At 62.4% G+C, this 461,373-nt stretch carries 397 protein-coding genes, 14 tRNA genes, 1 other RNA gene, 3 pseudogenes and 2 riboswitches (2 of these 417 only partly in view); of the genes and pseudogenes, 162 read left to right on the top strand and 253 right to left on the bottom strand.

All coding sequences use genetic code 11. From position 1 onward, the window contains the following. From clpX to LQ232_RS21125, 6 genes are all read right to left on the bottom strand, one after another. On the bottom strand, positions 1-659 hold the 5' portion of the coding sequence (clpX, locus tag LQ232_RS21150) for an ATP-dependent Clp protease ATP-binding subunit ClpX (RefSeq protein WP_230182351.1). 622 nt of this gene lie to the left of the window's left edge; 659 of the gene's 1,281 nt are visible here — the first part of the coding sequence; it begins with the start codon at positions 657-659; the stop codon falls past the left edge of the window. Between the two features lie 127 nt (positions 660-786). After that, positions 787-1,407, bottom strand: a complete 621-nt coding sequence (gene clpP / locus LQ232_RS21145) for an ATP-dependent Clp endopeptidase proteolytic subunit ClpP (protein ID WP_230182350.1) — start codon at positions 1,405-1,407, stop codon at positions 787-789. 212 nt (positions 1,408-1,619) lie between these two features. Then, positions 1,620-2,939 carry a trigger factor gene (gene tig / locus LQ232_RS21140; protein WP_230182349.1) on the bottom strand — a complete coding sequence of 440 codons (1,320 nt, stop codon included), beginning with the start codon at positions 2,937-2,939 and terminating at the stop codon, positions 1,620-1,622. A 38-nt stretch (positions 2,940-2,977) separates the two neighbouring features. Then, positions 2,978-3,064: transfer RNA gene (locus LQ232_RS21135), tRNA-Leu, on the bottom strand. A 104-nt stretch (positions 3,065-3,168) separates the two neighbouring features. Next, positions 3,169-6,312 carry an efflux RND transporter permease subunit gene (locus LQ232_RS21130; RefSeq protein WP_230182348.1) on the bottom strand — a complete coding sequence of 1,048 codons (3,144 nt, stop codon included), beginning with the start codon at positions 6,310-6,312 and terminating at the stop codon, positions 3,169-3,171. Between the two features lie 16 nt (positions 6,313-6,328). Continuing rightward, positions 6,329-7,477, bottom strand: a complete 1,149-nt coding sequence (locus tag LQ232_RS21125) for an efflux RND transporter periplasmic adaptor subunit (protein WP_230182347.1) — start codon at positions 7,475-7,477, stop codon at positions 6,329-6,331. A 176-nt stretch (positions 7,478-7,653) separates the two neighbouring features. Here LQ232_RS21125 and LQ232_RS21120 point away from each other — a divergent pair, with 176 nt between their 5' ends. Next, a complete protein-coding gene (locus tag LQ232_RS21120) occupies positions 7,654-8,529 on the top strand; it encodes a squalene/phytoene synthase family protein (RefSeq protein ID WP_230182346.1) in 876 nt (291 codons plus the stop codon). On the opposite strand, the gene LQ232_RS21115 is transcribed toward LQ232_RS21120, so the two are convergent. Then, positions 8,512-9,627, bottom strand: a complete 1,116-nt coding sequence (locus LQ232_RS21115) for a TIGR03790 family protein (protein ID WP_230182345.1) — start codon at positions 9,625-9,627, stop codon at positions 8,512-8,514. The genes LQ232_RS21120 and LQ232_RS21115 overlap by 18 nt on opposite strands. Before the next feature lie 136 nt (positions 9,628-9,763). Here LQ232_RS21115 and LQ232_RS21110 point away from each other — a divergent pair, with 136 nt between their 5' ends. Continuing rightward, on the top strand, positions 9,764-10,507 hold the full coding sequence (locus tag LQ232_RS21110) for an IclR family transcriptional regulator (protein ID WP_230182344.1): 744 nt from the start codon (positions 9,764-9,766) through the stop codon (positions 10,505-10,507). 88 nt (positions 10,508-10,595) lie between these two features. Here the strand turns inward: LQ232_RS21110 and pbpG are convergent, their stop codons facing one another. From pbpG to LQ232_RS21085, 5 genes are all read right to left on the bottom strand, one after another. After that, complete coding sequence (pbpG, locus tag LQ232_RS21105) at positions 10,596-11,750, bottom strand: D-alanyl-D-alanine endopeptidase (RefSeq protein WP_230182343.1); 1,155 nt, start codon at positions 11,748-11,750, stop codon at positions 10,596-10,598. Positions 11,751-11,860: 110 nt separating this feature from the next. Then, positions 11,861-13,402, bottom strand: a complete 1,542-nt coding sequence (locus LQ232_RS21100; protein ID WP_230182342.1) for a 2-isopropylmalate synthase — start codon at positions 13,400-13,402, stop codon at positions 11,861-11,863. 285 nt (positions 13,403-13,687) lie between these two features. Further along, positions 13,688-14,548 carry a CDP-diacylglycerol--serine O-phosphatidyltransferase gene (gene pssA, locus LQ232_RS21095; protein ID WP_230182341.1) on the bottom strand — a complete coding sequence of 287 codons (861 nt, stop codon included), beginning with the start codon at positions 14,546-14,548 and terminating at the stop codon, positions 13,688-13,690. Next, positions 14,523-15,854, bottom strand: a complete 1,332-nt coding sequence (locus LQ232_RS21090; protein ID WP_230182340.1) for a mechanosensitive ion channel family protein — start codon at positions 15,852-15,854, stop codon at positions 14,523-14,525. Before LQ232_RS21090 ends, pssA begins: the two co-directional genes overlap by 26 nt. An 8-nt stretch (positions 15,855-15,862) precedes the next feature. Beyond that, positions 15,863-16,798, bottom strand: coding sequence for a histone deacetylase family protein (locus LQ232_RS21085; RefSeq protein WP_230182339.1), 936 nt, complete (start codon positions 16,796-16,798; stop codon positions 15,863-15,865). Positions 16,799-16,847: 49 nt separating this feature from the next. Here LQ232_RS21085 and LQ232_RS21080 point away from each other — a divergent pair, with 49 nt between their 5' ends. The 5 genes from LQ232_RS21080 to LQ232_RS21060 all read left to right on the top strand — a co-directional run bounded on the left by LQ232_RS21080 (position 16,848) and on the right by LQ232_RS21060 (position 22,736). Then, positions 16,848-17,816 carry a MoxR family ATPase gene (locus LQ232_RS21080; protein WP_230182338.1) on the top strand — a complete coding sequence of 323 codons (969 nt, stop codon included), beginning with the start codon at positions 16,848-16,850 and terminating at the stop codon, positions 17,814-17,816. Further along, positions 17,813-18,904: a DUF58 domain-containing protein gene (locus LQ232_RS21075; RefSeq protein WP_230182337.1), complete on the top strand. Its 1,092-nt coding sequence runs from the start codon at positions 17,813-17,815 to the stop codon at positions 18,902-18,904. Before LQ232_RS21080 ends, LQ232_RS21075 begins: the two co-directional genes overlap by 4 nt. Further along, positions 18,901-21,030 (top strand): DUF3488 and transglutaminase-like domain-containing protein, encoded by a 2,130-nt coding sequence (locus LQ232_RS21070; protein ID WP_230182336.1) that lies wholly within the window; start codon positions 18,901-18,903, stop codon positions 21,028-21,030. The genes LQ232_RS21075 and LQ232_RS21070 overlap by 4 nt, the downstream gene beginning before the upstream one ends. Positions 21,031-21,077: 47 nt before the next feature. Further along, positions 21,078-22,250: a lytic murein transglycosylase B gene (gene mltB / locus LQ232_RS21065; RefSeq protein ID WP_230182335.1), complete on the top strand. Its 1,173-nt coding sequence runs from the start codon at positions 21,078-21,080 to the stop codon at positions 22,248-22,250. Between the two features lie 147 nt (positions 22,251-22,397). Further along, positions 22,398-22,736, top strand: a complete 339-nt coding sequence (locus LQ232_RS21060; RefSeq protein WP_230182334.1) for an H-NS family nucleoid-associated regulatory protein — start codon at positions 22,398-22,400, stop codon at positions 22,734-22,736. A gap of 59 nt (positions 22,737-22,795) precedes the next feature. Here LQ232_RS21060 and LQ232_RS21055 read toward each other — a convergent pair whose 3' ends face one another. Further along, positions 22,796-25,552, bottom strand: a complete 2,757-nt coding sequence (locus LQ232_RS21055; protein ID WP_371820341.1) for a M16 family metallopeptidase — start codon at positions 25,550-25,552, stop codon at positions 22,796-22,798. 120 nt (positions 25,553-25,672) lie between these two features. Between LQ232_RS21055 and LQ232_RS21050 the strand changes: the two genes are divergently transcribed. From LQ232_RS21050 to LQ232_RS21040, 3 genes are read left to right on the top strand one after another with little or no spacing between them, the layout of a single operon-like run. Continuing rightward, positions 25,673-26,653, top strand: coding sequence for an HlyD family secretion protein (locus LQ232_RS21050; RefSeq protein WP_230182332.1), 981 nt, complete (start codon positions 25,673-25,675; stop codon positions 26,651-26,653). Then, positions 26,650-27,582 (top strand): ABC transporter ATP-binding protein, encoded by a 933-nt coding sequence (locus LQ232_RS21045; protein ID WP_230182331.1) that lies wholly within the window; start codon positions 26,650-26,652, stop codon positions 27,580-27,582. The genes LQ232_RS21050 and LQ232_RS21045 overlap by 4 nt, the downstream gene beginning before the upstream one ends. Continuing rightward, on the top strand, positions 27,560-28,708 hold the full coding sequence (locus tag LQ232_RS21040) for an ABC transporter permease (RefSeq protein ID WP_230182330.1): 1,149 nt from the start codon (positions 27,560-27,562) through the stop codon (positions 28,706-28,708). Before LQ232_RS21045 ends, LQ232_RS21040 begins: the two co-directional genes overlap by 23 nt. 8 nt (positions 28,709-28,716) lie before the next feature. Here LQ232_RS21040 and LQ232_RS21035 read toward each other — a convergent pair whose 3' ends face one another. The 11 genes from LQ232_RS21035 to LQ232_RS20985 form a co-directional block, all read right to left on the bottom strand. Further along, on the bottom strand, positions 28,717-29,196 hold the full coding sequence (locus LQ232_RS21035) for a glycine zipper 2TM domain-containing protein (protein WP_230182329.1): 480 nt from the start codon (positions 29,194-29,196) through the stop codon (positions 28,717-28,719). An 82-nt stretch (positions 29,197-29,278) separates the two neighbouring features. Next, on the bottom strand, positions 29,279-30,862 hold the full coding sequence (gene ntrC / locus LQ232_RS21030; RefSeq protein WP_230182328.1) for a nitrogen regulation protein NR(I): 1,584 nt from the start codon (positions 30,860-30,862) through the stop codon (positions 29,279-29,281). A gap of 53 nt (positions 30,863-30,915) precedes the next feature. Beyond that, complete coding sequence (gene glnL / locus LQ232_RS21025; RefSeq protein WP_256450107.1) at positions 30,916-32,082, bottom strand: nitrogen regulation protein NR(II); 1,167 nt, start codon at positions 32,080-32,082, stop codon at positions 30,916-30,918. Beyond that, on the bottom strand, positions 32,079-32,636 hold the full coding sequence (locus LQ232_RS21020) for a hypothetical protein (protein WP_230182327.1): 558 nt from the start codon (positions 32,634-32,636) through the stop codon (positions 32,079-32,081). Before LQ232_RS21020 ends, glnL begins: the two co-directional genes overlap by 4 nt. A gap of 97 nt (positions 32,637-32,733) precedes the next feature. Then, the gene (glnA, locus tag LQ232_RS21015; RefSeq protein WP_230182326.1) at positions 32,734-34,152 is read right to left on the bottom strand and encodes a type I glutamate--ammonia ligase; all 1,419 of its coding nucleotides are present in this window, start codon (positions 34,150-34,152) and stop codon (positions 32,734-32,736) included. 279 nt (positions 34,153-34,431) lie between these two features. Next, a complete protein-coding gene (locus LQ232_RS21010) occupies positions 34,432-35,226 on the bottom strand; it encodes a molybdopterin-binding protein (RefSeq protein WP_230182325.1) in 795 nt (264 codons plus the stop codon). Beyond that, positions 35,223-36,056 carry an EI24 domain-containing protein gene (locus tag LQ232_RS21005; protein WP_230182324.1) on the bottom strand — a complete coding sequence of 278 codons (834 nt, stop codon included), beginning with the start codon at positions 36,054-36,056 and terminating at the stop codon, positions 35,223-35,225. The genes LQ232_RS21010 and LQ232_RS21005 overlap by 4 nt, the downstream gene beginning before the upstream one ends. Positions 36,057-36,081: 25 nt before the next feature. Beyond that, on the bottom strand, positions 36,082-37,086 hold the full coding sequence (locus LQ232_RS21000; RefSeq protein WP_230182323.1) for a sterol desaturase family protein: 1,005 nt from the start codon (positions 37,084-37,086) through the stop codon (positions 36,082-36,084). A gap of 10 nt (positions 37,087-37,096) precedes the next feature. After that, positions 37,097-37,891, bottom strand: a complete 795-nt coding sequence (locus LQ232_RS20995) for a polysaccharide deacetylase family protein (RefSeq protein ID WP_371820340.1) — start codon at positions 37,889-37,891, stop codon at positions 37,097-37,099. A 10-nt stretch (positions 37,892-37,901) separates the two neighbouring features. Further along, the gene (locus tag LQ232_RS20990) at positions 37,902-38,858 is read right to left on the bottom strand and encodes a YncE family protein (RefSeq protein ID WP_230182403.1); all 957 of its coding nucleotides are present in this window, start codon (positions 38,856-38,858) and stop codon (positions 37,902-37,904) included. 113 nt (positions 38,859-38,971) lie between these two features. Next, positions 38,972-39,793 carry a TIGR00266 family protein gene (locus LQ232_RS20985; protein WP_230182322.1) on the bottom strand — a complete coding sequence of 274 codons (822 nt, stop codon included), beginning with the start codon at positions 39,791-39,793 and terminating at the stop codon, positions 38,972-38,974. Between the two features lie 182 nt (positions 39,794-39,975). On the opposite strand from LQ232_RS20985, the gene LQ232_RS20980 reads away from it, so the two are divergent. Genes LQ232_RS20980 through ubiE form a run of 3 tightly spaced genes read left to right on the top strand, consistent with a single transcriptional unit; the run spans position 39,976 to position 43,236 of the window. Further along, positions 39,976-41,211, top strand: coding sequence for a GGDEF domain-containing protein (locus LQ232_RS20980; protein WP_230182321.1), 1,236 nt, complete (start codon positions 39,976-39,978; stop codon positions 41,209-41,211). Between the two features lie 28 nt (positions 41,212-41,239). Beyond that, entirely contained in the window at positions 41,240-42,508 is a 1,269-nt protein-coding gene (locus LQ232_RS20975; RefSeq protein WP_230182320.1) for an NAD(P)/FAD-dependent oxidoreductase, read from the top strand. Further along, complete coding sequence (ubiE, locus tag LQ232_RS20970; RefSeq protein WP_230182319.1) at positions 42,505-43,236, top strand: bifunctional demethylmenaquinone methyltransferase/2-methoxy-6-polyprenyl-1,4-benzoquinol methylase UbiE; 732 nt, start codon at positions 42,505-42,507, stop codon at positions 43,234-43,236. The genes LQ232_RS20975 and ubiE overlap by 4 nt, the downstream gene beginning before the upstream one ends. 9 nt (positions 43,237-43,245) lie before the next feature. On the opposite strand, the gene LQ232_RS20965 is transcribed toward ubiE, so the two are convergent. Beyond that, positions 43,246-43,842 (bottom strand): chalcone isomerase family protein, encoded by a 597-nt coding sequence (locus tag LQ232_RS20965; protein ID WP_230182318.1) that lies wholly within the window; start codon positions 43,840-43,842, stop codon positions 43,246-43,248. A gap of 114 nt (positions 43,843-43,956) precedes the next feature. Here LQ232_RS20965 and LQ232_RS20960 point away from each other — a divergent pair, with 114 nt between their 5' ends. Further along, positions 43,957-44,772 carry a MerR family transcriptional regulator gene (locus tag LQ232_RS20960; protein WP_230182317.1) on the top strand — a complete coding sequence of 272 codons (816 nt, stop codon included), beginning with the start codon at positions 43,957-43,959 and terminating at the stop codon, positions 44,770-44,772. A gap of 11 nt (positions 44,773-44,783) precedes the next feature. Here LQ232_RS20960 and LQ232_RS20955 read toward each other — a convergent pair whose 3' ends face one another. From LQ232_RS20955 to LQ232_RS20945, 3 genes are all read right to left on the bottom strand, one after another. Further along, entirely contained in the window at positions 44,784-48,347 is a 3,564-nt protein-coding gene (locus LQ232_RS20955; RefSeq protein ID WP_230182316.1) for a DUF748 domain-containing protein, read from the bottom strand. A gap of 133 nt (positions 48,348-48,480) precedes the next feature. Continuing rightward, entirely contained in the window at positions 48,481-48,819 is a 339-nt protein-coding gene (locus LQ232_RS20950) for a hypothetical protein (RefSeq protein ID WP_230182315.1), read from the bottom strand. Next, complete coding sequence (locus tag LQ232_RS20945) at positions 48,806-49,087, bottom strand: antibiotic biosynthesis monooxygenase (RefSeq protein ID WP_230182314.1); 282 nt, start codon at positions 49,085-49,087, stop codon at positions 48,806-48,808. Before LQ232_RS20945 ends, LQ232_RS20950 begins: the two co-directional genes overlap by 14 nt. Positions 49,088-49,191: 104 nt before the next feature. Here LQ232_RS20945 and LQ232_RS20940 point away from each other — a divergent pair, with 104 nt between their 5' ends. The 3 genes from LQ232_RS20940 (at position 49,192) to LQ232_RS20930 (ending at position 52,261) form a co-directional block, all read left to right on the top strand. After that, positions 49,192-49,824, top strand: a complete 633-nt coding sequence (locus LQ232_RS20940) for a bifunctional 2-polyprenyl-6-hydroxyphenol methylase/3-demethylubiquinol 3-O-methyltransferase UbiG (RefSeq protein WP_230182313.1) — start codon at positions 49,192-49,194, stop codon at positions 49,822-49,824. Next, entirely contained in the window at positions 49,821-50,834 is a 1,014-nt protein-coding gene (locus LQ232_RS20935) for a bile acid:sodium symporter family protein (RefSeq protein ID WP_230182312.1), read from the top strand. The genes LQ232_RS20940 and LQ232_RS20935 overlap by 4 nt, the downstream gene beginning before the upstream one ends. 101 nt (positions 50,835-50,935) lie before the next feature. Further along, positions 50,936-52,261, top strand: a complete 1,326-nt coding sequence (locus tag LQ232_RS20930) for a dicarboxylate/amino acid:cation symporter (RefSeq protein ID WP_305878756.1) — start codon at positions 50,936-50,938, stop codon at positions 52,259-52,261. A gap of 38 nt (positions 52,262-52,299) precedes the next feature. Here LQ232_RS20930 and LQ232_RS20925 read toward each other — a convergent pair whose 3' ends face one another. From LQ232_RS20925 to thrS, 11 genes are all read right to left on the bottom strand, one after another. Further along, positions 52,300-52,905 carry a 3'-5' exonuclease gene (locus LQ232_RS20925; protein WP_230182310.1) on the bottom strand — a complete coding sequence of 202 codons (606 nt, stop codon included), beginning with the start codon at positions 52,903-52,905 and terminating at the stop codon, positions 52,300-52,302. A gap of 190 nt (positions 52,906-53,095) precedes the next feature. Beyond that, a tRNA-Pro gene (locus LQ232_RS20920) sits at positions 53,096-53,172 on the bottom strand. A 28-nt stretch (positions 53,173-53,200) separates the two neighbouring features. Beyond that, complete coding sequence (locus LQ232_RS20915) at positions 53,201-53,731, bottom strand: MerR family transcriptional regulator (protein WP_230182309.1); 531 nt, start codon at positions 53,729-53,731, stop codon at positions 53,201-53,203. A 61-nt stretch (positions 53,732-53,792) separates the two neighbouring features. Further along, positions 53,793-54,152 (bottom strand): integration host factor subunit alpha, encoded by a 360-nt coding sequence (locus LQ232_RS20910; RefSeq protein WP_230182308.1) that lies wholly within the window; start codon positions 54,150-54,152, stop codon positions 53,793-53,795. Further along, positions 54,149-56,578 carry a phenylalanine--tRNA ligase subunit beta gene (pheT, locus tag LQ232_RS20905; RefSeq protein WP_230182307.1) on the bottom strand — a complete coding sequence of 810 codons (2,430 nt, stop codon included), beginning with the start codon at positions 56,576-56,578 and terminating at the stop codon, positions 54,149-54,151. Before pheT ends, LQ232_RS20910 begins: the two co-directional genes overlap by 4 nt. Positions 56,579-56,602: 24 nt before the next feature. Beyond that, the gene (locus LQ232_RS20900; RefSeq protein WP_230182306.1) at positions 56,603-57,637 is read right to left on the bottom strand and encodes an NAD(P)-dependent alcohol dehydrogenase; all 1,035 of its coding nucleotides are present in this window, start codon (positions 57,635-57,637) and stop codon (positions 56,603-56,605) included. A 31-nt stretch (positions 57,638-57,668) separates the two neighbouring features. After that, positions 57,669-58,706, bottom strand: a complete 1,038-nt coding sequence (locus tag LQ232_RS20895; protein WP_230182305.1) for a phenylalanine--tRNA ligase subunit alpha — start codon at positions 58,704-58,706, stop codon at positions 57,669-57,671. A gap of 122 nt (positions 58,707-58,828) precedes the next feature. After that, on the bottom strand, positions 58,829-59,188 hold the full coding sequence (rplT, locus tag LQ232_RS20890; protein ID WP_230182304.1) for a 50S ribosomal protein L20: 360 nt from the start codon (positions 59,186-59,188) through the stop codon (positions 58,829-58,831). A gap of 38 nt (positions 59,189-59,226) precedes the next feature. Further along, positions 59,227-59,430, bottom strand: coding sequence for a 50S ribosomal protein L35 (gene rpmI, locus LQ232_RS20885; protein WP_230182303.1), 204 nt, complete (start codon positions 59,428-59,430; stop codon positions 59,227-59,229). A 148-nt stretch (positions 59,431-59,578) separates the two neighbouring features. Then, positions 59,579-60,142, bottom strand: coding sequence for a translation initiation factor IF-3 (gene infC, locus LQ232_RS20880; protein ID WP_371820349.1), 564 nt, complete (start codon positions 60,140-60,142; stop codon positions 59,579-59,581). A gap of 96 nt (positions 60,143-60,238) precedes the next feature. Next, positions 60,239-62,158 carry a threonine--tRNA ligase gene (gene thrS, locus LQ232_RS20875; RefSeq protein WP_230182302.1) on the bottom strand — a complete coding sequence of 640 codons (1,920 nt, stop codon included), beginning with the start codon at positions 62,156-62,158 and terminating at the stop codon, positions 60,239-60,241. A gap of 113 nt (positions 62,159-62,271) precedes the next feature. On the opposite strand from thrS, the gene LQ232_RS20870 reads away from it, so the two are divergent. Further along, the gene (locus tag LQ232_RS20870) at positions 62,272-63,459 is read left to right on the top strand and encodes a hypothetical protein (RefSeq protein ID WP_230182301.1); all 1,188 of its coding nucleotides are present in this window, start codon (positions 62,272-62,274) and stop codon (positions 63,457-63,459) included. A gap of 102 nt (positions 63,460-63,561) precedes the next feature. Here LQ232_RS20870 and aceA read toward each other — a convergent pair whose 3' ends face one another. Next, positions 63,562-64,878, bottom strand: a complete 1,317-nt coding sequence (gene aceA, locus LQ232_RS20865; RefSeq protein ID WP_230182300.1) for an isocitrate lyase — start codon at positions 64,876-64,878, stop codon at positions 63,562-63,564. Between the two features lie 206 nt (positions 64,879-65,084). Here aceA and LQ232_RS20860 point away from each other — a divergent pair, with 206 nt between their 5' ends. Next, complete coding sequence (locus LQ232_RS20860; protein WP_371820348.1) at positions 65,085-66,383, top strand: aspartate aminotransferase family protein; 1,299 nt, start codon at positions 65,085-65,087, stop codon at positions 66,381-66,383. An 82-nt stretch (positions 66,384-66,465) separates the two neighbouring features. On the opposite strand, the gene ppa is transcribed toward LQ232_RS20860, so the two are convergent. Continuing rightward, complete coding sequence (ppa, locus tag LQ232_RS20855) at positions 66,466-67,002, bottom strand: inorganic diphosphatase (RefSeq protein ID WP_230182298.1); 537 nt, start codon at positions 67,000-67,002, stop codon at positions 66,466-66,468. Positions 67,003-67,235: 233 nt separating this feature from the next. On the opposite strand from ppa, the gene LQ232_RS20850 reads away from it, so the two are divergent. The 3 genes from LQ232_RS20850 to LQ232_RS20840 all read left to right on the top strand — a co-directional run bounded on the left by LQ232_RS20850 (position 67,236) and on the right by LQ232_RS20840 (position 69,364). Beyond that, positions 67,236-67,790 (top strand): phasin family protein, encoded by a 555-nt coding sequence (locus tag LQ232_RS20850; RefSeq protein ID WP_230182297.1) that lies wholly within the window; start codon positions 67,236-67,238, stop codon positions 67,788-67,790. Positions 67,791-67,880: 90 nt separating this feature from the next. After that, on the top strand, positions 67,881-68,618 hold the full coding sequence (gene aat, locus LQ232_RS20845; protein WP_230182296.1) for a leucyl/phenylalanyl-tRNA--protein transferase: 738 nt from the start codon (positions 67,881-67,883) through the stop codon (positions 68,616-68,618). Then, positions 68,615-69,364 (top strand): arginyltransferase, encoded by a 750-nt coding sequence (locus LQ232_RS20840; RefSeq protein WP_230182295.1) that lies wholly within the window; start codon positions 68,615-68,617, stop codon positions 69,362-69,364. The genes aat and LQ232_RS20840 overlap by 4 nt, the downstream gene beginning before the upstream one ends. 12 nt (positions 69,365-69,376) lie before the next feature. On the opposite strand, the gene LQ232_RS20835 is transcribed toward LQ232_RS20840, so the two are convergent. Then, the gene (locus LQ232_RS20835; RefSeq protein ID WP_230182294.1) at positions 69,377-70,090 is read right to left on the bottom strand and encodes an SIMPL domain-containing protein; all 714 of its coding nucleotides are present in this window, start codon (positions 70,088-70,090) and stop codon (positions 69,377-69,379) included. Positions 70,091-70,299: 209 nt separating this feature from the next. On the opposite strand from LQ232_RS20835, the gene ompR reads away from it, so the two are divergent. Both ompR and LQ232_RS20825 read left to right on the top strand, forming a co-directional pair. Continuing rightward, the gene (gene ompR, locus LQ232_RS20830; RefSeq protein ID WP_230182293.1) at positions 70,300-71,037 is read left to right on the top strand and encodes a two-component system response regulator OmpR; all 738 of its coding nucleotides are present in this window, start codon (positions 70,300-70,302) and stop codon (positions 71,035-71,037) included. Positions 71,038-71,046: 9 nt separating this feature from the next. Next, positions 71,047-72,375: a sensor histidine kinase gene (locus tag LQ232_RS20825; protein ID WP_230182292.1), complete on the top strand. Its 1,329-nt coding sequence runs from the start codon at positions 71,047-71,049 to the stop codon at positions 72,373-72,375. A 6-nt stretch (positions 72,376-72,381) separates the two neighbouring features. On the opposite strand, the gene ispF is transcribed toward LQ232_RS20825, so the two are convergent. Then, on the bottom strand, positions 72,382-72,864 hold the full coding sequence (ispF, locus tag LQ232_RS20820; RefSeq protein ID WP_230182291.1) for a 2-C-methyl-D-erythritol 2,4-cyclodiphosphate synthase: 483 nt from the start codon (positions 72,862-72,864) through the stop codon (positions 72,382-72,384). 285 nt (positions 72,865-73,149) lie between these two features. Here ispF and LQ232_RS20815 point away from each other — a divergent pair, with 285 nt between their 5' ends. The 4 genes from LQ232_RS20815 (at position 73,150) to LQ232_RS20800 (ending at position 76,510) form a co-directional block, all read left to right on the top strand. After that, the gene (locus tag LQ232_RS20815; protein WP_230182290.1) at positions 73,150-74,352 is read left to right on the top strand and encodes an ammonium transporter; all 1,203 of its coding nucleotides are present in this window, start codon (positions 73,150-73,152) and stop codon (positions 74,350-74,352) included. 111 nt (positions 74,353-74,463) lie between these two features. After that, positions 74,464-75,282 carry a trypsin-like serine protease gene (locus LQ232_RS20810; protein ID WP_230182289.1) on the top strand — a complete coding sequence of 273 codons (819 nt, stop codon included), beginning with the start codon at positions 74,464-74,466 and terminating at the stop codon, positions 75,280-75,282. Positions 75,283-75,339: 57 nt separating this feature from the next. Further along, positions 75,340-75,693, top strand: a complete 354-nt coding sequence (locus LQ232_RS20805; RefSeq protein ID WP_230182288.1) for a type II toxin-antitoxin system Phd/YefM family antitoxin — start codon at positions 75,340-75,342, stop codon at positions 75,691-75,693. A gap of 67 nt (positions 75,694-75,760) precedes the next feature. Beyond that, the gene (locus LQ232_RS20800) at positions 75,761-76,510 is read left to right on the top strand and encodes a zeta toxin family protein (protein WP_230182287.1); all 750 of its coding nucleotides are present in this window, start codon (positions 75,761-75,763) and stop codon (positions 76,508-76,510) included. Here LQ232_RS20800 and ispD read toward each other — a convergent pair. Continuing rightward, positions 76,449-77,219: a 2-C-methyl-D-erythritol 4-phosphate cytidylyltransferase gene (gene ispD, locus LQ232_RS20795; protein ID WP_230182401.1), complete on the bottom strand. Its 771-nt coding sequence runs from the start codon at positions 77,217-77,219 to the stop codon at positions 76,449-76,451. The two genes, LQ232_RS20800 and ispD, sit on opposite strands and share 62 nt — an antisense overlap. A gap of 93 nt (positions 77,220-77,312) precedes the next feature. Here ispD and mfd point away from each other — a divergent pair, with 93 nt between their 5' ends. From mfd to serB, 3 genes are all read left to right on the top strand, one after another. Further along, positions 77,313-80,786, top strand: a complete 3,474-nt coding sequence (gene mfd / locus LQ232_RS20790; RefSeq protein WP_230182286.1) for a transcription-repair coupling factor — start codon at positions 77,313-77,315, stop codon at positions 80,784-80,786. A 128-nt stretch (positions 80,787-80,914) separates the two neighbouring features. Next, positions 80,915-81,475, top strand: a complete 561-nt coding sequence (locus LQ232_RS20785; RefSeq protein ID WP_230182285.1) for an FxDxF family PEP-CTERM protein — start codon at positions 80,915-80,917, stop codon at positions 81,473-81,475. Positions 81,476-81,556: 81 nt separating this feature from the next. Continuing rightward, positions 81,557-82,261: a phosphoserine phosphatase SerB gene (serB, locus tag LQ232_RS20780; protein WP_230182284.1), complete on the top strand. Its 705-nt coding sequence runs from the start codon at positions 81,557-81,559 to the stop codon at positions 82,259-82,261. Positions 82,262-82,289: 28 nt separating this feature from the next. Here the strand turns inward: serB and LQ232_RS20775 are convergent, their stop codons facing one another. The 5 genes from LQ232_RS20775 to LQ232_RS23550 form a co-directional block, all read right to left on the bottom strand. Continuing rightward, the gene (locus LQ232_RS20775) at positions 82,290-83,693 is read right to left on the bottom strand and encodes an aminotransferase class I/II-fold pyridoxal phosphate-dependent enzyme (protein WP_230182283.1); all 1,404 of its coding nucleotides are present in this window, start codon (positions 83,691-83,693) and stop codon (positions 82,290-82,292) included. Between the two features lie 95 nt (positions 83,694-83,788). After that, positions 83,789-84,286, bottom strand: coding sequence for a ribonuclease E activity regulator RraA (gene rraA / locus LQ232_RS20770; RefSeq protein WP_230182282.1), 498 nt, complete (start codon positions 84,284-84,286; stop codon positions 83,789-83,791). A gap of 77 nt (positions 84,287-84,363) precedes the next feature. Next, the gene (locus tag LQ232_RS20765; RefSeq protein WP_230182281.1) at positions 84,364-85,455 is read right to left on the bottom strand and encodes a DUF748 domain-containing protein; all 1,092 of its coding nucleotides are present in this window, start codon (positions 85,453-85,455) and stop codon (positions 84,364-84,366) included. A 4-nt stretch (positions 85,456-85,459) separates the two neighbouring features. Further along, positions 85,460-86,449, bottom strand: coding sequence for an NAD(P)H-quinone oxidoreductase (locus LQ232_RS20760; RefSeq protein WP_371820347.1), 990 nt, complete (start codon positions 86,447-86,449; stop codon positions 85,460-85,462). 24 nt (positions 86,450-86,473) lie between these two features. Then, positions 86,474-86,599: a hypothetical protein gene (locus LQ232_RS23550; RefSeq protein ID WP_256450106.1), complete on the bottom strand. Its 126-nt coding sequence runs from the start codon at positions 86,597-86,599 to the stop codon at positions 86,474-86,476. 318 nt (positions 86,600-86,917) lie between these two features. Here LQ232_RS23550 and LQ232_RS20755 point away from each other — a divergent pair, with 318 nt between their 5' ends. From LQ232_RS20755 to LQ232_RS20735, 5 genes are all read left to right on the top strand, one after another. Further along, complete coding sequence (locus LQ232_RS20755) at positions 86,918-87,259, top strand: hypothetical protein (RefSeq protein ID WP_230182279.1); 342 nt, start codon at positions 86,918-86,920, stop codon at positions 87,257-87,259. 154 nt (positions 87,260-87,413) lie between these two features. Next, the gene (locus tag LQ232_RS20750; RefSeq protein WP_230182278.1) at positions 87,414-87,650 is read left to right on the top strand and encodes a hypothetical protein; all 237 of its coding nucleotides are present in this window, start codon (positions 87,414-87,416) and stop codon (positions 87,648-87,650) included. A 58-nt stretch (positions 87,651-87,708) separates the two neighbouring features. Next, positions 87,709-88,248: a GbsR/MarR family transcriptional regulator gene (locus LQ232_RS20745; RefSeq protein ID WP_230182277.1), complete on the top strand. Its 540-nt coding sequence runs from the start codon at positions 87,709-87,711 to the stop codon at positions 88,246-88,248. Positions 88,249-88,312: 64 nt separating this feature from the next. Next, positions 88,313-88,801 (top strand): thiol-disulfide oxidoreductase DCC family protein, encoded by a 489-nt coding sequence (locus tag LQ232_RS20740; RefSeq protein WP_230182276.1) that lies wholly within the window; start codon positions 88,313-88,315, stop codon positions 88,799-88,801. Positions 88,802-88,836: 35 nt separating this feature from the next. Then, positions 88,837-90,231 carry an SDR family oxidoreductase gene (locus LQ232_RS20735; protein ID WP_230182275.1) on the top strand — a complete coding sequence of 465 codons (1,395 nt, stop codon included), beginning with the start codon at positions 88,837-88,839 and terminating at the stop codon, positions 90,229-90,231. On the opposite strand, the gene LQ232_RS20730 is transcribed toward LQ232_RS20735, so the two are convergent. The 8 genes from LQ232_RS20730 to LQ232_RS20695 form a co-directional block, all read right to left on the bottom strand. After that, positions 90,133-90,906, bottom strand: coding sequence for an alpha/beta fold hydrolase (locus LQ232_RS20730; protein ID WP_230182274.1), 774 nt, complete (start codon positions 90,904-90,906; stop codon positions 90,133-90,135). The two genes, LQ232_RS20735 and LQ232_RS20730, sit on opposite strands and share 99 nt — an antisense overlap. Before the next feature lie 71 nt (positions 90,907-90,977). Next, on the bottom strand, positions 90,978-91,457 hold the full coding sequence (locus LQ232_RS20725) for a MarR family winged helix-turn-helix transcriptional regulator (protein ID WP_230182273.1): 480 nt from the start codon (positions 91,455-91,457) through the stop codon (positions 90,978-90,980). A 54-nt stretch (positions 91,458-91,511) separates the two neighbouring features. Beyond that, entirely contained in the window at positions 91,512-92,513 is a 1,002-nt protein-coding gene (locus LQ232_RS20720) for an NADP-dependent oxidoreductase (RefSeq protein ID WP_230182272.1), read from the bottom strand. An 18-nt stretch (positions 92,514-92,531) separates the two neighbouring features. Further along, complete coding sequence (locus tag LQ232_RS20715; protein ID WP_230182271.1) at positions 92,532-93,338, bottom strand: oxidoreductase; 807 nt, start codon at positions 93,336-93,338, stop codon at positions 92,532-92,534. An 84-nt stretch (positions 93,339-93,422) separates the two neighbouring features. After that, the gene (locus LQ232_RS20710) at positions 93,423-94,016 is read right to left on the bottom strand and encodes a TetR/AcrR family transcriptional regulator (protein WP_371820334.1); all 594 of its coding nucleotides are present in this window, start codon (positions 94,014-94,016) and stop codon (positions 93,423-93,425) included. 16 nt (positions 94,017-94,032) lie between these two features. Continuing rightward, the gene (locus LQ232_RS20705; RefSeq protein ID WP_230182270.1) at positions 94,033-97,098 is read right to left on the bottom strand and encodes an efflux RND transporter permease subunit; all 3,066 of its coding nucleotides are present in this window, start codon (positions 97,096-97,098) and stop codon (positions 94,033-94,035) included. Then, positions 97,098-98,210: an efflux RND transporter periplasmic adaptor subunit gene (locus LQ232_RS20700; RefSeq protein ID WP_230182269.1), complete on the bottom strand. Its 1,113-nt coding sequence runs from the start codon at positions 98,208-98,210 to the stop codon at positions 97,098-97,100. The genes LQ232_RS20705 and LQ232_RS20700 overlap by 1 nt, the downstream gene beginning before the upstream one ends. Then, a complete protein-coding gene (locus LQ232_RS20695) occupies positions 98,207-99,697 on the bottom strand; it encodes an efflux transporter outer membrane subunit (RefSeq protein WP_230182268.1) in 1,491 nt (496 codons plus the stop codon). Before LQ232_RS20695 ends, LQ232_RS20700 begins: the two co-directional genes overlap by 4 nt. Before the next feature lie 118 nt (positions 99,698-99,815). Between LQ232_RS20695 and LQ232_RS20690 the strand changes: the two genes are divergently transcribed. The 4 genes from LQ232_RS20690 (at position 99,816) to LQ232_RS23720 (ending at position 101,980) form a co-directional block, all read left to right on the top strand. Then, positions 99,816-100,433: a TetR/AcrR family transcriptional regulator gene (locus LQ232_RS20690; protein ID WP_230182267.1), complete on the top strand. Its 618-nt coding sequence runs from the start codon at positions 99,816-99,818 to the stop codon at positions 100,431-100,433. A 266-nt stretch (positions 100,434-100,699) separates the two neighbouring features. Next, entirely contained in the window at positions 100,700-100,960 is a 261-nt protein-coding gene (locus LQ232_RS20685) for a type II toxin-antitoxin system ParD family antitoxin (protein WP_230182266.1), read from the top strand. After that, positions 100,960-101,280, top strand: coding sequence for a type II toxin-antitoxin system RelE/ParE family toxin (locus LQ232_RS20680; protein ID WP_230182265.1), 321 nt, complete (start codon positions 100,960-100,962; stop codon positions 101,278-101,280). The genes LQ232_RS20685 and LQ232_RS20680 overlap by 1 nt, the downstream gene beginning before the upstream one ends. 106 nt (positions 101,281-101,386) lie before the next feature. Beyond that, a complete protein-coding gene (locus LQ232_RS23720; protein ID WP_371820332.1) occupies positions 101,387-101,980 on the top strand; it encodes an FRG domain-containing protein in 594 nt (197 codons plus the stop codon). A 456-nt stretch (positions 101,981-102,436) separates the two neighbouring features. Here the strand turns inward: LQ232_RS23720 and LQ232_RS20675 are convergent. The 5 genes from LQ232_RS20675 to LQ232_RS20655 all read right to left on the bottom strand — a co-directional run bounded on the left by LQ232_RS20675 (position 102,437) and on the right by LQ232_RS20655 (position 106,211). Continuing rightward, positions 102,437-102,526, bottom strand: a tRNA-Ser gene (locus LQ232_RS20675). 43 nt (positions 102,527-102,569) lie between these two features. Then, a complete protein-coding gene (locus LQ232_RS20670) occupies positions 102,570-103,715 on the bottom strand; it encodes a branched-chain amino acid ABC transporter substrate-binding protein (protein WP_230182264.1) in 1,146 nt (381 codons plus the stop codon). Between the two features lie 40 nt (positions 103,716-103,755). Beyond that, positions 103,756-104,226, bottom strand: a complete 471-nt coding sequence (locus tag LQ232_RS20665) for a hypothetical protein (protein ID WP_230182263.1) — start codon at positions 104,224-104,226, stop codon at positions 103,756-103,758. After that, a complete protein-coding gene (locus LQ232_RS20660; RefSeq protein ID WP_230182262.1) occupies positions 104,223-104,663 on the bottom strand; it encodes a DNA polymerase III subunit chi in 441 nt (146 codons plus the stop codon). The genes LQ232_RS20665 and LQ232_RS20660 overlap by 4 nt, the downstream gene beginning before the upstream one ends. Before the next feature lie 18 nt (positions 104,664-104,681). Beyond that, positions 104,682-106,211 carry a leucyl aminopeptidase gene (locus tag LQ232_RS20655; RefSeq protein ID WP_230182261.1) on the bottom strand — a complete coding sequence of 510 codons (1,530 nt, stop codon included), beginning with the start codon at positions 106,209-106,211 and terminating at the stop codon, positions 104,682-104,684. 42 nt (positions 106,212-106,253) lie between these two features. Between LQ232_RS20655 and lptF the strand changes: the two genes are divergently transcribed. Genes lptF through LQ232_RS20635 form a run of 4 tightly spaced genes read left to right on the top strand, consistent with a single transcriptional unit; the run spans position 106,254 to position 109,883 of the window. Next, positions 106,254-107,336, top strand: a complete 1,083-nt coding sequence (gene lptF, locus LQ232_RS20650; RefSeq protein WP_230182260.1) for an LPS export ABC transporter permease LptF — start codon at positions 106,254-106,256, stop codon at positions 107,334-107,336. Continuing rightward, the gene (gene lptG, locus LQ232_RS20645; RefSeq protein ID WP_230182259.1) at positions 107,333-108,493 is read left to right on the top strand and encodes an LPS export ABC transporter permease LptG; all 1,161 of its coding nucleotides are present in this window, start codon (positions 107,333-107,335) and stop codon (positions 108,491-108,493) included. The genes lptF and lptG overlap by 4 nt, the downstream gene beginning before the upstream one ends. Before the next feature lie 18 nt (positions 108,494-108,511). Continuing rightward, positions 108,512-108,898 (top strand): sirohydrochlorin chelatase, encoded by a 387-nt coding sequence (locus LQ232_RS20640; protein ID WP_230182258.1) that lies wholly within the window; start codon positions 108,512-108,514, stop codon positions 108,896-108,898. 16 nt (positions 108,899-108,914) lie between these two features. Beyond that, complete coding sequence (locus LQ232_RS20635; RefSeq protein WP_230182257.1) at positions 108,915-109,883, top strand: CysB family HTH-type transcriptional regulator; 969 nt, start codon at positions 108,915-108,917, stop codon at positions 109,881-109,883. Positions 109,884-109,904: 21 nt separating this feature from the next. On the opposite strand, the gene LQ232_RS20630 is transcribed toward LQ232_RS20635, so the two are convergent. After that, entirely contained in the window at positions 109,905-111,896 is a 1,992-nt protein-coding gene (locus LQ232_RS20630; RefSeq protein WP_230182256.1) for a hypothetical protein, read from the bottom strand. Between the two features lie 238 nt (positions 111,897-112,134). On the opposite strand from LQ232_RS20630, the gene LQ232_RS20625 reads away from it, so the two are divergent. Continuing rightward, positions 112,135-112,902 (top strand): oxepin-CoA hydrolase, alternative type, encoded by a 768-nt coding sequence (locus LQ232_RS20625; RefSeq protein ID WP_230182255.1) that lies wholly within the window; start codon positions 112,135-112,137, stop codon positions 112,900-112,902. Positions 112,903-112,915: 13 nt separating this feature from the next. Here the strand turns inward: LQ232_RS20625 and LQ232_RS20620 are convergent, their stop codons facing one another. The 5 genes from LQ232_RS20620 to hrpA all read right to left on the bottom strand — a co-directional run bounded on the left by LQ232_RS20620 (position 112,916) and on the right by hrpA (position 118,797). After that, positions 112,916-113,587 carry a hypothetical protein gene (locus LQ232_RS20620; RefSeq protein ID WP_230182254.1) on the bottom strand — a complete coding sequence of 224 codons (672 nt, stop codon included), beginning with the start codon at positions 113,585-113,587 and terminating at the stop codon, positions 112,916-112,918. 125 nt (positions 113,588-113,712) lie between these two features. Continuing rightward, positions 113,713-113,789, bottom strand: a tRNA-Arg gene (locus LQ232_RS20615). Between the two features lie 265 nt (positions 113,790-114,054). Beyond that, positions 114,055-114,131: transfer RNA gene (locus LQ232_RS20610), tRNA-Pro, on the bottom strand. 42 nt (positions 114,132-114,173) lie between these two features. Beyond that, positions 114,174-114,755: a DUF3617 family protein gene (locus LQ232_RS20605; RefSeq protein ID WP_230182253.1), complete on the bottom strand. Its 582-nt coding sequence runs from the start codon at positions 114,753-114,755 to the stop codon at positions 114,174-114,176. Between the two features lie 157 nt (positions 114,756-114,912). After that, the gene (hrpA, locus tag LQ232_RS20600; RefSeq protein ID WP_371820331.1) at positions 114,913-118,797 is read right to left on the bottom strand and encodes an ATP-dependent RNA helicase HrpA; all 3,885 of its coding nucleotides are present in this window, start codon (positions 118,795-118,797) and stop codon (positions 114,913-114,915) included. A 121-nt stretch (positions 118,798-118,918) separates the two neighbouring features. Here hrpA and argA point away from each other — a divergent pair, with 121 nt between their 5' ends. Next, the gene (gene argA / locus LQ232_RS20595) at positions 118,919-120,298 is read left to right on the top strand and encodes an amino-acid N-acetyltransferase (protein WP_230182252.1); all 1,380 of its coding nucleotides are present in this window, start codon (positions 118,919-118,921) and stop codon (positions 120,296-120,298) included. Here the strand turns inward: argA and LQ232_RS20590 are convergent. Then, on the bottom strand, positions 120,291-121,016 hold the full coding sequence (locus tag LQ232_RS20590) for a hypothetical protein (RefSeq protein WP_230182251.1): 726 nt from the start codon (positions 121,014-121,016) through the stop codon (positions 120,291-120,293). The two genes, argA and LQ232_RS20590, sit on opposite strands and share 8 nt — an antisense overlap. Positions 121,017-121,137: 121 nt before the next feature. Between LQ232_RS20590 and LQ232_RS20585 the strand changes: the two genes are divergently transcribed. The 3 genes from LQ232_RS20585 (at position 121,138) to LQ232_RS20575 (ending at position 123,907) form a co-directional block, all read left to right on the top strand. Further along, positions 121,138-121,410, top strand: coding sequence for an oxidative damage protection protein (locus LQ232_RS20585; protein ID WP_230182250.1), 273 nt, complete (start codon positions 121,138-121,140; stop codon positions 121,408-121,410). Between the two features lie 14 nt (positions 121,411-121,424). Further along, entirely contained in the window at positions 121,425-122,597 is a 1,173-nt protein-coding gene (locus LQ232_RS20580) for an SGNH/GDSL hydrolase family protein (RefSeq protein ID WP_230182249.1), read from the top strand. Positions 122,598-122,755: 158 nt separating this feature from the next. Continuing rightward, complete coding sequence (locus LQ232_RS20575; protein ID WP_230182248.1) at positions 122,756-123,907, top strand: SGNH/GDSL hydrolase family protein; 1,152 nt, start codon at positions 122,756-122,758, stop codon at positions 123,905-123,907. Positions 123,908-123,926: 19 nt separating this feature from the next. Here LQ232_RS20575 and LQ232_RS20570 read toward each other — a convergent pair whose 3' ends face one another. From LQ232_RS20570 to LQ232_RS20550, 5 genes are all read right to left on the bottom strand, one after another. After that, positions 123,927-124,883, bottom strand: a complete 957-nt coding sequence (locus LQ232_RS20570) for an alpha-E domain-containing protein (protein ID WP_230182247.1) — start codon at positions 124,881-124,883, stop codon at positions 123,927-123,929. A gap of 130 nt (positions 124,884-125,013) precedes the next feature. Further along, positions 125,014-126,447: a circularly permuted type 2 ATP-grasp protein gene (locus LQ232_RS20565; RefSeq protein ID WP_230182246.1), complete on the bottom strand. Its 1,434-nt coding sequence runs from the start codon at positions 126,445-126,447 to the stop codon at positions 125,014-125,016. 137 nt (positions 126,448-126,584) lie between these two features. Next, the gene (locus tag LQ232_RS20560) at positions 126,585-127,556 is read right to left on the bottom strand and encodes a transglutaminase family protein (protein ID WP_230182245.1); all 972 of its coding nucleotides are present in this window, start codon (positions 127,554-127,556) and stop codon (positions 126,585-126,587) included. Beyond that, on the bottom strand, positions 127,553-130,162 hold the full coding sequence (locus tag LQ232_RS20555; RefSeq protein WP_230182244.1) for a circularly permuted type 2 ATP-grasp protein: 2,610 nt from the start codon (positions 130,160-130,162) through the stop codon (positions 127,553-127,555). The genes LQ232_RS20560 and LQ232_RS20555 overlap by 4 nt, the downstream gene beginning before the upstream one ends. A 116-nt stretch (positions 130,163-130,278) precedes the next feature. After that, positions 130,279-133,746 (bottom strand): DUF2126 domain-containing protein, encoded by a 3,468-nt coding sequence (locus LQ232_RS20550; RefSeq protein ID WP_230182243.1) that lies wholly within the window; start codon positions 133,744-133,746, stop codon positions 130,279-130,281. Between the two features lie 249 nt (positions 133,747-133,995). Here LQ232_RS20550 and LQ232_RS20545 point away from each other — a divergent pair, with 249 nt between their 5' ends. The 6 genes from LQ232_RS20545 (at position 133,996) to LQ232_RS20520 (ending at position 140,307) form a co-directional block, all read left to right on the top strand. After that, complete coding sequence (locus LQ232_RS20545; protein ID WP_230182242.1) at positions 133,996-134,382, top strand: hypothetical protein; 387 nt, start codon at positions 133,996-133,998, stop codon at positions 134,380-134,382. Between the two features lie 196 nt (positions 134,383-134,578). After that, entirely contained in the window at positions 134,579-135,751 is a 1,173-nt protein-coding gene (locus LQ232_RS20540; RefSeq protein ID WP_230182241.1) for an efflux RND transporter periplasmic adaptor subunit, read from the top strand. 18 nt (positions 135,752-135,769) lie between these two features. After that, a complete protein-coding gene (locus LQ232_RS20535) occupies positions 135,770-136,483 on the top strand; it encodes an ABC transporter ATP-binding protein (protein ID WP_230182240.1) in 714 nt (237 codons plus the stop codon). A 21-nt stretch (positions 136,484-136,504) separates the two neighbouring features. After that, positions 136,505-137,665 (top strand): FtsX-like permease family protein, encoded by a 1,161-nt coding sequence (locus tag LQ232_RS20530; protein WP_230182239.1) that lies wholly within the window; start codon positions 136,505-136,507, stop codon positions 137,663-137,665. A gap of 15 nt (positions 137,666-137,680) precedes the next feature. Beyond that, positions 137,681-138,850 carry an ABC transporter permease gene (locus tag LQ232_RS20525; protein WP_230182238.1) on the top strand — a complete coding sequence of 390 codons (1,170 nt, stop codon included), beginning with the start codon at positions 137,681-137,683 and terminating at the stop codon, positions 138,848-138,850. Between the two features lie 23 nt (positions 138,851-138,873). Beyond that, positions 138,874-140,307 (top strand): alpha/beta hydrolase domain-containing protein, encoded by a 1,434-nt coding sequence (locus LQ232_RS20520; RefSeq protein WP_230182237.1) that lies wholly within the window; start codon positions 138,874-138,876, stop codon positions 140,305-140,307. Here LQ232_RS20520 and LQ232_RS20515 read toward each other — a convergent pair. Continuing rightward, positions 140,296-141,624, bottom strand: coding sequence for an acyltransferase (locus tag LQ232_RS20515; protein WP_230182236.1), 1,329 nt, complete (start codon positions 141,622-141,624; stop codon positions 140,296-140,298). The two genes, LQ232_RS20520 and LQ232_RS20515, sit on opposite strands and share 12 nt — an antisense overlap. Before the next feature lie 160 nt (positions 141,625-141,784). Between LQ232_RS20515 and LQ232_RS20510 the strand changes: the two genes are divergently transcribed. Then, a complete protein-coding gene (locus LQ232_RS20510; RefSeq protein ID WP_230182235.1) occupies positions 141,785-143,572 on the top strand; it encodes a hypothetical protein in 1,788 nt (595 codons plus the stop codon). 83 nt (positions 143,573-143,655) lie between these two features. On the opposite strand, the gene LQ232_RS20505 is transcribed toward LQ232_RS20510, so the two are convergent. Together LQ232_RS20505 and pgl are read right to left on the bottom strand one after the other, a co-directional pair. After that, positions 143,656-144,258: an isoprenylcysteine carboxylmethyltransferase family protein gene (locus tag LQ232_RS20505; RefSeq protein ID WP_230182234.1), complete on the bottom strand. Its 603-nt coding sequence runs from the start codon at positions 144,256-144,258 to the stop codon at positions 143,656-143,658. A gap of 107 nt (positions 144,259-144,365) precedes the next feature. After that, on the bottom strand, positions 144,366-145,082 hold the full coding sequence (gene pgl / locus LQ232_RS20500) for a 6-phosphogluconolactonase (RefSeq protein WP_230182233.1): 717 nt from the start codon (positions 145,080-145,082) through the stop codon (positions 144,366-144,368). Positions 145,083-145,155: 73 nt separating this feature from the next. Here pgl and LQ232_RS20495 point away from each other — a divergent pair, with 73 nt between their 5' ends. Further along, positions 145,156-146,043, top strand: a complete 888-nt coding sequence (locus LQ232_RS20495; protein WP_230182232.1) for a GAF domain-containing protein — start codon at positions 145,156-145,158, stop codon at positions 146,041-146,043. Between the two features lie 3 nt (positions 146,044-146,046). Here the strand turns inward: LQ232_RS20495 and LQ232_RS20490 are convergent, their stop codons facing one another. Both LQ232_RS20490 and LQ232_RS20485 read right to left on the bottom strand, forming a co-directional pair. After that, on the bottom strand, positions 146,047-147,213 hold the full coding sequence (locus tag LQ232_RS20490) for an HPP family protein (protein ID WP_230182231.1): 1,167 nt from the start codon (positions 147,211-147,213) through the stop codon (positions 146,047-146,049). 54 nt (positions 147,214-147,267) lie between these two features. Beyond that, the gene (locus LQ232_RS20485; RefSeq protein WP_230182230.1) at positions 147,268-148,275 is read right to left on the bottom strand and encodes an AraC family transcriptional regulator; all 1,008 of its coding nucleotides are present in this window, start codon (positions 148,273-148,275) and stop codon (positions 147,268-147,270) included. A 160-nt stretch (positions 148,276-148,435) separates the two neighbouring features. Between LQ232_RS20485 and LQ232_RS20480 the strand changes: the two genes are divergently transcribed. Further along, positions 148,436-149,317 (top strand): metal-dependent hydrolase, encoded by an 882-nt coding sequence (locus tag LQ232_RS20480; protein ID WP_230182229.1) that lies wholly within the window; start codon positions 148,436-148,438, stop codon positions 149,315-149,317. A 4-nt stretch (positions 149,318-149,321) separates the two neighbouring features. Here LQ232_RS20480 and LQ232_RS20475 read toward each other — a convergent pair whose 3' ends face one another. From LQ232_RS20475 to LQ232_RS20465, 3 genes are all read right to left on the bottom strand, one after another. Continuing rightward, positions 149,322-150,008, bottom strand: coding sequence for an OmpA family protein (locus LQ232_RS20475; RefSeq protein ID WP_371820330.1), 687 nt, complete (start codon positions 150,006-150,008; stop codon positions 149,322-149,324). 104 nt (positions 150,009-150,112) lie between these two features. Next, a complete protein-coding gene (locus tag LQ232_RS20470) occupies positions 150,113-151,015 on the bottom strand; it encodes a recombination-associated protein RdgC (RefSeq protein WP_230182228.1) in 903 nt (300 codons plus the stop codon). A 20-nt stretch (positions 151,016-151,035) separates the two neighbouring features. Next, positions 151,036-155,148 carry a cbb3-type cytochrome c oxidase subunit I gene (locus LQ232_RS20465; protein ID WP_230182227.1) on the bottom strand — a complete coding sequence of 1,371 codons (4,113 nt, stop codon included), beginning with the start codon at positions 155,146-155,148 and terminating at the stop codon, positions 151,036-151,038. A 194-nt stretch (positions 155,149-155,342) separates the two neighbouring features. Here LQ232_RS20465 and LQ232_RS20460 point away from each other — a divergent pair, with 194 nt between their 5' ends. After that, positions 155,343-156,131: a hypothetical protein gene (locus LQ232_RS20460; protein WP_230182226.1), complete on the top strand. Its 789-nt coding sequence runs from the start codon at positions 155,343-155,345 to the stop codon at positions 156,129-156,131. On the opposite strand, the gene LQ232_RS20455 is transcribed toward LQ232_RS20460, so the two are convergent. Genes LQ232_RS20455 through LQ232_RS20445 form a run of 3 tightly spaced genes read right to left on the bottom strand, consistent with a single transcriptional unit; the run spans position 156,079 to position 159,770 of the window. Next, positions 156,079-158,658, bottom strand: coding sequence for a DEAD/DEAH box helicase (locus LQ232_RS20455; protein ID WP_230182397.1), 2,580 nt, complete (start codon positions 158,656-158,658; stop codon positions 156,079-156,081). The genes LQ232_RS20460 and LQ232_RS20455 overlap by 53 nt on opposite strands. Before the next feature lie 55 nt (positions 158,659-158,713). Continuing rightward, positions 158,714-159,526 (bottom strand): fumarylacetoacetate hydrolase family protein, encoded by an 813-nt coding sequence (locus LQ232_RS20450; RefSeq protein WP_230182225.1) that lies wholly within the window; start codon positions 159,524-159,526, stop codon positions 158,714-158,716. Between the two features lie 25 nt (positions 159,527-159,551). Then, positions 159,552-159,770 carry a hypothetical protein gene (locus tag LQ232_RS20445; protein WP_230182224.1) on the bottom strand — a complete coding sequence of 73 codons (219 nt, stop codon included), beginning with the start codon at positions 159,768-159,770 and terminating at the stop codon, positions 159,552-159,554. 95 nt (positions 159,771-159,865) lie between these two features. On the opposite strand from LQ232_RS20445, the gene edd reads away from it, so the two are divergent. Together edd and eda are read left to right on the top strand one after the other, a co-directional pair. Next, positions 159,866-161,701, top strand: coding sequence for a phosphogluconate dehydratase (gene edd / locus LQ232_RS20440; RefSeq protein ID WP_230182223.1), 1,836 nt, complete (start codon positions 159,866-159,868; stop codon positions 161,699-161,701). Continuing rightward, complete coding sequence (eda, locus tag LQ232_RS20435; protein ID WP_230182222.1) at positions 161,698-162,345, top strand: bifunctional 4-hydroxy-2-oxoglutarate aldolase/2-dehydro-3-deoxy-phosphogluconate aldolase; 648 nt, start codon at positions 161,698-161,700, stop codon at positions 162,343-162,345. Before edd ends, eda begins: the two co-directional genes overlap by 4 nt. 10 nt (positions 162,346-162,355) lie before the next feature. On the opposite strand, the gene egtD is transcribed toward eda, so the two are convergent. Both egtD and LQ232_RS20425 read right to left on the bottom strand, forming a co-directional pair. Continuing rightward, positions 162,356-163,327: an L-histidine N(alpha)-methyltransferase gene (gene egtD / locus LQ232_RS20430; RefSeq protein ID WP_230182221.1), complete on the bottom strand. Its 972-nt coding sequence runs from the start codon at positions 163,325-163,327 to the stop codon at positions 162,356-162,358. 19 nt (positions 163,328-163,346) lie between these two features. Beyond that, entirely contained in the window at positions 163,347-164,681 is a 1,335-nt protein-coding gene (locus tag LQ232_RS20425) for an SUMF1/EgtB/PvdO family nonheme iron enzyme (protein ID WP_230182220.1), read from the bottom strand. Between the two features lie 83 nt (positions 164,682-164,764). On the opposite strand from LQ232_RS20425, the gene LQ232_RS20420 reads away from it, so the two are divergent. Then, positions 164,765-165,046 carry a DUF427 domain-containing protein gene (locus LQ232_RS20420; protein ID WP_230182219.1) on the top strand — a complete coding sequence of 94 codons (282 nt, stop codon included), beginning with the start codon at positions 164,765-164,767 and terminating at the stop codon, positions 165,044-165,046. Positions 165,047-165,053: 7 nt separating this feature from the next. Here LQ232_RS20420 and LQ232_RS20415 read toward each other — a convergent pair whose 3' ends face one another. Genes LQ232_RS20415 through LQ232_RS20385 form a run of 7 tightly spaced genes read right to left on the bottom strand, consistent with a single transcriptional unit; the run spans position 165,054 to position 171,371 of the window. Continuing rightward, positions 165,054-165,650: a thioredoxin family protein gene (locus tag LQ232_RS20415; protein WP_230182218.1), complete on the bottom strand. Its 597-nt coding sequence runs from the start codon at positions 165,648-165,650 to the stop codon at positions 165,054-165,056. Between the two features lie 29 nt (positions 165,651-165,679). Then, positions 165,680-166,369 (bottom strand): phosphoglycolate phosphatase, encoded by a 690-nt coding sequence (gph, locus tag LQ232_RS20410; protein ID WP_230182217.1) that lies wholly within the window; start codon positions 166,367-166,369, stop codon positions 165,680-165,682. 4 nt (positions 166,370-166,373) lie between these two features. Next, positions 166,374-167,249 (bottom strand): phosphoribulokinase, encoded by an 876-nt coding sequence (locus tag LQ232_RS20405; protein ID WP_230182216.1) that lies wholly within the window; start codon positions 167,247-167,249, stop codon positions 166,374-166,376. A gap of 14 nt (positions 167,250-167,263) precedes the next feature. Next, on the bottom strand, positions 167,264-168,358 hold the full coding sequence (locus LQ232_RS20400; protein ID WP_371820329.1) for a class 1 fructose-bisphosphatase: 1,095 nt from the start codon (positions 168,356-168,358) through the stop codon (positions 167,264-167,266). Between the two features lie 53 nt (positions 168,359-168,411). Then, positions 168,412-169,395 carry a CbbX protein gene (gene cbbX / locus LQ232_RS20395; RefSeq protein ID WP_230182215.1) on the bottom strand — a complete coding sequence of 328 codons (984 nt, stop codon included), beginning with the start codon at positions 169,393-169,395 and terminating at the stop codon, positions 168,412-168,414. Between the two features lie 25 nt (positions 169,396-169,420). Next, entirely contained in the window at positions 169,421-169,864 is a 444-nt protein-coding gene (locus tag LQ232_RS20390; RefSeq protein WP_230182214.1) for a ribulose bisphosphate carboxylase small subunit, read from the bottom strand. Between the two features lie 22 nt (positions 169,865-169,886). Continuing rightward, the gene (locus LQ232_RS20385; RefSeq protein WP_230182213.1) at positions 169,887-171,371 is read right to left on the bottom strand and encodes a form I ribulose bisphosphate carboxylase large subunit; all 1,485 of its coding nucleotides are present in this window, start codon (positions 171,369-171,371) and stop codon (positions 169,887-169,889) included. Between the two features lie 119 nt (positions 171,372-171,490). On the opposite strand from LQ232_RS20385, the gene LQ232_RS20380 reads away from it, so the two are divergent. Both LQ232_RS20380 and LQ232_RS20375 read left to right on the top strand, forming a co-directional pair. After that, positions 171,491-172,432: a LysR family transcriptional regulator gene (locus LQ232_RS20380; RefSeq protein ID WP_230182212.1), complete on the top strand. Its 942-nt coding sequence runs from the start codon at positions 171,491-171,493 to the stop codon at positions 172,430-172,432. Positions 172,433-172,482: 50 nt separating this feature from the next. Then, complete coding sequence (locus tag LQ232_RS20375; RefSeq protein WP_230182211.1) at positions 172,483-173,667, top strand: acetyl-CoA C-acyltransferase family protein; 1,185 nt, start codon at positions 172,483-172,485, stop codon at positions 173,665-173,667. 49 nt (positions 173,668-173,716) lie between these two features. Here the strand turns inward: LQ232_RS20375 and LQ232_RS20370 are convergent, their stop codons facing one another. The 18 genes and pseudogenes from LQ232_RS20370 to LQ232_RS20290 all read right to left on the bottom strand — a co-directional run bounded on the left by LQ232_RS20370 (position 173,717) and on the right by LQ232_RS20290 (position 186,919). Continuing rightward, complete coding sequence (locus LQ232_RS20370; protein WP_230182210.1) at positions 173,717-174,082, bottom strand: TfoX/Sxy family protein; 366 nt, start codon at positions 174,080-174,082, stop codon at positions 173,717-173,719. 9 nt (positions 174,083-174,091) lie between these two features. Further along, positions 174,092-174,619, bottom strand: coding sequence for a hypothetical protein (locus LQ232_RS20365; RefSeq protein ID WP_230182209.1), 528 nt, complete (start codon positions 174,617-174,619; stop codon positions 174,092-174,094). A 2-nt stretch (positions 174,620-174,621) separates the two neighbouring features. After that, positions 174,622-175,068: an SRPBCC family protein gene (locus LQ232_RS20360; RefSeq protein ID WP_230182208.1), complete on the bottom strand. Its 447-nt coding sequence runs from the start codon at positions 175,066-175,068 to the stop codon at positions 174,622-174,624. A gap of 93 nt (positions 175,069-175,161) precedes the next feature. Next, positions 175,162-176,205 carry a dienelactone hydrolase gene (locus LQ232_RS20355; RefSeq protein ID WP_230182207.1) on the bottom strand — a complete coding sequence of 348 codons (1,044 nt, stop codon included), beginning with the start codon at positions 176,203-176,205 and terminating at the stop codon, positions 175,162-175,164. Between the two features lie 15 nt (positions 176,206-176,220). After that, a complete protein-coding gene (locus LQ232_RS20350) occupies positions 176,221-177,063 on the bottom strand; it encodes a DUF2059 domain-containing protein (RefSeq protein WP_230182206.1) in 843 nt (280 codons plus the stop codon). 31 nt (positions 177,064-177,094) lie between these two features. Next, the gene (locus LQ232_RS20345) at positions 177,095-177,520 is read right to left on the bottom strand and encodes a hypothetical protein (RefSeq protein WP_230182205.1); all 426 of its coding nucleotides are present in this window, start codon (positions 177,518-177,520) and stop codon (positions 177,095-177,097) included. Continuing rightward, positions 177,517-177,927, bottom strand: coding sequence for a PaaI family thioesterase (locus LQ232_RS20340; RefSeq protein ID WP_230182204.1), 411 nt, complete (start codon positions 177,925-177,927; stop codon positions 177,517-177,519). The genes LQ232_RS20345 and LQ232_RS20340 overlap by 4 nt, the downstream gene beginning before the upstream one ends. Before the next feature lie 30 nt (positions 177,928-177,957). Continuing rightward, complete coding sequence (locus tag LQ232_RS20335) at positions 177,958-178,620, bottom strand: hypothetical protein (RefSeq protein WP_230182203.1); 663 nt, start codon at positions 178,618-178,620, stop codon at positions 177,958-177,960. Continuing rightward, the gene (locus LQ232_RS20330) at positions 178,617-179,021 is read right to left on the bottom strand and encodes a GFA family protein (RefSeq protein ID WP_230182202.1); all 405 of its coding nucleotides are present in this window, start codon (positions 179,019-179,021) and stop codon (positions 178,617-178,619) included. Before LQ232_RS20330 ends, LQ232_RS20335 begins: the two co-directional genes overlap by 4 nt. A gap of 38 nt (positions 179,022-179,059) precedes the next feature. After that, positions 179,060-179,137 (bottom strand): annotated as a pseudogene (locus LQ232_RS23715) (DUF2845 domain-containing protein); the annotation flags it as partial. A 58-nt stretch (positions 179,138-179,195) separates the two neighbouring features. Further along, a pseudogene (locus LQ232_RS20325) lies at positions 179,196-179,374 on the bottom strand (DUF1272 domain-containing protein); the annotation flags it as partial. A 57-nt stretch (positions 179,375-179,431) separates the two neighbouring features. Then, positions 179,432-180,004, bottom strand: a complete 573-nt coding sequence (locus LQ232_RS20320) for a hypothetical protein (protein WP_230182201.1) — start codon at positions 180,002-180,004, stop codon at positions 179,432-179,434. An 83-nt stretch (positions 180,005-180,087) separates the two neighbouring features. After that, positions 180,088-180,426 carry a tRNA-binding protein gene (locus LQ232_RS20315; protein ID WP_230182200.1) on the bottom strand — a complete coding sequence of 113 codons (339 nt, stop codon included), beginning with the start codon at positions 180,424-180,426 and terminating at the stop codon, positions 180,088-180,090. 236 nt (positions 180,427-180,662) lie between these two features. Beyond that, on the bottom strand, positions 180,663-181,055 hold the full coding sequence (locus tag LQ232_RS20310; protein ID WP_230182199.1) for a VOC family protein: 393 nt from the start codon (positions 181,053-181,055) through the stop codon (positions 180,663-180,665). 15 nt (positions 181,056-181,070) lie between these two features. Continuing rightward, positions 181,071-181,868, bottom strand: a complete 798-nt coding sequence (locus LQ232_RS20305) for a hypothetical protein (RefSeq protein WP_230182198.1) — start codon at positions 181,866-181,868, stop codon at positions 181,071-181,073. A gap of 84 nt (positions 181,869-181,952) precedes the next feature. Then, on the bottom strand, positions 181,953-185,063 hold the full coding sequence (locus LQ232_RS20300) for an efflux RND transporter permease subunit (protein ID WP_230182197.1): 3,111 nt from the start codon (positions 185,061-185,063) through the stop codon (positions 181,953-181,955). Then, positions 185,060-186,208 (bottom strand): efflux RND transporter periplasmic adaptor subunit, encoded by a 1,149-nt coding sequence (locus LQ232_RS20295; protein WP_230182196.1) that lies wholly within the window; start codon positions 186,206-186,208, stop codon positions 185,060-185,062. Before LQ232_RS20295 ends, LQ232_RS20300 begins: the two co-directional genes overlap by 4 nt. A gap of 21 nt (positions 186,209-186,229) precedes the next feature. After that, positions 186,230-186,919 carry a CerR family C-terminal domain-containing protein gene (locus tag LQ232_RS20290; protein ID WP_230182195.1) on the bottom strand — a complete coding sequence of 230 codons (690 nt, stop codon included), beginning with the start codon at positions 186,917-186,919 and terminating at the stop codon, positions 186,230-186,232. A gap of 47 nt (positions 186,920-186,966) precedes the next feature. Between LQ232_RS20290 and LQ232_RS20285 the strand changes: the two genes are divergently transcribed. The 4 genes from LQ232_RS20285 to LQ232_RS20270 all read left to right on the top strand — a co-directional run bounded on the left by LQ232_RS20285 (position 186,967) and on the right by LQ232_RS20270 (position 202,053). Then, positions 186,967-187,848, top strand: coding sequence for an alpha/beta fold hydrolase (locus LQ232_RS20285; RefSeq protein ID WP_230182194.1), 882 nt, complete (start codon positions 186,967-186,969; stop codon positions 187,846-187,848). 118 nt (positions 187,849-187,966) lie between these two features. Continuing rightward, a complete protein-coding gene (locus tag LQ232_RS20280) occupies positions 187,967-200,362 on the top strand; it encodes a non-ribosomal peptide synthetase/type I polyketide synthase (protein WP_230182193.1) in 12,396 nt (4,131 codons plus the stop codon). Positions 200,363-200,370: 8 nt separating this feature from the next. After that, positions 200,371-201,186 carry a serine aminopeptidase domain-containing protein gene (locus tag LQ232_RS20275; protein WP_230182192.1) on the top strand — a complete coding sequence of 272 codons (816 nt, stop codon included), beginning with the start codon at positions 200,371-200,373 and terminating at the stop codon, positions 201,184-201,186. A 3-nt stretch (positions 201,187-201,189) separates the two neighbouring features. Next, positions 201,190-202,053 carry an alpha/beta fold hydrolase gene (locus LQ232_RS20270; RefSeq protein ID WP_230182191.1) on the top strand — a complete coding sequence of 288 codons (864 nt, stop codon included), beginning with the start codon at positions 201,190-201,192 and terminating at the stop codon, positions 202,051-202,053. On the opposite strand, the gene LQ232_RS20265 is transcribed toward LQ232_RS20270, so the two are convergent. Together LQ232_RS20265 and LQ232_RS20260 are read right to left on the bottom strand one after the other, a co-directional pair. Next, positions 202,047-202,937: a cupin-like domain-containing protein gene (locus tag LQ232_RS20265; RefSeq protein WP_230182190.1), complete on the bottom strand. Its 891-nt coding sequence runs from the start codon at positions 202,935-202,937 to the stop codon at positions 202,047-202,049. The genes LQ232_RS20270 and LQ232_RS20265 overlap by 7 nt on opposite strands. 3 nt (positions 202,938-202,940) lie before the next feature. Beyond that, positions 202,941-204,833, bottom strand: coding sequence for a CocE/NonD family hydrolase (locus LQ232_RS20260; RefSeq protein WP_230182189.1), 1,893 nt, complete (start codon positions 204,831-204,833; stop codon positions 202,941-202,943). A gap of 37 nt (positions 204,834-204,870) precedes the next feature. Between LQ232_RS20260 and LQ232_RS20255 the strand changes: the two genes are divergently transcribed. Together LQ232_RS20255 and LQ232_RS20250 are read left to right on the top strand one after the other, a co-directional pair. Continuing rightward, positions 204,871-205,572, top strand: a complete 702-nt coding sequence (locus LQ232_RS20255) for a 4'-phosphopantetheinyl transferase superfamily protein (protein ID WP_230182188.1) — start codon at positions 204,871-204,873, stop codon at positions 205,570-205,572. Between the two features lie 119 nt (positions 205,573-205,691). Further along, positions 205,692-206,132: an OsmC family protein gene (locus LQ232_RS20250; RefSeq protein ID WP_230182187.1), complete on the top strand. Its 441-nt coding sequence runs from the start codon at positions 205,692-205,694 to the stop codon at positions 206,130-206,132. Here the strand turns inward: LQ232_RS20250 and LQ232_RS20245 are convergent. From LQ232_RS20245 to LQ232_RS20205, 9 genes are all read right to left on the bottom strand, one after another. After that, positions 206,104-206,409, bottom strand: a complete 306-nt coding sequence (locus LQ232_RS20245) for a hypothetical protein (RefSeq protein WP_230182186.1) — start codon at positions 206,407-206,409, stop codon at positions 206,104-206,106. The genes LQ232_RS20250 and LQ232_RS20245 overlap by 29 nt on opposite strands. An 87-nt stretch (positions 206,410-206,496) precedes the next feature. Further along, a complete protein-coding gene (locus LQ232_RS20240) occupies positions 206,497-207,507 on the bottom strand; it encodes an inorganic phosphate transporter (protein WP_230182185.1) in 1,011 nt (336 codons plus the stop codon). A 15-nt stretch (positions 207,508-207,522) separates the two neighbouring features. Continuing rightward, on the bottom strand, positions 207,523-208,170 hold the full coding sequence (locus LQ232_RS20235) for a DUF47 domain-containing protein (protein ID WP_230182184.1): 648 nt from the start codon (positions 208,168-208,170) through the stop codon (positions 207,523-207,525). Between the two features lie 93 nt (positions 208,171-208,263). After that, entirely contained in the window at positions 208,264-208,902 is a 639-nt protein-coding gene (gene lepB, locus LQ232_RS20230) for a signal peptidase I (protein ID WP_230182183.1), read from the bottom strand. A gap of 162 nt (positions 208,903-209,064) precedes the next feature. After that, a tRNA-Thr gene (locus LQ232_RS20225) sits at positions 209,065-209,140 on the bottom strand. Between the two features lie 47 nt (positions 209,141-209,187). Continuing rightward, positions 209,188-210,195 carry a class 1 fructose-bisphosphatase gene (locus LQ232_RS20220; RefSeq protein WP_230182182.1) on the bottom strand — a complete coding sequence of 336 codons (1,008 nt, stop codon included), beginning with the start codon at positions 210,193-210,195 and terminating at the stop codon, positions 209,188-209,190. A gap of 34 nt (positions 210,196-210,229) precedes the next feature. After that, positions 210,230-212,902 (bottom strand): aminopeptidase N, encoded by a 2,673-nt coding sequence (gene pepN / locus LQ232_RS20215; RefSeq protein WP_230182181.1) that lies wholly within the window; start codon positions 212,900-212,902, stop codon positions 210,230-210,232. Between the two features lie 12 nt (positions 212,903-212,914). Beyond that, positions 212,915-214,019 (bottom strand): peptide chain release factor 2 gene (gene prfB, locus LQ232_RS20210; RefSeq protein WP_230182180.1). Its coding sequence is split into 2 segments (ribosomal slippage): positions 212,915-213,937 and positions 213,939-214,019, totalling 1,104 coding nucleotides; the frame shifts between segments, so codons are not numbered across the junction. A gap of 80 nt (positions 214,020-214,099) precedes the next feature. Continuing rightward, positions 214,100-215,029, bottom strand: coding sequence for an alpha/beta fold hydrolase (locus LQ232_RS20205; RefSeq protein ID WP_230182179.1), 930 nt, complete (start codon positions 215,027-215,029; stop codon positions 214,100-214,102). 128 nt (positions 215,030-215,157) lie between these two features. Between LQ232_RS20205 and LQ232_RS20200 the strand changes: the two genes are divergently transcribed. Genes LQ232_RS20200 through LQ232_RS20185 form a run of 4 tightly spaced genes read left to right on the top strand, consistent with a single transcriptional unit; the run spans position 215,158 to position 220,432 of the window. Further along, the gene (locus LQ232_RS20200) at positions 215,158-218,412 is read left to right on the top strand and encodes an EAL domain-containing protein (protein WP_230182178.1); all 3,255 of its coding nucleotides are present in this window, start codon (positions 215,158-215,160) and stop codon (positions 218,410-218,412) included. Positions 218,413-218,446: 34 nt separating this feature from the next. Beyond that, positions 218,447-219,280: an acyl-CoA thioesterase II gene (locus LQ232_RS20195; RefSeq protein WP_230182177.1), complete on the top strand. Its 834-nt coding sequence runs from the start codon at positions 218,447-218,449 to the stop codon at positions 219,278-219,280. Continuing rightward, a complete protein-coding gene (locus tag LQ232_RS20190) occupies positions 219,273-219,884 on the top strand; it encodes a chromate transporter (RefSeq protein ID WP_230182176.1) in 612 nt (203 codons plus the stop codon). The genes LQ232_RS20195 and LQ232_RS20190 overlap by 8 nt, the downstream gene beginning before the upstream one ends. Further along, positions 219,881-220,432: a chromate transporter gene (locus tag LQ232_RS20185; RefSeq protein WP_230182175.1), complete on the top strand. Its 552-nt coding sequence runs from the start codon at positions 219,881-219,883 to the stop codon at positions 220,430-220,432. The genes LQ232_RS20190 and LQ232_RS20185 overlap by 4 nt, the downstream gene beginning before the upstream one ends. Positions 220,433-220,458: 26 nt before the next feature. Here the strand turns inward: LQ232_RS20185 and epsI are convergent, their stop codons facing one another. From epsI to LQ232_RS20155, 6 genes are all read right to left on the bottom strand, one after another. Continuing rightward, positions 220,459-221,166: an exosortase-associated protein EpsI, B-type gene (gene epsI / locus LQ232_RS20180; RefSeq protein ID WP_230182174.1), complete on the bottom strand. Its 708-nt coding sequence runs from the start codon at positions 221,164-221,166 to the stop codon at positions 220,459-220,461. After that, positions 221,163-222,029, bottom strand: coding sequence for an exosortase B (xrtB, locus tag LQ232_RS20175; protein WP_230182173.1), 867 nt, complete (start codon positions 222,027-222,029; stop codon positions 221,163-221,165). Before xrtB ends, epsI begins: the two co-directional genes overlap by 4 nt. Beyond that, the gene (locus LQ232_RS20170; protein WP_230182172.1) at positions 222,026-222,898 is read right to left on the bottom strand and encodes an EpsD family peptidyl-prolyl cis-trans isomerase; all 873 of its coding nucleotides are present in this window, start codon (positions 222,896-222,898) and stop codon (positions 222,026-222,028) included. Before LQ232_RS20170 ends, xrtB begins: the two co-directional genes overlap by 4 nt. Before the next feature lie 109 nt (positions 222,899-223,007). After that, positions 223,008-223,553: an FxDxF family PEP-CTERM protein gene (locus LQ232_RS20165; RefSeq protein WP_230182171.1), complete on the bottom strand. Its 546-nt coding sequence runs from the start codon at positions 223,551-223,553 to the stop codon at positions 223,008-223,010. 112 nt (positions 223,554-223,665) lie between these two features. Then, positions 223,666-225,009: a 3-deoxy-D-manno-octulosonic acid transferase gene (locus tag LQ232_RS20160; RefSeq protein ID WP_371820346.1), complete on the bottom strand. Its 1,344-nt coding sequence runs from the start codon at positions 225,007-225,009 to the stop codon at positions 223,666-223,668. After that, positions 225,006-226,397 (bottom strand): phosphomannomutase/phosphoglucomutase, encoded by a 1,392-nt coding sequence (locus LQ232_RS20155; RefSeq protein WP_230182170.1) that lies wholly within the window; start codon positions 226,395-226,397, stop codon positions 225,006-225,008. Before LQ232_RS20155 ends, LQ232_RS20160 begins: the two co-directional genes overlap by 4 nt. Before the next feature lie 135 nt (positions 226,398-226,532). Here LQ232_RS20155 and LQ232_RS20150 point away from each other — a divergent pair, with 135 nt between their 5' ends. From LQ232_RS20150 to trpA (LQ232_RS20130), 5 genes are all read left to right on the top strand, one after another. Continuing rightward, on the top strand, positions 226,533-227,096 hold the full coding sequence (locus LQ232_RS20150; protein ID WP_305878747.1) for a methylated-DNA--[protein]-cysteine S-methyltransferase: 564 nt from the start codon (positions 226,533-226,535) through the stop codon (positions 227,094-227,096). Beyond that, on the top strand, positions 227,093-228,010 hold the full coding sequence (locus LQ232_RS20145; protein WP_230182169.1) for a DMT family transporter: 918 nt from the start codon (positions 227,093-227,095) through the stop codon (positions 228,008-228,010). Before LQ232_RS20150 ends, LQ232_RS20145 begins: the two co-directional genes overlap by 4 nt. Continuing rightward, on the top strand, positions 228,007-228,495 hold the full coding sequence (locus LQ232_RS20140) for a MaoC family dehydratase (RefSeq protein WP_230182168.1): 489 nt from the start codon (positions 228,007-228,009) through the stop codon (positions 228,493-228,495). The genes LQ232_RS20145 and LQ232_RS20140 overlap by 4 nt, the downstream gene beginning before the upstream one ends. Positions 228,496-228,807: 312 nt before the next feature. Further along, a complete protein-coding gene (gene trpB / locus LQ232_RS20135) occupies positions 228,808-230,091 on the top strand; it encodes a tryptophan synthase subunit beta (protein ID WP_230182167.1) in 1,284 nt (427 codons plus the stop codon). Positions 230,092-230,095: 4 nt separating this feature from the next. Continuing rightward, positions 230,096-230,899, top strand: a complete 804-nt coding sequence (trpA, locus tag LQ232_RS20130; RefSeq protein ID WP_230182166.1) for a tryptophan synthase subunit alpha — start codon at positions 230,096-230,098, stop codon at positions 230,897-230,899. Positions 230,900-230,904: 5 nt separating this feature from the next. Here the strand turns inward: trpA (LQ232_RS20130) and trpC are convergent, their stop codons facing one another. From trpC to LQ232_RS20050, 16 genes are all read right to left on the bottom strand, one after another. Next, positions 230,905-231,753 carry an indole-3-glycerol phosphate synthase TrpC gene (trpC, locus tag LQ232_RS20125; protein WP_230182165.1) on the bottom strand — a complete coding sequence of 283 codons (849 nt, stop codon included), beginning with the start codon at positions 231,751-231,753 and terminating at the stop codon, positions 230,905-230,907. Positions 231,754-231,760: 7 nt separating this feature from the next. After that, positions 231,761-232,798, bottom strand: coding sequence for an anthranilate phosphoribosyltransferase (gene trpD / locus LQ232_RS20120; protein ID WP_230182164.1), 1,038 nt, complete (start codon positions 232,796-232,798; stop codon positions 231,761-231,763). Between the two features lie 2 nt (positions 232,799-232,800). Next, entirely contained in the window at positions 232,801-233,415 is a 615-nt protein-coding gene (locus LQ232_RS20115; RefSeq protein WP_230182163.1) for an aminodeoxychorismate/anthranilate synthase component II, read from the bottom strand. Positions 233,416-233,456: 41 nt separating this feature from the next. After that, entirely contained in the window at positions 233,457-234,968 is a 1,512-nt protein-coding gene (gene trpE / locus LQ232_RS20110; RefSeq protein ID WP_230182162.1) for an anthranilate synthase component I, read from the bottom strand. A gap of 50 nt (positions 234,969-235,018) precedes the next feature. After that, complete coding sequence (locus LQ232_RS20105) at positions 235,019-236,389, bottom strand: alkaline phosphatase family protein (protein ID WP_230182161.1); 1,371 nt, start codon at positions 236,387-236,389, stop codon at positions 235,019-235,021. A gap of 13 nt (positions 236,390-236,402) precedes the next feature. Beyond that, positions 236,403-237,287 (bottom strand): TatD family hydrolase, encoded by an 885-nt coding sequence (locus tag LQ232_RS20100; protein ID WP_230182160.1) that lies wholly within the window; start codon positions 237,285-237,287, stop codon positions 236,403-236,405. Next, complete coding sequence (locus tag LQ232_RS20095) at positions 237,284-238,120, bottom strand: EboA domain-containing protein (RefSeq protein ID WP_230182159.1); 837 nt, start codon at positions 238,118-238,120, stop codon at positions 237,284-237,286. The genes LQ232_RS20100 and LQ232_RS20095 overlap by 4 nt, the downstream gene beginning before the upstream one ends. Next, positions 238,117-239,409 carry an FAD-dependent monooxygenase gene (locus LQ232_RS20090; RefSeq protein WP_230182158.1) on the bottom strand — a complete coding sequence of 431 codons (1,293 nt, stop codon included), beginning with the start codon at positions 239,407-239,409 and terminating at the stop codon, positions 238,117-238,119. The genes LQ232_RS20095 and LQ232_RS20090 overlap by 4 nt, the downstream gene beginning before the upstream one ends. Then, entirely contained in the window at positions 239,406-240,470 is a 1,065-nt protein-coding gene (locus LQ232_RS20085; protein WP_256450110.1) for a monodechloroaminopyrrolnitrin synthase PrnB family protein, read from the bottom strand. The genes LQ232_RS20090 and LQ232_RS20085 overlap by 4 nt, the downstream gene beginning before the upstream one ends. 395 nt (positions 240,471-240,865) lie before the next feature. Then, positions 240,866-241,729 (bottom strand): UbiA family prenyltransferase, encoded by an 864-nt coding sequence (locus tag LQ232_RS20080; protein WP_230182156.1) that lies wholly within the window; start codon positions 241,727-241,729, stop codon positions 240,866-240,868. Then, positions 241,726-242,949 carry a metabolite traffic protein EboE gene (gene eboE / locus LQ232_RS20075; protein ID WP_230182155.1) on the bottom strand — a complete coding sequence of 408 codons (1,224 nt, stop codon included), beginning with the start codon at positions 242,947-242,949 and terminating at the stop codon, positions 241,726-241,728. The genes LQ232_RS20080 and eboE overlap by 4 nt, the downstream gene beginning before the upstream one ends. Then, positions 242,946-244,214: a 3-dehydroquinate synthase gene (locus LQ232_RS20070; RefSeq protein WP_230182154.1), complete on the bottom strand. Its 1,269-nt coding sequence runs from the start codon at positions 244,212-244,214 to the stop codon at positions 242,946-242,948. The genes eboE and LQ232_RS20070 overlap by 4 nt, the downstream gene beginning before the upstream one ends. A gap of 11 nt (positions 244,215-244,225) precedes the next feature. Beyond that, positions 244,226-244,861 (bottom strand): DsbA family protein, encoded by a 636-nt coding sequence (locus tag LQ232_RS20065; RefSeq protein WP_230182153.1) that lies wholly within the window; start codon positions 244,859-244,861, stop codon positions 244,226-244,228. A gap of 55 nt (positions 244,862-244,916) precedes the next feature. Further along, positions 244,917-245,906: an SRPBCC family protein gene (locus tag LQ232_RS20060; protein WP_230182152.1), complete on the bottom strand. Its 990-nt coding sequence runs from the start codon at positions 245,904-245,906 to the stop codon at positions 244,917-244,919. Between the two features lie 32 nt (positions 245,907-245,938). After that, positions 245,939-247,117, bottom strand: a complete 1,179-nt coding sequence (locus LQ232_RS20055) for a ScyD/ScyE family protein (RefSeq protein ID WP_230182151.1) — start codon at positions 247,115-247,117, stop codon at positions 245,939-245,941. 56 nt (positions 247,118-247,173) lie between these two features. Further along, positions 247,174-248,085: an NmrA family NAD(P)-binding protein gene (locus LQ232_RS20050; RefSeq protein WP_230182150.1), complete on the bottom strand. Its 912-nt coding sequence runs from the start codon at positions 248,083-248,085 to the stop codon at positions 247,174-247,176. Between the two features lie 94 nt (positions 248,086-248,179). Here LQ232_RS20050 and LQ232_RS20045 point away from each other — a divergent pair, with 94 nt between their 5' ends. Then, positions 248,180-249,148: an AraC family transcriptional regulator gene (locus LQ232_RS20045; RefSeq protein ID WP_230182149.1), complete on the top strand. Its 969-nt coding sequence runs from the start codon at positions 248,180-248,182 to the stop codon at positions 249,146-249,148. Between the two features lie 46 nt (positions 249,149-249,194). Here the strand turns inward: LQ232_RS20045 and LQ232_RS20040 are convergent. The 29 genes from LQ232_RS20040 to LQ232_RS19900 all read right to left on the bottom strand — a co-directional run bounded on the left by LQ232_RS20040 (position 249,195) and on the right by LQ232_RS19900 (position 275,535). Then, positions 249,195-249,271, bottom strand: a tRNA-Asp gene (locus LQ232_RS20040). A gap of 23 nt (positions 249,272-249,294) precedes the next feature. Beyond that, a tRNA-Glu gene (locus LQ232_RS20035) sits at positions 249,295-249,370 on the bottom strand. A 62-nt stretch (positions 249,371-249,432) separates the two neighbouring features. Continuing rightward, positions 249,433-249,508: transfer RNA gene (locus LQ232_RS20030), tRNA-Ala, on the bottom strand. A gap of 88 nt (positions 249,509-249,596) precedes the next feature. Continuing rightward, positions 249,597-249,673, bottom strand: a tRNA-Asp gene (locus tag LQ232_RS20025). A gap of 24 nt (positions 249,674-249,697) precedes the next feature. Then, positions 249,698-249,773, bottom strand: a tRNA-Glu gene (locus LQ232_RS20020). A 57-nt stretch (positions 249,774-249,830) separates the two neighbouring features. After that, positions 249,831-249,906, bottom strand: a tRNA-Ala gene (locus tag LQ232_RS20015). A gap of 116 nt (positions 249,907-250,022) precedes the next feature. Continuing rightward, on the bottom strand, positions 250,023-251,426 hold the full coding sequence (gltX, locus tag LQ232_RS20010) for a glutamate--tRNA ligase (RefSeq protein ID WP_230182148.1): 1,404 nt from the start codon (positions 251,424-251,426) through the stop codon (positions 250,023-250,025). 22 nt (positions 251,427-251,448) lie between these two features. Beyond that, on the bottom strand, positions 251,449-252,699 hold the full coding sequence (locus LQ232_RS20005; RefSeq protein WP_230182147.1) for an O-succinylhomoserine sulfhydrylase: 1,251 nt from the start codon (positions 252,697-252,699) through the stop codon (positions 251,449-251,451). Between the two features lie 8 nt (positions 252,700-252,707). Further along, positions 252,708-254,234 carry an amidophosphoribosyltransferase gene (gene purF, locus LQ232_RS20000; protein ID WP_230182146.1) on the bottom strand — a complete coding sequence of 509 codons (1,527 nt, stop codon included), beginning with the start codon at positions 254,232-254,234 and terminating at the stop codon, positions 252,708-252,710. A 43-nt stretch (positions 254,235-254,277) separates the two neighbouring features. Beyond that, the gene (locus tag LQ232_RS19995) at positions 254,278-254,799 is read right to left on the bottom strand and encodes a CvpA family protein (RefSeq protein ID WP_230182145.1); all 522 of its coding nucleotides are present in this window, start codon (positions 254,797-254,799) and stop codon (positions 254,278-254,280) included. Beyond that, positions 254,796-255,563: an SPOR domain-containing protein gene (locus tag LQ232_RS19990; RefSeq protein ID WP_230182144.1), complete on the bottom strand. Its 768-nt coding sequence runs from the start codon at positions 255,561-255,563 to the stop codon at positions 254,796-254,798. The genes LQ232_RS19995 and LQ232_RS19990 overlap by 4 nt, the downstream gene beginning before the upstream one ends. A gap of 77 nt (positions 255,564-255,640) precedes the next feature. Beyond that, on the bottom strand, positions 255,641-257,029 hold the full coding sequence (gene folC / locus LQ232_RS19985; RefSeq protein WP_230182143.1) for a bifunctional tetrahydrofolate synthase/dihydrofolate synthase: 1,389 nt from the start codon (positions 257,027-257,029) through the stop codon (positions 255,641-255,643). A 101-nt stretch (positions 257,030-257,130) separates the two neighbouring features. After that, a complete protein-coding gene (gene accD / locus LQ232_RS19980) occupies positions 257,131-258,006 on the bottom strand; it encodes an acetyl-CoA carboxylase, carboxyltransferase subunit beta (RefSeq protein ID WP_230182142.1) in 876 nt (291 codons plus the stop codon). Between the two features lies 1 nt (position 258,007). Next, positions 258,008-258,832 carry a tryptophan synthase subunit alpha gene (gene trpA, locus LQ232_RS19975; RefSeq protein ID WP_230182141.1) on the bottom strand — a complete coding sequence of 275 codons (825 nt, stop codon included), beginning with the start codon at positions 258,830-258,832 and terminating at the stop codon, positions 258,008-258,010. Beyond that, positions 258,829-260,076: a tryptophan synthase subunit beta gene (gene trpB, locus LQ232_RS19970; protein WP_230182140.1), complete on the bottom strand. Its 1,248-nt coding sequence runs from the start codon at positions 260,074-260,076 to the stop codon at positions 258,829-258,831. The genes trpA (LQ232_RS19975) and trpB (LQ232_RS19970) overlap by 4 nt, the downstream gene beginning before the upstream one ends. A gap of 21 nt (positions 260,077-260,097) precedes the next feature. Continuing rightward, positions 260,098-260,781 (bottom strand): phosphoribosylanthranilate isomerase, encoded by a 684-nt coding sequence (locus LQ232_RS19965; protein ID WP_230182139.1) that lies wholly within the window; start codon positions 260,779-260,781, stop codon positions 260,098-260,100. Positions 260,782-260,787: 6 nt separating this feature from the next. After that, a complete protein-coding gene (gene truA / locus LQ232_RS19960; RefSeq protein ID WP_230182138.1) occupies positions 260,788-261,675 on the bottom strand; it encodes a tRNA pseudouridine(38-40) synthase TruA in 888 nt (295 codons plus the stop codon). A 9-nt stretch (positions 261,676-261,684) separates the two neighbouring features. Continuing rightward, entirely contained in the window at positions 261,685-264,390 is a 2,706-nt protein-coding gene (locus LQ232_RS19955; protein WP_230182137.1) for a FimV/HubP family polar landmark protein, read from the bottom strand. Positions 264,391-264,689: 299 nt separating this feature from the next. Then, positions 264,690-265,823, bottom strand: a complete 1,134-nt coding sequence (gene asd, locus LQ232_RS19950) for an aspartate-semialdehyde dehydrogenase (RefSeq protein WP_230182136.1) — start codon at positions 265,821-265,823, stop codon at positions 264,690-264,692. Positions 265,824-265,870: 47 nt separating this feature from the next. Then, complete coding sequence (gene leuB, locus LQ232_RS19945) at positions 265,871-266,950, bottom strand: 3-isopropylmalate dehydrogenase (RefSeq protein WP_230182135.1); 1,080 nt, start codon at positions 266,948-266,950, stop codon at positions 265,871-265,873. 23 nt (positions 266,951-266,973) lie between these two features. Further along, the gene (gene leuD / locus LQ232_RS19940; protein WP_230182134.1) at positions 266,974-267,621 is read right to left on the bottom strand and encodes a 3-isopropylmalate dehydratase small subunit; all 648 of its coding nucleotides are present in this window, start codon (positions 267,619-267,621) and stop codon (positions 266,974-266,976) included. A 32-nt stretch (positions 267,622-267,653) separates the two neighbouring features. Continuing rightward, positions 267,654-269,066, bottom strand: a complete 1,413-nt coding sequence (gene leuC / locus LQ232_RS19935; protein WP_230182133.1) for a 3-isopropylmalate dehydratase large subunit — start codon at positions 269,064-269,066, stop codon at positions 267,654-267,656. Positions 269,067-269,583: 517 nt separating this feature from the next. Further along, complete coding sequence (gltA, locus tag LQ232_RS19930) at positions 269,584-270,894, bottom strand: citrate synthase (RefSeq protein ID WP_230182393.1); 1,311 nt, start codon at positions 270,892-270,894, stop codon at positions 269,584-269,586. A 42-nt stretch (positions 270,895-270,936) separates the two neighbouring features. Beyond that, a complete protein-coding gene (locus LQ232_RS19925; RefSeq protein ID WP_230182132.1) occupies positions 270,937-271,278 on the bottom strand; it encodes a succinate dehydrogenase assembly factor 2 in 342 nt (113 codons plus the stop codon). 25 nt (positions 271,279-271,303) lie between these two features. Beyond that, positions 271,304-272,005, bottom strand: coding sequence for a succinate dehydrogenase iron-sulfur subunit (locus tag LQ232_RS19920; RefSeq protein ID WP_230182131.1), 702 nt, complete (start codon positions 272,003-272,005; stop codon positions 271,304-271,306). Between the two features lie 13 nt (positions 272,006-272,018). Then, positions 272,019-273,800: a succinate dehydrogenase flavoprotein subunit gene (gene sdhA, locus LQ232_RS19915; protein ID WP_230182130.1), complete on the bottom strand. Its 1,782-nt coding sequence runs from the start codon at positions 273,798-273,800 to the stop codon at positions 272,019-272,021. 3 nt (positions 273,801-273,803) lie between these two features. Continuing rightward, positions 273,804-274,166 carry a succinate dehydrogenase, hydrophobic membrane anchor protein gene (sdhD, locus tag LQ232_RS19910; RefSeq protein ID WP_230182129.1) on the bottom strand — a complete coding sequence of 121 codons (363 nt, stop codon included), beginning with the start codon at positions 274,164-274,166 and terminating at the stop codon, positions 273,804-273,806. A 24-nt stretch (positions 274,167-274,190) separates the two neighbouring features. Further along, positions 274,191-274,625, bottom strand: a complete 435-nt coding sequence (sdhC, locus tag LQ232_RS19905; protein WP_230182128.1) for a succinate dehydrogenase, cytochrome b556 subunit — start codon at positions 274,623-274,625, stop codon at positions 274,191-274,193. A gap of 82 nt (positions 274,626-274,707) precedes the next feature. Continuing rightward, entirely contained in the window at positions 274,708-275,535 is an 828-nt protein-coding gene (locus tag LQ232_RS19900) for a GntR family transcriptional regulator (protein ID WP_230182127.1), read from the bottom strand. Between the two features lie 165 nt (positions 275,536-275,700). Here LQ232_RS19900 and LQ232_RS19895 point away from each other — a divergent pair, with 165 nt between their 5' ends. Then, entirely contained in the window at positions 275,701-276,687 is a 987-nt protein-coding gene (locus tag LQ232_RS19895) for a malate dehydrogenase (RefSeq protein WP_230182126.1), read from the top strand. Between the two features lie 85 nt (positions 276,688-276,772). Here the strand turns inward: LQ232_RS19895 and LQ232_RS19890 are convergent, their stop codons facing one another. Continuing rightward, a complete protein-coding gene (locus LQ232_RS19890; RefSeq protein WP_230182125.1) occupies positions 276,773-278,317 on the bottom strand; it encodes a methyl-accepting chemotaxis protein in 1,545 nt (514 codons plus the stop codon). A 147-nt stretch (positions 278,318-278,464) separates the two neighbouring features. Then, a complete protein-coding gene (locus LQ232_RS19885) occupies positions 278,465-280,108 on the bottom strand; it encodes a GMC family oxidoreductase (protein WP_230182124.1) in 1,644 nt (547 codons plus the stop codon). A gap of 132 nt (positions 280,109-280,240) precedes the next feature. Between LQ232_RS19885 and LQ232_RS19880 the strand changes: the two genes are divergently transcribed. After that, positions 280,241-281,257, top strand: a complete 1,017-nt coding sequence (locus LQ232_RS19880; RefSeq protein WP_230182123.1) for a CoA ester lyase — start codon at positions 280,241-280,243, stop codon at positions 281,255-281,257. Positions 281,258-281,697: 440 nt separating this feature from the next. On the opposite strand, the gene LQ232_RS19875 is transcribed toward LQ232_RS19880, so the two are convergent. Then, positions 281,698-283,608 carry a radical SAM protein gene (locus LQ232_RS19875; protein WP_230182122.1) on the bottom strand — a complete coding sequence of 637 codons (1,911 nt, stop codon included), beginning with the start codon at positions 283,606-283,608 and terminating at the stop codon, positions 281,698-281,700. A 47-nt stretch (positions 283,609-283,655) separates the two neighbouring features. After that, complete coding sequence (gene prpR, locus LQ232_RS19870) at positions 283,656-285,599, bottom strand: propionate catabolism operon regulatory protein PrpR (protein WP_230182121.1); 1,944 nt, start codon at positions 285,597-285,599, stop codon at positions 283,656-283,658. Positions 285,600-285,780: 181 nt separating this feature from the next. Between prpR and prpB the strand changes: the two genes are divergently transcribed. The 6 genes from prpB (at position 285,781) to acnB (ending at position 295,227) form a co-directional block, all read left to right on the top strand. Next, positions 285,781-286,665: a methylisocitrate lyase gene (gene prpB, locus LQ232_RS19865; RefSeq protein WP_230182120.1), complete on the top strand. Its 885-nt coding sequence runs from the start codon at positions 285,781-285,783 to the stop codon at positions 286,663-286,665. A 52-nt stretch (positions 286,666-286,717) separates the two neighbouring features. Continuing rightward, positions 286,718-287,881 carry a 2-methylcitrate synthase gene (gene prpC / locus LQ232_RS19860; RefSeq protein ID WP_230182119.1) on the top strand — a complete coding sequence of 388 codons (1,164 nt, stop codon included), beginning with the start codon at positions 286,718-286,720 and terminating at the stop codon, positions 287,879-287,881. Positions 287,882-287,960: 79 nt separating this feature from the next. Beyond that, positions 287,961-290,579, top strand: a complete 2,619-nt coding sequence (acnD, locus tag LQ232_RS19855; RefSeq protein ID WP_230182118.1) for a Fe/S-dependent 2-methylisocitrate dehydratase AcnD — start codon at positions 287,961-287,963, stop codon at positions 290,577-290,579. 2 nt (positions 290,580-290,581) lie between these two features. Further along, entirely contained in the window at positions 290,582-291,787 is a 1,206-nt protein-coding gene (prpF, locus tag LQ232_RS19850; protein ID WP_230182117.1) for a 2-methylaconitate cis-trans isomerase PrpF, read from the top strand. An 82-nt stretch (positions 291,788-291,869) separates the two neighbouring features. Continuing rightward, positions 291,870-292,448 (top strand): hypothetical protein, encoded by a 579-nt coding sequence (locus LQ232_RS19845; protein ID WP_230182116.1) that lies wholly within the window; start codon positions 291,870-291,872, stop codon positions 292,446-292,448. A 187-nt stretch (positions 292,449-292,635) separates the two neighbouring features. Beyond that, positions 292,636-295,227: a bifunctional aconitate hydratase 2/2-methylisocitrate dehydratase gene (gene acnB / locus LQ232_RS19840; RefSeq protein ID WP_230182115.1), complete on the top strand. Its 2,592-nt coding sequence runs from the start codon at positions 292,636-292,638 to the stop codon at positions 295,225-295,227. 61 nt (positions 295,228-295,288) lie between these two features. Here the strand turns inward: acnB and LQ232_RS19835 are convergent, their stop codons facing one another. Both LQ232_RS19835 and LQ232_RS19830 read right to left on the bottom strand, forming a co-directional pair. Beyond that, positions 295,289-296,281, bottom strand: a complete 993-nt coding sequence (locus LQ232_RS19835) for an integron integrase (protein WP_230182114.1) — start codon at positions 296,279-296,281, stop codon at positions 295,289-295,291. Positions 296,282-297,861: 1,580 nt separating this feature from the next. Beyond that, the gene (locus LQ232_RS19830; RefSeq protein WP_230182113.1) at positions 297,862-298,182 is read right to left on the bottom strand and encodes a hypothetical protein; all 321 of its coding nucleotides are present in this window, start codon (positions 298,180-298,182) and stop codon (positions 297,862-297,864) included. Positions 298,183-298,258: 76 nt separating this feature from the next. On the opposite strand from LQ232_RS19830, the gene LQ232_RS19825 reads away from it, so the two are divergent. From LQ232_RS19825 to LQ232_RS19745, 18 genes are all read left to right on the top strand, one after another. Continuing rightward, the gene (locus tag LQ232_RS19825) at positions 298,259-298,828 is read left to right on the top strand and encodes a hypothetical protein (protein ID WP_230182112.1); all 570 of its coding nucleotides are present in this window, start codon (positions 298,259-298,261) and stop codon (positions 298,826-298,828) included. A gap of 157 nt (positions 298,829-298,985) precedes the next feature. Next, the gene (locus tag LQ232_RS19820) at positions 298,986-299,354 is read left to right on the top strand and encodes a hypothetical protein (protein ID WP_230182111.1); all 369 of its coding nucleotides are present in this window, start codon (positions 298,986-298,988) and stop codon (positions 299,352-299,354) included. A 150-nt stretch (positions 299,355-299,504) separates the two neighbouring features. Next, positions 299,505-299,777, top strand: a complete 273-nt coding sequence (locus LQ232_RS19815) for a hypothetical protein (protein ID WP_230182110.1) — start codon at positions 299,505-299,507, stop codon at positions 299,775-299,777. Positions 299,778-299,989: 212 nt separating this feature from the next. After that, positions 299,990-300,340, top strand: coding sequence for a hypothetical protein (locus tag LQ232_RS19810; RefSeq protein WP_230182109.1), 351 nt, complete (start codon positions 299,990-299,992; stop codon positions 300,338-300,340). Between the two features lie 2,142 nt (positions 300,341-302,482). Beyond that, positions 302,483-302,815, top strand: a complete 333-nt coding sequence (locus LQ232_RS19805; protein WP_230182108.1) for an MmcQ/YjbR family DNA-binding protein — start codon at positions 302,483-302,485, stop codon at positions 302,813-302,815. Between the two features lie 258 nt (positions 302,816-303,073). After that, positions 303,074-303,505, top strand: coding sequence for a hypothetical protein (locus LQ232_RS19800; protein ID WP_230182107.1), 432 nt, complete (start codon positions 303,074-303,076; stop codon positions 303,503-303,505). A gap of 147 nt (positions 303,506-303,652) precedes the next feature. Beyond that, positions 303,653-304,135 carry a hypothetical protein gene (locus LQ232_RS19795; RefSeq protein WP_230182106.1) on the top strand — a complete coding sequence of 161 codons (483 nt, stop codon included), beginning with the start codon at positions 303,653-303,655 and terminating at the stop codon, positions 304,133-304,135. 1,853 nt (positions 304,136-305,988) lie between these two features. Further along, positions 305,989-306,837 carry a hypothetical protein gene (locus LQ232_RS19790; RefSeq protein ID WP_230182105.1) on the top strand — a complete coding sequence of 283 codons (849 nt, stop codon included), beginning with the start codon at positions 305,989-305,991 and terminating at the stop codon, positions 306,835-306,837. Between the two features lie 134 nt (positions 306,838-306,971). Further along, positions 306,972-307,601 carry a hypothetical protein gene (locus LQ232_RS19785; RefSeq protein ID WP_230182104.1) on the top strand — a complete coding sequence of 210 codons (630 nt, stop codon included), beginning with the start codon at positions 306,972-306,974 and terminating at the stop codon, positions 307,599-307,601. Between the two features lie 2,130 nt (positions 307,602-309,731). After that, entirely contained in the window at positions 309,732-310,400 is a 669-nt protein-coding gene (locus LQ232_RS19780; RefSeq protein ID WP_230182103.1) for a carboxypeptidase-like regulatory domain-containing protein, read from the top strand. 140 nt (positions 310,401-310,540) lie between these two features. Continuing rightward, positions 310,541-310,906: a hypothetical protein gene (locus LQ232_RS19775; protein WP_230182102.1), complete on the top strand. Its 366-nt coding sequence runs from the start codon at positions 310,541-310,543 to the stop codon at positions 310,904-310,906. 1,324 nt (positions 310,907-312,230) lie between these two features. Further along, complete coding sequence (locus LQ232_RS19770; RefSeq protein ID WP_230182101.1) at positions 312,231-313,061, top strand: hypothetical protein; 831 nt, start codon at positions 312,231-312,233, stop codon at positions 313,059-313,061. A 140-nt stretch (positions 313,062-313,201) separates the two neighbouring features. Next, a complete protein-coding gene (locus LQ232_RS19765; RefSeq protein ID WP_230182100.1) occupies positions 313,202-314,023 on the top strand; it encodes a hypothetical protein in 822 nt (273 codons plus the stop codon). 640 nt (positions 314,024-314,663) lie between these two features. Then, entirely contained in the window at positions 314,664-314,954 is a 291-nt protein-coding gene (locus LQ232_RS19760; RefSeq protein WP_230182099.1) for a ferredoxin, read from the top strand. A 796-nt stretch (positions 314,955-315,750) separates the two neighbouring features. After that, entirely contained in the window at positions 315,751-316,239 is a 489-nt protein-coding gene (locus LQ232_RS19755; RefSeq protein WP_230182098.1) for a hypothetical protein, read from the top strand. Between the two features lie 168 nt (positions 316,240-316,407). Continuing rightward, entirely contained in the window at positions 316,408-316,959 is a 552-nt protein-coding gene (locus LQ232_RS23710) for a metal-dependent hydrolase (protein WP_371820326.1), read from the top strand. 127 nt (positions 316,960-317,086) lie between these two features. Next, a complete protein-coding gene (locus tag LQ232_RS19750) occupies positions 317,087-317,674 on the top strand; it encodes a hypothetical protein (RefSeq protein ID WP_230182097.1) in 588 nt (195 codons plus the stop codon). Positions 317,675-319,796: 2,122 nt separating this feature from the next. Further along, positions 319,797-320,408, top strand: coding sequence for a hypothetical protein (locus LQ232_RS19745; RefSeq protein WP_230182096.1), 612 nt, complete (start codon positions 319,797-319,799; stop codon positions 320,406-320,408). A 904-nt stretch (positions 320,409-321,312) separates the two neighbouring features. On the opposite strand, the pseudogene LQ232_RS19740 reads toward LQ232_RS19745, so the two are convergent. Then, positions 321,313-322,330 (bottom strand): annotated as a pseudogene (locus LQ232_RS19740) (IS110 family transposase). Between the two features lie 140 nt (positions 322,331-322,470). Between LQ232_RS19740 and LQ232_RS19735 the strand changes: the two are divergent. The 6 genes from LQ232_RS19735 to LQ232_RS19715 all read left to right on the top strand — a co-directional run bounded on the left by LQ232_RS19735 (position 322,471) and on the right by LQ232_RS19715 (position 327,321). Continuing rightward, the gene (locus LQ232_RS19735; protein ID WP_230182095.1) at positions 322,471-322,920 is read left to right on the top strand and encodes a GNAT family N-acetyltransferase; all 450 of its coding nucleotides are present in this window, start codon (positions 322,471-322,473) and stop codon (positions 322,918-322,920) included. A 195-nt stretch (positions 322,921-323,115) separates the two neighbouring features. Then, positions 323,116-323,724, top strand: a complete 609-nt coding sequence (locus LQ232_RS19730; RefSeq protein ID WP_230182094.1) for a hypothetical protein — start codon at positions 323,116-323,118, stop codon at positions 323,722-323,724. Between the two features lie 167 nt (positions 323,725-323,891). Then, positions 323,892-324,458 carry a DUF1566 domain-containing protein gene (locus LQ232_RS23705; protein ID WP_371820325.1) on the top strand — a complete coding sequence of 189 codons (567 nt, stop codon included), beginning with the start codon at positions 323,892-323,894 and terminating at the stop codon, positions 324,456-324,458. A 161-nt stretch (positions 324,459-324,619) separates the two neighbouring features. Further along, entirely contained in the window at positions 324,620-325,111 is a 492-nt protein-coding gene (locus LQ232_RS19725) for a hypothetical protein (protein WP_230182408.1), read from the top strand. A gap of 249 nt (positions 325,112-325,360) precedes the next feature. Then, positions 325,361-325,969 carry a hypothetical protein gene (locus tag LQ232_RS19720; RefSeq protein ID WP_230182093.1) on the top strand — a complete coding sequence of 203 codons (609 nt, stop codon included), beginning with the start codon at positions 325,361-325,363 and terminating at the stop codon, positions 325,967-325,969. Between the two features lie 311 nt (positions 325,970-326,280). Further along, positions 326,281-327,321 carry a PEP-CTERM sorting domain-containing protein gene (locus LQ232_RS19715; RefSeq protein ID WP_230182092.1) on the top strand — a complete coding sequence of 347 codons (1,041 nt, stop codon included), beginning with the start codon at positions 326,281-326,283 and terminating at the stop codon, positions 327,319-327,321. Positions 327,322-328,093: 772 nt separating this feature from the next. On the opposite strand, the gene LQ232_RS19710 is transcribed toward LQ232_RS19715, so the two are convergent. The 9 genes from LQ232_RS19710 to LQ232_RS19670 all read right to left on the bottom strand — a co-directional run bounded on the left by LQ232_RS19710 (position 328,094) and on the right by LQ232_RS19670 (position 334,178). After that, positions 328,094-328,714 (bottom strand): recombinase family protein, encoded by a 621-nt coding sequence (locus tag LQ232_RS19710; RefSeq protein WP_230182091.1) that lies wholly within the window; start codon positions 328,712-328,714, stop codon positions 328,094-328,096. A 12-nt stretch (positions 328,715-328,726) separates the two neighbouring features. Next, a complete protein-coding gene (locus LQ232_RS19705; protein ID WP_230182090.1) occupies positions 328,727-329,560 on the bottom strand; it encodes a hypothetical protein in 834 nt (277 codons plus the stop codon). Between the two features lie 364 nt (positions 329,561-329,924). After that, the gene (locus tag LQ232_RS19700) at positions 329,925-331,040 is read right to left on the bottom strand and encodes a zonular occludens toxin domain-containing protein (RefSeq protein ID WP_230182089.1); all 1,116 of its coding nucleotides are present in this window, start codon (positions 331,038-331,040) and stop codon (positions 329,925-329,927) included. Next, positions 331,037-331,336 carry a DUF2523 domain-containing protein gene (locus LQ232_RS19695; protein ID WP_230182088.1) on the bottom strand — a complete coding sequence of 100 codons (300 nt, stop codon included), beginning with the start codon at positions 331,334-331,336 and terminating at the stop codon, positions 331,037-331,039. The genes LQ232_RS19700 and LQ232_RS19695 overlap by 4 nt, the downstream gene beginning before the upstream one ends. Position 331,337: 1 nt before the next feature. Beyond that, positions 331,338-331,796 (bottom strand): virulence factor TspB C-terminal domain-related protein, encoded by a 459-nt coding sequence (locus LQ232_RS19690; RefSeq protein WP_230182087.1) that lies wholly within the window; start codon positions 331,794-331,796, stop codon positions 331,338-331,340. Between the two features lie 967 nt (positions 331,797-332,763). Beyond that, complete coding sequence (locus LQ232_RS19685) at positions 332,764-332,961, bottom strand: major capsid protein (protein WP_230182086.1); 198 nt, start codon at positions 332,959-332,961, stop codon at positions 332,764-332,766. A gap of 56 nt (positions 332,962-333,017) precedes the next feature. After that, a complete protein-coding gene (locus tag LQ232_RS19680) occupies positions 333,018-333,353 on the bottom strand; it encodes a hypothetical protein (protein ID WP_230182085.1) in 336 nt (111 codons plus the stop codon). Beyond that, a complete protein-coding gene (locus tag LQ232_RS19675) occupies positions 333,346-333,492 on the bottom strand; it encodes a hypothetical protein (protein WP_230182084.1) in 147 nt (48 codons plus the stop codon). The genes LQ232_RS19680 and LQ232_RS19675 overlap by 8 nt, the downstream gene beginning before the upstream one ends. Before the next feature lie 386 nt (positions 333,493-333,878). Continuing rightward, complete coding sequence (locus tag LQ232_RS19670; RefSeq protein ID WP_230182083.1) at positions 333,879-334,178, bottom strand: hypothetical protein; 300 nt, start codon at positions 334,176-334,178, stop codon at positions 333,879-333,881. Between the two features lie 88 nt (positions 334,179-334,266). On the opposite strand from LQ232_RS19670, the gene LQ232_RS19665 reads away from it, so the two are divergent. Together LQ232_RS19665 and LQ232_RS19660 are read left to right on the top strand one after the other, a co-directional pair. Beyond that, complete coding sequence (locus LQ232_RS19665) at positions 334,267-334,539, top strand: hypothetical protein (RefSeq protein WP_230182082.1); 273 nt, start codon at positions 334,267-334,269, stop codon at positions 334,537-334,539. A gap of 94 nt (positions 334,540-334,633) precedes the next feature. Further along, on the top strand, positions 334,634-334,894 hold the full coding sequence (locus tag LQ232_RS19660; RefSeq protein WP_230182081.1) for a helix-turn-helix domain-containing protein: 261 nt from the start codon (positions 334,634-334,636) through the stop codon (positions 334,892-334,894). Here LQ232_RS19660 and LQ232_RS19655 read toward each other — a convergent pair. Both LQ232_RS19655 and LQ232_RS19650 read right to left on the bottom strand, forming a co-directional pair. Beyond that, a tRNA-Ser gene (locus LQ232_RS19655) sits at positions 334,880-334,969 on the bottom strand. The two genes, LQ232_RS19660 and LQ232_RS19655, sit on opposite strands and share 15 nt — an antisense overlap. Before the next feature lie 32 nt (positions 334,970-335,001). Continuing rightward, positions 335,002-335,826, bottom strand: coding sequence for a symmetrical bis(5'-nucleosyl)-tetraphosphatase (locus tag LQ232_RS19650; protein ID WP_230182080.1), 825 nt, complete (start codon positions 335,824-335,826; stop codon positions 335,002-335,004). Positions 335,827-335,889: 63 nt separating this feature from the next. Here LQ232_RS19650 and LQ232_RS19645 point away from each other — a divergent pair, with 63 nt between their 5' ends. Further along, positions 335,890-337,197 (top strand): hemolysin family protein, encoded by a 1,308-nt coding sequence (locus tag LQ232_RS19645; RefSeq protein ID WP_230182079.1) that lies wholly within the window; start codon positions 335,890-335,892, stop codon positions 337,195-337,197. Here the strand turns inward: LQ232_RS19645 and LQ232_RS19640 are convergent. From LQ232_RS19640 to LQ232_RS19630, 3 genes are all read right to left on the bottom strand, one after another. Beyond that, entirely contained in the window at positions 337,185-339,701 is a 2,517-nt protein-coding gene (locus tag LQ232_RS19640; protein WP_230182078.1) for a DNA internalization-related competence protein ComEC/Rec2, read from the bottom strand. The genes LQ232_RS19645 and LQ232_RS19640 overlap by 13 nt on opposite strands. Positions 339,702-339,845: 144 nt before the next feature. Further along, the gene (locus LQ232_RS19635; RefSeq protein WP_230182077.1) at positions 339,846-340,748 is read right to left on the bottom strand and encodes a sterol desaturase family protein; all 903 of its coding nucleotides are present in this window, start codon (positions 340,746-340,748) and stop codon (positions 339,846-339,848) included. Continuing rightward, positions 340,745-343,183, bottom strand: a complete 2,439-nt coding sequence (locus tag LQ232_RS19630) for a hybrid sensor histidine kinase/response regulator (RefSeq protein WP_230182076.1) — start codon at positions 343,181-343,183, stop codon at positions 340,745-340,747. Before LQ232_RS19630 ends, LQ232_RS19635 begins: the two co-directional genes overlap by 4 nt. Positions 343,184-343,289: 106 nt before the next feature. Here LQ232_RS19630 and LQ232_RS19625 point away from each other — a divergent pair, with 106 nt between their 5' ends. Together LQ232_RS19625 and LQ232_RS19620 are read left to right on the top strand one after the other, a co-directional pair. Continuing rightward, positions 343,290-346,304: an ATP-binding protein gene (locus LQ232_RS19625; RefSeq protein WP_230182075.1), complete on the top strand. Its 3,015-nt coding sequence runs from the start codon at positions 343,290-343,292 to the stop codon at positions 346,302-346,304. A 69-nt stretch (positions 346,305-346,373) separates the two neighbouring features. After that, positions 346,374-346,586: a hypothetical protein gene (locus LQ232_RS19620; protein WP_230182074.1), complete on the top strand. Its 213-nt coding sequence runs from the start codon at positions 346,374-346,376 to the stop codon at positions 346,584-346,586. A gap of 63 nt (positions 346,587-346,649) precedes the next feature. Here the strand turns inward: LQ232_RS19620 and LQ232_RS19615 are convergent, their stop codons facing one another. Beyond that, entirely contained in the window at positions 346,650-347,099 is a 450-nt protein-coding gene (locus tag LQ232_RS19615; RefSeq protein WP_230182073.1) for a YqjD family protein, read from the bottom strand. Between the two features lie 121 nt (positions 347,100-347,220). On the opposite strand from LQ232_RS19615, the gene LQ232_RS19610 reads away from it, so the two are divergent. Then, on the top strand, positions 347,221-348,804 hold the full coding sequence (locus tag LQ232_RS19610) for an ATP-binding protein (protein ID WP_230182072.1): 1,584 nt from the start codon (positions 347,221-347,223) through the stop codon (positions 348,802-348,804). A gap of 60 nt (positions 348,805-348,864) precedes the next feature. Here LQ232_RS19610 and LQ232_RS19605 read toward each other — a convergent pair whose 3' ends face one another. Then, entirely contained in the window at positions 348,865-349,362 is a 498-nt protein-coding gene (locus LQ232_RS19605) for an FxDxF family PEP-CTERM protein (RefSeq protein ID WP_230182071.1), read from the bottom strand. 160 nt (positions 349,363-349,522) lie between these two features. On the opposite strand from LQ232_RS19605, the gene LQ232_RS19600 reads away from it, so the two are divergent. From LQ232_RS19600 to LQ232_RS19590, 3 genes are all read left to right on the top strand, one after another. After that, a complete protein-coding gene (locus tag LQ232_RS19600) occupies positions 349,523-349,708 on the top strand; it encodes a CsbD family protein (protein ID WP_230182070.1) in 186 nt (61 codons plus the stop codon). 321 nt (positions 349,709-350,029) lie between these two features. Beyond that, the gene (locus LQ232_RS19595) at positions 350,030-350,536 is read left to right on the top strand and encodes a pyridoxamine 5'-phosphate oxidase family protein (RefSeq protein ID WP_230182069.1); all 507 of its coding nucleotides are present in this window, start codon (positions 350,030-350,032) and stop codon (positions 350,534-350,536) included. Between the two features lie 192 nt (positions 350,537-350,728). Then, complete coding sequence (locus tag LQ232_RS19590; protein WP_230182068.1) at positions 350,729-352,135, top strand: sigma-54 dependent transcriptional regulator; 1,407 nt, start codon at positions 350,729-350,731, stop codon at positions 352,133-352,135. Positions 352,136-352,148: 13 nt separating this feature from the next. Here the strand turns inward: LQ232_RS19590 and LQ232_RS19585 are convergent, their stop codons facing one another. Together LQ232_RS19585 and LQ232_RS19580 are read right to left on the bottom strand one after the other, a co-directional pair. Beyond that, positions 352,149-352,364 (bottom strand): hypothetical protein, encoded by a 216-nt coding sequence (locus LQ232_RS19585; RefSeq protein ID WP_230182067.1) that lies wholly within the window; start codon positions 352,362-352,364, stop codon positions 352,149-352,151. 20 nt (positions 352,365-352,384) lie between these two features. Continuing rightward, complete coding sequence (locus tag LQ232_RS19580; protein ID WP_230182066.1) at positions 352,385-352,840, bottom strand: two-component system response regulator; 456 nt, start codon at positions 352,838-352,840, stop codon at positions 352,385-352,387. A gap of 245 nt (positions 352,841-353,085) precedes the next feature. Here LQ232_RS19580 and LQ232_RS19575 point away from each other — a divergent pair, with 245 nt between their 5' ends. Together LQ232_RS19575 and LQ232_RS19570 are read left to right on the top strand one after the other, a co-directional pair. Further along, positions 353,086-353,928 carry a hypothetical protein gene (locus LQ232_RS19575; RefSeq protein WP_230182065.1) on the top strand — a complete coding sequence of 281 codons (843 nt, stop codon included), beginning with the start codon at positions 353,086-353,088 and terminating at the stop codon, positions 353,926-353,928. 35 nt (positions 353,929-353,963) lie between these two features. After that, complete coding sequence (locus LQ232_RS19570) at positions 353,964-354,164, top strand: hypothetical protein (protein ID WP_230182064.1); 201 nt, start codon at positions 353,964-353,966, stop codon at positions 354,162-354,164. Here the strand turns inward: LQ232_RS19570 and LQ232_RS19565 are convergent. Further along, positions 354,134-354,784: a DJ-1/PfpI family protein gene (locus LQ232_RS19565; RefSeq protein ID WP_230182063.1), complete on the bottom strand. Its 651-nt coding sequence runs from the start codon at positions 354,782-354,784 to the stop codon at positions 354,134-354,136. The two genes, LQ232_RS19570 and LQ232_RS19565, sit on opposite strands and share 31 nt — an antisense overlap. Positions 354,785-355,017: 233 nt before the next feature. Between LQ232_RS19565 and LQ232_RS19560 the strand changes: the two genes are divergently transcribed. From LQ232_RS19560 to LQ232_RS19540, 5 genes are all read left to right on the top strand, one after another. After that, positions 355,018-356,979, top strand: coding sequence for an AsmA family protein (locus LQ232_RS19560; RefSeq protein WP_230182062.1), 1,962 nt, complete (start codon positions 355,018-355,020; stop codon positions 356,977-356,979). A 22-nt stretch (positions 356,980-357,001) separates the two neighbouring features. Beyond that, positions 357,002-357,886, top strand: coding sequence for a DUF6279 family lipoprotein (locus LQ232_RS19555; RefSeq protein ID WP_230182061.1), 885 nt, complete (start codon positions 357,002-357,004; stop codon positions 357,884-357,886). A gap of 4 nt (positions 357,887-357,890) precedes the next feature. Further along, positions 357,891-358,295, top strand: coding sequence for a DUF2177 family protein (locus LQ232_RS19550; RefSeq protein ID WP_230182060.1), 405 nt, complete (start codon positions 357,891-357,893; stop codon positions 358,293-358,295). 86 nt (positions 358,296-358,381) lie between these two features. Continuing rightward, positions 358,382-359,737: a sorbosone dehydrogenase family protein gene (locus tag LQ232_RS19545; RefSeq protein WP_230182059.1), complete on the top strand. Its 1,356-nt coding sequence runs from the start codon at positions 358,382-358,384 to the stop codon at positions 359,735-359,737. A gap of 11 nt (positions 359,738-359,748) precedes the next feature. After that, complete coding sequence (locus LQ232_RS19540) at positions 359,749-360,861, top strand: catalase family protein (protein WP_230182058.1); 1,113 nt, start codon at positions 359,749-359,751, stop codon at positions 360,859-360,861. Positions 360,862-360,869: 8 nt separating this feature from the next. Here the strand turns inward: LQ232_RS19540 and LQ232_RS19535 are convergent, their stop codons facing one another. The 4 genes from LQ232_RS19535 to LQ232_RS19520 form a co-directional block, all read right to left on the bottom strand. Beyond that, the gene (locus LQ232_RS19535; protein WP_230182057.1) at positions 360,870-362,330 is read right to left on the bottom strand and encodes an RNA polymerase factor sigma-54; all 1,461 of its coding nucleotides are present in this window, start codon (positions 362,328-362,330) and stop codon (positions 360,870-360,872) included. Positions 362,331-362,492: 162 nt separating this feature from the next. Beyond that, positions 362,493-362,714 (bottom strand): hypothetical protein, encoded by a 222-nt coding sequence (locus LQ232_RS19530; protein WP_230182056.1) that lies wholly within the window; start codon positions 362,712-362,714, stop codon positions 362,493-362,495. Positions 362,715-362,742: 28 nt separating this feature from the next. Then, positions 362,743-363,666 carry a YihY/virulence factor BrkB family protein gene (locus LQ232_RS19525; RefSeq protein ID WP_230182055.1) on the bottom strand — a complete coding sequence of 308 codons (924 nt, stop codon included), beginning with the start codon at positions 363,664-363,666 and terminating at the stop codon, positions 362,743-362,745. Between the two features lie 6 nt (positions 363,667-363,672). Then, complete coding sequence (locus LQ232_RS19520) at positions 363,673-364,335, bottom strand: porin family protein (protein ID WP_230182054.1); 663 nt, start codon at positions 364,333-364,335, stop codon at positions 363,673-363,675. A gap of 214 nt (positions 364,336-364,549) precedes the next feature. On the opposite strand from LQ232_RS19520, the gene LQ232_RS19515 reads away from it, so the two are divergent. The 3 genes from LQ232_RS19515 to LQ232_RS19505 are packed head-to-tail and all read left to right on the top strand — an operon-like array spanning position 364,550 to position 366,847. After that, complete coding sequence (locus LQ232_RS19515) at positions 364,550-365,005, top strand: PA2169 family four-helix-bundle protein (RefSeq protein ID WP_230182053.1); 456 nt, start codon at positions 364,550-364,552, stop codon at positions 365,003-365,005. Between the two features lie 35 nt (positions 365,006-365,040). Further along, the gene (locus LQ232_RS19510) at positions 365,041-365,781 is read left to right on the top strand and encodes a DUF4142 domain-containing protein (RefSeq protein WP_230182052.1); all 741 of its coding nucleotides are present in this window, start codon (positions 365,041-365,043) and stop codon (positions 365,779-365,781) included. Positions 365,782-365,785: 4 nt separating this feature from the next. After that, complete coding sequence (locus LQ232_RS19505) at positions 365,786-366,847, top strand: DNA topoisomerase IB (protein WP_230182051.1); 1,062 nt, start codon at positions 365,786-365,788, stop codon at positions 366,845-366,847. Here LQ232_RS19505 and kefC read toward each other — a convergent pair. From kefC to LQ232_RS19465, 8 genes are all read right to left on the bottom strand, one after another. Next, the gene (gene kefC, locus LQ232_RS19500; RefSeq protein ID WP_230182050.1) at positions 366,820-368,640 is read right to left on the bottom strand and encodes a glutathione-regulated potassium-efflux system protein KefC; all 1,821 of its coding nucleotides are present in this window, start codon (positions 368,638-368,640) and stop codon (positions 366,820-366,822) included. The two genes, LQ232_RS19505 and kefC, sit on opposite strands and share 28 nt — an antisense overlap. 2 nt (positions 368,641-368,642) lie before the next feature. Then, the gene (locus LQ232_RS19495) at positions 368,643-369,257 is read right to left on the bottom strand and encodes an NAD(P)H-dependent oxidoreductase (RefSeq protein WP_230182049.1); all 615 of its coding nucleotides are present in this window, start codon (positions 369,255-369,257) and stop codon (positions 368,643-368,645) included. 64 nt (positions 369,258-369,321) lie between these two features. Beyond that, complete coding sequence (locus tag LQ232_RS19490) at positions 369,322-369,879, bottom strand: bacterioferritin (RefSeq protein WP_230182048.1); 558 nt, start codon at positions 369,877-369,879, stop codon at positions 369,322-369,324. Between the two features lie 114 nt (positions 369,880-369,993). Beyond that, a complete protein-coding gene (locus LQ232_RS19485) occupies positions 369,994-378,579 on the bottom strand; it encodes a GH36-type glycosyl hydrolase domain-containing protein (RefSeq protein WP_230182047.1) in 8,586 nt (2,861 codons plus the stop codon). 341 nt (positions 378,580-378,920) lie between these two features. Then, a complete protein-coding gene (locus tag LQ232_RS19480) occupies positions 378,921-379,421 on the bottom strand; it encodes a M48 family metallopeptidase (protein WP_230182046.1) in 501 nt (166 codons plus the stop codon). Further along, positions 379,418-380,842, bottom strand: a complete 1,425-nt coding sequence (gene sbcB / locus LQ232_RS19475; RefSeq protein WP_230182392.1) for an exodeoxyribonuclease I — start codon at positions 380,840-380,842, stop codon at positions 379,418-379,420. Before sbcB ends, LQ232_RS19480 begins: the two co-directional genes overlap by 4 nt. Then, positions 380,839-381,267: a UPF0158 family protein gene (locus LQ232_RS19470; protein WP_230182045.1), complete on the bottom strand. Its 429-nt coding sequence runs from the start codon at positions 381,265-381,267 to the stop codon at positions 380,839-380,841. Before LQ232_RS19470 ends, sbcB begins: the two co-directional genes overlap by 4 nt. Before the next feature lie 12 nt (positions 381,268-381,279). Continuing rightward, positions 381,280-381,975, bottom strand: a complete 696-nt coding sequence (locus LQ232_RS19465) for a pseudouridine synthase (protein ID WP_371820323.1) — start codon at positions 381,973-381,975, stop codon at positions 381,280-381,282. A 129-nt stretch (positions 381,976-382,104) separates the two neighbouring features. On the opposite strand from LQ232_RS19465, the gene LQ232_RS19460 reads away from it, so the two are divergent. After that, the gene (locus LQ232_RS19460; protein ID WP_230182044.1) at positions 382,105-384,954 is read left to right on the top strand and encodes an aconitate hydratase; all 2,850 of its coding nucleotides are present in this window, start codon (positions 382,105-382,107) and stop codon (positions 384,952-384,954) included. 17 nt (positions 384,955-384,971) lie between these two features. Here the strand turns inward: LQ232_RS19460 and LQ232_RS19455 are convergent, their stop codons facing one another. Together LQ232_RS19455 and LQ232_RS19450 are read right to left on the bottom strand one after the other, a co-directional pair. After that, positions 384,972-385,334, bottom strand: a complete 363-nt coding sequence (locus tag LQ232_RS19455; protein WP_230182043.1) for an ArsC family reductase — start codon at positions 385,332-385,334, stop codon at positions 384,972-384,974. A 54-nt stretch (positions 385,335-385,388) separates the two neighbouring features. Then, on the bottom strand, positions 385,389-386,909 hold the full coding sequence (locus LQ232_RS19450) for an aldehyde dehydrogenase family protein (RefSeq protein WP_230182042.1): 1,521 nt from the start codon (positions 386,907-386,909) through the stop codon (positions 385,389-385,391). Between the two features lie 253 nt (positions 386,910-387,162). Here LQ232_RS19450 and LQ232_RS19445 point away from each other — a divergent pair, with 253 nt between their 5' ends. The 3 genes from LQ232_RS19445 (at position 387,163) to LQ232_RS19435 (ending at position 390,587) form a co-directional block, all read left to right on the top strand. Then, the gene (locus LQ232_RS19445; RefSeq protein ID WP_230182041.1) at positions 387,163-389,121 is read left to right on the top strand and encodes a sigma-54-dependent Fis family transcriptional regulator; all 1,959 of its coding nucleotides are present in this window, start codon (positions 387,163-387,165) and stop codon (positions 389,119-389,121) included. Between the two features lie 66 nt (positions 389,122-389,187). Further along, on the top strand, positions 389,188-389,895 hold the full coding sequence (gene ubiG / locus LQ232_RS19440) for a bifunctional 2-polyprenyl-6-hydroxyphenol methylase/3-demethylubiquinol 3-O-methyltransferase UbiG (protein WP_230182040.1): 708 nt from the start codon (positions 389,188-389,190) through the stop codon (positions 389,893-389,895). After that, positions 389,892-390,587, top strand: a complete 696-nt coding sequence (locus tag LQ232_RS19435; protein WP_230182039.1) for an HAD-IA family hydrolase — start codon at positions 389,892-389,894, stop codon at positions 390,585-390,587. The genes ubiG and LQ232_RS19435 overlap by 4 nt, the downstream gene beginning before the upstream one ends. A 17-nt stretch (positions 390,588-390,604) precedes the next feature. On the opposite strand, the gene LQ232_RS19430 is transcribed toward LQ232_RS19435, so the two are convergent. The 4 genes from LQ232_RS19430 to LQ232_RS19415 are packed head-to-tail and all read right to left on the bottom strand — an operon-like array spanning position 390,605 to position 395,847. Next, the gene (locus LQ232_RS19430; RefSeq protein WP_230182038.1) at positions 390,605-392,059 is read right to left on the bottom strand and encodes a mannose-1-phosphate guanylyltransferase/mannose-6-phosphate isomerase; all 1,455 of its coding nucleotides are present in this window, start codon (positions 392,057-392,059) and stop codon (positions 390,605-390,607) included. Positions 392,060-392,109: 50 nt separating this feature from the next. Further along, positions 392,110-393,141 (bottom strand): UDP-glucose 4-epimerase GalE, encoded by a 1,032-nt coding sequence (galE, locus tag LQ232_RS19425; RefSeq protein WP_230182037.1) that lies wholly within the window; start codon positions 393,139-393,141, stop codon positions 392,110-392,112. 12 nt (positions 393,142-393,153) lie between these two features. Then, positions 393,154-394,440: a hypothetical protein gene (locus LQ232_RS19420; protein WP_230182036.1), complete on the bottom strand. Its 1,287-nt coding sequence runs from the start codon at positions 394,438-394,440 to the stop codon at positions 393,154-393,156. A gap of 12 nt (positions 394,441-394,452) precedes the next feature. Continuing rightward, positions 394,453-395,847 carry an undecaprenyl-phosphate glucose phosphotransferase gene (locus tag LQ232_RS19415; protein WP_230182035.1) on the bottom strand — a complete coding sequence of 465 codons (1,395 nt, stop codon included), beginning with the start codon at positions 395,845-395,847 and terminating at the stop codon, positions 394,453-394,455. A gap of 213 nt (positions 395,848-396,060) precedes the next feature. Between LQ232_RS19415 and LQ232_RS19410 the strand changes: the two genes are divergently transcribed. From LQ232_RS19410 to clsB, 10 genes are all read left to right on the top strand, one after another. After that, the gene (locus tag LQ232_RS19410; RefSeq protein ID WP_230182034.1) at positions 396,061-396,633 is read left to right on the top strand and encodes a hypothetical protein; all 573 of its coding nucleotides are present in this window, start codon (positions 396,061-396,063) and stop codon (positions 396,631-396,633) included. 18 nt (positions 396,634-396,651) lie between these two features. After that, the gene (gene ubiB / locus LQ232_RS19405; protein WP_230182033.1) at positions 396,652-398,202 is read left to right on the top strand and encodes a ubiquinone biosynthesis regulatory protein kinase UbiB; all 1,551 of its coding nucleotides are present in this window, start codon (positions 396,652-396,654) and stop codon (positions 398,200-398,202) included. A gap of 60 nt (positions 398,203-398,262) precedes the next feature. Further along, a complete protein-coding gene (locus LQ232_RS19400; protein ID WP_230182032.1) occupies positions 398,263-399,711 on the top strand; it encodes a sodium:solute symporter family protein in 1,449 nt (482 codons plus the stop codon). Positions 399,712-399,759: 48 nt separating this feature from the next. Then, on the top strand, positions 399,760-400,095 hold the full coding sequence (locus tag LQ232_RS19395; RefSeq protein WP_230182031.1) for an FmdB family zinc ribbon protein: 336 nt from the start codon (positions 399,760-399,762) through the stop codon (positions 400,093-400,095). Between the two features lie 76 nt (positions 400,096-400,171). Beyond that, positions 400,172-400,828, top strand: coding sequence for a DUF502 domain-containing protein (locus LQ232_RS19390; protein ID WP_230182030.1), 657 nt, complete (start codon positions 400,172-400,174; stop codon positions 400,826-400,828). 87 nt (positions 400,829-400,915) lie between these two features. After that, positions 400,916-402,715 carry an aspartate--tRNA ligase gene (gene aspS, locus LQ232_RS19385; protein WP_230182029.1) on the top strand — a complete coding sequence of 600 codons (1,800 nt, stop codon included), beginning with the start codon at positions 400,916-400,918 and terminating at the stop codon, positions 402,713-402,715. Between the two features lie 109 nt (positions 402,716-402,824). Next, positions 402,825-403,658, top strand: a complete 834-nt coding sequence (locus tag LQ232_RS19380) for a CsgG/HfaB family protein (protein WP_230182028.1) — start codon at positions 402,825-402,827, stop codon at positions 403,656-403,658. Then, positions 403,655-404,137, top strand: coding sequence for a dihydroneopterin triphosphate diphosphatase (gene nudB, locus LQ232_RS19375; RefSeq protein WP_230182027.1), 483 nt, complete (start codon positions 403,655-403,657; stop codon positions 404,135-404,137). Before LQ232_RS19380 ends, nudB begins: the two co-directional genes overlap by 4 nt. Positions 404,138-404,212: 75 nt before the next feature. Next, positions 404,213-405,025, top strand: coding sequence for an endonuclease/exonuclease/phosphatase family protein (locus tag LQ232_RS19370; protein WP_230182390.1), 813 nt, complete (start codon positions 404,213-404,215; stop codon positions 405,023-405,025). After that, positions 405,025-406,338: a cardiolipin synthase ClsB gene (gene clsB, locus LQ232_RS19365; RefSeq protein WP_230182026.1), complete on the top strand. Its 1,314-nt coding sequence runs from the start codon at positions 405,025-405,027 to the stop codon at positions 406,336-406,338. The genes LQ232_RS19370 and clsB overlap by 1 nt, the downstream gene beginning before the upstream one ends. A 12-nt stretch (positions 406,339-406,350) precedes the next feature. Here the strand turns inward: clsB and LQ232_RS19360 are convergent, their stop codons facing one another. Genes LQ232_RS19360 through LQ232_RS19275 form a run of 18 tightly spaced genes read right to left on the bottom strand, consistent with a single transcriptional unit; the run spans position 406,351 to position 426,915 of the window. Continuing rightward, the gene (locus LQ232_RS19360; protein ID WP_230182025.1) at positions 406,351-406,908 is read right to left on the bottom strand and encodes a histidine phosphatase family protein; all 558 of its coding nucleotides are present in this window, start codon (positions 406,906-406,908) and stop codon (positions 406,351-406,353) included. Further along, on the bottom strand, positions 406,908-407,753 hold the full coding sequence (locus LQ232_RS19355) for an adenosylcobinamide-GDP ribazoletransferase (protein ID WP_230182024.1): 846 nt from the start codon (positions 407,751-407,753) through the stop codon (positions 406,908-406,910). Before LQ232_RS19355 ends, LQ232_RS19360 begins: the two co-directional genes overlap by 1 nt. Continuing rightward, positions 407,753-408,814 carry a nicotinate-nucleotide--dimethylbenzimidazole phosphoribosyltransferase gene (gene cobT, locus LQ232_RS19350; protein WP_230182023.1) on the bottom strand — a complete coding sequence of 354 codons (1,062 nt, stop codon included), beginning with the start codon at positions 408,812-408,814 and terminating at the stop codon, positions 407,753-407,755. The genes LQ232_RS19355 and cobT overlap by 1 nt, the downstream gene beginning before the upstream one ends. Next, entirely contained in the window at positions 408,811-409,641 is an 831-nt protein-coding gene (locus LQ232_RS19345) for an ABC transporter substrate-binding protein (protein WP_230182022.1), read from the bottom strand. Before LQ232_RS19345 ends, cobT begins: the two co-directional genes overlap by 4 nt. Continuing rightward, entirely contained in the window at positions 409,638-411,140 is a 1,503-nt protein-coding gene (locus tag LQ232_RS19340; protein WP_230182021.1) for a cobyric acid synthase, read from the bottom strand. Before LQ232_RS19340 ends, LQ232_RS19345 begins: the two co-directional genes overlap by 4 nt. After that, positions 411,137-412,183, bottom strand: coding sequence for a histidinol-phosphate transaminase (locus LQ232_RS19335; protein ID WP_230182020.1), 1,047 nt, complete (start codon positions 412,181-412,183; stop codon positions 411,137-411,139). The genes LQ232_RS19340 and LQ232_RS19335 overlap by 4 nt, the downstream gene beginning before the upstream one ends. Then, positions 412,183-413,115 (bottom strand): adenosylcobinamide-phosphate synthase CbiB, encoded by a 933-nt coding sequence (gene cbiB, locus LQ232_RS19330; RefSeq protein WP_230182019.1) that lies wholly within the window; start codon positions 413,113-413,115, stop codon positions 412,183-412,185. The genes LQ232_RS19335 and cbiB overlap by 1 nt, the downstream gene beginning before the upstream one ends. 4 nt (positions 413,116-413,119) lie before the next feature. Beyond that, a complete protein-coding gene (gene cobO, locus LQ232_RS19325) occupies positions 413,120-413,689 on the bottom strand; it encodes a cob(I)yrinic acid a,c-diamide adenosyltransferase (RefSeq protein ID WP_230182018.1) in 570 nt (189 codons plus the stop codon). Positions 413,690-413,723: 34 nt separating this feature from the next. After that, on the bottom strand, positions 413,724-417,734 hold the full coding sequence (cobN, locus tag LQ232_RS19320; protein WP_230182389.1) for a cobaltochelatase subunit CobN: 4,011 nt from the start codon (positions 417,732-417,734) through the stop codon (positions 413,724-413,726). Positions 417,735-417,736: 2 nt separating this feature from the next. Then, positions 417,737-418,099, bottom strand: a complete 363-nt coding sequence (locus tag LQ232_RS19315) for a DUF2149 domain-containing protein (protein ID WP_230182017.1) — start codon at positions 418,097-418,099, stop codon at positions 417,737-417,739. Then, complete coding sequence (locus LQ232_RS19310; RefSeq protein WP_230182016.1) at positions 418,096-418,563, bottom strand: hypothetical protein; 468 nt, start codon at positions 418,561-418,563, stop codon at positions 418,096-418,098. The genes LQ232_RS19315 and LQ232_RS19310 overlap by 4 nt, the downstream gene beginning before the upstream one ends. Beyond that, entirely contained in the window at positions 418,560-419,882 is a 1,323-nt protein-coding gene (locus LQ232_RS19305; protein ID WP_230182015.1) for a cobyrinate a,c-diamide synthase, read from the bottom strand. Before LQ232_RS19305 ends, LQ232_RS19310 begins: the two co-directional genes overlap by 4 nt. After that, positions 419,879-420,661 carry an ABC transporter ATP-binding protein gene (locus LQ232_RS19300; RefSeq protein ID WP_371820322.1) on the bottom strand — a complete coding sequence of 261 codons (783 nt, stop codon included), beginning with the start codon at positions 420,659-420,661 and terminating at the stop codon, positions 419,879-419,881. The genes LQ232_RS19305 and LQ232_RS19300 overlap by 4 nt, the downstream gene beginning before the upstream one ends. Before the next feature lies 1 nt (position 420,662). Next, positions 420,663-421,628, bottom strand: a complete 966-nt coding sequence (locus LQ232_RS19295) for an iron ABC transporter permease (RefSeq protein ID WP_230182013.1) — start codon at positions 421,626-421,628, stop codon at positions 420,663-420,665. Next, complete coding sequence (locus LQ232_RS19290; RefSeq protein WP_230182388.1) at positions 421,625-422,524, bottom strand: ABC transporter substrate-binding protein; 900 nt, start codon at positions 422,522-422,524, stop codon at positions 421,625-421,627. The genes LQ232_RS19295 and LQ232_RS19290 overlap by 4 nt, the downstream gene beginning before the upstream one ends. A gap of 7 nt (positions 422,525-422,531) precedes the next feature. Then, entirely contained in the window at positions 422,532-423,092 is a 561-nt protein-coding gene (gene cobU, locus LQ232_RS19285; protein WP_230182012.1) for a bifunctional adenosylcobinamide kinase/adenosylcobinamide-phosphate guanylyltransferase, read from the bottom strand. Continuing rightward, positions 423,092-424,951: a TonB-dependent receptor domain-containing protein gene (locus LQ232_RS19280; RefSeq protein WP_230182011.1), complete on the bottom strand. Its 1,860-nt coding sequence runs from the start codon at positions 424,949-424,951 to the stop codon at positions 423,092-423,094. Before LQ232_RS19280 ends, cobU begins: the two co-directional genes overlap by 1 nt. Before the next feature lie 11 nt (positions 424,952-424,962). Next, positions 424,963-426,915, bottom strand: a complete 1,953-nt coding sequence (locus tag LQ232_RS19275; protein ID WP_230182010.1) for a TonB-dependent receptor — start codon at positions 426,913-426,915, stop codon at positions 424,963-424,965. 58 nt (positions 426,916-426,973) lie between these two features. Continuing rightward, positions 426,974-427,229: riboswitch (cobalamin riboswitch) on the bottom strand. A 21-nt stretch (positions 427,230-427,250) separates the two neighbouring features. Between LQ232_RS19275 and LQ232_RS19270 the strand changes: the two genes are divergently transcribed. From LQ232_RS19270 to ssrS, 3 genes are all read left to right on the top strand, one after another. Further along, complete coding sequence (locus tag LQ232_RS19270) at positions 427,251-427,490, top strand: DUF904 domain-containing protein (protein ID WP_230182009.1); 240 nt, start codon at positions 427,251-427,253, stop codon at positions 427,488-427,490. Continuing rightward, positions 427,487-427,813, top strand: coding sequence for a cell division protein ZapA (locus LQ232_RS19265; protein ID WP_230182008.1), 327 nt, complete (start codon positions 427,487-427,489; stop codon positions 427,811-427,813). The genes LQ232_RS19270 and LQ232_RS19265 overlap by 4 nt, the downstream gene beginning before the upstream one ends. Positions 427,814-427,871: 58 nt before the next feature. Next, a non-coding RNA gene (gene ssrS, locus LQ232_RS19260) (6S RNA) lies at positions 427,872-428,050 on the top strand. Positions 428,051-428,054: 4 nt separating this feature from the next. Here the strand turns inward: ssrS and LQ232_RS19255 are convergent. Further along, the gene (locus LQ232_RS19255; RefSeq protein ID WP_230182007.1) at positions 428,055-429,077 is read right to left on the bottom strand and encodes a sensor domain-containing diguanylate cyclase; all 1,023 of its coding nucleotides are present in this window, start codon (positions 429,075-429,077) and stop codon (positions 428,055-428,057) included. A 183-nt stretch (positions 429,078-429,260) separates the two neighbouring features. On the opposite strand from LQ232_RS19255, the gene LQ232_RS19250 reads away from it, so the two are divergent. Both LQ232_RS19250 and LQ232_RS19245 read left to right on the top strand, forming a co-directional pair. After that, positions 429,261-430,163 (top strand): NAD(P)-dependent oxidoreductase, encoded by a 903-nt coding sequence (locus LQ232_RS19250; protein ID WP_230182006.1) that lies wholly within the window; start codon positions 429,261-429,263, stop codon positions 430,161-430,163. A gap of 15 nt (positions 430,164-430,178) precedes the next feature. Then, positions 430,179-430,254 (top strand) — tRNA-Ala (locus LQ232_RS19245). Positions 430,255-430,257: 3 nt separating this feature from the next. Here LQ232_RS19245 and LQ232_RS19240 read toward each other — a convergent pair. Further along, positions 430,258-431,706, bottom strand: a complete 1,449-nt coding sequence (locus tag LQ232_RS19240; RefSeq protein ID WP_230182005.1) for a diguanylate cyclase — start codon at positions 431,704-431,706, stop codon at positions 430,258-430,260. Positions 431,707-431,836: 130 nt separating this feature from the next. On the opposite strand from LQ232_RS19240, the gene LQ232_RS19235 reads away from it, so the two are divergent. Continuing rightward, positions 431,837-433,039 carry a multidrug effflux MFS transporter gene (locus LQ232_RS19235; protein ID WP_230182004.1) on the top strand — a complete coding sequence of 401 codons (1,203 nt, stop codon included), beginning with the start codon at positions 431,837-431,839 and terminating at the stop codon, positions 433,037-433,039. Positions 433,040-433,060: 21 nt separating this feature from the next. Then, positions 433,061-434,356 (top strand): MFS transporter, encoded by a 1,296-nt coding sequence (locus tag LQ232_RS19230; RefSeq protein ID WP_230182003.1) that lies wholly within the window; start codon positions 433,061-433,063, stop codon positions 434,354-434,356. A 4-nt stretch (positions 434,357-434,360) separates the two neighbouring features. Here LQ232_RS19230 and LQ232_RS19225 read toward each other — a convergent pair whose 3' ends face one another. Both LQ232_RS19225 and LQ232_RS19220 read right to left on the bottom strand, forming a co-directional pair. Then, positions 434,361-435,905 carry a PAS domain-containing methyl-accepting chemotaxis protein gene (locus LQ232_RS19225; protein ID WP_230182002.1) on the bottom strand — a complete coding sequence of 515 codons (1,545 nt, stop codon included), beginning with the start codon at positions 435,903-435,905 and terminating at the stop codon, positions 434,361-434,363. A gap of 66 nt (positions 435,906-435,971) precedes the next feature. Further along, a complete protein-coding gene (locus LQ232_RS19220; protein ID WP_230182001.1) occupies positions 435,972-436,334 on the bottom strand; it encodes a translation initiation factor Sui1 in 363 nt (120 codons plus the stop codon). Between the two features lie 60 nt (positions 436,335-436,394). Here LQ232_RS19220 and ppk2 point away from each other — a divergent pair, with 60 nt between their 5' ends. The 6 genes from ppk2 (at position 436,395) to LQ232_RS19190 (ending at position 442,790) form a co-directional block, all read left to right on the top strand. Continuing rightward, positions 436,395-437,273, top strand: a complete 879-nt coding sequence (gene ppk2 / locus LQ232_RS19215; RefSeq protein WP_230182000.1) for a polyphosphate kinase 2 — start codon at positions 436,395-436,397, stop codon at positions 437,271-437,273. A gap of 69 nt (positions 437,274-437,342) precedes the next feature. After that, the gene (locus LQ232_RS19210; protein ID WP_230181999.1) at positions 437,343-437,747 is read left to right on the top strand and encodes a hypothetical protein; all 405 of its coding nucleotides are present in this window, start codon (positions 437,343-437,345) and stop codon (positions 437,745-437,747) included. 46 nt (positions 437,748-437,793) lie between these two features. Continuing rightward, positions 437,794-437,964: riboswitch (yybP-ykoY riboswitch) on the top strand. A 6-nt stretch (positions 437,965-437,970) separates the two neighbouring features. Beyond that, positions 437,971-438,543: a TMEM165/GDT1 family protein gene (locus LQ232_RS19205; RefSeq protein WP_230181998.1), complete on the top strand. Its 573-nt coding sequence runs from the start codon at positions 437,971-437,973 to the stop codon at positions 438,541-438,543. A 109-nt stretch (positions 438,544-438,652) separates the two neighbouring features. Continuing rightward, positions 438,653-440,218: a DUF4118 domain-containing protein gene (locus LQ232_RS19200; RefSeq protein WP_230181997.1), complete on the top strand. Its 1,566-nt coding sequence runs from the start codon at positions 438,653-438,655 to the stop codon at positions 440,216-440,218. After that, positions 440,215-440,907, top strand: coding sequence for a two-component system response regulator KdpE (gene kdpE, locus LQ232_RS19195; RefSeq protein WP_230181996.1), 693 nt, complete (start codon positions 440,215-440,217; stop codon positions 440,905-440,907). Before LQ232_RS19200 ends, kdpE begins: the two co-directional genes overlap by 4 nt. A gap of 8 nt (positions 440,908-440,915) precedes the next feature. Then, positions 440,916-442,790, top strand: coding sequence for a potassium transporter Kup (locus LQ232_RS19190; protein WP_230181995.1), 1,875 nt, complete (start codon positions 440,916-440,918; stop codon positions 442,788-442,790). Here LQ232_RS19190 and LQ232_RS19185 read toward each other — a convergent pair. From LQ232_RS19185 to LQ232_RS19135, 11 genes are read right to left on the bottom strand one after another with little or no spacing between them, the layout of a single operon-like run. Continuing rightward, positions 442,736-443,497 (bottom strand): hypothetical protein, encoded by a 762-nt coding sequence (locus tag LQ232_RS19185; protein ID WP_230181994.1) that lies wholly within the window; start codon positions 443,495-443,497, stop codon positions 442,736-442,738. The two genes, LQ232_RS19190 and LQ232_RS19185, sit on opposite strands and share 55 nt — an antisense overlap. Then, the gene (locus LQ232_RS19180; RefSeq protein ID WP_230181993.1) at positions 443,494-444,213 is read right to left on the bottom strand and encodes a hypothetical protein; all 720 of its coding nucleotides are present in this window, start codon (positions 444,211-444,213) and stop codon (positions 443,494-443,496) included. Before LQ232_RS19180 ends, LQ232_RS19185 begins: the two co-directional genes overlap by 4 nt. Positions 444,214-444,244: 31 nt before the next feature. Further along, positions 444,245-444,601: a hypothetical protein gene (locus tag LQ232_RS19175; protein ID WP_230181992.1), complete on the bottom strand. Its 357-nt coding sequence runs from the start codon at positions 444,599-444,601 to the stop codon at positions 444,245-444,247. Further along, the gene (gene tssH / locus LQ232_RS19170) at positions 444,601-447,351 is read right to left on the bottom strand and encodes a type VI secretion system ATPase TssH (protein ID WP_230181991.1); all 2,751 of its coding nucleotides are present in this window, start codon (positions 447,349-447,351) and stop codon (positions 444,601-444,603) included. Before tssH ends, LQ232_RS19175 begins: the two co-directional genes overlap by 1 nt. Before the next feature lie 40 nt (positions 447,352-447,391). Next, positions 447,392-448,459 carry a type VI secretion system baseplate subunit TssG gene (gene tssG, locus LQ232_RS19165; RefSeq protein ID WP_230181990.1) on the bottom strand — a complete coding sequence of 356 codons (1,068 nt, stop codon included), beginning with the start codon at positions 448,457-448,459 and terminating at the stop codon, positions 447,392-447,394. Then, positions 448,423-450,396 carry a type VI secretion system baseplate subunit TssF gene (tssF, locus tag LQ232_RS19160; protein WP_230181989.1) on the bottom strand — a complete coding sequence of 658 codons (1,974 nt, stop codon included), beginning with the start codon at positions 450,394-450,396 and terminating at the stop codon, positions 448,423-448,425. The genes tssG and tssF overlap by 37 nt, the downstream gene beginning before the upstream one ends. A gap of 2 nt (positions 450,397-450,398) precedes the next feature. Further along, a complete protein-coding gene (tssE, locus tag LQ232_RS19155; RefSeq protein ID WP_230181988.1) occupies positions 450,399-450,863 on the bottom strand; it encodes a type VI secretion system baseplate subunit TssE in 465 nt (154 codons plus the stop codon). 44 nt (positions 450,864-450,907) lie between these two features. Beyond that, positions 450,908-451,468, bottom strand: coding sequence for a type VI secretion system tube protein Hcp (locus LQ232_RS19150; protein ID WP_230181987.1), 561 nt, complete (start codon positions 451,466-451,468; stop codon positions 450,908-450,910). A gap of 42 nt (positions 451,469-451,510) precedes the next feature. Next, on the bottom strand, positions 451,511-452,989 hold the full coding sequence (gene tssC, locus LQ232_RS19145) for a type VI secretion system contractile sheath large subunit (RefSeq protein WP_230181986.1): 1,479 nt from the start codon (positions 452,987-452,989) through the stop codon (positions 451,511-451,513). 4 nt (positions 452,990-452,993) lie between these two features. Then, entirely contained in the window at positions 452,994-453,509 is a 516-nt protein-coding gene (gene tssB, locus LQ232_RS19140; protein ID WP_230181985.1) for a type VI secretion system contractile sheath small subunit, read from the bottom strand. 27 nt (positions 453,510-453,536) lie between these two features. After that, positions 453,537-454,238, bottom strand: coding sequence for a lipopolysaccharide assembly protein LapB (locus LQ232_RS19135; RefSeq protein ID WP_230181984.1), 702 nt, complete (start codon positions 454,236-454,238; stop codon positions 453,537-453,539). A 325-nt stretch (positions 454,239-454,563) separates the two neighbouring features. Here LQ232_RS19135 and tssJ point away from each other — a divergent pair, with 325 nt between their 5' ends. The 3 genes from tssJ to icmH are packed head-to-tail and all read left to right on the top strand — an operon-like array spanning position 454,564 to position 457,302. Then, on the top strand, positions 454,564-455,130 hold the full coding sequence (tssJ, locus tag LQ232_RS19130) for a type VI secretion system lipoprotein TssJ (protein ID WP_230181983.1): 567 nt from the start codon (positions 454,564-454,566) through the stop codon (positions 455,128-455,130). A 20-nt stretch (positions 455,131-455,150) separates the two neighbouring features. Continuing rightward, a complete protein-coding gene (tssK, locus tag LQ232_RS19125; RefSeq protein WP_230182387.1) occupies positions 455,151-456,518 on the top strand; it encodes a type VI secretion system baseplate subunit TssK in 1,368 nt (455 codons plus the stop codon). A gap of 34 nt (positions 456,519-456,552) precedes the next feature. Next, complete coding sequence (gene icmH, locus LQ232_RS19120) at positions 456,553-457,302, top strand: type IVB secretion system protein IcmH/DotU (protein WP_230181982.1); 750 nt, start codon at positions 456,553-456,555, stop codon at positions 457,300-457,302. Here icmH and LQ232_RS19115 read toward each other — a convergent pair. Next, the gene (locus LQ232_RS19115) at positions 457,289-458,638 is read right to left on the bottom strand and encodes a replication-associated recombination protein A (protein ID WP_371820344.1); all 1,350 of its coding nucleotides are present in this window, start codon (positions 458,636-458,638) and stop codon (positions 457,289-457,291) included. The two genes, icmH and LQ232_RS19115, sit on opposite strands and share 14 nt — an antisense overlap. A 452-nt stretch (positions 458,639-459,090) precedes the next feature. Here LQ232_RS19115 and LQ232_RS19110 point away from each other — a divergent pair, with 452 nt between their 5' ends. After that, on the top strand, positions 459,091-460,845 hold the full coding sequence (locus tag LQ232_RS19110) for a DEAD/DEAH box helicase (RefSeq protein WP_230181980.1): 1,755 nt from the start codon (positions 459,091-459,093) through the stop codon (positions 460,843-460,845). A gap of 28 nt (positions 460,846-460,873) precedes the next feature. Here the strand turns inward: LQ232_RS19110 and lolA are convergent, their stop codons facing one another. Continuing rightward, positions 460,874-461,373, bottom strand: partial view of an outer membrane lipoprotein chaperone LolA gene (lolA, locus tag LQ232_RS19105; protein WP_230181979.1) — the 3' portion only. 151 nt of this gene lie beyond the right edge of the window; the window shows 500 of its 651 coding nt (coding positions 152-651); its start codon lies off the right edge, out of view; it ends in the stop codon at positions 460,874-460,876.

The following is a 461,373-nucleotide window of genomic DNA, read 5'->3' as shown; positions in this document are numbered from 1 at the left end:
TTCAGCAGCGCTTGTTGCACGCCCTCACCCGACACGTCACGCGTGATGGAAGGGTTGTCGGACTTGCGCGAGATCTTGTCGATTTCATCGATGTAGACAATGCCGCGCTGGGCCTTGTCCACTTCATAGTTGCAGTTCTGCAGCAGCTTCTGGATGATGTTCTCGACGTCTTCACCCACGTAACCGGCTTCGGTCAGGGTGGTGGCGTCGGCGATCACGAAGGGCACATTGAGCAGGCGGGCCAGTGTTTGCGCGAGCAAGGTCTTGCCCGACCCCGTGGGGCCGATCAGCAGGATGTTGCTCTTGGACAGCTCGATATCGGGCTTCTTGCCCTCACCAGCGCCCATGTGGCGCAGGCGCTTGTAGTGGTTGTACACCGCCACCGACAGGGTGCGCTTGGCTGTGTCCTGCCCGATCACGTACTGGTCCAGCTGGGCCTTGATCTCGCCAGGTGTTGGCAAGTCGCTCTTCGCGGGACGGGCGGTTTGCTCGGCCTCGGCGGCAACCTCATCACGGATGATGTCGTTGCACAAGTCGATGCATTCGTCGCAAATGAAAACCGACGGGCCGGCAATGAGCTTCTTGACCTCGTGCTGGCTCTTACCGCAGAAGGAGCAGTACAGGATCTTTTCGCTGGAAGAGCCTTTTTTTTCGGACATGGGGCAGGCCTGTCAGTGAGTCAGCAAATGTTGGTGATGATGATAAGTCAAACGCCTTGGCTGGCGGCCGGTCGAAGAAGAAGCCTTTGCTGGGGCTTTACCTCGTATCCGGCCACCTTCTTGGCAATCAGGAAGCCGCGGCCTGGCGCTTTTCCAGCACTTTGTCAATGAGGCCGTAGGTGGCGGATTCCGCCGCCGACATGTAGTAGTCGCGCTCGGTGTCCAGCTGGATCTTTTCCAGGGATTGGCCCGTGCGCTCGGCCAGGATGCGGTTGAGCTGCTCGCGGGTTTTCAAGATCTCTCGGGCATGGATCTCGATATCGGTGGCCTGACCCTGCGTGCCGCCCAGCGGCTGGTGGATCATGATCTTGGAGTTGGGCAAAGCGAAACGCTTTTCCTTGGCGCCGGCGGCCAGCAAGAAGGCGCCCATGGAGGCGGCCATGCCCATGCACAGCGTCGACACGTCGGGCTTGATGAACTGCATGGTGTCGAAGATCGACATCCCTGCGCTCACGCTGCCGCCGGGCGAGTTGATGTACAGGGAGATGTCCTTGTCAGGGTTTTCGCTTTCGAGGAAGAGCAGCTGTGCCACGACCAGGTTGGCCGATTGGTCATTGACCGGCCCCACCAGGAAAACCACCCGCTCGCGCAGCAAGCGGCTGTAGATGTCGTAGGCGCGTTCGCCGCGGCCTGATGTCTCGATGACCATGGGCACCAAGCCCAGGTTTTGTGTGTCCAGTGCGCTCATGTGCTTCCTTGTGGAATATTCAATGCGTGATTTGATTATGGCGCCTTGGAAGGCCACCTCGAACGCCGGAAAAAGCCGGCGAGTGTCCTTGTCGTCTTTCCGTTGCTAGGACGCACATGGGGACGTTCGCACAAAATAAAAGGCACCTGCCTCCGCTGGGGATTGGCAGGTGCCCTTTGCCAGGGCTTCACGCCCCGGAAAGACGGGAAAAATCAGCCTTGCTGGCCCATCAGCTCTTCGAAGCCCAAGCCCTTGTCGGTGACCTTGGCCTTGGACAGCACGAAATCAACCACATTGCCTTCAATGACAACGGCTTCGACTTCGGCCATGCGCTGGCGGTCGCTCATGTACCAGGCCACCACTTGCTGCGGTTGCTCGTAGCTTTGCGACAGTTCGGCAATGTGCTCTTGCAACTGCTCGGGCTTGGCGGCCAGGTTGTTGTTGCGCACCAGTTCGCCCACGATCAGGCCCAGGCGCACGCGGCGCTCGGCCTGAGGCTGGAACATCTCGGCGGGGATCGGGGCCTTGTCGGCATCCTTGACACCACGGGCCTTCAGGTCGGCACGGGCGCCTTCGACCAGGCGATCGGTTTCAGCAGCGACCAAGGACTTGGGCACGTCGAACTCGGCGAGCTTGAGCAGCGCATCCATGGTGGCAGCCTTGTTGCGGCCGGCCACACGGAACTTGACTTCACGCTCAAGGTTCTTCTTGATGTCGGCGCGCAACGCTTCGATCGACGACTCGGGCAGACCCAGGCTGGCAACGAACTCTTCGTTCACTTCAGGCAGGTTTTGCGCTTCGAGCTTCTTCAGGGTGACCAGGAAGTCGGCTTCTTTACCAGCGACATCCTTGCCGTGGTAATCCTCGGGGAACTTGAGGGGGAAAGTCTTGGACTCGCCCGTCTTCATGCCACGAACAGCCTTCTCGAAAGCTTCGAGCATCTGGCCTTCGCCCAGCAGGAACTGGTAGCCCTCGGCCTTGCCTCCGTCAAAAGGCACGCCGTCGATCTTGCCTTCAAAGTCGATGGTGACGCGGTCGCCATCGGCTGCGGCTTCGGTGGCAGCGCGTTGCTCGAACGTGCGGCGTTGCTTGCGCAAGATCTCGACGGTGCGGTCGATGGCTGCTTCGTTGACTTCGGCGGTCACGCGCTCGATTTCGGCAGTGGCCAGGTCGCCGATGACGACTTGGGGATAGACCTCGAAGGTGGCGTCGAACAGCAGCTTGCCTTCTTCGGCGGACGAGCCTTCCTTTTCCGCGATGCGAGGCTGGCCGGCAACGCGCAATTGCGCTTCGGCGGCGGCCTTGTTGAAAGCCTGGCCGACCTGGTCGTTGACCACTTCGTACTGGACGGAATAGCCGTAGCGCTGGGCGACCACGGTCATGGGCACTTTGCCAGGACGGAAGCCGTCAACCTTGACGGTGCGGGCCAGCTTCTTCAAGCGGGCGTCGACTTCGTTCCTGAGCACGTCGGCTGGCAACGACAGCGTGATGCGTCGTTCCAGCTTGTCGAGGGTCTCCACGGTGACAGCCATGTTCTGTACTCTCAAAATTAGGTGATTGATAAAAGGCCTGGTGCGCGGGGGGGGACTCGAACCCCCACACCATTGCTGGCGTCAGGACCTAAACCTGGTGCGTCTACCAATTTCGCCACCCGCGCATCGACTTTGACAACCGGACTGCACTGATGCAGCCAAGCAGGCTATTTGGTCGGAACCGCCGATTCTACCGTGCCCTGAGCACAGTTTTCACCGGCGGTGACCCTCATGCGGGCCGGCGAACCCGGAACCACGCCGCGTACATCGCCGGCAAGGCCAGCAGGGTCAAAGCGGTGGCCACGATCAGCCCCCCCATGATGGCGACGGCCATGGGCCCCCAGAAGACGCTGCGCGTCAGGGGAATCATGGCCAGCACGGCGGCAGCGGCAGTCAGCACGATCGGGCGGAAACGGCGCACGGCCGCTCCCACGATGGAGTCCCAGTCGGCCACGCCCTGGGCGCGGTCCTGCTCGATCTGGTCGATCAGGATGACCGAATTGCGCATGATCATGCCCATCAGGGCCACCACCCCCAGCAGGGCCACGAAGCCAAATGGCCGGTTCAGGGCCAGCAAGGCCATGGCCACCCCCGCGATGCCCATGGGCCCGGTCAGGAACACCAGCAAGGCGCGCGAGAAGCTTTGCAATTGCAGCATCAGCAAGGTGAAGATGATGAACAGCATGGCCGGCATGTTGGCAAAAATCGAACCCTGGCCCTTGCTGCTTTCCTCGGCGGTGCCCGCCAGCTCCAGTCGGAAACCCGGTGGCATCTTCTGCTGCAGGGCCTGCATCTGGGGCCACAAGGCGGTGCTGACGGTGGGCCCTTGCGTGCCTTCGGTCACATCACCCTGCACCGTGATGGCGAAATGCCGGCCTTCGCGCCACAGCACGCCCGGCTCCCACACCAGTTGGGGCTTGCCGACCTGCAGCACTGGCACCATGCGGCCCGACGCGGTGGGAATGTAGGAGTTGTCCAGCGCGCTCAAGGTGGCGCGCTCCGACAAGGGGGTGCGCATGACGATGTCGATGAGACGGTCCTGGTCGCGGTACTGGCCCACGGGCGTGCCGGAGGTCGTGACCCGAATCGCCTGTGCAATCGATTGGCTGGTCACGCCCAGGGCACGCGCCTTGGACTGGTCCACGGTCAGGCGGATGGCTTTGATCGATTCGTTCCAGTTGTCGTTGACGCCCGTCATGTTGGGATGGGCGCGCATCAAGGTCTTGGCCTCTTCGGCCCAGTGGCGAAGTTGGGCGGGGTCTTCCCCCACGATGCGAAACTGCACGGGATAGGGCACGGGCGGCCCATTGGGCAACAGCCGCAGGCGAGCACGGACCTCGGGGAACTCGCTGGCCAGCAATTCGGGCAAGCGGGCGCGCAGGGCTTCACGCGTTTGCGGGTCGGTCGGCATGACGATGGCCTGGCTGACGTTGCTCTGCGGGAAGATCTGGTCCATCGGCAGGTAAAAGCGCGGCACGCCGGAGCCGATCCAGGTGCTGACCGTCTTGACGCCCTGCTCTTTCAGGACACGCGCCTCGAAGCGTTTGGCCACGGCTTCGGTCGCGTCAAAGCTGGTGCCTTCGGGCATCCACAAGTCCACGATCAGCTCGGGGCGGCTTGAGTCAGGGAAGAACTGCTGCTGCACCTTGCCCATGCCCAGCACACCCAAAACCAAGGCCAGGATCGTCAGGCCAATGGTGATCCAGCGGTGCTCCACGCACCAGTTCACCAAGGCTTTGAAACGGCGGTAGAAGGGTGTGTCGTGAAGATCGACTTTGGGGCCACCATCGGCGGACTGCACTTTGGGCCGCGTTTTGAGCAAGTGCTGGCCCAGGTAAGGCACGAAGTAGACCGAAACCACCCAGGACACGATCAAGGCGGTAGCGGTGACGGCGAAGATCGCGAAGGTGTACTCACCCACCGCGGATTGCGCCATGCCGATGGGCAGGAAGCCCGCTGCGGTGATCAAGGTGCCGGTCAGCATGGGCATCGCCGTGATGTCGTAGGCGGCGGTCGCGGCGCTGACCTTGTCGTAGCCCTCTTCCAGCTTGTGCACCATCATTTCGACCGCGATGATGGCGTCGTCCACCAACAGCCCCAGCGCAATGATCAACGCCCCCAGCGAAATCTTGTGCAACCCCACATTCCAGAAATACATGATCAGGAAGGTGACGGCCAGCACGAGCGGGATGGTGATGGCCACCACCAGGCCAGGCCAGATGTCCAGGCGCAAGGGTTTGGTGTGCAGGCCCAGGCTGATGAAGCTCACGGCCAGCACCACGGCCACGGCCTCGACCAGCACGTGAACGAACTCGCCGACCGAGTTGGTCACCGACTTGGGCTGGTCCTGGATCTGGTCCAACTCGATGCCCACGGGCAGATCCGCATGCACTTTTTCAGCGGCGGCGGTCAGGCTCTTGCCCAACTTGATGATGTCGCCACCCTTGGCCATGGAAATGCCGACCGCGATGATGTCCTTGCCGTTGTGGCGCACCTTGGTGGTCGCCGGTGACTCGTAGGCACGCCGGACGGTGGCGACATCGCCAAGCCGCGCGGTTCGGGCCTGCCCGGTGGCCGGATTGACCGCCCGGATCGGCATCTGGCGCAATTGCTCGATGGACGTGAAAGCGCCGGTGACCCGCATCTGGATGCTGTCGTTCGCGCCCGAGTAGACGCCAGCGCCCTCGATGCCGTTTTGGGCATTGAGCTGCTGGATGAACTGGTTCATGTCCAGGCCCATCTGGGCCAGCTTCTGCTGGGGCACCTCCATGAAGATCTTCTCGGGCTGCACGCCGAACAGCTCGACCTTCGCCACGCTGGGCACCTGCAGGAACTCTGATCTGACTTTTTCAGCGAACTGGCGCAACTCTTCCGGGGTGAAGCCATCGGCCGACAAGGCGTAGATGGAGCCATAGACATCGCCGAACTCATCATTGAAGAACGGGCCCACGACACCTGGCGGCAAGGTCTGTTTGATATCGCCAATCTTTTTGCGCACCTGGTACCAAAGATTGGGGATTTCCTTGGGCGGCGAGGAGTCCTTGACTTGCATGAAGGTCAGGGATTCGCCGGGCTTGCTGTAGGAGCGGATCTTGTCCGCGTAAGGCACCTCTTGCAGCGTCCGCTCGATCTTGTCGGTGACCTGTTCGGCCATCTCTTGCGCGGTGGCGCCTGGCCAATAGGCCCGAACCACCATGATGCGAAAGGCGAAGGGCGGATCTTCGTCTTGCCCCAACTGGAAATAGGCGGCCAACCCCAACAACATGAGCACGACCATCAGGTAGCGCGTGAGGGCCTGGTGCTCCAGAGCCCAGCGGGACAGGTTGAAATGACGGGCCGAAGGATCAGGCACTTTCTTGACGATGTCGGTCACAGTGGGCTCCTGGCGATCACTGCGACACGGCGGGCTGGCTGGCCGCCGCTTGCTTGGCAGCCAGATCCAATGCCGTCTGGTAGCGCTTGACCTTCTGACCAGGTTTGAGCACGTGCACCCCGGCGGTCACGATCTCTTGGCCGGCCTTGAGCCCATTGGCCACGATCACGATGTTGCCGGTGACATCGGCTGTGACCACGGGCTGAGGCTTGACGGTCATGCTGGCGCCATCCAGCACCCACACGGCCGAGCGGCCATTCAGCTCGACCAAGGCCTGCAAGGGCACCCTCAATCCGCCAGCAAAACGCACCGGGGTACCCAATGCCACTGTGGCGGTTTGCCCCAACTCATAGGCGCCCTGCCCCACATCGGCCTTGACCAGGAAAGTGCGGGTGAGGCTGTCGGTGGCGGCAGACACCTCGCGGATCTTGGCCGGCAGCCAATCTTGTGTGCCCCAGCGGCGCACCTTGATGGCACCGGGCTTGTTCAGCAAGGCGCGCATGGTGGGCGCCATGTCCTCGGGCACCGAAAACAGCGCGTCGCGCGGGCCATCCTGGGCCAGGGTCAGCACCGGCGTGCCGGCATTGACCACCTGGCCCGGCTCGGCGTCTACCGCGGTGATGACGCCTGAGGCATTGGCCGTCAAGGTGGCATAAGTGGCCTGATTGCCCTGTACACCCGCTTGTGCTCGCGCCTGCCGCAAGCTGGCCTCGGCCGACTTCAAGGTGGTGCTGTGGCGGTCCAGCTCGGCCGCGCTGATGAAGCCCTGGCTCCTGAGTTCGCTGAAGCGTTTGAAATCGGACGCTGCCTGCGCCGCATTGGCCTCGGCCGCGGCCAGGCCCGCGCGGGCGGACTCCTGCGACAAGGTCAGGTCTTGTGGATCAAGCTGGGCCAGCACCTGGCCTGGTTTGACGGCCTGGCCCAACTCGACTTGCCGGCGCAAGATCTTGCCGGGCACCCGAAAGCTCAAGGGCGCCTCCACGCGGGCGCGAATCTCAGCGGAAAACTCGCGGTCAACCACACCACCGGTTTCACTCAGCACGAGTGTGCGCACCGATCGGACCGGCTCAGGCGCTGGGGGGGCCTTGCTGCAACCCACGGCGGCCAACAACAAGGGGGTCACCAGGACAAACGCGAAAAGCCGGGTCCGAGGGGGCATGCTCATGAGGTCGCTCAATTGAAGGAGGGCCCATGGCAGCGGCTCATGGTTCATCCCTGTCATTGTCTAAATCCGCTGACTTTCAGGGCGCCATCGTAACTGACCAACGGGTCAGTAATCTTGTTTTTTATGCGGGCACGCGGCAATTGAGACAATGTCGTGTCTTTGCCCACATCCAACTCATGCCTCCATCGCCAAACGCCCCACTGTCACCCATCAGGCCGGGCAGCAGTCTCTACTATGCGCTGCAATCCGCCCCCGGGACCTTGCGCCCGGCGCTTCAAGCCTGGGTTCATTGGTGGCACGAGGTCAGCGCCATCCCGCTGAGCGTGAACGACCCGGGCGTGGCCCAGACCAAGCTGGCCTGGTGGGGCCAGGAGGTGCGCAACAGCTTTGAGGGCAAGCCCACCCACCCACTGACCAAACCCTTGGCCCAGCCGGTACCCGCCCCAGGGCACTGGCCGCCGCAAGACCTGTGGCTGGCGCAGGTCGATGGCATGCAGGCCTTGGTGCAACAAACGCGCTGGTTGGATGAAGTCAGCCAGCGCAAGCACGCCCTGACCACCACGGGCGCCGCCTGCGAAGCCGCGGCGCATCTGTTGGGCGCCCGGTCGCCCCAGGCCCTGTCAGCCGCCCGTGAGCTGGGCTGGGGACTGCGGCAAGCCCACCACTTGAGCCGGCTGGGGCAGGACGCACGGCTGGGCTGGCTGCACACGCCGGTCAGCATCCTGCAGCAACACGACGTGAAAGCCCATGAGTTGCTGCGCCCGCAGCCGGGCCAGGCACCAGCGCAGTGGCCTGCCCTGCTCGCGCACCTGCACGCGCAAGCACGTCAAAGCCTGGCGGTGTCCTGGCGGTCCATCGACCAACTGCCTGCCGCAGAGCGACACGCTCTGCGCCCCCTGGCCGTGCTGGCGGCTTTGCAGATGGCGTTGATCGACGAGATCGCCGCACAGGGCGAGCGCGTGCTGCACGAACGGCTGATGCTCACGCCACTGCGCAAGTGGTGGATCGCCACCCAGGTGCGCTGGGGCTGGTATTCAGCGCCCGAACGGTGAAGCGAGCGGCTCGCCCACGAACAACCCTTGCTGAGGCCAGGCCACGCTTTTCCAATAGGCCTCAAGGGCGGTGGCCCCTTGCAGGTAAAACCCGATCAGGGCTTGAGGATGGGGAAACTTCTGCAAATGCGCACAGGGCTCGCTCGTGGTGCCATAGGTGGCGGTGACCCCGGCGTCGATCCAGGACAGCACGGTCATCTGACCATGTGGCTTGTCGAGGATGCCGCCAAACGATGTGAGGTGGTCTCCCAACGCCCCCGGCACGAACTCATTTGTCTCCAGGAAGTCCACCTGCGCACGCCCTGTTTGGTAAAGCATGACACGGTCGGCGTTCTTCAAGGCCTCGGTCTGGTCCAGGTAGACGTCCACGCCAAAGGGTGGATTGCTGCCCGCAGGCGGGAAGAGTTGCTGGCGAACGCTGCGGATGCTGTCGGACGTGGTGACAAAATGGGCATTCACCGCAGGGGCGCCCCGCAAGCCCAAAGTGCCATCTGAGCGCACACCACGGTCGATCAGGGCTTTGGCTGAATCAGCGTCCTTCGCTGCCAGCAACATGCTCAAGCGCATGCGGTGGTCGGTGAAGGGCTTGGTGGAGCTGGACCCGAAATAAGTGGAAGTCTTGCCCGGCACGGCACAGCTGTTGCCACACAGCTTGGCGTCGTAGCCCATGGCCAGCGCCCCGGTGATGGAGTTGCAGTTCACCCCATAAGGCAGCCTCCAGGTCAAAGCCAGGGCTTGCACCTTGGGGCCAAAGAATGCGTCGATCTGTTTTTTGAAATCGTCGAACTCGTCCGGCGCCAGGGTGGGCTTCATGGGCAAGCTGATGCGAAGCACACGGCTGGCCGGAATGCCCCGCGCCTTGGCGTAGTACTCGCCGACCTGCACGGAATAAGGATCGTCGGTGTTGATGACCACACCCAGGTCTTTGGCGGTGAGGTGCCCAAACACCCGCGGCATCGTCATCCAGCGGCGGCCCGAGCCAGGCGATGAGCCGCTGGCCGCCGCCTCGCTGAACTCGGCCGCCAGGGAGGGCACCGCGGCGTTGGCCGCTCCCGCGCACATGAGCAATGCCACTGCCAGCCCAAGGACTTCATGCAAGAGATTTTTCATAAGGCGTTATCAAATCCCGGAAAGTGGGCTGATGTGCCCCTATATGGGCCTCAAGCCACTGATTATTTCGCCGAATGACGAGGGATCCCACCTTTCAAAATGGTTTGCCACAAAGGAAAACCCGATGAGTGAATCCACTTCGCCCTCCACTTCGATCCAGGTCATGGCCAGAATGTTCAGTCTTTTGGACACCCTGGCCCACGAAGGAGACTCCGTTTCGCTGAAAACCGTGAGCGAACGCACGGGTTTGCACCCATCCACGGCCCACCGCATCCTCAATGATCTGGCGGTCGGCGGGTTTGTCGAGCGCTCCGGCCCCGGCACTTACCGCCTGGGTTTGCGCTTGCTCCAATTGGGCAACCTGGTCAAGTCAAGGCTGGACGTTCGTGATCTGGCCATGCGCCCCATGCAGGAACTGCATCGCCTGACCGGCCAGACCGTGGCCTTGCACATCCGCCAAGATGACGAATCGGTGTGCGCCGAGCGCACCAGCAGCGAACGCAATGGCATCCAGGTGAACCGCGTGCTTGGCGCTCGCACGCCACTGGCGGCCAGCGCGGCAGGCAAGGTGTTGATCAGCCAATGGACAGCCGCTCAGTTGCACGCCCTGGCCCACGTCAACGGCACCCGTGCTGACACGCTACACACCGAACTGCAGAACATCCGGGCAAATGGCCTCGCGGTGGATAGCGATTCGGTGGAGGCCGCATTGCAACAGGCGGCGGCACCAGTGATGGACGATCAGGGCCAGATCGTGGCCAGCCTGGCATTGAACACCTCCAGCTTGCGCCTGAGCGCCGAGTGGGGCGAGGCACTGAAAAGCGCCGCATGCCGGATTTCCACGTCGATGGGCTGGTCTGGGCGTTGATCACACAAGCACTTCGCCAGACGTGAAAAAGGCCCCTTGGGGCCTTTTTCTTCAAGCTGCCGACCCAGTCAGGCCGGCAGGTGATCCCTCAGGAGGTGACCTTGGGAATGGCGACCAGATCGGCCGAACCACGCGGTGGTTGAGGCGAGGTTTCAATCCAGCGGCGAACGCGCTCGGCATCAGCCTGGCGCGAATATTTGCCGGTGGAATCAAGGAACACCATGATCAACTTGCGGCCGGCCATGCGGGCCTGCAAGACCAGACAGCGTCCCGCCTCCACGATGTAGCCGGTCTTTTGCAGACCGATGTCCCAGTTGGGATTGCGCACCAGGCTGTTGGTGGTGTGGAACTGAAGCTGGCGCGCGCCAAGGTGCACAGCGTACTCGCGCGATGTGGACAGTTCGCGGATCAAAGGCTGCTGGTAGGCGGCCTTGACCAGCGTGGCCAAATCACGGGCACTGGATTGATTCTGGCTGCTCAAACCGGTGGGCTCGACATACTTGGTGTCGGCCATGCTCAACAGCTGCGCCTTGCGGTTCATCGCAACGACAAAGGCCTGCAAACCACCAGGGTAGATGCGGCCCAGCGCATGGGCAGCCCGGTTTTCAGAGGACATCAAGGCCAGGTGCAACAACTCGCCCCGCGTCAGCGTGGCGCCAACGGCCAGGCGCGAGCTGCTGTTCTTTTCCGTGTCCACGTCATCAGAAGTGATGGTGATCGATTCATCGAGCGGCAACTTGGCCTCGACCACCACCATGGCGGTCATCAGCTTGGTCAGCGAGGCAATGGGCAAGACCGCTTCAGAATTCTTGGACAGCAAGATCTCATTGGTGTCCTGGTCCATCACGAAGGCCACGCTGGACTTGAGGTCCAGGGGGTCGGGCGTGTGGTGCAGGCCATAAAGCTGGCCAAACGATGCGCCGGAGGCAGCGGACATGCCCGCCGCAGCGCCAATGGCCGTGGCCTTGATGACCGAGCCGCCAGCAGATGTCGACAAGGACTCAATGACCGGCATGCGAACCTGGGCGCGCGACACCTTGGCAGCGCCACGAGCACGAATGGTGCGGACTTTGCGCACGGTGCTGGCCTTGACTTTAACCTTAGCAGTGGCGGTGGTGCGGGCCTTGGATTTCGTTTTTGCCTTGGCCTCGGCCAAGCCTGGCGTGGTCATGGCCAAGCAGGCCACAGACAGCATCACCATCAATGTCAGACAACTTTTCTTGAACTTCTTGAGCACGACCATCACAGCCCTTTCGTCACAGTGCGAAGTGTAATTAAAAAGGCGCGCCAGATCAATGACTTACGCGCCTTTTGTAAAGTGACCTCGCCATTCAGGCCATCATGATCAAGGGTTTACCCTTGCGCTGCAACCCTTTCGGCCTTGCTGTGCAGCTTGTTCAACGCTGCCAGGTAGGCTTTGGCTGACGCCACCACGATGTCCGGATCGGCTCCGACCCCATTGACCACGCGCCCACTGTGTTGCAAACGAACGGTCACCTCTCCCTGCGATTCTGTGCTTCCGGAGGTGATTGCATTGACCGAGTAGAGGACGATTTCCGCGCCACTTTTCACGACGGTCTCGATTGCCTTGAGACTCGCGTCCACCGGACCATTGCCATCGCTCTCGGATTGGTGTTCAGTGTCACCGGCCGCGAAGACGATGCTGGCGTGTGGACGCTCGCCAGTTTCGGAGCGCTGCGACAGCGACACCAGGCGGTAGTGCTCTTGTTCAGGCGTGACGCTTTCGTCGCCCACCAAGGCGATGATGTCCTCGTCAAATATCTCGCTCTTGCGGTCGGCCAGTTCCTTGAACTTGGCGAAGGCCGTGTTGATGCCGGCCTCGGAATCCAGGTCGATGCCCAGTTCGGTCAGGCGCTGCTTGAAGGCGTTGCGGCCCGACAATTTGCCCAGCACGATCTTGTTGGCGGCCCAGCCCACGTCTTCGGCGCGCATGATTTCGTAAGTGTCGCGCGCTTTGAGCACGCCATCCTGGTGGATGCCCGAAGCGTGCGCGAATGCGTTGGCCCCCACCACGGCCTTGTTGGGTTGCACCACAAAGCCCGTGGTTTGCGACACCAAACGAGACGCCGACATGATCTGACTGGCGTCGATGCGCGTGTCCAGACCAAAGTACTCGCGGCGCGTCTTGACGGCCATCACGACTTCTTCAAGGGCGCAGTTGCCAGCGCGCTCGCCCAGGCCGTTGATGGTGCATTCGATCTGGCGCGCGCCACCGATCTTGACGCCGGCCAGCGAGTTGGCCACGGCCATGCCCAGGTCGTTGTGGCAGTGCACTGACCAGATCGCCTTGTCGGAGTTGGGCACCTTCTCACGCAGGGTCTTGATGAACGTGCCGTACAGGTCGGGGATGCCATAGCCGACGGTGTCGGGGATGTTGATGGTGGTGGCACCTTCGTTGATGACGGCCTCGACCACGCGGGCCAGGTAATCGATGTCAGAGCGGTAACCGTCTTCGGCCGAGAACTCGACGTCGCTGGTGAGGTTGCGGGCAAACCGCACCGACAGCTTGGCCTGCTCAAGTACCTGCTCGGGCGACATGCGCAGCTTCTTTTCCATGTGCAACGCGCTGGTCGCGATGAAGGTGTGGATGCGCCATGAGTTGGCGCCCTTCAAGGCTTCGGCGGCGCGGGCAATGTCGCGGTCGTTGGCCCGGGCCAGCGAACACACGGTGGAATCCTTGATGGCGGCGGCGATGGACTTGACAGCCTCGAAGTCACCATTGGATGAAGCGGCGAAACCGGCTTCGATCACGTCCACCTTCAGCCGCTCGAGTTGCTTGGCGATGCGCAGCTTCTCGTCGCGGGTCATGGAGGCGCCGGGCGATTGCTCGCCATCGCGCAAGGTGGTGTCGAAAATGATGAGTTTGTCGGTCATGGTGGTCTCCGTGGGACACGTCAAGGGTTCTGGTCAAACCTCAGCACTGGGGGCTGGTTTGGCTTGGCGACACTTGAAATGACTGCTACCAAACAAAACGGCCCGCGGGCAATGCTGGCGGGCCGTTTTGCGAAAGTTCGGATGTGTACAAGGTACAAACGAAAGCGATCAACGCGCCCGAGGCACTCCTAGAAGTAGTAGCAGGTTGGCGTTGAAGGTCGTCATGGAAAGCAATATAGCACGCGGCTCATGGCTTGATACCGGGCAAAAGCCCCGAAAAAGCCATCAGCGGTGCAGTCCTTCTTCATCGGGTTCATCGGTCGAGGTGGAGATCACGCTCACCGGTTTGCCCTTCATGCGCTTCCAGACATAGACGCCGTAACCGGACACGCCATAGACCACGAAAACGCCGAAGAGCACCACAGGCGGGTGAATCGTCACCACCGCGATGCCCAGCGCGATCGCCACGATCACGATGAAAGGCACTGTGCGTTTGAAGCTGACATCCTTGAAACTGTAGAAGGGCACGTTGGTGACCATGGTCAGGCCCGCGTACAACGTGAAGCCAAAGGCCAGCCAAACCATCCAGGGCGCCGAGCGGAGCCCCGGGTCAAGGTCGGTCACCACCCAGATCAGGCCGATCACCAATGCGGCGGCGGCCGGGCTGGGCAGGCCCTGGAAAAAGCGCTTGTCGACCACACCGATGTTGGTGTTGAAGCGCGCCAGGCGCAAGGCCGCACAAGAGCAATACACAAAGGCGGCGATCCAGCCCCATTTGCCCAGGCCCTTGAGTGCCCACTCGTAGACGATGAGCGCGGGCGCGGCGCCAAAGGACACCATGTCCGACAGGCTGTCCATCTGCTCGCCAAACGCGCTTTGCGTGTTGGTCATGCGGGCCACGCGGCCGTCCAGGCTGTCCAGCACCATGGCGCAGAAAATGCCAATGGCCGATTGCTCGAATTGCCCGTTCATGGCCATCACGATGCCGTAAAAACCGCCGAACAGGGCGGCCAGCGTGAACAGGTTCGGCAAGATGAAGATGCCCTTGCGGCGCCGACGCACGCCGGGCGAGTCTTCCGTGTCGTCCAGGGGCAGGTCGACCACTCGGGTCGAGGATGGGTCAGGTTGCGTCGTGGGTAATGTCATGTTCGGCGGAGGATACCTCAAGCGGCGCATTGATATGAACGACCCTTTGAGGATAGGGAATATCAACCTTCAAGTGGTTCAGCGCGGCCAGAATGGCCAGATTGACCTCGGACCGCGCCGCCAATTGACCATTCTCGGGATCACCGATCCAGAAGGCCACGGTCAGGCCCAAGCCATCGGGCGCGAACGCCGTCAAATGAACCGCGGGAGCGGGGCTGGGCAAGATGCGGGGCACCTTGGCCACGGCCTCGGCCAGCAAGGGGCGCAACCAATCCAGGTCGGTGCCATAGGCCACTTGCACCTCGGTCATGAGCAGCAACTTGTTGTCGGCCAACGAGGCGTTCTCCACCCGCTGGGTGATCAGCATCTCATTGGGGACGATGGCTTCGCGCCCCGCGGATGAGCGCAGGACGGTGTAGCGGGTGTTGATGTCGGTGATGCGGCCTTCAAAGTTGTCCACCTTGACCAGGTCACCGATGCGCAGGCTGCGCTCAGCCAGGATCACGAAACCGCTGACGTAATTGGCGGCCAGCTTCTGCAGACCAAAGCCGACGCCCACGCCAATGGCGCCGCCAAGCACCGACAGCGCTGTCAGGTCGATGCCCACGGCCGACAAGGCCATCATCAAGCCCACGGTCAGCAACAAGGCCCGGGACAGGTTGGCCATGATCTTGCGCAGCGACATGTTGTCGGTGGCGCCTTTGAGCAGGCGGTTCTCGATGGCCGAGGACAGCGATAGCGACAGGATCAGCACCAGCACCGCGCTGAACGCCCCTTCGATCAGGTTGCGCAGGCTGACCTGGCTGGCGCCGATCTTCCAGGTGATGCCGTCCAGTTCATCCAGCACCAAAGGCATCACGCCGATGATCCACAGCACGCTGCCGACCCAGGCCATCCACGACACGGTGCGTTCGATGACCCGCATGGCCGGTGCGTTGGGAAACACGACGCCCAGCACCTTGACGGTCAGCCGGATGACGGCCAGGGACACCAGCACCGGGATGGCCACCCGAAACACGGCCAGCGGGATTTCGACCCCTGCCAAAAAACGCCGCGCGCCCAGCGCCAGGATCAAGGCCAGGATGGGGAACAGCACGCCATCCACCACATGCTGGCCAAACCAGATGGATTTGGCATCGGCCTGCCGGCCCCGCATCAGGCGCACGATGAGCCAGGCGCCGCCCAGGCAAGCCAGCAACAGGCCCAGCTCGGCCAGCGCGGTGGGCTGTTGCAGTTGGGTCCAGAGTTTGGTGAGTTCTTCGGCCGTCAAGGGCTGGGCGGGGTGCAGGGAAGACGTCGTCGGCATGGGTCAGGTCATTCGTCGATCAACACGCGCAGATGGGCCGCGACACTGCGGCCCAGGGCGTCCAGGTTGTAGCCACCTTCCAGGCAGGAGACGATCCTGCCCTTGGCAAAGCGTTTGGCCACAGCCATGATTTTGCTGGTGATCCAGGCGTAGTCGGCTTCGACCAGGCCCAGGCCGCCCATGTCGTCCTCGCGGTGGGCGTCAAAGCCGGCGGAGATGAAAATCATCTCGGGCTGGAAGAACTCCAGCCGGTGCAGCCAGTAGGTCTCCACGATTTCGCGGACGACCTTGCCATTGCTGCGGGCGGGCACGGGCACGTTGACCATGTTGCTTGCGCGGCACTCTTCCCCACTGTAAGGGTAGAAAGGATGTTGGTAAAAACTGACCATCAGCACCCGATCGTCGTCGGCCATGATGTCTTGGGTGCCGTTGCCATGGTGAACATCGAAATCCACGATGGCAACGCGCTTGAGGCCCCGAACGTCCAGGGCATGCCGGGCCGCCACGGCGACGTTGTTGAAAAGGCAAAAGCCCATGGTCTGCCGGCGTGTGGCGTGGTGGCCTGGGGGGCGCACCGCGCAAAAGGCATTGTCCAGTTGCCCATCGATGACGGCGTCAGTGGCGGCCACGGCCGCGCCTGCAGCTCGCCATGCAGCAGAGCGGGTGCCCGGGCAAGCCAGGGTGTCGGGGTCAAGCGCACGTGTGTCACCCGTGGCCTCCAGCTGGTGCAGGAAGTCATCCAGCGTGGTCACGTAGTTGCTCTCGTGGGCCAGGCTGAGGTCAGACAATTTGGCCAGCGGTGCTTCGCGCTGCGACATCAGGGCATCCAGGCCCTGGACCCTGAGGTGATCGGCGATGGCCAGCAAGCGCTGAGGACACTCTGGGTGGCCGTGGCCCATGTCGTGGGCCAGGCAATCGGGATGGGTGAAATAACCGGTCGACATGGGTCAGTCCAGCGCGGTGTGGCCCGCCGGTTTGGGTTAAGGTAATGCCATGCTTCTTCGCACCGAACCGATCCCTGCCGCAGCGTCCAGCGCCGCCGCCTTGAAGGCCTCGCAGATCACACAGCTTGTTGATCAGATTAGCACGATCATCGTGGGCAAACGAGACCAGGTCACGCTGAGCGTGATCTGCCTGCTGGCGGGTGGCCACCTGCTGATCGAAGACGTGCCGGGCGTGGGCAAAACCACTCTGTCGCAAGCCCTGGCGCGTTGCTTAGGCTTGAGTTTCTCACGCATCCAGTTCACGGCCGATTTGCTGCCATCCGATTTGATCGGTGTGAGCGTGTATGAACGCCAGCGCGAAGAATTCGTGTTCCACCCCGGCCCGGTCTTTGTCCAGGTGCTGCTGGCCGACGAAATCAACCGGGCGGGGCCCCGCACCCAGAGCGCCTTGCTGGAAGCCATGGAAGAACGCCAGGTGTCCGTGGAGGGCGAAACACGCCCCCTGCCCTCGCCGTTTTTCGTGATCGCCACGCAGAATCCGTCCGAACAACTGGGCACGCACCCGTTGCCTGAATCTCAGCTGGACCGGTTTGCCATGCGCCTGTCGCTGGGCTACCCCGACCCCGCCTCTGAACGCGCCTTGTTGATGGGTGAAGACCGACGCCAAGCCATCCAACACCTGCAGCCCTTGCTGTCGCCCAGTGAATGGGCCGCTTGGCAGGCCAAGGTGAACACCATCCATGTGGCCGAGGACTTGCTCGACTACCTGCAAGCACTGCTCACGGCCACACGCGACGGCCGCTGGTTCGCCCAGGGGCTCAGCCCACGGGCGGGCTTGTCATTGCTCAGGCTCGCCAGGGCACGCGCCTTGTTCCTGGGACGTGGCCATGTGTCGCCTGAAGACATTCAGACCTTGTGGGTGCCCACCGTGGCGCACCGCTTGATCTCTCTGCCGCAATCCGGCCGCAGCGCCACCGCTCAGGCTCGCGCGCTGCTGGAGGCCACCCAAGTGCCATGAGCAGCGGCTGGCGTCCCGGTCGTCTGCTGGATCCCTTCAAGTGGCTGGTGCAACTGCCGCAGGTTTGGTGGCGCCAATGGTGGGAGGCGCGCTTGCACCCGCGCGAGCAGGTCACCTTCACCCAGCGCAACCTGTACATCCTGCCCACGCCAGCGGGCTGGGGGTTCGCGGTGGTGATCATGGTGATGCTGCTGGCCTCCATCAATGAACAAATCAACCTGGGTTATGCGCTGACCTTCATGGTCAGCGGGGCGGCCTTGATGACGATGCACATCACGCACGCCAATGTGCGCGGCTTGAGCCTGCGGTTGCTGCCGTTGCGCAGCCTGCACGCGGGCGATGTGCTGAGGGTGGGCGTGGTGTTGGCCCACACGGGCAAGCGCCGGGGGCGTTTTGGCCTGGAGCTGCGGGTGACGCGGCCGATTGCAGCAGGCATCGCTTCGCATGAAGAGGCCAAGGTCGAGTGCGAGGTGGGGCCTGCCAGCGAAACCACCGTGGAGATGGACGTGCCCGCCGCCTTGCGTGGCTGGCTGGACCTGCCACGCTTGACGCTGCAAAGCCGCTACCCCCTTGGGCTGTTCCGGGCCTGGGGGTATTGGCGGCCTCAAGGCAGGGTGCTGGTCTGGCCAGCACTCGACCCTTTCGCTCCGCCCCTGCCCGACAGCGCCAGCGAGGTGCCAGACGCGCACACGGTGCGCCCCTTCATTCCCTCGGCCGAGATGCCCGAAGGTTTGCGGGCCTACCGGCGTGGTGACCCGCTGCGCTGGATAGCCTGGAAAAAATCAAGCCACGCGCTGGCCGCGGGCACAGGGCTGGTCAGCCGGGAGCCTGCCGCTGGCCGCACGCCCGATTTATGGCTGGATTGGGAGCACAGCCCGGGACTACAGGGGCTGGACGCCGAAGCGCGCCTGAGCCGCCTGGCCAGCTGGGTGATCCTGGCTGACCAGCAAACGGGCATGGCCTATGGTTTGAAGTTGCCGGGCCAAACCATCGAGTGTGCACAAGGCAGTGCTCACCTGCGGTCCTGCCTGGACGCCCTGGCCACCTGGGGCATCGTGGAGCCGCCACCCCGAAGGAAGCGCGCATGAGGGCCCCCCGCCTGGCCATCAGCCGCGAAGGACGCGACACCTTGTGGCTGTTGGCCACATTGGCCTTGATCATGGCGCCCCATGCCGCCCGCTTGCCGCTGTGGTGTTCCGCAGGAGCCACGCTGGCCATGCTGTGGCGGGCTCACATGGCCTGGCGCGATGGTCGTCTGCCGCCACGCTGGGTGCTGCTGGCCGCCCTGGCCGTGTGCGTGGGGCTCACGCTGATGACCCACCGGGCGCTGTTTGGCCGTGAAGCAGGTGTGACCTTGGTGGTCGTGCTGACCGGCTTGAAGACGCTGGAGCTGCGCGCCCGCCGCGACGCCTTCGTGGTGACCTCGCTGGGCTTTTTCCTGATCCTGACGCAGTTTCTGTATTCGCAAAGCATCGTGCTGGCCGTGTTGATGGCGCTGGCCGTCTGGGGCTTGATGACCTCATTGGTGCTGGCGCAACGGCCTTTGGGCCGCCCTTCCCTGCTGGCCGTGTCGCGCGAAGCTGGCCGCACGCTGGTCTGGGGCGCGCCCCTGATGCTGGTGCTGTTTCTGCTGTTCCCGCGCATTGGACCGCTCTGGGCACTGCCCTCGGACGCGCAGGCCCGGTCAGGCTTGTCCGACAGCTTGACCCTGGGCAATGTGGCCGAATTGGCCCTGGACGACAGCATCGCCATGCACCTGCGCTTTGAAGGCCCGCCCCCCGCCCCATCGGAGATGTATTTCCGGGGGCCTGTGCTGGACGACTTTGATGGCAAGACCTGGCGCACACGGCGAGTGCGCCGAGGTGAGCCCGAAGACACCGAGCCAGCGCCCATCGAGACCCGCGGCCCCGCCATCCGCTACCAACTCACGATGGAGGCGACCCACGCCAGGATCTTGCCACTGCTGGAAGCCACGCTGAAAGTTCAGACACCGGCGCAGCAAGCGGCCTTGCGGCTGCAGCGCCAAGGGCTGGCCTGGACCATGGGCGCACCCCTGCATGAGCGCATTCAGCTTGATGCGCAGGCCTGGACCCATTTCCGCCATGGCGTGAACCATACGCCGTCGGAGCTGGCCACCTGGGTGCAATTGCCACAGGGGTACAACCCACGCACCATCGCCTGGGCCCAGAACATGCACCGCGATCCTGCCCTGGCACAAGCCAGTCCGCGCCAACTGGTGCAAGCCGTGCTGGCCCACATCCGCCGAGAAAACTACAGCTACACCCTGGCGCCGGGCGATGACGAAACCTCGCCAAACCAAGCGCAGCCGCACCAGGTCGACCGGTTCTGGTTGGACCGACGCGCTGGCTTTTGCGAGCACTTCGCCTCGTCTTTCGTGGTGGTGATGCGCGCCATGGGGGTGCCCAGCAGGGTGGTGACGGGCTACCAAGGCGCGGAGCTCAACAGCGTCAACGGCCTGTACATCGTCCGCAACAGCCACGCCCATGCGTGGGCCGAATACTGGCAAGCCGGAGAAGGCTGGGTGCGTGCCGACCCCACCGCCGCGGTCGCCCCCGAGCGCATTGACCGCAGTCGCCCGCTGGCCGCGCCCAGAACCGGATTGGCTGGCGCCCTGCCCGAGTTCGACTCACCGGTCTGGCGCCAGGGCAAAGCATTCTGGGAAGCGACCAACCACCGGTGGAATGTCTGGGTTTTGCAATATTCACGCGGCCGCCAGCAGCAATTGCTGGGCAAGCTGGGGTGGGATGCCAACGATTGGACGGACGTGGCACGCGCCTTGACCATCGCCTTGTCAGGCATTGCCCTGGCCGGTGTGGGCTGGCTTTGGCTCACCCGGGAACGCCTCCATCAATCGCCCTGGCTGCGCCCCCTTTGGAGCGTGCACCGGGCTTTGGTCAAGGCAGGCTTTCCGCCGCCCGATGGCCAGGCGCCGGCATATGCCTTGAGCTGGGCCAGGGTCTTGCAAAACATGGGCCCTGCCGCCGATGAACGCCAGGCAACACTGGTGCGCCAAACGGTGTCGGCGCTTCAGGCGCTGGACGCCCTGCGTTATGGCCCAAGCCAAGATGCCACCGGCCAAAGCATCAAGCCACGCCAGCTGTTGGCTCTGGCCAAACCACTGATCAGGTCCATCGAAGACAACGCCCGCCAGTGGCGCGTGCAACGAGCCAAGGTTCGGCATCGGGCACACTGAGGTCCGAGGTGCCCGCATGGCGGCGCCATCAGACATCACGCGCCTTCATGACGACATTGACCGACTTCTTTTTTCGACTTCGCCTGACCCTGCCTTGCGCTGTGGTCCTGGGCTTGAGTGGCTGCGCCAGCACGCCCGTGCCAGAGCCCGAAGCCGCCCAGGCCCCGGCTTTGCCTGAAGCTGCGCAAGCCATCGCAGAGACACCCGACGGCCAAGCGGTTGCCGCGCCAATGCTGATGCAAACCGAGGTGGCCGCCGTGGAGCCCGGCAACTACTCGCAAAGAGACGATGCGCGCGCACTGGCCGATCGCCTCGCGGCAGAGTTTCAGCTGGACCCGGCCTGGGTCTTTTCCACGCTGTCTCAAGCGCGCTTCAAAGAGAGCATTACCAAGTTCATCATGCCCGCGCCCAGCGGCACGGCCAAGAACTGGGCCGTTTACCGCAGCCGCTTCATCGATCCCGTACGCATCAAAGCCGGGGTGACCTTCTGGCGCACTTACGAATTGGACCTGCGGCGTGCGGAAGCCCGCTGGGGCGTACCCGCCAGCATCATCGCCGGCGTCATTGGCGTGGAAACCATCTACGGTCGCCAAACGGGCAATTACCGGGTGCTGGATGCTTTGACCACCTTGGGTTTGGACTTTCCAAAAGGACGCAGCGACCGAAGTGCTTTCTTTCAAAAAGAATTGGGTCACTTTCTAAAGCTGTGCAACGAACAAAACATGGATCCCACCACCGTGTTGGGTTCTTACGCCGGGGCGCTGGGTTTACCGCAATTCATGCCGAGCTCAGTGCGCAACTACGCCATTGATTTTGATGGCGATGGCCGCATTGACTTGCTTCGCAGCCCCGTGGACGCGATTGGCAGCGTGGCCAAATACCTGGCAGAGCATGGCTGGCAAAAAGACATGCCCATCTACTACGAAGTAACCCCGCCCACCGATGCGGATGCCCTGGCCAAACTGCTCGCGCCTGACATCGTGCCCAGCTTCAGCGTGACTCAGATGCAAGGCCTGAGTGCCGTGCTTCCCGATGCAGCCCAAACCCACACGGGTTTGCTGGCTTTGGTGAAACTTCAAAATGGCGATTCGGCCCCCACATATGTGGCAGGAACGGACAATTTTTATGCGGTCACCCGCTACAACCAATCCAGCTATTACGCCTTGGCGGTGATTCAACTGGGGCAGGCCGTGTCACGGGATGTGAGCAATTTGCCTTGAGTTCCGGCCCGCCATTTAAAAAAATTGAGGCCTGATTTGCAGACTGAATATATTTGTGCTTAAAATTCGACTGTGGCGTTTAACGTCCCGCTCTGATTCCCTCAATAAGTATTCAACGCCCTCGACTGCGGGTCACAAGGACTCTTCATGAGCAACTACCAAGATCTTCTGGCAAAAAAGGCCGCCCTCGAAAAGCAATCGGCCGAACTCGATAAACAATTGCAAGATGCTCGCCGCGCCGAGCGTGCTGGCGTGATTGCCCAAGTCAAGTCACTGATGGCCGAGCATGGCCTGACCTTGGCAGACCTGGGCGGCGGCAAGGCCGGCGGCACGGGCAAGGCACCTTCGGCCAGTGCTGGCCGCAAGGTCGCCCCCAAATACCGCAATACCGCCACGGGCGAGACGTGGACTGGCCGTGGCCTGCAACCCAAGTGGGTTCAAGCCGCTGTGGCATCGGGCAAGAAACTCGAAGATTTCGCGATCTGAATTTGAATCAACCTCTGGTTGATTCTGCAAAAAAGCCGACGCTGGTGCGCCGGCTTTTTTTATGGGGCCTTGTCCTTGAAATCCCCGGCCAGCCCAAACACGAATTGATCGGGCTTGAGATAACGCCTCAATGCCTGGTTGACCTGGTCCAGGGTCAGGGCTTCCAAGGCGGCGTCCACTTTGGCAGACACCTCGAATGTGCGGTCCAGGTAAAGGTTGCTGACCCAGGCCGCCGCCAAGCGCGCATCTTGCGCGCGTGACAATTGCCTGAAATTCAAGAGTCCGCGTTTCCCTGCCTCAAACTCGGCCTGCGTAAACCCCTGGGCCAACACTTTGGCAACTTCCTCGCGGAAAGCTGCTTCCACCTTGTCCCGATTTTGCGGCGCAAAAATGGCCGCGGCGATCCATTGAGAATTGGGTTCGATCGAATTCCATTGCACCGCGCTGTAAACGCTGTAAGACAAACCCTCCTTTTCACGGATGCGATTCCAGAATCTGGAATCACCGCCAGAGCCCAGTAGATGATTCGCCAGCATGAAAGCGGGATAGTCTGGGTGCAAATCATTCAATGGCAAGTCTTGCAGCACCTGCATGGCCGCATTCTGTTTATCGGGCGTGGGCAACACCAGGCGCGCGGGCGGCACGGGTATCAAAGGGGATGGCACGCGTGCTATCGCTTGCTGGCTGTTCCACCCACCCAAAGCACGCTGCAAAGCCAAGGTCACGGCCTTGGCGTCAAAATCGCCCACCGCGGCAAACTGAGCCTGGCTGGCGCCCACGAATTTGGTGTGAAACTCGCGCACCTGCTCGATCTTCACGGCACGCCAATCGGATTCGATCTCGTCAAAGGTCCGGGCATGGCGGACATCACCGCGTGGATAAGGGTTGCCATGGCGCGACAAGGCTTCGTTCAGGACCGCCTGGGGCTCTTTGCGCTGCCCTTCCAGGCCGGTCAGGGCCTGGCGACGAATCTCTTCCAAGGCATCGGCTGGCAAGCTGGGGTGGCGCAACAGATCGCCCACCAGCTCGATGGCGGCGGGCAGGTTCTCGCGCTTGGTCGAGATGCCCACGCTCAAGGTGCCATCGTCGGCCTGGAAAGACACCTCGGCCTGCAAGGCGTCCATCCGATCCTGGACCTGCTGTCGGGACAAGGTGCTGCTGCCCTTGTCCAGCAGCTCGCCCAAGGCCGAGGGCACCTCGCCCCAATTGGCCAGTGATTTTTCATCACCCATGCGCAAGGTCAGGGTGGCCCTAACGGCCTGGCCACGGGTGGTCTTGGGCAACAGTGCCACTTTCAAACCTGGCTCGATGGTCAGGCGTTGGGTTCGCGCGTTGATGTTGGCGGGGCTGGCCACGAAAGTCTCGGCCTGCACGCCCGCATCCTGGCCCTTGAATTCTTTCAGCATGGCCACGACGTCAACGCGCTGGGGCGTCGGCGCGCGGACCGGCGTGGCAGTGGGAAGGTACTCGCCCACCGTGCGGTTGGACTGCACCAGGTACTGCTGGGCCACGCGTTGCACATCAGCCAGCTTGACCGCCTTGACGCGATCACGGCTGAGGAACATCAAACGCCAGTCGCCTTGGGCCACCGCGCTGGACAAGGCCACGCCCACATGCTGCGAATCGGCAAAGCCCATGTCCCAGTCGTTCAGCCATTTGGTGCGCGCGCGGTCGAGTTCTTCCTGGGTGATGGGCTCGCGGCCCACCGATTCGACCACGTCGAGCAAGGCTTTTCGAGAGGCCTCGATGTCTTGGCCGGGCGCCAATTGAGCCCCCATGATCATGAAGCCCGGGTCGGCCAGGGCTTGTGAGAAGCTGAACACCGAAGCAGCCAATTGCTGGTCGGTCAGGCGCTTGTGCAGGCGCCCGGATGGGTTGTCGCCCATGATCACCTCCAGCAACTCCACCGCCGCAAAATCGGGGTGGGCGCCAGGCACCACGTGGTAGCCCGCGTACAGCAGCGGCACGCCGCCCACGCGGCGCAAGGTCACGGCCCTTTCGCCATCCTGAACCGGGTCCAGCGTGTACAACGAGGGCAACACGCGCTTGGGCTTGGGGATCACGGCAAAGTATTGCTGCACCCAGGCCAGCACCTTGGCCTGGTCGAACTTGCCCGACACGATCAGGGTCGCGTTGTCGGGCTGGTAGTGCTTGCGATAGAAGGCTTGCAAATGGCTGATGTCCACGCCTTCCACGTCGGCTCGGGCACCGATGGTGGATTTGCCGTAGTTGTGCCATTGGTACATGGAGGCCACTGTTTTCTCCAACAAGACGCGGCTGGGCGAGTTCTCGCCCATTTCCATCTCGTTGCGCACCACGGTCATTTCGCTGTCCAGGTCCTTGCGCGCGATGAAGCTGTTGACCATGGCATCTGCCTGCCATTCCAAATACCAACGCAGGTTCTCGTCGTTGGCGGCAAAGCTGGCGTAATAGTTGGTGCGGTCGTAAGACGTGGAGCCATTGGCACTGAAGCCACGTTTGTTGAAATCACCCCACACTTGGGGATGCCGGGGAGAACCCTTGAACAGCATGTGTTCCAGCAGGTGCGCCATGCCCGTCTCGCCATAGCTTTCGTGGCGCGAGCCCACACGGTAGGTCACGTTGACGGTGGTCGTGGGTTTGGAATCATCGGGGATCAGCAGCACCTGCAAGCCATTGGGCAGGCGGTATTCACGGATGCCTTCCACCGCGGTGACCTGGCTCAAGGTCGTGGAGGCGACCGGGCCTTTGGCCAGCGCCGGGCTCATCAAGGCCGTGGCCAAGGCCAGGCTCAACACAGAAGCAAATGCATTTTTTGATCGGATGGGAGTCATCACGGCGCCGACGGGATCGGATGGTGGCAATGCGGTTCAGTGTAGGCGTGGGCCCGAAAGGTTCCCGTTTCAGGCCTTATGCTGATGGGTGCCCCAGCTGTCATCACAAAACTTCACATCAACATGAACCGATGCTCACGTTCTGTCACCGTTTTGGCCAGCCTGGCTGGGCTCTTTTTGCTGCCTGGCTGTGGCAAGAATGACGTGACGCCGTGGTCGGGTTATGCCGAGGCTGATCTGGTCTACCTGGCCTCTTCGGGTGCAGGTGTGCTCAGCACGATTCAGGTTCAGCGGGGCGATGTGGTGCGGGCGGGCGCCGACCTGTTCCAGATTGACGCGGCCTCTGAAATCTACGGCAAGCAAGCGGCCCAGGCGCAGCAAAGCAAGGCCGCCGCCCAGTTGGCCGACCTGGGCAAGGGGCGCCGTCAGAACGAACTGAAAGCCATCAAGGCCCAGCTGGACCAGGCCAAGGCGGCTCTGACCATTTCGGCCGCGCAGCTCAAGCGCAACAAGGATCTGGTGCGCCAGGGCTTCATCACGCCCTCGCAGATGGACGAGCTGGAAGCCGCCAAGGCGCGTGACACGGCCCGCGTGCACGAGTTGCAGGCGCAACTGGCCGCCGCCCAGGACAGTGCCCGCCCCGACACCGTGGCCGCTGCCAAGGCCGAGCTTCAGGCCGCCAAGGCCCAGGTGTCGCAGCAGCGCTGGGCCGAAGATCAGAAGGTGCGGCGTGCGCCCGTCGCCGCGCGCGTGTTCGATGTGCTGTATCGGCAAGGCGAGTGGGTGCCGGCGGGCGCCCCCGTCGTGGCCTTGCTGCCGGATCACGCCGTGAAGGTGCGTTTCTTCGTGCCACAGGAGGCCCTGGCCCAGACCAAGGTTGGGCAGGCCGTGCGCTACAACTGCGACGGCTGCACCGCAGGGACCGCCACCATCCGCTATGTGTCCCCCCAGGCTGAGTTCACACCCCCGGTGATCTACAGCAACGAGAGCAAAGGCAAGTTGGTCTACATGGTCGAGGCCACGCCCGATGACCAGGCCTCCGACACCCTCAAGCCCGGCCAGCCCTTGAGCGTGACGCCCGCCCCTGCCGCCGCCAAGACATGAGCGAGCGGACTCCCGATCTGGCCATCGATGTCCGAGGCCTGAGCAAGCGTTTCGGTGACCGCATGGTCGTCGATGGCATCGACATCCAGGTGCGGCGCGGCGAGATCTGCGGCTTCCTGGGCCCCAATGGCAGCGGCAAGACCACCACCATCCGCATGCTGTGCGGCCTGCTGGAGCCCACCGCCGGCCAGGGCCACTGCCTGGGCTTCGACCTGGTCACGCAATCGCGCCAGATCAAGCTGCGCACCGGCTACATGACGCAAAAGTTCGGCCTGTACGAAGACCTGAACATCGAAGAGAACTTGTACTTCATCGCCGAGGTCTATGGCATGCCCGGCGGCCGGCAAAAGGTTGAGCAGACACTGGAGCGCCTGGGCCTGACCGAGCGCCGCCATCAACTGGCAGGATCATTGTCCGGCGGATGGAAGCAACGCCTGGCGCTGGGCGCCTGCCTGCTGCACGAACCCCAATTGCTGCTGCTGGACGAACCCACCGCCGGTGTCGACCCCAAAGCCCGCCGCGATTTCTGGCACCAGATCCACCTGCTGGCCGCCGAGGGCCTGACCGTGCTGGTCAGCACCCACTACATGGACGAGGCCGAGCGCTGCCACCGCCTGGCCTACATCTCTTACGGCAAGGTGCTGACCGCAGGCACGGCCGAGCACGTGATCGACACCTCCGGCCTGAAAACCTGGCAGGTGCGCGGCGAACAGCTCGACAAGGTCATCGGCCTGACCAACCACAGCGACGACTGGATGGCCATTCCCTTTGGCACCTCGGTGCACGTCAGCAGCACCAGCTTCTTGGATTTCGCCGACTGGCTGCGAGCCCAGTCGCCCCGGCACGACTGGCTGGTCGAGAGCATCCCCACCAGCCTGGAAGACGTCTTCATCCACCTGAGCCAGCATGCACAAGACAATTACCGATAAGCCGCTGTCATGGCGCCGCATCTGGGCGGTGCTGCGCAAGGAGTTCGTGCAAATCAAGCGCGACCGGCTGACCCTGGCCATGCTGGTCGCCATCCCCTTGCTGCAGCTGGTGATGTTCGGCTACGCCATCAATGGCGACCCCAAGCACCTCCCCACCGTGGTCGTGGCGCCCGATGCCAGCCCCATGGTGCGCAGCATCATCCGGGCCGTTGAAAACACCGGCTACTTCAACGTCGAGGCCATCGTCACCGAGCAGGAAGCCGAGCGCTGGCTGGCCGAGGGCGACGCGCAGTTCGCGCTCGTGTTTCCGTCTGACTTCACGCACAAGCTGATGCGTGGTGAACGCCCCGCCATCGCCGTCTACAGCGACGCCAGCGACCCATCCACCTCAGGCGGCGCCCTGGCGACCTTGAGCCTGCTGCCCAACCTGGCCTTGAACTCGGAACTGCGCGGCCCCCTGAGCCGGCTGCAGGCGGGCCCTGCCCCCTTCGAGCTGCGCATTCACCGCCGCTACAACGCCGAAGGCATCACACAGTACAACATCGTGCCCGGCCTGATGGGCATCATCCTGGTCATGACCTTGGTGATGATGACCGCCATGGCCATGACCCGCGAGCGCGAACGCGGCACCCTGGAAAACCTGCTGGCCACGCCCGTCAAGCCGCTGGAAGTGATGATCGGCAAGATCATGCCTTACGTGCTGATCGGCTACCTGCAGGTGCTGATGGTCTACATCGCCTCGCGCTGGCTGTTCGCCATCCCCATGTTCGGCAACCACCTGCTGCTGACCCTGACGGTGCTGGTGTTCATCATCGCCACGCTGGTGGTGGGCTTTTTGTTCTCGACCATCGCGCGCACGCAGATGCAGTCCACGCAGATGACGATCTTCTACTTCCTGCCCAACATCCTGCTGTCGGGCTTCATGTTCCCCTTCCGGGGCATGCCAACCTGGGCTCAGTGGGTGGGCGAGGTCATGCCCATCACCCACTTTTTACGGGTGGTGCGCGGCATCATGCTCAAGGGCTCGACCTTGATGGAGATCTGGCCCCAGCTGTGGCCAATGGCGCTGTTCACCGTGGTGGTGGGCACCATCGCCATGATGCGTTATCGGCAGACACTGGACTGATTGACTGATCAGCGCGCCGGTTGAATCGGCGGGGCCCGCATCACGCGGACCTTGCCGCCCGTGGTCACCAACAGCACCGCATCGCCAGGCTTGAAGTTCTCGTTGCCCTTGGCCTGGACGATGGAACGGCGTTGCCCATTGCTCATTTGCAGCAAGATCTCGTTGGCATCCTCACGGGTGCCGTAGCGCTCGGCAGCATTGCCCACCACGCCGCCCACCACCGCGCCAAGCACCCCCACGATCACCTGCTCTCGCGAGCCCCCCACCGCCGAGCCGCCCACGCCGCCAATGACGGCACCGGTGGCCGCGCCCGCCCCGCTTTGGGAGCCCTCCACCACGACCGGTCGAACATTCAGCACCACGGCATCCTCCACCTGGGAGAGACGCTGCGCATCGCCCGGCTTGACCACGTCGGGGCTGGTGGTGGAACAGGCGGCCAGCACGGCCAACGTCAGGCCGGTACTGGCGGCGATCACAAAGCGTTTCATGGGGATGGTCCTCAGCGACGATGAAGTCACTTTAACGCATCCCCCAAGATCTCGGCTGACACCGGGTCAAGCCCGAATGGCCTCAATCTTCGATGCCCAATTCCTGAATCTTGCGCGTGATGGTATTGCGCCCAATGCCAAGCTTTTGCGCGGCTTCGATGCGCCGCCCACGCGTGATCTCAAGCGCGGTATGGATCAACTGAGCCTCGAACTGGCGGGTCAGCACATCCCAGACATCCGTGGCGCCAGACTCCAGCCTGACGCGGGCCTCGCGCTCCAGGTCGGACAGCCAGTTGGCGGGGGCCATCGCGGGCATGCTGGGCGCCACTGCGGCGGCAAAGGAGCTGGCTGGCGCATGCTGCGCCTCCAACGCAACGGCCTCACCGACGGGCACCGCCACGGCGTGGCTGTCAGAAGGGCCAAAACCGGCCATCGGTGCGACCGGCTCTGGCGGCGCATAAGAAGCCTGCGCAGGGGCAGGCAGGCCGCCAGGCATGGCAGGGGCGGCGGGTTGCACGCCCATCAACTCGGGCGGCAAGTCCTTGGACTCGATCACTTGCGAGGGCGCCATCACGGTCAGCCAATGGCAAATGTTTTCCAGTTGGCGAACGTTGCCCGGAAAGTCAAAGGCCGTGAGCTTGGCCAAGGCCGGTTCCGAGATGCGTTTGGCATCCACGCCCAGATCCTTGCCACTTTTTTGCAGGAAGAAACGCGCCAAGGCGGCCACGTCTTCACGGCGTTCGCGCAGGGGCGGCAGGCGCAGGCGGATCACATTCAGACGGTGGAACAAGTCCTCGCGGAACACGCCCTGGCGCACGCGGTCTTCCAGGTTCTGGTGGGTGGCTGCGATCACGCGCACATTGCTCTTGAGCGGGTGGTGGCCGCCCACGCGGTAGAACTGGCCATCGCTCAGCACACGCAACAAACGCGTCTGCAGGTCAAACGGCATGTCGCCGATTTCATCGAGGAACAAAGTGCCGCCATCGGCCTGCTCGAAGCGGCCACGGCGCATGGTTTGCGCCCCCGTGAACGCGCCACGCTCGTGCCCGAACAGTTCGGATTCGAGCAAATCCTTGGGGATGGCCGCCGTGTTGATCGCCACGAAAGGCCCGCTGCTGCGTGAGCTGTGCTTGTGCAGCGCCTGCGCTACCAGCTCTTTGCCCGAGCCGGATTCGCCCGTGATCAGCACGGTCACGTTGCTCTGGCTAAGCCGACCAATGGCGCGGAACACGTCCTGCATCGCCGGGGCCTGGCCCAGCATCTCGGGCATTTGCTGCAGGCGCTCGTCAGAGACGTCCTCGCGCACGCTCTCGTCCACCGCGCGGCGGATCAGCTCCACGGCCTTGGGCAGGTCAAACGGTTTGGGCAGGTACTCAAAAGCGCCGCCCTGGAAGGCCGACACGGCGCTGTCCAGATCGGAATACGCCGTCATGATGATGACGGGCAAGCCGGGGAAGCGCGCCTTGACCTTGCTCAGCAGATCAATGCCCGACCCGCCAGGCATGCGGATGTCGGAGACCAGCACCTGTGGCTCGTCATCTTCAAGGGCGGCCAGCACGTCACGCGGATTCGTGAAGCTGCGCACCGGGAGGTCTTCGCGCGCCAACGCTTTTTCAAGCACAAAGCGGATGGATTGGTCGTCGTCAACGATCCAGATAGGTTTCATGCCGGCCTGTCAGTGAGTGCACCCGATGGTCGAATGCTGACAGGGCAGCCCGGTCACGGCAAGGGAATCAATAACTTGAAAACCGTGCGTCCTGGCTCGCTCTCGCATTCGATGGTGCCTTGGTGCTGTTGAACGAAGGTTTGTGCCAATGTCAGACCCAGTCCCGAACCACCGTCTCGCCCAGACACCAATGGGTAGAAGATGCGATCGCGGATGGACTCAGGAATACCCGGGCCGTTGTCCTCGATATGCAAGACCAGTGCCAGGCGGTGCAATTGCCGATTGATGGTGACGCGACGAGCCACCCGCGTGCGCAAGGTCAGCATGGCGTCGCCAGTCTGAATCCGGTCCGACAAGGCCTGGGCCGCGTTGTGGGCAATGTTCAACACGGCCTGGATCAGTTGCTCGCGGTCGCCCCGGAACTCGGGCAAGGAAGTGTCGTAATCGCGCCAGACCTTCAGCCCCTTGGGGAACTCGGCCAGGATCAGAGAGCGAACCCGCTCACACACCTCGTGCACATTCACGTCGCCCACCAGGTGCGGCCGGCGGTGCGGCGCCAGCAGGCGATCGACCAGCGCTTGAAGCCGATCGGCCTCGTGGATGATGACCTGGGTGTACTCGGTCAGCGACTTGGACTCGAGTTCCATCTGCAGCAGTTGCGCCGAGCCACGGATGCCGCCCAAGGGGTTCTTGATCTCGTGAGCCAGGTTGCGGATCAGCTCTTTGTTGGCCTGGGCCTGGTCCAAGGCGCGCTCTTCGCGCTCTTGGCGGGTTTGCTGCTCGACCTCGACCAGCTCGATCAGAACCAGATCGGCATGCTCCAGCCGCGTCACGATCACCTGAACAGGCAGCGAATCCACAAAAACATGGGGATGTCGCTTGAGTTGGGCCTCGATGCGGCTGGTGGCGAATTCGTTGCGCGCCACGGCGCCCACGATGTCTTGCAGCAGCATGGGGTCTTCGAACCAATCGAAGATCGACTCGCGCAAGACACTGCGGCGCGACAAGCCCAGCACCTCTTCAAAAGCGGCATTGGCGAACAGGCATTGCCCGTCAGGCTCCACCACGGCCACCATGGTGGCCAGATAGTCGAACACCTCCAGACCGCTGGGCAAGAGTTTTTGAACTTCGCTGGGGTCCACGGTGGACCCACCCCGCGCCATGCTGGATTGGCGCCCAGAGTGCGCACCACCCCGCCCCGATGAAGCCGCCTGGCTCACTTGCCGCTTCCTGCCGCGGTCAGCTCACGCCTCAGTGCGGCCACGTCTGCCTCCTTGCGGGTCAAGGCGGCCTTCAGCTCATTGACGCGGTCCTGGTATTTCTGAAAATTGCGCTCGTCGCCCTGGCGTTCGGGCTGGCCATTGTTGTATTGCTTTTGCAAGGCGCTCAGCGCGGCTTCTTCCTTCTGAAGCTCGGCCTCCAGGATGCGGCGCTTGTCGGCATCGCGGGCCTTCTGGTCATCGGCGGCCACTTTTTCACCGCCGGTGGAGGACGATGACGTGGAAGCTGCCTTGGGCTTGATCGACTGGATCACCGTGATGGGCGCGCCTTCCAGCGTCTTGCATCCCTTGCCAATCGCCTCCTTGGCCGACAAGGCATCGGTGTAGAGGTTGCCGGGACAGCGGTAGACAGGCTTGTCTTCCGCCTGCGCCTGGGCAGACCCGGCCAGCAGCCATGCCACCAAAGCCAGACCACGGGCAGCAGGGGCCCAACCCTCGGTCAAAGTGTTCTTCCTGTCGTGCATGTCGGAGCGCTCCAGCTTGATTCGGGGCAAGTATGCCTTCAGCCCAGCACCCATAACGCTTGAAAAGCAAAAAGGGGCGACCGGAGTCGCCCCTTTTACACACGCCATGGCGTGATCCCGGGAGGAATCACAGGCTGTAGTACATGTCGAACTCGACCGGGTGAGTGGCCATGCGGAAGCGGGTGACTTCCTGCATCTTCAGCTCGATGTAAGCGTCGATATAAGCGTCGGTGAACACACCACCCTTGGTCAGGAACGCACGGTCCTTGTCCAGGTATTCCAGAGCCTGGTCCAGGCTGTGGCAAACGGTGGGGATCAGTGCATCTTCCTCTGGGGGCAGGTGGTACAGGTCCTTCGTGGCGGCTTCGCCAGGATGGATCTTGTTTTCCACGCCGTCCAGACCGGCCATCAGCAGTGCCGAGAAACCCAGGTAGGGGTTCATCAGTGGATCGGGGAAGCGGGCTTCCACGCGACGGCCCTTGGGGTTCGCCACGTGAGGAATCCGGATCGAGGCCGAGCGGTTCTTGGCCGAGTAGGCCAGCTTCACCGGGGCTTCGAAGCCAGGCACCAGACGCTTGTACGAGTTCGTGCCAGGGTTGGTGATGGCGTTCAGGGCACGGGCGTGCTTGATGATGCCGCCGATGTAGAACAGCGCATATTCGCTCAGGCCAGCGTAGCCGTCGCCTGCGAACAGGTTCTTGCCGTCTTTCCAGACCGATTGGTGAACGTGCATGCCGGAACCGTTGTCGCCAACGATGGGCTTGGGCATGAAGGTCGCGGTCTTGCCATAGGCGTGGGCGACGTTCTGGATCACGTACTTTTGCAGCTGGACCCAGTCGGCGCGCTGGATCAGCGTGCTGAACTTGGTGCCAATTTCCATCTGGCCAGCGTTGGCCACTTCGTGGTGGTGCACTTCAACGGGAATGCCCAGCGATTCGAGGATCAGGCACATTTCCGAGCGCATGTCCTGGAAGCTGTCAACGGGAGGCACGGGGAAGTAGCCACCCTTGACGGCGGGACGGTGACCCGTGTTGCCGTGCTCGTATTCCTTGCCGGTGTTCCACGAAGCTTCTTCGGATTCGATCTTCGAGAAGCAGCCGGACATGTCGTTGCCCCAGCGGACGCTGTCGAACACGAAGAATTCAGGCTCAGGACCGAAGTAGGCGGTGTCGCCCAGGCCGGAGGCCTTCATGTAGGCTTCAGCACGCTTGGCCAGCGAGCGGGGATCGCGCTCGTAGGGCTTGCCGTCGGCAGGCTCGACCACGTCGCAAGACAGGATCAGCGTGGGTTCTTCGAAGAAGGGGTCGATGTTGGCCGTGTTGGGGTCAGGCATCAACTGCATGTCGGAGGCTTCAATGCCCTTCCATCCGGCGATCGAGGAGCCGTCGAAGGCGTGGCCCGAGGTGAATTTGTCTTCGTCGAAGTGCGACACGGGCACGGTGACGTGCTGTTCTTTGCCGCGGGTGTCGGTGAAACGGAAATCAACAAACTTGACTTCGTTGTCTTTCACCAACTTCATCACGTCGGCGACGGTCTTATTGGCCATCAGAAGCTCCTAGCCAGAGGCTTAAGTTAAAGCAGGGGTAATCGAATGAGGTTGTTTCCAGATCAGAAACAGCGCGCAGTGTAATAGCAGAAAGCGTGCCGCCGACGGGGTGGTCATCTTCGGGAATTCGGCAATTCAAGCCGCTGGCGACCCCACAAAATCGGTGCCTGATGCACCCCAACACGCCATGCGCCGAGTTTTCAGCGAGGAGTGAGCACCCTCTGATGCTCAAGACACGCTCGTTTTGCACTAAAATGGTGCAATAAAAAAGCAATTTATCTAACGCACCATTATTGGGCCGCATGACGCACCGATTTGGACAAGCGCTGCCCTCATCCACTCAAAGGCCTGCCCCACCTCTGGGGCCATGCCTTTGACCCCAAGCTCAATGTGGCGTCCATGCACCGGGTGATCCACGCTGGGCAAACTGAACACGCGAACACCGGCGAAGCGCTGCTCCAGCTCCACCATCATCGGCGTCAACACGGACTCGGCCATGGCATAGACGATGACAGAGTGCTCAACTTGCTGCGACTGCCCATGCAGATCGGCGTGCAACTCGTCCAGCACCCAGGCCATCATGGGCCACGCCATGACGGGAAAGCCGGGCAAGAAATGAACGCGGCTTTCGATCGAGAAACCAGGGATCTGGTTGTAGGGATTGGGGATGATGGTGGCGCCTTGCGGAAAGCGTCCCATGTCCAGACGGCGAAGGGTATCGGGGTGATCGGGCAAAAACGGCGTGCCTTCTTTCTCGGCCATGGCCTTGCTGCGCGCCAGGATCAACTCGCGCGCCTCGGGGTGCAGCGTCAGGTCTCGGCCCCAGGCCGCACCGGCACAGGCCCGGGTGTGGTCGTCCGGGGTAGCGCCAATGCCGCCGAACGAGAACACCACGTCGCTGCCGCTCAAGGCATGGCGCAGCTCGGCGGTGATGTGCTCGGGCTCATCGCCCACGTAGCGGGCCCAGGACAAACGCAAACCTCGCTCTTTGAGCAGCTCGATGGCCTTGACCAGGTGCTTGTCTTCGCGGCGCCCGCTGAGGATTTCGTCGCCAATGATGATGATGCCGATCATGCCGGGTCCAGGATAACGAGTTGAGGCGTGGGGCTGGCCGAGCGCAAGTCACGCAAGGCGGCCAGCAAATAGTGGCTGAACCACAGCGACGAAAAAGCAAACACCAGCGTGTACACCCACACCGAGGCCACGATGAGCAAGGGGGCCACGACCACGGAGATCGCCCCAAGCACCGCCCACAAAGCCGTGGGTGCCGCACCGAGGTAGCCCGACACCACGCCCATGATGAGCAAAGGCACGCGGTGATCCTGAAGCAGGGTGACGCGCTCTTGCACGGTGGCATGGCCTGCCAGCGCATCGAAGGCCATGACGCGGTAGGTGAGCCAACCCCAGATGAGGGGCGGCAGGATGAGCCCGAACGGTGGAATGAGCCACAGCGGCAAGCTGACCACCATCACCAGCACGGCGATCAAGGTGGCGCCCAATGACCACGACAGGGAAGTCCACCAGGGCGCCTCGTGGCGCACCTCCAGCCCGGCGAAACGCCGCTGAACCACCAACCGAACGAGCGCGGGCATCATGAGGGTGGCCACCAGCAGCAGCGACAACACCACCAGCAAGGGCACGGCCAGCACCACCACGATCAAGGGCGCGATGACAGCCCGCAAGCCTGAAGCCCCCACGGTGTCCAGCCAATCCATCAGCGTCTGGCTGATGGCCCAGCTGTGCAGACCCTGAAGCACGCCAGCCACGGCGTCCTCCCAGTAAAAGTGAGCCAGGCCCACTGACAGCACAGCCGCTGCCAGCAAAGGCAGCAAGGACAGCCAGATCACACGGGGATGAAGGCAGTAGGCCGCGGCACGCCAGAAAGCATCGATCGTCTTTTGCATGACGACAGGATACCCAAGGTCGGGTTCAGCTGCCCTGGACCAGTCTTTTCAAGCCCAACCATTGCTGGGCCCAGAAGCCACGCCCGTAGTCCTTGCCGCCAAATTCAGGCAGTTGATCGCGCACGCCCGTGGGCTCCATGGCCAGGCCCGGACGCGTGTCGATGCGGGCGGTGCCAAAGAGGATGTCCCACACCGGGAACAGCACGGCGAAGTTGCAGCCGCCCAAGGTGCCGGGAGTCGGCCCCTCATGCCCTATCCCAATGCCATGGTGGATGCGGTGAAAACGCGGGCTGACCAGCAGGCGTTCGCCCAGCCAGCCAAAGGTGAGGCGCGCATTGGCATGGGCCAGGCTTTCCATCAACTGCGTGAAGGCCACCACGGCAATGAACTGCCCCGGTGGCACGCCAATGGCACGGGCCGTGAAGGCGATGATGGTGTCCCGGATCAGGTCATCGAGCAAGTGGTTGCGGTTGTCGCTCCACATCGTCATCTGGCGCTGGCTGTGGTGCAGCGAATGCAGTGCCCACCAGCGGCCCAGGCCATGCTGCCCCCGGTGGATCCAGTAATCCACCAGGTCAAACACCAGCAGGTACAAGATGAAACTGGCCAGGGCGGTGTCGGTCACGCCGGGCCACCAGCCTTGCATCAGCGCGTCCAGCTGAATGCCGTCGATGCCGTGCACGCGGGCCGAGCCGAAAACCTCGTCCAGCAGGGGCTCAACGGAGAAAAACATCAGCAGCCTGAACAGGCCCAGCCGGTGGATGAAGGTGTAGACCATGTCCACCCGCACGGCCATGCGGTCGTGCAAGGGCTCGACCGGGCGCCACCGTTGCAGGGGCGCCAGCAGGCAAAGCATCACCAGCAACTGGATGAGGCCGACCATCAGCCAGCCGGTGGCCTCGTAAGCGTCCTCCAGCAGATTGCCCATGCCCAGGCCATACACCGCAGGCTGCACCACCGTTTCGAACAGCCATTGCTGTACGTTGCCAAAGGCATCGCTCAAGCCGGAGATGATGTCGAGGTCGATCATGGCAAACGCCTCAACGGGGGGCGGTGCCCACCTGCGCGTACGCGGGGTGGTCGCGCAAGGTGGCAAAGCACAAGCCCTTGGCCTTGAGGCCGGTGATCAAGGGCTCCAGCACGGCAGGCGCCCAAGGGTCTTGACGGGACCAGATGCCCAAGTGCATGAGCAAGATGTCGCCACTGCGCACATCGCGCAAGGCGCGATCGAGCAAAACCTGGTTAGGGTAGCGATCGCTGGACAATTCATCGCCGAGGAAACCAGCCGGCGCCCACGGCACGTGCTGCCAGCCGCAGGCCTTGGCGGCGCTGAGCAAGGCTGGCGAGGTCTTGCCGCCCGGGGCCCGGAACAAGGCCCGCATGGGCCGCCCGGTCATGGCCTGGAAGCGGCGGGCAGGCTTGGCCAACTCCTCACAATAGTCAGCTTGGCTGAGCTGGAGTTTCTGACCAGTGCGGGGGCCAGCCGTGGCTTGCAAGACAAAGCCTTTGGGCTTGTCGGCGCGCCAGATCAGGTGATCCCAGGTGTGCGAACCAAAGTCATGGCCATCGGCGGCCAGGGCCTTCCACCAGGGAGCCCATTGGTCATCCAGGGTGGTGCCGGCAGCCTTGTCGCCCACCGCCTGGGTTCGCTCATTGGCCAGGAAGAATGTGGCCTTGACGTGCTGGCGTTTGAGCACGTCAACGATCAAAGGCGCCACGCCCATGTGGCCGGTGTCGATCGTGAGGTAGACCGGCTTGGCGCACGTCCCGTCGGCAAAAGCCGTCGCGCAGCCCAGGGTGGTCATCAAGACCGCGAGGGCACGGAGCAAGCGCATGCTGGCCACCTCAACGCATGGGCGCGTGGTCCAGCGTCCACACGCCGTGGGGTGAGCGGCCTACCTTCACTTGCCGCACCACTTTCTTGGCAACGGTGTCGATGAAGGTGACTTTCCGGGCCCAGCGCGAGGTCACCAGGATCGTTTTGGTGTCGGCGGACAAGTCCATGCAATCTGGGCCGCCCGGTGCCGGGTAGGTGTCCACCACCGTGAGCGTCTGCATGTCGATGCGGCTGATGGTGTTGGCCGCCCGGTTGCTCAGCAGCACATGGCGCTTGTCGCCCCAGGCGCGGAAAGCGTGGGCGCCCGCGCCAGTGACCAGGCGCTTGACCAGCACCGGCTTGGCGCCGCTGACGTCATAGACCTCGGCATAGGTGTCACCCGTCAGGCCGATCAGAATGCGCATGTCATCGGGGGTGATGAAGATGTCGGCGGGCATCTTGCCCACCGGCACCTTCCAACGCGGCGTTTGCGTGGCCAGGTCGATGGCAATCAGCTCGTCACTGTCCTGCATGGTCGAATAGACCACGGTGCTTTTGCTGTCGATGTTGAGGTGGCTGGGTGTTTTGCCAGTGGGCACACGTTTGGCCAGGGTCAGGTCAAAACCACCACCGACCCGCATGGTCACGCGGTAGATGTCCACGTGGTTGAGGCGGTTGGCCGTGGTCACGAACCACTTCATGTCGGGCGAAAAGCGCAACTGGTAGGGATCGGCGATGTTCTCGATCACGCGCTGGACTTCACCGGTCTTGGGGTCAATCAAGGTCAGCGAGTCGCTCAAGGCGTTGGCCACGATCAAGGATTTTTCGTCAGGAGACAAATACAGGTGGTGCGGCTCCTTGCCGGTGGGCACGCGCCGGACCTCCTTGAAGCTCACCGGGTCGATGATGCTGATGGTGGCATCCAGCGAATTGAGGGCAAAAATGGGCGCGGCGCCAGCGTTGGAGACGCACAGCGTCAGCAGCAAGGCGGCGGCGTGAAGCCACCGCGGTGCGCATTGATTGAAAAACTTCGTCAATTGGATCACCTGGGGTCAAGGCGGGCAGTGTACGCGCCGCATTCACTGCCCACTCGAGACAATTAGTCGTCGCTTCCGCCCAATACCGAGCCCAGCAGGCCGCCAGCGCCGAAGCCACCCAGCAAAGAGCCTTCTTCGCGGCCGCCACCACCACGGTTTTGCGGCGCGGCGGCAAAGATGCGAGAAGCCAGACGAGAAAACGGCAGGCTTTGCAGCCAAACCTGCCCGGGGCCGCTCACCTTGGCCAGGAACAGGCCTTCGCCGCCAAACAAGGCCGTCTTGATCTTGCCCACGTACTGGATGTCGAAATCGACATCGCTGGTGTAGGCCACCACGCAACCCGTGTCGATCAGCAGGGTCTCGCCGGGCTTGAGGTCGCGGCGAACCACGGTGCCCCCCGCATGGACAAACGCCAAGCCATCGCCTTCCAGCTTTTGCATGATGAAACCTTCACCACCAAAGAATCCGGTGCCCAGTTTCTTTTGCAATGCGATGCCCAGCGACACGCCGCGCGCAGCGCACAGGAAGGAATCCTTCTGGCAAATCAACCTGCCACCCAGCTGGCTCAAGTCCATGGGCAAAATCTTGCCTGGATATGGAGCGGCAAACGCAACGCGTTTCTTGCCGGAACCCTGGTTGGTGAAAATGGTGGTGAACAAGGATTCACCCGTGATCAAGCGCTTGCCAGCGCCCAGCAGCTTGCCGAACAGGCCGCCGGACTGGTTGCCAGAGCCATCGCCAAAGATGGTGTCCATCTCGATGCCCGCGTCCATGAACATCATGCTGCCGGCCTCGCCGATGGCAGCCTCGCCGGGGTCGAGCTCCACCTCGACAAACTGCATCTCCGCGCCCTTGATCTCGAAATCCACCACATCCATGGCCATGACTTGTCTCCTGTTCCGTTAAATACACGATCTTTACCCGCTTGCCCCCCCGCAAATGGCGGGCGCTTGGGGGAAACTAAGGGCACCACAAGCACCCAAAAGTGTTTCATGATCGGGGCTGTCGCGCCCTTCAGATTGTCGCCCAAAGCCACCCGCGCCACGCGCATGATCAGCGTTCATCGATGTTCCACCTAGAGCCCCTCCACACCCCCACCCTGGCCTTGGTCCTGGGCCTGGTCCTGTTCACCGCCTCGGGCATCATGACCCTGGTCGGCCTGACTCAGCGCACCTACCGCGGCTACTGGTGGTGGACGGTGGCGCAGTGGGGCAACACCATCAGTGCGGCGTCCTTGCTCTTCAAGGATGCGCACCCCATCATGCTGGCCGTGTCGGTCCTGTTGTCACTGCAATGGCCCCTGACCATGCTGGGTGGCATGCGGCGCTTCTACGTGCGCAGCAACCTGCCCACCGAGCCGTGGGTCGACTATTTCCTGCTGTTCATCGGCTTCTCCGGCTGGCTGTGGGTTTGGCAGGCCAATCCGGATGACGTGGGCTCTCGCGTGGCGGTGTTCAGCCTGGTCAACATCTGCGGCTACCTGTATTGCGCCTGGATCGTGAGTTGCATCCGCGATTGGCGGCAAAGCGTCTACCTCAAGGTCATCCTCTTGTTCCTGCTGGGCGGCGCGATCTTCCAGGTGCCCCGCATGCTGACGGGCATCGCCTCGTGGGGCATGGTCGTCAACGACCCAAGCCTGATCCAGTTGCCCTCGTCCATGCTGGGACTGGTGATCGGCGTGATGTTCTCGGTCTACATGTGCCTGCTGCTGACTTACGAACGCACCGAACACGACCTGCGCGAATCACACCGGCAACTGCGCGTGCTGGCCGATTTCGACATGCTCACCCAGGTGCCCAACCGCCGCCACTTCAACGAGATCGCCAGCCAGACCATGCGCCTGTGCGCGCCCGGCAGCGCCTCGTTGATGCTGTTCGACATCGACCACTTCAAGCAGATCAACGACGAGTTCGGGCATGGCGCGGGCGATGAAGCCCTCAAGCTGGTGGCCGGTGGCGCGCGCAAGATGCTGCGCAGCCGGGATCTGCTGGGCCGCATCGGTGGCGATGAGTTCATCGCCCTGCTGCCCGAGACCAGCGTGAACGACGCCTTGCATGTGGCCGACCGCATGGTGCGCCACGTCGACACCGAACGCCATGCCTTGCAGCAGGCCCCCTTGAGCCTGAGTTTCGGCGTGGTGCAGATCATGCCGGGCGAGTCCCTGCCCGAAGCCACCCACCGCGCTGACCAAGCCTTGTTCGAAGCGAAACGCCAAGGCCGCAGCCGCGCGGTGGCCGCCGAAGACGCCGATGGCGAAGCCGTGTTCACCAGCACGCGTCCCTTCGGGATGAGCACGCACTGAGACGCTGATAAGGCGCGACAATCCCGCCATGCAGCAATTTGACGTGGTGGTGATCGGCGCAGGCGCGGCCGGTCTGTTTTGCGCCGGCATCGCCGGGCAACGGGGGCTCAAGGTCCTGGTGATCGACCATGCCGAGAAAGTGGCCGAGAAAATCCGCATCTCGGGGGGCGGCCGGAGCAACTTCACCAACAAGGATGTGACGCCCGCCAACTTCCTGAGCGAGAACCCTCACTTCTGCCGCTCGGCCCTCGCGGGCTACACACCGCAGGATTTCATCGCGCTGGTGGACCGCCACGGCATCCCTTGGCACGAGAAGCACAAAGGCCAGTTGTTCTGCGATCGGCGTGCCGACGACCTCATCCAGATGTTGCTGAAGGAATGTGAAGCCGGTGGCGTGGTGCGTTGGCAGCCTTGCGGGGTCAAGCAAGTACGGCCCATCCAGGGCGGCGCTGGCCAGCGCTTTGAGCTGGACACCGACCAGGGCACGGTGCAAGCACACCAGGTGGTCATTGCCACCGGAGGCTTGTCGATCCCCAAAATTGGCGCCACGGACTTTGGCCAGAAGTTGGCGCAGCAATTGGGCCACACCATCGTGGCGCTGCGGCCGGCGCTGGTACCCCTGACTTTTGACGCGGCTGAGTGGGCGCCCTGGTCGGCCTTGTCAGGCATCGCCTTGCCGGTGGATGTGTCGGTGAGCATGGAATCGACCGGCAAACGCAAGCAGACCAGCAGCGTGCATTTTCTGGAAGACCTGTTGCTCACTCACCGCGGGCTCAGCGGCCCGGCCGTGCTGCAGATCTCCAGCTATTGGCGGCCCGGCCAGGCCTTGACCATCGACATCGCACCGCAGGGCAGCCTGGCCGATGCGCTGAAACAAGCCAAGACCGGCTCCCGCAAGCAGCTGTCGTCGGCCTGGGCGCAGGCCCTGCCCGAAGGCGTGCCGCAGCGCCTGGCCCAAACTTGGCTGGAGCAAGCCGCCATCGCCCTGCCCGCCTTGCGCCCCGACGCCCCACTGGCAGAGATGAAAGACCGCGACCTGGACGCCCTGGGGGCCTCAGCCAATGCGTGGACCATCACACCCAAGGGCACCGAAGGCTACGCCAAGGCCGAGGTGACCGCCGGTGGCGTGAACACGCAAGAGCTGAGCTCACAAACCATGGAGAGCAAGAAGGTGCCCGGCCTGCACTTCATCGGCGAGGTGGTGGACGTGACCGGCTGGCTGGGCGGCTACAACTTTCAATGGGCCTGGGCCAGCGCCGCCGCCTGCGCCCGCAGCTTGGTAAGATCCCATCCATGAGCTCCACACACTTCGGTTTCGAGACGGTTGACGAATCACAAAAAGCCCAGCGCGTGCGCGGGGTTTTCGATTCGGTGGCCAACAAGTACGACGTCATGAACGACCTGATGTCGATGGGCATGCACCGTTTGTGGAAGGCCTACACCATCGCAGCCAGTGGCGCCAAAGAGGGCCACAAGGTGCTGGACATCGCGGGGGGCACAGGCGACCTGGCACAGGCCTTTGCCAAGCGCGTGGGCGCGTCGGGCACCGTGGTGCACACCGACATCAACGAGGCCATGCTCAGCACCGGCCGCGATCGCCTGCACAACGAAGGCGTGGTCCTGCCCACCACCATCTGCGACGCTGAAAAGCTGCCCTTCCCCACCGGCACCTTCGACATCGTCAGCGTGGCCTTCGGCCTGCGCAACATGACCCACAAGGACCTGGCCCTGGCCGAGATGTGCCGGGTGCTCAAGCCGGGTGGCCGCTTGCTGGTGTTGGAGTTTTCAAAAGTGGCCAAGCCACTGGAAAAAGCCTACGACTGGTATTCATTCAACGTGTTGCCCAAGCTGGGACAACTGGTGGCAGGCGATGGTGCCAGCTACAAGTACCTGGCCGAATCCATCCGCATGCACCCCGACCAAGCCACGCTCAAGGGCCTGATGAAGACCGCCGGCTTTGGCCACGTGGATGTGCACAACATGACGGGCGGCGTGGTGGCCCTCCACATGGGCATCAAGTGCTGAACCGGCCTTTCAGCGTGACGACAAGCCCAGCAAATCAGCCTTGAGGTCTTTGTCCGAGACCTTCTCGCCAATCCAGATTTTCAGCAGCCCCTGGTAGAAGTCTTCGCCAGGGATGTCCTTGCCCAATGGCTGGCCGCCCAGAACAATGTGCGCCCCGGAGCCAGGCAGGTAATCCAGTTGGATCACATCGCCTTTCTTGGCGTCACCGGCCGACATCAGCGTGGCGTGCAGGTCGTCCAGGCGTGACTGCAAGGCCACCAGTTCGCGTGGGCTGAGGTTGGCCACCATGCCCTTGACCAGCGCTTCCGACAAATCACGGCCCCGCACATCCCTGAGCATGGTGATGTGGATGCTTTTGGGCCCGGGCTGGGCCAGCACCGCGCCGGGGTTGCGATCACGCCCGGGCAGGTACAGCGCCACGGCGTAGACCTTCAAGATGAGCTTGGTGCGCAAGCCAGCGCCATTGAGCACCAGCGATTGGCCCGCCACTTCGCAACGGTCGTCAAACGTGACACCCGCCACCACTTGAGCCGCACTCGCCAACGATGGCAGCGTGGCTGCCCCCAACAGGCCCAGGGCCAACACCATCGAACCAACTGCCTTCATCACGATCTTTGACACCCCAAAAAATGGCCGCACCAATGCAACAGGGTTAATGTTACATCGCAAATGCAACACTGCAACGCTATCATCCTATTTACTGCACCCCGTTACCTTGCAATGACTGCCTCTTCTGCCAACCATTCACGGTCTCGCCGCCGCCCCACCGACACGTCGGACATGACGGTAGAGGACTTGGCCAACCAGACCGGCGTGAGTGTTCGCAACATCCGGGCTTACCAAACCGCGGGCTTGTTGCCCTCGCCCCGCCTGCAGGGACGCCTGGGCTTGTACGGGCAAGAGCACCTGGGCAAGCTGGAATTGATCCGCGACCTGCGTCAGCAGGGTTTCGGGCTGGAGGCCATTGGCGGCATGCTCGCCAACACCCCGGATGGCGCCTGGTCCGAATACTCGCTGGTCACCCACCTGTTTTCCAAGAGCTTCTTCACCGTAGAGCCTTCTCAGCGCAAGGCCATGGCCGAGATGGCGGCGCATTGGGGCGCCACCGCCAGCCCGGCGCAGAAAGAGCGCCTGGCCAAGAATGGTCTGTACCGGCCGGTCGAGGGCGACGAGGTCGAGATGCTCAGCCCGTCGCTGGAGCGCATTGGCATCCAACTGGCCGAGCTGGGCGTGTCATTGGACACGGTGCTGGACTTGCAGGACGACCTGATCAGGCACACGCGCGCGATTGCCAAGACCTACGTCGAGCAGCTGTTCCTGGACCTGATCCAGACGATGACCAAGGACAACAAGACGCCAGGCTCTGACGCCCCGACCACCATCGACGCGCGGCAAATCGCGCAACTGCATGCGGTGTTCGAACGCCTGCGGCCGTTGGCCATTGGCTCCATCTCGGCGGCTTTCCCGGTGGTGCTTCAGCAGGAGTTCGACAACGGGATCAAGAAGCGGCTTAAGGCCGGCGGCAAAAAACGCTGACGGTCATCACTTCACTTCAGCGCAAACTGCACGCGCGTGGTTGGGCCCTTGTCGTCGGGCAGCTGGTCGGTGCCGACCTTGGAGGCCGTCAGCAGCACCCGCTCGGGCGACAGCTTCGTGGCCAGGTAAGCCTTGACCCGATCGCCACGCCGATTCGCCAAGGTCAGCAAACTGGCCTGGTCCACAGGGGCGGCGGCTTTCAGCAACGCTTCCATCTCGGGCGCTGGCAAGGTCTTGGCCAAGCCGACCAGGTTGCGGGGCTTCTTGATGTCGGCGGCTTTGTAGGCAGCGGCCAGCCACTTGTCGCGCTCGTCGGGGTCGATGGTGACGGATCCAAATGACTGCTCGGTGGCCTTGGCTTTGGCCTGGCGCATCAGGCGCACCACGTGGCGCTGGCGCAGGCCTTCCTCGTCGAAAGCGGGATCAGCACGGCCGGTCGCCTCCAGCTTGACGGTTGGGCGGTCGGTCAGCTTGGTGACCAAGGTGTCCAGGCGTTGCCGAGCTGTGTCGCTCAGGTCGTCATCACCGGGCTCGAAGGGCACGAAACCCAGCTCGTCCTGGCCGCCACCCATCAGCAATGAAAATGGCGCGCTCACGGCCTTGGTCAACAGGTTGACAACCACGCGCCAGATGATGCTGCCCACCGAAAACTGCGGATCGTCCAGCGACCCCGAGACCGGCAGGCTGACGTCGATCTCGCCACGGCTGTTCTTGAGCAGCGACACGGCGAACTGCACGGGCAGGCTGGTGGCATCTGGGCTGTCGACCTTGTCGCCAAAGGTGAGTTGGTCCAGGAAGATCTGGTTCTCGGCCTCGAGTTTGCCGTTGTCGACCTTGTAGTGCACGGTCACTGACAGCGTGCCTTTCTCGATCGCATAGCCGGCATAGCGACCGGCGTATGGCGTCAGGCGCGTCAGCTCGATGCCTTTGGCCGAGCCCTGGATGTCGGTGTACAGGCGCGGGCCCAGCGGGTGCAATTGCCCGGTGATCAACAAAGGGGCGCTGTCGTCCACCGCGCCCGAGATCTTGACGGTGGCGGGCTCGGGCTTGGACGAGGCCACGGCCGACACATCGCCCTCCACCTGCGTGAGGCGGGCCGAGTAGTTCGGCTTGATGAAGTTGTCGGTGAAGTCGATGCGGCCTTTGCTCAACTTGATGCCCTGCCAGCGCAGGTTCATGCCGGCCAGGGCGGGCGAAGCTGGTGCAGGCGCGCTGGCCGCCGCCGATGCAGCCACAGGTGGCGCCACTGGCGGGCTGGCTTGTGGCGTGGTCAGCGATTGGGCTTGGGTGCCCGCTTCGTGCTTGACCAGATCCGACAGGTTGAGCTTGCCCGTGGGGTTGATGATGAGTCGGCCGTAGAAGTCATTGAGCGCGATGCGGCCCAGGTCGGCATTGAGCGCGCCGGCCTTCCAGTTCACATCCAGCCCATCCAGTGCCAATGACCGCCAACGTAAAAAATCGGCCTGGTTGACGCTGTCTTGCGTGCGCAAGTCCGTCAGGGCGAGGCGACCTTGGTAGCGGGCATTGACGGCCTGGGGATCCTTGCCAGGCGAGGCCTCCAGGCTGAGCTTGCCGTTGACGTTGGTCTTGGCCGACACCAAGGTGAGGTTGAGGTAAGGCGCGATGTAGGACTGAAAGGCTTTCAGATCCAGGCCGGCGATGGCCAGTTGGGCATTCACCCGCAACGGCTGCACACGCACGTCGCCTGTCAGCTTGACGCGGCCATTGCTCTGGCCCAAACCATCCAGGTCAAAACCCATGACCTGGGTGAGATCACTGGACAGGTTCTTCAAGCCCAGGTCGACCTGGTGCAGCGACATCCGGGCGACGGGCGTCACCGCTTGGTCGTCGACCTGGACCTTGCATTGCTTGCAGCGCAACTCGCCCACGTTGACCAAGGTGGTGGCCTGCGCCGTGGCAGGCTGGGCGGGTGCGTGGCTGGTGGTGACAGGTGCAGGCTGCATCACCCAGTGACCCTGCGGGTCACGTGTGGCTTGCGCGTCCAGCTTGTCAATCGTCACTGTGGCCAGGCTCAATGACTGCAGCCCGCTGGAGGGTGAAGCGAACCCCACGCGCGCCTCCAGGCCTTGCATATCCAGGGCCGCCAGATCGACATGGTCCGTGGCTTTGGGCTTGGTGGCCCGGGTCTTGATGCTCGTCAACTGCACCTGGCCTTGGGACAAGCTCAAGGTCTGCGCATTGGCTTGCAGCTCGGCCTTCAAGGCCAACTCGCCTGACAAGACCTGCAGGGGCAAAGGCACTGTCTTGCCCAGGGCGACCAGCCAAGGCACGGGTTGAAGCTTGCTGACCGACACCGTCAAGGTCGCTTGCGGCAGCATGGGTGTCACCACGCCCTTGACCTGGACCTGCCCACCATGAGCGTCTGTGGCCGCCAGCACGAGGACCGCCGGCGCGGCCTTGTTGTTCGAGTTCAGGCCATCAATGCTCAAGGTCACGGGGCCAAGCTTCGGCAAAGCGCCACCGCCTGGGGCTTCGGCCTGAAGGCTCGTGGCGGCCAGGCGAACCTTGTCCACCGACCACGACCACGGCTGCTCGTCTGGACTGGCAGCTGGGGCGGCTTTATCAGGCGCCGGCTTGGATGCCGCGGCCGGCCGGTCTTTCGCCTCGACCTGCAAGCCGGCGAGTGCCACATTGCCGATCTTCAACTGGCGAGCCAGCGGTGACGCGTCAATGCCTTCGATGTCCAACGCTGACCACCGCCCCTGCACGCCCCCAGCAGGCCAGTCCAGGTCGATGCCCGACACCTTCAAGCCCCCCCGGATGGTCAAGATGGCCGCCGCGGGCGGCTTGCGCTCCTCAAAACTCACGGTCAGGTGGGTGTCCAGCCGGCCCTTGGCAACGCTCACCATCACCGATGGCGGCATGAAGGGCTTGGCTGCCAGCATCCAATGAGCCACGTCCACGTCGCGCCAATTCAGGTCGAGCGTGGACCGCAAACCTTCGCTGAACGGCAAAGTGCGGCCACTCACACGCAGCGGGCTGCCGTCCACGCGCGCTTCCAGCAAGGGCTGCACATCCACCGAAATGAAGCTGGGCAGGTTGGAGACAAAAGGCACGCCCATGTTGAGCGCCTCGATGCGGTGCTCTTGCTTCAGCACGTGGTCCGAATAACGCACCAGCCCATTGTTGATGCGGATGTTGTAGACGGCAAAGCGCGCAGGGTCTTTGGCCGGCTGCGACGGCCCCGATTGCAGCCGCTTGACGATGTCGGTGAAATTGAAGTGGTCAGCGGATTGGCGCTCGACCCACACCTGCGGCTGGTCCAAGGTGATGCGCCGCACGACAGGCGCCAGGCGCCAGATGGATTCGAGCGAGAGCTGGGCCTGAGCAGCCGCCAATTGCATCAACTCGGCCTTGGGCGGGCCCACTTTCAGGTCTTTCAAAGACACGGTGAGTGTCCAAGGCTGAATGCTCAACTCCGCCAACGTGACGGGCGTACCCAAAGTTTCAGCGGCCGCCGACTCGACCTGACCTTTGACCCAGCGGGGCAACCACCAACCCAGGAGCACCGTCCAGACCAGCGCGAACACTGCCAAACCGATGAGAACCTTCACGGCCCCATTTTTTTGGTGCAACGAGGCGGGGGTCTTGACTGGCGTGCTGGACATGGCGTGAGGGCGATAGAGAACATGGGGAATATAAGCCGAAGGCCCTGCCCCGTCGCATCGCCGGCGCCCCTTGCCCAGGTCAAAGCGAGCGGCACGACCTGATCTGCTTCAACTGCTCGGCACGCGCCGTCAATAGCGCCGCCACACAAGCCTCGCTCGAGGCCGGGGCCTTCCTGCAAGCAATCGACGCCGACGCCTTCCACTCAGACACGCGGGTGTTGATGGCGACCTCGCAGGTGGGGAGTCGGCGGATGGTGAGCTCAGCGGTGGAGTCCAGCAAACGGCCGGCCACCGCCGGGTCGCTCGTGGCCGGCTCTCGCGCAGGCCGCGCGGGGCTGGCGCAGGCCAATCCTGCGACTGTGGCCAGCACCGAGCACGAGGCGGCCAACAGCGCCGCGCCAAGCTTACAAAACGCCATGCTCGATCTGCTCCAGGTAGATGAAGTCGGGCGCCTTCACGCCCGCTTTTTTCCTGATCTCGACCAGTTCCGGTGATTCGAAAAAACGCCGCGCGTTGGCCAGCGACGACCACTGCGAGAAATGCACGATGTTGTTGGCATCGGTGTCATGGCGCAGCAGTTGATAGCTGATTTCGCCGGCGTCTTTTCGAATCTGCGCCGCCTGGTCGAAAATGGCTTTCCAGGCGGGGTAGCTTTCAACTTCGTGGATGATCAAGACGTGCGGCATGTGGACTCTCAGGCTTTGTACATCCGCATCATATTTCGGCAGGAAAGCTTTCACCTCATGCCGGCCACCCTTGCTCAATGCGCTTTTGAGATCATCATTCCACCATGCCCCTGAAGCCCGACGACCTGAACCACATCGCCACGACCACGCTTGCCCACTACAACCAGCAGGCCGAGCAGTTCTGGCAAGGCACGCGCGACCACGACGTTGGACAGAACATCGACGCTTTGCTGAAGCACATCCAGGGACACGCGCCTTTCAGCATCCTGGACTTTGGCTGCGGCCCTGGACGAGACCTCAAAACTTTCGCCGATCTGGGTCACCGCCCCGTCGGACTGGAAGGTGCCGAACGCTTCGCCGAGATGGCACGCTCTTACAGCGGCTGCGAGGTGCTGCAACAAAGTTTCCTGGCACTGGACCTGCCGCCTGAGCGTTTTGACGGCGTGTTCGCCAATGCTTCGCTCTTCCATGTGCCCCAGCAGGAACTGCCCCGGGTGCTCAAGCAATTGCACGGCACGCTCAAACCAGGCGGCGTGCTGTTCAGCTCCAATCCGCGGGGCCAAGGCCAGGAAGGCTGGAGTGGTGGCCGCTATGGTGCTTATCACGACCTGCCCGCTTGGCGCGAGCACCTGACGGCAGTCGGCTTCACCGAGTTAACCCATTACTACCGTCCCGAGGGCCTGCCGCGCGAACAGCAGCCCTGGCTGGCCAGCGTGTGGCGCAAGACCGGACCATGATGATGCAACGCCACCCCCAAAAGCAACGCGGTGCGGTTGACGGCTTCCTCGTTGGCATGATCGCCGCCGTGTTGCTGGCCTCCTTGCTGCCCCAACTGGGCAAGACTGGGGGCACGCTGCACCTGGACCAGGTGGGCAATGTCGGCATTTTCATCGTGTTCTTCCTGCACGGCATGGGCTTGTCGACCGACAGCCTCAAGCAGGGCGCCTCGCGCTGGCGGCTTCATCTGGTGGTGCAGGTTTGCACGTTCGTGGCCTTTCCGTTGTGGTGGTGGTTGCTGAGCCTGGGCCTGGGCCCTTACATCCCGCACGATCTGCTGCTGGGGTTTTTCTACCTGGCGGTGCTGCCGTCCACGGTGTCATCCTCGGTCACCATGACGGGGCTGGCGCGGGGCAATGTGGCCGCCGCGATCTTGAACGCCACCTTGTCGACCTTGCTGGGTGTGTTTTTGACACCCTTGCTGGCCAGCTTGGTGTTTGGCGGCCACACCGGCACCGGCCAGGGCATGGACCTGGGCGACACGATGCTCAAGGTGGCGCGCATGTTGTTGTTGCCCTTCGTGCTGGGCCAGTTGCTGCGGCCCTGGCTGGGCAATTTCTTCAAAAGCATCAAGTCCAAGACCACGCTGGTGGACAAGGGCGTGATCCTGCTGCTGGTGTGGTGTTCGTTCAGCGATTCGGTGGCCGATGGCTTGTGGAGCAAGCATGGCCTGAGCCTGATCGCCATCACGCTGGTGGGTGCGGCCTTGTTCCTCTTCCCGATGCTGTGGTTCACCCAGCGCGTGGCCAAGATCATGGGCTTTCCGGTTGAGGACGAGATCGTGGCGGTGTTCTGCGGTTCGAAGAAAACACTGGCTTCGGGGGTGCCCATGGCGCGCTTGCTGTTCGGTGGCGACCCGGCCCTGGGCGTGCTGGTGCTGCCCATCATGTTCTACCACCAGCTTCAGTTGTTCGTGTGCTCGCTGATGGCGCGCAAGTATGCGGCGCGCGCACAGACCCAGCAAGGGTAGTCGCAGAACAAAGCCTCCACTCATCTCTGTGGGATCTACGTACTGCGCAAGCAGGTGCAGATCGGCATACTTCCTCGTGATCCCGCGGCGTCCACCAGGAGATGAGCATGCCCAAAAAACCCCTCTACAAGTCGCTGTATTTTCAGGTCATCACGGCCATCGTGATCGGTGTGCTGCTGGGCCATTACTACCCTGCCGCCGGCGAAGCCATGAAGCCGCTGGGTGATGGCTTCATCAAGCTCATCAAGATGATCATTGCCCCGATCATCTTCTGCACGGTGGTGGTCGGCATCGCCGGCATGGAAGACATGAAGAAGGTCGGCAAAACCGGTGGCCTGGCCCTGCTGTATTTCGAAGTGGTCAGCACCATCTCGCTGATCATTGGCCTGGTGATCGTCAACCTGGTGAAGCCGGGGGCGGGCATGAACATCGATGTCGCCTCGCTGGACACCAAGGGCATCGCCGCCTACACCGGCCCGGGCAAGATGCAGACCACCACCGACTTCCTGCTCAACATCATCCCCTCGACGGTGTTCGATGCCTTTGCCAAGGGCGAGATCCTGCAGGTGCTGCTGTTCGCCGTGCTGTTCGGGTTCGCACTGCACAAGTTCGGTGGCCGTGGCACGCTGGTGTTCGATTTCATCGAGAAGTCATCGCACGTGCTGTTCAGCATCGTCGGCATGATCATGAAGCTGGCCCCCATCGGTGCATTCGGCGCCATGGCCTTCACCATCGGCAAGTACGGCGCAGGCTCGCTGGTGTCACTGGGCAAGCTGATGGGCACCTTCTACGTCACCTGCCTGATCTTCGTGTTTGTGGTCTTGGGCATCATCACCTGGCTCAACGGCTTCTCGATCTGGAAGTTCGTCAAGTACATCAAGGAGGAACTGCTGATCGTGCTGGGCACGTCCTCTTCAGAATCGGTGCTGCCGCGCATGATGGTCAAGATGGAGAACCTGGGCGCCCGCAAGTCGGTGGTCGGGCTGGTGATCCCCACAGGCTATTCCTTCAACCTGGATGGCACCTCGATCTACCTCACGATGGCCGCGGTCTTCATCGCGCAAGCCACCAACACGGACATGACCCTGACCCAGCAAATCACCCTGCTGGCGGTGCTCTTGCTCACGTCCAAGGGCGCGGCGGGCGTCACTGGCAGTGGCTTCATCGTGCTGGCGGCCACCTTGTCGGCCGTGGGGCATGTGCCGGTCGCGGGCCTGGCGCTGATCCTGGGCATCGACCGCTTCATGTCAGAGGCACGCGCGCTGACCAACCTGGTGGGCAATGGCGTGGCCACGATCGTGGTGGCCAACATGACCGGTGACCTGGACAAAGCCCAACTGCACCGTCAGTTGAACAACGAAACAGCCGTTGACGCGCAAGAGCCGGAAGCCGTGCTCGACCGCGTCGAGCAACGCATGCCGGTCTGATCGGAGGGCCTGATCAGGCCATCAGGCCCCGGTGAGCGCTATGGCAAATCGGGGTGAGACAGCTTCAAGGCCTCAAGCACCTTGAGCGCGGCGTAGGCGTCATTGGCGGCGTACAGCAACTGCTTGTCCGTGAGCTCACGCGCTTCCCAATTGGAGGTGGTCGTCTTCTTGGACTTGTGGAAGTGCTGCTGGAACACCACGCCCACGGCGGCGCGCACTCCCATCGAGTTGTTGTAGCCCTCTTGGCGGAACACGCTGTTCAGGTCAAGCACCGCTTGAAGCTGAACGCCCAGCTTGGCCTGGATCTGCCCTTTGTCGGATTGCAGGCCAAAGCCAACTTTCAGCACCTTGTCAGAGTGCAGCAGTTCGGCCAGGAAAGCGTGCCCCTCGCTGCGATGCGGCTGGAAGATGAAGGCCTTGTCACTCAAGGCGAACTGCACAACGTGCGGCCCCTCGCTGACCTCGCCAAACGTGAAGGTGGGCTTGGATTCGGTGTCGAAGCCAGCCCGGCCCGCCGCCATGATCTCGTCAAACGCCGCTGAAAACTCGGCCTGGGTGCGCGGCACGAAGATGCGCTCCAACGGCAAACCAGGGAACGGCGGCATCAGCGCGGTCTCGTCCTTCGAGGGAGCAATTTTTCTCATGGACAACGGCACTCCAGATGTCACAGAACTGCCTCATTTCGCAGCACAGAAAGCACTAGCCTGGGGAGGGACGCTTTACCCAGCACTTGCCAACAAGGTTATCCACAGAAGTCGGGGATAAGTCGGCATCAGGGTGGCCCAGAAACACGAAAGGGTTAGTAGGCGCTAACCTACTAACCCTCGTGATGCTTGGTCGGGACGGTGGGATTCGAACTCACGACCCCTTGCACCCCATGCAAGTGCGCTACCAGGCTGCGCTACGCCCCGAAGACTTAGACTATACCATTAATTTTGGTCATTCCAGCAATTCGCGGATCGACAACAAGGCTTCGCGCAGCTGTTCCACCGCTTGCGGACTGGCCTTTTGCAGTTCACGCACATCGGGCCCCAACCAGCTTGCCTCAGCCTCAGGTGAAGCATGACCCAAGCGCTGCGACGTGGCAGGCGCCCGCGCACCTGCTTGCAAGGCCACGGCCGGCTGGTGATCCGGCATCGCTTCGTCCAAGGGCTCAAGTTCTTCGCTCAACAAGGCCGGATCCAGTTTGGGCAAAGCACCACGGGCACCCAGCTCGGACAAGCGATTGCGGGCGCCGCTGATGGTGAAACCCTGGTCGTACAGCAATTCGCGGATACGGCGGATCAGCAGCACCTCATGGTGCTGGTAATAGCGCCGATTGCCGCGCCGCTTCATGGGTTTGAGCTGCACGAATTCCTGCTCCCAGTAGCGCAGCACATAAGGCTTGACCAGGCACAGCTCACTCACCTCACCAATGGTGAAGTAGCGTTTGGCGGGAATTGGCGGCAAGGCGCTGTCCGTGGTCGTCAAAGGGCACCCAATACTGAGAATCCCGATCTAAATCAACAAGATCGGTGAAGGGCCTGAGACTTTACTCCAACTCGTCCTCGATGGGTGAGTCTCCTTGCACCATGCCCTTGAGCTTCTGGCTGGCATGGAAGGTGACCACATGCCGCTCGGCGATGGGAATGGCCTCACCGGTGCGGGGATTGCGCCCCGGGCGGGGTGCCTTCCGCCGAATCTGGAAGTTGCCAAAGCCCGACAGCTTCACGTCCTGGCCCTGGTCCAGCGTCTCGTGCACCAGCTCGAAGAACGCTTCGACCATGTCCTTGGACTCGCGTTTGTTCAGGCCCAGCCGGTCAAACAACATCTCTGACAGGTCGGCCTTGGTCAGCGTGGGCGTCTCCAGGGTCGGCAGCAGCACGTTCACTTCGGGGAGCTTGTCGGTCATGACCGCACCCGTGCACTGACGCGTTGCGACAAGGATTCGAGCACGCCCTTCAAGGAGGCCTCGATGCGCTCATCGGTCAAGGTTTGCTCGTCGTCACGCAACTCAAGGCGAACCGCCAGGCTGCGCTCGTTCTCGGCCATGCCCGCCACGGCGGCCTTGGGTTTGTAGATGTCGAACAAGCGCGCACCGCGCACCAAGCCCTCGGACGGCGCCTCGGTGATCGCGGCCATCAAGGTATCGTGCGTGACGCTGTCGTTCACCACCAGGGCCAAATCGCGGTAGACCGACTGCAGGCGCGGCACGGCCTGGAAGGTAGGCACCACACGCTGGGTCAGCACAGCAGCATCGAGCTCGAACAGCACCGGGGCTTGCGGCAGCTCATAGCCTTGGCGCCACTTGGGGTGCAGCTCACCCACAAAGCCCACGGCTTGGCCATCCAACTCCACGCGGGCACAACGCCCAGGGTGAAAGGCAGGATGTTCGGCGGCCACAAAGCGCGGCTGTCGCGGCGCCAGCAAGGCCTCCACATCGCCCTTCACATCGAAGAAATCGACGGTGCGCGAGGGGGCGCCCCACTGCTGCACATCGGCCGGACCATAGGCCAGCCCGGTGACGCGAACCGGCTGGTCGATGCCGGCCACGGTCTGGTCACTGTTGATGACGGAAGCATCGCGTTTGAACACCCGCCCGATCTCGAAAATGCGAACACGGTCAGCCTTGCGCGACAGGTTGGTGCGCAGCACTTCGAGCAGGCTGCCGACCAGGCTGGAACGCATCACGCTCAAGGGGCTGGCGATGGGGTTGAGCACACGGATGGGGTTCTCGTTGCCCGCCAACTCGCGCTCCCAGCGCTCCTCCACAAAACTGAAGTTGATGGTTTCCTGGTAACCACGGCTGGCCACCGAGCGGCGCACCGCGAACAGGCTGCGCTTGGCTTCGGGCAGCACTTGCGCCTCGATCGGCGCCTTGGGCGGGCGCTTGGGCAGTTGGTCGAAGCCAATCACGCGCACCACTTCTTCGATCAAGTCTTCCTCGATCTGCAGGTCAAAGCGCCAGCTGGGTGGGATGACCACCAGGTGCGTGTCGCTGCCCTTGGCCTGCGTGCTGTAGTGCAAGTCCAGGCGCGTGAACACCTCCTGGCATTGCGCCAGGGTCACGGGCATGCCGATGACCCGCTGGGCACGCGACAGGCGCAGCGTCACGGGCGGACGTTCGGCCGCCTTGATCAGCTGGTCATCCACCGGGCCGGCGCGGCCGCCGCAGATGTCCAGGATCAACTGGGTGATGCGCTCGATCGCCTCCACCGTGGGTGCCGGGTCCACGCCACGCTCGTAGCGGTGCGAGGCATCGGTCGAGAAGTTGTAGCGGCGAGCCCGGCCAGCAATGGCCTTAGGCCACCAGAAGGCCGCCTCCAGGTAGACATTGCGCGTATCGTCACCCACCGAAGTTGCATCGCCGCCCATCACGCCGGCCAAGGATTCGACTTGCTGTTCGTCGGCGATCACGCCCACGTGTTCGTCCAAGGTCACCGTCTGGCCGTTGAGCAGCTTCAAGGATTCGCCAAGCTGACCCCAACGCACGGTCAGGCCGCCATGCACCTTGTCCAGGTCGAACACGTGCGAAGGCTGGCCCAGCTCGAACATCACATAGTTGGAGATATCGACCAGGGCAGACACCGAACGCTGGCCACAACGGGCCAGGCGGTCCACCATCCAAGCGGGCGTGGGCGCTTGAGGATTCACGCCACGGATGACGCGGCCAGCAAACCGGCCGCACAGATCGGGCGCCGTGACCTTGACGGGCAGCCGATCGTCGATCGTGGGCACCACGTGCTTGATGGGCAGGCGAGTCAGGTGGGCGCCGGTCAAGGCCGACACCTCGCGGGCCACGCCTTGCACGCTCAGGCAGTGGGCCAGGTTGGGCGTGAGCTTGAGTGTCAGCAGCGTGTCATCCAGCTTCAGATAATCGCGGATGCTGGTGCCCACGGGCGCATCGTCGGGCAAGATGTGCAAGCCAGACGCCTCTTCAGACACGCCCAACTCGCGGGCCGAGCACAGCATGCCCTGGCTCTCGACCCCACGCAGCTTGCCCAGCTTGATCTTGAAGGGCTTGCCATCGGCGCCGGGCGGCAACTCGGCCCCCACCGTCGCGCAGGGCACCTTGATGCCCACCGCCACATTGGCCGCGCCACACACGATCTGCAACACCTCGCCCGTGCCAGCATCCACCTTGCACACGTTCAGGCGGTCCGCATCAGGGTGCTTGGCCACTTCCAGCACCAGGCCCACCACCACACCGGTGAACGAAGGCGCCACCGGCTGCTGCTCCTCCACCTCCAGGCCGGCCATGGTCAACAGGTCGGCCAGTTGCTGGGTGTTCAGGTCAGGGTTGCAAAACGAACGCAGCCAGGACTCGGGAAATTGCATGAGGGATCCTTGGAAATTTTTAAATCAAGCTTGCGCGAAATCAGCGTCCAGCACCACGCGGTAACGGGCCTTGCCGGCGCGCAAGTGGTCCAGCGCGTCATTGATGCGGCTCATGGGGAAATGTTCGGTTTGCGGCGCGATGCCATGGCGCGCGGCAAAGGCGAGCATCGCGTCGATGTCGGTGCGCGAGCCCGTGGGCGACGCCGAGACACTGCGCTGTGCGTTCATCAAGCTGCGCGTGTCCACCGGCATCGCTTCGGTTTGCACGCCCACCAGGTGCAAGCGGCCATTGGGCGCCAAGGTGCCCACGATGGCCTTCCAGTTCAGCATCACGTTGACGGTGACCAGCACCAGGTCCAGTTGACCGGCGATCTGCTTCATGGAGGCCGGATCAACGCTGGACACCACGCGGTGCGCCCCCAGTTGCAGGGCCTCGTCCCGCTTTGACTCAGATGAGGTGAAGGCCGTGACCTCGCAACCCCACGCACGCGCGAACTTCAGCGCCAGATGGCCCAAGCCACCAATGCCCACCACGCCAATCCGGCTCGTCGGCTTGATGTCATAGGTCAGGAATGGCGAAAACACCGTCACGCCGCCGCACAGCAAAGGCCCGGCCTTGCTGGCATCCAGGCCCTCGGGAATCGGCGCCACCCAAACCCAATGCGCACGCACTCTTTCAGCAAAGCCGCCATGGTGGCCAATGATGGTGGGCTGCGCCTTGCGGCACAGCTGCTGCAAGCCACTCAGGCAAGGGTTGCAATGCAGGCAGCTGGAAGCGTTCCAGCCCAGCCCCACGCGTTGACCCAGCGTCAAGCCCTTGGCCGATGAGCCCAAGGCCACGACGCGACCAATCACCTCATGGCCGCCCACCATCGGGTAAGGCGCGATACCCCACTCGTTGTCGATCAGGGAGAGGTCGGAGTGGCACAGGCCGCAATGTTCAACCTGGATTTCGACTTCTTCCAGGCCCAAAGGGCCGGGCTCGTAGTTGAAAGGTTCGAGCGGTTGCCCAGCGGCATTGGCGGCCCAGGCTTGGATGGACGTGGCGGCGGTGGTCATCGTTCGGCTCCTGAAGTGGGAACGTCAATCTTCACTGAAACTGCGACAAAAAGCGCAGATCGCCTTCGTAGAACAGGCGCAGGTCATTGACCCCATAACGCAGCATCGTCAGGCGATCAGGCCCCAGGCCAAAGGCGAAACCAATGTACTTTTCAGGGTCCAGCCCAAAGTTGCGGACCACATTGGGGTGCACCTGGCCCGAACCACCCACTTCCAGCCAACGGCCCTTCAAAGGCCCACTGGCGAAAGCGATGTCCACCTCGGCCGAAGGCTCGGTGAAGGGGAAGAACGACGGCCGGAAGCGGATGTCCAGGTCGTCAGTCTCGAAGAAGTTGCGGAAGAAATCAGCGAACACGGCTTTCAGGTCGGTGAAGCTCACCGCCTCGCCAATCCACAGGCCTTCGCACTGGTGGAACATGGGCGAGTGCGTGGCGTCGCTGTCCACGCGGTAAGTCCGGCCCGGCGCGATCACGCGGATTTCAGGGATGCGCTCACCACGGCCCACGGCCTCGGCGTGTTGTTTGACGTGCTGAACCGCATAGCGCACCTGCATGGGGCTGGTGTGCGTGCGCAGCAGGTTGCCGCCTTCCACATAGAAGGTGTCGTGCATCGAGCGTGCGGGGTGGTCTTCCGGCGTGTTCAGGGCCGTGAAGTTGAACCAGTCGGTCTCGATTTCCGGGCCATCGGCCACGGCAAAACCCATCGAACCGAATATGGCTTCCATGCGCTCCAATGTGAGCGACACAGGATGCAGGCCGCCCTCGCCGCGCCTGCGTCCAGGCAAGCTGACATCCAGGCTCTCGGCACGCAGTTGCAAGGCCAGCTCGTCATCGGCCAGGGCCTGGCGGCGCGCGGTCAAAGCCGCTTCCACCTGCTGCTTGGCCTGGTTGATGGCGGCGCCGCGTGTTTTCTTGTCTTCCACGCTCAAGGCGCCCATGCCTTTGAGCAACTCAGTCAGGCTGCCCGACTTGCCCAGAAAGCGCGCTTTGGCGTTTTCAAGGTCGGCGGGCGTGGCGGCGGCCACGAAGGCCTCGGTAGCGGATTGAACCAGTAGTTCGAGGTCGTTCATTTCGTCGCGTTCTTCGTCATATTGCGTCGAAAAAAAAGGCCGGACACCAGGGTCAGGCCTTTGTGAAAGCTCGGCTGAAAATTCAGCCGAACCGTTTCAGCATGGTGTGCTGTGCAAGGCTATCAAGCGGCCAACTTGGACTTGGCGATCTCAACCAGGCTTGCAAAAGCAGCCGGGTCGTTGATGGCCATGTCGGACAGGACCTTGCGGTCGATCTCGATCGACGCTTTCTTGATGCCGGCCATGAACTTGCTGTAAGTCAAGCCCAGTGAACGGCTGCCGGCGTTGATCCGGGCAATCCACAAGCGACGGAACACGCGTTTCTTGGCACGGCGGTCACGGTAGGCGTATTGCCCAGCTTTCATGACCGCTTGCTTGGCAATGCGGAAAACGTTCTTGCGGCGACCGCGGAAACCCTTGGCAAGGGCTAGGACTTTTTTGTGACGAGCACGGGCTGTTACACCACGTTTAACGCGAGGCATGGATGAACTCCTTCAGGCGATGAATCAAAATCAAAAAATCAGATACCAAACCCGGGCAACATCTGTGCGACGGAGCTCATGTTGGTTTCATGCACGTTGGAGATGCCGCGCAGTTGGCGCTTCGTCTTCGTGGACTTTTTGGTCAGGATGTGGCGCTTGAAGGCGGAACCGCGCTTGACGGTGCCACCCGGACGCACGCGAAAACGCTTTTTCGCACTGCTCTTGGTCTTCATTTTGGGCATGTTCTGCTCCTTTTAAATTGTTCCTGACAGGCGCCGCGAACTTCTCCGCGTCTTGATGGCCTGCAGGCACTTTGAACCCACGGAGATGGCGACCAAACCTTCTCCAGGGCAAACACCCCCGGTCGCCCGAGGGATGTCATCTTTCAAATCACTTCTTCTTCTTCGGACCCAGAATCATGATCATCTGGCGACCTTCAAGCTTGGGCATGTTCTCGACCACCGACACATCGGCGAGCTCATCACGCACACGCTCCAACAAACGCATACCAATGTCCTGGTGGGTGATCTCTCGGCCCCGATAACGCAAGGTCACTTTGCCCTTGTCGCCGTCTTCCAGGAACTTGCGCAAATTGCGCATCTTGATCTGATAGTCGCCTTCATCGGTGCCCGGACGGAACTTCACTTCCTTGACTTCGATGACCTTCTGCTTGAGCTTGGCGTCGTGAGCTTTCTTCTGCTCCTGGTATTTGAACTTGCCGTAGTCCATCAGACGACAGACCGGCGGCTCAGCCGCAGCGGCAATTTCAACCAGGTCCACATCGGCTTCGGCAGACATGCGCAAGGCGTCCTGGATGCTCACGATGCCCAAAGGCTCGTTCTCAATCCCGTTCAACCGGACCTCTAGCGCAGTGATCTCACGATTCAGCCGGTGCTTGCGCTCAACATTGGGCGTCCGGCGGTCAAAAAAGTTAGCGATCTCGAATTCCTTCAGGCCACGGGCTCTTCAATGGAGCCCGCACCAGTCAACAATGAAACACGCGTCCCGGAAAGCGAAGCTGGCGTGGGCTGAAAACACCCACGCTTCACCTCAAGCCTTGCTGGCGATGTCTTGAGCAATCCTCTGGGAGAAGCTGTCTAGCGACATCACACCGAGGTCTTGATTGCCCCGGGCGCGCACGGCGACGGCACCAGCATCCTTCTCTTTGTCACCGACAACGAGGATGTAAGGCACCTTCTGTAGCGAATGCTCGCGGATTTTATAGGTGATTTTCTCGTTTCGCAAATCCAATTTGACCCTAAGTCCTTGTTTCTGCAATGTTTTGGCCACCTCTTTGACGTATTCCGCCTGCGAATCGGTGATGTTGAGCACCACAACCTGGGTCGGCGCCAGCCAAACCGGCAGCGCGCCGGCGTGCTGTTCGATCAAAATCCCGATGAAGCGCTCCAGGCTGCCCAGGATGGCGCGGTGCAGCATCACCGGGTGCTGGCGCTCGCTGGTGTCGGTCACGTATTCGGCGTTCAGGCGTTGCGGCATCGAGAAATCGACCTGGATGGTGCCGCATTGCCAGTGGCGGCCCAGGGCGTCTTTCAGGGTGTATTCGATCTTGGGGCCGTAGAAGGCGCCCTCGCCTGGCGCGATTTCGAATTCACTCCCGGTGGCGCGCAGGCTTTCGATCAAGGCCTGCTCGGCCTTGTCCCAGACTTCGTCACTGCCGATGCGGGCCTCGGGGCGCGTGGCCACCTTGTAGATGATGTCGGTGAAGCCAAAATCTTGATACACCTTTTGCAGCAAGGCGGTGAAGTCCACGCACTCCTGCAGGATTTGGTCTTCGGTGCAGAAGATGTGGCCGTCGTCCTGCGTGAAGCCGCGCACGCGCATGATGCCGTGCAGGCCACCGGTGGGCTCGTTGCGGTGGCATTGACCAAACTCGCCGTAGCGCACCGGCAGGTCGCGGTAGCTCTTGATGCCCTGGTTGAAGATCAGGATGTGCCCCGGGCAGTTCATGGGCTTGAGGGCGTAGTCGCGCTTTTCACTCTCGGTGGTGAACATGTTCTCGCGGTATTTGTCCCAGTGGCCGGTCTTCTCCCACAAGGTTTTGTCCAGGATCTGCGGGCCCTTGACTTCGTTGTAGCCGTTGTCGCGGTAGACCTGGCGCATGTACTGCTCGACCGCCTGCCACACCGTCCAGCCATTGGGGTGCCAGAACACCACGCCCGGCGCATGGTCGTCGATGTGGAACAAGTCCAGCTCGCGGCCCAGCTTGCGGTGGTCGCGCTTTTCGGCCTCCTCCAGCAGGGTCAGGTACTTCTGCAGATCGTCCTTGGTGGCCCAGGCCGTGCCGTAGATGCGCTGCAGTTGCTCGTTGCGGTGGTCACCGCGCCAATAGGCACCAGCCACTTTCATCAGCTTGAAGTGCTTGAGCTTGCCGGTGCTGGGCACGTGAGGGCCACGGCACAGGTCGGTGAAGGCGCCTTCGCTGTACAGCGACACATCCTGATCGGCCGGAATGCTCTCAATGATCTCGGCCTTGTAGTGCTCGCCCAGGCTCTTGAAGTAAGACACGGCTTCATCGCGCGGCAGCACGCGGCGCTCGACTTTTTCGTCTTTCTTGGCCAGGTCGCCCATCTTCTTCTCGATGGCGATCAGGTCATCGGGCGTGAAGGGGCGCTTGTAGGCGAAGTCGTAATAGAAGCCGTTCTCGATGGTGGGGCCGATGGTGACCTGAGCCTCGGGGAACAACTCCTTGACGGCGTAAGCCAGCAAGTGGGCGGTGGAGTGGCGGATCACGTCCAGGCCGGCCGAGTCTTTGTCGGTGATGATGGCCAGCGATGTGTCAGCCTCCATCAGGTAGCTGGTGTCCACCACGCGGGCGTTTTCGCCCTGCCCCACGCGACCTGCCAGGGCGGCCTTGGCCAGACCAGCACCAATGGAGGCGGCCACTTCGGCGATGGTGACCGGGCCGGGGAATTCGCGTTTGGAGCCGTCTGGAAGCTGGATCGAAATCATGGTGAACCTGTTTGTTGAGCCATTAAAAAAGCGCGGGGTGAGCCGCGCTTTTTAGGAAGGGAGAAAAGCAATCGAAGCAGCGGCCAGCCTTTTAGACCTCGGTGGAGGTCGAAGTGGTGGTGGTCGTCGTTCGCGGTGTCATAACCGTGATTGCCTTTCTCGCTCTTGATGAATGGATGAATCGGTTAGCGTGGATTTTAACCTGTTCCACATCAAGGATCCAGGGAAAAAGCCCCGAGGCCTGGCACGGCCGTGTGCGATCATCATTTCGCACTGCCTCACAGCACAAGGAAGCGCGCGTGGTCCACAAGAGCGAACCCTTTGCCTACTTTCATCACAGCCGACTTGACCGCCGTCTGCTTGGCGCCACGATCCTGGCCTGGGCGACCACCCTGTCCACGTCCGTGAGCGCGCAGGCCACCGAGGAGCCCCCTTCGGGGCGCTCCATCGAGCAGGTCGCGGAATCAACGCGAAGCGCCGTGCGGTCAACGGTCGAATGGTTGGCCAGTGGCGTGGACAGCTGGTTTGGCGACAAACCCTTCTCGGAGGGCGGCGAAGTCACTCAGGGCCAACTGAGCCTGAGTCTGCTGAAACGGCAAGACCAATCACTGGACACCGGCGTGCGCTTCAACGCCCGCTTCCGTTTGCCCAATGTGGAGAACTACAAGTACCTGTTCGTGGGCAACGACAATCGGCGAGAGGTCATCACGGACCAACCTGAGGCGTTCTCACGACAGCAGTTGCTGCTGCCCAGCGACCGCAGAGATTCTTCGTTCTTCGCCGGATTCGGCATGAGATTGATCGAGGCGGTCGACTTCCGATTGGGCGTGCGCAGCGGTTTGAAACCTTACGCACAGGCTCGCTACCGCCATGATTGGCAGCTCAGCCCCACCGATCGGATTGATTTCCGCGAGACCTTGTTTTTGACCCGCGACGACCGCCTCGGTTCGACAACGGTGGGCTCCTACGAGCATGCTCTTTCATCAACGCTGGCAGCCCGCTGGCTCAACGCTGCGACCATCACTCAGGAATCACCAAAGTTCGCCTGGTCCAGCAATCTGGGCATGCATCAATCATTTGGCGAGCAGCGCGTCCTGTCGGTAGAAGCGCTGTTCAGTGGCGTCGCAGGAGCGGCCGTTCCAGTCTCGGACTTTGGCCTGCAGACAAAATGGATTCAGCCCATCCACAAAGACTTCGTGCTGGGTGAAATCATCGTGGGTCATTTCTGGCCACGCGCCGATGCACTCAGCCGTCGCGGTCGCGCCTGGGCATTGGGTGGCGCGATCACGCTGAAGTTCTAAGCCTTGACTCACGTCGGACCGCCAATGAAAAAAGCGGCACCCAAGGGTGCCGCTTTTCATGCCTGACTGAGTCATGACAACGGGCCTCGCGGCCCGCGCCGATCAGTGGAACTGTTCTTCTTCGGTCGAGCCGGTCAGGGCCTTCACGGAAGACGAACCACCTTGGATCACGGTGGTCACGTCGTCGAAGTAGCCAGCGCCCACTTCTTGTTGGTGCGACACGAAGGTGTAGCCCTTTTCGCGAGCTGCGAATTCTGGCTCTTGAACCATTTCGGTGTAGTGCTTCATGCCTTCGCCGTTGGCGTAGGAGTGAGCGAACTGGAACGTGTTGTACCAGTTGATGTGGATACCAGCCAGCGTGATGAACTGGTACTTGTAGCCCAGGGCCGACAGGTCCTCTTGGAACGAAGCGATTTGCTTGTCGTTGAGGTTCTTCTTCCAGTTGAACGAAGGCGAGCAGTTGTACGACAGCAGCTTGCCGGGGCAGGCAGCGTGCACAGCTTGCGCGAATTCACGGGCGAAGCCGATGTCAGGCACGCCGGTTTCGCACCACACCAAGTCAGCGTAGGGAGCGTAAGCCACGCCACGGCTGATGGCTTGTTCCAGACCGTTCTTGACGCGGTAGAAGCCTTCTTGGGTGCGTTCGCCGGTGACGAAAGGTTGGTCGTTGGCATCGCAGTCGCTGGTCAGCAGGTTGGCTGCTTCAGCATCGGTGCGGGCCAGAACGATGGTGGGCACGCCCATCACGTCGGCAGCGAAACGAGCAGCGATCAGCTTCTCGATGGCTTCACGTGTAGGAACCAGCACCTTGCCGCCCATGTGACCGCACTTCTTCACGGCAGCCAGTTGGTCTTCGAAGTGAACGCCAGCAGCGCCCGAAGCGATCATGTTCTTCATCAGTTCGAAAGCGTTCAGAACGCCACCGAAACCGGCTTCAGCGTCAGCAACGATCGGCAGGAAGTAGTCAACAAAGCCTTCGTCGCCTGGGTTGATGCCACGGCCCCATTGGATTTCGTCAGCGCGCTTGAACGTGTTGTTGATGCGGCGAACCATGGTGGGCACCGAGTCGTACGCGTACAGCGATTGGTCGGGGTACATGGTTTCGGAGGTGTTGCCGTCGGCGGCGACTTGCCAGCCCGACAGGTACACGGCTTCCAGGCCAGCCTTGGCTTGTTGCATGGCTTGACCGGCGGTGATGGCGCCGAAAGCGTTGACGTAGCCCTTCTTGGCGCCACCGTTGACTTTTTCCCACAGCTTTTCAGCGCCGTTCTTGGCCAGGGTGTACTCAGGCTGCAGGCTGCCGCGCAGACGCACGACGTCAGCTGCGGAATAGCCGCGCTTGACCAGCTTCCAGCGGGGGTTTTCAGCCCAGTCTTTTTCCAGGGCGGCGATCTGTTGTTCGCGTGTGAGTTTCGTCATGACATCTCCGGGGGAGGTTGGTGGGTACGAGGAAAACCCGTGATTCTACAGAGTTCGGCGCAAATTTCAAAGACTTATGTCTTATATAAGACCTAAATTTTTGGCACCTGTGCCATCCCTGTCGGTTTTTGGGCGTACAAATGTCAGGACCCTGCCAATGATGTAGGGTGACTTGGAAACACATGGAGCACAACGTGAACCCAAACATGGACGCCTTCTGGATGCCGTTCACGGCAAACCGGGAATTCAAGCAGTCACCTCGCATGCTGGCCAAGGCCAGCGGCATGCACTACTGGACGCCTGAGGGGCGCGAGATCCTGGACGGCACCTCGGGTCTGTGGTGTGTCAATGCCGGCCACGCCCGGCCACGCATCGTTGACGCCATTGCCCACCAGGTGGCGGAGATGGACTACGCGCCGCCCTTCCAGATGGGACACCCTTTAGCGTTTTCCTTGGCTGAGCGGCTGGTCAAGCTCACGCCTGAAGGCCTCAACAAGGTGTTCTTCACCAACTCGGGCTCTGAAGCCGTGGACACGGCCCTGAAGATCGCCATCGCCTACCACCGACTGCGTGGCGAAGGCCACCGCACCCGCCTGATCGGGCGCGAACGGGGTTATCACGGTGTCAACTTCGCGGGCACCGCCTTGGGTGGCTTGGGGCCCAACCGCAAACTGTTCGGCAACCTGGTGGCTGGCGTCGATCACCTGCGCCACACGCACGACCTCACCCGCAACGCATTCACCAAAGGTCAGCCCCAGCACGGCGCCGAGCTGGCCGACGACCTGGAGCGCCTGGTGACGCTGCACGACGCGTCCACCATTGCTGCCGTCATCGTGGAGCCCATGGCCGGCTCGACCGGTGTGCTGCTGCCGCCCAAAGGCTACCTGCAGCGCCTGCGCGACATCTGCGACAAGCACGGCATCCTGCTGATTTTCGACGAGGTGATTTCGGGCTTTGGGCGGCTGGGCTCACCCTTCGCGGCGCAGCACTATGGCGTGACTCCTGACCTGTTGACCGCCGCCAAGGGCATCACCAATGGCGTGATCCCGATGGGCGCTGTGTTCGCCAAGCAAGGTATTCATGACACCTTCATGCAGGGCCCGCCGGCCGCGATCGAGCTGCCGCACGGCTACACCTATTCAGCCCATCCCATGGCTTGCGCTGCCGCCCACGGCACCTTGGACACGTATGAAGAAGAAGGCCTGTTGACCCGGGCGGCGCAATTGGAAGGCAAGTTCGAAGACGCCTTCCACCAGCTGAAGGGCCAGCCCCACGTAGTGGACATCCGCAACACGGGTGCTGTGGTCGCGGTGGAGTTCGCCCCCAGGGCCGGTGCTGCCCCCGGGCGCCGGGCGTTTGAGGCCTTCCTCGGCTGTTGGGAAGAAGGCGTTTTGGTGCGTGCCGCGGGCGACAACATCGCCATTTCGCCGCCCCTGATCATCAACGACGGACAGATTGACCAGATTGCCTCGACCCTGGCCAAGGTGATCAAGCGCCTCGAATAAACCGAGTGGCTGCGCGCCCAATAAAAAACCGCCACAGCCCTCACGGGTTCGGCGGTTTTTTAACGCAAGCTTGATTGAAGAATCAGGCGTGCTTCTTGTTGTAGTTGGCAATGCCTTGGGTGACTTCCGCCTTGGCATCTTCAATACCAGCCCAGCCAATCACTTTCACCCACTTGCCAGGCTCCAGATCCTTGTAGTGCTCAAAGAAGTGCTGGATCTGCTTGAGCAACTGCTCGGGCAGGTCATCCGTCGACTTGATCTTGGAGTACATCGGCAAGATCTTTTCGGTGGGCACGGCCACGAGTTTGGAGTCGCCACCGGCCTCGTCGTCCATTTTCAGGATGCCCAGAGGGCGGCAGGCCACCACCACGCCAGGAGGCAATGGGAAAGGCGTCACCACCAGCACATCGACCGGATCTCCGTCATCGGCCAGGGTTTGGGGCACATAGCCGTAGTTGCACGGATAGTGCATCGCGGTGCCCATGAAGCGGTCGACGAAAACCGCGCCGGTTTCATGGTCGACTTCGTACTTGACCGGGTCGGAATTGGCCGAGATTTCGATGATGACGTTGAACGCATCGGGTGCCTTGGCACCGGGAGGGACTAGCAGCAGGCTCATGATTAATCGATCAGGAGTGTGTGGATTCGAGGACGCCAAGTGTAGGCCAAGCCGCGCCTCACCCTGCCTGAGGGTAAAAAAACCGGGCATTCACCCACCTTTTGCTGCACCGCACAAAAAACCACTTGCAAAGTGTTTGCAGATCCATATACTTGGCGACATGTTGCAGCGCAACAAAGCAGTTTGAGCACAGAGCGCAGCGACTTAACCCATCAATCTTACGGAGATATGACATGCTGACCGCTGAACAACTCATGGCCAATCACAAAGCCAACATCGCCACACTGCTGGATCTGGGCCAAAAGGCTTTTGAAGGCGTGGAAAAGTTGGTCGAGCTGAACCTGCAAGTGGCCAAGGCCACGCTGGATGAAGTGTCCGAGCACACCAAGGCTGTCCTGTCTGTGAAAGACGCCCAGGAGTTGCTGGCCCTCAACACCAGCCTGCTGCAACCATCCGCCGAAAAGGCCGCTGCTTACAGCCGCCACCTGTACGACATCGCGTCCAGCACCAGCGCTGAAGTCAGCAAGGTTGCCGAAGGCCAGATGTCTGAAGCCCAGAAGAAATTCATGTCCGTGGTGGACAACGCCGTGAAGAACGCACCTGCCGGCACTGAAAACGCCGTGGTATTGGTCAAGTCGGCCGTGGCCGCCGCCAACAATGCATTTGATTCGGTGCACAAGGCTGCCAAGCAAGCCGCTGACGTGGCCGAAGCCAACTTCCAGGCCATCTCCAACACGGCCGTCAAGGCCACCCAAGCTGCCACGGCCAAGCCACGCAAGGCTGCCTGATTCTTGGGGCTGAAAGGTTGTCTCCTCGGTACCTCCTGAAATTCGTTCAAGGTACCCTTAAGCCCGGTGGTTCGCCATCGGGCTTTTTTTATGATCACTTGGCTTAACGCTCTCGACCCCTTCCCCGATACCGCCCAGGCATGGAGTGCGGCCACCGATGCCCCTGGCTTGTTGGCGGCCGGCGGCGATTTGAGCGTGGCGCGCCTGACCGATGCTTACCGGCACGGCATTTTCCCCTGGTTCAGCGAGGGCCAGCCCATCCTCTGGTGGACGCCGGACCCGCGCATGGTGCTGCCGGTGGCTGAGTTCAAACTGACCCGATCCTTGCGCAAGACGATTGGCAAGTTCTTGCGCACACCCGGCTGCGAAATCCGCATTGACAGCGCTTTTGACCAAGTGATCGAAGCTTGCGCCAACGCACCACGCCATGGCCAAAACGGCACCTGGATCGTTCCTGACATGCAAGCGGCCTACAAGCGCTGGCATGCCGCTGGGCAGGTGCACTCGTTCGAGACCTGGGTGAATGGCCAATTGGTGGGCGGCCTGTATGGGATCGGCTTGGGCCAGATGTTCTACGGCGAATCCATGTTCACGCGCCAGGCAGATGCGTCCAAGATCGCGTTGGCCGCGCTGGTTTGCTTTTGCAGGGCCCACGGCATCACCGCCATTGACTGCCAGCAACGCACCAGCCACCTGGCATCCCTGGGTGGCCGTACTTGGCCGCGCGCTGAATTCGAAGCCCATTTGAGGGGCGTCGTCGATCTCAAAGGCCCGCAAGTTTGGGCCTATGATGATTCATTCTGGTCCCACCTGGATTTGGCAGCGTGACGCACCTCAAAGACCTCCCCCTGGCTTCCTTGCAGTTCTACGCCACGGCGCCCTACCCTTGCAGCTACCTGGATGGCAAGGTGGCACGGTCGCAGGTCGCCACGCCCAGTCACCTGATCAACGCTGACGTTTACTCCGGCCTGGTGGCCAACGGTTTTCGGCGCAGCGGCATGTTCACTTACCGCCCGTATTGCGATGGCTGCCAAGCCTGCGTGCCCTTGCGGATACCGGTCGAGCGCTTTGTGGCCAGCCGCAGCCAATTGCGGGCCTGGAAGTCGCATCATGGCCTGGAAGCGCGTGTGCTGCGGCTGTGCTTCACGCCCGAGCACTATCAGCTCTACCTGCGTTACCAGGCCGGTCGCCACAAAGGCGGGGGCATGGACCACGACTCGGTCGACCAATACACGCAGTTCCTGCTGCAAAGCCGAGTCAACTCGCGGCTGGTGGAGTTCCGCGAGCCCCCCAAGGAAGGCCAGGCCCAGGGCGCACTCAAGATGGTGTCGATCCTGGACATCCTCAACGATGGGTTGTCAGCGGTCTACACCTTCTACGAACCCGAAGCCCACCGCAGCTACGGCACCTACAGCGTGCTCTGGCAGATCGACCAGGCGCAACAGTTGAATCTGCCACACGTGTACCTGGGTTACTGGATCGAACAGAGCCGCAAGATGGCCTACAAGACGCATTTCCGGCCGCACCAGACACTCAAGGGTGGCCAGTGGCGCGATGAACCCGCCGCGCCCTAGACTCCCCTCACATCACTTGCTCAAGACAACCTGACCTGACACGGTCACGGAGAGCACGCCCTTGCCTGGCTCGACCGGCAAGGCCGCCTCCGCCACATCGGCACCCTTGGCGCGCATGGCCATCATCATCGGGCGGCCTTGAAAACCAGGCTCGCCGGTCTGCACATTGACTTCGCCCAGCGAGTAGCCCGTGAAGCCAAAGTTCTTGGCCAACTCGCCCGCGCGGGTTCGGAAGCGGTTGATGGCATCGGCCGTGAGCGCCGATTCATGCTGCTCACGCAAAGCTGGCGACAGGCCGTAACTCACGTTCACCACATTGAGTTGATTGAGCTTGCCGGCTGTCTGTGAAATGCGCGTGGTGTCGGTGCCTTCCAGCACCAGTTGGGCCGTGCCCTGCCAGCCGTTGATGCGGCCGTTGTTGCCGTAACGCGGATTGACTGCGAAATAGCCGGTGCGCACGTCCATGGCACCGGCCTGGGCCGAGCGCTTGGCTTCGGTCAAGGCAGCATCCAGTGCCTGCTTGAGTCCACTTTGCACCTCGGCGGCCTGAGCGCCTTCGCGGTTGGCCTGCAAGGTCACGGCCAACAAGTCCTGTGTGACCTCTTGCGTGGCCGTGGTCTGAAAGCTGACCACGTTGGCACGCAAGGGCTCAGCATGAGCCAAAGAGGCGGTGGCGACCAACAACACGGCCGAACTCAAAAACATGGGGACCGAATAACGAGTCATGAAGGCTCCTGGAATGGTTTTGGGGGGGACCTGCACAATAACGTGCCAGCGGCCGCCAGCGCCGACCCAGGGCTTTCAAGAACGTGTCAAGCCCTCTTGACTCACCTTGCCCAAGAGCGCAAGATTTGTAACAAGGGGTCAGAGCACCGGTTTTTGCGTGTGCAAAGTGCGCACAATCCCGGCTTGTTACAAATTCCGAGGAGACACGGATGACCACCACAGCGAACACCCAGCGCCCAGATCGAATTCTGGTGGTGGACGATGACGCCCGCATCCGCGACCTGCTGCGCCGCTACCTCAGCCAGGAAGGCTTCGAGGTCCTGCTGGCCGAGGACGCCAAGGCGCTCAACCGCCTGCTGACCCGCGAAACCGTCGACCTGATCGTGCTGGACTTGATGCTGCCCGGCGAAGATGGCCTGTCCATCTGCCGCCGTCTGCGTGCTGCCAATGACAGCACCCCGATCATCATGCTGACCGCCAAGGTCGAGGACGTGGACCGCATCGTGGGCCTTGAAGTGGGCGCCGATGACTACATGCCCAAGCCTTTCAACCCCCGCGAACTGCTGGCCCGCATCCACGCGGTGTTGCGCCGTCGCCCTGCCCCCGAGGCACCCGGCGCCCCAGCCAAGGAAGCCCAGACCGTGCAGTTCGGACCGTTCGAGTTCGATCTGGCCCTGCGCCGCTTGAGCAAGGAAGGCGAGCCCCTGGCGCTGACCACGGGTGAGTTCTCAATGCTCAAGGCGTTGGTGCGCCATCCCCGCCAACCCTTGTCGCGCGACAAACTCGCGCAATTGGCCCGTGGCCGTGAGTTCGAGCCTTTCGACCGCAGCCTGGATGTGCAGATCTCGCGCCTGCGCAAGATGATCGAGCCTGATCCGTCCCAACCCCGCTACATCCAGACGGTCTGGGGCGTGGGTTATGTGTTCGTGCCGGACGGTGGGGCTTGATGGTGGCGCATGCGTAGAAATCGTTTCGCCCTCAGCCTGTTCTGGCGGACGTTCATTCTTTTGGCCTTGTTGTTGACTTTGGGCATCGTGGCCTGGGTTCAAACCTTCAAAGCCCTGGAATTCGAACCTCGCACCGTGCAGGCGGCGCAGCAAATTGCCAGCCTGGTGAATTTGTCGCGCGCGGCTTTGCACTATGCCGACAGCATCAACCGCGTCACCCTGATCAAGACCATGTCCGAGCAGGAGTCGATCGTGCTCAAGGCGCGGGAGCCGTCGGACCAGTTCGAGCCTTTTGAGGTCAATCGTTTCACCAATGCGATCGGCAAGGAGCTGCGTTCGCGCCTGGGGCCCACCACCGTGGTGGCCAGCAGCGTGAACCATGTGCCGGGCCTGTGGGTCGGCTTCCAGATCGAGCGTGACAACTACTGGTTGCAGGCCGACACCGCGCGGGTCGAGCCCATGACCGGGCGCACCTGGACCATCTGGGTGGGCATCGCCTTCATCGCCACCATCCTGGGCTCGGCCACGATTGCCCGATTGATCAACCAGCCGCTGAAAGAGCTGTCGTTTGCCGCCAGCCGCATCCGCGAAGGCGAATACGACTCGGTGCTGGACGAATCCATGATCACGCGAGAGATCCGCGAGGTGAACCAGGGTTTCAACCGCATGGCGCGCGAGCTGGCCAAGGTGGACGAAGACCGCGCGGTGATGCTGGCGGGCATCTCGCATGACCTGCGCACGCCACTGGCCCGCATCCGCCTGGAAGCAGAGATGAGCGTGGTGGACGAAGAAGCCAAGCGCAACATCGCGGCCGACATCGACCAGCTGGACGCCATCATCGACAAGTTCATGGACTATGCGCGGCCCGGTGATGTCACGCTGGTGCCGGTGCATGTGTCGTCGGTGGTGGACAAGGCGATCAGCCAGTTCCGCGACACCAAGCGCATCCGCATCGGGGCCAAACTGCCCATCGACACCAAGGTGATGGCAGACGAGACCGAATTGGGCCGGGTGCTGACCAACCTGTTCGAGAACGCCCGCCGGTATGGCCGCAACACCTACACCGGCGTGGCCAATGTTGAAGTGAGCTACACGCGATCAGGTTCTTGGGTGCTGTTGACGGTGCGCGACCACGGCCCGGGCGTGGCTGTGGAAAAACTGGCGCAGTTGACGACGCCGTTTTTCCGGGGAGATGCCGCACGGACAGCGGCCACGGGCGCCGGCCTGGGCCTGGCCATTGTGGAAAAAGCGCTTCAGCGCATGGGCGGCCAACTGGACCTGGGCAATGCCCCAGGTGGCGGCCTGGTGGCTCACATCAGGCTGAAGCGGGCGCCCTGATTTGATTCAGGCCTTCTTAAAAAGCAGGCAGACGGCACGGGCCTCAATGGCCCGGCCCTCGCCCACCGGCCCCATCTTTTCAGCGGTTTTGGCTTTGACGTTGACGGCATCGATGCCCACGCCCAAGGCGGCGGCAATCCGCTCGCGCATGGCCGGGACGTGAGGCGACATTTTGGGTGCCTGGGCCACGATGGTGCTGTCCACATTGCCCACAGCCCAGCCAGCTTGACCCACACGCCTGACCACCTCTGCCAGCAAGGCCACTGAATCAGCGCCTTTGAAGGCAGGATCGGTGTCGGGAAAGTGGCGGCCGATGTCGCCCAGACCGGCCGCACCCAGCAGGGCGTCGGTGATGGCATGCAGCAGCGCATCCGCGTCTGAATGGCCCAGCAGGCCGTGCGTGTGCTCGATGGTGACGCCACCCAGGATCAAGGGACGCCCCGTCACCAGGGCGTGTGTGTCCCAACCTTCTCCAACTCGAATCGTCATTTCAGTCCTCTCGACAAGCATGGTGCGTCCAGCGGCCTCCATTTTGGGGCCAACAAGGCGCGCGCTCAAACGCACCAAAATGGTTCTAACAAGCAGGTGACTTGATTGACGCCGCCCTTCAGCGCCCCAAATTTGGGCAAATTTCGCGCACAACAACAGAACACGCACTCACCAAACTGGCCCATTTTTTGCTTTTATTGGTGCATAACTTGATTTTTGTGCCGCACTCGACCCCAAGTCGGTGCGGTTTTCTTTCTTCCATTCACTTCGACATTCAGGCATTTCATGGAGTCATTGAAACAAGGCACGGATGCGCTGTTCATCCTGTTGGGCGCCGTCATGGTTTTGGCCATGCACGCCGGGTTTGCATTTCTGGAGCTGGGCACGGTGCGCGGCAAAAACCAGGTCAATGCACTGGTCAAGATCCTGGTGGATTTTTGCGTGTCCACCATCGCGTACTTTTTTGTGGGCTACACCGTGGCCTATGGCGTTGACTTTTTCAGCGGTGCCGAGGTGCTGGCGCAAAAGAACGGCTACGAGCTGGTCAAGTTTTTCTTCTTGCTGACCTTTGCCGCCGCCATCCCGGCCATCATCTCTGGCGGGATTGCCGAGCGGGCCAAATTTCACCCGCAGATGCTGGCCACAGCAGTGATCGTCGGGCTGCTCTACCCTTTGTGCGAAGGCGCGGTCTGGGCCAACAAGTTCGGCTTTCAAACCTGGCTTGAAAGCATCACGGGCGGGCCCATGCATGACTTTGCCGGCTCGGTGGTGGTCCATGCCTTCGGGGGCTGGATCGCCCTGCCCGCCGTGCTGATCCTGGGCGCCCGGCGCAACCGCTACCGCAAGGATGGCGGCATGTCGGCCCACCCGCCTTCCAGCATCCCTTTCCTGGCCTTGGGCTCGTGGATCCTGGCGGTGGGCTGGTTTGGCTTCAATGTGATGAGCGCGCAGACCATCGACAAGATCTCGGGCCTGGTGGCCGTGAACTCACTGATGGCCTTGGTGGGCGGCACATTGGTGGCGGCTTTGCTGGGCAAGAACGACCCCGGCTTTGTGTACAACGGTCCATTGGCTGGGCTGGTCGCCGTTTGCGCTGGGTCGGACGTCATGCACCCTGCGGGCGCCTTGGCCGTGGGTGCGATCGCCGGCGCCATCTTCGTGTTCATGTTCACCTTGACGCAGAACAAGTGGAAGATCGACGATGTGTTGGGCGTTTGGCCGCTGCATGGGCTGTGCGGCGCCTGGGGCGGTATTGCGGCGGGCATCTTCGGGCAAAAGGCCCTGGGCGGGATTGGCGGCGTTCACCTGGGCGCGCAAGTGCTGGGCACGGTGCTGGTCGTGGGTTTTGCCCTGGTGTCCAGCCTGGTGGTGTATGGCGTGCTGAACAAAGTGTTGGGCTTGCGGCTGTCTCAGGAAGAAGAATTTGAGGGCGCCGACTTGTCCATCCACCGCATCAAGGCCACCCCCGAGCAAGAGGTATCTTGGTGATGCCGCATTCATGAAGAAGGGTAAAGGTGGCGCGGGCTTGGGGATAACGTGCTTCAAGCCCAACCCGGGCTTGAAGAAAATGCTCACCACCGCCTCCAAGAAATCCAACAAATGAAGTACCGCCAGCCTTCCCTTCGCCTGTTGTCCTGTGTTTTTGCCTCGGCGCTCTGGTGTGCATCACCGGCCCACGCCATCGTCAATGGCACCAGCACCACCAGTTTCACCGCGGTGGGCGAGTTAGGCGGCGCTTCGGGCGTGCTCATCGCCGACAACTGGGTCTTGACGGCTGCCCACGTGGCCAATGGCCTGACGGTGGGGAGCAGCAGTTTTGACTCGCTGAGCGGCGCCTCATTGATCGATGCGGTCTACACCTTCTCTAGCGCGGCTTTCCCCAACAACGACATTGCCCTGGTGCACTTGACCACTGCATTGGACACGGCCACGCCCATCCTCAATGATCAGGTGATCAAGAACAACCAAGTGGCATCGCTGGGCACCTTGACGATGGCCACCGCACAGAACCAGACCCCCAATGGCTTTGCCACCACACTGGCCTCGGGTGCGATCATCACGAATACCCAGAATAACGTGACGTCCACCGTGAACTGGCTCATCACGGATGGACAAGCGTATTTGCAAGGCGGGGACAGCGGCAGCGCCCTATTCAAAGGCGTGGTGAGCGACAGCGCCGGCTCTTTGCTCCTGGGCATTGCCTCGGCCGCCCTGACTGGCGACACCGGCAATTCAGAAGGATCGGCTTTTGTGCAGGTGGCCAATTACAAGAGCTGGATCAATGCCACGATGGCCAGTTCGGGCCAGAAGGCGATTTGGGCATCAAGCGTGCCAGAGCCTTCCACCTTGGCCCTGTATGCCATGGCAGGATTGGCCATCTTGGCCTTCAGGACTGGACATTTTGGACGAAATGGCTAAAATAGCCAAACCGATCGTGGAAATACGATCAGACAGCGACCATTGAGGGCGTCCAACATGACCGCACTGACCTTGCGCAACCACCGTGGTGAACAGGTGGAAGTCCCTGAGTTTTCAGCCACCGAGGCTAAAAACAGCTTCGGGCTGGTGCTTGACACGGCTTTCAGCCAAGGCATGGTGGCCATCACCAAGCGTGACCGGCCCACCGCCATCGTGCTGTCCATGGACGCCTACCAGGCCTTGCTGGATGGCCAGCACCAACCGCTGGACAGCCTGACGCAAGAATTCGATCACCTTTTGCAGCGCATGCAGACCCTGGCTTCGCGAGATGCCTTGATGGATGCCTTTGACGCCCCCCCTGATGAACTGGGCCAGGCTGCGGTGGCATACGCCACATCGACACGCCCTTGATGCGTCCACTCCAGCACACGGAACACACCGTGCCGCTGCCTTATAAAAAAATCAGAGAGATCCTGCCGTGGCATCAACTGCCCACGTCCCCCGCATTTTCGTTCTGGCGGGCACCAATGGTGCCGGCAAGAGCAGCATTGGTGGCGCCAACATTCGCCGCCGTGGGGGCCACTATTTCAACCCCGACGAAGCGGCTGCAGCCATTCGCCGCGCACAGCCGCACCTGAGCGCCACGCAAGCCAACAGCGCCGCCTGGCACGAGGGCAAGCGCCTGTTGCAGCAAGCCATCGCGCAAAAGCTGGACTACAACTTCGAGACCACGCTGGGCGGGCGCAGCTTCACCCGTTTGCTGGAGCAAGCCGCTTTACAGGGCTTCGAGGTGCGCCTCTGGTACGTGGGCCTGCTCAGCGCCGACCACCACATTGCACGGGTCAAGGCACGCGTGGCCAAGGGCGGGCACGACATCCCCGAAGTGGATATTCGCCGGCGTTTTGACCAAAGCCGCCTTCAGCTGATTCAGTTGTTGCCCCACCTGACCGAATTGCGGGTGTACGACAACACGGTCGAGGCCGACCCTCAGGCCGGGCTTGCGCCGCAACCCAGGTTGGTGCTGCATTGGCAAGGGGCCCAGCACCAAGGAGCGCAGACGCCTGCTCGGGTAGTGGCCCCTGCGCAGGCCGCCGCTTTGGCCGACACCCCTGACTGGGCCAAGCCCATTTTGGCCGCGGCCTTCAAGGAAGTGGCCAATCCTTCGGTCACCGCACCGGCCGTGTCGCCAACAGCCGTTCGGCCAGCGAGAAATCGCCCGGCCAAGTGAGCTTGAGGTTTTCAAAAGCGCCCAGGACCAGACGCGGCGAGTGGCCCAAAGCCTCGATCGCGCTGGCTTCATCCGTGATGCCAGCCGCGGCCTGAGGCTCACCCAAGACGGCAAGCAGGGCGGGCCGCAGCAGGCCCAAGCGGAACATCTGCGGTGTTTGCGCCGCCCACTTGGCCGCGCGGTCCACTGTGCCCTGAACGCGCGACTCGCCCCCCAGCCCCGGCAACGAGGCCTTCAAGGTGTCGGCCACCGGCAGGGCCAGCAAGCCGCCCACCTCATCGTCCTGGCACTCGTCGATCAAACGGTTGACCCATTCAGGCTGGACCAGACAACGGGCCGCGTCGTGCACCAGCACCCAGTCGTGGGGCTGGGCACCACGGGCCAAAAGCTCGTCCAAGCCATTGGCCACGCTTTCTGCGCGTGAGGCACCACCCACACGAGACACCCAGGCACGGTCGCCTTCAAACCCCGGCACGTGCTGTTCGAACGCGGCATCGTCTGGCGACAGCACGACCAAAATTGCCTGCAAACGCGGCACCGCGGCCAGGGCCGCCAAGGTGTGCGCCACCACGGGCTGCCCTGCCACGGGGTGGTATTGCTTGGGACCACCCACCCCTGCCCGTTCCCCCACGCCCGCGCAGGGCACCAGCGCAAAACAGCGCGGCTGAAAATCGTGGGCAGAAAAGGTCAAAGGCGTGGAGCTGGGCATGCGGGGATTGTCGCCCACCTACAATCAAGCTTCTTTCAGATCAACGCCCGGCCGCAGCCCGCCGCCGGGCGCTTTGCCATTCTCGCGCTGCCCATGTTGCCTTCGCTCAAGCTCCCTTCCATCGCCATTGGCAAACGCTACACCGTGCCCCGCCCCATGGGCTCTGCCGATGCGCTCTTGATCGCCCAGTTTGCCCAAGCGCGCAAGACCGAAGGCCACGTGACCGCGCTGATCGCCGCCGACCCGGCCGACACGCAGCGCCTGATGGACGAGATGGCGTTTTTTGCGCCCGACTTGCGCTGCGCCATCTTTCCCGATTGGGAAACGCTGCCCTACGACACGTTCTCGCCGCACCAGGATTTGATCTCTGAGCGGCTGGCCACCTTGTGGCGCGTGCAGCAAGGTGTGGCCGCCGACACGGGCGTGGACGTGGTGCTGCTGCCCGCCACCACAGCCCTGACGCGCCTGGCCCCGCCCTCCTTCCTGGCGGCCTACACCTTCCATTTCAAGCAAAAGCAAAAGCTCAACGAGGCCGCGCTCAAGTCGCAGCTGACCCTGGCGGGCTACACCCACGTCAGCCAGGTGGTTTCGCCCGGTGAATACGCGGTGCGTGGTGGTTTGATCGACCTCTTCCCCATGGGGTCGCTGGTGCCCTACCGGGTTGACCTGTTCGGTGATGAGATCGACTCGATCCGCACCTTTGATCCCGACACCCAGCGCAGCCTTTATCCTGTGCCTGAAGTGCGCCTGCTGCCCGGCCGCGAGTTCCCGATGGACGAGGACGCGCGCGCAGCCTTCCGCAAGCGCTGGCGCGAGAAGATCGAAGGCGATCCCACCCGAGCCCGCCTGTACAAGGACATCGGCAACGGCATGGTGCCCGGCGGCATCGAGTTCTACCTGCCGCTGTTCTTCGACCAGACCGCCAGCATCTTCGAGCACTTAGGTGAAAAGGCCGTGCTGGTGTTGCATGGCGAGCTGGACGAGACCTTGCGCAAATTCTGGGTGGAGACCCGCGAGCGCCATCGTTTTTTGCAGCACGACCCCGAGCGCCCCTTGCTGCCGCCCGAAGAGCTCTACCTCAAGACCGAAGACTTCTTCACCCTGGCTGGCGCACACGCGCAGCTGTCCATCCGCGGCAGCGAGCCGGTGGATTGGGCCCGTCCGCTGCCCGACTTGTCCGCAGAACGCAATGCGCAAGAGCCTTTGCGCAAGCTGCAGGCCCACCTGAAAATCGCGACGCAACGCGTGCTGGTCATCGCTGAAAGCAACGGCCGCCGAGAGAGCCTGTTGGAGCTGCTGCGCGACCACCAGATCGACCTGCCCAGCGTGGACTCCTTGAAGGCGTTCGAGGCCAGCGACCACCGCATGGCCATGGCCGTGGCGCCCTTTGCTGGCGGCTTCATCTGGCAAGACCTGAGCGGCAACAACCAAGGCCTGCAGTTCATCACCGAGACCGAGTTGTTCGACGCCGCGCCCACCACGCGCCGTCGTCGCAAGCAAGAGCAGACTACCGACGTCGACTCGCTGATCAAGGACTTGTCCGAGTTGAACGTGGGCGACCCGGTCGTGCACGCCAACCACGGCATCGGGCGCTACCAGGGCTTGATCAACCTGGACTTGGGCACCGGCCCATCCGAGTTCCTGCACCTGGTCTATGCCGACGCGGCCACGCTGTATGTGCCCGTGTCGCAGCTGCAGTTGATCAGCCGTTACACCGGCGTCAGTGCCGACGAAGCCCCGCTGCACCGCCTTGGCTCGGGCCAGTGGGAAAAGGCCAAGCGAAAGGCCGCAGAACAGGTGCGCGACACCGCCGCCGAGCTGCTCAACCTGTACGCCCGCCGCGCCGCCCGCGAAGGCTTTGCTTTCCGCTTCAGCGCCCAGGACTACGAGGCCTTCGCAGCCAGCTTCGGCTTCGAGGAAACCGCCGACCAGCGCGCCGCCATCCACGCCGTCATCCAGGACATGATCAGCCCCCGCCCCATGGACCGCCTGGTCTGTGGCGACGTGGGTTTCGGCAAGACCGAAGTGGCCTTGCGCGCGGCCTTCGTGGCCGTGACGGGTGGCAAGCAAGTGGCCATCCTCGCACCCACCACGTTGCTGGCCGAGCAGCATTACCAGAACATCTCAGACCGCTTCTCGCAGTGGCCGGTGCGCGTGGCCGAGATGTCGCGCTTCCGCTCCACCAAGGAAATCAAGGCCGCGATGCAGGGCTTGGAAGACGGCACCATCGACATCGTCATCGGCACGCACAAATTGCTCAGCGAGTCGGTCAAGTTCAAGCGCCTGGGCCTGCTGGTGATCGACGAGGAACACCGTTTTGGTGTGCGCCACAAGGAGGCCATCAAGGCCATGCGCGCCGACATCGACGTGCTCACCCTCACCGCCACGCCCATCCCGCGCACGCTGGGCATGGCCATGGAAGGCCTGCGGGACCTGAGCGTCATCGCCACCGCTCCTCAACGCCGCCTGGCCATCAAAACCTTCGTGCGCAGTGAGTCCAGCGGCGTGATCCGCGAGGCCGTGCTGCGTGAACTCAAGCGCGGCGGTCAGGTCTATTTCCTTCACAACGAAGTCGACACCATCGAGAACCGCCGCGACAAGCTCAGCGAGCTGATCCCCGAGGCCCGCATCGCCATCGCCCACGGTCAGATGCCTGAGCGTGAGCTGGAGCACGTGATGCGCGACTTCGTGGCCCAGCGCCACAACGTGCTGCTGTGCTCGACCATCATCGAGACCGGCATTGACGTGCCCACCGCCAACACCATCATCATGAGCCGCGCCGACAAATTCGGCCTGGCACAGTTGCACCAGTTACGCGGCCGCGTGGGCCGCTCGCACCACCAGGCCTACGCCTACCTGCTGGTGCCCGACATCGAAGGGTTGACCAAACAGGCCCAGCAGCGCCTGGACGCGATCCAGAGCATGGAAGAGCTGGGCAGTGGTTTCTACCTGGCCATGCACGACCTGGAAATCCGTGGCGCTGGCGAGGTGCTGGGCGACAACCAGAGCGGCAACATGATGGAAGTGGGCTTCCAGCTCTACAACGAGATGCTGGGCGAAGCCGTGCGTTCACTCAAGGCGGGCAAAGAGCCCGACCTGCTCTCGCCCCTGGGCCTGTTTGGCGGCGGCACCGACATCAACCTGCATGCCCCCGCCCTGCTGCCCGACAGCTATTGCGGCGACGTGCATGTGCGCCTGAGCCTGTACAAGCGCGTGGCCACGGCCGATTCCATCGACAAGATCGAGGCCATGATGGAAGAGATCATCGACCGTTTCGGCAAGTTGCCACCACAAGCACAAACGCTGTTCGACACGCACCGCCTGCGCGTGCAGGCCAAGCCCTATGGCGTGCAGAAGGTCGATGCCACGCCTGGCCTCATCAACATCACCTTCCGCGCCAATGCACCGGTGGAGCCCATGCGCATCATTGAGCTGGTGCAAAAAAACCGCCACATCAAGCTGGCGGGCAATGACAAATTACGTGTCGAAAAGTCATTGAGCGACCCCAAGGACCGGGCGCAATACGTGCGCGATTTGTTGAAATCGCTCGGGCAGCCCATCAAGTAACCACGCCATCCCTAGTTTGAATACTGGTGCCGCCGGATCTGGCCCGCTAGGATCAAAAAGTTGTACCTTGCTCAGGCAGCAGGCGTGGCCTGGGTTTGTCCTTTAGCTTCTTCAAACAGGAGGTGAATGTGAACCAACTTACCTTGTCCAAGCTGTTGCCGGCGGCGCTGCTCGCGGCCAGTGCGCTGGTATCCACCGCGCAGGCCGAAACGCAGCCGGTGAACTTCAACGTGCTGAACGTGGCGGCCGTGCTGCCCACGCCTTTCAATGCCGGTGACAACCTCCGGCTCAACACCCTCGTGACCGATGAGGTTGGCCCGCTCAACCAGTCGATCACCTTCACGGTGGGCCCCGGCATCGGCAGCTTCACGGGCGAAGCCGCCTGGGAGATCTCGACCGCAACCGGCACCGGCCCGCGCCTGACAGGCGTGAACCTGGACTTGTTCGACGCCAGCAACACGCTCATTGCCAGCGACACCTTCCTGGGCACGCTGGGCGGTTTTGCCCACTCGACACTGGCAGGCGCGATCGGGCCGGGCACCTACAAACTGGTGGCCACCGGCACCGGGGTGCGCGACTCTTCGCTGGACGTGACATTGAGCTTTGCAGCGGTTCCAGAACCCCAGGCCTACCTGCTGATGCTGGCCGGATTGGGTGTGGCCGGCGCCGCGGTACGACGTCGCCGCTGACACCACGGTCGATTTGACCGGTGCAAGGGTGCGGTGGAGAGGGCTGATAATCCCGCCAGCCGCACCCACACCGTCAAATCCATGAGCCTTGCCCCCGAACACGCCCCCGGCCTCGTCCTCCAACGCTTCACCCCGCCTCTGAAGCTCAGCGACTTCAAGGCCATCGCCTTCGACATGGACTCCACGCTGATCAGCATCGAGTGCATCGACGAGATCGCCGACGCCGTGGGCAAGAAGGCCGAAGTGGCGGCCATCACCGAAGCAGCCATGCGCGGCGAAATCACCGACTTCAAGGACAGCCTGACACGGCGTGTCGCCCTGCTGAAAGGCGTGCCTGCCGAGGCCCTGCAAGAGGTCTACGACCAGCGCCTGAAAATCAATCCCGGGGCACCCGAATTGATCAACGCTGCCAAAGCCGCAGGCCTGCAAACCCTGCTGGTGTCGGGCGGCTTCACCTTCTTTGCAGACCGCGTCAAGGCGCGCCTGGGCATGCACGAAGCACACTCCAACCTGCTGGAGATAGAAGGCGGCTTGCTCACGGGCCGCGTGTTGGGCGACATCGTTGATGGCGAGGCCAAGAAGCAGCACCTGTTGGCCCTGTGCGCCAGGCTGCAGTGCGACCCCAGGCAAGCCATCGCCGTGGGGGATGGGGCCAACGACTTGCCCATGATGAACGTGTCAGGCCTGAGTGTGGCCTTCCACGCCAAACCCAAGGTGCGGGAGCAGGCCATGATCGCCATCAACACGGGCGGCCTGGACCGCGTGCTGGAGGTGCTGGCGATCTAAAAGGCACAGCCTTTCACCAGAGCCCGCATCACCCTCGATTGGCGGCAAATGGCAAGGCCTCCACGGGCGGCTGCACCAAGGGCAGCCCTCCATCGTTTTCAGAGTGCAGTTTGACCAGCATGGCATCGGCCTCTTGCATGGCCAGCGACAGCACGGCCACGAAGGTGTCGATGTCGCTTGGAGCATGGTCGGCCATGACCTGCAGCCTCAGGCGCGCAGCGTCACGCGGCACCGCGGGGTATTCCACGGCATTGGCGATCGCGCCACCCGCCAGCAGGAACCGCGACACCATGCGGCATTGCGAGGTCCCGCCCATCAGCACGGGCACCACGGCGCTGGGCACGCCCATCACGGTGCACCCCAAGGCCCCAAGCTTGGAGCGCAACGACAAGGTGTTGGCGTGCAAGCGCCGGCGGCGCTCGGCGCCCTCTTCAGAACGAACGATCTCCAGCGCCTTGAGCACCACCAGCGCCTGCACGGGCGACATCGCGTTCGAGAAGGTGTGCGGCCCGCAACCAAAGCGGATCGCCAGCTTCAGGCCAGGCTCATTGCTGGCCACGAAGCCGCCATTGGATGCGAAGGTTTTGGAGAAGGTCCCCAGCACCACATCGATCTTGCCCAACATGCCCTGCTCCTGCATGGCGCCCAGGCCTTCTGGCCCCATGCTGCCCAGGTCGTGCGCCACGTCCACCAGCAAGGTGGCCTGGTAGCGGTGTGCCAGTTCCTGGTGTGCCTTCAGGTCAGGCACGTCCGAGTCCATGGAAAAGAGTGACTCGGTGACCACCAGGATGCCGGCCGAAGGGTGGTTTTCGCGCACAGCCATCAGTTGCCGCTCAAGGGCGTGGACTGACAGGTGGTCAAAGGTGTGCACATGCCGGGTGGCCGCCCGGGCACCATCTTGAAGGCATGCGTGGGCCAGCCGGTCAATCACCACGTGATCACGATCGCGCACCAGCGCCCGTATGGCACCATAGCCCGCCGCCCAACCCGTGGGGAACAAGGAGCAATCTTTCAAGTGCAGCCAGTCGGCCAGCTCGCATTCAAGCTGCACCGAGGCTTCGCTGTTGCCCATCAAGGCAGCGCTGCCACCCACGTGCACACCCAACTGCTCAATGGCATGCACCGCAGCTTGGCGAATCAGAGGATGGCTGGACAAGGACAGGTAATCCTGGCTGCCAAAGTTGACGCCTTCGGCCAAGGGGCGCCCGCGCCGGTCCTTGGCCCGGGCCCACGGCAACACCGCGCCCACGATCTGTTTGGAGAAGGTGTCCAGCCCGTATTCGTCGAGGATGTCCCACCCCATGGGCAGGATGCTCAAGCGGCCCAGCAGGGATTCGGGCGCAGCGTTGGATTGACGGCTCGCCACCGATTTGTCCATGAAGCTGACGTAATCAGCCAAGGTGCCCTGCAGTGCCAGATTGAGTTTGTCCATCCCCCTAATCTATTAGCATTTGCGGAAATTTATCACCATGCGGCATACCCTACATGAGGGGTAGCGAAAACGGATAACGCTCCGCATCTACCTCATCAGGTCTTGGCTTGGGGCATCACCACGATGCCATCTTCATCGGCATAGACCCAATCACCGGGGCGCACCCACACGCCCTGGATCTGCACCGGCACATCGGCCTGGCCCTCCTTGCGCTTCTCGGTGGGCCAAGGCATCAATGCCAGCGCGCGGATGCCCACATCGCACTCGGCCAATTCGGCCGAATCGCGCACGCAACCATCCACGATCACACCAGCCCAACCGTTGTTGGCCGCCGCCTTGCCCAGGTTGCCACCCACCAGGGCACGACGCAGCGAGGCACCGCCATCCACCACTAGCACACGGCCATGGCCGGGCGAATCTACCGCTGCTTTGACCAGGGTGTTGTCTTCGAAGCACTTGACCGTGCTGACCGGGCCGCTGAACTTCAGTCGCTTGCCGTAGTCCTTGAAAACAGGTGGCAAGACGCGGAAGGCGCCGTCGGTGTCGTTCTTGTGGTCATCGCACAGGTCGCAGGTCGCAAAGTCAGTGGTCATGGCTTCTCCTTGTCAAAAAAACAAACGTTCAGGTCGATCACACCCGATTGTCTGCGCAAGAAGACGGGCCCCGGCACTCAATGGCCAAACAAGCCCTTGATCACACTGCCCACGCCCTCGACCATGCCCCCCAAGGTGACACCGAGCGATTCGGCCAGGCCCGCTGCTGCACGCACTGCCAGCTGTTCGTTGAGCGAAAACTTCGGGTCGTCCAGACGGCCATCCAGCGAGAACTTCAGCTCGATGCGGCCCTTCTCGGACATGGACGCGATGACCGCACGGCGCGGCACGCCCGCAAAGGTGCCGAGCAATCCACCGCCATCGTTCAACTCAAGTCCCGTCAAGGTGATGACGCCCGGCGCGCGCAAGTGGTTCTTCACCACCGACGCATCGAAGACCAGGTCCAGCGTGCCAGCGCGCACGCCGCCTTCGTTCAACTTCACCAGGTAGGGCTGCAAGGCAATCAAATCAACACCTGCCAGTTGGCCCTTGAGCTGGGCATCGTGCGTGGCAGGCGTGAACTCGCCAGCCACCTTGATCCGGCCATCGCGGTGCGGCCCTTTGACCATGCCTTGCAGATCGATGTGCATGGCCTGGTCCAGGGCCGGTATGGCAATGTGGTCCAGCTCAATGGCCAGCTCATTGATGCGGATGGCATGCGCGGGCTTGCGCACGCTCGCATCGTAGAAGTCCAGTTGCGACTTCGTCATCGACACGTGGCCGATCTGGATGTTGGGCGCGGCCTTGTCCGAGCTTGGGGACTCCTTGCTGGCGGCCGACCCTGGCTTGGCCGTGTGGTCGAACAAGGCGGGCAACACTTGCAGCTTGCCATCGGATGAACGCAACACCGACATGTAGGCGCCCTCGACATCCACGCTGCGCACGCGCCAGGCATTGCCGAACAGGCTCGCCATCTCGGGCACGACGATGACGCGCGCGGCCCGCAACTCGTCTTGTGCAGGCCACCCGACGCGGCTGGCCCGCACTTGAAGGTCGCGCAGTTCGACGCTGGCCCAGCCGACTTTCAAGGATCCCACGGAGGCACCCGGCCCCAATGCCCTTTCGATATTGCCGTGCAAGCGCCGAACCGTCACCTGGAACGCCAAGACACCCAGCACCGCCACCGTGGCCAACACGGCGCCGGCCCGCCACCAGAATCGATGCTTCATGGGGTCACGCGGCACTCACTTGCAGCACGATCTTGCCAATGTGATCACTGCCCTCCATCAGGCGGTGGGCGTCGGCCACCTTGGCCAACGGAAAAACCGCGTGGATCAAGGGTGCGCAACGGCCAGCGTCCAGCACAGGCCAGACCTTGGCTTTCAAGTCAGCCGCGATCGCCGCTTTTTCTTCGGTGGTGCGTGGCCTCATGGCCGAGCCCGTGACCAGCAGGCGTTTGCCCATGATCTGCGCGAGGTTCACATCCTTGACCACGGTGCCGCCCATGAAGGCCAGCAACAACAGCCGGCCATCCATGGCCAGCGAGGCCAGGTTGCGGGCGAAATACGAGGCACCCATGATGTCCAGGATCACATCCACCCCGCGCCCTTGTGTGTGTTCCGCGATGGCTTGCTGAAAATCCCGCTCACGGTGATTGATGACCAGCTCAGCGCCCAATTGCAGGCAAGCTTCGCGTTTGGCCTCGCTGCCCACCGTCACGAAAGGGTGCGCACCGAATTCGCGGGCCAGTTGGGTGGCGGTGGTGCCAATGCCGCTGCCACCACCGTGCAGCAGCACGGTCTCGCCAGCCTTCAAACGCCCCATCTGGAACAGATTGGCCCAGACCGTGAAAAACGTTTCCGGCAGGGCCGCCGCGCGTATGGCGTCATAACCCTTGGGCCAAGGCAAGGCCTGCGTGGCAGGCACCACAGCGTGCGTGGCATAGCCACCCCCGTTGGTCAGCGCACAAACCTTGTCGCCCACCTTGAAGCCAGTGACATCACTGCCCATGGCCAACACCTCGCCAGCCACCTCCAGGCCCAGGAAAGGACTGGCCCCTGGTGGCATGGGGTAGTGGCCATTGCGTTGAAGGATGTCAGGCCGGTTGATGCCTGCCGCTTCAACGTGGATGAGCAACTCACCGGCGGCGGGCTCGGGCACCAAGGCCGTGGCCAGATGCAGCACCTCCGGCCCACCGGGCGCGGAAAAAGCAATGTGGTTCATCTGGCTGGGCAGCGGCATGTTCGGTCACCAATGAAGGTCTGGATCTTTTTTCAGTAAAAATTGCGCGGTCAACACCACCCAGCCCAGCGCGCATTTGAAGAGCGTGGCGGCAAGCGTTGGCTTGGCACAGCGGTTCTCGATCGCATCCATGGCACCACCCTTTTCCAAGAAATCAGGCTACTGACATGATTGTCAAGGCAATGGCCGTGCCAGCCCTCCCCCTTCAGCGGGAATGCCAAAAAGAGGGCAGATCGATAAGATAAACGCACTTTCAAGCTCGGGGCCGGCAGTGATGAGATCACATGCTGCAGTTCATCAACGCTTGAAGACCTTCGCATTCACGGTCGCCGTTGGCCAAGCAGTCTTCAAGCGGAACCCCTCAGCGGCAGTGATTCACTGCAGCCCCCAGCGCGAGGTTCGTGGTTTGCCACTCAAGGCCATCACAACCACAGAAAGCCAGGAGCCAACATGAAGCCTCACAAAATGGGCAACAAGTCAGCCAACGCACCCACGGGGATGTTGTCCTACTTGGCCCACATTGGCCGGTCCATGTTCCACCACCACGACGACGATGCCTCGCAGCAGGCCGAGCGCTATTGGGCGGTCATGTACGTCGATGCCAATGGCGTCTTGCAGAACACCACCGTCAGCGTGGTGGCGGTTCATCCAGGCCTGCGCAGCGTCACCGTGCGTCGTGAAGCCGATGAACAGGAGATCATCTTGCGGGTCAGCAAGATCGTTGAAGCCATCGACATTCGCACCGGGCGCCGCATTGATGTGGGCCACTGGCTGGCTCATCTGCCACGGTAGGTTCTGGCATGCAAGTGTCAGTTCTTTCCGACACTTCAATTGACGAAGCTCTGACAACGCGCGACAACGACGAGGTCTACATTGAAGTTGTGTTGGACCCAGCTTTGACAGCGCCGAACGCCAGTCAGTTCGCCAACGCTGTGGAAAGGAAGCCATGAAAGTACCGTGTTCCTCCTCGGCCGCCCCCTTGGCCCATTTGACAGCCGTCCACCTTTTGGGCCGCATTCTTGAACGCCTGGACCACAACGACGGCGCCACGGGCCGCACCCGTTATCAGTTGGCCATGCGGCACCTCACCGAAGCGCTTGACCGGGTCGAGCACACCTTCGTGGTGCGGCAGGTGCTGGAAGCGAATCCCGCGCCTGCCAATAATGCATTAATGCCGGAATAGAAGTTCATCTTAAATTTCTGTATTGACAGAAATAATAGAAGCATTCCACAATGCTTCCATGAACCTGTCACCCACACTCTCACGGTTTGTATTGCATTGGGGCGAAATGGGTACCCGCTGGGGCGTGAATCGTACCGTCTCGCAAATCCACGCCTTGCTCTACATCCACGGTCGGCCCATGCACGCTGAGGAAATCGTCGACACCCTGGGCGTGGCCCGCTCGAATGTCAGCAACAGCCTGCGCGAACTGCAAAGCTGGAAGCTCGCCCGCCTAGTCCACTTGCCCGGCGACCGGCGTGATCACTTCGAGACCTCTACCGACATCTGGGAAATGTTCCGGACCATCGTGCGAGAACGCGAACAGCGAGAACTGGCCCCGACCATGACCGTGCTGCGCGATCTGCTTGCCGACCCCGCCCTGAGCAAGGAACCCGCAGAAGTGCGTCTGCGCCTCAAGGCCACCCTCGAATTCCTCGAAATCCTGACCGCCTGGAGTGACGAGATGCTGCGCCTGGACGTGGCCACGCTGACCAAGGTGCTCAAGTTGGGTGCCCGTATCAAGAAATTGCTGGGCCGAGAAGCCGACGCCAAGACCTGACATTTTTTTGATCTGAAATTTCTCTTAAAACAGAAATAACAGAATTCATCAGAAGGAAAATATCATGACCACCGCACGTTCCAGCTACCCGCTCACCCTGCTGTACGACGCTTCTTGCCCTGTGTGCCGACTTGAGATGGACGAACTTCGCCACCGCAACGTCCAGGGCCGGTTGGCCTTCGTGGACATCAGCGCCCCTGACTTCGACCTGGCTCAGTACTGGCCAGCGTCCGCCCAAGGCGATACCAGCGGCCCTCCAACCATGCAAGACATGAACGCCGCCCTTCACGGCATCGGCCCTGATGGACATGTCTTCACTGGGGTTGAAACCATCCGGCTGGCCTATGCTGCCGTGGGCCTGGGCTGGTTATGGGCTCCCACCCGCTGGCCCCTGCTGCGGCCCATGACCGACGTGGCCTACCGCTGGTTCGCGCGCCATCGTTACGAGATTTCATCCGCCCTGGGGCCACTGGTCAGTCGAATAGAACAACGGCGCGCACGAGCCCGCATGGCCCGCATGCAGCGATGCCACGATGGGCATTGCGAGATGTAGTCGATCCACGTGAGCATTGCAGGGAGAACACCATCATGAGAAGAAGCATCCTGATCCTCGGCGCCTCCGGCTGCATTGGCGGCGCCATCGCCTCGACCTTGCGGGCTCGTGGTCATCTGGTCACCGAGGGCCGCAGAACCATCGTGTCCGGCACGGCATCCCAACTGCACGTTGATTTCGCCGACGACATCACGCCCCAAGGTTGGGCCCATCGATTGAACACCGCTGGGCGCTTCGACGTGGTAATCAACGCGGTGGGTATCCTGATGCCGAATGAGCGCAACAGTTTTGAACGCATCCATGCTGAGGGGCCTGCAGCGCTTTTCCAAGGCGCGGCGTTGGCCGGCGTGCGACGCGTGATTCAGATCTCGGCCCTTGGCGTGGGGCCCGAGCCCCATCACCTGCAAACTGCTTACGCGCTGACCAAGCTGCGGGCCGACGAGGCCTTGATTGAGTTGGCGCGGCAGGGCTTGGTCGATGGCATCGTGGTGCGCCCCTCCTTGGTGTACGGACCCGGCAGTCAGAGCGTCGCCCTCTTTCAACAGCTGGCCCGACTGCCTGTGGTGGGATTGCCAGGGCTGGGCCGCCAACGCGTCCAACCCATCCATGTGCTGGAACTGGCCGAAGTCGTGGCACGCATGGCCGAACACGATTCTCCCATCGGAAGTTCAAGCGGTTGGGTGCAGGAACTGGCCGGACCGGCTGTTCTGAGCTACCGCGAAATGCTGCACCAGTACCGACGCTCGCAAGGCTTGGGCGACCCAGTGTGGCTGCCAGTGCCCATGCCCCTCATGCGGCTGGGCGCACAACTGGCTCGCCACCTCGACCAGCAAGCCTTCAGCCCCGACACACTGACGATGCTGGAACACGGCAACACCAGCGCGGAGAACGCGGCTTCTTACTGGCTAGGACGGGCGCCCACAGGCATGGAACAGGCGCTGGTGTTGCCGGCCTGGGTGACATTGCCAGACTGGATGCGCCTTGGCCTGCATGCCACCTTGGCATTCATGTGGATCTACACCGCCATGATCACTGCGCTTTGGCCGCACGAGTCCCACGTGCTCGACCTTCTCGCGCGCTGCGGCTTTAGTGGCGATTGGGGTTGGCGCATGATGGCGCTGTCCTGCACGTTCAACACCGCGATGGGCCTGGCGCTGCTGCGCCGCCATCCGGGTGCCTGGACTTACGCCTTGCAGGCTGGTGCCATCATGGGCTACACCGCCACCGCAGCATGGAACATGCCCGAATTGACCATCGACCATTGCGGCCCCTTGGTCAAGAATGTGCCGGTGCTGGCCACCGTCATGTTGCTTTGGCTGAGCGTGCCGCTGTCAGGCCGTGCCGTCCAGGATCAGGCGGGTCACGCCTTGAGGATCGACCCACATGGGCACATGACCCCACTTGGCCGGACTGAGCCATCTCGTGCTTGACGGCAATTGATCACGGCGCCGCGCACCAGGAGTCAACAACCAATCCCGGGTGCCGAAGGCCACCGTCAGTGGGCAGGCGATGGCCTGACCTCCTGTGAAAACCCCCGCGTTGGCCATGGTGGCCTCAAAGCCTGGCGCCAAGGCGAACTCCATCGCCGAGCGAGACGCGTCGCTGGCTGGCATGCGGCGGCTGCCGAATGAGAGCGGTATCGACAACAGCAGCTCTCGCAACATGCCCGACTTCATTGCCAGCTCCACACCACCTGGCGACAGCCTGGTGGCCGCGCGCATGAAACCAAAGAAGTGCTTCACCCAAGCCGCCGGATGCTCCTTCCAAAGGCCCGCCGGAGAAATTGCGACAACCGAACGGGCCCGACCCAGACGGGCCACTTCCAAGGCCATCCAGCCACCCAGTGAGTTGCCGACCACATCAACCGGCCCATGGATGCCCATGGCGTCGAGCGTGTCCAACAAGGCCCGCACCAGGTTCGGCACGGTGGGCTGCACACCCATGGGCAATGCAGGCGTCTTGCCGAATCCCGCGGTGTCGAAGGCCAATACCCAACGGTGCTTCGCCAACTGGTCCAGCACCGGTGACCAGGCAAAGCTGGACATGCCAATGCCGTGCAGCAAGACCAATGGTCGCCCTTCACCTCGCTCTTCACAGTGCCACATCAGGCGGTCCTTTTAGTCAGTCGTGTCGGATCTGCGATTTGTTCTCAAACATAACAATTTACCAGATTCAATCAGGGGCACGACAACTTGTCGAGCAGCGTCAGCAGTTGCTGGCGCTCTTCTTGTGTCAAGCGGTGGGCGGCTCGTTGGTCTTGTTTGAGCACAGCCTGCTCGATCTGCCGCAAGTCTTTCTTGCCCAGTGGTGTCAGGGCCAGGCCGTAGGCGCGTCGGTCACCGGGCACTGCCAGGCGCTCCACATAGCCCATCTCGGACAGGGTGTCGATCAACGCCACCACGCCAGAACGCGCAATGCCCAACACCTCGGCCAGCTCCGTCAGCTTCATTCCTTGGTTGCGGCTGATGATCACCAGGGCTGAAAAGCGTGGAGGCGTGATGTTCCAGGCTTCAAGCGCAGGCAGGAAATCGTTGTAAATCGCGATCTGCGCGCGGCGCACACCATAGCCCACCAGCGAATCGAGCACGCCATAGTCAATGCCCGGCACGTGCGGGTTGAAGCCGCTTTCGGGCGATGCGGGGGCCGAAGGTGTCATGGGCGCTTCCGAGTTGAGGTCAGCGCCCATTATTGCGGCATGGTCACCTGAGGCTCAACGCACCTTGATGACGACCTTGCCCCTGGCACGACCGGATTCGACATATGCCATGGCCTCGTTGGTTGATTCGAAACCAAAGACTTTGTCGATCACGGGGCGAATGGCGCCAGCCTCGATGAGGCGGGTGATCTCACGCAACTGGTCTCCATGGGCTTTCATGAAGAGGAAGGAGTAACCAACGCCCAGCTTTCTTGCCTTTCGCCGGACGGACGAACTGAGCAAGCGCATCACCAGCCGCACGAAGCCGGGTGCGCCAATGGCCTGCCCGAACGCCGGATCCGGCGGCCCTGAAATGGAGATGAGCTTGCCGCCCCTTTTCAATACGCACAGGGACTTGTCGAGCGTCTTGCCGTCCTGGCTGTTGAGCACAACGTCCAGGTCGCGCAGAACGACTTCAAAAGCCTGCGTCTTGTAGTCCACAACGACATCCGCGCCCAGGCTCTTCACCAAGTCGATGTTGGCCGTGCTGGTGGTCGTGGCCACGGTGGCGCCCAGGTGCTTGGCCAATTGGATGGCAAAGGTGCCAACGCCGCCAGAACCCGCCTGGATGAAGACCTTCTGGCCCTTGGTCAGCTTGGCCTTTTCAACAAGCGCCTGCCATGCGGTCAGGCCCACCAAGGGGATGGACGCGGCCTCTTCCATCGACAGGTTCTTGGGTTTGAGCGCCAGCGATGATTCCTTGACGGCGACGAACTCGGCGAAGGTACCGATCCGGAAATCATCGGTGCGGGCATAAACCTGGTCGCCCAGCTTGAACTGCTTGACGAGCAAGCCCACCTTGACCACCACGCCCGCAACGTCGTGGCCCAACACGAGGGGCATTTGGTAAGGAAGAATGAGCTTGAACTCGCCCGCTTTGAGCTTGGAATCCAGCAAGTTCACGGCGGCAGCGTGAACCTCGACCAGGACCTCGTCATCGCGCAGCACTGGCGTGGGAATGTCTTCCTTGGTCAAGGTGCTGTTCTTGCCGTAGCGCTTCAGGATGAATGCTTTCATGGCGTTTCCTTGTCAGCTTCAAAGGCGCAGGTCTTTGCGAATGCCGGAATCCAGCACACTGGCTGGCGCAAACCGGCGCAACAGGCGCATGCGGCTTGCCAGCCCGGGGGCGTAGCGCGCATCGGGGCGATCCGCCAGGGCGGCCTTCAACACGATGTCGGCCACCACCTCGGGGCCATCGGCGCCAACGAGCACTTCTTTCACCCGTTTGTCCACCCGGGCGCGGACATCGCGGTACACATCGATCGGCGCGTCAGGCTTCATCAGGTTGGCGTCAAACGGGGTGTTGATGTAGGCGGGCTCAACGACTGAAACGCGGATGCCCAGGGTGCGCAGCTCGTGGTCCAGCGCTTCAGAATAGCCGGCCACCGCATGCTTGGTCGCAGAGTACAAGGCCATGTAGGGCATGGGCAGGAAGCCCAGCACAGAGCCAATGTTGATGATCCGCCCGCTGGCCTGCCGGCGCATGTGGGGCACGACGGCACGCGTCATGCGGACGATGCCGAAGAAGTTGGTGTCGAAAATGGCCTGAGCCTGTTCGAGCGAGCTCTCTTCAGCGCCTGCCGGGGACACACCAAACCCCGCGTTGTTGACCAGCAGGTCCAGCCTGCCCTCCAGCTGCATCAGTTTTTGCACGGCGGCATCGACGGACTCATCGCTCGTGACGTCAAGCGGCAGCATCTCGAACAGGCCTTTGCTGTTCTGACCACCACGTCGGCTGGTGCCATAAACGGTGTACCCCGCTTGAGTGAGCCGCTTGGCCGTGGCTTCGCCGATGCCCGACGAGGCACCGGTGACGAGGGCAATCTTGCTTTTCATGTTCATGGTGTTTCTCCGGTGTGAAATGCATTTCACATGACGATCATCATGTGTAAACGCGACCAAAATGGAAAGACCTTCATCAAGGCTTCAATTGCGGGTGGGAAGCAGGTGTTTGAGCGCGGCTTCGCGCAGGCTGTCGGACAACGCAGGCTCATCGACAGCACGGGCCAGCACCAGGGCCCCGACCATGGTGGCGATCGTGACGAGCGCGCGCTCATGGGCGCCTGGCTGCCCCCAGTCAGGAGACTGCCGCGCCAGAACATCGACCATTTCCTTGATGTGCCGGGTGGTCACGCGACGCACTTGCGGCGCCTGGCGAGAGGTTTCGGAACCCAGCGCGGCCAGCGGGCAGCCCATTTCAACGCCTTCGGCGTGTTCCTTGGAAAGGTAGGCGCGAAGCATGCTGGCCAGGGCCCTGTCGGCAGGCAGGCTGCTCACCGCCTGGGCGGCGGCCGCTGCCGACTCTGCACAGGCCTTGGCGGCGGCTTCGGCCAGCATGGCCTCGCGTGAATCGAAGTGGGCGTAGAAAGCGCCGTGCGTCAGGCCCGCTTCTTTCATGAGGTCAGCCACACCGGTGCCTGCATAGCCGCTGCGGCGGATTGCCTTGGCGGCCACGGAGACAATGCGCTCGTGTGTGGCCTCTTTGGCGGCAGCTCTGGCGTTGACTTTGGCACTTCGCATGACGATCATAATATCATTATTTTTCAGGTGTGGCCACCGGCCTGATCCAGACCATGTACAGCGCCGGCACGAACACCAATGTCAGCACCGTGGCCGCGATCAGCCCGCCCATGATGGCCATCGCCATCGGGCCCCAGAAGATGCTGCTGGTCAGTGGCACCATGGCCAGCACTGCAGCGGCGGCCGTCAGCACCACCGGGCGTGAGCGGCGCACCGTCGCCTCCACCACGGCCTGCGCCTGCGGCATGCCTGCGGCGATGTCGCTGTCGATCTGGTCCACCAGGATCACGGCATTGCGCATGATCATGCCGCCCAGCGCGATCACCCCCAGCAAGGCCACGAAGCCGAAGGGCGCATTGAAGATCAGCAGGGCCGGCACCACGCCGATGAGCCCCAGCGGCGCGGTGAGGAACACCATCCACATGCGTGAGAAGCTCTGCAGCTGCACCATCAAGATCAGCAACATCACCACCAGCATCAGCGGGAAGACCGCGAACAGCGCCTGATTGGACTTGTCGCTTTCTTCGATGGCGCCGCCTTGCTCGATGCGGTAGCCGGGCGGCAGCTTGTCGATGATCGGCTTGAGAGACGGCCAGATCTTCATCGTGGCCGACGGGCCCTGCACGCCATCGTGCACATCGCTGCGCACGGTGAGCACCATGTCGCGGTTGCGGCGCCACAGCACGGGCTCTTCGAACGTGGGCACGAGCGTGGCCACCTGCGACAAGGGCACCACGGCGCCGCTGCGGGTGAACAGGCTCACGTCGCCCAACTGCTCCAGCGCCAACCGCTCTTTTGGAGCGGCGCGCACGGTCACGTCGATCAGGTCCTCGCCGCGGCGGATCTGTGTGGCGGGCGCCCCGCTCAGCACGGTCTGCATCATGGCCGAGACATCGGTGCTGGTGATGCCCAGCAGGCGAGCCTTGTCTTGGTCAAGCTGCACACGCATGGTCCTCACCTGTTCGTTCCAGTCAAGCTGGGTGTCGCGCACCAGGGGGCTCTGGCGCACGGCGTCGCGCACCTGGTAAGCGATCTCGCGGACCCTGCCTGTGTCCGGCCCCACCACGCGGAACTGCACCGGGAAACCGACGGGGGGGCCAAACTCGAAGCGCGTGACGCGACCGCGCAGGTCGGGGAAGGCCCGCTCGGCCGCGAACAGGTCGAGCAGACGGCGGCGCACGGATTCACGGTCGGCCACATTGGCCGTCTTGATCACGATCTGCGCATAACTCGGGTTGGGCAGCTCAATGGGCAGCGACAGGAAGAAGCGTGGCGCCCCGGCGCCCGTGTAGGCGCTGAAGTGCTGAACCTGGGCATCGCGTTTCAGCACTTCTTCGAAACGCTTGACCTGCGCTTCCGTGGCCGTGAACGAAGCGCCTTCACGCAGGCGCAGATCGACGATGAGCTCCAGGCGCGACGCGGTTGGGAAGAACTGCTGCTGCACCAGGCCCATGCCCGCGATCGCGCCGACGAATAGCACGGCCGTGGCGGCCAGCACCATCACGCGGTGGGCCATGCACCACTGCAGCAGGCGGCGCAGGCGCTGGTAGAGCGGCGCCGCGTAAGGATCATGGGCCGCGCCGCCATGCGCCTTCATGGTCTTGGGCAGCAGCACGATGCCCAGGTAGGGCGTGAACACCACGGCCACGAACCAGGACGCGATCAGGGCCACGCCCACCACCCAGAAGATGCCGCCGGCGTACTCGCCGCTGATCGACTTGGCAAAGCCCACCGGCATGAAGCCGGCCACGGTGACCAGCGTGCCGGTCAGCATGGGGAAGGCCGTGGACGTGTAGGCGAAGGTGGCCGCGCTGACGCGGTCCCAGCCCTGCTCGATCTTCACGACCATCATCTCGACGGCGATGATGGCGTCGTCCACCAGCAGACCCAGGGCAATGATCAGCGCGCCCAAGGAGATGCGGTCCAGGCTCCAGCCCGCGGCCAGCATCACGATGGCCACGATCGCCAGCACCAGGGGCACGGAGGCCGCCACCACGATGCCCGTGCGCCAGCCCAGGAACAGGAAGCACACCGCCAGCACGATGGCCAGGGCCTCCAGGAAGGAGCGCTCGAACTCCCACACGGACTCTTCGACGATATTGGGTTGGTCGGCCACTTTCTCAACCACCACGCCCAAGGGCAGACTGGCCTTCAAAGCCTCCATGCGCGATTCGAGCTCGCGGCCGAGCGTCAGGATGTTGCCGTGCCGGTCGAAGGTGATGGCGAGCATCAGCACCGGCTTGCCGTCATGCCGCACGGTGAACGAAGGCGGATCTTCCAGGCCCGATGTGACCTTGGCCACATCGCCCAGGCGCAGCAGCTTGCCGCCCGCGGTGATGGACACGTTGGCCACGTCGTGCGCATCGCGCAGGGTGCCGTCGACACGCACGAACACCTGGTCGCTGCGGCCTTCGGTCGACCCCGACGGGCTGACCGTGTTCTGGCGCGCCAGCGCTTCGATCACGGTCTGGGCGCTGATGCCCAGCGAAGCCAGGCGCTGGCTCGAGAATTCGACGTGGACCTTCTCGGCCTGCCGCCCGAACACATCGACCTTGGTCACGCCTGGCTGGGCCTGCACCTGCCGCTTGATGTCTTCGGTCAGCACCTGCAGTTCGGGCCAGCTCAGGTCGGCGGCGCTGATGGCGTACATCACGCTGTAGACATCACTGAACTCGTCGTTGAAGATGGGGCCCAGGACGCCTTCGGGAAACTGGTGGCGCACGTCGCCGATCTTCTTGCGTGCCTGGTACCAGGCACGCTCCAGATCGGCCTTGGACGTGCCACCCTTCATCCAGAGGTTGACCGCGCCATAGCCCTGGCGCGAGAAACTGCGGATGAAGTCGACGCCCTCCATCTTCTGCAGTTCGCGCTCCATGCGGTTGAGCACCTGGTCCTGCACCTGCTGGGCCGAGGCGCCGGGCCAGGCCACCACGGCCGTCATCGTCGGCACCATGAACTGCGGGTCTTCCAGGCGTCCCAGCCGCGTGAAAGCGAAGGCGCCCACCAGCAGGCTGCCGATGATCATGAACAACACCATGGCCCGGTGCGTGACGGCCCACTCAGAGAGATTGAAGGACTTCATCACAGGCTCCCGGGGCGCATCACGGCCTGCACCTTCATGCCCGCATCGAGCTTCTGCGCGCCCGCCGATACGACAAGCGCACCGTCGGGCAGGCCGGTGACCCGCACACGGTCGGTGGACTGCGACAGCAGCGTGACCGGATGGCGTGCCAGGATGCCAACCTTGTCATTGACCAGCCAGACCGACGGGTTCTTGTTGGTCGTGAGCAGTGCGCCCGATGGCAGTTCAGCAGAGGCGGCTGCGCCCTTTCGTGCCAGTTGCACATCGGCGGTCACACCCATGCGCAATCCAGGTGGTGGCGAGGCGATGGCGTAGCGCGCCCGGAAGGTGCGGGTCTGCGCCGAAGCGGTGGGCGCCAACTCGCGCAGGTTGAGCTTCACCATGTCCGGCATGCCAGCAATGCGCGCCTGAGCCAGTTGCTCGCGCAAGCTTGCCGCGAGGGCTTCAGGCACATCGACCACAACTTCCAGCTCGCCGGGCTTGGCCAGCACCATCACGGGCTGCCCTTCGGCCACCATCTGCCCCACCTCGACCTGCAGGCCGGTCACCACGCCATCGAAGGGCGCGGCCAGCACGGCATAGCCCGCTCGGTTGCGCAGCACCTCCAGCTGCCGTTCGGCCTGCACCAGGCGCGCCGCAGCGGCGTCCGCGCGGGCCTGTTGCCGCTCTTGGTCGGCAGCGCCCACCGAGCCGTCGGCCAGCAGGCGCTTGAAGCGTGCCGCATCGCTGGCCGCCTGCGTGGCATCCACCTGCGCCGCGCGCAGCTGCTCGGCGGCGGCGTCTGCGGCCAGTTGGTAGTCGGCCGCATCGATGCGCGCCAGCGGCTGGCCGGCCCGCACGGCCTGGCCAATGTCGACCAGGCGTGCAGTGACCTTGCCCCCGGCGCGGAACGCCAGATCGCTCTCAATGCGAGGGCGAACGGCGCCACTCAGGATGCGCACGTCTTCGCCGTGGTCGTTGTGCACCGGCGTGACGTAGACGGCTGGAATGGGCGGCACTTTTTCAGCGGCGGGCGAGCAAGCGGAGAGAACCGCCAGGCCACTGAGGATCAGGCCCGTCCAGACCAGGGCATGGGCAAGCTTCATCAGGCGGAAGTTGGAGGCGTCAATCATGGCAAGCTTTCAGGAGCGAGACTGGGGGTCGTGGTACTGGTGTGGGTGTTGGAGGTCACGGCGGCAGGCATGTCCTGCCATCCGCCGCCCAGGGCCGAGGCGAGCTGAACCGTGTTCAGCGCCAGCTGGGCCTGGCCATCGATGGCCGACAGTTCGGCGGCGATCACGGCACGCTGCGCATCGAGCAGTTGGAGCAGGTCGATCTGGCCTTCGCGGTAGAGCGATTCGGCATGGCGCAAGCCCGTGCGCCTTTGCTGGGTGGTGGCGTCCAGCGCGGCCGAGCGATCACGCTCCTGGGCCAGGGCCACCAGGCTGTCGTCAACGTCCTTGACGGCGCCGAGCACGGCCTTCTCGTACTGCAAAGTGGCCATGCGCTCTTTGGCGGATTGCCGCTCAACGGCCGCACGCAAGCGACCCGCGTCAAACAAGGGCATGGTGAATGCCAGCGCCGCGGTGCTGTACCGCACCGGTGACAAGTCCAGCGCATTGAGGCGCAGATCCTGCCGCCCGAACGCCGCGGCCAGGAAAAACTTGGGCCACCGGTCGGCTTGGGCCTCGCGCAGGCGTGCGGCTTCGGCCATGAACAGCTTTTGCGCCACGCGCAGATCGGGGCGCCGCATCAACAGATCGACAGGCTGCCTGGCGGACAAGCGTGGTGGGGTGGGCAGCCATGGCGCCGTGGAAACGTCCAACTCGGTCAATGGCCGGTTGGGATTGGCGCCCACCAGGACTGCCAATTGAGTCTCGGTCACGGCCACCAAGGTCCTCAAAGGCGGCAGTTGCGCGGCAAGCGCTTGCACCTCACCCGCGGCCCGCGCCACGTCGAAGCGGCTGGCCAGGCCCGCGGCCTCCCTGCTGCGGGTCAGCCGCTCGGTGTCGGCCTGGGCTTTCAACAAGGCATCCAGCTTGGCCAGCCGCAGACGCGCGCTTTGCCAAACGATGTACTGCCTTGCAACTTCGCTGCTCACCAGCCAGCGCGCCGTGTCAACGCCCTCTTCGGCGGTCAGCGCATCCAGCTCAGCGGCATCGGCGCCAGCGCGTGCGGCGCCAAACACGTCGAGCTCCCACCCCAGGTCCAGTGCGCCCCGGTAGGCCCGCGTGTCAGGCTTGCCTTGTTTGACCTGCTCGGGCAAGCCGCTGCGTTCGTCAGACGCCGATCCTGTGAGCGACACCGTGGGCCAGAGCCTGGACGCCACCGCCGTCTGCCCAGCGCGGGCTTGCCGCACACGCTGCACTGCGATGCGGACATCGTGGTTGGCTGATTGGGCACGCTGAACCAGGGCCATGAGCGCCGCGTCGTCAAAGCCTCGCCACCAGTTTGACTCGACCGCAGGTGCTGGGTCCGGCGCCTGCCGAAAGCTTGCGTCCTCGGCAGCCGACACATCGGGCGGCTCAGTTTGGTGCGAGGCGCAAGCCGACAGCAAGGCGGCCAGGCACACGGCGAGCAAAGGGGCAAATGGCTGGAGCCGCAGTGGCGAAAAAGACATGATTTCGCTTCAATGGTTGACAGTGTCTACCATTTTGCTTACAAATGTAGACAGTGTCAACCTGGTGTCTTCACCCGGTAAACTGGCGCCCTGAATCCCGGCCACTAGACTCCACCGCATGCCCAAGAAAAGCCAATCGCCCGCGCCCCCCCTCGACCTGCGAGAGGCGTGTGTCATCGCCGCTCAAGAAGTCATCGCCGAAAAGGGTGTGGAGAACCTGAGCCTGCGGGATGTGGCCCGAAAACTGGGGGTTTCGCACCAGGCGCCCTACAAGCACTACCCCAGCCGCGATCACCTGCTGGCCGAGGTGATGGGGCGCTGCCTTCAGCGGTTTGCTGCGCATCTGGACGCCCGCGGTCAGTTTGAAGACCCCAAGGAAGACTTGGCCGCCTTGGGGCGCCAGTACCTCAGTTATGCCCGTGATCACGTGCTGGAATACCGCCTGATGTTTGACACGCCGTGGCCCCAATCAGCCGAACACCCGGACCTGATCCGGGACGCTGTTCACGCCTATGACATCTTGCGCAACGCGCTGCGTCGCCTGCATGGCGAATCGGCCGCCATGCAAGACAGGGTGGATCTGGACGCGCTGTACATCTGGTCCACCGTGCATGGCATGGCAGGTGTGATGAATGGCAATTGCATCCACCGGCTGAACCTGAAGCCCCAGGTGCTTGAACAAGCCGTTGAGCACATGATCAAGATGGTGGAATTGGGCTTGTTGGCCAAGCCTTGAGAGGCTTGCGTGCGCAACGAAGTGCATTGAAATGCACAAAAGAAAAAAGCCCTTGAGATCAAGGGCTTAGTTCATATCCATGGCGGAGAGGGCCTCGTTCACATCATGGGTGGCAAGGCGTGAATGCTGGCTTTGTGGGTGATTGGATTGGACGCAAGTACCCCAATAAGTCCCCCAGATGCCGCAGCCTCAATGCACGCCACCCAATGGCAGTTCTTGCCATTTAATGCCATTTATGGCAATGTGCTGGAGAAAGCGAGGTGCCCATGCAAAGCATGAATATTTCCTTGCCCGACCCGCTGAAGCAGTTCGTGGACGGGCAAGTCTCCCAAGGTCGCTACAGCAGCGCCAGCGAATACGTGCGTGAGTTGATCCGTGCCGACGAGAAGCGCAAAGCCGAGGAACAGCTTGAAGCCAAGCTGCTGGAGGGGCTCAACACCGCCGAGAGCGAGTTGACACCATCAGACTGGAGCGCCATTCGCGCTGAAGCCCTGGCGAGGGTACAGGCGCGAAAGAAAACGAGCTGATGCCCACGGTTTACCAACGTGCCGCCGCCCGCAATGACCTGGTGGAGCACTTCGTCTACCTGGCGGAAAACGCTGGCCTGAATGTGGCCGAGCGTTTTCTGTCCAATGCAGAAGCCAGCTTCAACGACCTGGCTGAGCAGCCCAAAATGGGCGCTCAGTTGAAGCTCAAGAACCCTGCCATGAGCGGGATGCGGAAGTGGCGTGTCAAAGACTTTGACAACCACCTGATCTTTTACGTACCCCGCCAAGACGGCGTGTCCATCGTGCGCGTTCTGCATGGCGCCATGGATTGGTGGCGTCTATTGGGCATCGACGAATAGCCCCGTGACGGGCAACGCGCCCTCGCCTGCCTAAGTACACCGCCGTCCACACCTTGGAGGGCTCTATGCGCCTCAATGGGCAGAGCTGTCGGCCATACAACAAGAGATGCTGCTGGCCCGCATCGAGCTCAAGAGCAGCGCCACTGGCACAGCCGGACAGTGGAATACGGAGCTGGGGAGACCTGAGAACTCCATCTTGTTTGCACCCATAGACCCCCCTCGTACACTTCCTTCAGACACCTGCAGTAGTTGGAACGAATTCAAGGCTTGGGCCTCCCAGGTTCGCACCGATCACGACGCGGTGTCGTTCCGAGGTCATGGAAACAGGGAATTCAAACTGCAGACAACTTTGCACCGAATGGGCAGGTGCAGGCTGGATAGGTTCTGCACCGATGAGCTCCCTGAATTTTCTAACCACGCCGAAGCGCTCCTTCAGATGCAGTTCAAGTTAGGCGATGGCGATGATTTTTCAACGGTACTAGGATTAGCGCAGCATCATGGACTGCCCACCCCAATGCTTGATTGGACCGGCTCTCCCTACGTGGCTGCATTCTTTGCCTTCTCTGATGCGCTTGATAGTCTCGGCACGCGGCCTGATGCAACACACGTTCGGGTCTATGCGCTTAACAGGAAGTTTGTAGACGCCTTGAAATTTCCAGTCGTGCGCTTCCACAGGTCGGGCCGTATATCGCTTACCTAAACGTATCGGCCAGGCTCAACCCCCGCCTATATGCACAGCGTGGTCAGTTTCTGGTCACCAATATCCTAGAGTTGGAAACCCATCTTATTAAGGCGCAGGCGCACATTGGCGAAAGATTCCTCTTTGCAGCAGATGTGCCGATCAGTTGCGCCAGTGAGGCTCTGGAAGACCTCCAGTTCATGGGCCTCTCAGCTGCCGCTCTTTTTCCAGGTCTGGATGGAGTCTGCCGAATGATGCGCCATCAGATGACATTCCGCCGCCCGCAAATTAAGCCGGCTGAAGCTGCTGCACATCCGCCTGCAGTGCCCCACCTCCCAACTGATCAAAGGAGTTCGGCATTAGTTGAGCAGAATCTACCTAAAGACGGCTAGGCACATGTGTAACTCTTGGGGGAAATAGAAAAAGCCCCAGAATCGTAGTCATTGATTGACTAGGATTTTGGGGCCGATCTATTCATGGCGGAGAGGGCGGGATTCGAACCCGCGGTAGGGATAAACCTACACACGCTTTCCAGGCGTGCGACTTAAACCACTCATCCACCTCTCCGAAGCCCGCTATTGTAGCAAGGCTTTCGCTCGATTCGAGTCAATCAGTTCAACTCAACCTTCTTGCCATCTTTGTAGGCGAACAGCGTCATGGATGGGGTTTTGCGCTCGCCATTGGGCTCGAACTGCACACGGGCCGTGATGCCGTTGTAGTCGGTGGCTGCCAGCTTGGGCGCATACACCTTGGGATCGGCCGAGCCAGCGCGCTTCATCGCGTCCACCAGCACCATCGTGGCATCGTAGGTGTAGGGTGAGTAGACCTGGAACTGCTTGGGGAATTTGGCGTCGTACTTGGCGCGCCAGGCCTTGCCGCCGGGCAGCTTGTCAAGCGAGGCCGCGCCCACGGCGCACACCACATTGCCCAGCGTTTTGGCACCGCTGGACAACTCGATGAGCTTGTCGGTGCAAATGCCATCGCCACCGAACAGGTAGGCTTTGGTCAGGCCCAGTTGCTGCATCTGGCGCAGCATGGGGCCAGCTTGCGGGTCCATGCCACCAAAGAAGATACCGTCGGGCTTCTTGCTCTTGATCGACGTCAGGATGGACATGAAATCCACCGCCTTGTCGTTGGTGAACTGCTCGCTCACCACCTCCAGGCCCAGCTTCTTGGCGGTTTCGCGGAACACACCGGCCACGCCTTGCCCATAGGCCGTGCGGTCATCAATGATGGCGACCTTCTTGAGCTTGAGCGTCTTGGACGCGTACTCGGCCAGGCCCGCGCCCAGGGCCTTGTCGTTGGCCAGCAGGCGGTACACGTTCTTGTAGCCCAGGGTGGTCAGGTCGGGGTTGGTGGCCGAGGGCGTGACCATGGGCAGGCCGCATTGGCTGTAGATTTTGGCCGCAGGGATGGTGGTGCCGGAGTTCAGATGCCCGACCACGCCGTTGACCTTGGCGTCGCACAGCTTCTGGGCGGCGGCCGTGCCTTGCTTGGGATCGGCCGCGTCATCTTCGGCGACCAATTCAAACTTCACCTTCTTGCCGCCGATCTCCACACCTTGGGCGTTGAGTTCATCGATGGCCATGCGGGCCCCATTCTCGTTGTCGCGGCCATAGTGGGCCTGGGCCCCGGACACTGGCGCCACGTGGCCAATGCGAACCACGGTCTGGGCATGCGCGGCCGCGGCCACACACAACGAGGACAACACCGCAGCGGCTGCGGCCACCGGGATCAAAGCAAAGCGTTGGTTCATATTCACCTCGGTCATTGAATGGCGTTACTGGGAAAAAACATCAACGGTTGTTGCGCAACTTGGCCACTTCCTGGGCCACGGCGCGCGTCACCACGTCGCGCATGGTTCGGGACAACTCATCGCGCAAGTCCTGCATCAAAGTCTCGGTGAACTGGGCCAGCAGGGGCTGCATGGATTCGCGCAGCCGAAACTCCAGCATCGAATCGATCTGGCGCTGCACATCGGTCAGGATGCGTTGAGACAACTGTGCGTCAGAGACTTCGGGGTCGATGGCCTCCGCCGGCGTGTAGGGCACCACATGGGGGATCGAAGCCAAGGGCACCATGGACGAAGACGACACGACCACTTGGGGCACGGGCAAAGGGGCCGGCGCAAAATCGATGTCGGGCGTCAGCAAAGGCGACTCGACCACTTGCGGCACCGGCAAAAGCTGCCCGCCCTCGGGGTTGAATTCGATCACCTCGGTGAGCGTGGGCACATTGGCGGGATGGGGCCGGGTGGGGATGTTCATTCCTTCACCTCGTGCGGCTGGATCTGCAGACCCAGGGCCTTGTATTGCTTCCAGCGCTGGCGGCCAAGCTGGCGGTCGTGCGGTTCGAGTGAAACGATCTCGAACAGACGCTCGAAGCGCTCTGGCTGGTCGGGCATCTCCGGCCCCAGGTTGACCAGGATGTTGCGTCGGCCGGGCGCCTGCTGGCCCAGGCCATGGGGCGCCAGCCACACCGGCGTGTCGTGCAAACGCTCAGGCATGTCTTGCCCGGGCGTGGCCAACACATGCGGCAAAAACTCTTGCTCGTCGAACACCCAGAGTTGGCGGTCCAGTGACTTGAGCGTGTTGGCATCGCCCGTGACCAACACGCCCGCACCGCTTTTATACGCTTTGCGAAGCAGCCGACAAGCGTAAGACAGCTTGTCGCTCATGCCATGGTGAAACTCAACGGTGTTCATCAATCAGATCAAATCAACTCAGGCGGCTTTGCCCGCGGCCTTGGTGGTTTTCTTGGCAGCCACCGAAGCTTGCGGCTTGAGGGCGCCCTCGCCCGCTTGCGACAACACGAACTGGGTCAGCAAACCAACGGGCCGGCCCGTGCCGCCCTTGGCGCCGCCCGATTTCCACGCTGAACCGGCGATGTCCAGGTGGGCCCAGCGGTAAGCCTTGGTGAATTTGCTCAGGAACACGGCCGCGGTGATGGCCCCGCCTTCGCGCCCGCCCACATTGCCCATGTCAGCAAAGTTGCTCTTGAGCGAATCGCCATACTCGTCGTCCAGCGGCAGGCGCCAGGCGGTGTCTTGGGCTTGTTGGCCCGCCGACAACAGCGCCTGCGCCAGGGCCTCGTCGGCGCTGAAAAGGCCACTGTGGACGTGGCCCAAAGCCACAACGCAGGCGCCCGTCAAGGTGGCAATGTCGACCACCACCGCGGGCTTGAACCGCTCGGCGTAGGTCAAGGCATCGCACAGGATCAGGCGGCCTTCGGCATCGGTGTTGAGCACCTCGATGGTCTGGCCCGACATGCTGGTGACCACGTCACCTGGGCGGGTTGCCGTGCCGCTTGGCATGTTCTCGCAAGTGGGGATCAGACCCACCAGGTTGACCTTGGGCTTGAGTTCGGCCACGGCACGGAAGGTGCCCAGCACGCTGGCGGCACCGCCCATGTCGAACTTCATCTCGTCCATGCCTGCGCCGGGCTTGATTGAAATACCACCCGAGTCAAAGGTGATGCCCTTGCCCACCAGCACCACGGGTGCCTGCGACTTGGCCGCGCCTTCGTACTGCAGGATGATGAACTTGGGCGGCTCGTCGGAGCCATTGGCCACCGACAGGAAAGAGCCCATCCCCAGCTTTTGCAAGGCGGGGCGGTCGAGCACCTGCACCTTCAGGTGCTTGAACTCCTTGCCCAGGCGCTTGGCTTCATTGGCCAAATAAGTGGGCGTGCAGTAGTTGCCGGGGCGGTTGCCACACTCGCGCGCCAGGGTCACGCCTTCGGCCACGGCCTGGCCTTGGGCCAAGCCCGCTTTCAAGTTCACAGTTTGCGCGCCCGAACCCAGCAAGGTCACCTTGTTCAAACCAGAAGTCTTGGGCGCGCTGGGCTTGGTGTGACGGTACACGTAAGTGGCATCGGCCACCGCCAGCACCAGGCTTTGCGCGTGTCCGGCTTCCAGGGGCCAGCCTGCGCCGACCGCGATGGCCAGGTGGGCCACGCCACGGTCCTTGATCTCGGCCACGCCCTTGCCCACCGCCGCCTTGAAGGCCTTGCCAGAGGCGTCAGCCGCGGCCACCAGCACCAATCGGGGCGCCTTGACGCCCGCAGGCCGATGCACGTACAGCACCTTGCCGCCTTTCAGCGCCCAATCATTCGCTTTGAGAGCTTGCTCGGCCAGGCCATCCAGCACGGGATCGCCCGTGTTAGCGTGGTCGCCGGTCAAGATCACCAGCAAGGCGTCGGCGTTGATTTGGGACAAGGCGGGCCCTTGGGCCACGGTGTAGCGATAGTCCATGCGGTGCGCGTCCATAATGGACGGATTGATTTGAGCTGAGCAATGTTATTCGATTCCTCTGTGCGCCGAGAACTCTGGCGAAGCTTTGTCGGGACGCTGGTCGTCCTGCTGACCGTGGTGCTGACCATGGTGCTGATCCGCATGCTCAGCCAAGCCACCAAAGGCGCGTTCGCGGCCAGCGACGTGAGCCTGATGCTGGGCTACACCCTCATCGGCCAGGCCCCCATGTTGGTCAGCTTGGCACTGTTCGTGTCCGTCGTTGCCGTGCTCAGCCGCTTCTGGCGCGAAAGTGAGATGGTGGTCTGGCAAGTCAGCGGCGCCCGCCAATTCAGTTTTTTACGGCCTTTGGGACAAATGGGCTGGCCTGTGCTGTTGAGCGTGGCTGTGCTGGTGCTGGTGGCCCGGCCATGGGCACAATCCCAAACCCAGTTGCTGAAAGAGCGCTATGAAAAGCGGTCCGACATTGCCCGCGTGCAGCCCGGGCAATTCCAAAGCTCTTCAGATGGCAGCCGGGTGTTTTTCATTGACAGCCACAGCGATGGTGAGAACGTTGGCAAAAACGTCTTCATGGTCCTCACGCAAAACGGCCAGGAGGCCGTGATCACGGCACAAGAAGGCCAGCTGGAAACCATCAAAGGTCAGCGTTACCTGAACCTGGTGCGCGGCGAAAGAACCCAAACCGATTTGAAAACGGGCGAGAAAGTCCTGTCTCGCTTCAACTCGGCACGCATCATGGTCGGTGAGGCTGAGCAAACCGAAGACGGCCGCCCCGCCGTGCGCAGCGCCTCCACGATCGATCTGCTGGCCTCATCGGCGCCCGACATGCGCGGCGAGCTGACCTGGCGGGTGGGCATGATCTGGGCAGCGCTGAACATGATGCTGGTGGGGCTGGGCCTGGCCTCGGGCAACGCCCGGCGCTCCAGCAACTGGAGTTTGGTGTTCGCATTGCTGGTGTTCGTGGTTTATTTCAACCTGCTGTCGCTGACGCAAACCTGGGTGACCAACCAGCAATTGAGCATCTGGACCGGACTGCTGGGCGTGCATGGCTTGTTGACCCTGCTGGCACTGGCCCGTGTGTGGTGGCGCGATGGTGGCCTGGTGACCCTGCTCAAGGGGCGTGCATGAAAACCGTCCGTCGCTTGTTGTACAGCCAGATCATCGCGGCCGTGATCTTCGTGGCCGCGGCTTTTCTGGCGCTCAGCTTTTTCACCGACTTCGTGGATGCCTTGCGCGACGTCGGTCGTCACGGGTACACCTTGTTGGACGCCATCTGGGACTGTGTGCTTGAGCTGCCTGGCCATTTCTACGATGTGTTCCCCATCGCCCTGCTGATTGGCACCACCCTGGCGCTCGCCCGGTTGGCGCAAACGTCCGAGTTCACCATTCTGCGCACAGGCGGGCTGGGCCCCGCGCGCGCCTTGTGGTTGCTGGCGGGCATCGGCTTGGCGAGTACTTTGCTGATGGTGGGCGTGGGCGACTGGCTCATGCCTTTGGCCGAGCGCCAGGCCTCGCTGCACCACGCCCAATTCCGCGATGGCCAAGGCATCCAGCTGGGGCAAAGCGGCGCTTGGCTGCGCGAACGCGCACCGCAAGCCGACGGGCAACTTCACACCGTCACCGTCAACGTGGGCGCGGCCGAGGGGCAAGACCAGTTCCGCCATGTGCGCGTGTTCGAGTTTGACCACCTGGGCCGATTGGTACGGCGCATCTCGGCCGAGCAGGCCCGGGTAGAGCCCATGGGCAAGGGCAAGGCCGGCTCCATATGGCACCTTCAAGGCGTGACCGACACCCGCTGGCCCGGCCAATTCACGATGCCTGGTGAAGCCGCCGATCTGGACATCGCCGGCATCGAGGAGCGCCGACTGCCCGCCATGGACTGGCAAAGCAGTTTGACGCCCATGGTCGTGGCCGCCTCCGTGCTGCCGCCCGACACCATGTCCACCTTGTCATTGTGGCGCTACACCCAGCACTTGGCCAGCAATGCCCAGGCGGCACAACGCTATGAAATCCAGTTCTGGAAACGCGCTTGCGCCCCGCTGGTCTGCATGGTGATGCTGGCGCTGGCCCTGCCCTTCGCTTACCTCCATGCACGCAGTGGGGGAATGAGCCTGAAGATCTTTGGCGGGGTCATGCTGGGCATCAGCTTTGTGCTCGTCAACCACATTTCCAGCCACCTGGGCCTCCTGCACCAATGGACGCCCTGGATCGCAGCGGCATTGCCCAGCCTGGGCTACCTGGGCCTGTCGATGAGCGCTTTCGTGTGGCTGGTGCGCAACCGCTGAGAACCCGAACAGCACACCATGACTTCACGCGGCATCCTCTTGTTCGCCCACGGCGCCCGCGACCCCAATTGGGCGCGCCCCTTCGAGGCCGCGGCCGATCGCTTGCGTGAGCGTGTGGCTGGCTCTGCGCACGCCGAGGTCCGCCTGGCATTCCTCGAGTTCATGGTCCCCAATCTGCACGAGGCAGGCGCCTCGCTGGCCCATGCGGGTTGCCAGCAGGTTACCGTGGTGCCCTTGTTTTTGGGCGCGGGTGGCCATGTGCGCAAAGACCTGCCCTTGCTCATGACCGAGCTTGCCGAGAAGCACCCCCAGGTGCAGTGGACCCTCAGCCGCGCCGTGGGTGAAACCGACCTGCTGATCCAGGCCCTGGCCGACAGCGCCTGGTCCCTGGCCCAACCCGACTGACCAGCGAGCCAGCCCCATGAACCTGCACCAGTTCCGGTTTGTTCACGAAGCGGCTCGCCGCAACCTCAACCTGACCGAGACCGCCAAGGCCCTGCACACCTCGCAGCCGGGCATCTCCAAGGCCATCCTGGAACTGGAAGAAGAGTTGGGCGTCGACATCTTCGTGCGCCACGGCAAACGCCTGAAGCGGATCACCGAGCCCGGGCAACATGTCCTCAAGTCCATCGATTTGATCCTGCGAGAAGTGGGCAACCTCAAACGCATTGGTGACGAATACGCCCTGCAAGACACCGGCACCCTGTCGATCGCCACCACGCACACGCAAGCCCGCTACGTGCTGCCCGAGCCCGTGGCCGCCTTGCGCAAGAAATACCCCAAGGTGGCCATCAGCCTGCACCAGGGCACGCCCGAGCAAGTGGCCCAGATGGTGTTGGACGAAACCGCCGACATCGGCCTGGCCACCGAGTCGCTCAGCGACTTCCCGGAGCTGGTGACCCTGCCCTGCTACGAGTGGCAGCACGTGGTCGTCATGCCGGCTGCCCATCCCCTGGCCCAGGTGCCGCGTTTGACCTTGGAGCAACTGGCCGCCGAGCCTTTGATCTCGTACCACCCCTCTTTCACGGGCCGCAAGCGCATCGACCTGGCGTTTGCCCAACGTGGGCTGGCGCCCAATGTGGTGCTGGAAGCGATTGACGCCGACGTGATCAAAACCTACACGCGCCTGGGTCTGGGCATTGGCCTGGTGGCAGAAATGGCCGTGAAGGACGACCCCAGCATGACACCCCAAGGTGACCTGGTCTGGCGCCCCGTGGGCCACCTGTTTGGCCCCAACATGGCCAGGCTGGCCTTCAAGCGAGGCGCCTATTTGCGCCAGTTCGTGCTGGCATTTGCCGAGTTGATTTCAGACCGCCTGAGCCGCCAGTTGATCCTGCAAGCCATGCAGCCCAACTCCCATGCCGCCATGGGCAGCGACCACGGGCTGTGAGCCCGACAGGTCAAGCTTCGCTCAGGTTTTGTCGGGCGCCTTGGGATTCAAATCCACGCGCTCGAACTCGATCTCGTTGCTGGCAGACGGAGTGGCCACCGGCGTGTCCAGCGGCTCCAGATCGTCCAATGACAAATCCAGGCTGATCACAGGCTGGGCCTGCGGCTGGGCCTTGACCGGCCGCGTGGCCATCAAGGGCTCAATCGTTTCGGGCGCGGACGAGACCGTCACCACGGTCGGATCCACAAAGGGCAGGTTCAGGTCAACCGCGTCACGGCCCTCGGGCTCGCGCTCCGACAGATCCCTGGCCACGGCGTACAGGAACAGCAATTCGCGGTAGGCCGGCAGATCGAAGGTCTCCACCTCGGCATCGGGTCGGGTGAGTGAGCGCTCGAGCACATCCATTGCCTTGGCAGGCACCGCCCACAGAGACTGCAGGCGCTCGACGATGCCAGGGTATTCCGACAGGCTGTGCCCTTGCAACAGGTCCGACTCCCAGGCTGGCGCATAGCCATTGAAGCGCTGGTTGAACTCGGCTTGGATCCGCTCGTAGTCCTGCCGTTTGCCCAGGCGTTGATAGATTTCCAGCAGCTTCAGAAATGGCAACGGGCTGGCACCCGTGGTGCTTTGAACGTGGCTTTCCAGCAAGTCCAGGGCGGCGTCATCCTGGCCCAGCACGATGAAGAACTCGGCTTGCTGCTCTAGGTCGATCAACTCTTCGACCGACACCTCGCGGGGGGTGTCGTGCAGCGCAGGCCGCGGTGCACGCGCAGCTGGCGTGGCTGGCGCCGAGGGCGCGCTGGCCGCTGCAGGAATGTTGAATGTGGGCGCAGGTTCACGCACGGCCGCTGGAGCAAGCGCTGGGCTTGGCGCGGTTACGACCGGCGCGGCCACCGCAGGGGTGGTGTCGCGGCTGCCGTCGTCCACACCCGTTGTCCCAGGTTTGAACTGCGCCAAGGTGCGCTCCAGAGGCGAGGCATTGGCGCCATCATCGGTCGGCTCGGACGCCGGGCCAGCCTCCGATTTCCACCAATCGGATCCAGCACCCTTGCGCCGATCCTTGATGAACAGAAAAGCCACTGCAGCGGCCAACAGTGCAGCCAAACCACCCAACACGTAAACCAAGGTGGAATTGCCCCGTGCAGACTCAGCCTGCTGGAGGCGGGCTTGCAATTGGGCAAGCTGCTGTTCAGATTGCGCAGAGGCCTGCTTCAGGCTGGCCAGGCGATTTTCAAGTTCCTGAACGCGCTGCTGATCCCGGGCCAATTTCTCGGGCGTTGAGTTCATCGCCAGCCACAAGGCGGCGGCCGCGGCGCGCCGTTCGCGAATTTCTGGGGAAGGGTCATCGCCCTCGAATTTGCCCTGCAGGGCACCGGTCATCGCCAGGTTGGGCTGAACCAGGGCATCGGCATCCACCGGGTCCAGCATGAGCCGCTCACCCGAGGAGCGTTGTGGCGACTGGGCCGACGCTGCAGCCGACTTGCCTGGCCGCTCTGCGCGCGGCGACAAGGCCATGCTCGGCGCGCCCTGCAATGCATCGCCACCGCCTGTGCTTGATTTGGCGGCCACGCCGTTTGATTTCTTGGCGCGACGCGCGGGCTTGGGTGCTGCCTCGGCACCATCGTCCGAAGGTGCGGCCGCGATGGTGGATCCACCGGTCTCCACGGTCAGGCCACCCACGGTGACCTTGCCCGCTTTGGCGGCATAAGCCACCGGCGGCGCTTCGGTTTCGCTCAGGGTGGTGGATGGCAAGGACGCGCTGGGCGGATCAGCAAAAGCCACGAACTTGCGGCTGACCTTGGCCGTGCAACCTGCGGCCAGGTACACAGTGACGACTGGTTCGTTGACGAACTTGCGTGTGGTGACCTTGATCACGCGCTCGGTGCCCGCACCCGGCAACAGCACTGCGGTGACCTCGGCTCCGGCCAATTTGTCGTCGCCAAAATAGACATCAGCCGCGACGCACTCGTTGGCGATGTCATTGGCCGTTTCCACATGAATGGGAACGGTCACGTTCAGCGTTTCGCCCAAAATAGCGCGACTGGTGGGCCGGCCGAAGCCCAAACCGTGGGATGCCCCAGACGCTCCATAAAGCGCCATACCGGCTAGAACCGCGGCCGATATTCTGTTGAATTTATTCATATCGGTGCATGCGAGGCCCAAGATTTCACTCTAGCATGAAGGCCAAGGCTTCCATGCTGTGGGAAGCACCTTAACTTCCCCGCTATTCGTTACCGAAGACCGAAATTGAATGACCACTGAACTGCAAACCGAACGCATCGGCACCACGCAAATCATGACCCTGGTGGGGCCCGCCACGCGAAATGCCTTGTCGCCCCAGGTATATGCGGCTGGTATCGAGATACTCAATGTGGCCGAATCCAATGACGATGTGCGTGCAGTGATTCTGACCGGTTCAGGAGAGCATTTTTGTGGCGGTGGTGATTTGCAGCGTTTAACCCACAACCGGCTGCACGACTTGCCCAAGGTCGCCGAACACATCGAGGCCTTCCACCAATGGATCGAGGCCTTGCGCAGCTTTCCCAAGCCGGTGATTGCCGCGGTAGAAGGCGTGGCGGCCGGTGGTGGCTTGTCGCTGGTGTTGGCCTGCGATTTGGTGGTGGCGGCCGAGAACGCGCGGTTCATGTCGGCGTACAGCCAGGTGGGGCTGTCGCCCGATGGGGGCGCCAGTTGGCACCTTGCCCGCGCGCTGGGGCGTGGCCCTGCCCTTCAACTGTTGTGGCAGAGCACGCCAGTCTCGGCCCAGCAGATGGCGCATTGGGGCGTGGTGCACCAGGTGTGCCCCGCTGGCACAGTCCTGGAAGAAGCCCTGGTCTGGGCGGAGCAATTGGCCCAGGCGCCGGCCGGGGTGCTGACCAGCATCAAGGAGTTGGTGAACGACGCGCCCGCTCAAACGCTGCGCCAGCAACTGGACGCCGAAAAACAACATTTCGTGGTCAATCTGCTGAGGCCCGAAGCCGGGCAGGCGATTGAAAAGTTTCTCAACCGCAAAGGCTGAGCAACCGGCAGGCTCAGCCCGACGATGAACTGAGGGCAGCGGCCCTCAAGCTGCGGGTGGCCTGCGAGCACAAGCGCCCTACCGCATGGAGCTGGCCTTCTTCCAAGGGCTGGCCTGGCATGCGGATGGTCAAGCGCCCACGGTTGACAGTGATCACCATGATCAAGGCATCGGTCCACCAACTGGTGGCCGCGTCTTCAAGTGCCGCCAGCAAACTGTCGTCCAGCCAACGCCGGGCCACGGTTTCAGCGTTCGACAACACCACGAAACGCTTGGCCAAGACCAGCGGCTCGGTCAAGGTCACGCGCGGGTGCATGGGCAGCCAACGCATTTCATCAGGGAGCGAGTTGTCCACCTGGGTTTGCATGGCATTGGTGAAACTGCTGAACACTTCGGTCTCGAGCGTGTGCGCCAAGACTCGGCTTGTCACCAGGATCTGCACATCGGGCGAGAGCTTGGTTTCGCTGCGAAACCGCAGCTCTTTGCCGCGAATGTAGGAACGTTGCGAGGTGCCCCACTCGACGCGCCAATCTTCGTCCTCGGCCTGAACAACGTGACCGCCGCCGTCTTTGTCACGCACCGTTTTATAGGCATAGCCCTCGGCCTTGGCCCAGTTGGACAACACCTGCCCCTCGTCACCCTTGGAAGAGCCGGGGGCAATCATGCGCTTGATGGATGCAAACATGCTGGTCAGCGAAACGCCGGATGAGATTTGGAGAGGGCAAGAGGTACTGCGTCCATTCTGCATGGGTTCGCCTCCAGCGAATGACCATGTTTTCACCACCCAACGCGCCTCACCCACAAAAATACTGGCCTGTCCGGAGGGACTCGAACCCCCGACCTATTGCTTAGAAGGCAATTGCTCTATCCAGTTGAGCTACGGACAGCCAAGGCGCGATTTTACGGCTTGGAGGGGCACTTGCCCGACAGCAAGCAAGGATTGCGGCCAGAAGCTCGAATCAGGTGTGGCAATCATCCCGAAGCGATTTGAGCGAGTTACAAAACTTACCGAACCGCTGACCAACGTTTTGCATCGTGAGATGGTGAAGCGTGAATATGTCACGGGCCACCATTCAGGCTCAGCGCAACCAAATTGGATCGGCCATGAAAAAAGCCAGCAGATCATCAAGATCTGCTGGCTTGTTCAACTTTTGGTCGGGGCGGTGGGATTCGAACTCACGACCCTCTGCTCCCAAAGCAGATGCGCTACCAGGCTGCGCTACGCCCCGACAAGAATTCGATTATAGCCTGGAATCCGAGCGGTAAGCCCCTTATGGGCAAGTTTTCGACGTCAACGTGCTGGACATCGTTGTTTTCATCGTTACCAGGGTCTGAGCCGGGATTTGCAGGCCAGTCAGGATGGCATCGGGAAAGCGCCCCACGCCTTGCATGTTGGCCCACCAAGTCCAGCTGTTGGGAACCCGAACGGTGCCGCTCACATTGCCGGTGTAGGTGAAAGGATCGTCGCAACGGCCGGTAAAGGACACGGTGTCACCGACAAGTTCGCCAGATATCAGGGTGCAGCGAGGGTTCATTTTGGCGAACTTGTTGAACACCAGTCTGGGCGAAGTCAACGCTCCAGCCACCACCGGGGTCATGCAAACTGTGGCACTGCCTTGATTACCGATGGTACTCACGCTAACTTTGGCACCGGTCCGCAAATCGTTGGGCATGGCCTTGGCGACTTGGTTGGCGAACTGATTCATGACTACTGTCGAGTCCTTGCCATTGATTTGAACGCGGTAGTCGGATCTCCATGAGCCTGGCACGAGGCCGCCGGCATGCGCCTGGACCATAACACCCAACATCAACATCGACCCAGCGAGGGTCTTCACCAGAAAACGCTTTTGCACACTTCTATCCACAACGAACTCCAAACCAAAAATAAATGATGGGCACTGCACCCGACACGCGAATTCTGAGGCGGGGAAATTTTGGCGCCGCTTTGAACGTGACGAGGCGTAACGTTAGTCCGACTCTCGGTTACACACGGCGGTGAATCACGCCCCCTTAATTCGTGATTTGTGACCAGGTTTTCTCGAGCCGCTTGATGCTCACGGGCTGCGGGGTTCGCAGTTCCTGCGCAAAAAGACTGACTCGCAACTCTTCGAGAAGCCAGCGGAATTCATCGGTTCTGGCGTCCACCACGCCCTTGAGATCGGCGAGACGGCGCAGGTAGCGTTGTTCCAGCGGACGCAATTCAAGCAAACGCTGGGCATCGCGTGCCGGGTCTCCACGCAACTTGTCCAAGCGTAGTGTAATGGCCTTGAGGTAACGCGACATATGTTGCAATTGCGCATACGGCGTCAGCACCACAAAACGCTTTGGCATCAGGCGCTGGAGTTGCGAAGCGATGTCGTCCTGAACCTCTTTGGGCGGTTTGGTGTCCTTGAGCTTGCGCACGGCCGCTGCATAGTCCACCAGCACGGTGCCCGCCAGGCGCGCCACCTCTTGTGCGATGAGGTTCAGGCGTGGGCGCCCCTCCTCGATCCGGGCTTTGAAACTGGCGCCGTTGCTGGGCAAAGGGTCCAGCAGGAAAGCACGGTCCAGTGCCAGATCAATGATCTGCTCCCGCAGCTCGTCGGCGGCGCCCAGGCTCATGTAAGCCATGGCCATTTTTTGCAGGTCGGGGATGTTCTTTTCCAGGTATTTGAGCGGCTCCTTGATCTGCAAGGCGACCAGGCGGCGCAAGCCTGCCCGGTGCTTGAGGGCCGCCACCTCGGGCTCGTCAAAAACCTCGATCTCGACATGGCTGCCCTTGTCGATCAGGGCCGGAAAGCCGATCAAGGTGTGGCCGCCCCGCTGGATCTCCATCAGCTCGGGCAACTCGCCGAAGGACCAATCGGTCAGGGGTTGCGGCGGCTTGGCTTTCGCCACGGGGCTGGACGCGGAGGATGAGGCCCCGGCGGGAGCTTTACTGAAGCGAGCTTGGGGAGAAGCCGCTTCTTGCGTGCGCAAGGACTCGTCCACGCCCGACACCACCGACTGCGCTTTGAGTGCGGCCAAGGCCTGGAACGCACCGCGCGCTTCGTGCCCCAGATCCGCTTTGAGCGCGGCCAGGTTGCGGCCCAGGCCCAGTTGGCGGCCATGCTCGTCCACCACACGGTAGTTCATGAACAGGTGCGGCGAGAGCAGCTCCAGCTTGAAGTCGGCGCGCTTGATGTCCAGTTGGGTTTTGTCGCGCACCGCCTTGAGCAAGGCATCCAGCATCCCGCCTTGCGCGAAAGGGGTGGATTGCACGAAGGTTTCAGCGAAGTCGGGCAAAGGCACCAGCCGAGCGCGCGGCTTTTGGTGCAGGCTTTTCAGCAAGGCCAACACCTTGTCCTTGAGCATGCCGGGCACCAGCCATTCGCCACGGTCCTCACCGACCTGGTTGAGCGCGAAGATGGGCACGGTCACCGTCACGCCATCACGCGCGTCGCCAGGCTCGTGCAGGTAGGTGGTGGCGCAGTCGATGCCGCCCAGGCGGATGGTCTTGGGAAAGGCGCTGCTGGTGATGCCGGCGGCCTCGTGGCGCATCAGCTCTTCGCGCGTGAGGTGCAGCAGCTTGGGGTTCTCGCGGCTGGCGTGGCGGTACCAGCGCTCGAAGGTGGCACCTGACACGACCTCGGGCGGGATCTGCGCTTCGTAGAAGGCGGCGATCAGCTCATCATCGACCAGCACATCCTGCCGGCGCGACTTGTGTTCCAGCGCCTCGACCTGTGCAATCAGTTTGTGGTTGTGGGTCTGGAACGGCAAGCGCGTTTCCCACTCGCCATTGACCAGGGCCTCGCGGATGAAAATTTCGCGCGACAGCACCGGATCAACCAGGCCATAGTTGATCCGCTTGTTGCTGTAAATGACCAAGCCATATAGGGTGGCACGCTCCAGGGCGACGACCTCAGCGGCCTTCTTTTCCCAATGGGGCTCCAGCATCTGTTTTTTGAGCAGGTGCGCGCCCAATTGCGTCACCCAGGGCAGCTCGATGTTGGCGATGCCCCGGCCATAGAGCTTGGTGGTCTCGACCAGTTCGGCGGCCAGGATCCAGCGGCCGGGCTTCTTGGACAGGTTGGCGCCGGGGTGCTTCCAGAACTTGATGCCGCGCGCACCCAGGTACCAGTCTTCGTCTTCGCTCTTGAGGCCGATGTTGCCGAGCAGGCCGGACAACAAGGAGCAATGCACCTGCTCGTACGTGGCGGGGCTGCCGTTGAGGCGCCAGTTGTGCTCGGCCACCACGGTGTGCAGTTGCGTGTAGACGTCCTTCCACTCACGCACGCGGCGCGGGTTGATGAAGTTCTCGCGCAGCAGCTGCTCGTATTTGCGGTGGCTGAGCTTGTGCTGTTCAGGCGCGCCGGGTGCCTGGTGGCCATGGCCGCCGCGCGATTCGTCCAGCCACTTCCACAGCTTGAGCGTGCCCATGAACTCCGACTTCTCGTCGTCGAACTTCTTGTGCTTTTCGTCGGCCGCCTGCTGGTGCTCGATGGGGCGGTCGCGCACATCCTGCACGCTCAAGGACGAAGCGATGACCAGCATCTCGGCCAGGGCCTGGCGGTCCTTGGCCTCCAAGATCATGCGGCCCACGCGCGGGTCCAGCGGCAGGCGTGCCAGCGTCTGCCCAAGCGGCGTGATCTCGTTGGCGTCATCGACGGCGCCCAGTTCGTTGAGCAACTGGTAGCCGTCGGCAATCGCTTTGCGCAAGGGAGGCTCGATGAAGGGGAAGTCATCGACCAGGCCCAGGTGCAAGGACTTCATCCGCAGGATCACGCCCGCCAGCGAGCTGCGCAGGATCTCGGGGTCGGTGAACTTGGGCCGGCCGTTGAAATCCTTCTCGTCGTACAGGCGGATGCAGATGCCGTTGGCCACCCGGCCGCAACGCCCTGCCCGCTGGTTGGCCGACGATTGGCTGATCGGCTCGACCTGCAGTTGCTCGACCTTGTTGCGGAAGCTGTAGCGCTTGACGCGCGCCAGGCCTGCATCGATCACGTAGCGGATGCCCGGCACGGTCAGCGAAGTTTCAGCCACGTTGGTGGCCAGCACGATGCGCCGCGCGCCGCCAGTGCGGAAGACCTCGTCCTGCTCCTGCTGGCTCAGGCGCGCGAACAAGGGCAGGATGTTGGCCACCATGCGCTGGTTGGCGATGTGTTTGCGCAGTTGGTCGGCCGCTTCACGGATCTCGCGTTCGCCAGGCAGGAAGACGAGGATGTCGCCGCTACCTTCGCGCCACAGCTCGTCCACCGCATCGGTGATGGCTTCGTTCAAGCCGTAGTCGCGGCTGTCTTCAAAGGGGCGCCAGCGCTGCTCGACCGGGAACAGACGGCCGGAGACCATGATGACCGGCGCCGGGCCTTTGCTCGACGCGAAATGCTGCGCAAAGCGGTCGGCATCAATGGTGGCCGAGGTGACGATGATCTTCAGGTCGGGCCGGCGCGGCAGCAACTGGCGCAGGTAGCCCAGCAGGAAGTCGATGTTGAGGCTGCGCTCGTGGGCCTCGTCGATGATGATGGTGTCATAGGCGCGCAGGTCCGGGTCGGACTGAGTTTCGGCCAGCAGAATGCCGTCGGTCATCAGCTTGACGGAAGCGCCTGGTTGCAAGCGGTCCTGGAAGCGGACTTTGTAGCCCACCACCTCACCCAATGGCGTGTTCAGCTCTTCCGCAATGCGCTTGGCCACGCTGGACGCGGCGATGCGGCGCGGCTGCGTGTGCCCGATCTGCTGGGCGCGCTTGCCCGGCACGCGCAGCTGTCCCCACCCACCTCGCCCCATGCTCAGTGCAATCTTGGGCAGTTGCGTGGTCTTGCCCGAGCCGGTTTCACCACACACGATGATGACCTGGTGCTCGCGCAGCGCGGCCTCGATGTCGGCGCGTTTGCCGCTGACGGGCAGCGATTCAGGGAAGGTGATGGGCGGTAGGGACACGGGTGAGGCAATGCGGGGGGAATGCGAAGGGCCGCATTATCCCGCCACGGTCAAAAGCTGCGACCAGGCCCCTCAAAACCCGTAACATCGGGCCACCACCACCCTCACCTGCCGCTTTTTCATGGATCTGGTTTTTCCCCACACCTTCGTGCCCTGGTTCCGCTCGGTGGCACCACACATCCATGCGCACCGCGGCAAGACCTTCGTGGTGGGCCTGTCGGGCGAACTGATCGCCGCCGGCAAGCTTGAGAGCTTTGTGCAAGACCTGGCGCTGATGCACGCCATGGGCATCAAGATTGTGCTGGCGCATGGCTTCAGGCCTCAGCTCGAAGAGCAACTGCGCGCCAAGGGCCAGGAATCGAAATTCAGCCACGGCATGCGCATCACCGATTCCGTGGCGTTGGACTGCGCGCAAGAGGCCGCCGGCCAGTTGCGCTACGAGATCGAAGCCGCGTTTTCGCTGGGGCTGCCCAACACGCCGATGGCGGGCGCCTCGGTCAGCGTCATCTCGGGCAACTTCGTGACGGCCCGCCCCGTGGGCATCGTCGACGGTGTGGACTTCATGCACACCGGCCTGGTGCGCAAGATCGATGCGATGCCGGTGCGCCGCGCCATCGACACCGGCGCCATGGTCATGCTCTCGCCCTTCGGCTTTTCGCACACCGGCGAGGCCTTCAACCTGAGCATGGAAGACGTGGCCACCAGCGCCGCCATCGCCCTGCAGGCCGATAAGCTGATCTTCGTGACCGAGGTTCGCGGCATCCTTCAAAGCGTGGTGCAGGCACCCGACAAGGCGGTGGAACTGGAAGCCACGCAAAATAACGACGACGAGATCGATCAGGAACTGGCCCTGGCCGATGCCAAGCGCTTGGTCGCCACCCTTCCCAATCCCATGCAGCCCACCGACACGGCCTTTTACCTGCAACACGCGGTCAAGGCCAGCGAAGGCGGTGTCGAGCGCGTGCACATCATCCCCTTCAAGGTCGATGGCGCCTTGCTGATGGAGGTGTTCACGCACGATGGCGTGGGCACCATGATCGTCGACGAAAAACTGGAAAGCCTGCGCGAGGCCACGCCCGATGACGTCGGCGGCATCCTGCAACTGATCGAGCCTTTTGAGCAGGACGGCACCCTGGTCAAGCGCAGCCGCACCGAGATCGAACGCGACGTGGCGCAGTACACCGTGATCGAGCACGATGGCGTGATCTTTGGGTGTGCCGCCCTGCATGCCTATCCTGAATCAGGCACCGCCGAGATGGCGGCGCTGACGGTGTCACCCAATGTGCAAGGACAAGGCGACGGCGAGCGCATCCTCAAGCGCATCGAACAACGTGCGCGCGGCATGGGCATGTCCACCCTGTTTGTGCTGACCACGCGGACCATGCACTGGTTCATCAAGCGCGGCTTTGCCCCGGTCGATCCGGCCTGGTTGCCCGAGGCCCGCAAGCGCCATTACAAGTGGGACAGGCGCTCGCAGGTGCTGGTCAAACCCCTCAAGTAGGGCCGTCCAGGAAAGTCCTGAAACCTTCGGGGCAGCGGCCATGGCGGTTCACCACGGCATCGGGCAAGGCTTTGCCAGGTTGAAGATAGCGGTTGAGCTGGGTAGCCACTTCCAGATCGAGCCGCTTTTGCACCGCGTCGGTGATGCTGTCGCGAGTGACACCGCTGATGTCCTTCGACAAGCCCACGGACTGCTTCTGAGCCAAGCTGCTCAAGCTCAAGCGCGACTGGACCACACAAACGGGCCGCTGGGTTTTGTCGACCATGGCCACATAGGTGCCGCCAAACTGGGTGGTCAGGTTGGCCACCGGACCGACCGTGGCATCGCAATCATTGCCAGCGGACTGGCCGATTTTTCCGACGTGCGTGCCCGGCCCCAGCTTGCCGCCCACCCGCACCCGCAAAGGCCCCTCGTCGCCCTTTTGGCCGTGCACCAGCCAGATCGGTGTGCTCATGGTTTGCTTGAACAGCGAAAAGCTGTCGCTGTTGCAAGCCACGCTGCCCGGGCGATCGACGTTGACCTGGGTATCGGCCAGTTCGGCCTTGAGCAGACAACTCATGCCCAGTTCACCCGAATCCGCCACGGCCAAACCGCAGGTCTGATTCACAGACGCGGCGCGCTCCTGGGCGGGTTCCGATTTGGGCGCTGACGAACAGCCCGCCACCATGGCCATGCACATGCCCAGCATGCTCATGGCGATCCACGAATCACATTTCATCCAAAGTCTCCTGCTGCAAGCTCGTATCGTTCCATGAAAACACCCGAGTTTCGGGCCTTGAACAGACTCCGCCAATCCTCGTACCATTGGCACCCACCGATCTTTCCTGGAAATCCGACCCATGGCACGCACCATTCAATGCATCCACCTCAAAAAAGAAGCCGAAGGCATGGACTACGCGCCCTACCCTGGTGAGTTGGGCAAACGCATCTACAACGAGGTCAGCAAAGAGGCTTGGCAAATGTGGCTCAAGCACCAAACCATGCTGGTCAACGAAAACCGCCTGAACCTGGCCGATGCACGGGCACGCCAATACCTGGCTCGCCAGATGGAGCAGTTCTTCTTCGGTGGCGGCGGCGACCAGGTCCAAGGCTACGTGCCACCAGCCCAATAAGGGCCGACGACAACATGAAACGCATCACCAGCACCTTGGCCACCTGGATGTTCCCGGCGGCAACCTTGATGGCATCCACCAGTGCCTGCGCACAGCTTCAATTGCCGCCGCTGGCCTTGGCGCTCACGGGCCAAGCCAGCAGCATTGTGCTTACACCACAGACCGCCTACCTCGTCGGCGCCAGCCCGCTGATCTGGAACACCATCCTTGGCGCCTTTGGCCCCTCGGTGAAGCCCTATTCCGAAGGGCTGCGCATGCTGACGATCAAGCCAGCCCTGCGTTTGCGGCCCGTGCCCAGCGCACCCACGCCGCCCGCCACGGTGCTGGCCAATAGCTACACCCAGGCCATTTCGTTTGGCGACAGCATGAGCGACACGGGCAACCTGTATGAGAGCCTTGAGCATTACGGTGGCCGTGGCATGCCCGATGCCCCCAGCAAACGCGGGCGTTTTTCCGACGGTGTGGTGGTGATCGAGGCCATGGCCAATGCCTTGAACCTGCCATTGGTGAACTACGCCTTTGCCGGGGCCCGCTCGGGCAACAACAATCTGATGCCGGTTTATGGCATGCAACAAGGCATGCTCAAACAGATCCAGGATTTCCTGGACAACCAGTCGAGTGCCAAGGTGCCGGTGGATGCCAACGCCTTGTATGTCTTGTGGACTGGCCCGGATGATTTCTATGCCGATGGCAACATCTACAACAAGCTGACCGCATACCAGATCGCCAAGAACGTCAACGAGGGCATGAGCAAGCTGTACAGCCGTGGTGCCCGCCACTTCTTCGTGCCGCAGATGCCCGATCTGAGCATCACCCCTTCCGCGCACGACCACAACAAGGGCTTGGGCAACTACCTGGTGAACGCCAAGGCACGCAGCGCCGAATTTGCCGTCGTGCTGAACAACACCCTCAAGGCTTTTGCCAAGCAATATCCGCAGGCCCAAGTGCACACCTTTGACACCTACACCTACTCCCAGGTGCGCATGGTCCAAGCCGCGGCAGAGGGCAATAACGTGACGGAGCCTTGCTACACCCCGGTGTTCCCGGGCGTGCCAGGCCCTGTCTGCGCGAACCCCGACAAATACCTTTTCTGGGACGCCAACCACCCCACCGCGGCCGGTTCAACGGTCATTGGCACCGACTTCGCCAAATCTTTGGTGGAAACGGCGGCACTGCCCTCGCGGTAAGCAATTGCGCCGCTGGGCCCAGGTGCGGGAGCGCTGTTCCCCCCGCATTTGAGTGTCCGATTTTCATGACTGAGCGACATTGAAGTGGAAAAATAAATCACGAGCCTCGCTGCTCGTGGTTCGTTGAACACATCAAATCAACTCAGGAAGAAATCGACATGAAGATCAAACCAAGCGCACGGGCCTGGCTGTTTTCGGCCGCCCTGATGACCTCGTCCGCTGCCCAAGCCCAGCAAGTGCCTCCGGTGATTCTTGCCGCAGCGGGCCAAGTTGGCGGGGTCGCCCTCTCCCCCTTGACGATCTATGCCATCGGCTCGAATCCCTTGCTGTGGGGCAGCATCGCCAGCACTTTCGGACCAGAGATGAAGCCCTATGCGGAAGGGCTGCGCCTGCTCACCGTCCGTCAGCCCATCCACCTGCGGCCTGCACCGCTGGCGCCGGTACCCCCAGCAGAAGTGTTCCCCAACAGCTACACGCAAGCCATTTCATTCGGCGACAGCATGAGCGACACCGGCAACCTCCACGGAACCATCGAACAGTTTGGTGGACGCGGCATCCCCGCCGAGCCCAACCATCGGGGGCGCTTCTCCGATGGCGTGGTGGTGGTGGAGGCCATGAGCAATGCCCTGAACCTGCCCTTGGTGAACTACGCCTTTGCGGGCGCCCGCTCGGGAACCGACAACCTGGTGCCGGCCTACGCCATGCAGCAAGGCATGCTCAAGCAGATCCAGGACTTCCTGGCCAACCAGGCCAGCCCTGGTGCCCCGGTGGATGCCAACGCCCTGTACGTGTTGTGGACCGGACCCGACGATTTCTACGCCAACGGCAACATCTTCAACCCCGCCACCTCATCCCTGATCAGCAGCAACATCAACAAGGGCATGACCAGCCTGTATGCACGTGGCGCGCGGCATTTTTTCGTGCCATTGATGCCCGACCTGAGCATCACCCCTTCGGCCCATGCGCACAACAAGACATTGAGCAACTACCTGGCCAACGCCAAGGCACGCAGCGCCGAGTTTGCCGCCTTGCTGACCAGCACGCTCAAGGCATTCGCCAAGCAGTACCCGGATGCGGTGGTGCACACATTCGACACCTACACCTACTCCCAACAACGCATCGCGCAAGCCGCGGCCGAAGGCAACAACGTGACCGAGCCCTGCTACATCAGCATGACCGTGCCGGTTTGCACCGAGCCGCACAGGTACCTGTTCTGGGACACCAACCACCCCACCGCGGCGGGCTCGATGGTCATCGGCACCGACTTTGCAAAGTCGGTGGTGAACGACGCGCCCCTGCCCTCGCGCTGATCGCAAGGGAGCAGGGCGCTCACTCCGGCATCAGGAAATCGCGGCTGATGCCGTAACCCAGATCACCCACCCGGTCCAGGAACTGGGTGAGGTAGGCATGCAGGCCAGTGGCCAGGATCTCGTCAATGCGGCCATATTGCAGGTCGGCGCGCAGGCGGCCAGCGCGGCGCAGTGTGTCGTCGCTCTGGTCGTTGGCCACCGCCCGCAAATTGCTGACCACTTCGTTCATGCTGGCCAGCAGCGAGCGGGGCATGTCTGGACGCAAGATCAGCAACTCGGCCACTTTTTCAGGGCGGATCACGTTGCGGTAGACCTTGCGGTAGACCTCGAAGGCCGAGACGCTGCGCAGCACGGCGGACCAATGGTAGAAGTCGACCTCTTTCGTCTCGTTGCCCGCGCCCGACCCGAAGAACTCGGTGTCCAGACTGTGGAACTTGACGTCCAGCAAGCGGGCCGTGTTGTCCGAGCGTTCCAGGAAAGTGCCGATGCGCTGGAAGTGAAAAGACTCGTCTTGCAGCATGGTCCCCAGCGTCACGCCGCGCGACAGGTGCGATCGGAACTTCACCCATTCAAACAGCTCGGCCGGATCTTTCTTCAAGGCGCCGGTGCTGAGCAGGCGGTTGAACTCCAGCCAGGTCTGGTTGGTCGTTTCCCAGACTTCGGTGGTCAGGGCGCCACGCACCGCACGGGCGTTTTCGCGGGCCGCGCGCAGGCAACTCAGGATGCTGGAAGGGTTGTTGGCATCGCTGACCATGAAGCTCATGACATCGCGCGCGGTGATCTTGTCGAAGCGCTTCTGGTAGTCGTGGCTCAACTCGCTGATGCCCAGCAGGCCCTTCCAGCCCTGCATCGCCGCGGCCTCGGACTGCGGCAGCAAAGAGGTCTGGTAGTTGACGTCCAGCAGGCGAGCCGTGTTCTCGGCCCGCTCCATGTAGCGGGCCATCCAGAAAAGGTGGTCGGCGGTGCGAGAAAGCATTCGGGACTCCGTGTGTGGAGTGTGGAGATTCAGACGCGGTTCCAGCCGGTCGGCCGGGGTGCTGTCATCTGGTGGTTCGGGGGGTTGGCTTTGAGCGCGAGAGCCGTCGTAACGCATGGTGGGATCCTCCTCATGCTTCCAGAACCCATGTGTCCTTGGTGCCACCGCCTTGTGAGCTGTTGACGACCAGGGAGCCTTCCTTCAGGGCCACGCGGGTGAGCCCGCCCGGCACCATCTGAACCGTCTTGCCTGACAGCACGAAGGGCCGCAGGTCGATGTGGCGAGGCGCGATGCCCGACTCCACGAAGGTGGGGCAGGTGGACAGGGACAAGGTGGGCTGCCCGATGTAGTTGCTGGGGTTGGCCAGCAAGTGCTTGCGGAACTCTTCGATCTCGGCGGTGGTGGCGGCCGGGCCGACCAGCATGCCGTAGCCGCCCGCACCGTGGACTTCCTTGACGACCAGGTCCTTCAAGTTGTCGAGCACGTACTTGAGGTCGTTCTTGTCGCGGCCAAGGAAAGTCGGCACGTTTTGCAGAATCGGTTTCTCGCCCAGGTAGAACTCGATCATCTTGGGCACGTAGGGGTAGATCGATTTGTCATCGGCGATGCCGGTGCCGATGGCATTGGCCAGGGTGACGTTGCCCGCGCGGTAGGCGCGCATCAGGCCAGCCACGCCCAGGGTCGAATCCTTGCGGAAGACTTCCGGGTCCATGAAGTCATCGTCGACGCGGCGGTAGATGACGTCGACGCGTTGCGGGCCACGCGTGGTGCGCATGTAGACGAAGTCGTCCTTGACGAACATGTCCGCGCCTTCGACCAACTCGATGCCCATCTGCTGCGCCAGGAAGGCGTGCTCGAAGTAGGCCGAGTTGTGCATGCCCGGCGTGAGCACCACGGCGGTGGGCTCGTTGACCGAGGCCGGCGACACGGCGCGCAGGGTGTCCAGCAGCAGATCTGGATAGTGGGCGACCGGGGCGATGCGGTGTTCCGAGAACAGCTCGGGGAACAGGCGCATGGTCATCTTGCGGTTCTCGAGCATGTAGCTCACGCCACTGGGCACGCGCAGGTTGTCTTCGAGCACGTAATAGGTGCCCGAGCCATCGGGGTTGCAGGCCCGCACGATGTCGATGCCGGAGATGATCGAGTAGATGTCACCGGGCACATTCAGGCCCATCATCTCGGGCCGGAACTGTGCATTCTTGAGAACCGGTTCGGACGGGATGATGCCGGCCTTGAGGATTTCCTGGTCGTGGTAGATGTCGTGCAGGAAACGGTTCAGGGCGGTCACGCGTTGGCGCAAGCCCTTTTCCATGTCGCGCCATTCCTGCGCAGGGATGATCCGGGGGATCAGATCGAAGGGGATCAGGCGCTCATTGCCAGCACCGGTTTCGTCCTTGTCGCCATACACCGCGAAGGTGATGCCGACCCGGCGGAAAATCATCTCGGCCTCTTCGCGGCGTGAGCGCATCACGTCGCGGGGCTGTTTGGCCAACCAGCGGTCATAGACCTGGTAATGGTCGCGCACTTGGGCGCTGTTGACGTGCATTTCGTCGAAGAATCTCATTGACATCGTCCCGTCAGGGAGTCCCTTGAAAACAGCGGTCTGACAAAGCAATGCATGGAGTGTGCCAACCCCATGTAAGCGGGGGCAGGCATGGCACAGCTTTCGGGCACGCCGCCATCAATCAGTGCAATATCGGTCTATTGTGGTGCTTGCGTCAACTTTTTGACGCCGTCCTTGACCAGGCGCGTGGTGACACGCACCAACAAGGTGTGTTTTCCGCCACCGCGGATGACGCCCCGCAGTGGCGTCACATCACCAAAATCGCGGCCATGTGCCACCCTCACGTGGTGCGTGTCGGGCACGCAATCGTTGGTGGGGTCCAGATCAAGCCAGCCTCCGGCGGGCAGCCCCAAGCCGGGGCACCAAACGCTGACCCAGGCGTGCGAGGCGTCGGCGCCCACCAGTGGCACTTGCCCTTCCGGCGGCACGGTCAACAAATAGCCACTGACGTAGCGACCGGCCAGCCCACAGGCCCGCAAGCATCCGAGCATGAGGTGGGCAAAGTCCTGGCAGACCCCTTTGCGTTGATTGAACACCGCCAGGATCGGCGTGGAGATGTCGGTGGACGCGGGTGCGTAGGTGAAGTCCGTGTGGATGCGGTTCATCAGCTCGATGACGGCTTCGGCCAATGGGCGGTCGTCTTTCAGAGACTGGGCGCCGTAGTCGCGCAGCTCGTCGTGCATGGGCACGTAAGGAGAGGCGTAGGCGAATTCACTGGCGCTCTGGAAAGGGGCCTCGGCGCGGTAGGTGAGCAGTTCGCGCACTTCGCCACAAGTGGCGCCCAAGGCAGGGTCCAGGCCGTGGTAGCGGGCCTTCACCTGCACTTGGCTGCGCGCCACCACTTGAAGCTCCTTGTGGGCCGCGTTGAGGGCGAAATAGGCGCGGCTGTTGCCAAAGGCATCACGGCGTGTGCTGTGCTGGGCGGGCAAGGGGCTGACGCTCATCTCGAACTGCTCGAGCACCTGGCCCTCGTCCGACAAGGGGCGCAGGCAGGCGATGTGCTGGGCCATGTCCACGGCGCGCGCATAGCGGTAAAGCGTCTCGTGCTCGACGGTCAGGCGCTGGGAAGATGCGGCGGGCTCGGCGGGTGCGGTCAAGTCGGTGGTCACGCGCTCACCATCTGTTCGGTCGGCTCTGAATGGGCAAAGTAGCGCCGACCCAGCTCATCCGACAAAAGCCAGCCTGCGTGCATCAGCCGTTGCGTCAAAGCCTGCAAGGCGGCGTTGCCCAACTCTGGCTCACACAACTCTTCCAAGGTGACACCCACCCCCTCCTGCGGCAACAAGGCCAGCAGGTCTTCCTTGGGGCCTGCGCGCTCCGGCAGCTTGCCCAACTCCGTGCGCAAGCGGCGCAGCACGCAGGCCAGCGAGCGCGGGTTGGTTTCGTCAATCACCAGCATGGCCAGCAAAGCTGGCAATTCCAGGCGACGCTGGAAGCGCGCACGGAAGGTGATGGCACTGTCGAACAGCATCAGCAGCAAGTCAAAACCTTGCGGCGTGTGCATGGCTTCACGCTGCCAGAACGCTTGGAGGATGCCGGCATAACTGACCAGGCGCTCCAGCAGGCGCCCCACGGTCAGCAGGCGCCAGCCGGCATCTCGCGTCATGCGGTCGGTTTGCGAGCCGGTGACGGCCGCCAATTGCATGGCGAGGTAGTCCAGGGCTTCGTGCGCGTGGACGAGATCGGGCAGGCTGTCCGCACCGTCCTCGTCCTCGTCTTCGAGGTCAGGCTGGTCATCGTCCTCGGGGCCCGACAATCGTTGCCGGAAGTTGTCACCCAGGCCGCGCAGAAGGCGCCAATGCTCTGGTGAGAGGCGTTCGCGCAACGCTTGGGCAGATCGCTCCAGCGCTCCCAGGTTGTAGGCCAGGCTGTAGGCGCCCTGCTCGGCCCTGGCATCGCCCAGTGCCTCGACGGTGGCACGCTCGAACACGCGCGGCGACTTGGTCAGACTGGGCGTACCGTCGGGTACCAGGCCATTGACGCGGGCCAGGTCGGACAAGGCCTCCAGCACGGCGGGATCGGTCTCGTCGTCATCGGCCAGCACACTGGACAGGCTTTGCACCACCCTGAGCTGGAACTCGGTGCGCTCGGTGTAGCGCCCCATCCAGAACAGGCTTTCGCCCATGCGGCTGGCCACTGGGCGCTGACGCTGAACCAGGTCTTCCACGTTCAGCGACTGGTGCAGCATCGAGAAGGTGTCCACGGGGCCATCGGTCATGACCCAGGTATCCAGGCTGCTGCCCCCCAATTGCATGGACACAGGCCCCGAGTCGCGGGTGGCGATGCGGGTCATGCCACCGGGCAGCACCTGCCAGCCACCTTTGCCATCGGCCAGCGCATAGACGCGCAAAGACGCACCGCGCATGCTGCATTGCCCGTGCGACCACACCGGCAACTGTGCATAGGGCACGAAGTTCTGCAAGGTGTACGCGGCGCGGTCACGCTCGATGCGCGCGGCCCAGCTCTTGAGCGCAGCGGGGTTCAGGCTGGGGCCCACAACGGCCTCGAACGGCACGCTGCCAAACGGATAGGTGGGCCGGATGACTTGCTCGCCCAGGTCGGCCTTGACGTCTTGCCAGGCCGCGTTTTCACCGCACCACCAGGTGGGCAGGGAGGGCAGCATCAACTCCTTGCCCAGCAGGTGGCGCGACAAGGCAGGCAGGAAGCCATGCACCGCCGGCGACTCCAGGAAACCGGTGCCCAGGGCATTGGCCATGACCACATTGCCGGCCCGCACAGCCTGCATCAAACCCGGCACGCCCAGGGTGGAGTCGCTGCGCAGTTCAAGGGGATCACAGTAGTCATCGTCCAGACGGCGCAGCAGACCGTGGATCGGCTCCAGACCCTGCACAGTCTTGAGGTAAAGGCGCTCATCGCGCACGGTCAGGTCGCCACCTTCCACCAGGGGCAGGCCCAGGTAGCGCGCCAGGTAGGCGTGCTCGAAATAGGTTTCGTTGTAAGGGCCTGGGGTCAGGAGGGCCAGGCGTGGTGACTGGCCATTGGCACAAGGCGCAGCCAGGGTCTGCAAGGTCTCGAGCAGGCGCCGGAAACCACTGGCCAGGTGCTGCACGCTCATGGCGCGGAAAGCATCGGGGAACAAACGCGAGACGATCAGGCGGTTCTGCATGACGTAGCCCAGGCCCGATGGAGCCTCTGTGCGCTGAGACACCACCCACCAGGCGCCATCAGGCGCGCGGACCATGTCAAACGCCACGACGTGCAGGTACACGCCGCCCAGCGGCTTGACACCATGCAGACCCCGCAGATAGCCAGGGTGTCCCAACACAAGCGCCGCTGGCAAGTACGCATCCTTGAGCAGCTTCTGTTCGCCATACACGTCGGCCGCGATCTGGTTGAGCAGATTGGCGCGCTGGGCCGCGCCTTGCTCGATCAAGCGCCAATCTTCAGCCTCGATCAACCGCGGCAGAACCTCAAGCGACCAGGGCCGCGAAGACCCACCCTGCGCGCTGTAGATGTTGTAGGTGACGCCGTCTTCCTGGATCTGCCGGGCCAGCAAGGCCTGCCGCTGCCCCAGGTCATCCAGCGAACCGCCAAGGTGTTCGGCGAATGCTTCCCAGCCTGGGCGAAGCTGGCCCTCGGCGTCGCGAAGGTCGTCATAGTGCCCGGGCTCTACCGGCCGCGATCGACGCAGCAAGGCCTCAGCGGCAGTTGGCTGATCCGGGTCATCGTCAAACAACTGCAAGGAGGATGGCATCGGGGGGCAATGAAATGGGCAGCTTGGCGCGATATGCCCGTATTGTCAAAGAGGCATGCAAGTTTTTGACCAAGGGTTAGCCAAAAGTTCGCAGGCCGCCCCACCAGGTTTTGCCATCAAACCCCGCCGATCTTGGCTGTGCGCAGGTCCAGCGTCAGCGGGTGCTCGATGCCCGGCTTGAGCGGTTTGACCGACATCACGCCCGGCGTGTGCCCCATGCGGAAAAAGCGCGACAAGCGCCGGCTTTCGGCCTCGTAGGCATTGACCGGGAAGGTGTCGTAATTGCGCCCACCCGGGTGTGCCACATGGTACTGGCACCCGCCCAGCGAACGCTTTTGCCAGCTGTCGACCAGGTCGATGGTCAGCGGGGCATCGGCGCCGATGGTGGGGTGCAGACACGACGGCGGCTGCCAGGCGCGGTAACGAACCCCGGCAACGTATTCACCGACGCGCCCAGTGGGATGCAGCGGCAGGATGTGGCCATTGACGGTGACCACATGCCGGTTGCCATTCAGGCCTGTGACGCGCACTTCCAGCCGCTCCAGCGACGAATCGACGTAGCGCACCGTGCCACCTGGCGAGCCCTCTTCGCCCATCACGTGCCAGGGCTCCAGCGCCGTGCGGACTGTCATGCGCGCACCGCCAGCCGCCACCTCGCCCACATAGGGGAAGCGGAACTCGAAATGCGGTGCGAACCAGGTTGGATCGAAGTTGAACCCCGCTTGCGACAGTTCGGTCAGCACATCGTCAAAGTCTTGCTCGACGAAACTGGGCAGCAGGAAACGATCGTGCAAGCCGGTGCCCCAACGCGTCAGCCGCTGGGCACCATGGCCTTTGTACGGCTCGCGCCAGAACCAGGCCACCAGCGCGCGCAACAACAATTGCTGGACCAGGCTCATGTGGGCATGCGGCGGCATTTCAAATGCGCGCAACTCCAGCAAGCCGAGGCGACCAGTGGGGCCGTCGGGCGAATAGAGCTTGTCGATGCAGAACTCACTGCGGTGCGTGTTGCCCGTCGCATCGATCAGCAGGTTGCGCAGCGCACGGTCAATCAGCCAAGGCGGGCAGTGCCCCCAGACCTCGACCTGGCGCTCGATCTCGCGCATGCCGATCTCGACTTCATAGACCTGGTCGGTGCGCGCCTCGTCCACACGCGGCGCCTGGCTGGTGGGCCCGATGAACATGCCCGAGAACATGTAGGACAGCGACGGGTGGTTGTGCCAGAAGGTCAGCAGGCTGGGGATCAGGTCGGGCCGGCGCAAGAAAGGGCTGTCGGATGGCGTGGCGCCGCCCAGCACGAAGTGGTTACCGCCGCCGGTACCCGTGTGGCGGCCATCGACCATGAACTTCTCGGTCGACAGGCGCGTTTCATGCGCGGCCTGGTACAGGAACTCGGTGTGATCGACCAGTTGCGCCCAGCTTGAGGCCGGGTGGATGTTGACCTCGATCACGCCCGGATCAGGCGTGACCTGCAGCATGGTCAAACGGGCATCGCGTGGCGGCGGGTAGCCTTCCAGCACGATCTGCATGCCCAGGTCGGTGGCCGTGGCTTCCACTGCGGCCAGCAGATCGAGGTAGTCGTCCAGCACCGTCAAAGGCGGCATGAAGACGTACATCACGCCACCGCCCTGGCCTTGCGCTTCCACCTTCGGGCCATTGCTGCGGTCAGGGTTGCGCACCTCGACGCACAAGGCCGTGCGCGTGACCCAATGCGCGGACTCGAAGCGGTTGGGCGCGCGGCCCGGGTCGCCCGTGATCGTCAAGCCATGGCCACCGCCATCGCCCGCGGTGGCACCGGCACCCAAGCCCAGCTCGCTCCGGGTGGGCAGCCCGGCATCCACCTGCATCTGGTGGCGCGCGTACTGTGCCTTCAGTAGCGCAGCCGGCGCCAGGGCGGGCTGGGGCGCAAAGGGATCGTGTTCATACGTGTAAGGATATTGCTCGGCCGACACCCAGGGCAGCGAATCCAGCGGCAGGCGATAGCCCATGGGCGAATCCCCCGGGACCAGGTACATGCGCCCATCGCGGAAGAACCACGGGCCGCTGATCCAGCGCGGCGCATCGATCATCGCGGCGGATTCGCGCTTGAGCGGCAGCACATAGCCCACCGTCTTGTCCAGGCCATAGTCGAACACGCGGCGCAGGCGCAGGCGCTCCATCTCGTCTTCCAGGCGCGTGTCGAAAGGATCGACATTGATGGGCAAGCGACGCTCGCGCCACATGTAGTACCAGGCGTCCTCATAGCCCGGCAGGATGTGCTTGGTGCCCACGCCCAATTTGGCCGCCAAGGTCTCGACGAACAACTTGGCATCGTCGCTGTTGTAGCTCACGCCGTTCTGTTCGTCGGCGAACAGGCTGGGATCGTGCCAGCAAGGCTCGCCATCGGTGCGCCAGAAGATGGACAAGGCCCAGCGCGGCAACTGCTCGCCCGGGTACCACTTGCCCTGGCCAAAGTGAAGGAAGCCCCCCTTGCCATAACGCTCGCGCAGCTTGTGCACCAGCGTCGTGGCCAGGCCCCGCTTGGTGGGGCCCATGGCGGTGGTGTTCCACTCTTCGCCCTCGCGGTCATCGACCGACACAAAGGTGGGCTCGCCGCCCATGGTCAGGCGCACATCGCTGCTCTTGAGCTCTTGGTCCACCGCATGGCCCAAGGTGTCGATGGCTTGCCATTGCTCCGGCGTGTAGGGCTTGGTGACCCGTGGCGATTCGTAGATGCGCGTGACGCTCATCTCGTGGCTGAAGCTCACTTCGCACTCGTCCACCGCGCCACTGACGGGTGCGGCGGTGGTGGGTTCGGGCGTGCAAGCCACCGGTATGTGGCCTTCACCAGCCATCAAGCCCGAAGTGGGGTCCAATCCGATCCACCCCGCGCCGGGCAGGAAGACCTCACACCAGGCGTGCAGGTCGGTGAAATCGACGTCGGTGCCCGAAGGGCCGTCCAGCGCGGCCACGTCGGCCTTGAGCTGGATCAGGTAGCCGGACACAAAGCGCGCGGCCAGGCCCAGGTGGCGCAAGGTCTGCACCAGCAGCCAGCCCGTGTCACGGCATGAGCCGGATTTCAAGGCCAGCGTCTGCTCGGGCGTCTGCACGCCCGGCTCCATGCGGATGGTGTAGCTGATGTCGCCTTGCAAACGCTGGTTCAAGCCCACCAGGAAATCGATGGTGCGAACCGTTTTGAGGTCGATGCTCTCCACGAACTTCTGAAAGAGCGGCGTGGCGGGGTCTTTGACCAGGTAGGGCGCCAGATCGTGCTTGAGGCCCGCCTCATAAGCAAAGGGGAAGTTCTCGGCTTCGGGCTCCAGGAAAAAATCGAAGGGGTTGTAGACCGCCATCTCGGCGACCAGGTCCACCGTGATCTTGAACTCTTGCGTCTGCTCAGGAAACACCAACCGGGCCAGGTGGTTGGAAAACGGATCCTGCATCCAGTTGACAAAATGATTGGCGGGCTCGACCTTCAGGGAATAGGACAGGATGCGGGTTCGGCAGTGGGGGGCTGGGCGCAAACGCACCACTTGGGGAGACAGATTGACCAGGCGGTCGTAGGTGTAATGTGTGACGTGATTAAGGGCGACGTGAATGGACACACTGATCTCCGGAAAGGACTGGCCTGCACCAGTGTGCAGGCGTCTGTGTGACACCAGCAAGTTATGGGCCACGATGGTGCACATTTTGTGCCCTGGACCGCATGGCCCATCATGCCCCGTGAACTCCGCCCGAACACGCATCCCTTGATCAAGCGACCACGCAATCCCCTAGGGTAGGCCGAAGCCCCGTGCCGTAGACTCGCATCAGCCTTTGAAACACCCCAACTCACACGGTTTCAGCGCCAAGCGATGACGCAAAACTTCATCACCTTTGAGCACCCTCGAACGGGCATCACGCGCACTGTGCCTGTCGGCTTCAACTGGCGCCTGCTGCAGTTTGGCGCCCTGCTGCCGATGTACCAGCGCGAATGGAAGCTGTGCCTGTTGGTCGTCGTCGGTGGCGTGCTGACCTTCAGCGTCAGCAACGTGCTGCTGGCTTTCTTCTACAACAAGCTCTATGTGCGCTCGCTGATCGCCGCCGGATTCCTCGCCAGGGGCACCGAAGAAGGGTGCATCGCCGAGGTCGAAGCCCATCTGGGCCTGAGTTTGCCGCGTCACCTGCCATCGGACGAAACCCCGTCCTTTGTCGCCCACCGAATCCAGAAGCACACCTCAGAACCAGTGCACGCCCAGTAGAAAAAACACATTCCAAAGCATTTGTCCACCCAGGAAACCCGCAGCCCCATCGATTCGAGGGCCGGCACAACGATTAGCGTTATGGATCACAGGACAGTGCAAAATCGCCTTCTTTACCCGTTGCAACACCATGACTGATGTACCCGTCCCTTCGGCCCTGTCCAAACTCAAGATTGATAGAGGTGTTCAAGCTTCGGTGAAAAAGAAGAAAAGCATCCTGCCCTGGGTGCTGGTGGGGGCTGTCGTGCTTGGCGTCGCCGCTTATTTCCTGGTGCCACGCACCGCTGAAGTCGCCACCACCACCGTGGTGCTGAGCACGCCTTCGCAGCAGTACGTTCAACTGACCGCCTCCGGCTACGTCGTGGCCCAGCGCCGCGCCGCCGTGGCCTCCAAGGCCTCCGGCCGCCTGATCGAACTCAATGTGCGCGAAGGCTCGCACGTCAAGAAGGGCGACTTGCTGGCCCGCCTGGACGCCAGTGACATCAAGGCCGGCATCCTGGGTGCTGAAGCCGCCGTTCACCAGGCCGAGGCCAACCTCGAGCAATCGAACGTCCAGCTGATCAATGCGCGAGCCGAGACCGCCCGCGCTCGTGGCCTGGAAGCCCAAGGCTTCCTCTCGCCCCAATCGGTTGAAACCACCGTGAGCCGCAACAAAGCCGCCTTTGCCGCGGTGTCCGCTGCCAAAGCCGCGCTGGAACAGGCCCGGGCCCAGGTCAAAGTGCAGGCCGTCGGCCTGGACTACACCGAGATCCGCGCGCCCTTTGATGGCGTCGTGCTGGTCAAGAACGCCAACGTGGGAGACATCATCACGCCCATGTCCAGCGCTGCAGGCGCTCAAGGCGCCGTGGTCACCATGGCCGACATGAGCACCCTGGAAGTCGAGGCCGATGTGTCCGAGGGCAACCTGTCCAAGACCAAGGTGGGCCAGCCCGTCGAGATCACCCTGGACGCCCTGCCCTCTGTGCGCTTCCGCGGCCACGTGTCAGGCATCGTGCCCACGGTTGACCGCGCCAAAGCCACCGTCATGACCAAGATCCGTTTTGACAAGCTGGACCCCCGCATCCTGCCCGAGATGAGCGCCAAGGTGAGCTTCCTGTCGCAGGACATCAATGACGCCGACCAGCAACCCGTGCTGGCCGTGGCCAACGCGGCCATCGTCGGCAAGGACGGCGCCAACGTGGTCTACCGCGTCAAGGCTGGCGATGCCGGCGGCGCCTCCACCGTTGAAGAGTTGAGCGTGCGCCCCGGCCGCAAGCTGGGCGATCTGCGCGAGATCGCCGGTGGCGTCAAAGCTGGCGACAAGCTGGTCACCAACCCGCCTGCCCGCCTCAAAGACGGCTCGCGCGTCAGCTTTGGCACCTTGAACTGAACAGCACCGCGAGCCCCCATGAGCGATACCGCAGCGCGCGATCCAGTCATCCGCATCGACCACCTGACCAAAACCTACACACGCGGCGGCCAGCCCATTCCCGTCCTGATGGACATCAATCTGGAAGTGGCCCAGGCTGAGTTCGTGTCACTGATGGGCCCCAGCGGCTCGGGCAAAAGCACCCTGCTCAACTTGATCGCCGGCATTGACCAGCCCAGCTCGGGCACCATCAAGATCAACGGCGTGGACATCGCGACGCTGGACGAAAGCGCCCTGGCAGATTGGCGTGCCGCCAACGTGGGCTTCATCTTCCAGTTCTACAACCTCATGCCGGTGCTCACCGCCTATGAGAACGTCGAGCTGCCCCTGCTGCTGACCAACCTCAGCCGCCGCGAGCGCAAGCATCATGTCGAGGCCTGCCTGGCCATGGTGAAGCTGGCCGACCGCATGGACCACTACCCCAACGAATTGTCCGGCGGGCAGCAGCAGCGCGTGGCCATTGCCCGAGCCCTGGTGACCGACCCGACGCTGATCGTGGCCGACGAGCCCACCGGTGACTTGGACCGCGCCACCGGCGAAGAAGTCCTCAAGCTGATGGACGAGTTGCACCGCGATCTGGGCAAGACCATCGTCATGGTGACCCACGACCCGAAAGCCGCCTCGCGCGCCAGTCGCATGATCCACCTTGAAAAAGGCGTGCTGGTGACCGACCCCGGCGCCAGCGGGCACTGAGCACAAGAGGTCAAGTAGTCCATGTTCCTCTTCAAGTTGCTGCTGAAAAACGCCTTCAGGCACAAACTGCGCACGCTGTTGACCATGGTCGGGCTGATCGTGTCGATCAGCGCCTTCGGCTTGCTCAGGACCATCGTGGATGCCTGGTATGCCGGCGCGGACGGCACGTCGAACACGCGCCTGATCACCCGCAGCGCCATCTCCTTGGTCTACCCGCTGCCGCTGTACTACGCCGAGCGCATCAAGAAAATTGAAGGCGTTGCCGGTGTGACGTGGGTCAACTGGTTCGGCGGCATCTACATAGATCGGCGTAATTTCTTTGCACGCATGGCGGTCGACGGTGAGAGCTATTTCAAAATCTTCCCTGAATTCATCGTGAATGATGAAGAAAAGGCGGCCTTCATGGCCGACCGGCAAGGCGTGATCCTGGGACGCAAAACAGCCCAACGATTTGGCTGGCACGTCGGCGACACCATCCCCTTGAGCGGCACGATTTACCCGGGCAATTGGACATTCAACATCCGCGGTATCTACACGGTCAAGGATGCCCGCGCCGACGAAACCCTCATGCTCATGCACTGGAGCCTGCTTGACGAAAGCGTGCGCAAGCGCCTGGGCTCGAACGCCGCCAACCAGGTCGGCCTGCTCATGGTCAACATCAAGGAACCGGGCAAGGCCTCGGCGATCTCGCGCGAGATCGATGCCCTGTTCAAAAACTCCGTGGCCGAGACTCGCACGGAAACCGAGAAGGCCTTCCAGTTGGGCGTGGTGTCCATGAGTCAGGCCATCCTGATGGCCATCCGGGCCGTGAGCTTCGTCGTCATCCTGATCATCATGGCCGTGATGGCCAACACCATGACCATGACAGCCCGAGAACGCCTGGCCGAATACGCCACGCTCAAGGCCCTGGGCTTTTCACCTGCCTTTGTGGTCAAGCTGCTGTTTGGCGAAAGCATGCTGATCGCGCTCATTGGAGGCGCCATCGGCATTGGCATGACCTTCCCGCTGGCCCAGGGATTTCTGCTGCAAACCAATAACGTGTTCAAAATTTTCGAAATTTCGCAGACCACGATGGTCTATCAGGGCATCGCGGCCTTGTTCGTCGGGATGATTGCGGCGGCTTGGCCGGCTTGGAAAATGTCCCGCATCGACATCGTCCAAGGATTGCGCCATGTGGCGTGACTGGACCGCAGCCCGATGAGAGCCATTCCTCTGTCCTACGTGATCCGCAACCTTTGGGTACGCCGCGTTACCACCATCTTGACGGCCGGCGGGATGTCGCTGGTCGTGTTCGTGTTCGCCACCGTGCTAATGATGACCGAGGGCATCAACGAAACCATGGTCGCCACCGGCCAGCCTGACAATGTGATCGTGTTGCGCAAGGGCTCCGGGTCAGAGATCAACTCGGCCATTCTGCGACCACAAGCCATCAACCTGGAAGCGCTGCCAGGCATCACCACCGACGGCCAAGGCCGACGCCAGGTGGCACGCGAAGCGGTCGTGCTCAACAACCTGCCCAAACGGGACTCCGAAGACATGGCCAACGTGACCATGCGCGGCACCTCGGACATCGGCCTGGCCATTCGTCCCCAGGTCAGAATCGCGCAAGGGCGCATGTTCCGCCCCGGCACCACCGAGATCCTCGTCGGACAGGCCGTGACCAGAGGTTTTGCCAACACCGGCCTGGGTGACACCCTCGTGATGGCGGGCCGCGAATGGACCGTGGTGGGCATTTTCGATGCCAAACGCAGCGGCTTTGACTCCGAAATCTGGGGCGACACCGACCAGGTCATGCAGTCGTTCCGCCGCGCGGTCTACTCCGCCATTGTCTTCAAGCTCACCAACATCGAAGCTTTCGGCACGGTGGTCAAGGCGATTGCCGACGACCCGCAACTGCAGCTTGACGTGAAACTGGAACAGCGCTTCTATGCCGAGCAATCCGAGGGCATGACCCGGTTCATCAAGGTGCTGGGCCTGTCCTTGTCGGTGATCTTCTCGATCGGGGCCATCGTCGGCGCGATGATCACGATGTTCGCGGCCGTGGCGTCGCGCATTGGCGAGATCGGCACCCTCCGTGCTTTGGGTTTCAGGCGCGAGGCCGTGCTCATCGCCTTCCTTGGCGAAGCCTTGAGCCTGGCGATCGCAGGTGGACTGCTGGGCCTGCTCGGCGCCTCGCTGATGCAGACTGTCAACATCTCCACGCTGAACATGACCACGTTTTCCGAGTTGGCTTTTCGCTTCAAATTGACCTGGATCGTCGCGGCGCAGACCATGGGTTTTGCCGTGCTGATGGGTTTTCTGGGTGGCTTTGTGCCGGCCTGGCGAGCCGGCCAGCTCAGCATCATTGAATGCCTGCGGCAGGCTTGAGTTCCGCGAGCGATCCTGTGGGTATGCGAAAAAAACCCAAAGCATGGCACGTGGCGGGCGCTTCGTGGCGGTTGGTCTTGCTGCTGTGCATGGGCCTGACAGGTGCCATCGCGGCACCCGCCGCAGCCAGCACCGCCACGCCCGGATGGCTGGCCGCCGCTGATCACGGCCAATCCGACATCAGCCGACAAGCCCAATTGGCCACGGAAGGCTACCTCGAACAGGAGTGGAAGCTGCTAGGCCAGGCCCAGCCGTATACCACCGACGGCGACTGGGGCAAGGATGGCCGTTGGGCCGTCAAGCCGCAGGGCGCGACTCAGTCCTATGAAACCCGCGTGGTGGTTCGCCGCCCGCAAGACCCTGCTCGCTTCAACGGGACCGTGGTCGTGGAATGGCTCAACACGGCGCTGGGTTTTGACCTGGATGGCGGCTGGATCCTGGCCCGAGACGAGATCGTGCGAGAGGGCTATGCCTGGGTGGGCGTGAGCACCGAATCGGACAGCGTGCTCTCGCTCAAGAAGGCGAATCCAATCCGCTATGCACAGGCCAAAGTGGCTCATGACAGCCTGTCATACGACATCTACACGCAAGCCGCCCGCGCCATACGCCAGGCTGCAAGCCAGTGGGGTACGCCCACGTCACCTCGGGTTCGTTTGCTGGCCCAGGGCTACTCCCAATCGGGCTCTTACCTCATCACCTACATCAATGCCTTTCAGCCGGTGACCCATGCGTTCGATGGGTTTTATCTGCTGAGCACCGCCGCGGTCGCCATGCCCATTGACGACAAAGGCGCCAGAATCTTCGGCCCGCAGTACCGAACGGAGCCACAGGCGCCCGTCATCCAGGTGTCAACCGAGATGGAGGTCATGGTGGGTTGGCAACTCTCCAAAACACCTGACACCGACAGCCTGCGGCACTGGGAAATCGCCGGGGCCTCGCATTTCGACAAACACGTGCAGGCACAAACGCTGACTGCGGGTGACCATGGCGCCAGACTATTCATGCCTCACTGCTTCAAGCCATCCAACACCTTGCCGAGCAGGCTGTTCAACCACGCCGCCCTGCATGCCTTGCGCACCTGGGCAAGCGTTGGCACACCCCCCCCCATCGCGCCCAGAATGCAACGCAACAGCTTGGGCTTCATTCAAAACGATGACGTGGGCAATGCCTTGGGTGGCCTGCGTTTGCCCGACCTGGACGTCCCCTTGGCCCAGTACGGCATGTACAGCAACTTCCCCTCAAGCCAGATCAGCTTTTGGAGTGGCTATGCCTGCATCGCGGGTGGCAGCGCCAACCCCTTGGATGACGACACCTTGCGCAAGCGCTACCCCAGCGATCAAGCCTACTGGCTCGCGTACAAGCAGGCTGCAGACAAGCTCTTGACTGCAGGCTTCTTGCGTCCTGCCGACCATGCGCGACTGCTGGAACAAGCCCAGTCCGTGAAACTACCCCACTGACGCCACATCGATCCCATCGGCCATCAGCCGCGCGCGCAACGCCGTCAATTCGGCCTTTCGCGCACTCAGATGCAGATCAACCCCGCCGTCTTTCTGGGGGGTCTGCACCACCAGGAGCATGCGAATGGTCGCGGGAAGCATCTCAAACCAATCGGGCGTCCCATTTCCCAGGTCGATGTCGTAGATCGGAAGCTGAACGCAATTGTTCAGGATGAGACCGCCTTTGAGCGTCTCCACCGTCGGCCTGAAAAGCAGCCTCCACACAGATTTCTTCTGACGGTACAGCTCCATTTTCGCCAGCATCTTGAACAGGCTCGCCGTGGTGACCTCATCAGGCGCCGGTCGGCACTTTTCGGCAAGAACAGGCACGCTGTCCAACACCAGTTCCTGCTCGCTGTAGCGCGCCTCGGCATAGCACAAGGCATTGCCAAAATAGTTGCGGGGCACACCCAGATGACGCTTGTAGCGCAGGTCCAGCACCAGGCCCACACTGCGCCCCACCCCGGCGGGCAGCACGGGTGAAATGGCCTTCATCACATAGGCCGCGACCAGGGAGCCCGTGCTCAAGCCATCCGAACCTGGCAATTCAGCCTTGGCCTCATCCTTCCACTTCTGAACAGTCTCCGCGGGGATGCGAAAAACCTCTCGGGACATGTCCGTCACAGCGCGCCAACCCAGCTTCGCGAACAGAGCGAACAAGCCGGACATGGACGGCGAATGCATCAGATCATGGCTGGCATCGACGGGCCTCTTACCTGCGTCAATTAACACGGTGCGGTCAAACGACGACGGTTGGATTTCCAGGCCTCGGCAGGCCTTGGACCAGTCCAGCATGAACCCCCAAAAGCTGGCGCCATCGAACAATGAGTGCGGCACGTAGCAGCACAGCACCACCCCGTTGTCTTCGTATTGGTGGATGTTGATCTGTACAAATGGCGCGTCTTTCTCGACCATTTGCCACGGCATCACCAGTTTGACCAACTGGTTGACCCGCTTGCCCAGCGGGTTGTGCAAGCCAAAAGGCATGCTCCCCTCGCAGCGGTGGACCCGGAAATCGATGCCCGCATCATTGCCGTCCACAAAGACCTGGCCGTGCTCGTCCTTCTTGTAGCGTCCCGCCACCAGAGGATAGTGCCTCAGGGTTTCGACCAGGGCACGCTCGACCAGTGCCAGATCCAGGCCATTCTTGAAGATCAGAACCAGCGGGAAATTGGCATGCGTGTGAAAAATATCCAGCCCGGTCAGATATTGACGGGATGTTGTCAGCCCCGCGTGAAGGCGTTTTTCTAAAACCAACGTAGACCGCAACTTGCCCATGAAACTTCCGAAAATCAATCAAACAAAGGAACAGGGCGGATTTTTCCAGAATACAAACCAGCCCCCGAAGGGGACTTTCCCAGGGGATCATCAAGGTAAACTCGAATTGAGAATCAAACCGGCCTGGGTAAAATAGAATATTTTGCCAAGGATTTTGGTCATGTGGGGAAGATTTCTCTCTAGCCGCTGGTGCGTGCCTGTTGCCGCCCTGGTGGGGATGCTCCTGATCGCCCCGGCGATGAACATGGGGCTGCTGGGTGATGATTACCTGCACTGGTCTTTGCTCACCGGCCGGTCGGTCAATGCACAACCTGGCTCGCTTTTCGGGCTGTTCACCTTTGCCGACGGCAACGCCGCAGCCAACCAGGCCATGATTGATTCTGGCAAGCTGGTGTGGTGGGCCAACGATCATTTGCGCATTGCCTTTTGGCGGCCCCTGGCGGAATTGAGTCAGCAGCTGGACTACCAATGGTGGCCTGATTCACCCGTGCTGATGCACGTGCACAGCCTGCTCATGTATGGGCTAATGATCTTGCTCATCGGCAAGCTTTTCCGCGATCTGGACGCCGACCGGCAGCAAGCCGGATTGGCCACCTGGCTATTCGCCGGCAACATGCTGCACGTCTTCGCGGTGGCCTGGTTGGCCAGCCGCAATCAAATGCTGTCCGGCCTGTTCATGGTGCTGACCCTGCTGGGCTACCACCATTGGCGCCAAGGCAAATCGGCTTGGTACGGCTGCTTGGCCGCCGCCTGCTTCGTGCTGGGATTGTTCAGCGCCGAGGCCTCCATCCAGACCGCTGGCTATCTGCTGGCCTACGCGCTCTTCCTGGAGCCCGGCAAGTCGGTGGGCGTGAGGTTCAAGGCCCTGCTTCCATTCATCGTGATCGCGCTGGCCTGGAAGGCCTTGCACAGCCACCTGGGTTACGGCAGCTTCGGGTCGCCGGGCTATGTGGACCCGGCGTCCAACGCCAGCGGGTTTGCCGTGAGCCTGGCTTTGCGCCTGCCCGCCCTGATGGTGGCACAGTGGTTTGGCGTGTCGTCGGTGATGTTCGAGCAGCTCAGCCGCAGCACGCAATACCTGTACTCGGGCGCGGCCACCTTGGCTTTGCTGGGCTTGGCATGGGCAGTTCACGCCTTGGGGGGATTTCGCTCTGCCCTGGCCCGTTTTTATGCCGTTGGCTCCATCCTGGCGCTGGCACCAGCGTGCGCAGGCTACCCCTTTGACCGACTGACCATCAACTCCGACATCGGCGCCAGCGGCCTGCTGTCGATCATGTTGATACTGGCCTGGCGCAACCGCCAGCAGTTGATGGGCTGGGGCCTGGGCTCGGCCAAGAACGTCGTCTTGCTGGTCGGCTTCATCCACCTGATCGTCTTCCCGATCGCCAAGGTGGGCACGTCGGCTTTCATGAAAGCACTGGGCGAAGCCGGCGAAGCGCAAGCGCCGCTGGCCATCCCCAATGCCCAAGCCGATCAGGCAGAGCACTTCCTGCTGATCAACCTGCCTTCGGCCGAAAGCATCTACTACATCCCATTGATCCGCCAGTACCACGGCCTGCGCAACCCAGCCACCATGCATGCCTTGGGCCCCAACAACCAGGCCATGACACTCACCCGAGTAGAAGAGAACGCACTCAGGCTGTCGGTGCCGACGGGCTTTCGGGGCACCATCACACGCGATCTGCAGAAGCAGCCGTTCAAGGTGGGCGACACCGTCAAGATGGGCAACATTTCGGTGCTGGTTGAAGAAATCACCGAAGACCGTGCGCCCAAGACGGTGGTGTTCCGCTTCCCAAGTTCTGTTCAGGACGCCCAGTGGCGCTTCCTGGCCTGGAAGGAAGACGGCGTGACCCAGCTGCAGCCGCCCGCCATTGGCCAATCGGTGGAGATTGCGGGCTACGACGTGGGCAAGTCGGCGCTCAACGCCATGGAGCGGGCCAAAAAATAAGGCGGACTCCGGGGATGGAGGCCGCCTTGCTTGGCGCTTGAACCTGAACCCGGGCCGCTGTGAGGCCCGGGCATTCAAGGTGATCAGTACACGAAGGGAATCAGGCGACGGCGGTTGCTCTTGAACTTGGCGTAGGCCTCGCCCAAGGCGCGTTCCAGCGCGGTTTCCTCGGCTTCGATTCGGTAGATGTAGATGGCAATGTGACCGATCACCATGACCGCGATGCTGCCGTAGTTGCCCAGAGCCAGACCCACGCCCACTGCCGTCATGATGGCACCCGAGTACGAAGGGTGGCGCACCCACTTGTAGGCGCCTTTGTCAACCACCTTGTGCTCTTTGGCGATGGTGACGGTGGGGGTGAAAAACTCGCCCAGCACGCGCCAGCAGTGCTTGCGCAGCAGCATCCCCGTGACCACCAAGGCCAGGCCTGCCCAGAAATAAATGTAGATCTGCGGCTCGCTGATGCGCCAAGGGGCGTAGAAAGTCAGGCCAAAAGCGGCGAATTGCAAAACGGTAGAGCCAATGGCAATGACGAGGCCGGAGTACTTGTCAGCCCCATCGTGCTTGGCCATTCTTTGCTGGCTGCGCTTGTGCTGAACCCCCTCTATGTAATAAGCCCAGATGAGCACGCCCCAGAAAGCAAATGCATATGGCAAGACAAAGGGGAGCGCGAAATAACCATCCATCGAAAACATCTTGAATACCCTAATACAGAACGTCAAACGCATTATCGCATATTAAGATATTTTAAAAAAGAGTAGTTTCCCGTAATAATATTCAAGCTAATCCAATATCAATTTGAATAAAACACTTGGCAGGGTATATTCGCCCGGGACCAAGCCAGGGTGATTGGCAAAGGGTCTGCCAGCCCGGCCCGCATGGCTTGTTCAAGCAATTGGCGTTTGGACAAGCCGGTGATGTGGATCACCACCTGGCGCGTGTCCAGCAAGGCGCGTTTGCTCAAACTGACGCGGTCCACCGGCACATTGGGCAAAAGCGGCGCACTGACCGCCAGGCAACGCGCCGTGCGTCCGTCATCCAGGGCTTCGGCCAATTGCGCAGACCCGGGAAACAGCGACGCGGTGTGGCCGTCAGACCCCATGCCGAGCACGACCACATCGGCTGGCCACGGCAAGGCCTGCAAGGCAACCTCCAATTCGGGCACGCCGTGCGCTGCCAAGGCGTCGGCTGTTTTCAGCGGCACAAAACGCGCCTGGCTCGCCAAGCCTTGAAGCAGGTGCGCCCTCACCAGGCGCTCATTGCTGTCGGCATGATCCGGCGGCAGCCAGCGCTCGTCGGCCAAGGTGACGCTCACCTTCGGCCAATCGACGGCCGTGAGCGCCAGTGCTTTGAAGAATGGAATGGGGGTGCTGCCGCCTGAAACGACCAGCAAGGCCGCCCCGCGCTGGCTCACGCCTTCTTGCAGACGCTCGGCCACAAAACGGGCCAGATCCTGTGCCAGGGTGAGGGCGTCAGGGGCTTCATGGACATGGCAGATGGCATCAGGCATAGGCCCACTTTAGCAAAGCTGACCACGACGCCAAAACGCCTCGGCTGGCGTAAAACTTGCTCGGTCCCAACGCATGAAACCATCCTTCATCCGCATTGCCGAAATCTGGTTGCCCGACCACGACCAAACCCTGCTGGAGTTTGGAGGCGGGTTGTTCGGCCCCGCCAAGGGCTTTGCCGCCGCCACGCGCTCGCTGTGCTTTGGCCTGGGCGAAGGCCTGCCGGGGCAAGCCTGGGAGGAAGGCCGGCCTATCTTGTTGAAAGACTTTGACAGTCTGCACTTCCGCCGCACGGCGGCGGCGCAGGATGCCGGGCTGAGCTGCGCCATCGCCTTGCCAATATTCTTGGGCAAGACCTTGAAGGCCGTGGTGGTGCTGTTTGGCGGCAACGCCGATGCCCGCGCCGGGGCCATCGAGTTGTGGCACAACAGCCCGCGCGTCACCACCGACATGACCTTGGTGGATGGCTATTACGGCACCGCCTCGGATTCGTTCGAGATCTTGTCCAAGGACACCTTCCTGCCGCGGGGTACCGGCCTGCCGGGCTTGGCCTGGCAACGCGGCGCCGCCGTGTTCATGGAAGACCTGGGCGCATCACCCCGCTTCTTGCGCGGCGCCACGGCCGCCGAGGCCGGCATCACCCGTGGGCTGGGCCTGCCCTGCCCCACCAAGACCGAAGAGGTCTATGTCATGACCTTGCTGTCGGCTTTGGGCACACCCATCGCCCAGAAGCTGGAGAGCTGGACGCCCAACGCCACGCGCCAGCACCTGGAGCGCAGCTTCGGGTTTTGCGAGACGCAAGGCAGTTTGGCTTCACCGGCTGAGCCGATTGCCCTGGACTCACCTCACAACCCCCTGGCCAGCGTCTTCTTGACGGGGGTGCCGGCCATCGGCGAAGACATGATCGCCATCCCGGTGGTGGCCGATGGTGAGATTACCGAGGTGCTGGCCTTGTACTTGTGACCATCAAGGCTGAACCCTTCGGTGCAAGGCTTTGACAAAGTCCGACTGCGTGATGATGCCCACCAGCTTGTTCTTCTCGCCAATGATGGGGATGTGGTGATGCCCGCCCTCTGAGAACAAAGGCATCAATTCGACCACATGGCGGTCGGCGCTGGCCACACGCACCTGCCGCGTCATGATCTGGCCCACCACCTCGGGCTTGTCAGAGTGCATGGTGGTGCTGCGTTTGACGAACTCACGCAGCTTCTCGCCAAAGCTTTCATGCACGTCCACCTTGGCATGCCGCATGAAGTCGGCCACCGTGATGATGCCCACGATGCGGCGCAGTTTGTCCACCACCGGCAAGGCCTTGACGCCATGCTTGCGCAGCAGGGCCCAAGCGTCTTGCAAGGAGGTGCCGAACTCGACCGAGATGAGGTCGCGCGACATGATGTCGGCACAGCGGATCTCACCCAACTGCCGGCGATAAGCCTCCATCTCTGTTTCCTGCAGGATCTTTTCCAGGTCGTCGCGACTGATGTCCAGCACCTGGTTGTAGCGGCTCAGGACCACGTCGATGTCGGCCGAGCTGAAGCGCGATTTGACCGCCTCATCGTCCGGAGCCCGAGGTGCCACTTGCACGTGGGGGTAGCGCCGCCCCGTGGCCGAGTTGTAGACAATGCCCGCCACCACCAGCAAGGCCGAATTGGCCAGGGCCGGGAACAAGGCCCAATGGAAAGCCGTGGCATGCGTGAGCACCGCAATCAAGGCCATGGCGCCCCCGGGCGGATGAAGGCAGCGCATGCTGAACATCAAGCCAATGGCCAAGCTGACGGCCACGGCGCCGGCCAGCGCCGGATCACCGATCCAGTTGGCGCACGCGATGCCCACCAAGGCCGACAAGGTGTTACCGCCCACCACGGCCCAGGGTTGAGCCAAGGGACTGGCAGGCACGCCAAACACCAGCACCGCACTGGCCCCAATGGGCGCCACCAACCAGGGCATGCCAGGGCTGGAGTCCGCCATCACCCGGCTGAGTGCGGCCGCGAACAAGACGCCGATGACCGCGCCAACCACCGCACGCAGGCGCTCTTGCGCATTGACCACCACGGGCGCTGGCCGGAAGGCGGCCAACCAGTTGGAAAGCCTGGTGCCAAAGGAAGTCGAAGCATGGGCAAGCGGGGTGGTCATGGGCAAGGACGCTGGTGCGAAATTGAGCGGGCGATCAGCATAATCGCAATGAGATCAGCCAATCGGCCGGCGGAACACCACCGGCGACACGCCCTCCCACCGCGTGAAGGCCCGCGTGAAACTGTGCCGGTCTTGAAAGCCCAGCTTGAGGCTGATGGCTTCGATGTCCAGATCGGTGCCGTGCAGGAGCTTGCGGGCGCGGTCATGGCGCACGCGGGTCTGCACCTCGGCAAAGCCCTCGCCCTCTTCTTTCAGGCGCCGTTGCAGGGTGCGGGGGTGCAGCTCCAGCAGCACCGCCACCTCGTCCACCTTGGCGCCCAACAGGTCGGTGCGCAAGGACAGCAACTGCTCAAGGCGGGCGGTCAAGCTGCCCTGCTCGCTCAGCTTCCTGAGGCGTTGCTCGACCATCAACTGCGCCTGCGCATTGAGCGATGGGAAACCACCCTTGAGCGGCGTGTCCAGGCTGCTGGACGCGTTGATCAAACGGTTCTCGCCCTGGTTGAAGCGCACAGGCACACCAAAATACGAGCCATACACACGCGGATCAACTTGCGGACCGTGCTGGAACCAGACCTCGCGCAGCGGGTCTTCACGCGGCGAGATCATCCGGGCGAACTTCACGATGCAGGTGAGCGCTGCCTCGACCACGCCTGGGTGGACGGGCTCATCGCCCTCGACCCTCAGGGTCACGTTGAAGGTGGACGCGTCTTCCGAGGTCTGCAGGCGCAGCGCGGGGTGCACGATGTGCGGCATCCAGTCCAGCGCCATCATGCCGGCCCGCAAGGTGGCGCAGGTGGCGATGAAGGTGTCGACCTCAGGGATCGCATCAAAGCCGTAGGTGTCGCCCAGCACGAGTGGAAAGTAGGCGGTTTCGGTCGCAGCCTCGCACACCTCGAACAAGCGCCGCAGGGCGCCCAGGCTGAGCTTGGACAAATGGCTGTCGAACACCTCGACGTTGATCTGCGCGCGGCTCACGGCTTCTTGCATGTTGAAGCCACAGCGCGCGCCAGCCTTGGACAAGGTGGACATGACGTAGAAGTTGAGGAAATCGCCCTCACTCATGAAGCAAGCTCATCTCAAAGTTAACCCGTGCCCGACCTTAACTCACCAACACGCGCTGATCATGGCGTGTCGCCGTTGGTTCCTCGCTGTCGTTGAATGCCATCGCCACCGCGTGGTGCCATTTCTAGACTGATGAAGCAGTAACACCCGAGGACGACCCATGACGCCACACCCCAGCAAACCCGAACACATCGTGCCGCGCGAAAAGCTGGACTTCCAGCTGGACGGCGATCTGCCCCGCTTCTGGTTCGGCGGCGATCCATTCAAGACCCGCGTGTTCGACGGCATGCAAGCCGCCTTTCCGGATGGAGAACGTTATTTCATCACCAGCGTGCGCGCCTTTCGCCACCTCATCACCGACCCCAAGCTGAACCAGGACGTGAAGGACTTTTCGCGCCAGGAAGGCCAGCACGGCATCGCCCACACGCAGTACAACGCCGTGTTACGCGAGCAAGGCTTGTCGGTCGATGGCCTGGTGGTCGAGGTCAAGAACCTGTTCGATGACTACACAAAGAAGTATTCACCCGCCTACAACCTGGCCCTGACCGCGGCCTTCGAGCACTTCACCGCGATGATGGCCGAGTCGCTGTTCGCGGAGCGTGAAGTGATGGCGCCCGCGCACGAAAAGGTGCGGGCCATGTGGGCCTGGCACGCGATCGAAGAGATGGAGCACAAGGCCGTGGCCTACGACGTGATGACCAAGGTGGCCAAGGTCGGCTACATCTTGCGCTGCACAGCCCTGGTCCACGCCATGTACAAGGTCGTGAAAGACAGCCTGCGCCTGACGAATCGCTTCTTGCGCGACGATGGCTTCACGCGCACTCAGCGCTTCTTCATGACGCTGAAGGGCCTGAATTTCCTGTACGGCATCAACGGCCTGTTCTCCAAGAACATGCTGAAGCTGCTGGCGTACTTCAAGCCCGGTTTCCACCCTTGGCAGCACGCGGTGATCCACAGCTACCCAGTGTGGATCAAGGCGTATGAAGAAACCAAGGACCCGATGTTGGCAGGTGATGCCTTGTTCCAGGCCGGCCTGGCCTGAACGATCAGCTAGCGCCGCTGGCGGGCTCGCGCAGGAAGATCTCGACGCGGCGATTGCGTGAACGACCATCGGCGCTGCCGTTGTCGGCAATGGGTTCGCGGGCACCACGGCCTTGCGTGTCGATCCGCGAGCTGCCCACGCCCCGGTCCACCAGGAAGGACTTGACGCTTTGAGCACGCTCACGCGACAAGGGCTCGTTCACCGAATCAGAGCCAGTGTTGTCCGTGTGGCCCACCACGTTCACCAAGGTGTTGGGCTGTGTCTTCAAGCCATTGGCGAATTGCTCCAGCACGTTGCGCAGCTCCGGCTTGATGTCGGCGCGACCCACATCAAAAGACACATCGGCTGGCACATTCAGCTTGAGCTGGTTGTCGTTGGTGCGGGTCACTTCAACACCCGTGCCTTGGGTGGCTTGCTCCATGGCCCGTTTTTGCGAGTCCATGTGGCGCGACCACACATTGCCGGCAATGGCGCCCAAAGCACCGCCAATCAGGGCACCCGTGCCAGCCTTGCCGCCTGTGGTGGAGCCGATCACGGCGCCCGTCGCCGCGCCAATGGCGGCACCCGTGCCAGTGCGGCGCTGGGTGTCGGTCATGTCGGCGCACGCGCCCAGCAAGGCGGTCAGGGAAACGATGGCGATGGCGCGCTGGGCAAAGCGGCCGCGGGTGGGGGTATGGGTAATGGTGTTCATGAAGTGGTCTCCGTTTTGAAGCGATTCTGGGCCCCGCCTCCGCCATGCGGCATCAGCGCATGTCGCGCCGCCTTGTAAGACTGCGCCGACACGAAAGCAGCCAATCAGCCGCCGATGAGCTGCTCGCCGCCCAAGGCATCCACCAGGTCGGGGATCAATTGGCTCAACTCGCCCGTGGCAATGGCCGCATCGGCGTCAAAAGCTTCGTCCTTGCTGGACGCCTTCTGGCCTTCGAACACCACGTCCAGAAAAGTGAGCTTCTTGATCTGCATGGTGTCGGTGAGCATGAAGGAGACCCGCCCCTCCCAGCTCATGCCCAGCTTGGTGGGCACTTTGCCGCTGGTGATGTGCTGGCGCACTTCGTCGATGTCGAGCAGATGCCTTGAATAACGCACCACGGATTTCATTTCGTCGGCCGATTTCAGCTCGCAATCGCGGTCCACGGTGAAGGATGCGGGCGGTTCGCCACTGACCAGCCACTCGGACATGGCCACGGCGGCCGACTGCTTGGTGTGCAATTGGCTGACGGCGATGGTCTCCAGCGTCTTGACCAGGAAGCCCACCACTTCATCGGCCTTGCCCTGGCTGCTTGAATCCACCAGCAGCAGGCGCTGATCGGGGTCGATCCAGACATTGACGGACGCCTGCTTGGTGAAGGCCATGGGCAGGAGCTCCAGCATGGCCTGCTCCTTGATCTCCTTGGTTTGCTTCTTGCCGGGCTTGCGGCCTGTGTCCTGCTCGATCTTGGCTGCGATCTCCTCGGTGCGGCGCTTGACCACGGCACCGGGCAGCACGCGTTGTTCGATCATGAGCTTGAGCAACAACTGGCCGCCCACTTTTTCAACGAGGGGCGCGTGCTTGATGCCGCGCGGCTCCACCCAACCAGACGATTGCTGCTGGGTGGCGCCACATTCCACGAACCGGGCCTTGTACAGGCTTTCTTCCATCTGAGCCACCGAGGCCGACCAATCGGGCCCGATGCGATACACCGTCAAATTCTTGAACACTGGGGTCCTTGTGGTTGAAGTCAAACAGGGGGAGCCTGCGGGGGTTTCGGATTATCCCGCCAATGGCCGCCCGCGCTGAAACACTCCCACGCCCATTTCACCCACCGCAGCAAAGAGGCAGACAACCAAAGCGCCCACAGCAACATGAGCACCCGGTAAACCAGCACCGGCGCCGACAGCACCCAGGCTTGGGCCGTGGTCGCCGCGAACCGATCCGCATACCAATGGAGGTGAGCCGCGTCCGAGCCGTTGCCCAGCACCATCAAGTCCGGATAACCCAGCAGGCCGACCCGGACGGTTTCGAGCAAAACACCGGCGGCGATCAAGCCCCACAAGGCAACGGTGATCTGTGCGGCGATGAACCAGCGCCGGCTCACAGAGGGCCCGAACCGCCGCCGCGCCTCCATCACCAGGAACCACCCCACCACCACCGCGATGCCGATGAGTGAGATTTGGGCAATGCCCAGGCCCAGCAATGCCCATGACACCGCGCTGAGCGGCGTGAACCCGGATCGGCCCAAACCCCACGCCACGGCGATGATCACGATCAACACGCCCCAGAACAGAACCGCCGGGCCCACCGACGGGCCACCCACGGCCAACACGACCCGGTCGGCAGGCACGTTGATGGACGTGCGGTCGTTGACGCCCGCGGCGCCCACATCCAAGGCCTGGGATTTGAACCACCAGGTCATGCCCCGTGGCTCGCGCCAATCCAGTTTGACCACGTGGGCGCCAGGCGTGATCGGCACCATCACGGCGCCGGCCTGGTGTTGCACCGGCAAGACCTGGCCATCGACGGAGACGGCCAGCAGCTCGGCGCCCGCGGGCAACTGGAAACGGTGGTTGCCGCCCTGGCTTGAGCGCAAAGCCGTTTGTGCGGACACGTCGGTGGCACGCGCGCCGGGGTTCACCTCGGTGTCCACGCGGTCCACGGTGAAGGTCTGGCCCGCCACGCCGGCAGGCTTGACTACTTCAATGGCCACCTGCTCGCCTGGCCAGGGTTGCCAGGTGGGCATCCAGCGCCCGGCCTCCTGGTGCACCACGGGCGCGATGCCCGACAAGCCCACGTGCCATTGCGTGGAGGCGTCCAGCTTCCAGACTTCAATCTGGTGTGGCTCCTTGGTGCTGTTCAAGGACAGCTTGGGCGACTCTTTCAAGGTGCTGACAAAGTCGGCCGAATCGTTGGCGCCCAATTGCACCGTGGCCACGCCATCTTGCACCTGCACACCACCATCGTTGACCGATTCGCCATTCACCAGCTGCACCTTGACCCTGAGCGGCGACAAGCTGGGCGTGATGCGCTGGATGTGCGTCTCGATCGTCCAGCGCAGGCCCAGGTGGATGGTGCGCTCGACGCGCACAAATGGGGGCAAGGCGTCGCGCTGCGTACCCCGGTCGTCGGAGGGCGCCGAAGAGGCCTCACGCGACAAGCTCAAGGCGCCGGAGGCCAGGCCACGTGCATCCAGGCCGGCCAGGGTCCAGCCCTGAGTCTGCGACTTGACCTCGCGCACAGGCATGGGCAACGAGATGTCGACCGCCGAGGCGTTGCCCACATCGGCTTCAAGCACGACCTGGTTCACGCCTTTGCTCAAGGCGATCCACAAGGCACCCGCGTCGTCGCGGCGGATCACCGCAGGCAGGCCACCCACCGTGACTTGAGCCGGCCGCCAATTCACGCCCTGCCCTGGCAGTGGCATGGTGACGTCGGCCAGGGCATGGGCCTCGATACGCAGCTGGATGCGGGAGCCGTTCGCCACCAACCACAGACGCGGCACATCGGCACAACGGGGCATGCAATCGGGGGGCGCGGTCACTTTGCCGCGCAACTCGTCCAGCAGGGCGCTGGCCGGTGGCGCCACGGGCGTGGGAGAAACCGGGGGGGCAGGCTCGGCCGCCCGCGCATCGCCCTGCATGCCCACCAACATGGCGGCACAAACCCAGGGCAGGAACATCGTCAGGACAGCGCCTTGCGCAGAGATGGGCACCTGTGTGCCGCGGCGAGTCGGCCACCAGGGCGTCTTGCCGACCAGACTCAACAGGGCCATCACCAGCAGTGCCAAGCCACCCAAGCGCAAGACCACCGTGCCGGCCGGCGGCAACAAGAACAGGCGCAGGGATTGCGACTGCTGCACGGGGCCTTGCCATCCCAGCCGATGGGCGTTCCATTGCCAAGTGGGCAAACCCGGACCGGTCTGCACTTTGGCGCCTGGGTCTTGCTCTTGCGGGCGCTGCTCAATTTGCTGGCGCGCCGGCGCGGGCACCGCCAGTGACTTGCCGAGGCTGTAAGGGCGGCTGCTCATGGACGCCGGTGGCGCACCGTCGGCTTCGGCCAGTGGGGCTTCGGCCATGGCCGCGTCCCCGGCCTCGGAGGCGGCCTGGTCGCGCTCACCCCGGGCTTCGCCCATGGTTTGCCAAGGCCGCTCCAACGCAGGGTACATCGACAGGCGAACCTGCTGCACGGCGTACGGCAACAACACCAAGGCGATCAAGCCCGCGCAGGCCCGCGCCGCCCAGGTCGACAGCACCAGGAACCTGCCCGAAGGCAAAACCTTGGTGAGCGCATGACAAGCCAGCATGAGCAGCCACAACGATTGCGGTGCCCCCGGCATGTGCCAGGACACCACCAGCGCGGCGCCCAGCAAGGCACCACGCTTCCAGCCAAACAGCTTGCCGGCGGCCAGGGCACTCAAAAGCACGAAGAAGAAGTCCCACAAGGTCCACCGTGACACCCAGGAGCCCCCGGCGCTGTCGACACCGCCAACGTGCAGCAAACGCCAGCCTGGAGGCAGGTTCAACACGGCCGAGGCCTTGTTGAAATCAACCGCCCAACCCGAGGCCGGCAAAGTGCGCACATCGCCCACCACGCGGCTGTCGGCACTCAAACGGGCCGCGCCTGTGCGCACCTCCAGGCCCTCGGGCCCAGGGCTTTTCAGGCGGGTGATCGATTGATCGTCCTGGCCCAGCGAGGCGCGGCCAAGCACGCCGGGCGCGGCCAACTCCAACCGGGAGGACCGGGACAAGGTGCCGGTGATCTCGTCGTGGACGGTGTAGCCCCGTCCATCGAAATCCAGCCACAGCTCGCGCGCGATGCCCAAGCTGTCGGGGTTGGGCACGGGGTTGCCGCGGCGGGTCTGCACCAGCTTCAGGGTGTCGCCGGGCCGCAAACGGTAAGCGGGGTAGGCACGCCAGGGCTCGGGCATGGCCACTTGCTTGGGGTCCACGGACACCGCACCTTCCACGCTCACCAGCCGCACGTCGTTGTGCGCCACAAACGACCAGGTCTCTTCAGGCGACGCCGCACCTTTGGGCAAGGTCAAGGCCTGCACGGGCGACATGAGCCGAGCCCGCAACTCAATCGACCAGTTACCGGGCCGCACTTGAACCACCAGCTTGCCGTCGTCTTGCAGGCGCGCGGGCAAAGGGCTGTCAAGCGATTCGGCAACCAGGCCTGGCAGCAGGGCCATGGGCAGTTCGATCTCGCGCGATTTGCCCGAGATGGCAAGGTCGTAGTGTGTGGTGACGCGCAATGGCACCTGGTCGTCCACCAGACGCGTGGTGTGCACGGTTTGCGCGTCGTTGCTCTGCGCCGCTTGCGGGGCCTGCTTCAGCCACAGGCGGCCCTCGGCATCCGGCGCACGGCTGACTTGCGCACCATCCAACCACAGCACCACACTGCCCACGCCTTTGGGCACGGTCAGGTCCTGCGGCATGTCCTTCCAGGCAATGCCCCCTTCCAGCACATGCTTGCCGGGCTCGAGCAGGGCCACTGGCCGACCATCGGCCTCGGAGACGGCCAGTGCCCGCCCGCCAGCCTTGACGTCCTGAGGCCAGCGCGCGGCTTCACCAGGCAGGGGCACCAACGCGGCGCCACCAAACACCTGGACCTCAAACCGGAAGGTGGCCCCTGCCGGGCCCGCGCGCAACTCCAGCAGAGAGGGCCAGACGCAAGCCTTGGCCTGGTCCCCGTTGTAGGGCGCCGGGCACAGCAGCGCTTCTTGCCCATGCATGGCCCACGGCACCCAATCCTTCAAAGTCGCGGGGATGTCACCTTTGGCCAAAGGCGCCGCGATCGCCACGCTGCTCAGGAAGCCCGCAATGGCGGCAATCGCCGACCTGGAAATGAAGCGCATACCCACCCCTGTGTTGAACTGCTGCGGACTCTGCCAGAAATCTTTGTGCTTTTCCAAATGAGCGCCGCGGTATCGCTGGCCGATACCCATGGACTTGCCCGGATCCACCTGGCAGAGATCGCTTTGCGCGCCTTTCAAGGCTGGGCACAGTGCGGCCACGTTCTGCTTCAGAACCATGCCAACAGGGAGCCCCCATGCCATCGCCTTCACTTCGATCACGCCACGTGTTGCCAGGACTGATGCTGCTCATCGCCCTCACCGCGATGGGCTGGCACGGCCCGATCCACCAACTGGTCGACTACCACCATTTTGCCGACCGGCGTGGGTGGCTCGGCATCCCGCATACCGCCAACGTGCTGTCCAACCTAGGCTTTGCCATCGTGGGCCTTTGGGGCCTGCTCCAACGGCACCCTGGCGGGCTGCCACGCCGCCCGGAGCATGCCGGTTACCGCCTGTTCTTCGCCGCCTTGCTGCTCACGGCGCTGGGATCAGGCTGGTACCACCTGGCCCCGGACAACGCCCGGCTGGTGTGGGACCGCTTGCCCATCGCCTTGGCCTGCGCGGGGCTGCTGGCCGCCATCGGGCGCGAGCACTTGGGGGCCGGCCGCTGGATCACCCCGGTCCTGGCTTTGCTGGGCGTGACCAGCGTGGGTTGGTGGCGTTACACCGACTTGCTGGGCGCGAACGATTTGCGCCCTTACCTGCTGCTTCAGCTGATGCCCTTGGTGCTAATCCCCATCGTGCAATGGCAAGCCGGGGCGCCTTGGGCACAACGCCGGGCCTTTCTGCTGGCCATGGTCTGCTATGTGATGGCCAAGGCCTGCGAGTTAGCCGACCACACCATCCTCGACAACGTGCTGCTGGTGAGCGGGCACACGCTCAAGCATCTGCTGGCCACCGTGGCGGCCGCCCTGGTGTTGCACGCCCGGTTCACCGCGGCGGGGCCAAGGGCGCCAGCAAGGCGTCTAGGTCGGCCACGCTGAACTTGGGCGTGGCGGCACCATCGCTGCCCAACACGCCCTCGGCCAAAGCGGCCTTGCGCGACTGCAGCTCGAGGATGCGCTCCTCGATGCTGCCCTCCACCACCAGCTTGTAGACAAACACCGGCTGGTCCTGCCCGATGCGGTGCGCGCGGGCCGTGGCCTGGTCTTCCACGGCCGGGTTCCACCAGGGATCGACATGGATCACGGTGTCGGCAGCGGTGAGGTTCAGGCCCACGCCACCGGCCTTCAGGCTGATCAGCAAAATGGGCGCCTCCTTGTTCTGGAAACTCGCCACCACCTCGCCGCGCTTTGAGGGCGGTGTCTGGCCGGTCAGGGCCAACCAGGGCAAGTGCAAGGCATCGAGTTGCTGCTCGATCAATCCCAGCATCTCGGTGAACTGCGAGAACACCAGCACGCGCCGGCCTTCGTCGACCAACTCGGGCAGCATGTCCAGCAGCACTTCCAGCTTGGCGCGCTCCATGGTCTTGGGCGTTTGCTCGCCCTTGAGCAGGTAGGGATCGCAGCACACCTGGCGCAGCTTGAGCAAAGCATCCAGGATGGTGATCTGCGCGCCCGCGAAGCCTTTGCGCTGCATGACACGGCGCACCTGTTCGTCGGCGGCCAGGCGCACGCTTTCATACAAGTCACGTTGGCGGCCTTGCAACTGCAAGCGCTTGATCACCTCGGTCTTGGGTGGCAACTCGGTGGCCACATCCTGCTTGCGCCGCCGCAGGATGAAAGGCCGCACACGCTTGGCCAACAGCTCGGCTCGCAAGGTCTCGCCGCCGACTTCGATCGGCTTGCGCCACAGGCGGTGAAAGCTGCGCGAATCACCCAGAAAGCCGGGCATCAAAAAGTCAAACTGTGCCCACAGCTCACCCAGGTGATTTTCAAGCGGTGTGCCGGTCATGCAAAGGCGGTGGCGGGTGTGCAGGCGCCGCACCGCCCGCGCGCTGTGGCTGGACGCGTTCTTCACCGTCTGCGCTTCATCCAGGATCACCAGGTGGAAGGGCTGGGCTTCCAGCATCCGGATGTCTCGCCACAGCAAAGGGTAGGTGGTCAGCACGATGTCGTGATCGGGCATGCGGGCGAAATCGTCGGCGCGTTTGCTGCCCTGCAGGGTCAGCACTTTGAGGCCAGGGGCCATGCGCTTCGCTTCGGCCTGCCAGTTGAAGACCAGCGACGTGGGCACGACCACCAGCACCGGCCGGTCGAGCCGCCCGGCCTGCTGTTCGATCAGGATGTGGGCCAGGGCCTGCGCCGTTTTGCCCAGCCCCATGTCGTCGGCCAGGATGCCGGCGAGGTGGTGCTCGCGCAGGTATTGCAGCCAGGCCACGCCATGCAATTGGTAAGGGCGCAAGGTGATGCTCAAGCCCGATGGGGCCGCCACCGGGCGAGGCTCGCCCGCCCCTTCCAGGCGCCGGGCCAGGGCCTGCAAACCAGCGGCGCCTTGCAGTTGCCAGGCGCCATGCACGCCTGCGCGCTCGGCTTGCGTGTCGAGCAGGCTCAAGCGCAAATCATCAACACGGTGGGCATCCCAAGGCGACAGGCGCAGGGGCCCATCGACGCGCCTGGGGTCGGTCAGCAAATCGAGCATGGCGCCCACGATGACCTTCAGCGGCGCGGCCAAGGCGTGGATGCGCTTGCCACCCGGCGCACGCAGAGAGATCAGCGCCAGATCATCGATGGCGGCCACCTTGTCGGCGTCCAGCCAGCGGGCATCGCGGCGCAACAAGTCAGCCAGCAAGGGCGACAGGTCCAGGGTCTGGCCCTCGATCTCGACCCCGAGGGACAGGAGCCAGGAGCCTTCCCGCCTGCCCAGGCCCAGGCCATCGGGCAAGGCGGCGCGCCCACGAAGGCGCGAGGCCACTTCCTTGCCCAGCACCTCGCCGGTTTCGGAATCGACGATCAGGCGCCAGGCCTCGACGGGCACGCTTTCATGCGCGAAACCGGGGCGCACCACCACCGTCCAGCCCTGGGCCTGCAAGCCCGGCGCCTGGTCAGCCCAGAAGTCCCCGAAGAATTCTTCCTGCAGCAAGGACCAAAGATGGTCATGCTCGCCCTCCCCGTTGGCCATGCGCCATTGCAAGGCGTCTGGCGGCAAGGGGTGGAAGCCCAAGGCGCGGATGGTGTCCAGCGCATCGGCCTCGGCGCCCAGATCCCGCCGCATCGTCATGGGCTGACCAACCCCGTCCACCAAGGGCTGCAAGGCCTTGGGGCGGCTGTTCAGCAAGGCCGTGGGCGCGGGCGTTTCCCAGCGCAGGCCATCGTCAGTGGTGTAGGCCCAGTCAATGCGAGCCACAGTCACATTGCCGCCGCGTGGCCCGAACAGGCCCGATGGCCTCATGCCCAGCAGACCATCACCGCGGGTCAGGGTTTGCAAGGTCAGCCGGGGGCGGAAGTGCCCCAGGGCCTCGCGGCGCGCTTGAACTGACGCCAGGATGTCGGGGACGGGGTCATCGGCACTGGCCCGCAGCAACGCCATCACACGGGCAGCGTCTTCTCCCAGCAAAGGCGGCAACTGCATCAAGGTGGCTTTGTCGGCTTGGCGGCGCAGCGCGTCCACCCAGGCGCGCACGGCCTCACTGCTGCGTGGACGGCTCACTGAACTGGCCCTGGATCAGGCGGGTGAAATGCACGGTCAATGCGCCCAGATCGCCATACTGGATGACGATGTCCTGGCCCAATGATAGGCTGAAACTGCCCGCGTAAGAGCCTGTGATCACCGCCTGGCCGGCCAGCAGGCCCCGCCCTCGCCCGCGCAGGAAATTGACCAGCCAATGCAGCGGCGCACGAGGCTGGCCGTTGGGGTGGTGCCCTTCGTGCACCTGCTCGGCATCCAAATCCTGGCGCACGCGAATCGACAAGTCTGAGGCGGTGCTGGCCCGCACGGCATCGACCTGCGGGCCCAGGAACAGCCCCTGGTTGACTAAGCCATCGGCCAGCTTCTCGGCAAAGCTGGCTTGGGCAGCCTCGCCAGGGGTGTAGCGGCTGTCGATCAATTCAAGGGCGATGTGCGTGCGCACGATCGCGGCATCCACCTCTTCAGGGCTGTAGGGCACAGCGCGGGCAGGCAGGTCTTGGCCCAGAATGAATGCCAGCTCTGGCTCCACCCTCACCAGGCCATCACGTGCCAACACCGGGCACAGGCGGCCGGTGTGAACCGTGCTGGCATAGATGGGAGCTGCGGTCAAACGCCCGTCTTGCGGCAGAGCGCATTTCCAGGCGCCAATGTGCCCCGACAACTCGTGGGTGACTGCGGCCTGGATGGCGAAAGCGTCGTCCAGGGATCGCGGACGGCATGCTTCGGGCAGGCGCGCCCCTTGCTCACCGGAAGCACGGCGGGCAGACAAAATGCGCGCCGCGTCGATGGCTGGTGACAACGTCTCCGTCATGAAATCAACCGAGGCAGGAATGGGCTCAACGTTTGCTGGACAAGAGCAGCGACGCCGCGCCCACCACAATGGCGCCCACGCTCAACCAGGTGGGGATGGCCACGGTTTCTTTCTGGCTCATGGACAGCTCGATGGGGCCAATCTTGGCCGCCTGATGCTCTTTGGTATAGCTCACGCCACCGTACACCAAACCGAGCGTGCCCGCCACGATCAGCACAATCCCAATGCCCTTGACCGGATTCATGATTCAAATTCTCCCAACGAACGATGTGGTGCCAGAATTCGGCACAGGGCATCTTAAGTCATGCCACCCGACACCTGAGAACCACTGAGCAAGCCGTGAACACCCATCCTGAGCTTCTGGCCATCACCGAGCGCATCCGCCAGCGCAGCGCGGTCACGCGCCAGCGCTACCTGCAAGGCATCGAAGACGCAGGCAAATCCAACCAATCGGGCCGGGCCCAGTTGGGTTGCACCAACCTCGCCCATGGCTACGCGGCCGCTGACCCACGGGACAAGATCTGGCTGCGCGAGCAACGCAAGCCCAACATCGCGATTGTCTCGGCCTACAACGACATGCTGTCGGCCCACCAGCCTTTTCAGGCTTTCCCGGAGTGGATCAAGCAAGCCGCGCGTGAAGCCGGGGCCACCGCCCAGTTCGCGGGCGGGGTACCCGCCATGTGCGATGGCGTCACACAAGGTCAGCCGGGCATGGAGCTGTCGCTGTTCTCGCGCGATGTGATCGCCCTGTCCACGGCGGTGGCGCTGTCGCACAACATGTTCGATGCCGTGTTGTGCCTGGGCGTGTGCGACAAGATCGTGCCCGGCCTGCTGATCGGCGCCTTGAGCTTTGGCCACCTGCCCACCATCTTCGTGCCCGCCGGGCCCATGGGCACGGGCCTGCCCAACACCGAGAAGGCCAAGATCCGCCAGAAGTTCGCGGCTGGCGAGATTGGCAAGGAAGCCTTGCTGGAGGCCGAAGAAAAGTCCTACCACTCGGCTGGCACCTGCACCTTCTACGGCACGGCCAACAGCAACCAAATGCTGATGGAGGTGATGGGCCTGCACCTGCCGGGCTCGGCCTTTGTGTCGCCCAGCACGCCGCTGCGCGAAGCGCTGACACGTGAAGCCGCGCGCCGTGTGGCGAGCATCACGCACCTCGGTGGCCACCACATCCCGTTGGGCAGGGTCGTCAACGAAGAGGCCATCGTCAATGGCATCGTGGGCCTGTTGTCCACGGGCGGCTCCACCAACCACACCTTGCACCTGGTGGCCATCGCGCGGGCGGCCGGCATCATCATCGATTGGGATGACTTTGACGCCCTGTCCAACATCGTGCCGCTGCTGGCCCGCGTCTACCCCAACGGCCACGCCGACGTCAACGAGTTCCACATGGCCGGAGGCATGGCTTTCCTGATCCGCGAACTGCTGGGTGCGGGGCTGCTGCACGCCGAGGTCCTGACCGCCATGGGCCAGGGCTTGCACCACTACACGCAGACGCCTTTGCTGCACAACGACCAGGTGCACTGGCAAGCCGTGCCGCCCGACAGCGGCAACGCCACGGTGCTGGCACCTTTTGCCACGCCCTTCTCGCCCGACGGCGGCCTCAAGGTGCTGAATGGCAACCTGGGCCGGTCGGTGATCAAGGTGTCGGCGGTCAAACCCGAGCACCGCCTGATCGAAGCCCCAGCCGTGGTGTTTGACCAGCAGGAAGACCTGATCGAGGCCTACAAGCGCGGCGAGCTGGAACGCCACTTCGTGGCGGTGCTGCGCTTCCAGGGCCCCCGCGCCAATGGCATGCCCGAGCTTCACTCGCTCACGCCCACCCTGGCCAACCTGCAGGACAAAGGTTTCAACGTCGCCTTGGTCACCGATGGCCGCATGTCGGGCGCGTCGGGCAAGGTGCCCTCGGCCATCCATATCACGCCTGAAGTGCTGGCCGGCGGCCCCTTGGGCAAGGTGCGTGATGGCGACATCATCCGGCTTGATTCAGAGGCCGGCACCTTGACGGCTTTGGTCGACGAGGCCGAGTGGGCCTTGCGCGAGGCCCCCATCGCCAACCTGTCGGCCAACACGCATGGCAGCGGCCGCGAGCTGTTCTCCACGTTCCGCCATGCAGTCACCGGCGCCGAGCAAGGCGCCATGTCCTTTGGCTTAGACCACACCAACCCATGAGCAACAAAAACCACATGCTGGCGGCCGTGATGCGCCTGAGCCCAGTGATCCCCGTGCTGGTGATCAACCGGACCGCCGATGCCGTGCCCATTGCCCGCGCCTTGCTGGCCGGTGGCCTGAAGGTCCTGGAGATCACCTTGCGCACACCCAACGCGCTTGAAGTGATCGAGACCTTGGCCAGAGAAGTGCCCGAGGCCGTGATCGCCGCTGGCACCGTGACCACCGTCAAGCAATGGGACGATGTGGCACGTGCCGGGGCGCAATTCGCCGTTTCGCCAGGGCTGACCCCCGCACTGGCCCAGTTCGCTCAAAAGGCGGCGATCCCCTTGCTGCCTGGGGTGGCCACGGCCAGCGAATTGATGACGGCGATGGACGCCGGCTTTGAGTGCTTCAAGTTTTTCCCGGCGCAGCAAGCTGGCGGCGTGGCCATGCTCAAGGCCTTGGCCGGGCCTTTTGCCGATGCGCTGTTTTGCCCCACCGGAGGCATCACGGTCGAGACCGCGCCCGGCTTCCTGGCCTTGCCCAATGTGGCCTGCGTGGGCGGCTCTTGGCTGGCACCAGCTCCAGTCGTCGAGGCCGGTGACTGGTCGGCCATCGAGGTATTGGCCCACGCCGCCAGCGGCTTGGGCCGGCTGACCTGCTGAACCCGCCTGGTCAAGCCGCGATCAGCAGGGTCTCGGCAAAAGGCCAGTCTTCGTCAATCCACTGGCCGCCCGAGGTGAACCCGGCTTGCGCTCCCATGGCCAGCACATCAGGCGCCAGGTATTTGCGGCTGATCTCGGTCCAGATGGTGTCCCCGGCCTCGAACTCCACCGTCAAGCCCGCGCCCGGAATCTCCACCGATTGCTTGACGCGAGAGCGGATGTGCATCTCGATGGCACTGGCCTGCGGGTTGAAACGCGCTTCGTGCTCGAACTGCTTCAGGTCAAAGCCCGCGCTCAGTTCGCGGTTCATGCGCACCAGCAAGTTCAAGTTGAAGGCCGCGGTCACGCCCAAAGCATCGTCGTAGGCACTGACCAAGGTCTGGGTGGGCTTGACCAGGTCGGTGCCCAGCAGCAGCGCATCACCAGGGCGCATCATCTTGCGCACATCGCCCAGGAAACGCTGTGCGTCGGGGCGCGCGAAGTTGCCGATGGTGCTGCCCAAAAAGAGCACCAGCATGGGCGACTCGCCCTGGCGCATGGCGGTGATCTGCTGCAAGCCGGGCAGGTATTCACGCTCGATGCCCAGCACCTTCACGCCAGCGATGTCGCTCAGTTCACGGCCGCATTGCGCCAAGGCCGTGGCCGATATCTCAATGGGGTAGTAGGTGCAAGGCTGGTGCCGGGCACAGGCCTCAAGTACCCAGCGGGTCTTGCGGCCACTGCCACTGCCCAGCTCCACCACCGTGCGCACAGGGCCAGTCCTGGCGAGGATGTCCTGGGCATTCGCCTTGATCAGGCGTTCATCGGCGCGGGTCAGGCCATATTCCGGCAAGTGCGTGATGACCTCGAACAAGGCCGAGCCCACAGCGTCATAGAGGTATTTGGACGGCAACGTCTTCTGGGGGGATTGCGTCAAGCCACCGTAGACATCGGTGGCGAACGCATCCGCCTGGGCAGCGGTGGGTGCAGTGGATAGGGCCATGCCAGTCTTCCTTTTTTTGTCAGTCAGCACTGACGCAACGCAAGCCTGCGTACACGTGCTGGTAGTGCGCCTGGAACCAGTTGCGAAAAGAAGGCCTCAACATGCAGGCCGCGGTCCGGGGTGAGCCGCCCTTCAGCACAAAGTGCTTCCCGTCAAAGAAATCCTTGGAATACCCAGGGTAGAACGGAAAGGCCTCAAACCCCTCCGCGGGCTCGAACACACTGCGGGTCCACTCCCAGCCATTGCCGAACATGCCCACCACGCCAAAATCACTGACCTGTGGACAGGCCTGCACGGGCTCAGGATCCCACTGTCGGAAGTTGGCATTGCAAGGCCCGCCTTCACCCAGCTGAACGCCAGACGCAGCGCGCATCCACTGGGCCTCGGTGGGCAAAGCCTTGCCAGCCCAACACGCGTAGGCGCTCGCCTCGGCATGGCTCACGTACACAGGCCAGTCCAGGGGCAAGGGCAAATCGTGGTGCATGGCACGCAGCAACCAGCCATCACGGTCACAGCGCCAAAACACGGGTTGCCGGATGCCATGGCTTTCTCGCCAAGCCCAATCTTGCGGCTTCCAGAACTCGGGGCGCTCGTAACCACCATCGGCCATGAAGGCCAGGTACTGCCCGTTGGTGACCATGTGCCGGTCGATTGAAAACGCCGGCACGCCCACCTCATGGGCCGGGAACTCGTTGTCCCACCCAAACGCCTGTGCATTGGCACGCGACTCGCCCAGCATGACGTTGCCCGACGGGATGCTGACCATGGCCGGTTTGGGCGCAGGCGCGGTGTGCGTCATCTGGGGCATCGGGGTTTCGACACGCCAGGAACCCACCGGCAAGCGGTGCAGCATGTACGCCAGCGTTTCGGCGTGCATCAGGCGGTGCTCGACGGCCACGTTGAGCAGGCAAGCTGCATCGAAGTGACGCCCGCTGCCACCGGCCCAAGGCCCCGGCCAACTCACCGGCAAGGTGGCCATGAGTTTGTCCAAGCCGTCACGAACGGACTGGCGGTAGACGTGGATGGCCTGCAAATCTGGCCAATCGCCCGGCAGATCCTGCGGCAAACCCGTGCCAACAGGGTCAATGCCAAACGCGAACAACTGGTTGAAGCCCGCATTGACGGCAGACGCCGTGACCGCGCGCCGGCTCGTCAGCAGGTTCCAGTCAAAGGCCTCGAGGTGGCCCAGGTAGAAGATGATCCTGTGTCGCTCGGCAATGGGCCTTTGGTAAAGCACCTCGGGGCGAAGACCATCGAACAGGGCATCGGTGATGGACCGGGCTTCGTGCCAGCGAGCCAGCAGCTGTGGCCGAACGTCGGGACGGTCAAGGGCAGTCGGTTCTTCGCGGTTCATGACACGTGGGAAAGAGCAGATTGAACCCACGATAACCGAAGTACAGTTCCACCTTCGATGACAGGGGTCATCAGGAGGACAACATGAAAGCCATCTGGAACGGCGTGGTCGTCGCCGAGAGCGACGACATCGTGGTGGTTGAAGGCAACCATTACTTCCCCGAGAGTGCGCTCAAGCGCGAGTACGCGCTGTCCAGCAATCGCCGTACCATGTGCTCGTGGAAAGGTGAGGCCAGCTACTACACCTTGTTCGTGGATGGCAATGCCAACCAGGACGCGGTCTGGTACTACCCCAACCCCAAGGAAGCGGCCGAAGAGATCAAGGGCCGCGTGGCCTTCATGCGCGGCGTCTCGATCGAAGAGTGAGCCCTGGTCAGGCGGCCAAGGCCTTCTTGCCCACAGGCGCTTCGCCCAGTTCGGAGTCGCGCCATTTGATCGAGCAGCCGATGCTGGGGTATTGGTCGCCCGGGCCATAGCCGTAATAGGCGATCAGGCGCATGGCGTCGAACAACTCGCGCGGGGCGTCTTCGGGTGCGGGCTCGCGGCCGGAAGCGTCAAGGCGGCCACGGTAGTGCAGGCAGCCGCCACCATCAAAGGCGTAGAAATCAGGCGTGCACACGGCGCCATAGGCGCGTGCCACCTCCTGCGTTTCGTCGTGCAGGTAGTGGAAAGGGAAATCCATCTCGGCGGCGATGCACTGCATGTTCTCGAAGCTGTCTTCCGGGTAGGTGGAATCGTCGTTCGAGTTGATGGCGATGGTGTTGACGCCCAAGGGCAGCAACTCGCGGGCGTCGCGGATGATGCGCGGCAACACGGCCTTCACGTAGGGACAGTGGTTGCAGATGAAGATGACCAGCGTGCCGTGTCGGCCAGACAGCTCCTTGAGCGTGTGCATCTTGCCGTCCACGCCCTTCAGGCGAAACGGTGCGGCGTGCCAGCCAAGGTCAGCGATGGGGGTCGTCACAGCCATGAATATCTCCTTAACTCGTCGGTTGACAATTAAGCGGCCATGCGCAGGTTGAGCACATGGTCGGCGATTCGGGCGATGTCGGTAAACACGCCGTCAGGATTGGAAGCTTCAATGGGTTGTCCGCCGTTGTAGCCGTAGGGAACGGCCCAGGCAGCCACGCCAGCACGCTGGGCAGTCTCCACATCAATCGAGGAATCACCCACATGCGCTGTGTGTGATTTATCCACATTCAGCGCCTCAAGGCAATACTCAATCACCAATGGATGGGGTTTTTTTTCTGTCAGGCTGTCGCCGCCCAGAACGATCTGGAAAAAGGGGGCAAGGCCCGTCACTTCCAGCACCTTGTGCGCAAAGCGCACTTCCTTGTTGGTGACGCAAGCCAGGCGCACCCCTGCGGTGCGCAGGCGCTCCAGACCGTCCAGGCAACCGGGGTACAACTGGCTGTCGGTGCCGGTGGTGTCGTTGTAGTGGCGCTCAAAACAGTGCATCACGGCTTCAACATCCAGGCTGTCCACGTGGGTCTCACCGGCTTGTCTGGCCTGCTTGAGCAAGCCCTTCATCAGCTCGCGCGTGCCGTGGCCAATCAACTTGGTGACGTCACCCAACGGTCGCCGTGGCAAGCCAATCTCGGCCAGCGTGCGGTTGGCGGCCTCGGCGATTTCGGCGGCGGTGTCCACCATGGTGCCGTCCAGGTCGAAGGTGATGAGTTGAATGGTCATTTGGTTAACGCATTTGTGCGCGGCGGATTTCCATCAGGCGCAGGATCATGGGGGTGAGGATGAGTTGCATGGCCAGGTCCATCTTGCCGCCAGGCACCACGATGGTGTTGGCGCGCGACATGAACGAGTCGCCGATCATCGACAGCAGGTAAGGAAAGTCGATGCCACGCGGGTTGCGGAAGCGGATCACCGTCATGCTTTCGCCGGCCGTGGGCACATCGCGGGCGATGAAGGGGTTGGAGGTATCAACCACCGGCACACGCTGGAAGTTGATGTCGGTCTCGCCGAACTGCGGGCACACGTAGTGCACGTAATCGTGCATGCGGCGCAGGATGGTGTCGGACACGGACTCTTTGCTGTAGCCCCTGAACTTGGTATCACGGTGGATTTTTTGAATCCACTCCAGGTTGATGATGGGCACCACGCCGATCTTCAAATCGACGTGGCGCACCAAGTCCACCTCGTCGGTCTTGACGCAGCCGTGCAGGCCTTCATAGAACAGCACGTCCGTGTCCACAGGCGTGTCCTGCCAGGGCGTGAAGGTGCCGGGCTCTTGCCCGTAGGGGTGCGCCTCGGCTTCGTTGTGCAGGTAATAGCGGGTCTTGCAGCGGCCGGTTTCACCATAGGCTTGGTACTGCTTGCCCAGCATTTCCCATTCGTTGGCTTTGGGGCCAAAGTGGCTCAGGGCAATGCCTTCGCGCTCGTACTCGGCCACGCGCACCTTCATCTCTGTGCGCGAGTAGCGGTGAAAGGCGTCGCCTTCAATCACGGCGGGGGTGATGCCCTCGCGCCGGAAGATCGCGTCAAATGTGCTTTTGACGGTGCTGGTGCCCGCGCCACTGGAGCCGGTCACCACGATGATGGGGTGTTTGCGAGACATGTCGAATCACCCGATCAGGCTTGAGGTTGCACGAACAGCGAACGCGTCTTGAACAACTGCCAAGACACGTTCTCATGCGGCTCTTCGTGGTAACTGACGATGCGGTCGACCTCTTCCTTTGAACCCAGGATGACGGGCACGCGCTGGTGCAAGGTGTCGGGCACCACCTCCAGCAGATCGTGCGTGCCATTGACGGCACGGCCTCCGGCCTGCTCCACCAACAGGGCCATGGGCGCGGCTTCGTACATGTGGCGCAAGCGGCCGGCTTTGCGTGGCTCGCGCTCATCGCGCGGGTACATGAACACACCACCGCGCGTCATGATGCGGTGCACTTCGGCGACCATGCTGGCGACCCACCGCATGTTGAAGTCCTTATGGCGAGGGCCTGATTCACCCGCGATGCATTCGGCCACGTAGCGCTGCACGGGCTTTTCCCAGAAACGCTGGTTGGACGCGTTGATGGCGAACTCGCGCGTGGCCACGGGGATGCGCACCTCGGATTGCGTCAAGACCCACCGGGCCGGCCCCTCGCCTTGCAGGCTGGCGCGGTCCAGGGTGAACATCTGCACGCCTTGGCGACAGGTCAACACCATCACCGTGCAGGGGCCGTACAGCACATAGCCGGCCGCCACTTGTTGCTGGCCGGGCTGCAGAAACCCCATCTCGCCAGGCGTGGTGCCACGGTAGGGATGAGGCAGCACCGAGAAGATGGTGCCCACCGAAATATTGGCTTCGATGTTGGACGAGCCATCGAGCGGATCGAAGACCACCAGGTACCGCCCCTGGTTGCCATGCTCATCAGACACGAACGGCATCTCGTGCTCTTCACTGGCCCAGCCGGCCACGTGCGGACAGGCTGCCATGGCTGCGGACAGCACGTCGTCGGCCATCACGTCCAGCTTCTTCTGATCCTCGCCTTGCGAGTTGCTGGACGAGGCCAGGCCATGGGCACCCGCCAAGGCACCTTGCGCCGCGACCTCGCTGATGGCCGCGCAAGCCTGCGCGATGGTCAGCAACGTGGCGGTCAAAGCCTGGGCCACGTCAGCGGGCATGCCCGACAGGTTCAAGGCCAAGGCTTCTGTCAGTTCCACAACGGGCGTGGTGTTCATGGTGGGGTCCTCTGTGAGTTGTTATGTTTGTGCTCGAACAATTGAATGTTCGATCAGGCCGTGGGCACGGCGAACAGCCGGCTGGATCGGATGTCGGCCACTTCGATGGTGGTCAGGTCAGCGCGGGTCAGCACACGGTCGCGGTCTTCGAAGAGGCGGCTGGCCTGGCGCAAACGGGCGCGATCCAGGGCATTGCGCACGCTGCGGGCGTTGGCGAAGTGGGGTTGCTCAAGGCGCCGGCCCAGGTAGTCGTCAAAGGCTTCGCGGGCACCTTCGCCAAAGCAGTAGTGCTGCTGATCGAGCATCTTGTCGGCAATGCTGAGCAGCTCGGGCGTGGCGTAATCCGGGAAGTCCAGGTGGTGCGCGATCCGGGATGACATGCCCGGGTTGCTCTGGAAGAAATTGTCCATGCGGTCTTTGTAGCCCGCCAGGATCACGACCAGGTCGTCGCGCTGGTTCTCCATCACCTGCAGCAGGATCTCGATGGCTTCCTGGCCGTAGTCGCGCTCGTTCTCGGGCTTGTAGAGGTAATAGGCCTCGTCGATGAAAAGCACGCCGCCCATGGCCTTCTTGAGCACTTCCTTGGTCTTGGGCGCCGTGTGGCCGATGTACTGGCCGACCAAGTCGTCGCGCGTCACGGCCACCAGGTGGCCTTTGCGCACATAGCCCAAGCGGTGCAGGATCTCGGCCATGCGCAAGGCCACCGTGGTCTTGCCCGTGCCAGGGTTGCCCGTGAAGCACATGTGCAGCGACGGGCTCTGCGCCGACAGGCCGAAGCCCGAGCGCAGCTTGTCGATCACCAGCAGGGCCGCGATGTCGCGGATGCGTGTCTTGACCGGGGCCAGGCCCACGAGGTCGCGGTCCAGCTCGTCCATCACGTCGTCGATGCGGCTTTGGGCCAGCACCTCGGCCACCGTGCGGGGCACGGGTGCCTCGTCGACCGTTTGCACCGCTGCGGCCACGGGGGTGGTCGCAACAGGTGCGTCGGCGGGAGCACGTTGGGTACTGCCTGGGATGGTGTAGAGCGGCGCGTTCATGGGCTGGTCCTGGTCGTCGTCGGCATCAATCGCTGTAGCGTTCGCCTTCCGGCTCGCTCAGGGCGTAGGCGCTCATGGTGTAGCGCACCTGGCGGCTGTCCACCTCGTGGCGTTCCAGGCGGAAGCCGGGCTCGTTCTTGGGGCGATTGACGATGAAGCTCATGACGATGGTCTCGACGCCACGGGTCGAGTCAAAGGCCATCAGGCGGATGTAGTGGCCACGGCCAAAGGTGTCGCGGCAGGCCTTCAGTTCGGTCATGACGCCAGCGGCATCCTTCAGGTCGAACATGGGGTTGCCGTACATCTCCCAGTAGGTGTTGCGCGGGTGTGGATCGTCGGTGTATTCCACGCTCCAGGCGTAGCCCTTGCGCAGGCCGTATTCGATCTGCAATGCGATCTCGGCGTCGGTCAGGTCGGGCAAAAAGCTGAACTGGCCCTGCGTGAGGCGGCCGGTAGGGTTGGTCATCATGGTGGTGTTCTCCTTGCCCTGCTTAGTTGGAAACGCCCGGCGTCACGGCGTAGTCGGACGTGTCGGTCGAGGTGTAGTTGAAGGTGATGTCACCCCAGGTGTCGAGCGCCTGCTTGAGGGGGGTGCAGAACTGCGCGGCCTTGCGCAAGATGTCCGGACCCTCGTTGAGGATGTCGCGGCCTTCGTTTCTAGCCTTGACCATGCACTCCAGCGCCACGCGGTTGGCCACGGCGCCGGCCTGGATGCCCGCAGGGTGGCCGATGGTGCCGCCGCCGAACTGCAGCACCACATCGTCGCCGAACAGGTCGATCAGCTGGTGCATCTGGCCGGCGTGGATGCCGCCCGAGGCCACGGGCATGACCTTCTTCAGGTCGGCCCAGTCCTGGTCGAAGAACAGGCCGCGCGGCAGGTCCATGCGCGTGACGCTGTCGCGGCAGACGTTGTAGTAGCCCTGCACGGTCATCGGATCGCCTTCGAGCTTGCCGACGGCGGTGCCGGTGTGCAGGTGGTCGCAGCCCGCCAGGCGCAGCCACTTGGCGATCACGCGGAAGCTCACGCCGTGGTTCTTCTGGCGCGTGTAGGTGCCATGGCCCGCACGGTGCATGTGCATGATCATGTCGTTCTTGCGGCACCAGTTGGCCATCGACTGGATGGCGGTGTAGCCAATCACCAGGTCAACCATGATGATGACCGAGCCCAGGCTCTTGGCGAACTCGGCGCGCTCGTACATGTCTTCCATCGTGGCGGCGGTCACGTTCAGGTAGCTGCCCTTGACCTCACCGGTGGCGGCGCTGGCCTTGTTGACCGCGTCCATCACGAAGAGGAAGCGGTCACGCCAATGCATGAAGGGTTGCGAGTTGATGTTCTCGTCGTCCTTCATGAAGTCGAGGCCACCCTTGAGGCCTTCGTACACCACGCGGCCGTAGTTGCGGCCCGACAGGCCCAGCTTGGGCTTGGTGGTGGCGCCCAGCAGCGGGCGGCCGAACTTGTCCAGGCGCTCGCGCTCGACGATCAGGCCGGTGGGTGGCCCCTTGAAGGTCTTGACGTAGGCCACGGGCACGCGGATGTCTTCCAGGCGCGCGGCCTTCAAGGGCTTGAAGCTGAAGACGTTGCCGATGAGGGACGCCGTCATGTTGGCGATCGAGCCTTCTTCGAACAGGATGATGTCGTAGGCGACGTAGGCGAAGTACTGGCCCGGGTTGTTGGGCACGGGCTCGACGCGGTAGGCCTTGGCGCGGTAGCTGTCGCAGGCGGTCAGGCGGTCGGTCCACACCACGGTCCAGGTGGCGGTGGACGATTCACCGGCCACGGCGGCGGCAGCTTCGATCGGGTCCACGCCATCTTGCGGGGTGATGCGGAACAGACAGAGAACGTCGGTGTCCTTGGGCTGGTAGTCGGAATCCCAATAACCCATCTGGCGGTACTTGAGCACGCCAGCGCTGTAGCGCTTTTTCTGGTCGGTGATTTGATCGGCGTTGACCACGCCGGCTTCCACTGGTTTGTTCATGTTGAATCCTCGGTGGGAATGGAAAAAGCGGACAAAAACGATGGGTTGAATTCAATGTAGGACGCGACCCGACTAAGGTAAATTCAGTTATTCTTTGAATTCACTTAAGGGATTGCTTAATGAGAAGCGTGACTTTTAGGCAATTAAGGGTCTTCACGGAGGTCGCCCGCCAGCTCAGTTTTGGCCGCGCGGCCGAGGTCTTGCACCTCACGCCCCCTGCGGTGACCATGCAGGTCAAGGAGCTGGAAGGCCATGTCGGCATGCCCCTGTTCGAGCGCCAGGGCCGCAACATCCAGCTGACCATGGGGGGCGAGTACTTCCTGGTCTACGCCAAACGTTTGCTTTCAACTTTGAAAGATGCTGACAACGTGATGGCCCGATTCAAGGGGGTTCAGACGGGTGTTTTGACCATCGGGCTCATCAGCACGGCGGGTTATTTCCTGCCGCAGCTGCTGGCGCGCTTTCGGGCTGAGCACCCCGGGGTGGACGTCAAACTTGATGTGACCCGCGACATCACCAAATTGATGGCGCGCATGCACAGCAATGAAATCGACCTGGCCGTGATGGGCCGACCGCCCAAGGAATACGCCATGCGCGCCGAACCTTTCGCGGGCCATGCCATGGTGTTCGTTTGCCCGCCCGGGCACCCGCTGCTGGGCGTGGGCCACCCGCCGCTCAATGCTTTGATGAATCATCCGCTGATCGCGCGGGAGGTGGGCTCAGAAGTTCGAGAGGTGCTGGATGCCTATTTGAAGCACCACCAGATGGCACCCCGCATCGGGATGGAGATCGCCAGCAACGAGACCATCAAGGCGGCGGTCACGGCGGGGCTGGGCATCGGCTTTTTGTCATTGCACGCCGTGGCGCCCGAACTGCGCAACGGCCTTTTGCACCGGGTCGACTTTGAAGGCACGCCGCTGCGGCGCACCTGGAACATCGTGCATGAGGTCTCCAAAGTGCTGTCCCCGGCCGCCGAGGCGTTTCGGTACTTTGTGCTGGAGCACGCTGAAAGCATCATGGGGGCGCAGGATTCGACCTTGCTGGCGCCCAACACGGCATAATCTGACAATCTTTCCGATCACATCCCTCCCCCTCTCTTGAAGGAAAAGCCATGACTCGTGAAGTCGTTTTCGTGGGCGCCGCCCGCACCGCCATCGGCACCTTTGGTGGTTCGCTCAAGGAAGTGCCCCCGGCCGATCTGGGCGCCCTGGTCATCAAGACCGCGATGGAACGCGCTGGCGTGCAGCCCAAAGACGTGGGCCACGTGGTGCTGGGCAATGTGATCCCCACCGTGCCTCAGGATGCCTACATCAGCCGCGTTGCTGCGCTGAACGCAGGCGTGCCGCAAGAAACGCCCGCCTTCAACGTGAACCGCCTGTGCGGTTCGGGTCTGCAAGCCGTGGTGTCGGCCGCGCAATCCATCCTGCTGGGTGATTGCGACGTGGCCATCGGTGCCGGTGCTGAATCCATGAGCCGTGGCGCTTACCTGGTCACCAGCAACCGTTGGGGCGCGCGCATGGGCGACGTCAAGATGCTGGACTTCATGCTCGGTGCCCTGCACGACCCGCGCAAGCACATCCACATGGGCATCACTGCTGAAAACGTGGCCGCCCGCTACGACATCACCCGCGAGCAGCAGGACGCCTACGCCGCGCAAAGCCAGCAGCGCGCCGCCGCCGCGATCGAAGCCGGCTACTTCAAGGAACAGATCGTGGCGGTGGAGTTGCAAACCCGCAAGGGCACCACGCTGTTCGACACCGACGAGCACGTGAAGGGCGACACCACCGCTGAAACCCTGGGCAAAATGAAACCCGCCTTCAAGAAAGAAGAAGGCACCGTGACCGCTGGCAACGCCTCTGGCCTGAACGACGGCGCTGCTGCCGTGGTCATGGCCTCGGCAGAGAAGGCCAAGGAATTGGGCCTCAAGCCGCTGGCCCGCCTGGTGTCCTATGGCCACGCCGGTGTCGAGCCCGAATACATGGGCATCGGCCCCGTGCCCGCTTCCAAGGCTGCGCTGGCCAAGGCTGGCCTGACCGTGGCCGACCTGGACGTGATCGAATCCAACGAAGCTTTTGCTGCACAAGCCTGCGCCGTGTCCAAGGAAATGGGCTTCCCCAACGAGAAGACCAACCCCAATGGCTCGGGCATCTCGCTGGGCCACCCCGTGGGCGCCACCGGTGCCATCCTGGTGACCAAGGCTTTGTACGAACTGCAACGCATCAAGGGCCGCTATGCCTTGATCACGATGTGCATTGGCGGTGGGCAAGGCATTGCCATGATCATCGAACGCATCTGATTGCGTGATGCCCCAAAGCCCGAGCGCGGTTCACCGCCTCGGGCTTTGTTCATGGGGCCTTGGCTTTGATTGTTTTGCCTTTGGCTGCTTTGGGCTTGGGTGCCTTGGGTTTGGGCAACGGCAAGGCGTCGGCGGTGGCCTGGAACACGCGCTGCAACAGGTGCTGGTCGTCGATCTCATCGCCAAGCCGAAAGTACATCTTGGCGCCTGGGTAAGGTGGGTGCTCGGACACGGTGCCCAGCACGGCCTTGCCTTCGGCCGTGGGTTTGACGAAGAGGTGGTTGTCGCACACGAAGGCGATGACCTTGCCGTCCAGGTAGAGGGCGTACTCGCCAAACATCTTCTTGTGCGAGATGCGGCCACCCAGGTTGGATTGCTCGCAGATGTAGTCGACGAAGCTTTGGTCGGTGGCCATGGACTTGCCTCAGCTTGAGGGTGGGCGCAGCAAGCGCGATTGCGCTGACCGCAAGAGTGCTTCTGAATAGTGGCGATGAAAGCCCTTGAGGGCGTGAAACTCCATGCCGTAGCGGGCTTTCCCTGAACTTCGGTCCACCTTGGGCAGGAAGGCGGAGCCGAAATACAAACGCGTGCCTTCGGGATGGCCGCCCTCACCCGCTTCGCTCATCAACCACGACCGAGTACGGCCCAGGAAATCGCAGAGCAGCAACTGGTTCGCGCTTCGTCCCTCCACGCTCCAGGCCGCAAAGGATTGCGTGTCTCCGGCCGCCAGTTGCCTGGCTTGTTGGTCTGTCGAGGACTTTGAAACCAGTATTGACAGGATGAAGCGCTCAAGCTTGAACAAGCGGGTGGTGTAAAACGCTTCAATGAACTCGGCCTGGGACACGGCACGCGGCAGGTCCACGAAAAAGCAGTCCGTGTACACGCCTTGCTGCTGGTAAGACGCCAGCAGCGCATTCGCGGGTAGCCAGCCTGGCCTGACGGCTCCCATCATGGTCAGCCAGGGATCTCGGGCTCGACCAACTGGATGAGCAAGGTCAGCGACTCTTGCCAGCCCAGGTAGCAGCCTTCGGCGGGGATGATGGCGGGAATGCCTTCTTGCACCACGCTCAGCTCGGTACCGCACGACACGGCCTTCAAGGTGACCGTGGTCTGCATTTCGCCCGGCAGGTTCGGGTCGTCGAACACAGCGGTGTAGCGCAGGCGCTCGTTGGGCACCAGTTCCAGGTACTTGCCGCCAAACGAGTGGCTGTTGCCCGAGCCGAAATTGGTGAACGACATCTTGTAGCCGCCGCCCACCTTGGCGTCCATCTCGTGGACCTTGCCCGTGAAGCCATGCGGGGGCAACCACTTGGCCATGGCATCGGCATTCAGGAAAGCGCGGTAGAGGCGTTCGGGGGTGGTGCGGATGACGCGGTGAAGGCGGACGGTGTTGGTGCTCATTTGATCATTCCTTGGCTTGCAGAGGACGGCCCTCTGACTGTACGACGAAGGGCGATCGTCAAAATCGACCTGTGCCCGATTTAAGGGCTTGCCTCATTGAGCCCCCGGCGGCTTGCCCTGCAAGTTCTTGATAAAAAACTTCACGATCAAGTCGTTGACCTCACGGGTGGTCTGCTCCCGGTTGAATCCTGGCGGATCAGAGATCAGATCGGCCAGCAAGCCACTGCGGTCAGGTGGCAACGGCGACAGCAAGGCGCCATGGCCGCCGTTTTCCAAATCGGCCAGGGATTCGCATTTCTTTTGGCAAGCGCGCAAAACGGCGTCGCTGTGAAACTTCGGGATCAGCCAACGGTCTTTCCGCGCCGAGATGATCCCCAGTCTCGTTTTGGGCTGGCTCAGCGAAGAAAAATCAAAATCCGCCGCAAGCGGTACGCCCGCCACCACGGCCTTGATCCGTGGGTCGGTGTGCTCGTACCAGGTCTCGTCCGTGAATTTCAGGCCGATGACCCAACGCGCCACGGCGGCCTTGATCCCGTCCAAAGGCCCACCGGTCAGGCCGGTGATCAGGCCCACGCAAGTCTGGAAGTCCTCGGCCATGTGGTCCTGGCAATGTTGCCTGAACCTGGCGGGCGACCAACGCCCACCGGCCAATGTCAGGGCCGTGTGCCCGCCAGCGGACATGCCATACATGCCCACACTGTCGAACTGAAGCAGTGGGGCAAACACCGCGCTTCGCGCCATGGCATCAATAGCCTTCGAGACTTCAAGTGGCCTGCGGATCCAGCTGGCGGGCCCCGGCTCGCGGGCATCTTTGTAGTTGTCTTTGTGGTGCTCAGGCATGGCCACCACAAAGCCCGCATTCACCAGCGCACGGGCAAGGTCGAGATACATCCATGGCGATGCTGTCGACCCGTGAGAGATGAGCACCAAAACCCCATTGCCCTTGATGGGCGTGGCATCAACGGCCAGTTGCATCGAGAACTCATCACGCCGCACTTCTTGTTCAGGTGCATTGGTGGGGAAGAACACGGTGACAGGCCCTGCCACCTCAGATGAAGGCCACTCCAAAAGGCCCACCGCTGCCTGCGAGGCCATGCACATGGCCTGAAGCACGAGTGCGGCAATGGCTTTGCGCATGGTCCGTGCTCTCACTCAAAGATTGGCGCTCGACTTGACCGCTGGAATGCTGCGGCCCAAGCCTTGCGCTGCTTCAACAAACGCGCGGTCCATCGCACGCAGAGACACCTCGGTGTAGGCACTCCCTGCCGGGCTCTTCAAAAAGCTGACGTAGCGGCTCAGTGCGTCGTCGTCAAGGCTCTCGTAGGTGGCGGCGAACAAGGCCACCATGGCGCTGTCGAAGTTCTTGACCATTTGCGGCCGTTGTTGCTCAAGCGTGGCACGAAGGTCCTTGACCGTGGTTTTCGCGCCTTTGGGCGCCACCTTGGCCAGGCCCTCCTGAACGCCCACTGCCGTGTTGATCATGATGTCGACGGATGCCTCGGCCGCGCGCGTGACCTTGGCCACCTGCGTCAGGAGCGCTCGTCTGGCTGCCGTGCTGGCGGACAGTACCTTTGTCCCGGCTTGCACACGGGTTTGAAGATCGGCTGTGCCGGTGGACGCGGCCTCTTCAAGCTTGGTGACTGCTTTGCCAGCGGGGCTGTTGTACCAGGCTTCCAAGGCCGCCACATCGGCAGCGGTGAGCTGAGCAGTCAAGACGCGCAAGGCGGTGGCGCGCAAGTGCATCGGCGAATAGGCCGTGACAAATGCCTGGGAGAGGCGCTTGAGTTCTTCTGGCGACAGCTTCGTCCCCGATTGGTCCATGGCGGCGCCCGCCCCGGCCTCCATCTGCGGCGCGATGGAACCCAGCTGTTCCCACAAGCCGGACTTGCGCATGAGCTCCTCGGCCACGGGCTTGGCCACCTGGCACAGCGCCGCGCCATGAAGGCCCAGCAGCACCACTGAAAACGCCAAGGCGCGACTTGATTTCTTGAACATCACATATCCCTTCAGGCACAAGCCAGAAAAATCATTTGGAACAGCCGGGAATGGCCAGGTCGGACAACCAGTAACTGAGCCAGAACAGGGCCGAGATGACCAGAGGGGCCGCCATGGTGGCCGACGCGAAAAAAGCCCAGAAAAACCGCGCTCTTGGTTTGGGCAGCGTTGAATGCTCGTAAAGATGGCTCTGGTAAATGAACAGCAGGTAGGCGATTCGCAGCTCGGCAAAGGTGAACAACACCGACAACACCAACCCACTGATGCCCAGCGGCGGCCTAAGTTGAGGGTAAGCCGCGAAGAACAGCCGGCCTCCTTCTGAAAACGGAAAACTGATCAATCCGCCCAGGATGGCCGAGAACACGGTGAACATGGCGAAGCGCATGTTGCCGTAGTGGGTGACCAGTGGGATCGGGTCGATTTGCTGGTTGATTGTGGTGCTGTGTTCGGTGCTCATGTCGCAGCTCCTGCCACAGCGAACACCGCACTGGCGCGAACGATGCGCTCGGTGCCCACGTGGATGAAGCCATTGGCGAAGGCCAGGCGCGCGCCCTTCTTCTGGACGTCCACGGAGGTCTCAATCCAGTCGCCGATCTTGGCGGTGCCAGTGAAGTCGAGCGTGAGGCTGGCGGTGACGAGGGGGATGGGCGGGTCGGCGGAGAAAGCGGTGGCGTAACCCAGTGCGACGTCGGCGAGGGTGGCCAGGATGCCGCCATGGATGGTGCCCCGGGCGTTGCAGTGCTTGGCCTCAACGCGCAGGCCGATGACAAGCTCAGCGCCTTGGCCTTTGGCATGGATGGGGCCCAGCAGGTCGAGCACGGGGCTGGTGCGTGCCAAGGGGCTGAAGTCCGGGGGGATATCCATGGGCCAACTCGCAGAGGTGACGTTGATGGGCTAGGGCCAGCGCTTTGCTTTGGGCGGGCAGGCCATGGGGCGCGGGGTGTCCGCGTTGAAATCCCGCAAGGCTTGGCGCTCATCGCTTTTTTGGTCGATCGCCCAAAGTATGCCTGCGTCGACGACAATTCTGCGGTCTTGCTGGTCAAGGCCTTCGGCGGACTCATGGCCTGACCTGTCTGGTTGAAGGATGCTGGCGGGCCCGGAATCAGGCCGGCCCAGCGCACCCAGGTTGGGCAGCACCTTGAGGCGCTTGGGCACGTGGTCGGGATGGGGTACGGGGACATGGTTGGCCCCCAGCACCAGCGTGCGCGCGTCGGTGAAATGGCCGCCTCCACCCCAGGTTCCCAACCAGGGCCACAGTGCCAGCGCGGTGAGGTAAGGCGGCCGGCTCACGGCAGTGAACTCTCGGCGGTGGCCACTGGCCTGGTCCACATGGCCGCGCTTGTAGGCGAAATAGACCATCAACTCGCCCCGCGGGGACAAGGCGCAACGCTCCGGGTAGAGCTTGCCGTGGAACCACTGCCCGGGCTCGAACTCATCGGTCAAGGTGTTCCACCGCACGACCTGGACCCAATGCGTGGGCCCCCGCCTCAGCACCACGGCCACCGGCGCGTGCGAGGCGAAGATCACCGACAAGCGGCAAGGTGGCGGCGGTGTCACGCGCGCCCTGCGGGGTATTGCCGCAGGCCATCGGCCAGGCTGGTGTCCCAATCCGCTTTGGAGGCGACATAGGAGTGAAACTGCGGTCTCAGAGATGGGGCTTCGTCCAGTGTGCCCAAGCGGAGGTGGATCATGCCGCGTTGGGTCTTGGCCGCATAGAGGCTGGAGCCACAGGTACCGCAAAAGGCCAGCGTCGTGTTCTCGGTTTTGACGTATTGCTTGACAGCATCGAGCCCCGCGGTGAAGCGGAACTCGTCGCTCGGGATGCCCGCCATGGCGGACGAGGCGGAACCCGAGAAGCGCCGGCAATCAGCGCAATGGCAGAAGCCCGAGTATTTGAAGTTGTCGTTGACCTCGTAGCGCACGACGCCGCAGAGGCATTGGCCTGAGAGTTTTTTCATGGGGCAATGCTTTGGTGGAGAGCCACTCGCTCATACCATTATTTACTAACAGGTTCACCACACTTTAAGACGGCCGAGGCATTGGAATTGCCCAGTTTGACCACATCGTTTTTACAACGAAATGAACGTGTGTCAGCAAGAGCAATGGAAGAGGCCATGCATGCGACGAGCGCATCTTGATGGGCGGATCGGTCTGGGTGAGAAACCCCGCCGTAGTTTGGACAAACGTTGCCAAGAACCGAAGCAACGCAGTTTGCACAGAAAGTGCATTCAAAACTGCAGATTCTTGCTTCGGTTGAGCTCGGCAAGAGGCGGGTGTTGCAATGCTCGCAAGTTGGGCGAAGTTCTAGCATGTCGAATCTCCCAAAGATTTAGAGGCATCAGCTTGACCACCGCCCGTTTCTGCGAGGCTACTTGGCCCCGCCAAGGTCCATGAAGATGTTCGATGCGATGGAGTCGACCTGTTGAGGTGTCATCTTCGCGAAGATGCCGCCCCAAGCGCTGGACGAAGTGTTGTACCGCTGCTCGCCAAAAGCGGCGCCGTCGCGAAGACTGGAGAACTTCACCTTGGCGTCAATGAACGCGTTTCCTGTCATGGCGCCAAAGAAGATTCGGGCGCCAATGCCAACAATGCGGTAGTCGGCCACATCCACAAGGAGGATCGTTCCGTCTTCGCCAGTCGGGCTAGGCGCAGCATCAGAAAAACTGTAGGCGACTGAAGCCTCACTGGCGTGCTCAGCGAATGTCTCACGCCACTCGCGCTTGAATTCGCCCCAGTCCTTGGACTCGGTGATGGCCTTGGGCCCGGTCAGCGCAAGCACGACCTTGCGCTTCGCTGCAGCTGGCACAGCAACCGCAGCCGCGATCGGAGGCGTATCAGCTGTATCCGCCGCCTGCGTGCGGTCTGTACTCGTTGGCGAAGAGGCGCAGCCTGTGATCAGGAGCGAGGCTGCAAGTGATGAAGCAAAGAAGATTCGTTTCATGAAGCGGGTTTTCTGGAGGGTGGAGGTAATGAGGCGGGTATTGTTAGCCTAACGCCAAAGTTAGCCGACCAAAAATGGAGCACTCACAAAAGTTTGGTGCCGAGCGGCACGGCTTTGTCGGGCACGCACAGCGCGACCTCGCCGTGCTCATTGTGGAAACCTGTGACCAGGCACTCGGACACCAGTGGGCCGATCTGCTTTTTGGGGAAGTTGATGACCGCAACCACCAGTTTGCCGACCAGGTCTTCAGGCTGGTAGAGGCGGGTGATCTGGGCGCTTGATTTCTTGACGCCGAGTTCGGGGCCGAAGTCGACGTGCAGCTTGTAGGCAGGCTTACGAGCCTCGGGGAAAGCTTCAGCAGCAACGATGCGGCCGACTCGCAGTTCGACCTTGGTGAAGTCGGTCCAGGTGATTTCTTGCATGGGAGTTTGCTCAGCGTCGTGGGGTAGATGCGATCCTGAGGTCGATTTTCCACTGGCATGAATGGTCAGTGATCACCGTCCTGGACAAGATGGTGCCACTGGAAGTCAGACCTGCGGCCCATCAGTTGGCGCAGGCGAACAGCGCGGGCCCAGCCAGTCGAAGCTGACGAGATCGCACTGCGCTTCGGCCAAGTCCAGGCCCGAATGCACGATCTGCGGGTTTCGGCGGCACACCATCACCCAGGTTGATGACAAGCCACGGCCAGCTTGTTGCCATCCGGGTCTCTGAAATACGCACCGTAATAGTGGGCGTGGTACTCAGGCCGCAAGCCGGGCGGGCCCTCGCAGGTGCCGCCATGGGCCAGGGCGACCGCGTGCGCGGCATCGACCTGCGAGCGGCTTTGCGCTAGAAACGCCACCATCTGCCCATTGCCCGCTTGGTGCGCCTGCTGGTTGTGGGGCCGGCCGATCAAGAACAAGGGCCGGGGATCAGGCGACGATTGCCAACCAGCCCACGGGCGGTCCTGCTCCACAAAACGGCACTGGATGCCCAGCACCTTCATGACGGGCTGGTAGAACGCCAAGGCGCGCTCGAAGTCAGAGATACCCACCATCACGTGCGAAAACATGGACTGCCCCTCTACTCAGGGTTTGATGACCGCAGCCTCGTCCGGCAGGGCCGAGGGAAGCACCAGCACCACCTTGGCCGACATGTCCTGCAGCGCGCTCCGGAACTTCGCGTCCTTCGACAGGGGGTGGTGCACGATCTTGCCCACATCCATGTTGATCAGGCCCGCCACGATCAGCCCTCCGAGAGCGCCCCCGACAGCCCCGGCGCCAGCGGCCTGCCCGTAGCTCATGGAGCTGTTCGACGAAACAGACCGGCCGGCCACCCCGCCCGCCGTGCCACCGATCAGCCCCCCGGTGGCGAAAGCCACGGCGCTGACACCCTTGGCGTCAGGATCCTTGACCAATTGCGCGGTCTGACAGCTGGCCGCTTCGGGCAGCGGGACCACGGGGGCTTCCTGGGTCGAGAAGTAGGTGTAGAGGTGTGCTGGCGTGCCTGGCGTCTTGGAAACCCAGATGCCGCCATCGAAGACCCTGGGCATCAAAGGCGCGGGTGGCGCATCTGCCTTGACCGACTCTGGCGCGATGTAAATGCCGCCGGGGGGCGCCCGGTAGTAGGTGCCTTCGGCGTTCTCTCGCTCTGCTACGTAAGGGCCCTGCGCCAACTTGGTCACCCAAGGGATGTCAAGCAGGCCCCTGACCTCGTGGGCCTCGACGACCTGGGGCACCTCAAAGCAGCTGAGTTTCGCCGGCCGGCTCAGATCCTCGGGTTTGACCATCGTCGCGCAGCCGGCAAGCACAAGCGTGGCCAGGGGCACGCCCAGGCAACAGCTTCGCTTCAATGCGGCCTGAACAGGCCATCGTCCATGCTTCATCAAAAATCCTCCCTGACAAGGGCCGCCATCCTGACAACAACGTCCGGCGCCCTCGTTCGGGTGGAATTCTAAGGTGCCTGAGGCTCACACCTCTTGCTCGATCGCTTTCAAAGGCGGTGCTGATGACGATGCGGTTCCACGCCGCAGGTGCATCCACTCCTTGGTGCGCCGGATCAAGCCATCTACCAATGTGAACACCACCGGGATCACCAGCAGGCTCAAGAAGGTGGAAGTGATCAGGCCGCCAATCACCACGATGGCCATCGGTGCGCGAAAGCTCGGGTCCACGCCGATGCCCAGGGCAATGGGCAGCATGCCCGCCCCCATCGCGATGGTGGTCATGATGATGGGCTGGGCGCGCTTGCGGCACGCATCCACCACCGCTTCCCAGCGCGACAAGCCATGCTCGTTGCGCGCGATGAGCACGTAGTCCACCAGCAGGATCGAGTTCTTGGTGGCGATGCCCATCAGCATGATCAGGCCGATCATGGACGGCATGGACAGCGCCGTCTGCGTGACAAACAGCGCCACGAAGGCCCCAGGGATGGACAGCACCAGCGCCATCAGGATGGTCACGGGCTGCACAAAGTCCTTGAACAGCAGCACCAGCACCACGTAGATGCACAGCACGCCGGTCAGCATGGCCAGGCCGAAGCTGGCGAACAGCTCGGCCATGGCTTCTGCATCGCCCACCGTGGTCTGCGTGATGCCCGGTGGCAGTTTTTGCAGGCTGGGCAAGGCCAGGGCTTTTTTCTCGACGTCACCCAGCGGTTGCTGGTTCAGCTCGATCTCGAAGTTGATGTTGCGCTGGCGGTCATAACGGTCGATCTGGGCGGGGCCGCTGGCCATGGTCAGCGTGGCCACATTGCCCAGGGGCACGGGGCCACGCGCGCCCGGCACGGGCAGGCGCGAGATCAACTCCAGGTCGCCCTTGGCCTCGTCGGGCAAGCGAACCACCACAGGCACCTGGCGTTGCGACAGGTTCAGCTTGGGCAGGCCTTGCTCGTAATCGCCCAGGGTGGCAATGCGCAAGGTGTCGGCGATGGCGCTGGTGCTCACGCCCAGGTCGGCCGCCTTGGCGGCATCGGGCCGCACGATCAGCTCAGGTCGCACCAGGCTGGAGGTGGACGTGACGTTGCCGATGCCGGGGATGGTGCGAAGCTGGCGCTCAACCACCGAGGCATGCTCGGACAAGGCGCGGCCATCTTCACCGGCCAGCACCAGCACGTACTTCTCGGCCGAACCGCCAAAGCCCACGTTCACGCGCGCGCCAGGCAAGGCCTCCAGGGCCGCGCGCAGTTGCTGCTCGATGTGCTGCTTGCTGATACCGGGCCGGTCTTGCCGCCGCGTCATGTTGATGGTGAGCGTGGCCTTGCGCACTTCGGCCGCACCTTGCGGCATGAAGGGATCGCTGCCCGAGGCACCACCACCAATGGCCGTGTAGACCAGCTTGACGTGCTCGTTCTTCGAGACGATTTGCCGGGCCTGCTCGGCCAGCTTGTAGGTCTGCTCAAAGTTGCTGCCAGGGGGCAGCGACAGCGACACCTGCGTTTGCGACAAATCATCGGGCGGGATGAAACCGGTGGGCAAACGCCCTGCCAGCATGAACGATCCCACCATGAACACGAACACCACCAGCAAGGTCAGGACGCGGTGCTTCAGGCACCAACGCGCCCAGCCCAGGTACATGCCCATCCACTTGGGTTCGTGGTGCTCTTCCTTGGGCGCCTTCAAAAAGTAGGCCGCCATCATGGGGGTCAGCATGCGCGCCACCACGAGTGAGAAGAACACGGCAATGGCCGCCGTCCAGCCGAACTGCACGAAGAACTTGCCGGGCACGCCGCCCATGAAGGCCGTGGGCAGGAACACCGCGATCAGCGTGAAGGTGGTCGCGATCACGGCCATGCCGATTTCATCAGCGGCTTCGGTGGCGGCCTGCAATGGCGTCTTGCCCATGCGCAGGTGGCGCATGATGTTCTCGATCTCGACGATGGCATCGTCCACCAGGATGCCCACCACCAATGACAGCGACAGCAGCGACACGGTGTTGACGCTGAAGCCCAGCAAGTTCATCACGCCAAAGGCCGGGATCACCGACAGGGGCAAGGCGGTGGCGGCCACCAGCGTGGCGCGCCAATCGCGCAAAAACAGCCACACCACGATCACGGCCAGGATGGCGCCTTCGTACAGCAAGGTCATCGAGCCGTGGTAATTCTCCTCCACCGGGTCCACAAAATTGAAAGCCTCGGTGATGACGATGTCGGGGTTCTTGGCTTTGACTTCTTCCAGCGCCTTGCGCACCCCTTGGGCCACGTCCACTTCGCCCGCCAAGCGCGCGCGCGTGATCTCGAAGCCCACCACGCGCTCGCCATTGAGCAGCGCCGCCGAGCGCTGCTCGGCCGTGGTGTCGCTCACCTTGGCGATCTGGTCCAGGCGCACATGGCGGCCATCAGACAGGGTGATGTCCATGGCGGCCAGCTCGGCGGCCGATTGAACCGTGGCCACGGTGCGCACCGATTGCTCGGCGCCGCCCACGTCCACCCGGCCACCCGAGGCTTCTTGCTGGATGCTGCGCAACTGGCGCGACACATCAGCCGCCGACACGTTGAGCGCCAGCAAACGCGCCGGGTCCAGCTCAACGCGCACTTCGCGAGTCACGCCGCCCACACGCGCCACCGCCCCCACGCCCTTGACGGCCAGCATGCGCTTGGTCACGTCGTTGTCCACAAACCAGGACAAGGCCTCGTCGTCCATCCGCTTGGAGGCGACGGTGTAGGTCAAGATCGGCGCGCCCGACAGGTTCATCTTGGAGATGACGGGATCACGCAGATCACCCGGCAGATCGGAGCGCACGCGCGAGACCGCATCGCGCACATCGTCCACGGCCTCTTGCGTGGGCTTTTCAAGGCGGAACTCGACCGTGACGATCACGCTGCCGTCTTGCACCTTGGTGTAGATGTGCTTGATGCCCTGCAAGGTGGCGATCGAGTTCTCAAGCTTGCGCGCCACTTCCGTTTCCAGCTGCGCGGGCGCGGCGCCTGGCAAAGCCGCCGTCACCGTGACGGTGGGCAAGTCGATGTCGGGGAAGCTCTGGATCTTCATCCCCGAAAAGCCCATCAGGCCCACCACGGTGAGCATCATGAACAGCAGGATCGCCGGGATCGGGTTTCGGATCGACCAAGTTGAGACGTTCATGACTGGCCTTTCACGATCCGCACGGTGTCACCATCGGTCAGGAAGCCCACGCCAGAGGCCACCACTTGCGTGTCGGCCTTCAGGCCCTTGGTGATCTCGATGCGGTTGGCCCGGCGGCGGCCCACGTCAACCTTCACCTGGCTGACCACGCCCTGATCGTTCACCGTGAAGACGTAGCTGAAGCCATCGCGCAGCAAGACCGCGCTTTGTGGCAAGGACAGGCCGGCGGCTTGGCCGGTTTCAAAGCGGCCGTTGGCGAACATGCCGGCGCGGGCGCCCGCGTTGACCGCGCTGGCAGGCAAGTCCACATACACCAGGCCATTGCGGGTGCCGGCATCCACCGTGGGCGCGACAGTGCGCACCACGCCCTGAACGGCCGAACCGCCGGGTGGCGTGGCCCAGGCAGGCATGCCAGGCTTGACCTGAACCAAGTCGGCTGAAGGCAGCTCGGCGCGCCACTCCAGGCGGCCTTGGCGGATCAGGCGGAACATCTCCTGGCCGGGTTGCGCCATCGAGCCCACGGAGGCCACGCGGGCTGAGATGACGCCATCGTCAGGTGCCACCACAGTGGTCTGGCGCAGGCGCAGTTCATCGGCGGCGAGGCGGGCTTTCAAGGATTCCATGCGGGCCTGCGCGGTGGCTTCGGCGGTGAGGTCGCGCTGCGCTTCCTGGGCGCTGATGGCGCCACTGCCCCGCAAGGACCGCGACCGGTCGGCGTTGCTCTTGGCCTCGGCCAGCAAGGCTTGCGCCTCGGCCAGGTTGGCACGTGCCGTGTTGACATCGGCCTGCACGGCTTCGTTCTGCAAAGTGGCCAGTGGCTGACCACGTTTGACGCGGTCACCCACGTTGACCAGCACCGTGGCCACGCGCAAGCCCGACAGCTCGGCGCCGATGATGGCTTCCTGCCAGGCAGCGATCGAGCCATTGGCCGTGAGCGTGGACGGCCATTGCGCCGACTGAGGCGAGACCACCTGCACACTCAGGGCGGGCTTGACGTGGCGCGAAGCAGCGGGGGCCGCCGCCGCGGCCTTGCCCGCATCACCCGCCGGCGCGGCGGATTTGCCGTGCCACCACCACGCTCCAGCCACAACCACCACGGCGGCCACAGCCACCCATTTGCCGTTTTTCATCAACCAGTTCGACATGTTTTTCCTCGGATTTTCTTATCAGCGGGCCGCTGCGCGCACACCGCGCTCGTGGCCCACCAGGGCAACACCATAGCCCACCAAACGGTTCAACACTTGGCGCACCGCCTCGTCTCCTTCGAGCAAGGCCGGCGCCAGCACACTCATGAATTCACGCGACAAGCTGTAGTCATGCACCATGGCCAGCAAGGCAAACGCGAGGTGGTGCAAGGCATCGTCGGGCTCGGTGGCACCCACGTGCCGCGCCAGCAACATCACCACCCGCTGGTGGTGAGGCTGGATGTACTGAGCGATGACTTCTTTGTAGGCCGCGCTGGGCTCCACCATCTCACGCAGGTGCAGCTTCATGCCGCATTCGGCGTTCGCATCCGCTTGGGCGCCATGGCTCAATGGACACAAAAAGGCCGACATCAAACACCGCAGCGCTTCGTCCAATGGCAAGGCGGGGTCATCAAAATTGGCGAACTCCGAGGTCAAGGCCTCGATGGGCCGCAATAGAACGGCGCGGTACAAACCGGCCTTGTCGCCAAAGTAGTAATGGATGGAGGCCACATTGGTACCGGCCGCCTGGCAGATCTCCCGGGTCGAGGCCTTGGCGAAACCTTTGTCGGCAAAGATGCGCATGGCCTCGTGCAGCAGGCGCTCACGGGCCCGGGCGCCACGCTCCGGGGGCTCCAATTGATTCAAATCAAGCGCTTGATTGATTTTCATGCGAGCATGCTAACCCACCGTGCCACTTTCACCTTTGCCAAGTTCACATGCAGTTGATTCCTTGGGTTTACACCGGTCGAGAAGGGTTTGCTTTGCGAGGCTGGCACACCCGGCCCACCGGCAAGCCGCTGCTGCACTTCATCCACGGCAATGGTTTTTGCGGGCGCGCCTACGAGCCTTTGCTGGCCGAACTGGCGCCCGATTTCGACCTGTGGCTGAGCGATGCCCAGGGCCACGGTGACAGCGACCATGGCGGCCACTTCGTGGGATGGAACCGCAGCGCCGAACTGGCCGTCGAGGCCATGAACGCCCATTTGCCCTTGTACAAGCAGGTGCGCCGATATGCCGTGGGGCACAGCTTTGGTGGCGTGTTGACCAGCCTGACCCTGGCCCAGCACCCGGGTTTGTTCGAACGGGCCGTGTTGCTGGACCCGGTGATCATGCCCGCGCCCATGCTGTGGGCCGCCCAAATGGCCCAGTGGACGGGGCTGGCCAGCCACAGCGAACTGGCCCGCAAAGCGCGCGCCCGCCGACACCATTGGCCAGACAAAGCCGCTGCTTTCGCAGCCCTGCAAGGCCGGGGCGTTTACAAAAACTGGACGGGGCCGGCCCTGCAAGCCTTCGTTGACCACGCATTGCGCCCGTCGGCCGAGGGCGGCATGGAACTGAAATGCTCACCGCAAAGGGAGTCCGAGGTTTTCAGCTCCGTTGCTGATGGCTTGTGGGGCGCCCTGAACGGAATCAAAACCCCGGTTCAGGTGATTCATGCCGACCAGACATTTCCATTCATCGCGGCATCCGTGCAACAGTGGAAAGCCATTAATCCGCACGTCAGTGACATTCAAACTCCGGGCGGGCACTGTTTCATGCAGGAAACACCTCTTCAAACCGCCCAAATGGTGAAAAGGTACTTGATGGCACAGTTTTAGGGGATGGTATGCATAACCCTCACTGTCGTATGATTTTCAGGATACCCCTTGAAACAAATTCGCCCCCACCAGTCGACTGGGTTTCATGGTCACACAAGAAATATCCAGCAGGAATGTCATGAACCCACCGGCCCTGAGCCACTGGTTGCGCGCCGCCGCTGACCAAAATCCCGATGGCATCGCCCTGGAATATTCGGGAATCCGACTGAATTACCGGGCTTTGTCCGCCAAAGTCCACCAGCAGGCCGACCTTTTGCGCGCGGCCGGGCTGGTCCCCGGGGACCGCATCGCCATCGCCGCCACACGGTCCGCTGACACGGTGATCGCCATCCTGGCCGCGGTCGAGGCCGGCGTGGGCTACGTTCCATTGGATTTGAGTTACCCGGCTGATCGGCTGCAAGCCATGTTGGCCGACGCCCAGCCCCGCGTGGTGGTGGGCGAGCCGGCCGCCTTGTCGACCTTGCAAGACCTCGTTGGCCCCGTTCCCGGCTTGGACTCGGTCGCGGCCCCGCAAGGGCAGCCCCATGCCGCCGCCAGCGACCTGGCTTATGTGCTCTTCACCTCGGGCTCCACCGGGCGGCCCAAAGGCGTGGCCATGGGCGACCTGCCCTTGCGCCACCTCACCCAATGGCATGCGCAGCATCCCCGCCTGGGGCAAGCCGCCCGAACCCTGCAGTTCGCGCCCTTGTCATTCGATGTGCATTTCCAGGAGATATTCTCGACCCTGGCTTGCGGCGGCACGCTGGTGCTGATCCCCGACAGCCACCGGCGTGACCCGGCCTTGTTGCGACAAGCCTTGCAAGAGCACGGCGTTGAACGCATCTTTTTGCCCTACGTGGCCTTGCAGATGCTGGCCCAGGCAGATGATGACGCGCACCAGGAAAGCAAGCCCCCGCTGGCCCTTCGTGAAGTGGTCAGCGCTGGCGAGCAATTGCAGGTCACGCCCACCATCCGCGCCCTGTTCGCGCGGCTGCCGAAAGCGGTGCTGCACAACCACTATGGCCCGACTGAAAGCCACGTGGTCACGGCCTTCGAACTCAGCGGCCCGCCCGCCTCCTGGCCCGGCATTCCGCCCATCGGCATCGCCTTGCCCCATGTCCTAGTGGCCCTGCGCGACCCTGACACCGGCGCGCTCAGCACCAGCGAAACCGGCGAGTTGCTGCTGGGTGGCGAAACCCTGGCCCACGGCTACCTGGGCCAGGCCCAGTTGAGCGCCGAACGCTTTCTGGACGGCCCCGCTGGCCTGCCGGGCCGCTGGTACGCCACGGGCGACCTGGTCAGCCGCGACCCTGCGGGTGTGCTGACTTACCAGGGCCGCATTGACCAGCAACTCAAGGTCGATGGTTTCCGCATTGAGCCCGGCGACATCGAGCTGGCCCTGATGACGCACGAATCGGTCCAGGATGCCGCCGTGACCGCGCCCGACGTGCCTGGCTCTGGCCGCCAGCTGGTCGCCCACGTGGTGCTGCGCCCTGGCAGCCCGGCGCTGACGCAACTGCTGGCGCCGCTGCGCCAATGGCTGCGCGACCGCCTGCCCGACTACATGATCCCCGTGCGCTTCATCGCGCTGGACAAACTGCCCACCACCCCCAGCGGCAAGATCGACCGGCGCAGCTTGCCCCTGCCCGCGGTGGAGGCCACTTCGGCCGTCGACCCCACGACGCTGCCGGTGACCGAACGACTGCGCAGCGTCTGGCAAGAACTGCTGGGCCTGAGCGACCTGGCCGACGACACCAATGTGTTCGATGCCGGGGCCCGATCGCTGCTGGTGATGCGCTTCGTGGGCCGCATCAAGCAACTGGGTTTGAACCTGTCGGTGGCCGAGGTGTACGACCGCCCCACCATTGCTGGCATGCGCGACAGCCTGCAAGGCGCCGCCGCGCCGGTTCGGCGGCACCTGCCCGCCGGCCCACAAGACCAAGACGGCATTGCCATCATCGGCATGTCGGTGCGGGCCGACAACGCCCATGATCTGGACACCTTCTGGGACAACCTGCTGGCCGACCGCGAGGGCATCCGTCGCTTTGCGCCGCACGAGCTGGACCCGTCCGTGCCGCAAGACCTGCGCAGCCGCCCCAACTTCGTGGCAGCACGCGGGGTGCTGGAAGACGCCGACCGTTTCGACGCGGCCTTCTTTGGCATCTCGGCGCGCGAAGCCACTGTGCTCGACCCGCAGCAGCGCCTGTTCCTGGAGCTGTGCTGGTCGGCCCTTGAAGACGCCGCCATTGACCCGGCCAGGGTGCAAGACCGCATCGGTGTGTATGCCGGCAGTGCCAACAACACCTACCTGCCCGCCATGCGGCTGGAAGACCCCGAACTGATCCAGCGCTACGGCGAGTTCGCCACCATGCTGGCCAGCGAAAAAGACTATGTGGCTACGCGCGCGGCCAACCGGCTCAACCTGCGTGGGCCGGCGGTGTCCATCCACACGGCGTGCTCGACCTCGCTGGTGGCCATCACGCAGGCCTGGCACGCTTTGGCGCAAGGCCAATGCGATGTGGCCCTGGCCGGTGGCGTGACCCTGGTGGTGCCACAGATCAGCGGCTACCTGTACGTTGAAGGCAGCATGGAATCGGCCGATGGCCGTTGCCGCCCTTTTGATGCTGAAGCTTCGGGCACCGTCTTTGCCAGCGGCGGCGGCGTGGTCGTGCTCAAACGCCTGAAGCAGGCCCTGGCCGATGGCGACACCGTCTATGGCGTGATCAAGGGCGTCGGCCTGAACAACGATGGGGGCGACAAAGCCAGCTTCACCGCGCCCAGCGTGAGCGGGCAGGCCGAGGCCATCGCCATGGCGCTGGACCACGCGGGCATCAATGCACGCAGCATCGGCTATGTCGAAGCCCACGGCACTGGCACCTCGCTGGGCGACCCCATCGAGATCGCCGCGCTCAGCCGGGCGTGGGCCCGCGACACGGCGGACAAGCAGTTCTGCCAGATCGGCTCCATCAAGGGCCACCTGGGCCACACGGTGGCCGCTGCGGGTGTGCTGGGCCTGATCAAGGCCACCTTGTCGATGCACCGCGAGATCATCCCGGGCACCCTGCACTACCGCCGGCCCAACCCACAGATTGACTTGGCCAACACGCCGTTCACAGTGCAGGCTGAGGCTCGCGCCTGGCCACGTGGGCCACAAGTGCGTCGCGCAGCGGTCAGCTCGTTTGGCGTGGGTGGCACCAATGCCCACGTGGTGCTGGAAGAAGCGCCCGTGCAAACCGCGCCCGACGATGAAAACACTGGCCAACTGCATCTGTTGCCCTTGTCTGCACGCTCGCCACAGGCCGCATTGCAACGGGCCCAGGATCTGGCCAAGCACCTTGAGCGCCACCCGGCCATACCGCTGTCCGGCGTGGTCGCCACCTTGACTCGGGGCCGCCAGCCCATGGCGCACCGTGTGGCAGTGGTGGCCAGCGACGCGGCCTCTGCCGTGGCCGCCCTGCGCGACGTGAAGGTGGCCAGTGCCATCCCGGCGGCCAAGCCCCGGATGGTCTTCCTGTTTCCCGGCCAGGGTTCTCAACATCCCGGCATGGCGCGGGCTTTGGTGGACCAGGCCCCGGCCTTCCGCGAAGCCTTCGAGCAATGCCTGGCCGTGGCCCCGGCCGACATGGCCGTGAAGCTGCGCACCTGGCTGATCGATGCCGAGCCCGGTGACGCCTTGGCCGCCGCAGGCCTCGCTGAAACGCGGCATGCCCAGCCGGCTTTGTTCGCCGTGTCCTACGCGCTGGCCGTCTGGCTGGACAGCCTGGGCATCAAACCGCAGGCCATGATTGGCCACAGCATTGGCGAATACGCGGCCGCCTGCCACGCCGGCATTTTGTCGTTGCCCGATGCCATGCGCGCCGTCATCGAGCGTGGCCAAGCCATGTTCGAGCAGCCACCCGGCGCCATGTTGGCCGTGCGCGCCAGCAGCGATGTGGTCGGCCGCATGCTGCCAGCGGGGGTTGAACTGGCCGCCGCCAATGCACCGGCCTTGACGGTGGTGGCTGGCAGCTTCGATGCCATCGCGGCCTTTGCCACTCAGCTGGAAGCGCAAGACATCGGTACCACGCGCCTGAAGGTGTCCCATGCCTTCCACAGCGCCAGCATGGACGGCGCCTTGCCAAAGGTGGCGCAAGCGCTGGCCCAGGCCACCTTGAGCGCGCCCAGCATCCCGGTTTACTCGTGCATCAGCGGCGCGCCCTTGCTGGCGCATGAAGCCACGGATCCAAGCTACTGGGCCCGTCAGGTGCGCGCCACCGTGCAGTTCAGCCGCGCCGTGCAAGCCGAGCTGTCGCAAGGTGACACGGTGTTCATTGAAGTCGGCCCCAGCCAGGCTTTGACCGCCTTGATGCGCCAGCACCGCACAGCCGACAACGTCGTGCCCCGCATCGTGCCGCTGCTCGGTCCGGCCCAAGACCCCGGCGCCCCCGCTACCCGAGCCTTGCAGGCCATTGGCGCCTTGTGGTGCGCGGGGGTTGACATCGCCTGGCCAGTTTCGCGCCAAGCCCGCCGATGGCCTTTGCCCGCCTACCCCTTCAGGGGCGAGGTGCATTGGTTCAAACGCCGCACCGTGGCACCCGTGGTGGTCAACGCCGCGCCTGTTCTTCCTGCTTCTTCCGTTCCAGAGGATGTCCCGCCCATGAGCCGCCTACCCCGCCTTGAACAGGAACTCACCCGCATCCTTGTCGATGTTTCAGGCATCCCCGCCGAATCCGTGCACCGCGACGCCACCTTCGTGGATCAGGGCCTGGACTCGCTCTCGCTGACCCAGGCCACCCTGGAGCTGGAGCGCGTGTTTGGCATCAAGCTGCGCTTTCGCCGCCTGCTGGAAGACCTGGACACCCTGGCCAAGCTGGGCGAGTTCCTGGATGCCCAGCTGCCCGCCGACAAGTTCGCACCACCGCCCGTGGCCGCGCCCGCCGCACCGATTGCGCCGGCTGCATCGTTTGCCCCACAAGCCATGGGCCAAAGTCAGCCTGTGTTCGCACCCACATTCGCCCCCGTCCAGGGCGATGCTGTCCACCAGTTGATCCAGCAGCAGATGCAGCTGATGGCCCAGCAACTGGCCTTGCTGTCTGGCCAGGGCCTGGTCAGCGCTGCTCCGGCGATGGCACCGGTCAGTGCGCCCGCACTTGCACCTACGCCCACGCCAGCCGCCCCATTGCCCGCGCTGGAGCAGCCATCCAAGACATCCCTGCTTGAAAAGCCTTTTGGCGCCTCGGCGCGCATCACGCTGGATGCGCAAACCGATTTCACGCCCGCCCAACGCCAATGGCTGGACGACTTCATCGTCCGCTACAACGCCCGCACCGGCCAGTCCAAGGCCTTCAGCCAGAAGCACCGCAAGGTCATGGCCGACCCACGCGTCGTCACCGGCTTCAATCCCTTGTGGAAGGACCTGGTCTACCCCATCGTGGCCGACCGCTCCAAGGGTGCCCACGTGTGGGACATCGATGGCAACGAGTACATCGACCTGCTGTCCTGCTTTGGCGCCAACCTGCTGGGCTACCAGCCCGACAGCGTGGTCCAGGCCATGAAGGAGCAACTGGACTCGGGCATCGAAGTCGGCCCGCAGCATCCCATGTCGGCCGAGGTGGCCGAGCTGATCTCCGAGTTCACCGGCATGGAGCGCGTGGCCTTCTGCAACACCGGCTCCGAAGCCGTGATGGGCGCCATGCGCATCGCGCGCACCGTGACTGGCCGCAAGACCATCGCCATCTTCACCAACTCCTACCACGGCATTTTTGACGAAGTCATCGTGCGCGGCACCAAGCAGTTGCGCTCGCTGTCGGCCGCGCCGGGCATCCTGGCCAACGCCGTCGAGAACATCCTGGTGCTGGACTACGACAGCGAAGACTCGCTGAAGGTCTTGCGCGAACGCGGCCACGAACTGGCTGCGATCATGATCGAGCCCATCCAGAACAAGTACCCGACCTTGCAGCCGCGCGCCTTCGTGCAATCACTGCGGCAGATCGCCGACAAGGCCGGCTGCGCCTTGATCTTCGACGAAGTGGTGACAGGCTTCCGCCTGGCGCCCGGCGGCGCGCAAGAGTTCTATGGCGTGCGTTCCGACATCTCCACCTACGGCAAGATCATCGGCGGTGGGCTGCCCTTCGCCGCCATCGCGGGCGGGTCGGCGTGGCTGGACGCGTTGGACGGAGGCCATTGGCAATACGGCGATGACTCCTACCCCGAGGCGGGCGTCACCTACTTTGCCGGCACCTTTGTGCGCCACCCGCTGGCACTGGCCGCCGCGCGCGCGTCGCTGCTGCACCTCAAGCAGGGCGGTCGCCAGCTGTACGCCACGCTCAATGGCCGCACACAAGGCTTGGTCGATCGGTTGAACACCGCCTTCGCCGCCCGCGGCGCACCGGTCAAGGCCGTGCATTGCGCATCGTTGTGGCGCCTGGCCTGGGATGACAACCAGAAATACGTCAGCCTGTTTTACTACCTGCTGCGCTTCCACGGCCTGCACCTGTATGAGCAGTTCGGACACTTCGTCACCGAAGCCATGGGCGATGCCGAGCTGGACCGCATCTTCACCGTGTTCACCCAATCGCTGGATGAGTTGATGGCCCTGGGTTTCATCGCGCCACGCGATGGCACCCCCACGCCGCCCCAGCGCCTGGCCCTGCCCAACCCCGCCCCGTTGACGCCCGGCCAGACCGAGCGTTGGCTGGCCGCCAGTTTTGACGCCAACGCCCGCATCGCGCTCAACGAGTCTTTTTGCCTGAGCCTGCAAGGCGATGTGCAGGAAGCCGCGCTGGAAGCGGCTCTGCAAGACGTGCTGCAACGCCACGAGGCTTTCCGCATCCACTTCGACGCCACAGAACCTCAGCAGATCCTGGACGAGCAGCATCAACCGAGCATTGCCCACGTTGATCTGCGTAGCCAGACCAATGCGGCACAGGCCCTCGACGCCTTCTGCGAACAGGCCAGTCGCCAAGACCTCTCGTTGACCCAAACGCCCCTGGCGCGCGTGAGCTTGCTTCGTTTGAGCGATGGTCGCGTGGTGGTTCACCTCGTGGCCAGCCACCTGGTGTTTGACGGTTGGGCCTCCAGCGTGATGCTCACCGACCTGGCCACGGCTTACCGCGCCCGCAGCCTGGGCCTCAGCCCGACCTGGCCGGCCGCTGAATCGCCCCGCCGCTTCGCCATCGACGAGCAAGCCCGCTGGGACGGCCCGCAAGGCCAGGAAGACCTGGCCTTCTGGCGCCAGGCATTGGCCAACGCCCCGCAACCCGTGAGCCTGGGCGACCGCACGCCCCCCAATCCCCGCCGCTTCGAGGGCGACACCCTGCGCGCGCAGATCGACGGCCCGGTGCTGGCCGCCCTGCAGGCCAAGGCCCGCCAGAACAAGGCCACCTTGTTCCAGGTGATGCTGGCCGCGGTGAGCATGCTGATCCAGCGCCGCAGCGGTCAAGATGACTTCGTGGTGTCCATCCCCTATGCCAGCCAGAGCCTGGCACGCCACGCGCCCTTGATCGCCGATGGCGTGCTCGATCTGCCCCTGCGCCTGCAATGCCAGCGGGGCCAGAGCTTTGAGGCCGTGCTTGCCCACGCGCGCAACAGTTTGATGGACGCCCTGGAGCACCCCTTGGCCACCCAAGGCAGCGTGGCCCGCGCCATTGGCCAGCCCAGCATGGGCAGCCGCCCACCGCTGACTGGTGTGTTCTTCAACCTGAACCCGCGCGTGGACCTGAGCGGCTTTGCGCCCTTGCAGGCGCAAATGCACGAAGGCCGCAAGCTCGGCCTGCTCAGCGAAGTCATCTTCAACTTCTACGAAACCCCGCAGGCCCTGACGCTGGACCTGCACCACAGCACCGAGTTCTTCAGCCCACAACGGGCCGCTGAAATCGTGGCTGATCTGCAAGCCCTGCTGGCCGAGATCACGCAGCAAGCCAGCCCGATCAGTACGATCAGCGCCCAGGACCTGGCGCGACTGCAAGCCTTCAATGCCACCGAGACGGCTTATGAAACCGGCCTGCGGCTGGGTGACCTCATCAGCCGCAGTGCGCAACAGCATCCCCACGCCATCGCCGTTCGCTTTGAAGGGCAAGATGTCACCTACGCGCAACTCGACCAGCAGGCCTGGGCCCTGGCTCACCGCCTGCGCGCCCAAGGCGTCGTGCCCGGCACCTTGGTGGGCGTGTGCCTGGATCGCAGCATCGAGCTGGTCGCCGCCTTGGTGGGTGTGGTCTACAGCGGCGGGGCTTACGTGCCCCTGGATCCGGCCTATCCCAAAGAGCGCCTGACGCACATGTGCGAAGACGCGTCCATGAACGTCATCGTCACACGCCAAGCCGAATGGGCCAAGGCGGGTTCGGCCTTCCCGGCCTCGGCCCACATCCTGCGCATGGATGAACCCACATCAGGCCCCGTTCAAACCGGCCCATTGGTGGGCACACCCCAAGACCCGGCCTACGTCATCTTCACCTCGGGCTCCACCGGGCGCCCCAAAGGCGCCATGAATGCGCACCAGGGCATCGTCAACCGGCTGCAATGGATGCAGCAGGAATACCAGCTCACCGCCCAAGACCGCGTCATCCAGAAAACGCCCTACAGCTTCGACGTCTCGGTGTGGGAGTTCTTCTGGCCACTGATGACGGGTGCCGCCGTGGTCGTGGCCAAGCCCGAAGGGCACCGTGACGCCAGTTACCTGGCCGGCCTGATCCGGGAGGAAGGGGTCACCGTGCTGCACTTCGTGCCTTCGATGCTGCACCTTTTCCTGGAAGAGCCAGGCCTGGACCAATGCACTTCGGTGCGACAAGTGCTGTGCTCGGGCGAAGCCTTGCCGATTGACGCAGTGGAGCGCTTTTTCGAATGCCTGCCCCACGCCCAGCTGGGCAACCTGTACGGGCCCACCGAAGCCGCCGTCGACGTGACCTGGTGGGCTTGCCGCCCCCATGATCCGCGCCGCATCGTGCCCATTGGCCGCCCCATTGCCAACACGCGCATGTACGTGTTGGACGAGCAACTGCGCCTGCTGCCCGTGGGCGCCGAAGGCGAACTGTACATCGGCGGCGTGCAAGTGGGCATGGGCTACGTGGCCCGCCCCGACCTGACCGCCGAGCGATTCCTGCCCGATCCTTTCAACCCGGGCGGCCGCATGTACAAGACCGGCGACGTGGGCCGATGGCTGGACGATGGCGCCATCGAGTACCTGGGCCGGGCCGACCACCAAGTCAAGATCCGCGGCAACCGCATCGAGTTGGGCGAGATCGAAACACAGCTGACCAACCACCCTCAAGTCAACCGCTGTGTGGTCGTGGCCCGCGAGTTCGGCCCAGGCGATGTGCGCCTGGTGGCCTACATCGTGCCCAACGGCACGCCGCCTGATGCCGCGCAAGTCAAGGCCCACCTGTCGGCCCAGTTGCCCGAGTACATGCTGCCCCAGCACACGGTGATCCTGGACACCATCCCGCTGCTGCCCAATGGCAAGATCGACCGCAAGGCCCTGCCCGCGCCGGCCGAGCCCAAGGCCTCGACGAGCACTTTGGCACAAGCGCCGCGCAACGAGCTGGAGCAAGCCATTGCCCAAGCCATGCAGGCCATGCTCAAGGTGCCCCAGATCGGCGTCGACGATGACTTTTTCGCCTTGGGTGGCCACTCGCTGCTGGCCGCCCGCGTGATTGGCCAGCTCAACAAGCAACTGGGTTTGCAGCTGACCCTGCGCAACTTGTTCGAAGCACCTTCGGTTGCCAAGCTGGCACGAGCCATCGAGCAGCAAAGCGGCATGGCCAACCCCGCCGCCCAACGGACACCCATCGTGCACCGGCCCCAGCAAGGCACCGCTCCCTTGACGCTGATGCAAGAGCGCATCCGCTTCATCGAGGAGATGCAACCCGGCCGCGTGGTCTACAACGCACCGTCGGCCCATCGGCTCACCGGCCCGATGGATTTGGCCGCTTTCAACCGCGCTTTCCAGGAAATGGTCCGCCGCCAACCAGCGCTGCGCACGTCCATCGTGCGCGAAGGCGATCATTACATCCAGAAAACCGCCGACCACGTTGATGTGAGCCTGCTGCCGCTGGAAGACCTGAGCCATTTGAGTGGCGCCGCGCAAGAAACGCTGTTGGCCCAGCGCCTGGATGCCCTCACCGCCGAGACCTTTGACCTCGGCCAGGCGCCCCTGCTCAAGATGCGCCTGTTCAAGCTGAGCGAACAGCAACATGCGCTGTTCTTCATGACGCACCATGTCTTGTGGGATGGCTGGTCGTTCGACATCCTCTACACCGAGATCTCCGCGCTGTACGAGGCTTACCTTCAAGGCCAAGAGCCTGCCTTGCCGCCCCTGCCAATCACCTATGGCGACTACGCCGAGTGGCACCAGGCCTGGCTGCAAAGCCAGGAGCTCAAGGACCAGGTCGCTTACTGGACCAAGCAGTTCGCCACGGGCCCCCTGCCCAAGGCACCCGTGGGCGACGTGCCCCGCCAATTGGCGACCAATGGCCTGGGCTCGACCGAGTGGATGCACATGGACAACGCCCTTGTCGAGCAAGTGCGCGAGGTGGCCAAGCAAACCGGCAGCACCGTCAGCATCGTCATGCTTTCGGTCTACGCGGCCTTGATGTCCCAGTGGTTGGGCGACAGCCAGCCTGCCATCGGCATGCCCGTGCGTGGCCGCACCGCCACCGAGCTCGAAGGCATCATGGGCTTCTTCAACAACATGCTGCCGATCCGCCTGGCGGTCAACCCCAACCTGAGTTGCCTGGATTGGATCAAGTCGGTGCGACAGACCATGGTGGACGCTTTCGCCAGCCAGGATGCGCCATTCGAAGTGCTGGCGCGCGAGCTGGATGGCCAACGTGCCGGCGCGGCCACGCGCCTGTACCAGGTCATGTTCTCCTTCCAGGACGCCCGCCAGCGCCAGACCCATTGGGGCCCCTTGGCCCACGAACGCATCCCCTTGCTGCAAAAAGGGGCCACCGAAGACCTGAACTTGTGGATGGTCGAGATCCCAGGCGGCATCGAAGGTGGCTTGCAATACAACGCCGAACTCTTACTGCCCGCCACCGTGGCCGCGCTGCGGGATCGTTTCCTGAGCTTGCTGGGTGACATCGTGCGCGATCCGCGCCAACCCGTTCGGCAATTGCTGGCCGCCAGCCCCGCCGAGCAGGATCAGCTCAAGCGCTTGAGCCAGGCTGCCCTGCCCACGCCAGCCACGGTAGACGTCATCGAAGTGATGAACGCGCACATCCAGGCCCATCCCGCCAGGCCGGCGCTGCGCATCGGCGATCAAAGCCTGAGCTTTGGAGAGTTGGGCCAACGCATCGACCAGGTCGAGGGCTTGTTGCGCCCTCACCTGACCGGCGGGCGTGACACCGTGGTGGTCCACACCACCGATCCCGTGGTCAGGCTCGTGGCGGGCGTGGCCGCGCTGCGTTGCGAAGCGCAGGTGCTGCTGGGCGCCATGCTGCCCAGCCATGCCGACCACGCGGTGCTTGTCAGCGAGCAATCCGCAGACGCAGGCCCATTGCCCTGGGTCGACACGCGCACTTTGCTGGGCGCACGCATCCACGCTAGCGCAAGCCCGGCAGTCGCCACGCCCACGACCCCCTCCATGGCCGTGAGCAAGGCAAGCTTGTCCACCTTGTGCGCCGCCCTGTCGCAGCACAGCCAAGTGCTGCCGTCCGACCAGGTCATGGTGCTGGAAGACGCCGCCACGGCGCCTTCCATGTTGCTGCAGGCCCTGCAAACCTGGATCGCCCAAGCCTGCCTGCTGATCGTCGCGGGCCCGCAATCGCAGGATGGCCTGCACCTCATCAAGCTGATCAAGTCCCAGTCCATCGGCCAGCTGGACGCGCCCGCCAACACCTGGCGGCGCATCCTGGCCGCGCGCCAAGGTGCCACGCTCTCACTGACCGCCTGGCTGCAAGCCACGGAGTCAACGCCCGACCTGGTCAAGGCCCTGCTCGACGCGGGTTGCACCGTGCTGTCTTGCCACCGCCCCTCGCCGCTGGGCCTGCCCGTCACGGCCGAGCTGCTCACCAGCCGGAACGATTCGGGCGTGATGGGACGCCCCTTGCTGGCCGGCGCCTTGTCGGTCGTTGACGAACAAGACCATCAAACCCTGTTGCCCTTGGGTGCCGCCGGCCTTCTGCGCTTGACGCTGGGCAAGGACAGCCACACCGGCGTGCCCGCGCGCTGGCGCAGCGATGGGCGGCTGCAAAGCCTGGAAGAGCAGATCGAACCTGTGGGCACGCGCCGGGCGGCTTCGGCCAACCCGGGCACGTCCACCGAGCAACTCATCGCCAAGGTCTGGGAAGACATCCTGGGCTTGAAGAACATCAGCCTGCACGACAACTTCTTTGACCTGGGTGGCACCTCATTGCAAGTCATGCAAGCAGTTCAAAAAATCGAACAAACTTTGGGCAAGCGCATTTCTCCGCAGCGCTATGTGTTTGACACCCTGGCCCAGTTGGCCGTGGTGTACGACGCAGACACGGTCCACAGCGCCCCTGCCACCCCACCGGCTGCCACACCCTCCTCGGGCAGCCTGATGCAACGCATTGTCGGATTGGTCAGGCGCGCATGACGCAAGGCATGGACATTTCGGTCAGCTCATTCGGATCCCCCTCGCGCCCCTGCATGGGCGTGCTCCAGAAAGCCAGCACGCAAGTCGCCCACCGGGGCGCCTTCCTGCTGTGCCGCCCATGGGGGCAGGAAGCCACGCGCACCGCAGCCATGTTCCGCGTGCTGTCGGAACGCCTATCGCGCCAAGGTTGCGACGTGCTGCGGTTCGATTACCACGGCACGGCCGACTCACCCGGCGAGGAGCAAGACCAGGCCTTGAGCGACTGGGTTGAAGACACCCTGGCCGCACACGCCTGTTTGCACGCTCATTTGCAGGCCCAGAGCGGCGGCCCCATCCGATGGTTTGGCATGGGCCTGGGTGCCAACCTGGCCTTGCGCGCCTCGGTCCGAGCGGCCCCCCTGCCCAGGCATGTGGTGCTTTGGGAACCCGTCATCGACGGCCCCGCCTACCTGCAAAACCTGTACGACGGCCACCGCGCCGAGCTGTCGCGCGAGTTTGGCTACCCCTGGCCGCAGTTGCTGCGGCAAGGCCGCGTGAGCGAACCCCAGGCACCCGGTGATGTCCTGGGCTTTGCCATGGGCCCGCGCCTGGTGGCCGAGTTGACTGATGTCTCCGAGTTGCAACTGGCACCCGCCCTGCGTCGGGGCATGACCCTGACCTGCGCCCTGCATGCCGAACAGCGACAGGCCCTGCCCCCCATCAGCAGCGACCACCTGCACCTGCACACGGTCGAGACCCGCACCAACTGGCTGTCCAGCCAGGCCTTGGGCACGGCCATCGTGCCGCCCGATGCCTTGCGCCTCATGCTGGCCGCACTGGACTGAGCCATGACCCAAGAACATTCCCTGATCCTGGGCGCCGAGCAGCACATCGTCGCCACCATCACCCAAGCCAGCAGCGGCACACGCAAGCCAGGCTGGTGCGCGGTGTTGACCAATTCCGGCGTCATCCCGCGCTCTGGCCCGCACCGCATGAACGTGCACCTGGCCAGGCACTTCGCCAAGATGGGCATCCCCAGCATCCGCTTCGACATGAGTGGCCTGGGCGACAGCCGCCGCGCGACCAGCTCCCTGCCCATGGTTGAGCAATGGGTGGCCGACACGCGTGCCGCCATGGACGAAGCCCAAGCCCGGCTGGGCTGCGATCGCTTCTTCATGGTGGGCTTTTGTTCGGGCGCCGAAGTGGCCCACCTCACCGCCCTGGCCGATCCACGTCTGCGCGGTGCCGTGCTGTGGGATTTCTACGCCTTCCCCACGCACTTGTCCAAGCTCCACAAGCTGGCCTACCGGCTGCGCCGTGCAGGCGTCAAAGGGATTGCACGGCGGCTCATCGCCAAGGTGCGCCCGCCTGAGGCCAAGCCTGACCAAGACAAAGGCGGCAGCCGCGCGCCAGTGAGCGCCTACGAAGGCCTGACCTCGGCGCCCGTCACCTCGCGCGAGGAATACACCCAGCGCTTTCGCACCCTGGTCGACCAAGGCGTGGAGCTGTTCTTCTACTACAGCGGTGGCGAGCCCGAGTGGTACGCCTACCGGGGCCAGTTCCACGACATGTTCAAGGGCGAAGCCTTTGTGCAGCGGGTGGCCTTTGAACAATTGGCCTTGAGCGACCACTTGCTCACCCGCCAGCCAGCGCAGCAAGCCTTCATCCGCGACGTGGACCGCTGGCTGAAAGAACGCCTGCTCAATCAGTAGTAATCGGGCATGCCCAGAGAGCGGCGTATGCGCATCTGCGCACGCCAAAGGTTCGACTTGGCCGAATCGCGCCAGTCGGCCTGGCCCACCGGATTGGGTGACAGCCCCACGGGCCGCATCAAACCACGCAACTGGTGGTTGAACTGCAGGGCATTGAGCTGCCCGTAAGTGCGCGGCGTGTTGAAGATGATGGACATGGAGATGGAAACATCTTCGCTGCCATTGCGCACATAGTGGCCGGCCATGAAAGGGATGTGCAGCCCGTTGCCTGGCCTGAAGTCAAAGCGCCTGGCGTACACGTCCTTGTCGGGCGACCAGGGCAGTTTGGTGTTCACGTAAGCGGCGTAAGCCTCGCGGTCGGCATCGGCCACCACCTTGGGTTCCCACGGCGGGAAGATCACCATCTCCTTGCTGCCGCGAAACTGCATCAGCATGGTCGAGTTGCGATCGATGTGGAAAGGCGTGTGGCTGTTGGGTGAGGCGATGAACAGGTACAGCCGGGGCGCGATCAGCAAGCCCGGACGATCTCCCAACTGCTGGCGCAGCAAGGCCTCGACGTCGGCACTCAGATCGCGGAACAAAGGCCCGAAGGAGTCATCGACCTGCGGCGAACGCACCATGATGTACGAGTCCGAGGTCCGGATCGATTCGATGGTTTCCTCCAGCGACAGACCGTTGCGCTGCTGGACGGACGCGTTCTCGAAGTCATCACCATTCTTGAGCAAACCTTTGGAATACTTGACATGGTCCGCGGGCAGCGCAGGGATGGCGCGGCGCAGGTTCTCCATGCTCAAGGCCGGGTGGCCCACCAGCTTGTGCTGGAACATGAAAGGCTGCAGGTCCATCAGGCTTGGATCGCAGGTGTCGTCAAAACATTTCAACATGGCTTACTTCCCTTCCACGATGTCTGGTGTGTCCAGCACGGGCAGCTCGACAAAGGACGGCGCAGTCCCGCCATGGTGCACGGTGTTCACCGCCACCACGCCCACCGACTCGTCATAATTTCGGCCCCCGGTGTTCAAATTTCGCTCCAATCGCGGAAAACTGCTGCTGGTGATGTCCAGCCGGATGCGGTGGCCCTGGGGAATCAGGTAGGCCATGGAGCGCATGCGCACCGTCAACTCATAGCGTTGCCCTGGCTTCATCAGGGCCGGACGCGTGAGCCCCTCACGGTAACGGGCGCGCAAGGCCCCCTCCTGGATGTTGGTGGCCGTGCCATCGGGCCGCACATGCACCAGGCGCGCCACGAAGTCGGTGTCCAGCGCCGACGACGACACGACCAGACGAGCGTTCAAGGGACCAGCGATGCGCATCGGCTTGGCCAGCGGGGCCGAGGTGTAGACCAGCACATCGTCGCGCGACTCCACATCGCGCTGGTTCACCAGGCCGGCCTTGTCTTGCGGATTGCCAGTGCAGCAGATCGGGCCACCACGCGATGGCACGGGCTTGGCCGGGTCATAGCGGTATTGATCGGCAGACTCGGGGGCCGAGGCTGCGGCCGCCTCGGGCAGCAACGCCCCATCGCCCTTCACCGAATTGGCGTGTCCCTGCCCGCTCAAAAACCAGCGTTGAATCTGGGCTTGCTCAGGCGGCCACTGCTTGGCTTCCAACCAGCGGTTCTCGCCCACGACGTAGTACAGGTAGGGCGGCAGATCGGACAGGCCCGGCCCCTCGCCTTTGAGGTAGTGGTCGAACAAGCGCCTGAACCACAAGGTGTAGGGTTGCGTGGTGTTGTGGACTTCGACCTCGCCAAACCGGTCACTGTCGGCAAGCGACAAGTGCTCGCAATGGTTGCCCGGCGCGATGATCACATGCTGCGGCGGCACCTGCGACGCTGGTTGCCCCGCCTTCGTGAACGCGACCAGGTCCAAGGTGGCTTGCAGCGTCTGATCGCCCCAGGTATTGATGACCAGGGCTGGCGTTGTCAGGTGATCGCCTTCGCTCACGAAGTCGTTGCGCTCCCAGCGGGGGTCGCCCAGGGGAATGGTCAGGAAATCTTCGAAGCCGTTGGCGCCGGGCTGCACGCGCCGCAGCATGTCGATCAAGGGCAGGCTGAGCAAAGCGGCCGCGTGGTCCACTTGCGAAGCCACGGGGGCATTCTTGTCGCGGTTACCGTTCTCTTGAAACCAGCCAAAGCCTCCGGCCAGTTGAAAGATCCCGCCTTCGAACCAGCCAAATGCCTCGCGGCTGCCCATGGCCGAACCGATGCCGCCCCCCGCGCCCGAGGCGATCATCACCTTGTGCGCCGGATGACGGGCCCGCGCCAGCGAGTACTGGACCTCGCCCAGCGCCGAGCAACCATAGGTGCCCACCTTGCCGTTGGACCAGGGCTGCTTGATGATCCAGTCCAGGGTCGCCACGCCGTCGTCGGTCGCCATCTCCCAGGTGGCGAACTGCCCCTCGGAGTCGAACTTGCCGCGCAAGTCTTGCACCAGCACGGCGTAGCCAAACTTGGCCAGACTGGCCGAGCGCAGGGCCTCGCCATGGTGAAGCCGCCCATAGGGCTCGCGCACCAGAATCGTGGGCAATGGGCCATCAGCCCCCCGCGGCCTGTACAGGCTGGCCGCCAGGCGGGTGCCATCGGGCATGGTGATGCGGATGGAATCGTCGGCCTCAATGCCCTGCAGCAGCAGGCGCGCGCGCTGCTCCCAAAGCGGTGGAATCTGTTCACGCAAAGCCCAAGCCGTGCCCACCAACCCGGCCAACAGCACCAGCAAAGCAAGAACCCAACGTTTCCAAGCCCGCCTGGGCCGCTGCACAAACACATCGCTGGAGCCCACGCTACCTCCGATTACATTCAGGACTGTGATGAATCATATGTCCAAACCTCCGGCCTCCACCTCGGGATCAACCGCCGATGGCGCCTTGCTGTGGTGGCTGGTCGACCTGGATGCCGGCCCACCCGCCACGGCCGACCCATCGGTGCTAAGTGCCGAAGAACTGGCACGTGCCGACCGCTTCCGATTTGAAATCCATGCGCGCCGTTACCGCGCCAGCCACATCGCCTTGCGTCAGGTTCTGGGCCAGACCTTGGGGATTGATGCCGCCACGCTGGCGTTCACCACTGGCGTGCATGGCAAACCCCGCCTGTTGAATGGCGGCGGACTGCACTTCAACATGAGCCACAGCGCAGGGTGGGCCTTGATCGGGGTTTCTCGCCACGGCCCCATCGGCGTCGACATCGAGTTGCTGACGCCCATGGACGACGCCGACCTGCTGGCCCGGAAAAACTTCACGGCGGCCGAGTACGCGGCTTTTCTGCAAACGACACCGCCGCAGCGGCTGGAAGTTTTCTTCCGCTGCTGGACGCGCAAGGAAGCCTGCCTGAAAGCCCTGGGCAGCGGCCTGTCCATCGAGCCCCAGGAGTTTGAAGCGGGGATTGGCGCATGGGCTCAAGACACCGTCATCAACGTCGACGCGCAGCCTTGCCACATGTCCGTGGCGTGCATCGACCTGCCCATTCCGGCGCTGGCCGCGTACGCCAAGTTGAATGACGCCAACAGCCCCCTGGCGATGTAGTCTGGAGGACGCCAGCCGCCTCAGCCAGCCTGACCACACCCTGAACACGCCCAGGGCGAAGTAGATAGACTGGTCCGGCTTCTACTGCTACATCCACCACCCATCACAGGAGAAACGCCATGTCAGACAAGACCGCCAATGTTCATTGGGAAGGCCGGGGCAAGGAAGGTTTGGGCAAGATCAGCACCCCGCAGACCAGTGCCTTGAAAGACTACCCCTACGGATTTGCCAGCCGGTTTGGCGATGACCGCACCGGCACCAACCCCGAGGAACTGCTGGGCGCCGCCCACGCCGCTTGCTTCACCATGGCGTTTTCATTCGCCTGCGACAAAGCCGGATTTGCCACCACCCAGGTGGACACCCAGGCCAATGTGCACTTGAAGGTGCAAGGCGACGGCTTCTTGATTGACCGCATTGCGCTGCAGCTGACCGCCGTGGTGCCTGGTTTGGACGAGGAAGCTTTTCAGAAAATCGCCCAGGCGGCCAAGGAAAACTGTCCGCTGTCAAAAGCGCTGGCCAGCGTGCCTGAGATCACGCTGAAAGCGACCCTGGCCCATTGACCGACGTGCCGCCCAAGGCGGGATCGACCATCTCGATGATGTGAAGGTCTTCTTCCCGGCAACACTGAACGGGCCACTGCGGCGGCGTCTTCCAGACCCGGCGCGGTGGTTCGTCATCACTGACGTGCAATTCGCTGGCCAGCGAAAACACGCCCTTGCGCCCCCAATAGCCCAGGGCCTCAATCGAGGGCGGGTGTTCGGGTTGGTAGATGCACAGCATGCAGGGCGCGCAATTCAATTCCTGGACGACCAGACTGGGTTGCGTTGCTCGGGCCATGGCTTGTTCCTGGTGGTGTAACGCACAAGAACCGGCAAACCCCATGCCGGTCTGTGAACCAGGAACAGATGCTTACGAAACCAGGCCTTAGAACAACTGCAAGCTGAGCCAGTAAGCCACGGCCGCGACAAAGGCCGCGGCGGGAATGGTCAGGATCCAGGCCCAGATGATGTTGCCCGCCACGCCCCAGCGCACCGCGCTGGCACGCTGAACCGACCCCACACCCACGATCGCACCCGTGATGGTGTGCGTGGTGGAGACCGGCACGCCCAAGGCCGTGGCGATGAACAAGGTCATGGCGCCGCCTGTTTCGGCGCAGAAACCACCCACTGGCTTGAGCTTGGTGATCTTCTGGCCCATTGTCCGCACGATGCGCCAGCCACCGAACATGGTGCCCGCGCCGATCGCCATGTAGCACGACACAATGGCCCACGTGGGCGGGGCCTTGTCGTCCACCGACGCGTAGCCGGTCGAGATCAACAGCATCCAGATGATGCCGATGGTTTTCTGCGCATCGTTGCCACCGTGGCCGAGGCTGTAGGCACCGGCCGAGACCAATTGCAGACGGCGGAACCAGCGGTCAATGCGCGTGGGCGCCATGCGCCGGCACACCCAGGCCACCAGCACCATCATCAGCGAGCCAAAAACGTAGCCCAGCAAGGGCGACACGAAAATGAACGTCACCGTGCGGACAATGCCGCTGGCCACCAACGCACCGGCCCCGGCCTTGGCCATCACCGCGCCCACGATGCCGCCGATCAGCGCATGCGACGAGCTGCTGGGGATGCCATAGAGCCAGGTGATCACGTTCCAGGTGATGGCGCCAATCAGGGCGCCAAACACCACGTGCACATCGACCACGCCCGGGTCGGCAATGCCCTTGCCCACGGTGGTGGCCACACTCAGGTGGAAGATGAAGATGGCGACGACGTTGAAGAAAGCCGCGAACAGCACCGCTTGCGCGGGGCGCAGCACACCGGTGGACACCACCGTCGCGATCGAGTTGGCCGCGTCGTGGAAACCGTTCATGAAATCGAACAGCAGCGCGAGCACCACCAGAAGAACAACGACCCACAGGGCCGCCTGCATGGAAACCATGGTCAGCCGCCCGGATCAGGAGTTCTCGAGGATCACGCCCTCGATCAGGTTGGCGACGTCCTCGCACTTGTCGGTCACGGTTTCCAGCATCTCGTAGATGGCTTTGAGCTTGATCAGCTCGCGCACATCGGACTCTTCCCGGAACAGCTTGCTCATGGCGGCACGCAAAACACGGTCGGCGTCAGACTCCAGTTGGTCGATTTCTTCGCAGGTCTTGAGTGCGGCCTCGGCGGTTTTGGCGCTGCCGATGTCGTGCAGCAGGGCCACGGCCGAGCGCAGGCGTTCGCAGCACTTCACGCCCAGTTCGGTCAAGCGGATGATCTCGTCGGTCATCGTGCGCACGTCGTACAGGGCCATGGTCTCGGCCGCGCCGTGGATCAGGTCGGCCACGTCGTCCATCGTGTTGATCAGCGAGTGGATCTGCTCGCGATCGATCGGGGTGATGAAGGTCTTGTGGAGCAGCTTGTTGACTTCACGGGTGACGTCATCGGCGGAGTTTTCCGCCGCATCGACTTCCTGGGTGTACTTTTCTCGCAGGATCGGGTCGTTGTAGTGCTTGACCAGGTTCGCGAACGCGTGGGCCGCGGCGACTGTGTGGTTGGCGTGCTGGTTGAACAGCTCGAAAAAATTGCCCTCTCGGGGCAGAAGTTTTCCAAAAATCATGGGGTGGTCTCGCGTGTCATGGTGATGACAGTCACTGGGCAAGACAGGGATTTTACCTGCCCGCTTGACACGCGGCCATGGGGTTTCGAGCTTTCACTCGATGGCCTGCCCCAACCGATCGAATCTGGGCAACCAATTACCCAAGATATTGGCCGACACCAGGATGTGGTGCGCTTTGCCGATCAGCATTTCGCGGGGCACCACGCCGATGTAGCGGGAGTCGGCGCTGTTGTCCCGGTTGTCGCCCAAGAAAAAATAGCTGCCGGGAGGCACCCGAGTGGCCGGAAAACTCCGCATGGCGCGCACCTGGGGCAAGAATTGCACGGCATGGTTGGCCCCCAGGTTTTGCTCCCGCGCCAGCAGAACTGGTTCCTTGACACCACCGACCAAGTCCTGCGCTGCGGAGGAGACGCCGAGGTACTGGGCTGGCTGACCATTGATGTAGAGGACTTCTTCGCGCATTTCCACCAGGTCACCGGGCAAGGCCACCAGGCGTTTGATGAGGCGCACGCCATCTTGGGGCGAGGTGAAGGTGATGACATCGCCGCGCTGGGGTTCACCGGTTTTCAGCAGGGACAGGTTGGTCAGAGGTACTTTGAAGTCGTAGGCCAGCCGGTTCACCAGCACCACGTCGCCTTCGAGCAAGGTAGGGCGCATGGAGCCGGAGGGAATGGGGTTCCAGTCCGCGATCGCCAGTCGGAAAAATCCGAAACCCAGCACGAAAGCGAGCATGGAACGATTCTGCTTAAGCCACCTTCTCATGGCGCCACCACCCATTTTTTGGTTGACTGCACAAAGAGCCGATATGACTCCTGCACATCAAAAATGGTTCCCCTGGGCTCCTGGAAACAAAAAAAGCCCAACCTTGTGAGTTGGGCTTTTTGATTGTTTGATTGGTGCCGGAGAGATGAATCGAACACCCGACCTTCTCATTACGAATGAGCTGCTCTACCGACTGAGCTACACCGGCAATCCAGACCAAAATTCTAGCATGGCTTTTCAGCCAGGCTTTCTATCTCAGGTGCCCTGGTCCAAGTGGTACTGCGTCACCCGCGCCACTTCATTCTTCGAGCCCAGCATCACGCTGACACGCTCATGCAACTGCGTGGGCTGCAGTTCCATGATGCGCTGTGTGCCGTTGGTCGACATGCCACCCGCCTGCTCCACCAGAAAGCTCATCGGGTTGGCTTCGTACATCAGGCGCAGCTTGCCGGGCTTGTTGGGCTCGCGCTTGTCCCAGGGGTACATGAAGATGCCGCCCCGGGTGAGGATGCGGTGCACGTCGGCCACCATCGAGGCCACCCAGCGCATGTTGAAATCCTTGCCGCGCACGCCGTCCTTGCCTTCCAGGCATTCGTCGATGTAACGCTTCATGGGCGGGGCCCAGTGGCGCAGGTTCGACATGTTGATGGCGAATTCCTTGGTGTCTTCGGGGATCCGGACGTCGCTGTCGGTCATCACCCATGAGCCCTGCTCGCGGTCCAGCGTGAACATGACCACGCCCTGGCCCACGGTCAACACCAGAGTGGTTTGGGGGCCATAGACGCAATAGCCGGCGCAGACCTGAGCAGTGCCCGGTTGCAGGAAGCTGTCGTTGGTGACGTCGCCGCCCTTGTGCTTGAGCACCGAGAAGATGGTGCCAATGCTCACGTTCACATCGATGTTGCTGGAGCCATCCAGGGGGTCGAACAGCAGCAGGTACTCGCCTTGCGGATAGCGGTTGGGCACCGCGTGCATGTCGTCCATTTCTTCGGAGGCCATGCCGGCCAGGTGGCCGCCCCACTCATTGGCTTCGATCAGCACTTCGTTGGCGATGATGTCCAGCTTCTTCTGGACTTCGCCCTGCACGTTCTCGCTGCCGGCGGTGCCCAGCACATCACCCAGGGCGCCTTTGTTGACGCTGATGGCGATACTCTTGCAGGCACGCGCGACCACTTCGATGAGCAGGCGCAGTTGGGCGGGCAATTGCGCGGCGCCGCGTTGTTGCTCGATCAGGTATTGGGTCAGGCTGACACGGTGGGACATGGTGTGGACAGTGTTTGAGGTTTGAAAGGTGTGCTTAGTCTTGCAGCGCGCGCGTGATGATTTCGCGCACGTCGTCCGACAACTCGGCCCTGGCGGCCACGCGGCTCAATGCCTCGCGGGCAGCCGTCTGATAAGGCTCGGCCAGGCGGCGCCAGTGGTCCAGCGCGCGCGCCAGGCGGGCGGCCAATTGCGGGTTGATGGCGTCGATCTCGATCACGCGGTCGGCCCAGAAGACGTAGCCGGCCGCATCGGGGCGGTGGAAGGCCGCCGGGTTGGCCGAGCACAGGCTCATCAGCAGGCTGCGCGCGCGGTTGGGCGTGCGCAGCGTGAAGTCGGGGTGCTGCATCAGCGCCTTGCAGCGCGCGAACACCTTGCCGTCTTTTTCGGGGGCGGAGGCCTGCAGTGCAAACCACTTGTCAATGACCAGGGCTTCGTCCTTGTACTGCGTGTGGAAGCGGTCGAGCGCGGCCTGCGCCAGCTCAGAATGGCCGGACACCAAGGCGCTCAAGGCCCCCAGGCGGTCGGTCATGTTGGTGGCGTCCTTGTAGCGCTGGAAGGCTCTGCCGGTCCACAAGGGGTTGTTGCGCACGCTGGCGTCCAGGCACAGCATGCTGAGCGCCAGATTGGCCAGGGCCCGGCGGCCCATGCTGACGGCATCGGGCGTGTAGCCCCCGTTGTCGTGGTGGGTTTCATAGGCCCAGGCCCAGTCTTCGTGCAGGGCCTTGGCCAGCTGCAGCTTCATGCCTTCGCGCGCGGTGTGGATGCGCTGGGGATCGACCACATCGAGCTGCTCGGCCACATAGCTTTCGCTGGGCAGGGTCAGGACCAGGTCCTTGAAGGCAGCATCGAGCTCGGGGTTGCGCAAGATGCCGCGCAGGGCTTGCACGAAGCGCTCGTCCAACTCGGCCTGGCCTTGGCCACTGACGGCGGCCAGCAAACGGCGCAGGGCCAGCTTTTGCGCGGCTTCCCAGCGGTTGAAGGGGTCCAGATCGTGCGACAGCAAGGTGAACAAGGCATCGTCGTCCAGCTCTGCCTCGAGCACCACCGGGGCGGAGAAGCCTCGCAGCAGCGAGGGCACGGGCTCAACGGGCACATGGACGAAGGTGAAGCTTTGCTGCGCTTCCGACAGCACTAGCACGGTCTGCGGCCCGATCGGGGCGGCATCGCCTTCCAGGTGCAGGAACAGGCTGCGGCCATCGTGCGCCACCAAGCCCATGGCCACGGGGATCACGTAAGGCGCCTTGTTGGGCTGGCCGGGCGTGGGATTGGACGACTGACTCAGGTGCAGCGTGTAGGTGCGCAATTCGGCATCGTATTCACCACGGGCTTGCACGCGCGGCGTGCCGGCCTGGGCGTACCAGTTCTTGAATCCATCCAGGCGCTTGGCCAGTTCGCTGTCGGGGTTCGCGTCGGCAATGGCTTGGGCGAAATCGTCGCAGGTCACGGCCTGGCCGTCGTGGCGGTCAAAGTACAGCTTCATGCCGGCGGCAAAGCCATCTTCGCCCACCAGGGTGTGCATCATGCGCACGACTTCGGCGCCTTTTTCATACACGGTGGCCGTGTAGAAATTGTCGATGGCCATGTAGCTGTCGGGGCGCACGGGGTGGGCCATGGGGCCGGCGTCTTCCGGGAACTGCACCTGGCGCAGGGTGCGCACGTCTTCGATGCGCTTGACGGCGCGGGCGCTGGGGCTGCCCGCCATGTCCTGGCTGAACTGCTGGTCGCGGAAGACGGTCAGGCCTTCTTTCAGCGACAGCTGGAACCAGTCGCGGCAGGTGACGCGGTTGCCGGTCCAGTTGTGGAAGTACTCGTGGGCGACCACGCTTTCAACGTTGCCGAAGTCAACATCCGACGCGGTGGCGGGGTTGGCCAGCACGAACTTGGTGTTGAAGATGTTCAAGCCCTTGTTCTCCATGGCGCCCATGTTGAAGTCGCTCACGGCCACGATCATGAAGCGCTCCAGGTCCAGGCTCAGGCCGAAGCGGGCTTCGTCCCAGGCGATGGAGGCCATCAGCGAGTTCATGGCGTGCTCGGTCTTGTCCAGATCACCAGCGCGCACGTAGATCTGCAGCAGGTGGTCCTTGCCGGCACGCGTGCGGATGCGCTGTTCGCGGCGCACCAGGTCGGCGGCCACCAGGGCAAACAAGTAGCAGGGCTTGGGGTGCGGGTCGACCCAGACGGCGTAGTGACGGTTGGCGTCAATGGCACCTTCTTCCACCAGGTTGCCGTTGGACAGCAGCGCGGGGTACTTCACCTTGTCGGCCTTCAAGGTCACCTTGTAGGTGGCCATCACGTCGGGGCGGTCCAGGAAGTAGGTGATGCGGCGAAAGCCCAGGGCCTCGCACTGCGTGAAGAAGCCACCGCTGCTGGTGTACAAGCCCGACAGCTGCGTGTTCTTTTCAGGCGCGCAGGTGTTGCGGATCTCCAGCGTGAAGGGCTGGTCGGGCAGGTTATCCAGCACCAGTTGCTGGTCTTCCACCCGGAAGCTCACCGACTCGCCGTCGACCAGCACCCGCGTGAGGTTCAGGTCTTCGCCGTCCAGGCGCAGGGAGGCGCCCGGCTGCTGGGGGTTGCGCTCCAGGGTCATCTTGTTGATGACCAGGGTCTTGGCTGGGTCCAGGTCAAAGGTCAGATCGACGGTCTTGATCCAGAACGCGGGCGCCGCATAGTCTTCGCGGCGGATCAAATGGGCAGTACCTTCACGCATGGGTGTGCTTTCTCAAACGCCTTGTTTCAGGCTGGCCTCGATGAAGGCGTCCAGATCACCGTCCAGAACCTTCTGGGTGTTGGAGATCTCGACGTTGGTGCGCAAATCCTTGATTCGGCTGTTGTCCAGCACGTAGGAGCGGATCTGGTGACCCCAGCCCACATCGGTCTTGGTGTCTTCGAGCTTTTGCTGCGCTTCCTGGCGCTTGCGCATCTCAAAGTCGTACAGGCGCGAGCGCAGGCGCTTCCAGGCCACATCGCGGTTGCTGTGCTGGGAACGGCCGTCCTGGCACTGCACGACGATGCCGGTCGGGATGTGCGTCAGGCGCACGGCCGAATCGGTCTTGTTGATGTGCTGGCCGCCCGCGCCAGAGGCACGGAAGGTGTCGGTGCGCACATCGGCCGGGTTGATGTCGATCTCAATGGTGTCGTCGATCTCGGGGTAGACGAAGACGCTGGCGAAGCTGGTGTGGCGGCCGCCCGACGAGTCGAACGGCGATTTGCGGACCAGGCGGTGCACGCCGGTTTCGGTGCGCAGCAGGCCAAAGGCGTACTCCCCCTCGACCTTGATCGTGGCGCTCTTGATGCCGGCGGTGTCGCCATCGGTGAGGTCTTCAACGGTGGCCGTGAAGCCCTTGCGCTCGGCGTAGCGGATGTACTGGCGCAGCAGCATGCTGGCCCAGTCGCAGGCCTCGGTGCCGCCTGCGCCGGCCTGGATGTCCAGGAAAGCCGGCAGTGGGTCAGCCGGGTTGTTGAACATGCGGCGGAACTCGAGCGCGCTCACGCGCGACTCTTGCGTGGCCACGTCGTCAAAGATGGCTTGCAGGCCGGCGACATCGTTGTCAGCCTTGGACATGTCGAACAGTTCGGCGTTGTCGGCCAGGCCCGATTCCAGTTCGGCGATCGTCAGGACGACGTTTTCCAGCGCCTTTTTCTCTTTACCCAGCTCCTGGGCGCGCTTGGGGTCGTTCCAGACGGCGGGGTCTTCGAGTTCGGCGTTGACTTCGCTCAGGCGGCGGGATTTTTCATCCCAGTCAAAGATACCTCCGCAGGTCAGCGGTGCGCTGACCCAAATCAGCAATCTGCTGGCCCAGGGAATTGATGTGTTCGATGTCCATGTTCTTGTGTCCGCAATCGGTGTTCAGGAGGCGCCCGGGGCGCCGATCAACGGGTATTTTCTCATGCGATATCCCCGAGATCAGGGATTGAGGAATTTGGCGATGTGACTGGCCAATTCCACGGGTTGGTCATGGTGCACCATGTGGCCCGCATCAAAGATGGTTTCCATCCTGAAATTAGGGACGGATTTGACGCGCTCCAGGAACTCGTCACGCGTGAACTTGCCATTGAAGAGCAAGAAATAGACCGTCTGGTCGGCCTCGACAAAGAGCACGGGCATGGTGAGGCGCTTGTAGAAGGCCTGCACTTCTTCCACCCGGTAAAGGATGGGTTGGGAGCGCTTGTGGGCGGGATCGGCGTTGATGAGCCAACGGCCGCCCTCCTCGCGTGCCCATTGGCCGGCCAGCCACAGCGCGAAATCCTGCCGCAAGCGAGGGTTGGTGGATCGCAGGCGTTTGGCCACGTCGTTCACCGAGTCGTAGTCTTTCAGGCGGGCGGGGGCTTTGAGTTCGTCCAGCCATTTGACGTAGCGGCCGGGGGCGTCGTCGGGCTGGGTGGCGGGCATGCCGAAGCCCTCAAGGTTGATCAGACGACGGATGCGCGCCGGGCGCACACCCGCATAGAGCATGACGACGTTGCCGCCCATGCTGTGGCCCAGCAAGTCAACTGGCAGGCTGGGCGACAGGGCGTCCAGCAAGGCATCCAGGTCGCCCAGGTAGTCGGCGAAAAAGTAGCTGTCGCTGGCGGGGGTGCTGGTTTCACCAAAACCACGCCAGTCAATGGCGGCAATGGGGCGCGTTTCCCAGCCGGGCAGCTGGCGCAAGGCATCCACCATGAACTGGAAGGAAGCCCCCACGTCCATCCAGCCGTGGGCCAGCACCAACAGCGGTTGTTCGACCGTGGCTTGCGTCAATTCACCCCATACCAAGGCATGGTGTCGCAGGCCGCGGGCGGTGATGAAATGCGAGCGCGCTTCGAACAGTGGCGAATAAACAGCTGGAATGGTCATGGTTTCGTGAAGTAGTTCATGAGGCCGGACCCCTGCCTGAGGGGTCGCGCAAGGGGTCATCCCTAGATCATGGCCCATGACGCGATTTTTCACCTAAGCTGCCAAGCTCTCTCCACCTGTCTGCCAATGTGAGCGCGACCGCCATCACTTCTTCCGCTTCCAACCCCAGCGCCAACTCCTTGCCCATGCCCGCCCTTGGCCGTTTCGGCCCCTTGGCTCTGGCGGTCGCAGCGCTGGCGGCCATCTGCATGGCCCTGATGGCCTGGTCACACATGAGCTGGCGCGGTTTGCAAGACCGTGGCCATGCCTTCGACACCCTGCTGGCCCAGACGCGGCTGGAGTCCCTGCGCAGCCAATGGCTGGCCGAACAATTGCTCGAAGGGCGAATTCCCGCCAACCACGAGCGTGTTCAGGCGCCTTTGAACGAGGCCGTGCAGGCTGCGGCCCGGTTGCTGGAAGCGCCGGCCCCCGCCATGCGCGGCACCTTGCAAAACTTGCTCAGCCGGCTGCAAAGTGCGCAGCAACTGCTGAAGCAGCGGCTGGAGCAGCCAGGCACCGTTCCGGCCTCGCAATTGATGGCCGCCATGGAAGCGGTGGACCAATCGGCCACCAAGGCCCGCGCCGAATGGCAAACCGTGCTGCGGGATGAAACCCATGCGCAAAAGCAGATCGACCTGATCAACATGGGCATCGTGGGCCTGGTGACCCTGGTGCTGCTGACCCTGATTGGCCGAGCCCACAAGCAGCGCGAAGCCGCCACCCAGGCCCTGATGCGCCGCGAAGCCGAACTGCAGGCCTTTGCCGATGCCCTGCCCGACCTCGCCTTTCTGCTGGACAAGGATGGCCGCTACATCGAGATTTTTGGCAACCATTCGTCCTCGCTGCTGGGCCGCCCGCGCGAGCAACTGATCGGGCAACCCGCCTCGAAGTTTTTCTCGCCGGCCAACATGGCCTTGTTCATGGGCACGCTGACCAAAGCCCTGGAAACACGCCAGACACAGACCCTGAGCTACCCCATCCGCATCATGGGCGGCCAGCGCCACTTTGACAGCCGTTGCGCCCCCGTGGGTGACAGCGACCGCGTTGTCTGGATGATCTGGGATGTGACCGCGCGCCGACGCGCCGAGCAGCGCCTGGTGCACATGACCCGCTTGTACGACTTCCTCAGCCAGGTCAACCAGGCCATCGTCTGGTCCACCACCGAGGCCGATCTGCTGACCCATGTGTGCCGGGCCGCGCTGGAGCATGGCCGCTTCAAGAAAGCCTGGGTGACGCTGAGCGAGTGGGACGGCGACATCATGAGCTGCGAGGTCCTGCCAGGCAGCTCGCCAGTAGACGCCATCATGCAAGCCTTCGATGGCTTCCTGCCCAGCCTGGACAACGATGCGCCCATGGACCGGGCCATGCACGAAGGCCGCATCTTCCACACCGCCGACCTGGCGCAAGTGCCGAACCGCCCTGCCTGGGCTGACGAAGCCATCGGCCTTGGGCTGAAAGGCTGCGCCATCATCCCGCTGCGCCGCGACATGCAGTTGATGGGCCACCTGTTCCTGCTCGACAAGCAGCTCAACGCGCAAGACCAGGACGAACGCGCCCTCTTCGAAGACGTGGCCAGCGACCTCGGCTTCGCCCTCACCAACCTGCACCGCGAATCCCTGCGCGAGTTGGCCGAAGAGCGCATCCGCCTGCACGCCGCCGCTCTGGAAAGTACGCGCGATGGCATGGTGGTGCTCAACCGTGAGCGCGTGCTGGTGTCCATCAACCCGGCCTTCACCGACATCACGGGCTACACCGAGGAAGACGTGCTGGGCCACACGCCCGAGTTCCTCTTCCCCGACAACCCGCGTGATGTGATCAGCGATGTCCGCAAGGGCCTGATGACCGAAGCCAGCTGGCAGGGCGAGGTGTGGAGCCAGCGCAAGAACGGCGAGCTGTTCATGACCAAGCTGTCGGTCAGCTCGGTGCGCACGGCGGCCGGCAAGCCCAGCCACTTTGTGTGCGTGATGACAGACATCACCCAGCTCAAGCAGACCGAAGAGCGCCTGGCCCGCATGGCCCACTTCGACACCCTGACCGAGCTGCCCAACCGCGCCATGATCCACGAGCGCCTGGCCCATGCAGTGAGCCTGGCCGAGCGCCACCGCACCCTCGTCGGCGTGGTCTTCGTCGACCTGGACAACTTCAAGACCGTGAACGACGGACTGGGCCACGCCGCTGGCGACAACCTGCTGCAGCAAGTGGCCCACCGCCTGAGCCAGCGCGTGCGCCAGGAAGACACCTTGGGCCGCCTGGGTGGCGACGAATTCATCCTGGTGCTGGAGCACCTGCGCCACCCGCAACAGGCCGCCCACGTGGCGCAAGCCATCCTCGATACCCTGAACGAGCCGTTCACACTCGACAGCGGTCAGCAGGTCTACGTGCGCGCCAGCATCGGCATCAGCATGTACCCGGAAGACGGCGTGGACGCCGCCGAACTGATCCGCGATGCCGACGCGGCCATGTACGAATCCAAGCGCCGCGGCCGCAACAGCTTCAGCTTCTACACCAGCTCGTTCACCACCGACGCCACCAGCCGCCTGCACTTGGAAACGCGCCTGCGCCGCGCGGTTGAGCATGGCGAGTTCGTGCTGCACTACCAGCCCCTGGTGCGCCTGACCGACCGCAAGGTCGTCGCGCTCGAAGCCCTGGTGCGCCTGAAAACGCCCGACGGCGTGCTGGAGCCCCTGCCCTCCATCGGCCCCGATGAATTCATCCCCGTGATGGAAGACACCGGCATGATCGTGGCGCTGGGCGAATGGGTGCTCAACGAAGCCTGCCGCCAAGGCAAGGCCTGGCTGGACGCTGGCATCGATTTCGGCCGCCTGTCGGTCAACCTGTCGCCCAGCGAAGTGCGGCGTGGCGGCGTGGTCGAACGCGTCTCGCGCATCCTGAACCGCACAGGCCTGCCGGCGCACCGGCTTGAACTCGAGATCACCGAAAGCGGTTTGATGGAATCCAGCGTGGGTGCCGAACAGTTCCTGCACATGCTGCACGCGCTGGGCGTGTCCCTGTCGATCGACGACTTCGGCACGGGCTATTCCTCATTGGCCTACCTCAAGCGCTTCCCGGTGCACCAGCTCAAGATCGACCGCAGCTTCATCCAGGACCTGCCCGGCAACAGCAGCGACGCCCAATTGGTGCAGACCATGATCTCGCTGGCCAGAGGCATGAACCTGAACGTGGTGGCCGAAGGCGTGGAGATGCCGGACCAGGAAGCCTTCCTGGCTTCACTGGGTTGCGACATCGCGCAAGGCTACCTGTTCAGCCGCCCGGTGCCCCCCGAACAGATCGAGCTGATTTTTCAACAAGCGGAAGCCAGCAAAAAAAGCACGATCGTTCGATAATGGCGCATCGCAGCAGCGCCAAGGTCCGCCGATCATGTCTTCCGAACTCTCCGCCATCACCCCTTTGTCCGCCTTGCTGGCGGCCCGCAGCGCCCAGGGCAGCCGAGTCAGCTTCAAGGTGACCGAAGACTGGCAGCAGGGGCGAACCGCCTTTGGCGGCCTGCTCTCGGCGCTGTCCGTCCAAGCCATGCGTGACGTGTGCGGTGCCGATTGGCCCATGCGCGCCTTGCAGACCAACTTCGTCGGCCCTGTCGGCCGGGGCACTTTCCACGTTGACGTGGCCCTGTTGCGCCAAGGCAAGAACGTGCGCCAGGTGAAGGCCACGGTGGTGCAGGCTGATGCGCAAGGCGTCGAACAGGTGTGCGGCATTTTGCTGGGCGTGTTCGGCACCGGGCGCAGCTCGCAGATCGCCTCGCACCGCCCTGTGCAACCGCCCGTGCCCGTGAGTGCCGAAGCGGCCGCGCCATTGCCCTACCTGCCCGGCCTGACGCCCAACTTCACGCAACACCTGGATTTCCGCCTGGCCGAAGGCGCCTTTCCCTTCACGGGCGGCGGCGACTGGCTCACCCGCTACCACCTGCGCCTGAAAGACAGCGACGGCGTGGACCCCGAACTCATCGCCATCATCCTGACCGACGCCGGCCCCACCCCCGCGCTGTCACAAGCCAAGAGCTTCGCGCCTGCCAGTTCGGTGTCATGGGCGCTGGAGCTGCGCCCCGTTGCCAATGTCGATCCTGCAGGCCTGTGGCGCCTGGACCAGGACACCATTGCCTACGACGAAGGCTATGCCAACGACCGCGCTCACCTGTGGACACCCGATGGCCAACTGGCCGCCTTTGGTTACCAGGTGGTGGCCGTGTATGCCTGATCCAGGCCTCGCCATCCGCGAGGAGGACGGCGGCGCCCGGCCCGCATCGTTGGGCGAGTTGTTCATCGCCTTCACGGTGCTGGCCCTGCAGGGCTTTGGCGGCGTGATCGCCATTGCCCAACGCGAATTGTGTGAACGTCGTCGCTGGCTGACGCCCAAGCAGTTCGTGGAGCTGCTGGGCACCGCGCAAGTGCTGCCCGGCCCCAACGTTTGCAATCTGTCGCTCATGATCGGCGACCGCTTCTTTGGCTGGCGCGGGGCCGCCGTGGCATTGGCCGGCATGATGACCGCCCCCCTGATCCTGATGCTGTTCCTGGCGTGGATCATCGCCCTGCTCCCCCACGACTCGACCGCCCATGGCCTGGTCCGTGGCGCTCTCACCGGTATCGCCGCCGTGGCAGCTGGGCAGATCGTGGGCACGGTTTTGAGGTTGGCCGCGCCCTTGAAGCAACACCCCTTGAGCCTGAGCGTCAGCCTCGCCCTGGTGGCCGCCGCTTTTGGCATGATGGCCTGGCTGCGTTGGCCGCTGGTCTGGGTGCTGCTGGGGCTGGGGGGCGCCACCTGCGTGGCAATCTACGCCGTGTTGCGGTGGCGGGCCGCATGAGCCCCCCGCCATCCCCTTTGGGCTGGGCACCGGAGTTGTGGTGGGATCTGTTCCAACACTTCCTGGCCCTGTCCTTGATGTCGATTGGCGGGGCCATCACCCTGGTGTCCGAGATGCACCGCCGCCTCGTCACCGAAGCCGGCCTGCTGTCCGATGAAAATTTCACCGCCGCCATCGCCCTGGCCCAGGCCGCGCCTGGCCCCAACGTGCTGTTCGTGGGCCTGATCGGCTGGTACAGCGCGGGCATGGGTGGCGCCTTGACCAGCCTCGTCGGCATCATGATCCCGTCCAGCACACTGGCATTGACCGCCTCGCGCTGGGTTGCTTCGCGCCGCGACTGGCTGGGCGTGCAAGCGTTTCAATCCGGCATGACGCCGGTCACCATCGGGCTGCTGCTGGCCACGGGCTGGCTGCTGGCGCCGTCGGTTGAACACCCCGCCGCCTTGCTGCTGAGCGCCACCGTGGCCTTGCTGGTGTGGCGCACCAAAGTCCCGCTGATCGCCCTGGTCGCCTTGGGCGCGGTGCTGGGTGCGCTGGGCTGGGTATGAGCATCAAGCGCCACCCCGAGTGGCAATCACTTCAAGCCTGATGAGGCCGGGGGCACGCCAAACGCCCGAACACGCGTTGGCGGGTCCATGGCCCGCGCCATTTGATCGGCAAAACGCGCCTGCAAACGGTGCGCGCCCAAGGTATCCTGGTCAATGCTGGACACGCGCACCAACAGGCCATCCAGCACCTGCCCCCGCAAGCCCAGCGACAACTGCTGGAACTTGAATGATGAGTCGTCGCTCACCACGCCATTGCCCAGCAAGCGCCAGTAGGTGATGGGCTCGGGACGGCCGTCCATGTGCGCCTGCAGGTGCGTCACTAGCAGAGCCTGCCCCGCCACCTCGATCACTGTTGGCGTGACGCCTTGCACCGTGAACCCGCCAGCCCGGTAGCAGACTTCAGGGCGGTGCATCTGCAAACCAACCGACTGCTGGCGGCCATAGGCCACCGACAGCATCAAGCGCTGGCCCTGCCCATTGATGTAGGTGCGCTCCAGCACCTGGTCGTACATCTGGAACTGCTTGGCCTTGTCCACGGCCGGCCGCACGAACACCGAACTGGCCGGGTCCAGGCGCCAATCGTCAAACTGGCTGGGAAAGATCGACTCCAGCGGCACCTGCGCGCGCACGTCCATCCCGGCTTGCGTGTTCGGCTTGCCGATGGCGGCCAGGCCAGCCACGGCCACCATGCTGGCCGCGAGCAGCCAGGCCTTGGTCCGGTTGGGGCTCGTCATTGCCGAAACCTCTCAGGCAGCACCGCCCCCAACAGCCGGTCGGCCCCTCCGATCAAGGCCAGCGCCAGGCCAAACAGCACCAAGCCCGCGAAGTGGTGCAGAAAACCCTGCCCCGCCCGGTCGCCCAGATGGTAGGTCACCATCACCAAAATCATCACCCGCAGCACGTTGGCCAGGAAGGACAAGGGCACCACCAGCACGGCCAGCAGCACATTGCGCAGCCACGACTGGTAGTTCATGAGGTTGCTGTACAGCAGGCCCATGGCCTCCAGGATGAACATGGAGTGCAAGCCTGCGCAGGCCTCGGCCACCAGCAGTTGGTACTGGCCCACCGTGATCACAACCCCCACATGCCCGACCGGGTAACCCACCCAGCCCAACACGGTGCTGGACACCACCGACACCGCTTCCTTCAAGGGGCCCGTCACCACCAAGACCATGGCAAACGGCAAGGGCACCACGAACAGCAAGAACAGCAGCACGAACCAGATGCGCCGCAGCACCGCCCAGCCCTTGAAGCAGGCCAGCACGGCCACCAGCACCACATACAGCGACAGGATCTCCAGGCGCAGGAATTGTTGGGTGCGACCAAAGGCGTACAGCGTCAGGCCAAGCACCAGCAGCAGGATCGGCGCCCACCCTGTGGGCCGATCAGGCAAGGCCGCGATGGGGCCCGACTGCCGGTAGAACAACCAGCCTGCGGCCGCCAACAAAAGCACCTCATGGCCCTGGCTGTACGAAGACCACTCGCCGAACAAAAAATCCCACAAGGTGGGCAGGACCAGGGCCGCCAGGCCCAGGCCGGCAATGCCCCAGAACCGCCGATCAGGATCGGCAGGCAGCGCGAAGGCCAGGCTGCTCACGGGGCCGAGGAAGCCGACGAAGCACCGGCTGCCGACGCGCCAGCACCCTTGGCATACGGACCCAACAGCTGGATCTTGGCGCCCTGGCGCAAGGTTTCCATGCCCTTGGCCACCGCCTCGCGGCGACGCTGGTTGTTCATCACGGACTGAATCGCCTGCGCGGCGTCACGCCGATTGACCGAAGCCGCTTCGGTGCGCACCAGGGTGCCGATCACCAAGCCGTCCGGCCGCTCCAATACCAGCGAATGGCCGGGCTCCAGCTTTGAAAATTGCTTGAGCAAAGCCAACGGCAGGTTCTCCGCCCATTCCACCATTTCGCGGCTGGTGGCCGGCAAACCGCTGGCGCGCACCACCTCGTTGGCCTCTGCGAGGCTGGTCGTCGCTTTGAGCCGGTCACGCCAGGCCGGCGCGTCGGCCGGGCTCACCTTCACGGCCATTTCCTGGATCGTGTACCGGCGACGGTCTTTGAACAGCTCGGGGTGTTCGTCGTAATAGCGGTCGATGTCGCCCGTGTTGGGCGGCACCGCCTTGTCGGCCAGGCGGTCTTGGTATTCGCGCGCCAGAATCTCGCGTTTGGCCAGCGCCATGGCCTGCAAAACCTTGGGCGTGCTGTCGAGCTTCTGCGCACGCGCAGCTTGGGCGGCCAGTTCTTGCTCGATCAGCCCTTGAAGGACCTTCTCGCCCGCAGCCTGGCCCAGTTGGCCCACCAGGGCGGGTTGGCGCTCGAGCACGGCCTGCACTTGGTGCACCGAGATTTCGTCCTCATTGACCAACGCCACAACCTGGCCATCGGCGGGGGCCTTGTCGGGCCCGCAGGCGGTCAAAACCACCATCAACGACGACAAGCAACCCAGTTTGAACATGCGCATAGGCCCCCGACTCCAAAGTCTGAAAAAGTCATTATCGGTGACAGCGCCATGGCAAGGCCCCAAAGAAAACGGGCCCGAAGGCCCGTCATTCCTTGTCGACCTTAAGGTCTCAGCGTGCCGAACGGCGGCGACGCACCATGAAGCCCACACCAGCCAGACCCATCAGGGCCATGGCGAAGTCAGCGGGTTCAGGCGCCGGGGAAGCCACCGGAGCTGTGGATGCCTGGGCGTGGATGGTGCCCTGGTAGGCGCCATAGCTGGAGAAGAAGGTGGCCTTGTTGCCCACCGTGACCGTCAAGGCCATGGTGTAAGCGCCTGCGCCCAGCCCGTTGAACGAAAAACCGTCGCTGGCATCGGTGTCCACCAGGGTCGATCCCAGGGTGCCACCGGACAGTGCCAATTGGGTCACGTCCAGATCACGGGTGAACAAGGACAAGTCCGTGGTCAGGACCGAGCCGCCCACACCACCACTGGTTGCGCCCAGGGTGAAGGTGTAATAGTCGGTGAAGGTGCCCGTGCTCCAGAAGGAATTGCTGAATTCCGTGTCGCCCGTGCCCAGCAAGCCCAAAGCAGTGGTCGCTGCACCAGCTTGGGCGCCCGCCACCAGGAAGGCCGACAAGACGGCGATTTTCAGTTTGTTCAGTGCAATTCCCATACGTTCCTTTGCATGCAAACAAGGGGTTTGTTTACGTGTAGATACATTGTGTCCCACGGCGGTGCGCCTTAACCATCCCGAGCTTGAGGGGGAAGGCATGCACCAAAACCCCTCAGACCGGGGGGAAACGCACCAATTCGGTCAAAACTTGCGACATGCGGTAAGCCGCACCGCGGTGCTTACCCGCAAAGTGCAGGGCTTGTGTTGCCATGGCTTGATGCCGGGCGGGCTCCATCAAGGCCAGGGCGGTCTTCAACCCTTCAGGCAAGGAAGCCACGCGCACGGCCGCGCCCGCCGCTTCGCTCAACTCGGCCGCGTCAGCAAAATTGAAGGTGTGCGGGCCCATGACCAAAGGACAGGCGCAGGCGGCCGCCTCGATCAGGTTCTGGCCGCCCAGGGGCGCGAAGCTTCCGCCCAGCAAAGCCACCCGGGCCAAGGCGTAATACGCCGCCATTTCACCCATTGAATCACCCAGCCAGACATCGCAAGCCAGGGCCTGGGCACCCGGTCCGTCGTTGCCCCATTGGCTTCGGCGCGACAGGCTCAGCCCATGCTGGGCCACCAGCCCCACCACCTCGTCAAAGCGCTGAGGGTGGCGCGGCACGATCAGCAAGCGCGGCCAGGGGCGATGCTCGGCGCCCGACCGCGCCAGACCCACCCAGGCCTCGAGCAACTCGGCCTCTTCTCCTTCCCGAGTGACGGCTGCCAGCACCACCGGCCGCTCGCTCAGCGCGGCCCAGCGTCGCCCTTGCGCGAGCAGGTCTGGCGATGGCGTCAGGTCGAACTTGACGTTCCCACACACTTTGACCTGCTGGGCACCAGCCTGGATCAGGCGCTCGGCATCGGCCTGGGTTTGCGCCAGGGCCATGGCCAGGCTTTCAGCGGCAGGACGCAGCAAAGGCGCAAAGCGCAAGGCTTGCCTCAGGCTCTTGGCGCTGAGGCGGGCGTTGGCCAGCACCATGGGCACGGCCAGCGCCTGGGCACCACGCTGCACATTGGGCCAAATCTCCGTTTCCATCAGGATGCCGATGGCAGGCCGGTGCTGCCGCAAAAAGCGGCGCACGGCGCCCGGGGTGTCATAAGGCAGCCAGGTTTGCACATCGCCCTCGCGGAGCAGGGCGCGGCCAGCCTCGCGCCCGGTGGCGGTGCCATGGGTGAGCAGCAGGCGCATGCCCGGCCAGGACTCGCGCAAGGCGGCGATCAGCGGGCGAGCGGCCAGGGTCTCGCCCAATGACACGGCATGCACCCACACCACGGGCCCAGCCGAAGTTGGCGCCGCCAAGATCGCCTGCCGATGCGCCTTGCCGTACCAGCCCAGGCGCGCAGGCCACTCCAGGCGGTAAAGCGGCTCCTGACGGCCACGCCGCCAAACTCGCCAAAGATAAGCGGGCAGCAACAGGCGCAGCAGCAGGGTGTAGGCCTGCTGCGCCAACCAGGTCTTGATCACCTGGGTCAGTGCGCGCTGGCGCCGACGTGGGCGTCAGGCTTCACCGCCAGGATCGCGGCCATGAACTGCTTTTGAATGCGGTCCAGCGCGGCTTGCGTCTGGCCTTCAAAGCGCAGCACCAGCACCGGCGTGGTGTTAGACGCCCGCACCAAGCCAAAGCCGTCGGCAAAGTCCGCGCGCAAGCCGTCGATGGTGATCACCTCCAAGGCATCGGGGAACTTGGCGGTTTCCTTGAGCTTGGCCACCACCTCGTGGTGCTCGCCCTCGGCGCAGGCCACGTTCAACTCAGGCGTGCTGAAGCTGGTGGGCAAGGCATCGAGCACCGCGCTGGGGTTGCTCACCTTGCTCAGGATCTCCAGCAGGCGACCGGCCGTGTAGGTGGCATCGTCAAAGCCATACCAACGCTCGGAGAAGAAGATGTGGCCGCTCATCTCACCGGCCAGGGGCGCTCCGGTTTCCTTCAGCTTGGCCTTGACCAGCGAGTGCCCGGTCTTGTACATGGTGGGCACGCCACCGGCTTCGCGGATGGCCTGGGCCAGGCGCTGGCTGCACTTCACGTCGAAAATGATCTGGGCACCGGGCACCCGCGTCAGCACGTCGCGGGCAAACAGCATGATCTGGCGGTCCGGGAAGATGTTGTTGCCATCCTGCGTGACCAGGCCCAGGCGGTCGCCATCACCGTCAAAGGCCAAGCCCAGTTCGGCGCCGTGTTCCTTCACGGCCTTGATCAGATCGACCAGGTTTTCGGGCTTGGAAGGATCGGGGTGGTGGTTGGGGAAATCGCCGTTCACTTCCGAATACAGCTCGATCACCTCGCAGCCCAGCGCACGCAGGATGCCGGGGGCCGAGGCGCCGGGAATGCCATTGCCAGAATCGACCACGATCTTCATGGGGCGGGCCAGCTTGCAATCGCCAACGATGCGCTGGGTGTACTCGGCCAGGATGTTCAGCTCGCTGAGGGCACCACTGCCCGTGGCGTAGTCTTCGGCCTCGATGCGCTTGCGCAGGCCCTGGATGTCGTCACCGTAAATGGCGCGCCCACCCAGCACCATCTTGAAGCCGTTGTAATCCTTGGGGTTGTGGCTGCCGGTGACCTGGATGCCGCTGTGGCAGCCCTGGTCGCCGCGGGTGGCGGCCACGTAATACAGCATGGGGGTGGTGACGGCGCCCAGGTCGATCACGTTGATGCCGGTGGACCGCAGGCCCTTGATCAGGGCTGCAGCCAGGCTGGGGCCAGACAAGCGGCCATCGCGGCCAATGGCCACCGCTTTTTCCCCCAGCTTGAGTGCTTCGGTGCCAAAGGCGCGGCCCAGGTGCTCAGCCATGGCAACGTCCAAGGTCTTGTCCACGATGCCGCGGATGTCGTATGCCTTGAAAATGGATGCGGTGACTTGCATGGTGTTCCTTTGCTGATTTGAATGGAATGGGATCTGTGATCGGGTGGCGCAACGGGTGCGCCTTGAGGACGGATTCTAGAGACCCTGCGCGATGGACCTGTGACGGATTGCAGATAGGATGCCAGCTCGGCGACCATGCACCTCTTGTTCCACACCATGTACACCGCGCAAACGCACATCGACACGCCTTTGGGCAAGGTCTTGCTCGCGCGCACGGCACTGGGTTTGGCCGGGCTGTGGTTTGCCGAAGGCCAGCGCGATTTCCCCGGCACGCTGCACGCGCCGGAGGATCCACACGACGAGCTCTTTCAGAGTGTTGAGGTGCAATTGCAGCGTTATTGGGCCGAGCCCAGTGGCAACGCGGTGATTTTTGATGTGGCGTTGGATTTGGTGGGCACCCCCTTCCAGCAAGACGTGTGGCGCGCGCTGTTGACGATTTCTCATGGTGAGACCTGCAGTTACGGCGACATTGCCCAGCGTCTTGGCAATCCGCGGGCCAACCGGGCGGTGGGCATGGCGGTGGGCCGCAACCCGATCTCGATCATCGTTCCTTGCCATCGAGTGATCGGCCGCGATGCCCAGCTGACCGGCTATTCGGGTGGCATGCACCGCAAAATGGCCTTGCTGACCCAAGAAGGACACCTGTTTCGCGGCCAACGCCTTCAGCCCGCGTTTTTTGGGCAGGCCGCGCTGGTATGAAGGCGCGCGACGCCCTCGAAATGCTGCTCCTGGCCGCGGTGTGGGGCGCCTCCTTCCTGTTCTTGCGCATGGCCGCGCCGGTGGTGGGCCCACTGGCGGTGGCCGCGATTCGGGTCACCGGTGCCGCCTTGCTGCTATTGCCGGTGGTGATGCTCCGAGGCGATCTGGCCCGCCTCAAGCCGTGGCTGCCCGCCTTGCTGGTCTCTGCCCTGCTCTCCTACGTGTTGCCATTCCTGGGGCTCAGCCAGGCGGCGCGTTCGCTCCCCGCCGGGCTGCTGTCCATCCTCAACGCCACGACCCCGCTGTGGGGCGCGCTGGTTGGATGGTGGTGGGCGGGCGAGCGCCTGTCGGCGGGCCGACTGCTGGGCTTGGCCATTGGCATTGGTGGCGTGGCCCTGCTGGCGGCTGACCGCTCTCAGATTGGCTCAGGTGCCGCGTGGCAGGCCGTGGCACTGTGCCTGGGCTCCACCTTGATGTACGCCTTGGCGGTGCACCACGCCAAGCGCTACCTCAGCGGCCTGTCGCCTGTCAGCGTGAGTGCCGGCTCGCTGGGCTGCGCCGCCTTGATGCTGGCCTGGCCCGCCTGGTGGCTGGGGCCCCAGTCGGTGCAAGGCCCCACTCTGCACTGGGGCCAGGTGCCCGCCCAGACCTGGGGCGCCGCGCTGGGCCTGGCTGTGTTGTGCACGGCGCTGGCTTACTTGCTGTTTTACCGATTGATTGCCCGAGTCGGCCCCACCAAGGCCCTGACCGTGACATTCCTGATCCCCGTGTTCGGCATGTTGTGGGGCAGCTTGTTCCTGAACGAACAGGTCAGTGCCTCCATGATGGCCAGCACCACAGTGATCGTTCTGGGTACCCTGTTGTCCAGCGGCGCCTGGACCCCTTTCAACGCCCCAACCCGCACTGCCTCATGAGCCAACAAAACCCAACGGCGCCTCGCTGGTTCTGGGAAGACCTGACCCCTGGTCTGACCATGACCTTCGGGCCCAAGCTGGTCGATCGCGATGAAGTGATCGACTTTGCACAAAAGTTCGATCCCCAACCTTTTCACCTGAGCGAAGAAGCCGGCAAAGCATCCTTGTTTGGCGGCTTGGCGGCCAGCGGCTGGCACACCAGCAGCATGGTGATGCGCCTGATGTGCGACGGCTTTTTGCTGGACTCGTCCAGCTTGGGATCGCCCGGCTTGGAAAGCCTGAAATGGCTCAAGCCGGTGATGGTGGGCGACGAGATCCGCGCGGTCCTGACGGTGCTGGCCAATCGGCCGATGAAGAGCCGGGCCCACGTTGGCCTGACCCAATCGCGCTGGGAAGGCATCAACCAGCGTGGAGAAGTGGTGCTTTTGCTTGAAAGCTGGGCCATGTTCGGACGCCGCACCCAGGCGGACACGTCCCCCGCCTGATCTCACGATTTGTCACTTGCAGGTCACGGCGCTCCTTCTAGAATGGGAAAACCTCCCTCCGACTCCACACCGTTTCATGGTCATGCCCGTTCGCTCTTCGCAAAGAAGCCGCGCCTCCGGCCGTTTCGAATGGTGGCTCGAACAGACGCGCCGCGAACGATGCTGCGCGTGACGCCACTCACGGCGTCGACCTCGCGCGTCCGCTGACGCGCCCTCCCTCCAAGCTGGCGACCCGCCTGCAGCGCACTCACCGTGCGGCGCAGCGGTGCGCCACGCCTTGGCGCCATCCGTTTTCTTTGAACAGAGACACCCATGACAGACCAGGCCAACCCAGGACTGGGCGCCGCGCATGCCGCGAAAGCCCTGCACCGCAATCAACAGCACCAGCACCCCGATGCCCAGGGCCACTTCGGGCCCTACGGTGGCACCTTCGTGTCCGAGACGCTGGTCCACGCGCTGGAGCAGCTCCAGCAGGCTTATGAGCGCCTGCGCGACGAACCCGATTTTCTGAACGAGTTCCGCACCGAACTTCGCCATTTCGTCGGCCGCCCGTCGCCGATCTACCACGCCCGGCGATGGTCGGACCAGATGGGTGGCGCCCGCATCTACTTCAAGCGCGAAGACCTCAACCACACGGGCGCGCACAAGATCAACAATGTGATCGGCCAGGCGCTGCTGGCCAGGCACATGGGCAAGACGCGCATCATCGCCGAGACGGGCGCGGGCCAGCATGGCGTCGCCACCGCGACGATCTGTGCACGTTTCGGTTTGAAGTGCGTGGTCTACATGGGGTCGGACGACGTGCGCCGTCAGGTGCAGAACGTCTACCGCATGCAGTTGCTCGGCGCGCAGGTCGTGCCGGTCGAATCCGGTTCACGCACCTTGAAGGACGCCCTCAACGAGGCCATGCGCGACTGGGTCACGAACGTCGAGGACACCTTCTACATCATCGGCACCGTGGCGGGGCCTCATCCCTATCCCATGATGGTGCGCGACTTCCAGTCCGTCATCGGGCAGGAATGCCTGACACAGATGCCCGAGTTGACCGGCCGCCAACCCGACCACGTGGTGGCCTGCGTGGGCGGAGGCTCCAACGCCATGGGCATCTTCTACCCCTACATCGGCGACGAGTCGGTGTCGCTGGTGGGCGTGGAAGCCGGCGGCGAAGGCCTCGACACCGGGCGGCACGCGGCCTCACTGACGGCGGGCTCTCCCGGGGTGCTGCACGGCAACCGAACCTACCTGCTGCAAGATCCGAAGGGACAGGTCATCGACACGCACTCGGTGTCGGCCGGGCTGGACTATCCCGCCGTGGGGCCCGAACATGCCTGGCTCAAGGACACAGGCCGCGCGCGCTATGTCACGGTCACCGATGACGAGGCCCTGCAGGCTTTCCACGACTGCTGCCGGCTCGAAGGCATCATCCCCGCCCTCGAATCGAGCCACGCGCTCGCCCATGCCGCCAAACTCGCCAGCACACTGTCCCCCCAGCACATCGTCCTGGCCAATCTGTCAGGGCGGGGAGACAAGGACATGCACACCGTGTCCGAACGGCTGGCGCTGGCTCAACAGACTCAAGCCGACACGAAGGAGTGACACCATGTCCAGAATCGCCGAGACCTTCGACGCGCTGCGCAGGCGTCACCGCAAGGGACTGATCCCCTTCTTCACCGCGGGCGACCCGCACCCTTCACTCACCGTGCCCCTGATGCACGCACTGGTCCAAGCGGGCGCCGATGTGCTGGAACTGGGCGTGCCTTTTTCCGACCCCATGGCTGAGGGCCCCGTGATCCAGCGGGCCTGCGAACGGGCACTGGCCTTCGACATCGGCCTGGAGGACGTACTGGCCATGGTGCACCATTTCCGGCAGGCCGACCCACGCACGCCGGTGGTGCTGATGGGCTATGCCAATCCCATCGAGCACATGGGCATCGAGCCCTTCGCGGCGGCCGCCGCCCAAGCGGGTGTCGATGGCGTCATCGTGGTCGACTACCCTCCGCAGGAAGCCGAGGCCTTGAATGCAGCACTGGAACGCGTGGGCCTTGACATGGTCTTCCTGCTGGCCCCCACCTCGACCGAGGCACGCATGAAAGAGGTTGGCCGCATGGGCCGCGGCTTCAGCTACTACGTCTCGCTCAAGGGAGTGACGGGCGCCTCGCACATCGACACGGGCGAGGTGGCTCAGCGGCTGGCCCTGATCCGCCGGCACGTCAAGCTGCCCATGGGCGTGGGCTTCGGTATCCGGGATGCGCAGACGGCACGCGCGGTAGCCTCCGTGGCGGACGCCGTGATCATCGGCAGCAAGGTGATCCAGGAGATGGCCGCGGTGCCCCGGGAAGAAGCAGTGGAGGCGGCCCGGCGCTTGATCGCCGACATCCGCCAGGCGCTGGATCAGCCCCTGTAGCCATGTCAATGTGCCGGGGGCCCCCCGGCCATGTCCCCGAACAGCCGCGTCAAGGCCTCGCCAGGGTCCGGGGCCTTCATGAAGGCCTCACCGACGAGGAAACTGTGCACGCCCTGTGAGCGCATCATGGCCACATAGCTGGGCGTGCTGACGCCGCTTTCCGTCACGAGGATGCGGTCGGGCGGCACGGACTTGCGCAATTGCAAGGTCGTGTCCAGGCGGATCTCGAAAGTGACCAGGTTGCGGTTGTTGATGCCAATGAGCGGCGTGGGAATGCGCAGCGCCCGTTCCAGTTCGCGCATGTTGTGCACTTCCAGCAGAACGGCCATGCCCAGTTCCTGCGCCTCGTCAGCGAGCGCGGCCATCCGGGCATCGGACAAGGCCGCCGCGATGAGCAGCACGCAGTCCGCCTCCATGGCCCTGGCCTCGTAGAGCTGGTAGGGATCGACGATGAAGTCCTTGCGCAGGACAGGCAAGGTACACGCCGCCCTGGCCTGCCGCAGGAAACTGGCACTGCCCGAGAAGTAGCGTTCGTCCGTCAGCACCGACAGACAGGCCGCACCATGCAGGGCATAGGACTGGGCGATCGCGACCGGATCGAATGGCTCGCGCAGCATGCCCCGGCTGGGCGATGCTCGCTTGATCTCGGCAATGACCGCGGCCTGACCAGCACCGAGCCGCGCGCTGATGGCCGCCAGGAAGTCGCGGGCAGGAGGCATCGACAAGGCCTGCCTGCGCAGCGACTCGCTGCTGACCAGTTGGCTGCGCGCGGCGACCTCCTCGAACTTGGTCTTCAAGATGGTCTGGAGCAGGTCTTTGGGCGGGGGCGGCATGGGATGGGTCGTGGGAATCATGGCGTCCTCATGAGGGGGTGACTCGCTGCGTGAATTGGATGAAGGCATCGAAACGCAGGCCCGCGCTGCCATCGGCCACCAATTGGTCGGCGCGATGCACGCCGGCCTCCAGGGTGGGCTCGATGCCGGCGACATACAGTGCGGCTCCAGCGTTGAGCACAACGATGTCCCGAGCCGGCCCGGGTCGGTTGGCGAAGACCTCGCGGATGATGCGCAGGCTGTCCGGCGCGCCATCGACCACCAGCGTCGACAGCAAGGAGCGCGGCATGCCAAAGGTCTCCGGAGCGATTCTGTAGCGGTGGAGGCTCCCATCGCGGAGCTCGACCACGTCGGTGGCCACCGCCACGCTGATCTCGTCCAGGCCGTCTTGCGCATGGACCACCATCACGTGCTCGCTGCCCAGCTCACGCAACACCTCGGCCATGGGGCTCAGCCATGCGGCGTCGAACACGCCGATCACCTGGCGTCGCGCGCCAGCGGGGTTGCTCAGCGGGCCCAGCAGATTGAACAGACTGCGACCACCCAACTCGCGACGCGGACCGGCCACTTGGGCCATGGCGGGATGGTGGGTGGGCGCGAACAGGAAAGCGATGCCCATTTCCTGAAGGCAGGCGCTCAGGCTGGCGTCGGGCAGGTCCAGGCGGGCACCCGCGGCTTCAAGCAGGTCGGCGCTGCCGCTGCGGCTGGAGATCGACCGGTTGCCATGCTTGGCCACGACGGCCCCACCGGCCGCGGCCACGAAGGCGCAGGCGGTCGACACATTGAAGATGTGGGCACCGTCCCCCCCCGTGCCGCAGGTGTCCACCAGGTGGGGATGCTCGGTGCGCAGACCGCGTGCGAAGGCGCGCATGACCTGGGCTGCGGCGGTCAGTTCGCCGACGGACTCGCCCTTCATGCGCAAGCCGACCAGCAGCGCGCCGATCTGTGCAGGCGAGGCCTGCCCCCCCAGCACCTGCCGCATCACCTGCTGCATCGTGTGCGGCGGCAGGTCGCGCCGCGCCACCACGGCCTGGATGGCCGCTTTCACATCCACATCGGCTTCCATGTTCAGCAGGCCTCCGCCAGTTCGCGCTCGACCAGCACACGGGGACGCAGGAAGTTGCCCAGCAGCGCGTGACCATGTTCGGACAACAGGGATTCAGGGTGGAACTGCACCCCCTCGATCGGCAGGGTTCGGTGCCGCAGGCCCATGATGTCGTCGAAGCTGCCGTCGGGGCTCTCTGTCCACGCCGTCACCTCCAGGCAACTCGGCAGGCTGTCGCGGTCGACGGCCAGCGAGTGGTAGCGGGTGGCCTCGAAGGGTGTCGGCAGGCCCTGAAAAACCCCCGTCCCCCGGTGATGGATCATGGACGTCTTGCCATGCATGAGCCGGCGCGCCCTCACCACGCGGCCACCGAAGACCTGCCCCAGCGTCTGGTGCCCGAGGCACACCCCCAGGATGGGCACACGCCCTGCAAAATAACGTGCCACATCCAGCGACACGCCAGCCTCGCTGGGGCTGCACGGCCCGGGCGAGATCACGATGTGGCTGGGCGCCAGGCGCCGGACGTCGTCCACGGTGATCCGGTCATTGCGGTGGACCTGCACCTGCGCCCCGAGCTCGCTGAAGTACTGCACGAGGTTATAGGTGAAGGAATCGTAGTTATCGATCATCAACAGCATGTTGTGCTCCGATGGTTGCTTGAAGAAGAAGTGCTGGGCGCTCAGGCCGCGGCAAGGTGAGGACCGCCTTCGGCCTCCGCCACGGCCTTGAACATGGCCCGGGCTTTGTTCATCGTCTCTTCCCATTCGAGCTCGGGCACCGAGTCGGCGACGATGCCCGCACCGGCTTGTATGTGCAGCACGCCATCCTTGACGACCGCCGTGCGGATCGCGATCGCGGTGTCCAGGGCCCCCGACCACGAGAGGTAGCCGATGGCGCCCGCATAGATGCCCCGCTTGACGGGCTCCACCTCATGGATGATCTCCATCGCCCGCACCTTGGGAGCCCCGCTCACCGTGCCCGCCGGGAAAGTGGCGCGCAGGACGTCCATGGCGCACGTGCCCGGTTTGAGGACGCCCGTCACGTTGGAGACCATGTGCATCACATGCGAATAGTGCTCGACCTGCATGCGCTCGGTCACCTTCACGCTGCCTGCCTCGCTGATGCGCCCCACATCGTTGCGCCCCAGGTCGATGAGCATGATGTGTTCGGCGCGCTCTTTCGGGTCCGCGAGCAGATCCTGCTCCAGCATCCGATCCTCCGCCGCCGACGCACCCCTGCGCCGAGTACCGGCGATCGGCCTGACGGTGACCTCGCCGTCGCGCAAGCGCACCAGGATCTCTGGCGACGAGCCCACGACGTGGCACTCGCCCAGATCCATGTAGAACATGTAAGGCGAGGGGTTGAGGCTGCGCAGGGCGCGGTAGATGTCCAGCGGCTGCGCCTCGACCGGCATGGACATGCGCTGCGACAGCACCACCTGCATCACGTCGCCTTCGACGATGTAGCGCTGGATGCGCCGCACCGCCGCCTCGAAATCGGCCTTGTCGAACCAGGCCGTTGCCGACTGCTCCAGTGCGTGGGCATGCCCGCCGGACGACGGCACACGGCGGCCACCGCGCAAGGGGGTGCTGATTGGCTCACGGAATACCGCCTCCAGGCTATCCAGCCTGGCCTGGGCCTGCTCGTAGGCGTCAGAGACGGCAGGATCGGCCAGCACCACCAGTGAAAGCTGGCCACGCAGGTTGTCGAACACGACGACTTCCTCGGACACGACCAGCAGGATGTCGGGCACATCCAGCGGATCTTCCCGGCGCGCGCGGACCATCCCCGGTTCGATGTAGGCGACGGTGTCGTAGCCGAAGTAGCCCACCAGTCCTCCCACGAAGGGAACGGCACCGCTTGAAGGTGCGACACGAAAGCGTGTGGCGTACTCCTGAAGCCAGACCAGGGGGTCATCCACCTCCACGTCTTCCAAGATCCGCCCCTCATCCTCGACCTGGATGCGCAGGCCCCGCACCTTGACCACCACCTTGCCGGGCAGTCCTATGATCGAGTAGCGCCCCCAGTTTTCGGCCCGTCCCGGCACCGACTCAAGCAGATAGGAATGAGACCCCTGCGCCAACTTGGCATAGGCGCTCAGCGCGGTTTCGAAATCGGCCACCAGCTCCCTTTTCATGGGGATCCGGTTGTAGCCCATGGCCGCGAATTGTTCGAACTCTTGACGTTGCATCTCGGCTTGTCCTCTCTGTGATGGGTGCGCACCTGGTCGGCATCAAGCGCCTAGGTGAACAGGTGGTCCAGGATCAGGTCGTGGACGGCAGTCGCCGCCACCACGCCCTTGGGCAGCAGATCCGCGCGCGAACTGATCATCAGTGGGCCGGCGGCGAGGTCATCGGTGGGGCGGCCGTGCGATCCCTTCACCAGCGATGCGTCCAGCGGGATGACGTTCATCAAGGTCCGCATGCCGCAGAACTTGCGCAACAGCTTCCAGGCCAGCGTCAGCTTCGGCAGGCGGATGGCCGGGTCGATGAAGAGTTCGACCGGGTCGTAGCCGGGCTTGCGGTGGATGTCGACCGTGCGCGCGAAGTCCGGTGCGCGCGCATCATCCAGCCAGAAGTAGTAGCTGAACCACCGGTCACTCCGGCTGATGGCCACCAGCTCACCGGACCGCTCGTGGTCCAGCCCCGCCTCGCGCTTGCCCTCCGCATCGAGCACCTGCTCGATGCCGTCGAGTTGCTCCAGCAGGGCTTTGACCTTGGGCACCAGCTCGGGACGCCGCACGTAAACGTGCGCTACCTGGTGATCGACCAGGGCGAAGGCATCCGATGCGCCGGGATCCAGCTTGTCCTCGCCCTGTTCATCGCGCGTGGCCAGCCAGCCTGCATTCCGCAAGGCGCGGTTGATGGCGACGTCACCGGTGACCGGTGTGATGCCATATTCCGACAGGACGATCACGCGGGCGCCATCGGCCTCCACCTTGCGGATGATGTCGCCGCAAACCTCGTCGATGGCGGCCACATCGGAAGGGATGTCGGGATGGGCGGGACCCAGCCTTTGCAGGTTGTAGTCCAGGTGCGGCAGGTAGACCAGGGTGAGCGCGGGCTTGCGCGTGTCGTAGACATGCATGGCGCAGTCCGCGATCCAGCGGCTGGAGATGATGTCCGCCGTGGGCCCCCAGAATCGAAACAGCGGGAAGTCACCCAACTTGGCGCGCAACTCGCCGTGCAAGCCCGAAGGCGAAGCGTAGAAATCCGGTACCTTGCGGCCATCGGCCTTGTAGATGGGCCGGGGCGTCACGCTCCAATCCACGTCGGCGTGCATGTTGTACCACCAGAAAAGCTTGGCACAGGTGAAGTCTGGATTGCGCCGACGGGCCTCGTGCCAGACTTTGTCACCCTGGATCAGGCCATTGTTCTGGCGCCAGAACAGGGGCTCCGCCAGATCGCGGAAGTACCAGCCGTTGGCCACGCAGCCATGGTCGCTGGGAGGCCTTCCCGTGAGGAAGGTGGCCTGCACCGAGCACGTCACCGCGGGGGTGACCGTGCTCAGCGGCCTCAGCCCCCCTCGCTCGGCCAGAGCGCGCAGATTCGGCGCATGGCTCAGCAAGGCCGGTGTCATCCCGACGACATTGAGCACGACGGTCTTTTGCACGCTGGGCCCCTCCTCAGCCGTGGACCACGGGGGTCTGGCCACGAAGCACGGAATTGCCTTCGAAGGCCTGGCGCTGGTCGATGAGCACATCCACCCCCGCTTCCTGTTCGTCGAGGCGGCCGCTTTGCGCGAAGAAAGCCAGCGGGTTGTCCCACACGATGGCGCGGATCGCAGCCTCGGCGATGCCCGCATCGCGCATGGCCTGCGCGGTCTTGGGCACCTTGAGCGGATCGCTCACGCCCCAGTCGGCGGCGCTGTTGATGATGATTCGTTCCGGCCCGTACTGCTTGACCAGCGCCACCATGCGTGCCTCGTCCATCTTGGTCTCCGGATAGATGGAGTGGCCGGCCCAGCAGCCGGTGTCCAGCACCAGGGGCAGCGTTTCCTCGGTGTTGTGGTCGATGAGCACCAGCTCGTCGCGGATGCCGCTCTCGCGGATGATCGCCAGGCTGCGCAAGGTGCCGGCCTTCTTGTCGCGGTGAGGGGTGTGGACCAGCACGGGCAGTTGATGCTTGACCGCCAGCTCCAGCTGAAGCAGGAAGTATTTTTCTTCCGCCTCCGTCTCATCGTCGAAGCCGATCTCGCCGACCGCCACCACACCGTCCTTCTCCAAGTAGTGGTCGAGCAAGGCGATCACACCGTCGGCCACATCGGGGTTGTTCGTTTCCTTGGGATTGAGGCCCAGCGTGCAGTAGTGGCGGATGCCGAACTGGCTGGCCCTGAAGCGCTCCCATCCGAGCAGGGACAGGAAATAGTCCTCGAAGGTGCCGACGTGGGTGCGCGGCTGTCCCATCCAGAATGCGGGCTCCACGACCACGGTCACGCCCGCGGCATTCATTGCGTGGTAGTCGTCGGTCGTGCGGGATGTCATGTGGACATGCGGGTCGAACATATTCATGAAGCGGGGTCTCCTGAACGGGGGGATGAGCCCATCGAGGGCATGGTGGGGTGAAAGGGTGTGCTGAGCGGTGAGCGCTCGGCCAGGCGATCCAGCAGGCCCTGCGTGTCTGCCGAGAGCGCACGGCCCGCCGCGCGCCGCTCGGAGGCGTACTCGCTGACCATGCGCCTCAGATCGCGGGTGAGGCGATCACTCAGGCCGACAACCCGCTCGATTGGCAGCTCGACGGACAAGGCCTTGAGGACAAGTTGATGGAAGGCCGCATCGGGGAAGTAGCGCGCAGGAAATTGGTTGTCGGACGCGATGGCATCGAACACGCTCCTCACGCTGCTGCGGCAGGCGTCGATGGCCAGTTCGGTGAAGCGCACAGGTTCGGGCAGCAGCACGAGGCCCTGCAGCAGCGCGCGCCGCTCGTCACTGTCACCCTTGAGGAAAAGCTGCCGCACAAAGGCCATGTGGGCGTGCATGGGCAGGCGGCCAAGGGCCAGCAAGGTCAGCAAGACCCTGGCGCAATCGACCGCGGACCAGGACTGCGGCGCATGCACCCCTCGCCTGAACAAGCTGCGGTGCAGCGCTGGCGGCAATTCGGTGTGCAGCCGGCGCAGGTGCCGTGCGGCCCGCGCATGGTGGGTCAGCAACACACCGCTCTCGGCCGCTCCAGGACATGAGGCTTCGGCCAGCGCCTGCGCCAGCCAGCCCCTCGCTGCATCACCCTGCGGTTGATCGGCCAGGGCATGGACGAGGTGGTCCTTCAGATCATGGGCGATCTGCGTGGTGTAGGGACGCAGCCGTGCCTGCGCTGGTGGCGCATGAGGAACATGGGGCAGAGTCATGTCGGCTCCAGCTCGGGCGTCAACCCCACCGGCCGGTAGGGCGAGGCCAGGTTCACCGCGTCCCGTTCCATTGCGGAAATGCGTGTATAGCGCGAGGCGATTTCCTCCAGCTCGCCGGATTCGAACACGTCGGCTGGCTGCGCAAAGCCGCCGGGCGCCCTTTGGGCAGCCAGGTCGATCACCACCTCCGGCCCTTGGCGGCGGTTGGCTGCCTGCAAGGCCGTGAGCCTGGGGCGCCTGTCAGCCTCATAGGCAGCAATGCCCGCCGCGAGGCTGCCTTCGTGCTGGCGCAAATGGTGCGCCAGGGCGCATGCATCGATGATGGACTGCGTGGCGCCGTTCGAGCCGATGGGGTACATCGCGTGGGCCGCATCCCCCATGAGCACGACATGCCCGCGTGACCACGTCGCCAGCGGCTCGCGATCGACCATGGGATAGACGAAGGTGTCGGGGCTGCCACGCATCAGCGCCTCGGGGCTCACGCCGCCCAGATCCCAGCCTTCGAACTCGCTGGCGAAGACCTCGGGTGACACTGGCTGGTTCCAGTCGCCACGCGCATAGCCTGCGTCCGGCTTCTCGGGCAAGGCGGCGGCCCAGTTCAGCAGGACGTCGCCGGACTCCCTGCGTGCCATGGGATACAGCACGACCTTGCGCAGCCCGTCGCCAGCGATGATCATGCTGCGTCCTGTCATGAAGGACGGCCCCCACAACATCCCGCGGAAAACCACCATTCCGTTCGCTGGAGGCGGCCCCTCTTGCGGATGGAGGACGCGGCGGATGACCGACCGGATGCCGTCCGCACCGATCACCAGGTCGGCGTGGTGGCGATGGGTCTGCCCCGTGTGGCGATTCACGCACTCGACGACATGGCCCGTGCCTTCGTCGACCAGCCCCACCACCTCCTGGCCAGCATGGACTCGGCCAGGCCCACCCTCTTCCAGCACACGCTTGAGCAGTTCGGCCTGCAGCCAGCCGCGGTGAATGGAAAGCTGGGGCCACCTGTAGCCAGCCGCCACACCGCGGTCTTCGCGCCATATGCGGTCACCCCGGTGGTTCATGTAGAACAGTTCGGCGGTCTGGATGCACTGTGGCAGCAAGCGTTCGAGCATGCCCAGCGAGTGAAGCTCACGCACGGCATGGGGCAACACATTGATGCCGGACCCAAGGGGGCCGATCACCGGCGAGCGCTCCAGCACCTGGATGTCGGTGAAACCATGTGCCCGCAACGCGATGGCCGCCGTCAGGCCGGCAATGCCCGCGCCCGCGATCAGGATGCGCGCTTGCTTCATGCAGCCTCCCCGCAGGCGACGCCTTCCTCGCGGCGCCCGCCTTCGTGCGTGACGGTGGGCGCCTGAGTGGCCTGGCCACGGCGCGCGCCGTTGGCGCGTTCCCGCATCAGGTGCTCGTTCTCACGCGTCAAGTCCAGGATCTTGCGCAGCAAGGCCACCGGCGCACCGCCACTGCCGTGCGCATACAGCGCCACTTCCTCGGCGTAAGCCTTGCGCGCGATGCCGATGTGCCGCCCCCGGAATACCTTGAGCAAAGTCATGAGTTCCGTCAGGCTCGTCGCGCTGCGCACCAGATTGCCATCCGGCTCGCCCGTGCAGGCATCGAGTGCTTCGGTCACCTTGGTCACCAGCGAGACATCATGGCAGTGGCGCTGGTAGAACGCCCGCCATGAGGGCAGGCTGTAGTGCACCGACTCCACCAGGAAGGTCTTGTAGTCGGCCTGATTGCGGTCAGACGCCCACACGCAAAGATCCACCAGCCAAAGGGGCGCCTGCGCCGCGGCGGGCCCCAAGTAGCGTTCGCCGCGAACAACGACATCTTCGAAATAGGGACGCAGCACCTGGGCAAAAAAGACAGGCGAGACCCGCTCGGTCACCGAGTCGATGGCGTCCACCATCGTCCTGCCTGATTCATGCAACATGCCGACCGTGGGCGCAAAACGCACGTCGTGCGGAGACATCGTGCTCAGGACATCGCTGATGGCCAAGGAGGCGCTCAGGCTGGGAAACACGCGAACGACCGCGTCCTGCAACCAAATCTCCTGTGGCTCACCCGTGTAACTGCGCCGCCGGGCACCAACAGGGTTCCACGACGTGTAGTGGTGGACCGTGTCGCGCGGGATCATGTTCGTCGCCGCCCCCAGGTCCACCAGGGGCTGCTCCACCTCAGGCACGGCCTGCACGGGCTCCACTCCGTGCCGTTTGAGAGAACCCAGGACAATTCCGATGTCTCGCATGGCGGCAAACGCCTTCTCCGAGGTGTCAATATGCGACTCCCGGGTTTGCTGCACCAAGTACTGAAGCAGACGAACGAGCCCGTCAGTATCTTTCGCGGCATTCATGGCCGGCAGACTGCTTAACCGCAAATCCGCATTCAAGGGGTCCTGCGCGCGGATGGCTTCCACGTTGAAATAGCACTTTTCGTGGAAGCAGCTGGCATCCAGTGAAATCATGTTCACCCCCAATTGAAATATTGATTTATCAAACTGCTGCGACAGCAGGTCTATGCACAAAGAATCCCTGGCTGAATAATTTTTTTGTAATTCTAAGGATGCGTGGTTTATTGTGAATAAACAAGCGACTCAATTTCTTTAAATTTCGTATACATCCGGCGTTATTTTCAAACATGACAAATTCATGAATAAAACAACGATCGATGAACTTGTGCTTGTCAGCAAGAAATATTTGCAAATTGACCACAAGCGCGAATATGACGACAAATGATTGGCATTGAACGTCAGGTACCGGAAATTTTCCTTTGCAGCAGAAGCGTCAATAAGAATGCGGCCACGGCCGTTGCCAGAGCTGGCGACAGGCCCAGGACGGATATGGCCAATGAATCAGCCAGCGAAATGCCGGCGATGAAGCCGCCCACGGCATGCCGGATATTGCGGTGCTGGGATGAAAAAACCATGCGCAGGCAATGACCGGTCCATAGTCCGAAAGCCAGCAGACACAGTGTCGTCTGCGCATCCAACGGCGCGACCAGGAGCACAGCCAGCATGGGGCAAAGCAATCCCACGAGGGGCCAGACCCGAATCACCTTGCCGGCTTGTTCGTGCTTGGCCACGTAGGTCAAGCCCATCAAATAGGCCAGCAACACCACCGCCCCGAGCCAGACGGCGTCCGGCACGGCACCGCCCGTGGCCGCAAGGGCACTCGTGATGTAGGTGAGCATGCGGCACAGCCCCATCACCAGCGGGCTGAAGCGATTGGCCTTGTGATCGTAGTTGTAGTAAATGACCACTGCCGTCAGCAATGCTCCCGAGGCGAAGGCGGGCCAACCCATGGGGGCCAGCATCACCAAGCCCAAACCCAGCATGCCGTACCCGGCGGCGAACACCGCGCGGGCTGACACCCTGCCGGAAGGAATGGGCCGTTCTGGCCGCTCACGCAGGTCGATGTCGCGGTCGAAGGCATCATTGAGGTACATGCCGGCCACATAGATCAGCGACAAGACTGCCATCAGCCGAAGCGTCATGCCCCATTCCTGCACGTGCCCCGACAACACCATCCCCGCAAGCACATTGCTCCAGACCGTGGGCAGGTTGGACACCCGCCCCAACTCCAGCGCGGTGCGCCACCCATTGCGTTTCATCATGACAGTTGATCCAGTACCCAGTTGAGTTCGCGTGCGATGGCCTCGTCCAGCGGGCTTGTCCGCCATCCGGGCGGCAACACGTTCCACGTGTAGGTTTCCACTTCCAGATGCGGTGCGATCGGCCGTTCGCGGTGGCGCGCGAGCAGCGCTTGCAGGAAGGGCTGGGTCGTCGTGAAGGCCCCCAGGTCATGGCACCAGACCGGCACGTGAAAATGAACGCGCCATTCCCGTGCCATGCCAAGATCGCCATCGTCCAGCGCAGCCAAGGCTTGCGGCAGATCATCGAAACGCCGCAACATCCCATCTTCGGACAGCCGTTCGACCACCTGGTGCAGGTAAACCGCATCGTCCAGTTCATCGAATGCACGGCGGGGCAATGCACCGGCACCGTCCGCCTGCAACCCCACACTGAGCTGTGCCTTGGCGATGCGGATGCCAGCGCCCTCCAGTGCCTTGAGGCAAGACAGCGGATCTTCGAACTCGACGGCAGCGTGACAGGCGTCGAGGCAGACCCCAAGGTGCGTCCGGAGCACTTGCTCCGCCAGCCGCTTGTCACCACCCAACCGGGCGGCCATGTCGGCCAAAGATTCCGGGTGCAGAACATGCGATTCGAAGAACCGCACCGTGTCGGCGCTGGTCTCCAGCAGGCAGGAAGGTTCTGGTTCCAACGCGAGCACGATGTGGCGCCCGGTGTCTTGCGCAATGCGGTTCAACCTCACCGCATGGCGCCGCAAGTTGGCGGCCATGGCATGCGCGCCGCCATCGCTTTCGTGCGCCAGGTGTGGCCGATAGCCGCCCGGCACGGTGCTGATCGTGCCCAGGCCATGGTCCTCCGGCAGCAGCGCCGCCAGCAGATCGGCCAGTTGGTCCGAATACCTGAGCCGGTCAGTTGCCCGCCAGTCCGGCAGGTAGACCTGGTCCTTCACGCGCTCGCCATGAAAGGCGCCATAAGGAAAGCCATTCAAGGTGAACACGTAGAGTCCATGGTCGGACAGGAACGCCTGAAAGGCCGCCAATGTTTCGGGCACCGCCAGCTCTTCGGCAGCCCGCGCCGACAGGCGCAGCCCCACGCCAAAGGGCTGGATTGGCGCGACACGGGCCTTCACCAAAGGCAGATGCGCTCGCAAGGCCAGAAAGGTGTCGGTCCAGCTTTCGCCCGGGTGCACATTGGTGCAGTAACTCAGGTGGACCGGGCCTGGATCCCCCGAAGGGCTGTTCAAGCGCATCGTGCGTGGTTCCGCGCGCGCAGCCAATCGATGCAGGCATTCATCATGGGATGGCGAACCTCATGGATTTCCCGCCCGCAGCCGATGGCGTCCAGCATCGTCACGGTCAGGTCGCCGCCAAGGTGTTCCTGGAACTCCGCGAGCCCGGCCATGACCTGCCTCCGCCCTTGCGCATCCTGCAGCTCGAAGGCCTCGTGCCACAACTTGAACCCGAGCCGCTCCAGCAAGTGGTGGAGCCGTTCCCCCTGGACCTCCGGAAGCAGGCCCGTCATGACGGCATAGCGGGTGTCGAGGGCCAGGCCGATGGCCACCGCCTCACCGTGCGTGAGCGTGTAGCCGCTGAGGTTCTCCAGCTTGTGCGCAGCCCAATGCCCAAAGTCAAGGGGCCTGGCACTGCCGAACTCGAAGGGATCGCCGCCTTGCCCAATGTGGCGCAAGTGCAGTTCCGCACAGCGGCGGATCATCCAGCGCATGGCCTGTGGCTCGAAGCTGCGCAAGCGTTCGACGTTTTTTTCCAACCATTCAAAAAACCCTCCGTCACGGATCGCCGCCACCTTCACCGCCTCGGCCATGCCCGCGATGCGATCGCGTTCCGGCAGCGTGGCAATGAAGCCATGGTCGTTGATGACCGCGAATGGCGGCGTGAAGGTCCCCAGGAAATTCTTGGCACCGAACGCGTTGATCGCCGTCTTCACGCCAACACCCGAATCGTTTTGCGCCAGCACCGTGGTAGGCACACGGATCACACGGATGCCCCGGTGCGTGGTGGCCGCGGCATAGCCGGCCATGTCCAGCACCGAGCCGCCCCCTACGATGACCAGGCAGGAGTGGCGGTCCATGCGAAGCTTGTGCAGCATGGTCTGAAGCCCCAGGACGGCATGGTGGTCGTTCTTGATCAGTTCGCCGCCCTTGACCAGAAGCGGCGCAGCCACCAGATCCAGGGCGTCGGCATGCCGACAGGCATAGGCCTGGAATCCGCATACCAAGGTCGGGTCGGCCTGCGCCACTTGGCTGTCGAGCACGACCGCGAAACGGTGACGCCGTCCCGGCTCCTTGCGGCTGATGGCTTGCCGCAGCACCATGTTGTCCGGATCACGCAAGATGCCATCGGTGAAATAGACAGGGAAATCGAAAGGCACGCTGAAGCGTTGCTCAACCATGTCGGGGGCAGGCAAGGCCACGTGATGCGGCGCCTCCTCCGGGCTGCGCGGGACGATGCCGTTGAACTGGGACGTGCGTTGCGTCAGGACGAAGCTCATATCGGTGGTACTCAATGCGTCGGGGCGGGCAAGGCGCCCGACAGGATGTTCACAAGGTCATCGGTGTGCTCGATGTACCGACCGCCAAGCCGATAAGACGGGACAGAGCGGACCCCCAGTTGCACGGATCGGCGTTGATCCGCGCGCACCTCGTCGCGCTGCCAGTCGGAAGCCAGGCGCTGCGCGAACGCTTGGCCGGGCAGTCCCAAACGGCTTTCGGCCAGCGCGGCCAGCACCTCGGGCCGGCCGATGTCCTGGTCCTCCAGGAAATAAGCCCGCAGCAGCACTTCGACCATGGCGCCCGCCTGACCATGCTCGGCGGCCAGACGCACCGCGCGATGGCCATCCAGCGTTTGCGGGTAGCGGGACAACTTCAGGAAATCGAAGGGGATGCCCAAGCGCTGTCCGATGCGTTCGACCTGCTGCTGCATGGGCCGTGCCCGTTCGCCGTATTTCATGCGGTGGTAGCGCTGGAAAGGCAAACCGCCCTCGGGCAGTTGGGGGTCCAGCAGGTAGGGTGACCAGCGCACGCGCACCTCGCGGCCCAATGTTGCCAACGCCGCATCGAGCTGCGTCTTGCCAATCAGGCAGAAGGGGCAGACCAAGTCATAGAAAACCTCGATTTCGACAACATCTTCTGTATTCATCACAGCCTCTGTACGGAGAAGAAAAAGAAGAGCGAACGCCGACCGGTGACCCGGTTCAGGCGTGCGCTGTCGCCAGTGCGGTGGTGTAACTGAGGCCATCGGCGAAACGTTCGGAACGCCCCGACAGCATCTCTACCCGCCGCTTGATGCCCAGGCTTTCGCCCCGCATCGCCGCGATCCCGTCGCCATGCGCGGCGCCAGTCAGCCGCGTTGGCGCGATGCGGTGCAGGACACAACCTTGCGCGGACGGCACACCCAGCACATGGGCACAGGGCAGGACAGCAAACACCTGAAGAAGCGGAGGAGACCATGGACATGCCGCGCCTGGCACGCTGCCTGTGGTCCGCATCAGCACCACCTGTCCCAAATCCGCATGGTCGTTCACCGAGGATGAGGCCTTGAACGCCCGGCTGTACGCATCGCGAAAACAGCCCTCCTTCAAGGACCCGGACTCATCGGCCAAGCGACGCTTTTCCGGTCTCGTCACCTGTTCCCATTGAGCTGCCCAGTGGGCCGCGTTACCCAGGTCGGCCAGGTAAGCCGCGATCAGGGCGGCAGGCGCGTCAACGAACACCGAACAGGCCAACAAATGCTCGGGTGTGACAACAGGGGCGGTCCGGCCGTTATCCCGCTCCAACACCGCTTTGAGACGCAGCAACTCGGCCCGGTGCGCGATGGCGTCGAAGCCTTGCTGGCCCAACGTCGTTTCCACGTCCGGACGCTTGAAGCTGATCCAATGCACGTGCACCCCGCCGTCTGAGGCGGGCAGAAGGCACAGCCGATGGACCACCGACAGGTGATCCATGCTCTTGCCACACTGCCACTCGAGCATGGGCACCTCGGGATGCGCCAGCGTTGCAACCCGCATGTAGATGCGTTGGCCGGATGCCGTCACCTCGCCAATCCACGTGTTGGCCGCGATCTGCTCGTGCACCCGGGTGCCCAGCGTCCACATCGACAGATGATTCAGGTCGGACAGGAAGGAAAAGGCCCTGGCCACCTCCACCCCGACGTGAACGGACACCGGCACGGTATGCTTTTCCATGCACCCTCCTCCACCGTGCCTGCTGCAGCCGCTCAAAAGCGAACGAGCTGCGCCTTGCTGCCATGCGTGCCGTAGTTGGTCACGTAGATGCGCCCACTGCGGTCAACAGCGATGGCGGTGGGATAGGCCAGGCCCGTCGAGGCCACCTTGGTCCGAGTCCCGTTTGGCAGGATCCGCGTCACAGCGCCGGTCACATCCCCCGATGTCAGACCGTTGTGCGCCAACTCCAGGACATAGAGGCTGCCGTCAGGGCCAAACGTCAGGTCGATGATGTTCGAGAAGTTGTCGGCGAACACGGTTGGTGCGCCACTGGCGCCGAAGCGGAAAACCCGCGCCGCGCCCTTGGGATAAGGGAAACCGGTGAACTCGGCCACGAAATGCGCGCCATCGGGGCCGACGACCACCGCCGTCGGCACGGACTGCACCGGCAAGGTGGCACCGGCAGGTAGCCCCAGGTCGGCCGGCGCTGGGAAGTGCCGTTCAGGAAATGCGTACCTCGCGCTGACCTGACCGTCGAATCGGATCTTCAGCACGTCGTTGGCGCCCGCATCGGTGGCGATCAAGCCGTGGCGGGAGAAAGCGAGGCCGGAAGGATTGCTCTCCAGTTCGCCTCCATCGGGATTGTGGGCGTCTTCAAAGGCTGACAGGTTCGCCACATCGAAGGAAATGGACGGTGTCGTCAGCGAATGCCACAACACGTGACCGAAACGCTTGTCGGCCGAAGCCAGTTGGCCACGTTGTTCCGGATCCCCGTAGTTCGCCACGGTGAAGAGCACTGAAGGACCCAGCAGCTTGATCCGGGAAGGTCCGATGGCGAAACCACCGTTGGGCCCCGCGATGGAAGGCAGATTCTTGATGACGCGTTCAACCTGGCCATTCGACACCCGGGCAATGGCGCCAGACGGACCATAGCAATCGTCGTAGTCGCCATTGGCACTGGTTAGACAGACTCCGCCCTTGCCACCGTTGCCGGCTTCCGTCACGTAGACGACGGGAGACCCGGATGATTCGTCGATAGCGATGCCCCGAGGATTCGAGAGCCCCTCGGCCAGCACCGTGAAGGGACTGGGACCACTCGGCTCCGGCGACGTGTCTACGCCGCCATGTGGACCGGCGTGGGCCCATGCCGCGGACGGCAGCGCGGTGTGCAGGATCAGCGCCAGAGCGGCCAGGGAGAACCGGCCTTTGGAGACCATGGGGGATCGTTTCATTGCGGCTTCCTCACTCGTTCGTGAAAGGTTGGGTGAAAGTGTTGCGATTGGGAGAATCAGGCAGCCGGCCTGGCACGCGACCAAGGCTGCCCAAGTGACCACGCCCGAGGCGTCAGCGCCTGCGGCAACAAAGATTGATCCAACTGCTCGCCGGCATCTCCGGTTGCGAACAGCGTGGTGTCGGGATGCCGGAAGGCCCAGTGGTAGATCCCTGCCACGCCGGCCGCGCTCTTCGGTCCGATGAAGGCGACCAGGGACTGCTCGAACACATCGGGCGGAAGCGGCACATAGCTGAGGGGACGACCCACCGCTTCGGACAACTGCGCGGCAAGTTCATGGCCCTGCAACGGGCTCGACCCGATGAGCACAGGGGCGGCCGGCACATTGTCCAGCGAGTGGGCTGCCACCACGGCCCGCCCGAGGTCGGCCAACGAGAGCCATGACACCCGGGTCTGCGCCGGCAGTGGGTAATGCAATTGGCCGTGCTCCTGCATGCCGGCCAGGCTGGGCGGCGCCAGCAGGTTCTCAAGGTAAATGGAAGGCTTCAGCGTGACAATCTCGACGCTGCTGGCGCGCAGGATGGCGTCGGCGCCATTGCGTGTGTCGAAGGCAGCCACATCGGACCGCACATGGGGCGTTCGCGTGTTGGCATTGAAGACGATGCGCCGCACGTGGTTTCGCTCAGCAGCCCGTGAGATGTTCATGGCATAGGCGTCTGTCACCTCGGGGTTGTATTCCAGCGGCAAAGTCACCGTGAGGTGGGTCACGCCCTTGAAAGCTTCGAGGAGGGCATCGCCGTCCGCAAGATCCGCCACCACCCGTTGTGCGCCTGCGGGCACAGGGCCGGCTTCGGACCGCACCAGCACCTTGACCTGTTGCCCCCGCCCCAGCAATTCGCGGGCGATGGCCGAACCTTGCGCACCGGAACCACCAAGGACCAAATGTTGTTGTATCTGTTGACTGGACATAGAATCGCCCTCATTCGTAAGTAGTTTTCAAATTTTATTAAGGGGGTTTCATGCACACAATAATCAGAAGGCTCGAATTAATTAAAATTCGTCCATGAAACGGCCTGCAGACGTTTTGTCATATGTGTTTGACCGCCTGCGCCTCCAGGGTATATTTGTCAGTGAATGGCAAACGACCACCCCCTGGGCCATCCAGGGCGAGCAGGAGTCCTGCGCACTGCTTCATTACATGATTCAAGGCGATGCCGTGATCCAAATGGAGGGGCGCGAGCCCGTGACCCTCCATGAAGGCGATCTGGCGATGTTCCCCCGCGGGCAAGGCCATTCCATTGGCGACGCCTTGAATAGCAAGCCCCAGGAACTGAAGGACCTGCTGCCCGAAAGAAGCGCCGAGAAATTCAGCGTCCTGCAGTTTGGTGGCGGAGGCCGAAAAAACCAAATGCTGTGCGCGGGCCTGCATTTCGAAGCCGACAGCGTCCGGCTCATATACCAGCTATTACCGCCGCTGATGATCATTTCGGCGGCACAAATTGAAACAGAACCATTGCTTTCCCACACCCTGGATGGCGTGAAAAGTGAATTAAAGGTATATGGCGAGGGGCGCAATGTCGTGCTCGTGCATGGTTTCGAGCTCGTGTATGTGCTGGGACTTCGGGTGGCGATGCGGGATGCGGGCCGTTTCAGCCGCTTTTCCATCGCGCTGCAGCACCAGGGCATTGGCCAGGCGCTCATGGCGATGCATGAGGACTTCGCCAGACAGTGGACCCTCGACTCATTGGCCGAGGAGGCCGGGGTCTCCCGGTCGTCCTTCGCACGCACCTTCAAGGAGTTGGTGGGCGAGACCCCTCGGCAGCACCTGGTGCGTCACCGCCTAGCCGAAGCGCAACGCCTTCTCAACACGACCTCTCTGCCTTTGAGCGACATCGCCGAGCGCATCGGCTATGAAAGCGTCGTGGGCCTGCATCTGGCGTTCAACAACCATTTCGGAATCCCGCCAGGAGCATATCGAAAGCAACACCGCACCCCTTTAGAGGTGAAGCCTGAAGCGACACGGCAACCGTGAATCAATGCAAAAAGCCCTGATGCTTGCGCATCAGGGCTTTGCATTTTGGCGGAGTGGACGGGACTCGAACCCGCGACCCCCGGCGTGACAGGCCGGTATTCTAACCAACTGAACTACCACTCCGCAGTGGTTTAACTGACAAAAACTGGCGTCTCCTAGGGGATTCGAACCCCTGTAGCCACCGTGAAAGGGTGGTGTCCTAGGCCTCTAGACGAAGGAGACTCGTCCTCATAACTCAACGCTCGGGAACAAACCAAGCCGCCCATTTGACGCCACCTTTTGAATGGTGGAGGTAAGCGGGATCGAACCGCTGACCTCTTGCATGCCATGCAAGCGCTCTCCCAGCTGAGCTATACCCCCATCGTGGTTCACTTGCGGTGACTTGCACGGCAGGGCGACAAACTGGCACCGAGACTTGTTCCCAACAAAATCAACTCGTCAATCAACATGGCGGAGTGGACGGGACTCGAACCCGCGACCCCCGGCGTGACAGGCCGGTATTCTAACCAACTGAACTACCACTCCGCAGTGGTTTAACTGACAACTAACTGGCGTCTCCTAGGGGATTCGAACCCCTGTAGCCACCGTGAAAGGGTGGTGTCCTAGGCCTCTAGACGAAGGAGACAAAATCTTTTCTACCTGTTCGACACTTCGCTTTTCAAAGCACACCAGACACCAAATTTGGTGGAGGTAAGCGGGATCGAACCGCTGACCTCTTGCATGCCATGCAAGCGCTCTCCCAGCTGAGCTATACCCCCGTCAACGGTTTCTGTTTTTCAACATTCCACCATTTTGTTGGTCTGCCCGGCTGCTTTGACTAAACAAAGCGTCGTTCAAGCAAGACCAAAAGTATACATCGATTTTTGACGTTTTATCAAGTCAGCTGCAAACGTTTCAACACGTTTTCACGCTCGAACAACTCCAGCACCGCATCGACCGATGGTGTTTGCGAACGACCACACACCAGCAGCCGCACGGGGATGGCCAGTTGGGGCATCTTCAAGCTGAACTGGGCCAGGGTCTCTTTCAAGGCCAGCGCAATGGAGGCCTTGTCCCAGGTGACAGTGGCCAGGCGCTCGCGCAGGGCGGCCACAGCGGGCTTGACGGCATCAGTCAGCTGGGCGACCAGTTCTTCGGCAGGCGGTTGCACATCGGTCACATACATGGACAACCAGTCGGCCAATTCCACCGTGGTCGAGCATCGATCCTTGAACAGAGCGCAAGCACGGTTCAACAAATCACCCGAGGCCAGCGCGGCAGGCACCTGCACACCGCGGGCCGCCCATTGACCACGCACCAAGGGCGCCAACACCTCGTCGGCGGTCGTCTTCATGTGTTGTTGGGCCACCCAGCGCAGCTTGGCTTCGTCGAACTGGCCGGCGCTCTTGCCCAGGTGATCCAGGTTGAACCACTCGACCAGTTGCTGGCGCGAGAAAATCTCGTCGTCACCATGGCTCCAGCCCAGGCGGGCCAGGTAGTTCACCACGGCATCGGCCAGGTAGCCTTCATCGCGGTACTGCGTGACGGCCTTGGCACCATGGCGCTTGGACATCTTCTCGCCCTGCTCGTTGAGCACTGTGGGCAAGTGGGCATAGACCGGTGGCTCGTGGCCCAAGGCGCGCAAGATGTTGATCTGGCGCGGCGTGTTGTTGACATGGTCGTCACCGCGGATCACGTGGGTGATGGCCATGTCAAGGTCGTCGATCACCACGCAGAAGTTGTAGGTGGGCGTGCCGTCAGGGCGCGCGATCACCAGGTCGTCCAGCTCATCGTTGCTGATCTCGATGCGGCCCTTGACCTTGTCGTCCCACACCACCGAACCACCCACGGGGTTCTTGAAGCGCAGCACGGGTTGCACACCCTCGGGCACGGGCGGCAGCGTCTTGCCGGGCTCGGGGCGCCAGGTGCCGTCGTAGCGGGGCTTTTCCTTGTTGGCCATCTGGCGCTCGCGCAGCGCGTCCAGCTCGGTCGTGCTCATGTAGCAGGGGTAGACCAGGCCTTTGGCCACCATGTCCTGCAGCGCGGCCTTGTAGCGGTCCATGCGCTGCATTTGGTAGAACGGACCTTCGTCGATGTCCAGGCCCAGCCACTGCATGCTTTCCAGGATCACGTCGACGGCCTCTTGCGACGAACGCTCGACGTCGGTGTCCTCGATGCGCAGGATGAACACGCCCTTGGAGGCGCGCGCGAAAGCCCACGGGTACAGGGCCGAGCGGATGTTGCCCAGGTGGATGAAACCGGTGGGCGACGGGGCAAAACGGGTGCGGACTTGGGTCATGGGATCGTGGAAAACGCAGGTATCAAGCGATGCTGTTCAGGCCCGAGGCCAGGTCGGCCTTGAGGTCTTCGATGTGTTCAAGGCCCACGGCCACGCGGATCATGCCCTGCGTGATGCCGGCGGCCTGGCGCTGGTCTTCGCTCAGGCGGCCGTGCGAGGTCGTGGCCGGGTGGGTGATGGTGGTCTTGGTGTCGCCCAGGTTGGACGTGATCGAACAGATGCGGGTGTGGTCGATCACGGCGAAGGCATTGCGGCGCGCAGCGTCGGCACCCTCGCCTTTCGTGATGAAGCTCACCACGGCGCCGCCCAGGCCGCCTTGTTGCTTCATTGCCAGTTCGTGCTGTGGGTGCGAGGGCAAGCCGGGGTAGTACACGCGCTCGACGCTGGGTTGCGCTTCCAACCAGCGCGCCAGTGCCAGCGCATTGGCGCTTTGCGCGGCCATCCGGATCGACAGCGTTTCCAGGCCCTTGAGCACGACCCAGGCATTGAAGGGCGACAGGCTCATGCCCGCACTGCGCATCACGGGCACGAACACGTTCTCGATGAGTTGTTCGCTGCCGCAGAGGGCACCGGCCACCACGCGGCCCTGGCCGTCCAGGTACTTGGTGCCGGAGTGGATGATCAGGTCGGCGCCCAGCTTGGCAGGGCGCTGCAGGGCGGGCGAACAGAAGCAGTTGTCGACCGCCAGCAAGGCACCCGCGGCATGCGCCACCTCGGCCAGTTGCGCGATGTCGCAAACCTCGGTCAGCGGGTTGCTGGGCGTTTCGGCGAACAACAGCTTGGTGTTGGGCTGGATGGCCGCGCGCCATTCGGCCACATCAGTCTGCGACACGAAGGTGGTCTGCACGCCGAACTTGCCGAACTCGCCTTGCAGCAGCTTGATGGTCGAGCCGAACACGCTGCGCGAGCACACCACATGATCGCCAGCCTTGAGCAAGCCCATCACCAACAGCATGATGGCCGACATGCCGCTGGACGTGGCGATCGCGGCTTCCGTGCCTTCGAGCGCGGCCAGGCGGCGCTCGAACATCATCGTGGTCGGGTTGGAGAAACGCGTGTAGACGAAGGCTTCTTCTTCGTTGGCGAAACGGGCTGCCGCCGTGGCCGCGTCCGGGTGGTTGAAGCTGCTGGTCAGGAACAGCCCTTCGGAGTTCTCACCCCACTCGGTGGCGGGCAGGCCCTCGCGCACGGCGAGGGTTTCCAGGCGAACGTCGGGCGCGAACGCCTTGCGCGGCAGGCGCTTTTTCTCGGGCTTGGGATCAAGCGTGCTCATGGTGGCGATCAGTCCGGTGAGTGCTGCAAGGCCAGGCGCGAGTGGTCAGCGTCGTCCTCGCCCTTTTGCGTCAGGCGCTGCGATTCGATGGCCGCGAAGTCTTCGGCGCTGACGTCACCCGTGATGTAGACGCCATCGAAGCACGAAGCCTCGAAGCTCTTGATGCCAGGGTTCAGTTTGGCCACGACCTTCTTCATCGCGTCCACATCCTGGTAAATCAACGCATCGCAACCGATGATCTGGCGGATCTCTTCCACGTTGCGGTTGTGCGCCACCAATTCTTCCTTGGTGGGCATGTCGATGCCGTAGACATTGGGGTAGCGCACTGGCGGCGCGGCCGAAGCCAGGTAGACCTTGTTGGCGCCAGCCTCGCGGGCCATCTGCACGATCTCTCGTGAAGTGGTGCCACGCACGATGGAGTCATCCACCAGCAACACGTTGCGGCCCTTGAACTCCATGCCGATGGCATTGAGCTTCTGGCGCACGGATTTCTTGCGCACGCCCTGCCCCGGCATGATGAAGGTGCGGCCCACATAGCGGTTCTTGACGAAGCCTTCGCGGTAGGGCTTGCCCAGCTTTTGCGCCAGTTGCATCGCCGAGGGGCGGCTCGATTCGGGGATCGGGATGACCACGTCGATCTCGGACGGCGGCATGGTCGAGATGACGCGCTGCGCCAGCGTCTCGCCCATGTTCAGGCGCGCCTGGTAAACCGAGATGCCGTCCATGACCGAATCAGGACGAGCCAGGTAGACGTACTCGAACATGCAGGGGTTGAGCACGGGGTTTTCGGCGCACTGCTCAGCGTGGACCTGGCCATTCAAGTCGATGAACAGGGCCTCGCCAGGCTTCACGTCGCGCACAAATTTGTGGCCGGTGCCTTCCAGGGCCACGGACTCGCTGGAGACCATCACCGTGGGGCCTTCAGGCAGGTCGGCCACGCCATAGCACAGGGGGCGGATGCCATAAGGATCGCGAAAAGCCAGCAGGCCATGTCCGGCGATCAGGCAGACCACGGCGTATGAGCCCTTGATACGCTTGTGCACGGCACGCACGGCGGTGAAGACAGCTTCGGGCGTCAGCGGGCCCTTGACGCCCACGCGCTCCAGTTCGTGTGCCAACACATTGAGCAGCACCTCGGAGTCGCTCTCGGTGTTGATGTGGCGGCGGTCAATGTCGAACAGCTCACGCTTGAGTCCATGCGCATTGGTTAGGTTGCCGTTGTGCACCAGCACCAGGCCGAAAGGCGCGTTCACGTAGAAGGGCTGGGCCTCTTCTTCGTTGAAGGCATTGCCGGCGGTGGGGTACCGCACCTGACCCAGGCCAACCGTGCCGGGCAGCGCACGCATATTGCGGGTGCGGAACACGTCTTTCACCATGCCGCGAGCCTTGTGCATGAAGAACTTGCGTCCCAGTGCATCCGGCCCGGCGGTCACGATGCCGGCGGCGTCTTGACCCCGGTGCTGCAGCAGCAGCAAGGCGTCATAGATCAGTTGATTGACAGGCGTCTTCGAAATCACACCGACGATGCCGCACATGGTTCACCTCTTCCGCAAAAACAAACAACAACGCAAATTCAATTCAAGGCTGCTCGGGCAGGAATTTGACCACCTGCTCGGGCAGAACAGGCCTCAGGCCTGTCAGCAACATCTGTAAGCCCGCCACGCCGCGTGATGATTGCCACGGTTCCCAGGTCCGCATTGGCGTCATGCTCACCACCGTGCACACGATCAAGGCCACCAGCACCCCACGCAACAACCCAAACCCGGCACCCAGAACACGGTCTGGTCCGCTGAGCACCGATGCTTTGATCATTTGGGCCACCGCCCATGAAATCAAGGCCCAAACCAGCCAAGCCACCACAAACACCACCAGCATGCCCGAGATCAGGTTCAAGCGAGAACCTGGCTCGCCCACCGGAATCAAGCGAGCGCCCTCTGGCCCATACCACTGGGCTGCAAAATAGGCCACAGCCCACCCCAGCAAGGCCAGCACTTCGGTCACCAGCCCGCGCCAGGCCCCCACGATGATGGACAGGAGCAAGCCCAGGGCCAGCACCACATCCACCAAGGTCCAGGCGCTGCCGTCCACCACGGTGGTCACAAGGTCAGCAAGGCACTGGTCATGCCGGCCTTGCGCAAGGTGTCCATGGCTTTGTCGGCTTCAGCCTTGTTGGCATAAGGGCCCACGCGAACGCGGATCTTCTTGCCGCCATTGACGGTCACTTCCTGGGTATAGGTCTTGACGCCAGCACGCTCGGCCTTCAATCGCACTTCGCGGGCCGTGGGCAGGTCGGAAAAAGCACCAATTTGCACCACATAGCGCGTGGCCGCCGCCTCGGCAGAAGCAGGCTTGGCGGCCGGCTTGGCATCTGCGGGTGCTGCGGCGGTCTTGGCAACGGCCGGCTTGCCTTCCAGCAAGGATTTGGCACGTGCTGCATCCTTGGCGACCGCGTTTTCCGCCACCACCACAGGCTTGGCAGGCTCTTTCTTGACCGCCTCTTTGGCAGGGGTGGGCTTGACGACGGCTGCCACGGCTTGCGAAGCCTGCGCACGCGCTGGCGCTGGTTTGCTGACCACGGGCGGTGCTTCGGCAGCTTCCTTGGCGGATTCGGGCGGGGCCTCAGTCACCGGCACAGTCACGCTCGCAATGGAGGGCGCCGGCCTGGACGACACTGCGGCACCACCACGAGGCACGGCAGACACCACCTGCACATCGGGGCTCAAAGGCCGGGGCTGGGTTTCAAACAACCATGGCAGGCCGACCACGCCCACACCCACCAGCACCACCATGCCGACCAGGCGGCGGCGGGCGCGCACGCGCGCCACCTCGATGTCGGCCGATGACAGCGGCGAGACGTCAGCCACGGCGGGTGTGGATCGCTGACGAAGGCGCTGTAGGAACGATGGCAACGACATGCTCGGTGGGTCGGCGGGTTATGGAGTCAGTGGAGGTGAGGCGCGTTCAGCCGGGGCAGGCCCTCGTGCAACACGCCGCCGACGGTGAAGAATGAACCAAAGACGATGATTCTATCCGTCGGCCCCGCCGCGGCCAACGCCGCGTGCAGGCCGGCCATCGGGTCCGCATGGGTTGTGACCGTGGGTTGGGCGCGTACCAGCGAGCTGCTTTGCCCCGAAATCGCGCGCACGACATCGGCCAATTGCGCCGCACTGGCCGCCCGCTCCGTGGGCAACTCGCAGCAATACCAGGCATCGATCACCTGGGTCAATTTGGCGACCATGCCGGCCAGGTCCTTGTCGGCCATGGCGCCCCACACCGCGTGGGTCTTGGGCGAAAAGCCCATCTGGTCGAGATTGGCCGCCAGGGTGGCCGCGGCATGCGGGTTGTGGGCCACATCCAGGATCAAGGTGGGCTGCCCCGGAATGATCTGGAAACGCCCCGGCAATTCCACAGTGGCCAGCCCAGTGCGCACGGCCTGGGCCGACACGGGCAGGCGTTGCCGCACGGCGTCCAGCGCGGCCAACACGCCCGAGGCGTTCAGCAGCTGGTTGACCCCACGCAAGGAGGGATAAGCCATGCCGTTGAAACGCTTGTGGCGCCCCGCCCAGGACCACTGCTGGCGATCGCCCGAGTAATTGAAATCACGGGCGAACAGCCACAGGTCGGCACCCAGCGCCTGGGCATGGTCGACCACGCTTTGCGGTGGCTGGGGGTCGGACACGATGGCCGGTCGACCTGCTCGCAAAATGCCAGCCTTCTCGCGGCCAATGGCTTCGCGATCGGGGCCCAGGTAATCCATGTGGTCCAGGTCGATGCTGGTGATGATGGCGCAGTCGGGGTCGACCACATTGACGGCGTCCAGCCGGCCACCCAAGCCCACCTCCAACACCACCGCGTCCAAGCCAGCCAGGGCCAGCAAACGCATGATGGTCAGGGTAGTGAATTCGAAGTAGGTCAGCGCCAGCTCGCCCCGGGCGTCCTCCACCGCCGCAAAGTGCGGCAACAGCTCTTCGGCCTTCACAGACAGGCCCATCACGCGGCAACGCTCTTCAAAATGCACCAAGTGAGGTGATCCGTAGACGCCCACCTTGAACCCCGCCGACAGCAAGATGTTCTCGATCATGGCGCAGGTCGAACCCTTGCCATTGGTGCCGGCCACGGTGAACACAACGGGGGGCGTGGTGTCTGCTGGCTCATCCGCATCGAGCCCACAGGGTGTGCCCAAGGTGACTGCCATGCGCTGCCAGACCTGCGACACGCGCTCGAGCCCCAGGTCAATGGTGACCGGGTGCAAGCGCTCGCAATGCGACAGCCACTCGGCCAGCGTGGTGGGTCGTGAAGTATCGTTGGGGGCGTCGGAAGGGGTGCTCATGAACAATCAGATCGCGCCAGAAAACGGAAACGGGCTGCAAACAGCGCAGCCCGCATGGTGGAATGAATCGACAAAATCAGCAGTGAAGGCGCTGGCGTTCCTCAGGCCACCAGGGCATCGACCGGCTGGCGCAGCAACATGGCCAGCGAGCGGGCGATGACCATGCGCAATTCGCGGCGGTCGATGATCATGTCGACCCCGCCCTTTTGCATCAGGAATTCTGAGCGCTGGAAACCCTCGGGCAGCTTCTCGCGCACGGTGTTCTCGATGACCCGCGGGCCGGCAAAGCCGATCAGCGCCTTGGGCTCGGCGATCACGATGTCGCCCATGAAGGCGAAACTGGCCGATACGCCGCCCATGGTGGGGTCGGTAAGCACGCTGATGTAGGGCAGCTTGGCTTTGGCCAGCAAAGTCAGGGCCGCGTTGGTCTTGGCCATCTGCATCAGGCTGAGCAAGCCCTCTTGCATGCGGGCGCCACCCGTGGCTGTGAAGGACACGAAAGGCATCTTCTGCTCTACCGCGGCCTCAACGCCACGCACAAAGCGCTCGCCCACCACAGAGCCCATCGAGCCACCCATGAAATCGAACTCGAAGCAGGCGGCCACCACCGGAATGCTGTGCACTGAACCGCCAACGACCACCAAGGCATCGGTCTCACCCGTGGCTTCCATGCCCTGCTTGAGGCGGTCTGGGTACTTCTTGTTGTCCTTGAACTTCAAGGCATCGACCGGCAGCACTTCCTGACCCAGCTCGAAGCGCCCTTCGGCGTCGAGGAAGGCGTCCAGGCGGGCGCGCGCGCCAATGCGGTGATGGTGGCCACACTTGGGGCACACATTCACATTGGCTTCCAGGTCGTTTTTGTAGAGCACCGTTTCGCACGATGGGCATTTGACCCACAGGCCCTCGGGCACCTGCCGACGCTCTGAAGGGTCGGTGGGTTGAATCTTGGGCGGAAGCAGTTTTTCAAGCCAGCTCATGTCAGGCTCCTTTCAAGGAATCCAGGGCCGTGCGGATCTCGGAAATGAAATCACTGGCGGCCTTCACCACGGTCTCGGGCGATTGCGTTTCCAGCAATTGCACGATGCGCGAACCAATCACCACGGCGTCGGACACCGCGGCCACGGCCTTGGCGGTCTCGGCATCGCGGATGCCAAAGCCAACACCGACAGGCGTGTTCACATGGGACTTGATCAGCGGCACCATCCGGGCCACCGCATCGGTGTCCAGATGGCCGGCGCCGGTCACGCCCTTGAGCGACACGTAATACACATAGCCACTGGCCACCTTGCCAACCTGCGCCATGCGCTCTTCGGTTGAGGTGGGGGCCAGCAGGAAGATGGGGGCCAGGTCGACCGCTTTCAGACGCGCAGCGAACTGCTCGCATTCTTCGGGCGGGTAGTCCACGACCAAGACGCCATCGACGCCCACAGCCTTGGCATCCTTCACGAAGGCACCCTCACCCACACGGTGGTCGTAGGCTTCGATGGGGTTGGCATAGCCCATCAGCACCACCGGCGTAGTCGTATTGCGCTCGCGAAAGCGCTTCACATCGGCCAGCACGTGCTTGAGCGAAATGCCTTTGACCAAAGCGCGCTCGGCCGCCTTCTGAATGACCGGGCCATCGGCCATCGGGTCAGAGAAGGGCACGCCCAGCTCGATCACGTCGGCGCCGGCATCGGCCATGGCCCACATCAACTCGGGCGTCAACTCAGGAAACGGATCACCGCAGGTGATGTAAGGGATCAGGGCCTTGCGTCCCTGGTCGCGCAGGGTGGCGAAGGTGGCATCAATGCGGTTGCTCATGCCTGCGCGCCCTTCACGGTCACGCCGCGCTGCGAAGGCCGGTCATAGAACTCGGTGCCCGACAGGTCGGCCACGGTGCCGATGTCCTTGTCGCCTCGGCCGGACAGGTTCACCAGGATGTGCTGGTCAGGGCGCATGGTGGGGGCCAGCTTCATGGCGTAGGCCACCGCGTGGCTGGATTCCAGCGCCGGGATGATGCCTTCGGTGCGGCACAGGCGGTGGAAGGCTTCGAGCGCTTCCTTGTCGGTGATGCCGACGTATTCGGCACGGCCGATGTCCTTGAGATAGGCATGCTCGGGGCCCACGCCGGGGTAATCCAGGCCGGCCGAAATGGAGTGCGTCTCGGTGATCTGGCCGTTTTCGTCTTGCAGCAGGTACGTGCGGTTGCCGTGCAGCACGCCCGACACGCCTTTTTGCAGGGACATCGAATGCTTGCCACTCTCATAGCCCTCGCCCGCCGCCTCCACGCCAATCAGGCGCACGTTCTCGTGCTGGATGTAGGGGTAGAAAATGCCCATGGCGTTGCTGCCACCACCCACGCACGCAATCACGGCATCAGGCTGGCGGCCAATCTTGGTGGGCATCTGCGTGAGGCACTCTTCGCCAATCACGCTCTGGAAATCACGCACCATGGCAGGGTAAGGCGAAGGGCCCGCCACCGTGCCGATGATGTAGAAGGTGTTCTCGACATTGGTCACCCAATCGCGCATGGCCTCGTTCAGCGCGTCTTTCAAGGTGCGGCTGCCGGATTCAACCGGCACCACCTTGGCGCCCAGCAAATGCATGCGGTAGACATTGGGCGATTGGCGCTTGACGTCTTCCGCACCCATGTAGACCACGCACTCCATGCCATAGCGCGCGCAAATGGTGGCGGTGGCCACGCCATGCTGCCCGGCGCCGGTCTCGGCGATCACGCGGGGCTTGCCCATGCGCTTGGCCAGCAAAGCCTGCCCGATGGTGTTGTTGATCTTGTGGGCGCCGGTGTGGTTGAGGTCTTCCCGCTTGAGGTAGATCTGCGCACCGCCCAGTTCACGGCTGAGGCGCTCAGCGTGGTAAATCGGGCTGGGACGCCCGACGAAATCGGCCAACTCACGCTTGAACTCGGCGATGAAGTCCGGATCGTGGCGGTAATGCTCGTAGGCGTTTTTGAGCTCGTCCAGCGCGTGGATCAGCGTCTCAGAGACGAACGTGCCGCCATAGGGCCCGAAATGGCCCTTGGCGTCGGGCTGTTGATAATTCAGCATAGCTCTCTAAAGATTCTTCAATCAATCCGCGCGGGGCTGATGGGTTTCGGCACATTGCCGATCGGCCGCCCGCACGGCCTGACAGAACTGGCGCATCAGCGCGGCATCCTTGATGCCCTTGCCCGATTCCACACCAGAACTCACATCCACGGCCCAGGGCCTCACATTCAACACGCCCTTGGCCACATTGCCGGGGTTCAAGCCCGCCGACAGGATCATGGGGCACGGCAGTTGCGAAGGCAACCAAGACCAGTCGAACAACTCTCCGCCGCCCCCATACCCTTCCACATGGGCATCGACCAGCATGGCCTGGGCTTTGGGAAAGCGCTGGGCGAAGTCTAACAAATTGAAACCGCTTGCCATCCGGGCGGCCCTGATGTAAGGGTGTCCGGAATCCTCGCACTGCGCGGCCGACTCGTCGCCATGGAACTGCAGCAGGGCCTGGGGCAGCGCGGCAATGGACTCGCGCACGAACGATTCATTGGCATTGACCAGCAGCAACACTGGCGTGACAAAGGGAGGCAACTGGCGCGCCAAAGCCTGCGCACGCGCCAAAGTGACGTGGCGGGGGCTCTTTTCATAGAGAACAAAGCCCACAGCATCGACACCCGCATCGACGGCTGCATCCACATCGGCCTCTCGCGTCAATCCGCAAATCTTGATGCGGGTGCGGTGGTCGGCAGGCAAATCGCGAAAAGGAATCATGTCCGATCAGTCAGGAAGCCATTGGAAAGCGGGCACCTCAGAAGGCAGCCCCCAACGCTCATCGTAGCGCGGCCCCAAAAAGTACAGGCCCTCAGGGGCAAAGGTGGGCGCGGCAATCTTGCGGTCACGGGCGTCCAGAACGGCCTGCATCCACGAGATCGGCTGCGCGCCCGTGCCCACCGTCACCAGGCAACCCATGAGGTTGCGAATCATGTGGTGCAGGAAGGCATTGCCTTCGAAATCAAAGCGCCAGTAGACACCTTCGGCGCCCGGGCCCAGAATGCCCCGGTGATCTACCCCAACGGCCGATGAAGACAAACGCCCAGCCGCCCCACCGCAGCGCCGGATGGAAATTTCGCGCAGCGTCTTGACCGGCGTGGGGGATTGGCATTGCGACGAACGGAAGGAGCTGAAATCATGCTCGCCAATCAGGCAGGCGCTGGCCGCCACCATGGCCTCTTGGTCCAAAGGCCGGAACACCCAGCCCACCTGACCTGACTCGAGGGCGGGACGAACCGGCGCCTCCAGCAGGATGTAGGCATAACGCCGGCCCGTGGCGCTTTGCCTCGCATGGAAGGTGTCGGGCACCTCTGCGGCCCATTGCACCGCGATGTCGGGCGGCAGGAAGGCATTGGTGCCCCTCACCCACGAAAATGGCTCGCGCTGCAAGGGTGTGTCCAGGTGAACTACCTGGTTGATGCCGTGCACGCCCGAATCCGTGCGGCCCGCGCACATGACGCGGGTGGGCAGCGTGGCAAAAGCCGACAAAGCCGACTCCAGCGCGTCTTGCACGGTGCCGCCGCCGGCCTGACTTTGCCAGCCTTTGTAGGCGGTGCCTCGGTAAGAAACGCCGAGGGCGACCCGGCGGGTCGCCCTCGGCTGCTCACTGCTCATGAGATGACGTCAGCTCAGGTTGTCCAGCATGGACTTGGCCTTGACCTGCAACGCGCCGGTGGCGTTGGCCACCACTTCTTGCAGCAACTCGCGAGCGCCATCAACATCGCCGATCTGGCGGAACTCTTCGGCCAATTCGAACTTGCGTTCCATCGGGTCGGAAGGCTCAAGCAGATCGTCATCCAGCGCCAGGCCTTCAGCAACGGGCGCTGGTGCCGGGGCCGGGGCGTCCAGGTCGAGGTTGAGGTCGCCAAGATCAAAAGCGCCCGTGGACGATGTCACGTTGGCTGCCGGAGCGGGGGCCGGGGCCACAGGATCCAGTGGCAGATCGAAGTCCAGAGAATGCGGCTCTTCAATCGCCGGTGCAGCTGCCACGGGGGGCTCTGCGGGCAAGTCCAACGACGGCATGTCGGCGAAAGCATCGAACTGCAGGGAGGACTTGTCAGCTTGGAACTCTGGCTCGGACAAAGGCGCTGGCGACGAGATGTCCAGGTCCAGGTCCACCAGCTCGCCACCGGCTGGCTCCATGGGCGCCGTGTCCGGCGTGTCCAGGTGCATGGGGGTGGGCATCACCGAGTGAGGGATGGTGCTGGCACCCAAGGAGTCGTTGGGTTCCACGCTCAGAGGCGTGCTGGACGATGGCTGACCACCCGGCTGGTATAGCGGGTTCTCAGGATCGATGCCCAGGCCCATTTCCTGAGCCTTGACCCAATCGTCGCCATGGCCACCTGTCAGGTTGTACAGCTGGGACGCCAGTTGCTCGTAGCCCTTGGTGTCACGGCGCTTGGCATACACCTCCAGCAACTTGGTGCGGATGGCCAGACGCTCAGGCGTGCTGCGCAGCGCTTCCTTGAGGATTTCTTCGGCTTGGAGGTCGCGGCCATAGGCCAGGTACACATCGGCCTCGGCCACGGGGTCCACGTCGCCGATGGCGTCCAACTGGCTGAGCGAATAGCTCATGGAGGACGGGGCGCCCGTGGCATCACGGGTATCGACGCGCTGGCCACCGCTGGCACCGAAGAACGAGTCAGGCTGCAGACGGCTTTCCAGGAATGAAGTTTCTCCGGTGTCGGCACGGCGGCGCGAACGCAAGAACATCGCCACGCCAGCCAGCAAGGCCACGGCCGCCCCCACACCCGCGAGGAGCATGGGGTTGAGTGACTCGAGCAGGCCAGGCGCCTCGGGCTCTGGCTCAGGAATGGCCGCGGGCTTGGGCAAAGTGGGCGCGGGCATGGCCTCTGATGCAGCAGATGCCGCCTCGGACACTGCATTGGCCACGGCAGTGGCGGTTTCCGAGGCCGCCGAAGCCACCTCGGAAGCTGCCGGCGCCACGGCCGAAGCTTCTGAAGCCACCACGGCCGGCGTGCTTGGCACAGGCGCAGGTGGCACGACGGCTGGCGCGGCCACGGATGCCACTGGCGCCGGCGCTGGGGCCGGTGCAGGAGCAGGTGGCTTGACCGCAGGAACGGCGGGGGCGGGCGCGGCTGCGGCTTTTTCCTTCAGCTTGCGCAGGTCGTCCAGATTCTTGGAGAGCTCGGCCACGCGGGCTTCGTTTTCCTTTTGGGCGCGGGCCTTGGCCAGGCGATCTTCCGTGGCAGGCGCGGAAGCCTTGCTGCTCAAACCACCCTTGCTCAGAGTGAGCTTGTCAGGGGTGGGGGCGGCAGATTGCTTCTGATCCTTGACTTCGGCCTCGACCTTGCCTGCGGCTTGACGCTGGGGCTTCTCAGGGGCCGTGGTGGTGGCTGCGCCGGCCAAACGCTGGCGGTAGGCCGCGAAATCAGCGCTTTGGGCCACGATGACCTGGCGCGCCTCGGTGTTCGTGACCGACTTGGCTTGCTCGGCCGTGGGCATGTTCAACACGACGCCCGACTTCAGGCGGTTCATGTTGTCGCCCTGGAAGGCTTGCGGGTTGTTGCGGTACAGGCCCACGAGCATCTGGTCGAGCGACACGCCGGCCACTTGATGCTCACCGGCAATTTTGGACAGGGAATCACCGCGTTGAACGCGAATGCCTTGCGCGGAGCGAACGGGCGCGGAGGGACGTTCAGCCGCGGGCTCGGCAGGGGCCGCAGCTGGCACTGGGGCCGGTGCAGGCGAACTGGCGGCACTGGCCACGGGGGCGGGCTTGGCACGGGGCTTGGGCGGGGCTTCAGCGACGACGGGGGCTGGTGGCTTGGGCGCTGCGGCGGCGGGCACGGGTGCAGGCGCCGGTGCGGGCCGAGGTGCAGGGGTTGGCGCCACAGAATCCATCGAGGGCGCCACGGTTTGGGCAGGCGCACGGGTAGACGATGGAGGATCGAACAGCAGGGTGTACTCGCGCACCAGGCGGCCGGAAGACCAGGCCAGGTCCAGGATCACGTCAATGAAGGGCTCTTGAACAGAACGGTCACTCGTGATCTTGAGGAACGAGCGGCCATCGCCGCGGCGCTGCAGCACGATGCTGGTGGCACCGAGCACCTGGTTGTAATCAACCCCGGCGGCGCGGTAGGTTTCAGGCGAAGCGACTTTCACCTGCAGCGACGCGCTTTCTTCGGGCGTCAGGCTGGTGATGTCGATTTCAGCACGCAGGGACTCTCCCAGCGCGGATTGCACATTCAAACGCCCGAGCCCCAGCGCCCACGAGGCAGCCGGAAGCAGGGACAAAGCGGCACAAGCCGCAGCGACAGCAACCCGATTCAAGGCAAAGCGCCCTGCGGACAACGAATGATCTTTCAAGGCGTCTCCCAAGTCGTCATTGAGTCGTTGAATTGACCCATAGGCTCACCCCAATCCAGGACAGATTCGGACGCGAACCCGCACCTGCAGACGGTACGCAGCAGAAAACACAATAGCATCAAGCAGATACGGTGACAAGCTCATGCAAATACTGATCTGTCCGGGCTGAACTCCATGCCAGCCATGAGGACAATCGGCGCTATTGTCGCCCCGCGGCCACAACAACTGTTACCAACTTTGTTTCAAGCCGTTGTAACAGCATGCGGTTAGGGCGTGGTTACAACAGCCAGGCATGCCGGTCAGGCATCCAACAGAATGCGCAACATGCGACGCAGAGGCTCGGCCGCACCCCAGAGCAACTGGTCGCCGATGGTGAAGGCGCCCAGGTATTCAGGCCCCATGGCCATCTTGCGCAGGCGACCCACGGGGATCGTCAGCGTGCCGGTCACGGCCACGGGCGTCAGGTCCTTGATGGTCGCTTCGCGCGTGTTGGGCACAACCTTGACCCACTGGTTATCAGCAGCGATCATGGCTTCGATGTCTGCCAGGGGCACGTCTTTCTTGAGCTTGAAGGTCAAAGCCTGGCTGTGGCAGCGCATGGCGCCAATGCGCACGCAGAAGCCATCGACCGGCACCCCCGGGGTGCCAAAGCCTTCGCCCTGCCCCAGGATCTTGTTGGTCTCGGCGCCGCCCTTCCACTCTTCCTTGCTCATGCCATTGCCCAGGTCCTTGTCGATCCAGGGGATGAGCGAGCCGCCGAGCGGGGCGCCGAAGTTGGCCGTCTCGGCCTCGGTCAGAGAACGCTGCTTGGCGATGATCTTGCGGTCGATTTCGAGGATGGCGCTCTTGGGGTCGTCCAGCAGGGGGCGCACTTCGGCGTTCAGCGTGCCGAACTGGGTGAGCAGTTCGCGCATGTGCTGGGCACCGCCGCCGGAAGCGGCCTGGTAGGTCTGGGTGGACATCCACTCGACCAGGCCGGCCTTGTACAGCGCCCCCACGCCGATCAGCATGCAGCTGACGGTGCAGTTGCCGCCGATCCAGTTGTTGCCACCCTTGGCCAGCGCGTTCTTGATGACGGGCAGGTTGACGGGATCCAGCACGATGACGGCGTCGTCCTTCATGCGCAGCGTTGAGGCGGCGTCGATCCAGTGGCCGTTCCAGCCGGTGGCGCGCAGCTTGGCGAAGACGTCGCTGGTGTAGTCGCCGCCCTGGGCGGTGATGATGATGTCGCAGCGCTTCAGTTCAGCGATGTCGTAGGCATCCTTGAGCGTCGTTTCGTTCCTGGCGACCGAGGGGGCCTTGCCGCCCGCATTGCTGGTGCTGAAAAACAGCGGCTCGATGAGGTCGAAATCGCCCTCGGCCTGCATGCGGTCCATCAACACCGAGCCGACCATGCCGCGCCAGCCGACCAAACCCACCAATTTCGTTGCCATTTTTCAGTCCTTCTCGCCCGGCTCAGCCCCGGGCCATGTCTGTGTGATTAACCTTGCTTGGCCAGGGCGGCCACGACGGCCTCACCCATCTCGGCCGTGCCGACCTTGCGGGTGCCTTCGCTGTAGATGTCGCCGGTGCGCAGCCCTTGCTCCAGCACCGATTGCACAGCGGCTTCGATGCGGCTGGCGGCAGCTTCCTGGTTCAGGCTGAAGCGCAGCATCATCGCGGCACTCAGGATCGTGGCCAGCGGATTGGCGATGCCCTTGCCCGCGATGTCGGGGGCCGAGCCGTGGCTGGGCTCGTACAGGCCCTGCCCCTTGGCGTTCAGCGAGGCCGAAGGCAGCATGCCGATCGAACCGGTCAGCATCGCGGCGGCATCAGAGAGGATGTCGCCGAACATGTTGCCGGTGAAGAGCACGTCGAATTTCTTGGGCGCCTTGACCAGTTGCATCGCGGCGTTGTCCACGTACATGTGGTCGAGCTCGATGTCGGGATACTGGGCGTGCACCTCGATGACGACGTCCTTCCAGAACTGGAAGGTCTCCAACACATTGGCCTTGTCGACGCTGGTGACGCGCTTGCCGCGCTTGCGCGCGGCCTGGAAGGCCACGTGGGCGATGCGTTCGATCTCGGGGCGCGAATAGCGCATCGTGTCGAAGGCCTCAGGGGCGCCCTTGAACTCGCCATCGGGTGCTTCGCGGCGGCCACGCGGCTGGCCAAAGTAGATGTCGCCCGTCAGTTCACGGATGATGAGGATGTCCAGGCCGGCCACCAGTTCGGGCTTCAGGCTGGAGGCGTGCGTGAGTTGCGGGTAGCAGATCGCGGGGCGGAAGTTGGCGAACAGGCCCATGTTCTTGCGCAGGCCCAGGATGGCCTGCTCGGGGCGCAGGGGGCGGTCGAGCTTGTCGTACTTCCAGTCGCCGACCGAGCCGAACAACACGGCATCGGAGTCCATGGCCAGCTTGAGGGTGGCGGGTGGCAGCGGGTGGCCGTGGGCGTCGTAAGCGGCGCCGCCCACCTTGGCCTCTTCCATCTCGAAAGGCAAATCAAGCGCCTTGAGCACCTTGACGGCCTCGGTGACGATCTCGGGGCCGATGCCGTCGCCGGGCAAAACTGCAATCTTCATGACCATGGTGCGTGTTGTCGAAATTAAACGATGCGGTGGTTGAGCCAAGGCTTTTGCGCCAGGCGCTCGGCCTCGAAAGCCTTGATCTTGTCGGCGTGGCGCAGGGTCAGGCCGATGTCGTCAAAACCGTTCAGCAGGCAGTACTTGCGGAAAGGCTGGACATCGAAGGCCAGCTCGGTGCCATCGGGCTTGACGACGACCTGGCGCTCCAGGTCGATGGTCAGCTCGTAGCCGGGAAAAGCCAGCACTTCGTTGAACAGATTGTCGACCTGCAACTCGCTCAACTGGATCGGCAACAGGCCGTTCTTGAAGCTGTTGTTGAAGAAGATGTCGGCAAAGCTCGGTGCGATCATGGCGCGAAAGCCATATTGCTCCAGCGCCCAGGGGGCGTGCTCGCGGCTGGAGCCGCAGCCGAAGTTCTTGCGCGCGATCAGCACCGAGGCGCCTTGGTAGCGCGGCTGGTTCAGCACGAAATCCGGGTTGGGTTTGCGCGTGGCCGGGTCCTGGCCGGGCTCGCCCGCGTCCAGGTAGCGCCATTCGTCGAACAGGTTAGGGCCGAAACCCGTGCGCTTGATCGACTTCAGGTATTGCTTGGGGATGATCGCGTCGGTGTCGACGTTTTCCCGGTCCATCGGAGCCACAAGCCCCTTGTGAATGCGAAATGCTTGCATGGCGTTTACTTTTCAAAGCGTTTCATGGTTGCTCAGGCGATGCGGCGCACATCGACAAAGTGGCCTTCCATCGCAGCAGCCGCCGCCATGGCCGGGCTGACCAGGTGGGTACGGCCACCGGCGCCTTGACGGCCTTCGAAATTGCGGTTGCTGGTGGATGCACAGCGCTCGCCAGGCTCCAGGCGGTCAGCGTTCATGGCCAGGCACATGGAACAGCCCGGCTCGCGCCACTCAAAGCCTGCGGCCTTGAAAACCACGTCCAGGCCCTCGCGCTCGGCCTGCTCCTTGACCAGACCGGAACCCGGCACGATCAAGGCCAGCTTGATGTTGGACGCGACCTTGCCACCGATGCGGCGGACCACGGCGGCTGCTTCACGCATGTCTTCGATGCGAGAGTTGGTGCACGAGCCGATGAAGACCTTGTCCACCAGGATGTCGTTGATCGCCTTGTTGGGCTCGAGCGCCATGTACTGCAATGCACGCTCCATGGCGGACCGCTTGTTGGGGTCCTTTTCCTTGTCAGGATCGGGCACGCGGTCATCAATGGACAGGACCATCTCGGGCGAGGTGCCCCAGGTGACTTGCGGCTTGATCTGGCTGGCGTCCAACTCGACCACGGCATCGAAATGCGCATCGGGGTCGGAGTGGAGGGTACGCCAATAGGCCACGGCCTGCTCCCATTCCACGCCCGCGGTCGGCGAGAAGGGACGGCCTTTGACGTAGTTGATGGTGGTGTCGTCCACGGCCACCAGGCCTGCGCGCGCGCCGCCTTCAATGGCCATGTTGCACACCGTCATGCGGCCTTCCATGCTCAAGGCACGGATGGCGCTGCCAGCGAATTCGATGGTGTAGCCGGTGCCGCCCGCCGTGCCGATCTTGCCGATGATGGCCAGCACGATGTCCTTGGCGCCGCAGCCCTTCGATAACGTGCCTTCGACCTTGATCAGCATGTTCTTGGCCTTCTTGGCCAGCAACGTCTGCGTGGCCAGCACGTGCTCGACCTCGGAGGTGCCGATGCCATGGGCCAGCGCGCCAAACGCGCCATGCGTGGAAGTGTGGCTGTCGCCGCACACCACGGTCATGCCAGGCAAGGTGGCGCCCTGCTCCGGGCCGATCACGTGCACGATGCCCTGGCGCTTGTCACTCATCTTGAACTGCGTGATGCCCACACGGTCGCAGTTGGCGTCCAGCGTGTCGACTTGCAGCTTGGAGACCGGGTCGGCGATGCCCTGGCTGCGGTCGGTAGTGGGCACGTTGTGGTCGCTCACCGCCAGGTTGGCCGACAGGCGCCAGACTTTGCGGCCGGCAATGTTCAGGCCTTCAAAGGCCTGCGGGCTGGTGACTTCGTGCACCAGGTGGCGGTCGATGTACAGCGTGACGGTGCCATCGTCTTCGGTGTGGACGACGTGTTCGTCCCAGATCTTGTCGTAAAGGGTGCGTCCCATGGTGCTTCTTGCGCGAGGGGCCGTGTAGAGGCCCGTTTGGGGAAAGACATCGATTTTACGTTACGGGCGCGTGAAATGCTTAGGTTGGGGCGTTTTGGGGCCTTGGGGGCTTCGCAGGTGGTGAGTGGGCAGGGGCAGTTCACTGGGGCGGCCCTTCCCTGCCTACTCACCCCCTGCTGCGCTGGCGGCGGCCGACGGTGGCGCGCAACGAATGGTGGCGTGGCACGGTGGCGCCAGGGCCCGCCCCCACAAAGGGCGAGGTGGTGCTTCGGGGGACGACTTGCGGGGCGTCGAGGAGCGGAGGTGTGGGCGGAAAAAGGATCGTCCGTTGTTTGAGCCCCGCAAGGGCGAGTTTCGGACGATCCCCGCCCGCACCGAGCACCGCAGAGCAGTCCTTCGCGAAGCGGAGGGCCGCCACGCTGGAGTCCCCCGAAGCGCCGCCTCGCCCGGCCCACCCCAAGGGCCCCAGAATGAAAAAACCCCGGCAAGCCGGGGTTTCTGCAAGCCTGAACAGCGATCAGCGCTGAGCCATCGGCTTGACGTCACGCTTCTCAGCACCCACGAACAACTGACGCGGACGGCCGATCTTGTACTCGGGGTCAGCGATCATTTCGTTCAGTTGGGCAATCCAGCCGACGGTGCGGGCCAACGCGAAGATCGCCGTGAACAGCGGCACGGGGATGCCGATGGCGCGCTGCACGATGCCGGAGTAGAAGTCCACGTTGGGGTACAGCTTGCGCGACACGAAGTATTCGTCTTCCAGGGCGATCTTTTCCAGCGCCATGGCCAGCTTGAACATCGGGTCGTTTTGCAGACCCAGTTCAGCCAGCACCTCGTGGCAGGTTTCGCGCATCAGCTTGGCACGCGGGTCGTAGTTCTTGTACACGCGGTGACCGAAGCCCATCAGCTTGACGCCAGAGTTCTTGTCCTTGACCTGGGCGATGAAGTCGCCGATCTTCTCGACGCCGCCGTTCTTCTGGATTTCTTCCAGCATGTTCAGGGCGGCTTCGTTGGCGCCACCGTGAGCAGGGCCCCACAGGCAGGCCACGCCCGCAGCAATGGCCGCGAACGGGTTGGTGCCGGATGAACCGCACAGGCGCACGGTCGAGGTCGAGGCGTTTTGCTCGTGGTCGGCGTGCAGGATGAAGATGCGGTCCATGGCGCGCACCAGCACTTCATTGGGCTTGTAGTCTTCGCACGGCGTGGCGAACATCATCCGCATGAAGTTCTCGGTGTACGAGAGGTCGTTCTTCGGGTAGATGTAAGGCTGGCCAATGGTGTACTTGTAGGCCATCGCCACGAGCGTGGGCATCTTGGCGATCAGGCGGATCGCGGCAATCTTGCGGTGCTCGGGGTTGTTGATGTCGGTGCTGTCGTGGTAGAAGGCCGACAAAGCGCCGACCAGGCCCGTCATGACGGCCATCGGGTGGGCGTCACGGCGGAAACCACGCAGGAAGAACTGCATCTGCTCGTTGACCATCGTGTGGTTGGTCACGCTTTGCACGAACTCTTCCTTCTGGCCTGCGTTGGGCAGTTCGCCATTCAGCAGCAGGTAGCAGGTTTCCAGAAAGTCGCAGTTGGTGGCCAATTGCTCGATGGGATAGCCGCGGTACAGCAGTTCGCCCTTGTCACCATCGATGTAGGTGATGGTGGAATTGCACGAAGCCGTCGACAGGAAACCAGGGTCGTAGGTGAACTTGCCGGTTTGGGCGTACAACTTGCGGATGTCGATCACGTCAGGGCCGATGGAGCCTTTGTAGATCGGCAGATCCATGTTCGGGCTGCCATCGGAAAACGACAGCGTGGCTTTCACGTCGGACGGGGTCATGCTCATGAGCGCTCCTAGAGGGTCGGGTCTTGCGAATGGGTCTTAATGATCGGAATTTGACACGGATGCCTGGGGAGGCAGCCGCGAGGCACCGGCGGCATGCATCAGCTCCAACACTTGGCGGACTTCCGGCGTGTCCAGATCGCCTTCGGGCTGCTTGCGCGCCAAAAAGAGATCCAGCAGGTCATTGTCAGCCAAGTCCATGAGCTCATGCAAACCCTGTACCAGCGCGTTGGTGAGGTCTTCACCGTGCAGCTCGAAAAAACGATCGATGAAGAGGTCGTTTTCGAGCAGGCCGCGCCGGCAGCGCCAACGCAGACGCCGCAATTCGTCCGCGCTGGGCACGGACCCAGGAGCAAATGGCGGCGTCGGGGTCAGGGTCATGGGCAATTTCTGGTCGAAGTCTGGATCAAACGGCGCGACGCACCATCAGTTCCTTGATCTTGCCAATGGCCTTCGTGGGGTTCAGGCCCTTGGGGCACACGTCCACGCAGTTCATGATGGTGTGGCAACGGAACAGGCGGTAGGGGTCTTCCAGGTTGTCCAGGCGCTCGGCCGTGCCTTGGTCGCGGCTGTCGGCGATGAAGCGGTAGGCCTGCAGCAAACCAGCGGGGCCCACGAACTTGTCGGGGTTCCACCAGAAGCTGGGGCAGCTGGTTGAGCAGCTGGCGCACAGGATGCACTCGTACAGGCCGTCGAGCTCTTCGCGCTCTTCGGGCGACTGCAGGCGCTCTTTGTCAGGCGGCGGCTCGTCGTTGACCAGGTAAGGCTTGATCGAGTTGTACTGCTTGAAGAACTGGGTCATGTCGACGATCAAGTCGCGCACGACGGGCAGGCCCGGCAGCGGCTTGAGGACGATCTCACCTGGCAGCGTCAGCATGTTGGTCAGGCAGGCCAGACCATTCTTGCCGTTGATGTTCATCGCATCCGAACCGCAAACGCCTTCACGGCATGAGCGGCGGAACGACAGGGTGGGGTCCACGGCCTTGAGCTTGACCAAGGCGTCCAGCAGCATGCGCTCCTGGCCATCGAGTTCGACCTCGATGGTCTGCATGTAAGGCTTGACGTCCTTGTCCGGATCGTAGCGGTAGATTTTGAAAGTGCGCTTCATGGTGCGGTCCTAATCAGAACGTCCGGACCTTCGGGGGAACGGATTCCACCGTCAGGGGTTGCAGGTTCACAGGCTTGTACTCCAGGCGGTTGCCTTCGGAGTACCACAGCGAGTGCTTCATCCAGTTGTCGTCGTCGCGGTTGGGGAAGTCGTCGTGGGCATGGGCACCACGGCTTTCCGGACGGGCAGCGGCGGCCACGATGGTGGCTTGGGCGGCTTCGATCAGGTTCTCGACTTCCAGCGCTTCGATGCGGGCGGTGTTGAAGACTTTGGAGTTGTCCTTCAAGCCGATGCCCTTGACGCGTTCACGCAGCGCAGCGATCTGCTTGACGCCTTCGTCCATCGTCTTTTGCGTGCGGAACACGCCAGCGTGCTTCTGCATGGAAGCGCGGATGTCGTTCGCAACGTCTTGCGAGTATTCGCCGTTGGTGGCGCCATCCAGGCGGGCCAGGCGGGCCAGCGTTTTGTCGGCGGCGTCCTTGGGCAGAGGCTTGTGGTTCTTCGACTTGAGGTTGAAATCAACGATGTGGTTGCCGGCCGCGCGGCCGAACACCACCAGGTCGAGCAGCGAGTTGGTGCCCAGGCGGTTGGCGCCGTGCACCGACACGCAGGAGCATTCGCCCACGGCGTACAGGCCGTTGATGACCTCGTTGTGCTTGCCGTTGGCGGGGATCACTACCTGGCCATACACGTTGGTCGGGATGCCACCCATCTGGTAGTGGATGGTCGGCACCACGGGGATCGGCTCCTTGGTGATGTCAACGTTGGCGAAGTTGTGGCCAATCTCTTGCACCGAGGGCAGGCGCTTGTGGATGGTCTCGGCGCCCAGGTGGGTCATGTCCAGCAGGACGTAATCCTTGTTGGGACCGCAGCCACGGCCTTCCTTGATTTCCTGGTCCATCGAGCGGGACACGAAGTCACGCGGGGCCAGATCCTTCAAGGTGGGCGCGTAACGCTCCATGAAGCGTTCGCCATTGCTGTTGCGCAGGATGGCGCCTTCACCACGGCAGCCTTCGGTCAGCAGCACGCCCGCGCCGGCCACGCCGGTGGGGTGGAACTGCCAGAACTCCATGTCTTCCAGGGGGATGCCAGCACGCGCGGCCATGCCCAGGCCGTCGCCGGTGTTGATGAAGGCATTGGTCGAGGCCTGGTAGATGCGGCCGGCGCCGCCCGTGGCGAACAGCACGGTCTTGGCGTGCAGCATGTGCACTTCGCCGGTTTCCATTTCCAGGGCCACCACGCCGACGGCATCGCCTTCGGAATCACGGATCACGTCGAGCGCCATCCATTCGACGAAGAACTGGGTGCGGGCCTTGACGTTTTGCTGGTACAGCGTGTGCAGCAGCGCGTGGCCAGTGCGGTCAGCAGCGGCGCAAGCGCGTTGCACGGGCTTTTCGCCATAGTTGGCGGTGTGGCCGCCGAAGGGGCGCTGGTAGATGGTGCCATCGGCATTTCGGTCAAACGGCATGCCGAAATGCTCAAGCTCGTACACGACCTTGGGGGCTTCGCGGCACATGAACTCAATGGCGTCCTGGTCGCCCAGCCAGTCGGAGCCCTTGATGGTGTCGTAGAAATGGTAGTGCCAGTTGTCTTCGGACATGTTGCCCAGCGAGGCACCGATGCCGCCTTGTGCCGCCACGGTGTGCGAGCGGGTGGGGAAGACCTTGGACAGCACGGCCACATTCAGGCCCGCCAGCGACAACTGCAAGGACGCGCGCATGCCGGAGCCACCTGCACCGACGATGACGACGTCAAACTTGCGGGTGGGAAGAGAAGAGGTAGTTGCGATCGCCATTGTTTACAGTCTCCACAGCACTTGAATGGCCCAACCAGCGCAGCCCATGAGCCAGACGATGGTGAACACTTGCAGGCCAAGTCGGATGCCCACGGGTTTGATGTAGTCCATCCAGATGTCGCGCATGCCGACCCAGGCGTGGTAGGCCAGGGAAAGGATGACCACGAAGGTCAGGAACTTCATCCATTGGTGCGAGAAGATGCCCGCCCATTTTTCGTAGCCGATGGGATCGCCAAAGATGACCTGCACCAGCAGCGCCACCGTGAACAAGGCCATCAGGACGGCTGTGACGCGTTGCGCCAGCCAGTCGCGCAAGCCGTAGTGCGCGCCGACGACGACGCGCTTGGTACCGTAGTTTTTAGACATGGTTTTGAGTTTCCGAAGTCAAGATCAGAACAGGCCAAACAGCTTGGCACCCAGGATCAGGGTCAAGCCCACGCTCAAGACCAGCGTGGCGATGGCCGATGACTGGCCCTTCTTTTTCTCGACCAGATGGTGGTTGGTGTCCATCAAGAGATGGCGCACACCGGCAATGAAGTGGTGCAGATAGGCCCAGATCAGGCCCCAGGTGATGACATTGACCAGGATGGCGGGCAGGATGCCTGCGCCGGCCGTGAACACGGATTTGAACTCGTCATAGGAGATCTCCGAGGTCAGGCTGGTGTCGAACATCCAGACGACAAAAGGCAGCAACAGGAACATCACGACGCCACTGATCCGGTGCAGGATCGAGACGATCCCGGCTGGCGGCAGCTTGTAGCTGACGATGTCGGTGATGTGGATGTTCGTGAAAACAGGGCGGGGGGGTTTTGTGTTGTCAGCCATTTTTCTGAAGGCTCCTGCCTTGCGTCAAAAAACAGTCAAAGAATCCGCGATTTTAAGGGCAATCCCTTGTTCCTCGACGGGGTTAATTCAATTCGTTCCGATAGTGGTGGAACTCGGTCATGTAGAGGCCGCGGCGCAACTCCACGGGTTGGTCGTCATAGGTGTGGGACAGGCGCTCGACACTCAACAGCGGCGCGCCCACGGCGGTCTTCAGCAGCGTCGCCTCGATTTCGCCAGCAGCCACGGCCCGGATTTTCTCTTCGGCGCGGATCATGCGCACACCGAATTCGGTCTCGAACAGGCCATACATGGGGCCTTTGTAGTCGCTCAGACGCTCGGCTGTCAGGCCTTTGAACAGATGACCTGGCAGCCAGATGTCATCCAGCACCACCGGCTTGCCGGCAAAGTGCATGACGCGGCGCACCTCAACCACCATGTCGCCGGCCTTGAGCTGCAGCAGGCGGGCGATGTCGGCGGGGGCGCGCAGGCGGCGGCAATCGAGGAATTCGCGCTGGACCGGACCGGCTTGCTCGGGCTGATCGGGGGTGAGGCGCAAAAAGCGGTATTGAACGCGCTCTTCGGCATGGGTGGCCACATAGGTGCCCTTGCCCTGGCGACGCAACAAGAGGTTCTCGGAGGCCAGCTCGTCAACCGCCTTGCGCACGGTGCCCTGGCTGACCTTGAAGCGGGCCGCCAACTCTATTTCACTGGGAATGGCCTCGCCGGGCCGCCATTCTCCGGCCTGCAGACTGCGCAAAATGAGCGACTTGATCTGCTGGTAAAGCGGACTGAAGGACGGCGATGCGGCACCAGGCGCCGACACCTCACCCGCGACCGCGGGGGTCGGCTCGACGGGGGCACCAGAGGACGGCGAGGAAGGGGCCACAACAGCTTGGGTTTTCACGGGCATTGATTGCACCACAAGCCCCCATTTTAGTCCATCCTCTGATGAAAGATGTCTTATATAAGACATAAGAGCATTGACGATTCACAACACTGCCTCTAGACTGCGCACGCGCTACACTCGGGGGTTGTTACTACCCTCCCCCTCTCCCCTATTCTTTCGGAGTTGCACATGAGCAAATCACCCGTTCGCGTTGCCGTCACCGGCGCCGCTGGTCAAATCGGCTACGCCCTGCTGTTCCGCATCGCCTCTGGCGAAATGCTGGGCAAAGATCAACCCGTGATCCTGCAACTGCTGGAGATCCCCGACGAGAAGGCCCAGAACGCGCTGAAGGGCGTGATCATGGAACTGGAAGACTGCGCGTTCCCTCTGCTGGCCGGCATCGAAGCCCACAGCGATCCGCTGCAAGCCTTCAAGGACACCGACTATGCCCTGCTGGTGGGCGCACGCCCCCGTGGCCCCGGCATGGAGCGCGCCGACCTGCTGGCCGCCAACGCCCAGATCTTCACGGCCCAAGGCAAGGCACTGAACGCCGTGGCTTCGCGCAATGTGCGCGTGTTGGTGGTCGGCAACCCCGCCAACACCAATGCCTACATCGCCATGAAGTCGGCCCCCGACCTGCCGGCCAAGAACTTCACCGCCATGCTGCGCCTGGACCACAACCGCGCTGCTTCGCAACTGGCCGCCAAGACGGGCAAGCCCGTCGCTTCGATCGAGAAGCTGGCCGTGTGGGGCAACCACTCGCCCACCATGTACGCCGACTACCGTTTCGCCACGATCGATGGCCAATCGGTCAAGGACATGATCAACGACGACGTGTGGAACCGTGATGTGTTCCTGCCCACCGTGGGCAAGCGTGGTGCCGCGATCATCGCCGCCCGCGGCGTGTCGTCGGCTGCTTCGGCCGCCAACGCCGCCATCGACCACATGCGCGACTGGGCCCTGGGCACCAATGGCAAGTGGGTCACCATGGGCATCCCATCCAAGGGTGAATATGGCATCCCCAAGGACATCATGTTCGGTTACCCCGTCACCTGCGAAGGCGGCGAATACAAGATGGTCGAAGGCCTGCCGATCGATGCTTTCTCGCAAGAGTGCATCAACAAGACCCTGGCTGAGCTGCAAGGCGAGCAAGACGGCGTCAAGCACCTGCTGTGATCCACGTCAGCTGACAACTCAGCTGACAACAAAAAGCCGGCGACCTTCGGGCCTGCCGGCTTTTTTTCGCTTTTGAAGAGCCAGATCAGGGTAAGCGGAACACCGAAACCACCGAGGCCAGCTTGGCCGCCTGCTCCTTCAGGCTTTCAGCGGCAGCAGCGGACTGCTCGACCAAGGCGGCGTTTTGCTGCGTCATGCTGTCGAGCTGAGAAACAGCCGTGTTGACTTGGCTGATGCCTTCGGATTGTTCGGTGGACGCGGAGGTGATTTCGCCAATGATGTCGGCCACCCGCTGCACCGAATCGACGATGGCGGCCATGGAATTGCCCGCCTCGCTCACCAAGGCCGCGCCCGCCTCGACGCGTTCGCTGGAGGCGCCAATCAGCACCTTGATCTCACCAGCGGCACTCGCCGAGCGCTGGGCCAGCGCCCTCACCTCGCCCGCCACCACGGCAAAGCCGCGCCCCTGCTCGCCCGCGCGGGCGGCCTCCACGGCCGCGTTCAAGGCCAGGATGTTGGTTTGAAAAGCGATGCCATCGATGACGCTGATGATGTCCACGATGCGCTTGGAGCTTTGCGTGATGTCGTCCATCGTGGCCACCACTTGCGATACCACTTTGCCGCCGGCGGTGGCCGCCTGCGCCGCCCCTGCCGCCAGTTGGTTGGCGGTGCGGGCGGCATCGGCCGTGTGACGGATGGTCCCGGAGATCTGCTCCATGGTGGAGGCGGTCTCCTCCAGGCTGGCCGCGGCTTGCTCGGTTCGGGTGGACAAATCCTGGCTGCCCACAGCCACTTCCTGGCTGGCGGTCTGGATGGAATCGGTGGATTGGCGCACTTCGCCCACGATGCCCCGCAGGGACTGCTGCATGTGCTCCAGACTGTGGCACAGCTCGGACAACTCATCGCGCCCATCCATGTCCACCCGCTGAGACAGATCGCCCCCCGCGATGACCTGGGTGGCCGCGACCACGTGCCTCAGCGGCCCGGTCACCGAGCGGGTCATGATCCAGGCGCAGGCCACGCCAATCACCAGGCTGACAGCTGCCAGCGCGAGCAACAGATGCTGTGCCCGGGCCACTCGATCGTGCGTCAAGGCTGACTGCTCATCGGCGATCTTGCGCTGCACCGCCTGGTAGCCGTTGATGGCGGTGATGTAACGGGTGGCAGCGGGCAGGAGCTCGCTCTTCAAGGCATCCTTGGCGCCCGGGTCGTCCATCTCCAGGAATGAAAAGATCGAATCGCGGGCCGCCACGTAGGCCTTGCGCTTGGCCGCGATGTCCTCGAACTGGGCTTTGACCTCGGGCGTCTCGGCCCGGCCCTCCAGGTTTTTCTGGATTACGCTGATTTCGGCGGATGTGCCTTTGATCAGGGGCGCGAAATGCTCTTTCAAGTCCTTGTGACCACCGGATTCGGCAATGGCCAGTGTGCGGTTGACATTGAGCAGTGTGAGGCTTTCCCACTTGAGCGCCGCCGTGGCACGCTCTTGCGCGCCCGTGCCTTGGTCAATGTCGCGGATCGTCTGAGCCAGGCGAAACCAGCCCACCGCGGTGATCAAAGCCACCAACAGTAGCAACAGACCGAAACCCAAACCCAGGCGCTGGCCCAGTTTGAGCTGATGAAGGTTCAACATGCGGTGCACCTTGATGACGCTCGCGAACCGGGAGCGTGGACGGTCCTGCAGGCGGGCACGACAAATGCCCTGCGGCCTCTAGGCTAGGTCCGAACTTAAGTCAGGCGCAAGCGAGGGTATCCCTTGATCAACGGGTGAACGATGGTGCTATTGCAACACCTTGACCACGCCCTGGCCCACGATCAGCGCGGCGGCCTTCTCGGCCATCATCAAGACGGGCGAGTTGGGGTTGCCGCTGGTGATGGTGGGCATGACACCGGCGTCGACCACCCGCAAACCGGCGATGCCCCGCACCTTGAATTGGCTGTCGACCACGGCCATGGGATCGTCGAAGCGGCCCATCTTGGTCGTGCCCACCGGGTGGAAGATGGTCGTGGCAATGTCGCCCGCCAACCGGGCCAGGTCTTCGTCGGACTGGAATTGCACGCCGGGCTTCCACTCACTGGGCTGGTACCTGGCCAAGGCTGGTTGGGCCACGATGCGGCGGGTCAGGCGCAATGAATCGGCAGCCACCTGACGATCTTGCAGCGTGCTCAAATAATTGGGCGCGATGGCAGGGGCGTCTTCAAAGCGGGGGCTGATGATGCGCACCGTGCCCCGGCTGGTGGGGTTGAGGTTGCACACACTGGCGGTGAAAGCGCCAAAGCCGTGCAAGGGTTGACCAAAGGCGTCCAGGCTCAGGGGCTGGACGTGGTACTGAAGATTGGGGTGAGGCAAGGCCGGGTCACTGCGCGTGAAGGCACCCAGCTGGCTTGGTGCCATGCTCATGGGGCCGCTTCGGTTGAGCGCGTATTCCAAAGCAATGCGGGCCTTGCCCCAGTGGCTTTGAAGCATGGTGTTGAGGGTTTTGACGCCATTCACCTTGAACACGCTGCGGATCTGCAGGTGGTCTTGCAGGTTGGCGCCCACGCCGGGCAACTCATGCAGCACAGGCAGGCCATGCCGGCGCAGCGTCTCGCCAGGGCCGATGCCCGACAACTGCAGGATTTGCGGGGAACCAATGCTGCCGGCGCTGAGGATCACCTCGCGGCTGGCGGTCGCGGTCACCATCTCGCGCCCGGTCCAGACCTGCACGCCGGTGCAACGTTGGTCTCCGCCTGGTTGGGCTTCGATGACCAGCCGCGCCACTTGCGCATGAGTCCACATTTCGAAATTGGGCCGGTCGTAGCAGACGGGGCGCAAGAAGGCCTTGGCCGCGTTCCAGCGCAGGCCCTTGCGTTGGTTCACCTCGAAATAGCCCACGCCTTCATTGCAACCCCGGTTGAAGTCAGGGGTGGCGGGGATGCCGGCTTGCTGCGCGGCCAGGGCGATGGCATCGAGCAGGTCCCAGCGCAGGCGCTGCTTTTCAACCCGCCATTCGCCGGTGGCGCCATGCAGGTCGCCCCGCCCCTGGTGGTGGTTTTCGTGCTGCATGAAAAACGGCAGGACACGCTCCCAGCGCCAACTGTCGTCGCCAGTGAGCTCGGCCCAATGGTCGTAGTCGCGGGCTTGGCCGCGCATGTAGATCATGCCGTTGATGCTGGACGAGCCGCCCAGCGTCTTGCCGCGGGGATAGGCCAGGCTGCGGCCATTCAGGCCGGGCTCGGGTTCAGTGCGGTAAAGCCAGTCGGTGCGGGCGTTGCCCATGCAGTACAGGTAGCCCACGGGGATGTGCACCCAGTGGTAGTCGTCCTTGCCCCCGGCTTCGATCAACAGGACGCGGCACTTTGGGTCCGCGGACAGGCGATTGGCCAAGAGGCAGCCGGCTGTGCCAGCGCCGATGATGATGTGGTCGAAGGTGGCTTGGCTCATGGGTGGACACCATCCTACGTGAAAGCGCCGCCTTGAAATCAGTGTTTGCCAGTTGAAGGCTGGGGGCGACAAGAGGACAATGGTCACGGGCCTGCGCGTGCATGCCTTGATCGACACAGAGAGGATGCCGCCTTGTCAACACTCAGCACCATCCATCCCCGCCTGGCCTTGTTTGGCGCAGAACAACGCTCACCCAACCTGCCAGTGTGCGACCACTATGCGGGCGTTGAAGTGCGCATGCGCAAAAGCCTGGCGTTGCAAGCCGAGATGGCCGCCCAGACCCATGGCCGTGCGGTGTTCGACGTGACGCTGGACCTGGAGGACGGTGCGCCCGTGGGCGGCGAGCACGAACAGGCGCTGCTGGTGGCCGAGTTGCTCAACAGCCCGGCCAATGCCTGTGGCCGCGTGGGCGCACGCGTTCATGCGCCTAGCCACCCGCGCTTTGAAGATGACATCGAAACGCTGATCCAGCAGGCGGGCCACCGCCTGGCCTACTTGATGGTGCCCAAGGCGGACGGCGAAGAAGAAGCGAAACGGGCGGTCGAGGCCATCAAGGCCGCGCGGGTGAAGCATGGCGTTGGGCACATCGTGCCGGTGCATGTGTTGATCGAGACACACAAGGCACTGCAAGAGGTGGCCGCCATCGCCGCCTTGCCAGGCGTTGAGTCTCTGTCCTTCGGGCTGATGGATTTTGTGTCGGAGCACCGTGGGGCCATCCCGGCCTCGGCCATGAGCGCGCAGGGCCAGTTCCATCACCCATTGGTGCTGCGCGCCAAACTGGAGATTGCGGCGGCCTGCCATGCCGCACGCATCACACCATCGCACTGCGTGGTCACCGAGTTCAAGGACACGCGGGCCTTGGGCGTGGCCGCCGAACGCGCTTCACGCGAGTTGGGCTACACGCGCATGTGGAGCATCCACCCCGACCAGATCCCGGTGATCGTGGACGCGTTCGCACCGGTGGCCGCCGAGGTGGATGACGCGGTGGCCATCTTGACCGCCGCCCAGCAAGCGCATTGGGCGCCCACCTCGTACCGAAACGTTTTGCATGACCGGGCCAGTTACCGCCACTATTGGCATGTGCTGGAGCGCGCCTGGTTGACGGGCCAGCCCTTGCCCGCTGAGATTGAAGCGGCGTTTTTTGGTTAGTGGCTTTGTTCTGGCAGCGCGGGGCACGGGCTGGGGCGGACTCCGGCAGGGCTTCAGCTTGGTGGTCCCGCTGTGAGCGGGACTGCCTTGCGATGCTCGTGCCGAGGTGGGGCCGTGGAACTCACTGCACGGATTGCATCCGCTTCGTTCAAACAACCACGGCCGGTCAGATGTTGATGCGTGCTGCGCACGCCCACCTCGGCACTGTGCTTCTCCGCACCAAGCCAGGCGCCCAGCCGGAGTCCGCCCCAGCCCTTTTTCGCCCCGCTGGTGGGCATGCCACGGCTGCAGTTGGCGGCGTGCCAACCGCCGCGTCAATGAGCACCATCCGCACGACCGCTGCAAACGCTACCCCGTTGTCACGCCGCAGACCCCGGACGTGCCCCGCCCCGCGCTGCCCAGACAAAACACACCCAAAGCCAGACCTGCCTGGCGCCACTTCAGTTGGCCAAAGCCCTCTCAATCCGGTGAGGCGCCACCGTGGTGCGCGGCACCTTGCCCTTGAACCAGGTGCGCACATCTTCTTCCAACCCAATGCCATGCATGAAGTTATAGATGGCCTTCTTCAAACCAACGCCAAGCACATCGTGGTCAACGCCCGTGGGATCGATGAAGGCGATGTCGTTCTTGGCGAAGGTGGTGGGCGGCAAGGCCTGCAGCTTGACGCCGTACTCCGCCGGGTTCTGCCCCACGGGTGAGTGCACGGTGCAGGCAAAGCGGTGGAAGAAGCCCGACTGGATGCAACCGTTGGCGAAGAGCTGGCGCACGTACTCCAGCGCGTCGACCGTGTCCTGCACGGTTTGCGTAGGAAAGCCATACATCAGGTAGGCATGGACCAGGATGCCGGCATCGGTGAAGCCTTGCGTGACCCGCGCCACCTGCTCTACCGACACGCCTTTTTTCATCAACGTCAGCAGGCGATCCGAGGCCACTTCCAGGCCGCCCGAGATGGCGATGCAACCGCTTTCGGCCAGCAACTGGCACAGCTCGGGGCTGAAGGATTTCTCGAAGCGGATGTTGCCCCACCATGAGATCGACAGCTGGCGCTTGATCAGCTCGTGGGCGAGCGCCTTGAGGATCTTGGGTGGGGCGGCCTCGTCCACGAAATGGAAGCCGGTCTGGCCCGTTTCTTTGATGATGGCTTCGATGCGGTCGACCAGCACCTCGGCCGAGGCGGTCTCGTAGCGCGAGATGTAGTCCAGGCTGACGTCGCAGAAGCTGCACTTCTTCCAATAGCAGCCATGGGCAATGGTCAACTTGTTCCAGCGGCCATCGGACCACAGGCGGTTCATGGGATTGAGCATGTCCAGCAGGGACAGGTAGCGGTCCAGCGGCAAGCCATCCCAGGTGGGCGTGCCCACTTCGGCGAAGGGCACGTCGGGCTCGGCCATGTTCATGTAGCGAACCTGGCCACTCTCGGTGTCGCGCACAAAGGTGCGTGAGAGGCGCTGCGCTGAACGCTGTCCTTGCACGTGGTCCAGCAGGGCCAGCAGGGGGCGCTCGCCAGCATCCAGGGTGACGAAGTCAACGTAGTCGAACACGCGAGGTTCGCTCAGTTCGCGCAGCTCGGTGTTGACGAAACCGCCGCCCAAGGCCAGCTTGATGCGGGGGCGCGCGGCCTTGATGGCCTGGGCCATGCGGAAGGCCGCGTACACCGCCCCCGGAAAGGGCACGGACAGCAGCACCACATCGGGCTCATGGCGCTCGATGGCGGCCATGGTCAGGCGCCGCAAGGTGGTGTCGACCAGGTTGAGCGGCGCTTGCAAGGCCTGGTGCAATGGCTCGAAGGTGGACTGGCTTTGGGCCAAAGATTCAGCATAGCGCACGAACTCGAAGCGCGGATCGACGGCGTCGCGCAGCACATCGGCCAAGTCATTCAGGTACAGCGTGGCCAGATGGCGCGCGCGGTCTTGCAGGCCCAGGGCACCAAAAGCCCAGGCCAGCGGGTCGCCGCCCTCATCATCGACATACACATCCAGCGAGGCAAAGCGCGGCCCCTCGGGCAGGAACTGGCGGGTGTTGATGCGGTGAGCCAGCGTGGCATCCCTCCCCTGCAGAAAGGCGATGGTGGGCACCATGGTGGACAGGTAGCGCTCGTACTGCGCGTCAAACGACCGCAGGGCCTTGGTGCGCTTGGCCTCCGGCACAGCTTGCACACAAGCGTGGATGGCCGGCAGCCCTTCGCGTGAGAACAAGGCCAGCACCAGCGCCAGCGCCAAATCCTCTTGCACGGCATCGACCCCGCGCGAACGCAGAAAGCCCGTCAGGTAGGCGGTCGATGGGTAAGGCGTGTTCAGTTGCGTCATCGGCGGGATGACGGAGAGGACGCGCAAGGGCTTGGCAAGGGACATGGTCGGTACGGAAGGGGCAGTCGCCCATTTTGCCAGGGTGGCCCGCGTCAAGGCTTGAGTTTTCGCCAGAGGGTCGTGCGGCTGATGCCCAGGCGCTCACTGGCCTGGGCGCGGTCGCCGCCGCATTCGGCCAGCACGCGCAGGATGTCGGCCCGCTCTGACTCGGCCTGCCGGGCTTTCAGCGCAGGTGAGACATCCGCCGTCACCGCCGAAAAAAGCTCGGGAACGGTGGCCCGCACGAAGTCCATGGCCGCCTCGCGTGTCATGCGCACCTGGGTGGCTTCGGCGTAAGCCATCATCCGTTCGACCATGTTCTCGAGCTCACGCACATTGCCTGGCCAGTCATGGCGGCAAGCCAGCTCGACCAGGGCGTCGATCAAAGGACGTGTGCGCTCGATTTCGATGTTCAGCCGCCCACAAACCTGCTGGTGCAAGGCCAGGGCAATCGGCCGCAAATCATCCAGGCGTTCACGCAGGGGCGGGATGTCAATGCGCAGGATGTTCAGGCGGTAGAAAAGGTCCAGGCGAAACAGGCCTTGCCCGACATGGGCCATCAGGTCGCGGTGGGTGGCGGCGATCACGCGCACATTGACCGGCGTGGGCTCGATGGCGCCCACGCGCAGCACCTCGCGCTCTTGCAGCACACGCAGCAGGCGGGTCTGCAGGGACACGGGCATCTCGCCCACCTCGTCCAGGAAGATGGTGCCTTTGTGCGCGGCCTCGAACAAGCCAATCTTGCCGCCACGTCGCGCGCCGGTGAAGGCGCCCTCTTCGTAACCAAACAGCTCGCTCTCCAACAAGGACTCGGACACGGCGGCGCAATTCACGGCCACAAAGGGCAACTCGCGCCGGTCGCTGGCCATGTGGATGCCCTGGGCAATCAACTCTTTGCCCGTGCCGCTTTCACCCACCAGCAGCACCGTGGCCTGGCTGGCCGCGCAACTGCGCGCCAATTGGCGAATTTGTTCGATCGCTGCGCTCTGCCCCAGGAACTGGTCCAACTGATACCGCGTGCCGGGTGCGTTGGGTTTGATGCGTGTGCGGATGTGGCGGTCCACGCGCTGGATGGAGATCGGGTCCTGGCAGCTGAGTACCGCACCGGTCAACACGCCCTGCTCGATGATGGGCATGCGGTTGACGATCAGCGTCTTGCCTTTGACGCGCTCGATTTTTTCCAGCTCGTGCGTGGCCAGGCGCAAAGTGCTTTGCAGGCTCAAGTCAGCGCTGAGGTCGCTCAAACGGCGGCCCATCCATTGCGCGGGCAGCACGCCCAGCAATTGCGCCATGGCGGGGTTCAGGGTCTGAATGCGCTCTTGTTGGTCGACCGCGATCACGCCGTCGCTCAGCTGGGCCAGGATGGTGTTGAGCCGTTCGCGCTTGGCCAGTTCGATGCGCGAGGCGCGTGCCACTTCCACTGCGTCGTTCAAAGCTTCGCGCACGGCATCGCTGGAATACAGGAACACGCCGGTCAACCCCATCTGGTCGGCCAGATCGGCCACCATGCCCGTGCCCACCAGCACCGCCACGCCCAGGCTCTTGAGCGATTGCACGCAGCTCAGCGCCTCTTCTTCGGTGCGGTAACTGCGCTGCTCCACCGCCAGCTCGAACAGCTCGCTGAAAGGCGCCATGTCGGGCGCCATGCCCTCGTAGGTGACCAGGCCCACGCGCGATGACATGCGCTTGGCCCGCGTCAAGGCCTGCATCAGGTCAAAGCCCCCCACCTTGACCAGAACCACCGGCATGTCCAGGTGCTGGCGCAAGTACCCGCCGTTTGAGCCGGCGGCGACGACCACGTCGATGGGCCGCAAGGCGTGCAGGGCTTTGACCCGGGCCACCGCTTCTTCAAACCCCACATCCAACACTTCGACCGTGGCCTGGCCTGCAAACTCGGGCGCCACCTCTTGCAACATCTTGTTGATGCGCCGAAAACCCACGGCCACAATCTGCGGCAATCCGCCACGGGCCTGGGTAACTTCAAAGGATGTGGGCATGGCTGGGTTCAACACGTTTCATCGATGACGTTCCATTGTTTCACAATTGAAACATGCAACATTGGACCAGCGAACCCAAATCAGGCGCATCCCGAATAAAATCAAACACTTAGGTGCCCTGGCACAAGCGTTGCGAACATCCAGCATCCGCCGAAACCGCTTCCCAAGTTGGAGAACTGACATGTCCCTCACGACCCCTGGCCAACGCTTTCGCCAAGCGCTGCAAGACGAATCTCCGCTGCAGATCATCGGCGCCATCAATGCCAACCATGCCTTGCTGGCCAAGCGCGCCGGCTACCGCGCCATCTACTTGTCGGGTGGCGGCGTGGCCGCGGGTTCGCTGGGCCTGCCCGACCTGGGCATCAACAACCTGGACGATGTGCTGACCGACGTGCGCCGCATCACCGATGTGTGCGACCTGCCCCTGTTGGTCGACATTGACACCGGCTTCGGCCCCAGCGCCTTCAACATGGCGCGCACCATCAAGAGCCTGATCAAGGCCGGCGCCGCCGCCTGCCACCTTGAAGATCAAGTGGGCGCCAAGCGCTGCGGCCACCGCCCTGGCAAGGAAATCGTCTCGACCGAAGAGATGGTGGACCGCGTCAAGGCCGCCGTCGATGCCAAGACCGACCCGGCTTTCTTCATCATCGCCCGCACCGACGCCATCCAGGTGCATGGTGTGGATGCCGCCATCGAGCGCGCCATCAAGTGCGTGGAAGCCGGCGCCGATGCCATCTTTGCCGAGGCCGCCTACGACCTGCCCACCTACAAGAAGTTCGTGGACGCCCTGAAGGTGCCCGTGCTGGCCAACATCACCGAATTTGGCCAGACGCCGCTGTTCACGGTCGATGAGTTGCGCAGCGTGAACGTGGGCATGGTGCTCTACCCCTTGAGCGCCTTCCGCGCCATGAACAAGGCCGCCGAGGCCGTCTACACTGCCATTCGCCGTGACGGCCACCAGAAGAACGTGGTGGACATCATGCAGACGCGCGAAGAGTTGTACGACCGCATTGGCTACCACGCGTTCGAGGGCAAGCTGGATGCCCTGTTCGCGGCCAAGAAGTAAGCAAGCACCCAACCCGATCGATTCCCTGCATCCGTTTTAGGAGAGAAAACGCATGAGCGCCACCCCAGAGACCACCACCCCCGGCTTCAAACCCAAGAAGTCCGTGGCCTTGTCCGGCACTGCCGCAGGCAACACCGCCCTGTGCACCGTGGGCCGCACCGGCAATGACCTGGCCTACCGTGGCTACGACATCCTCGACCTGGCCCAGACCAGCGAGTTCGAAGAAATCGCCTACCTGCTGGTGCACGGCAAGCTGCCCACCCGCGCCGAACTGGCTTTCTACAAGACCAAGCTGAAGTCGCTGCGCGGCATCCCCGCCGGCCTGAAGACCGCGCTGGAACAACTGCCCCCGTCCAGCCACCCCATGGACGTGATGCGCACGGGCGTGTCCGTGCTGGGCTGCCTGTCGCCCGAGAAGGACGACCACAACCACCCAGGCGCGCGCGACATCGCCGACAAGCTGATGGCCTCGCTGGGCTCGATGCTGCTGTACTGGTACCACTACAGCCACAACGGCAAGCGCATTGATGTGGAGACCGACGACGACTCGATCGGCGGCCACTTCCTGCACCTGCTGCACGGCGAGAAGCCCCGTGACAGCTGGGTTCGCGCCATGCACACCTCGCTGATCCTGTACGCGGAACACGAGTTCAACGCTTCGACCTTCGCCTCGCGCGTGGTCGCCGGCACGGGCTCGGACATGTTCTCGGCCATCGGCGGCGGCATCGGCGCGCTGCGCGGCCCCAAGCACGGCGGCGCGAATGAAGTCGCGTTTGAAATCCAGAAGCGCTACGACAACCCCGACGAAGCCGAGGCCGACATCCGCGCCCGCGTCGAGAAGAAGGAAGTCGTGATCGGCTTCGGCCACCCTGTGTACACGGTCAGCGACCCGCGCAACAAGGTCATCAAGCAAGTGGCGCAAGAGCTCAGCAAAGAGCAGTCGAACACCAAGATGTACGACATCGCCGAGCGCCTGGAGTCGGTGATGTGGGAAATCAAGAAGATGTTCCCCAACCTGGACTGGTTCAGCGCCGTGAGCTACCACATGATGGGTGTGCCCACCGCGATGTTCACGCCGCTGTTCGTGATCGCCCGCACCAGCGGCTGGTCGGCCCACGTGATCGAACAACGCATCGACGGCAAGATCATCCGTCCTTCGGCCAACTACACCGGCCCCGAGGATCAGAAGTTCGTGCCGATCCAGGATCGCAAGTAAACATTGAAGCAAAGGTGGCGCCCAGAGCGCCACCTTGCATTCGGGCTCACCCTACCTGCTCTTTGTAGTGACCACTGCCATGAACACCCAATACCGCAAGAACCTGCCAGGCACCAAGCTGGACTACTTCGACACCCAAGCTGCCGTCGAAGCCATCAAGCCGGGTTCTTGGGCCACGCTGCCCTACACCTCGCGCGTGCACGCCGAGAACCTGGTGCGCAAGGCCGACCCGGCCATCCTGACGCAATCGCTGACGCAGCTGATCGAGCGCAAGCGTGACCACGACTTCCCCTGGTTCCCTGCGCGCGTGGCCTGCCACGACATCCTGGGCCAGACAGCATTGGTGGACCTGGCCGGCCTGCGTGACGCCATCGCCAAGGAAGGCGGAGACCCTGCCAAGGTGAACCCCGTGGTGCCCGTGCAGCTGATCGTGGACCACTCGCTGGCGGTGGAGTGCGGTGGCTTTGATCCGGATGCCTTCCAGAAAAACCGCGACATCGAAGAGCGCCGCAACGAAGACCGCTTCCACTTCATCAACTGGACCAAGCTGGCCTTCGACAACGTCGACGTGATCCCCGCGGGCAACGGGATCATGCACCAGATCAACCTGGAGAAGATGTCCCCCGTCATCCACAACGACAAAGGCCTGGCCTACCCTGACACCTGCGTCGGCACCGACAGCCACACGCCACACGTCGATGCCCTTGGCGTGATCGCCATCGGCGTGGGCGGCCTGGAAGCCGAGAACGTGATGCTGGGCCGCGCCTCGTGGATGCGCTTGCCCGAGATCGTCGGCGTGGAGCTGAGCGGCAAGCGCCAGCCCGGCATCACCGCCACCGACGTGGTGCTGGCCTTGACCGAGTTTCTGCGCAAGAGCAAGGTCGTGGGCGCCTACCTGGAGTTCTACGGTGAAGGCGTGCCCAGCCTGACCCTGGGCGACCGCGCCACCATCTCGAACATGGCCCCCGAATACGGCGCCACCGCCGCGATGTTCAGCATCGACGAACAGACCATTGAATACCTGCGCCTCACCGGCCGCACCGACGAGCAGGTCAAGCTGGTCGAGACCTACGCCAAGGTCGGCGGCCTGTGGTCCGACACCTTGAAGGAAGCCGTCTATGAACGCACGCTGAGCTTCGACTTGTCGAGCGTGGTGCGCAACATGGCCGGCCCCTCGAACCCGCACGCCCGTGTGGCCACGACGGACATGGCGGCCAAGGGCATCAATGGTCCCTGGAGCATGCCGGCCGAAGGTGAAGGCACGATGCCCGACGGCGCCGTGATCATCGCCGCCATCACCAGTTGCACCAACACTTCCAACCCGCGCAACGTGATCGCCGCCGCCCTGTTGGCGCGCAACGCCAACAAGCTGGGCCTCACGCGCAAACCCTGGGTCAAGTCCTCACTGGCCCCTGGCTCCAAAACGGTCGAGCTGTACCTGAACGAAGCCGGCTTGATGGGTGATCTGGAGAAGCTCGGCTTCGGCATCGTGGCCTTTGCCTGCACCACCTGCAACGGCATGTCGGGCGCACTGGATCCCGTCATCCAGAAAGAGATCGTCGACCGCGACCTGTACGCCACCGCCGTGCTCTCGGGCAACCGCAACTTCGACGGCCGCATCCACCCGTATGCCAAGCAAGCCTTCCTGGCCTCGCCGCCGCTGGTCGTGGCCTACGCGATCGCCGGCACCATCCGCTTCGACATCGAGCGCGACGTGCTGGGCGTGGTCGACGGCCAGGAAATCCGCCTGAAGGACATCTGGCCTTCCGACGAAGAAATCGACGCCATCGTCAAGAGCAGCGTCAAGCCGGAAATGTTCCGCAAGGTCTACGAGCCGATGTTCGCCATCCAGGCCGACGCTGGCGAGAAGGTCAGCCCGCTGTACGACTGGCGCCCGCAGAGCACCTACATCCGCCGCCCGCCCTACTGGGACACCGAAGGCGTCGGCGCCCTGGCCGCCAACCCGCGCACGCTCAAGGGCATGCGCCCGCTGGCCATCCTGCCGGACAACATCACCACCGACCACCTGTCGCCCTCCAACGCGATCATGATGAACTCGGCCGCCGGCGAGTACCTGCACAAGATGGGCGTGCCCGAGGAAGACTTCAACTCCTACGCCACCCACCGCGGCGACCACCTCACCGCCATGCGCGCCACCTTCGCGAACCCCACGCTCAAGAACGAGATGGTGGTTGACGCCGACGGCAAGGTGAAGCCCGGCTCGCTGGCCCGCATCGAACCTGAAGGCAAAGTCGTGCGCATGTGGGAAGCCATGGAGACCTACTACGACCGCAAGCAGCCGCTGATCATCGTGGCCGGCGCCGACTACGGCCAGGGCTCGTCGCGCGACTGGGCCGCCAAGGGCGTTCGCCTGGCCGGCGTGGAAGCCATCGCGGCCGAAGGCTTCGAGCGCATCCACCGCACCAACCTGATCGGCATGGGCGTGATGCCGCTGGAGTTCCAGCCCGGCACCAATCGCCTAACTTTGCAACTGGACGGCACCGAAACCTATGACGTCGAAGGCGATCTGAAGCCCCGCGCCACGTTGACGCTGGTCATCCACCGTCGCAACGGCGAGGTGGTGAAGGTGCCCATGACCTGCCGCCTCGACACCGCCGAAGAAGTCTCTGTGTACGAAGCGGGCGGCGTGCTGCAGCGCTTCGCGCAGGACTTCCTGGCATCCACCAAGGCGGCTTGACCATGGCATTCGCACCTCAAATCAAAATCCCCGCCACCTACATCCGCGGGGGCACCAGCAAAGGCGTGTTCTTCCGCCTGCAAGACCTGCCCGCCGCCTGCCAGCAAGCCGGCGAAGCCCGCGACAAGCTCCTGCTGCGCGTGATCGGCAGCCCCGACCCCTATGGCAAACAGATCGACGGCATGGGCGGGGCCACGTCCTCCACCTCCAAGACGGTCATCCTGTCCCAAAGCACCAAGGCCGACCACGACGTTGACTACCTGTTTGGGCAAGTCTCGATCGACAAGGCCTTCGTCGATTGGTCAGGCAACTGCGGCAACCTGTCCGCGGCAGTGGGCTCCTTCGCCATTCAAGCCGGCCTGGTCGATGCCAGCCGTGTTCCTGCCAACGGCATGGCGACCGTGCGCATCTGGCAAGCCAACATCGGCAAGACCATCATCGCCCACGTGCCCATCACCAACGGCGAAGTGCAGGAAACCGGTGACTTCGAACTCGACGGCGTCACCTTCCCCGCCGCCGAAGTGCAGCTTGAATTCCTCGACCCGGCCGACGAAGGCGAAGACGGCGCTGGCGGCTCGATGTTCCCCACCGGCAACCTCGTTGACGACCTGAGCGTGCCCGAGGATGTGGCCAAAGGCGGCACCTTGAAGGTCACCATGATCAACGCGGGCATCCCGACCATTTTCGTGAACGCCGAAGACATCGGCTACACCGGCACGGAACTGCAAGACGCCATCAACGGCGATGCCCAGGCGTTGGCTCGGTTCGAAACCATCCGCGCCCACGGCGCACTGCGCATGGGACTGATCAAGGAGGTGTCCGAGGCCGCTAAACGCCAGCACACCCCCAAAGTGGCTTTCGTGGCCAAACCCAAGGCACACGTTTCATCCAGCGGAAAGCCCGTGGCCGAAGGCGATGTGGACCTGCTGGTGCGCGCCATGTCCATGGGCAAGCTGCACCACGCCATGATGGGCACGGCTGCGGTCGCCATTGGCACGGCCGCCGCCATCCCTGGCACCCTGGTCAACCTGGCTGCGGGCGGTGGCGCCCGCACCGCCGTGCGCTTCGGGCACCCCTCGGGCACCCTGCGCGTGGGGGCCGAAGCGGCCCAGGTCAACGGTGAATGGACGGTCAAGAAGGCCATCATGAGCCGCAGCGCCCGGGTGCTGATGGAAGGCTGGGTCCGGGTTCCTGGCGACGTTTTCTAACGAATGGCCAGGCAGATTGGTGGCAAGATCGGCCTCCAATCCGCCCCATTCGACCAACGTTAGTGATCGGAATCCCATTCAAATGAGTCTCCACAACCAGCGCACCCGCCGCATCCGCACCGCCGCCATCACCGTCGGCATCCTGCTGGGCATGACGGCAGGCGCCTTCAGCTCACCGGCCCACGCCGCCACCGAGACAGCCGCCCCCGCAGTCGCGAAAAAGAAGATCAGGGCCAAGCTCGCCAAAAAGGCCCCCGTGGCCGAGAAATTCGTGCCCCTGCCCGAAGCGTCTGCTGAACAACTGGATGCCGCCAAGCGTGTGCTGATCGGCCGCTACGAGTGCGAATTCGGCAAAAAATTGCTGATCGACGTCAACGACACCAACCGTGGTTACTTCAACTTGCGCCAAGGCAAGGACGTCTGGGTGGTCAAGCCCGTGGTGTCCAGCACCGGTGCCGTGCGCCTGGAAGACAGCAAGGACGCCGTCCTGTTGATCCAGATTTTGACCAAATCCATGCTGATGAACGTCAAGACCGGCCACCGACTGGTCGACGGCTGCGTGCATGAAGTGCAACGCGCCGCCGAAGAAGAACTGCGCAAGAACCCGCCCAAATCGGTGTTCGACACGCCCGCCGCTGAGGCGGCCAGCGCACCCAAATAAGTGCACATCCGCGAATACCTTGATTTGCGTGTGTCCTGAAGGTGACATGAACCCCATTCCTGGGCGAAAATAGCGGTCTGCGCAGAAATTGCTTGTGCCTTATCCAGGTGCAAGCACCTTTCACAGCGCATTCCGCTTTTTTTGACGCTCACGTCACAAGCATCCCAGATCCCAAGAAGGTCAAACCATGTTGCAAGCCTACCGCCAACACGTTGCCGAGCGCGCCGCGCTGGGTATTCCCCCTTTGCCTCTGACCGCCCAGCAAACTGGCGAAGTCATCGAGTTGCTGAAGAACCCACCCGCTGGCGAAGAAGCCACCCTGGTTGACCTGATCGTCAACCGGGTGCCCGCTGGCGTGGACGCCGCCGCCAAGGTCAAGGCCTCCTACCTGGCTGCTGTGGCCCATGGCACTGAAAAGTGCGCGCTGATCAGCCGCGAAAAGGCCACTGAACTGCTGGGCACCATGCTCGGCGGCTACAACATCGCCCCGCTGGTCGACCTGCTGGACGACGCCCTGGTGGGCGGCATCGCCGCTGCAGCGCTCAAGAAGACCTTGCTGATGTTCGACGCCTTCCACGATGTGAAGGACAAGGCCGACAAGGGCAATGCCAACGCCAAGTCCGTGCTGCAAAGCTGGGCCGATGCCGAATGGTTCACCTCGCGCCCCGAAGTGCCCCAAAGCATCACGGTCAGCATCCTGAAGGTGACGGGCGAGACCAACACCGACGACCTGTCGCCCGCCCCCGACGCCTGGAGCCGCCCCGACATCCCGCTGCACGCTTTGGCCATGCTGAAGAACAAGCGCGACGGCATCACCCCTGAAGAAGACGGCAAGCGCGGCCCGGTCGCGTTCATCGAAGCCCTGCGCGCCAAGGGCAACCTGGTCGCCTACGTCGGCGACGTGGTCGGCACCGGCTCCAGCCGCAAGTCGGCCACCAACAGCGTGCTGTGGTTCACCGGCGAAGACATCCCCTTCGTGCCCAACAAGCGCTTCGGCGGCGTGTGCCTGGGCAGCAAGATCGCTCCCATCTTTTACAACACGATGGAAGACGCTGGCGCCCTGCCGATCGAGCTCGACGTGTCCCAGATGAACATGGGCGACGTGGTTGAGCTGCTGCCTTACGCCGGCAAGGCCCTGAAGAACGGCGAAGTCATTGCCGAGTTCAAGGTCAAGTCCGACGTGCTGTTCGACGAAGTGCGCGCTGGTGGCCGCATCCCCCTGATCATCGGCCGCGGCCTGACCGCCAAGGCCCGTGAAGCCCTGGGCCTGGAACCTTCTACCCTGTTCCGCCTGCCCGTCGCCCCAGTCGACACCAAGAAGGGCTATTCGCTGGCCCAGAAGATGGTCGGCAAGGCTTGCGGCCTGCCCGCCGGCCAAGGCGTGCGCCCTGGCACCTACTGCGAACCCAAGATGACCTCGGTCGGTTCGCAAGACACCACCGGCCCCATGACCCGCGACGAGCTGAAGGACCTGGCCTGCCTGGGCTTCTCGGCCGACCTGGTGATGCAATCGTTCTGCCACACGGCCGCTTACCCCAAGCCCGTGGACGTGAAGATGCACCACGAACTGCCCGAGTTCATCAGCACCCGCGGTGGCGTGTCCCTGCGTCCCGGTGACGGCGTGATCCACAGCTGGCTGAACCGCCTGCTGACGCCCGACACGGTCGGCACCGGCGGCGACTCGCACACCCGCTTCCCCATCGGCATCAGCTTCCCCGCCGGCTCCGGCCTGGTGGCTTTTGCCGCCGCCACGGGCGTGATGCCCCTGGACATGCCCGAATCCGTGCTGGTGCGCTTCAAGGGCAAGATGCAGCCCGGCATCACCCTGCGTGATTTGGTCAACGCCATCCCCCTGTACGCCATCAAGGCTGGCTTGCTGACGGTGGCCAAGCAAGGCAAGAAGAACATCTTCTCGGGCCGCATCCTCGAAATCGAAGGCCTGCCAGACCTGAAGGTCGAGCAAGCGTTCGAGCTGTCTGATGCCTCGGCCGAGCGCTCTGCCGCTGGCTGCACCGTGCACCTGAACAAGGAGCCGATCGCAGAGTACCTCAACAGCAACATCACGCTGATGAAGAACATGATCGCCAACGGTTATGAAGATGCCCGCACGCTGCAACGCCGCATCGCCGCGCAAGAAGCCTGGTTGAAGGACCAGCAGCTGATGAAGGGCGACGCCGATGCCGAATACGCCGCCGTGATCGAGATCGACCTGGCCGACATCCACGAGCCCATTCTGGCCTGCCCGAACGACCCCGATGACGTGAAGACGCTGTCGGAAGTCGCTGGCGCCAAGATCGACGAAGTGTTCATCGGCTCTTGCATGACCAACATCGGTCACTTCCGCGCAGCCTCCAAGCTGCTGGAAGGCAAGCGCGACATCCCCGTCAAGCTGTGGGTGGCCCCCCCCACCAAGATGGACGCCCAGCAACTGACCGAAGAAGGCCACTATGGCGTTCTGGGCACCGCTGGCGCCCGCATGGAAATGCCCGGCTGCTCACTGTGCATGGGCAACCAGGCTCAAGTCAAGGAAGGCGCCACCGTGTTCTCAACCAGCACGCGCAACTTCCCGAACCGCCTGGGCAAGAACTCGAACGTGTACCTGGGCTCGGCCGAGTTGGCTGCGATCTGCTCACGCCTGGGCCGCATCCCGACCAAGGCCGAGTACATGGAAGGCGTGGGTGTGCTCGATGCCGCCAGCGCGTCGATCTACAAGTACCTGAACTTCGACCAGATCACGGAATACGCCGACAAGGCCAAGACCGTGCCCGCTGCTGCCTGATCTTCAACCAAGCAGCTGTCGTCTTCTGAAAAGCCCACCCGGTTACTCGGGTGGGCTTTTTTCATTTGAGCAGCAAAGCATCGAGGGGACTCAACACCCCTGCCCCACCTACCTTGATCACGTGCGTGTAGATCATGGTCGTGCTCACATCGCTGTGGCCCAGCAGCTCTTGCACAGTGCGGATGTCGTACCGGGCCTGCAGAAGGTGGGTGGCGAAGGAATGCCGCAGTGTGTGGGGCGTGGCCGGCTTGACCAGGTTGACGGCCAACACGGCTTTCTTGAACGCGCGCTGGAAGGTCTGGTCCTGCACATGGTGGCGCCTGCTCAGGCCTGTCTTGGGGTCGACCGACAAGTCGTTCATCGGGAAGACCCATTGCCACGCCCACGTCTTGCCCGCATCACGGAACTTGCGCTCCAGCGCATGGGGCAGCCACACGCCCTCCACGCCGTGCAGGCGGTCGGCCTCCCACATGGCACGCACGGCGCGCAACTGAATACGCAACGGGCCCGCCAGTTTCGACGGCAGCATCACCACCCGGTCCTTGGCGCCCTTGCCCTCGCGGACCACAATGGTCTGGTGCTCGAAATCGATGTCTTTGACCCGAAGTCGCAGGCCCTCCATCAGGCGAAGGCCCGTGCCGTAGAGCGTTTGGCCGATGAGCCGGTGAGCGGGGTCGATGGCCTGCAGGACGGTGGTCACTTCGGTGGGCGTGAGCACCACAGGCAATCGCCGAGTGGCTTTGGGCCGGCCAATTTCTGCCAGCCACGGGAACTCCAGACGCAGCACGTGCCGGTATAAAAACAGAAGAGCCGACAAAGCCTGCTTGTGCGTGGATGCGGAGACCTGCCGCTCATTGGCCAGCCATGCCAAGTACGCTTCCAGCTCAGCCTGCGCCATGTCTTTGGGATGCCGAAGCCCATGAAACCTGATGAACCCCTTGATCCAGTGAAGGTAGGCCTCTTCGGTGCGTATGCTGTAATGCATGGAACGGATGCGGTCACGCACCTCGTCCAATAGCCGAGGTGCCCTGGCTGGCTGGGACTGGTCGAGCATTGAGGCCTAACTTTTAAGATAACCGGGAGGAGTCACTGTATGAACATACAGATCATTGGCGAAAGCGATAGCTTCTACAAGACCCTCTGTAGAGGGGCACTCCTCAGCAAGAGGTCTAACCTGCCAGGTTATTCATCAGCAGCCCAGGCCTAACTTGCCAGGTTATTGATCATGACCAGTCATATATTGCGTTAGGCTTTTGGTTGCCTTCAATCAGCAATGCTGCAGAAGCCCCTGGCCATTGATGCTTCCCCCGTTTGATCGCTTCTCAGCGTTGCTTTCTTTGGCACTCACGCGCTGGTCATTTTTCCAGGCACAGCGTTAACAGTCATGGTGCTTTGCAACGGGGCGGTCTGGCAAATCTCAGTCTGGCTGTCTGCCCTTTGGCAGCCTGCTCACCAAAGTGCGGCGCCAAGGTGCCACATGCCATCGCCGTGGCGGGCCTCCTGTCCTGCGGCAGTCAGCACAACGCCATCAGTTCTCCAAGGCTGCTCGGGCCATCGCCAAGTCGGCACGCATCCACGGGCGGTGGTTCATAGTTCGTATTCAAGTATCAAGGTCCGTGGCATTTCAACGGCTCACATCTCTTGCGCTTATTCCCAGCTTGCGGCACGTCAGGCACAATTCCATCCAGTCACACAAAGGGAGGTTGGCGCGTGAAACGCTCAAGCATCATTCACCACCAAGGCAAGGCCGGCTTGTTCTCCTTGGCCGTTCCCTCTCGCACCAGCCTAACTTTTCGGTCAAGCCGACACCTACAAGCTCCGCTTGTAGGTTCCCTACGTGCTTCGCACTCCGGTGCGGCTTACCTGTAGCGTTAGGCTTTTGGTTGCCTCAATCGGCAATGTGCTGGGGCCCCGGCCATTGATGATTCCGCCATTTGATCGTTTCATGGCGTTGCTTTCTTTGGCACTCATGCACTGCGCATTCTGGCCAGGTCCAGAGCTAATAAACGCAGCGGTTCGCAACCGGGTAGCGCAGCAAGTCTCAATCTGGCTGTCTGCCCTTCGGCAGCCTGCTCACCAACGTGCGGCGCCAAAGTGCCACACGCCATCACTTGTTGGCTTCCTGTCCTTCGGCAGTCAACACATCACTGCGTCAGGCGCCGGCTGCTCATGCGCTTCTCAAGGACATCGATGATTCCACGAGTCAAGGTCCGTGCCGCTGGTTCACAGCTCTGGGCACGTCAGGCACAATTCCATCCAGTCACACAAAGGGGAGCCAAGGCATGCAATGCCCAAGCATAATTCGCCATCCAGGCAAGGTCGGCTTGTTTTCATGGGCTGCTCCTTCTCTCCCCAGCCTAACGTTTCGGTCAAGGGGACGCCGACAAATTCCATCGCTTCGGGCAAGCCACGCGGGCGCCCCTTACCTGTGGCGTTAGGCTTTTGGGTGCCTGAAGTCAGCAATGTGGCGAAGTCCCGCCATTGATGCTTCCACCATCTATTCGCCTGCAGGCGCTGCATTCTGTAGTGCTCGGGCGTTGCGCGTTTTTCAAGGCACAGATTTAACAGGCTTCGCGGGCCACAACTTGGTGGCGCGGCCAGTTCAATCGGGCTGTCTGCCCTGCGGCAGCCTGCTCACCACCGTTCGGCGCCAAAGTGCCATACGCCATCGCCATGTGGCTGCCCGTCCTTCGGCGGGCAGTGCACCGTGGTACCGCGGCAAGCCGCAGCACATGGCATCCCGCAGTCATGGCCAAAGGCCATCACTGCCTGGCGTTTTTCAAAGTAGCGTTGCTGCTTCAAGTCATCGCGGCCCGTTGCATGGCAACAAATTGGCGTCACAATGGTCGCAGTCAATTCAGGGGCGGCTATGCGTTTTGCAATCAAATTCACGGCACGGGCAAGCGGGCTCACCCCCTCTTCCACTTCGCGCCCCGCGCCTAACTGGTCGTTCAACAGGACGTCTACCAGCGAAGCTGGTAGACGTCCTGTTGACGCGGGCGTTAGGCCATCTCACGTCAGGGACTGAGAAATGACCAGAAGCATCTATGGAATCTGGGAGCGAGGACATACTGACCCAACCTCCATCAAGGACGATCTACTACTTGACCGCCTGAATCAGACTATTTCTTGGTGCCTTGGAGTCAAGGATACGAGCGAGCTGCGTTCAATGGAACTCAGGCCAACGCTCTTTCATAGCGGGCCGGATGATTTGACATGCAATGTCGGCGGCTTGCGAGAGCGAGAAAGCAACTATCGAAAGCGTACCCGTCCTCCAACCACGACCTTGAGCGGCGGTCGCCTGCTCGTGTACTTTCCTTATGGCAATCTCTCTGATGGCGCCTCGGAATCTGAATCTAATGGGTTCTTTGACATCTTCAATGCCCCACCTTACGACACATGGATATCGTGGTTTGAAGATAGCCAATCCAGCAATTCGGCATTTGGCAGCTATGTGCTTTGCTACATCCCGCCCATCTTCGTACCCCAGGCTGAAGCCGGCATTTCTGTGAATGCAGAAGATTGCATTCTCTGGCTTGATCACGCAAACGTTCAGATCAAAGACAGGCTTCGTCATCTATCAGCAAGCAGCCACCTATGAATCCAACCTGCAAGCTAGCCGAGCCTCGCGTATGGCAAGTACTTTCGCCCGCTTCCACTTCGCGCACTAGCCTAACTGGTCGGTCAAGCAGGACGCCGATACATGGCGGCATTTCTCTATGCCATGCGGGCGCCTCTTACCTCGGGCTTTAGGCCTCATGCCCAAACATTTGCTCGTTGCCTGCCTTTTATACGTAGCCTCCCGTACTGCAATGGCCGCATTGGCACCGTTGTACGAGACTGGATTCGCACAAGTCACGTCTCCTTTATTGATGCTTCTTTTTTCAATGTTCTCGGTGCTCTTCATGCGTCGCGTTCAATGGACGTGGAAGTACATGAAAGGCATTGCCTTTGCAGAAATCGCACTCAACGTTTTGTTTTTTCCAGAACCAAAGTTTCACGGCATCTACACTCAGCTTGCGCAACTATTAACTGCTGCAGTCATAGCCTCCGCTTCAGTCATCTTGTGGTCTATCGTTCGAAGCCAATCTACTAAAGCGTGGTTTTCACATCAGCCATCTCTATGATTTCACAGACGAAGCTAAACACCGTGCCTTCGCGCAGCGGCCTAACTGGTTGGTCAAGCCGACACCAACAAGCTCCGCTTGTTGGTTCCCTTCGTGCTTCGCACTCCGGTGCGGCTTACCGCGGGCGTTAGGCCAACCAAGAATATGAGCATGCACACGGTCTGGATCTTTTGTGGAAGCAAGGCTTCTTTCCCTTCTGGTGTTTTTGGCCAAAAGGAGGCAGCAGCTTCCTGGATAGCAAAGCACAAGCTTTCTGGTGTCCTAACGGAGTATCCCGTCGGAACAGGTGCATTCGATTGGGCCGTTGCCAACCAGTTCTTCACGCCAAAGAAGCCAGAGCACAATGCGGCCAAATTCATTCAGTCATTCACCAGCGCTCGTCAAGCTCATGAGCACTATGAAGCGGGAGAACTAGTTGCATAAAGTCTTTAGCCGTGAGCACCTCAACTTCGCTCCGTATAGAAAGTTCAACACTGTGCCTTTGCGCCGTGGCCTAACTGTTTGGTCAAGCCGACACCAACAAGCTCCGCTTGTTGGTACCCTCCGCACTTCGTGCTCCGGTGCGGCTTACCGCGGGCGTTAGGCCTTAGTGATGCTTGATGCATTGAAAAACATCGCTTCGGAAAGACAATGAAATGAACACTGCATCCAGTGATGGCTATAACGTAAAAGAGATCAGCTACGGAGTGCATAGATGCGATGACAGATCTATTTTCGAGTACGAGCAAAACGGACAAGAATTCACTTTCAGCATCGAATACGAGGCACAACTCCTTGTTGAAAAAGGGCATGCTCCTTATCGGGCAAGGCTCCCTGGCATATTCAAGGATGACAGTGTTTCAAATGAATTAATTCATTGGAGAATTTTAGCTGCCAGGAATATGGCGCAGTACTTCCGCACTACATGGCCATGGAATGAGAAAGACATCAATTTAAACGATTTGGACTCATTTGATGGACATCGCCCCTCATCGATATTTTGGTAACACCTCTTCAAGCCACTGCAGGCTCTTGCATGGCAGCAAAGTCGCGGCACAATGTTCAGCAGCAAATCCAAGGGGCGGCTATGCGGTTCGCAATCAAATTCGCGGCAAAGGCAAGCGGGCTCAAACCCTCTTCCACTTCGCGCCACAGCCTAACTTTTCGGTCAAGCCGACACCCACAAGCTCCGCTTGTTGGTTCCCTTCGTGCTACGCACTCCGGCGCGGCTTACCTGTCGCGTTAGGCTTTTGGCTGCCTTCAATCAGCAATGTGGCGAAGTCTGACCATTGATTCTTTCACCGTTTAGTCGTGGCCAGCGCTGCTTTCTTTTTGTACTCAAGCGTTGCGCGCATTTCTAGGCACAGATCAACAGGCTTCGCAGGTCACGACTTGGTGGCTTGGCAAGTTTCAATCTGGCTGTCTGTCCTTCGGCAGCCTGCTCACCACCGTGCAGCACCAAAGTGCCATACGCCATCGCCTGGTGGCTGTCCGTCCTGAGGCGGCCAGTGCACTGTGGTGCCGTGGCAAGCCACCGCACATGGCATCCCGCAGTCATGACCAAAGGCCATCACTGCCTGGCGCTTTTCAAGCTTTGCGGCGGGCTTTGCAAGCAGCAGGCCACAAGTTTTAGTGAACCGGCCCGCCTGTCGGCGGTCTGCGAGTATTCGCCGGTTGGCTAGGCGCACGGGCATCAGGCAGAATCTCTGTAATTCAAGCCAAGGGGGCCCAGGCGTGGCAAGGTCAAACATCTATCAGCAAAGCAAGGTCGGCTTGTCCTCAGCAGCTGTTCCTTCTCGCCCCAGCCTAACGTGTCGGTCAAGCCGACACCCACAAGCTTCACTTGTGGGTTCCCTGCGCGCTTCGCGCTCCGGTGCGGCTTACCTGTGGCGTTAGGCTTTCGGGTGCACATCAATTGCTGAACCGGTATCCAGAGCAAAAGCGAGATCGAAGGCTAATGGCCATCTTTGGTTCTGCAAGCCTGATCTTTGGCTTCGGAATGTGGCTCATTGAAGATCCGTTGCTTTGCTGGCTAGCAGTCGCTGCCGGAGCAATTCAGATCGGCCTGGCTTTTTTACTTTCTAGGCCCGCATTTGAGTGGCTCAGAAATCACTCGCACTTGTTCACCTAACCCGCCCTGGCTGGCCGTCCTTCGGCAGTCAATGCACGGTGGTGTCGTGGCAAGCCACAGCATTTGGCAAGCAGCAGGCCACAAGTTTTAGTGAACCGGCCCGCCTGTCGGCGGTCTGCGAGTATTCGCCGGTTGGCCAGATGCGCGGGCATCAGGCAGAATTGACATCAATCTAAGGGAGTTTTGGCATGCCAAGGTCAAGCATCTGTCAGCAAGGCAAAGCTTGCTTGTTCTCACAGGCGGCTGCTTCTCGCCCCAGCCTAACGTGTCGGTCAAGCCGACACCCACAAGTTTCACTTGTGGGTTCCCTGCGCGCTTCGCGCTCCGGTGCGGCTTACCGCGGGCGTTAGGTTTTTGGTTGCCTTCAATCAGCAATGTGGCGAAGTCTGGCCATTGATGCTTTCACCATTTAGTCGTTGGCCAGCGCTGTTTCCCTTTGTACCCAAGCGTTGCGCGCATTTCTAGGCCCAGATCAACAGGCTTCGCGGGTCACGACTTCGTGGCTTGGCAAGTTTCAATCTGGCTGTCTGTCCTTCGGCAGCCTGCTCACCACCGTGCGGCGCCAAATTGCCATACGCTATCGCCTTGTGGCTGCCCGTCCTTCGGCGGCCAGTGCACTGTCGTGCCGTGGCAAGCCACCGCACTTGGCATCCCGCAGTCATGGCCTTTTGGCCATCACTGCCTAGCGTTTGCCAGCTCTGCGGCGAACTTGGCAGGCCGCAGGCCACAAGTTTTAGTGAACCGGCCCGCCTGTCGGCGGTCTACGAGTATTCGCCGGCTGGCTAGGCGCACGGGCATCAGGCAGAATCTCTGTAGTTCAAGCCAAGGGGGCGCAGGCGTGGCAAGGTCAAAAATCTATCAGCAAAGCAAGGTCGGCTTGTCCTCAGCAGCTGTTCCTTCTCGCCCCAGCCTAACGTGTCGGTCAAGCCGACACCCACAAGTTTCACTTGTGGGTTCCCTGCGCGCTTCGCGCTCCGGTGCGGCTTACCTGTGGCGTTAGGCCGCTCAGGCTTGAAAAATGGATGTTGCCGCTGTCAAAGAGCACTGCTGCCGGTATCCCGGCGCTTCTTCAAAATCGTATGGACCACCCAGCAACGTGCTCGTCCACTACGCTGGCGGCAAGAAGTTTGCCTATTTCAAGACCAGTGAGCCGGAGCAGTGGCGCTTTAGCGTCCGAACAACTCCTGAATACTTCTTAACGCTCACTGACGTGCCTGGCATCAAGCCCGCCCGCTACATGGCCAGATTTCACTGGGTCACAATTGTGGACGTTAGCGCTGTCCCTACGGACTATCTTCTAGAACTAATTGATTGGTCATACACCAAAGCGGTCACTCGCCCAAGGAAATGAACCTTGGCCTGCAGCACATGTCATCAAGCAGAAACAGAATGTCTGCACATCACGCAACGGGAGTTCAGCATGCCAAGTTCAAGCATCCAGCAGCCAAGCAAGGTTTGCCTGTGCTCAGCGGCTGTTCCTTCTCGCCGCAGCCTAACTTTGCGTTCAACAGGGACGTCAAAGCTTCGCATTTCCGCCCGTTAACTTTGGCGTTAGGCTCTTTGCGTAGCCTCGAAACAGACAAAAGTTCTTGAACCATTAGGATTCATCATGCGAAAGTTTTTTCTTGCACTGTTTGTATTTTCTGCATACGTTTCTTCTTCGCTTGCCGCCGAGTCGGAGGCCAAGGCTCTTGTCGCGCGAGGCTTGTCTACCTATTTAACTGACGGTCCCGAAGTAGCCATAAAGACATGGTTAAAAGGTAGCGGGATGGAAGGCAACACTCAGGCACTCACTCAAGCTAACAGTCTCCGGCAGATAGAAGACTTCTATGGAAAGCCAGAGAGCTACGACATCCTTAGACAAAACACTATTTCACCGCGCGCTGAAATGATTGTGTTCTCAATCAATTACGCAAAAGGTGTAGTCTTTGGTCGTTTTCAGGCCTACAAAACCAAATCGGGCGATTGGGTCACTACTGAATTCAAGTTTCACACTGAAGCGGCCGTGATCCTGCCCGCTGAAATGGCTTTCGGAAAATAGCCGTGATAGTCAGTGAAGCATCATGTCTTCTTGCACCAGCCTAATTTTTTGTTCAACAGGACGTCTACCAGCTTCGCTGGCAGCCGCCTGTTAACGCGGGCGTTAGGCTTTTTTTGTCCATAACAGGCAACGCATATCTGGCGAAGCATGAAACACATCAAAGCTGCAGCGAAATGGATCTCGGGATTGGCCTTGGTCCTTGTAATCGCACTAGCATTGACAGCCAATGACAAAAGCATGTTGGGCCTTTTAGAAGTTGGTACAAAGCTTTTGCTCCTGGTTGGAGTCATCTACGGAGCCTTTAAAGCAAGCCGCGAGAGAAAAGAGAGCGGGCTCAGCAAAGAAGCCTTCCAAATTGCCAAGGCGGGCGGCCCAGAAAAGCTACTACGAGAAGCAAATCAAACGCGACTACTTTTCTACTTTCTATGCGCGCTCCCAATCGGCTTCTTCATTTACTCTGCCTGCAATAACTCGATGGAGTTTGCAGTTAAGTTTCTTCTAATTCTCACAGCAATAATTGCCCCTTTTGCAGGCATCATCTATTGGAGTCAGAATTCCATTAGGAAAATCGCAAATCAAGAGCTAAGTCGCCGCGAGCAAAAGGGCCACAGCATTGACCCGTACAAGTAGCCACCTTCGTTCAATGGTCAAAGCTCGGAATGCAGGTGTAGTCGTGCCTTCGCGCAGCGGCCTAACTGGTTGTTCAACAGGACGTCTACCAGCTTCGCTGGCAGCCGCCTGTTAAATCGGGCGTTAGGCTCTCTTTGGAATAGTATGAAGTGCAAAACTAAGTTCTACGGCCTGCCAGCAAAGAATGTTGGGCACAAGCCATGGCGCCTTGCATTCTCCAAACGCGAAAGCTTCAGAGGCATTATTCGGGGGGCTGCTGCAAGGGAACGTTTGCTTCATCCATCTCCGGCTAAAGCCATGCAAAGAAGAACGAGGGTTCGGCTCGTTCAAGCTTACATCATGCGTTTCGGCCAAGACGAATTTACGCAACTCTTCACAGAACAAAGAATGAATCCGATATCCAACCGAAATTGGCTATCAAGGGGGTTCGCATATTGGCGTGGCCGAGTTCAGGGATCAAAATGCTTCAAGACATAAACACAAGGGAGTAGCAGTTTGACCATCAAAGCTTCTGCCACCAGCCTAACTGGTTGGTCAAGCCGACACCAACAAGCTTCGCTTGTTGGTTCCCTCCGCGCTACGCGCTCCGGTGCGGCTTACCGCGGGCGTTAGGCTCTCGGTTGTCTTACCTTCCCTTCCTGGCAAGGTCTTGAACCGCTGACGGCTCAAAGCAATATCCCATCTGTCAGCATTTCGTTCTTTGAAGCTCAGGCACTGGGCTTCTTTCAAAGCACAGATTTAACAGGCTTCGCGGGTTACGACTTGGCGGCATGGCAAGTCTCAATCTGGCTGTCTGCCCTTCGGCAGCCTGCTCAACACCGTTCAGCGCCAAAGTGCCCACGCCATCGCCTTATGGCTGGCCGTCCTACGGCGGCCAGTGCACCGTGGCGCCGTGGCAAGCCACCGCGCTCCGCATCCCGCGGTCATGGCCAGAGGCCATCACCGCCTGGCGCTTTCCAGCCTTTGCGGCAAACGCCAGGTAGCAGGCCACAAGTTTTAGTGAACCGGCCCGCCTATCGGCGGTCTGCGAGTATTTGCCGGTTGGCCAGGTGCGCGGGTATCAGGCAGAATCTTTGTAATTCAAGCCAAGGGGACGCAGGCATGGCAAGGTCAAGCATCTATCAGCACAGCAAGGTCAGCTTGTTCTCAGAGGCTGTTCCTTCTCGCCCCAGCCTAACGTGTCGGTCAAGCCGACACCCACAAGTTTCACTTGTGGGTTCCCTGCGCGCTTCGCGCTCCGGTGCGGCTTACCTGTGGCGTTAGGCCTCTTGCTGAAAAGGTTTGTTGTGACAGTCAGCATTAAGTACGTTTCTCCAGGATTGACTCGGTGTGATTCAAAAAATGGTCTTCCTGTGTCAGGAGCTGTCGCAACGATTAACGGCAAGGATTACTACTTCAGCATTTATGGCTGGAGGAACTCAACAAGCGGGGAAACTTTATGGTTTCTTGAAGCCCCGAGGAACCTTGTTGAGGCGTGCCTTGAACCAGAATTTCCAGTTTTGGCAGAATCTCTGCGAAAGCAAATTGAAGTCGAACATCAGAAATCAGAACCTGAAGCTCTTGAATTATGTTTGGACGTTTCGAATTGCAAATACTCTCGCAGCAAGTCATCTACAAAATCATTACCTCGGAAACCCATCCCTCTTAGGCGCCAGTGGTGGAAGCTCTGGTAGTAATTGAACAGAAAACCCGTTCATGAAAGCCATTATGCAGCTCGCAATTAAATTATTAGCAGGCGGAAAGTGCCCCGACTCACTTCCACTTCGCGCAGCGGCCTAACTGGTCGTTCAACAGGACGTTTACCAGCTCCGCTGGCAACCGCCTGTTAACTTTGGCGTTAGGCTCTTGGTTGCATGAAGTCAGCAATGTGGCGAAGTCTGGCCATTGATGCTTCAACCGCTTGCGCGTCTGTGATCGCCGCTTCCTTTGTTGGTCGGTCATTGCGCGCTTTACAAGGCACAGATTTAACAGGCTTCGCGGGCCACAACTGGTGGCATGGCCAGTTCAATCTGGCTGTCTGCCCTTCGGCAGCCTGCTCACCAAGGTGCGGCGCCAAAGTGCCACACGCCATCACCTTGCGGCTGTCCATCCTGCGGCGGCCAGTGCACTGTGGTGCCGTGGCAAGCCACCGCACTTGGTATCCCGCAGTCATGGCCAAAGTCCATTACTGCCTGGCGCTTTCCAAAGTCACGTTGAAGCTTCAAGCCATCTCAGGCCGTTGCATGGCAAAAAATTGGCGTCACAATGGTCGCAGTCAATTCAGGGGCGGCTATGCGTTATGCAATCAAATTCCCGGCACGGGCAAGCGGGCTCAAGTCCTCTTCCACTTCGCGCCCCAGCCTAACTTTTCGGTCAAGCCGACACCTACAAGCTTCGCTTGTAGGTTCCCTCCGCACTCCGTGCTCCGGCGCGGCTTACCTCGGGCGTTAGGATTTTGGGTGCATGAGCAAGAAATACCTCCCGCTTTGAGCCATGAAGGAAGAGCTATGACATTGACTCCCGAGCAAGCCTATCTTGCCATGTATGCATTTCTTGGAAAGCATTTCTCCATGGGGTGCGAGGAACTTGGTGGCATTCTTGGCTCCATGTCGCTACTACCTGACGGTAGTCCAACAGACCCTTCATTTGCAACGGATTGGCAAGAGGCAGTTACAGCAGCAGCTTCTGGCAAAGTCAATGCAAAACTGGCTCTTGACTCATGAACAAACTCCCTGGCTTTCGTAGAACTCGCACCGTACTGCCTACGCGCACCGGCCTAACTGGTCGTTCAACAGGACGTCTACCAGCTTCGCTGGCAGTCGCCTGTTAACTCGGGCGTTAGGCTTTTGTGATCACTATGGATAACGATTCTCTATACAAGCAAATCGAGCGTCTTCAAGCGGTTGTCAAACACGCAAGCGGCGACTTTGGAACGCTAGCGGGTGCGAAAGCACAGGTGTGCGAATTCTTGCGCCAGTTCGCAGGACCCAAAAGCTCGTTTCTCCAAGTGGCGAATAGTGCTTCTGGAAGCCTGTCAAATTACGCCACGATGCTTACTTCGTCGTTGGAGAACTATCGAGATTACCTACGCGCGGGTTTGGCAACCGCCGTCTCACCACAAAGGCAAGCGCAACTCGATGTCGTTTCAGATTTTCTGGAACAAGCACACAATCTTTTGAGATCAAAGGCAGTTCATCCAGCTGCCGCAATTGTTCTCATTGGGGCAACTCTGGAGGAATTTCTTCGCACGTGGATCGAAAGCTCCGCTTTATCCTTAGGCCAAAGGAAGCCCTCAATAGACTCTTATGGTCAAGTTTTATTGGCGGAAGAACTCATCACAAAGCAAGACATGAAAGACATCATTGCCTGGGGCGGACTTCGTAATCATGCGGCACATGGAGAATGGGAAGAGGTTAGCGATCGGACCCGTGCATCGATTATGTTGGATGGGGTCAATCTTTTCTTAAGGAAGTATTCTCAGTCATGAATAATTCCAAGAAGCTCGCAGAGTAATTTCATACGTGCCTACGCGCCCCAGCCTAACTGGTCGGTCAAGCCGACGCCCACAAGTTTCACTTGTGGGTTTCCTGCGCGCTTCGCGCTCCGGCGCGGCTTACCTCTGGCGTTAGGCTTATGACGACGGGCAAAGCAGTCTTGGCGGCAATCGATGCTGCATTCCTGGGCTCGGCGAAGCCCGAGCACTTCATGAATCATCTTCATTGCGAAGAGTGTTCTGAACATGATGAGCTTCTAAGGGCCAGGAATCGGGAAACACTGAAAATTGAAGACGTTGGAGATATTGGCTGGCAGCCAATTAGCTCTTGCTCTCCTGAAGGCATGGCCTACTACATGCCAGCTCTAGCTCGTCTAGCTCTTGCGGAGCCGACATACAACTACGGGTGGTACGGGGACACTTTGCACATTCACCTATCCCACGATGGAAAGGAACTCCCTTTCCTAAAATACTGTAATCCAGAGCAGCGAGAGGCGGTTGCCAATTTGCTTCGATTTCTCGGTACCGCCTTCAGTTCATACGAAATGCGCCTCACCGAGGCTGGTGAGTTTGAGCTATGCGCAGCCAATTGGTCTGCTTAGCCATCGGAGTTTTGTCTTGCGAAAACATGCATATTTCACCAGCCTAACTGGTCGGTCAATGGGACGCTTGCTCCATTGCTCGCTTCGGCACTGCCACGCGGGCGCCCCTTACCGCGGGCGTTAGGCTTCTCGTGCTTTCACACAACGACTCCTCTCAATAGCAACTTCCTCTACCCATACATGATGGATTCACAAACAAAGGTATTCAGGACGCATAGAGCCATTTCTTGGCTATATGGAGCCATTAGCGGCGGACTCGCTGCAGTCATTGTTTTCGTCCTGTTAAAAGGCGATAGGCACGCACTTGAGATGGCGCCAGGAGCTATTTTCTTTGCTCTGCTCTTTGCTGCACATCACTTCACAGCTCAGTCATGCAAACAAGGGAAGCCTGGAGGCAGAATTGCCTCTATTGTTATCGCTTGCATCATGCTCATCGGTTTTCCAATCGGCACACTTATTGGCACCTACCTTTTAAGCAATACATGGCGGCCATGGCCCAAAACTACTTGAGCGCATTCCTAAGCAATCTAGTGCACTATGCGGTTACGCGCACCTCATTCAAGCTCGCATCTATCATCAGCCTAACTGGTCGTTCAACAGGACGTCTGCCAGCTTCGCCGGCAGACGCCTGTTAACTTAGGCGTTAGGCTTTTCGCAAACACATGCCTTTGCTATTCATGAGGATTTGCATATGAATATCAGCGCCAACCCTCGTGCGAGACTCCTTGTAGACATACCTGAAAGCCGCTACAGAATTTTTTCGCCGAATGGTCGTTCTCCACGGACAGGCGATGCGGTCGTTTTGGACCAAGGATTCACCGACTCAGAAGGATTACCGATGGTGCTTGTCTACTTCCCTGAGCTGGGTGATGACTGCTTATACGAAGCCGAAGTGTATGAGTCAGAGTTGGAGTCCTGCCGTTGATGCTTCCCGCTTATTCTTCTGTCAGCGTGGCTTTCTCTGGTCCTCTGGCGTAGCGCGTTTCTCAAGGCACAGATTTAATAGGCTTCGCGGCCACAACTTGGTGGCGTGGCCAGTTCAATCTGGCTGTCTGCCCTTCGGCCGCCTGCTCACCAAGGTGCGGCGCCAAAGTGCCACACGCCATCGCCTTGTGGCTGTCCGTCCTGCGGCGGCCAGTGCACCGTGGTGCCGTGGCAAGCCACAGCACATGGCATCCCGCAGTCATGGCCAAAGGCCATCACTGCCTGGCGTTTTCCAACGTAACGTTGAAGCTTCAAACCATCTCGATCCGTTGCATAGCAACAAAGTGGCGGCACAATGGTCGGCAGTCAATTCAGGGGGCGGCTATGCGGTTTGCAATCAAATTCACGGCGCGGGCAAGCGGGCTCAAACCCTCTTCCACTTCGCGCCCCAGCCTAACTGTTCGGTCAATCCGACACCCACAAGCTACGCTTGTGGGTACCCTCCGTGCTACGCACTCCGGTGCGGCTTACCTCGGGCGTTAGGCTTTTAATGTCCTCCATGAGAGAAGCGCGATTGTTTACTTTCACAAAATTGCGAATGAAGCTCGGCCTGTCCGCTGCACTGCTCATTCTGCTTCCCCTATCCTGCATCAACTTCCAGAACATCAATGCTCATGGAACCTTACTCGATGTGGTATCCAATGAACCGATCGCTGGCGCGCAGGTTAGGCTTGAATGTCGAAACGCTAAAGGCTTGCACGGGTTTGAAACTAGCAGAGAAGCCTTCTCTTTGACCGATCAAGCTGGGATATTTTCATTTAAGTTTGAAGACACCTGGGACTGTGGTCATGTGCTCGTAAACGCCACGAAGAAAGGTTACACGAGCGCCGAAATACCAGATGCAAACCTCACTGGAGGCTTCCATTTGAGCCCTAGCATCCCTCGCCACATCTGGCTGGTACGCGAAACTGAGGTAAACCGACTCCGCCTCGAAGGTCTATTGAATACCTCAAATGCAAAGCGCATCTCGCCGATCGGGCCCATGCCAGAGTCCGATTACACCTCGGTTAATGTCCCATTCTTCACATCAATCCAGATCGCAAAATCACCCCAAGAGATCAAATGGGTGCAACGGAATTACTGCCAACGCCTGAAGCAGCTGTGGGAGGCAATCCCGGCTAATGAGCAGGCCAAGCACCTAAGTACCAATTTTGGGAATGTCGTCAAGTACCCAGAAGTCCTCGCGTATTGCGAAGTGAATAATTGAGTGCTCAAGCACAGCAGCATGAGTTCACATAGGAAGTACCACATCGTAACTTCGCGCCCCAGCCTAACTGGTCGTTCAACAGGACGTCTACCAGCTTCGCTGGCAGCCGCCTGTTAACTCGGGCGTTAGGCCTCGTGAGCATGCGGAAGAACATCGTCAAAGGCGTGCTAGTCGCTCCACTAGCGTCCGGCATATTGCAGGGACTTCTCATGAAAAACTGGGGAGCGCTCGTCTTTGCTTTGGTGTTTGCATATCCGCTTTCACTGGCAATAGGTCTACCAACATTGCTGCTATTGGAGCGCAACAAAAAAGCCACGCTTTCAAACCTTCTGATTGCTGGTTTCCTTGGAGGTGCTTTTGTTGGCGTCTTCTTCACCGGCGCAGATCTTCAAGCACCGACAATGCTACTTGGTCTGTTGTTGTTCGCATTTCACGGGCTGCTTGTAGCATTTACATTTTGGTTCGTTGCGCTGCGAATGAAGGAGCATTTTCGTGTCCCCTCATAACCAAGCATCTTTCGCGAATTTGCCTCTATTCAGCAAGTACAAAACGGTGCCTCCGCGCCGCGGCCTAACTGGTTGGTCAAGCCGACACCAACAAGCTTCGCTTGTTGGTTCCCTTCGTGCTTCGCACTCCGGTGCGGCTTACCGCGGGCGTTAGGCTTTTATGCGTCATTTTGCATATCTCGCAGTTCTCGTAAGCGCAAATGCTTTTTGCCAGCCAAGCTTGAGTCCTTATCCTCAGGCCGCACTTGCGTTCATTGATAGCGAAGCACCAGCCATGGAAGTTGCTGTGCGCAACAAAGACAGAATCTACTTTGTGGGTGCATCGGAACGAATGAAGGACTTCCTGGAAAAATGGGGAGCGCTGACAGACTCAGCAGCGACACATCCCTACCCAATGTGCACGAACACAGTCACCGATTTCATCATTGTCGGGCTTTGCAAAATCATGCCGCCAGGCAGCATCTGCGAACCGAGTACTTTTTTCCCAAAGTACGAGCAAACCGTCGCCTTGTGTCGCGCTCAAAGTCATCCGTCCGCCAGATAAGAAAAAAAAATGCGCATCAACTTCTGGCCAAGGCCGCTTCACCCATCTTCCACTCCGCGCCCCAGCCTAACTTTTTGGTCAAGCCGACACCAACAAGCTTCGCTTGTTGGTTCCCTTCGTGCTTCGCACTCCGGTGCGGCTTACCTCGGGCGTTAGGCTTTTGGTTGCCTTCAATCAGCAATCTGGCCTGGCCCTGGCCATTGATGCTTCCACCGCTTGATCGCCTATCGGCGCTGCTTTCTTTGGTGATTTAGCGTTGCGCGTCTTGCAAGGCACAGCGCTAATTGGCTGAGCGGTTTGCAACGTGGTGGTCTGGCCAATCTCAATCGCGCTGTCTGCCCTTCGGCAGCCTGCTCACCAGGGTGCGGCGCCTAAGTGCCACACGCCATCGCCGTGGCGGCCTCCTGTCCTTCGGCAGTCAGCACAACTCCCATCAGTTCACCAAGGCTGCTCATGCCGTCGCCAACCGGCCTGCATCCACATGCGGTGGTTCACAGTTCGTATTCAAATATCAAGGTCGGTAGCATTTCCACGGCTCACATTCCACAGGCGTATTCCCAGCTTGGGGCGCGTCAGGCACAATTTCATCTAGTCACACAAGGGAGTTTTGGCGTGCAAAGGTCAAATGCTAGTCAGCAAAGCACGGCGCGTTTTAGCTCATCCGCCGTTCCTTCTCGCCCCAGCCTAACGTGTCGGTCAAGCCGACACCTACAAGCTTCGCTTGTAGGTTCCCTGCGCGCTTCGCGCTCCGGTGCGGCTTACCTGTGGCGTTAGGCTTTTATGTGTATCGCACAGCTACTCCACAACGTTCCTGACGTTATCTGGTCAGGAATCATCGCTTCGGTCCTTACCCTTAGCGGCGTACTGATCTCAAACCGCAGCAACACAACACGCTTAAAAACACAACTCACTCATGATCGTGAAGAGAAGGTCAAAGAGCGCACGCTAAGCTTGCGTCGCGAGGTTTACCTGAAGGCCACTGAAGAACTAGTCAAGCTCAACGCCTTTCTTGCATCTTTGCCTCAGCAAGACTTAGCCCAAGGTAACCTCGGAGAAGGATTCGTCGGCTTTCAAACTGCATCGGCACGGCTGCAACTAGTGGCAGAGCCAAGAACAACTCTTCTAGCCATGCAACTGTCTGCAACCTATGGCGAGCTTTTCTTCGAGCTCATGCACCACCTGATGGTCTTGGGCGAAGCAAAGTCAGACATCAAGATCGCCGACGATCTGTACATCAAAGCAAACAACGACGTGCAGCGAATTCTTTCAGCGATGACTCAACACAACGAGACCGGGAAGTCCGATCAACAGGCATTTGATGCGCTTCAACGTAGTTTTGCGTTCAGCCAAGAACAAGCATCCACGTTTGCGGCAAGTCGGTCTGCGGGTTGGAACTCCTTCAACAAAGGCAACATTGCCTTCATGCGCCACCTTTTTTCACGCGTGCGCGAAATAGCACCACAACAAATGAAGCTGATGGTTGAGATCCGTCGCGACCTCTCGCTTATCGGTGATCTATCCGAAGTCGAGGAAGAAATGCAAAGGCAACTCGACCGCATGACTGAAAGGCTGAATCATTTCCTTCAATCAATGGAATCAAAAATTGCATGAATTCATATACCAAGGCAACGCTGTGCCTTCGCGTACCGGCCTAACTGGTTGGTCAAGCCGACACCAACAAGCTTCGCTTGTTGGTTCCCTCCGCGCTACGCGCTCCGGTGCGGCTTACCGCGGGCGTTAGGCCTTCAGACATGAGCGAAGCCAAGACCGTCATCCACCTAGACTTCGTGAGTTCACGAGGCCACTTCCTTAGAGCAATTCAGCATCAACTGGACATCGTCACCTTACTCATAGCAGGAGCGCAACGCGTAACAGCCGAAGAGGCTGAACCGCAAGGCTTTCACAACTTTAGCCCGGCACATGGAGCAGAGCTTCCGCATGAGGAGGCACGCGAGAAGGCACTGGAGTGGCTCAACAACAGTTTCTTGCGAGACTCAATTGAAGCTACGGATCAATTCCTGGGGCGGTGCCTTTCCTTCTGCAATGCAATCCAAATAGTAGGCAAAGGAGTCATCAGCGATGAGATCTGGAATAACGTCACCAGGATCGCCCCACACAAACATCACAAGCTTCATTTTCCTGCAAAGTTAACTGAGCTTGAAAGTAAATATGGCATTCAACCAAGCTTTGCCGAGCATGTTCTCTCGTTAAACAAAGTCAGAACTTGTCTTGTGCATCGCCTAGGCAAAGTCACAGCGCTTGATACCAACGATGGCGATCGTCTAGTTGCAAAATGGGTCACAAGCAAGGTGGTTCTACGCGGGCTGGAAACTGGCGCACAGCTCATCCTTACCGAGCCGGGCCAGGGCCTGAACGAGGAGGCAATGCTCGAAATGCACATTGTTCAGCACGAACGAGTCTTTAACCTCGGTGAGGCTATCTCACTAACACCCTATGAAACATTCAGCACCATCTTCACCCTTTGGCGGTTCGGCTTGGCATGCGCTGAAGCCATCGAACAACTTGCCATCAAATCAGGAATCCCTGTCAACAAGCCACCTGATGGCGCATAGCAAAGGCCTAACTTGTCGTTCAACAGGGACGTCAATGCTCCGCATTGCCGCCCGTTAACTTAGGCGTTAGGCTTTTGGCTCTTTTAAGCCAAGCTTTGGAAGCTACTCAATTTAGCCAGACTTATACCGATTTCATCTTTTAATACAGTCTTCTTCAACCCTAAAAGGCCAGGACTTTCGATGGAACTCTCACCCTTTATCGCAGCCGTGGTTCCTCTAATAGGCATTGTGGTAGCGAAAGTACTTGGATCAAATGCTGCAAAATCAAATCAAACATCATATTGGGGGGCTGCTTTCCTCGCATCCATTGGCCTCGGAGTTGGTCTCACGGTTGCCCAAGTTCTCCTGCATGGACTGTGCATTGATGCCTTACATCTATGCAAGTCACGAGGCGACGGCAACATGACTTACTGGTTTCAATCATTCTTCGCAATTCCAGTTTTTTGGTTTATGGCTGGATCAACATGGCAACGGAAAAAGAATTCGCGTTTGCCACCAGCCTAACTTCAACTAAAAAGCGCAACACTGTGCCTTCGCGCCCCAGCCTAACTTTTCGGTCAAGCCGACACCTGCAAGCTTCGCTTGTAGGTTCCCTGTGTGCTTCGCACTCCGGTGCGGCTTACCTGTAGCGTTAGGCTCTATGAAACAGCACACCGTTATAAAAGTCTGGGTTGACGCCGATGTATGTTTGGCTCACTACTTTTGCGTTCATGAAGTGCCTAGCGTATTCGAGGAGCGCGAGGGCGCTGTATCGGTTCATATCAAGCCTGACGTTGATATTCAATTACTACGCAACGAAAGTGAGGGTCTTTTTTGGGCTGCAGCAATATGCCCGGTGTCTGCAATAAAGCTAAAACTAGAAACTGGGGAAGTGGTCGACGGAGACAGCGAAATCGTCAAAGATTTTATAGCCTGTCAGCGTAAAACCTGAAATGGCGACTAGCGACATCGTCACACCAAACAATCTAGCGCGCATCCTCATGCAACAGCCAATCATCCACAGTTGGAGTATGCACAGTCCATGCATCATTCACCATCAAGGCAAACTCCGCTTGTTCTCATCAGCTGTTCCTTCTCGCCCCAGCCTAACTTTTCGGTCAATGGGACGCCTACATCATTGCTCGCTTCGGCAAGGCCATGCGGGCGCCCCTTACCTCGGGCGTTAGGCCTCATAGAATCTTGAAGCTCGTTGTTCAGATCATCTCTACGGTATACGCAGCAGCGGTCGGCGTCATAGGCCAATACGCGGCCTTTGATAGCTCTGATCTGCATTACCCAGGCATCCTGGCAATCCTTACATCTCTGTCAGCGCTGTCACTGTGCATTGCCGTCCTCATCGTCGCGCTGAGATGGCACCCGCAGGGACTTATCAAGTATTGGCCTGCAATCTTTTGGCTAAGTTGCATTGACCTTGCGGTAGGGTTAGCAATGGACGCCACCATCCCTCAAGACTTCAACATGGCGCATGCAATTTGGTTAGTGGTGGCAATCGTCGTCGTAGCTTTCCTTGCGCCCGCCTACTATTGCAGTTACCTTGTGGCCTACCGCTCTCGGAGTTCAAGCTAATGCATGGCACCTCTTTGAACTGCAACATCGTGCCTTCGCGCCGCGGCCTAACTGGTTGTTCAACAGGACGTCTACCAGCTTCGCTGGCAGCCGCCCGTTAACGCGGACGTTAGGCTTCTCTAGCTTACGCAGCACCACATTGACAATTCGAACGCAACACAATGCAGCAAGAGAACGCCCAGCGACCCAAGGCAGTCATTGTTTTCCAGCTAATGGGGGCACTCATTACCTGTTTGCTCACTGTGGGCGCAGTAAGGACCACTGCCGGGCTCATACAGTTTTGGGCCAACAATGGCATTCCGATCCTTCTCATCAATTTGAGCCAATGGCTCGCACTAGCGGCATTAGCATTCACGCTAGTAAAACTATTCAAAGCAAAGCCAGAACCAATAACAAGATGGCTCGGCTTGCTTTTCATTGCGCTACTGTACGCATTTATATTCAACATACAATTTTTAAACAAATCGAAATCTGAGCCATTCTTCAAGTGCAGCGATCCTGCAACGGGCGAGCTTGGCGAACTTCTGGGGGGCGCATTGCAGTTGCTAGCAATTTTGTATTGGTTCTATGCATATGGATTTAGCTTAAAAGCCCGCAATTTTTTCGCTCAAGCCACGGCAAGCCACGTTGAAAAGACCGGCTCTACTTAAAAAACCAGTAATGAAAACCAACCAGTTATCAATTGGCAAGGTCAACATCGTGCCTTCGTGCCGTAGCCTAACTGGTTGGTCAAGCCGACGCCCACAAGCTTCGCTTGCAGGTACCCTCCGTGCTTCGCACTCCGGCGCGGCTTACCGCGGGCGTTAGGCTTTCCCACCATGCCAACTGTTTTCTCCCATATAGCTGCGCCCATTGCATTCCGCCTGGGTTTAGGTAAGCAGGCCGTTTCTCCTCGCCTGCTCACAGTCGGTCTCCTTGTATCCGTTCTGCCAGACCTAGACGTTTTGGCCTTTCGCTTCGGCATCCCTTACGCTGACTCCTTCGGCCATCGCGGCGCATCGCACTCTCTCGCTCTTGCTGTGCTTATGGGGCTTATCGCTACCCTGGCGGCGCCTCATTTACGTGCAACCCGAGGCCTGGCGTTCGTGTTCGTTGCTTTTTCAGCGGCGTCTCACGGTGTCCTCGACATGCTCACAAACGGAGGGCACGGCGTAGCCCTATGGTGGCCTGCTTCAAATGAACGCTTTTTTCTTCCATGGCAAGTCATTGAAGCCTCACCACTGAGTCTTCGCCGCGTATTCGGGCCGAAGGGCGTCGAAGTGCTCGTGTCAGAGCTTCTTTGGGTATGGTTACCCTGCCTACTGGGCGGTGTCACTCTCCTGGTAGCTCGCCTCATCTACGACCGCACTAATGGGCACCGCAATGCATAGTTCTTCCTTCAGCGCACCTGTCACCAGCCTAACTTTTCGGTCAAGCCGACACCCACAAGTTTCACTTGTGGGTTCCCTGCGCGCTTCGCGCTCCGGTGCGGCTTACCTGTGGCGTTAGGCTTCATAAATGGCTCCCGACTGGCTCGTTTACTGGATGACACGCCCCGCCGGGCTCATCGCTATCGCGTTTGCTATTGCAGCGCCGTTCGCAATTTGGCGGCTGGTGCTCGGCCGACGGTTCAGGCCTGCGGGATTCGCTCCGCTCGCCGCTGGCTATTCATTTGCGGGACTTGGTCTCGTCCTAGCTACTTTTACTTGGTCCTATATTGAGTTCACCTCGCGAGTAGCAGCCGGAGGCCTCGTTGAGTCTCAGAGATGGACAATTGTCCCGAGTTGGTCGCTGTATTTCTCGATTTTGTTACTGACTATCGCGCTGCCAATCCTGGGTCTTCTGGCGGTTCCCGCATCGGCTTGGTTAGTCCGCAAGAATTGCCTCCAGTACAGCACCATGGCGGTTTCCATCGGTGCCGTCTGGGCTGCCCTTTCTTTGTTCATCTGGTCTTTGCCAGGCAACGAATGGCACCGCACCCATCGCCTTGAGTCATTGGGCATGTCGCTTTCGATCGCTGGCATCAGCGTAGTCACTGTTGGGTTGCCGTTCATATTCGGTATTTTTCTTGTCGCCCGTCGCCGTGCCAAGACCACTGCCCAGTAGGCTGGGCGCTTGGCCGACTTTTGTGAACACTCGACCCTAACGCATCAGGAGTGAACTTGCTCTACCCTGCCTTCGCTCCCCAGCCTAACAGGTTGGTCAAGCCGACGCCCACAAGCTCCGCTTGTGGGTGCCCTCCGTGCTTCGCACTCCGGCGCGGCTTACCGCGGGCGTTAGGCTTTTGGCTGCCTTCAATCAGCAATGTGGCGAAGTCTGACCATTGATTCTTTCACCGTTTAGTCGTGGCCAGCGCTGCTTTCTTTTTGTACTCAAGCGTTGCGCGCATTTCTAGGCACAGATCAACAGGCTTCGCAGGTCACGACTTGGTGGCTTGGCAAGTTTCAATCTGGCTGTCTGTCCTTCGGCAGCCTGCTCACCACCGTGCAGCACCAAAGTGCCATACGCCATCGCCTGGTGGCTGTCCGTCCTGAGGCGGCCAGTGCACTGTGGTGCCGTGGCAAGCCACCGCACATGGCATCCCGCAGTCATGACCAAAGGCCATCACTGCCTGGCGCTTTTCAAGCTTTGCGGCGGGCTTTGCAAGCAGCAGGCCACAAGTTTTAGTGAACCGGCCCGCCTGTCGGCGGTCTGCGAGTATTCGCCGGTTGGCTAGGCGCACGGGCATCAGGCAGAATCTCTGTAATTCAAGCCAAGGGGGCCCAGGCGTGGCAAGGTCAAACATCTATCAGCAAAGCAAGGTCGGCTTGTCCTCAGCAGCTGTTCCTTCTCGCCCCAGCCTAACGTGTCGGTCAAGCCGACACCCACAAGCTTCACTTGTGGGTTCCCTGCGCGCTTCGCGCTCCGGTGCGGCTTACCTGTGGCGTTAGGCTTTCGGTTCTCTTGCCTTTTCTTCCTGGCAAGGTCTTGGGCCATGAAGCTTCAATCGCTTGCTCGTCTTTCGGCGCTGCTTTCTTTGCCTCTCATGCATTGCGCATTCTGGCCAGGTCCGGCGCTAACAAGCGAAGCAGTTCGCAGCCGGGCAGCGGAGCAAGTCTCCATCTGGCTGTCTGCCCTTCGGCAGCCTGCTCACCATCGTGCGGCGCCAAAGTGCCACACGCCATCGGCGGCTGGCTTTCTGTCCTTCGGCAGTCAGCGCATCATCTCGGCCCGCACCGGTTCTCATGCGCATTTCAAAGCCATCGATGATTCAACGAGCATAAATCCGCGCCGCTGGTTCACAGTTCTACGCCCGTCAGGCACAATTCCATCCAGTCACACAAAGGGAGTTTTGGCGTGCACAGGTCAAATGCTAGTCAGCAAGGCACTGCTCGTTGCGGATCATCCGCTGGTCCTTCTCGCCCCAGCCTAACTTGGCGTTCAACAGGGACGCTGATACCCTGCATCGCTTCGCCGTCGCCACGCGGGCGCCCGTTAACTTAGGCGTTAGGCTTTTGGTTGCCTTCAATCAGCAATGTGGCGAAGTCTGGCCATTGATACTTTCAACGTTTAGTCGTGGCCAGCGCTGCTTTCCTTTTGTACTCAAGCGTTGCGCGCATTTCTAGGCACAGATCAACAGGCTTCGCGGGTCACGACTTGGTGGCTGGGCAAGTTTTCATCTGGCTGTCTGTCCTTTGGCAGCCTGCTCACCACCGTGCGGCGCCAAAGTGCCATACGCCATCGCCTTGTGGCTGCCCGTCCTTCGGCGGCCAGTGCACTGTGATGCCGTGGCAAGCCACAGCACTTGGCATCCCGCAGTCATGGCCTTTGGCCATCACTGCCTGGCGTTTGCCAGCTCTGCGGCGAACTTGGCAGGCAGCAGGCCACAAGTTTTAGTGAACCGGCCCGCCTGTCGGCGGTCTGCGAGTATTCGCCGGTTGGCCAGGTGCTTTGGCATCAGGCAGAATTGCAATCAATCCAAGGGAGTTTTGGCATGCCAAGGTCAAACATCTGCCAGCAAAGCAAGGCTTGCTTTTTCTCACAGGCGGTTGCTTCTCGCCCCAGCCTAACGTGTCGGTCAAGCCGACACCCACAAGTTTCACTTGTGGGTTCCCTGCGCGCTTCGCGCTCCGGTGCGGCTTACCTGTGGCGTTAGGCCTCTAACATCATGGCCCCATTTGAAGAAAATTGCCCCATTCCATCGACGCATGAGAGGTGCGCTGAAGCTCGATATTTTCTGATTCAATGCTTGATCAACTACCACCTGCCTCAGCCGTTCCTTCACAACCTAAATGCATTCATCCAGTCTTTCCGAAATATCACTTTTATGCTGCAAAGCGAAGCCAGTGAATTGAATGGGTTTAAGGCTTGGTACGAGACAAAACAACAGGAAATGAGGAACATGCCAGCTCTGCGCCGCTTCGTGGAAGCTCGCAATATAGTGGTTAAGCAAAGCTCGCTCACTTCAAAAAGCAAAGTGGCTTGCGGCCTATTCAGAGGGCGCAGAATGAAGCTATCAATGAATGCCGACATCGAACCGTTTGCCGAGACGAGTAGGCTTCTAGAACTCACAGCAGAGTTTGTGGGTAAATTATTTCTAGGCGGCAAACATGAGCAGGTTGGCGAACAAGCAGGTGTTGAAAGAACTTGGGTAGTAGAAGAACTAGGCGAAGGTGAAGTCATTTCCAAGTGTGTTGAAGCAATGAATTTCATGCTTGCTTTGGTAGAAGAAGCTCATCACCTTTTAGGTGGCGCCTCTGGTCTCAAAGGTCTTTCGGTGGACATGCAAGATTTCAGCGTATTGCTTGAAAGCGATGTCGATTCAACATTACCCGTGAAGTGGGGCTGGGTGGGAACATGAGTTCACATATCACTTACAACGCTGTGCCTTCGTGCCGCGGCCTAACTGGTCGTTCAACAGGACGTCTACCAGCTTCGCTGGTATCCGCCTGTTAACTCGGGCGTTAGGCTTTTAGCTATCCAACATGCACTCATTACAACGAACACTCTGGATTGCAGGTCAAGTCGTGGCGGTACTGGCCCTCGCATTCTTTGGATCAACCACTCTGGGTTGGCTAAGTTCAGTGCCTCACGATGTGGCTATACAGCGCTTTGGCACAAAGACGCCTGAATGCGCTAGGGTATCGCCACCTGCAAGAGGGCTCACCACGCCAACATGCTTTAAGTATGGCTCTATCGAGACGAACCCATTTCTGTTTTCAAGCTACATGCTTGCATCAATCACAGCAATGGTCTTTCTCCATTGCTCTGCCAAGCCGAGAAGAGGCCTAACCTGGCACAGGACCTGGCCAGGCTAGCTATAGTTTTTGCAGACACTCAGAATGAAAATCAACCTGAACATGCCAACACTTCTGGCACTGGCTACCAGCCTAACTTATCGTTCAACAGGGACGTCAATGCTTCGCATTGCCGCCCGTTAACTTTTGCTACAAGGGCTTCTCCATCTGTCAAACAATAGCTGACCCAAGGCTCGCGCAGCGAGCCAACATCATCAAACAATGCACAACGCCGACGCAGATCAGGCGAGCAAAGGGAGCGACAACAAAGTGCGGACTGGCCAGACTACAAACGGTCATGAACACGGCAGTTCAGGTGCCGCAGACCCTGATGCAAGACGCACGCGGGCGACCCATTTGTTAGCCGGCAAGCGCACACGCGCTGCCCACGAGTTAAACGGTTACTGCCCGCGCAGGTCCAACCTGTTGTCATCAACGCTTGCCGTCACGCGGCGGAAGTATCTCTGTCTAGTTCGGCATCTCGAAGGCCTCGCCTCGTCGCAGCACGGCCCAGGCCATCCGGACGTTCTTGGCGGCAATGGCGATCACCGCGCGCCAGTAGCCTCTTCGCTCGGCCAGCGCCTTGGCCCACGTGCTGATGCGGTCGGCCTTGCCAGCCGCGGCGTTGAGCACGGCCCTGGCACCAAGTACCAACAGGCTGCGCAGGTAGCTGTCCCCGGCCTTGGTGATGCGACCCAGCCGACTCTTGCCACCCGAACTGAACTGCCCCGGCGTCAATCCCAGCCAAGCCGCGAATTGCCTGCCGCAGCTGAACTCATGCCCGTTGCCCACCATCGCCACGATCGCCGATGCCGTGGTCTCGCCGATCCCGCACAGCTTCATGAGCTGACGCGCCCGCTCGTCTTCGCGGGCCATCTGGGCAATGTGCCGGTCATATTGTTCGATGCGTTCATCGAGCCGATGCAACTCGCTCAGTGCGTCGCCAATGGCCAGGTTCGCCCAGCCAGGCAGTTCCTCCAGGCAGGCGCCGGCCTCGCGCCTCACCGTCGCCGCCTTCAGCGGCAGGACGATCCCAAACTCGGCCAACAGCCCCCGGATGCGGTTGATGGTGGCCGTGCGTTGCTCGATGAGAGCCTTGCCGCATCCGGTGCACGCTGAGCTTGCCCTGTTGCTCAAGACTTTTGACTGGCACGAACCGCATGTTGGGCCGCTGCACGGCCTCGCAGATGGCCGCGGCGTCGGCCGCATCGTTCTTGCCTCGCCTGCCGCTCATGCGGTACGGCGCGACGAACTTCGGCGCCATCAGCCGCACCGTGTGGCCCAAGCCGGCGAACAGCCTCGCCCAGTGGTGGGCGCCCGAGCACGCCTCCATGCCAACGATGCACGGCGGCAGCGCCGCGATCATGCCCACCAACTTGTCGCGCGCCACTTTGGGCGCCACCAACACCGCCTTGCCATGCTCATCCACACCATGCAGCGCAAACACGGACTTGGCGAGATCGATTCCAACGAACAAAATAGCCATGGACTTCTCCTTCCGAATGAAACAAAGATGAGTTATTCGCACTTCCCATCTTGGTCTTTCATGACCGGTCGCCGCAATACGCGGCTAGTTCGGGACGGGGAAGTCCCTTTCATTCGTTAGGCTTCTCGAAAAGGAACACCGTGCCAATCTTTGAACGTGCGTCTGCATCGGACATCCCTGCACTCAGTGAGTTGCTATCGATTCTGTTCACCCAAGAAACTGAGTTCAAGCCAGACACGGCAGCTCAATCCAAAGGCTTATCAAGCATCATTAGCAACCCGGATCTTGGCGTCATCTTGGTTGCTCGCGAAGGCAATTCCATCTTGGCAATGGTCAACCTGCTGTTTACCATCTCTACCGCAATTGGCGAGCGTGTTGCGCTTCTCGAGGACATGGTCGTATCCCCTGGCGCCCGTGGCTCAGGCATTGGATCTGACTTACTGAATCACGCCATAGACCTCGCTCGCCGAAGTGGCGTCAAACGCATTACGCTACTCACGGATCATGAGAACACATCAGCGCAGCGCTTTTATTCAAAGCACGGTTTCTCCCAATCAACCATGTTCCCTCTGCGAAGAATCCTCGCTTGAAGCTATGCGTACCTCAACCTATCAATCATTTGCCCCCAACCTAATTTTTCGATTAGGCCGACACCTACAAGCTTCGCTTGTAGGTTCCCTCCGTGCTGCGCACTCCGGTGCAGCTTACCTGTGGCGTTAGGCTTCAATAATTACTAGCACCAAGAAGACATTCACACTTGTCCAAATTCTGAACAATACGACCTTATGCGACCTACATTTAGAAAGCTTTCCGGCTACGCAATCGTTACCACTCTTTCAGCGCTGCTGCTTCCAGCATGCAGCACAAACATCAGTCGCACCACCACAAGACCAGAACCGAACGAATCCATTATCGTTTTCGGCGTAAAGCCAGACAACGCTAGGCTATCTTTGTTCCCTGGCGAAATCGTCGATGGCAAGTTCAAGCAGAATGTTCTTCTAGACACCTTCGCCAAGATTCATGATGTTCCTAGCAATGGCTATGTCACCGCCAAAGTGAAGACAGGTCAAGCCTTGGCACTTACATCGGTTCAGATGTCTATCAATGGCACGCTATGGGGTCCGCAATTTTCGTTCTGCAATAACCCCAAGCTCCTTTCATTTGAGGTCCCCTCTGGCAAGATCGCCTATGCCGCAGATATTGAGTTCGTGCAAGTAGGAAACGTGCTTCGACCGCGCGTTACCCAGGACATTGAATCGGCGCGAAAACATATTAAAGAAAGCTATCCCAATCTAACGGACGAGCTTGTACCACTGGATCTCCAGTTGATACCCGCATCGAGGTGCGAAGGACCAGCACCACAAACCATCAATGTTTACGTACCTGGGCGTTGACGGCATGCAAGTAAACCACTGTAGGCTTGTAAGCATCCCCGGCTAGAACAGCTAGTACTACACAATGCGCAACTCAACCGAATTTGCACATAGCACCAGCCTAACCGCAAAATACTTCGCATCGTTGCCCATCAACTTTGGCGTTAGGCCTCTTGGCGGACTCAGAAATGAAAGTGCCTATGCGATACCTACGAATCGGAACATATTTAGTGTGTGCAATAGCGATGCACTCAACTAAAGCTAGTGGTCAGGCTGAGTCGCCGAGCCTTGTTGTATCGAAGAATGGCACTCACGTCTCAGATCTGCGAAGCAAACTGATTTGGTCCCGGTGCGTAGAGGGCATGCAGTGGGACGGCAAGACCTGCACGGGCAAGCCGACACTCGCTAGTCACGCTGAGGCTCTTTCGCTTGCCCGCGCACGGGCAGAGACCGAAGGCTTGAGTTGGCGTGTCCCGCGTGTCAAGGAACTTCAGCGCCTGGTGAACACCGAGAAAGAAGAGCCGGTGTTCCCCGCAGCACCACTAGGTTGGCATTGGACAGTCTCTGCCAACATTGATACTAGGCCTATTAACCAGTACGACTATGGGAACATTGGGCGAGGCATAACGGAGCAAAGCGTGAACCGTATGGCGTTCTTGCATGGCTGGGCCGTAAACATGGGCTCAGGACAGGCGCGTGGCGATATTTCAAAGCGCACGAAATTGCCAGTACGTTTGGTGCGGCAAGAAAATTGAACGCCCACAAAGTCAAAATGCATATGGTGCCTTCGCCCAGCGGCCTAACCGTTTGGTCAAGCCGACACCAACAAGCTCCGCTTATTGGTTCCCTCCGTGCTTCGCGCTCCGGCGCGGCTTACCGCGGGCGTTAGGCATCACCTTCAACCACCATAAATCTTATGAAGAAACTCATACTTTCACTTTTTGTTCTCTCAATCTCTGGCTGCGCAGTTTACAAACCTGTTCCTGAAAACTATACGGGGCCGATCGCCACCGTCACTGACAGTGGCCGGTCAGAGGACTCAACCAAAGCGCAAATATTTGCTCTTACAGAAATTGACGGCCACAACATCCGAAGCAGCTTTCAGACAAGCCGCATAGCAAGTCAAAACCAAGGCCCCATCCTTTACTTAAGCTTGACGAAAAGGCAAGTTCCAGCAGTTCCCATGAAAGTGAAAATTCGCGGCAGTCATGCCACAGGAGCGCCCATACACGAGCTTGCCAGCCGAGCTGTTGGGACGTTCCATGAAGTAGAAGGAACTGTTGACTTCACGCCTGAGCCGAATGGCAATTACATGGTCGTCGGTACTTTGTCGAAGGAGTCCTCAAGCGTCTGGATTGAGGATGCAAACAGCCACCAGCCTGTAACCGAGAAAGTAGCAAGCAAATGAGCACGTGGCTGCCGGCTTGATCAGCAACGTTTTGCCCGCCTCATCAATGCCGTGCATTGCAAAAACGTTCTTGGCCAAATCCAGGCCGATGGCAATAATGCTCATGACTTTCCCTTCCGAATGAACCGTCGATGGAAACGTTGCACTTCCCATCTTGGTCCTTCAAGACCTTTGCCGCCAATACCCGGCGGATAGTTCGGGACGGGGAAGTCCCTTTCATTCGCTAGGCCCACTCAAACACACATCATCATGCGATTGCTTCGATTCTTCATCGCCCCAGTAGTAATTGCTGTTTTGTCGGCCTGTGTTAACGTTCCGTCAGATTACAAGTTTGACGACAAGAAGGTCGTCGGCGTAGTGATAGGTTCGATCACCTATGAAAGTGGGTTGGGGCTCTATCGTGTCCTCGTCACTCCAGAGAACGGCGATAAGACTTACTTTCTCCAGGCTGGAAGTGGTGACTGGTACCCATTTGTAAAAAATACTGACGAGGATCTCCAAGCAAAAGGTGACACCTTTGCTGTCGAGTTGCCCACCGGAAAATACGTAATCAAGTCCTGGCAAGTTCGCCAAGGTGCGCGTACAGCCAACTCATCCATGCCCATCGGAATTCCATTTTCGGTAGAAGCAGGCAAGGCTATATATTTGGGTTCCTTCAATTGGTCTCCAGACTGGGAGAACGTATCTCTTAGGGACAAGTCCAATAGAGACCTTCCAATCATCAAAAAACGATTCCCGTTTCTAGAGCGCACACCTTTGGCGTTAGCAATCACAAACGGCGCAAAAATCGATGGCCTTGGTGGCGACTATCGGTACAGGTACGACATATTTATTCCTGTTCCCGTCGCACCTAGATGAGAGCAATAGCTGCATGAGTCAATCAACTAGCTCAGCATCTTTCACCAGCCTAACTGGTCGTTCAACAGGACGTCTTCCAGCTTCGCTGGCAGCCGCCTGTTAACTCTGGCGTTAGGCTTCTAGGCATGACTTCGTAGAGAAATTCAGTTTGACGACGCCACCCTTACATGAGGGGGCAGCTTCGAGGCTCACATCGCGTATATTTACAAGCAGTCGATTGAACCCTCAATTCAACCGAAAAAACACAACCATTGGGAGGCGGACAGTATGTCCATAGTTTGCATTGGCCTCCTGTATTACAAGGACACCTCATGGCCAAGTTGATCACCGCCTCGATAGCCACCGCATTGTCGTTCGGATCCTTCACTGCTTCAGCGCAGTTGACCAAGCTGGAAGCCTTTGCGGCGCCAGGCGGTGTCAGCCAGTTGGCTTACTCAAGCAATGCCAACAAATTGGTAGTTCGCAACTCCGCTAGTGCTATCAAGGTCATAGACCTAACGTCGCATAACATCGTATCGACGGAAATGGCCAATGCCCGCTTCACAGACATGTCGCTGTCACCTGGCGGGCTGGTGCTATACGCCGCTGACTATGCTGGGGAACACATTGGCTATAGCGAACCGCTTGGTCAGCACTATGTGCATCGCTTGGATCTTGCCACTAACACATGGGCGACGCAAACAACCAATGGCGTTGCAGGCCGCATTGAGACTGTGGATGATCAGCGCTTCATTTTACAGTCCACTGACCAATGGATCAACTTTGGTGTCAAGCAATGGGGATCCGGCGGAGCGATCGACAATGTAGGCAACACCGTCTCATGGAGCGTGTATAGCGGCAACATTCAATACGACGCCACGCACAGCCGTGTGATCCACGGCAGTTCAGGCATCAGCTCCCCCGAGTTGAGCGCATTCAAGCTCACCGGCAACACCCTCACCCCTCAGGAAGGATCAGGCACCTACGGCTCTGCCTATGTTCCAGGTGCGGGCAACGGCGCATTGCTTTCATCCAATGACGCCTACGTATACTACGGTGCCCTACAGTTCGATCCACTGGACGTGCATGCCTTGCTTCGTACATTTCCGGAGCAAATTCTTGGCGCCAATTCCCTCTATGCATTCAGTGCCAGCAATTACTACAACCAGGAAACCGGAGCGTTGATCGGCAGTTTAGGCGGAGTCTTTTCAGCCTTTGCCTTCTCGCGCACCAGCAACGATTTTTGGGCATTCGACGGAAGCGCCAACCAACTGGTGCATTTTGCTAGTTCCGTACCGGAGGCATCGACGTGGATGATGCTCAGCATGGGGTTGGTTGGCTTGGGTTGGGCTACACGTCGCCGCAACTGCTAGGCCGTCTAATCAAGCGGGCCTTGGATCCATGCGCGGTGCAACACCCTGCTTTCGCGCCGCGGTCTAACTGGTCGTTCAAGTGGGCAACAATGCTTCGCATCGTTGCCCCTTAACTTCGAGGCGATTGCCCAACTTTTGTGGACACTCGATCCTAACGCTATCGGAGTGAACTTGGCCCATCCTGCCTACCCGCCCGAGCCTAACTGTAAGTTCAACACGGACGCTAACACTGGCCATGGCTTTGCCATTGTATTGGCCAGTGTTGGTGCCCTACGCGCTTCGCGCTCCGGCGCCGGTTAACCTTGGCGTTAGGCTCTTCATAAAATCCATAGATGCAATGCGAATGACTTGTAAAAAATGCGCAACGATCAAGCAGTTTTCGATCCCAAGCCCATCAAAGCTAACTGAGGCAATTCGCTACTGCAAAGAGCTAGTTGCATCAGGGACTCTCATCCAAAGCATCTATTGGCCAAACATTGGACTGGCTTCTACGCAGATGCCATTCAACACTGGTTGACCAGACCCCCTCAGATCCAGTGGCAGATTAATAAATCTGCTAGCAAATGATTTCCATTCCATTTATCCTAAATGGAACTGCTGGTGCAGTCGCCAACTAGCGATGGCTAAGGCCGAACGTGCACGCTGCAAATAAACTTAAGAATTGCATTTGGACAATAAAGCTAAAGTTTGCATTTGATGCAATGCGTAGCTTTAAGTCACAGAACCCGCATAAAACCTAGGTTCCTGGCGGAAGCGGTCACTTTCAAACCGCTCACGCAGCCTTGTCCTTTGTGCGGGCAATACGCGACGGCATACGAAGAATGACGGCAGACGACTGCGGACTGTCAACCCGAAGCATCACCCGCTTGATGCTCGACAGGTGGCAGCCATACCGCGTGGCCAACGCAGGCATTAAGTACTGACCGCTCTTAAACAACTGCACGCACTCAGCCTCTTGCGCCGGGGTCATGCACCGTGGTCTGCCAATCTTCGCACCGCGCAAATAGGCCGCATCCTGACCGGCCATGCTTCTTTCCCTGATCAATGACCGCTCAAACTGAGCCACAGCGCCAAGCATGTGCATCATCAGCTCACCAATCGCGGTGTCAGTCTGAATGGCTTCGGTCAAGCTCTTGAAGGTCGCGCCGACCGCCTGAATCCGAGCCAGAATTCTCAAGAGGTCTGCCAGGCTTCGCGCGAGGCGATCAACCTTGTAAACCATCACCACGTCACCGGCCTGAAGCCCGTCCAACATGCGCTCAAGAACAGGCCTACGAACCCCTGCACTGCGCTTTTCCTGATGCACCGTAGTGACCCCTGCCCGCTTCAATGCGTCAAGCTGTAGCGTGGTCTCTTGCTCAGTTGACGAGACCCTTGCATAACCGATCAGCACAAATCCCCCTGCTTACCCCCCAGCCTCACTGCACATCCAAAACACCCCCCGGCCAGGGTCAACATACAAGGTGTTTTCTCCATCATGACCACCGCAAGCACTATGCACAAGGGCGATCAAATCAGCGAACTTCTCACGTGCAAAAAGCATGACTTGAGGACGAGGAACGCTGATCCCCTCAGAGACCCAAAAGCGTTTTTTTCCCTCTAACTCTTCGCCACCTTCGTCAAAGGCTTTTGACACGTATTTGCTGATATAGCGGGCAATCTTGAAGCTTCTGCTCTTGGCGTGAAACTTCCGTTTGGCCTCATCAAAATTCCCACCTAACGTGCCTACAACGGAGCGCCAGATTGCACGCATGACGTTCCAGCTTTTGACCTTGACACCATGATGCTGCAACAACGCAGGAAGTCGATGCGTTGCGATATGGATGTGATAAGCACCTCGTTTCTGGCGCTCAAGAGTCGCCACATAACTGAACGCGGGAATGAGCTTGCGCACGCGCCTGACAAAGGCTGTCCAATGCTTGGCGACCAAATCACGATCAATCACGTTTTCTTTGTAGGTCAAGGTAAACAGGGAATCAACGCCCATGACCTTGCACTTCTGGCGGACCTGAGTCTTCGCTCTGCGCCCTGCCCGTGCGCGGTTCTCTTCGGGCGTGAGAGGCGTTTTTAAAGGGTCCTTGACACCCCACCAGTGGGGCAACTCTGAAAGGGTCCTGTGCGTGGTTATCGACGCTTCCTTATGACCATTTCCCAGATCTGTTAGGGAAACTCTATAGAACTCTTGATAACCATAGGCGACCTTGTCGCCTTCGGTCAAACGGGGTAACATCGCTGGCATGGGTGACTCCGATCTAGTTGCCTGTACCGAGCCCTTCAAGGTTGCAGCCTTGAGGGGCTTTTTCTTTTCTGAACCACCGAGGCAGTGAGCCAGGGGGTGAATACAAGATGTGTCCTTAAGATAAATCTAGGCCGGCTGCGCCGGCCTCGTGCCCTAGCGGCCCCGGGCCGTCGCTTCCCGCCCATCTCATACCAACTGGCCGCCGTGTCCTTTGGCACTCTGGCAGCTGGCTCATTTGATAAGGGTGGGTTTGACACCACGCAGCCCGCAGCAAGGCCTCTACACCGGCTACGCCGGTCACTAACTCGACCACTGGCCGCAACGAGCCCCGGTGTCTGTCTTGACTGAATGAGGCAGGGCAAGGTCAGCCCGGTATACGGTTGTTTTTGCCATGCCGCAGGTTCTGACCATCTGCGATCTGTTCGGCCAATGGGCGGGCGCTGGATGGGGTCCAACCGGGTGTAGCGTTGATCAGGCCTGATGACGGCTCACGCGTGGCAACAGGAGCCATTACCGGGGGCTTGTTGACCTGCACACGCTCCTGGCCCTTGTTCTCGTCCCAGGCCATGAAGAAACCACCGGCCACAATGCCTTCACACAGGGCTTTGTCGGTCTCAAGCTTGGTGCCCTGCTGGGTGTAGCACTGACACCGACTTTTGCCCTGAACACAGGCCGCAGGGTAAGGCGCCCTCACCGGCTTTGTGACCTCGTCATAAACCGGCGCGGTGTAGGCCAAACCAGCAACTCGCGGCTGGAACTGCTGGACGTACTCAGCGGGCGTCAAGGCCTTGCGCTGGTAAGACCCAGGCCCCGGCGAAGAGATGCCAGACACGTTGAACGAGTCAGACGCCGACGCTTGCTGCTCTTTCTTCGGTGACACACGAGACTTGTACAAATAGGTAGCGCCGAGGGCAAAAACCAAGATCAAGCCCAGCAGATACCAAGCTTGGCGAGGGATTCGAACTTTGTGCGTGTGCACCTCAGCCGACTTGTAAAGGCTGAAAACATCCTTCGGATATTTCCATGTCCGCTTCAATGCATCGGCTGAATGCTTGTCGCAATTTTCCTTGACCTTCGGGTACTCATGGACAGTGGCCGCATGCATGCCAAACATGCGATGAAGGTGGAAATGGCGCCCTGTCAATCGCCTGATGTTTTGATCGATCAGCATTGGGTGCTGGGTGATCAGATAGATGTCAACGCCTAGATGCCGGTGGGTCTCCATTGCGGCAATTTCAGGCGGGACAGTAGCACCGTTTGCGCGAGGCCTAAAAAACCGCTGAGCTTCATCGATGACCATGATGGAGTTAGGCGGCAGGCTCATCCAGTCGCGTGCATCGTGCTCGATCCACGGCAGCTTGATGTCAGTGATACCAGAGTAATAAACCTGACGTTGATCCTTTTCGGCGAGCTTGCGCAGTTCGTCAATGGTGAACAAGGTCTTACCACTGCCAGGAACACCAGTGATTAACACGATCATTTGAGCACCATCTTTTTCAACGAGTCAGAGGTAAGGCCAGACAAGACCAGCCTTGCAGCGAAGGCGGACAAGATCACCGAAAGGCCAGCGCCAACTTGCAACGCAGAGAGGACCTGTAACGCTTCAGAAGGCAACGAACCCATGTTCGAGGCCACCTGGGACTTGAGCCACTCCAGTGACGCATTCAAGCCCTGATAAGTAACGTAGGCGATACCAAGACTGACGAGAACGCGACCGACGATAGTGCCGACAGCACTAACGAGCGCGCCAACGAGAGCAGACAAGAAGACAGGCATATCAATCTCCCTTGAAGACGATGAAAGCAGCGGCCATATAGCAAGACGCTAAGAAGGCAGCGCCGAGCATTTGCAAGTACGGGCACCAGCTTGAAAACGGCAATGTGTACGAGCTACCAACGAAAGTGAATGTCTTGTCAGAAATGCATGAACCAGAGGAACCGAACATCGGAACCGAACTGATCATTGAAGACAACTGAAACGGAATTACTCCAGCGTCGTTAGCTGGATGTCCATCAGGACGATTACCGGCACCGATAGCGCTGTTACCGGCAAAAACGGTTGAATTCTGTGGATCAGTCTTCATCGAACACGACAGGTCATACGAAGCTTGTGCTTGAGCGCACTGCACGGCGTCCCCCTTGCATGTGAAGCCACCGGCACAAGCCCCGCCCCACTGGCTTTCATCATCACCTTTGCAAACTGCTGCCTTTGGATTGGCCGCACAGAAATCGGACATGGGCTCAGTTTTGGTTGAGCTTTTCTGCTCACTTGAACCATCAGACTTTTGCGTGCTGGTGGTCGTTGTCGTTGTGCACTGAGAACCTGAACACTCAGTCTTTGTCGTCGTAGTTCCGCTTTCACCCGACGTTGTTGGCGAAGATGCACCGGACGCTGCAGAGCTGGCAGCAGATGCCGAGCTGGTCACACTCTCTTGAGATTTACTGCTGCAAGGAACGCAAGTCGTTGTGCCATTGATCGTGCCAGGGCACTGACCCTTTGCGACACACGACGCATCAGTGACGGGGGCTGACGCCGCAGTCTCAGGAGCACCAGGGACGGTAGAAGAAGGATCACAGGCTGCACCAGTGGCCGTGAAAGGACCCCACTGATAACACTTGCCATTGGCACACACCGCAGGCACCGTGCCACCGGGCTTCCACACACAACCTTGCGTGCCTTCACCAATACAAATCGTTGGATTTATAGAAGACGCAACGTAAGCATTTGTGCCATCACCCTCAACAGTGCCAGCAGGCGGGCAATCATTCACCGGAACCAAATGCCGACACGCCATTTTTCCTGTCGCACTATTGAGCAACAACTCACCTGTAGAACAAGAAGGAGAGAGCGAAAAATTACCTACATACCCACCGTCACAAGTTGACCTACACGCAGCACGACCATCAGAGTCATATCCATTAGTCGTCGCAGTGCAATATGTGTTGTTACTAGGCCCCGAAGAAGACGAACAAGCTACAGCAGCACTACCGGTAACACCAGTGAAAGGGTTTTGCCAGATTGGATCAGTCCACGTGTACTCAGCACGCGCCAAGGATGGCAGGACAATGCACAGCAGAAAAATCAATCGCGAAACAAAATCCATAGAACCCCCAACACCGTCAACACAACAAACCAGCCGCCGTAAGCTTCCATGACACCCCCGATAAAAAAGGGCCCCGAAGGGCCCGGGCTTGTGCAACAGATCAGCCGCGCATGCCCTTGCGCATCAGGCTGAACACCCAGATGCCGACCATGGCCACGAGGACCAGACCAGCAACGGTTGCACCATCGGTACCGCCTTCAGTGATCGCGGTGGAAACATTGGTGGGAACAGCAGCGTTGGCAACAGAGAGAGCCAGGGCACCAGCGGCAACGAGGCCACGTTGAATGAACTTATTCATTGAGAACTCCATAAAAAAACCGGCATGTTGAAAAAGCCTTGACTGGCCGGCATCAGTCAGGGATCAGAAGAAATTTGTGCAGTCCGCCAAAGCGAGCGGATGACAAGTCGCGCAGCAAAGGCAATAGACCAAGCACCACCAATGAGCCAGGAAATTTCGACACCATCAGCAACTGACAAAGGAGGGAAACCACCGCCGCCAGTACTATCAACAGGTGCGCCGGAGCCAGTACCTGAAGCGGCTAAAAGGTCACGGAATTCAGTGTGGATCACCATCACTTGCCCGTAGCAAGAGGATGGGTCCCAGGCACCGTCGACCGTGTAGACCTTCTGATTCGTATCAGGGTTGTACGAGATCGTGATGCAGGTGGCAGATGGGGCAAGGTCAGCCATGACAACTCAGCAGTGCGTCAAGACAAAACGCGATGAACGGCGTGAAGAACCAGAGCACGCAGAGCACCAACTGCAAAGGCGTAAGCACGGGCAATTCATCAGGCTCAGACTCATCAAAGCCGGGGTGTTCAATGCTCATGGCCGGAACACCGTACGCAAAAAATCGATAAAGCAAACAACCGTATAGAGCCACACCACAAAAGCAAGGCCCCAGAAGATTCCCAGAAGAAGAACGATTGAAAAACTCATGTCAAGTGACCTCTGGAATGTTGACCAAAATGAGTGCATCAAAGGCGGTCAAGGAGCCTCCCCAGACCAATCGCAATCCATGCAACCGGCGTACTTGTCGTTTGACGTGAAAACGAGGTTGTCAGAACCGCAGGTAGGGCAGACAGCAGGGGAAAGAACGGGAGGCGCTTCACAGAGAGTCACGAGGGCTTGAACACCCATCACCAACGGATCAGGGCCATCCACGAATGCGAAGGAGCGCACTACGCGCTGGTGAGTGGGGTTCATAGCGAACCCTTAAGCAGCAGGCCTAGAGGCAGGAGGCTTGCCAGCGGCGTAGGGCTGCAAGCCAGTGAGCACAGCGCCAATCTTGCGGGTCTGCATGTCTGGCTGCAGGGCGAAATGCCCGATGAAATCACCCTCAGTCACCTTGCCCATCAGCGACTTCGGGATTTGCAAAACCCCGACAGAATCCACCTCCCCTGTGTCCTTGAGCAAGAGGCATTCAGCATCTTGCATTTCGTACGGCTTGCCATTCTTTTGGCTAATACCTTTGCGAACCTCGTTCAGCTTCAGGATACGGATGATCGATTGCATGGAAAATCTCCAGGTTAAAAGGCCAGACGGCCAAAGGCACCCAAGCCGCTTAGGACTGGGCTTGTGAAATGAAATAGGAGGAGCGCCAATGCGACTCAAAAACAAACTGGTAGCCATCGCGGGACTGATACTCGCAATGGGAGTCACGCAGAAAGCCATGGGGTCGGAAGCCGAGCACCCAAACGCGCATCTCTTGCGCAAGACCCTTAAGCAGCAGGAAGACGACCGACGTAGCAAGCTCAGCGTGAATGAACGACGCCACTGCGAAAGACTGGATAAGGTTCTGCAAGCGCTTCCCAAACAAAGAACCGAGAACCTTCAAAGAGAAGTCACGACACTCTTTATCGAGATGGGATGCTGATCCCCAACAAACCGCCAACAGTTGCATAATGGTTCCAGATGCCTAACGTATACATTTTGTATACGCATAAGCACGTTATCACAATGGATACGTTATGCAATTGAATACGCTTATTGAGAAAGCCAGTGCAATAGCCGGAAGCGATTACAAGCTGGCGCAATCACTGGGGGTTGAAAGAACCCTCCTCAGCAACTGGAAGAATGGCCACAGAGCATGCCCAGTAGACCTACGAGCTGTGATGGCAAAAATCGCGGGGGAGGACCCCGAGCAAGAACTGCTCGAAGCAATTACAGAGCGCCTAAGCGAAGACCGTAAGACGCGCCTACAAGAGGCATTGAACTGGCGGAAGCGGTGAGATTCGAACTCACGGTAAGGTCGCCCCTACGCTAGTTTTCAAGACTAGAGCCTTAAACCACTCGGCCACACTTCCTGGAAGGCCCGCATTGTAAGCCAAGCCAGGCTTCATTTGCCAGGCTTTTGCGACTGCGGGCAGTCGATCTGGATCAACTCACGCTCTTTGTCGCCAATGCGCACGGCGCTCAACTGGCCGCCCCACACGCAGCCAGTGTCCAGCGACAGCAGCTTGTCCGTGTTGATCAACCCCAAAGTCGACCAATGCCCAAAAGCCACCGGGGTATTGGCCGTTCGTCGCCCCGGCAGCATGAACCAGGGTGCAAACCCTGCAGGAGCCTCGCCAGCACCGTCCTTCGTCGCAAATTCCATGGTGCCATCGGCGGAGCAAAAGCGCAGGCGCGTCAAGCTGTTCACAATGCAACGCCAGCGATCCGCGCCTTGCAAATCGTCTTGCCAGCGATTGGGTTGTGCGCCATACATCACATTGAGGAAGTCGCCAATGTCCGGGCTTTGAAGCATCGCTTCAACCTCACCGGCCAAGGCCACCGTTTGCGCGGCATCCCATTGAGGCACCACGCCCGCATGCACCATCAGCCAGCCGTGCTCCCAAACCGCCATTCGACGGTGGCGCAGCCAGTGCAGCCAGTCTTCGCGGTCGGGGGCCGACAAGATGGCGTCCAGGGTGTCGTTTCTGTGCGGTTTGCGCACACCGTGCGCCACGGCCAGCAGATGCAGATCGTGGTTGCCCAGCAGGCAAACCGCTGAATCACCCAGGCTGCGGAGCCGTTTGAGCACCCCCAATGAATCCGGCCCTCGGTTCACCAAGTCGCCCAAAACGTAGAGCCGGTCCCGCGAGGGAGAGAAGTCAATCGTGGCCAGCAACCGCTCAAGAGGGTCGCAACAGCCTTGCAAGTCGCCAACGATGTAGATCATGGCACCGATTCTGCTACGCTTCGGCGGTGAAAATTGATGGCCCGGCGATGCCCGGCGCCCCACATGGACGTTGCGCTTTTAATTTTTCTGACGATTCTCAACGGCTTGTTCGCCATGTCAGAGATGGCCCTGGCCGCCAGCCGCAAGGCGCGGCTGCAGGTGATGGCTGAAACCGGTGATGCCGGCGCCAAGGTGGCCATGGAGTTGCATGACAACCCCACCCAATTCCTGTCAACAGTGCAAATTGGCATCACATCCATTGGGGTGCTGAACGGCATCGTGGGCGATGCGGCCTTTTCTGGCGGTTTGTCGGTCTGGCTACAAGCCCAGTTTCACCTCAGCGAGCAGGTTTCCGCCATCACGGCCACCGGTTTGGTGGTCATGATCATCACCTTCATCACCATCATTTTTGGCGAGTTGGTGCCAAAACGGGTGGGCCAGATGTACCCGGAGCCTGTGGCCCGCCTGGTGGCGCAGCCCATGAAATGGCTGTCTCGCCTGACCAAACCCTTTGTCTACCTGTTGACCATCTGCACTGAGGGCCTGCTGAAGCTGATGGGCGTGCACGACACAGGCGGCCGTGGCGTGACCGAAGAAGAGATCAACGCCAGCCTGGAAGAAGGCCTGGACGCTGGCGTGATCGAGGCCAACGAGCACCAGATGGTGCGCAATGTGTTCCGCCTGGACGACCGCCAAGTGGGTTCGATGATGATTCCGCGCAGCGACATCGCCTGGCTGAACCTGGAAGCTTCCATGAAGCAGAACCTGGCGATCATCGCGCTGCACGGGCATTCACGCTACCCCGTTTGCCGAGGTGGCCTGGACGATGTGGTGGGCGTGATCACCGCGCAGCAGTTGCTGCACCAGATCACACAGGGCGTGAGCAACGACCTGTCGCAAGGCCTGCAACCGGCCGTGTTCGTGCCCGAAACCTTGTCGGGCATGGAGTTGCTGGACCACTTCCGTGCGTCGTCCGTGCAGATGGTGTTCGTGGTGGACGAATACGGTGAGGTGCAGGGCGTGATCACCTTGCGTGACGTGCTGGAGGCCATCACCGGCGAGTTCACGACACCGCAGGACGAAAACAGTTGGGCGGTACAACGCGCGGACGGCTCGTGGCTGGTCGATGGACTGATCCCCGTGCCGGAACTCAAGGACAGGCTGGGCTTCAAGGCCTTGCCAGACGAGGACCGCGGCCGTTACAACACGCTGGCCGGCATGGTGATGATGCTGCTGGGCCGCTTGCCGCAAACCACCGACACCGTCGAATGGGATGGCTGGCGCTTCGAGGTGGTGGACATGGACGGCAAGCGCATTGACAAGTTGCTAGTCTCACCTTTGCCTGAAGAAGAGGCTTATCAGTCCCAATAGCGCCGGGATCGTTGGCGCCAGCATTCGCCCACGCGAAGGTGCTGCGCCGGATCCAGCTTGAGTGCCTGTGCACGGGCAAGCGGCGCTTCGCTGCTGTTCCACAGAAATGCGCCGCAGGCCGGTGCGGCGACCCTTGCCACCGCCATCTCGTCATAGCGCGCAACAACCTCCGGCGAAGGGTGGCCATAGCCATTGCGTCGCCCGACCTGGACGACGGCTTGCGTCGGGCGCACCGCCTTGAGAAAAGCTTCGGTTGAGGAGGTTTTGCTGCCATGGTGCGGCACGATGAGCACGGTGCTGCGCAGCGTCTCCGCTGCAGCGGCGTCACCTGAAGCTTGAGCCCGCGCCACCACATCGGCTTCTTGTTGGGCTTCGATGTCACCGGCCAGGAACACGCTGGGGGCCTCATGCCCGGGTAAGGGCTTGGCTTGAATCCGCACGGCACAGGACAGGGCATTGGGCGAGAGATCAGCACGTCGCGCGTAGTCTTCTGCGCGGGGATGCACCACCGTGAAATCGACGCCGTCCCATTGCCAATGCTGCCCGGCTTCGCACCGAAGGTGGTGCAAAGGATCGCCATCTACCGTGGCTTGGCGCAAGGGATGCTCATCCTCCAGGGATGAGCGTAACAACCTCACCGGCACCTCTCGCACCACCGAGGCAGCGCCACCCACGTGGTCGGCGTCTCGGTGGCTGATGATCAATTCGTCGAGCTCGGTGACGCCCAAGGCCACCAGCAAGGGCACCACCACGCGCTGGCCAGCGTCGCTCTGATCGCCAACTTTGGGCCCAGCGTCGAACACCATGGCGTGCCGCGCCGTGCGCACCAGCACCGACGTGCCCTGCCCCACGTCCGCAGCCACCACGCTGAACTGGCCAGGCTTTGGCGGAGGCACCAGCGACCACTGAGCGGGCAGAAGCGGCAGCAACAACAAGGCTGGCAGGCCCACCAGTCGCCAACGCCAGGGCACTGGCAGCACCAGGGCGCCAGCGGCAAGAACCACCAGCATCGACAAGCCGGTGGGCAACATGGGCACGTGCGCGGATGCCCATGGCCAGTGGGCCATCCAGGCGAGGGCTTTCACGGTCATGGCCACGCACCACGCGGCCGCACTCCACAGCTTTGGCCAGACCACACCACCCAGGGCCAAAGGCGTGATCACTCCGGTGAACACTGGGATGGCCAGCAAATTGGCCGCGAAACCGACCACCGACACTTGCTGGAAGAACACGGCAGCCAACGGTGTCAATGACAAGGTCGTCAACCACTGCGTGTGCACCATGGAGCGGCCCATGCGAGCGGCACGCCCAGGCAGGGAATCGGCCTCAGGCCTGGGCCCCGAGGCCATCGTTCCGCTGGACATGAGCACGCCCACCGCGACAAATGACAGCCAGAAGCTCGCCTGGCAAAGGGCCCAGGGATCCATCGCAGTGACCACCACCGCCGCAGCGAGCCAGACCGGTGGCCAGGGCCAGGGCCGGCCACCGATTCTCAACAGCGCCCACACGGCCATCATGCAAACCGTGCGCTGAGCGGGCACCCCCCAACCGGCCAACAGGGCATAAGCTGTGGCCACCAGCACGCCACCAAGCAATTGCACGGCCGGCGCGGGCCACACATGCATGAGGCGCGGACTGCGCCGCCACAGCCACGCCAGCCATGTGCTGCCCAGCCAGCCCACCATGGCGATGTGCAAGCCGCTGATGCTGATCAAATGCGCAATGGAAGTTTTTCGGAAGACGTCCCAGTCTTCGCGGTCGATGGCAGATTGGTCACCAACGGTCAATCCGGCCAGCACGCCGGCCTGGCCCACATCGGGCACTTGGCGCTGGATGGCTTCGCGGATGGATTGCCTGAGCCTGTCCACCGCCCCGGCCGACCACCAATGGCTGGGCGATTGCAGCAACTGCGCTCGTTGGCCTTTCTTGATGCGGACCGAACCCGTTGCACGCACACCTTTGTCCAGCAACCACAGTGCGGCGTCGAAGCCACCGGGGTTGCCCGTGGGCACGGGCGGCTGCAGACGCACCGTCCAACGCCAGAGCTGGCCAGCCTGCACTTGCCGCGGCGCGTCCTGCTCCAAGCGCCAATACAACGCCACGCGGCGTGGCATGCCTTGAGCCAGACCGCCGCCTTCGAGCGTCAAGCTTCGCACCGCCACATCAAATCTCAGGCTGTTGCCCTGCAAGGTGGGCATCCCGAGAATCTGGCCTTCCAGCAACAGGTCCTGGTCCTGCCACGATGGCGGCAAGGTTTGTTGCAGGACCTCATGGGCGCGCCACGTGGTGCTGCCCCAGGCCAGCAAGGTACACGCCGCCCACAACAAAGGCCAGGCCGCACGATACTGCCTGTGCCCACGGCCGAGCCAAGCGCTCGCCAACACCATCACCATGGCCAAGGCGCATGCGCCCTGGGCCAAAGTCAGCGCAGTCAAACTGGCTTGCTGCAACTGAAACGCCACACCCACCACCCAGGCGGCCATGGTCATCGTCCACAGGTTCATGCAAACCTGCTGGCGCGACGTGGGCGGGTGTCGTGGGTCATCAAGCGTTCTCGGCAGCTGCTTCTGGAAAGAAGCCGATTGTTGCTGTCAAACGCTGACCCGCAGGCCACTCCAACAGGTGATGGACACGGCGCCCAGCCTGGGTCAGTCGCGTGCCGCCGTATCGATCGATGATGGCGGTGCTGGAACTGGCCTGACCGGTACCGGTGGCTGCCAAGCTGGCGGCATCACCAGGTGCAGAAAGGCCGACCTCAGGTTGGGCGCCTTGAGCATGTCCCGCCCCAGATCAATCCAGGCGTCAAACTCCACCCGTAAAGGGTTGTAGCTGCGCTGTGGTTTGACCAGGCCGTAGCGGATGGGGATGTCATCGCGCTCGGCCACATAAGTGCCAAACAGGCGGTCAAAGATGATCAGCACTCCGCCGTAATTGGCGTCCAGGTACTGGGGATTGCTGGCGTGGTGAACGCGGTGCGCCGAGGGGGTGTTGAACACGTACTCCATCCAGCCAAGCTTGGGGATCCAGGTGGCGTGGATCCAGAACTGGTACAGCAGGTTCAAGGTCAAGGTCTGTGCCACCAGCCTGGGTTCAAAACCCAGCCAGACCAGGGGCGCGAAGAAAATGAAGGTGCCGGTGAGCTTGCCGAACAGGCCGATGCGCACTGCGGCCGTCAGGTTCAGCTCATTGGGCGAGTGGTGCACTGAATGGTTGCACCAGAACCAGCGCACACGGTGAGCGGCTCGGTGAAACCAGTAATAGCAGAACTCCTGGCCCACGAACAGCAACAGCACGGTCTGCCAGCCATCCAGGCGGAGATCGGTGAGGCGGTGCTCGCGCGCCCATTGCGTGACGGGCGTGGACAAGGCCAAGGGCACCATCAGGTTGATGAGGATGCGCAGCACCAAATCCATGAAGGAAATGCCCGAAGCCCGCCAGTCGTAGCGGGCACGTCGGGACAGCACCCACGCCTCAATCAGCGAAGCCAGCACAATTGCTGGCACCACCACGAACAAAAGGATGGCGTCAATCCGGTCGAGCTGGTTGTTCATGAGGTGACCACCCGGCTGGCCTTGTTCAAAGCACCTTGCATGGCCTGCTGCAAAGTCTCGGCGCCAAAGGGCTTGGGCAGCACGGCGATGCCCTCTTCAATGGCGCGGCACAATTCCTTGGTGTAGCCCGTCACCAGCAGCACGGCCAGTGTCGGGTAATCGCGGTGGATCATGGCCGCCAGGTCGATCCCACTGGCCTGCCCTGGCATGATGACATCGCTGATGATCAGGTCCACGCTCTCGTGATGCGCCGACAGCCAAGGCTGCGCGGCATCGGCACTGCCCAGGTGGGTCACTTGGCAACCGAGCATGCGGATCAACTCGCAGGTGGCTTCGGCCACTTCAGGGTTATCTTCGACAAGCAACACCCTGGCCATCAGGGGCGGCACCGTCGCCACTGGCGTCTCGGGTGCGGCTTCGATCTCTGCCAAACGTTCCACGGGCAACCTCATCAGCACCATGGTGCCTTCGCCAAGCTTCGACCGGACCAGCACCTCGCCCTTGGCTTGCACGCAAAAACCGTAGACCTGGCTGAGGCCCAGGCCCGTGCCCTCGCCCGGCGCCTTGGTCGAGAAGAAAGGCTCAAAGATGCGATCGCGGATGGCCTCGGGGATGCCTGTGCCTGTGTCGGTCACCACCAGTTCAACTGCTGGGCCGCTCAGAGAAGACCCCTCGGCCACGAGGTCAACGGTGCTGAGATTGCGCGAACTGATGATCAGTTGGCCACCGCTGGGCATGGCATCTCGCGCGTTGATCACCAGGTTCAGCAAGGCCAACTCCAACTCCGCCGGGTCCACCAACAGCGCAGAGGTGTCGGGATCGAGCTCGATGCTCAACTGAACCGCACCACCCAAGGTGGTTCGGAACAGATCTGCCAGCGCCAGCAAGGTGTCTTGCAGCAAGATGTGTTCGGGCCGGAGGGCTTGGCGGCGAGAAAAAGCCAGCAGCTGCCGCGTGAGCTTCGTGCCGGCTGTCACTGCTCGGTTGATGGCCCCCAATGGCTTGCTCTCTTTCACGTTGGGATACAACTGCCCGATCAGGTAAGCGTTGGTGTTGACCACCATCAGCAGGTTGTTGAAGTCGTGCGCGACGCCGCCCGTGAGTTGCCCCAAGGCTTCAAGTTTTTGTGAGTGCCGCAGCGCTTCTTCCGCCCGCCGTCTTTGCTCCGATTCTTCCTGCAGGCGCCTCACCGCGTTCAGCTCTCGAGAAGCCCGCCGCAACGCCACCGAGGCCACGTAAGCCAGCGCCAATCCAGCCGGGAACGTGGCCGCCGCCAGAACCGCCAGGCGGCTTTGCCATTCGGCCAGCAAGGTGCGTCGGTCAATCGAGGCCTCGACATACACCGAGTACGGCTCCAGCCGCCGCAGAGACACCACCAGGCCGGCGTCGTCGTCCGTGGACTCGAGCATCGCGGCGGGAGGCACATTGGCGCCTGCTTGCGGATAACGGGCCAGGACGGTGCCATCGTTGCGCATCAAGGAGACATTCAAGCCTGGCTCGGACTCGGCCAGCTTTCGGTAGAAGTCGGTGAAGTACTGCGGCAGCAGGGACACCGCCACCACCCCCAGCAAGCCGCCATCCTCCGCCCGGCGGCATCGGCTGACATTGAAAAAAGTGCGGCCCGTCGTGCGCCCGATGGCCAGGTTCGAGATGAACAACCCATCGGAGCGCTTGTCGCAGAAAGCCAGGTAGTCCCGGTCGGTGACATTCAAGTTCTGCGGCACAGGAAACAGTCGGTTGGACACCAGCGGCGTACCATCGGCCCCCCAGACCCAGATGGACCGCACTTGTTTCACCTCAGAGGCGGCTTGCTTGAGCTTGCTGTGCAATGCCTCTTCCTGGGCGCGAATCTCTGCTGCCGACTGCGAGCCCAGCTCATTCAAAATGAAATTGACGATGACGCCGTTGGTTTCGATGACGCGCGAGGCGTGCTCTTGGACAATGGTGGCCGCCCGCTCCACCCGGGCGTGCCCTTCCTGCAAGACTTGGCTGCGGGTGTACCAGGCAATGCTGCAGAAAAACACCACCGGCAGCACCAGCGACATGGCGATCCAAACCCGCAACCACCACAGGGAGTCTTCAGGCCGCCCTGGGGCGTCATCCAGAATTGACTCAGGCCGGCTCACGCCAATGAACCGCTCCAGGAAGAAGACCACCGCCAAGGCGGCCACAAAGAAGATGGCGACGTGAAGCAGGCTGGGGTGAGGATTCAGGCCAGGAATGAGGGCCCACGCCACGCAGCCCACGGCTGTCCAGATCGCAGCCGTTCGCCCGGCCACGGCCTGCACCGCGATCAACGAGGTGAATGCGAGGACAAAAGGAACGGCATCGGCCAGCCAGGGTTGCAGAAGGGCCCGAGTGCCCATGCCCACAAACACGCCTGCCAGCACCACGCCGTACCAGCGCCACGACCTTTTTTCAGCTGAACCACTCAAGCGTTGTCTCCGATACGCCGATCGCCGGGGAATCCATGGCAGTCTACAACCGGTCAGGATATTTGGCCTGTGTCAACATGGCGGTGTGTTGGCTGATGCAAACCCCATGCCCCCTCTCTTGCAAAATCTGCGATCCCGGCTGAGCAAGTTACACGACCTTTTCCACTGGCCGTTGGCCTCGCTGCGCGGCTACCTCACCGCGGTCATCATCGTGGCAACAGTGCCCATGTCGGGTTTGGCCTGTTACCTGGTCGTGCAGGAAACCCTGGCCGGCAACCGGGCGCTGGAAGACAGTTTGCTGCGCACTGCGTCCACCTTCGCGCTCACGGTCGAGCGCGAAATGGTTTCGTCGATTGACGCACTGGCCATCCTTTCCTACTCCGACTCGCTGCAGCGCGACGATGTGGCCGGATTTTTCGCCACCCTCACCGCCCTGCCCAAAATGCGCAGCACCTGGAGCAGCGCCTACCTGGTCGAACTCAATGGTGATGTGGTCTTCAACACCCGCCAACCTCTGGGGAAACCCCTCGAAAAAATCAGCGACCGGTCGGCCCTGGAGCGCCTGATCCGCACCGGCGAACCCGAGGTGACCAGCCTCATGGACGGCCCCAACGGCCAGCGCACCACCGGGGTGTTGGTGCCGGTTTTCATTCAAGGCAAGGTCAAGTATGCCCTGGGGGCCTGGATCACGCCGGCCAACTGGCAAAAGCTGATGAGTGGGGTGACCATCGCGCCCGGTGGGTTCGTGTCAATTTTTGACTCGCGCTTTCAGATCATCGCCCGAAGCCTGGACCCCCAGCACTTTGTCGGCCAGCCGGTTCCACGGGCCGCGCAGCAAGTGATGGGTGACCAGCTCTTTGGGACTCAACGAGCGCAAATGGCGGGCGACAAGAGCACCGAGGTGTATGTGGCCTGGAAGCGCGTCCCCATGGCCGGATGGGGCATTGGCGTGGGTGTACCCGCCGCCCCCATCGACCGCAACCATGCCCGGTCGATCGCCACGGCGTTGGGAGCCGGCATGTTGTCCCTCGCTGCGGGCCTGGCCTTGGCGATGTTGGTGGCCAGGCGCGTGACCAAACCGCTGCAGCAGTTGGCCGTGGGTGGGCCACAAGCTGTGCAACGCCCCAGCGAGGTCCGCGAACTCGCCTTGCTGCAAAGCGCGCTCCGCGTACTGGAATTACAACGTGAACTGGCCCGCGAGCGGCTGCAGGCCAAGGCCGATGAGTTTGAAACCCTGTTCCAGAACAGCCCCATTGGACTGGCCATCGCCCAGGACAAGGATTGCAACAGCGTCTTGCGCAACCCCGCCTTGGCGGCCATGTTCAACGAATTGGAAGGCGGCCACCTGCCGCCCCACCTGGTCCTCAAAGAGGGACGAGAACTGCTGCCTGACGAGCAACCCCTCAAGCACGCCGCGCTGACTGGCGCCAAGACCAGCGACGTCGAACTGGACGTGGTGCACCAGGACGGTCGCACCCTGCGCCTGATCACCCACGCCGTGCCCTTGTACGACCACGCCGGGCAACCACGCGGCGCCATTGGCGCCTACACCGACATCACCGAACGCAAGCGCGCCGAAGAGGCCCTGGTGACTGCCGAGCGCCGCCTGCGTGAAAGCCAGCACATGGTGGAGCTGGCACAGGCCGCTGGCCATGTGGGTTTTTTCGATTACGAGTTCGTGCCCGACCGCACCACCTGGACCTCGGGCATGGCGCCCCTGTTCGGCATCAAGTTGGCCGAGTTCGAGGGAACCTGGGAGGCTTGGGTCAAGCTCATCGACGAGAAGGACCGGCAGCAAGTTCAAGACATCCTGCAAGCCGCCACCAGTCAGAAGCAAGAGCAAGCCGTGTTCGAGTTCCGCACCTGCCCGCCTGACGGAACGGTGCGCTGGCTGTCGGGCCGCGTGGTGCTCAAGTACGACGAATCCGGGCAGCCCTTGCACATGATCGGGGTGATGGTCGATGCCACCCAGCAAAAGTCGGTGGAACTGGCCCGGGCGGAATTCGTGGCACGCGAGCAAGCGGCGCGTGTGGAGGCCGAGAACGCCAACCGCGCCAAGGACGAGTTCCTGGCCATGCTGGGCCACGAGTTGCGCAACCCCTTGGGCGCCATTGCGGCAGCCTCTGAAGTGCTGAACCGCCTGGGCTCTGAGAACCCTGCCGCCCTGAGCGCCCGCCAGATCATCGCCCGCCAGACCCGCCACCTGGCGCGCCTGATGGACGACCTGCTGGACGTGGCCCGCGTGATCACGGGCAAGATCATGCTGACCCGCCATCCGCTGGACCTGGCCCAGGCCACACAGCGCCTGGTGACCACGCTGGAGGTCTCGGGCATGCTCAAGGCGCACACGCTACAAACCGAGCTGGAGGAAGTCTGGGTACAGGCCGATGGCACGCGCATTGAGCAGATCATCTACAACCTGCTGACCAACGCCCTGAAGTACACGCCCGATGGCGGCAGTATCAGGGCCACCGTGCGCAAGGAAGGCGACATGGGCGTGCTGGAGGTATCCGACAGCGGGGTGGGCATGACCGAGCCGCTGCTGTCCCGGGTGTTTGACCTGTTCGTGCAAGGTGACCGATCACTGGACCGCCGGCAAGGCGGCCTGGGCATCGGCCTGACGCTGGTCCGGCGCTTGACCGAGCTGCATGGCGGCCAAGTCGCGGCCCGCAGTGATGGGCACCAACAAGGCAGCACCTTCATCGTTCGCCTGCCATTGGTGGTGCCTGAAAGCGCGGCCCTGCCAAAGCCCGAGAGCACCACGACCAAGAACCGCCATGTGGTGGTGGTCGAGGACAACGAGGATGTCCGAGAAGCTTTGCAGGTGCTGCTGGCCCTGGCCGGACACAGCGTGTTCACTGCAGAAGATGGCGAAGCCGGTGCGCAGTTGGTGATCGACACCCGGCCCGACATCGCCCTGATCGACATTGGCCTGCCCAAGCTGAACGGCTACCAAGCTGCCCAACTCATCCGGCAAGCTGGTTACAAGGGACAGTTGATCGCGCTGTCAGGCTATGGCCAACCCAAGGATGTGGCCCAGGCCCTGGAGGCTGGCTTTGACGCTCACCTGGTCAAGCCGGTGGACCCGTTGGCCCTGGAACAGCTCATGAACAAGGTCTGAGTTTGGGCATGGCCATTGCTGGAATGATTTTGTGCAAGCCGCACGTTTGTCAAACGAAGGAGCACTTTCATGACTCAGCAAAACCAATCCGGTCAAAAGAACTCGCCGAACCAACAGCAAGGTGGCGATCGTCAACAGCAAGCCAATCGTCAGCAGGAGCAAGACAGCAGCCAGCGCCATCAACAAGGCTCTGGCCAAATGGACTCACCCAACAAGAGTCAGTCGCAGCAGGGTGGCCAAGCCAGCCGCAAATCGTCCGACACCAAGACTGACCAGCGCTGACGCGACGCCATGAAAGCCGCTGGGCAAGCCACAAAGGCTGCCCAGCCATGGCACCTCAAAGCATCAACGCGCCAGTCGGCTCAACAACACACCCGCCAGCAAACCAATGGCAAGAGAAGTCAGCGGTTGCTCGCGGATATGGGTGCGGGCACTGTCAAGCCATTCGCTCTCCCATTCACCCAGGGCATCGGTCTTGGCATGCAAAGCATCCACAGCTTGGTTGGCTGCAGACTGAACGCCTTCAACCGCCGGCTTGACCTTGGCCGCCACGGTGTCAATGGCTTCATGGGCTCGTTGTGCCACGCGGTCCACGGTGGCGCCGGAATCAAAAGCGTCGCTGTCCTGAAGCAAGGTTTGCGTTCTGTCATTCATCGAGATTCTCCTGGTTTTGAAAAGACCACTGAATCTGGCAAATGGCATGCCTTGTGCATGGTTTTGGCAAGACAAATGAAAAGTCAGGGTTTGAGGCCAGGAATCGGCAAGATTTTCTGAATCGTGTAAGCGCTGCTGCACTCGGTGGCTGCTTGATTGCCGCCTCGGTTATGCACACACAAAATGAGGAGCACTGCTAGCGCGGTTTGCCATGACGACCCAACAGGTTTCTTCCGCCACCACGCAAGCCCTTGAGCTTGTCATGAGTGAGATGCCATTCCAGCGTTTCACCGAAAGCAGCGACGACGTTTTCTGGCTGGCTGATCTGAAAACCCGGCAACTGCTGTACGTCAACTCCCGCTTCGAACACTTCTGGGGCATTGACGGCGATGCGCTGCTCAAAGATCCTTCGCTGTGGAACCAAGCCGTGGTGGAAGCGGACGCCCATCTTCTGCCCAGCCCATTCTTTGCTGACACCGCAGCCTCCGAGAACTCACTGCGCGAGTACCAGATCATGGATGCCCAAGGCCAGTGCCATTGGATTCGTGACCGGCGTTTCTATGTGCGAGACGCGCATGACCAGGCGGTTCGGGTGGGCGGCATTGCCGAGGACATCACCGAGCGCAAGCAGGCCGAGATCCAGCGCGAGCAAATGCTGCAACGTGAGCAATTGGCGCGCAAGGAGGCCGAGGCGCTGGCCCTGTCCAAGGACGAGTTCCTGGCCGTGGTCACCCACGAGCTTCGCTCTCCCCTGAATGCCTTGCGCGGCTGGGCCCATGTGTTGCGCCGCGCCGGTGAGCTCAGCGCCTTGCAAGAAAAGGCACTGGATGCGATCGACCGCAACACGCAGGCCCAGGCTCGACTGGTGGACGATTTGCTGGACAGCCAGCGCATCCTGCGCGGCACGCTTGAGTTGCAACTGGGGCTGATCAACCTGGCTTCGCTGGTCGATGACACGGTGGCCTCCATGCATGACCAGGCCGCCGCCAAGCGCATCACCCTGGAAGTGAACCATGACAACAGCATTGACGCCGTGTCGGCCGACCTGAACCGATTGCGCCAAGCAGTGACCAACCTGCTGTCCAATGCCATCAAGTTCTCACCCGAGGAGGGCCTCGTCAGCGTGCGCACCCTGCGCCTCAAGCAAGCTGTGGCCATTGAGGTGAAGGACCGCGGGATCGGGCTGGCAGCCACCCAGTTGCCGTTTTTGTTCAATCGCTTTCAGCAAGCCGACAGTTCCAGCACCCGACGGCAAAGTGGGTTGGGACTGGGCTTGTCGCTCGCGCAACAGGTCATTGAATTGCATGGCGGCCGCATCACGGCCCACAGCGAGGGCATGGGGTTGGGCGCCACCTTCACCATCGAACTGCCCGATCAGGCCAAAGCCGTCACGGCCATTTCGTCGCAGCCCCAGGCGTCCTTGAATGCGCTGGCGGGCAAGCGGGTGGTGGTGGTCGAGGACGACCCCGATGGCCGCGAGATCCTTGAACTGCTGCTGCGCGACGCCAATGTCGAGCCACGCAGCTTTGACCGCGCGGCAGGCGCTTATGAGCACCTGGCCCACGCCCCACCCGAAGAACAACCCGATGCCCTGATCTCCGACATCGCCATGCCGGACGAAGATGGCTACGCCTTCATCCAGCGGGTTCGCGAAATGGAAGCGCGCCTGAATCGGCCCCGGATGGTGGCCCTGGCCTTGACGGCCTTCTCCCGGAAAGAGGATCGCCAACGCGCCTTGGCCGCCGGGTTCGACGAGCACGTGGGGAAACCCATCGATTCACAGGTGGTGCTTCAAACCCTGGAGAGTGCGCTGGACAACAAGCGTGCCGCCGCGCCAACATCATGAAAAAAGCGCTCCGAGGAGCGCCTTTTTACCGTCAAGCTGGGTGAGTCCCGGATGGGCGACTCAGGACTGTTGACGACGGCGGTACATGCTGCCCGCAGCCACCAGGCCAGCCAATGTCATGGCCAGGGTGGTGGGTTCTGGAACCGGCGTGGTGGCCGAACTCAGCGAATAAAAGCCGCCGATGGAGCCTGTTGCCTGGCCCACCACGTTGTAGTAGTACTCGCCGGGTGAAGTGAGGTCAAAGTAGTGATAAGTGCTGCCGGTGGTGCCGTCAAAAGTGTAGCTTCCCAGGAAGGTGTCTTCTGCACCGGCTTCCTTGTAAAGCTTGACAGCGCCGTTGGAAATGTTCAGCAAACCTGGCGAACCCAGCGACACCGCCGAGCTCACAACGCTGGAGCTTTCGCCCAGCACAAACTTGAAGATGTCATTGATGTCACCAGCCTCGGACAAATTGCTGCCCAGCTCGAGCGTGCCGTGGGTGCCCCAGTCGGTGGTGTTGGCTTGTGCGTTGAATGCCAGAACGCTGGCAAAGGCGACAGTTAAGAATTTAATGCCCATGTGGATTCCCCCAAATAAAACAAACTCCAATCGAGTTCAGCGATGTATAGAGCAAACCCTGTGCCTGCTTTGCAACAGCGTCTTTGGGCCTGCCATTTGCCTGAAGTGGGGAGAGCCGGGATCAAGGTGAACCCGGCCAAAACCATCGCAGGAGTTGACCATGAACAAAGACCAAGTGTCCGGCCGCGCTGAACAAGTCAAGGGCAAGATCAAGGAGGCCGCGGGCTCTGCAACGGACAACGAGCGCCTGAAGGCACAAGGCAAGGCCGACCAGTTGACAGGCAAAGTCAAGGCAGGCTATGGCGATGCCAAGGAAAAAGTCAAAGACGCCATTGACAAGGCATGAACTTTTGATGGGGGTGGCGACGAGTCATCACCCCCTTTCACGCGTCATTTTTACGGCACCGTCTGCCTGCCATGTCCATGAACAACCTTCCCACCCTTTGGATGTTCCTGGGTCCCGCACCCACGCCATCACCCGTGCCGCCACACACGCCAGCGCCACCGCAAACACCATCGCCCCCACCTGGCCCCGATCTGCCACCACCTGAAGTGGAAGATCCGCCGCCGGACGAAATCAAGATACCCGTGCACGAACCCCCAGTGATGCCCACGCCCATGGCAATGCGCGCCGTCACCCGGACCCCACTGAAATTGGAAACACGCCATGACTTCATCCTCGACCACACCCGAACAAACGCTCTGGAAGCTGATCCGCGACATCCGCTTTGGCATGCTGACCACGCAAGCCGAATCAGGCGATCTTCGTTCGCACCCGCTCACCACGCAAAACCGCAAGGAGGACGAAGGTTCGATCATCTGGTTCTTCGTATCGGCGCGCAGTGAAACCGTGAAAGATGTGCTGGCTCGGCACAAGGTGAACCTGGCTTACGCCTCGCCCGAGGACGACCGATATGTGTCGATCAGCGGTCGCGCGCGCTTGGTCAGTGACCAGCAGAAAAAGCAGGAACTGTGGTCGACCGCGTCGCAGGCCTGGTTTCCCGGCGGTGTCACTGATCCCGATCTGGCCTTGCTGGCCGTGGACATCAGCCAAGCGGAATACTGGGACGTCAAGAGCAGCAAGATGGTTCAATTGCTCAAGATGGCCCAGGCGGCCATCACCGGCAAACCACCCACTCACATGGCTGAACATGAAAAAGTGCAACTGGGCTGACGTCCACTGAGTTTGAGCGGACTTTCTCTTTTTGTCACAATCGGCGCCCGGGGTTCCCTCGGGCGCCTTTGTGTGTCTGCACAATCAATTTTGCCCTGCCGAACTTCGAAATCTCAGGGAAGTTACGGACACACAGCGGGTGATCGCTCATAATCGTTTTTGAACCGGTTTTTACACTTCAAGGATTTTGGAATGCCTCACGCATTGGTGGTGGATGACGAAGCCGACTCGGCGGAGATGATGGCCACATTGATCGCGATGGAAGGTTTCACCGTCGCGACCGCAGGCTCGCTTCGTGACGCACGCAAGCAACTCGCGCTGCAGGAACCCGACATCGTTCTGCTCGACCTGATGCTCCCCGATGGCAGCGGCATGCAGCTGTTCGACGATGGCAAGAACCTGACCAATACCGAAGTGGTCTTGATCACGGGGCATGCCAGCCTGGAGACATCCATCCAGGCGCTACGTCTGGGCGCGGTGGATTACCTGGTCAAGCCCGTCAACATGAAACAGTTGCACGGCATCCTGTCACGTGTGACAAAGCCTTCCGCCTTGAAGGCCGAGGCCGCCGATTTGCAGACGGGCCTGGAAGAAGAAGGTCACTTTGGCTTGCTGTGGGGCCGTTCGGCTGTCATGCGCCACGTGTACGAGCAGATCCTGCGCGTCTCAGGCACGGCGGTGACAGTGTTCATCACTGGTGAGAGCGGCAGCGGCAAGGAAGTCGTGGCCAGCACGGTCCATGACCTGAGTCGCCGGCGCGGCCGCCCCTTCTTGGGCGTCAACTGCGGCGCCATCTCGCCCCACCTGATCGAAAGCGAAATCTTCGGCCACGAAAAAGGCAGCTTCACCGGCGCGGATCGCCAGCACCAGGGCTTCTTCGAGCGCGCCAGCGGCGGCACCCTGTTCCTGGACGAAGTGACCGAGATGCCGCTTGACCTGCAGGTCAAGCTGTTGCGGGTGCTGGAAACCGGCACCTTCATGCGGGTGGGCTCCACCCAGGTCCAGGAAACCGATGTACGCATCATCGCGGCCACCAACCGTTCGCCCATGCAAGCGGTGAAGGAAGGCAAGCTGCGCGAGGATTTGCTGTACCGCTTGAACGTGTTCCCGATCCACTTGCCCGCCTTGCGCGAGCGCGCTGAAGACGTGCCCCTGATCGCCGAGCATTTCCTGGAGGAAATCTCTCGCCGCGAAGGCCAGGTCAAAACCTTTGATCCGGAAGCCCTCAAGCGCCTGTCGGAATACAGCTGGCCAGGCAATGTGCGTGAGCTGCGTAACATTGTCCACCGCGCCTACGTGATGGCGCGAGGCAGTGTGATCGTTGACGAATGCTTGCCCACCACCGACGCCCCGCTGCCAGTGCTGACCGGCGCCCCCATCCTGTCGATCCGCGTGGGCACCACGCTGGCAGAGATCGAGCGTCAGGTTACGCTGGCCACGCTGGAATACCTGGGCAGGCACAAAGAGAAGACGGCTGCCACGCTCGGCGTCAGCCTGAAGACTTTGTACAACCGCCTGAAGGAATACTCCACGGTGCCCGTCAGCCTGGATGCTGACCTGCCCTCAGACTCCTCGTCCTGGGGCGATCTGGGCCACTGACTTGTTGGGCGACTCAGCGCTGGCTCGGCATGTGCCGCTCCAGCGCTGGCATCCTTCCGCGGTAAGTCTGGCCGAGTTCATCTTCTATTTCGGCAAAGTCGGCTTCGGCCTGGAGTTGGGCCTTTCGGGTCGCATACCAGCCCTTGCGCGATTTTGACGCATCACGCGTGGCCTTGGTGGACTCGAACTCATCGCGCAATGCATGACGTTGGTCAAAAGATGACTTCATCGTGAACTCCGTTGAAGATTTCAGCGGGCAAAGGCTGACATGCCCGCCATGGACTTTGCCTTCATGCCCCAAGGGGCTTCGGCAAAAAAAGCCGAGGATCGTCCTAGCAGCAATTGGTCAAGCCTGTTGAGGATGGACGGGATGTCCAAAGGCTTTTGCCAAACTTCCAGGAACGTCGTCTCGCTCAAATGTTGAACATCGGCGGCCGTGACCGCGATGGCGGGCACGGAAGACAGAACCGGCTGGCCACGAAGGCGTTCCAGCAACTCGGTGCCATGGCAATCGGGCAGATTCAGATCCAGCAGCAACAGGGCCGGAGGCCGCTTGATTGCAGCTTGATAACCATCCTCGCCATTCGTGGCAACGGTGAGCTCCAGTGACGGTAGTTGCGCAAACAATGCCTGCATCAACTGCACATTGACTGGGTGGTCTTCCACGTACAGAACCTGGGGACGGGGCTGGTGAGCTGAAGGCACGTCGATTCCTCGGCGAGGTTGAGTTCACCTCGCTTCAGCAAACGATATGCCACCCCTTCCACGCCCATTGTTTTTGTGCTTTCAAGCCATGGCGCGCCCAGGGTCGGAAAAATTTACAGAAAAGCGTGCACCCCGGTGGCGAATGCACGCGCATTGATTCTGAATGTAACGAATGTAGCTCTGGGTCCCTCAATTGCCCTGATGAAGGCGCTCGGGCAACGGGCCCTGGCGCTGGAGATTTCCCCATGCCTTCAAGGACTGAACAACACGCCATGCACACGGAGCCCATGCCTTCGGAGTTGATCGCGGCCATGGCCATGGTCAAGCGCGCATGTGCCAAAGCCAGCCGCGATCTGGCGCAGACCTACCCGGGGACCGCCCAGGCCATTGACATGGCGACATCGCAGATCACCTCGGACCCGCGTGCTGGCCTGCACCTGGCGGCCAGCGTGGGCGTGGTCCAAAACCTCTTGCCGGCCTTGGTCGCACTCAGTGCGGAGTTGGAAAATAGCGCCCAGCTGCAGAGCGCCTCGAAGTCGCGAAAGCTCTCGCGGCACGCTGCGCAGCTGAGGTCCTCGCACGAGGCCATCATGGCCGCCCTGCCTTGTGCGCATCAACTGGTGATGAACCAGGGCACATCGCCGCAGGTGCGTGAGCAACTGGCCAAAGCGCTGACCTGTAGCTTGAGCTTGCCTTTCCTCGGCTCAGCCGATGCCACCCTCACACCCGAAGACGCCCTGGGCAAGCTGGCCGGCTTGCATCGCGCCCTGACCTCCGCGGCCATGGCCTTGAGCCACGTCGGCGAAACCGTGCGCGAGCTGGCGCCTGCCAGGCAAGACACCATGCAATGTGACGCTTTGGCCATGGTGTGCCGCCAGGTAACGGACAACGATCAAGCACTGGGCGAACAAGCCAATGCTGGGCAGCTTGCGCACAAGCTCCTGCAAAGCATCCGGCTTTTGACCGACGCGACGACGGTGTTCACGGACTATGTAGTGCATGGGCTCACCGCGAACCGTGATCGCCATGCACTTGGCCTGGCCAGCTCCTTGATGCTGGCCACCTCCAACTCACTTCAAACCGTTTGATGCTTTTTTTAATCACGACCAGGCAGGAGATCACCATGACTCGAAATCTTTATCATTTGGCTTTGGCCGCTTTGTTCACCGGCACGGTCTGGTCACTGCGACAACAGGCCCGGCAAAAGCGCCAAACGGCGCTGCGCTCGAATGCCAAACCGGACCCTGAGCAAACCTGGGAACATGAAGGTGGAGCGTTGCCCCACACCGGCAGTCATATGGGCCCGAACCCGACGCTGCCCTGATTGAATGGAAGCGCCGTGGACGTGGTGGCCACGTCCATGTCCTCACTGCGCCGCCAATGTCTGTCCTTGACGATGGCATCGATGAACCGATCGGCCACCTGCTTCAAAGCTGGGTCGTGCAGGTCAGTCACGATGCCACGGGCTGTGTGGTCATCGATATGCGATGGCAACGGCACCCCCACCTCCCTGAGCAACTCGACGCCCTCCCCGGTGGCGGCCACAGACTTGCCATGCTCGTAGGCTTCGCGCATGAAATGACGGGCATCGGGGTCTTCTTGCAAGATCGCCACGCTGCCCGTGCCGCCGGGCACATAGACGGCATCGAACATCACCGACGGCATGTCCAGCCAGTGGTGGTCCACCGGTACTTGGCCACCCGACTCACCCCACAAGGGCCCCGCGCAGTTGGAGACCACATCAACCTGGGCACCGTCTAACTCCAGCGCACGCCGCACCGCCTCAAGCTGCACCTCGTTCAAGCCATCACCCGCCAGCACCGCCACGCGGCGCGATGCCAATGCGGGTGGTGGTGGCTCGGCCGCCAATGAGTCGGCCTGGAGCATGCCCAAGGCCGTGATGGACGAATCCACCAAGAGGTCGATGAGTGGTGGCTTGCTCATGATGCCCTCGCTGCCTTGTCAATTGAAGAGCAGATAGAGGATGACCAACACAAACGCGGGAACGCCTAACAGCCAGCCCAGGAAGTACTTGCCCATTTTGATTCTCCTTAAGTTGCGAATGCCTCTGCTCCAGCAAAGGGCGTGCCTCTCACAGGCATACCGATTGCCGTTAGCGAGGCATGATGATCAAACGAGGAAAGACAGGGAAGCTGGTGGCATTGGGAATCGCGACCGTGGCCATTGCAACGATCGCGGTGTGCGAGTACCAAGGCTGGCCCTTCATGAGGGGCCCACTGGAGCGCACCCTTGCTCACAAACTGCAGAGGCGCGTTGTCGTGGGCGAGCAGTTTGCGCTTCACTTGCTGGGCTCCGTCCGCCTCAGCACCAACACCTTGACGATTGGCTCACCCGGCGCTGGCCCCGATCTCCTGAACTCGGTGAACACCCGCCTCGATTTGCCCTACTCCACCGTGTTTGGCTTGATGGGATCGGGCTCTCATGAGCCCATGCGCATCACCTCGCTGACGCTGGATCACATGGATGCCAACCTGCTCCGTGATGCGCAAGGCCAGGCCAACTGGCAATTTGCACCGGCGTCGGCAAAGAAGACCGATTCACCGGGCATGGACCTGCCACGGTTTGACAAGCTGGTCGTCAAAGCGGGCCGCCTGCAGATGCAGGACGATCTGATGAAATTGAACCTGGATGCGCAAGTCAGCACAGCCGAAGGTGACGCCACCAAAGGTGCTGGCGGCCTGTCGATCAATGGCAAGGGCCACTACCTCAAGCGCCCTTTTGACCTGAGCATCAAATCAAGCGGCTTGCTGCCATTGGCGGCTTCGCCTGATTCGGCCGTGGCGGTGCCCATCACGGTTGAAGCCAACGCTGGCCAGTCCAAGTTGCGCTTCAATGGCCAAGGTGTGGATGTGCTGACCTTGTCCAGCCTGGATGGCACGCTCACGCTGTCGGGCCCTTCGCTGGCAGCAGTAGGCGATGCGGTCGGCGTGACCCTGCCCACCACCACGCTGTTCACGTTGAAGGGACAGCTCAGCAAGAAGGGCGAGGTGTGGTCGCTCAAGCAAACCAATCTTGACGTGGGCACCAGTCAGTTGGGTGGCTCCTTCACTTTTGACCGCCGGCCCAGGGTGCCATTGCTCACCGGCGAACTGACAGGCTCACGCTTTGTGTTGAGTGACCTGGCCCCGGCGTTTGGCGCCCAGGCTCCAGGCGCGAACAACCCCGCGCCGCCCGATGGCCGCGTGGTACCGCAACGCACCTTCGACATCCCCTCCTTGCACGCGATGAATGCTGATCTGAAGGTGGGCTTGAAGCGCGTCGAACTGGGCTCATTGTTCGCGCGGCCACTGGAGCCCTTGAACGGTCAATTGAAGCTGCAGTCTGGCGTGCTGACGATCTCGGATCTGTTGGCCAGCACCGCGGATGGCCAAGTGGGTGGGCGCGTCAGCCTGGACGGCAATCCCAAACCACCCACCTGGGAGGCGGACGTGCAATGGAAGGGCATCCGGCTTGAACAATGGCTGAGCCCCCGCAACCAGTTTGCCAATCAGGAGGAGGCCGACAAGGCCAAGCGCGACAGCTACGTGACCGGCCAGTTGGGTGGCCACGCCAAGCTGCATGGCCGTGGCAATTCTGCCGCTCAGATGCTGGGGACGATGGATGGCGACGCCCAAGCCTGGGTGCAGGATGGCGCCGTGTCACACTTGGTGGTCGAAGCCATTGGCCTGGACGTGGCCCAGGCACTGGGCGTGGTGGTGGTGGGCGACAACCTGATGCCCATGCACTGCGCTGCCGTGCGCCTGAAGGCGCAGCAAGGCGCCTTGAAGCCGGAGGTCGGTGTGGTCGACACCGAAGACTCCACCATCCTGGTGTCCGGCTCGCTGTCGCTGGTGGACGAAAGCCTGGACTTGGTCATGAGTGCCAAACCCAAGGACATCAGTCCCCTGACCCTGCGGTCGCCCTTGAGGGTGCAAGGCACGTTTGCCGATCCCAAGTTCAGGCTCGAAGCTCGGCCTCTGGGCTTGAAGGTCCTTTCCGCGGTAGCCTTGGGCTTCGTCAACCCACTGGCCAGCATCATTCCCCTGATCGATCTGGGCGACAAGACCGATGGTGGTTGCCAGCAGGCCTTGGCAAAACTCAAGGGCGATCGGCCCAAGGCCAAGGTAGCCCGTCCGTGATCACCACAACACAAGGAGATCCATGCCGATCACACGCCGCGTCAACCGCTCATTGAGCGTCTCGTTCCTCATGATGATCGTGCTGGCCTTGACCGCTTGCAGCGTGGTCCGGCTGGCTTACAACCAAGCCGACCACTTGGCCTATTGGCAGCTGAACCGCGCCTTCGACTTCAATGAAGAGCAGTCCGTCAAGGTGAAGGCGTCCATCAGGCAATGGTTCCAGTGGCACCGCCAAACCCAGCTGCCCGTGTATGTGTCCTTTCTGGCGCGCGCAGAAAAAGAAGCGCTGGCACCCGTGTCGCCAGCACTCGCCTGCGAACGCCGCACTGAGCTTGAAGGCTGGGGACGAAAGGCCATCGACCAGGCCGTGCCCGCCATGGCCGATCTGGTGCTGTCGCTGACGACCGATCAGGTCATTCACCTGGAAAAGTACCAGGCCAAGACCAACGAAGACTTCCGGGACGACTACCTGGAAGACGACGTGCAGGATCGCCACGAGGCCGCGGCTAAGTTTGTGCTCAAGGTGGCCGAGATTTTTTACGGCCGACTGAACGACGCGCAACGTGATCACGTGAAAACCGAGATCGCCGCGTTGCCCCTGAATGCGCAGAATGTGTACGAGGAACGCCTGATGTACCAGCGCGATTTCGTGCAACTGATCCGCAAACTGAACGCCCAGAAAGCCACCCCGGCGCAAGCCCAGCAGGCGCTGCGCGAGCTGTTCCAGCAATTCTTCGATCCGCCCAAGGAGCCTTTGCGCAGCCAGCGCCTGCAATGGATAGCTGCAGGCTGTAAGCTGACGTCAAGCCTGCACCAGCAGACCACGTCAGAGCAGAAAGCCAAGGCCGCGCAACGCCTGCGTGACTGGGAAACCGATCTGCGCATCTTGAACAAGCAACCAGCATGAAACGATGAAGTACCTGCAAATCTATGGCGGCACGGCGGTGGTCATGTTGCTGCTGGACGTGATCTGGCTGGGCTTCATCGCCAAGGGCTGGTACCAGCAAGGCATCGGGCACCTGATGGCCGAGCAGCCCAACCTGGCCATTGGGGCCTTGTTCTACCTGCTCTTTCCCATCGGTCTGGTGATCTTTGCCGTGCTGCCCAGCAGCCCAGCGCAGGGCTGGACAACGGCGGCCCTGATGGGCGCGCTGTTTGGGTTCTTTGCCTATGCCACCTACGACATCACCAACCTGGCCACGTTGCGCGGCTGGCCGCTCAAGCTGTCGATCATGGACGTGGCCTGGGGCAGCTTGGTCAGCGGCCTGGCAGCCGGTGCAGGCAAAGCCGTGCAGATCCACGTCGGACATGTCTGACAAACTCTTAGGCAACAGCCTATGGGCAGGCCGCAGCAACAAGGCGACAGTGGCAGCTATCTGAACCCATCATAAAAGGCCTTCTCATGCTGCAAACAAGACCGGCCCGCACATTGGCCTTGACCGCGCTGGTGGCGTCTTTGAGTGCGGTGGCCTGGGCCGATGCGCAATTGCCCGTGTCAGCCGGCACCGGGCCCAACCCGCAACTGCCCAAACCCGACAAGTCCTTGATCCCCACGGTGAACATTGCCCCCGCCAAGGGTTGGCCTGCCGGGGGCAAGCCATCGTCCGCCAGCGGCACGGCGGTGGCCCGCTTCGCCGACAAGCTGGATCACCCTCGTTGGTTGTACGTGCTGCCCAATGGCGATGTGCTCGTGGCCGAGACCAACGCCCCACCCAAGCCCGAAGATGGCAAGGGCCTCAAAGGCTGGGTGATGAAGAAGGTCATGAGCAAGGCGGGCGCCGGTGTGCCCAGCGCCAACCGCATCACCCTATTGCGCGATGCCAACGCCGATGGCGTGGCCGAAACCCGAACCGTTTTCCTGCAAGGGCTGAATTCACCTTTCGGCATGGCCCTGGTCGGCACCGACTTCTATGTGGCCAACACCGATGCGGTTTGGCGTTACACCTACACCCCCGGCCAAAGCCAGATCACGGGGTCGGGCACGAAAGTGGTCGACCTGCCGGGCGGCCCCATCAACCACCACTGGACCAAGAACCTGATCGCCAGCAAGGACGGCAGCAAGCTGTATGTGACCGTGGGTTCCAACAGCAACGTGGCCGAGAACGGCATGGACGCCGAGAAGGACCGCGCAGCCATCCTGGAGGTGGACCTCAAGACCGGTGGCCGCCGCGTGTTCGCCTCGGGCTTGCGCAACCCCAACGGTCTGGGATGGGAGCCTGAAAGCGGCGCCTTGTGGACGGCCGTCAACGAACGCGACGAACTGGGCAGCGACCTGGTACCCGACTACATGACATCGGTCAAAGATGGTGGGTTCTATGGCTGGCCCTACAGCTACTATGGCCGGCACGTGGATGACCGCGTCAAGCCGGCGAATCCCGCGCTGGTTGCGAAGGCCATCGTGCCCGACTACGCGCTGGGCCCGCACACAGCATCACTGGGACTGGCATTTTCGCAAGGCACGACCTTGCCACTGCAGTTCTCCAACGGTGTGTTCATCGGGCAGCATGGCTCCTGGAACCGCGAGCCGCGCAGTGGCTATAAGGTGATCTTCGTGCCTTTCAGCAAAGGCAAGCCCACGGGTGAACAACCACTGGACGTGCTGACCGACTTCGTCAACAAGGATGGCGATGCGCTGGGCCGACCCGTGGGCGTGGCCATTGACAAGCAAGGCTCCTTGCTGGTGGCAGACGACGTGGGCAACGTGGTCTGGCGCGTGACGGCACTGCCCACCTCAACGCCCCCGCCCAAAGCCCCTTAAGGAATTGCACCATGCCCAAATCCGACATCGTCTCGCCCTTCCCCGTGCGTTACGAAGCGCGGTTTGAGCATGCTGAAGCTGACGAAGACGCTACCCAGCAAGGTCTTATCGAAACCCTGCGAGGCATCTCCGAGAAGACGTTTGCCGACGAAGGCCATGCGCTGCGCAGTGTTCATGCAAAGAGCCACGGCCTGCTGCGCGGCGAATTGAAAGTCCTCACCGGACTGCCCCCCGAACTGGCCCAAGGCCTGTTCACCTTTCCCAAGACCTACCCCATCGTCATGCGCCTGTCGACCATTCCTGGCGACTTGCTGCACGACCGGGTGTCGACCCCCAGGGGCATGGCCATCAAGGTGGTGGGCGTGGAAGGCGAGCGCTTGCCCGGTTCGGAGGGCCAGGTGACCCAGGATTTCGTGCTGGTCAACGGCCCACAATTTGTGGCCCCCGATGGCAAGAGCTTTTTGAAAAGCCTGAAGCTGCTGGCCAGCACCACCGACAAGGCGCCTAGCTTGAAGAAAGTGTTCTCCGCCGTGGCGCGCGGCGCTGAAAAGGTCATTGAAAGCGTGGGCGGCGAAAGCGCCACCCTGAAGAGCATTGGCGGCCACCCCGAGACCCACATCGTGGGTGAAACGTTTTACTCGCAGGTGCCCATGCTGCATGGGCCCTACATGGCCAAGCTGTCGGTGGTTCCCATCTCGCCTGGCATGCTGCTCTTGAAGAACGCCCACCTGGACCTGCGGGGCAAACCCAATGGGCTGCGCGAGGCGGTGGTTGATTTTTTTTCAAGCCACAGCGCCGAGTGGGAAGTGCGGGTGCAGCTTTGCACGGACATCAATCTGATGCCGATCGAGGATGCCTCGGCCGTGTGGCCTGAAGAAGCCAGCGCTTACCTGCCCGTGGCCCGGATCACGGTGCCGCCTCAGGCGGCCTGGAGCGAAGCACGCTCTGCCGTGGTCGATGACACCTATTCGTTCAGCCCTTGGCATGGCCTGGCCGCGCACCGGCCCCTGGGCGCCATCATGCGCCTGCGCAAAGCGGCCTATGAGATGTCAGCGCGGTTCCGCGCCGCCCACAACGGCCGGCCCATCCAGGAGCCACGCTCGCTGGACGACCTGCCCGACTGACAGCGGCATCACGCCGCCACATGCTTGCGCCGGCGGTCCACCGGCGGCACCTTCAGCAACTGGCGGTACTTGGTGACGGTGCGGCGCGCTACCTGCAGACCCTGCCGGGCCAACTGGCGGGCGATCTCGGCGTCTGACAGGGGATTGGCCAAGTTCTCTGCATCGATCATGTCCTTGATGACCCCGCGGATGGCCGTGGCCGAGCACTCGCCGCCACTGGCCGTTGGCATGGCGCGCGAGAAGAAATACTTCAGCTCGAACACGCCCACGGGCGTCGCCATGAACTTGTTGTTGGTCACGCGGCACACGGTTGATTCGTGCAAGCCCACCTCTTCCGCGATCTCGCGCAAACCCAGCGGCTTCATCGCCAGGGGGCCAAACTCCAGGAAGTGATGCTGGCGCTTCAAGATGGCCTGCGACACCGTCAGAATGGTGGAGAAGCGCTGTTCCACATTGCGCACGGTCCAGCGCGCCTCTTGCAGATTGGCGGCCAACTCGGCGTGGTTGGAGTCGCGGTGCTTCTGGAACAGCTCGGCATACATCTGGTTGATGCGCACACGGGGCACCACGGCCGGGTTCAGCGAAGCCACCCATTCGCCACGCACCTGCTTGACGATGACATCGGGTGTCACGAATTGGGTGTCAGAGGCCGTGCCAAAGCGCCAACCGGGTCGGGGATCCAGGTGACGGATGCGTTCGCACGCGGCATCAATGTCAGCCGCCTTGCAGCTCAGTGTCTTTGCCAAACCGGCCACATCCCGCTGCGCCAAACGGCTGAGGTAATGCGTGACGATGATGCGGGCCAGGTCGCGCACTTGCTCGTCTTCGATGGACGGCACTTGCAAAAGCAGGCACTCGGACACGCTGCGGGCCCCCACGCCCATCGGGTCCAGGGTTTGAACCTGCTTGAGCGCGGCTTCCATCTCGGCCTCATCGGCCAGCGGCGACAAATCGGTCAACGCCGACAACTCCATCAAGGGCGTGCGCAAATAACCATCGTCGTCCAGCGATTCAATGATCGTGACCACCAGCACGCGCTCGCGGTCGCTCAGGGGCCAGGCGTTCATCTGGTTGCGCAAGTAGGCGCGCAGACCCAGGTCGTCGGCCACCATGTCGATCATGCTGGTGTCCGAATCACCGCCTGAGCCAACGCGGGTGCCTGTGGCGGATTGCCAGCTGTCACGCTCCCAGGATGGCTCTGCATCACTCATGGCGGAAGGGGTCTCGGCGTCCATGGATTCGTTGGCGGCATTGGCCACGGGCTCGGCCACGGGAGGAGTCTCGATGGGATCGGAAGCATCCGCGCCGGGCGAATCTTCCGGCTCCAAAAACGGATTCTTGCCCATCGCGTCACGCACTTCCTGGGCAAAGTCCAACGATGACAGTTGCAGAAGGCGCACCGCTTGCTGCAAGCGGGGTGTCAGAGCCTGATGTTGCCGGTGTTCCTGGCGAATGGCCGGTGAGTTCATGGGGCGTCTCTCTGAGGTGTCATGGGAGTGACTCTCTTTGCAACACCCGTGCCGGACTGGTTTCCCCTGGCGCCAAGGGGCAAAGCCCGTTTCAAGGCATGCAAATTTCAAAAAGCCATGTTCGATTTACCGCAACAACTGCCGATGGGCAAGATTTTTGCTCTACCGGCGCGGTTTGGCCTGTCCGCCTGTCGGTTTTCCCGCCTTGAGGGTGCGGTTGTAGACCTCGTCCGTCACTGGAGAACGGTCGGTGTCCACCAGGCCGCGCTGCAAGTCGGCGTGCGCCTGCTTCATCTCCGGCCTGGGCTCGCTGATTTGGCTGTCTGAAGACTCATCGTGCTCATGCGGTAAACGCGGCGACGACTTGCCTTTGACGCGAGGCAAGGTATCGCCTTGCGGCGGAGATTTTTTGTCAATAGGATTCATGCCCTTGAGCGGGCAATCCACGTGCCGGCCGCTCCAGCGGATAGTGCTCATCAACCACGGCGCCCAATGCCCCTCCCAGCAGCAATATTTGCGCGGAGTAGTACACCCACAGCATCACCACCACAAACGACCCGGCTGCGCCATAACTGGACGCCACGCTGGCATGCACCAGGTACAGCCCGATCAGGTGCTTGCCCACCGAGAACATCACCGCACTGCTGATGGCCCCCACCCACACCGCCAAGCGGCTGGGCTTTCTTTCAGGCAACCACCGCAACAAGGCGGCGAATGCCATGACCAACACGCCCGTGGACACCGCCACGTCCACCAGACCCATCAGCTCGGCCAGGGTGGGAAAGCGGGTGGACATGTAGGCACTGAGGGCGGCCAGCACAGCGCTGAGCAAGAGCGAAACGATGGCCAGGAAGCCAAACCCCAGCACCAAGGCAAAACCGATCAGGCGCGCACGCACAAATGCCGAGATGGCCGAGGACGGTTCGGGCACCACGCGCGCGATGGCGTTGAGCGCGCGCCGCAGTTCGGCGAAAACGCCCGTGGCCCCCACCAGCAAGGTGCCCACGCCCAGCAGGCTGGCCCACAGGCCATTGGGATGGCGCCAGGCAGACTCGATCATGGCTTCGATGCCTTTGGCGGCGGCCTGGCCCACCAAGCCTTCGATCTCGCCAACGATCTGCCCACGGGCCGCATCTTCACCAAACACAGCGCCCGCAATGGCAATGGCCACCACCAGCAAAGGCGCCACCGCGAACATCGTGTAGAAAGCGATGGCCGCGCCCAACTGAGGGCCTCGGTCGTCCAGCCAACGGTTCACCGCCTTGAACAGGATTTGCAGAGGCCGCCGCAATACCGTCGGCACCAGACTCCACAATCGATCAGGCCAGGATGCCATCGGCGTTCAATAGCGGTACCGCAAGCTCACCGCGGCCGTGTCCACGTTGTCGCGGCCAGTCACGAACTTGAAGTCATGCCGGTTCAAGTCGGCCGATGCCGACCAGTTTTGCGACACATCCCAGTTCACGCCCACGCCGTATGACAGCCCAAAGCCATGCGCTGAGCCGGTGGGAACGGAGGCATTGTTGGCGAGGTCCATGCGTGTGCGGGCATAGTTGGCCCCCAGCCGGCCGATGAGGCTCACGCGCGAGCCCAAGGGCATTTCGCCCAGCAGGTTCACATTCAAGCCCCGGACACGAACGGCGTTGCCCACATGCTCAAGGTTGCTCATGCGCATGTAGGCCAGCTCAAACCCCCAGCGCTGGCTGAACTCGCCCCCCGCGTACAAGGTGATGGCGCGGCCATTGCGGCGGCAGACCATGCCTTCAGGGCACGGCATCCTGGCAGAACCGATGCTCAACCCCACATGGTGCTTGGCCTGGCGAGGTTGCCAGCCCGCGCCAGAAGGCTCGGCGGCTTCGGAGGTGTACTCCAGGTTGCTGGCGAAAGGCCCATCCTTGGCAGGCAGGTCGTCTGGCGCGTCGGCGGCGTGGCTCAACTGTGAACAAACGCACAACAAGATCAGCCACCACTTTCGCAGCCTGAGTTGTCGTTGCGGGAAGTTCATCGCGGCTCCTTGGGGAAAAAAGCGCGGTGCGCCGTGTGATCAACCATTGGTCAGCAACTGGCGTGCCGTGCCCGCGAGCCCTCTTTGCAAACTGCATGCGGCACGCTGCTTGCCTGTCATCGTAGACATCAGCCCCATGTGCAATCGCTCGAATTGCGGCTGATTCATTGCTTCGCAACCGCGTTAACACGCCCTCACATCAAAGGATGACACCATGACGAACGACCGCATTGTTGACACACTCAACGACCTCATCGAAACCTCCAAGGATGGTGAGCAAGGCTTCAACGCCTGCGCCAAGCACGTCACCAACTCGGAGCTCAAGAGCCTGTTCATTCAGCGCGCCATCGAATGCCAACGCGCCGCAGCCGAGTTGCAACCCTTCGTGCTGCAGTACGGCGGCAAGCCTGAGCAAAGCGGCAGCGTTGCGGGCGCCCTGCACCGTGGCTGGGTGGCCGTGCGCGACTCACTGACCGGCTACAGCGATGCCGCCGTGCTGGAAGAGTGCGAGCGTGGCGAAGACACCGCCCTGGCCCGCTACCGCAAAGCCTTGAAGGAAGACTCCCTGCCGCCCGCACTGCGTGCCGTCATCGAGCGCCAACTCATTGGCGTGCAACGCAACCACGACCAGGTCAAGTTGCTGCGCGACCAACACAAGGCCACTCTGTAGAAGCTTCTGCAGCCTTTACCCACTGAGGAGAAACCATGAAAACGAAAAGTCAAATCCTGGGTCTGGCAGGCATCGCGGTGTCCGCCACCTTGGCATTGAGCGCTTGCAATCGGCAGGATGAAGTCTCCTCCCGAACGGCGAACTCCGCCGACACGCCCTTGCAGGACAGCGCCATGGTGGCGGCCAATGAATCGGCGGCATCGGCGTCCAACAGCAGCAACCCCACGGGGGACAGCAGCCTGCTGCGGGATCCCAATGACCAGATGAACAAGCAGCCCACGGCGGCTGGCGTGCCCACCTCGCCAACCGCGGCTTCCACGACATTGAACACGGCGGAAAAGAAGTTCCTTTCTGACGCGGCCATTGGTGGCCAGTACGAGTTGGCATTGGCGCAGTTGGCCACGGCCAATGCCTCGGACTCGTCGGTCAAGTCGTATGCCGCGATGCTGGTCAGTGACCACACCATGGCCAATCAGAAGCTCCAACTGCTGGCCCAGCGACGCAACGTGGTGTTGCCCACCACCTTGCCGCAAGACAAGCAGGAGGTGATCGACAGGTTGACCAAGTTGACGGGCCCTGAGTTTGACCGGCAGTTCGTTCAGACGGTGGGTTTGCACGACCACAAGACGGACATTGGCCTGTTCGAAAGAGCCACCCGTGAGGCCAAGGACAGCGAGGTTCGCGACTTTGCATCGTCCACCTTGCCCACCCTGAGGGCTCACCTCAGTGCGGCGCAAAACCTGCCCACCACCGTGAAGGGCAGCGCCGGAACCTGACTGCATGGATAAGCCTCATGAATCCGTGCCGTCAGGCCTGGTTTATGTGAGCGGCGACATGCCCGGCATCCGCCGGGTGCGTCGCGGCCAGCATTTTGGCTACCGCCTGCCGGACGGCCGTTGGCTGAAAGACCAGAAGGCGCTGGAACGCATCAAGCGCCTGGCCATCCCCCCGGCCTATGCCGATGTGTGGATCTGCCCCTTGCCGCAAGGCCACCTGCAGGCCACCGGCCGCGATGCGCGGGGCCGAAAGCAGTACCGCTATCACCCCGACTGGCGCATGGCACGCGATGCCGACAAGTTCGAGCGCATGGTTGAGTTCGGCCTGGCCCTGCCTCGCATTCGCGAACAGATGGCGCACGACCTGGCCTTGCGGGTGGGCGACAAGCCACAGCGGGCTTCGGTGCTGGCCGCGCTCGTGCGCTTGCTGGACACCACCTTGGTCCGCGTGGGCAACGAGGAGTACGCCAAGGCCAATGGCTCTTTCGGCCTGACGACCTTGCGCAACAAGCATGCGGCCGTGCAAGGCCACACCTTGAAGTTGCGCTTTAAAGGCAAGAGCGGCGTGCCCCACCAGGTGACGCTGCAAGATGCCCGGGTGAGCCGAATTGTTCAGCGCTGCCAAGCCATGCCGGGCCAAGCCTTGTTCCGGTACGAGGATGACGACGGCACTCTGCACACGATCGGCTCGGGCGACGTCAATGATTACCTGCGCAGCGCTTGCGGTGCGGACTTCACCGCCAAAGACTTCCGGACCTGGCATGCCACGGCACATGCCCTTGACTTGATGTGCCAGGGTTGCGCCGATGACGGCTCAGCCCAGCCCACGCCCAACGAGGTTCTGAAGCAAGTCTCGGGTTTGCTGCGCAACACGGTGGCGGTGTGCCGCAAGTCCTATGTGCACCCGCACGTGTTGACGGCCAGCCAGGACACGATCAAGACGCTGAAAGCGAAGGCTCAACGTCAAAAACAGCAAGCGCAGGCGCTGACACCCTCGGAGCGCCGCCTGCTGGCCTTTCTCAAGGCTCTTGGCAAGGGTCAAGGTTCGTCGTTGCCCCAGCCCTGAGGGCGGTTGCCCTGGGGCGCCTCCCGCTCCTGGGCGAACAGTTCTTCCAGTTGCTGGCGCCCCTGTTTGGCCATGGCCACCAAGGCCTTCTGGTCTTTGTGGTGAGGCCAGAACTGCGCCAGTTGATTCACAGAGTGGCGCCTGAAACGCATGGCCATCTGCCGTGCATGGTGCGGGTGCCACCCCATCAACTCCAACACACTGCGCCCGCTCATGAGGGCCGAATCCAGCGTCTCGCGCTCGATCAGGGTCACGCCCCGGTCACGCAAGGCATACCAGTGCTGCACATTGCGCGCCCGCGCCACGATGGCCAGGTACGGGAAATGCGCCTTGGCCAAGTCCACCAGCTTCAGGCTTTGCTCCACATCGTCAATCGCCACGACCAGGACCTTGGCGGAGTCGGCACCGGCCATGCGCAGCAGGTCGAGGCGGGTCGCGTCACCGTAATGCACCCGAAAGCCAAAGCGGCGCAGCGCCTCGACTTGCTCGGCATCGTGGTCCAGCACCGTGGCCTTCAGACCGTTGGCGTACATCAGGCGGCCCACCACCTGCCCATACCTCCCAAAGCCCGCAATGATGACGGGCGCTTCCTGGCGCTCGGCCAGCGAGGCCTCTGGCGAGGGCGCTGCCAGCCGCGCAAAGCGGGGCAGCAACCAGCGGTCAACGCCCACCAGCAACAAGGGCGTGACCAGCATCGACAAGGCCACGGTGCCGATCAACAACGAGGACACCTCGGCCGAGAACACCTGAGCCCCCGCGGCCTGCTGGAACACCACGAACGCGAACTCGCCACCTTGCGCCAAGAGCAGTGTGAACACGGGCCGCTCACCCACGGGCACCTTGACCAGCTTGGCCAGCCCCCACAGCACGATGCCCTTGACCAGCAGGAAGCCGAGCAGGATGGCCGCCACCAGCCAAAGGTGCTGCGACAAAGCACCAAAATCGATGGTCATGCCCACGGCCATGAAGAACAGGCCCAGCAGCAGACCCTTGAAAGGCTCCACATCGGTTTCCAGCTCACGCTTGTATTCGCTCTCCGCCAGCAGCACGCCACCCAGAAAGGCGCCCAGCGCCATCGACAAGCCCACGGCCTGCATCAAGGTGGCAATGCCCACCACCAAGGCCAGCGATGCGGCGGTGAAGATTTCTTGCGACTGGCTGCGCGCGATCCAGCGCAGGGCGTGGCGCAAGAGCAAGCGCCCTACCACCACGATGCCCGCGATGACGGCCAAAGCGCGCAAGGCCTCCAGCCAGGGGCTGCCGCCCGCCTCGGCCTTGGGTCCCAGCAAAGGGATCAAGGCCAGAATGGGGATGGCCGCCACGTCCTGGAACAACAAGATGGCAAAGCCCGCCTGCCCGGCCGACGTGGGCAGCATGTTGCGCTCATTCATCACCTGCAAGGCCACGGCGGTGGACGACAGGGCCAAGCCCAAACCGGCCACCACCGCGATCTGCCAGGACACGCCAAAGGCCATGGCCGCTGCCGCCAAGGCCAGCGCACAGCCCAGCAACTGCAGGCTACCCCAGCCAAAAATTGGGCGGCGCAAGGCCCACAAACGGGGCGGCTCCAGCTCCAGGCCGATCAGGAACAGCATCAGCACCACACCAAACTCGGCGAAATGCAGGATGGATTCGGTGTCATCCACCAATTTCAAACCGAAGGGCCCGATGGCAATGCCCGCGGCCAGGTAGCCGATGATCGAGCCCAGGCCGAGCTTCTTGGCCAAAGGCACCGCGATGATCGCGGCCGACAGGTAGACCAGGGTGCTGAGCAACCAGTTGCTGTGTTCCATGCTCAGGCGTCCTCGGTCGGGCGATCGCGGGCGGGCACCTCGCACAAGGGGCAGCTGTCCAGCTCGGCCATCTCCGGCCACTGGGGGTAGGTGCTCAAGCGGTCTCGGTACACCTCGACGTGCGCGTCCAGGGCCTGGGGTGACACGGCATGGGCACCATGCAAGACCAGTGGCGGCAAGAAGCGCAAGCCGCACAAGGCCGCAGTCTGCTCATAGGGCGGCAGGAAGGCGTCGAAGAAGTAGCGGTTGTAGCCTGTCGGGCTGTAAGCCTCCTGCATGCCACCGGTGGTGACCACCAGCCACAAATCCTTGCCACGCAGAGCGTTGCCGCCTTGGCCATAAGCCCAACCCAGCGTCAGCACCTCGTCCAGCCACAGCTTCATCAGGGGCGGCATGCTGTACCAATGGATGGGGTGTTGCCAGACGATCAAATCGGCCTGGGCGGCCAAGGCCTGCTCGACTGGCGCGTCGATCACATGGTCGGGATAGAGGGCATACAGGTCACGCACGGTGACGTTCGCGAGCGACTGGCCCGCTTGCATCAAGGCGCGGTTCACCCGCGAATGACGCAGATCGGGGTGCGCGGCCAGGACAAGGATGGAAGGAGAAGCGGACATCGGGCACAAAGTAACGCAGGTGCGCCTTTGTACCCGATTGGCCCAAATGGGGCCGGGCAGCGGCTTATTCTTCCAGCCAGTCTTTCAGCTCGTCCGCGTGCTCTTGCTCGTCGCTGAGAATGTCTTCCAACAGGCGGCGGGTGGTCGAATCCTTGTCGCCAATCAGGTCGATCATCTGGCTGTAGGTTTCAATGGCCACGCGCTCGGCGACCAGATTGGCGCGGATCATGGCGGACAGATCCAGCGACTCGTCGTACTCGGCGTGGCTGCGCTTGGTCAGGCTGTCAGGCGAAAAATTGGGTTCGCCGCCCAGTTGCGAGATGCGGGTGGCCAAGCGATCGGCATGGGCCGCCTCTTCATTGGCGTGCACCATGAATTCCTCGGCGATCTTGGGCGAGGCCCTTCCCTCGGCGGTGAAGTGATGGCGCTTGTAGCGCAGCACGCACACGAGTTCAGTGGCCAGTGCATCGTTCAACAGCTTGATGATGTCCTCTCGCCAAGGCGCATCGTGCGGAGTAACGGCCCCTTTGTCCAAGCCGGATTTGGCAGCGTTGATCGCCGCTTCGTCCAGCACCAGCCGTTGGCCTGGGGCATTTGATGTCGTGGGGGCGTCGATGCTCATGGTGCGGTCCTCGTCTTCGTCTGCTGGGGTGATGCCATGGCTTCAAATTTACGGTCGGCGGACGCCCGCCTGCATCGGCGTTTGGCGCGTGCGTTTGTAGGACATCACCGCATGTCAGTCGTCCAGGGGAATCACGAACCAGGCCTCCGCGGCCAGCCCATCCCAGCACACCGTATCACCGGGTTTCAGCACGATCGCGCCTTGGCTGGTGGCCTGGGCCATCTGCTCTGACGCGCCAGGCCGGCACAGCTTGAAATGGAGTGTGTGGCCACCTCGGCGTACCGTCATGTCGGCATGCGGCCAATGAGAGGGCAAGCAGGGCTTGAAGCTCAAGGCGCCATCGCTTTCCTGAAGACCAAAGATGGACTCTGTGGCCGCACGGTACAGCCAGGCGGCAGCGCCGGTGTACCAGCTCCAGCCGCCACGTCCCACATAAGGCGGCTGCGTGTAGACGTCGCCTGCCATCACATAAGGTTCGATGCCATACGCCGGGCCCCGCACAGGATGGGCGGTGCGGTGGGCCGGGCTCAGGTATGTGAAGTAGCGGTAGGCCGCATCGCCGTCCCCACGCTGAGCTTGGGCCATGAGCGCCCACACGCCGGCGTGCGAGTACTGTCCGCCGTTTTCGCGGACGCCAGGTGGGTAGGCCTGGATGTAGCCTGCGCTGGGTTCGGCGTGTGCCAAAGGTGGGTCAAGCAGCTTGATCAGACCCGCCTGGTGATCGACCAGGTGGGTTTCAACCGCCGACATGGCCATGCGCTGGTAGGCCGGGGCGGCGGCCTGCGACAGCAAGGCCCAGGCCTGCGCGATCAAGTCGATGCGGCACTCGGCGTTGGCGCTGGCACCCAGGGCCTGCCCGTCGTCAAAAAAGGCGCGCCGGTACCACTGGCCATCCCATGCATGCTCTTGCAAGGCGCTTTTCCAGCCGGCCATCGCCTCTTCCCAACGCCGGGCACGGGCGGTCTCGCCCTGCGCTTTGGCCATCGGGGCGAAGTCGGTCACGATGCGGCACAGGAACCAGGCCAGCCAGACGGATTCGCCCCGGCCTTCCGAGCCCACCCGGTTCATGCCGTCGTTCCAATCGCCCACGCCCATTAGCGGCAATCCATGCACCCCAACCTTCAAGCTGCGGTCGATGGCACGGGCGCAATGTTCAAACAAGCTCGCGGTCTGCGAGCTGATGGCCGGCGTGTAGTAAGCGTCTTCGGCCCCCTCGGGTATGGCGGCCCCCTCCAGGAATGGGACTTGTTCATCGAGCAGGCTGGCATCCCCAGTGGTGTTCACGTAATGCACGCTGGCATAGGCCAGCCAAAGCAGGTCGTCCGAGAAGTGGGTGCGCACGCCGGCCCCGGTGGGCGCATGCCACCAGTGCTGCACGTCGCCTTCGGGAAACTGGCGTGAGGCCCCCAGCAGGATTTGCTGACGCAGCATCTCGGGGGCAGAGCCCGCCAAGGCCAGCGAATCTTGCAACTGATCGCGGAAACCAAACGCGCCGCCGGCCTGGTAGAAGCCTGCTTTTGACCACAGGCGGCAGGTCACGGTTTGGTACAGCAGCCAGCGGTTGACCATGGCGTCGAACAGCGGGTCCGGGGTTTTGACGGTGGTGGCGCCCAGGCGCTGATTCCAGTCTTCGCGCACCTGCTGCAGGCGCAAGCCAGGCGACACAAAGGCGCTGGTGACCGCCAGGTGGCGGGCCTCGTCCAGGCTGTTGGCGTGCCCCAGCAAAAACACCTGTTCCAGCTCGGTGCCGGGGTCTACCGATAGCCGCACCGACAAGACCGCACAGGGGTCCAGGCCAACGCCACGCTTTTGTCCCAGGTAGTCGGGCACGACCAGGCGGCCGCGGGCATCGAAGCATTCGCGGCGGTCGCAGGTCCAATCCTCGGACACACCGGCATCGTCCACCTCGCTGACCATGGCCAGGAAGGCCGTGCCGCCGCCAAAGCCGGCCGATTGCTCGCGCTGCGTGGCCATGAGTGCCGTGATGCGCCGCACGCCCCCGATGCCACGTGGGTCGGGCAAGGTTTGCGTCAGTGTGCTGGTGCGCACCGAATGGCGGTCGGTTCGGTTGGCGCCCATCACCCACTCCACCAGCTTGATGGCGCGCAGCTTCAAGGGCTTGCTACCCTGGTTGACCAGCTTCAGCTTGATCTGCTTGACAGCGTGGTTCGGATCCACGCACCAACTGACCTCCACCTCCAGATCGCCCAGCTGATGGCCGATCGTGGTGACGCCCTGGCCGTGCCTGACCCGGTAGTTCACGGGCGCACCGCCCAAACCCGCTGGGGTCACGTTCCAGACCTCGCGCGTTTTCTCGTCCTGAAGGAGCAACCATTCGCCGGACGGATCACCAACCGGATCGTTGGACCATGGCGTGACCTGGTTCAAGCGGCTGTTCACCGCCCAGGTGTAGCAGCCGCCGGCTTCCGAGACCTGGCCGCCAAAACCGGGGTTGGACAACACGTTGATCCAGGGACGGGTGGGCCGTTGCCCGGGGGTGACCACGAAGCGGAACTCGCCACTGGGTTCGTGGAAAGTGCCCGTGGGCGGATTGGCCGAGGCGCCAGGGCCGGTGCTGGCTGGCACGGTCACTTGGGGTGGGTGGGTCCGCTCTTCCAGGGCCAGTTCGTGCCGCTCGATCCACTCGCTGATGTGGTGGGCCAAAGGCCGGCCGTCGGCGTTCAGGTGCAGGCGCGCCAGGGTGTGCAGCGTGCGCAGTTCTTCGGGTGACAGCTCGTTGCTGCGCAGCACATGGAAGCCCGACGCCGCCGAGGGGCCAGGGTTGCCGGCAATGTCGGACACATAGCGTTCGCGCAAGGCGCCGATGTCACGTTGAAGGGCCATCAGGTAGGACGTGGGCTCGGCGTTCACCACCACCAGATCGCAGACCACCGCACCCCAGGTCCACAAGCGCAAGGCCTGGGCCAGCGACCGCACGAGGCCCAAGCCCTGCGGCACACCGGCCGACACCAGCACGATGGGCCGGTCGCCCGAGATGCCAAAGCGCCAGAGCAGCTTGCGGTCACAGGCCGTGGCCGGGCCCTCCTCGCTGAGGTTGATCGGCCGGGTCACCACCATGGCCAGCGCCGTGGTCAAGGTCTGGATGGAAGCGAAAGTCTCGGCGTTGAGCCGAAGGTCGCGCAATTTGATGCCTGCCAAGGTGGCCGACATCAGCGATGCGCGTTCGATGTGGGCAGTCTGGCGGTACTTGTCCATCACCGAGCGCAAGGTCGCCACATTGTCGGACGCTGCGGTGCACAAGGTCAGGCAGGCCTTGCTTTGCGCCGGAATGTGCAAGCGCACCAGCAAACCAGCCACCGGATCCAGGCCCGTGTTCAGCACCATGCCCTCATCGGGCCTGGATGGATCGGGCTCGGGGGGTGTGTCAAACAAGGCCTGTGGGTTGCTCACGTCGTGGTTGCGGCCCAGCCAGCGAAGGCGGTCGGTCTGGATGCGAAGGTCGGTGATCAAGCCGGCATGGCCATCAGCCAGGAAATGCACGGCCGACAGCCCCTTCTCGGTGACCAGGCGCGGCCGGCGCTCGAACACCAGGGCTTGCTGCGCGGCCACCCACTCCGCCCTGACAAACAAGTTGGAGAAGGCCGGGTGCGCCTCATCGGCGCGTGGATCGGCCAGGGTCACATCGAAGGCGGACATGAACTCCAGGTCGATGTCGCCGTCGCTCACGTTGCGGATTTCGACCTGGCGGAACTCGATGTCGTCTTCGGGGCTGACCCACACCGTGACGCGCGTTTCCAGCTCTGGCCAGATGGCCTCAAAGCTGACCCGCTCGGCGTGGTAAGTGCTTCGGTAATGGGCGCGTGGGTCGGGCGCTGGGTGCTGCGTGAGCGACACCGGCGCCATGGCCTGCTCCCAGCGCAGGTACATGAAGCTGCCGCAGGCATCGCGCAGGGCATCGTCACGCCAACGCGTGATGCCGGCGTTGCCCCAGCGACTCCAACCGGCGCCATTGGGCCGCAAGGCCACGCTGTACCGGCCATTGGACAAGAGGTGCGTGGGCTCGACCGCCGCAACGCCTGGCGTGACATCGCGCAGCATGCCCAAAGCATCGCGCTGGTGGCCATCCGTGACGATGCTGGCGGGAGGCGTGTGCAAGACCGAGATCTCTCGGGGGACCCGCTCGTGCAGCAAGGAGGTCACCGCCTCGATGTGCGCATTGGCCATGCCCCATCGGCGCGGCGCACCGTTCAACAGGACATTGGCCAGGGACACGATGCTCATGCCCTGGTGGTGAGCCATGAAGGTGCTGACGCGCGAGACGCGGTCAATGCCAGTCTGCCTTGATGGCGAAAAATCAAGGGCTTCGATCAAGCCATAACGCCCGCGCCCCAGGAGCAACTCGATGCGCCGCATGTTGCTCACGGCCTGGTGGGGCACGAGTTCAGCCGCCAGCACGGTGGCGTAAGGGGCGATCACCAACTCGTCCTGCGGGGTTCGCCTCAAGGCCAGGCGAGGCACGCCTTGGGGTGAGTATTGGTAGGCCAAGGTGTGGTCGCTGGCCGCGTACGCCGACTCGGACATGCCCCAGGGAGTGCGCTGCTTTTGTGCATAGGCCATCTGTTCCAGCACCGCGGCGTGCCCCGCGCTGTGCAGCAGGCTGCCGTGCGGCTCGTCCAGGACCAGGGAAGGCATCAGGTACTCGAACATCGAGCCTGACCACGAGCGCAGGCCTGCATGCGTGCCCGCCGCGTAGGTGGGCCGGCCCAAGGCGGCCCAATGGGCCACCGGCACATCACCCTTGGCGATGGCCAGAAGGCTGGTCAAGCGCGATTCAGACGCCAACAGGTCGTAGAAACTGGCATCCAGTTGTTGCTCGGCCACCCGGTAGCCAATGTGGAAAAGATGCCGCTTGCGGTGGTACAGGAAGCTGTAGTCGGGCTCCCAGGCCATGCGCTTGAATTGCCGGGCCAGCTCGTCCAGGCGTGCCACCGTGCGCTGCTGATCTTCGCCGTGTTCCGCCTGATCACGCCAGGCCGAGCGCAAGGTGTTCAGGTGATCGGCCAGGCACCACAGCAGGCTCTGGCACTCAGGTCTGGCTTGGGCAAACAGTTGCAAAGCCTCCAGCTCCTGGCTGGCATCCGCCAACAAGGCTTGCTTGCCTTCGGGCAAATGGCTTGCGCTGCCCAAGGGGTCGCTCCAGGCCAGCAACGCCATCAAGGCCTGGTGCCCAGGCAACTCGGCCAGCAAGGGCAGCATGGGCCGCACACGCTGCAGGGAGGTCTGAAGGGCCTCCTTGGCGGCTTGGTCATCCAAGGGCGCATGGCGGAGTTCAAGGCAGGCTTGCGCGGTGGCCAGCAGATGGCCGCTCAGGTTGCCACTGTCCACGGTGGACACATAACTGGGCAGCAAGGGGCGCAAGGTTTCGGTGTCGTACCAGTTCAAAAAGTGGCCGCGGTAGCGCTGCATGCTGAGCAAGGAGGCCAAGGTGGCTTCCAGCCTGTCCAGCATCTCCAACGTGCCGATCCAGCCAAACTGGCGTGCGCACGCGGTGCTGAGCAGGTACAGGCCAATGTTGGTGGGCGACGTCCGGTGGGCCACCATGTCGTACGGCAAGGTCTGCAGGTTGTCGGGTGGCAGGTGCTGGTCCTGCGGCCCCACGCAGCGCTCGAACAAGCGCCAGGTGTCGCGGGCCACGCCAGCGAGGTAGAGCCGATCGGCCGGGGCCACGGTGTCGCCTATCACGGCCTCACTGGGGCGGCTCACCCACCAGGTCCACAGTGGCGACAAGGCCCAGGCCAGGCACAGCGCCAAGGCCAGCCAGGGATAGGGCGAGGTGAAAAACAACAGCGCACCCAGGATCAGTGCGCCCGCGGTCACGTTCCGATGGCGCCAGACGGTGGCCGCCAAAGCATGGCTGGTGGACGCCTGGGCTGCCGCGGCCGTGGTCCACTGAAGCAGGTTCCGCTGGCTGACCAGCATGCGGTACAAGGTCCGCACGATCGCGTCAACGGCCATCATGGCTTCGTTCAACAATTGCGCCAGGTGCCACAGGCCAGCGCCCACAGCGCGCCCCAGGTCTGCGAAGGCCAGGCGGTAAAAGTGCGCCATGGCGATGCCATCGCGGCTGGGCGCCAGGCCCGCCACGGCGCCCAGAACCGGCCCACCGGCAAAGGCGACCAGCACCAGGGCGATCACAGCCCAAGGTGAGACCACGCCACTGGCAAGCGCCAGGATCAGCAGGGCGAAGGACATGGGGGCGACCAGGGAGCGGCGCAGGTTGTCGATCATCTTCCAGCGGTTGATGCCGGAAATGCTGAACCAGCCACCCCGGATCAGGAAACTCAGCAACTGCCAATCACCCCGGATCCACCGGTGCAGGCGTGAGGCTGCGACATCGGCGTGGAAGGGGGCATCCTCAATCAAGGTGATGTCGGTGACGCCAGCGCAACGGACCAGCGATCCTTCCAGCAAATCATGGCTCAGCACCCTGCCCTCGGGCAGCCGGCCCGAGAGTACCGCGTGCACGGCCTGGACGTTCAACAAACCTTTGCCGGTGAAGGAGCCCTCGTCAAACACATCCTGGTAGACCTCGGAGCTGGCAGCGCTGTAGGGATCGATGCCCAACTGGCCCGCGAACAACCAGTGAAAGCGCGTGCGGTCGCGTGGGGCAGGCAAGGGCGTCACGATGCGGGGCTGCAAGATGCCATGACCACTGATGACCCGTGTGCCGCGCGCATCCAGCCGGGGCCGGTTGTGCGGGTGCGCGGCCACGCCCACCAGTTCACGCAAGCGCCCTGGTGGCAACTGGGTGTCGCTGTCCAAGGTGACCACGTAACGCGTGTTCGCTGCGATGTTGGACACGCTGCCCAAGTTCAAAAAAGCGCCGGCCTGACCCGTGGCCAATGCGGCCACCAGCTGTTCCAGCTTACCGCGCTTGCGTTCCCAGCCCATCCAGGTCTGCTCGGTCTCGCTGAAACGCCGCTCGCGGTGCAGGACGATGAAGCGAGGTGGCGCATCGCCGTCCACCGGGAAGCGCTCGTTCAACTTGCCCAGAGCTTGCACCGCCGTTTGCAGCAAAGCGGCATCGGTGGGCAGGTTGGCCGTGTCGGCGTCGGCCCAATCGGTCAGCAGGGCAAACTGTGCGTGGGGCTCCGGGTTGGCCAGGTAGTGCAGGCACAGCTGGTGACTCAACGCCTGCACCGAAACCGCATCGGTCATCATGGCCGGGATCACCACCATCACCCGGTGTTCTGGCGGAACCCCGTCGCTCAACGCCAGCCTGGGGAAGCGCACGGGCCGCACCGACTCGCTGATCAGGCGGTTCACCATGGCCACGACGGCCTCTGACGCCGGGAAGACCATCAAGATCACGGCCAGGCCGACCAGCCCGGCAGGCCCTTGCCAGCCCAGGGCATGAGGGCCGTGCTGGCCCATCACCCAGGCCACCAACGCCGCAGTACCCACGATCAAAGCCGCCAAGTAGGCCGGCACCGCGCCCGCACGCCAGGCAAATCGCCAGGCCATGGCCGCGTGTTCCTGCAGGCCCAGCGCACTCATCAGTTGAGGGCGCCCAGGGCCTTGCAACCAATGGCTGGCCACGGCCACATCGCCGGCGATGTCGGATGGCATCGAAGACGCCTGTGCGCGGTTCATCAAGGCCAACAAGGCCTGGGCCACAGCCAGCTCGCTTTGTCCGCTGCGGCGCGCCAGGTCCTCGATGTCATGCAGGGTCTGGCTGCGCGTGTCGTCACGCTCGGCTTCGAAGGTGGGGGCCGACATCATCAGTTGCATGAGCGAGCTGGTTTGCCCGACGATGTCGGTCCAGTTCGCATCGCCAATCGCGCGCAGGGCGCTGATGGCGTTGCTCATGCTCAGGTTGTTGGCTGTTCGTTCCACGGGCTGCTGCATCTGTACCGTGGCCAGATCAGGCAAGGTCTTGTTCAACCACTCGTGGTAGCGCTCATGCCCCACGCCGGCGATCTGCGAGTCCTGCAGGCGCTGCGCCATCTGGGTCAGAAAGGCTCGGCCCGACCCCCGTGCATTCATCAAGGCCAGCAACGCGTCCAGCTGGTGGGGACTGTAGGTATCGATGCGATCGCAGCACAGATTGGCCACTTCGCGGGCCGCCTTGCTGGTGGCCACGTTCTCGGCCAATCGGCGCAAGTTTTCGATCAACACCACCCGCAAGGTGGTGGGCAGGGCCCACAGCTCGCCCAAGGTCAGGTCACGAACCTCCTGGTACGCGCGCAAAAAATGGGTCAACAAATCTTCGTCGAAAGCGCTGTCGTTGTGGGCCACGAAGGCCCAGGCCACACCATAGACGCGAGGTAAGCCAGCCAATGGCTCATCGATCAGCACCGGCAGGTCACGGAAATAGCGGTGCGGCAAGCCGTCGCGTATCTCCTTGAGTTGCGCTTCAATCAAATGGAAATTGTCCAACAGCCATTCAGCCGCAGGACTCACGTCATGGCCGGTGACGGCCTGGGTGCTGATGTAGTGGTGCGCTTCGCGCAGAACGCGAATATTGTCTCGAAGCCTGGGAAAGAAAGCGGTGGACCGCAAGGCCGCATTGCGCGCACGGTGGGTTGCCGCCAAACTGCGACCATGGTCTGCAAAGCGGCTGACGCCAAATATTTCGGATCGATTCGGGGGCGCCATGGGCCCACGCGAAGACGACAGGATGTCACACACCTCTGCCGATGCTTCTGGCACCAACAGAAGCAGAGGAGATCGGGCCATGACGGCCTACAGCGCCAAAGAGGCTATGCCAACAACAACCGTCACAGTGACCAGGGAGGTCACAAAACGCGGCGCCATGAATCCATGGGCCGACTCGGCCAGGCAATGCAAACTGAACCACCGACCTTTGGAATCCTGACACTCGTTAAAGTGCCCGCTCAAGGAAGACAAATCCATGGGCGAGGTGTCAGGCGCGTCAGGAATGGAAGCTGTGCTCCAGCTTGGAGAGAAAGAGTGGTGGGAGTTCATGCAGGGCTCTCCTGTTAATTTTGAAGCCCATGTTAGTCCTCGCACCACGCCGAGTCTGTCGGCCCACCGCGTTGGCCCCAGTAGGAGCTGTCCTACGTTGTGCGACCTAAATCCAAGTTCGTCAGGTAAAGCCTCAGATCGAACTCATACTGGTGGTAATTGGGCTCAATGTGCGTGCACAGTTGGTAGAAGGCCTTGTCATGGTCTTTCACTTTCAAGTGCGCGAGCTCGTGCACCACGATCATCTTGAGGAATTCTGGCGGCGCCTCTTTGAACAAGGCGGCCACGCGGATCTCGCGTTTGGCCTTGAGCTTGCCGCCCTGCACACGCGAGATGGCTGTGTGCGTGCCCAGCGCATGTTGGATCACCTTGAGCTTGCCGTCAAACGCCACTTTGTGGATGGCCTCCGCATTGCGCATGTGGCGGGCTTTCAGATCAAGCACATAGTCGTAAAGCGCCTTGTCGGTGCGCACCTCGTGGCGCTCGCCATATTTTCGCTGCAGGACATCGCCCAGCGTGCCCTGGTCGATGATCTTTTGCACCTGCGCCAGCACATGCTCCGGGTAGCCCGACAAGTACTTCAAATCGCTCATGGTGCGATCTGCTCCGCATAGTCGTACAAGGCGCCCAGGATGCCCTCGCCACGCTCATCGGCGGTCTCGCTGAGTTCATCAATGCGGTCAAAGAATGCCTGCAACGACAGCCCTCCGCCAACGCCTTCATGCAGACGCTCAAACCGCAGTTGCAGCCATCGCTCCTGGTCAGAGGCGCTCAAGGTTTGCGGGAAGTTGCGCGCCCGGTAGCGAAACAGCAATTCGTCCAGGCGCGCGTCTTCGAAACCTGTGCGCCGCTCGGCCAGCAACTCCGGACTCAAAGCCCGCAAGCGGTCCAGCGCATTGCGATCCTCCTTGCTCAAGAAACCGCCGTAGAGGTCTTCGTCCACATCCGCCGCTTGATCCCGGGGTGGGCGCGCAAACACATCGGGCCAGATGCCGGCCATGGATGCGCCCAGGCGCGCCGCCAATTCTGCGTGGCGCAGTGCTTGGTCAACGTCCAGGCCCCACCGCGCAGCCACTGCAGGCGTCAGGGTTTTGAGGTTGCCGATCACGATGGGCGATTTGTTGATGTGGATGGAACGCAGTGGCAGGCGTGTGACGCCCTCTGGCAGCTCATCGGCCTTGCTGAAGGTGCGTTGGCGGATGGCTTCGGCGTTGAGCGAAAACAGCTCGCTCGGGTCCACCGACAAGTCCCACACGATCAGCTCGTTCTTGTTGGTGGGGTGGGGCGCCAAGGGCCACACGATGGCCAGGCAGCCACGCTCCACGCCGTATTGCCCCGACACATGCAGGAAAGGCTTGCCCACGCCGATCTCGGCCAGCACGGCGTCCTTCTTGCGCAGCTTCAGGCAGAACTCGAACAGCTTGGGTTGCCTTTGCAGGATCAACCGGGCCAGGCCAATGGTGGCGCGCACGTCCGACAAAGCATCGTGCGCCGCTTCGTGCGACAGGCCGTTGGCTGCCGTCAGGTGCTCCAGCTTGAACGAGGGGCGGCCGTCATCGTGAAGCGGCCATTGGATACCTTCCGGGCGCAAAGCCCAGGTGCAGCGCACCACGTCCAGCAAATCCCATCGGCCGCAGTTGTTCTGCCACTCGCGGGCATAGGGGTCGATCAAATTGCGCCAGAAAAGGTGCCGCGTGACTTCGTCATCAAAGCGGATGGTGTTGTAGCCCACGCCGATGGTGCCCGGCCACGCCAGCTCACGTTCGATGGCCTGGGCAAAAGCGTGCTCAGGCAGGCCACGGTCCAGGCAGGTCTGCGGCAGGATGCCTGTGAGCAGGCAGGACTCGGGATCGGGCAGGTAGTCGGGTGCGGGTTGGCAATAGCGCATCACCGGCTCGCCCATTTCCTGAAGTTGCGCATCGGTGCGGATGCCGGCGAACTGTGCGGGCCGGTCACGCCGGGGCACTCGGCCAAAGGTTTCGTAGTCGTGCCAGAAAAAGGTGAAGTCGCTCACTGCCATTGGGGTTCAATGCCTTGTTGCTGGCACCAGCCTTGTGCCATGGCCAAATAGGCCTGGTGGTGGAATGAAAACCAGGCGTCCCTCAATTGTGGCAAGGCCTGCATGGCCTCCTTGAAGGCTTCGAAGGGCTCGTCATCGTTGAAAGCCGCGGTCAAGGTGGCGCGCGCCTGCGGGTCACCCACCTGGGCGATGAAAGCCTCGATGACCTGCAAGGCCGGTTCGGCCTGCACCGGCTCGATCCAAAGGTAGCGGGGGTTGTCCGCCAGGTCGGGCGGCAAGGCTTCCAGCCCCTCGCCGGCGTAGATCACCTCGCCCGTGTCCAAGTCCAGGTAATGGCTGGGGTCGTCCAGTTCATAGCGGGTGGCCAGCGCGATGATCAGGTCATCCAGGTCGATGGTCAAAGTCTTCATGGTGCTCATTCAAGGCTCATGTCAAAACGGGATGGGGCTGACAACGTGCACCCATTCGCCCGTTTGGGGATGTTGAAACTTCAGTTCGGCCGCGTGCAACAACAAGCGATCCGCCCGTGCCCGCACAGTGTCGCTGGCATACAAGGGGTCGCCCACGATGGCGTGCCCGATCGACATCATGTGCACGCGCAATTGGTGGGATCGTCCGGTCACCGGCTCAAGTTCAACCCGGGTTGTGTCATGCAGGGCATCGCGCGAGGCGACCTGCCAGCGCGTCAAGGCCGGTTTGCCTTCCGTCCAATCCACCTTCTGGCGGGGGCGATGGGGCCAATCGGTGATCAGGGGCAGCGCCACCTCACCATGGTCGGCCAGCATCAAACCCGCCACCTGCGCCACATAGCACTTGTGCACCTGCCGTGTCTGGAACAAGGCGCTCAGATCCCGGTGTGCCTGCGGCCCCAGCGCCATGACCAAAAGGCCGGAGGTCTGCATGTCCAGGCGGTGCACGATCAGGGCCTGCGGGTACTCCAGCATCACGCGCGAGGCCAGGCTGTCTTGAAACCGCTCGCCGCGGCCCGGCACGCTCAGCAAGCCGCTGGGCTTGTTGACGATCAGCAGGGCGCTGTCCGCGTAGGCGATGTCCAGCCCCGTGTGCATTGGGGGCGTGTAGTCGGCCAACTGGTGCTCGGTCACGCCCACGGACGGGTTAGTCATCATGAACGAAACACCTCATTACCCCAAACCCGGACATCACAAAACCCCATGGCGCCTAGCCTAGCGCAGAACCTGGCAGGCCCTGCCACAATGGTATTTTCGCATTGCGTCTGTTTTGCACGGAGAGTCCACATGGCCAAAGTCCCCAAGCACGCGTTTGCCAAAACGCTCAAGACATTCAAGACTGCATCAGGCAAGTCGCTGCAGTTTTACTCGCTGCCCGAATTGACCAAGCAATACCCGAGCGTGGCGCGCCTGCCGGTGTCGATCCGGATCGTGCTGGAGTCCGTGCTGCGCAACTGCGATGGCAAGAAGGTCACGGCCGAACACGTGGCCGAGCTGGCCAACTGGGCCCCAGTGGCGCCCCGCACCGATGAAATCCCCTTTGTGGTGGCCCGCGTGGTGCTGCAGGACTTCACTGGGGTGCCCCTGCTGGCCGACCTGGCCGCCATGCGCAATGTGGCCGCCAGCCTGGGCAAGGCGCCCAAAAGCATCGAACCCTTGGTGCCGGTGGATCTGGTGGTCGACCACTCCGTGATGATCGACCATTACGGCACCAAGAACTCGCTAGACCTGAACATGAAGCTGGAATTCCAGCGCAACCAGGAGCGCTACCAGTTCATGAAATGGGGCATGCAGGCCTTCGACACCTTCGGCGTCGTGCCCCCGGGCTTTGGCATCGTCCACCAGGTCAACCTGGAGTACCTGGCGCGTGGCGTGCACCAGACCAAGGATGGTGTGGCCTACCCCGACACGCTGGTCGGCACCGACAGCCACACCACCATGATCAATGGCATTGGCGTGGTGGGCTGGGGCGTGGGCGGCATCGAGGCCGAGGCTGGCATGCTGGGCCAACCGGTGTACTTTCTGACGCCTGATGTGGTGGGCTTCGAGCTGACCGGCCAACTGCGCGAAGGCGTGACCGCCACCGACCTGGTGCTGACCGTGACCGAAATCCTGCGCAAAGAAAAGGTCGTCGGCAAGTTCGTCGAATTTTTTGGTGCTGGCACCACCACCCTGGCCCTGCCCGACCGCGCCACCATCGCCAACATGGCTCCTGAATACGGTGCCACCATGGGCTTCTTCCCGGTGGACGACAAGACCATTGACTACTTCAAGGGCACCGGCCGCACCAAGGCCGAGATCGAAGCCTTCCAGGCCTACTTCAAGGCGCAGAAGCTCTATGGGGTGCCGCAAGCCGGCGAGATCGATTACTCCAGCATCGTCAAACTGGACCTGGGCACCGTCACGCCCTCGCTGTCCGGCCCCAAGCGGCCCCAAGACCGGATTGAGCTGGGCAATGTGAAAAGCCAGTTCACCAGCTTGTTCAGCAAAAGCCCGGTCGAGAACGGTTTCAACCAGCCGGCGGACAAGCTGGGCCAGCGCCACAGACTGGGCGGCGGCGAAGAAGCGCCCCCCGCCCAGCCCACACCCGCCGGCGCCCCGCGCCAGGTGATGGAAATGGTAGGCAACCGGCCCACGCTTGAATCGGCGCAGGGCAAGCCCATCCAGAACGTCGATGCCGTCAGCATCGGCAATGGCGACGTGCTGATCGCCGCCATCACTTCCTGCACCAACACCTCGAACCCCAGCGTGCTGCTGGCTGCCGGCCTGCTGGCCAAGAAGGCGGTTGAAGCGGGCCTGACGGTCAAGCCCCATGTCAAGACCTCCCTGGCACCGGGCTCGCGCATCGTCACCGAATACCTCGAGAAAGCCGGCCTGCTGCCCTACCTTGAAAAGCTGGGCTTCACCCTGGCCGCCTACGGCTGCACCACCTGCATTGGCAATGCCGGCGACCTCACGCCCGAGATCAACGAGGTCATCACCAAGAACGACCTGGTGTGCGCCGCCGTGCTGTCAGGCAACCGCAATTTCGAAGCCCGCATCCACCCCAACCTGAAAGCCAACTTCCTGGCTTCGCCACCCTTGGTGGTGGCCTACGCCATCGCCGGCAATGTCATGAAGGACCTGATGACCGAGCCCGTGGGCCAAGGCAAAAACGGCAAGGACATCTACCTGGGCGACATCTGGCCCAGCAGCGACGAAATCTACAAGCTGCTCAAGTTCGCCCTGAACGGCAAGGCCTACCGCGAGAATTACGAGAAGGTGTCCAGCGACCCTGGCAAGCTGTGGAACAACATCAAGGGTGTGAAGGGCAATGTGTACTCGTGGCCGCACAGCACCTACATTGCCGAGCCGCCCTTCTTCAAGGACTTCACGCAAGAGCCGGTGTTCTCGGCGCCCGGCGTGACCGGCGCACGCATCATGGCCCTGTTCGGTGACTCGATCACCACCGACCACATCTCGCCCGCCGGCTCCTTCAAGGAAACCACGCCGGCTGGCCAATACTTGCTGGCGCACGGCGTGCAAAAAGCCGATTTCAACAGCTATGGCTCACGGCGCGGCAACCACGAAGTGATGATGCGCGGCACCTTCGCCAACGTGCGCATCAAGAACCTGATGCTGCCGCCCAAGGCCGATGGCTCGCGCGAAGAAGGCGGCTACACCCTGTATCAGTTGGACGACGAGGACCAGGGCGCCAAGCTGCCCATCTACGACGCGGCGATGAAGTACCAGGCCGCCAAGGTGCCCACCATCATCCTGGCAGGCGAAGAGTACGGCACGGGCTCCAGCCGCGACTGGGCGGCCAAGGGCACGCAATTGCTGGGCATCAAGGCCGTGGTGGCGCGCAGCTTCGAGCGCATCCACCGGTCCAACCTGGTCGGCATGGGCGTGCTGCCCCTGCAGTTCAAAGGCACGGACACCTGGGAAACCTTGGGCCTGAAAGGCGACGAAACCATCGACGTGCAACTGGGCGACGAGATCAGGCCACAGGCCGATGCCAAGCTGGTCATCCACCGCCAGGATGGCAGCGTGCAGGAGGTCGTCGTCACCCTGCGCATCGACACGCCGATCGAGGTGGACTACTACCAACACGGCGGCATCCTGCCCTTCGTGCTGCGGCAGTTGCTGGCCGCCTGACGGGTTGAATCAAAGAGTCAGGGCCGCTGATCCAGCAGGACAGCGGCCTTTTTCTCGTCAAAGCCCACCACCTTCACCTGCCCATCCTGCTCGATCACCGGCCGTTTGATCACGCTGGCGTTGGCCAGCATGACGGCCTTGGCGCTGGCCGCATCCACCACGCCAGCCTTGGTCGCGTCGTCCAGCTTGCGCCAGGTCGTGCCCTGCCGGTTGACCAGCACTTCCCAGCCGACCGCCTTGATCCAGGCATCCACCCGGTCCGCAGGCACGCCCTGCTTCTTGTAGTCGTGGAAGGTGTGGGCCACACCTTGCTCATCCAGCCAGGTGCGGGCTTTTTTAACGGTGTCGCAGTTGGGAATGCCAAAGACCAGAGTCGTCATGTTGGTGAGGCGCTGTGCGCTTGCAAGACAAAACCGAACTGTGGCACAGACCCATCAGAAGAAGCCCAGCTTGTTGGGGTCGTAGCTGACCAGCAGGTTCTTTGTTTGCTGGTAGTGGTCCAGCATGACCTTGTGGGTCTCGCGGCCAATGCCCGATTCCTTGTAGCCGCCAAAGGCAGCGTGGGCGGGGTAGGCGTGATAACAGTTGGTCCACACCCGGCCGGCCTGGATGCGGCGGCCAAACTGGTAAGCGCGGTTGCCATTGCGGGTCCACACACCGGCGCCCAGGCCATAAGGCGTGTCATTGGCAATTTGCAGGGCTTCGGCTTCGGTTTTGAAGGTCGTCACGGCCAGCACCGGGCCAAAGATTTCCTCCTGGAAGATGCGCATCTTGTTGTGCCCCTTGAACAGGGTCGGCTGGATGTAATAACCGCCTGACAAGGCACCACCGAGCTTGGCCGCACCACCACCGATCAACACCTCGGCCCCCTCTTCCTTGCCCACCGCCAGATAGGACATGATCTTGTCCATCTGCAGGCTGGAGGCCTGTGCGCCCATCATCGAGTCGGTGTCCAGGGGGTCGCCTTGCTTGATGGCGGCCACGCGCTTGAGCACGCGCGCCATGAACTTGTCGTAGATCGACTCCTGGATCAGCGCCCGCGACGGGCAGGTGCAGACCTCCCCCTGGTTGAAAGCGAACAGCACCATGCCTTCGATGGCCTTGTCCAGGAAGGCATCGTCGGCATCCATCACGTCTTCAAAGAAGATGTTGGGGCTCTTGCCCCCCAGCTCCAGCGTGGCGGGAATCAGGTTGGTGGCCGCCGCTTGCGCAATGACACGCCCCGTGGCGGTCGAGCCGGTGAAGGCGATCTTGGCGATGCGCTTGCTGGATGCCAAGGGCATGCCGGCTTCGCGCCCCATGCCGTTGACGATGTTGAGCACGCCAGGTGGCAACAGGTCAGCGATCATCTCGGCCAACACCAGGATGCTGATGGGGGTCGATTCGGCGGGCTTGAGCACCACACAGTTGCCCGCGCCCAAGGCCGGAGCCAGCTTCCAGGCGGCCATCAAGATCGGGAAGTTCCAGGGGATGATCTGACCGACCACGCCCAAGGGCTCATGGAAGTGATACGCGATGGTGTTGCCGTCGATCTCGGACAGCGAGCCCTCTTGCGCACGCAGGCAACCCGCAAAGTAGCGGAAGTGATCGACCGTGAGCGGGATGTCGGCGTTCAGCGTTTCGCGGATGGCCTTGCCGTTGTCCACGGTTTCGGCGTAGGCCAGCTTTTCCAGGTTCTGCTCGATGCGATCGGCGATCTTGAGCAGGATGTTGGCGCGTTCACCTGCAGAGGTGGCTGCCCACTGGTCCTTGGCAGCATGGGCGGCATCCAGGGCCAGCTCAATGTCAGCAGCACCGGAGCGGGCAGCTTTCGTGAAGACCTCGCCATTGATGGGCGAGATCACATCGAAATACTGACCGTCAACAGGGGCCACAAACTGGCCATTGATGAAGTTGTCGTACTGCTTCTTGAAGTTCACGGGAGCGCCAGCGGCGCCGGGTGCAGCGTAGATCATCTTGAGTCTCCTGATAGGGCCATCGAATCCCATGGGTCTGCCATGGCGTGCCAACACTTGAGCGCACAGCGCGTGCCACCGCGGGTTTCCACGGAACCCAACCCTGCCGCCACCCCAACCCCACCCTGGGCCTGGACAATCCCAACACTGTCACCCCGTGAAAACCCATGCGCTCCAATCCAGGCCACCTGTCCCGATTTGACACAGGGTCGACCCGCGTGTGTGACATGAAGCGGCGCGCCATACTCACCCCATGACACCGGCCCACCCCCCATCGGCCTCGGCCCTCAGCCAGGCTCGCCGCAGCCTGATGGAATCGGGCGAAGTGCCAGATGGCTTGGTCAACGACACCCTGATGCGCTCATGGCTGCGCTGCCAGCGGGCGGGCCTCAGCCCCGTTGACCAGTACAACGAGCCACCGCTGTCTGGCGTTCAGGAGCTCAAAGTCGCGCTGGCCTGCGAACACGATTTCCTGGCACACGCCCGGCCGGTGATGGACTTCGTGGCCCAACAGATGCAGGGATCGGGCAGCCTTGTGGCCTTGTCCGATGTGCGTGGCCTTTTGCTGCACAGCCTGGGCGACCTGGACTTTGTCTCGCGTGCCGACCGCGTCTCGTTGCGTCCTGGCGCGCTGTGGCATGAAGCCGACCGAGGCACCAACGCCATTGGCACTGCCCTGGCTGAACGCCGCGCGGTGGTCATCCATGGCGCAGAACACTACCTTGAGCGCAACAGTTTCCTGACTTGTGCCGCGGCACCCGTGCGCGCACCCAATGGGCAACTCAAAGGCGTGCTCGACATCTCGGGCGACCACCGGGGGCAACACCCGCACACCTTTGCCCTGGTGCGATCCGCCGCCCGCATGATCGAAGACCGCCTTTTCCACGCACGCCACCACCGCGACCTCATCGTGCGGCTGCACCCACAGGCCGAAGGCCTGGGCGGCCTCGGAGAAGGCCTGCTGGCCCTGTCCAGCGACGGCTGGGTCGTCGGCCTGAACACCCAGGCGCAGCAATGGCTCGCCCTGGACGACGCCCTCATCGGGGCCTGCACCCTGGAACAGGCCACGGGCACCCGCCTGGGGCTGTGGCCTGCGGGCAAGGTGATGCAGCTGCGCCTGCCCGCCATGGGGAGGCTGTACGCCCGCCTGGACAGCCACGGCAAGGAAACCGTGACTCTGCGGGACAGCCGCCCGACAGCGCAGACCCGCCCAAATCCGCCCTCTGAACCTGCACTCGACCCCCGTGTCGCCCAAGCCATGCAGCGGGCACTGCGCGTGCAGGCCCAAGGGATTTCGGTGCTGATCCAAGGGGAATCGGGCACCGGCAAAGAGGTTTTCGCCCGCCACCTGCATACCGAAGGCCCACGCAGCCACAAACCCTTCGTCGCCGTGAACTGCGCCGCGCTGCCTGAAACCCTGATCGAGGCCGAGCTCTTTGGCTATGTGGGCGGGGCCTTCACCGGGGCCCGCCGTGAAGGCTCACCAGGCCGCATCCGCGAAGCCGACGGCGGCACCTTGTTCCTGGACGAAATCGGTGACATGCCCCTGCCTCTGCAAGCCCGGCTGTTGCGGGTCTTGCAAGACAAGGTGGTCGTGCCGCTGGGCGGCAACAAACCCGTGCCCGTGGACTTTGTTCTGGTCAGCGCCACCCACCGACAACTCAAAGAGGCCATCGCCGAAGGGCACTTCCGCGAAGACCTTTACTACCGCCTCAACGGCCTGAGCCTGACCCTGCCCGCCCTGCGCGATCGCCAGGATTTCAATGCCTTGGTCGGCGAAGTGCTCACCCACATCACCCAGGACATGGGCCGCGCCCCGGTCGAGCGCGTCCACCCGGGCCTGATGCAGAGCCTGGCACGCCACCCTTGGCCCGGCAACATCCGGCAACTCCACAGCCTGCTGCGCACCGCCTGCGCCCTGCTGGATCCCGGCGACCACGCGCTCGACTGGTCTCACTTGCCCGATGACATGGCCAAGGAATTGCAACAGGCCACGCCGCTACCCCTTGCCCCGCATGGCTCGTCCCCCTCCCTCGGCACAATCCCGGCATCTGGCATCCTCACCCCCGCCGAACCCAATCTGCGCAAACTCACGGCCCAAACCATCCGACAGGTCATCGCCGCCAGCGAGGGCAACATGTCACTGGCGGCGCGCCAATTGGGCATCAGCCGCAACACCCTCTATCGCAAACTCAAGCAAGCCAAAGCTTGACAGGCCGGCGCAAGAAATACGTGCAAGAGGCGCGAGATCGGCGGCGCATTGGTTAGCATCTCACCCATGACAAACGCCGACCCCCAAGAACTGGCCAAATTCAGCGACCTGGCCCACCGCTGGTGGGACCCTGAAAGCGAGTTCCGCCCCCTGCACCAGATCAACCCCCTGCGCCTGGACTGGATCGACCAGCAAGCCAATATCAATGGCAAGCGCGTGGTGGATGTGGGCTGCGGCGGCGGCATCCTGGCCGAATCGATGGCACGCCGGGGCGCCAACGTGCTAGGCATCGACCTGGCCGACCGGCCCTTGAAGGTGGCCCAACTGCATGCCATGGAAAGCGGCGTGGCCAACCTGGATTACCGCAGCGTGTCGGCCGAGGCCTTGGCCGCAGAGCAGCCCGGCCAGTTCGACGTCGTCACCTGCATGGAAATGCTGGAGCACGTGCCCGACCCATCCTCGGTGGTGCGAGCTTGCGCACAGATGGCCAAGCCGGGCGGCTGGATCTTCTTCTCGACGCTCAACCGCAACCCCAAGTCCTTCCTCTTTGCCATCGTCGGCGCAGAGTACCTGCTCAAGTTGCTGCCCAAAGGCACCCATGAGTTCGCCCGTTTCATCCGCCCGGCCGAGTTGACGCGATGGGCCCGCGAAGCCGACCTGTCGACCACGCAGATGAAGGGCCTCGAGTACAACCCCATCACCCGCCGCTACTGGTTGTCGGGTGACACCAGCGTCAACTACATGATCGCTTGTCGCAAGCCCGCCAAGGCATGAGCAAAAACCCGGCCTTGAACTGGACCACGCCGCCGCAGGCGGTGCTGTTTGATCTGGACGGCACGCTGGCCGACACGGCGGGCGACCTGGGCGGCGCGCTCAACCATCTGCGCGTGCAACGCGGTTTGCAGCCCATGCCCTTGGACTTGTTGCGGCCCCATGCCTCGGCCGGCGCACGCGGCCTCATTGGCGTGGGCCTCGACATCCACCCCGGCCACGCTGAATACGAAGACCTGAGGCTGGCCTTCCTGGACGCCTACACGCAATGCCTGAGCGACACCACCGTGCTGTTCGACGGCGTGGCGCAACTGCTGGATCAGTTGGAACAGGCAGGCCTGAAATGGGGCGTGGTCACCAACAAGCCCCACCGCTTCACCACCCCGGTGATGCGCGGGCTGGGCTTGGATAGCCGCAGCATGACCACCATCAGCGGCGACACCACGGCCCACGCCAAACCGCACCCCTTGCCTTTGCTGACCGCCTGCGAACAGATCAAATCAGACCCGGCCGCCACGCTGTACGTTGGCGACGATCTGCGCGACATCCAGGCCGCCCAAGCCGCCGGCATGCCCAGTGCTGCCGCAGCCTGGGGCTACCTGGGCCACAGCCACGACATCCGCGATTGGGGCGCCGATGTGATCACCGAGTGGCCCCTTGATTTACTGGCCGTGCTCGGTTTGGGCCAACGCTGAGCGCGTCGGCCCGGGGCTCAAGCCGAACGACCGTAGTTGTCCTGGAAGCGGACGATGTCGTCTTCACCCAGGTAACTGCCCGACTGCACTTCAATGATCTCCAGCGGGATCGTGCCGGGGTTGACCAGGCGGTGCACGGTGCCCAAAGGGATGTAAGTCGACTGGTTCTCGGACAGCATCAGCACCTTGTCGCCATTGGTGACCTCGGCCGTGCCACTGACCACGATCCAGTGCTCGGCGCGGTGGTGGTGCATCTGCAAGCTCAGGCTGGCCTTGGGCTTGACCATGATGCGCTTGACCTGAAAACGCGGCCCGAAATCGATCGAGTCGTACCAGCCCCAAGGCCGGTGCACGCGGCGGTGCACAGTGCCTTCACTGCGCTCGCGCAGCGACAAGGCATTGACGATCTGCTTGACATCCTGACTGCAACTGCGGTCGGCCACCAGCACGGCGTCTGGCGTCTCGACCACGACGATGTTGTCCAGGCCTACTGTGGCCACAAGGCGGCTCGTGGCGTGGACCAAGGTATTGCGGCTGTTGTGCAGCAGGGCATCGCCCTGGCTGGCATTGCCTTGGGCATCTTGCGGGCTGACCTGCCAGACGGCATCCCAAGCCCCCAGATCGGACCAACCAGCATCCAGCGGCACCATGCGCACCACGAATCCGCTGGCAGGCTTGCCCGGGCATTGCTCCATCACGGCATAGTCGACCGACTCGGACGGCACAGCCGAGAACTCAGCCTTGCCGGGGCGCACGAAGCTGGCATCGGTGGTGCGCACATCAAACGACTTGCGCGTGGCCTCCAGGATGTCCGGACGGAAGTGCTCCAGTGCGGCCAACCAGCGCGATGCACGCATCACGAACATGCCGCTGTTCCAGAAATAGCCACCTTCGGCCACATAGCCCTTGGCGGTTTCCAGATTGGGCTTTTCAACGAAAGCGACCACGGCCCGCGCGCCGTCGGCCTGCGCTTGCTCGGTGCGAATGTAGCCAAAACCGGTTTCAGGGCGGTCGGGCGTGATGCCCAGGATCACGATGTCGCCCTTGGCAGCGCAACGCACCGCCGTCTGCAAGGCCTTGGTGTAGGCGGCTTCATCGGTCACGGTCTGGTCGGCCGGGGTCACCACCAGGATCGGATCATCACCCTCGGCCACGGCTTGCAAGGCGGCCAGCGCCACCGCAGGCGCCGTATTGCGCCCCACAGGTTCCAGCAGCAGCGACGAAGGCTCACCCTTGAGCTCACGCAGTTGGTCGAGCACCAAAAAACGATGCTCTTCGTTGCCCACCACACAAGGCTTGGCCACGTTGATGTCCTCAGCGGCCAGGGACTGCAAACGCAGATGGGCTTGCTGGAACAGGCTTTGATTGCCTTGCAGTACCAGGAACTGCTTGGGGTACAAGGCGCGGGACAGCGGCCAGAGGCGGGTGCCCGATCCACCGGCCATGATCACGGGAAGCAAATTGAGTTTCATACGGTTCTATTCAGCAAATTTCAGGCCTGTTTTTTTTGGCCCACCATCGGTTATCCAGCAAAGCCCTGGGGATTGTTGAACTGCCAGCGCCAAGAGTCTGCGCACATGTCGTCCAGGCCGCGCCGAGCCTTCCAGCCCATGGTGTTCAGCGCATGCGCCGGGTCAGCGTAGCAGGCATCTATGTCACCCGGGCGACGAGGGGCAAACACCACCGGAATGTCGCGTCCAGACGCTTTGCCGTAGGCCTGAGCCAGTTCCAGCACGCTGTAGCCTTGCCCTGTTCCCAGGTTCACCGTCAAGGAGCGGTTCTGGTCAGCGAGGTAACGCAGTGCCGCCACGTGGCCTTCGGCCAGGTCGCAAACGTGGATGTAGTCACGCACGCCAGTGCCATCGGGCGTGTCGTAATCGTTGCCATACACGTTCAGATGCTCGCGCTTGCCAGCCGCCACCTGGGCCACATAGGGCATCAGGTTGTTGGGGATGCCACGCGGGTCTTCGCCAATCTGGCCACTTTCGTGGGCGCCCACGGGGTTGAAGTAGCGCAGATACGCCACATGCCAGCCGCTGTCGCAACGCTCCAGCTCGCGCAGGATCTCTTCGCCCATCAGCTTGGTCTGGCCATAGGGATTGGTCACCCGCAGGGCCGCACTTTCGGTGATGGGCAGTTGCTCTGGCTTGCCATAAACGGTGGCCGAGGAACTGAAAACCAGCTTGAACACCCCGTGCCTTTTCATGGCTTGGGTCACCGACAGCAAGCCACCTAGGTTGTTCTCGAAATAATCCAGAGGCTTTTCAATGGACTCACCGACGGCCTTCAAGGCCGCGAAGTGCACCACTGCAGAAATGCCGCCAAACTCGGATTGGCCCAACTTGAAACACTGGTCAAGCGCTGCGGCATCGCGCACATCGCCTTCGACAAACCGGGGCTTGATCTTGCCCAGGTGCTCCAAGCGTTGCAGCACTTTGGGCGAGCTGTTCACGAAGCTGTCCACCCCCACCACATCAAACCCGGCGCTTTGCAGCGCCAACCAGGTGTGAGAGCCGATGTAGCCGGTGGCGCCGGTCAGGAGGATGCAAGGCATGGGTGCGGTGACTCAGTCGATGGTAAAGCTTGCGTTGCAGCTGAACTGACGGCCATCATGCCCAACGCGTTGGACATTGGTCGTCACTTGGGGATTGCTTTCAGCGGACTGCTTGTATTGCTGGATTGAGCAGCCCACCGAGATGGCGCGCGAAAAGTTGTAATCGGAGGCCAGCGAAACGACTGTGTAGTCGCTGGAGGTCTTTCCAGTGGGACCAGCTGAGGAAACATTGCGTGATGTGGTCACGTCATAGCGGTCCCAGCCCAAGCCGGCTGTGAAGCCCAATTTGGCGGTTGGAGTCCATCGCATGCGGCCATCTATGGAGGTGGTCACGCTGTTGATCGTGGTATCAACATAACGAATATTACCCAAGATGTAATCTTCAATGGTGTCATACACCCCTGCATTGTTGCGCAGACCTGTACCACTGCCGTCGTTATTGGTAACCCTCGCCGCTGACAACGAATATGTTGTCACTCCGGTTGGCTTGTAATTCCAATTCAAACGCCCCGTGAAGCCCTTGAAATCAGCCCGCGAGTCTGATTTGTACTTGTTCTTTGTATAACTCAGGATCGAGTCCAAGCGGCTGAAACCCGTCACTTGCCAATTCGTCGTGAAGTCAAGGCTGCGCTGCTTGATTTCTTCGGGCACCCCTGCAACGATTTGCTTGGGATACTCGGTATTAGCAGTCGACACGCCCAAGCCAAAGCTCAACAAATCACTGGTGTTGTAAACCAGGCGCAGGCCGCCTGAGCTTTGTTTGCGATTCTGGTAATCATCATAAGAATCCAGAGAATATGACGTACGCGCCATGCCCAGTGACCCCAACAGCGACCACCGTCCCGCCACCCCATACTGCAAGTTCATGCCCGCGGCATGCGATCTCACCATGTTCTTGGCCAAACGATTATTGAGCGGATTGTTTTCAACCGAGTTCAATTTCTCGCTGGTGGACCCATTGAGCGCCACGGCCCAATTGGAAGCGATTTCAGACACAAAGCCGCCGCTCAACTCATAGTTGTTATTGTCTTGCTCTTTGAAGTTTTTATGCTTGTCGATGCCAAACTTGCCCGATGCGCTGTAGTTCTGGCGTCCGTAGCTTTTATTCAAACCCAAGGCAATCCCGGTGCTGGAAACCACCTCGGCGTCATCAGAGGTATTTCTGGCATAGTTGGTGTCATAGGTCACCGTCTCGCTCAGCTTCAACGAAAGAGGGTCCGCATGAGCTGGCACAGAACAGGCCAGCGAAGCTGCCAAAGACACCAAACTCAGCGTGTATTGATTCATTTTTTGTTTCACGGCCAACCTCTTTCAGTAAGCGTTGCGGTCAAAGATCATCAGCCGGATGGTGCGGATGATGATTTGCAAATCCAGCCCCAGCGACCAGTTGCGCAAATATTCAAGGTCATATTCAACCCGCGCCTGCATCTTGTCGATGGTTTCGGTCTCACCCCGGTAGCCATTCACCTGGGCCCAGCCCGTGATGCCCGGGCGCACCTTGTGGCGCACCATGTACGCCTTGATCAGGCGACGGTATTCCTCGTTGTGCGCCACAGCGTGCGGGCGGGGGCCCACGATGCTCATGCGCCCTTGCAGAACATTGATGAATTGCGGCAGTTCGTCAAGCGAGGTTCTGCGGATGAAAGCGCCAAATGGCGTGATCCGTGAATCGCCCTTCGTGGCCTGCTTGACCACCGACCCATTGTCTTGCGAGCGCATCGAGCGAAACTTGTAGACGATGATCTCCTCGCCATCCAGACCATTGCGCTTTTGCCGGAAGATGGCTGGCCCGGGCGAGCTCAACTTCACCCCGATGGCCAGGCCCAGCAAGATCGGCGAGATCAGCACCAGGATGATGCTGCCCAAGATGATGTCGGATACCCGCTTGACCAGCTCGTTGGTCCCTGTGAAAGGCGTTTCGCAAATGCCCACCACTGGTACGCCGTTCATGTCTTGCAGGCGGCCCTGGATGATGCTGATGCCGAACACGTCGGGCACGAAGTAAAGCGAGGCCGTTGTGCCCTGCACGGCTTCCAGCAATTCCACAATGCGGGGCTGCGAGCCCAGCGGCAAGGTGATGTAGACCTCGTGGATGCTGTGGGCGTAGACGTAGTTGGCGACATCGCGCAGACCGCCCAGGCGCATGCTGACGGCCTCGGACAATACGCGGCTGTCGGTGCGGTCGTCGAAATAGCCGACGAACTCGGTGCCCTGGTCCAGGTTGCTTTGCAGGGCGCGGGCGACCTTGCCGCCCAAAGGCCCCGCCCCCACCACGATGGCACGCCGCCGGGCGTTGGGCTGGGAGGCGCGGTGCTTCAAGATGGCCTTGCCGATCAACACCGCGATCCATTGCAACACCGGTGTGACCACGGCCCAGGTCAACATCACCGTGAAGTCGAAGAACATCAGGCTGTTGGTGGCATAGCCGCAAAGCCACAAGATCAGCAACATCGACACCCATGAACTGGCGATGTCCACACCGGCTTCCAACCGAGAGTCATTGAAGCGATTGCGCTCTGGGAATGTCAAGGCAAACACCAGCAAGCACAGCGCCATCGATGCGCGCAGAACTGGCTCGTCGTAGTACGCCATGGTGCCCAGCAGGGAAACCACCGTGACCAGGGGCTCCAGGAACGCTGCGATGAAAGACGTGACCGACTGCGGTGCGTTGAAAAACGTGCGGTTGTAGTTGCGGTTATTGAACATGTGCACCAGGGGCAGACCCCAAGGCCCCGGAAATCGTTGAACTCTGCCCACGTCATGGTCGTAGACAGCCCATGACCACAGCTGGCCCAGGGTCGGGCGCCATGCATAAAGTCTGCCAATGATTGTGGCTCAAAAAGCATGACAAATGAAACGGTGCCCACCCCAATTGGTAGCCGTCCGTTTCAACTGTCGGCCCACACCTACAATTAGTTCATGGCAATTAACCCCCTCTCCTGGATTGGCCCGCTGGCGTTGCCGCGGCTTGCACTGCTGCTCAACCACGTGGTGGCCAGCGAACCGGTGGCCATGGCCAAGCTCAAGTCGCACGTGGGCCGAACCATCGACATCCGCTGGACTTCCTCGTTCGTGCCGCCTTTCGCAGCCTGGTTGGCACCGGGCAGCACCAGCGCCGACTGGGCGCCCCGCCCCGTCCGCCTGACCGTCACCCCGGCGGGCCTGTTTGAAGTGGCCACCGCCGATGGTGCCCCCGACACCCCTGTCGGCTTGACCCTGACCGTGCACTTGACAGCCCCTTGGACGATGGCGCGGCGAGCGCTGCAAGGTGAGCGCCCCGAAGTCAGCATCGATGGCGACGCTGCACTGGCCGAAACGGCATCCTGGCTGATGAAAAACCTGCGTTGGGACCTCGAGGACGATCTGGCCAGGTGGCTGGGCAACACACCCAGCCAGGTGCTGCGCTCCGTGGGCGAGAGCCTGAAGGAGGCCGTGCTGCGCTGGCGCCCGGATGTGGGCCGCCGATCCGGCTTCCATGACGCCAAGCGCTGACCGGCCACGGGAGCCCTGATGCGCGCCTTGTTCATTGGCCTGATCTTCTTGCGGTACGGACTGGATGCCCTGGCGCTGGACAGCCTGCAACGCCCCAGCCTGCGCCTGCTGTCTCGCATCATCTCGACGGGGCGGCGGTTGCACGCGCCACGCGGCGAGCGCTTGCGTCAGGCCCTTGAACGCCTGGGCCCTGTCTTCGTCAAGTTCGGGCAGATGCTGTCCACGCGCCGTGACCTGCTGCCGCCCGATGTGGCCGATGAGCTGGCCAAGCTGCAGGACCGGGTTCCGCCCTTCCCGGGCGAAGAGTCGATGAAGCTGGTGGAAAAAGCCCTGGGCAAACCCATCTCCGCCATTTTCAAGCAGTTCGACACCGAGCCGGTGGCCAGCGCTTCCATCGCGCAAGTGCACTTCGCCGTGCTGCACGATGGGCGCGAGGTGGCCGTCAAGGTGCTGCGGCCCCGCATGCTGCGCGTGATCGACGATGACCTGGCGCTGATGCGCAAGCTGGCCGGCTGGGTGGAATTTTTATGGGCCGATGGCCGCCGTCTCAAGCCACGCCTGGTGGTGGCCGAGTTCGACAAATACCTGCACGACGAGCTGGACCTGGTCCGCGAGGCCGCCAATGCCGCGCAATTGCGCCGCAATATGAAAAGCCTCGACCTGGTCCTGGTGCCTGAGATGATCTGGGACCATTGCACCGCCACCGTCATGGTGATGGAGCGCATGAAGGGCGTGCCGATCAGCCACATGGCGCGCCTGCGCGACGCCGGCGTCGACATCAAGAAACTGGCGCGCGACGGAGTGACCATCTTCTTCACCCAGGTGTTCCGCGATGGCTTCTTCCACGCCGACATGCACCCCGGCAACATCCAGGTCAGCCTGGCCCCCGAGACCTTTGGCCGCTACATCGCACTCGACTTCGGCATCATCGGCACGCTGACCGAGGTCGACAAGGAGTACCTGTCGCAGAACTTCATCGCCTTCTTCCGCCGCGACTACAAACGCGTGGCCGAGTTGCACATCGAAAGCGGCTGGGTGCCGCCCAACACGCGCGTCGACGAGCTGGAAAGCGCGGTGCGCACGGTTTGCGAGCCCTACTTCGACCGCCCCCTGAAGGACCTCTCGCTTGGATTGGTTTTGTTGCGTCTGTTTCAAATCTCTCGGCGCTTCAATGTGGAGATCCAGCCACAGCTCGTGCTGCTGCAAAAGACTTTGCTCAATGTGGAAGGACTGGGCCGGCAACTTGACCCCGATCTGGACCTGTGGAGCACCGCCAAGCCGTTCCTGGAACGTTGGATGAACGAACAGGTCGGCTGGCGTGGTCTGCTGGAGCGCTTGAAGCAGGAAGCCCCACGCTACGCCAAGCTGCTGCCCGAGCTGCCGCGCTTGCTGCACAACAACCTGGAGCGAGGCGATGTGGGCTTGCGGCGTGACTTGGCCGCCATCCTGAAAGAGCAACGCAAGACCAACCGCACGATGACCGCCGCCTTGTGGGTGGGCATGGGTTTCGTGATGGGGCTGCTGGTGGCGCAACTCTTGCTCAAGCTGCACCTTGCCGGCATGATTTAGGCGAGCAAGGCCTTACACTGCGCGCCGATCCTCGGCCCGACGTGAAAGGTTTTTGGCGACATGAACACCACTTTGCTCTGGTTTGTGATCCTGTACCTGGTGGGAACCATGGGCATCGGGGTCTACGCCGGCACACGCATCAAGAACACGACCGACTTTGCGGTAGCGGGCCGCAGCCTGCCCCTGGCCATGGTGATCACCACCACGTTCGCGACCTGGTTTGGCGCCGAAACCGTGATGGGCATCCCGGCCAAGTTCGTGCAAGGCGGCCTGAACGCCGTGGTGGAAGACCCTTTTGGCGCTTCCATGTGCCTGGTGCTGGTGGGCGCATTTTTCGCCACCAAGCTGTACAAGATGAAGCTGCTCACCATCGGCGACTTCTACCGGGCCCGGTTTGGCGAAGGCGTAGAAATCTTCTGCTCGGTCGCCATCATCCTGAGCTACCTGGGCTGGGTGGCCGCGCAGATCACGGCACTGGGCCTGGTGTTTTCAGTGTTGTCCGGTGGCACCATCGAGCCCTGGATGGGCATGGTCATCGGCACCAGCCTGGTGCTGGTCTACGTGCTGATCGGCGGCATGCTGGCCGTGGCCTGGACCGATTTCATCCAGATGATCGTGTTGGTCGTCGGCCTGTCCTTGATCGCTGTGATGGCTAGCGAGCAGGCCGGTGGCGCCGACAAGGTCGTGGCACTGGCCCAATCCAACGACTGGTTCAAGATCTGGCCGGAGCACACGCCCTCGGGCTGGATCGCCTTCATTGCCGCGGCGATCACCATGATGTTTGGCTCGATCCCGCAGCAAGACGTTTTCCAGCGCGTGATGTCGGCCAAGGACAGCAAGACCGCCAGCCGAGGCGCCGTGATCGGCGGCTTCAGCTACCTGGCGTTTGCGTTTGTGCCCATGTTCATCGTGGCAGCCTCCATGATCATCATGCCGGCCGAATCGCAAGCCTTGCTGGCCAATGACCCGCAAAAGGTGCTGCCCACCCTGATCCTGACGCACATGCCACTGGTGGCGCAGATCTTCTTTTTCGGCGCGCTGGTCTCGGCCATCAAATCGACTTCGTCGGCCACCTTGCTGGCACCTTCGACCAGCTTCGTTGAGAACATCCTCAAGAACATCAAGCCCGGCATGAGCGACAAGCAGGTGCTGTTGGCACTGCGGATCACGATCTTCGCGTTCACCGCGCTGGTGCTGGCCTATGCCATCGTGATGGAGGGCACGCCCATCTATGACCTCGTGTCATCGGCCTACCAGGTGCCTTTGGTGGCCGCGTTTGTGCCTTTGACGATGGGCCTGTATTGGTCGCGCGCCACCACGCAGGGCGCGGTGCTCTCGATTGCTCTGGGGATTGGCGTGTGGGGTGCGTTCCTGCTTCATGCGCCCTGGGGCGAGGCGTTTCCGGGCCAGTTGGCTGGCCTGATCGCTGCATTCGCCGGCATGGTCATTGGTTCATTGGCGCCCCAGTTCATCACGGACCACCGCCATCGAAAGCACCACAAGGCCTGAGTTGGGCACGTAGAATACTGGCTTTACTGGAAAACCCGAAGGTTTGAGATGCCGATTTACGCCTACCGCTGTGAGTCTTGCGGTCATGCCAAAGACGTTTTGCAAAAAATGTCCGATCCCGTCCTGTCCACCTGCCCGGCCTGTGGGGCTGAAAGCTTCAAAAAACAATTGACGGCAGCGGGGTTTCAGTTGAAGGGATCGGGTTGGTACGTGACCGACTTCCGTGGCGGCAACACCGCTGGCGCCCCCGCTGAGTCCAAAGACAAAGTTGCTTCAGCCAGCACGGACACGGCCGCCCCCTCGGCAGCACCCGCTGCCACGCCAGCAGCCCCTGCCAGCACCACCACGCCCTCCTCGGGCGGCAGCTCACCTGCCAGCACCTGAGCGGCATCAGCCAGTCCACGGACCGCGCCTGCCTCGATCACCCGGCCTGCTCCAGGCCTCATCCTGAAACGCATTTGTGAAGAAATACATCCTGACCGGCTTGCTCGTGTGGCTGCCCTTGACCATCACCATCTGGGTGATGCTGCAGGTACTGGGCGTGCTGGATGGCGTTTTCGCCGGCCTGATCGTTGCCGCGCAAACCGTGCTGCCGGAAAGCCTGCGTCCCGGGCTTGAATCGCTGCGGACCATCCCGGGGCTGAGCGCCATCGTCATGGTGTCGGTGCTGCTGCTGACCGGCCTGGCGGTGACCAACTTCGCGGGCCAATGGATCTTGAACCAGTCGAATCGGGTGTTTTCCAACATCCCGATCGTCAAATCCATATACACCTCGGTCAAACAGGTGTCGGACACCTTGTTTTCCAGCAGCGGCCAGGCTTTCCGCCACGCCGTGTTGGTGCAATACCCTCGCGCTGGCTCGTGGACCATCGGCTTCGTGACCGGCAAGCCCAGCGGCGAAGTGGCCTCCCACCTGAGCGACGACCACCTGACCTTGTATGTGCCCACCACCCCCAACCCCACGTCGGGCTTCATGCTGATCGTGCCGCGCAGCGACGTGATCGAGTTGCAGATGTCGGTGGACGAGGCGCTGAAATACATCATTTCCATGGGCGTGGTGGCACCGCCGCCCCATTTGGTGGTCGACAACACCACCCAGCGCAGCCACACAGGCTGACCCAGCTCGATTCCTGAGGGACAATCGAGGGTTCCGGGCGGGCTCGCGCCGCTCGACGAACACGAACAGATCATCCGGAGAACAACGATGCGAACCACTTACTGCGGACTGGTCAGCGAAGCGCTGATGGGCCAGACCGTGACGCTGATGGGCTGGGCCCACCGTCGCCGCGACCACGGCGGCGTGATCTTCATCGACCTGCGCGACCGTGAAGGCCTGGTCCAGGTCGTCTGCGACCCCGACCGCGTGGACACCTTCAAGGTGGCCGAAGGCGTGCGCAACGAGTTCTGCCTGAAGCTGACCGGCCTGGTGCGCGCCCGCCCCGCCGGCACCGAGAACGCCGCCCTGACCAGCGGCAAGATCGAGATCCTGGCCCACACGCTGGAAGTGCTGAACCCCAGCGTGACGCCACCCTTCCCCCTGGATGACGAGAACCTGTCCGAAACCACGCGCCTCACGCACCGCGTGCTCGACCTGCGCCGCCCCTACATGCAGAAGAACCTGCGCCTGCGCTACCGCGTGGCCATGGAAGCGCGCAAGTTCCTCGACGAGCACGGCTTCATCGACATCGAAACGCCGATGCTGACCAAGTCGACCCCCGAAGGCGCGCGCGACTACCTCGTGCCCTCGCGCGTGAACGACGGCCAGTTCTTCGCCCTGCCCCAGTCGCCCCAGCTGTTCAAGCAGTTGCTGATGGTGGCCGGCTTCGACCGCTACTACCAGATCACCAAGTGCTTCCGCGACGAAGACCTGCGCGCTGACCGCCAGCCAGAATTCACCCAGATCGATATTGAGACATCGTTCCTGGGCGAGCAAGAGATCCGCGACATGTTCGAGGGCATGATCCGCCACGTCTTCAAGACGGCGCTGGACGTGGACCTGGGCGACTACCCCGTCATGAAGTACGCGGATGCGATGCACTTGTATGGCTCGGACAAGCCAGACCTGCGCGTCAAGCTGGAGTTCACCGAGCTGACCGACATCATGGCCGGCGTGGACTTCAAGGTGTTCTCGACCCCCGCCACGACCAAGGGTGGCCGTGTGGCCGCACTGCGCGTGCCCGGCGGCGGCGCCATGTCGCGCGGCGAAATCGACGCCTACACCGAGTTCGTCAAGATCTACGGTGCCAAGGGCCTGGCCTGGATCAAGGTCAACGAGGTCGAGAAGGGCCGCGACGGCCTGCAATCGCCCATCGTCAAGAACATCCATGACGAAGCGCTGAACGAAATCCTCAAGCGCACCAATGCGCAAAACGGCGACCTGATCTTCTTCGGTGCCGACAAGGCCAAGGTGGTCAACGACGGCCTGGGCGCCTTGCGCGTCAAGATCGGCCACAGCGACTTCGGCAAGAAGAACGGCCTGTTCGAGAACAAGTGGGCCCCGCTGTGGGTGGTCGACTTCCCGATGTTCGAGCACGACGAAGAAGGCGACCGCTGGAACGCGGTGCACCACCCCTTCACGGCGCCCAAGGACGGCCATGAGAACCTCATGGACACCGATCCCGAGAAGTGCATCGCCAAGGCCTACGACATGGTGCTGAACGGCTGGGAATTGGGTGGCGGCTCGATCCGTATCCACCGCGCCGAAGTGCAGAGCAAGGTGTTCAGCGCGCTGAAGATCGGGCCAGAAGAAGCGCAACTGAAGTTCGGCTTCCTGCTGGATGCGCTGCAGTATGGCGCGCCCCCGCACGGTGGCCTGGCCTTCGGTCTGGACCGCCTGGTCACGCTGATGACCGGCGCCGAGTCGATCCGCGACGTGATTGCCTTCCCCAAGACGCAACGCGCCCAGTGCCTGCTGACGCACGCTCCGAGCCCGGTCGATGAAAAGCAGCTGAAAGAGCTGCACATCCGCCTGCGCAACCCGCAAGCCGGCACGGCCGCAGCCTGACCTTCCTAAGAGGGATCGCCCACGGGCGGCTTCCTCAGTACACTGCGCGGGCCGCCCTTGGGGTGGCCCTTTTTTTGCACAGATTTTTTCTGGACACATGGAGTTGGACATGCCGCGGACACCCACAAGCCATCGCCCCCTCGCAGCCCTCGCCTTGATCGCCATCCTGGGCCTGGCGGGCTGCGGTGACAAGACCACCCAACAGGCCAAGACCGAGTTGGGCCAGGGTGGTTCGGTGGTGGCGGGCTCGGCGGGGCCCAAAGGCGCGCAAGGCGCCGACAGTGGCCTGGTCACCTGCAACTCGCCCGTGGCCACCCTGGCCTTGGCCGAGAACCCCAATGGCTACACCATGACCTCTCACTACCAGTTGCCGGCCTCGCCGGTGCCACTGCTCAAGCTGATCGCGCAGCAAAGCGGTTGCTTTCGCGTGGTCGACCGCGCGGCGGGCCTGCGCAGCACCATCCAGGAAAACGAGTTGAAGGAAGCCGGCATCGTGCGCTCCAACAGCACGGTCTCCAAAGGCAAGGGCTATGAAGCCCAGTACACGCTGGTCCCCAGCCTGACCTTCAGCGAGCAAGACGCCGGCCGGGGCCTGAGTGGCGTCATCGCGGCCATCCCCGTCCTGCGTGACATCGCAGGCCTGGCCGGTCTGGTGGACCAGGTCAAGATCAAGGAGGCGCAGGTGGCCCTGCTGCTGACCGACAATGAAACCACCGAGCAATTGGCCGCAGCCACGGGTTCGGTCAAGGTCACCGACCTGGGTGTGGGCGGCTTCGTGGCGGGCAAGCTGGGCGGGGCCGGTGGCCTGGGCTGGAGCAACTCCAATGAAGGCAAAGTGATTGCCGCGGCGTTTTTCGACGCGCACAACAAGCTGGTCACCCAGGTGCGTGAGCTGCAAGCCAAGCAATTGCCGCCGTCCGTGGCCGTGCTGGGAAAACCGTGAGCTCGCCCAAGATCCCGCTGTCGGTGCTGGTGGTCATCCACACGCCCGAGCTGGAAGTCCTGCTGATCGAACGTGCCCAGCAAGCTGGTTTCTGGCAAAGCGTGACCGGGTCCAAAGACCTGGAGGACGAGCCCTGGGATGTCACGGCCATCCGCGAAGTTCAAGAGGAAACCGGCATCGTGGTGGGGGGCCCCGAAGTGCCCAGAGACGCCTTGCAGGATTGGGCCATCGAGAACATTTACGAGATTTACCCGGTCTGGCGCCACCGCTATGCCCCCGGAGTGACCCACAACACTGAACGGGTTTTTGGGCTGTGCGTGCCGCGCGACATCCCCATCACCCTGGCGCCCCGCGAGCACACCGCCTGGGCCTGGCTCCCCTGGCGAGAAGCGGCGGACCGGTGTTTCTCGCCGTCCAACGCCGAGGCGATTTTGCAACTTCCTCGATTTAACGGGAAAGCCGGCCCTTCAACGTTCTGAACGACAAGGCCAGTTGCGGCTATGGTGTCGGTGTGAACGCCTTTGTTCGCGCCGCTGTCGGAACGATTCACCGTGCTGAACCCTCTCCAGTCCTCACTGTTGCCACCGTCAACGCAGTCATCCACGCACCTGCGGGTGGCCACCTACAACATCCACAAGGGCGTGCGGGGCATGGGGCCCACCAAACGCCTGGAAATCCACAATCTGAGCCTGGCAGTCGAGGCGTTTGACGCCGACATCGTCTGCCTGCAGGAAGTGCGGCATTTCCACCGCTCCGAGGCCAAGCGCTTTTCGCGCACGGATTACGGCCCCATGTGCTGGCCGCAACAGCCCCAGGCCGATTTCCTGGCGCCAGAAGGCTATGAGGTGGCCTACCGCACCAATGCCACCACCAAAGACGGCGAGCACGGCAATGCCCTGTTGAGCCGCTGGCCGATGGGGGACATTGGCCACCACGATGTGTCGGACCACCGGTTCGAGCAGCGTGGTTTTCTGCACGTGCCCGTGTTTTGGCGCGGCGTTGAGATCCACGTGATCGTGGTGCACCTGGGTTTGATCCACGCCAGCCGCGTGAGGCAGGCCGAGCAGCTGGCGGCCCTGGTCATCAAGGAACTGCCGCCCGATGCCCTCGTGGTGGTGGCGGGCGACTTCAACGACTGGAACGAGAAGCTGGACCAGGTGCTGCACACGGCCAAGCTGAAACGCGCCGGCCTGCCCAAGGCCCCCAACACGCCCACGTTCCCGTCACGCATCCCGGTGCTGGCGCTGGACCGCGTCTACACGCGGGGCTTGACCTGCCAGTCGGTGATGGTGCCGCGCGGTGGCGCCTGGGCACGCATGTCGGACCACTTGCCCCTGGTGGTCGAGCTGGACATCGACGACGTCTGATGAACCCCCTGCCCGAAGTGAGTTCGGCGCACGCCTTGCGCGGCCTGGCCTGGTATGGCCAGCGCAAGCCCTTGTTCACGGGCGGCAACGACGTCACCTTGCTGAAAGGCGCCACGGATCAATTCCCCGCCTTACGCGCCAGCATCGACGATGCCAAACGGTCGGTCTGGATGGCCACCTACCTGGTGTCACCCATCGGGCAAAGCCAAGCCGTGCTGCAAGCCCTGGCCCGGGCCGCCCAACGGGGCGTTGACGTGCACTTCGTGGTGGACGGGGTGGGCTCGCGCGATGCGCCGGCCTCGCTGTGGCGCGAGCTGGAGGAGGCCGGGGTCAAGCTGGTGGTTTATCGGCCAGTGCGGGGCCTGCTGAATTTGCTGGATTCGTCGCAATGGCGGCGCATGCACATGAAGTTGTGCGTGGTCGACGACGCGGTGGGCTTCGTGGGCGGCATCAACCTGATCGATGACCGGTATGACTTGGCACTGGGCTGGTCTTCGGCACCGCGCCTGGACTACGCGCTGCAGGTGAAGGGCGCTGCCGTGATGCCGATGGCGCACACCGTCAAGGCCATGTGGACTCGGGCCGCTGTGGGCCGCGACTGGCGCGATGACATCGTCCACTGGATGGCCGACAACCACAGCATGAAGCGGCTGCGCGCCTTGTGGCAAAAAGCCCGTCTGCGGCTGCCCCCGAGCGAACAAAAGAACTTGTCGGCGGCCTCGGGCACCCACCTGCCCATGCGCTGCGCCTTCGTGCTGCGCGACAACCTGCTGCAGCGGCGCACCATCGAGCGCGCCGCCTTGCAGGCGATCCAGCATGCCCGCACGCGGGTGGACATCGTCACACCTTACTTTTACCCCGCCAGAGCTTTGCGGCACGCACTGCGCAATGCCGCCAAGCGGGGCGTGGTGGTCAGGCTGCTGCTGCAAGGCAAGGCCGACTACAGGATCGCCGCGATCGCGGCCCAGGTGCTGTACCACGACCTGCAACTGCACGGGGTCCGCATTTTTGAGTACCAGCCGGCCTTGCTGCATGCCAAGGTGCTGTGTGTGGACGACGAGTGGGCCACCATTGGCTCGTCCAACCTCGACCCGCTCTCGCTGGTGCTGAACCTGGAAGCCAATCTGGTGGTGCGCGACCGGGGCTTTGTGCGCACCTTGTCAGCCGCCCTGTCGATTGACTTCGAGCAAAGTGCCGAAATTGCACCGCCCCTGCTTCGGCAACGCAGCTGGGTGACACGGGTCCGGCGCTCCACCATCGCGTGGATGGCCAAGACTTACCTTCGCTTGGCGGGGGTCACCGGGCGGTATTGAACCCCTGGCGACTCAGGGCAAACGCCACAAGGCGCCGTAGGCCGGCGGGGCGGGCCACTGAGCCGCCTGTTGCGGTGGCTGCTCCGGGTGCTGATGGGCCCAGCGCCGGGCGATCATCCAGCCGGCATGGCCAACCAGCACAGCGTTGCCGATGGCAGGCTTCCAGGCCGCGGCCCTGGCCAGCAAGGATTGCAAGGGCTCGCCGCCACCGGGCGCATGGGCGGCGAAAGCTTCGCACCATTGGTCGATGTGCGCTTGCGGGATCTCGCTCCACGGCAGCCCATCCCAGGTGCCAAAGTCGAGTTCCAGCAAAGCGGGGTCGCGCACATGCGTCCATCCCCAGCGCCGCAGGTATCGGCCTACCAAGGCGCAGCGCTGCAAAGGCGAGGTGTGCACCACCTTGGCCAGGCCATGCCTGCGTGCCGCCTGCTGGATGCGCCGAGCCAGGCGCTTGGCGCGGCGCGCAGGCACGGTCACATCGGTGCGGCCGATGCAGCGGCCAGCCACCTGTTCAGGCCGGGGATGGCGCCAGGCCCACACACCGGTGGGCGGTGCCTGCGGGGCGCGCATCACGGGAAACCCAAGGCCACGGCCGCCCCATGTTTCACCACCGCCAGCCAGGCCAGCAAAGCCGCGGCTTCGCTGAGCTGCTGTGCGGCCCCGAGCGTGTCACCGGTGTAGCCACCCAGGCGTTGCCGGTACCAGCGGGCACACACCACGGTCACCAAAGCGCAGGCCAGGCCAGCCGCCAGCGTGGCGGGCAAGAGCACTGCGAAAGGATCCTTGAAGGGCGCCAGCAGCACCAGGCCCAGGGTGAGCAGCAAGACCCAGCACCAGGCCACCCACACTGCGCTGGCCCGCACGCTCAGCGCCAGCGGCTTGGCCTTGGCATGTTCGATGTCACCCGCGTAAGGCAGGCAGCGCATCAGCGTCACGGCCACGGCGCGTGAGGCGGCATGCGCCCAGATCAAGGCCAAGGCGGGCCACCAAAGGCCATGCTCGGCCAAGCCCGCCAAGGTCACTCCTTTGAGCCCGAGCATCAGCACCAGGCTCACCGCGCCGTAAGCGCCAATGCGCGAGTCCTTCATGATCAGCAAGGCTTTGTCGCGACTGACCGTACCACCCAAGGCATCGCAGGTGTCACTCAGGCCGTCTTCATGAAACGCGCCGGTCAGCCACACGGTGGCCACCATGCTCAACACCACCGCCACCGAGGGTGGCCACACCTGAGCCGCCAAGCACCAGACCAAGGCACCCACGGCGCCAATGCCCGCGCCCACCAAGGGCAGGTGGCGAGCGCATTCATTCAACCAGTGCGCCTCGAACCCCACCCATTGAGGCACGGGCACGCGGGTGAGAAACTGCACGGCCACCAACAGCAACCGCAGTTCATGCACTAAGCGGCTCGACCACATCAGGCGCCCAGCCCTTGGCTGGCATCGCCATCGGCGGTGCTGACACCGGCCGATTCAAAGCTGGCCATCTCGGCCAGGATACGGCAACTGGACTCCAGCAGCGGCCAGGCCAAAGCGGCGCCCGAGCCCTCGCCCAACCGCAAACCCAGGCTCAACAAGGGCTGGGCTTTCAAGTGGGACAGCATGCGGGCATGGCCTTGCTCGTCGGACTGGTGGGCGAACACGCAGCGCTGCAAGACCAAAGGCTGCAAGGCGTGGGCCACCAGGATCGAGCTGCTGGCGATGAAGCCGTCGACCACGATGACGCGGTTTTGCGCGGCGGCTTCCAGCACGGCGCCGGCCATCATGGCGATCTCGAAGCCGCCCATGGCGGCCAGTGCTTGCAAGGGCTCGACGGCCTGGTCGTGGCGGACCAGCACCTGGCGCAGCACGGACAGCTTGCGCTGCACACCGGCGTCGTCCAGGCCCGTGCCACGTCCCACGCATTGCTCGATGGGCAGGCCCGTCAAGCGGGCCATCAGCAAGGCCGCGCTGGAGGTGTTGCCGATGCCCATCTCACCCAAGAGCACCGCGTTGCCCGGCAGGCTGCGCACCACCTCGGCGCCTTGGTCCAAGGCGGTCTGGCATTGGGCGGCCGTCATGGCCGGGCCTTGGCTGGCGTCTTGCGTGCCCGGGGCCACCTTGCGCGATTGCAGGCCGGGACGCGGCACGAAATCGTGTGCCACACCGGCATCAACCACGGTCAGGGCCAGGCCATGCTGGCGGGCCAGCACGCTGACGGCCGCGCCACCGGCCAGGAAGTTCTCGACCATCTGCCAGGTGACGTCGCTGGGGAACAAGGAGATCCCTTGCGCGGCCAGGCCATGGTCGCCGGCAAACACCACCATCTGAGGCTGGCTCAACTGTGGCGCCTCGGTGCCCAGGATCAGGCCGAGCTGCAAGGCCAGGGCTTCCAGCCGGCCCAGTGATCCCAAGGGCTTGGTTTTGTTGTCCAGCAGGTGCTGCAGGCGCTGGGCGCGGGCGGGGTTGTGCAGGTCGGTGATGGCGTTCAGTTGAGTCATGGGGTGGGTGCTCCGGCCTGGAAGCCCAGGGCTTGTGGGGTGGTGCCCGCGCAGCGCGCAATGGCGTCGAAAACATGGACCAGGCCGCGCTGGATGGCCGCCGGGCCGGGCGACAGGATGTCGGATGAAGGGATGTCCTGCATCATGGCGTTCAGGGCGGGGAAGCCTTCGCGGGCCAGCACTTTTTCAGGCTCGAAGCGCTGGCCACACCAGGCGCCCATGATGAGTTGCGGCTCGGCGGCCAAGACCTGCTCAGGGGTGACTGTGCGCTCCTTGGAAGGAAAGCGCTGGGCGGTGTCGGCGAACACGTCGATGCCGCCGGCCAACTGGATGATCTCGCTGATCCAGGCGATGCCGCAGATCAGGGGCGAGTGCCATTCTTCAAAGTAGACGCGGGGCTTGAAAGGCAGGCGCTGCGCGGCCTGCGCCACCTGGGCCTGGATGGCTTCCAGTTCGCTGACCAACTGCGCTGCGGCCTCGGTGCGCTGCACGGTCTGGCCCAGTTGCCGAACCATGTCGGAGACGCCAGACAGGCTTCGGTGGTTGAACCACATCACTTCCACGCCGGCCTCGGCGCAGGCGTCCAGCAAGGGCCGTTGCACTTCAGAAAAACCGATCACCAGATCGGGCTTGACATCGAGGATGCGTTCCAGCTTGCCGGTCTTGAAGCCGCTGATCTTGGGCTTGTCTTCGCGCGCCTGAGGTGGGTAGACCGTGAAGCCCGAGATGCCAGCGATGCGGTCTTGTGCGCCCAGGCGGTAAAGCACATCGACCGATTCGGTGGACAGGCAAGCGATGCGTTGGGGGCCTTGCGGCGTGGTGTTCATGCGGTGCGCGCTTTGAGGAGGTTCATGAGTGTGCCGGGCGAGAAGTGCTGGTCGATGAAGTCGGCCAGGCCGTCGAACACGGCGTCCAAGGGCTGGGTCTGGAGGCCGAACAGGGCCCGCATGGCGGACGGTGACTCGAACAGGCCGTGAAGATACAGGCCCATCACCTGGCCTTGTTGCCAGCCCAATGGTTCGCCGTGCTGGTTGTGGAGGATTTCATGCAGGCCGGATTGCGCCGATGGGGCTGTGGTGCGGCCGTGGTGAATCTCGTAGCCGTGAACATCCGCCCCGGTCAGGTTGGCCCATGCGCCTGTCGTGCGTCCAAACGAGGCCTGGGTTTCCAGCAGCAACTTGTCGCGCTCAAAGTTGGTCACCAAGGGCAGCAGGTTCAGCCCCGGGGTGGCGACCAAAGTACCGGCTTGGGCCGCCTTGGTTTCAATGCCCTCGGCGTCATTCAAGGTGTGGCCCAGCATCTGCAAGCCGCCACACACGCCCAGCACCGCACCGCCCGCCGCCGCATGGCCCTGAATGGCCACGTCCAGGCCCTGGCTTCGCAACCAGGCCAGGTCCGAGGTGGTGTGCTTGGAGCCGGGCAGGATGACCCAGTCGACCCCGTCCAGATCGGCGGGATGCCGGGACCAGGTCAACCGCACGCCAGGCGCGGCGCGCAATGGCTGGAACTCATCGAGGTTGCTGATGCGCGGGTAGGCGACGATGGCGATGCGTTTGAAGGCCTGCGCCGTGCCAGGGCCGGTGGCCGTGTCATCGAACACGCCGTCTTCTTCGGGCAGGCCATGGCCGCGCCACATGGGCAGGACGGCCACGGTGGGCACGCCTGTCAGGGCTTGCAGCTGCTCGGGCCCGGGGGCCAGCAAGGCGGCATCGCCCCTGAATCGGTTCAGAACATAGCCCCTGATCAAGGCACGTTCATGGTCGGGCAAGAGCTGGTGGGTGCCATAAAGGTGGGCGAAGGCCCCACCCCGGTCGATGTCGCTGACCAGCAAACAGGCCGCTTGAGCCGCCAAGGCCGTGCGCATGTTGACGTAGTCGCTGTGGTGCAGGTTGATCTCGGCTGGCGAGCCCGCACCTTCGATCACCACCACATCGTTCTCGGCCACCAAGGCCTGCAAGGCATCGCGGGCAAAGGGCCACAGTTGCTCGCTGCGTTGGCGCCAGGGCACCTGGTACAGGTCAGGGCGAACCTCGCCCAACACCACCACCTGGCTGGCCGTGTCGCGCTCGGGCTTGAGCAAGACCGGGTTCATGCGCACTTCCGGGCGGGCCCGGGCGGCCAGGGCCTGGAAATACTGCGCGCTGCCAATCTCGCCCAGCTGGCCGTTCAAGCCCGGCACGACGCGGGCGTTGTTGCTCATGTTCTGGGCTTTGAAGGGGGCCACCTTCAAGCCCTGGCGGGCGTACCAGCGGCACAGCGCGGTGGCCAGCCAGCTTTTGCCAGCGCCACTGGTGGTCCCCAGGACCATGACGGCTTTGGCACTCATCGGGCGGTCTCCATCTGGGTCAGCGTTTGAAACAAGGCCTGTTGCGCGTGCGGCGCCTGGGCGCTCAGCCTCACCCAGCCTGGCAAACCAAAGCTGGTCGCATCCCTGAGCTTGATGCCGTGAGCACGCAAGAAACCGACCGCATGCGCGGGGCGAGCCAACATGAAGGGCACCACCGAGGGTTCGCAATGCCAGCCCGCATGGGCCAAGGCCGTTTGCTGGGACGCCATCCACAGCGCCAAAGTCAGGCGTGAGCGGGCCAGCCAGGCTTGCGTGTCGGGCTGATGCCAGGCCAGCAGCATGGCCACGCCTTCAGCCGACACCACCCAACTGGGCGCCAAGATTTGAAAGTCGGTCATGCTGATGTGCGGATCATCTGCGGGGGCGATGGCGTAGCCGGCGCGCACCCCCGTCAGGCCCAGCGCCTTGTTGGGTGAGCACAGTTGCCAGCATTGCTCGGCCAGCGCAGCAGGCACGGGGTCTTGCCCCACCAGGCGCAGAGGCTCGTAGGCACGGTCCAGCGCCAAGGTCAACCCAGCTCGTTGATGCCGCAAGCTGGCCAACGCTGACCAGAATGAGGGCGGCAGGCTTTGGCCGGTGGGGTTGCAAGGCTCGCACAGCCAGACCAGGGAAGGGCCTGCCTGCGATGTCAATGCGCTGAGCAAGGCCTCGCCAGTGGCGTAGCCCTGCACCTGCAAACCCAGGGCCTGCGCGGCGGCCTGGTAATCACCGTAGCCCGGTTGCGGCACCCAAACCTGACGCACCCCACACAGGAACGCGGCCAAGGTCAAACGGCGGATGGCCTCGCTGCTGCCGGCCGTGGGCAACACGCGCGCAGCATGGGTGCCCAGTGAATGGGCCAGGCTTTCACGCAAGGCGCGGTAATCAGGATCAGGATAGCGCTGGCGGTCCGCCATCTGGAGGGCTTGCACCACGCTGTCGGGCGCGCCCAGGGGATTGGCGTTACTGGAAAAGTCGTGGAGGATGGGTGGGCCGCTGTCGGGGCCGCCATGCTCGGTCGTCCAGGTAGGCGGCTGCATCATCATCGGGCTCCCCAGCTCAAGCAGGCCGGCGCCAGGATCAAGACGGCAGCCCAGGCCGCCGCCCACCACACCGCCCTTTGTGCCAAGGCCAAGGCTTTCGTGGTGTGCCGTGGTTGAGGCAAGGAGGCTGATCCATTCAACACATACACGCCCGGCTTGCTCAGACGAACCTCCAGCAACAAGGCCATGCCCCCCATGGGCCAACCGCCATTGGGCGACGGCGTGGCCTTCGCCTGCCGCCTCATGGCTGACCAGGTCGGCATGGCCCTGGCCGACAGGCACAACAACAGGGCCGTGGCGCGCGCGGGGATCCACGACAGGACATCGTCGGCACGGGCCGCCCACTTCCCTGCCCATTCGTAGCGACCACGGTAACCCCACATGGCATCGGCCGTGTTGGCGAAACGGTAGAGCGCGGCTGCGCCCAGCCCGCCCACGGTGAACCACAGCAGCGGCGCGACGAGAGAATCGTTCAAATTCTCGGCCAGCGATTCAATGGCGCTTTCGCGCACCGCCACCTCGTCCAGCTGACTCACATCACGGCTGACCAGGCGTTGCAGTTGTGCCCTGCCCGCTTCCAGTGAATCACTCAGGGCCAGCTCGACCGAACACACTTCGTCACGCAACATGCGCCAGGCCAGCAAGGGCTTGAGCAACACGCCCAGCAGCAATGCTTGGGCATACCAGGGGCAAGCGGTCAAGGCACGCTCTGCCGCGCAGGCCAGCGCCACCACCAGCACGCCGCCCACACACCAGGCCAGCGCACCGCCCATGAAAGCCAGCGGGGGCCGCCACATGCTCAAACGCGGGCCCAGCCAAGCCAGGTAGCGCCCCATGCCCACCACCGGATGAGCCCACGCGGGGGGCTCGCCCCAACGCCGGTCGATCAGCAAGGCCACGGCCATGGCCAACAGGGACACCCAAGGCGCCATCGTGTCAGTCTTCGATGCCGCGTTGCGCGGGCACGCCAGCGTGGTAATGGTGCTTGACGGCGACCATCTCGGTGACGGTGTCCGCGATGTCGATCAACTCTTGCGGACAACCGCGGCCAGTCAGCATGACGTGGACATGGCTGGGGCGATTGCGCAAGGCGGCGAGCACCGGCTCCAGGGGAATCCAGCCATACCGCAGCGGGTACATGATCTCGTCCAGCACCACCAGGAAGTGCTCACCGGCGTTGATGGTGTCCAAAGCGCGGACCCAGCCATCACGGGCCAGTTGCGCAGAGTGCTCCAGATCGCGGCTCTTCCAGCTGAAGCCATCGCCAAGGCCTTCGATGGGTACCCCCAATTGCTCGAACACGCGGTGCTCGCCGAAACGGGCGCTGGGCACTTTCATGAACTGGTAGATCTTGACGGCCTTGCCACGGCCATGGGCGCGCAGTGCCAGGCCAAAGGCCGAGGTGCTTTTGCCTTTGCCATCGCCGGTGTTGACCAGCAGCAGGCCACGGCGTTCGCCATCGGGTTTTTCAACCTGGCGGTCAACGGGGGGGGATTCGATTTCCATAGAGGTTTCTCCAATCTTGGGTGCAAGGATCAAGTCAGCCGGCAGCCAGGGGCCGGCGCAGCGCTTGCCACGAGGCGCCCCCGGCCACCAACAAAGTCATCAACACAGCGGCCAGGGCGCGTGAGAGTTCGGTGCCCACATCCAGCGCAGGTTTGGCATTGTCAGGCTGGCGCTGCAGCAGCAAGCCTTGAAGGCTCGGTGCCGGCTCCGCGGGTTTGAACATGGGCTTTTGAACCGTTGTTGGCACGGGGCTGGGTGGGCGCGCGGCCTGGGGCACTTCTGGTGGCGTAGGCTCGTTCAACTGCTGCGCTACCCAATGCCGCACCGCGCCCATTTCGCCCGGCAAGGGGGCCTCGCGGGTCAGGTCCTTGTACAGCTGGGCCACTTGCTGCTGCGTGGCGGCATCGGGCTGCCAATACCCCATGCGCTGAGCCTGTACCAGGCGTTCCAGCGATTGGGCGTAGGCCTGAGGGTGCGTGCGCAACCACTGCGGCAGCCCCAGCTTGTGCTTGTCCTGCACCAATACTTCGTAGAAGTTCTGCCAGTGGTCGGGGCGCACAGTGTCGGGTGCCGTGACTTGCCAACCCCAAGCGAACTGCAAGGCCTTGAGCACCTGCAGGGTGCCGGCATAGCCCTCGGCTTTTTGCGCCTGCAGCCAACCAGGGTGCAAGTAGCGCGACTGCATCTCCAGCGCGATGCTGGTGGCGGCCGATTGCGTGTGGACCTCGCTGGCATCCTGCAGCTGGTTCACGTACAGGCCCAGCGCCTCGGTCTTGCCCGCACTGCGCGCCGCCGCCGCCAAACCACCCAGGTATTGAAAGGGATCATCGGACGTGACCATGGCGTACAAGTGCGATGTGCGTGACAACACCGCTGCCTGCGTGTGCCGCAGGTGCGAGCCCAAGGCCTTGGCGGCCACACCGGCCGGCAAGCCCTCCAACGCTTGGCCATCCATATACGGCTGGCTCATGCGCTGCAAGAACATGTCGCCCAGGCGGCTGTCATTGCGCTGAACACCTTCCGACTGAACGGCCTCTGACAAGCCGGTGCCGTAATCCCCACCCACATTGCCAAACACACGAGCACGGGCCAATACCTGCGCCTGAGCGCGCGGCACACCTTCCTTGACCAGCTCCGCGGCGACCACGGCCGTGTTGCTCGACACCGCATTGGCGGGCTCGGCCGTTGAAGCCGCCGCCACCGCCTGGTCCACCAAAGCCATCAAGGCGGGGAACTGGTCGCGGTACGAGCCCGTGATGCTGAGCAGCACATCGACACGGGGGCGTTGCAAGGTGGATGCGGGGATGACCCGCACGCCGGCAGGCCGGCCTGACTCATCCCAGACCGGCTCAACGCCCAAAGCCACCAGTGCCTGCGCCTCCATGATGCCCTGGTGCCGCAAGGTCTCGCCGGCCCACAAGGACAAGGCCATGCGCGTGGGCGCCTGGCCGCCATGCTCCGCCCGCCAGGTCTTGAGCCAATCGTTGAACAAGCCCTTGGCCACCTCGTACGCCTGCCGGGTGGGCAAGCGGCTGGGGTCCAGGCCGGTCAGGTTGCGCCCGGTGGGCAGGCAGTCTGGGTTGCGGATGGGATCGCCGCCATAGGCCGCGGTGATGAAGTGCCCGGACAAGGCCGTGAGCAGGCCCGGCATTTCTCCTTCTGTCGACAGCAGGGCCTCCAGCGCCTGCGCCCGCTCGGCCAGTTTGAACAGCGCGGCTGAATCAATCGGCTTGCGCGCTGCGCGGTTGGGCACCGGGCCGTCAGGCAGCGCGGGCCGCAGGTCCAATGTGCTGGCCTTTTGCGCATCCAGCAAGGCCACGTCCAACCAACGCGAAGGCCGCGCCGTGGCCACCGCTTGGTGGTCGATCAGGAAGGCCTCATCGATGTCCTCGCCCAAGGCCTCGATCAAGGGCTTGCGCAAGGACTGCAAGATGGTCTGATGACGCTGCGCGGCCTCGGGCACGCGCCCGAACACCGCCAGGCCTTTGGGTTGCGAACTTTGCGCCAGCGTGTCCAGGTAAGGATGCAACAACTCCAGAAAGCCGGAGAAGTTGGCCGCGATGCGCTCGGCCGTCCAGCCCAGGTCACGGTGCAACTGGTGTTCAACAAAATGGCCGATCAGTTGACGCTCCAGCGCTTGCCTGGTGGGCCCCGCATCGACGGTTTCCCACTCGTGCATCAGCTCGTGCATGTGGGCCATCTTGGCCTCGAAGCCCGCTGGCGAGAACACTGGCGTCTTGTGACTGACCAGCACCGCGCGCCCACGCCGCTTGGCCGTCAGGGCCTCACCCAGGTTGTCGACGATGTAGGGGTAGACAACGGGCACATCGCCCAGTGGCAGCAAGGCATCGTCCCAGACGTCGAGGCTGCGCGCCTTGCCAGGAGCCCATTCCTGCGTGCCATGGGTGCCGAAGTGGATCAACGCATCGGCTTGCCGCGCCCACAAGTACACCGCCAGGTAGTGGTGGGACAAGGGTGTCTTGCTGCGGTGCATGAAAGGGTTCTGGCCCAGGTGCAAGGTTTCCTCACGCGGCGGTTGGGGCAGCACCGACAACTGCCCGACCTGCATGCGCGGGATCACGAAAACACGCTGGCCTTGGTATGAGACCACATAGCGGCTGCTGCCTGGCGTGCCCCACTGTGCTTCGATGCGCTGGCGCACCTTCACGGGCAACGTCGCCCACCAGGCCTCGTAGTCTTTCAAGGGCAAGGGGGCAGCCTGGTTGCTGGCCAACAAGGCCTGCAGATCAGAGCCAGGATAGTAGGCGGCCAGCATGGGTTTGAGGCCATCAACCCATTGCGACTCAGGCACCGCATGCGTGGTGTAGCCCGCCTGGGCCAGGTTGCCCGAGACCTGCTCCAGGCTGCGCGGCACGTTCAGGAACGACGCGCCGAAATGGCTGCCGCCCGGTGGGTAGTTGTAGACCATGGCCACCAGGCGCTTGTCGGCCGCTGGCTTGGTTTGCAGCGTGATCAGGCGGCGCGCCTTGGCCACCACGGCCTGGGCCTGGCGTTCGATCAACTCGGGTCGACGGCTTTGGTCGGCATGCGCCACCACCAAGATCGGATCGATGGCGCCGGCCCCCTCCGGCTGTGCCAGGTAGAAAGGCACATCGCTTTGCGACAAGCCGCCTTCGTCCTGCTCCCAACTGGCGGTGTCGGCCGACCGGTGCGGCTGCGTCAACAACACCGGCGCGCCCCAGCGGGCGAACAGCGGCTGCAAGGCGGCCCCCTGCGGCAACAACTGGTGGATGACCACCACCTGTGCGTGCAGATGGCGGCCAGAGCCACCAGGCCCGGTCACCTCCAACAGGCCCGACAGACCCGCCGCGTCCACCTGCTGGCCAAACGCCGCGTAAGCAAAGAGGCCTTGCTTGGCAAACATGCGCAGCCAGGCGTCGATCCACTCTGTGGCGCCATTCACAAAATGATAGCGGTGGACCAGCAACACCACCGCTGGCCGGCCACGCAAGGCGCCTTGCGACAACTGCCATTGCGACAAGGCCTGGGCATCGTTGAACAGGCCAGGCGCATCGGGGTGGTACAGGCCACGACTGGGCCAGGCTTGCGGGGCGGGCAACTCAGGCGCTGGCAAGCCCTTGATCAAGGCATTGGACAAGGTCAGCGCATGCTCGGTATTGCGCTCGCCACCGGCTTGCAGGTAAGCCGCGATGCGGTTGGAGGTGGCCTCGGGCGTCACCCAGACAAGGTTCCTGGCTTTGGACAAGGGGGGGGTCAGCAAGCGCTCAAGGCGGGTCTGGGCGGTAACGTGAGGCGCGTCAACCCACACCATCGCGGCGCCCGTCACCGCAGCATCAAGCGCGTTGGCTTCCGCCGCGGTGAGCGTGCTGCTGCCCCGCAAGGGGTACTCGAGGTGTTGCAAGCTCAAGCCTTGAGCGCGGGCCAGACGCTCGATCATGGCGGTGCGCGGGGCGGGCGTGACGTCCGTGGTCAACCACAGCACCACGGGCAATGCTGCCTGGGCGCCCATGCACAGGCCCAGCATCAGCCAAGCCATCAGCCACCGCGCGCCGTGTAAAAACATGCTCACCGAGCCCCCTGCCCCGTGGCGGCGGCTGGCGGTGCGGAAGCCCCGGACTCTGGCACGTAGACGATGTTGCCGTCCTTGAGCTTGTAGGCCACGCCCGCGCGCTGGCCCTCTCCCGCACCAGCACTGCCCGCGCCCTTGAACTTGATCTCCTTGCCGTTCTCGCGCACCACCACTTCCATGTTGGGCTGGCCCGGGTTGCGGATGATGGTGACGTTGTCCTGCGCATTGCTCTGGCTTTGCGCGGCCACCGCCGTCAGCAAGGCCACCACCAGCACCAGGAAGACATCGACCAGGTTGACGGCCGACAGCATCGGGTCGTCGTCATCCTCGGCCATCACGTGGATGTGCTTGAAACTCATGGTGCTACCTCGCGCGCCTTGCGCACCTCCAGCAGCTCGGCCAGCAGCCAGCGGCGGCGCACCGAATACACGGTCAGGCCGATGGACGCCGCCGCCAGGGCCAGCACCACGCCCGCGAAGGCCCCACTGAACACCGACAAAGCCTGCTGCCCCTGGCCTGCTGCCACGCTTTGAAGGGCCGGGCCCAGCGGGATCATCGTGGCGATGAGGCCGAGCATCGGGCTCAGGCGGCTGAGCAGGCGCACCGGCTCGATCTGGCGGATGACCGACAGCTCCAGTTCTTCCATCGACAAATCGGGCGTGACACGCAACGCTGTGTAGCGCGGGTTGCGCCAGCGCTGCACGGCTTCCATCATGGTCATGCCACCGGTCCACAAGGCGTACACGAAGCCCAGGGCCACCAGGGTGAGCACGGGCCACAGCAGCGATTGCGCGACCTGAGAAAAACCAGTTTCAACCATCATGTGGGGACTCCAGGAGCGAACAAGGCGGCGACGGCCGTCGGATTGGATGGAAAGTACATGTGCAGGAACGAGGCATGCAGGCGACCGGCGCGGTAAACACCTTCGGCCTTGCCCGACTGGCGCTGGGGCTGCGTTGAAGCCACCGGGGTCATGGGGCTGTCCATGCTGGCGTGGTGGAAGGTGTGGCCGCGCACCGCCCCCTCGGGCAAGGTCACGCCATGCATGCCCAGGTTGACGAAGCGCTTTTGCAGCACCGCCTTGCCCGGCATCAGCCCCAGCATGGGTGCCGTGTGGCCTTGCACATCGCTGAGCGAATCCAGCAGGTAAAGCATGCCGCCGCATTCGGCCACCAACGGTTTGCCCTGCTCATGGTGCGCGTGGATCGCCGCCCTCATGGCACGGTTGTGCGCCAGTTGATCCAGGTGCAGTTCGGGATAGCCGCCAGGCAGGTAAAGGCTGTCAGCCTCTGGCAGGGCGGCGTCACTCAAGGGCGAGAAGAACCGCAGCTCGGCGCCCAGCTCACGCAAGGTGTCCAGGTTGGCCGGGTACAGGAAAGAGAACGCCGCATCGCGGGCCACGGCGATCCGCACGCCTTGCAGGCTGCGCTCAGGGGCTACTTGCCCATGCTGTTGCTCAGCACCAGGCTCAAAGCTCACGGGCAAAGGCATGGCGGGTGCCAGGCGGCCCAAGGCTTGCGCTGCCTGGTCAATGCGCAATTCCAGGTCGGCGATCTCTTGCGCCTGCACCAGCCCCAGATGCCGAGAGGGCATCCCATGGGCCTCGTTGCGCGGCAGCGCGCCAAACCAGGCCATGCCCTCAGGCAGGCTTTCACGCAGCATCTGCGCGTGCGACTCACTGCCCACGCGGTTGGCCAGCACCCCCGCCATGGTCAGGCCGGGGCGGTATGTCGCCAGGCCCAGCGCGATCGCGCCAAAGGTTTGCGCCATGGCCGAGCCATCGATGACGGCCAGCACCGGCAAACCGAAACGCATGGCCAGCTGCGCGCTGGAGGCTTCGCCATCGTGCAAGCCCATCACACCCTCCACCAGGATCAAGTCCGACTCGCACGCGGCCCGGTAAAGCATCTCGCGGCAATGCACCTCACCGCCCATCCACAGGTCCAATTGGTAGACGGGCTGGCCACTGGCACACTCCAGGATCATTGGGTCGAGAAAATCAGGCCCCGTCTTGAACACGCGCACACGCAGGCCTTGCTGGCGGTGCCAACGCGCCAGGGCTGCCGTGGCCGTGGTCTTGCCCTGGCCGGAAGCCGGGGCGCTGATCAGCACGGCAGGGCATTGCACGGTGGATGGCCTCATGCGGTGTAAGGCATGGCCAACCATTGCCCCTCCACGTTGAACAACTTGAGCCGGTGGTCAAACACCTCTTGCAGCGCGGCGTGGGACAAGGCCGAATCGACCGGCCCATGGTGCCGCACCAGGCCTTTGGCCATCACCACCAGGTCGTCGGCTTGCAAGGCCATGTTCAACTCGTGCAGCACGCTGACCACCGTCACACCTTGCTTCACCAGCCCGCGCACGATGCACAGCCAGTCGGCCTGGTGAGGGGGATCCAGGTGGGCCAAAGGTTCGTCCATCAAGACGATGGGGGCCTGCACGGCCAAGGCCCGCGCCAGCAGCACACGCTGGCGCTCACCACCCGACAGGTGGGCCAGGGTGCGGTCCTTCCAGGCCCAGCAATGGGTTTGCGTCATGGCCTGCTGTACAGCGGCATGGTCGGCCGGGCTGGCAGGCGCCAACCAGGCCTGGTGCGGCAAGCGGCCCAGCATGACCACGTCGAGCGCGCTCAGGTCATCGGCACCGGCTTCGCTCTGGCCCAACCAGGCCAATGCGCGGGCGCGCTCCTTGGCGGGCCACCGGTTCAGTGGCCGGCCTTGCAAGCCGATTTGCCCATCGCACGGTTGCAAGCCGGCCAGGGTGCGCAACAGCGTGGATTTGCCCGCACCATTGGGGCCGACGATGGCCGTCCAGCGGCCGGCCGGCAAGGTCAAGGCCAGGGGGTGCAGCACAACTTGTTGAGACAAGCGCACAGACTGGATGTCGGCGCTCAAAGCGATGGGAGGGCGAGGCATGGTCATGTCATCCACCCCGGTTCATGCGCCACAGCAAGTAGCCGCCACCCAGCACGGCGGTCAGCACGCCAACGGGCAGCTCTTGCGGCGCCCATACCCAGCGGGCCACGATGTCCGCGCCCAACAGCAACACCCCGCCAAACAAGGCCGACAGCAGCAACACCGGGCCATTGGTGGCGTTGACCCGGCTGCGCACCAAGTGCGGCGCCACCAGGCCCACGAAAGAAATCAGGCCGGCCTGCGCCACGGCCGCACCCGTCGCCAGTGCCATGGCCGCGATCAGCAGCATGCGCACGCCGGTCAGGCGCACGCCCAGGCTGATGGCGGCCGAATCGCCCAAGGTCAAGGCATCTAAAGCGCGGCTGCAGCCAAAGGCCACCAGCACGCTCACCAGCAAGGTGCTGGCCAGGATCGTCACGCTGTTCCAACCCAGGAAGCCGGTCGTGCCCATCATGAAAGCCTGCATGGCCCGCATGATGTCGGGCACCATCAACATGGTCAGCGCGCTCAAGGCGCCCAGCACCACACCCACCACCACGCCGGCCAGCAAGAGGCGCAAGGTGTGCTGCACGCCACGCGCCAGGATCAAGGTCAGCGACACGGCGCCCACCGCCCCCACAAACGCCGCGCCCGTCAGGCCCAAACGCAAACTCCATGCTGACGCCACTGGCGACACGCCCAGCAAAGCCAGCAGCACTGCCACGCCCAAAGCAGCGCCGGACGAACTGCCCAACAGGTAGGGATCGGCCAAGGGGTTGCGGAACAGGCCCTGCGCGATGGCGCCGCCCAGGCCCAGCAAGGCACCGGCCAACCAAGCGCCCACACAACGTGGTGCGCGGATGTCCCACACGATCTGCATCGCGGTGGGATCACCCCACGGCGGCGACCAGCCGGTGCTGCCCACGGCCAAGCCCAAGGCCTGCAAACCCAAGGTCACCGCGATCAGCACGAAGAGCAAGGTGATCGGCTTCATCGCGCGGCCCCAGCACCAGCCGAAGGGGCCGATTCCCGAAGGCAACGCGCCATGATCTGCGCCGCCTCGCCCATGCGCGGGCCAGGGCGCGACAAAACATCGCCCTGTTCGGAGGTGAAGGCGCACACATGCTTGTCACGCACCGCGCGGATGCGATCCCAGCCGGGCCGCGCGCCCACACCCGCCGAATGCCGCTGTGAAATCATGATGACCTGCGGGTCGGCCCGCACCACGTATTCCGGGTTCAATTTGGGAAATGGGCCCAGGCTGGTGGGCACAATGTTTTTGGCGCCGAGTCGGGTCAAGGTCTCGCCGATGAACGAGGACTCGCCAGCGGCGTAGGGCGCGCTGTCCACCTCGTAGTAAACGCTCAGGCCACGCGCACTGGCGGGCACCGTTTTGGCTGCGGCATCCACCTGCGCCTCCAGCCGCTGCCACAGACGCAAGCCACCATCAGCGCTGCCCAGGATCTGGGCCACCTTGCCGGCCACGCGCTGCACATCCTTGTAGGTGCGGGGCTCCAGCGCCACCACTTTGATGCCCAGGGATTCCAGCCGATCCGTCACGCGTGACGACAAAGCCAAGAGCACCACATCGGGCTTGAGGGAGGCGATCAGCTCGATGTTGGCGTCGTCCAAGCCACCTGTCTTGGGCAGGTTGCGCACGGGGGCCGGGTGGTTGGAATAGCGATCGGTGCCGACCAGGCGGGCGCAACCGCCCAATTCACACACCGTCTCGGTGAGCGATGGCAGCAAGGTCACGATGCGTGCTGGCGAGGCATCCAGGCGAACGGTCACGCCGCGGTCATCGACCAAGGTCACGTCAGGCGCGGCATGGCTCACCGGCGTGGCCGCCATCAAGGCCAACAACAGCATCCAACACCACATGTTCTTCATGCTCATGTCATTCCTCGTGCGGCGTCACTGGCCGCGTCCAGGCCTGCCCCGCCACCATCAAAGTCAACTGCGCACACCGTTGCGCCACCGCCTGGTTGAGCCAACCCAGTTCATCGACAAAGGCACGCACTTCACAAGACAGGGGCACGATGCCCCAGCCCACCTCGTTGGACACGAACACCACGGGCGATGGCAGGTTCGGTAGCACCGCCAACAAGGCCTCGCGCTCGGCACGCCAGGCGGGCAGATCGGCCTGGCCTTGGGCGGGCATCAGCCAGTTGGTCAGCCACAAGGTCAGGCAATCCACCAACAACAAGCGCCCTGGCGATGCTTGCGCGCGCAGGGCCTCGGCCAGGCCCAAAGGCGCCTCGACCGTGGCCATGCCCACGGGCCGCTCTTGCCGATGGCGCTGGATGCGGTCACGCATTTCATCGTCAAAGGCCAGCGCCGTGGCCACCACCGTCACACTGTGCACCTCGGATTGCCGCAACCAGGTTTGGGCCAGCCGCTCGGCCTGGCGCGACTTGCCGCTGCGTTGGCCGCCAACGATCAAATGGTGTTCAGACATCACAGCTCCGGTGTCCAGCGCAGGCCAATGATGGCGGTGCGGGGTGTGGTTCCATAGGTCTGCGCGTTCTCGTACTTTTTGTCGCCCACGTTGTCTATGCGCGCCAGCACGCGCCATTGCGCATTGAGGCGGTACAAGGCATCCACGTTCAACACGGTGTAGCCTCCCAGTGCCCCCGCGTTGTTCACCTTGTCAAAGCGTCGGGCCACCGCCAACAGTTGCGCGCCCAAGGTCCAGTCCTTCACGTCCGTGTCCATGCGCACGGAGGCCTGGCGACGTGCACGGCGCTGAAGATCCGTGCCGTTCAGGGCGTTCTTGTACGATCCGAAATCCATGGAGCCCGACAGGCGCACCGGCCCCAAAGGCACAGCCCCGTTCACACTGAGGCCCTTGAGGTGTGCCAACGCCGTGTTCCTGTAGCAATAAACTGGATCTTGCACACAGGTTCGGGTGCTTCCTGGGGGCCCGGTGATGAGATCGGTCACCCAGTTGTTGTAGGCCGTCGCGCCCCACTGCACACCGCCATTTTGATAACGCACACCGACTTCGGCATTGCGCGAGGATTCAGGTTTGAGCGCCAGGTTGCCGTACTTGCTGAAGCGTTGGTACAGGGTCGGAGCCCGATATCCCGTGCCCCACGATGCGTGAACATTCCAATGGTCCGCAAAGTCCTGGCCCGCTGCCACCGAGCCCGTGCTGTGCGACCCAAACTCGCTGTCCCAATCACTGCGCGCATTGAGTTGAATGGCGGTGCCATGGGCACGCCACGCGTAGCCCAATCCCACGCCATCGTCGCTACGCTCACCTTCGCCAGCGGTACCTGACAGCACCACATCGCTGTTTTTCAGGGTGTCTTGGCGGCGCTCCAGCAGCGTGGTCACCGAATGCGCGCCCCACTTGAATTCATTGAGCCAAGAGGCGGTGTCCACCTGGGTTTCGGTGCGGTAGTCTTTGTCCAGCGGCGTGCGGTATTGGTCGACCGACCGCCCCCCTGTCACTTGGCTCGACCAGTTGTCCCGCCATTGCGCCGTCCATTGAAGCTTCAAGTCATGCAGATCGCGCAAGCCGTAGTCGTCGCGGCTGGCGACGGATGAGTCATAGCGGCTGAGCAGGTGCTGCTGTGAGGCCAGCGCCTCGATTCGGTGCGCCGCCACTGGCGTGAATCCCAGCCTCACGGTCGCGCCTTCCGCGTTGTAGCCATCCCGATCTGCAGCCCTGGTGCCAGGCACGGCATTGATCCGAGCACTGAAGCCATCGCTGCGCTCCCTGGACGCCGACACGGCGTAATCGAACAGACCAGCAGAGCCGCTCAGACCGGCATCGGCCTTGAGGAAACCCCGTTCACCGGCCGACAGCCCCAGGTCCAGCCGCGCCGGCCCCTTGCCTTTTTTGGTGAAGATCTGGACCACGCCCGACATCGCGTCCGAGCCGTACAAGGCACTGACTGGGCCGCGCACGATTTCGATGCGGTCGATCTGAGACAGGTTCAACATCTGCCATGACGCGCCGCCACTGACATTTTGCGTGTCAACGCGCACGCCATCGACCAGCACCGCGATGTGCCGCGCCTCCCCCCCGCGAAGGTAAACGTTGCCATCCGCGCCAGGCCCGCCATTGCGCGCGACCTGAAAGCCTGCCACATGGCTTAGCAAGTCGACCACCGTGCCTGAGGCCTGCCGTTCGATGTCTTCTCTTGAGATCACCGTGACATCGGCCAAGACCAGCGACAGCGGCACTGGCGTGCGCGTCGCCGTGACGACCAGCGGCTCCAAGGCGTCTTTGCCCGAGGTTTGCGCCCAAGCTGAATACCCGAGGCTCAGCCAAACTGCGCCCACCACCAAGGTTTTGAAGTTACCCATGTGGCCGCCCCTCAAAACTGGCGAGCCAGGGTCAACTTGAACGCCCGGCCTGGCTCGGGGTAGAGACTGCCGGTGGCGCAGCTATAGGCGTAGTTGAAGCTGTGCTGATCAGCCAGGTTGGTGCCCGACAATGCCACAGTCCACGTCTTGTCCGACCAGGCATAACGCGCGTCCATCAAGGCCGATTCGGGGATCTTGCGGGCGCATTGATTGGCCCCGTCATCATTGAAACGCATCGCCCCCAGGTACTGAACACCAGTATCAAGCGTCTGACGCTCATTGATGCGATAAGCCAGCCGCAAGGTGGCGGTCTGCGGAGCCACCAGCACCTGCTCCTTGCCCGCATTGGGACCAGCGCGGTACTTCGCAGACAGGCTCTGCCAATTCAAACGCCACTCCAAGGCTGAAGACATGCTCCAACGCCCCTCCATTTCGACCCCTTGGCGGCGCGTCGGATCCACGTTCTCATTGAAGAAGGTGAAAGGCACATACGTGATCTCGTCCACGTTGTCCTGCCGGAAATAGCGCACCGAGAATGCATTTGCGCCCGCGGACCAACGCAGTCCCAATTCCTTGTCGCGCCCTCGTTGTGGCCGCAATGGTTGGCCGCCCGGAGTGTTGCCGTTCTCGTCGAAATTGGGCAGGCGGTATGACTGCGCCCAGCGGCCATACACCGTCCAGTCTTTGGCCAACTCCTGGCTCACCCCAAGCTCGGCTGCCTTGAGCGAATCTCGGCGGTCGTAAGCGCCAGAGACTGAGCGCTCCTTCTTGTTCACCCTTTCGGCACGCCAACCAAAGGCCAGGCGGGTCAGCGAGTCAAACGCCCAATCGCTGTGGGCAAAAAAGGCCTTGTTGGATTGCCAACCGTGGTCATCCGCGAACGGGTTGTGCGCATCCAGCGTCCAGCGCTGCAGGTCAAATCCCACGATCGTGTTGGTGGTCAAGCCCGACCACTTCGCCTCATGGCTGAGCTTGGGCGTGGCCTGCTGGCTCAACACGGAGGTTTCATAGGTGTTGCCCGAGTAGGTGGAATCGGTGTCGCGAGAGCGCGAACTCAGGTCCAGTTGCGCAGTCCACGCTTTGAACTTGAACTCGGTGTTGCTGCTCAACCGGGTTTCATCCGTTTCGCCAAAGTCACTGGGCTTGCTCGCCTGGCGTGGGTTCGCCCGCCATTGGGCAAACGTCAGGGCACCGGGCAATTGAGCAAACTGGCTCTCCTGCTGCACCCTCAACCTCTGAGACCAGGCCTCGGTCGTCCACTGCAACCCAAAGCCGCGCACATCCTGCTCGAAGCGGTTGCGGTCGCGGTAACCGTCAGACCGAATGCTCTGAGCAGAGCCATCCACCGAAAAAATGCCTGACTGGTGCGCAGCGCTGACCTGCACTTCCTTGCCCCGAAAACTGGTCACCGCGCCTTGCAGCTTCGCGCTGGTCCCCACCGACGCCTGGCGTTTCAGAATCACATTGATGACCCCACCCGTCGCGCCCTCTCCCCACATGACGCTGTTGCCACCCCGCACGATTTCGATGCGGTCAATCGCGTCAACCGGGATGGAGGACAACCTCGCAGCGATCAGCTCGTTCTCACTGACCCGGATGCCATCCACCATCACCACCGTGTTGGCGCTGGCGGTGTCGCCATATCCCCGCAAGTCCAGCGTGTACTCGCGCCCTCCCGCCAAATCGGTCTTCCCGGCCACGCCTCCCAAGCGGCGGATGGCCTCGTTGGCATCAGACACGCCCGAGCGCGCAATCTGTTCCGAGCTGATCACCGAAGCACCAATGGGTGCCGATTTCAGCAATTGCGGCATCCGACTGGCCGACACGAACACCGTCTGCAACTCAGGCGGCGCCTGCAAGTCGGCGGCATGGACTTCAGCGGTTGGCAGCAAGGCCCAAGACACCGCCACGGCCACGGCCGAACGCACGCCAGGTGCGAGGCGCACCGAATTCAAAAACAACATGATGGATACAACAGATAAAGGCTCGCGCCAGCGTCCCCGCAGGCAATGAGCGACATGGTGCAAAGCACCCCCTGTTGGCCGGTATCCGGGCTAAGCGGTACAACCCATGCAGCCTTCCCAGACGCGTGAGCGTCCAGTGGCAAGAGAGCACGGGTGGAAGCGTCAGAGACATCATCCCCAACACTTCGACCGCTGACCGTTGCGGGGGCAGCGCAGGTGGGGCGTGGCATGTGTGAATGCCTGAACCGTCCTGCTTCCCGTTTAACTGCACCAGGGAGAACCCTGGCACGAGCACCAACAGGGCGATTGTAAGGGAGCCGGGAAGCCGGCCTACAATGGCCGCCATGTCCAGAATCGATGATCTTACCGAGCGCGTTGAGCGGTTGCTGCTGCGTCACGAAGAGCTTCAGCGCACTCACGAACTGTTGCAGCAGCAACTGGACGTGACCACGCACGAGCGCGATTCGCTCAAGGCCCGTCTGGCCGCCGCCCGCGCCCGCATCGATGCCTTGATCGACAAGCTGCCGGTGTCATCCTCCACCGACGCCACCTCAAGCCACACGCCCGACGCATGAAACAAATCGAAGTCTCGATCATGGGCCAGAGCTACTTGCTGGGCTGCCCCGAAGGTGGTGAAGCGCGCCTCAAAGAAGCCGTCTCGCACGTAGACCGCGAAATGTGTGCCATCCGTGACAGTGGCAAGCTCAAGGCCCGCGAGCGCATTGCCGTGTTGTCCGCGCTGAACCTCGCCTACGAACTGACGGAGCGGCCCTCAGTGGCCGCAGCAGCACCGGTTGCTCCCGTGGCTGATGCGGCCGACATGCCATCGCCTGAACACGTGGACCGGCTCATTGCCCGCATCGACCAGGTGCTGGGCCAAGATGGTCACTTGATTTAAACCCCTTCGCAACGGGGTATTTCCACACCCGGCACAGCACGGCGCAAGTAGAATGAATTCGTTCGTCGCGTTCGTGGAAGCTTTTAATTCCTTGAACCGATGCTCTTAGAGCCAGGGCTTGGAACATTGCCCAGCGGGTGTGATCGTCTCGCGTCAGATGAACCCGAAGCTGTGCTGACCTCGCCCACCTGAATCCCCTGGGTTCAGGAACGCGGCAACCAGTGCGCGGCGAACACCTTATTCATGTGTGCACGAACTGAATGCTGGCCAAGGCCACACGGTTCCCGCCGGTGTCACGGGCACTGGCCATGGCGCGATCCGCGCTGCGCATCATCTCTTCGACCGAGCCCGCGGTGTGCGGAAAACTCGCCACCCCCATGCTCACCGAAAACGGAATCTGCTGGCCATTGTGAGGCACGATGTGCCCCGCGCATTGGCGGCGCAGTTGCTCCATCCTGGAATGGGCCGTGGCCAGGCCAACGCCCGACAACAGCACCACGAAGCGATCACCGCCCAGACGGCATGGAGAGTCCATGGCACGGGTGTTGGCGCGCAGCAAGCGGCCCAAGGCCTCGACCACGCGCTCGCCGCCTTCAGGGCCATGCAAGCGCAGGATTTCGTCCAGCCCATCGATCGACACCGAGACCAGCGCGAACTCGCGTTGTTCGCGGCTGGACAGGTCGGCCTCGCGACGCAATTGTTCTTCAAAGTGGGCGCGGTGGTACAGGCCGGAGGCGCTGTCGCGCACCTGGTTGTCCTGCATGTCACGGCGCAAGGCATCGTTGGCTTTTTGCTGGGCTTCCAATTGCTCCAACGCGGAGTGCAGTTGGGCGTCGCGTTTGCGTTGTTCGGTCACGTCCTTCCAGACGGACAGCAGCTTGTTCGCGGGGCCAGCCTGGCCTTCCTGGGCGGGCGCTTGCCGCCACACGGTGAAGTCTCGGCGCTCGCCCGACCTCTCCAGGCGGTGCTCGGTCATGAAGCCCTGCGTCAAGGACAGCGCCTGCTGGTCGGCCGCGCGCAAGGCCACGGCCTGCACCGCATCGAACAGATCGGCATCCTGGGCGCCCACCACGGTGGCTCGCGGGCCGGCCAGCAAATTAGCGGCGGCCTCATTGGCCCATTCGTAACGCCCACTGGCCACATCCTTGATCAGCAAGGCCACCCCCAATTGGTCAAGGGCATGCACCAGGGCGTCCGACAACACGCCCCCGGACAAGGTCTCCACAGCGTTTGAATCGGCCATAACGTTGATTGGTGTGGTCATGAGTTCTTGGAACAACCCGGCGCATGCAGGCACGCGGCAGGCAAAGGCCTTCAGGGACAAATCTTGGCTTAAATTAACGCGACTGGCTGCCCTTCAAACATGGGATGTGAGCCACCTTTACAGTACTTGTGTGCGCTTTACCACGGTGCATTGAGCTCCATTACCCCCAACCTGCTATCAGTCATGACCAAGCTCGCTGTTTTAGGCTGCGGCCTGATGGGGACGCCGATGGCGCGCCGCCTCATCGCCGCCGGATTTTCGGTCACCGTTTGGAATCGCACGCGGTCCAAGGCCGAAGCCCTTCAATTGGCAGGGGCACTGGTGGCCGACTCACCCGCCTTGGCCGTGGCGCAGGCTGACATCGTCATCACCATGCTGGAACATGGCAAGGTGGTAGAAGAGGTCTTGTTTGGCCTGGGGCCTGGCAGCGCGGGTGCGGCGCTTCGCCCAGGTGCCTTGGTGATCGACATGAGCTCAATCCTGCCCGAGCAGGCCCGCGACCATGCCCAACGCCTGGCCCTGGGCGGGGCCACCAGCCTGGATGCGCCCGTGTCAGGGGGCACGGTGGGCGCCGAGGCGGGCACCCTGGCCATCATGGCGGGCGGCTTGGCCGAAGACTTCGAGCGCGCCCGGCCGGTGTTGGCCGCATTGGGCCGCCCGGTGCACGTGGGGCCCATCGGCAGTGGGCAACTGGCCAAATTGGCCAACCAGATGATCGTGGGCATCACCCTGGGCGCGGTGGCCGAGGCGCTCTTGCTGGCCGAGCGTGGCGGGGCTGACCCGGCCCGCGTGCGAGAAGCCCTGCGCGGCGGCTTTGCCGAAAGCCGGATCCTGGAAGTGCATGGCCAGCGCATGGTCGATGGTGATTTCGCCAAACGCGGCTCCCTGGCCATCCAGCTCAAGGATTTGAACAATGCGCTACACACCGCCGCCGGGATGGATTTCGACGCGCCCATCACCCAAAGACTGGCGGCGCTGTACACCGACGCGGCCCATCATGGGTTTGACCAGTTGGACCAATCCGGCGTGTTCTGCGAGTTGCAGCGCCGGCAAAAACCACCCGTATCCAGCGACCCTGGGGTTTGATACACTGATTTTGAAGGGCCGGTAGCTCAGTTGGGAGAGCGCTGCGTTCGCAATGCAGAGGTCGTCAGTTCGATCCTGATTCGGTCCACCAGGTTCAGTGGTTGCGCCGGTCGTAACCCTGTTTGACGTAGTAGCGCCGCTTGGCCTCGTACATCTGCTGGTCGGCCCGGTGAACCAGGGCTTCCATGCGTTCGCCGCCCACGCTGGTCGCTGAGCCAATGGCCAGGCTGATCTGAGAGCTGCCCGCATTGAACTGGTTGTTCAAAGCCAGCAATTCATGCAACTGCTCCACCCGGTGCTCACAACCCCTTGCATCGGTGTTGGGCAGCAACAAGGCGAACTCGTCGCCACCAATGCGCGAGGCCGTGCACGGCCGGTCCACCGCCTTGCGCAAGACCTCACCCACCCGGCGCAGCATGGCATCACCCCCCGCATGGCCCAGCTCGTCGTTGACGCCCTTGAGGTTGTTCAGGTCCACCACCACCACGCTGATGGGCCAAGGGCCATGGCGTTCCAGCCGGTTGATCTCGTCGGTGAAGAAGGAGCGGTTGCGCAGGCCGGTCAAGGCGTCGTGCATGCCCAGGTATTCCAGGTAAGCCTCGGCCTTTTTGCGGGCACTGATGTCGGTCAGGGACACCAGCACCTTGTCCCAACGCTCCTCGTGGCCTGGCAATACCGAGAACTGCAGGTACACGTGCACCTTTTCGCCATCCAGTGCGTAGTTCACCACTTCGCGTTGCTGGAACAGCTTGCCACTCCAGAGGTCCAACAGTTGCTCGGCGAAATGCGGGCGCATGTCATCTCGGAAGATCTTGTCGGTCTGGGCCAGCAAAGAGGCCTTGTCGGCCGCGCGGAACATGTGCACGGTTTGCTGATTGATGTCCAGCACGCGGATCTCTTGCAAACAGCGGGTGACGAATTCGGGGTGCACATCCAGGAAGACCCGGAAATCGACGATGCTCTGGCCTCGCACTTCTTCAATCAACTGCTTGATGCCCGTGAAGTCTTCAAGCCACAAGGACACCGGCGAGTGCTCGAACAGGCCTTTGGCTTCCAGCTCACTGGCGCGCAGGGCACGCTCGGTGCGAGACCGTTCGGTGGTGTCCTCAATCGCCAACAGCACGCGTGACCAGCTGTCCTCATGGCCAGGCAGGATGTTGGCTTTCAAGGAAATCGACAGGCGCTCGCCATGCAGGGTGTAGTTCACCGTCTGGCTGGCAAACTGGGTTCGGCCAGCCCAAAGCTGCGCCAGCTCTTCAATGTGCTGCTCGAACATGTCGTCGCGGAAAACCTGGTGCAAGTTGGACGACAACTCGTCAAGATCGCGCGCGCCATAAAGCGACAAGGTGCGCTGGTTCACCCTCAGGATGCGAATGCACTTGGAGCATTCGGCCACCCGCAGCGGGTGCTGGTGCAAAAAGGCGCGCAGGTCGGTCACGCCCTCCTCGCGCCACTGCGCGAACAACGCTTTCAATGCGCTGTAATCCTCCAGCCAGAGCGACACGGGTGCCAGCTCAAACATGTCGGCATAGAGATCGTCCATCGCGATGGGTCTTTCCAGAGAGCTCAAAAAAGTGATCAGCAAGGCAGCAGTGCAAGCATAACGGCCATTGCTTCAAAAGCCGAGCCAGCAGGCATGATGGCGTCTTTTCGCCTCTTTGCACCACTTCGTCATGACTTCCAGCTTCATGCGCACGGCCTTGGTTCTGGGTCTGTTGACCGCCATCGGCCCCTTTGCCATTGACATGTACCTGCCGGCCTTGCCGGCCATCGGGCAAAGCCTGCACGCGGACACCAGTGCCGTGCAATGGAGCTTGATGGCCTTCTTCCTGTCGCTGGGCTTGTGCCAGCTGATCTACGGGCCTTGGTCAGACATGGTGGGCCGCAAGACACCGTTGTACGTGGGCCTCGTGCTGTTTGCCTTGACCAGCGTGGCCTGCGGCCTGGCACAAGACATCCACACCCTGACTTTCTGGCGCTTCATCCAGGGCATCGGGGCCTGCGCCACCATGGCCATTCCCCGGGCCATCGTCCGTGACCTGCACACTGGGGCTGATGCCGCCCGGCTGATGTCCCTGCTCATGCTGGTGTTCAGCGTGTCGCCCGTGCTGGCGCCGCTGGCGGGCAGCATCGCCATCGAACTGGCCAGTTGGCGCGCGGTGTTCTGGGCCGTGACCGTGGCGGCCGTGCTGGGCTTGGTGCTCACAGCCACCATGCTGCCCGAAACCCGGCCACCCGCCGAGCGCATTGGCAGCAACCTGGCCAGCGCCTGGGCAGGCTACGTCACCCTGATGAAAGACCGGCACTTTCTGGGCCTGACCTTCATTGGCGGCTTTGGCATGGCCAGCTTCTTCGTCTACCTGGCCAACTCGTCGTTCGTGTTGATCCAGGGCTATGGCCTCACGCCCACGGTCTACAGCTTCTTCTTCTCGATCAATGCCGTGGCCTTCATCGGCACAGCGCAACTGACCGGTTGGCTCACCAAGCGGTTCGGGCTGCAAGGCGTGGTCAAGGTGGCGGCCATCGGCTATGTGTTGCCGCTGATCGCGCTGGTGGTGGTGTTCGCCATGGGCGTGCAACGGCTTGATGTGCTGGCCATCTTGCTGTTCATCGGCTATGGTTTCCTGGGCCTCATCATCCCGACGACCTCTGTGCTGGCACTGGACAACCATGGCGACATCGCCGGCACCGCCTCAGCCCTGCTGGGCACTTTGCAGATGGTGACGGGCGCCATCGTGGTGGCGCTGATGGGCCTGTTCATGGACGGCTCGGCCCTGAGCATGGTGGTGGGGATCACGGTCTGTGCGCTCATCACCTGGGTGATCACATGGCTCACGCTCAGGCACTCGGCCCAGCATGGGCATACTGCCGCCTGAACTTTCCAGGGAATCACCCAGATGAAGCACCCCACCCCAGGCGCAGCCCAGCGCAACAAACCCGGCACGGTGCTGTTCGCCAGCCTGATCGGCACCACGGTCGAATTTTTCGACTTCTACATCTATGCCACGGCGGCGGTTTTGATCTTCCCGAGAGCGTTTTTCCCGTCGTCCGACCCGACGGCCGCGACCTTGCAATCGCTGATCACCTTTGCCCTGGCCTTCTTCGCCCGGCCCGTGGGCTCGGCGGTGTTCGGCCACTTCGGTGACCGCATCGGGCGCAAGGCCACCCTGGTCGGTGCCTTGCTGACCATGGGCATCTCGACAGTCGCCATTGGCCTGCTGCCCACGTACGAAACGATCGGGACCTGGGCGCCCTTGCTCCTGGCCGTGTGTCGCTTTGGTCAGGGCTTCGGGCTGGGCGGGGAATGGGGTGGCGCCGTGTTGTTGGCCACCGAAAACGCCCCGCCCGGCAAGCGAGCCTGGTACGGCATGTTCCCGCAGTTGGGCGCGCCCATCGGCTTCTTCATGTCGGGCGGCATCTTTTTGTGGCTGGGCGAGGTGCTGACCGAAGAGCAGTTCTTCAACTTTGGCTGGCGCATCCCTTTCCTGGCCAGCGCCTTGCTGGTGTTCGTGGGCTTGTATGTGCGCTTCAAGATCACCGAAACCCCCGTGTTCCAGAACGTGCTGAACCACAATCAGCGTGTCAAGGTGCCCGTGGTGACGGTGTTCCGTGACCACACCAAGGTCCTGGTGCTGGGGACACTGGCCGCGCTGGCCACCTTCGTGCTGTTCTATTTGATGACGGTGTTCGCCTTGAGCTGGGGTACCAGCGCCCTGCACTACTCGCGCCGCGATTTCCTGGAGATCCAACTGTTCGCGGTGCTGTTCTTCGCGCTGTGCATTCCGCTGTCGGCCTGGCTGGCCGACAAATATGGCCGCCGCGGCACCCTGATCTGGGTGTCGGCCGCCATTGTGGTTTTTGGCTTCTCGATGAGCTCGCTGTTTGGCGCCGGCAATGCTTTGGGCGTGACCCTGTTCCTGTCCGTGGGCTTGGGGCTCATGGGCATGACCTATGGACCGCTGGGCACGCTGCTGTCGGAGATGTTCCCAACCGCCGTGCGCTACACCGGCTCGTCCATGACCTTCAATTTCGCTGGCATCCTGGGTGCTTCACTGGCGCCCTATCTGGCCACCACCCTGGCCACCCGGTACGGCCTGGCCTATGTGGGCTACTACCTGTCCATCGCCGCCGCCATCAGCCTGTTGGCCTTGTGGCTGTCCAAACCGGGCAGCGACAGCGATTTCGACGCCTGAGCCATCACCGGAACACACTCACCGCCTCGACCAGGCGCGCCGCCTGCTCTTTCAGGCCCTCAGACGCGGCGGCGCTTTGCTCCACCAAGGCCGCGTTTTGTTGCGTGATCTGGTCCAGGTGGCTGACCGCCTGGCCGACCTGTGTGATGCCGCCGCTCTGCTCTCGGGTGGCCGAACTGATTTCGGCGATCAGATCCGACACGCGTTGAACCTGGTTCACCACATCGTCCATGGTCTTGCCGGCGTCGTCCACCTGCTTGGCGCCCGACTCCACCTTTTCAACACTGGCATTGATCAGGTGTTTGATTTCCTTCGCAGCTTCGGCGCTGCGCTGAGCCAGGCTGCGCACCTCGCCAGCCACCACGGCAAAACCACGTCCCTGCTCGCCGGCACGTGCCGCTTCCACCGCGGCATTCAGCGCCAGGATGTTGGTCTGGAAAGCAATGCCATCGATGACGCCGATGATGTCGGCGATCTTCTTGGAGCTGTGGGTGATCTCGTTCATGGTGTGGACCACTTCAGACACCGCTTGGCCGCCCTTGCTCGCCGCATGGCTGGCCGTGCCAGACAGCTCATTGGCCTGCGTGGCGGTGTCGGCGCTGCTCTTCACGGTCGCCGTCATCTGCGTCATGGTTGACGCCGTTTGCTGGACGCTGGAGGCCGCGGCCTCGGTGCGTGATGCCAGGTCATTGTTGCCTTGCGCGATCTCGTTGATGGCCGTTTGCACGTTGACGACCTGTGCACTGACGTCATCAATCAGCCAGCGGAACATCAATCCCAGTTGGCTGATCGAGCGCAAGGTCATGCCGACCTCGTCGACCCGGTTCATCTGGATCGGGTTCTGGGTTTCACCCGAAGCCACCCGCAAGGCCTGCTGGCAGAGCTGCTCAACTGGCCGCGTTACCTGGGCCTCCAGCCACCACGCGGCCAACAGCGACAGCGTGCTCATCACGGCCGTGAAGGCCGCCACCGACGCACCACCCAAGCCCAGCGCCCAGGCGCCCATCACGCTGGCCGGCAGCAGTGCCAGCAAGGCCGCCCGGACGCGCCACCGCACCGGCATGGTCTGCAAACACGAAGCCCAGCTCATCAACCCGGTCCGCGACACCAGCCCTTTGTGGAAGCGGCGCCCGCCCGTCTCACCGGCTTGGAATTTTTTATAAAGAGTTTGCGCTGCGTCAATTTCTTCGCGAGACGCCTTGGTGCGCACCGACAGGTAGCCTGTGGGCCGACCTTGGCGGATGACCGGCATGGCGCTCGCGCGCACCCAGTAGTGGTCGCCTGTTTTGCGGCGATTTTTCACGATGCCCGTCCAGGGCTGGCCCCCTTTGAGGGTGGCCCACATGTCGGCAAAGGCCTCCTTGGGCATGTCCGGATGGCGCACCAGGTTGTGGGGGTGCCCCTGCAATTCCTCGCGGCTGTAGCCGCTGATCGCCACGAATGCGGCGTTGGCGTAGGTGATGTGGCTTTGCAGATCCGTGGTCGACATCAAAGTCGCATCGGCGGGAAAGTCAAACTCTTGTTGGGTGACGGGCTGGTTGTTGCGCATGAAAGATCGAGGCCATGGTCAAAGAAAGCCCCTTGTTATCGGCGGAAATGCCGGCAACTTCAGTGTTCAGCCGCCAGCGCGCTTGACGATCCAGCCTTGCTTCTGCAAGAAAGCCATGACGGTATCGACATGGTCGCCCTGCACCTCGACCACGCCATCCTTGACGGTGCCACCGCAACCGCAGGCAGCCTTGAGCTGCTTGCCCAACTGGTTGAGGGCCACATCGTCCAGCGGCACGCCCTTGACCAGGGTCACGCCCTTGCCTTTGCGCCCTTTGGTTTCGCGCGATACCCGCACGATGCCGTCGGATGCGGGCAAGTTCACTTTCTTGCCGCACACGCATTGCGCCACGGCCTGGCGGCACTCGGGGCAAGTGCGACCCAGTTCGGTGGAGTAAACCAGCCCACCGCTCGATTTTTGAGGTTTCATGGCCTTGATTGATGAGTGTCTGTCACAGGGTTGCCACAATACAGCGATACCGTCCGAGCCATGAGCCCCACCGACGACGACCTGATCCGACGCATCCACCGCGACCTGCAAGACAGCTACGACGAAGAGCTTGAACTAGAGCTGGACGACCACGACAACGTGGACAAGGAAAGCCGCAAACAGTACTTCAACGAACTGTTCCGTTTGCAGGGTGAGCTGGTCAAGCTCCAGGACTGGGTGGTGAACACCGGCCACAAGGTGGTGATCCTGTTCGAGGGCCGCGACGCAGCCGGCAAGGGTGGCGTGATCAAGCGCATCACGCAACGCCTGAACCCCCGCGTGGCCCGCGTGGCAGCCCTGCCCGCGCCCAATGACCGCGAGCGCACGCAATGGTATTTTCAACGCTATGCCTCGCACCTGCCGGCCGCGGGCGAGATGGTGCTTTTTGACCGCAGCTGGTACAACCGCGCCGGCGTCGAGCGCGTGATGGGCTTTTGCACCGATGACCAATACGAAGAGTTCTTCCGCTCGGCGCCCGAGTTTGAGCGGATGCTGGTGCGCTCGGGCATCCAGCTGATCAAATATTGGTTTTCAATCTCGGATGAAGAGCAGCAATTGCGCTTCATGGGCCGCATCCACGACCCGCTCAAGCAATGGAAGCTCAGCCCAATGGACCTGGAATCGCGCCGCCGCTGGGAGGACTACACCCGCGCCAAGGAGGTCATGCTGGAGCGCACGCACATCGCCGAGGCGCCGTGGTGGGTGGTCCAGGCCGACGACAAGAAGAAGGCCCGGCTGAACTGCATCCACCACCTGCTGCAGCAAATGCCTTACCGTGAAATCGAGCGCCCGGCCATCGTGCTGCCACCGCGAGAACGCCACCAGGACTACGCCCGCCAGCCGGTGCCGCCCGACATCGTCGTGCCCGAGATCTATTGAAAACCGCATGGCTTGACCCTCGTTCGAGACAGGCGCAAAGTGGGGGAGTCTTGGCAACGAGGACCCATCATGAAAACCTTCATGCTTGAACCGCGCATGCTGACCATGGGCGGTGTGTTCTACCCCACGGGCTATGTTTTCGCCATGTTCCCCAACCTGGAAGATGCCGACAAGGTGGGCGCCGCTTTGCAGGGCGCTGGATTCCACAGCGATGACATTATGCTGTTGAAACCCGAGGCCATCCTGGACCAGGTCAGCCCCACCGTCCCAGCCGCGCCGGGGCCCATGCCTTCTGTGGGCAGCGAAGCGGCCACCGTGCGCCAGTACACACAATTGGCACGTCAGGGCCACTGCGCGCTGCTGGTTCACGCCGCATCCGAACGCAGCACCCAGCGCTTGATGGAAGTCGTGCACACCGTGCCTTTTTCAATGGCTGAAAAGTACCACTTCCTCGCCATGGAGCACCTGCACTGAGGCTCCAACCAGGGCGGTCTCACGCTCACGGGTCACGTGATAAAGTGACGGGGTCATTGGGGAGTAGCCGCCCTGTTTCCCACAGGGGCATGCGTCAACACACTTGGCCTTTCGGCCATGGCGCTTGCAGCTTCACGCCTGGCAAGACCTTTGACCACATCGCCTCCGCTCGGGCCGGGGATGCGTGTGGTCATCGGTATTCATGCCGGCCCTGGAGAATCCCATGCAAGCTTTCCTCGTTTCCACCGGCGTCGTGGCGCTGGCCGAAATCGGTGACAAAACCCAACTCCTTTCATTGCTGCTGGCCGCCAAGTTCAAGCGGCCCGTGCCCATCATCGCGGGGATTTTCGTGGCGACCTTGCTGAACCACGGCATGGCGGGGCTGGTGGGTGGCTGGGTGTCCGAGCACATCGGCCCCGATGTGTTGCGCTGGGTGCTGGGCGTGTCGTTTCTGGCCATGGCGGTCTGGACGCTGATCCCCGACAAGCTGGACGATGGCGAATCCACCTCGCTACAACGGTTTGGCGTGTTCGGCACCACGGTGCTGGCCTTTTTTCTGGCCGAGATGGGTGACAAGACCCAAGTGGCCACGGTGGCGCTGGCCGCGCGCTACAACGATTTGATGTCGGTGGTCATGGGCACCACCATCGGCATGATGCTGGCCAATGTGCCCGCCGTGCTGCTGGGCGACATCGTGGTCCGCAAGGTGTCCATGCGTCTGGTACACGGCATCGCCGCCCTGATGTTCGCCGTCTTGGGCCTGCTGGCATTGCTGGACGTGGGCAGCTTTTTCTAGGCAGGGCCGGCCTTCGTTTTTACGACATTTTTACGCCCGGCATGACAGAATTTTCAACAGCGAGATGCTTCAGCCACTAACCTGAAGCATCACCGCCAGAAACCCTTTCATGCCCGAATCCCTGCCTTCGTCCACCGCCTTGTGGGGCCGCCCCCGCTGGCAGCGCCATCTGATGGCCTTGGTGGCATGCGGCGTCACCACGGCGTTGACGCTGCCACTGCACGAATGGCTGGACCCGGTCAACACCGTCATGCTTTTCCTGCTGACCGTGGTCTTCGTGGCCACGCAATTGGGGCGTGGCCCGGCGGTACTGGCCTCCTTTTTCAGCGTGGCCCTCTTTGATTTTTTCTATGTGCCGCCACGCTGGTCATTTGCAGTCAGCGATGTGCAGTACCTGCTCACCTTGCTGGTGATGCTGGCGGTGGCCCTGGTCATTGGTCACCTCACCATCGGCTTGCGTCAGCGCGCTGAACAGGCGCTGCGCGTCGCGCAGCAGTCACGGGCTCTGTATTCGCTGGCGCAAACCCTGGCCGGGGCGTTGACCACCGAGCAGGTGGCTCACGCCAGCCGCGAGTTTGTCCACAGTCAGCTCGGCGCCCGGTTGACGTTGCTGGTGCCCGATGCCCAGGAAGAACTGCACGCCATCGAGCCTGCCCACGCTCCCACCGGCAACACGGCCTGGCTGGTGGCCAAGACGGTGTACCGCGATCAACAAGGCGTGGAGTCACACCAGATCGGCTCTGAGCAGGACGCCCACGTGGTGCTGCCCCTGGCGGGCGCCACCCGGGCGCGCGGCGTGCTCATGGTCAGTGCGGCGGGCCCCGCAGGGCTGCAGCTTCACGCCCAGCGCCCCTTGATCGAAGCGGTGTCATCGCTGGTCGCCATCTCGCTGGAGCGGCTGCATTTCGTGGAGGTGGCCCAACGCACCCAATTGGAGATGAGCGCCGAGCGTCTGCGCAGCTCCATCCTGTCGGCCCTGTCGCACGACATCCGCACGCCGCTCACATCCTTGTATGGCTTGGCCGATTCGCTGAGGCTTGTCCAGCCCCCACTGCCCAAAGCACCTGGGGAGATGGCCACGGCCATCCGCGACCAGGCCATGCGCCTGCACCGCATGGTCAGCAACCTGCTGGACATGGCGCGCTTGCAGTCAGGCCTGGACACGGGCCAAGTGCGCCTCAGGCTGGAATGGCAGCCGCTGGAGGAAGTCATCGGGGCCAGCATCCAGACGCTGGGCCAAAGCCTGCACCAACACCCCGTGCAAGTGGACCTGCCCGACGACCTGCCCCTGGTGTCAATCGACGCGGTGCTGATGGAACGCGTGTTTGGCAACCTGCTGGAGAACGCCAGCAAGTACGCCCCCCTGGGCAGCACCATTCACATTGGCGCAAGCGTGCAGGGCGATGTCGTGCAGATCATGGTCAGCAATGCCGGGCCGGGCTTCGCGGCCGACAGTCTGCACAAGGTCTTTGGCTTGTTCGAGCGCGGCGTGCAAGAGTCCAATGTGCCAGGCGTGGGCCTGGGGCTGGCCATCTGCCGCGCCATCGTCGAAGCCCATGGTGGCCGCATCGAAGCCTTGAACCCGGCCGAAGGCGGCGCGCAAGTGCGCTTCAGCCTGCCCTTGGGCTCGCCGCCCACCATCGAGCCCGAGAACCTCAGTGGAGTTGGCCCATGACCCAACCCACCGTGCTCGTGGTCGAAGACGACCCCCACATCCGCCGCTTCGTGCACGCCGCGCTGGAAAGCGAAGGCTGCCACGTGGTGGACAGCGACACCATGGCCCAGGGCCTGATCTCGGCCGGCACGCGCCAGCCCGACATGGTCGTCCTGGACCTGGGCTTGCCCGATGGCAACGGCCTTCAGTTCGTGCAGGACCTGCGCACCTGGTCCAGCATGCCGGTGCTGGTGCTGTCAGCCCGCACCGCCGAGACGGACAAGATCGAGGTGCTGGACGCAGGCGCCGACGACTACCTCACCAAGCCCTTCTCGGTCGGCGAACTGCTGGCCCGCGTGCGAGCCCTGCTGCGGCGCGGGCGCAAAGGCACCGAGGCCGAGCAGCCCCTGTTCAGTTTTAGCGATGTCGAGGTTGACCTGGTGCGGCGCCAAGTCACGCGCGCCGGCCAGCCCGTGCACCTCACGCCCATCGAGTACCGCCTGCTGGGTGTGCTGCTGGCCAACGCGGGCAAGGTGATGACGCACCGCCACCTGCTGCGCGATGTCTGGGGCCCGGCCTATGTTGACAGCAACCACTACCTGCGCATCTACGTGGGGCACTTGCGGCACAAGCTTGAAAACGACCCGGCGCAACCGCGCCATTTCCTGACCGAAACCGGCGTGGGCTACCGTTTCCACTCCGGCCACTAGGAGTTCTCATGTCATCCAACCCCCAAGGGACATCGCGCCTGAGCGCTTTGACCCTGGCCGCCCTGGGCATCGTCTTTGGCGACATCGGCACCAGCCCGCTGTACGCCTTCAAGGAAGCGTTCTCCGGCCCGCACGGCATGCCCGCCACGCCCGAATCGGTGTTGGCCACCTTGTCGGCGCTGCTGTGGGCCGTGGTCATCATCATCTCCCTCAAGTACGTGTGGGTGGTGCTGAAGTACGACAACGATGGCGAAGGCGGCGTGCTGGCCCTGACCGCCCTGGCCCACCGGCTCACCAACGACAGCTCGCGGCGCTCCATCCTGGTGATCAGCGCGGGCGTGTTCGCCGCCGCATTGTTCTATGGCGATGCCATCATCACGCCGGCCATCTCGGTGCTGTCGGCGGTAGAAGGCATCAGCATCGCCACGCCGCGCTTCGAGCACTTCATCGTGCCCATCACCATCGGCATCCTGGTGGGTCTGTTCCTGATCCAGAAGCATGGCACGGGCAGCGTGGGCAAGCTCTTCGGCCCGGTCACGGTGCTGTGGTTCCTGAGCTTGGCCGCCTTGGGCGGGATCAGCATTGCCCAGACGCCCGAGGTGCTGCAGGCGCTCAACCCGATGCACGCCATCCGCTTTGCCATTGACCGCCCGCCCAGCGCCTTCCTGCTGCTGTCGGCCGTGTTCCTGGGCCTGACCGGCGGTGAAGCGCTGTACGCCGACATGGGCCACTTCGGGGCCAAGGCCGTGCGCCTGGCTTGGTATGGCCTGGTCTTCCCCAGCCTGATCATCAACTACTTTGGCCAAGGCGCGCTGGTGCTGCGCGATGCCTCGGCCGTCAGCAATCCCTTTTTCCTGATGGCCCCGTCGGCCCTGTTGATCCCGCTGGTCATCTTGGCCACGGCGGCCACAGTGATCGCCTCGCAGGCCACCATCTCGGGCGCCTATTCGATGACCCTGCAAGCCAGCCGCCTGGGCTACATGCCGCGCATCCGCATCCTGCACACCTCCGACAAGGAGAAAGGCCAGATCTACATCCCCAGCGTGAACTGGCTGATGCTGCTGGCGGTGATCCTGCTGGTCATGTCCTTCAAGTCATCGGGCGCACTGGCCGCCGCCTATGGCATTGCCGTGTCAGGCACGATGATCATCACCACCTTGCTGACCGCGTTCGTCACCCTGATCAGCGCCCGCGTGATGCGCTTGCCCATCCTGGCGGCCCTGGGACTGTTCGGGGTGTTGGAGCTGGGCTTCTTCGCCTCCAACCTGACCAAGCTGGGAGATGGCGGCTGGTTCCCCCTGGCCCTGGGCGCGGCCATCTTCCTGATGCTCACCACCTGGAAGCGAGGCAGCCAACTGGTGGCCGACCAGCGCCGCAAGATCGACATTCCCATGGTTGATTTTCTGGAAGGCCCCATGCCCGATGTGCCCCGCGTGGCGGGCACCGCCGTCTACCTCACGTCCGACCCCACCATCGTGCCCAGCGCTTTGTTCCACAACCTGAAGCACTACAAGGTCATGCACAGGCAAACGGTTTTCTTGCACGTGGTGAACGAGAACACACCTTATGTGAGCGACAGCCAGCGCCTGGAGGTGCTGAACGTGGCGCCAGGGTTTTTCATGGCCACGGTGCGTTTCGGCTTTCGCGAAGAGCCCGACATCCCGCAAGCCTTGGCCTTGCTGCAACTGTCGAGCCTGGACTTGAACCCCATGAGCACCACCTTCTTCGTGGCACGTTCCACCATCGCCGACGGCCCCGGCGCCCTGCCCGCCTGGCGCTGCGCCCTGTATGGGTGGATGACGCGCCAGGCCGAAGGCGCCGCCACCTACTACCGCTTGCCAGCCAACCAGGTGGTGGAGTTGGGCACGCAGGTGATGCTGTAACACCATTCAATGTCGCTCAGAGGCGTGCGCACCTCGGCCTGCTCGATGCGCAGGTCAAAGGGGGCTTGCAAACCCACCAGGTTGAAATCGGCCCGGTTCAAGACGTCGGCCTGCAGCTTGGCATGCACGGGCACCGACAGGTGCATGGTGGTGCGAACCGGCACCTTGATGGGCTCACTCACCCGGCCAGTCACCTTCACATCCAGCGCCAAAGGCAACTGCACCTTGATCGGCACCGTGAGGTGCACCGGCACCTTGAAGGTGACTGGCACCATGACGTTCATGGCCGGCAGCCACGACACCACGGGGATCTTCATTTCCACCTCGGTCGACACCGGGATGTCCTGGTCGAAGCTGACGCTGGTGTCCACCGGCACGGTGGTGTTGATGACGGCCTGAGCGCTCAGCTTGTTCACCAATTGCACGCTCACCGGCTGGTCGATGGGCACGGCCACCTTGGACTGGGTGTCCAGCCGCAGGTGCAGCGGCGTGTGCACTTCGGCCCGTGCGGGCATGCCGGTGGGCAGGCGCAAGGTGACGGTTTGATCGCGCAGGGCCACTACGGACTGCCAATGCTGTCGCACTTGCCAGGCCGCCCCCGCGACCAGAGCGGACCAGATCAGCGCGGCGCCCACCATCACCAGCACCACGTCCCGCCGGCGCACGGGCCGGTGCCAGCCCCGCCGAGGCGGCAGCGTCGTGGTCAAGGTTGGCGCTCAAGCTGCACGGCGTTCAGCGGCAACTTGATGTCCATGTGGGTCAGGCCCGCCTTCACCGTCTGGCTTGGGAAGCTCAAAGTCGCATTGACAGGCGCGGTCACGGGCAGGCTGAACGACTCACGGATGGGCACCACCGTGTCCATGACCGTGTCGATGCGGGCACTCAAGGGTTCGGCCAAGCGGATCAGCGCGGGCGTGTTCAAGGAAACGGGCACCTGCTTGCGCACAGGGATCACCAGGCTGATGGGCACGTCGGCCTTGAGCGGCACCTTGCCCTGGATCGGCAAGGTGACGGCAAAGCCCAGGATGCGCGTCTTGACCTTGGTGTCCAGGTCGATCACCTGGTCAACATGCAAGGTGTGCTCGATGGGCACGTCAAAGTTGATGGGGACCGAAGTTTCAACGCTCACCGTGAGCGGAATGGGTTCGGTGATGGGGATGCTGAGCGTTTCGTGAACGGGCACCTTCACCCGCAGGTTCTGATCGATCCGCACCTCGATCTTGTTGCTGACCGAAGCCCGCACGGCCAACTCGGACGGCATGCTGATGCTCGCCGCCTGATCGCGCAACACCACATGGGCGGCCAGGTTCTGCCAAGCCCAGTGGGCCCCGAAAACGGCCACGGCCGTCATCACGAGCAGCAAAGCCAGGGTGCTCAGGAGCAGCGTGCGCCAAGTGAGGGGTGAAGACGGGGGCTCATGCATATGCGCCTCACTCTACCGCACACCCGCGTGGTCAGATCCTCACATGAACCACATGAGGCCAGGGCAAACAACGGATCTGCACGGTGGCGCGCAGCGCACCCGCCGCCAGGATCACCTGGTAATCCGACGAAAAGCGGCCCTCGGCCAAGCGCTGGTGGATCGTCCAAGGGCCCACACTCAGGCGTGACAAGAGGCGCGCGGCTCCGTCACGGACAGGTGAGATGACGGCGCTACCTTGGGCGGCCTGGACCAGCAAGGCCTCGATGTCCTGCGGCGCTGGCTTGCGGTGGGCAACCAAGCGGTGGTGGGCACCCGGGGCGTGGCCGCCTAGGTCCAGCGCCTTGTCAGCCACGTGGGCCGCTTCGTGTTCATGCGCCGAATTGCTCATCACTGCACCTTGAACTTGAATTTGCCGTCCTTGCCCGCACTGACCTTGATCTTGCCGATCTCCTGGCCCTCGGCCATGCGCGCCAGCACGCTGTCGGCGATCTCGGGCAGCAAGGTGCCGTTCAGGATGTGGTCAACCGCCCGGGCGCCAGTGTCCACCTCGGTACACCGGCTGAGCACGGCCTCCATCAGGGCCTCGTCATAATCAAGCACCGCCTGGTGGTTGGCTGCCACGCGCTGCGCGATGCGGTCCAGCTTGAGCCGGATCACGTTGAGCAACACGTCATCACTCAAGGGGTAGTAAGGAACGACCTTGGTGCGCCCGATGAAGGCCGGCTTGAAGGTTTTGTACAAGGTGGGCCGCAGGGCCTCGGCCAGCGCCTCGGCGCCGGGCAACTCGCCTGGCGACTTCATCACGGTACCACCCGCTGCCTCATCGTGCTTGAAGCAGGCTTGCATGATGCCCTGCGAGCCCACGTTGGAGGTCAGAATGATGACCGTGTTGCGGAAGTCGATCTCACGGCCCTCGGCATCGTCCATCAGGCCCTTGTCGAACACCTGGAAGAACATCTCCAGCACATCCGGGTGCGCCTTCTCGACTTCGTCCAGCAGGACGACGCTGTAGGGCTTGCGGCGCACGGCTTCGGTCAGCACCCCACCCTCGCCGTAACCCACGTAACCGGGAGGCGAGCCCTTCAAGCCGCTGACACTGTGCGCCTCCTGGTACTCGCTCATGTTGATGGTGATCAGGTTGCGCTCGCCGCCATACAGGATGTCGGCCAGGGCCAGCGCGGTTTCGGTCTTGCCGACGCCGCTGGGGCCCACGAACAGGAACACGCCCTTGGGCTTGTTGGGATCCTCCAGACCAGCGCGGGCAGTGCGCACGCGCTGGGCAATGGCGGCCAAGGCATGGTCCTGGCCAATCACGCGCTCTTGCAAGGTGGTGTGCAAATGGCGCACCGTCTTGATTTCGTCCTTGACCATCTTGCCCAAGGGGATGCCGGTCCAGGCGGCCACGATTTCGGCGACCACGTGGCCGTCGACCTGCATGGGCACCAGTGGCGCCTCGCCTTGCAACGCGGCCAACTCGGCCTGCTTGAGCGACAAGAGCTCGTGCTCCGGGCTGGCATGGGTGATGGCCGCCTTCTTGCGGCCCTTGGTGGCGGCCTTGGCGCCGTCGTCCATCACCGGTTCACCGATGTCAGACTCGCTGGCGCGGCTTTCCAACCTGGCGCGCAGGTCACGGATGTCGGCCACCAATTGCTGCTCGAAAATCCAGCGTTCTTCGTCAGCTGCCAAGGTGGCCTGGATGGCGGTGCGTTCTGCTTGCAGTTCATCCAGGCGGGTGCCATGGCTGGCACCGCTGGCCACCTCTCGTTTCAAGGCGCTGGATTCGGCGTCCAGGCGCTCAATGCGTTTGCGCGCGTCCTCAATGCGGGCAGGCGTGGCGCTTTGGCCCAGGGCAACCTTGGCACAAGCCGTGTCCAGCACGCTGATGGCCTTGTCGGGCAACTGGCGGCCACTGATGTAGCGGGCCGACAGGCGAACAGCTTCCAGAATGGCTTCGTCGAACAGGCGCACCCCAAAGTGCTTTTCCATCAAGGGCGCCATGCCGCGCAGCATGGCGCAGGCCAGCTCTTCGCTGGGCTCTTCCACCTTCACCACCTGAAAGCGCCGGGCCAGGGCCGCGTCTTTTTCAAAGTATTTCTTGTACTCACCCCAGGTGGTGGCAGCGATGGTACGCAGCTCGCCCCGGGCCAGCGCCGGCTTGAGCAAATTGGCCGCGTCGTTCTGGCCAGCCTGCCCGCCCGCGCCAATCATGGTGTGCGCTTCGTCAATGAACAGGATGATGGGCTGCGGACTTTTCTTGACCTCGTCGATCACGTTCTTCAGGCGGTTCTCGAACTCGCCCTTGACCGACGCCCCCGCCTGCAGCAGGCCCATGTCCAACACGTGGATGGCCACACATTGCAAGGAGGACGGCACATCGCCCAAGGCCACGCGCAGCGCCAGCCCTTCCACCACCGCGGTCTTGCCCACGCCGGCTTCGCCCGTCAGGATGGGGTTGTTCTGTCTGCGGCGCATCAGGATGTCGATGGCCTGGCGGATCTCGGCATCGCGGCCAATGACCGGATCCACCTTGCCGTCCTGCGCACGTTGCGTGAGGTTGGTGGTGAACTGGTCCAAGGCCGGCGTCTTGCCTGCCAGGGTGGCGCTGGCATCGGCCTGGTCGCCCGTCTCCGCAGGCTGACCAAGGTGCATGGCCCGCGCAGCCTCTTGCGAGCCCTGCGTTACCTCGGCCAACTTGTGCCTCAGATCCTCCAGCTTGAAGCCGCCAAACAGCCTGGAGCCGCGGTAAGCCAATTGACTGAGCGATGGTTCGGTCAACAAGGCCATCAGCAAGTGGGCACTGCGGATGCCCGGAGAAGCCTGCGACTCCAGCGACGCAATCAACCAGCCATGCTCCAGCAGCACAGGCAGGTGGCTGGAGAACACCGGCGTGCGGCTGTTGCCGGTCTTGAAGCGGCCCAACTCGGATTCGAGGTCGCGCTGCAATTCGGTGGTGGAGACACCAAAGCGCCGGCACAGCACCACCAGGTCGCTTTGCGGCTGCTCGAGCAGGGCCAAAAACAGATGCTCCAAATCCACCTCGTAGTGGCCACGCCCCATGCACAGGCTGGCGGCCCGCTCCGCCGCGCGGCGGGTGGTGTCATTGAGTTTGGAGATCAAGGTCTTGAGGTTTTGGCTCATGGTGATGACAGCGTTGAATGTTTTTTATGGTGATGTGACGTCAGGCCGCCGCGTGGATGTCGTACCGCACATCGGCGCGGTCTTCGTTGGCAGGCCTTGTTTGCAAGAAAGTGTCCCAACCCAGGCAGGCTTCGGTGAGCGTGCGCTTGGAGTCCAGCGCACTGCCCCGCACGTCGTCCTGGCGCAAGCGAAGGTTGACCTCGAACTCCAGGCTCACGCCATTCAACAGGGTCAGCAACTCGCGCAAGGCCAAAGCCCCCGGGGCCCCGGGCAAAAAGCGCCGGAACCGGACATGGTCGAGCGAGCCCAACACAATGCGCATGCGCAGGTCGCGTTGCCAAACCCGCTCACCCAGCATGGCCGACTGTCCCAGGCCGCCATGGCCTGGTCGGCCCAGGTATTGGCGCCCAGCCTCGGGCAGGGTGTACCAGCGGCCCACGAACTGCTCCAGCGCCACTGGCACGTCCAGGTAGCCTTGCAGCAGCTGCTGCAACTGGCGGGCCGACAAAGTGCGCTGCTGCAAGGTGCCTGCATGAAAGGCCAGGGCCTCGTCGGCCACGCCTGTTCGCTCGGTGTCCAGGCGGCCGCGCAGTGCCTTCTGACCGATACCCGCCAACGCCAGGACCACGGGCATGAAGCGCTGGCGCCGGTCGCCTTCGTATTGGATGTGCAGGCGGTGCTTTTTCCAGGCCTGGTAGAACAGCATCACGGCCCGGTGGCTGAACACATCCATGAAGGCCCGGGCGGCATGGTCCTTCTGGTACAACTCACGCTGGGCCAGCGACTCGGTGTAATGCAGCGGCAAGGTACCCGTGACGCCCAATAGCCCCATGAAAGCTGGCGTCAGGTCGATGCGGTCAATGTCTTGCGGGCCTGCAGTGTGCTCGGGCACGTTGCCATCCGGGCGCCGGTGCACGAGCAGCGACTCGATCTCGCTGACGGGAAAGCCCAGTGAGATCGAATTGCGGAAATTGAGCTTGTTCAAGCCTTCAGGCGTGGCCAGCCACCGCTCCAGCAGGCGCACCGCCTGGAAGAAGCCAAACTGCTGCGGCTCGCGCAGCAGTTGCTCGATCACACCAGTGGTTTGTCGCCGTTGCGGGGCGGGCATGTCAGCACCTCTTCCTGTGTGCGAGCCGACACGATGGTCAACTGCGTGAAACTGTTGACGTGAACGTACAGGCCAAAGAAATAGTCCATCACCGCGGCCAGCAAACCCAGGCCCGTGCCCACGAAACTGTCTTCGTCCACGGTCAGCCGCACTTGGGTACCGCGCACGAAGGTGGCGAAGGGCTCACCGGGCAGCCAGGCCGTGGCCGGGCGAAACTCAACCGCCACCAAGCCATCCACCTGCCGACGGTTGGAGGCGCTGCGCGGCAGGTCATACAAGCGCAGCATTTCCTTCAGCGCGTCGATGCCCTCAGAGGACAAGGACAAATGGTTCAGGGACAGGTGTGAGATCAATCGCCACAAGGTGCCCCGGCCACGTTCGAAGCGCTGGCTGGCCGTCGGTTTGCGCAACATCCTGATTTCGCGGGCCAGGCTTCCGCCTTCCAGGACCAGGTCACCGCCCGGCGCGCCAAAGGCCAGCAGGCTGGGCAAATCCCGGTTGGTGGCAGTCACCGTCAAGGACAAGGTCTCGGTCTGTGGCAGGGCTGGCTCGAAATCCACGTCGACGATGGAAATCTCTGTTTCGTAGCCCGGGCTTTGCTCGGCCAGGTCGTCATCACGCCGCGCGTGCCAATAACGGCCCGGAGCGCGACCTTCTCCCTGTGCCTTGGACCGTTGTCGGCGCAAGGCCGCCAGGCTGGGCGCCGAGGCGCTGAGTTCGGCCTCGTCAAAGGGCAGCAGATCGTCGTGCCTCAATGAGAAGAAGGGACGAAACTCATCGACGGACTCGCCATGCGGCGTTTGCAGGACACGGTAGACGCGGTCGATGGAATAGACCTCGTGGCCAAACGCGCGGCGGCTGTCGGGCAAAACAGGGTAACTCGAGGCCGTGTGGGTAATGCGGATGGGATCGGCCGGCTGGCTGAACAAGTTGACCACGGGCGTGCAACCCAGCACGAAGCTCCGGGCCTGGATCGTCTCCAGCAAGCGGGACTCGTCCGAATCGCTTCGGATGCCGGACATGAGCAGGTGCAAGGTCAAAGAACGCACACCACGAGCATCACCATCGCCACCGTCTGAGGGTGCCTGGCGCAGGTTGCGGGGCACCGGCACGGTCAGGTCGACGAAGTTGAATTTGTCTGGGAAGGCAAAGTACTCGGTCAACAGTCGGTAGGCTGCGTGCGATCGCGCGTCGAAATCAATCAGGGCTTCATCGTCTGCAAAGCCCGCCAATTGAGGCGCGGCTTTGTCGATCCCGATGGACGCGGCCGACAGCCAGGGCTGGTGCGGGGTTACCTGCGTCATCACGCCCACCACCTTCTGGCACAGCGCTTCGCGCAAGGCGCTGACCTGCGAAGACTCGCCATCCAGGTATACGCGCAAAGGCTGGTCGGCCAGGACGTTCCACGAGGCCTGGGGCGACAACAACTCCATGGTGATGGACAGCACCGAAGTCGCACCGGTGGGCAAGCGCGTACCTTCGGGTGCCAGCACTGAATTGCGGAACGCGGCGTTGGCAATGCGCACCGGCCGCAGCGTGGCCGATTGGGTCGTGCGAAACTTGCAAGGCACGCCCTTGACTGGCCGTGAAGTCAGCACCGTGCCTCGGGCCACCTCGGCGGTCTTGCTCATCTGACCGGCAGCAAGGCCCAGATCGAACTGGACGATGGAGCAGGATGGGAAAGGCCGGAGATAGTGCGGGTACAGCACCTCCAGCATGGATTCGGTGAAAAGCGGAAAGTCGTCATCCAGGCGCTTGTGGACGCGCGCCGCCAGCAAGGCAAAGGATTCGATCATCCGCTCGACATGGGGATCCTGCGAAACGTCGTTGGCCAGCTGCAGGCGCCCCGCGATCTTGGGATAGCGCTCGGCAAAGCTCATCGACGACTGCCGCAGCAAGGCCAGTTCGCGCTCGTAATGGGGCAGCAGATTTTCCATGGCTAGGCGTTGCGTCCGCGGGAAACTTGGTAGCGTTGACTGACCGGTTGCAAGACCGCGTCGAAGCTGACGATCTCGTTGGCCTCGTTGGCGATCAGCAAGGCCTGGATGGCAAAGTGCAGGCGCTGGCCGGGACCGGCCGTGCTGCTCACCTGGACCACCGGATTTTGAAGCCGCGGCTCGTGCACCAGCAAGGCAGATCGAATGTCTTCACAGATCAGCGCACGGTCACCTTGGTTGGCCAGCGACAGCGAAACAAAGTCCTTCAGGCCAAAAGACAGCAATGATTGCTGGCAATGCGTGAAACCGCGCAAGATGCCTTCGGGCATGCCACAACGAGAATTCAACAGCGACTCGACATCGCGTGCCACGCTGTCCTTGAGTTGATCGATCGATGTGTGCCCCCGCTCGTCACGGTGGTCATCAGTCAATTTCTCCAGCAGGTTCAGTCCAAACAAGGTCATCATGAAAAAAGCGGCGGCACGAGGCCGCCGCTTGTCCGTTCAGTCGATCAAGCGAAGGTCGACGTGTTGGTGGCCAGGTTCCAGGCACCGGTGCCGGTGACCGAACCTTGGCTGCCGTCCAGCTTGGACGCCGAGTAAGCCCAGTCCACGGCCGAGTACTTCAGGCCGAAGGTTTCCTTGGGGATGCCTTCTTCCGACACGGTGGGCGCCACGGACGAGATCAGCACGTTCTTCAACTTGATGACCAGGTACTTGACGCGGTCGTTCTTGGTGCCGCTGTTGAACGAGCCCGTCTGGCCGCTGGAGCGGTAGAAGGTGATCTCAACTTCCGGGGTCACCAGACCTTGCGAAGCGGCCTGCCACAGCTTGGGGCTGGACGAATCGATGTCCTTGACGAACACCATCTCGTCATGTTCGCAGCGCTCGGAGGTGTGACCACCGGCGGTCGAAGCCGAAGCCGACTTGGGTTGACGAATCAAGTGGGCCCAGGAGTCCACTTCGATCGTAGGCTTGGCGTTCTGGCCGGTCGCGGCGTTGCTGCCGTGGACGGAGTCACGCACATCGCCCTTGATGGCCGAGTTCTTGAACTCGATGTAAATGTCTTTCATTATTTTTCCTTCCGTGATGTTTTTTAAAGAAAGGGATGCGCCTTAAGCACCGCTGGGCAGTTCTGCAACCAAGCGCAGCGACACCGAGAGCTCATCCAACTGGAAATGCGGGCGCACGAAAGCGACCGCACGGTACACCCCAGGTCGTCCGGGGACTTCCTGCACCTCGATGGATGCCTCCCTGAGGGGGTATTTGGCTTTGGCTTCTTGCGACGCGCTGTCGTCGGCCAAAACATACTGAGCAATCCATGCATTGAGGAAGCTCTCGACATTGCCCGCCGAAGCAAAGCTGCCGATCTTGTCGCGCATCATCGCCTTGAGGTAGTGCGCGATGCGGCACACCGAGAAGATGTACTGCAGCTGGGACGCCAAGGTGGCGTTGGCCGTGGCGGCGGGGTTGTCGTACTTCTTGTGCTTTTGCACCGATTGGGCACCGAAGAAAGCGGCGTAGTCGGTGTTCTTGCAGTGGACCAGAGGGATGAAGCCCAGGTCGCTGAGCTCCTTCTCGCGGCGGTCGGTGATGGAGATCTCGGTCGGGCACTTCAGGGCCACTTCGCCATCGTCGGTCTTGAAGGTGTGGGTCGGCAGGTCTTCGACGAGGCCGCCGCCTTCAACACCGCGAATGGCCGCGCACCAGCCGTACATCTCGAACGCCGAGGTCAAACGCGCACCGAAGGCGTAGGCGGCATTCACCCACAGGTACTTGCTATGGTCGGTGCCGTCGATGTCCTCGACGAAGTTGAAGCCTTCGGTGGTATTGCCATCCTTGGGATCAAAAGGCAGGCGCCCCAGGAAGCGCGGCAAGGTCAAAGCCACATAACGGGAGTCTTCCGATTCCCGGAAGGACTTCCACTTGGCGTATTCCACGGTGTCAAACACCTTGGCCATGTCGCGAGGCTTGCCCAGGTCGGTGAAGGTGTCCAGGCCCATCAGCTCTGGCGAGGCTGCCGAGATGAAAGGCGCATGGGCTGCTGCAGCCACATGGGACATCTGGTCCAGGAAGTACATGTCTTCAGCACCACGGCCGGCTTCGAAGTCGCCGATCAGGGCCGCGAAAGGTGCGCCGCCAAAGGTGCCGAACTCTTCTTCGTAGACCTTCTTGAACAAAGCCGACTGGTCAAAGTCGATGGCGGTTTTGAAGTCCTTGACGAGCTCTTTCTTGGTGGCGTTGAACACCTTGATCTTGAGCTTCTCGCCGGTGGAGGTCTGCTTGCACAGGTAATGCAGGCCCGTCCACGAGGACTCCAGCTTCTGGAACTCGGCGGCGTGCATCACTTCGCTGAGCTGGTCGGAGATCAGCCGATCGATCTCGGCGATGCGGGCATCCAGCGTGGCCGACAGGTTGTCGGAGACCACGACCGTGCCTTGCAGGACTTCCTTGACGAGCTCGCCAATGATGTCCTTTGCACGGGCGTGCTCGGTGTCGGTCTTGGCGACCTTGCTCTTGGCGACGATATCGTCCAGCAAGCTGAAAGCATCGGCGGCCACGGGCTGGCCATTGGATTGCAATTGTGCGCTCATGGTGTCACTCCTCGGCTTGGTGGGTTTCAGCGCCCAGCTGCTTGAGCTGTTCGGTGTTGCTCAGGACATCGCCCAGAACGTCTTCCAGCTTTTCGTTGCCGGCCATCTTGTTGCGCAGGTCGGAAAGTTTGGTGCGGGCCTCTAGCAATTTGCGCAGGGGCTCGACCTGCTCGACGACCGACTCGGGGCGGAAGTCGTCGATCTTCTTGAAGTCCAGGTTGACGGCGAACTCGCCACCATCTGCACTGAGCTTGTTCTTGACGCGGTAGCTGGCACGGGGAGCCATGCCAGACAGCACTTCGTCGAAGTTGTCCAGATCGACATTGACGAACTTGCGGTCTTTCAAGCGGGCGACGGGCTTGTCAGGATCGGGCTGACCGGTGAAATCACCCATCACACCCATCACAAAAGGCAATTCCTTTTGCTCGATTGCATCGCCGATCTCGACGTCGTACGTCAATTGAACACGCGGGGGGCGGACACGCTCCAGACGCTTTTGAACACTGTCGTTTTTGGCCATGACAAAACTCCTCTCTGTGGAAACTGATTACTTCAAAGCACCAAAGGGGTTGTTGCGCCCCCCGGCCGCTGGCGGCGCAGCATTGAGCGCGCTCACCGGATTGGTGGTTGGGGTTTTGGCTGCAGAGGTCACCACTGGTGCGGGAGCGGTGACCACGGGACGGGCTGTTGATGCAACGCGGCGGGTGGTGCGTGCAGGTTTGGTTTCTGGTGCGGAAGCCCCAGCCAGTGGAGGCACGAGGATGGGCTCACCCAAGGCTTCGCGGATCAGCTTGGCCACGCTTTCAGCTTCTGTGCGTGCGGAGCCGTTGACCTCGTTGGCTTTGCGCAGCTGTTCAAGCGCCTGTGCGCTGACCCGCAGGCCACTGACCGCGAGAATGCTCTTGGCCGTGAGGTCGGTGGTGTCGCGTTGCAAGGTCTCTTGGGCCGCGGTGATGGCCTGGCCATATTGGCGCGCATCAAAGTAGATCTGCGCCTTGCGCAACCAAGGTGTTTTGCTGGCCGGATCGACCTTGATGGCCGTGTCCAACTCGGCCAGCGCGTCTTCGGTCTTGCCCAGCTTCTGGGCTTTGTCCGCAGCATCAAGACGCTCGGTCAGCTTCTCGGCCGTGGCAGCACTGGCTGCTGCGCCATCAGCTTGCTTGGGCGTGATGCTGCAAGCCGTCAAGGCAAAAAGAAGCGAGACCACTGCCGCGCTCGACAGGCCGCGACGCACATGGGTATACAGCAATTTGAGAACTCCCTGAACAGTTATGTTGACCTCGACCACAAGCTCTGGCTGCGGTCGACAGGGCGAATTAAAGCCGAAAACATCTGAACGACTTCTCCCCCTTTGGGGTGCGTTACAGACTCTTGCATTCGGTTGCAAATGCCGCACCCCCTCGATGGGGGATGCCCCCAAATCAAGGCATCAGCCTTCTTACACTAGCGGCATGAAAACAGGGATGGAGACACGGTTGATCGCGCTGCTGAGCGCATGGATGCTCGTGGGCCTGAGTGCCTGCACATCGACGTCACCAGCCAAAATTGCCCCCACTGAACTGGAGCGACTGGGCATGCCAAAAGAAGCGCCCAGCGGCTCGGTCATGGACACGATTGGTGGCTACAAAGACAAGGCACTGGAGGCCATTGGCTTCAAGAAGCCCGAGCCACCCGAGGTGCCCGAAGTCCAGTTACCCGACCGCAAGATCACCTGGCGACTTCATGCCAGCGATTCACTCAACGTCGCCCCTTCTGGCGAATCGGTCGCGCTGCTCACACGCATCTACAAGCTGCGCAGCCCCAATGCTTTCCTGCAAGCGCCTTACGAGGTGTTTGGCGACCCTGCCAAAGAGAAGATGCAGATGGGCGACGACGTGATCGAAACACGCGAGGTCCAGATGATCCCCGGCCAACATGAAGAGGTGCGCGACAAGGTGGCTCACGAAGCCCGCTACATCGGCGTCGTGGCCCTGTTTCGCCATCCGTCACCGCAGCGCTGGCGCTATGCCTTTCGCAGCGAAGCCGCCGAGAAAAGCGGCCTGTCTATCGGATTGCATGCCTGCGCCATGAGCGTGCAAGTGGGAGAGCCCATCGGCCAGCCTTTGAACCTGGCACGCTCAGTGGCCGTGCCTTGCCCTTAAAAAAATTCAGCGAGTACACCTTGATCCAGTCACCCAAGATCCTCTGGGGCGAAGGCCTTTTCCTTCGCCCACAGCACTTCCAACAGCAAGACGCGTATCACGAATGGCGCCTGTCGCAGATGTCGCGCCTGCTGCACCCTTACGCCTGGGGTGTGCGCCACATCAAGGTGGATCCTGATGCGCTGCAGGCCGGCCTGTTGCGCGTGCTTGAATTGCAGGTGGTCTTCCCTGATGGTGAGTTGTTCAATGCACCGGCCGAAGACGAACTGCCTCCACCCGTGGCCCTGGATTCGCTTCAAGCCTCCGGCATGAATGGCGCCAGCGGGCAAGAACTGGTCTTCCACCTGGCTTTGGCACCCCTGCGTGGCAGCGGCACCAACTTCGCCACCTCGCGCGAAGAGGCGGACACCGCCGTGCGCTACTACCGCAGCCACATGCAGGCGGCCGATGCCTACACCGATGCCGTGACTGCCGAAGTCACGGTGCTGCGCAAATCCGCCAAGCTCCTGTCGGACAGTGAGCCGCGTGCTCACCTCGTGTCTCTGCCTTTGCTGCGCATCAAGCGCACCGCGACGGGCAGCTTCGAGCACGATGGCCGCTTCATCCCGCCCAGCTTGAACGTTCAGGCATCGGCCGCACTGGTGCTGCACTTGCGCCGTTTGCTGGATGTGCTGCAAGCCAAGGTCGATGCCCTGTATGGCCTGCACCGCGAGCCCAGCAAGAACATCATCGAGTTCAGGTCGGGCGACGTGGCCTCGTTCTGGTTGTTGCACACGGCCAGCTCGGCCTTTGCCGGCTTGTCTCACCTGGCCAGGCACCCTGGCCTGCACCCCGAGCGGCTCTTTGAAAAACTGCTGGAGCTGGCGGGCGCCTTGCTCACCTTCTCCAAAACGTTCACCCTGGCAGACCTGCCCGCCTACGACCATCAAAACCCTGGCCCGGCCTTCGTGCGGCTGGACCACATCGTGCGCGAGTTGTTGGAGACGGTCATCTCCACACGCTACTTCTCGATCGCCTTGACAGAACACCAACCTTCGTTCCACCTTGGCCGCCTGGATTCTGAGCAGATCAAGCAGAGCACGCAGTTCTACCTGGGCGTGTCAGCCAGCATGTCGCCCTCTGAGCTGGTCGATGTCGTGCCCATGCGCTTCAAGCTGGGAGCGCCCGAGGATGTGGACAAGCTGGTGCTGTCGGCCATGCCGGGTGTCAAGCTGGTGCACGCGCCTCAGGTGCCCGCGGCCATCCCGGTTCGGCCTGGCTGCTACTACTTCACGCTGGAGCCTCGTGGCTTGCTGTACGAACGCATGCTGCAAGCCCAGGCGCTCACGGTGTATGCACCGTCTGGCCTGAATGAACTGAAACTGGAACTCATCGCGGTCAACCCGTGATGCCTCCCAAGATGAATGCCCACGAGGTGATCTGATGTCCACCGCCGCCATCCCGACGATGAGCGCCGTTCGCGCCAAGGAAGCCAGCAGCCTGCTGGACCTGATGTACGACGGCTTCTACCTGCTGTTCCTGCTCAAGGCCAAACACGCACCCATCGAGGCCGAAGTGTTCCGCGAGCGGGTCAAGCAGTTCCTGACCACCTTTGAGCGCGGGGCCACCCGCATGCACGCCACGTCGGAGGACATCTACGCTTGCAAGTACGTGTTCTGCGCCACGGTGGACGAGGCCATGCTGATGTCGTCATTCAAAGCTCGCGATTCCTGGCAGCGGCTTCCCTTGCAGCTGCAGTTCTTTGGCGAGCAACTGGCTGGCGAGCAGTTTTTCGTCAAGCTGGAAGACATGCGTTCGCAAGGCGTGGCGCGCGTTGGCGCACTCGAGGTCTTCCACATGTGCCTGCTGCTGGGCTTTCAAGGCAAGTACCTGATTGAGGGCACGGAAAAGCTCGGCTACCTGACCGCCAGGTTGGGCGATGAGATCTCGCGACTGAAAGGCAAGCGCGCCGCATTTGCGCCCAATTGGGCCGCACCCGACCAGGTGTCACACCAGCTCAAGCATGAGGTGCCGTTGTGGGTCATTGCGTCGGTGTTCGGGCTGCTGTCGCTGCTGGCCTTCGTGGGCCTGCGCTGGAACCTGAATCACTTCACACAGCAATCATTGGCCGAGCACCATGACATCGTGCAGCTGGCCCCTCAGGTGGCCAACATCACCATCACTTTGCCTTGACCTGACCGGGCTTGCCAGCCAGTTCACGCAACTGCGTCAGACGCTCGCCAATCTTGATCTCCAGTCCGCGCGGCACGGGCTGGTAGAACGCCTGGGGCACCATCCCATCGGGGAAATAGTTTTCCCCGGCCGCCACCGCATCGGGTTCGTCATGGGCATAGCGGTAGTCCTGGCCAAAGCCCAGATTCTTCATCAGCTTGGTGGGCGCGTTGCGCAGGTGCAGCGGCACGGGGCGGGTCGTGTCCTGTTTGACCCAGGCACGAACGGCCTTGTAGGCCTTGTAGGCCGCGTTGCTCTTCGGGGCCATCGCCAGGTAGATCACACACTGCGCCAAGGTCAGTTCACCTTCGGGCGTGCCCAGGCGCTCATAGGTGTCGGCCGCGTCCAGGGCCATGCGCAGCGCGCGTGGGTCGGCCAGGCCAATGTCTTCGCTGGCCATGCGGATCAGGCGGCGGGTGATGTAGCGGGGATCGACCCCACCATCGACCATGCGCACAAACCAATACAAAGCCGCATCAGGGTCTGAGCCGCGCACCGATTTGTGAAGGGCCGAGATGGTGTCGTAGAACTGATCGCCGCCCTTGTCGTAACGGCGCAATTGCTCGCCGAGGGACTTCTCGAGCGCGGCCTCGTCGATCAACGGCCTGCCCTTGAGCATGCCCGTCAAGGTTTCGTAAGTGTTGAGCAAGCGCCGCGCATCGCCATCCGCATACGCGATCAGCCGTGTGGCGGCCTCTGGAGTCAGGGCCGCACCTTGCAGCGCCTCCTGGCCGCGCGCCAGCAATTGCGCCATGGCTTCGTCGTCCATGGACCTCAGGACATGCACGGTGGCGCGCGACAGCAAGGCCGCGTTGACCTCGAAGGAGGGATTCTCGGTCGTGGCGCCAATGAAGGTGAACAGGCCCGATTCCACGTGGGGCAGGAAGGCGTCCTGCTGGGCTTTGTTGAACCGGTGCACTTCGTCCACGAACACAATCGTGCGCAGGCCGTTGCGCTGGGCCAGCAAGGCCTTGTCCACGGCTTCGCGGATGTCCTTGACGCCGCCCAGCACAGCCGAGATGCTCAGGAACTGGGCGTCGAATGCCTGGGCCATGAGGCGCGCCAAGGTCGTCTTGCCCACACCTGGCGGGCCCCACAAGATCATGGAATGGGGCTGGCCTGACTCGAAAGCCACGCGCAAAGGCTGTCCGGCACCCAGCAGATGATCCTGACCGACCACTTCATCGAGTGTTTTGGGCCTGAGGCGTTCGGCCAAGGGCGCGCCCAAAGCCGCCTTGCTCGCCAAATGGGGTGGCGCGTCAGGAGGATCCAATGGCAATGACAGGCTCTCTTGCATGCGCACATTGTCGCCGCAGCAGCCATGGCCCTTGCAATGGGGGGTGTTCAAGCCCGATCTGCAATGGTGACTAGACAAGTGGGGCAGCCAATGACATAATGCGGGTTGACCCGATAACTGCCCGCATGGTTTTCCAGGCAAAACAGCTACCCGAGTTTTCGTTCATCCCCTCTGACCTTTTCAAGCCGAGTTGCACCGTCGGGTGTCAACTGATAGTCGTGTCTTGAGTCTCGGTTGGCGGCGATGCCGTCGCTTTCCAAACCGGCTCACCGTGACGCCTTGCGCTTTGGCTGCTCAGCCCATCCGCCCTGTCACGCGATTCGGACACGAATCCACAGCGACCTCACCTGTTCCAGGTTGACCAACCCTTCCGTTGGCACCTGGTCGCAGCGCTTTTGCCTTCTGGCTTTGCCGGAAGCGGCAGCGCTTTGTCCTGGCTTGAAAGAACAATCATGAATCAAGAATTTAATCCCTCCACCGAGCCGTCGAAAATCGACGCCTTGGCCCGCGAACTCGACGTGGCCACCGACGATGTCGGCGCTGAAGACACTGCGGTCGACACCTCCGGCGGCGTGCGCTTTTCCGACCTCGGCCTAGACGCCGTGCTGATCAAGGCCCTGACCGACTCCGGCTACACCCAGCCCACCACGGTCCAGATCCAATCGATCCCCGTGGCCATGAACGGCGCCGACATCAAGGTCGCCGCCAGCACTGGCAGCGGAAAGACCGCCGCCTTCATGCTGCCCGCCCTGCAACGCCTGATCGCCGCCCGCGGCGATGGCAAGCGCCGCGAAAAAGGCATGGTTCATGGTCCCCGCATCCTGGTCCTGGCCCCCACCCGTGAACTGGCCATGCAAGTGGCCAAGGCTGCTTCGACCTATGGTCGCCACATGCAAGGCCTGCGCGTTGCCACCGTCGTCGGTGGTGTGCCTTACGCTGCCCAGCTCAAGGCCCTGCGTGGCCCGTTGGATGTGCTGATCGCCACCCCTGGCCGCCTGATCGACCACCTGGGCACCGGCGTCTGTGTGCTGTCCAACCTGGAAGTCCTCGTCCTGGACGAAGCCGACCGCATGCTGGACATGGGCTTCATCGAAGACATCGAGCACATCGCTTCGCAAACCCCAGCCGACCGCCAAACCCTGATGTTCAGCGCGACCTTCGCCGGTCACGTGGGCAAGCTGGCTGCGCGCCTGACCCGTCCTGATGCACAAAGCATCGACGTGGCCTCGCACACCGACAGCCATGACAACATCGAACAGCGTCTGCACTACGCCGACCACTTCGCGCACAAGAACGACTTGCTGGACAGCTTGCTGACCCAGCGTGACGTTGACCAAGCCGTGATCTTCACCAGCACCCAGCGCGATGCCGACATCCTGGCCGACCGCCTGGCCGACATGGGCCATGAAGTTGCCGCCCTGCACGGTGGCATGCCCCAAGGCCGCCGCACCCGCGTGCTGCAAGCCCTGCGTCAACGCCAGTTGAAGATCCTGGTCGCCACCGACGTCGCCGCCCGCGGCATTGACGTGCCCACAATCACCCACGTGATCAACTACGGCATGCCCATGAAGCCGGAAGATTACGTTCACCGCATCGGCCGCACGGGCCGTGCTGGTCGCAGCGGCCTGGCCGTGACGATCGCCGAGCGTCGTGACATCCCCATGTTGCGCCGCATCGAGCGTTACACCACGCAGAACATCCCCGTGGCGACCATCGCTGGCCTGGAACCCAAGGCGCCCTCGCCCTCCAACGGCCCAATGCGCCATGGCAAGCCCATGCCCGGTCAACGTGGCCCTCGTGAAGGTGGCTTTGGCGGTGGCGGCCGCTCCTACGGCGCCCCGCGTGAAGGCGGCTTCGGCGGCGGTCAGCGCGAAGGTGGTTTTGGTGGCGGCAATGGCGGCGGTTATCAAAACCGTGGCCCGCGTCGCGATGGCCCGTCCGAAGGTGGCTACAACAGCCGACCCAGCTTTGGTGGCGACCAGCCCCGTGGCGATTTCCGCCCTGCCGGTGGTGACGACCGTCCCGCGTTCGGTGGCGGCCCCCGTGGCGACAGCAAGCCTTCGTTCGGTGGCAAGCCCTCTTTCGGCGGCAACAAGCCTTCGTTTGGCGGCAAGCCCTCTTTCGGCGGCCCCAAGCCCTCGTTCGGCGGCAAGCCTTCCTTTGGCGGCCCGAAGCGCCAAGGTGGCGGTTTCAAGCGCGAAGACTGACTGATCATTCAGTCAGACTGGACTGGCCTCAGGGCTGGTCCAGCACATCCGCCCCAGCGGGCGGTGTGAACTGAAAGCGGGTGGCTGGCAAAGTCACCCGTGATTCAAACTGGGCAAAGTCCAGTCTTGATCGTTGACCAAAGCCGTCTTCGATCACCAGCGCGGCCAACACGCCCGCCTTGAAGCCGACCCGCACCGAACGGAACTGTCCGTCCTTGTCGCGTGGCACGGCCTCCACCCATTCCATTGAGGCATCAGGACCTGACAGGGCCTGCTTCGGCACGTCCTTGAGCGTGAAGTCCTTCTCCAGTGATCCGCCTGACAGCAAGGCCGCCGGCGTGGCGCCCAGGGCATTGCTCATGGGGCGCACCGTGACCTGGTTCAAGTCCGTGTCCCACAACCAGACTTTCCGGCCATCGCCCACGATCAGTTGCTCGGTGGGGGTGGTGTAGTTGAAGCGAAAGCGGTTGGGCCGCTGAAACTCCAGGCTGCCATTGGACTTGCGGGATTTCTTGCCATCGGGCGACG

It is taken from the genome of Aquabacterium sp. CECT 9606, from assembly GCF_918741295.1.
Taxonomy (GTDB): domain Bacteria; phylum Pseudomonadota; class Gammaproteobacteria; order Burkholderiales; family Burkholderiaceae_C; genus Aquabacterium.
The sequence above is the reverse complement of the archived record's forward strand: the minus strand, read 5'-3'. Positions and strand labels throughout refer to the sequence as shown.

Bases quoted from the DNA above. Each gene is read 5' to 3' on its own strand.
- LQ232_RS19760 (WP_230182099.1), top strand. From the start codon at position 314,664: ATGAAACAGCACACCGTTATAAAAGTCTGGGTTGACGCCGATGTATGT.
- LQ232_RS20390 (WP_230182214.1), bottom strand. From the start codon at position 169,864: ATGATGACCAACCCTACCGGCCGCCTCACGCAGGGCCAGTTCAGCTTT.
- LQ232_RS20270 (WP_230182191.1), top strand. From the start codon at position 201,190: ATGACCCAAGAACATTCCCTGATCCTGGGCGCCGAGCAGCACATCGTC.
- LQ232_RS20585 (WP_230182250.1), top strand. From the start codon at position 121,138: ATGGCACGCACCATTCAATGCATCCACCTCAAAAAAGAAGCCGAAGGC.
- truA (WP_230182138.1), bottom strand. From the start codon at position 261,675: ATGAGCAGTGAGCAGCCGAGGGCGACCCGCCGGGTCGCCCTCGGCGTT.
- LQ232_RS21110 (WP_230182344.1), top strand. From the start codon at position 9,764: ATGAGTGAATCCACTTCGCCCTCCACTTCGATCCAGGTCATGGCCAGA.
- LQ232_RS20280 (WP_230182193.1), top strand. From the start codon at position 187,967: ATGAACCCACCGGCCCTGAGCCACTGGTTGCGCGCCGCCGCTGACCAA.
- thrS (WP_230182302.1), bottom strand. From the start codon at position 62,158: ATGATTTCGATCCAGCTTCCAGACGGCTCCAAACGCGAATTCCCCGGC.
- sdhA (WP_230182130.1), bottom strand. From the start codon at position 273,800: ATGGCGATCGCAACTACCTCTTCTCTTCCCACCCGCAAGTTTGACGTC.
- gltX (WP_230182148.1), bottom strand. From the start codon at position 251,426: ATGACCCAAGTCCGCACCCGTTTTGCCCCGTCGCCCACCGGTTTCATC.
- pgl (WP_230182233.1), bottom strand. From the start codon at position 145,082: ATGCCTGATGCCATCTGCCATGTCCATGAAGCCCCTGACGCCCTCACC.
- LQ232_RS20735 (WP_230182275.1), top strand. From the start codon at position 88,837: ATGAGAAGAAGCATCCTGATCCTCGGCGCCTCCGGCTGCATTGGCGGC.
- trpB (WP_230182140.1), bottom strand. From the start codon at position 260,076: ATGCTGAATTATCAACAGCCCGACGCCAAGGGCCATTTCGGGCCCTAT.
- trpC (WP_230182165.1), bottom strand. From the start codon at position 231,753: ATGATTCCCACGACCCATCCCATGCCGCCCCCGCCCAAAGACCTGCTC.
- LQ232_RS20720 (WP_230182272.1), bottom strand. From the start codon at position 92,513: ATGAAAGCATTCATCCTGAAGCGCTACGGCAAGAACAGCACCTTGACC.
- lptF (WP_230182260.1), top strand. From the start codon at position 106,254: ATGTTATTCGATTCCTCTGTGCGCCGAGAACTCTGGCGAAGCTTTGTC.
- LQ232_RS19660 (WP_230182081.1), top strand. From the start codon at position 334,634: ATGCAATTGAATACGCTTATTGAGAAAGCCAGTGCAATAGCCGGAAGC.
- LQ232_RS19470 (WP_230182045.1), bottom strand. From the start codon at position 381,267: ATGAGCACCATGAAGACTTTGACCATCGACCTGGATGACCTGATCATC.
- LQ232_RS19410 (WP_230182034.1), top strand. From the start codon at position 396,061: ATGGCAATTAACCCCCTCTCCTGGATTGGCCCGCTGGCGTTGCCGCGG.
- leuC (WP_230182133.1), bottom strand. From the start codon at position 269,066: ATGGGACGCACCCTTTACGACAAGATCTGGGACGAACACGTCGTCCAC.
- LQ232_RS20705 (WP_230182270.1), bottom strand. From the start codon at position 97,098: ATGAAGTCCTTCAATCTCTCTGAGTGGGCCGTCACGCACCGGGCCATG.
- argA (WP_230182252.1), top strand. From the start codon at position 118,919: ATGGATCTGGTTTTTCCCCACACCTTCGTGCCCTGGTTCCGCTCGGTG.
- LQ232_RS19675 (WP_230182084.1), bottom strand. From the start codon at position 333,492: ATGAGCATTGAACACCCCGGCTTTGATGAGTCTGAGCCTGATGAATTG.
- tig (WP_230182349.1), bottom strand. From the start codon at position 2,939: ATGGCTGTCACCGTGGAGACCCTCGACAAGCTGGAACGACGCATCACG.
- LQ232_RS19430 (WP_230182038.1), bottom strand. From the start codon at position 392,059: ATGAAACTCAATTTGCTTCCCGTGATCATGGCCGGTGGATCGGGCACC.
- LQ232_RS19875 (WP_230182122.1), bottom strand. From the start codon at position 283,608: ATGTCCCTTGCCAAGCCCTTGCGCGTCCTCTCCGTCATCCCGCCGATG.
- LQ232_RS19380 (WP_230182028.1), top strand. From the start codon at position 402,825: ATGCCGCGGACACCCACAAGCCATCGCCCCCTCGCAGCCCTCGCCTTG.
- LQ232_RS19295 (WP_230182013.1), bottom strand. From the start codon at position 421,628: ATGAAGCCGATCACCTTGCTCTTCGTGCTGATCGCGGTGACCTTGGGT.
- LQ232_RS19965 (WP_230182139.1), bottom strand. From the start codon at position 260,781: ATGATTCCTTTTCGCGATTTGCCTGCCGACCACCGCACCCGCATCAAG.
- LQ232_RS20185 (WP_230182175.1), top strand. From the start codon at position 219,881: ATGAGCCCCCCGCCATCCCCTTTGGGCTGGGCACCGGAGTTGTGGTGG.
- LQ232_RS20305 (WP_230182198.1), bottom strand. From the start codon at position 181,868: ATGAAGCATGGACGATGGCCTGTTCAGGCCGCATTGAAGCGAAGCTGT.
- LQ232_RS20065 (WP_230182153.1), bottom strand. From the start codon at position 244,861: ATGAATACAGAAGATGTTGTCGAAATCGAGGTTTTCTATGACTTGGTC.
- LQ232_RS20055 (WP_230182151.1), bottom strand. From the start codon at position 247,117: ATGAAACGATCCCCCATGGTCTCCAAAGGCCGGTTCTCCCTGGCCGCT.
- LQ232_RS19750 (WP_230182097.1), top strand. From the start codon at position 317,087: ATGGCTCCCGACTGGCTCGTTTACTGGATGACACGCCCCGCCGGGCTC.
- LQ232_RS20765 (WP_230182281.1), bottom strand. From the start codon at position 85,455: ATGAAGCATCGATTCTGGTGGCGGGCCGGCGCCGTGTTGGCCACGGTG.
- LQ232_RS19515 (WP_230182053.1), top strand. From the start codon at position 364,550: ATGACGAACGACCGCATTGTTGACACACTCAACGACCTCATCGAAACC.
- LQ232_RS19695 (WP_230182088.1), bottom strand. From the start codon at position 331,336: ATGCCTGTCTTCTTGTCTGCTCTCGTTGGCGCGCTCGTTAGTGCTGTC.
- LQ232_RS20945 (WP_230182314.1), bottom strand. From the start codon at position 49,087: ATGCCGCACGTCTTGATCATCCACGAAGTTGAAAGCTACCCCGCCTGG.
- LQ232_RS19715 (WP_230182092.1), top strand. From the start codon at position 326,281: ATGGCCAAGTTGATCACCGCCTCGATAGCCACCGCATTGTCGTTCGGA.
- LQ232_RS19730 (WP_230182094.1), top strand. From the start codon at position 323,116: ATGCGACCTACATTTAGAAAGCTTTCCGGCTACGCAATCGTTACCACT.
- LQ232_RS21075 (WP_230182337.1), top strand. From the start codon at position 17,813: ATGAGCAGCGGCTGGCGTCCCGGTCGTCTGCTGGATCCCTTCAAGTGG.
- LQ232_RS20235 (WP_230182184.1), bottom strand. From the start codon at position 208,170: ATGATTTTTGGAAAACTTCTGCCCCGAGAGGGCAATTTTTTCGAGCTG.
- LQ232_RS19780 (WP_230182103.1), top strand. From the start codon at position 309,732: ATGAAGCTCGGCCTGTCCGCTGCACTGCTCATTCTGCTTCCCCTATCC.
- LQ232_RS20085 (WP_256450110.1), bottom strand. From the start codon at position 240,470: ATGAATGCCGCGAAAGATACTGACGGGCTCGTTCGTCTGCTTCAGTAC.
- leuB (WP_230182135.1), bottom strand. From the start codon at position 266,950: ATGAAGATTGCAGTTTTGCCCGGCGACGGCATCGGCCCCGAGATCGTC.
- LQ232_RS19435 (WP_230182039.1), top strand. From the start codon at position 389,892: ATGAGCAAAAACCCGGCCTTGAACTGGACCACGCCGCCGCAGGCGGTG.
- LQ232_RS19250 (WP_230182006.1), top strand. From the start codon at position 429,261: ATGACCAAGCTCGCTGTTTTAGGCTGCGGCCTGATGGGGACGCCGATG.
- LQ232_RS20295 (WP_230182196.1), bottom strand. From the start codon at position 186,208: ATGTCGAACTGGTTGATGAAAAACGGCAAATGGGTGGCTGTGGCCGCC.
- LQ232_RS19820 (WP_230182111.1), top strand. From the start codon at position 298,986: ATGCCCAAACATTTGCTCGTTGCCTGCCTTTTATACGTAGCCTCCCGT.
- tssG (WP_230181990.1), bottom strand. From the start codon at position 448,459: ATGCCCGCCCCGCAACGGCGACAAACCACTGGTGTGATCGAGCAACTG.
- LQ232_RS20995 (WP_371820340.1), bottom strand. From the start codon at position 37,891: ATGCGCTTGCTCCGTGCCCTCGCGGTCTTGATGACCACCCTGGGCTGC.
- accD (WP_230182142.1), bottom strand. From the start codon at position 258,006: ATGAGCTGGCTTGAAAAACTGCTTCCGCCCAAGATTCAACCCACCGAC.
- LQ232_RS20690 (WP_230182267.1), top strand. From the start codon at position 99,816: ATGCCCAAGAAAAGCCAATCGCCCGCGCCCCCCCTCGACCTGCGAGAG.
- LQ232_RS19445 (WP_230182041.1), top strand. From the start codon at position 387,163: ATGACACCGGCCCACCCCCCATCGGCCTCGGCCCTCAGCCAGGCTCGC.
- rpmI (WP_230182303.1), bottom strand. From the start codon at position 59,430: ATGCCCAAAATGAAGACCAAGAGCAGTGCGAAAAAGCGTTTTCGCGTG.
- LQ232_RS20590 (WP_230182251.1), bottom strand. From the start codon at position 121,016: ATGAAATGTGATTCGTGGATCGCCATGAGCATGCTGGGCATGTGCATG.
- LQ232_RS20580 (WP_230182249.1), top strand. From the start codon at position 121,425: ATGAAACGCATCACCAGCACCTTGGCCACCTGGATGTTCCCGGCGGCA.
- LQ232_RS20425 (WP_230182220.1), bottom strand. From the start codon at position 164,681: ATGAACCGCGAAGAACCGACTGCCCTTGACCGTCCCGACGTTCGGCCA.
- cobN (WP_230182389.1), bottom strand. From the start codon at position 417,734: ATGTTTTTACACGGCGCGCGGTGGCTGATGGCTTGGCTGATGCTGGGC.
- LQ232_RS19845 (WP_230182116.1), top strand. From the start codon at position 291,870: ATGAGTCTCCACAACCAGCGCACCCGCCGCATCCGCACCGCCGCCATC.
- lepB (WP_230182183.1), bottom strand. From the start codon at position 208,902: ATGCTCGCTTTCGTGCTGGGTTTCGGATTTTTCCGACTGGCGATCGCG.
- tssC (WP_230181986.1), bottom strand. From the start codon at position 452,989: ATGAGCGCACAATTGCAATCCAATGGCCAGCCCGTGGCCGCCGATGCT.
- LQ232_RS20935 (WP_230182312.1), top strand. From the start codon at position 49,821: ATGATGATGCAACGCCACCCCCAAAAGCAACGCGGTGCGGTTGACGGC.
- LQ232_RS20005 (WP_230182147.1), bottom strand. From the start codon at position 252,699: ATGAGCACGCTTGATCCCAAGCCCGAGAAAAAGCGCCTGCCGCGCAAG.
- icmH (WP_230181982.1), top strand. From the start codon at position 456,553: ATGTCCACCGCCGCCATCCCGACGATGAGCGCCGTTCGCGCCAAGGAA.
- LQ232_RS20190 (WP_230182176.1), top strand. From the start codon at position 219,273: ATGCCTGATCCAGGCCTCGCCATCCGCGAGGAGGACGGCGGCGCCCGG.
- clpP (WP_230182350.1), bottom strand. From the start codon at position 1,407: ATGAGCGCACTGGACACACAAAACCTGGGCTTGGTGCCCATGGTCATC.
- LQ232_RS19720 (WP_230182093.1), top strand. From the start codon at position 325,361: ATGCGATTGCTTCGATTCTTCATCGCCCCAGTAGTAATTGCTGTTTTG.
- gph (WP_230182217.1), bottom strand. From the start codon at position 166,369: ATGACCATTCAACTCATCACCTTCGACCTGGACGGCACCATGGTGGAC.
- kdpE (WP_230181996.1), top strand. From the start codon at position 440,215: ATGACCCAACCCACCGTGCTCGTGGTCGAAGACGACCCCCACATCCGC.
- clsB (WP_230182026.1), top strand. From the start codon at position 405,025: ATGAACCCCCTGCCCGAAGTGAGTTCGGCGCACGCCTTGCGCGGCCTG.
- LQ232_RS21100 (WP_230182342.1), bottom strand. From the start codon at position 13,402: ATGACCGACAAACTCATCATTTTCGACACCACCTTGCGCGATGGCGAG.
- LQ232_RS23550 (WP_256450106.1), bottom strand. From the start codon at position 86,599: ATGGATGCGATCGAGAACCGCTGTGCCAAGCCAACGCTTGCCGCCACG.
- ntrC (WP_230182328.1), bottom strand. From the start codon at position 30,862: ATGAAACCTATCTGGATCGTTGACGACGACCAATCCATCCGCTTTGTG.
- LQ232_RS19480 (WP_230182046.1), bottom strand. From the start codon at position 379,421: ATGAGCGATTTGAAGTACTTGTCGGGCTACCCGGAGCATGTGCTGGCG.
- LQ232_RS20660 (WP_230182262.1), bottom strand. From the start codon at position 104,663: ATGAACACCGTTGAGTTTCACCATGGCATGAGCGACAAGCTGTCTTAC.
- LQ232_RS20375 (WP_230182211.1), top strand. From the start codon at position 172,483: ATGACTCGTGAAGTCGTTTTCGTGGGCGCCGCCCGCACCGCCATCGGC.
- LQ232_RS19785 (WP_230182104.1), top strand. From the start codon at position 306,972: ATGGATAACGATTCTCTATACAAGCAAATCGAGCGTCTTCAAGCGGTT.
- LQ232_RS20525 (WP_230182238.1), top strand. From the start codon at position 137,681: ATGAGAGCCATTCCTCTGTCCTACGTGATCCGCAACCTTTGGGTACGC.
- LQ232_RS19550 (WP_230182060.1), top strand. From the start codon at position 357,891: ATGAAGTACCTGCAAATCTATGGCGGCACGGCGGTGGTCATGTTGCTG.
- LQ232_RS19180 (WP_230181993.1), bottom strand. From the start codon at position 444,213: ATGCATGAGCCCCCGTCTTCACCCCTCACTTGGCGCACGCTGCTCCTG.
- LQ232_RS19540 (WP_230182058.1), top strand. From the start codon at position 359,749: ATGCCCAAATCCGACATCGTCTCGCCCTTCCCCGTGCGTTACGAAGCG.
- LQ232_RS19705 (WP_230182090.1), bottom strand. From the start codon at position 329,560: ATGCCAGCGATGTTACCCCGTTTGACCGAAGGCGACAAGGTCGCCTAT.
- epsI (WP_230182174.1), bottom strand. From the start codon at position 221,166: ATGACGAGCCCCAACCGGACCAAGGCCTGGCTGCTCGCGGCCAGCATG.
- LQ232_RS21120 (WP_230182346.1), top strand. From the start codon at position 7,654: ATGCCTCCATCGCCAAACGCCCCACTGTCACCCATCAGGCCGGGCAGC.
- LQ232_RS20985 (WP_230182322.1), bottom strand. From the start codon at position 39,793: ATGGCCATGGATGTGGTGGATTTCGAGATCAAGGGCGCGGAGATGCAG.
- LQ232_RS20505 (WP_230182234.1), bottom strand. From the start codon at position 144,258: ATGGATGGTTATTTCGCGCTCCCCTTTGTCTTGCCATATGCATTTGCT.
- LQ232_RS19190 (WP_230181995.1), top strand. From the start codon at position 440,916: ATGTCATCCAACCCCCAAGGGACATCGCGCCTGAGCGCTTTGACCCTG.
- LQ232_RS19565 (WP_230182063.1), bottom strand. From the start codon at position 354,784: ATGAGCAAGCCACCACTCATCGACCTCTTGGTGGATTCGTCCATCACG.
- LQ232_RS21045 (WP_230182331.1), top strand. From the start codon at position 26,650: ATGAGCGAGCGGACTCCCGATCTGGCCATCGATGTCCGAGGCCTGAGC.
- LQ232_RS20265 (WP_230182190.1), bottom strand. From the start codon at position 202,937: ATGTTGAAATGTTTTGACGACACCTGCGATCCAAGCCTGATGGACCTG.
- LQ232_RS20510 (WP_230182235.1), top strand. From the start codon at position 141,785: ATGTGGGGAAGATTTCTCTCTAGCCGCTGGTGCGTGCCTGTTGCCGCC.
- LQ232_RS19925 (WP_230182132.1), bottom strand. From the start codon at position 271,278: ATGACCCTGACCCCGACGCCGCCATTTGCTCCTGGGTCCGTGCCCAGC.
- folC (WP_230182143.1), bottom strand. From the start codon at position 257,029: ATGAGCACCCCTTCCGACGCCCCCAACGATACTTCACGACCCACCACG.
- LQ232_RS20810 (WP_230182289.1), top strand. From the start codon at position 74,464: ATGAAGTACCGCCAGCCTTCCCTTCGCCTGTTGTCCTGTGTTTTTGCC.
- LQ232_RS19235 (WP_230182004.1), top strand. From the start codon at position 431,837: ATGACTTCCAGCTTCATGCGCACGGCCTTGGTTCTGGGTCTGTTGACC.
- LQ232_RS21000 (WP_230182323.1), bottom strand. From the start codon at position 37,086: ATGATCGACCTCGACATCATCTCCGGCTTGAGCGATGCCTTTGGCAAC.
- LQ232_RS20640 (WP_230182258.1), top strand. From the start codon at position 108,512: ATGACTTCACGCGGCATCCTCTTGTTCGCCCACGGCGCCCGCGACCCC.
- LQ232_RS20950 (WP_230182315.1), bottom strand. From the start codon at position 48,819: ATGGCGTTTTGTAAGCTTGGCGCGGCGCTGTTGGCCGCCTCGTGCTCG.
- ispD (WP_230182401.1), bottom strand. From the start codon at position 77,219: ATGCCCAGCTCCACGCCTTTGACCTTTTCTGCCCACGATTTTCAGCCG.
- LQ232_RS19570 (WP_230182064.1), top strand. From the start codon at position 353,964: ATGACTCGAAATCTTTATCATTTGGCTTTGGCCGCTTTGTTCACCGGC.
- LQ232_RS19825 (WP_230182112.1), top strand. From the start codon at position 298,259: ATGACCAGAAGCATCTATGGAATCTGGGAGCGAGGACATACTGACCCA.
- LQ232_RS20140 (WP_230182168.1), top strand. From the start codon at position 228,007: ATGAGCCAACAAAACCCAACGGCGCCTCGCTGGTTCTGGGAAGACCTG.
- LQ232_RS20620 (WP_230182254.1), bottom strand. From the start codon at position 113,587: ATGTTTGCATCCATCAAGCGCATGATTGCCCCCGGCTCTTCCAAGGGT.
- LQ232_RS20370 (WP_230182210.1), bottom strand. From the start codon at position 174,082: ATGGCCACCGACCAAAGCTTCGTCGACTACATCTGCGAGCAATCCAAC.
- mltB (WP_230182335.1), top strand. From the start codon at position 21,078: ATGACGACATTGACCGACTTCTTTTTTCGACTTCGCCTGACCCTGCCT.
- LQ232_RS19645 (WP_230182079.1), top strand. From the start codon at position 335,890: ATGGACGTTGCGCTTTTAATTTTTCTGACGATTCTCAACGGCTTGTTC.
- LQ232_RS20145 (WP_230182169.1), top strand. From the start codon at position 227,093: ATGAAGGCGCGCGACGCCCTCGAAATGCTGCTCCTGGCCGCGGTGTGG.
- LQ232_RS19600 (WP_230182070.1), top strand. From the start codon at position 349,523: ATGAACAAAGACCAAGTGTCCGGCCGCGCTGAACAAGTCAAGGGCAAG.
- tssB (WP_230181985.1), bottom strand. From the start codon at position 453,509: ATGGCCAAAAACGACAGTGTTCAAAAGCGTCTGGAGCGTGTCCGCCCC.
- LQ232_RS20320 (WP_230182201.1), bottom strand. From the start codon at position 180,004: ATGAAACGAATCTTCTTTGCTTCATCACTTGCAGCCTCGCTCCTGATC.
- LQ232_RS19700 (WP_230182089.1), bottom strand. From the start codon at position 331,040: ATGATCGTGTTAATCACTGGTGTTCCTGGCAGTGGTAAGACCTTGTTC.
- LQ232_RS20255 (WP_230182188.1), top strand. From the start codon at position 204,871: ATGTCCAAACCTCCGGCCTCCACCTCGGGATCAACCGCCGATGGCGCC.
- LQ232_RS19890 (WP_230182125.1), bottom strand. From the start codon at position 278,317: ATGTTGAACCTTCATCAGCTCAAACTGGGCCAGCGCCTGGGTTTGGGT.
- LQ232_RS20815 (WP_230182290.1), top strand. From the start codon at position 73,150: ATGGAGTCATTGAAACAAGGCACGGATGCGCTGTTCATCCTGTTGGGC.
- LQ232_RS19270 (WP_230182009.1), top strand. From the start codon at position 427,251: ATGGCCGCCATGTCCAGAATCGATGATCTTACCGAGCGCGTTGAGCGG.
- LQ232_RS20750 (WP_230182278.1), top strand. From the start codon at position 87,414: ATGAAAGTACCGTGTTCCTCCTCGGCCGCCCCCTTGGCCCATTTGACA.
- LQ232_RS21070 (WP_230182336.1), top strand. From the start codon at position 18,901: ATGAGGGCCCCCCGCCTGGCCATCAGCCGCGAAGGACGCGACACCTTG.
- LQ232_RS20745 (WP_230182277.1), top strand. From the start codon at position 87,709: ATGAACCTGTCACCCACACTCTCACGGTTTGTATTGCATTGGGGCGAA.
- aceA (WP_230182300.1), bottom strand. From the start codon at position 64,878: ATGACGAAACTCACACGCGAACAACAGATCGCCGCCCTGGAAAAAGAC.
- trpA (WP_230182141.1), bottom strand. From the start codon at position 258,832: ATGAGCAACCGCATTGATGCCACCTTCGCCACCCTGCGCGACCAGGGA.
- LQ232_RS20315 (WP_230182200.1), bottom strand. From the start codon at position 180,426: ATGCAAGAAATCACCTGGACCGACTTCACCAAGGTCGAACTGCGAGTC.
- LQ232_RS20070 (WP_230182154.1), bottom strand. From the start codon at position 244,214: ATGAGCTTCGTCCTGACGCAACGCACGTCCCAGTTCAACGGCATCGTC.
- LQ232_RS20965 (WP_230182318.1), bottom strand. From the start codon at position 43,842: ATGAAGGCAGTTGGTTCGATGGTGTTGGCCCTGGGCCTGTTGGGGGCA.
- LQ232_RS19590 (WP_230182068.1), top strand. From the start codon at position 350,729: ATGCCTCACGCATTGGTGGTGGATGACGAAGCCGACTCGGCGGAGATG.
- sdhD (WP_230182129.1), bottom strand. From the start codon at position 274,166: ATGTCTAAAAACTACGGTACCAAGCGCGTCGTCGTCGGCGCGCACTAC.
- tssF (WP_230181989.1), bottom strand. From the start codon at position 450,396: ATGGAAAATCTGCTGCCCCATTACGAGCGCGAACTGGCCTTGCTGCGG.
- aat (WP_230182296.1), top strand. From the start codon at position 67,881: ATGATCACTTGGCTTAACGCTCTCGACCCCTTCCCCGATACCGCCCAG.
- prpC (WP_230182119.1), top strand. From the start codon at position 286,718: ATGAGCGCCACCCCAGAGACCACCACCCCCGGCTTCAAACCCAAGAAG.
- LQ232_RS20245 (WP_230182186.1), bottom strand. From the start codon at position 206,409: ATGGCCCGAGCAACGCAACCCAGTCTGGTCGTCCAGGAATTGAATTGC.
- LQ232_RS20205 (WP_230182179.1), bottom strand. From the start codon at position 215,029: ATGACCATTCCAGCTGTTTATTCGCCACTGTTCGAAGCGCGCTCGCAT.
- prpB (WP_230182120.1), top strand. From the start codon at position 285,781: ATGTCCCTCACGACCCCTGGCCAACGCTTTCGCCAAGCGCTGCAAGAC.
- sdhC (WP_230182128.1), bottom strand. From the start codon at position 274,625: ATGGCTGACAACACAAAACCCCCCCGCCCTGTTTTCACGAACATCCAC.
- LQ232_RS20570 (WP_230182247.1), bottom strand. From the start codon at position 124,883: ATGCTTTCTCGCACCGCCGACCACCTTTTCTGGATGGCCCGCTACATG.
- LQ232_RS19775 (WP_230182102.1), top strand. From the start codon at position 310,541: ATGCGGAAGAACATCGTCAAAGGCGTGCTAGTCGCTCCACTAGCGTCC.
- tssH (WP_230181991.1), bottom strand. From the start codon at position 447,351: ATGAGCCAAAACCTCAAGACCTTGATCTCCAAACTCAATGACACCACC.
- LQ232_RS20860 (WP_371820348.1), top strand. From the start codon at position 65,085: ATGGACGCCTTCTGGATGCCGTTCACGGCAAACCGGGAATTCAAGCAG.
- LQ232_RS19835 (WP_230182114.1), bottom strand. From the start codon at position 296,281: ATGCTCGACCAGTCCCAGCCAGCCAGGGCACCTCGGCTATTGGACGAG.
- LQ232_RS19305 (WP_230182015.1), bottom strand. From the start codon at position 419,882: ATGAGGCCATCCACCGTGCAATGCCCTGCCGTGCTGATCAGCGCCCCG.
- LQ232_RS19585 (WP_230182067.1), bottom strand. From the start codon at position 352,364: ATGAAGTCATCTTTTGACCAACGTCATGCATTGCGCGATGAGTTCGAG.
- LQ232_RS20960 (WP_230182317.1), top strand. From the start codon at position 43,957: ATGACTGCCTCTTCTGCCAACCATTCACGGTCTCGCCGCCGCCCCACC.
- trpA (WP_230182166.1), top strand. From the start codon at position 230,096: ATGTCCAGAATCGCCGAGACCTTCGACGCGCTGCGCAGGCGTCACCGC.
- acnB (WP_230182115.1), top strand. From the start codon at position 292,636: ATGTTGCAAGCCTACCGCCAACACGTTGCCGAGCGCGCCGCGCTGGGT.
- eda (WP_230182222.1), top strand. From the start codon at position 161,698: ATGAGCAACAAAAACCACATGCTGGCGGCCGTGATGCGCCTGAGCCCA.
- LQ232_RS20555 (WP_230182244.1), bottom strand. From the start codon at position 130,162: ATGCCATCCTCCTTGCAGTTGTTTGACGATGACCCGGATCAGCCAACT.
- cbbX (WP_230182215.1), bottom strand. From the start codon at position 169,395: ATGAACGCGCCGCTCTACACCATCCCAGGCAGTACCCAACGTGCTCCC.
- LQ232_RS19345 (WP_230182022.1), bottom strand. From the start codon at position 409,641: ATGAACACCACGCCGCAAGGCCCCCAACGCATCGCTTGCCTGTCCACC.
- LQ232_RS19300 (WP_371820322.1), bottom strand. From the start codon at position 420,661: ATGACCATGCCTCGCCCTCCCATCGCTTTGAGCGCCGACATCCAGTCT.
- cobU (WP_230182012.1), bottom strand. From the start codon at position 423,092: ATGTCTGAACACCATTTGATCGTTGGCGGCCAACGCAGCGGCAAGTCG.
- LQ232_RS21010 (WP_230182325.1), bottom strand. From the start codon at position 35,226: ATGATCGGCATCATCATCATTGGCGACGAAATCCTCAGCGGGCGCCGC.
- LQ232_RS19275 (WP_230182010.1), bottom strand. From the start codon at position 426,915: ATGTTGTTTTTGAATTCGGTGCGCCTCGCACCTGGCGTGCGTTCGGCC.
- LQ232_RS20680 (WP_230182265.1), top strand. From the start codon at position 100,960: ATGCCCACGGTTTACCAACGTGCCGCCGCCCGCAATGACCTGGTGGAG.
- LQ232_RS21080 (WP_230182338.1), top strand. From the start codon at position 16,848: ATGCTTCTTCGCACCGAACCGATCCCTGCCGCAGCGTCCAGCGCCGCC.
- LQ232_RS21005 (WP_230182324.1), bottom strand. From the start codon at position 36,056: ATGCAAAAGACGATCGATGCTTTCTGGCGTGCCGCGGCCTACTGCCTT.
- LQ232_RS19225 (WP_230182002.1), bottom strand. From the start codon at position 435,905: ATGCGCAACAACCAGCCCGTCACCCAACAAGAGTTTGACTTTCCCGCC.
- LQ232_RS20310 (WP_230182199.1), bottom strand. From the start codon at position 181,055: ATGTTTTCGCACGTGATGGTGGGTATCTCTGACTTCGAGCGCGCCTTG.
- LQ232_RS19555 (WP_230182061.1), top strand. From the start codon at position 357,002: ATGCCGATCACACGCCGCGTCAACCGCTCATTGAGCGTCTCGTTCCTC.
- LQ232_RS19815 (WP_230182110.1), top strand. From the start codon at position 299,505: ATGCACACGGTCTGGATCTTTTGTGGAAGCAAGGCTTCTTTCCCTTCT.
- LQ232_RS21040 (WP_230182330.1), top strand. From the start codon at position 27,560: ATGCACAAGACAATTACCGATAAGCCGCTGTCATGGCGCCGCATCTGG.
- LQ232_RS19900 (WP_230182127.1), bottom strand. From the start codon at position 275,535: ATGCCCGTGAAAACCCAAGCTGTTGTGGCCCCTTCCTCGCCGTCCTCT.
- LQ232_RS20545 (WP_230182242.1), top strand. From the start codon at position 133,996: ATGACGCAAAACTTCATCACCTTTGAGCACCCTCGAACGGGCATCACG.
- ubiE (WP_230182319.1), top strand. From the start codon at position 42,505: ATGAGCTCCACACACTTCGGTTTCGAGACGGTTGACGAATCACAAAAA.
- LQ232_RS19790 (WP_230182105.1), top strand. From the start codon at position 305,989: ATGAAGTCAGCAATGTGGCGAAGTCTGGCCATTGATGCTTCAACCGCT.
- LQ232_RS20535 (WP_230182240.1), top strand. From the start codon at position 135,770: ATGAGCGATACCGCAGCGCGCGATCCAGTCATCCGCATCGACCACCTG.
- LQ232_RS19770 (WP_230182101.1), top strand. From the start codon at position 312,231: ATGTGTATCGCACAGCTACTCCACAACGTTCCTGACGTTATCTGGTCA.
- LQ232_RS20100 (WP_230182160.1), bottom strand. From the start codon at position 237,287: ATGAATATGTTCGACCCGCATGTCCACATGACATCCCGCACGACCGAC.
- LQ232_RS21085 (WP_230182339.1), bottom strand. From the start codon at position 16,798: ATGTCGACCGGTTATTTCACCCATCCCGATTGCCTGGCCCACGACATG.
- LQ232_RS19290 (WP_230182388.1), bottom strand. From the start codon at position 422,524: ATGAAGAACATGTGGTGTTGGATGCTGTTGTTGGCCTTGATGGCGGCC.
- LQ232_RS19455 (WP_230182043.1), bottom strand. From the start codon at position 385,334: ATGACGACTCTGGTCTTTGGCATTCCCAACTGCGACACCGTTAAAAAA.
- asd (WP_230182136.1), bottom strand. From the start codon at position 265,823: ATGGCAACGAAATTGGTGGGTTTGGTCGGCTGGCGCGGCATGGTCGGC.
- LQ232_RS20925 (WP_230182310.1), bottom strand. From the start codon at position 52,905: ATGAGAAAAATTGCTCCCTCGAAGGACGAGACCGCGCTGATGCCGCCG.
- LQ232_RS19690 (WP_230182087.1), bottom strand. From the start codon at position 331,796: ATGTCCGATTTCTGTGCGGCCAATCCAAAGGCAGCAGTTTGCAAAGGT.
- LQ232_RS20835 (WP_230182294.1), bottom strand. From the start codon at position 70,090: ATGACTCGTTATTCGGTCCCCATGTTTTTGAGTTCGGCCGTGTTGTTG.
- LQ232_RS19280 (WP_230182011.1), bottom strand. From the start codon at position 424,951: ATGGGTAACTTCAAAACCTTGGTGGTGGGCGCAGTTTGGCTGAGCCTC.
- LQ232_RS20635 (WP_230182257.1), top strand. From the start codon at position 108,915: ATGAACCTGCACCAGTTCCGGTTTGTTCACGAAGCGGCTCGCCGCAAC.
- prpF (WP_230182117.1), top strand. From the start codon at position 290,582: ATGGCATTCGCACCTCAAATCAAAATCCCCGCCACCTACATCCGCGGG.
- glnA (WP_230182326.1), bottom strand. From the start codon at position 34,152: ATGGCCAATAAGACCGTCGCCGACGTGATGAAGTTGGTGAAAGACAAC.
- LQ232_RS20480 (WP_230182229.1), top strand. From the start codon at position 148,436: ATGACGCCACACCCCAGCAAACCCGAACACATCGTGCCGCGCGAAAAG.
- LQ232_RS19150 (WP_230181987.1), bottom strand. From the start codon at position 451,468: ATGAAAGACATTTACATCGAGTTCAAGAACTCGGCCATCAAGGGCGAT.
- LQ232_RS20165 (WP_230182171.1), bottom strand. From the start codon at position 223,553: ATGGGAATTGCACTGAACAAACTGAAAATCGCCGTCTTGTCGGCCTTC.
- ubiB (WP_230182033.1), top strand. From the start codon at position 396,652: ATGCGCGCCTTGTTCATTGGCCTGATCTTCTTGCGGTACGGACTGGAT.
- LQ232_RS19620 (WP_230182074.1), top strand. From the start codon at position 346,374: ATGACTCAGCAAAACCAATCCGGTCAAAAGAACTCGCCGAACCAACAG.
- LQ232_RS20380 (WP_230182212.1), top strand. From the start codon at position 171,491: ATGAGAAGCGTGACTTTTAGGCAATTAAGGGTCTTCACGGAGGTCGCC.
- LQ232_RS19395 (WP_230182031.1), top strand. From the start codon at position 399,760: ATGCCGATTTACGCCTACCGCTGTGAGTCTTGCGGTCATGCCAAAGAC.
- LQ232_RS19635 (WP_230182077.1), bottom strand. From the start codon at position 340,748: ATGAACAACCAGCTCGACCGGATTGACGCCATCCTTTTGTTCGTGGTG.
- LQ232_RS19595 (WP_230182069.1), top strand. From the start codon at position 350,030: ATGACTTCATCCTCGACCACACCCGAACAAACGCTCTGGAAGCTGATC.
- LQ232_RS19575 (WP_230182065.1), top strand. From the start codon at position 353,086: ATGCCTTCAAGGACTGAACAACACGCCATGCACACGGAGCCCATGCCT.
- LQ232_RS20195 (WP_230182177.1), top strand. From the start codon at position 218,447: ATGTCTTCCGAACTCTCCGCCATCACCCCTTTGTCCGCCTTGCTGGCG.
- LQ232_RS20760 (WP_371820347.1), bottom strand. From the start codon at position 86,449: ATGAACCACATTGCTTTTTCCGCGCCCGGTGGGCCGGAGGTGCTGCAT.
- LQ232_RS20515 (WP_230182236.1), bottom strand. From the start codon at position 141,624: ATGGGCAAGTTGCGGTCTACGTTGGTTTTAGAAAAACGCCTTCACGCG.
- LQ232_RS19795 (WP_230182106.1), top strand. From the start codon at position 303,653: ATGAAACACATCAAAGCTGCAGCGAAATGGATCTCGGGATTGGCCTTG.
- LQ232_RS20155 (WP_230182170.1), bottom strand. From the start codon at position 226,397: ATGCAAGTCACCGCATCCATTTTCAAGGCATACGACATCCGCGGCATC.
- LQ232_RS20895 (WP_230182305.1), bottom strand. From the start codon at position 58,706: ATGAACGACCTCGAACTACTGGTTCAATCCGCTACCGAGGCCTTCGTG.
- LQ232_RS19310 (WP_230182016.1), bottom strand. From the start codon at position 418,563: ATGATGGTTGAAACTGGTTTTTCTCAGGTCGCGCAATCGCTGCTGTGG.
- LQ232_RS20415 (WP_230182218.1), bottom strand. From the start codon at position 165,650: ATGGCTGTGACGACCCCCATCGCTGACCTTGGCTGGCACGCCGCACCG.
- LQ232_RS19200 (WP_230181997.1), top strand. From the start codon at position 438,653: ATGCCCGAATCCCTGCCTTCGTCCACCGCCTTGTGGGGCCGCCCCCGC.
- ppa (WP_230182298.1), bottom strand. From the start codon at position 67,002: ATGAGCCTGCTGCTAGTCCCTCCCGGTGCCAAGGCACCCGATGCGTTC.
- LQ232_RS20975 (WP_230182320.1), top strand. From the start codon at position 41,240: ATGCAGCAATTTGACGTGGTGGTGATCGGCGCAGGCGCGGCCGGTCTG.
- LQ232_RS19670 (WP_230182083.1), bottom strand. From the start codon at position 334,178: ATGCAATCGATCATCCGTATCCTGAAGCTGAACGAGGTTCGCAAAGGT.
- pbpG (WP_230182343.1), bottom strand. From the start codon at position 11,750: ATGGTCGTGCTCAAGAAGTTCAAGAAAAGTTGTCTGACATTGATGGTG.
- LQ232_RS19920 (WP_230182131.1), bottom strand. From the start codon at position 272,005: ATGAAGCGCACTTTCAAAATCTACCGCTACGATCCGGACAAGGACGTC.
- LQ232_RS21125 (WP_230182347.1), bottom strand. From the start codon at position 7,477: ATGAGCATGCCCCCTCGGACCCGGCTTTTCGCGTTTGTCCTGGTGACC.
- LQ232_RS20900 (WP_230182306.1), bottom strand. From the start codon at position 57,637: ATGACCACCGCCGCCACGTCCATCCAAGCCTGGGCCGCCAATGCCGCT.
- LQ232_RS20250 (WP_230182187.1), top strand. From the start codon at position 205,692: ATGTCAGACAAGACCGCCAATGTTCATTGGGAAGGCCGGGGCAAGGAA.
- LQ232_RS20220 (WP_230182182.1), bottom strand. From the start codon at position 210,195: ATGTCCCACCGTGTCAGCCTGACCCAATACCTGATCGAGCAACAACGC.
- LQ232_RS19400 (WP_230182032.1), top strand. From the start codon at position 398,263: ATGAACACCACTTTGCTCTGGTTTGTGATCCTGTACCTGGTGGGAACC.
- LQ232_RS19685 (WP_230182086.1), bottom strand. From the start codon at position 332,961: ATGAATAAGTTCATTCAACGTGGCCTCGTTGCCGCTGGTGCCCTGGCT.
- gltA (WP_230182393.1), bottom strand. From the start codon at position 270,894: ATGACCCCGTCCGACGTGAAAGCCACGCTGTCGTTTTCCGATGGCAGC.
- LQ232_RS19805 (WP_230182108.1), top strand. From the start codon at position 302,483: ATGGATGTTGCCGCTGTCAAAGAGCACTGCTGCCGGTATCCCGGCGCT.
- LQ232_RS19230 (WP_230182003.1), top strand. From the start codon at position 433,061: ATGAAGCACCCCACCCCAGGCGCAGCCCAGCGCAACAAACCCGGCACG.
- LQ232_RS20930 (WP_305878756.1), top strand. From the start codon at position 50,936: ATGAGCATGCCCAAAAAACCCCTCTACAAGTCGCTGTATTTTCAGGTC.
- LQ232_RS20170 (WP_230182172.1), bottom strand. From the start codon at position 222,898: ATGCGCATGTTCAAACTGGGTTGCTTGTCGTCGTTGATGGTGGTTTTG.
- LQ232_RS19220 (WP_230182001.1), bottom strand. From the start codon at position 436,334: ATGAAACCTCAAAAATCGAGCGGTGGGCTGGTTTACTCCACCGAACTG.
- LQ232_RS20710 (WP_371820334.1), bottom strand. From the start codon at position 94,016: ATGCGAAGTGCCAAAGTCAACGCCAGAGCTGCCGCCAAAGAGGCCACA.
- mfd (WP_230182286.1), top strand. From the start codon at position 77,313: ATGTTGCCTTCGCTCAAGCTCCCTTCCATCGCCATTGGCAAACGCTAC.
- pheT (WP_230182307.1), bottom strand. From the start codon at position 56,578: ATGCAATTTCCCGAGTCCTGGCTGCGTTCGTTTTGCAACCCTGACCTG.
- LQ232_RS20625 (WP_230182255.1), top strand. From the start codon at position 112,135: ATGACCACTGAACTGCAAACCGAACGCATCGGCACCACGCAAATCATG.
- LQ232_RS20465 (WP_230182227.1), bottom strand. From the start codon at position 155,148: ATGCGCTTCATTTCCAGGTCGGCGATTGCCGCCATTGCGGGCTTCCTG.
- LQ232_RS20275 (WP_230182192.1), top strand. From the start codon at position 200,371: ATGGACATTTCGGTCAGCTCATTCGGATCCCCCTCGCGCCCCTGCATG.
- LQ232_RS20740 (WP_230182276.1), top strand. From the start codon at position 88,313: ATGACCACCGCACGTTCCAGCTACCCGCTCACCCTGCTGTACGACGCT.
- LQ232_RS20475 (WP_371820330.1), bottom strand. From the start codon at position 150,008: ATGAACACCATTACCCATACCCCCACCCGCGGCCGCTTTGCCCAGCGC.
- LQ232_RS19255 (WP_230182007.1), bottom strand. From the start codon at position 429,077: ATGACCACACCAATCAACGTTATGGCCGATTCAAACGCTGTGGAGACC.
- LQ232_RS20360 (WP_230182208.1), bottom strand. From the start codon at position 175,068: ATGAGCACCAACACCGTCCGCCTTCACCGCGTCATCCGCACCACCCCC.
- LQ232_RS20700 (WP_230182269.1), bottom strand. From the start codon at position 98,210: ATGATTGACGCCTCCAACTTCCGCCTGATGAAGCTTGCCCATGCCCTG.
- LQ232_RS19355 (WP_230182024.1), bottom strand. From the start codon at position 407,753: ATGTGGTCGAGCCGCTTAGTGCATGAACTGCGGTTGCTGTTGGTGGCC.
- rplT (WP_230182304.1), bottom strand. From the start codon at position 59,188: ATGCCTCGCGTTAAACGTGGTGTAACAGCCCGTGCTCGTCACAAAAAA.
- LQ232_RS19460 (WP_230182044.1), top strand. From the start codon at position 382,105: ATGGCCAAAGTCCCCAAGCACGCGTTTGCCAAAACGCTCAAGACATTC.
- pepN (WP_230182181.1), bottom strand. From the start codon at position 212,902: ATGCGTGAAGGTACTGCCCATTTGATCCGCCGCGAAGACTATGCGGCG.
- LQ232_RS19495 (WP_230182049.1), bottom strand. From the start codon at position 369,257: ATGTCCGCTTCTCCTTCCATCCTTGTCCTGGCCGCGCACCCCGATCTG.
- cbiB (WP_230182019.1), bottom strand. From the start codon at position 413,115: ATGGCGCCTTGGGTGTCCCTGTTGGCCATGGCCGTGGCCTTGCTGATC.
- LQ232_RS19315 (WP_230182017.1), bottom strand. From the start codon at position 418,099: ATGAGTTTCAAGCACATCCACGTGATGGCCGAGGATGACGACGACCCG.
- LQ232_RS19265 (WP_230182008.1), top strand. From the start codon at position 427,487: ATGAAACAAATCGAAGTCTCGATCATGGGCCAGAGCTACTTGCTGGGC.
- LQ232_RS20095 (WP_230182159.1), bottom strand. From the start codon at position 238,120: ATGACTCTGCCCCATGTTCCTCATGCGCCACCAGCGCAGGCACGGCTG.
- LQ232_RS19885 (WP_230182124.1), bottom strand. From the start codon at position 280,108: ATGAGCCAAGCCACCTTCGACCACATCATCATCGGCGCTGGCACAGCC.
- LQ232_RS19505 (WP_230182051.1), top strand. From the start codon at position 365,786: ATGGATAAGCCTCATGAATCCGTGCCGTCAGGCCTGGTTTATGTGAGC.
- trpD (WP_230182164.1), bottom strand. From the start codon at position 232,798: ATGGAAGCCGATGTGGATGTGAAAGCGGCCATCCAGGCCGTGGTGGCG.
- LQ232_RS20450 (WP_230182225.1), bottom strand. From the start codon at position 159,526: ATGACGGAGACGTTGTCACCAGCCATCGACGCGGCGCGCATTTTGTCT.
- tssJ (WP_230181983.1), top strand. From the start codon at position 454,564: ATGCCAAAAGAAGCGCCCAGCGGCTCGGTCATGGACACGATTGGTGGC.
- LQ232_RS20090 (WP_230182158.1), bottom strand. From the start codon at position 239,409: ATGAAGCAAGCGCGCATCCTGATCGCGGGCGCGGGCATTGCCGGCCTG.
- LQ232_RS20115 (WP_230182163.1), bottom strand. From the start codon at position 233,415: ATGCTGTTGATGATCGATAACTACGATTCCTTCACCTATAACCTCGTG.
- LQ232_RS19110 (WP_230181980.1), top strand. From the start codon at position 459,091: ATGAATCAAGAATTTAATCCCTCCACCGAGCCGTCGAAAATCGACGCC.
- LQ232_RS19625 (WP_230182075.1), top strand. From the start codon at position 343,290: ATGCCCCCTCTCTTGCAAAATCTGCGATCCCGGCTGAGCAAGTTACAC.
- LQ232_RS20240 (WP_230182185.1), bottom strand. From the start codon at position 207,507: ATGGTTTCCATGCAGGCGGCCCTGTGGGTCGTTGTTCTTCTGGTGGTG.
- LQ232_RS19340 (WP_230182021.1), bottom strand. From the start codon at position 411,140: ATGAGTGCCAAAGCCGTCATGGTCCTGGGGACCACCAGTGGCGCTGGC.
- LQ232_RS20365 (WP_230182209.1), bottom strand. From the start codon at position 174,619: ATGATGGGAGCCGTCAGGCCAGGCTGGCTACCCGCGAATGCGCTGCTG.
- LQ232_RS20670 (WP_230182264.1), bottom strand. From the start codon at position 103,715: ATGAACCAACGCTTTGCTTTGATCCCGGTGGCCGCAGCCGCTGCGGTG.
- LQ232_RS23710 (WP_371820326.1), top strand. From the start codon at position 316,408: ATGCCAACTGTTTTCTCCCATATAGCTGCGCCCATTGCATTCCGCCTG.
- LQ232_RS20340 (WP_230182204.1), bottom strand. From the start codon at position 177,927: ATGGATATCCCCCCGGACTTCAGCCCCTTGGCACGCACCAGCCCCGTG.
- LQ232_RS19210 (WP_230181999.1), top strand. From the start codon at position 437,343: ATGAAAACCTTCATGCTTGAACCGCGCATGCTGACCATGGGCGGTGTG.
- cobT (WP_230182023.1), bottom strand. From the start codon at position 408,814: ATGACTCAACTGAACGCCATCACCGACCTGCACAACCCCGCCCGCGCC.
- LQ232_RS20725 (WP_230182273.1), bottom strand. From the start codon at position 91,457: ATGACACCTTCGGCCCCCGCATCGCCCGAAAGCGGCTTCAACCCGCAC.
- LQ232_RS20665 (WP_230182263.1), bottom strand. From the start codon at position 104,226: ATGAACATCCCCACCCGGCCCCATCCCGCCAATGTGCCCACGCTCACC.
- LQ232_RS19360 (WP_230182025.1), bottom strand. From the start codon at position 406,908: ATGCGCGCCCCGCAGGCACCGCCCACCGGTGTGTGGGCCTGGCGCCAT.
- LQ232_RS20290 (WP_230182195.1), bottom strand. From the start codon at position 186,919: ATGAAAATCAATCAAGCGCTTGATTTGAATCAATTGGAGCCCCCGGAG.
- LQ232_RS19810 (WP_230182109.1), top strand. From the start codon at position 299,990: ATGAACACTGCATCCAGTGATGGCTATAACGTAAAAGAGATCAGCTAC.
- trpE (WP_230182162.1), bottom strand. From the start codon at position 234,968: ATGCAACGTCAAGAGTTCGAACAATTCGCGGCCATGGGCTACAACCGG.
- LQ232_RS19650 (WP_230182080.1), bottom strand. From the start codon at position 335,826: ATGATCTACATCGTTGGCGACTTGCAAGGCTGTTGCGACCCTCTTGAG.
- rraA (WP_230182282.1), bottom strand. From the start codon at position 84,286: ATGACCACTGACTTTGCGACCTGCGACCTGTGCGATGACCACAAGAAC.
- LQ232_RS20485 (WP_230182230.1), bottom strand. From the start codon at position 148,275: ATGAGTGAGGGCGATTTCCTCAACTTCTACGTCATGTCCACCTTGTCC.
- LQ232_RS20980 (WP_230182321.1), top strand. From the start codon at position 39,976: ATGTTCCACCTAGAGCCCCTCCACACCCCCACCCTGGCCTTGGTCCTG.
- LQ232_RS19800 (WP_230182107.1), top strand. From the start codon at position 303,074: ATGCGAAAGTTTTTTCTTGCACTGTTTGTATTTTCTGCATACGTTTCT.
- LQ232_RS19525 (WP_230182055.1), bottom strand. From the start codon at position 363,666: ATGGCATCCTGGCCTGATCGATTGTGGAGTCTGGTGCCGACGGTATTG.
- LQ232_RS21090 (WP_230182340.1), bottom strand. From the start codon at position 15,854: ATGCCGACGACGTCTTCCCTGCACCCCGCCCAGCCCTTGACGGCCGAA.
- LQ232_RS19520 (WP_230182054.1), bottom strand. From the start codon at position 364,335: ATGAACTTCCCGCAACGACAACTCAGGCTGCGAAAGTGGTGGCTGATC.
- LQ232_RS19755 (WP_230182098.1), top strand. From the start codon at position 315,751: ATGCAGCAAGAGAACGCCCAGCGACCCAAGGCAGTCATTGTTTTCCAG.
- LQ232_RS20685 (WP_230182266.1), top strand. From the start codon at position 100,700: ATGCAAAGCATGAATATTTCCTTGCCCGACCCGCTGAAGCAGTTCGTG.
- LQ232_RS20910 (WP_230182308.1), bottom strand. From the start codon at position 54,152: ATGACCGACAAGCTCCCCGAAGTGAACGTGCTGCTGCCGACCCTGGAG.
- LQ232_RS20575 (WP_230182248.1), top strand. From the start codon at position 122,756: ATGAAGATCAAACCAAGCGCACGGGCCTGGCTGTTTTCGGCCGCCCTG.
- LQ232_RS19175 (WP_230181992.1), bottom strand. From the start codon at position 444,601: ATGAGCAATTCGGCGCATGAACACGAAGCGGCCCACGTGGCTGACAAG.
- acnD (WP_230182118.1), top strand. From the start codon at position 287,961: ATGAACACCCAATACCGCAAGAACCTGCCAGGCACCAAGCTGGACTAC.
- LQ232_RS20495 (WP_230182232.1), top strand. From the start codon at position 145,156: ATGAAACCATCCTTCATCCGCATTGCCGAAATCTGGTTGCCCGACCAC.
- aspS (WP_230182029.1), top strand. From the start codon at position 400,916: ATGCGAACCACTTACTGCGGACTGGTCAGCGAAGCGCTGATGGGCCAG.
- LQ232_RS20385 (WP_230182213.1), bottom strand. From the start codon at position 171,371: ATGAACAAACCAGTGGAAGCCGGCGTGGTCAACGCCGATCAAATCACC.
- ispF (WP_230182291.1), bottom strand. From the start codon at position 72,864: ATGACGATTCGAGTTGGAGAAGGTTGGGACACACACGCCCTGGTGACG.
- LQ232_RS20050 (WP_230182150.1), bottom strand. From the start codon at position 248,085: ATGTCCAGTCAACAGATACAACAACATTTGGTCCTTGGTGGTTCCGGT.
- LQ232_RS21060 (WP_230182334.1), top strand. From the start codon at position 22,398: ATGAGCAACTACCAAGATCTTCTGGCAAAAAAGGCCGCCCTCGAAAAG.
- LQ232_RS19725 (WP_230182408.1), top strand. From the start codon at position 324,620: ATGAAGAAACTCATACTTTCACTTTTTGTTCTCTCAATCTCTGGCTGC.
- tssE (WP_230181988.1), bottom strand. From the start codon at position 450,863: ATGATGACCTTGTTTGGACTGAACCTGCTGGAGAAATTGACTGATGAC.
- LQ232_RS19335 (WP_230182020.1), bottom strand. From the start codon at position 412,183: ATGATGCAGCCGCCTACCTGGACGACCGAGCATGGCGGCCCCGACAGC.
- LQ232_RS20405 (WP_230182216.1), bottom strand. From the start codon at position 167,249: ATGTCTCGCAAACACCCCATCATCGTGGTGACCGGCTCCAGTGGCGCG.
- LQ232_RS20080 (WP_230182156.1), bottom strand. From the start codon at position 241,729: ATGATGAAACGCAATGGGTGGCGCACCGCGCTGGAGTTGGGGCGGGTG.
- LQ232_RS19415 (WP_230182035.1), bottom strand. From the start codon at position 395,847: ATGTTCAATAACCGCAACTACAACCGCACGTTTTTCAACGCACCGCAG.
- serB (WP_230182284.1), top strand. From the start codon at position 81,557: ATGAGCCTTGCCCCCGAACACGCCCCCGGCCTCGTCCTCCAACGCTTC.
- LQ232_RS20420 (WP_230182219.1), top strand. From the start codon at position 164,765: ATGAAAGCCATCTGGAACGGCGTGGTCGTCGCCGAGAGCGACGACATC.
- LQ232_RS20355 (WP_230182207.1), bottom strand. From the start codon at position 176,205: ATGCGCAAAGCCATTGCCGCACTCGTGCTTCAGGCCATGTGCATGGCC.
- LQ232_RS19640 (WP_230182078.1), bottom strand. From the start codon at position 339,701: ATGAACCTGTGGACGATGACCATGGCCGCCTGGGTGGTGGGTGTGGCG.
- LQ232_RS19510 (WP_230182052.1), top strand. From the start codon at position 365,041: ATGAAAACGAAAAGTCAAATCCTGGGTCTGGCAGGCATCGCGGTGTCC.
- LQ232_RS19490 (WP_230182048.1), bottom strand. From the start codon at position 369,879: ATGAGCATCGACGCCCCCACGACATCAAATGCCCCAGGCCAACGGCTG.
- ompR (WP_230182293.1), top strand. From the start codon at position 70,300: ATGACCACCACAGCGAACACCCAGCGCCCAGATCGAATTCTGGTGGTG.
- LQ232_RS20715 (WP_230182271.1), bottom strand. From the start codon at position 93,338: ATGAACATGAAAAGCAAGATTGCCCTCGTCACCGGTGCCTCGTCGGGC.
- LQ232_RS20565 (WP_230182246.1), bottom strand. From the start codon at position 126,447: ATGAGATTCTTCGACGAAATGCACGTCAACAGCGCCCAAGTGCGCGAC.
- LQ232_RS19895 (WP_230182126.1), top strand. From the start codon at position 275,701: ATGAGCAAATCACCCGTTCGCGTTGCCGTCACCGGCGCCGCTGGTCAA.
- LQ232_RS20460 (WP_230182226.1), top strand. From the start codon at position 155,343: ATGCCATCGCCTTCACTTCGATCACGCCACGTGTTGCCAGGACTGATG.
- LQ232_RS20695 (WP_230182268.1), bottom strand. From the start codon at position 99,697: ATGTCTTTTTCGCCACTGCGGCTCCAGCCATTTGCCCCTTTGCTCGCC.
- egtD (WP_230182221.1), bottom strand. From the start codon at position 163,327: ATGGCCCTATCCACTGCACCCACCGCTGCCCAGGCGGATGCGTTCGCC.
- leuD (WP_230182134.1), bottom strand. From the start codon at position 267,621: ATGCAAGCATTTCGCATTCACAAGGGGCTTGTGGCTCCGATGGACCGG.
- LQ232_RS20520 (WP_230182237.1), top strand. From the start codon at position 138,874: ATGCGAAAAAAACCCAAAGCATGGCACGTGGCGGGCGCTTCGTGGCGG.
- LQ232_RS19485 (WP_230182047.1), bottom strand. From the start codon at position 378,579: ATGGCCCGATCTCCTCTGCTTCTGTTGGTGCCAGAAGCATCGGCAGAG.
- LQ232_RS19765 (WP_230182100.1), top strand. From the start codon at position 313,202: ATGAGCGAAGCCAAGACCGTCATCCACCTAGACTTCGTGAGTTCACGA.
- purF (WP_230182146.1), bottom strand. From the start codon at position 254,234: ATGTGCGGCATCGTCGGTGTGATTTCGAAGACGCCTGTCAATCAACTG.
- LQ232_RS20850 (WP_230182297.1), top strand. From the start codon at position 67,236: ATGCTGACCGCTGAACAACTCATGGCCAATCACAAAGCCAACATCGCC.
- LQ232_RS19240 (WP_230182005.1), bottom strand. From the start codon at position 431,706: ATGGACGATCTCTATGCCGACATGTTTGAGCTGGCACCCGTGTCGCTC.
- pssA (WP_230182341.1), bottom strand. From the start codon at position 14,548: ATGACATTACCCACGACGCAACCTGACCCATCCTCGACCCGAGTGGTC.
- LQ232_RS20060 (WP_230182152.1), bottom strand. From the start codon at position 245,906: ATGGAAAAGCATACCGTGCCGGTGTCCGTTCACGTCGGGGTGGAGGTG.
- LQ232_RS20045 (WP_230182149.1), top strand. From the start codon at position 248,180: ATGAAACGGCCTGCAGACGTTTTGTCATATGTGTTTGACCGCCTGCGC.
- LQ232_RS20455 (WP_230182397.1), bottom strand. From the start codon at position 158,658: ATGCAGTTGCCGCCTTTGCTGGGAGAAGACGCTGCCCGTGTGATGGCG.
- LQ232_RS20775 (WP_230182283.1), bottom strand. From the start codon at position 83,693: ATGGACAAACTCAATCTGGCACTGCAGGGCACCTTGGCTGATTACGTC.
- prpR (WP_230182121.1), bottom strand. From the start codon at position 285,599: ATGCCCACATCCTTTGAAGTTACCCAGGCCCGTGGCGGATTGCCGCAG.
- LQ232_RS23705 (WP_371820325.1), top strand. From the start codon at position 323,892: ATGAAAGTGCCTATGCGATACCTACGAATCGGAACATATTTAGTGTGT.
- LQ232_RS20755 (WP_230182279.1), top strand. From the start codon at position 86,918: ATGAAGCCTCACAAAATGGGCAACAAGTCAGCCAACGCACCCACGGGG.
- LQ232_RS20530 (WP_230182239.1), top strand. From the start codon at position 136,505: ATGTTCCTCTTCAAGTTGCTGCTGAAAAACGCCTTCAGGCACAAACTG.
- LQ232_RS19205 (WP_230181998.1), top strand. From the start codon at position 437,971: ATGCAAGCTTTCCTCGTTTCCACCGGCGTCGTGGCGCTGGCCGAAATC.
- LQ232_RS19665 (WP_230182082.1), top strand. From the start codon at position 334,267: ATGCGACTCAAAAACAAACTGGTAGCCATCGCGGGACTGATACTCGCA.
- LQ232_RS20940 (WP_230182313.1), top strand. From the start codon at position 49,192: ATGCCCCTGAAGCCCGACGACCTGAACCACATCGCCACGACCACGCTT.
- LQ232_RS23720 (WP_371820332.1), top strand. From the start codon at position 101,387: ATGCTGCTGGCCCGCATCGAGCTCAAGAGCAGCGCCACTGGCACAGCC.
- LQ232_RS20445 (WP_230182224.1), bottom strand. From the start codon at position 159,770: ATGAATCCGGTCAAGGGCATTGGGATTGTGCTGATCGTGGCGGGCACG.
- LQ232_RS20490 (WP_230182231.1), bottom strand. From the start codon at position 147,213: ATGACCACCCCGCTTGCCCATGCTTCGACTTCCTTTGGCACCAGGCTT.
- LQ232_RS19465 (WP_371820323.1), bottom strand. From the start codon at position 381,975: ATGATGACTAACCCGTCCGTGGGCGTGACCGAGCACCAGTTGGCCGAC.
- LQ232_RS20285 (WP_230182194.1), top strand. From the start codon at position 186,967: ATGCAGTTGATTCCTTGGGTTTACACCGGTCGAGAAGGGTTTGCTTTG.
- trpB (WP_230182167.1), top strand. From the start codon at position 228,808: ATGACAGACCAGGCCAACCCAGGACTGGGCGCCGCGCATGCCGCGAAA.
- ppk2 (WP_230182000.1), top strand. From the start codon at position 436,395: ATGAGCCCCACCGACGACGACCTGATCCGACGCATCCACCGCGACCTG.
- LQ232_RS20330 (WP_230182202.1), bottom strand. From the start codon at position 179,021: ATGAAAAAACTCTCAGGCCAATGCCTCTGCGGCGTCGTGCGCTACGAG.
- LQ232_RS20350 (WP_230182206.1), bottom strand. From the start codon at position 177,063: ATGTTCAAGAAATCAAGTCGCGCCTTGGCGTTTTCAGTGGTGCTGCTG.
- LQ232_RS19535 (WP_230182057.1), bottom strand. From the start codon at position 362,330: ATGAACTCACCGGCCATTCGCCAGGAACACCGGCAACATCAGGCTCTG.
- LQ232_RS20150 (WP_305878747.1), top strand. From the start codon at position 226,533: ATGCACCTCTTGTTCCACACCATGTACACCGCGCAAACGCACATCGAC.
- lptG (WP_230182259.1), top strand. From the start codon at position 107,333: ATGAAAACCGTCCGTCGCTTGTTGTACAGCCAGATCATCGCGGCCGTG.
- LQ232_RS19115 (WP_371820344.1), bottom strand. From the start codon at position 458,638: ATGCAAGAGAGCCTGTCATTGCCATTGGATCCTCCTGACGCGCCACCC.
- cobO (WP_230182018.1), bottom strand. From the start codon at position 413,689: ATGGAAATCGAATCCCCCCCCGTTGACCGCCAGGTTGAAAAACCCGAT.
- LQ232_RS20300 (WP_230182197.1), bottom strand. From the start codon at position 185,063: ATGAACGTCTCAACTTGGTCGATCCGAAACCCGATCCCGGCGATCCTG.
- LQ232_RS20655 (WP_230182261.1), bottom strand. From the start codon at position 106,211: ATGGACTATCGCTACACCGTGGCCCAAGGGCCCGCCTTGTCCCAAATC.
- ubiG (WP_230182040.1), top strand. From the start codon at position 389,188: ATGACAAACGCCGACCCCCAAGAACTGGCCAAATTCAGCGACCTGGCC.
- LQ232_RS21035 (WP_230182329.1), bottom strand. From the start codon at position 29,196: ATGAAACGCTTTGTGATCGCCGCCAGTACCGGCCTGACGTTGGCCGTG.
- LQ232_RS20805 (WP_230182288.1), top strand. From the start codon at position 75,340: ATGACCGCACTGACCTTGCGCAACCACCGTGGTGAACAGGTGGAAGTC.
- galE (WP_230182037.1), bottom strand. From the start codon at position 393,141: ATGCCTTGCATCCTCCTGACCGGCGCCACCGGCTACATCGGCTCTCAC.
- LQ232_RS19610 (WP_230182072.1), top strand. From the start codon at position 347,221: ATGAGTGAGATGCCATTCCAGCGTTTCACCGAAAGCAGCGACGACGTT.
- LQ232_RS20400 (WP_371820329.1), bottom strand. From the start codon at position 168,358: ATGAACACCACGCCCGTTGTGGAACTGACAGAAGCCTTGGCCTTGAAC.
- LQ232_RS19450 (WP_230182042.1), bottom strand. From the start codon at position 386,909: ATGATCTACGCTGCACCCGGCGCCGCTGGCGCTCCCGTGAACTTCAAG.
- LQ232_RS20730 (WP_230182274.1), bottom strand. From the start codon at position 90,906: ATGTGGCACTGTGAAGAGCGAGGTGAAGGGCGACCATTGGTCTTGCTG.
- LQ232_RS20345 (WP_230182205.1), bottom strand. From the start codon at position 177,520: ATGAGCACCGAACACAGCACCACAATCAACCAGCAAATCGACCCGATC.
- kefC (WP_230182050.1), bottom strand. From the start codon at position 368,640: ATGGAACACAGCAACTGGTTGCTCAGCACCCTGGTCTACCTGTCGGCC.
- LQ232_RS19545 (WP_230182059.1), top strand. From the start codon at position 358,382: ATGCTGCAAACAAGACCGGCCCGCACATTGGCCTTGACCGCGCTGGTG.
- LQ232_RS21050 (WP_230182332.1), top strand. From the start codon at position 25,673: ATGAACCGATGCTCACGTTCTGTCACCGTTTTGGCCAGCCTGGCTGGG.
- LQ232_RS19605 (WP_230182071.1), bottom strand. From the start codon at position 349,362: ATGGGCATTAAATTCTTAACTGTCGCCTTTGCCAGCGTTCTGGCATTC.
- LQ232_RS20825 (WP_230182292.1), top strand. From the start codon at position 71,047: ATGCGTAGAAATCGTTTCGCCCTCAGCCTGTTCTGGCGGACGTTCATT.
- LQ232_RS19680 (WP_230182085.1), bottom strand. From the start codon at position 333,353: ATGGCTGACCTTGCCCCATCTGCCACCTGCATCACGATCTCGTACAAC.